At 70.2% G+C, this 376154-nt stretch carries 319 protein-coding genes, 1 tRNA gene, 5 pseudogenes and 4 riboswitches (1 of these 329 only partly in view); of the genes and pseudogenes, 167 read left to right on the top strand and 158 right to left on the bottom strand.

All coding sequences use genetic code 11. The features are described 5' to 3' along the window. Positions 1–318 precede the first annotated feature (318 nt). The 3 genes from CLV30_RS02665 to CLV30_RS02655 all read right to left on the bottom strand — a co-directional run bounded on the left by CLV30_RS02665 (position 319) and on the right by CLV30_RS02655 (position 3458). Positions 319–1848 carry an alkaline phosphatase D family protein gene (locus CLV30_RS02665; protein ID WP_165358418.1) on the bottom strand — a complete coding sequence of 510 codons (1530 nt, stop codon included), beginning with the start codon at positions 1846–1848 and terminating at the stop codon, positions 319–321. 192 nt (positions 1849–2040) lie between these two features. Next, a complete protein-coding gene (locus tag CLV30_RS02660; RefSeq protein WP_106535583.1) occupies positions 2041–2787 on the bottom strand; it encodes a phosphotransferase in 747 nt (248 codons plus the stop codon). Further along, complete coding sequence (locus tag CLV30_RS02655) at positions 2784–3458, bottom strand: O-methyltransferase (protein WP_106535662.1); 675 nt, start codon at positions 3456–3458, stop codon at positions 2784–2786. Before CLV30_RS02655 ends, CLV30_RS02660 begins: the two co-directional genes overlap by 4 nt. Positions 3459–3629: 171 nt before the next feature. On the opposite strand from CLV30_RS02655, the gene CLV30_RS02650 reads away from it, so the two are divergent. The 4 genes from CLV30_RS02650 (at position 3630) to CLV30_RS02635 (ending at position 7934) form a co-directional block, all read left to right on the top strand. Continuing rightward, complete coding sequence (locus CLV30_RS02650; protein ID WP_106535661.1) at positions 3630–4577, top strand: nucleotidyltransferase domain-containing protein; 948 nt, start codon at positions 3630–3632, stop codon at positions 4575–4577. After that, complete coding sequence (locus CLV30_RS02645) at positions 4574–5065, top strand: glutathione peroxidase (protein WP_106535582.1); 492 nt, start codon at positions 4574–4576, stop codon at positions 5063–5065. Before CLV30_RS02650 ends, CLV30_RS02645 begins: the two co-directional genes overlap by 4 nt. Positions 5066–5094: 29 nt before the next feature. After that, entirely contained in the window at positions 5095–6081 is a 987-nt protein-coding gene (locus tag CLV30_RS02640; RefSeq protein WP_106535660.1) for an aldo/keto reductase, read from the top strand. 344 nt (positions 6082–6425) lie between these two features. After that, the gene (locus tag CLV30_RS02635; protein WP_106535659.1) at positions 6426–7934 is read left to right on the top strand and encodes a SulP family inorganic anion transporter; all 1509 of its coding nucleotides are present in this window, start codon (positions 6426–6428) and stop codon (positions 7932–7934) included. 24 nt (positions 7935–7958) lie between these two features. On the opposite strand, the gene CLV30_RS02630 is transcribed toward CLV30_RS02635, so the two are convergent. After that, the gene (locus CLV30_RS02630; RefSeq protein WP_106535581.1) at positions 7959–8582 is read right to left on the bottom strand and encodes a TetR/AcrR family transcriptional regulator; all 624 of its coding nucleotides are present in this window, start codon (positions 8580–8582) and stop codon (positions 7959–7961) included. Between the two features lie 101 nt (positions 8583–8683). Between CLV30_RS02630 and CLV30_RS02625 the strand changes: the two genes are divergently transcribed. The 3 genes from CLV30_RS02625 (at position 8684) to CLV30_RS02615 (ending at position 11218) form a co-directional block, all read left to right on the top strand. Beyond that, a complete protein-coding gene (locus tag CLV30_RS02625; protein WP_106535580.1) occupies positions 8684–9418 on the top strand; it encodes an SDR family NAD(P)-dependent oxidoreductase in 735 nt (244 codons plus the stop codon). A 106-nt stretch (positions 9419–9524) separates the two neighbouring features. Continuing rightward, positions 9525–9986: a MarR family winged helix-turn-helix transcriptional regulator gene (locus tag CLV30_RS02620; protein ID WP_106535579.1), complete on the top strand. Its 462-nt coding sequence runs from the start codon at positions 9525–9527 to the stop codon at positions 9984–9986. After that, entirely contained in the window at positions 9983–11218 is a 1236-nt protein-coding gene (locus tag CLV30_RS02615) for an epoxide hydrolase family protein (protein WP_106535578.1), read from the top strand. Before CLV30_RS02620 ends, CLV30_RS02615 begins: the two co-directional genes overlap by 4 nt. A 149-nt stretch (positions 11219–11367) precedes the next feature. Here CLV30_RS02615 and CLV30_RS02610 read toward each other — a convergent pair whose 3' ends face one another. Further along, positions 11368–11913: an RDD family protein gene (locus tag CLV30_RS02610; protein WP_165358417.1), complete on the bottom strand. Its 546-nt coding sequence runs from the start codon at positions 11911–11913 to the stop codon at positions 11368–11370. A gap of 132 nt (positions 11914–12045) precedes the next feature. Between CLV30_RS02610 and CLV30_RS02605 the strand changes: the two genes are divergently transcribed. Continuing rightward, on the top strand, positions 12046–12498 hold the full coding sequence (locus CLV30_RS02605) for a peroxiredoxin (RefSeq protein ID WP_106535576.1): 453 nt from the start codon (positions 12046–12048) through the stop codon (positions 12496–12498). A gap of 7 nt (positions 12499–12505) precedes the next feature. Here CLV30_RS02605 and CLV30_RS02600 read toward each other — a convergent pair whose 3' ends face one another. Then, a complete protein-coding gene (locus CLV30_RS02600) occupies positions 12506–13396 on the bottom strand; it encodes an ABC transporter substrate-binding protein (RefSeq protein WP_106535575.1) in 891 nt (296 codons plus the stop codon). Positions 13397–13458: 62 nt separating this feature from the next. Here CLV30_RS02600 and CLV30_RS02595 point away from each other — a divergent pair, with 62 nt between their 5' ends. Next, positions 13459–14211 (top strand): methyltransferase domain-containing protein, encoded by a 753-nt coding sequence (locus CLV30_RS02595; RefSeq protein WP_106535574.1) that lies wholly within the window; start codon positions 13459–13461, stop codon positions 14209–14211. A gap of 5 nt (positions 14212–14216) precedes the next feature. Here the strand turns inward: CLV30_RS02595 and CLV30_RS02590 are convergent, their stop codons facing one another. Continuing rightward, the gene (locus CLV30_RS02590) at positions 14217–16148 is read right to left on the bottom strand and encodes an acyl-CoA dehydrogenase family protein (protein ID WP_106535573.1); all 1932 of its coding nucleotides are present in this window, start codon (positions 16146–16148) and stop codon (positions 14217–14219) included. Positions 16149–16297: 149 nt separating this feature from the next. Here CLV30_RS02590 and CLV30_RS02585 point away from each other — a divergent pair, with 149 nt between their 5' ends. Beyond that, positions 16298–17377, top strand: a complete 1080-nt coding sequence (locus tag CLV30_RS02585; protein ID WP_165358416.1) for an LppM family (lipo)protein — start codon at positions 16298–16300, stop codon at positions 17375–17377. Positions 17378–17681: 304 nt separating this feature from the next. On the opposite strand, the gene CLV30_RS02580 is transcribed toward CLV30_RS02585, so the two are convergent. Continuing rightward, a complete protein-coding gene (locus tag CLV30_RS02580; RefSeq protein ID WP_106535658.1) occupies positions 17682–18377 on the bottom strand; it encodes a YceI family protein in 696 nt (231 codons plus the stop codon). A gap of 140 nt (positions 18378–18517) precedes the next feature. On the opposite strand from CLV30_RS02580, the gene CLV30_RS02575 reads away from it, so the two are divergent. From CLV30_RS02575 to CLV30_RS02560, 4 genes are read left to right on the top strand one after another with little or no spacing between them, the layout of a single operon-like run. Then, positions 18518–19720 (top strand): exo-beta-N-acetylmuramidase NamZ family protein, encoded by a 1203-nt coding sequence (locus tag CLV30_RS02575; protein ID WP_205740396.1) that lies wholly within the window; start codon positions 18518–18520, stop codon positions 19718–19720. Between the two features lie 25 nt (positions 19721–19745). After that, positions 19746–20609 carry a MurR/RpiR family transcriptional regulator gene (locus CLV30_RS02570; RefSeq protein WP_106535571.1) on the top strand — a complete coding sequence of 288 codons (864 nt, stop codon included), beginning with the start codon at positions 19746–19748 and terminating at the stop codon, positions 20607–20609. 23 nt (positions 20610–20632) lie between these two features. Further along, positions 20633–21331 (top strand): PIG-L deacetylase family protein, encoded by a 699-nt coding sequence (locus CLV30_RS02565; protein ID WP_106535656.1) that lies wholly within the window; start codon positions 20633–20635, stop codon positions 21329–21331. Between the two features lie 25 nt (positions 21332–21356). Continuing rightward, a complete protein-coding gene (locus tag CLV30_RS02560) occupies positions 21357–22328 on the top strand; it encodes a GNAT family N-acetyltransferase (protein ID WP_106535570.1) in 972 nt (323 codons plus the stop codon). Between the two features lie 84 nt (positions 22329–22412). Here the strand turns inward: CLV30_RS02560 and CLV30_RS02555 are convergent, their stop codons facing one another. Next, positions 22413–24896, bottom strand: a complete 2484-nt coding sequence (locus tag CLV30_RS02555; protein ID WP_106535569.1) for a phosphoketolase family protein — start codon at positions 24894–24896, stop codon at positions 22413–22415. A gap of 212 nt (positions 24897–25108) precedes the next feature. Here CLV30_RS02555 and CLV30_RS02550 point away from each other — a divergent pair, with 212 nt between their 5' ends. After that, positions 25109–25441 (top strand): hypothetical protein, encoded by a 333-nt coding sequence (locus CLV30_RS02550; protein WP_106535568.1) that lies wholly within the window; start codon positions 25109–25111, stop codon positions 25439–25441. Positions 25442–25541: 100 nt separating this feature from the next. On the opposite strand, the gene CLV30_RS02545 is transcribed toward CLV30_RS02550, so the two are convergent. The 7 genes from CLV30_RS02545 to CLV30_RS02520 all read right to left on the bottom strand — a co-directional run bounded on the left by CLV30_RS02545 (position 25542) and on the right by CLV30_RS02520 (position 30664). Next, the gene (locus CLV30_RS02545; protein WP_106535567.1) at positions 25542–26537 is read right to left on the bottom strand and encodes a hydroxyacid dehydrogenase; all 996 of its coding nucleotides are present in this window, start codon (positions 26535–26537) and stop codon (positions 25542–25544) included. Positions 26538–26601: 64 nt separating this feature from the next. Next, complete coding sequence (locus tag CLV30_RS02540; RefSeq protein WP_106535566.1) at positions 26602–27357, bottom strand: proline dehydrogenase family protein; 756 nt, start codon at positions 27355–27357, stop codon at positions 26602–26604. Positions 27358–27402: 45 nt separating this feature from the next. Next, complete coding sequence (locus tag CLV30_RS02535) at positions 27403–28314, bottom strand: RNA polymerase sigma-70 factor (protein WP_205740395.1); 912 nt, start codon at positions 28312–28314, stop codon at positions 27403–27405. Further along, the gene (locus CLV30_RS02530) at positions 28263–28706 is read right to left on the bottom strand and encodes a carboxymuconolactone decarboxylase family protein (protein WP_106535565.1); all 444 of its coding nucleotides are present in this window, start codon (positions 28704–28706) and stop codon (positions 28263–28265) included. The genes CLV30_RS02535 and CLV30_RS02530 overlap by 52 nt, the downstream gene beginning before the upstream one ends. A gap of 171 nt (positions 28707–28877) precedes the next feature. Then, entirely contained in the window at positions 28878–29351 is a 474-nt protein-coding gene (locus tag CLV30_RS02525) for a hypothetical protein (RefSeq protein ID WP_106535564.1), read from the bottom strand. After that, positions 29348–29833: a hypothetical protein gene (locus CLV30_RS25840; protein ID WP_146154782.1), complete on the bottom strand. Its 486-nt coding sequence runs from the start codon at positions 29831–29833 to the stop codon at positions 29348–29350. The genes CLV30_RS02525 and CLV30_RS25840 overlap by 4 nt, the downstream gene beginning before the upstream one ends. Before the next feature lie 207 nt (positions 29834–30040). Continuing rightward, positions 30041–30664, bottom strand: coding sequence for a superoxide dismutase (locus tag CLV30_RS02520; RefSeq protein ID WP_106535563.1), 624 nt, complete (start codon positions 30662–30664; stop codon positions 30041–30043). 346 nt (positions 30665–31010) lie between these two features. Here CLV30_RS02520 and CLV30_RS02515 point away from each other — a divergent pair, with 346 nt between their 5' ends. Beyond that, a complete protein-coding gene (locus tag CLV30_RS02515) occupies positions 31011–32258 on the top strand; it encodes an aldose epimerase family protein (protein ID WP_106535562.1) in 1248 nt (415 codons plus the stop codon). A gap of 42 nt (positions 32259–32300) precedes the next feature. Here CLV30_RS02515 and CLV30_RS02510 read toward each other — a convergent pair whose 3' ends face one another. The 8 genes from CLV30_RS02510 to CLV30_RS02475 form a co-directional block, all read right to left on the bottom strand. Next, complete coding sequence (locus CLV30_RS02510; protein ID WP_106535561.1) at positions 32301–32954, bottom strand: acVLRF1 family peptidyl-tRNA hydrolase; 654 nt, start codon at positions 32952–32954, stop codon at positions 32301–32303. A gap of 70 nt (positions 32955–33024) precedes the next feature. Beyond that, complete coding sequence (locus tag CLV30_RS02505) at positions 33025–33558, bottom strand: DUF1990 domain-containing protein (RefSeq protein ID WP_244908022.1); 534 nt, start codon at positions 33556–33558, stop codon at positions 33025–33027. 41 nt (positions 33559–33599) lie between these two features. Beyond that, the gene (gene cobO, locus CLV30_RS02500) at positions 33600–34214 is read right to left on the bottom strand and encodes a cob(I)yrinic acid a,c-diamide adenosyltransferase (RefSeq protein ID WP_106535560.1); all 615 of its coding nucleotides are present in this window, start codon (positions 34212–34214) and stop codon (positions 33600–33602) included. Continuing rightward, positions 34214–36295: a putative cobaltochelatase gene (locus CLV30_RS02495; RefSeq protein WP_106535559.1), complete on the bottom strand. Its 2082-nt coding sequence runs from the start codon at positions 36293–36295 to the stop codon at positions 34214–34216. Before CLV30_RS02495 ends, cobO begins: the two co-directional genes overlap by 1 nt. Then, positions 36292–37134, bottom strand: a complete 843-nt coding sequence (locus CLV30_RS02490; RefSeq protein ID WP_106535558.1) for an ABC transporter ATP-binding protein — start codon at positions 37132–37134, stop codon at positions 36292–36294. The genes CLV30_RS02495 and CLV30_RS02490 overlap by 4 nt, the downstream gene beginning before the upstream one ends. Continuing rightward, complete coding sequence (locus tag CLV30_RS02485) at positions 37131–38270, bottom strand: FecCD family ABC transporter permease (RefSeq protein WP_106535557.1); 1140 nt, start codon at positions 38268–38270, stop codon at positions 37131–37133. Before CLV30_RS02485 ends, CLV30_RS02490 begins: the two co-directional genes overlap by 4 nt. Continuing rightward, a complete protein-coding gene (locus CLV30_RS02480; RefSeq protein WP_106535556.1) occupies positions 38270–39316 on the bottom strand; it encodes an ABC transporter substrate-binding protein in 1047 nt (348 codons plus the stop codon). The genes CLV30_RS02485 and CLV30_RS02480 overlap by 1 nt, the downstream gene beginning before the upstream one ends. Before the next feature lie 30 nt (positions 39317–39346). Then, positions 39347–39535, bottom strand: a riboswitch (cobalamin riboswitch). A gap of 31 nt (positions 39536–39566) precedes the next feature. Then, entirely contained in the window at positions 39567–41021 is a 1455-nt protein-coding gene (locus CLV30_RS02475) for a cobyrinic acid a,c-diamide synthase CobB (RefSeq protein WP_106535555.1), read from the bottom strand. A 38-nt stretch (positions 41022–41059) separates the two neighbouring features. On the opposite strand from CLV30_RS02475, the gene cbiE reads away from it, so the two are divergent. Further along, positions 41060–42313 (top strand): precorrin-6y C5,15-methyltransferase (decarboxylating) subunit CbiE, encoded by a 1254-nt coding sequence (gene cbiE, locus CLV30_RS02470; RefSeq protein WP_240723139.1) that lies wholly within the window; start codon positions 41060–41062, stop codon positions 42311–42313. After that, positions 42310–43071 (top strand): precorrin-4 C(11)-methyltransferase, encoded by a 762-nt coding sequence (gene cobM / locus CLV30_RS02465; protein WP_106535554.1) that lies wholly within the window; start codon positions 42310–42312, stop codon positions 43069–43071. The genes cbiE and cobM overlap by 4 nt, the downstream gene beginning before the upstream one ends. Positions 43072–43088: 17 nt before the next feature. On the opposite strand, the gene CLV30_RS02460 is transcribed toward cobM, so the two are convergent. Further along, entirely contained in the window at positions 43089–44171 is a 1083-nt protein-coding gene (locus CLV30_RS02460; RefSeq protein WP_106535553.1) for a cobalt-precorrin-5B (C(1))-methyltransferase, read from the bottom strand. Between the two features lie 29 nt (positions 44172–44200). Between CLV30_RS02460 and CLV30_RS02455 the strand changes: the two genes are divergently transcribed. Beyond that, positions 44201–44980 (top strand): cobalt-precorrin-6A reductase, encoded by a 780-nt coding sequence (locus CLV30_RS02455; protein ID WP_240723138.1) that lies wholly within the window; start codon positions 44201–44203, stop codon positions 44978–44980. Further along, positions 44977–45657, top strand: coding sequence for a 5,6-dimethylbenzimidazole synthase (gene bluB, locus CLV30_RS02450; RefSeq protein ID WP_106535552.1), 681 nt, complete (start codon positions 44977–44979; stop codon positions 45655–45657). Before CLV30_RS02455 ends, bluB begins: the two co-directional genes overlap by 4 nt. On the opposite strand, the gene CLV30_RS02445 is transcribed toward bluB, so the two are convergent. From CLV30_RS02445 to CLV30_RS02435, 3 genes are all read right to left on the bottom strand, one after another. Further along, positions 45645–46433, bottom strand: a complete 789-nt coding sequence (locus CLV30_RS02445) for an SDR family oxidoreductase (protein ID WP_106535551.1) — start codon at positions 46431–46433, stop codon at positions 45645–45647. The genes bluB and CLV30_RS02445 overlap by 13 nt on opposite strands. A gap of 142 nt (positions 46434–46575) precedes the next feature. Further along, positions 46576–47220, bottom strand: coding sequence for a GNAT family N-acetyltransferase (locus tag CLV30_RS02440; RefSeq protein WP_106535550.1), 645 nt, complete (start codon positions 47218–47220; stop codon positions 46576–46578). Next, positions 47208–47771, bottom strand: a complete 564-nt coding sequence (locus tag CLV30_RS02435; RefSeq protein ID WP_106535651.1) for a mycothiol transferase — start codon at positions 47769–47771, stop codon at positions 47208–47210. Before CLV30_RS02435 ends, CLV30_RS02440 begins: the two co-directional genes overlap by 13 nt. 133 nt (positions 47772–47904) lie before the next feature. On the opposite strand from CLV30_RS02435, the gene CLV30_RS02430 reads away from it, so the two are divergent. Continuing rightward, on the top strand, positions 47905–49569 hold the full coding sequence (locus tag CLV30_RS02430) for an HNH endonuclease (RefSeq protein WP_106535549.1): 1665 nt from the start codon (positions 47905–47907) through the stop codon (positions 49567–49569). A 234-nt stretch (positions 49570–49803) separates the two neighbouring features. On the opposite strand, the gene CLV30_RS02425 is transcribed toward CLV30_RS02430, so the two are convergent. From CLV30_RS02425 to CLV30_RS02415, 3 genes are read right to left on the bottom strand one after another with little or no spacing between them, the layout of a single operon-like run. Continuing rightward, positions 49804–51381, bottom strand: coding sequence for a precorrin-2 C(20)-methyltransferase (locus CLV30_RS02425; RefSeq protein WP_106535548.1), 1578 nt, complete (start codon positions 51379–51381; stop codon positions 49804–49806). Beyond that, positions 51378–52001, bottom strand: a complete 624-nt coding sequence (locus CLV30_RS02420) for a precorrin-8X methylmutase (RefSeq protein ID WP_106535547.1) — start codon at positions 51999–52001, stop codon at positions 51378–51380. Before CLV30_RS02420 ends, CLV30_RS02425 begins: the two co-directional genes overlap by 4 nt. Continuing rightward, positions 51998–53311, bottom strand: coding sequence for a precorrin-3B synthase (locus CLV30_RS02415; RefSeq protein ID WP_106535546.1), 1314 nt, complete (start codon positions 53309–53311; stop codon positions 51998–52000). Before CLV30_RS02415 ends, CLV30_RS02420 begins: the two co-directional genes overlap by 4 nt. A gap of 30 nt (positions 53312–53341) precedes the next feature. Then, positions 53342–53529: riboswitch (cobalamin riboswitch) on the bottom strand. 96 nt (positions 53530–53625) lie between these two features. Here CLV30_RS02415 and CLV30_RS02410 point away from each other — a divergent pair. Continuing rightward, on the top strand, positions 53626–54225 hold the full coding sequence (locus tag CLV30_RS02410; RefSeq protein WP_106535545.1) for a COG4315 family predicted lipoprotein: 600 nt from the start codon (positions 53626–53628) through the stop codon (positions 54223–54225). Positions 54226–54247: 22 nt separating this feature from the next. On the opposite strand, the gene cobN is transcribed toward CLV30_RS02410, so the two are convergent. Then, positions 54248–58096 (bottom strand): cobaltochelatase subunit CobN, encoded by a 3849-nt coding sequence (gene cobN, locus CLV30_RS02405; RefSeq protein WP_106535650.1) that lies wholly within the window; start codon positions 58094–58096, stop codon positions 54248–54250. A 55-nt stretch (positions 58097–58151) separates the two neighbouring features. Further along, positions 58152–58300, bottom strand: a riboswitch (cobalamin riboswitch). Positions 58301–58370: 70 nt separating this feature from the next. Between cobN and CLV30_RS02400 the strand changes: the two genes are divergently transcribed. Next, entirely contained in the window at positions 58371–59045 is a 675-nt protein-coding gene (locus tag CLV30_RS02400; protein WP_106535544.1) for a response regulator transcription factor, read from the top strand. Positions 59046–59048: 3 nt separating this feature from the next. Further along, positions 59049–60446 (top strand): sensor histidine kinase, encoded by a 1398-nt coding sequence (locus CLV30_RS02395; protein WP_106535543.1) that lies wholly within the window; start codon positions 59049–59051, stop codon positions 60444–60446. Between the two features lie 338 nt (positions 60447–60784). On the opposite strand, the gene CLV30_RS02390 is transcribed toward CLV30_RS02395, so the two are convergent. After that, complete coding sequence (locus CLV30_RS02390) at positions 60785–61723, bottom strand: TAXI family TRAP transporter solute-binding subunit (RefSeq protein ID WP_106535542.1); 939 nt, start codon at positions 61721–61723, stop codon at positions 60785–60787. A gap of 161 nt (positions 61724–61884) precedes the next feature. On the opposite strand from CLV30_RS02390, the gene CLV30_RS02385 reads away from it, so the two are divergent. Together CLV30_RS02385 and CLV30_RS02380 are read left to right on the top strand one after the other, a co-directional pair. Further along, complete coding sequence (locus CLV30_RS02385) at positions 61885–63408, top strand: SLC13 family permease (protein ID WP_106535649.1); 1524 nt, start codon at positions 61885–61887, stop codon at positions 63406–63408. Between the two features lie 115 nt (positions 63409–63523). Continuing rightward, positions 63524–64417, top strand: a complete 894-nt coding sequence (locus CLV30_RS02380; RefSeq protein WP_240723136.1) for an RNA polymerase sigma-70 factor — start codon at positions 63524–63526, stop codon at positions 64415–64417. A 489-nt stretch (positions 64418–64906) separates the two neighbouring features. On the opposite strand, the gene CLV30_RS02370 is transcribed toward CLV30_RS02380, so the two are convergent. Beyond that, the gene (locus tag CLV30_RS02370) at positions 64907–65830 is read right to left on the bottom strand and encodes a phosphatase PAP2 family protein (protein WP_205740394.1); all 924 of its coding nucleotides are present in this window, start codon (positions 65828–65830) and stop codon (positions 64907–64909) included. A gap of 249 nt (positions 65831–66079) precedes the next feature. Here CLV30_RS02370 and CLV30_RS02365 point away from each other — a divergent pair, with 249 nt between their 5' ends. Beyond that, positions 66080–66535: a hypothetical protein gene (locus CLV30_RS02365; RefSeq protein WP_106535539.1), complete on the top strand. Its 456-nt coding sequence runs from the start codon at positions 66080–66082 to the stop codon at positions 66533–66535. Here the strand turns inward: CLV30_RS02365 and CLV30_RS02360 are convergent. After that, complete coding sequence (locus tag CLV30_RS02360; RefSeq protein ID WP_106535538.1) at positions 66526–67458, bottom strand: nucleoside hydrolase; 933 nt, start codon at positions 67456–67458, stop codon at positions 66526–66528. The genes CLV30_RS02365 and CLV30_RS02360 overlap by 10 nt on opposite strands. 183 nt (positions 67459–67641) lie before the next feature. Here CLV30_RS02360 and CLV30_RS02355 point away from each other — a divergent pair, with 183 nt between their 5' ends. Continuing rightward, on the top strand, positions 67642–68421 hold the full coding sequence (locus tag CLV30_RS02355) for a 2-phosphosulfolactate phosphatase (RefSeq protein WP_106535647.1): 780 nt from the start codon (positions 67642–67644) through the stop codon (positions 68419–68421). 42 nt (positions 68422–68463) lie between these two features. Here CLV30_RS02355 and CLV30_RS02350 read toward each other — a convergent pair whose 3' ends face one another. Beyond that, a complete protein-coding gene (locus tag CLV30_RS02350) occupies positions 68464–69189 on the bottom strand; it encodes an SDR family oxidoreductase (protein ID WP_106535537.1) in 726 nt (241 codons plus the stop codon). Positions 69190–69251: 62 nt separating this feature from the next. On the opposite strand from CLV30_RS02350, the gene CLV30_RS02345 reads away from it, so the two are divergent. Continuing rightward, positions 69252–69629 carry a MerR family transcriptional regulator gene (locus CLV30_RS02345; RefSeq protein WP_106535536.1) on the top strand — a complete coding sequence of 126 codons (378 nt, stop codon included), beginning with the start codon at positions 69252–69254 and terminating at the stop codon, positions 69627–69629. A gap of 23 nt (positions 69630–69652) precedes the next feature. Here CLV30_RS02345 and CLV30_RS02340 read toward each other — a convergent pair whose 3' ends face one another. Further along, positions 69653–70039, bottom strand: coding sequence for a VOC family protein (locus CLV30_RS02340; protein WP_106535535.1), 387 nt, complete (start codon positions 70037–70039; stop codon positions 69653–69655). A 157-nt stretch (positions 70040–70196) separates the two neighbouring features. Here CLV30_RS02340 and CLV30_RS02335 point away from each other — a divergent pair, with 157 nt between their 5' ends. The 3 genes from CLV30_RS02335 to CLV30_RS02325 all read left to right on the top strand — a co-directional run bounded on the left by CLV30_RS02335 (position 70197) and on the right by CLV30_RS02325 (position 72313). After that, positions 70197–70634, top strand: coding sequence for an NfeD family protein (locus tag CLV30_RS02335; protein WP_106535534.1), 438 nt, complete (start codon positions 70197–70199; stop codon positions 70632–70634). Positions 70635–70667: 33 nt separating this feature from the next. Next, on the top strand, positions 70668–71801 hold the full coding sequence (locus CLV30_RS02330) for an SPFH domain-containing protein (protein ID WP_106535533.1): 1134 nt from the start codon (positions 70668–70670) through the stop codon (positions 71799–71801). A 98-nt stretch (positions 71802–71899) separates the two neighbouring features. Next, positions 71900–72313 (top strand): VOC family protein, encoded by a 414-nt coding sequence (locus tag CLV30_RS02325; protein ID WP_106535532.1) that lies wholly within the window; start codon positions 71900–71902, stop codon positions 72311–72313. On the opposite strand, the gene CLV30_RS02320 is transcribed toward CLV30_RS02325, so the two are convergent. Together CLV30_RS02320 and CLV30_RS02315 are read right to left on the bottom strand one after the other, a co-directional pair. Beyond that, positions 72314–72535 (bottom strand): hypothetical protein, encoded by a 222-nt coding sequence (locus tag CLV30_RS02320; protein WP_106535531.1) that lies wholly within the window; start codon positions 72533–72535, stop codon positions 72314–72316. 25 nt (positions 72536–72560) lie between these two features. Next, positions 72561–73148 carry an XRE family transcriptional regulator gene (locus CLV30_RS02315; protein WP_106535530.1) on the bottom strand — a complete coding sequence of 196 codons (588 nt, stop codon included), beginning with the start codon at positions 73146–73148 and terminating at the stop codon, positions 72561–72563. 98 nt (positions 73149–73246) lie between these two features. Between CLV30_RS02315 and CLV30_RS02310 the strand changes: the two genes are divergently transcribed. Next, positions 73247–74236: an NAD(P)/FAD-dependent oxidoreductase gene (locus CLV30_RS02310; RefSeq protein WP_106535646.1), complete on the top strand. Its 990-nt coding sequence runs from the start codon at positions 73247–73249 to the stop codon at positions 74234–74236. Between the two features lie 4 nt (positions 74237–74240). Here CLV30_RS02310 and CLV30_RS02305 read toward each other — a convergent pair whose 3' ends face one another. The 5 genes from CLV30_RS02305 to CLV30_RS02285 all read right to left on the bottom strand — a co-directional run bounded on the left by CLV30_RS02305 (position 74241) and on the right by CLV30_RS02285 (position 80789). Next, positions 74241–75533 carry a cellulase-like family protein gene (locus tag CLV30_RS02305; RefSeq protein WP_205740391.1) on the bottom strand — a complete coding sequence of 431 codons (1293 nt, stop codon included), beginning with the start codon at positions 75531–75533 and terminating at the stop codon, positions 74241–74243. After that, a complete protein-coding gene (locus tag CLV30_RS02300; RefSeq protein ID WP_106535529.1) occupies positions 75530–77689 on the bottom strand; it encodes an alpha-galactosidase in 2160 nt (719 codons plus the stop codon). The genes CLV30_RS02305 and CLV30_RS02300 overlap by 4 nt, the downstream gene beginning before the upstream one ends. Beyond that, the gene (locus CLV30_RS02295; protein ID WP_106535644.1) at positions 77686–78471 is read right to left on the bottom strand and encodes a carbohydrate ABC transporter permease; all 786 of its coding nucleotides are present in this window, start codon (positions 78469–78471) and stop codon (positions 77686–77688) included. Before CLV30_RS02295 ends, CLV30_RS02300 begins: the two co-directional genes overlap by 4 nt. Before the next feature lie 84 nt (positions 78472–78555). After that, positions 78556–79491, bottom strand: a complete 936-nt coding sequence (locus CLV30_RS02290; RefSeq protein WP_205740389.1) for a carbohydrate ABC transporter permease — start codon at positions 79489–79491, stop codon at positions 78556–78558. After that, complete coding sequence (locus tag CLV30_RS02285; protein ID WP_106535528.1) at positions 79488–80789, bottom strand: ABC transporter substrate-binding protein; 1302 nt, start codon at positions 80787–80789, stop codon at positions 79488–79490. The genes CLV30_RS02290 and CLV30_RS02285 overlap by 4 nt, the downstream gene beginning before the upstream one ends. A 215-nt stretch (positions 80790–81004) precedes the next feature. Between CLV30_RS02285 and CLV30_RS02280 the strand changes: the two genes are divergently transcribed. The 3 genes from CLV30_RS02280 to dgoD (CLV30_RS02270) all read left to right on the top strand — a co-directional run bounded on the left by CLV30_RS02280 (position 81005) and on the right by dgoD (CLV30_RS02270) (position 83818). Continuing rightward, entirely contained in the window at positions 81005–81805 is an 801-nt protein-coding gene (locus CLV30_RS02280) for an SDR family NAD(P)-dependent oxidoreductase (RefSeq protein ID WP_106535527.1), read from the top strand. 115 nt (positions 81806–81920) lie between these two features. Beyond that, positions 81921–82676, top strand: a complete 756-nt coding sequence (locus CLV30_RS02275; protein WP_106535642.1) for a FadR/GntR family transcriptional regulator — start codon at positions 81921–81923, stop codon at positions 82674–82676. Further along, a complete protein-coding gene (gene dgoD / locus CLV30_RS02270; RefSeq protein ID WP_106535526.1) occupies positions 82673–83818 on the top strand; it encodes a galactonate dehydratase in 1146 nt (381 codons plus the stop codon). The genes CLV30_RS02275 and dgoD (CLV30_RS02270) overlap by 4 nt, the downstream gene beginning before the upstream one ends. Before the next feature lie 680 nt (positions 83819–84498). Here the strand turns inward: dgoD (CLV30_RS02270) and CLV30_RS02265 are convergent. Next, positions 84499–84684: a hypothetical protein gene (locus tag CLV30_RS02265; protein WP_106535525.1), complete on the bottom strand. Its 186-nt coding sequence runs from the start codon at positions 84682–84684 to the stop codon at positions 84499–84501. A gap of 196 nt (positions 84685–84880) precedes the next feature. Here CLV30_RS02265 and CLV30_RS02260 point away from each other — a divergent pair, with 196 nt between their 5' ends. Then, positions 84881–86083 (top strand): winged helix DNA-binding domain-containing protein, encoded by a 1203-nt coding sequence (locus CLV30_RS02260; RefSeq protein ID WP_205740388.1) that lies wholly within the window; start codon positions 84881–84883, stop codon positions 86081–86083. Positions 86084–86125: 42 nt separating this feature from the next. Here the strand turns inward: CLV30_RS02260 and CLV30_RS02255 are convergent, their stop codons facing one another. Beyond that, on the bottom strand, positions 86126–86548 hold the full coding sequence (locus CLV30_RS02255) for an OsmC family protein (RefSeq protein ID WP_106535524.1): 423 nt from the start codon (positions 86546–86548) through the stop codon (positions 86126–86128). A gap of 95 nt (positions 86549–86643) precedes the next feature. Here CLV30_RS02255 and CLV30_RS02250 point away from each other — a divergent pair, with 95 nt between their 5' ends. Then, positions 86644–86919: a DUF2277 domain-containing protein gene (locus CLV30_RS02250; protein WP_106535523.1), complete on the top strand. Its 276-nt coding sequence runs from the start codon at positions 86644–86646 to the stop codon at positions 86917–86919. 33 nt (positions 86920–86952) lie between these two features. Beyond that, complete coding sequence (locus CLV30_RS02245) at positions 86953–87339, top strand: RidA family protein (RefSeq protein WP_106535522.1); 387 nt, start codon at positions 86953–86955, stop codon at positions 87337–87339. A gap of 21 nt (positions 87340–87360) precedes the next feature. Here the strand turns inward: CLV30_RS02245 and CLV30_RS02240 are convergent, their stop codons facing one another. The 3 genes from CLV30_RS02240 to CLV30_RS02230 form a co-directional block, all read right to left on the bottom strand. After that, a complete protein-coding gene (locus CLV30_RS02240) occupies positions 87361–88812 on the bottom strand; it encodes an AAA family ATPase (RefSeq protein ID WP_106535521.1) in 1452 nt (483 codons plus the stop codon). Positions 88813–88875: 63 nt separating this feature from the next. After that, positions 88876–89211: a hypothetical protein gene (locus tag CLV30_RS02235; protein ID WP_106535520.1), complete on the bottom strand. Its 336-nt coding sequence runs from the start codon at positions 89209–89211 to the stop codon at positions 88876–88878. A gap of 212 nt (positions 89212–89423) precedes the next feature. Continuing rightward, positions 89424–90557, bottom strand: coding sequence for a hypothetical protein (locus CLV30_RS02230; RefSeq protein ID WP_106535519.1), 1134 nt, complete (start codon positions 90555–90557; stop codon positions 89424–89426). 43 nt (positions 90558–90600) lie between these two features. Between CLV30_RS02230 and CLV30_RS02225 the strand changes: the two genes are divergently transcribed. From CLV30_RS02225 to CLV30_RS27145, 3 genes and pseudogenes are all read left to right on the top strand, one after another. Then, complete coding sequence (locus CLV30_RS02225; RefSeq protein ID WP_211299996.1) at positions 90601–91110, top strand: NUDIX domain-containing protein; 510 nt, start codon at positions 90601–90603, stop codon at positions 91108–91110. A gap of 512 nt (positions 91111–91622) precedes the next feature. After that, positions 91623–91988: pseudogene (locus tag CLV30_RS27725) on the top strand (alcohol dehydrogenase catalytic domain-containing protein); the annotation flags it as partial. Positions 91989–92114: 126 nt separating this feature from the next. Further along, positions 92115–92675, top strand: a complete 561-nt coding sequence (locus CLV30_RS27145) for a zinc-binding dehydrogenase (protein ID WP_240723134.1) — start codon at positions 92115–92117, stop codon at positions 92673–92675. Between the two features lie 227 nt (positions 92676–92902). Here the strand turns inward: CLV30_RS27145 and CLV30_RS02210 are convergent, their stop codons facing one another. The 3 genes from CLV30_RS02210 to CLV30_RS02200 all read right to left on the bottom strand — a co-directional run bounded on the left by CLV30_RS02210 (position 92903) and on the right by CLV30_RS02200 (position 95968). Then, positions 92903–93901: a helix-turn-helix transcriptional regulator gene (locus tag CLV30_RS02210; protein ID WP_129710827.1), complete on the bottom strand. Its 999-nt coding sequence runs from the start codon at positions 93899–93901 to the stop codon at positions 92903–92905. 7 nt (positions 93902–93908) lie between these two features. Further along, complete coding sequence (locus CLV30_RS02205) at positions 93909–94760, bottom strand: helix-turn-helix transcriptional regulator (protein WP_165358414.1); 852 nt, start codon at positions 94758–94760, stop codon at positions 93909–93911. A 242-nt stretch (positions 94761–95002) separates the two neighbouring features. Further along, entirely contained in the window at positions 95003–95968 is a 966-nt protein-coding gene (locus CLV30_RS02200) for a M48 family metalloprotease (RefSeq protein WP_165358413.1), read from the bottom strand. A 147-nt stretch (positions 95969–96115) separates the two neighbouring features. On the opposite strand from CLV30_RS02200, the gene CLV30_RS27465 reads away from it, so the two are divergent. Next, on the top strand, positions 96116–96250 hold the full coding sequence (locus tag CLV30_RS27465) for a hypothetical protein (RefSeq protein ID WP_276319974.1): 135 nt from the start codon (positions 96116–96118) through the stop codon (positions 96248–96250). 242 nt (positions 96251–96492) lie between these two features. After that, entirely contained in the window at positions 96493–97929 is a 1437-nt protein-coding gene (locus CLV30_RS02195; protein ID WP_106535514.1) for a hypothetical protein, read from the top strand. Between the two features lie 62 nt (positions 97930–97991). Here CLV30_RS02195 and CLV30_RS02190 read toward each other — a convergent pair whose 3' ends face one another. Continuing rightward, positions 97992–98705 carry a DUF429 domain-containing protein gene (locus tag CLV30_RS02190; RefSeq protein WP_165358412.1) on the bottom strand — a complete coding sequence of 238 codons (714 nt, stop codon included), beginning with the start codon at positions 98703–98705 and terminating at the stop codon, positions 97992–97994. Positions 98706–99161: 456 nt separating this feature from the next. On the opposite strand from CLV30_RS02190, the gene CLV30_RS27460 reads away from it, so the two are divergent. Beyond that, the gene (locus CLV30_RS27460; RefSeq protein WP_276319973.1) at positions 99162–99284 is read left to right on the top strand and encodes a hypothetical protein; all 123 of its coding nucleotides are present in this window, start codon (positions 99162–99164) and stop codon (positions 99282–99284) included. Positions 99285–99363: 79 nt separating this feature from the next. Here CLV30_RS27460 and CLV30_RS26860 read toward each other — a convergent pair whose 3' ends face one another. Next, positions 99364–101859, bottom strand: coding sequence for a discoidin domain-containing protein (locus tag CLV30_RS26860; protein WP_165358411.1), 2496 nt, complete (start codon positions 101857–101859; stop codon positions 99364–99366). A 176-nt stretch (positions 101860–102035) separates the two neighbouring features. On the opposite strand from CLV30_RS26860, the gene CLV30_RS27720 reads away from it, so the two are divergent. After that, positions 102036–102251 carry a class I SAM-dependent methyltransferase gene (locus CLV30_RS27720; RefSeq protein WP_106535510.1) on the top strand — a complete coding sequence of 72 codons (216 nt, stop codon included), beginning with the start codon at positions 102036–102038 and terminating at the stop codon, positions 102249–102251. Between the two features lie 139 nt (positions 102252–102390). Beyond that, on the top strand, positions 102391–102798 hold the full coding sequence (locus CLV30_RS02170; protein WP_106535509.1) for a hypothetical protein: 408 nt from the start codon (positions 102391–102393) through the stop codon (positions 102796–102798). Between the two features lie 761 nt (positions 102799–103559). Here CLV30_RS02170 and CLV30_RS02165 read toward each other — a convergent pair. The 7 genes from CLV30_RS02165 to CLV30_RS02135 form a co-directional block, all read right to left on the bottom strand. Beyond that, positions 103560–104471, bottom strand: a complete 912-nt coding sequence (locus CLV30_RS02165; RefSeq protein ID WP_106535508.1) for a DNA-processing protein DprA — start codon at positions 104469–104471, stop codon at positions 103560–103562. 127 nt (positions 104472–104598) lie between these two features. Then, a complete protein-coding gene (locus CLV30_RS02160) occupies positions 104599–105693 on the bottom strand; it encodes an McrC family protein (RefSeq protein ID WP_106535507.1) in 1095 nt (364 codons plus the stop codon). A 162-nt stretch (positions 105694–105855) separates the two neighbouring features. Beyond that, on the bottom strand, positions 105856–107943 hold the full coding sequence (locus tag CLV30_RS02155) for an McrB family protein (RefSeq protein WP_106535506.1): 2088 nt from the start codon (positions 107941–107943) through the stop codon (positions 105856–105858). Between the two features lie 384 nt (positions 107944–108327). Then, positions 108328–110478, bottom strand: a complete 2151-nt coding sequence (locus CLV30_RS02150; RefSeq protein WP_106535505.1) for a UvrD-helicase domain-containing protein — start codon at positions 110476–110478, stop codon at positions 108328–108330. Continuing rightward, positions 110478–116816: a DEAD/DEAH box helicase gene (locus CLV30_RS02145; protein ID WP_106535504.1), complete on the bottom strand. Its 6339-nt coding sequence runs from the start codon at positions 116814–116816 to the stop codon at positions 110478–110480. The genes CLV30_RS02150 and CLV30_RS02145 overlap by 1 nt, the downstream gene beginning before the upstream one ends. Next, the gene (locus CLV30_RS02140) at positions 116813–121531 is read right to left on the bottom strand and encodes an Eco57I restriction-modification methylase domain-containing protein (RefSeq protein ID WP_106535503.1); all 4719 of its coding nucleotides are present in this window, start codon (positions 121529–121531) and stop codon (positions 116813–116815) included. Before CLV30_RS02140 ends, CLV30_RS02145 begins: the two co-directional genes overlap by 4 nt. Continuing rightward, positions 121528–124407 (bottom strand): SNF2-related protein, encoded by a 2880-nt coding sequence (locus CLV30_RS02135; RefSeq protein ID WP_205740387.1) that lies wholly within the window; start codon positions 124405–124407, stop codon positions 121528–121530. The genes CLV30_RS02140 and CLV30_RS02135 overlap by 4 nt, the downstream gene beginning before the upstream one ends. Positions 124408–124512: 105 nt before the next feature. On the opposite strand from CLV30_RS02135, the gene CLV30_RS02130 reads away from it, so the two are divergent. Next, complete coding sequence (locus tag CLV30_RS02130) at positions 124513–124962, top strand: very short patch repair endonuclease (protein ID WP_106535501.1); 450 nt, start codon at positions 124513–124515, stop codon at positions 124960–124962. On the opposite strand, the pseudogene CLV30_RS02125 reads toward CLV30_RS02130, so the two are convergent. The 3 genes and pseudogenes from CLV30_RS02125 to CLV30_RS02115 form a co-directional block, all read right to left on the bottom strand. Then, positions 124936–126581: pseudogene (locus CLV30_RS02125) on the bottom strand (hypothetical protein). The gene CLV30_RS02130 and the pseudogene CLV30_RS02125 sit on opposite strands and share 27 nt — an antisense overlap. A gap of 12 nt (positions 126582–126593) precedes the next feature. Further along, positions 126594–129665, bottom strand: coding sequence for a helicase-related protein (locus CLV30_RS02120; RefSeq protein WP_106535500.1), 3072 nt, complete (start codon positions 129663–129665; stop codon positions 126594–126596). Continuing rightward, positions 129662–131203 (bottom strand): sigma-70 family RNA polymerase sigma factor, encoded by a 1542-nt coding sequence (locus tag CLV30_RS02115; protein WP_205740384.1) that lies wholly within the window; start codon positions 131201–131203, stop codon positions 129662–129664. The genes CLV30_RS02120 and CLV30_RS02115 overlap by 4 nt, the downstream gene beginning before the upstream one ends. A 203-nt stretch (positions 131204–131406) precedes the next feature. Between CLV30_RS02115 and CLV30_RS02110 the strand changes: the two genes are divergently transcribed. After that, positions 131407–132501, top strand: coding sequence for a DNA cytosine methyltransferase (locus CLV30_RS02110; protein ID WP_106535638.1), 1095 nt, complete (start codon positions 131407–131409; stop codon positions 132499–132501). 1105 nt (positions 132502–133606) lie between these two features. Here the strand turns inward: CLV30_RS02110 and CLV30_RS02100 are convergent. Beyond that, a complete protein-coding gene (locus tag CLV30_RS02100; protein ID WP_106535498.1) occupies positions 133607–133861 on the bottom strand; it encodes a hypothetical protein in 255 nt (84 codons plus the stop codon). Positions 133862–134014: 153 nt separating this feature from the next. On the opposite strand from CLV30_RS02100, the gene CLV30_RS02095 reads away from it, so the two are divergent. Beyond that, positions 134015–135661 (top strand): nuclease-related domain-containing DEAD/DEAH box helicase, encoded by a 1647-nt coding sequence (locus tag CLV30_RS02095; protein ID WP_106535497.1) that lies wholly within the window; start codon positions 134015–134017, stop codon positions 135659–135661. A gap of 57 nt (positions 135662–135718) precedes the next feature. On the opposite strand, the gene CLV30_RS26205 is transcribed toward CLV30_RS02095, so the two are convergent. From CLV30_RS26205 to CLV30_RS02085, 3 genes are all read right to left on the bottom strand, one after another. Continuing rightward, positions 135719–135874 (bottom strand): hypothetical protein, encoded by a 156-nt coding sequence (locus CLV30_RS26205; RefSeq protein WP_165358375.1) that lies wholly within the window; start codon positions 135872–135874, stop codon positions 135719–135721. Beyond that, positions 135874–136404, bottom strand: coding sequence for a helix-turn-helix domain-containing protein (locus tag CLV30_RS02090; RefSeq protein ID WP_106535496.1), 531 nt, complete (start codon positions 136402–136404; stop codon positions 135874–135876). The genes CLV30_RS26205 and CLV30_RS02090 overlap by 1 nt, the downstream gene beginning before the upstream one ends. 77 nt (positions 136405–136481) lie before the next feature. After that, a complete protein-coding gene (locus CLV30_RS02085) occupies positions 136482–137114 on the bottom strand; it encodes an HD domain-containing protein (protein ID WP_165358409.1) in 633 nt (210 codons plus the stop codon). Positions 137115–137363: 249 nt separating this feature from the next. Between CLV30_RS02085 and CLV30_RS25835 the strand changes: the two genes are divergently transcribed. Then, positions 137364–138110: a hypothetical protein gene (locus CLV30_RS25835; protein ID WP_129710823.1), complete on the top strand. Its 747-nt coding sequence runs from the start codon at positions 137364–137366 to the stop codon at positions 138108–138110. Then, positions 138103–138615, top strand: a complete 513-nt coding sequence (locus CLV30_RS02070; RefSeq protein WP_129710822.1) for a hypothetical protein — start codon at positions 138103–138105, stop codon at positions 138613–138615. The genes CLV30_RS25835 and CLV30_RS02070 overlap by 8 nt, the downstream gene beginning before the upstream one ends. Before the next feature lie 260 nt (positions 138616–138875). Here CLV30_RS02070 and CLV30_RS02065 read toward each other — a convergent pair whose 3' ends face one another. From CLV30_RS02065 to CLV30_RS02055, 3 genes are read right to left on the bottom strand one after another with little or no spacing between them, the layout of a single operon-like run. Then, positions 138876–139280, bottom strand: a complete 405-nt coding sequence (locus tag CLV30_RS02065) for a hypothetical protein (RefSeq protein WP_106535491.1) — start codon at positions 139278–139280, stop codon at positions 138876–138878. Positions 139281–139283: 3 nt separating this feature from the next. After that, positions 139284–139901, bottom strand: a complete 618-nt coding sequence (locus tag CLV30_RS25830) for a hypothetical protein (RefSeq protein ID WP_129710821.1) — start codon at positions 139899–139901, stop codon at positions 139284–139286. Between the two features lie 13 nt (positions 139902–139914). Further along, positions 139915–141561 carry an SWIM zinc finger family protein gene (locus CLV30_RS02055; protein WP_106535489.1) on the bottom strand — a complete coding sequence of 549 codons (1647 nt, stop codon included), beginning with the start codon at positions 141559–141561 and terminating at the stop codon, positions 139915–139917. Between the two features lie 169 nt (positions 141562–141730). Here CLV30_RS02055 and CLV30_RS02050 point away from each other — a divergent pair, with 169 nt between their 5' ends. Both CLV30_RS02050 and CLV30_RS02045 read left to right on the top strand, forming a co-directional pair. Then, positions 141731–142474 carry a hypothetical protein gene (locus CLV30_RS02050; protein WP_205740383.1) on the top strand — a complete coding sequence of 248 codons (744 nt, stop codon included), beginning with the start codon at positions 141731–141733 and terminating at the stop codon, positions 142472–142474. Between the two features lie 5 nt (positions 142475–142479). Continuing rightward, entirely contained in the window at positions 142480–142911 is a 432-nt protein-coding gene (locus tag CLV30_RS02045; protein WP_129710820.1) for a helix-turn-helix domain-containing protein, read from the top strand. Positions 142912–143020: 109 nt separating this feature from the next. On the opposite strand, the gene CLV30_RS02040 is transcribed toward CLV30_RS02045, so the two are convergent. Both CLV30_RS02040 and CLV30_RS02035 read right to left on the bottom strand, forming a co-directional pair. Continuing rightward, a complete protein-coding gene (locus CLV30_RS02040) occupies positions 143021–143656 on the bottom strand; it encodes a DUF305 domain-containing protein (protein WP_106535486.1) in 636 nt (211 codons plus the stop codon). Between the two features lie 118 nt (positions 143657–143774). Beyond that, positions 143775–145166: an LVIVD repeat-containing protein gene (locus CLV30_RS02035; protein ID WP_205740382.1), complete on the bottom strand. Its 1392-nt coding sequence runs from the start codon at positions 145164–145166 to the stop codon at positions 143775–143777. Positions 145167–145506: 340 nt separating this feature from the next. Between CLV30_RS02035 and CLV30_RS02030 the strand changes: the two genes are divergently transcribed. The 7 genes from CLV30_RS02030 (at position 145507) to CLV30_RS02005 (ending at position 152247) form a co-directional block, all read left to right on the top strand. Next, entirely contained in the window at positions 145507–146697 is a 1191-nt protein-coding gene (locus CLV30_RS02030) for an MFS transporter (RefSeq protein WP_106535485.1), read from the top strand. Positions 146698–146743: 46 nt separating this feature from the next. Next, positions 146744–146887 carry a hypothetical protein gene (locus tag CLV30_RS26200; protein WP_165358408.1) on the top strand — a complete coding sequence of 48 codons (144 nt, stop codon included), beginning with the start codon at positions 146744–146746 and terminating at the stop codon, positions 146885–146887. Positions 146888–147298: 411 nt separating this feature from the next. Then, the gene (locus CLV30_RS02025; RefSeq protein ID WP_205740381.1) at positions 147299–148183 is read left to right on the top strand and encodes an ABC transporter substrate-binding protein; all 885 of its coding nucleotides are present in this window, start codon (positions 147299–147301) and stop codon (positions 148181–148183) included. A gap of 5 nt (positions 148184–148188) precedes the next feature. Next, the gene (locus CLV30_RS02020) at positions 148189–149118 is read left to right on the top strand and encodes an amino acid ABC transporter permease (protein WP_205740380.1); all 930 of its coding nucleotides are present in this window, start codon (positions 148189–148191) and stop codon (positions 149116–149118) included. A gap of 8 nt (positions 149119–149126) precedes the next feature. Then, on the top strand, positions 149127–149879 hold the full coding sequence (locus CLV30_RS02015) for an amino acid ABC transporter ATP-binding protein (protein WP_106535635.1): 753 nt from the start codon (positions 149127–149129) through the stop codon (positions 149877–149879). A gap of 2 nt (positions 149880–149881) precedes the next feature. Beyond that, entirely contained in the window at positions 149882–151480 is a 1599-nt protein-coding gene (locus CLV30_RS02010; protein WP_205740379.1) for an N-acyl-D-amino-acid deacylase family protein, read from the top strand. Beyond that, positions 151477–152247: a serine hydrolase gene (locus CLV30_RS02005; protein ID WP_106535484.1), complete on the top strand. Its 771-nt coding sequence runs from the start codon at positions 151477–151479 to the stop codon at positions 152245–152247. Before CLV30_RS02010 ends, CLV30_RS02005 begins: the two co-directional genes overlap by 4 nt. On the opposite strand, the gene CLV30_RS02000 is transcribed toward CLV30_RS02005, so the two are convergent. The 4 genes from CLV30_RS02000 to CLV30_RS01985 form a co-directional block, all read right to left on the bottom strand. Continuing rightward, a complete protein-coding gene (locus CLV30_RS02000) occupies positions 152133–153176 on the bottom strand; it encodes a LysR family transcriptional regulator (RefSeq protein ID WP_106535483.1) in 1044 nt (347 codons plus the stop codon). The genes CLV30_RS02005 and CLV30_RS02000 overlap by 115 nt on opposite strands. Before the next feature lie 28 nt (positions 153177–153204). Beyond that, entirely contained in the window at positions 153205–154218 is a 1014-nt protein-coding gene (locus tag CLV30_RS01995; RefSeq protein WP_106535482.1) for a helix-turn-helix transcriptional regulator, read from the bottom strand. Then, positions 154215–155150 (bottom strand): helix-turn-helix transcriptional regulator, encoded by a 936-nt coding sequence (locus CLV30_RS01990; RefSeq protein WP_106535481.1) that lies wholly within the window; start codon positions 155148–155150, stop codon positions 154215–154217. The genes CLV30_RS01995 and CLV30_RS01990 overlap by 4 nt, the downstream gene beginning before the upstream one ends. A gap of 94 nt (positions 155151–155244) precedes the next feature. Next, positions 155245–156066, bottom strand: a complete 822-nt coding sequence (locus CLV30_RS01985) for a MerR family transcriptional regulator (protein ID WP_106535480.1) — start codon at positions 156064–156066, stop codon at positions 155245–155247. 140 nt (positions 156067–156206) lie between these two features. On the opposite strand from CLV30_RS01985, the gene CLV30_RS01980 reads away from it, so the two are divergent. From CLV30_RS01980 to CLV30_RS01910, 14 genes are all read left to right on the top strand, one after another. After that, positions 156207–156980: a hypothetical protein gene (locus tag CLV30_RS01980; protein ID WP_106535479.1), complete on the top strand. Its 774-nt coding sequence runs from the start codon at positions 156207–156209 to the stop codon at positions 156978–156980. A gap of 101 nt (positions 156981–157081) precedes the next feature. After that, positions 157082–158269, top strand: a complete 1188-nt coding sequence (locus tag CLV30_RS01975) for an exonuclease SbcCD subunit D (RefSeq protein ID WP_106535478.1) — start codon at positions 157082–157084, stop codon at positions 158267–158269. Continuing rightward, entirely contained in the window at positions 158270–161311 is a 3042-nt protein-coding gene (locus tag CLV30_RS01970; RefSeq protein ID WP_106535477.1) for an AAA family ATPase, read from the top strand. 410 nt (positions 161312–161721) lie between these two features. After that, positions 161722–162624 (top strand): LysR family transcriptional regulator, encoded by a 903-nt coding sequence (locus tag CLV30_RS01960; protein ID WP_106535632.1) that lies wholly within the window; start codon positions 161722–161724, stop codon positions 162622–162624. Positions 162625–162748: 124 nt separating this feature from the next. Further along, complete coding sequence (locus tag CLV30_RS01955; protein WP_106535475.1) at positions 162749–163699, top strand: ABC transporter substrate-binding protein; 951 nt, start codon at positions 162749–162751, stop codon at positions 163697–163699. A 20-nt stretch (positions 163700–163719) separates the two neighbouring features. Next, positions 163720–166083 carry an arylsulfatase gene (locus tag CLV30_RS01950; protein WP_106535474.1) on the top strand — a complete coding sequence of 788 codons (2364 nt, stop codon included), beginning with the start codon at positions 163720–163722 and terminating at the stop codon, positions 166081–166083. A 265-nt stretch (positions 166084–166348) separates the two neighbouring features. Continuing rightward, complete coding sequence (locus CLV30_RS01945) at positions 166349–169741, top strand: TM0106 family RecB-like putative nuclease (RefSeq protein ID WP_129710819.1); 3393 nt, start codon at positions 166349–166351, stop codon at positions 169739–169741. Positions 169742–169885: 144 nt separating this feature from the next. Further along, on the top strand, positions 169886–172828 hold the full coding sequence (locus tag CLV30_RS01940; RefSeq protein WP_106535472.1) for a discoidin domain-containing protein: 2943 nt from the start codon (positions 169886–169888) through the stop codon (positions 172826–172828). Between the two features lie 25 nt (positions 172829–172853). After that, positions 172854–173858 (top strand): YeiH family protein, encoded by a 1005-nt coding sequence (locus CLV30_RS01935; RefSeq protein ID WP_106535471.1) that lies wholly within the window; start codon positions 172854–172856, stop codon positions 173856–173858. A gap of 88 nt (positions 173859–173946) precedes the next feature. Beyond that, on the top strand, positions 173947–174678 hold the full coding sequence (locus tag CLV30_RS01930; RefSeq protein ID WP_106535470.1) for a FadR/GntR family transcriptional regulator: 732 nt from the start codon (positions 173947–173949) through the stop codon (positions 174676–174678). A 339-nt stretch (positions 174679–175017) separates the two neighbouring features. Further along, complete coding sequence (locus tag CLV30_RS01925) at positions 175018–176580, top strand: ABC transporter substrate-binding protein (protein WP_106535469.1); 1563 nt, start codon at positions 175018–175020, stop codon at positions 176578–176580. 22 nt (positions 176581–176602) lie between these two features. Further along, positions 176603–177580: a carbohydrate ABC transporter permease gene (locus CLV30_RS01920; protein WP_106535468.1), complete on the top strand. Its 978-nt coding sequence runs from the start codon at positions 176603–176605 to the stop codon at positions 177578–177580. After that, positions 177577–178476 (top strand): carbohydrate ABC transporter permease, encoded by a 900-nt coding sequence (locus tag CLV30_RS01915; RefSeq protein WP_106535467.1) that lies wholly within the window; start codon positions 177577–177579, stop codon positions 178474–178476. Before CLV30_RS01920 ends, CLV30_RS01915 begins: the two co-directional genes overlap by 4 nt. A gap of 35 nt (positions 178477–178511) precedes the next feature. Further along, positions 178512–180587 (top strand): beta-galactosidase, encoded by a 2076-nt coding sequence (locus CLV30_RS01910; protein WP_106535466.1) that lies wholly within the window; start codon positions 178512–178514, stop codon positions 180585–180587. A gap of 15 nt (positions 180588–180602) precedes the next feature. On the opposite strand, the gene CLV30_RS01905 is transcribed toward CLV30_RS01910, so the two are convergent. Together CLV30_RS01905 and CLV30_RS01900 are read right to left on the bottom strand one after the other, a co-directional pair. After that, the gene (locus tag CLV30_RS01905; protein WP_106535465.1) at positions 180603–181406 is read right to left on the bottom strand and encodes an alpha/beta fold hydrolase; all 804 of its coding nucleotides are present in this window, start codon (positions 181404–181406) and stop codon (positions 180603–180605) included. Between the two features lie 98 nt (positions 181407–181504). Next, the gene (locus CLV30_RS01900; RefSeq protein ID WP_165358407.1) at positions 181505–184387 is read right to left on the bottom strand and encodes a M4 family metallopeptidase; all 2883 of its coding nucleotides are present in this window, start codon (positions 184385–184387) and stop codon (positions 181505–181507) included. A 219-nt stretch (positions 184388–184606) separates the two neighbouring features. Here CLV30_RS01900 and CLV30_RS01895 point away from each other — a divergent pair, with 219 nt between their 5' ends. Continuing rightward, positions 184607–185695 carry a helix-turn-helix transcriptional regulator gene (locus CLV30_RS01895; RefSeq protein ID WP_165358406.1) on the top strand — a complete coding sequence of 363 codons (1089 nt, stop codon included), beginning with the start codon at positions 184607–184609 and terminating at the stop codon, positions 185693–185695. Between the two features lie 224 nt (positions 185696–185919). Here CLV30_RS01895 and CLV30_RS01890 read toward each other — a convergent pair whose 3' ends face one another. From CLV30_RS01890 to CLV30_RS01825, 14 genes are all read right to left on the bottom strand, one after another. After that, positions 185920–186789, bottom strand: a complete 870-nt coding sequence (locus CLV30_RS01890; RefSeq protein WP_106535463.1) for an SMP-30/gluconolactonase/LRE family protein — start codon at positions 186787–186789, stop codon at positions 185920–185922. Then, a complete protein-coding gene (locus CLV30_RS01885; RefSeq protein WP_106535462.1) occupies positions 186779–187675 on the bottom strand; it encodes a dihydrodipicolinate synthase family protein in 897 nt (298 codons plus the stop codon). Before CLV30_RS01885 ends, CLV30_RS01890 begins: the two co-directional genes overlap by 11 nt. Beyond that, positions 187669–188847: a galactonate dehydratase gene (gene dgoD, locus CLV30_RS01880; protein WP_106535461.1), complete on the bottom strand. Its 1179-nt coding sequence runs from the start codon at positions 188845–188847 to the stop codon at positions 187669–187671. Before dgoD (CLV30_RS01880) ends, CLV30_RS01885 begins: the two co-directional genes overlap by 7 nt. Further along, positions 188840–189928: an ABC transporter ATP-binding protein gene (locus tag CLV30_RS01875; RefSeq protein WP_106535460.1), complete on the bottom strand. Its 1089-nt coding sequence runs from the start codon at positions 189926–189928 to the stop codon at positions 188840–188842. The genes dgoD (CLV30_RS01880) and CLV30_RS01875 overlap by 8 nt, the downstream gene beginning before the upstream one ends. Further along, positions 189928–190767 (bottom strand): SDR family NAD(P)-dependent oxidoreductase, encoded by an 840-nt coding sequence (locus CLV30_RS01870; RefSeq protein WP_106535630.1) that lies wholly within the window; start codon positions 190765–190767, stop codon positions 189928–189930. The genes CLV30_RS01875 and CLV30_RS01870 overlap by 1 nt, the downstream gene beginning before the upstream one ends. A gap of 1 nt (position 190768) precedes the next feature. Further along, positions 190769–191662 carry a carbohydrate ABC transporter permease gene (locus CLV30_RS01865; protein WP_106535459.1) on the bottom strand — a complete coding sequence of 298 codons (894 nt, stop codon included), beginning with the start codon at positions 191660–191662 and terminating at the stop codon, positions 190769–190771. Then, positions 191659–192564 carry a carbohydrate ABC transporter permease gene (locus tag CLV30_RS01860; protein ID WP_106535458.1) on the bottom strand — a complete coding sequence of 302 codons (906 nt, stop codon included), beginning with the start codon at positions 192562–192564 and terminating at the stop codon, positions 191659–191661. The genes CLV30_RS01865 and CLV30_RS01860 overlap by 4 nt, the downstream gene beginning before the upstream one ends. Positions 192565–192566: 2 nt before the next feature. Beyond that, entirely contained in the window at positions 192567–193913 is a 1347-nt protein-coding gene (locus CLV30_RS01855) for an ABC transporter substrate-binding protein (protein ID WP_106535457.1), read from the bottom strand. A 138-nt stretch (positions 193914–194051) separates the two neighbouring features. Further along, the gene (locus CLV30_RS01850; protein WP_106535456.1) at positions 194052–194771 is read right to left on the bottom strand and encodes a FadR/GntR family transcriptional regulator; all 720 of its coding nucleotides are present in this window, start codon (positions 194769–194771) and stop codon (positions 194052–194054) included. Further along, positions 194738–195796, bottom strand: coding sequence for an Ldh family oxidoreductase (locus CLV30_RS01845; protein ID WP_106535455.1), 1059 nt, complete (start codon positions 195794–195796; stop codon positions 194738–194740). The genes CLV30_RS01850 and CLV30_RS01845 overlap by 34 nt, the downstream gene beginning before the upstream one ends. Continuing rightward, positions 195793–196755 (bottom strand): NAD(P)-dependent oxidoreductase, encoded by a 963-nt coding sequence (locus tag CLV30_RS01840; protein ID WP_205740377.1) that lies wholly within the window; start codon positions 196753–196755, stop codon positions 195793–195795. Before CLV30_RS01840 ends, CLV30_RS01845 begins: the two co-directional genes overlap by 4 nt. Before the next feature lie 46 nt (positions 196756–196801). Further along, the gene (locus CLV30_RS01835) at positions 196802–198247 is read right to left on the bottom strand and encodes an aldehyde dehydrogenase family protein (protein ID WP_205740376.1); all 1446 of its coding nucleotides are present in this window, start codon (positions 198245–198247) and stop codon (positions 196802–196804) included. Between the two features lie 17 nt (positions 198248–198264). Further along, positions 198265–199428 (bottom strand): UxaA family hydrolase, encoded by a 1164-nt coding sequence (locus tag CLV30_RS01830; protein WP_106535453.1) that lies wholly within the window; start codon positions 199426–199428, stop codon positions 198265–198267. Next, positions 199407–199709 carry a UxaA family hydrolase gene (locus tag CLV30_RS01825; protein WP_205740375.1) on the bottom strand — a complete coding sequence of 101 codons (303 nt, stop codon included), beginning with the start codon at positions 199707–199709 and terminating at the stop codon, positions 199407–199409. Before CLV30_RS01825 ends, CLV30_RS01830 begins: the two co-directional genes overlap by 22 nt. Positions 199710–199889: 180 nt before the next feature. Here CLV30_RS01825 and CLV30_RS01820 point away from each other — a divergent pair, with 180 nt between their 5' ends. Together CLV30_RS01820 and CLV30_RS01815 are read left to right on the top strand one after the other, a co-directional pair. After that, positions 199890–201014 (top strand): helix-turn-helix domain-containing protein, encoded by a 1125-nt coding sequence (locus tag CLV30_RS01820; RefSeq protein WP_211299995.1) that lies wholly within the window; start codon positions 199890–199892, stop codon positions 201012–201014. A gap of 7 nt (positions 201015–201021) precedes the next feature. Further along, a complete protein-coding gene (locus tag CLV30_RS01815) occupies positions 201022–201222 on the top strand; it encodes a hypothetical protein (RefSeq protein ID WP_106535451.1) in 201 nt (66 codons plus the stop codon). 6 nt (positions 201223–201228) lie between these two features. On the opposite strand, the gene CLV30_RS01810 is transcribed toward CLV30_RS01815, so the two are convergent. Together CLV30_RS01810 and CLV30_RS01805 are read right to left on the bottom strand one after the other, a co-directional pair. Beyond that, entirely contained in the window at positions 201229–203568 is a 2340-nt protein-coding gene (locus CLV30_RS01810) for a GH116 family glycosyl hydrolase (RefSeq protein ID WP_165358405.1), read from the bottom strand. Positions 203569–203570: 2 nt separating this feature from the next. Continuing rightward, positions 203571–204362: a DeoR/GlpR family DNA-binding transcription regulator gene (locus CLV30_RS01805; RefSeq protein WP_129710818.1), complete on the bottom strand. Its 792-nt coding sequence runs from the start codon at positions 204360–204362 to the stop codon at positions 203571–203573. Between the two features lie 109 nt (positions 204363–204471). Here CLV30_RS01805 and CLV30_RS01800 point away from each other — a divergent pair, with 109 nt between their 5' ends. The 13 genes from CLV30_RS01800 to CLV30_RS01740 all read left to right on the top strand — a co-directional run bounded on the left by CLV30_RS01800 (position 204472) and on the right by CLV30_RS01740 (position 219746). Continuing rightward, positions 204472–205437, top strand: a complete 966-nt coding sequence (locus tag CLV30_RS01800) for a carbohydrate kinase family protein (RefSeq protein ID WP_205740373.1) — start codon at positions 204472–204474, stop codon at positions 205435–205437. Next, the gene (locus tag CLV30_RS01795) at positions 205434–206324 is read left to right on the top strand and encodes an aldolase (RefSeq protein ID WP_106535447.1); all 891 of its coding nucleotides are present in this window, start codon (positions 205434–205436) and stop codon (positions 206322–206324) included. The genes CLV30_RS01800 and CLV30_RS01795 overlap by 4 nt, the downstream gene beginning before the upstream one ends. Beyond that, positions 206321–207769 carry a hypothetical protein gene (locus tag CLV30_RS01790; RefSeq protein ID WP_205740372.1) on the top strand — a complete coding sequence of 483 codons (1449 nt, stop codon included), beginning with the start codon at positions 206321–206323 and terminating at the stop codon, positions 207767–207769. The genes CLV30_RS01795 and CLV30_RS01790 overlap by 4 nt, the downstream gene beginning before the upstream one ends. 35 nt (positions 207770–207804) lie before the next feature. After that, entirely contained in the window at positions 207805–209124 is a 1320-nt protein-coding gene (locus tag CLV30_RS01785) for an ABC transporter substrate-binding protein (RefSeq protein WP_205740371.1), read from the top strand. Positions 209125–209153: 29 nt separating this feature from the next. Further along, positions 209154–210119: a carbohydrate ABC transporter permease gene (locus CLV30_RS01780; RefSeq protein ID WP_205740370.1), complete on the top strand. Its 966-nt coding sequence runs from the start codon at positions 209154–209156 to the stop codon at positions 210117–210119. 12 nt (positions 210120–210131) lie between these two features. Next, positions 210132–210947, top strand: coding sequence for a carbohydrate ABC transporter permease (locus tag CLV30_RS01775; protein ID WP_106535446.1), 816 nt, complete (start codon positions 210132–210134; stop codon positions 210945–210947). Further along, positions 210944–213292: a glycoside hydrolase family 31 protein gene (locus CLV30_RS01770; protein WP_106535445.1), complete on the top strand. Its 2349-nt coding sequence runs from the start codon at positions 210944–210946 to the stop codon at positions 213290–213292. The genes CLV30_RS01775 and CLV30_RS01770 overlap by 4 nt, the downstream gene beginning before the upstream one ends. A gap of 142 nt (positions 213293–213434) precedes the next feature. Further along, the gene (locus tag CLV30_RS01765; protein ID WP_106535444.1) at positions 213435–214619 is read left to right on the top strand and encodes a sensor histidine kinase; all 1185 of its coding nucleotides are present in this window, start codon (positions 213435–213437) and stop codon (positions 214617–214619) included. A gap of 8 nt (positions 214620–214627) precedes the next feature. Beyond that, complete coding sequence (locus tag CLV30_RS01760; RefSeq protein ID WP_106535624.1) at positions 214628–215296, top strand: response regulator; 669 nt, start codon at positions 214628–214630, stop codon at positions 215294–215296. 58 nt (positions 215297–215354) lie between these two features. Continuing rightward, positions 215355–216263 carry an ABC transporter ATP-binding protein gene (locus tag CLV30_RS01755; protein WP_106535443.1) on the top strand — a complete coding sequence of 303 codons (909 nt, stop codon included), beginning with the start codon at positions 215355–215357 and terminating at the stop codon, positions 216261–216263. Between the two features lie 23 nt (positions 216264–216286). After that, on the top strand, positions 216287–217018 hold the full coding sequence (locus CLV30_RS01750; RefSeq protein WP_106535442.1) for an ABC transporter permease: 732 nt from the start codon (positions 216287–216289) through the stop codon (positions 217016–217018). A gap of 122 nt (positions 217019–217140) precedes the next feature. Further along, positions 217141–218247 (top strand): sigma-70 family RNA polymerase sigma factor, encoded by a 1107-nt coding sequence (locus CLV30_RS01745; RefSeq protein WP_129710817.1) that lies wholly within the window; start codon positions 217141–217143, stop codon positions 218245–218247. A 32-nt stretch (positions 218248–218279) separates the two neighbouring features. Beyond that, the gene (locus CLV30_RS01740; protein ID WP_106535440.1) at positions 218280–219746 is read left to right on the top strand and encodes an NAD-dependent succinate-semialdehyde dehydrogenase; all 1467 of its coding nucleotides are present in this window, start codon (positions 218280–218282) and stop codon (positions 219744–219746) included. 5 nt (positions 219747–219751) lie between these two features. Here CLV30_RS01740 and CLV30_RS01735 read toward each other — a convergent pair whose 3' ends face one another. The 4 genes from CLV30_RS01735 to thiO all read right to left on the bottom strand — a co-directional run bounded on the left by CLV30_RS01735 (position 219752) and on the right by thiO (position 222530). Further along, the gene (locus CLV30_RS01735; RefSeq protein ID WP_106535439.1) at positions 219752–220261 is read right to left on the bottom strand and encodes a DinB family protein; all 510 of its coding nucleotides are present in this window, start codon (positions 220259–220261) and stop codon (positions 219752–219754) included. 76 nt (positions 220262–220337) lie between these two features. Further along, entirely contained in the window at positions 220338–221138 is an 801-nt protein-coding gene (locus CLV30_RS01730; RefSeq protein WP_106535438.1) for a thiazole synthase, read from the bottom strand. A 1-nt stretch (position 221139) separates the two neighbouring features. Further along, a complete protein-coding gene (gene thiS / locus CLV30_RS01725) occupies positions 221140–221364 on the bottom strand; it encodes a sulfur carrier protein ThiS (protein ID WP_106535437.1) in 225 nt (74 codons plus the stop codon). 2 nt (positions 221365–221366) lie between these two features. Beyond that, a complete protein-coding gene (gene thiO, locus CLV30_RS01720) occupies positions 221367–222530 on the bottom strand; it encodes a glycine oxidase ThiO (RefSeq protein ID WP_205740369.1) in 1164 nt (387 codons plus the stop codon). Next, positions 222522–222631, bottom strand: a riboswitch (TPP riboswitch). (Overlaps the previous gene by 9 nt.) A 69-nt stretch (positions 222632–222700) precedes the next feature. Here thiO and thiE point away from each other — a divergent pair. The 4 genes from thiE (at position 222701) to CLV30_RS01700 (ending at position 225963) form a co-directional block, all read left to right on the top strand. Then, positions 222701–223369, top strand: coding sequence for a thiamine phosphate synthase (gene thiE, locus CLV30_RS01715; protein ID WP_106535436.1), 669 nt, complete (start codon positions 222701–222703; stop codon positions 223367–223369). Then, positions 223366–224340 (top strand): ornithine cyclodeaminase family protein, encoded by a 975-nt coding sequence (locus tag CLV30_RS01710; protein ID WP_205740368.1) that lies wholly within the window; start codon positions 223366–223368, stop codon positions 224338–224340. Before thiE ends, CLV30_RS01710 begins: the two co-directional genes overlap by 4 nt. A 57-nt stretch (positions 224341–224397) precedes the next feature. Continuing rightward, positions 224398–225033 (top strand): VOC family protein, encoded by a 636-nt coding sequence (locus CLV30_RS01705; protein WP_106535435.1) that lies wholly within the window; start codon positions 224398–224400, stop codon positions 225031–225033. Positions 225034–225080: 47 nt separating this feature from the next. After that, positions 225081–225963, top strand: a protein-coding gene (locus tag CLV30_RS01700) for an IS5 family transposase (RefSeq protein ID WP_420841942.1) whose coding sequence is annotated in 2 segments (ribosomal slippage) — positions 225081–225466 and positions 225465–225963 — 885 coding nt in all. Because the reading frame shifts where the segments join, the coding sequence is not laid out codon by codon here. A 106-nt stretch (positions 225964–226069) separates the two neighbouring features. Here CLV30_RS01700 and CLV30_RS01695 read toward each other — a convergent pair. The 6 genes from CLV30_RS01695 to CLV30_RS01670 form a co-directional block, all read right to left on the bottom strand. Then, positions 226070–226846 (bottom strand): ABC transporter permease, encoded by a 777-nt coding sequence (locus CLV30_RS01695; RefSeq protein WP_165358403.1) that lies wholly within the window; start codon positions 226844–226846, stop codon positions 226070–226072. Further along, positions 226843–227817, bottom strand: a complete 975-nt coding sequence (locus CLV30_RS01690) for an ABC transporter ATP-binding protein (RefSeq protein WP_106535433.1) — start codon at positions 227815–227817, stop codon at positions 226843–226845. The genes CLV30_RS01695 and CLV30_RS01690 overlap by 4 nt, the downstream gene beginning before the upstream one ends. 194 nt (positions 227818–228011) lie before the next feature. Continuing rightward, the gene (locus CLV30_RS01685; RefSeq protein ID WP_205740367.1) at positions 228012–228881 is read right to left on the bottom strand and encodes a fructosamine kinase family protein; all 870 of its coding nucleotides are present in this window, start codon (positions 228879–228881) and stop codon (positions 228012–228014) included. Next, positions 228862–229401 (bottom strand): low molecular weight protein-tyrosine-phosphatase, encoded by a 540-nt coding sequence (locus CLV30_RS01680; protein WP_205740366.1) that lies wholly within the window; start codon positions 229399–229401, stop codon positions 228862–228864. The genes CLV30_RS01685 and CLV30_RS01680 overlap by 20 nt, the downstream gene beginning before the upstream one ends. A 16-nt stretch (positions 229402–229417) precedes the next feature. Beyond that, a complete protein-coding gene (locus tag CLV30_RS01675) occupies positions 229418–229855 on the bottom strand; it encodes a hypothetical protein (protein ID WP_106535432.1) in 438 nt (145 codons plus the stop codon). A gap of 186 nt (positions 229856–230041) precedes the next feature. Then, complete coding sequence (locus CLV30_RS01670) at positions 230042–230416, bottom strand: phage holin family protein (RefSeq protein ID WP_106535431.1); 375 nt, start codon at positions 230414–230416, stop codon at positions 230042–230044. A 56-nt stretch (positions 230417–230472) separates the two neighbouring features. Here CLV30_RS01670 and hisC point away from each other — a divergent pair, with 56 nt between their 5' ends. Beyond that, positions 230473–231582, top strand: a complete 1110-nt coding sequence (gene hisC, locus CLV30_RS01665) for a histidinol-phosphate transaminase (protein ID WP_106535430.1) — start codon at positions 230473–230475, stop codon at positions 231580–231582. 166 nt (positions 231583–231748) lie between these two features. On the opposite strand, the gene CLV30_RS27455 is transcribed toward hisC, so the two are convergent. After that, positions 231749–231871, bottom strand: a complete 123-nt coding sequence (locus tag CLV30_RS27455; RefSeq protein WP_276319971.1) for a hypothetical protein — start codon at positions 231869–231871, stop codon at positions 231749–231751. A gap of 69 nt (positions 231872–231940) precedes the next feature. On the opposite strand from CLV30_RS27455, the gene CLV30_RS01660 reads away from it, so the two are divergent. Further along, entirely contained in the window at positions 231941–233326 is a 1386-nt protein-coding gene (locus CLV30_RS01660) for a helix-turn-helix domain-containing protein (protein ID WP_106535429.1), read from the top strand. On the opposite strand, the gene CLV30_RS01655 is transcribed toward CLV30_RS01660, so the two are convergent. Further along, positions 233292–234281 (bottom strand): EamA family transporter, encoded by a 990-nt coding sequence (locus CLV30_RS01655; protein ID WP_106535428.1) that lies wholly within the window; start codon positions 234279–234281, stop codon positions 233292–233294. The two genes, CLV30_RS01660 and CLV30_RS01655, sit on opposite strands and share 35 nt — an antisense overlap. A 207-nt stretch (positions 234282–234488) precedes the next feature. Between CLV30_RS01655 and CLV30_RS01650 the strand changes: the two genes are divergently transcribed. After that, positions 234489–235808, top strand: a complete 1320-nt coding sequence (locus tag CLV30_RS01650) for an Nramp family divalent metal transporter (protein WP_106535427.1) — start codon at positions 234489–234491, stop codon at positions 235806–235808. Positions 235809–235830: 22 nt separating this feature from the next. Next, on the top strand, positions 235831–236520 hold the full coding sequence (locus tag CLV30_RS01645) for a metal-dependent transcriptional regulator (RefSeq protein ID WP_240723131.1): 690 nt from the start codon (positions 235831–235833) through the stop codon (positions 236518–236520). A gap of 22 nt (positions 236521–236542) precedes the next feature. Here CLV30_RS01645 and CLV30_RS01640 read toward each other — a convergent pair whose 3' ends face one another. Then, positions 236543–237340: a thioesterase family protein gene (locus CLV30_RS01640; RefSeq protein WP_165358402.1), complete on the bottom strand. Its 798-nt coding sequence runs from the start codon at positions 237338–237340 to the stop codon at positions 236543–236545. A gap of 202 nt (positions 237341–237542) precedes the next feature. Here CLV30_RS01640 and CLV30_RS01635 point away from each other — a divergent pair, with 202 nt between their 5' ends. The 4 genes from CLV30_RS01635 to CLV30_RS01620 all read left to right on the top strand — a co-directional run bounded on the left by CLV30_RS01635 (position 237543) and on the right by CLV30_RS01620 (position 242830). After that, positions 237543–238814 carry a Cys-Gln thioester bond-forming surface protein gene (locus tag CLV30_RS01635; RefSeq protein WP_129710816.1) on the top strand — a complete coding sequence of 424 codons (1272 nt, stop codon included), beginning with the start codon at positions 237543–237545 and terminating at the stop codon, positions 238812–238814. A 437-nt stretch (positions 238815–239251) separates the two neighbouring features. Then, positions 239252–240403 (top strand): pyruvate dehydrogenase (acetyl-transferring) E1 component subunit alpha, encoded by a 1152-nt coding sequence (pdhA, locus tag CLV30_RS01630; protein ID WP_106535423.1) that lies wholly within the window; start codon positions 239252–239254, stop codon positions 240401–240403. 11 nt (positions 240404–240414) lie between these two features. Next, positions 240415–241389, top strand: a complete 975-nt coding sequence (locus CLV30_RS01625) for an alpha-ketoacid dehydrogenase subunit beta (protein ID WP_205740406.1) — start codon at positions 240415–240417, stop codon at positions 241387–241389. 10 nt (positions 241390–241399) lie between these two features. Further along, positions 241400–242830 carry a dihydrolipoamide acetyltransferase family protein gene (locus CLV30_RS01620; RefSeq protein ID WP_106535421.1) on the top strand — a complete coding sequence of 477 codons (1431 nt, stop codon included), beginning with the start codon at positions 241400–241402 and terminating at the stop codon, positions 242828–242830. A 70-nt stretch (positions 242831–242900) separates the two neighbouring features. Here the strand turns inward: CLV30_RS01620 and pcaF are convergent, their stop codons facing one another. Further along, complete coding sequence (gene pcaF, locus CLV30_RS01615) at positions 242901–244106, bottom strand: 3-oxoadipyl-CoA thiolase (protein WP_106535420.1); 1206 nt, start codon at positions 244104–244106, stop codon at positions 242901–242903. Continuing rightward, positions 244103–246121: a hydroxyphenylacetyl-CoA thioesterase PaaI gene (gene paaI, locus CLV30_RS01610; protein ID WP_106535419.1), complete on the bottom strand. Its 2019-nt coding sequence runs from the start codon at positions 246119–246121 to the stop codon at positions 244103–244105. The genes pcaF and paaI overlap by 4 nt, the downstream gene beginning before the upstream one ends. Positions 246122–246201: 80 nt before the next feature. On the opposite strand from paaI, the gene paaN reads away from it, so the two are divergent. The 6 genes from paaN to CLV30_RS01580 all read left to right on the top strand — a co-directional run bounded on the left by paaN (position 246202) and on the right by CLV30_RS01580 (position 254532). After that, complete coding sequence (paaN, locus tag CLV30_RS01605) at positions 246202–247902, top strand: phenylacetic acid degradation protein PaaN (RefSeq protein WP_106535418.1); 1701 nt, start codon at positions 246202–246204, stop codon at positions 247900–247902. 142 nt (positions 247903–248044) lie between these two features. Next, positions 248045–249415 (top strand): ABC transporter substrate-binding protein, encoded by a 1371-nt coding sequence (locus CLV30_RS01600; RefSeq protein ID WP_106535417.1) that lies wholly within the window; start codon positions 248045–248047, stop codon positions 249413–249415. 71 nt (positions 249416–249486) lie between these two features. Then, positions 249487–250452, top strand: coding sequence for a carbohydrate ABC transporter permease (locus CLV30_RS01595; RefSeq protein ID WP_106535416.1), 966 nt, complete (start codon positions 249487–249489; stop codon positions 250450–250452). Beyond that, the gene (locus tag CLV30_RS01590; protein WP_106535415.1) at positions 250449–251366 is read left to right on the top strand and encodes a carbohydrate ABC transporter permease; all 918 of its coding nucleotides are present in this window, start codon (positions 250449–250451) and stop codon (positions 251364–251366) included. Before CLV30_RS01595 ends, CLV30_RS01590 begins: the two co-directional genes overlap by 4 nt. A gap of 28 nt (positions 251367–251394) precedes the next feature. Beyond that, the gene (locus tag CLV30_RS01585) at positions 251395–252426 is read left to right on the top strand and encodes a LacI family DNA-binding transcriptional regulator (RefSeq protein WP_205740365.1); all 1032 of its coding nucleotides are present in this window, start codon (positions 251395–251397) and stop codon (positions 252424–252426) included. Between the two features lie 30 nt (positions 252427–252456). Beyond that, positions 252457–254532 carry an alpha/beta fold hydrolase gene (locus tag CLV30_RS01580; protein ID WP_106535414.1) on the top strand — a complete coding sequence of 692 codons (2076 nt, stop codon included), beginning with the start codon at positions 252457–252459 and terminating at the stop codon, positions 254530–254532. Positions 254533–254566: 34 nt separating this feature from the next. Here the strand turns inward: CLV30_RS01580 and CLV30_RS01575 are convergent, their stop codons facing one another. Genes CLV30_RS01575 through CLV30_RS01565 form a run of 3 tightly spaced genes read right to left on the bottom strand, consistent with a single transcriptional unit; the run spans position 254567 to position 257881 of the window. Then, positions 254567–255730, bottom strand: coding sequence for an ABC transporter permease (locus CLV30_RS01575; protein WP_106535413.1), 1164 nt, complete (start codon positions 255728–255730; stop codon positions 254567–254569). After that, positions 255727–256893, bottom strand: a complete 1167-nt coding sequence (locus CLV30_RS01570; protein ID WP_106535412.1) for an ABC transporter permease — start codon at positions 256891–256893, stop codon at positions 255727–255729. The genes CLV30_RS01575 and CLV30_RS01570 overlap by 4 nt, the downstream gene beginning before the upstream one ends. Position 256894: 1 nt before the next feature. Then, on the bottom strand, positions 256895–257881 hold the full coding sequence (locus CLV30_RS01565) for an ABC transporter ATP-binding protein (protein ID WP_205740364.1): 987 nt from the start codon (positions 257879–257881) through the stop codon (positions 256895–256897). Positions 257882–258177: 296 nt separating this feature from the next. Here CLV30_RS01565 and CLV30_RS01560 point away from each other — a divergent pair, with 296 nt between their 5' ends. Next, the gene (locus CLV30_RS01560) at positions 258178–259671 is read left to right on the top strand and encodes a DEAD/DEAH box helicase (protein ID WP_106535411.1); all 1494 of its coding nucleotides are present in this window, start codon (positions 258178–258180) and stop codon (positions 259669–259671) included. On the opposite strand, the gene CLV30_RS01555 is transcribed toward CLV30_RS01560, so the two are convergent. After that, complete coding sequence (locus CLV30_RS01555) at positions 259668–261509, bottom strand: acyl-CoA dehydrogenase (RefSeq protein ID WP_106535410.1); 1842 nt, start codon at positions 261507–261509, stop codon at positions 259668–259670. The genes CLV30_RS01560 and CLV30_RS01555 overlap by 4 nt on opposite strands. Before the next feature lie 177 nt (positions 261510–261686). Here CLV30_RS01555 and CLV30_RS01550 point away from each other — a divergent pair, with 177 nt between their 5' ends. From CLV30_RS01550 to CLV30_RS01515, 8 genes are all read left to right on the top strand, one after another. After that, positions 261687–262202: an META domain-containing protein gene (locus tag CLV30_RS01550; RefSeq protein ID WP_165358401.1), complete on the top strand. Its 516-nt coding sequence runs from the start codon at positions 261687–261689 to the stop codon at positions 262200–262202. Between the two features lie 251 nt (positions 262203–262453). After that, positions 262454–265978, top strand: a complete 3525-nt coding sequence (locus CLV30_RS01545; protein ID WP_106535408.1) for a hypothetical protein — start codon at positions 262454–262456, stop codon at positions 265976–265978. 513 nt (positions 265979–266491) lie between these two features. Then, entirely contained in the window at positions 266492–267055 is a 564-nt protein-coding gene (locus CLV30_RS01540) for a GNAT family N-acetyltransferase (RefSeq protein ID WP_106535407.1), read from the top strand. A gap of 128 nt (positions 267056–267183) precedes the next feature. Continuing rightward, the gene (locus CLV30_RS01535) at positions 267184–267804 is read left to right on the top strand and encodes a DUF4178 domain-containing protein (RefSeq protein ID WP_205740363.1); all 621 of its coding nucleotides are present in this window, start codon (positions 267184–267186) and stop codon (positions 267802–267804) included. 7 nt (positions 267805–267811) lie between these two features. After that, a complete protein-coding gene (locus CLV30_RS01530) occupies positions 267812–268315 on the top strand; it encodes a DUF2617 family protein (RefSeq protein ID WP_165358400.1) in 504 nt (167 codons plus the stop codon). Then, positions 268315–268737 carry a DUF4247 domain-containing protein gene (locus tag CLV30_RS01525; RefSeq protein ID WP_106535405.1) on the top strand — a complete coding sequence of 141 codons (423 nt, stop codon included), beginning with the start codon at positions 268315–268317 and terminating at the stop codon, positions 268735–268737. Before CLV30_RS01530 ends, CLV30_RS01525 begins: the two co-directional genes overlap by 1 nt. Positions 268738–268760: 23 nt before the next feature. After that, on the top strand, positions 268761–269219 hold the full coding sequence (locus tag CLV30_RS01520) for a DUF350 domain-containing protein (RefSeq protein WP_106535404.1): 459 nt from the start codon (positions 268761–268763) through the stop codon (positions 269217–269219). Between the two features lie 28 nt (positions 269220–269247). Continuing rightward, positions 269248–270840, top strand: a complete 1593-nt coding sequence (locus CLV30_RS01515) for a polyamine aminopropyltransferase (protein WP_205740405.1) — start codon at positions 269248–269250, stop codon at positions 270838–270840. A gap of 10 nt (positions 270841–270850) precedes the next feature. Here CLV30_RS01515 and CLV30_RS01510 read toward each other — a convergent pair whose 3' ends face one another. Both CLV30_RS01510 and CLV30_RS01505 read right to left on the bottom strand, forming a co-directional pair. After that, positions 270851–271885 carry an ion channel gene (locus CLV30_RS01510; protein WP_106535402.1) on the bottom strand — a complete coding sequence of 345 codons (1035 nt, stop codon included), beginning with the start codon at positions 271883–271885 and terminating at the stop codon, positions 270851–270853. 78 nt (positions 271886–271963) lie between these two features. Then, a complete protein-coding gene (locus tag CLV30_RS01505; RefSeq protein ID WP_205740362.1) occupies positions 271964–272569 on the bottom strand; it encodes a TetR/AcrR family transcriptional regulator in 606 nt (201 codons plus the stop codon). Positions 272570–272652: 83 nt separating this feature from the next. On the opposite strand from CLV30_RS01505, the gene CLV30_RS01500 reads away from it, so the two are divergent. Continuing rightward, complete coding sequence (locus CLV30_RS01500) at positions 272653–273591, top strand: beta-ketoacyl-ACP synthase III (protein ID WP_106535400.1); 939 nt, start codon at positions 272653–272655, stop codon at positions 273589–273591. A gap of 107 nt (positions 273592–273698) precedes the next feature. Further along, positions 273699–274316, top strand: coding sequence for a hypothetical protein (locus CLV30_RS27715; protein WP_165358399.1), 618 nt, complete (start codon positions 273699–273701; stop codon positions 274314–274316). Positions 274317–274330: 14 nt separating this feature from the next. Here the strand turns inward: CLV30_RS27715 and CLV30_RS01490 are convergent. Then, positions 274331–276659, bottom strand: a pseudogene (locus CLV30_RS01490) (Tex family protein). Between the two features lie 98 nt (positions 276660–276757). After that, on the bottom strand, positions 276758–278161 hold the full coding sequence (locus CLV30_RS01485) for an HNH endonuclease signature motif containing protein (protein ID WP_106535398.1): 1404 nt from the start codon (positions 278159–278161) through the stop codon (positions 276758–276760). Positions 278162–278655: 494 nt separating this feature from the next. On the opposite strand from CLV30_RS01485, the pseudogene CLV30_RS01480 reads away from it, so the two are divergent. Next, positions 278656–280395, top strand: a pseudogene (locus CLV30_RS01480) (transglycosylase domain-containing protein); the annotation flags it as partial. 610 nt (positions 280396–281005) lie between these two features. On the opposite strand, the gene CLV30_RS27135 reads toward CLV30_RS01480, so the two are convergent. The 9 genes from CLV30_RS27135 to CLV30_RS01435 all read right to left on the bottom strand — a co-directional run bounded on the left by CLV30_RS27135 (position 281006) and on the right by CLV30_RS01435 (position 290211). Then, entirely contained in the window at positions 281006–282367 is a 1362-nt protein-coding gene (locus CLV30_RS27135) for an FAD-dependent oxidoreductase (protein ID WP_106535396.1), read from the bottom strand. Between the two features lie 27 nt (positions 282368–282394). Further along, the gene (locus tag CLV30_RS01470; protein WP_129710815.1) at positions 282395–283129 is read right to left on the bottom strand and encodes a hypothetical protein; all 735 of its coding nucleotides are present in this window, start codon (positions 283127–283129) and stop codon (positions 282395–282397) included. Next, a complete protein-coding gene (locus tag CLV30_RS01465; protein ID WP_106535394.1) occupies positions 283126–283950 on the bottom strand; it encodes a hypothetical protein in 825 nt (274 codons plus the stop codon). Before CLV30_RS01465 ends, CLV30_RS01470 begins: the two co-directional genes overlap by 4 nt. Positions 283951–283987: 37 nt before the next feature. Further along, on the bottom strand, positions 283988–285292 hold the full coding sequence (locus CLV30_RS01460) for a hypothetical protein (RefSeq protein WP_106535393.1): 1305 nt from the start codon (positions 285290–285292) through the stop codon (positions 283988–283990). Next, complete coding sequence (locus CLV30_RS01455) at positions 285289–285561, bottom strand: hypothetical protein (protein WP_129710814.1); 273 nt, start codon at positions 285559–285561, stop codon at positions 285289–285291. The genes CLV30_RS01460 and CLV30_RS01455 overlap by 4 nt, the downstream gene beginning before the upstream one ends. A 42-nt stretch (positions 285562–285603) precedes the next feature. Next, complete coding sequence (gene arsB / locus CLV30_RS01450) at positions 285604–286722, bottom strand: ACR3 family arsenite efflux transporter (RefSeq protein ID WP_276319970.1); 1119 nt, start codon at positions 286720–286722, stop codon at positions 285604–285606. Continuing rightward, positions 286719–288083, bottom strand: coding sequence for an FAD-dependent oxidoreductase (locus CLV30_RS01445; RefSeq protein WP_106535615.1), 1365 nt, complete (start codon positions 288081–288083; stop codon positions 286719–286721). The genes arsB and CLV30_RS01445 overlap by 4 nt, the downstream gene beginning before the upstream one ends. A gap of 81 nt (positions 288084–288164) precedes the next feature. Further along, a complete protein-coding gene (locus CLV30_RS01440) occupies positions 288165–289610 on the bottom strand; it encodes a threonine/serine exporter family protein (protein ID WP_165358398.1) in 1446 nt (481 codons plus the stop codon). A 127-nt stretch (positions 289611–289737) separates the two neighbouring features. Then, entirely contained in the window at positions 289738–290211 is a 474-nt protein-coding gene (locus CLV30_RS01435) for a MarR family winged helix-turn-helix transcriptional regulator (protein WP_420841941.1), read from the bottom strand. A gap of 85 nt (positions 290212–290296) precedes the next feature. Between CLV30_RS01435 and CLV30_RS01430 the strand changes: the two genes are divergently transcribed. From CLV30_RS01430 to CLV30_RS01380, 11 genes are all read left to right on the top strand, one after another. Then, entirely contained in the window at positions 290297–290728 is a 432-nt protein-coding gene (locus CLV30_RS01430; RefSeq protein WP_244908021.1) for a nitroreductase family deazaflavin-dependent oxidoreductase, read from the top strand. 93 nt (positions 290729–290821) lie between these two features. Continuing rightward, positions 290822–292273, top strand: coding sequence for an MFS transporter (locus CLV30_RS01425; protein WP_106535388.1), 1452 nt, complete (start codon positions 290822–290824; stop codon positions 292271–292273). A gap of 114 nt (positions 292274–292387) precedes the next feature. Then, a complete protein-coding gene (locus CLV30_RS01420) occupies positions 292388–293950 on the top strand; it encodes a molybdopterin oxidoreductase family protein (RefSeq protein ID WP_106535387.1) in 1563 nt (520 codons plus the stop codon). Then, positions 293947–295425: an FAD-dependent oxidoreductase gene (locus CLV30_RS01415; RefSeq protein WP_106535386.1), complete on the top strand. Its 1479-nt coding sequence runs from the start codon at positions 293947–293949 to the stop codon at positions 295423–295425. The genes CLV30_RS01420 and CLV30_RS01415 overlap by 4 nt, the downstream gene beginning before the upstream one ends. Further along, a complete protein-coding gene (nirB, locus tag CLV30_RS01410; RefSeq protein WP_106535614.1) occupies positions 295422–297977 on the top strand; it encodes a nitrite reductase large subunit NirB in 2556 nt (851 codons plus the stop codon). Before CLV30_RS01415 ends, nirB begins: the two co-directional genes overlap by 4 nt. Beyond that, positions 297974–298327 (top strand): nitrite reductase small subunit NirD, encoded by a 354-nt coding sequence (nirD, locus tag CLV30_RS01405; RefSeq protein WP_106535385.1) that lies wholly within the window; start codon positions 297974–297976, stop codon positions 298325–298327. The genes nirB and nirD overlap by 4 nt, the downstream gene beginning before the upstream one ends. A 5-nt stretch (positions 298328–298332) precedes the next feature. After that, positions 298333–299490, top strand: coding sequence for a uroporphyrinogen-III synthase (locus CLV30_RS01400; RefSeq protein WP_205740403.1), 1158 nt, complete (start codon positions 298333–298335; stop codon positions 299488–299490). A gap of 28 nt (positions 299491–299518) precedes the next feature. Next, a complete protein-coding gene (gene cobA, locus CLV30_RS01395; protein WP_106535383.1) occupies positions 299519–300253 on the top strand; it encodes a uroporphyrinogen-III C-methyltransferase in 735 nt (244 codons plus the stop codon). Further along, complete coding sequence (locus tag CLV30_RS01390; RefSeq protein WP_106535382.1) at positions 300250–300933, top strand: sirohydrochlorin chelatase; 684 nt, start codon at positions 300250–300252, stop codon at positions 300931–300933. Before cobA ends, CLV30_RS01390 begins: the two co-directional genes overlap by 4 nt. Before the next feature lie 61 nt (positions 300934–300994). Then, on the top strand, positions 300995–302626 hold the full coding sequence (locus tag CLV30_RS27130; protein ID WP_106535381.1) for a helix-turn-helix transcriptional regulator: 1632 nt from the start codon (positions 300995–300997) through the stop codon (positions 302624–302626). 123 nt (positions 302627–302749) lie between these two features. Continuing rightward, complete coding sequence (locus tag CLV30_RS01380; RefSeq protein WP_106535380.1) at positions 302750–303691, top strand: alpha/beta fold hydrolase; 942 nt, start codon at positions 302750–302752, stop codon at positions 303689–303691. A 5-nt stretch (positions 303692–303696) separates the two neighbouring features. Here the strand turns inward: CLV30_RS01380 and CLV30_RS01375 are convergent, their stop codons facing one another. From CLV30_RS01375 to CLV30_RS01360, 4 genes are all read right to left on the bottom strand, one after another. Continuing rightward, positions 303697–303882, bottom strand: a complete 186-nt coding sequence (locus CLV30_RS01375) for a hypothetical protein (RefSeq protein ID WP_106535379.1) — start codon at positions 303880–303882, stop codon at positions 303697–303699. Positions 303883–303914: 32 nt separating this feature from the next. Continuing rightward, a complete protein-coding gene (gene rocD / locus CLV30_RS01370) occupies positions 303915–305138 on the bottom strand; it encodes an ornithine--oxo-acid transaminase (RefSeq protein ID WP_106535378.1) in 1224 nt (407 codons plus the stop codon). Continuing rightward, positions 305135–305956 carry a dimethylargininase gene (gene ddaH, locus CLV30_RS01365; protein WP_106535613.1) on the bottom strand — a complete coding sequence of 274 codons (822 nt, stop codon included), beginning with the start codon at positions 305954–305956 and terminating at the stop codon, positions 305135–305137. The genes rocD and ddaH overlap by 4 nt, the downstream gene beginning before the upstream one ends. Before the next feature lie 219 nt (positions 305957–306175). Beyond that, positions 306176–306559, bottom strand: a complete 384-nt coding sequence (locus CLV30_RS01360; protein ID WP_106535377.1) for a DUF952 domain-containing protein — start codon at positions 306557–306559, stop codon at positions 306176–306178. Positions 306560–306666: 107 nt separating this feature from the next. On the opposite strand from CLV30_RS01360, the gene CLV30_RS01355 reads away from it, so the two are divergent. Then, positions 306667–307134, top strand: a complete 468-nt coding sequence (locus CLV30_RS01355) for an Lrp/AsnC family transcriptional regulator (RefSeq protein ID WP_106535376.1) — start codon at positions 306667–306669, stop codon at positions 307132–307134. Positions 307135–307372: 238 nt separating this feature from the next. Further along, on the top strand, positions 307373–308818 hold the full coding sequence (locus CLV30_RS01350; protein ID WP_106535375.1) for a C40 family peptidase: 1446 nt from the start codon (positions 307373–307375) through the stop codon (positions 308816–308818). Here the strand turns inward: CLV30_RS01350 and CLV30_RS01345 are convergent. Beyond that, positions 308800–309360, bottom strand: coding sequence for a dihydrofolate reductase family protein (locus tag CLV30_RS01345; RefSeq protein ID WP_106535374.1), 561 nt, complete (start codon positions 309358–309360; stop codon positions 308800–308802). The two genes, CLV30_RS01350 and CLV30_RS01345, sit on opposite strands and share 19 nt — an antisense overlap. A 136-nt stretch (positions 309361–309496) precedes the next feature. Between CLV30_RS01345 and CLV30_RS01340 the strand changes: the two genes are divergently transcribed. Further along, positions 309497–310390 carry a diacylglycerol/lipid kinase family protein gene (locus tag CLV30_RS01340; protein ID WP_106535373.1) on the top strand — a complete coding sequence of 298 codons (894 nt, stop codon included), beginning with the start codon at positions 309497–309499 and terminating at the stop codon, positions 310388–310390. Positions 310391–310575: 185 nt separating this feature from the next. On the opposite strand, the gene CLV30_RS01335 is transcribed toward CLV30_RS01340, so the two are convergent. Genes CLV30_RS01335 through CLV30_RS01325 form a run of 3 tightly spaced genes read right to left on the bottom strand, consistent with a single transcriptional unit; the run spans position 310576 to position 313636 of the window. Continuing rightward, positions 310576–312225 carry an alkaline phosphatase D family protein gene (locus CLV30_RS01335; RefSeq protein ID WP_106535372.1) on the bottom strand — a complete coding sequence of 550 codons (1650 nt, stop codon included), beginning with the start codon at positions 312223–312225 and terminating at the stop codon, positions 310576–310578. A 19-nt stretch (positions 312226–312244) separates the two neighbouring features. Beyond that, the gene (locus CLV30_RS01330; protein WP_106535371.1) at positions 312245–313129 is read right to left on the bottom strand and encodes a 2-hydroxy-3-oxopropionate reductase; all 885 of its coding nucleotides are present in this window, start codon (positions 313127–313129) and stop codon (positions 312245–312247) included. Positions 313130–313147: 18 nt separating this feature from the next. Next, a complete protein-coding gene (locus CLV30_RS01325) occupies positions 313148–313636 on the bottom strand; it encodes an inorganic diphosphatase (protein WP_106535370.1) in 489 nt (162 codons plus the stop codon). A 96-nt stretch (positions 313637–313732) separates the two neighbouring features. Here CLV30_RS01325 and dacB point away from each other — a divergent pair, with 96 nt between their 5' ends. From dacB to folE, 6 genes are all read left to right on the top strand, one after another. Further along, a complete protein-coding gene (gene dacB, locus CLV30_RS01320; RefSeq protein WP_106535369.1) occupies positions 313733–315109 on the top strand; it encodes a D-alanyl-D-alanine carboxypeptidase/D-alanyl-D-alanine endopeptidase in 1377 nt (458 codons plus the stop codon). A 73-nt stretch (positions 315110–315182) separates the two neighbouring features. Further along, positions 315183–316265 (top strand): zinc-dependent metalloprotease, encoded by a 1083-nt coding sequence (locus CLV30_RS01315; RefSeq protein WP_106535612.1) that lies wholly within the window; start codon positions 315183–315185, stop codon positions 316263–316265. A 4-nt stretch (positions 316266–316269) separates the two neighbouring features. Then, positions 316270–317238, top strand: coding sequence for a tRNA lysidine(34) synthetase TilS (gene tilS, locus CLV30_RS01310; protein ID WP_106535368.1), 969 nt, complete (start codon positions 316270–316272; stop codon positions 317236–317238). Positions 317239–317267: 29 nt separating this feature from the next. Then, positions 317268–317819 carry a hypoxanthine phosphoribosyltransferase gene (gene hpt, locus CLV30_RS01305; RefSeq protein ID WP_106535367.1) on the top strand — a complete coding sequence of 184 codons (552 nt, stop codon included), beginning with the start codon at positions 317268–317270 and terminating at the stop codon, positions 317817–317819. Positions 317820–318051: 232 nt separating this feature from the next. Then, positions 318052–320058, top strand: coding sequence for an ATP-dependent zinc metalloprotease FtsH (gene ftsH, locus CLV30_RS01300; RefSeq protein WP_106535366.1), 2007 nt, complete (start codon positions 318052–318054; stop codon positions 320056–320058). 22 nt (positions 320059–320080) lie between these two features. Continuing rightward, entirely contained in the window at positions 320081–320662 is a 582-nt protein-coding gene (gene folE / locus CLV30_RS01295) for a GTP cyclohydrolase I FolE (protein ID WP_106535611.1), read from the top strand. A 25-nt stretch (positions 320663–320687) separates the two neighbouring features. Here folE and CLV30_RS01290 read toward each other — a convergent pair. Further along, positions 320688–321492, bottom strand: a pseudogene (locus tag CLV30_RS01290) (LLM class F420-dependent oxidoreductase). 169 nt (positions 321493–321661) lie between these two features. Here CLV30_RS01290 and purB point away from each other — a divergent pair. Together purB and CLV30_RS01280 are read left to right on the top strand one after the other, a co-directional pair. Further along, positions 321662–323095, top strand: a complete 1434-nt coding sequence (purB, locus tag CLV30_RS01285; RefSeq protein WP_240723127.1) for an adenylosuccinate lyase — start codon at positions 321662–321664, stop codon at positions 323093–323095. Positions 323096–323523: 428 nt separating this feature from the next. Then, positions 323524–324309 (top strand): helix-turn-helix domain-containing protein, encoded by a 786-nt coding sequence (locus tag CLV30_RS01280; protein ID WP_106535364.1) that lies wholly within the window; start codon positions 323524–323526, stop codon positions 324307–324309. A 14-nt stretch (positions 324310–324323) separates the two neighbouring features. Here CLV30_RS01280 and CLV30_RS01275 read toward each other — a convergent pair whose 3' ends face one another. Beyond that, entirely contained in the window at positions 324324–328736 is a 4413-nt protein-coding gene (locus CLV30_RS01275) for a carboxypeptidase regulatory-like domain-containing protein (RefSeq protein ID WP_129710813.1), read from the bottom strand. A 284-nt stretch (positions 328737–329020) separates the two neighbouring features. Between CLV30_RS01275 and CLV30_RS01270 the strand changes: the two genes are divergently transcribed. Genes CLV30_RS01270 through purL form a run of 4 tightly spaced genes read left to right on the top strand, consistent with a single transcriptional unit; the run spans position 329021 to position 332770 of the window. Continuing rightward, the gene (locus tag CLV30_RS01270; RefSeq protein WP_165358396.1) at positions 329021–329512 is read left to right on the top strand and encodes a winged helix-turn-helix domain-containing protein; all 492 of its coding nucleotides are present in this window, start codon (positions 329021–329023) and stop codon (positions 329510–329512) included. Positions 329513–329567: 55 nt separating this feature from the next. Beyond that, positions 329568–329819 carry a phosphoribosylformylglycinamidine synthase subunit PurS gene (purS, locus tag CLV30_RS01265; protein WP_106535361.1) on the top strand — a complete coding sequence of 84 codons (252 nt, stop codon included), beginning with the start codon at positions 329568–329570 and terminating at the stop codon, positions 329817–329819. A gap of 3 nt (positions 329820–329822) precedes the next feature. Further along, the gene (purQ, locus tag CLV30_RS01260; RefSeq protein WP_106535360.1) at positions 329823–330506 is read left to right on the top strand and encodes a phosphoribosylformylglycinamidine synthase subunit PurQ; all 684 of its coding nucleotides are present in this window, start codon (positions 329823–329825) and stop codon (positions 330504–330506) included. Beyond that, positions 330503–332770, top strand: coding sequence for a phosphoribosylformylglycinamidine synthase subunit PurL (gene purL / locus CLV30_RS01255; RefSeq protein WP_106535359.1), 2268 nt, complete (start codon positions 330503–330505; stop codon positions 332768–332770). Before purQ ends, purL begins: the two co-directional genes overlap by 4 nt. On the opposite strand, the gene CLV30_RS01250 is transcribed toward purL, so the two are convergent. Continuing rightward, positions 332734–332940, bottom strand: a complete 207-nt coding sequence (locus CLV30_RS01250) for a hypothetical protein (protein ID WP_106535358.1) — start codon at positions 332938–332940, stop codon at positions 332734–332736. The two genes, purL and CLV30_RS01250, sit on opposite strands and share 37 nt — an antisense overlap. A 286-nt stretch (positions 332941–333226) precedes the next feature. Next, positions 333227–333652 (bottom strand): VOC family protein, encoded by a 426-nt coding sequence (locus tag CLV30_RS01245; protein ID WP_106535357.1) that lies wholly within the window; start codon positions 333650–333652, stop codon positions 333227–333229. 88 nt (positions 333653–333740) lie between these two features. On the opposite strand from CLV30_RS01245, the gene CLV30_RS01240 reads away from it, so the two are divergent. Together CLV30_RS01240 and CLV30_RS01235 are read left to right on the top strand one after the other, a co-directional pair. Next, positions 333741–334337, top strand: coding sequence for a TetR/AcrR family transcriptional regulator (locus CLV30_RS01240; protein WP_106535356.1), 597 nt, complete (start codon positions 333741–333743; stop codon positions 334335–334337). A gap of 77 nt (positions 334338–334414) precedes the next feature. After that, positions 334415–335206 carry a sterol carrier family protein gene (locus CLV30_RS01235; protein ID WP_106535355.1) on the top strand — a complete coding sequence of 264 codons (792 nt, stop codon included), beginning with the start codon at positions 334415–334417 and terminating at the stop codon, positions 335204–335206. Positions 335207–335288: 82 nt separating this feature from the next. Here the strand turns inward: CLV30_RS01235 and CLV30_RS01230 are convergent, their stop codons facing one another. From CLV30_RS01230 to rhaI, 9 genes are all read right to left on the bottom strand, one after another. Next, positions 335289–336068 carry an anti-sigma factor family protein gene (locus tag CLV30_RS01230; RefSeq protein ID WP_106535354.1) on the bottom strand — a complete coding sequence of 260 codons (780 nt, stop codon included), beginning with the start codon at positions 336066–336068 and terminating at the stop codon, positions 335289–335291. Beyond that, positions 336058–336591, bottom strand: a complete 534-nt coding sequence (locus CLV30_RS01225) for an RNA polymerase sigma factor (protein WP_205740358.1) — start codon at positions 336589–336591, stop codon at positions 336058–336060. Before CLV30_RS01225 ends, CLV30_RS01230 begins: the two co-directional genes overlap by 11 nt. Before the next feature lie 99 nt (positions 336592–336690). After that, positions 336691–336999 (bottom strand): hypothetical protein, encoded by a 309-nt coding sequence (locus tag CLV30_RS01220; RefSeq protein WP_106535353.1) that lies wholly within the window; start codon positions 336997–336999, stop codon positions 336691–336693. Positions 337000–337009: 10 nt separating this feature from the next. Then, a complete protein-coding gene (locus tag CLV30_RS01215) occupies positions 337010–338695 on the bottom strand; it encodes a sodium:solute symporter family protein (protein WP_106535609.1) in 1686 nt (561 codons plus the stop codon). Between the two features lie 112 nt (positions 338696–338807). Next, entirely contained in the window at positions 338808–340160 is a 1353-nt protein-coding gene (locus tag CLV30_RS01210; RefSeq protein WP_420841948.1) for a serine hydrolase domain-containing protein, read from the bottom strand. Between the two features lie 27 nt (positions 340161–340187). Continuing rightward, positions 340188–341576, bottom strand: coding sequence for a rhamnulokinase (locus CLV30_RS01205; protein ID WP_106535608.1), 1389 nt, complete (start codon positions 341574–341576; stop codon positions 340188–340190). Positions 341577–341672: 96 nt separating this feature from the next. After that, a complete protein-coding gene (locus CLV30_RS01200; protein WP_106535351.1) occupies positions 341673–343715 on the bottom strand; it encodes a bifunctional aldolase/short-chain dehydrogenase in 2043 nt (680 codons plus the stop codon). After that, positions 343712–344089, bottom strand: a complete 378-nt coding sequence (locus CLV30_RS01195; RefSeq protein WP_106535607.1) for an L-rhamnose mutarotase — start codon at positions 344087–344089, stop codon at positions 343712–343714. The genes CLV30_RS01200 and CLV30_RS01195 overlap by 4 nt, the downstream gene beginning before the upstream one ends. 2 nt (positions 344090–344091) lie before the next feature. After that, positions 344092–345258 carry an L-rhamnose isomerase gene (gene rhaI / locus CLV30_RS01190; RefSeq protein WP_106535350.1) on the bottom strand — a complete coding sequence of 389 codons (1167 nt, stop codon included), beginning with the start codon at positions 345256–345258 and terminating at the stop codon, positions 344092–344094. 188 nt (positions 345259–345446) lie between these two features. Here rhaI and CLV30_RS01185 point away from each other — a divergent pair, with 188 nt between their 5' ends. Next, a complete protein-coding gene (locus CLV30_RS01185; protein ID WP_106535349.1) occupies positions 345447–346466 on the top strand; it encodes a LacI family DNA-binding transcriptional regulator in 1020 nt (339 codons plus the stop codon). Positions 346467–346685: 219 nt separating this feature from the next. Next, complete coding sequence (locus CLV30_RS01180; RefSeq protein ID WP_106535348.1) at positions 346686–347519, top strand: SAM-dependent methyltransferase; 834 nt, start codon at positions 346686–346688, stop codon at positions 347517–347519. A 258-nt stretch (positions 347520–347777) separates the two neighbouring features. Here the strand turns inward: CLV30_RS01180 and CLV30_RS01175 are convergent, their stop codons facing one another. Beyond that, positions 347778–348035: a hypothetical protein gene (locus tag CLV30_RS01175; RefSeq protein ID WP_129710812.1), complete on the bottom strand. Its 258-nt coding sequence runs from the start codon at positions 348033–348035 to the stop codon at positions 347778–347780. Between the two features lies 1 nt (position 348036). On the opposite strand from CLV30_RS01175, the gene CLV30_RS01170 reads away from it, so the two are divergent. From CLV30_RS01170 to CLV30_RS01145, 6 genes are all read left to right on the top strand, one after another. Further along, entirely contained in the window at positions 348037–350217 is a 2181-nt protein-coding gene (locus tag CLV30_RS01170) for a 5'-nucleotidase C-terminal domain-containing protein (RefSeq protein ID WP_106535346.1), read from the top strand. 53 nt (positions 350218–350270) lie between these two features. Continuing rightward, on the top strand, positions 350271–352994 hold the full coding sequence (locus tag CLV30_RS01165; RefSeq protein ID WP_106535345.1) for an ExeM/NucH family extracellular endonuclease: 2724 nt from the start codon (positions 350271–350273) through the stop codon (positions 352992–352994). A gap of 219 nt (positions 352995–353213) precedes the next feature. Beyond that, positions 353214–354548 carry a dipeptidase gene (locus tag CLV30_RS01160; RefSeq protein WP_106535344.1) on the top strand — a complete coding sequence of 445 codons (1335 nt, stop codon included), beginning with the start codon at positions 353214–353216 and terminating at the stop codon, positions 354546–354548. 13 nt (positions 354549–354561) lie between these two features. Next, positions 354562–355098, top strand: a complete 537-nt coding sequence (locus CLV30_RS01155; protein ID WP_106535343.1) for a DUF1697 domain-containing protein — start codon at positions 354562–354564, stop codon at positions 355096–355098. 162 nt (positions 355099–355260) lie between these two features. After that, complete coding sequence (locus CLV30_RS01150; protein ID WP_106535342.1) at positions 355261–356451, top strand: M14 family zinc carboxypeptidase; 1191 nt, start codon at positions 355261–355263, stop codon at positions 356449–356451. 42 nt (positions 356452–356493) lie between these two features. Continuing rightward, the gene (locus CLV30_RS01145) at positions 356494–357543 is read left to right on the top strand and encodes a M14 family zinc carboxypeptidase (protein ID WP_106535341.1); all 1050 of its coding nucleotides are present in this window, start codon (positions 356494–356496) and stop codon (positions 357541–357543) included. A 154-nt stretch (positions 357544–357697) separates the two neighbouring features. Here the strand turns inward: CLV30_RS01145 and CLV30_RS01140 are convergent, their stop codons facing one another. After that, the gene (locus CLV30_RS01140) at positions 357698–358552 is read right to left on the bottom strand and encodes an SDR family NAD(P)-dependent oxidoreductase (protein ID WP_106535606.1); all 855 of its coding nucleotides are present in this window, start codon (positions 358550–358552) and stop codon (positions 357698–357700) included. Between the two features lie 96 nt (positions 358553–358648). Here CLV30_RS01140 and purF point away from each other — a divergent pair, with 96 nt between their 5' ends. The 4 genes from purF (at position 358649) to gdhA (ending at position 363781) form a co-directional block, all read left to right on the top strand. Beyond that, positions 358649–360238, top strand: a complete 1590-nt coding sequence (gene purF, locus CLV30_RS01135) for an amidophosphoribosyltransferase (RefSeq protein ID WP_106535340.1) — start codon at positions 358649–358651, stop codon at positions 360236–360238. Between the two features lie 84 nt (positions 360239–360322). Further along, positions 360323–361303 carry an SH3 domain-containing protein gene (locus CLV30_RS26195; RefSeq protein ID WP_170119623.1) on the top strand — a complete coding sequence of 327 codons (981 nt, stop codon included), beginning with the start codon at positions 360323–360325 and terminating at the stop codon, positions 361301–361303. Positions 361304–361340: 37 nt separating this feature from the next. After that, a complete protein-coding gene (gene purM / locus CLV30_RS01120; RefSeq protein ID WP_106535338.1) occupies positions 361341–362411 on the top strand; it encodes a phosphoribosylformylglycinamidine cyclo-ligase in 1071 nt (356 codons plus the stop codon). 26 nt (positions 362412–362437) lie between these two features. Next, the gene (gdhA, locus tag CLV30_RS01115; protein WP_106535337.1) at positions 362438–363781 is read left to right on the top strand and encodes an NADP-specific glutamate dehydrogenase; all 1344 of its coding nucleotides are present in this window, start codon (positions 362438–362440) and stop codon (positions 363779–363781) included. 155 nt (positions 363782–363936) lie between these two features. On the opposite strand, the gene CLV30_RS01110 is transcribed toward gdhA, so the two are convergent. After that, positions 363937–364143: a DUF3073 domain-containing protein gene (locus CLV30_RS01110; RefSeq protein WP_106535336.1), complete on the bottom strand. Its 207-nt coding sequence runs from the start codon at positions 364141–364143 to the stop codon at positions 363937–363939. Between the two features lie 147 nt (positions 364144–364290). Next, positions 364291–365385: a Glu/Leu/Phe/Val family dehydrogenase gene (locus CLV30_RS01105; RefSeq protein WP_106535335.1), complete on the bottom strand. Its 1095-nt coding sequence runs from the start codon at positions 365383–365385 to the stop codon at positions 364291–364293. Positions 365386–365487: 102 nt separating this feature from the next. On the opposite strand from CLV30_RS01105, the gene CLV30_RS01100 reads away from it, so the two are divergent. Next, positions 365488–367122 carry a DHA2 family efflux MFS transporter permease subunit gene (locus CLV30_RS01100; RefSeq protein WP_106535334.1) on the top strand — a complete coding sequence of 545 codons (1635 nt, stop codon included), beginning with the start codon at positions 365488–365490 and terminating at the stop codon, positions 367120–367122. A 190-nt stretch (positions 367123–367312) separates the two neighbouring features. After that, positions 367313–367534: a BldC family transcriptional regulator gene (locus tag CLV30_RS01095; protein ID WP_106535333.1), complete on the top strand. Its 222-nt coding sequence runs from the start codon at positions 367313–367315 to the stop codon at positions 367532–367534. Between the two features lie 310 nt (positions 367535–367844). Here the strand turns inward: CLV30_RS01095 and CLV30_RS01090 are convergent, their stop codons facing one another. Further along, entirely contained in the window at positions 367845–368216 is a 372-nt protein-coding gene (locus tag CLV30_RS01090) for an SDR family NAD(P)-dependent oxidoreductase (protein ID WP_240723124.1), read from the bottom strand. 80 nt (positions 368217–368296) lie between these two features. On the opposite strand from CLV30_RS01090, the gene CLV30_RS01085 reads away from it, so the two are divergent. Further along, entirely contained in the window at positions 368297–368782 is a 486-nt protein-coding gene (locus tag CLV30_RS01085; protein WP_106535331.1) for a TetR/AcrR family transcriptional regulator, read from the top strand. A gap of 1066 nt (positions 368783–369848) precedes the next feature. On the opposite strand, the gene CLV30_RS01075 is transcribed toward CLV30_RS01085, so the two are convergent. Further along, positions 369849–369921 (bottom strand) — tRNA-Phe (locus CLV30_RS01075). 188 nt (positions 369922–370109) lie between these two features. Here CLV30_RS01075 and CLV30_RS01070 point away from each other — a divergent pair. Beyond that, on the top strand, positions 370110–370316 hold the full coding sequence (locus CLV30_RS01070) for a heavy-metal-associated domain-containing protein (RefSeq protein ID WP_106535604.1): 207 nt from the start codon (positions 370110–370112) through the stop codon (positions 370314–370316). 44 nt (positions 370317–370360) lie between these two features. Here the strand turns inward: CLV30_RS01070 and CLV30_RS01065 are convergent, their stop codons facing one another. From CLV30_RS01065 to CLV30_RS01050, 4 genes are all read right to left on the bottom strand, one after another. Beyond that, positions 370361–372370, bottom strand: coding sequence for a bifunctional copper resistance protein CopD/cytochrome c oxidase assembly protein (locus tag CLV30_RS01065; protein ID WP_106535329.1), 2010 nt, complete (start codon positions 372368–372370; stop codon positions 370361–370363). Then, complete coding sequence (locus CLV30_RS01060) at positions 372370–373152, bottom strand: copper resistance CopC family protein (RefSeq protein ID WP_129710810.1); 783 nt, start codon at positions 373150–373152, stop codon at positions 372370–372372. The genes CLV30_RS01065 and CLV30_RS01060 overlap by 1 nt, the downstream gene beginning before the upstream one ends. Continuing rightward, the gene (locus CLV30_RS01055; protein ID WP_106535327.1) at positions 373070–373762 is read right to left on the bottom strand and encodes a YcnI family copper-binding membrane protein; all 693 of its coding nucleotides are present in this window, start codon (positions 373760–373762) and stop codon (positions 373070–373072) included. Before CLV30_RS01055 ends, CLV30_RS01060 begins: the two co-directional genes overlap by 83 nt. A gap of 67 nt (positions 373763–373829) precedes the next feature. Continuing rightward, complete coding sequence (locus CLV30_RS01050; protein WP_129710809.1) at positions 373830–374327, bottom strand: hypothetical protein; 498 nt, start codon at positions 374325–374327, stop codon at positions 373830–373832. A 250-nt stretch (positions 374328–374577) separates the two neighbouring features. Between CLV30_RS01050 and CLV30_RS01045 the strand changes: the two genes are divergently transcribed. Both CLV30_RS01045 and CLV30_RS01040 read left to right on the top strand, forming a co-directional pair. Further along, the gene (locus tag CLV30_RS01045) at positions 374578–375381 is read left to right on the top strand and encodes an ABC transporter ATP-binding protein (RefSeq protein WP_106535325.1); all 804 of its coding nucleotides are present in this window, start codon (positions 374578–374580) and stop codon (positions 375379–375381) included. Positions 375382–375383: 2 nt separating this feature from the next. Further along, a protein-coding gene (locus CLV30_RS01040) for an FtsX-like permease family protein (RefSeq protein ID WP_106535324.1) crosses the window boundary here: on the top strand, positions 375384–376154 show its 5' portion. Its footprint extends 588 nt past the window's final position; only the first 771 of its 1359 coding nucleotides appear in the window; it begins with the start codon at positions 375384–375386; the stop codon falls past the right edge of the window.

The raw sequence follows: 376154 nt of genomic DNA, 5'->3' as shown, positions 1-376154 counted from the left end.
AGTTCACCGGCCGGGGCAGCCGCGAGCGCCTGCACCACGGTGACCAGCCGATCAACCTCAACCGAACCCATGTCCGAAACACTACCGCCCACCACTGACAACGTCGGATCGCTCGTCGGCTCGTCCGGGTCACCCGCGGCGCTGCGTCAGGGCAGCGAGCATTTGGATCCGTGTCGCCGCCGGGGCGGTGAAGACGTCGTCCATCGTCACCGACGCTGGCGAGCACGTGCACCGGACTGCCCGGCCGCGCCGGACCCCGGACGTGACCAGCCCCGGGGCCGGGGCCGATCACGTCCGGGAACGACGTCCGCAATGCGATCAGTCGCGGGTCAGGCCGGGCTCTCCGTCCCGCGCGACGAACGAGGCCACCGTGCTGACCCCGGAGGTGGGCTGCTCGACGGTGTCGACGACGCGGAAGTCCGCGCGGCACTCGTCCGGGGTCACACTGACCGCCACGTAGCCGCGGCCGCTGCCCTTCATCCGGATGTGCGGGTTCGCCGGGTCCGGGTCGAACCGGGCGTCGGGGACGGTGTCGCCGCCGCTGCTGATCGACGTGCCGGTGAACTCCACGCCGACCGTCGCGGCCTCGGGGTCGCGGAAGTCGGCCTTGATGTCGGCCGCCCGGTTCTGGTGGATGTCGCCGGACAGGACGACGGGGTTGCGTGGTCCGCCGCCGGCCAGCACGTCCAGGACCTTCTGGCGGGCGACCCGATAGCCGTCCCACTTGTCGTTCTCCCGCCCGACGTCGGGGTCCTCGAAGAACGGCACCTGCTGGCCCAGCACGTTCCACCGCGTGCTCGACCGGGACAGGCCGTCCAGCAGCCAGCTCATCTGCTCGTTGCCGAGCAGCTCGAGGTCCGGGTCCCATGCCTCGGGCCCGTCGGCCTCGCGGTCGGGAATCTGGTCGCTGCGGTACTGACGGGTGTCCAGCAGGTTGATGGTCGCCAGGTCGCCCCAGTGCAGCCTCCGGTACATCCGGATGGCCGATCCCTGTGGCCGTTGCGCCGTCCGCAGCGGCATGTGCTCCCAGTAGGCCTGGAACGCCGCGGCCTTGCGGCGGGCGAACTCCTCGGGCGGCACGTCCGGGTCGGCGTCCTCCTTCGACCAGTTGTTCTCGACCTCGTGATCGTCGAACGTCATCGCGAACGGGGCCGCGCCGTGCATGGCCCGCAGGTTCGGGTCGCCGCGGTACTGCGCGAGGCGGACGCGGTAGTCGGCGAGCGTGCGGATCTCGTGGTGCGGGACGTGGCCGCGGCCGAGCCGTCCCTGGGCCCCGCCCTCGTAGATGTAGTCACCGAGGTGGAAGACGAGGTCGGGCTCCTCGTCCAGCATGTTCAGGTACGAGGTGTAGAAGCCGGACGGGTAGTTCTGGCAGCTGGCGACGGTGAACTTCCAGCCGTCGGGCATGGTGCCGGGTGCCGGGGCGGTCCGGGTCCGGCCCACCGGGCTGAGCTGGCGCTGAACCCGGAACCGGTAGTAGTACCACCGCGCGGGGTCCAGTCCTTCGACGTCGACGTGGACGCTGTGCCCGGTCTCCGGGCGGGCGACCGTCGCGCCACGGCGGGCCAGCTGCGAGAACTTCTCGTCGTGCGCGATCTCCCACTGCACCGGGACCGGCCGGGAGGTCATGCCGCCCGTGCCGTCGAGCGCGAGCGGTTCGGGTACCAGCCGCGTCCAGATCACGACGCGGTCGGGGAGCGGGTCGCCGGAGGCCACACCCAGTGCGAACAGCCCGTCGGGCAGGCGTCCTGGGGAGGGCACGGCCCAGCCGGCGGTGGTCGGGGCGGCGACGGCGGCGGCGGTCGCTCCGCCGAGTTGGAGGAAGCGGCGACGGGCGAGCTGGTTCATCAGGGGGGTCCTCTCGGCCGGCGAATCCACGAGCGTCGAACGCGCTTCCGCACCGACTGCGGCGCTGCCGCCGGTGCGGAGTCCTGGATCACGCTAGAGACCGGGCATCCGGTACAAAAGCGGCGTTCGACGCTGTTCATCGGGGATTCGCGCCGACGTCGGCGGCCGTTGACCACGCGGGCCGGCCGTGGCTCACCCGAGCGCGCGCTCCAGCGCGTCGCGATGGTCGAGGGTCCATCGGTGCGCGGCCCGGACCTGCTCGGCGACGCCGCCGTCGCGGAGGGCGGCCATCGCCGGGTCGCCGTCGGCGGCAGCCGCTTCGATACCGCGCCAGCAACGCTCCTGCCACCACAGCACCGTGTCCACGAGGTCACGACGGTGGTCCAGGCCGTAGGCGTCGCAGATCACCCGGACCCGCCGCGCGGCCTCGCCGACATCGTCGACGGATGGGCCGAGGCCGACGTACTGCCAGCAGACGTGCGCGACGTCGTGCACCCGTGCCCCGGGAGCGGCGATGTCCCAGTCGATGAACGTGACCGGCCGGAGGCCGGCACCCGTGTCGCGGTAGACAGTGTTCTTCGGAGACAGGTCGTTGTGGCAGACCACCTCGGCGGTCGCGGCGAGTTCGGTGCCGGCGGTGAGCTCGTGCAGTTCCCGGACCAGCACCGCCACCGCGCGCAGACTCTCGTCGGACGTGACGGACTCCGGCTGCCGTTCCTGTGCCGCCACGTGACCGTCGACGTACGTGAGCATCTCCCGGCCGTGCTCGTCGTCGCCCAGGTACCTCGGTGCGCCGGGCCACCCGTGTGCGGCGAGATGCCGCAGCAGCGCGTGGACGAAGGCCGCTCGCTCGCCCGGCGGCCGCCGCACGGTGTCGCCGACTCGGACGACGTCGTTGACGAAGCCACCGGTGAGCGGGACCTCGTCGTCGGGCGTCACGGGTCGACCATCACGACCGCCAGGAGGAACCCGTCGTGGCCCTTGCTGCCGACGGTCTGCACCGCCGTCGCGCTGACGCGTGGCTCGGTGGACAGCTGCTCGAAGAGCCGACGGGTGCCGTGCGTACTCGCGTCCTCGGTGGTGGCGTCGATGACCCTTCCGCCGCGGACCACGTTGTCGACGATGATCACGCTGCCGCGGCGGGTGAGCCGCAGCGCCCAGTCGACGTAGGACGGGTTGTTGGCCTTGTCGGCGTCGATGAACACCAGGTCGAACGGGCCGGCGCCCTCCTCGGCGAGGACCGGCAGCGTGTCGAGCGCCTTGCCGACACGCACGTCCACGATGTCCGCGACCCCCGCGTCGGCGATGCTGGACCGGGCGACGTCCGCGTGGGCCGGGTCGGCCTCGATCGTGACCAGCGACCCGTCGGCCGGCAGCGCGCGTGCCAGCCAGATCGTGCTGTAACCGGCGAGCGTGCCGATCTCGAGGATGCTCCGTGCGCCCTGGGCGAGGGCGAGCAGATGCAGCAGCTTGCCCTGGTTCGGTGCCACGTTGATGGGCGGGAGTCCGGCGTCGTCCGCCGCGCGGATCGACGCGCTCAATGTGGGGTCGTCTCCGACGAGGTGCTCGTCGATGTACTGGTCGACGGCGTTCCACTGATCCTGGGTCATGGTCACCACGGTACGGGCGCCTGTGTCCGTGCCGCCGCTGCGTACAGGACCCTTCCGCGACGTCGGCACACATCGGGGTGCGATTCGCGAGAGAATGACCCACATGGCAGGTGTTCATCGCAGGGCGACACGGGTTCGACGTCACGCATCGGAGCGGAGGTGGACCTGCGGATGAGTGGAGGACCACCCATCCTTGCGGGCACCCAGGTCGTCCTGCACGGTGAGCCGGCCGACGGTGGTGGATCGTCCGGGCGTGGCGTTTCCGGCCGGGTCGTACGCGTCACCGACGCGGGGTACGGCGTCGTGCTGATCGACGGCCGCCGGGTCGAAGCGCAACCCGATCAGCTCACCGTCGTGGGCGCGCCGCCGTCCCGGCCGGTGGCCGAGCAGGTCGACGACGCGACTCTCGTCACCGAGCACACCATCTACGCGGCCACGGTGGGCTCCGCTGCCGAACGCGCGGACGACGAACCGGCCGGCAGCGAGGTCCGGGGCGTCTATCAGGCTCCGACGAGCGCGTTCTGGTCGCTGACCAAGCCACCCGTGCACGTCGCCGGCCCCGGCCGCGGGTGGTTCTCCTGGGAGGTGGAACGGTTCTGTGAGCTGGCGCTCGAGGCGAACCCCGGATGTCTGGAGCTGCTGTGGTCCCCGCGGACCGTATGGGTGAGCGAGGCGGGGCACGAACTGCTCGACCTGCGCGGTGCGTTTCTCTCCCAGGCGGTCGGGTCGGCCTACGCGGCGTACGTGCTGACGCAGTTCAAGAAGCTGGCCGAGACCGAGGGACAGGGCGGAGAGTCACAGCGGCGACGGCAGGTCACGCATCTGCTGCGCCTGCTGGTCGACGGCATCTCGCTGCTGCGCACCGGCGACCTGATCGAGGTGGCGACCGAACACCGCGACGGTCTCGAGGCGGTGCGCTCCGGCGTGCTGGCCTGGGACGAAGTGGAGTCGTGGCGGCTGGAGCTGCAGCAGAAGCTGGAGGAGGCCGCGTCGTCGTCGTTCCTGCCCGCTCACCCGGACACCGCCCGGGTGAGTGCGTGGCTGGGTGACCTGCGCCGCCGCGGGACGTCTACAGTCGGGAGCGACCGGCAGGATCAACCAGCACGGAGGACGGCGTGACCGCTCTGCACGACATTCCGCTGCGCACCATCGACGGTGTGGCGGCGACGCTCGGCGACTACGAGGGACAGGTCCTGCTGGTGGTCAACGTCGCGTCGAAGTGCGGCCTGACGCCGCAGTACGAGGGGCTGGAACGGTTGCAGCGGCGCTACGCCGACCGCGGCTTCACCGTGCTCGGGTTCCCGAGCAACCAGTTCGGCGGGCAGGAGCCGGGCACGGCCGAAGAGATCGAGACGTTCTGCTCGACCACCTACGGCGTCACCTTCCCGCTGTTCGAGAAGGCCGACGTGAACGGCGCGGACCGGCAGCCGTTGTACGCGGAGCTGACCCGGGTGCCGGACGCGACGGGCGAGGCGGGCGACGTGCAGTGGAACTTCGAGAAGTTCCTCGTCGGGCCCGACGGCGCCGTGACCGGTCGGTTCCGGCCGCGCACGGAGCCGGAGTCCGAGGACGTCGTCGGTGCCATCGAGGCGCACCTGCCGGGCTGACGTCGCCGGCATGACCTAGGGTCGTGGCCGTGGAGACGCGAACGCTGGGACGCACCGGCCGCCGGGTCGGGGTCGTCGGATTCGGGGCCTGGCAGATCGGCGGCAGCTGGGGCGACGTCGACGAGGACACCGCGATGGCGACGCTGGGGGCCGCGGTCGACGCCGGAGTGACGTTCATCGACACCGCCGACGTGTACGGCGACGGCCGCAGCGAGCGGCTGGTCGGGCGGCTGCTGCGCGAGCGCCCGGGCGCCGGACTGACGGTGGCGACGAAGATGGGGCGCCGTGCCGACCCGCACACCGCCGACGCGTACACGGCGGACGCGTTCCGGGCGTGGAACGATCGCAGCCGCGAGAACCTCGGGGTGGACACCGTCGACCTGGTCCAGCTGCACTGCCCGCCTCCGGAGGTGTACGACCGGGAGGCGGTCTTCGACGCGCTCGACGCGATGGTCGACGAGGGCAGGCTCGCCGCGTACGGCGTCAGCGTCGAGACCTGCGACGAAGCGCTGGCGGCGCTGCGCCGTCCGGGTGTCGCGACGATCCAGATCATCCTGAACTGCTTCCGGCAGAAGCCGCTGGACGCGGTCCTCCCGGCTGCCGCGGCGGCCGGTGTCGGCATCATCGTCCGGGTACCGCTGGCCAGCGGGCTGCTGTCGGGCAAGTACGACGAGTCGACGTCGTTCGCGGTCGACGACCACCGCACCTTCAACCGCGACGGCTCGGCGTTCGACGTGGGCGAGACGTTCGCCGGCGTGCCGTTCCAGGTGGGTGTCGCTGCCGCCCGCGAGGTCGCGGCGCTGACCCCGGGACACGCGAGCACGGCACAGCTGGCGTTGCGCTGGATCCTCGACCAGGCCGGCGTGTCGGTCGTGATCCCGGGGGCCCGGTCGCCGGAGCAGGCCCGGGGCAACGTGGCCGCGGCCGAGCTGAGTCCGCTCGACGACGCGACGTCGACGTCGATCCGCGAGGTCTACGACGAGCGCATCCGCCCGCTGGTGCACGCCCGCTGGTGATCCCGCCGGTGCTGGCGGGGTGAGTAAGCACACACCGTCGATCGTGTCCGTGGCGCCGGTACTGGCGAGTAACCCACGGACATGGCCGTAAGATCGAATGGCGCGTGACGCTTCCGCGCCCTCGACCGTGAGCACGACCCGGCACCATAGTGCCGGCCGCAACACCGAGCACGACCTCACCTGCCGCCCCGGCTGCGCTCCGGGGCAGGTGCGCGCCGCCGACGTCGCCGCCGTGTGAGCGTCACTGCCCTCGACAAGCCGACGAGCACCGACGCGAACGGTCCGCGACCGCGCGAGGTGCCGTCACCGGAGGATCACCCGTGTCTCGAACGTCCGACCCTGCCCTGCCCGAGAACGCTCCCGCATCGGATACCGGGCACCGCGCCACCAGGTGGGCCCGGTTCCGGGAGGCCTGGTTGAGCAACCCGAAGAGCGACGTGCTGGCCGGCATCGTCGTCGCGCTGGCGTTGATCCCGGAGGCGATCGCGTTCTCGATCATCGCCGGTGTCGACCCGAAGGTCGGCCTGTACGCGTCGTTCTCGATCGCCATCATCATCTCCATCGCCGGCGGTCGTCCCGGCATGATCTCCGCAGCGACGGGCGCGATGGCGCTGGTCATGGTGCCGCTGGTGCGCGAGCACGGGGCGGAGTACCTGTTCGCCGCCACCATCCTCGCCGGCGCGCTGCAGGTGTTGCTCGGTGCGCTCGGCGTCGGACGGCTGATGCGCTTCGTCCCCCGGACGGTGCTCGTCGGGTTCGTGAACGCACTGGCCATCCTGATCTTCCTGGCGCAGGTGCCGCACGTCGTGGGTGAGTCGTGGCCGGTGTACGTCCTGGTCGCGGCCGGGCTGGCGATCATCTACCTGCTCCCGCGCGTGACCCGGGCGGTGCCGTCGTCGCTGGTGGCGATCGTCGTGCTCGGCGTCGCCGCGGCGAGCTTCGGCGTCAGCGTCCCGACGGTCGGCGACATGGGTGAGCTGCCGAACGCGCTGCCGGTCATCGGTGTGCCGATGGTGCCGCTGACGGCCGAGACGCTGCTGATCGTGGCGCCGTTCGCGGTCACGCTCGCGTTCGTCGGACTGCTGGAGTCGCTGCTGACGGCGCAGATCGTGGACGACTTCACCGACACCGGTTCGGACAAGGACCGGGAGGCGCGCGGGCAGGGCATTGCCAACGTCGCCACCGGCTTCTTCGGCGGGATGGCCGGGTGCGCGATGATCGGGCAGTCGGTCATCAACATGAAGTCGGGCGGCCGGACGCGGCTGTCGACACTCACCTCCGGCGTCGCGCTGCTCGTGATGATCCTCGTGCTGGGTGACCTGGTGGCGGCGATCCCGATGGGCGCGCTGGTGGCGGTGATGGTGATGGTCTCGATCTCGACGTTCGACTGGTCGAGCATCCGGCCCAGCGTGCTACGGCGCACGCCGCTGAGTGAGACCGCCGTGATGGTCACCACGGTGGCGATCGTCGTGGCCACGCACAACCTGGCCTATGGCGTCGTCGCCGGAGTCCTGCTGGCGGCGATCTTCTTCGCCCGCCGGGTCGCGCACCTGGTCGACGTGTCGAGCGTGCTGGATCCGGACGGCGGCATCCGGGTGTACGCGATCACGGGCGAGCTGTTCTTCGCCTCGACCAACGAACTGTTGCACTCCTTCGACTACGCAGACCCGACGCCGCGGGTGGTCGTCGACCTGACCGACGCGCACGTCTGGGACACGTCGGCGGTGGCGACGCTCGATGCGGTGGTGGCGAAGTTCGCCGCTCGCGGGGTGCACGCCGAGCTGATCGGGCTGAACCCGCACAGCGCGGCGTTGCACGAGCGCACGACTGGTCAGCTCAGCGGCAACCACTGACGCCGGCAGCAGTGGCTCTCGTGCTCACCCGGCCGGCTGCTCGACGGTGGTCACCATGCTCTCCCAGGCGGTCATGGCCGCGTCGATGACCGTGTCCAGGGTGCGCCGGTCCGCGCCGTCGCGGGCCTGAATGGACAGTCCGTACAGCACCGTCGTGTAGTACGTGGCCATCGCGGCCGTGTCGGCTCCGGGTGGGACGTCGCCGTCGGCGATCCCGCGGGCGATCCGGTCGCGCACGACGGTCCAGTCCTCCCGGCGGCACGCGGCGAGGAAGTCGCGGACCTCGGCGTTCTGGTCGCTGCCGTTGACTGCGGCCAGCACGACGAGGCAGCCGGCCGGCTTCTCCGGGTCGGCGTAGACGTCCGCGTTGCCGCGCAGCATCGCCTCGACCGCGTCGCGTGCCGTGGGCTCGTCGCGCATCGCGCGGCGCGTCTCGGCGCCTTCCATCTCGCCGTAGAGCGCCACGGACTCGCGGAACAGCTCCTCCTTGGAGCCGAACGCCGCGTAGAGGCTCGGCGAGCTGATCTCCATCGCCGCCGTCAGGTCGCTGACGGACGTGCCTTCGTAACCGTGCTGCCAGAACGTCCACATCGCCCGGCGTAGCGCGGTGTCGCGGTCGAAGCCGCGCGGGCGTCCTCGCGGTGGCATCGGCGGTCCGTTTCTGTATCGCTCAATACACATTGACTTGACGGTCTCAGCGTACTCCCCGTAGAAATATGTATCGAACGATACATAATTGAGGAGGCCTCATGCTCACGGGTAAGATTGCCCTGGTCACCGGTGGTAGCCGCGGGATCGGTGCGGCGACTGCAGCAACGCTGGCCCGCTACGGCGCGGACGTCGCGGTGACCTTCGTGTCGTCGTCGGACAAGGCGGCGACGACCGTCGACGCCGTGCGAGCGGCCGGCCGCACGGGCCTGGCCGTCCAGGCCGACAGTGCCCGCCCGGACGACGTGGTGCGGGCGGTCGACGAGACCGTGAGCCGGTTCGGCGGGATCGACATCCTGGTCAACAACGCCGGGATCTTCCCGTACGGGCCGCTGGAGGAGCTCACGGTCGACGAGATCGACCACACGTTCGCCGTCCACGTTCGGGCGGCGCTGCTGGCGTCCCAGGCGGCCGCGCGGCACATGAACGACGGCGGCCGGATCGTCAGCGTCGGCAGCAACCTCGCTGATCGTGTGCCGTTCCCCGGCATCACGCTCTACGCCGCCAGCAAGGCCGCGCTCGACGGGATGACGAAGGGGCTGGCACGTGACCTCGGTCCTCGGGGTATCACGGCCAACGTGGTCCATCCCGGGCCCACCGACTCGGACATGAACCCGGCCGACGGCGACGGCGCCGACGCGCAGCGCGAGCTCGCCGCCCTGGGGCGCTACGGCACCACCGAGGATGTCGCCGAGACGGTGGCCCACCTGGCCGGGCCGGGAGGCCGCAGCATCACCGGCACCTCGGTGCTCGTCGACGGTGGATCCAACGCGTGACGTCCGCGAACGGGCACCAAAGCGCTCGGGCGCCGGTGATCGGCAGGCCGCCGCCGAAGGAGACCCCGATCGAGCGATTTATATCGAGCATCGATATAGTTCCGGCATGGACGACGCTCGTGCCGTAGAGCGGCTGACGCGCTCGATCGAGGATTTCAACTCGGTGTTCATCCGGCTCCCGGCTTCGGACCGGTTGACCTTCTCCGCGCTGTCGGTGCTGCACACGTTGTCCAGGGCGGGGCCGTGCCGGCTGAAGGACCTGGTCCGCACGGAACAGATCAAGCAGCCGGCGCTCACGTCGGCGGTGGCGAAGCTGGAACGCGACGGACTCGTCGAACGCGGGCCCGATCCGTCGGACGGGCGGGCGTCGATGCTGTCTCTCACCGCCGAGGGTCAGTCGATCGTGTCCCGGCGCCATGCCGATCGTGCGGAGCGGCTGGGCGGTCTGATCGATCGACTCGAGCCCGCCGACCGCACGCGGCTGCTGAGCATCGCGGACGTCCTCGACCAGATCGTCCAGCTCGCCGACGAGCAGGGCGGAACACCGGATGAAAGAAGCGGGAAGTGAGCACAAGTGTGAATGCACTGTCGACCACGCCGATCGCGGTCGACGAGCGGGTCCTCGAGGATCTGCGGTCACGGCTACGGGCGACGGTCTGGCCGGAGGACGAGGGGAACGAGGACGGGCGGTACGGCGTCCCCAGGGCTCTGCTCCAGGAACTGGCGCAGTACTGGGCCGAGGAGTACGACTGGCGCGCCGCCGAGCGGGCGATGAACGCCTACGAGCACTACACGGTCGACGTGTCCGGCACACGCGTCCACTTCATGCGCAAGCCGGGCGTCGGACCCGCCCCCACCCCGCTGATCCTCAGCCACGGGTGGCCCTGGACCTTCTGGCACTGGTCGAAAGTCGTCGACCGGCTCGCCGACCCGGCCGCGTTCGGAGGCGACCCGGCGGACGCTTTCGAGGTGATCGTCCCGTCGTTGCCGGGCTTCGGGTACTCGACACCCACCCGGCCGGACATGAACTTCTGGAAGATCGCGGACGTCTGGCACGAGCTGATGACCGGGACGCTCGGCCATCACCGGTACGCCGCGGCGGGGTGCGACGTCGGTGCCCTCATCACGGGACAGCTCGGTCACAAGTACGCCGACGAGCTGTACGGCATTCACATCGGGTCGGCCCTGAAACTCGACCTGTTCACCGGCGACCGTGCCTGGGACCTCTCCGGTGGCCGCCCCATCCCACCCGAGCTCCCCGACGACCAGCGGCAGAGGCTGGTCGAGATCGAGCGAAAGTTCGCCGTCCACCTCGCCGCGCACCTGCTCGCGCCGAGCACACTCGGGTACGGATTGACCGACTCCCCGGTCGGCATGCTGGCCTGGATCCTCGAACGGTGGATGAAGTGGTCCGACAACGGCGGAGACATCTACTCCGTGTTCAGCCGTGACGAGCTACTCACCCACGCGACGATCTACTGGACCGGCAACGCCATCGCCAGCTCGATCCGCACGTACGCCAACAACAACCGATACCCCTGGACCCCCTCCCATGACCGGATGCCGGTCGTCGAGGCGCCGACCGGTATCACGTTCGTCGACTACGAGAACCCGCCGGGAGTCGACAGCTCCGAAGAGCGCATCGAGTGGTTTCTGGCAACCGACCGCGCCGATTGGTACAACCACGTCAACATCTCCGCTCACCCCGAAGGTGGCCACTTCATCCCCTGGGAGATCCCAGAGCTTTGGACCACCGACCTGGTCCGGACCTTCAGGTCGCAGCTCGCGCCATCGGCGTGAAGCGGAAACTCGGGCGGCGAAGCCCTGTTGTCAGCAGCGGGTGACATGAGGCGCAACCGTTGCCACTCGTGTCAACCTGCCAGCACGAGGACCGCACGTCGCGACTCGGGACCCGAGCCTGATCCGCTCCGTCACCCACAGGGTCACGCTCAGTCCGACTCGTGGTCGACTCCGATGGGGCGGCCGACCGCGTCGGCGCGGACGACCCACGTCTTCGCCACGCGGTCGCCCACACGCCGCCGGTCCGGCGAGGAGACCGCGGTGATGAAACCGACCAGCATCGGGATGATGTAGGGGAACGCGTCGACGATCAGCAGCACCCAGCGTGCGGCCGCCCGGCCGATACCGCACGGACGGCCGTTCGCGTCCACGGTGCGCATGTTCGTCAGGCTCTTGCCGATGGTCCGGCCGGTGAGTCCTTGCCATACCACGAGAACGCCGATCCAGTAGGCCAGGCCGACCAGCGTGACCAGGGCGGCCGGACCGTCGTCCAGGTGGTACAGCGTCCCGAACAACTCCGCCTGGGTCTGGCCGTTCACGATCTCGAACCGCATCGTGATGTTCGTGCCGTCCTTCTCGCCGATCTTGTCGCCGAGCGCGGCGACCAGCGACCAGAACAGGACGAGCCCTGGTACGGCGTCGACGACGAAGGCGATGATGCGGCGGCCGATGCCGGCCGTGATCTGCTCGGACACAGCCGCCGAGGCTATCGTTCCGACGGCCGGCCACGGGGCAGGAACGCCAGGCCCGTTCGGTGCGTGAACGGATCGTCGTCGTCCAGGTAGCCTGGTTCGGCTGATCATGAATCTCGCCGAAGGGATCGCCGCATGAAGGCCGGTGACGTGGTCGAGGATTTCGAGCTCCCGGACCAGGACGGAACACCGCGGCGGCTGAGCGAGATGCTGGCGGACGGGCCGGTGGTGCTGTTCTTCTATCCGGCGGCGATGACCAAGGGCTGCACCGCGGAGGTGTGCCACTTCCGCGACCTGGTCGCCGAGTTCACGGCGGTGGGCGCACAGACCGTCGGCATCAGCGCCGACGACGTGTCCCGGCAGCAGGAGTTCGCCGACCGCAACGGTGTCGGATTCCCGCTGCTCAGTGACGAGGACCGGACAGTCGCCGAGCGGTTCGGCGTGAAACGCCGGATCGGGCCGATCCCGGTCAAGCGGCACACCTTCGTCATCGGCGCCGACCAGCGGGTGGTCGAGGTCATCCGCAGCGAGGTCTCCATGGACGCGCACGCCGACCGGGCACTCGAGGTGCTTCGCTCCGCCGGGTGATCCGTGCTCAGCGTACGCGGCGCGCCAGTGCCGGATCCGGAGGGCCGGCAGCTTCGGGGTGCAAGATCGCGGCCAGCGCCTCCACGCCGTCGACCAGCCGCGGTCCCGGCCGGGCGAAGGACGCGTTCGCGTCGACCGCCCACACCGGCGTGCCGGGCGCGACACCGTCATGTTCGACCAGTTCGTGCGCCAGCCTCGTGGACTCGTCCAGTCCGAATCCGCAGGGCGCGCAGACGACGACCTCGGCGGCGGACCCGCGGACCACGGCCGGGTCGGTCCGGTACGAGCGCTCGCCGGCCTCTCCGAGGACGCACGTTCCGCCCGCGGCTTCCACCATGTCCGGAACCCAGTGCCCGGGCGCGAACGGCGGGTCGGTCCACTCCAGGACGAGCGCCGGAACGTGGCGCCGGTGCGCGATGGTCGCCCGGACCGCGTCCAGCCGCCCTGTCAGCGACGTGACGAGCTCATCGGCGCGGTCTCCGGTGCCGGTGGCGTTGCCGAGGGTGCGTACCGACGCCAGCACTTCGGCGAGGTTCTGCGGGTCGATGGTCAGCACGTCGGCCGAGCACACCAGATGCTCCAGTGCGTCCTGCACGTTCGAGACGTCGACCGCGCAGACGGCGCAGAGGTCCTGGGTGACGACGAGGTCGGCGTCCAGTCCGGCCAGCGCACCCTGGTCCAGGTGGTAGAGATCCTCACCGGCGGCCATCCGGCGGCTGACGATCTCGTCGATGCGCCCCGGTGCGAGACCGTCGGGCAGGGCGCTGGTGGACACGATGGTGCGGGTGCGTGCCTCGGCCGGGTGGTCGCACTCGAACGTGACGCCCACGACGTCGTCGCCGGCCCCGATGGCGAACAGGGTCTCCGTGGTCGACGGCAGCAGCGACACGATCCGCATTCGGCCACCGTAGCGTCGTCGTGGTGTAGTCGGGGACAGAGAACCGGGACGAGGAGTGGACGATGGACACGTCGTACGACGAACTGGTGGCCGCGGCGATGGCGCACCCGTTCGAAGGATGGGACTTCAGCGAGCTGAACCCACGCATGCGCGAGGAATCGACATCGTGGAGCTACGCGCGGCTCGCCCGTTCCGCGCTGGCCGGCGCCGGGGCGGCGCTCGACCTCGGCACCGGCGGCGGCGAGCTGCTGAGCATGCTCGGTCCGTTGCCGCCGCGCACGATCGCGACGGAGGGCTGGGCGCCGAACGTGGACGTCGCCCGGCGCCGGCTCGAGCCGCTGGGCGTCGAGGTCGTCGACGTCACCGCGGCTCCGAGCGAGCTCCCGGTCCCGGACGCGAGCATGGACGTCGTGCTGAACAAGCACGAGGAGTTCGACCCGGCGGAGGTGGCGCGGGTGCTGCGTCCGGGCGGGACGTTCGTCACCCAGCAGGTGGGCGGGCGCGATCTGGAAGGGCTGAACGAGGCGCTCGGAGCGCCACCGCTCGAATATGCGGAGCACGACCTGGCGGGCAGCGTGCGCGACGTCGAGCGGTGCGGTCTGCGCGTCACCGCGTCAGGGGAGGAGTTCCCGCCGACGCGTTTCACCGACATCGGTGCTGTCGTGCTGTTCCTGCGTATCGCACCGTGGCAGGTCGGCGAATTCACGTTGGACGCGTACGACGCACCGCTGCGCGCGCTGCACGATCGGATCCGGGCCGACGACGGGTTCGACGTGTGGGCGCACCGCTTCCATCTGGTGGCCGAACGGACCTGACGTGCTCAGTCCAGTATCGCGGCGCCGAGGAAGGCGTCCGGCACGGCGAAGGCGTCCACCAGCTGACGCGCGTGTGGACGCAACTCCGCGCACAGCTCGTTGACCGTCGCCGTGACGGCCTTGCTGCGGGCGGGGGACAGCCGGTCGTGCTCGAGGTACCAGCCGCGGTGCGCCTCGATGGTGGACAGTGCGTACAGGTCGCAGACGCGGTCGAGCAGCGCCGTGGCCGCGGTGTCCGCGCACGTGTCGATGGCGGCGACGAAGGCCTCGAGAACCACCCGGTCGACGTGCGCACGGGCCGCCGTGAGCAGATGGTCCTGGACCTCGTTGAACGCGTCGAACGCGGCTGTGCCGGTGGCGCCGGAAGCGCGGCGCAGCCGGCGTGCGGCGCCGTCGAGCAGGTGCTTCTCGCGCGATTCGAAGAGTTTGAGCTGATAGCCCCGATCCCGGAGGTCGGCGTCCTCGTCGCGGCCGGGGACGGCGTCGACCAGGCGCTGGATCAGTGACCGTCCCGCGGTGCGTTCGACGACGGTTTCGACGACCTGTTCGGAGACGAACCGCACCGTGCCGGAGAAGTCCAGGTTGCCGAACTGCTCCCGGTAGCCGGTGAGCAGCTCCTTGGCCACCAGCTGCAGCAGGACGGTGTTGTCGCCCTCGAACGTGGTGAACACGTCGGTGTCCGCCTTGAGCTGCGGGAGGCGGTTCTCGGACAGGTAGCCCGCGCCGCCACAGGCTTCGCGGCACTCCTGGATGGTGGTGGTGGCGTGCGCGGTCGCGACGGCTTTCAGCCCGGCGGCGCGGGACTCGAGCTCGCGCTGTGCGTGCGTGTCGTCGCCGCCGAGCACCGACCGCAGCTCCTCGACCAGCTGCGACTGGGCGAAGTGCATCGCGTACGTGGTGGCCAACGCCGGCAGCAGCCGTCGCTGGTGGGCGCGGTAGTCCAGGACCGCGACCTCGTCGTCGGTGCCCGGCACGGTGAACTGGCGGCGGCGTTCGGCGTACCGGACCGCGATGGTCAGCGCCGACTTCGTGGCGCTGCCCGAGGCGCCGGCGACGCTGACCCGTCCCTGCACCAGGGTGCCGAGCATGGTGAAGAACCGCCGGTTCGGGTTGGCGATCGGGCTGGTGTACGAGCCGTCCGCGGCGACCTGGGCGTAGCGGTCCAGCAGGTTCTCGCGCGCGACGCGGACCCGGTCGAAGCCGAGCCGGCCGTTGTCCACGCCGCGCAGCCCGGCCTTGTCGCCGCAGTCGCCGATCGTGACGCCGGCCAACGGGCTCCCGTCGTCCGCGCGGATCGGCACCAGGAACGCGTGCACCCCGTGCTCCTCGTCAGCGGTCGTGAGCTGGGCGAAGACGACGGCGGAGCGGCCGTCGCGAGCGGCGTTGCCGATGTAGTCCTTGCGAGCGTCGGCGTCCGGCGTGTGCACGACGAACTCGTCGGTCGCCGGATCGTGCACGGCCGTGGTACGCAGCGCCTGGACGTCCGAGCCGTGTCCCGTCTCGGTCATCGCGAAGCACCCCGGCAGCCGCAGCGTGATGATGTCGTCGAGGTAGCGCTCGTGGTGGTGCCGCGTACCGAGGTGCAGCACCGCGCTGCCGAACAGGCCCCACTGGACCCCGGCCTTGACGAGCAGGGACAGGTCGGCGTGCGCCAGCGTCTCGAACATCGTGATCCAACTGCCGACGTCGTCGGCCCCGCCGTGCGCCGCCGGAAAACCGACCCGGATGCGTCCGTCGGCGGCCAGCGTCGTCATCTGGTGCCACACCCGATCGCGGTAGGCCTCGACGGAGAGCCCGGACACGGGATGGAACAACGGGTCGTCCGCGAGGGCGCGGATCGCTCGCCGTGACTCGGCCCAGCGGCCGTCGAGCACGGAACGTATCACTTCGGTATCAGGACGGACGGCGTCCTGCCTGCGGGCGTCAGTTGTCGACACGGTGCCTCCGAGTGCTCATCGGTACCATCATGCCTGGCCGTGGTCTTACATGTGCCTCGGCCCGGCATGCCGGGCCGGGGGCTGACAGGGCCCGTCGAAGGGCCCGCGCGCAGGTGCGGAAAAAACGGCGTTGTGCCAGGCTGCGCACCATGAATCGAGGGAAAGCGCTGCGTGCGCTCGGTGCCGGTCTGTTGATGGTGTCGCTCACCGGCTGTGTGAAGGCGGAGATGCAGCTGGAGCTGAACTCCGACGACACGGTCGACGGGTCGATGGTCTTCGCTTTGAGCAAGGACATGCAGGACATGGCTGCGGCCATGGGCGAGGATCCGGATGCCATGTTCGATCAGATGGATACGGACCTGCCAGAGGGCACCGAGACCGAGCACTACGAGGACGACGAGTTCTCCGGCAAGCGCTACACCTTCGACGGCGCCGACCTCTCCGAGTTCGCCGAGGAGTCGGACGGCTTCAGCATCACCCACGAGGGTGAGGAGTTCGTGGTGTCCGGCGCCATGGACACGTCGGCGATGGACCCGTCGCAGATGCAGGGCATGGAGGGCCTCGAGGGCCAGCTCGGCGGCGACGCGGCCGATCTCCAGGGCATGATGGAGTCCGTCGACATCAGCCTCAGCATCACGTTCCCCGGCGAGGTCATCGAGCACAACGGCGAACTCGACGGCAACACGGTCACGTGGGTGCCCGAGCCGGGCGAGACCCTCGAGGTCAGCGCCCGCGCCGAGGACTCCGGCGGTGGCGGCATGCCGGTCTGGCTGTGGATCGTCATCGTGCTGGTCGTGATCGTCGGGCTCGTGGCGCTGCTGTACTTCATGGCACGCAACCGGGGGCAGTCCTCGCCCGAGGGCGCGGGCAGCGTCCCGCCTCCGCCGCCGGCCGGCATGGCGGCGAGCACCGGCGAGACCCAGATGGGCCAGGCCGAGGCGTCCCCGGTCGGCGATTCAGCCGGAGCGGCACAGGGTTCGGGCGCTCCGCAGGAGCCGGGCGCCTCGCCGGAGCCGGGCGCCTCGCAGGGCGCCGACGGCGCGGAGCTCCCCACTGAGCGGACCGAGCCGACGGGTGACGCCTCGCCGGCGGGTGACGCCGGGCCGAGCGGTGATGTCAAGCCGTCCGGTGGCGCCGAGACGACGGGTGGTTCCGACTCCAGCGGCAGCACCGGGTCCGACGGCGGGTCTTCGTCCAGTGGAAGTGGAGCTTCCGGCGGCGGGATCTGACGGAATCGAACGCGTCCGCGGGGGCAGCCCGCGGACGCGAGTTCCGGCGTGCGCAGGAAACCTGACCTCGTTCGCGCCAGGTGCCTTAGCCGCTGCCCTCCTTTCGAGAACCGTGACGCCAGCGGCAACTGTTGACCACAGTGTCACCCCTTCCGACGCGGATGCCGCTTCCTCGTGCCGCTCCGTGGCCGCCACGGCCGGTGCGGTCCGCCCGCCTGGTCAGTACGTGCCCCGGTGCCGAAACATCAGCTCACAGACTCTACGGCTGGCCGGATCGGTGATTCCTGGTCCACGTCGGGTCTGCTCACTCCGCGGACGTGGGGTCCAGGGTGAGCAGGAACTCGACGACGCCGGAGTCCTCGACCCGGACGAATCCCAGGTCCGGCGGTTCGATGCCGAAGTCGGTGAACGTGATCGGCGCCGACCCGGCGACCTGCACCGTGTCGTCGGACACCTGGAGGTCGACGCTCACCTCGACCGGCCGGGTCGTGTCCCGCAGGGTGAGGTCGCCGGTGGCGGTCAGGCTCACCCGGCCGGAGCCGTCCACCTCGTCCAGCGGCACCGGCTCGGTGAGCTCGAATGTCGAGGTGGGGAACTCGTCGGTCATCATGATCGGCCCGCGGAACTGACTGTCCCGGGCGTCGCTGTCGGTGGTGACGGTCGTCATGTCGACCTCGACGCGGCCGGACTCGAGTGAGCCGTCGGTGACCGTGAACTCACCGGTGACGTCCTGGGTGCGGCCGACGACCGTGTTGTCCTGGCCGTTGAGCACCTCGTCGACGCGGTAGCCGGCTTCGGAGCCCTCGGCGACGGTCCAGGTGCCGTCCAGTTCGGCACCGGACGCGGCGCCGTCGGGCGCGGTGTCGTCCAGCGCCAGCGGGTCGGGCGCGTCGCCCGTGATGATGTTGACGTACACGTATGTCCCGCCGATGACGAGCGCGACGAGCAGGACGAACCCGCCGAGGCCGAACAGGATTCGGCGGCGCGTCTTGCGGGACATCGATTCACCTCCGGGCACGACGTGATGATCCCTCACGGGCTTGTACGTGGCCGGCGGGCCCACGGATGGCGTTTCCGGCGATCTCGTCTCGACGTTATTCGTTGACCTGATGGTGGAACGAAACGTAACGTACTTTCACCATGACGGAAGCCGCCGTACCCTGCCGCGACGTCCGCGCCGCCAGGTCCGTGCGCACCGGTGTGCAACGGCTCGTGGAAGACCCGGGGCTCGTGGCCGGGAGCGCGGTCGGGCTGTTCACGAACGACACCGGCACCATGCCGGACCTCACCCGCAACGTCGACGCGCTGCTCGCCGCCGGTGTGCCGCTCACCACGCTGTTCACACCGGAGCACGGCATGGCCGGAGCCGTACAGGCCGGCGAGAGTGAGCCCGGCGGCGTGGACGAGGGCACCGGACTGGCGGTGCTGGACACCTACGGCCGGTCCGGGCGCGAACTGGACGACCAGCTGCGCGGGTCCGGGGTGGACGCCGTCCTGTTCGACCTGCAGGACGTCGGGGTGCGCTATTACACCTACGTCTGGACGCTCTACGATCTGCTGTGCTCGGCCGCGCGCATCGGACTGCCGGTCACGGTGCTGGACCGGCCGAACCCGCTCGGCGGCGTCCGTACCGAGGGCCCGGGTCTGCTGGGCTCGTGCGCGAGCTTCGTCGGCCGGGTCTCGGTGCCGTTGCGGCACGGCCTGACGGTGGGCGAGCTGGCGCGGTGGTTCGCGGCCGAGCACGTTCCCGAGGCGACGGCGGCGCGTCCGGATCTGGACGTGGTGGCGATGGACGGGTGGCGGCGCGACGACACCGGCGCGGACGGACGCGTGTGGGTGATGCCGTCGCCGAACATGCCGACCCTGGACACCGCCCGGGTGTATCCGTGCACCGGTCTGCTCGAGGGGACCAACGTCTCCGAAGGACGCGGGACGACGCGGCCGTTCGAGATCGTCGGCGCCCCCTACGCGGACGCGCGGCTGGCGTCGTGCCTGACCGAGCTGGGCTTTCCAGGCGTGCGGTTCCGCGACCTGAGGTTCCGCCCCACGCACGGAAAGTGGACCGGGTCGACGCTGCGCGGCGTCCAGATGCACGTGCTCGACCCCGACGCCTTCGAGCCGGTGCGCACCGGCATCGGGATCCTGTCGGCGTTCGCCGAGCTGTACCCGGACGGTTTCCGGTGGCGCGAGCCCGACGACCGCCACCGCCCGCCGTTCGTCGATCTGCTGTGGGGCTCGCCCGCGCTGCGTTCCGGTGTGGACGCGCGGCACGACGCCGACGAGATCCTCGCCGCGAGCCCGCCGGCACCACGTCCGCCCGCCGACGCCGTCCTGTACACCTGACGGCGCGATCGAGGGTGAGGCGGCCATGAGCATCCAGAGCAACATCCAGTCCAAGGCGGCGTCCTACCCGCCGTCCATGCGCCGGGTCGCCGACGCGATCCGGGCGAACCCGCAGGTCGTCCTCGACCGGACCATCAGTGAGCTGGCGCGGATGTGTGAGACCTCCGAGACGTCCGTCGTCCGGTTCTGCCGCACGCTGGGGCTGCCCGGATACGTCCAGCTGCGCCTCGCCCTGGCCACCGAGCTGGGCCGTGAGACCGCGCAGCGGGGCGCGGACGAGGGGCACGGAGCGGACATCACGCCGTCCGACGACACCGCGGACATGATCGCCAAGATCGCGTTCTCGGAGCGGCTGTGCCTCGAGGAGACGGCGGCAGGGCTGGACGCCGCCGTTCTGGAGGCGGTCGTCGGCGCGATCGACGCCGCCGGGCGCACCACCGTCTACGGCGTCGGGGCCAGCGGATGGAGCGCGGCGGACCTGCAGCGCAAACTGATGCGGATCGGCCGGGTGGCGTTCGCGTTCGGCGACGCGCACGACGCCATGGTGGCCGCCTCGATCGGCGGAGCCGGCGACGTCGCCGTGGCGTTCTCGCACAGCGGCGCCACCCGCGAGGCCGTCGAATTCCTCCGCGCCGCGTCCGCGCACGGCTCGACGACGGTGGCCGTCACCAACATCTCGGACTCCGCGCTGGCCGAGGCCGCCGACCTGACCCTGCTGACGGTGGTGCGCGAGACGACGTTCCGCTCGGGCGCGATGGCGTCGCGGATCGCCCAGCTGATGCTGGTCGACTGCGTCTTCGTCGGGGTGGCGCAGCGCCGATACGAGCCGACCGTCGAGCTGCTGCGCACGACCTACGACTCGGTCGCGCCACTGCGTGAGGACCGATGACCACGACCGGGAGGAGCGCGAAGGTGACACCACGGACCGTCATGGCCGTCGGCGGGCACATCGGCGACATGGACCTCGCCGCCGGTCCGCTGCTGGCCCAGACGGTGCTGGACGGCGGCCGGGCGGTGCTCGTCGCCCTGACACCGGGCGAGCGCGGACACCCGCGCCTCGGCGTCGACGAGTATCGCGAGCAGAAGATCGCCGAGGGCACCACGTTCGCGGCGGGCATCGGCGCGGACTTCCACGTGTTCGACGACCTCTCGGACGGCTTCCTCGAGCCGACGGACGACGTGGCCGCGCGGGTCGCGCGCCTGATCCGGCAGGTGCGGCCGGACCTGCTCGTCGCGCACTGGCGCACCAGCATCCACACCGACCACGAGCACGCCTGCACCGTCGCCGAACGGGCGCGGTTCCTGGCGGGACTGCCCGGCTACGCGCCCGAGGACGGCGAACGCCACGGTGTCGCGCAGCTGCTCCACGCGGAGAACTGGGAGGACGAGCACGGCTTCGTCGCCGACACCTACGCACCGGTGTCCGCGGCCGCGTTCGACCGGTGGCGCGAAGCCATCGGCGGGCAGGCCTTCGCCCGTGGCGAGACGTACGGGTTCCGCTACATCGACTACTACACCGCGCAGCTGACGATGCGCGGATGCCTGGCACGGGTCGAGCGCGCCGTGGCGTTCTCGTCCGGCGACGGCAGCCGCGTGACCATGCTCGGCTGAGCCCCGACGTTCGAGGAGTGGTCTCATGGCAGACGTGACGTACCGGACGTTCGAGCCCGCGGACACGGCCGCCCTGGTGGAGCTGGTCGCGCGGGGGATGCCCGCCGACCCCGTCACGGCCGAGTGGTTCGCCGAGAACGTGCTGCTCGACCCCAACTTCGACGCCGAAGGGCTGATCGTCGCCGACGGTGGCGACCCCGCCCGCGGTGTGGACGGGGTCGTGGGGTTCGTCTACGCGGTGCGCGGGCGGGGCACGCCCGGCATCCCGGTCGACCCCGACGGCGGCTGGATCACCGTCGGGACCGTCCATCCGGCGGAGCGGCGCCGCGGTGTCGGCGGCGAGCTGGTCGAGCGGGCCAAGGAGTTCCTGCGGTCCAAGGGCTCGCGCTGGGTGATCTACTCCGGGTACCCGCCGGCGTATTTCCTGCCGGGCCTGGACGCGCAGCGGTACCCGGACGGGCTCCGGCTGCTCGAACGCCACGGCTTCGGCACCGGCTCGCGTCCCGTCGCCATGGACATGAACCTGGCCGGGTACGCCACTCCGGCCGAGGTGGTCGAGCTGCGGGAGGCGCGCGAGCGCGAGGGCTACGTCGTCGGCCCGGCCCGCGTGGGCGATCTGCCGGAGGTGACGGAGTTCGCGGCGGCCGAGCTCGCGCCGGACTGGGGTGAGGTCGTACGTGCGTCGTTCGTGCGGCACGGGCGCGCGGACCGGGTCGTGGTCGTGCGTGACCCGGACGGCGCCGTCGTCGGCTTCGCGACCTACGGCGCCTACCGCGGCCTGCTCGAACGGTTCGGGCCGTTCGGCGTCGTGCCGTCCCGCCGCGGACTGGGGCTGGGGAAGATCCTGCTGCACGACACGTTGACGCGGATGCGCGCCGAAGGTGCGCACAGCGCGTGGTTCCTGTGGACCGGGGCGGACACGCCTGCGGGCCGGCTGTACCTGGACGCCGGGTTCGCGGTGACGCGGACGTTCCACGTGCTGCGGGCCGAGCTCTGAAGCGCCGCCGTGCATCACCAGGCGTTCGCACGCGTCACGAGGGCTGTACGGGTGGTGACGCAGGGAATTCCATGGTGAACGTGATCATTTGACCGGCGGTGGGGGAGGTGGGGCGGAGAAGTCGGCGGCGGTGTCGTCGGCCGCCGGGACGGCGACACCGAGCTCCCGGGCGGCGGGCCAGACCCACTCGCTGATCTCCGGTGCGTCCTTGCCGTGCTCGCGGGTGTACTGGCGTGCCCGCAGCCGCTCGTCGGACATGCGCTGCCGCAGCCCCGCGTTGCGGGCACGCAGCCCCGGCACGCGGTCGATGACGTCCATGACCAGATGGAACCGGTCGAGCTCGTTGAGCATCACCATGTCGAACGGGGTGGTCGTGGTCCCTTCCTCCTTGTACCCGCGGACGTGGATGTTGCGGTGGTTGGTCCGCCGGTACGTCAGGCGGTGAATCAGCCACGGGTAGCCGTGGTAGGCGAACACGACCGGTTTGTCCGGCGTGAACAGCGCGTCGAACTCGGCGTTGGGCAGCCCGTGCGGGTGTTCGTGCTCGTCCTGCAGCCGCATCAGGTCCACCACGTTCACCACCCGCACCCGCAGTTCGGGCAGGTGCTGACGCAGCAGGTCGACGGCGGCCAGCGTCTCGACGGTCGGCACGTCGCCAGCGCACGCGAGCACGACGTCCGGCTCACCGTCGCCCCCGTCGGTGCTGGCCCACTCCCAGATGCCGATGCCGCGGGAGCAGTGCGCGATGGCCTCGTCCATGGTCAGCCACTGCGGACCGGGTTGCTTGCCGGACACCACCACGTTGACGTAGTCGCGGCTACGCAGGCAGTGGTCGTACGTCGACAGCAGCGTGTTCGCGTCCGGCGGAAGGTACACCCGGATGACGTCGGCCTTCTTGTTCACCACGTGGTCGATGAACCCGGGGTCCTGGTGCGTGAAGCCGTTGTGGTCCTGGCGCCACACGTGCGACGACAGCAGGTAGTTCAGCGACGGGATCGGCACCCGCCACGGGATGTCCCGCGTGACCTTCAGCCACTTGGCGTGCTGGTTGAACATCGCGTCGATGATGTGCACGAACGCCTCGTAGCAGTTGAACACGCCGTGCCGGCCGGTCAGCAGATACCCCTCGAGCCAGCCCTGGCACTGGTGCTCCGACAGCATCTCCATGACCCGGCCGGTCGGCGAAAGCGCGTCGTCGTCCGGCAGCGTCTCGGCCAGCCAGGTCTTGCCGGCGACGTCGACGGTCGCGTTCAGCCGGTTGGAGGCGGTCTCGTCCGGGCCGAAGATGCGGAAGTTCGTCGGATTGGCGCGCATGATCGCGGCCAGCCAACCGCCGAGCACCCGGGTCGGCTCGGCCACGGACGCCCCCGGGGTCGGGACGTCGACCGCATGCGAGCGGAAGTCGGGAACGACGAGGTCGCGGGTGAGCGTGCCGCCGTTCGCGTGCGGATTCGCGCTCATCCTCCGGCCGCCGTGCGGGTTCAGCCGGGCCACCTCCGCGCGCAGCCTGCCGTCGTCGTCGTTGAACAGCTCCTCCGGCCGGTACGACCTCATCCAGGACTCGAGCAGCCCGGTGTAGCGTTCGTTGCCGCGGACGTCGGCCATCGGAACCTGGTGTGAGCGGAACGTGTCCTCGATCGGCTGCCCGTCGATCTCCCGCGGACCGGTCCAGCCCTTCGGCGTCTTGAAGACGATCACCGGCCACGCCGGACGGCCCGGGTCGCCGCTTTCGTGCGCGTCGCGGCGGATCGTGTCGATGTGGTCCAGGACCTCGTCGAGCAGAGCGGCGAAACGCTGGTGCACGGCCATCGGGTCTTCGCCGTCGAAGCCGCCCTCGAACCAGTACGGCGTGTGCCCGTACCCGATCATGAGCGCCTCGAGCTCGGAGCGCGGGATCCGCGCCAGCACCGTCGGGTTGGCGATCTTGTACCCGTTGAGGTGCAGGATCGGCAGCACCGTGCCGTCCGTGACGGGGTGCAGGAACTTGTTGCTGTGCCACGAGGTCGCCAGCGGCCCGGTCTCGGCCTCACCGTCGCCGATCACCGCGGCCACCGTCAGCCCCGGGTTGTCGAAGGCGGCTCCGTACGCGTGCGAGAGCGCGTACCCGAGCTCGCCGCCCTCGTGGATGGATCCGGGCGTCTCGGGCGCGACGTGGCTGGGGATGCCGCCGGGGTACGAGAACTGCCGGAACAGCGCGCGCATGCCGTCCTCGTCGTCACCGACACCGGAGTAGATCTCGCTGTAGGTGCCTTCGAGCCAGGACGCCGAGACCAGCGACGGCCCTCCGTGGCCCGGGCCGGCGATGTAGATCATGTCGAGCTCGCGCTCGATGATCGCCCGGTTCAGATGCGCGTACAGGAAGTTCTGCCCGGGCGAGGTGCCCCAGTGCCCCAGCAGCCGTGGCTTGATGTGCTCGGCCTTCAGCGGCTCGCGCAGCAGCGGGTTGTCCAGCAGGTAGATCTGGCCCACCGACAGGTAGTTGGCCGCGCGCCACCATGCGTCGACCCGGGTGAGCGTCTCGTCGTCGAGTGGTTCTGCCCTGGATTCCCGGGTCGCCTTTCCCAGCATCGCTCATCCCATCAGCCGTCGGTCGCCTGCGCACGCGGCGGTGTCACCTGGATCTTCACTACCCCGACCGGCCGGTGGCCACACCCGGCGATCCGCCGCGGGCGCCGGTCGAGAATCACACGGGGTTCTCAGGTTCGGTTTCGGTTTCTCTCAGGTTCGGCTCTCAGGATCGGTGACCACGAGGGGAGATCCCCGCTCGAAAGGAGACGGGAATGTACGCGATTCCGACAGCGGCCGACCGGCTCGGCGTCACACCCGGCGCCCTCCGGAAGGCACTGGACCGCGGCGAGACCATCGCGAACCTCACCAGGGCCTGCGGGCTCGATCCGGACGAGATGACGCTGGCCGTCATCGACGCCGAGGTCGCCGACGTGGAGGCACTGGCGTTGATCTCCGGCTTCGACGACACGGAGATCGCCCTGTTCGTCTCGGAGTTGCGTGCGTTCATCATCACCTTCGTCTGGGACGGCGAGGCGGCCGCGAACGCCCGTTTCGATGCCGGCACGATCGAGTGGGTCGGCGAACGGGAACTCGCCGCCGCGTAGCGAAACGGTGTGACCTCGGTGTCGCTGTGGCGACACCGTGTGCGCATCGTTCCCGCTGTCGCCTCTGCCAGACCGTGCCGAGGCGCCGGCTGACCCGGCGTCAGGCGGTGCTGTTCAGGCGGGCGGCGTCGACCTCCTCGGCGAACGACTCGCCGGCACGGTAGCGGCCGATCTCGGCGATGGCGGCGTCGCCGAGGCGTGCGACCTCGTTGCCGAGCGATCCCGCGATGTGCGGCGTGAGCACGACGTTCGGCAGGGTGCGCAGTGGCGAGTCGGGTGCCGCGGGCTCCGGGTCGGTGACGTCCAGCACGGCGCCGATCCGGCCGGTGGTCAGTTCGGTGACGAGCGCGTCCTCGTCCACCACGGCGCCCCGTGCGGTGTTGATCAGCGTCGCTCCGTCGGGTAGCAGCGCGAGGCGCCGCTTGTCGATCATGTGCCGGGTCTGCGGCGTGGACGGCGCGTGCAGCGTGACGATGCTGGACGCGGCCAGCGTCTCGTCGAGGTCGCGCCGTGTCGCGCCGAGCCGCCGCGCCTCGCCCGCGTCCACGTACGGGTCGCTGAGCAGCACGTCGAAGTCGAACGGCTGCAGCATGCGCAGCAGGTGCCGTCCGACTCGGGACGCGCCGACGACACCGACGGTCCTCCGGTAGTTGCCGACGGCGTCGCTGTAGTCCCACCCGCGGGCGTGCTGGTACCGGCGTGCTGCCGCGAACGCGTCCTTGCCGGCGAGCATGATCATGGCCAGGGTGTACTCCGCGACGGGAACGCCGTTGGCGTTCGCGGCGGTGGTGACCCGGATGCCGCGCTCCCAGCACTCCGCGTGGATCAGGTGTTTGATCGTTCCGGCGGTGTGCACCACGGCCCGCAGGCGCGGCGCGTGCGCCAGAGCGTCCGCGTCGACGGGCGGTGCTCCCCAGCCGGTGACGAGCACCTCGGTGTCGCGCAGGACGGCGCGGGCGTCCGGCGACCCGAACTCGGTGAGCACGGTGTCGTGCAGGTCGACCAGCTCGGCCAGCCGGGCACGGCGGTCGTCGTCGAACAGACGCGTGGGCAGGTCCCGGGCCATCGCCAGGGCCGCGACCGGTCTGGTGTCCATCGTGCGGGCTCCATCCGTGCTCAGGGGTCGTCGTGGGTCGAACGGCTTCTGCTTGGTGACCGGCTCAGCCGCCCTGTGCCTCGGCGACGCGCCGCATCCAGTAGCGCAGCGCCTCGCGGATCACCGGATCGTGGGTCGCCAGGACGACGTCGCCGCCCGCCTCGCCGAGCCGTCGCGCCAGCTGGAGAAACGCGACATCGGTCGGTTCGCCCCACGGGTACGCGACCTCGCGCGCCTCCAGGTACGCACCCTTGACCAGCCGGACCGGCACCCCCGCGGCGGCGAGCCGGTCGACGTCGTCGGGGCTGCGGCGCAGGTTGGCCTGCACCGTCGCCAGCACGGGGACGCCGTCGGCGGCCAGCCGCGTCGTCAGCTCCATGATCCGCGGCGTGCGGTCGCTCTCCTCCGCGCTGATCTCGAGCCGGGTTCCCGCGGGCAGGACCGCCACGATCTCGTCCACGTACCTGCGGCAGGTGTCGAGGCCGAGGTCGAGTCCCAGGTTGGACGGCACGATCTCGAGGTAGACGTCGGCGTCCACGTCCGCGACGGCCGCAGCGGCCGCACGGTAGCCCTGGGCGACGTGCTGGACGGCGGCCTCGTCGGTGGCGCCCTCGCCGAACAGGTCGAGGCTCACCGCGAACCCGGCCGCGGCGAGCCGCCGTACCGTGCCCATGGCCTCGTCGAGTGTCCGTCCGGCCACGTACCGCGACGCCGCCCGGTAGGCCAGGTCCGTCGTGGGGCCGGTGGAACGCACCGCGGACTCCACCCGCGCATTGGTCGCCAGGGCGTAGAGAGCACGGCGACGTGGTGCGGTGAGCATGGATCGAACGCTAGCAGCAGCCGTCACGTGGCGGCCGATTCTCGCTCACCGGTCGCCGTTCAGGTGGGTGAGCTTGTCCGGGTTGGCCACCACGTAGAGGCCGCTGATCCGGCCGTCCGAGACCGCGAACGTGATCACGTGCCGGCCGGCCGGGCTGACGGTCACCGCAGCCGGGGCCCCGTTCACCTCGACGAACTCGGCCGACGGCTGGTGCCGATGGTGGGTGGCGGCGAAGAACCGGGCCACCCGGTCGGCGCCGACGATCGGGTGGCGGGCGGAGCGGACCCGACCGCCGCCGTCGGAGCAGCTGACGACGTCGTCGTGCAACAGTGTGCGCAGCGTGGCGAGATCGCCGTCGCGGGACGCGGCCAGGAAGCGCTCCAGCAGTTCGGCGTGCTCGCGCCGGCTCGGGGTGAAGCGCCGGCGGTCGTCGGCGACGCGGGTGCGGGCGCGCAGGTTCAGCTGCCGGCAGTGCTCGGGAGTCCGGTCCACGATCTCGGCGATCTGCGCGTACGGGAAGTCGAAGGCCGAGCGCAGCACGAACACGGCCCGCTCCACCGGGTCGAGCCGCTCCAGCAGGAGCAGCGTCGCCGTCGCCACCGAGTCGCGCTGCTCGACCGTCTCGAGCGGGTCGAACGGCGCGACCGTCGTCGCGACCGGTTCTGGCAGCCACGGTCCGACGTACTCCTCGTGCGCCTGGCGCCGGCGCAGCCGGTCGAGCGCGAGCCTGGTGACCATGCGGGACAGGTAACGTCGCGGCTCGCGCACCTGATCCCGGTCGACGTCGCGCCAGCGCAGGTAGACGTCCTGCATGACGTCCTCGGCGTCACCGGCCGAGCCGAGCAGCCGGTAGGCGAGCCCCAGGAGCATCGCCCGGTGAGCCAGGACGTCGACGGCAGCGTCGGTCACGCCGTCACGGGCGGAGGGGTGCGGGTCGAGACCATCAGCCGGTTCCACACGTTGATTGTGGCGATGGCCGTCAGGAGGTCCGCGATCGCCTTCCGGTCCCACAGCGCGGCGACCGGATCCCACACGTCGTCGGGGACTCCGTCGGGGCCGAGTTCGGTGACGGCGTCGGTCAGCGCGAGCGCGGCGCGTTCCCGCTCGTCGAAGAACGGCGCCTCACGCCACGCCGAGACGGCGAACAGCCGGCGGGCGTCCTCGCCGTCGGCGAGCGCGTCCCTGGTGTGCATGTCCACGCAGAACGAGCAGCCGTTGACGACGGAGGCTCGCAGCTTGATCAGGTGGAGCAGTGTGTGCTCGACGTTGGCCCGGATGTAGTCCTCGAGGCCCCGGACCGCCTTGTAGGCCTCGGGTGCTTCTTCGTGGAACGTGAACCGATGGTGCATCGCAGTGTCCTCTCGGTCGGTCGGTCGACGACACGGAGACGACGGGTGGCGCGGGCCGCGGCGTGACGATCGCGCCTGTGAGCCGGAACACACGCCCGACGGCTGACGTGGCCAGGACGAGGCGTCCATACCGACGCCGGACCGGGCGGCATGGCATTCAGAGGGGTAGCCTCAGCGCGGCTGACTGGATTGTGATTCGGCACCACGGTCGGGGAACAGGATGCGGTTCTCGACTTCGTCGAGGTAGTCCTCCCACTCCTCGTCCTCCTCGGTCAAACCTCCGACGAGGTATCCGGCGCACGTGAGGAGAAGTCGGAGAGCATCGACATCGCCCGTTGGATGGTGACGTTCGGCAACGAGCCCTTCCAGGAAATTCCGGACCGTGGGAGCGTCGTAGCCGACCCATCCATGCTCGGCGATGTTGTGCGACAGTTCGTTGTAGTCCTCCCGGGTCATGCCCTCAGGGCGAACCTCGTGGAGGATCTCGAGAACGACTCGTCGGGCAAGCGACACAGCGAAGGCGGCTTCGTCGGTGCTCAGGTCTGCGAATCCGTCGAGCATGCTGGACTCGTGGCGGTGAATCACGCCGTCGATGGCCGCTCGCATGGCGTTCTCGCCTCGGACGATACCCGGGTCGACCTTCATTCTTCCTCCCGACGTCGACTCTTCCATTCGAGTCGCTCAATGACCGTATGAGCTACTCCGGCCGCGCCGAACGTCCACGGGCTGGGGCTCGCACCGAGCGTGGCCGCCGCGGTGCCAGCGGCGACGCTGACGTGTTTGAGAAGCCGCTCCTCGAGGCTGTCCCAGCGGCGTTTCCTGAACCGGCCGCGGCGCTTGTTGCGTCGCTGGAGCTGACGTTCGTACGCCTGATCTGTCGCATTCCAGTCGCGATCAGCGCGCTGCGACCGTTGTGAGCGAATCAGCCTAGGTGGCTCCGGTTGCCCGTGCCCGTCGCGCGGTGCGTCTGTGGCGCTGCGCCCCGTGGGGTGCACGGAACCGCCGCCGTCGGCGTCTGCCGTGCCTGTCGCGGGACCTGACCGCGCGAGGTGGTCGGCGTAGGAGTGGCCCTGATACGCGGTGGCAGTCAGTTGGGCGATGGCGTCGTCGAGTTCCGACTGCGGCACCGCTGACCCAATCCGTTGGCCGGTCGACGAGTGATGATCGTCAGGATGCCACGAACTCAGCCGAGCGTGAGCAGCCACCCGGTGAAGGCGCACAGATAACCGAGCGCCAGCGCGAGCACGGTCACCATGATGGCCGTGTCGCGCCGGCGCGGCGGTGGAGGTGGCTTGAACACGGTTCAGGCCACGTGTGTCAGCGCCCTGACGTGGTCAGGGCGCGATCAGCCCGCTGGTCTTGCTGCGGGCGGTGGTGAACCGCTGGGCCACGTCCTGCCAGTTGATGATGTTCCAGAAGGCGGCCACGTAGTCGGGCTTCACGTTCTTGTACTGCAGGTAGAACGCGTGCTCCCACATGTCGAGCATCAGCAGCGGCACCGTGCCGGCCGCGAGGTTGCCCTGGTGGTCGTAGAGCTGCTCGATGACCAGCCGCTGGCCGATGCTCTCCCACGCCAGGATGGCCCACCCGGAGCCCTGGATGCCCAGCGCCGCGGCGGTGTAGTGCGCCTTGAAGCCGTCGAACGAGCCGAAGAACTCGTCCACGGCGGCGCCGAGCTCGCCGTCGGGCTTGTCGCCGCCCTCGGGCGACATGTTGTTCCAGAACACGGTGTGGTTGACGTGCCCGGCGAGGTTGAACGCCAGGTTCTTCTGGAGCTGGTTCACCGTGTCGAGCTTGTTGGAGGCTCGGGCCTCCTCCATCTGCTCCAGCGCGGTGTTGGTGCCGTTGACGTACGTCTGGTGATGCTTGGAGTGGTGCAGCTCCATGATCTGCCCGGAGATGTGCGGTTCGAGCGCACCGTAGTCGTAGGGGAGGTCCGGGAGGGAATACGTGGCCATGCTGAGTCTTCCTCTCGACGACGATGTTCAGGTGCAACCTGCGTCATTGGCTAACTTACGCCTGCCCGATCGATCGGATCACAAACGGTCCGGGGTTGCTCTCGTCACGTCCGAAATGGTTATGCCGATCATGGTGTTCCCTGCTGTACCACGTTTGTGAGCCGCGTGCTGCGCGCTCGGGCCGGTGATGTCCGATCGACCCCTTAAGTTCATCCGGCGTCCCGGCTACGTTTGCCCTGACACGTTCATCGATCTGTCGAAAGGTCACTATCAGGACCCTCGCCGGTGGCCGAGAAACCCGGTGCCGGCCGAAGCGGACGCGCGTCGTCGACCCAGGGAGTGCGCAATGATCAACAGGATCAGCAACGCCAGCAGAACGTGGACCAGAGCCCGGCGCGGGTTGACGGCCGCCGGCGCGGCCGCCGTGGTGGTGGTGGCCTCGGCGGCCTCGTCACCGGCGGGTCTGCTCGCCGGAGACGACGGCAGGGACGGCGGCGACGGGCGGGACCGGCCGGGCCGTCCGAGCATCACGCACGAGCCTTTCGGCACGCTGGACGACGGTACTCAGGTCGACGTCTACACGCTGCGCAACTGGCGCGGCATGGAGGTCGACATCCTGACCTACGGCGGCATCGTGCAGTCGATCACGGTTCCCGACCGGAAGGGCGAGATGGCCAACGTCGCGCTCGGGTTCGACAATCTGGGCGACTACGTCGAGCACAGCGGGCCGTACTTCGGCGCGATCGTCGGCCGGTACGCCAACCGCATCGCCGAGGGCGAGTTCACGCTGGACGGCGAGCAGTACGAGCTGGCCACCAACAACCCGCCGAACCACCTGCACGGCGGCGACGTGGGGTTCGACAAGAAGGTGTGGGAGGTCACCGACGAGTTCGCGGACCGGCACGACGTCGGGCTCGAGCTCTCCTACACCAGCCCGGACGGCGAGGAGGGTTACCCGGGCACGCTCGAGACGACCGTCACCTACACGCTGACCAAGCGCAACGAGCTGCGCATCGACTACCACGCCACGACGGACGAGCCGACGATCGTCAACCTCACCAACCACTCGTACTTCAACCTCGGCGGTGAGGGTACCGGCAGCATCGAGGACCACGTGCTGCAGATCGAGGCCGACCACTACACGCCGGTGGACGAGACGCTGATCCCGACCGGCGAGATCGCTCCGGTGGAGGGCACGCCGTTCGACTTCCGCGAACCGAAGGAGGTCGGCGCCGACATCCGTGAGCCGCACGAACAGCTGCTCATCGGCCAGGGCTACGACCACAACTTCGTGTTGAACGGCGGCGACGGGCTCGACCGTGCGGCCAAGCTGCGCGACCCCGAGAGCGGTCGCACGGTGAGCGTCTACACCACCGAGCCGGGCATGCAGTTCTACTCGGGCAACTTCCTCGACGGCTCGTTCGCCGGAACCAGCGGGCAGGTCTACCGGCAGAGCGACGGGCTGGCGCTGGAGACCCAGCACTTCCCGGACTCGCCGAACCAGCCGGACTTCCCGTCGACGGTGCTGCGCCCCGGCGAGGAGTACGAGTCGACGACGGTCTACCGGTTCACGCCCGGCGTGCCCACACGCTGACGACGGGACGCCGACGCCGACGGGGAACGCCGGCGCGGGGTCTCAGCGCGGTTCGGTCAGCGCGATCCGCACCGCGCGGAACTGCGCCGGCGTCTCCTTCAGCACGGCCAGCTTCGGGTCGGGCACGTCCAGGTGCGGTGGGACGGCCAGCGCGCGCAGCCCGCCCAGCCGGCGATCGGCGAGCACCGTGTCGACGGCCGCGCGGTCACCTCCGGTGACGACGGCCTCCAGCGAGGCCAGGTGCGGCACCAGAACGCGGGCGGCCACGTCGGCGGCGGCCTCGAACGCCTCTCGTGCCTGCTTCTCGCGGCGCCGGGCGAAGCGTTGCTGCGACTGCCCGCCCGCGGCGGTGCGGCCCTGAACGTGGCGCGAACCGACCTTCGACGTCACCAGCCGGGTGCCGTCGAAGACACCGGACGCGTACCCGCCACGACGCACCAGCAGCACGCCGACCCTCCGGTCGCGCTGCGCGTGCTCGACCAGTCCGCCGTACTCGCTCTCGTCGGGTGTCATCGGCGGGAACGGCACGGTGCACCGGGCGTGCGCGCCGTCCGCGGCGACGACGGTGACGGCGTCCGGCGCGGCGCGTGTCTCGACGGTTCCGTGCCGCCGGGCGAAGCCGGCGAGCCAGCGGTCGAGCCGTTCCGGCGGGATGCGCAGCACGCGATCCGGCCGGTCCTCGGGCGCGGATGTCATGGGCCCCCTCCTCGAGTCCGGACGTCCCGATGGGCCGCACCACTCTACGGCCCCGTCGGCGGCACTCGCGTCAGGATCGCCCGGAGGCGAGCTCGCGCGCAGCCGTGACGTACCGGCGGAGCGCGAGGTTCTGGACGGCGTGCGTGACCGGTCCGCCCAGCCGGGCGTACCAGGCGGCGGAACGGCTGAACGCGGTCACGCTGAACCACACGTCGTCGTTGTCGTCGAGGTCGACGACGAACGCCTCCTCGCCGCGGGCCGGGTGCCCGGGCAGCGTCCCGTACGCGAAACCCGCGTGCCTGGCCTCGTCGACCGCCCAGACCACCTCACACGGGATCCGCACCCGCAGCGGGCCGACGCCGAGGCTGCTGACCACCCGCACGCCGGGGGCCGCGCGCTCGGCGCTCGCCTGCACCCGCAGGCCGCACCGGCGGTGCAGCGCCCAGCCAAGCAGCCCGTCGGCGACCGCGTCGTGCACCCGCCGGCCGGACCCGACCCGCTCGCGGACGCGGGAGTGGCGGTATCCGTCCGGCAGCGGACCGCCGCCGCGGGTGGCGCCGACCTCGGGGTAGGTGAACTCGGCCATCGCCTGCGACTGTGTCACACGTTCCGCACCATGCCGCACCGTGTCCCTGCGGCTCCGGGTCACCACTCGATGCCGCGCTGGCCCTTCTGCCCGTCGTCCATCGGGTGTTTCACCTTGGTGGTCTCCATGACGAGATCGGCGGCCTCGAGCAGCCGCGGGTGCGCGTTCCGTCCGGTGACGACGATGTGCTGGCGCCCCGGCCGGTTCCGCACCACGTCGACGACCTCGTCGACGTCGACCCACCCCCAGTGGATCGGGTAGGTGAACTCGTCGAGCACGTAGAGGGTGTGCCGCTCCGCGGCGATCCGGCGGGCGATCTCACGCCAGCCCTCGGCGGCCGCCGCGGCGTGGTCGTCGTCCGTGGTCTTCTTCCGGGTCCAGGACCAGCCCTCGCCCATCTTGTGCCACTCGACGGGCCCGCCCTCGCCGGTCTGCTCGTGCAGCCGGCCGAGGGCGCGGAACGCGCTCTCCTCACCGACCCGCCACTTCGCCGACTTCACGAACTGGAAGACGCCGATGTCCCAGCCCTGGTTCCACGCCCGCAGCGCCGTCCCGAAGGCCGCGGTCGACTTCCCTTTCATCGCCCCGGTGTGCACGATGACCAGCGGCCGGTTGCGCCGCTGCCGGGTGGTGAGCCCGTCGTGGGGAACGGTGCTCGGTTGTCCTTGTGGCATCAGGCGGCCCTCCGGTTGACGGAACGTGCGTGGACGGTGGAGGTGAGTGCGGACGTGGTGGCGCCGGCGGCGACCCGGTCGAGCACCAGGTGTTCGGCGCGCAACGTGGTCGCCAGCGTCGCCGCCAGTCCGAGCCGGATCGCGCCGGTCTCGCAGTCGACGACGACCGCGTGGCCGCCGCCGCGGTGGGTCTCGCCGGCCAGCGCGGTGGCGGCGGTGCGCGACCGGGACACCGCGTCCGGGCCGGCGGTGGCGCGGCCGTCGGTGACGACCACGACAAGGGGGCGGCGCCGTGCGTCGCGGACGGATTCGAGGGCGACGACGCGGGCGGCCTCGGCCAGCCCTTCCGCCAGCGGCGTGCGCCCGCCGGTCGGCAGCGACTCGAGCCGGGTGGCCGCGATCTCGACACTGGACGTGGGCGGCAGCGCCAGCGACGCCGCGTCGGCGCGGAAGGTGACCAGGCCGACCTTGTCGCGGCGCTGGTAGGCGTCCAGCAGCAGCGACAGGACGGCGGCCTTGACCTCGCGCATCCGCTGCCGGGCGCCCATCGACCCGGACGCGTCGACGCAGAACAGCACCAGGTTGCCCTCGCGGCCTTCACGGACGGCCGTGCGTAGGTCGTCGCGGCGCAGCCGGACCACGGGAGCCTGCGTTGCCGGAGCCGCGTCCCGCCGGTCCCGTTGATGCGGGGCCGCGGCCCGCAGCGTCGCCATCAGGTGCGGGCTGCTCGCCTCGTCCGGGCCGGGACGGCGGACGCCGACGGTGCGCCCGGTGCTGGTGATCGCTGGGGAGCGTCGCCCGTCCGCTCCGGCGCCGACGCCGGCCACGGCCAGCAGCCGGGCGCGGTACGGCGTGTCGGGCGCCTCGACCGCGCCGTCCTCGGGCGACCGGGGCGCGCGGTCGGCTCCGGACTCGGGCTGCTCGTGCTCGGCACGTGCGGTGTCGGACCCGGTCTGCCCGCCCGGTGTGACGTCGCCGTCCGAACCGGGCGCGTCGCCGCCATCCGAGGGCCCGGGGTCCTCGGGGCCAGGATCATCCGGCCCCGGGTCGTCGGGCCCCGGGTCGTCGGGTGCCGCGTCCTGAAGCGTCTGTTCCAGCTGGTCGTCGTCGAGACCCGGCGCGTCGAACGGGTTGCGCCGCCTCCGGTGTGGCAGCGCGAGCCGGGCGGCCGCCCGGACGTCCTCGGTCTCGACGACCGTCCGGCCCGACCATGCGGCGTGCGCCACCGCCGCCTGCGCGGTCACCAGGTCCGCGCGTAGCCCGTCGACCTCGAAGGCGGCACACACCTCGGCGATCTGCCGCAGCGCGGCGTCGGTCAGCACGACGTCGGGCAGCCGTGCGCGCGCCGCGGCGATCCGCTCGGACAGCCGCCGCTCGTCGTCGGCGTACCGGGCGGCGAACGTGTCCGGGTCGGCCTCGTGCGCCAGCCGGGCGCGGACCACCTCCGCGCGCAGCGCCGGGTCCCGGGTCGCCGCCACCTCGACCGTCAACCCGAACCGGTCCAGTAGTTGTGGGCGCAGCTCGCCCTCCTCCGGATTCATCGTGCCGACCATGACGAAGCGGGCGGCGTGCGAGACGGAGACGTTCTCGCGTTCCACCTTCGCCCGGCCCATCGCGGCGGCGTCCAGGAGCACGTCCACCAGGTGGTCGTGCAGCAGGTTCACCTCGTCCACGTACAGCAGGCCGCGGTGCGCGGCCGCCAGCAGGCCCGGCTCGTACGCGGTGACGCCTTCGGTGAGCGCACGCTCCAGGTGAATGGATCCGAGGACGCGGTCCTCGGACGCGCCGACCGGCAGCTCCACCAGGCGCGCGGGCCGTCGCCGGGTGTCCTCCGCGTCGTCGTGCGGGCCGTCCGGGCATGCCGGATCCGGACCCGTCGGGTCGCACGAGAAGCGGCACCCGGTCACGACGTCGACCGGTGGCAGCAGCTCGGCCAGCGCACGCACCATCGTCGACTTCGCGGTGCCCTTCTCGCCGCGGACGAGCACGCCGCCAGTCGCCGGTGACACGGCCGACAGGATCAGCGCGAGGCGCAGGTCGTCCATGCCGACGACGGCGGTGAACGGGTAGCCGGAACTCATGAGTCCTCCTGACTCGACGGTGCGGGGGCCGGTGGCTGCGAGGCGGCCGGCGGGTGGAACGTCAGCAGCGGGCGTCCGGTCCGTGGGTGCGTGCCGACGTCGGCGTCCACCTCGTAGACGTCGCGGAGCAGTTCCGGCGTCAGCACGTCGTGCGGTGAGCCGGCGGCCACCGCCCGCCCGCGGCGCAGCACCACGACGTGGTCGCAGAACATCGCGGCCAGGTTCAGGTCGTGCAGGGCGGCGATGCTCGTCAGCCCGGCTTCGCGGACGAGTGTCAGCAGGGACAGCGCGTGCGAGACGTCCAGATGGTTGGTCGGCTCGTCCAGCACCAGCAGCCCCGGCTGCTGGGTGAGTGCGCGTGCCAGCTGGACGCGTTGCCGCTCGCCGCCGGACAGGGTGCTCCACTTGCGCGCGGCGAAACCGGCCATGTCCACCCGGGCCAGCGCGTCCAGCGCGAGCGCCCGGTCGGCGCCGGAGTCGGCCTGCAGCGCCGTCCGGTAGGGAGTGCGACCCAGCAGGACGACGTCCAGCGCGGTCATGTCGAGGTCGGTGCCGGCGTGCTGCTCGACGACGGCGAGACGTCGTGCCAGCTCACGGCGGCGTAGCCGGGCAACGTCGCTGCCGTCCAGGTGAACGGCTCCGCGGTCCGGCCGGGCCAGCCGGGCGACGGCTCGCAGCAGCGTCGTCTTGCCCGACCCGTTCGGTCCGATCAGCCCGGTGATCCGCCCGGCCGGCGCCGTCAGCTCGACGTCGTCGACGATCACGGTGCCGCGTGCCGACCAGCTCAGGTCGTGCACGCGCAGACCGGATCCGTCCTGCGTCGTTTCGGCGGCCGTCATCCCTGGACCCTCCGTTGCCGTAGCACCCAGATGAACGCGGGAACGCCGACCATCGCGGTGACCACGCCGACGGGTAGCTCCCGCGGGTCGAAGACGGTCCGTGCCGCGGTGTCCACCCACAGCAGGAACACCCCGCCGAGCAGCGCGGACAGCGGCAGCACGGCCCGGTGGTCCGGGCCGGCCAGGAACCGCACGGCGTGCGGCAGCAACAGCCCGACGAAGCCGATGGCGCCGCTGACGGCCACCAGCACCCCGGTGAGCAGGGCGCACGCGACCAGCAGCAGCCAGCGGATGCGGTTGACGTCCACGCCCAGCGACGCGGCGGCGTCCTCCCCGAACGCGAACGCGTTCAGCGTCCGCGCCTGCCACAGGCACAGCAGCAGTGCGGCGACCAGGACGACGGCCGCGAGCCGCAGCGACGGCCAGCGCGCCGCGGCGAGCGAGCCGGACATCCAGAACTGCACGTCCTGGGTGGCGTGCGGGTCGGCGACCCACAGGATGACGAACGACGTCACGGCGCCGCAGAGCTGGCCGATGGCGATCCCGGCGAGGATCATCCGCACCGGTGTCAGCGTCCCGTACCGCTGCCCGATCACGAGCACCAGCGCGAACGCCAGCAGCGCACCGGCGAACGCCCCGGCCGACACGCCGAGCACCCCCGCGCCGACTCCGCCGACGATCACCAGCACCGCGCCCAGCGACGCGCCGGAGGAGATGCCGAGCAGGTACGGGTCGGCCATGGGGTTGCGGGTCAGGGTCTGCATGATCGCGCCGACCACGGCCAGCCCGGCACCGACGACGATCGCGCTCAGCGCCCGCGGCAGCCGCAGTTGCCAGATGATGTCGGCGCGGATCTCGTTCGGCCGGTCGGCGCCCAGCCCGACCACGTCCACCTGCAGGAACGACAGCCCGAGGCGGTCGGACAGCACCGTCCAGACGTGGCGCACCGAGATGTCGGCCTGCCCGAGCACCACCGTGACCAGCACGGAGGTGACCAGCAGCGCGACCGACGCGGCGAGGACCGCGCCGATGCGCAGCGTGCGCCGCCGGCCGGTGCCGGTTTCCGGCTCCGCCGTGGTGTGAACCGGTGGTTCCTCGGTCGCGGCCGGTGCGTGTGTCGCCGGCGCCGCGCCCATCAGGATCCTTCGAGGCCGTCGATCAACTCGACGATCGCGTCGACGTTGCGGACGCCAGGCGTGGTCGCCGAGAACGGGATCACCACGAACCGGCCCTCGCGGACCACGGGCAGGTCGCGTACCGCCGGGGTGGATTCGATCAGGTCGCGCTTCTCGGCGGCGGTGCTCCAGTCCGCGTCCACCAGCACGATCACGTCGGGCGCGCGCTCGGCGACCTGCTCCCAGCTCACGTCCGCCCACGCACCGTCGACGTCGGCGAAGACGTTGGTGGCGCCGGCCGCCCGCATGATCATCGCGGGCGCGCCGCAGCAGCCGCCGACGGTGGGCACGTCGGTGCCGCCGTCCCACCACATCACCTCGGTGGAGCCGTGCTCGCCGGCGGCCGTGAGTGCGTCGTCCAGCCGGGCCCTCTGTTCGGCGACGAGACGATCGGCGGCCTCCCCGGCACCGAAGATCGCGCCGATCTCGCGGAACTCCCGCCAGACGGTCTCGATGCCCAGCGGCTCGTCGTCGGGCCGGCCCGGGCAGGCGCTGGGGGACAGGTAGCTGGCGACGCCCACATCGGACAGGGCGGCACGCTCACCGGCGTTCTCCGCCGTGAACGCGCTCGGGTAGGCGCCGTAGACCAGCTCGGGGTCGGTGTCCAGCACGGTCTCTGACGACGGGTAGCCGTCGGCCAGCACCGGGACGGCGTCGTACGCGTGGGCGAGGCCGGGCAGGATCTCGTCGTCGAGGTAGGCGGTGCCGACCATGCGGTCCTGCAGACCCAGTGTCAGCAGCACCTCGGTGGCGGCCTGGTTCATCGTGACGACGCGTTCCGGCGGTGCGTCGATCGTGACCTCGACACCACAGTTGTCGAGGGTCACCCGTTCCGCGGCGACGGGTTCCGCCCGGTCCGGCGCGGATGACGACGACGGCGGTGACGCCTCGTCGTCGGAGGTCGTCGCGGGTTCGTCGGTGCCGCACGCGGCGAGCAGCAGCCCGCCGGACAGGCACAGCACGACGACGCGTCGGGAGATCGGCAGGGCACGTGCAGCTACGGCCATGGGGACCGCCTTTCCATCACCTCGTGGAATGCAGCTTCCGATGCCGTGGCCGGTCTCCTGGCTGACGGGTCGACGTCGTCCGGCCTACCTTCCCGGGCAGCGTCGTCGCTGCCCAGTGGCTCCCCTTGCGGGGAACGGCCGGGGACTTCCCGATCACAGTGGCGAGGGCCGCTCCGGTATCGCACCGGCTTCCCGTGCACCACGGCAGGCGACACTGTACCGGTCCGCCGGATGCCGTCCGCAACCGCCGTTACGTCGCGTGCTGTGCTCGTCGTGCCGCGGCGGCGAACCGGGCGGGCAGCGACGTCCGGCCGGCCCAGTGGACGTGCAGGTACGACGCGTGCAGCAGCGGTCCGGCGAACCCCTCCGGCGTGCCGGTCGCGGCAGCATCGCCGTCGCCCCGGCCGGGGCCGGCCGCCAGCAACCACGCAGGAGCCGGGCCCGCGTCGGGGGTCACCCGGGTGCGGTGGAACTCGTGCCCGGTGACGTCGTCCCCGGTGGCGGCCAGCACGTTGTCGCCGGCCGCCGTCGCGGTGCGGTACCCGAGGGTGCGCCGCTCGGTCATCCGGGCCGAGGCGTCCAACACGCCGGCCATCGGCTGCCCGTCGAGCTCGCGGCACAGGTAGGTGAGTCCCGCACACTCCGCGACCACCGGCATCCGGCCGGCGGCGTGCGCGACGGCCCTGCGCAGCGGGGCGTTCTCGGCCAGGGGCGCGGCGTGCACCTCGGGGAACCCACCGCCGAAGTACAGCCCGGAGCACCCGTCCGGCAGGACCTCGTCGTGCGTCGGGTCGATGTCGACGACGTCCACGCCCGCGGCCTCGAGCAGTTCGACGTTCTCGGCGTAGCGGAACGTGAACGCCGCTCCCGCGGCGGCGGCGACCACCGGCCGCGGCCCGCTCGGCGTGGTCGGAGTTGGCCCCGTCGGCACGGCGCCGGTCCCCAGCGCCGCCGCCGGGTCCCACTCGGGCTCGGTGAGCGCCCCGGCGGTACGGGCCACCCGGACGAGCGCCTCGAGGTCGACACCGTCGGCGATCCACGCCCGTAGCGCGTCGAGCAGGTGGCCGGATTCGCGGTGGCGCTCGTGCACCGGCACCAGACCCAGGTGCCGGCTGGGTGCGCTGACCGCGTCCGAGCGGTGCAGCGCGCCGAGCACGGGCATCCCGATCGAGTCCAGGCTCGCGCGCAGCTCCGCCTCGTGCCGGGGTGAGCCGACCTTGTTCAGGATCACGCCGGCGACGTGCACCCCCGGGTCGAACGTGGCGAACCCGTGGACCAGGGCGGCGACACTGCGCGCCGCGGCGCTGGCGTCCACGACCAGCACGACGGGTGAGGCGGTCAGCCGGGCGACGTGTGCGGTCGACGCGAACCCCTCGGTGCCGAGCGCGCCGTCGAACAGTCCCATGACGCCCTCGACGACGGCGATCTCGGCCGGGCGCGGGCGGGCGGCGCCGTGGCGCAGCAGCGGCACGATCCGCTCCGTGCCCTGCAGGTGTGGGTCGAGGTTGCGGCCGGCCCGGCCGGTCGCGAGGGCGTGATAGCTCGGGTCGATGTAGTCGGGGCCGACCTTGTGGCCGGAGACTTCCATTCCGCTGCTGGTCAGCGCCGCCATCAGGCCCGTGGCGACGGTCGTTTTCCCGTGCCCGGAGGCCGGCGCGGCGAGCACGAGACGCGGCAGCGCGGCGTCCTGCACGGAGAGGGCCATGGCGTTCAGTGTGCCGGACGCACGCTAGCGTGAAAGCCGTGTGCCAACCGCCGAACTCCGCCGCCACACCGCCCGGTGTGCTGTCCGTCGTGGGCATCGGCGCAGATGGCTGGGGTGGTCTGACCGAGCAGGCACGGGGCGTCGTCGAGTCCGCGGACGTGCTGGTCGGTGGTGAGCGTCACCTCGACCTGGTGCCGCTCACCGACGTGGTCAAGGTGCCCTGGCCGCGGCCGCTGCGTCCGGGCCTCGCCGCCCTGTTCGAGGAGCACGCGGGTCGCCGGCTGGCTGTTCTGGCCAGCGGTGACCCGCTGCTCAGCGGTATCGGCACCACGTTGGTGGAGCTGTTCGGCAGCGATGCGGTGCGGGTGCTGCCCACGGTGTCGTCGGTCACGCTGGCGCGCGCCCGGCTGGGCTGGTCGGCGGAACGGACCGAGGTGGTCAGCGTGGTCGGCCGCAGCGTCCGGGCCGTTGCCCGTGCATTGGCGCCGGGGCGCCGTCTCCTGGTGCTCAGTGCCGACGGGGCCACGCCGGCCGCCGTCGCCGATCTCGTCACCGCCGTGGGCTACGGCCGCAGCCGACTGCACGTCCTGGAGAACCTCGCGGCCGAGGGCGAACGTCGTCTGGACGGCACGGCGGCGGGCTGGGAGCATCCGCCGGGCGCGGCGCTGAACGTGGTGGCCGTCGAGTGCCTGCTCGACGAGGGCGCGACACCGATGTCCACCGTTCCGGGCCTGCCCGACGACGCGTTCGAACACGACGGGCAGTTGACCAAGCGCGACGCGCGGGCCTCGTGCCTGGCCCGGCTGGTGCCGGTGCCGGGACAGCTGCTGTGGGACGTCGGCTCCGGGAGCGGCAGCGTCGCCATCGAGTGGATGCGCGCGCACCCGGACAACCGCGCCGTGGCTGTCGAGCCGCGCGACGACCGGGCCGACCGGATCGGCCGCAACGCCGAGCGGCTCGGCGTGCCGGGGTTGCGGGTCGTGCGCGGCCACGCACCGGACGCGTTGGCGGAGCTGGCCGCCGAGGCCGCGCCGGACGCGGTGTTCGTCGGCGGCGGCGTGAGCGCGCCGGGCGTGGTCGACGCGTGCGTCGAGGCGGCCGTGCCGGGCGGCAGGCTCGTCGCGCACGCGGTGACGCTGGAGGCCGAGGCGGTGCTCGCCGACGCCCGCGCCCGGCACGGCGGAGAGCTGCTCCGCCACCGCCTCGAACGGGCGGCGCCGCTGGGCGCGATGACCGGCTGGGAGCCGGCGCGCGGGTTGACGCAATGGAGTCTCGTGAAGGAGAACGGGTGACTGTCCACTTCATCGGCGCCGGACCGGGTGCCGCCGACCTGATCACGGTCCGCGGCCGTGACCTGCTGGAACGTTGCCAGGTCTGCCTGTACCCGGGCAGCCTGACGCCGACCGACCTCCTGGCGCACTGCCCGGACGGCGCCCGGCTGGTCGACACCGCCGATCTCACCCTGGACGAGATCGTCGACGAGCTGGTGGCCGCCCACGGGCGCGGCGACGACGTCGCACGGCTGGCCTCCGGCGACCCGTCGGTCTACAGCGCCGTCGCCGAGCAGATGCGCCGGCTCGACGCGGCCGGTGTGCCGTACGACGTCGTGCCCGGCGTGCCGGCGTTCGCCGCCGCCGCGGCGGTTCTGAAACGCGAGCTGACGGTGCCGACGGTCGGGCAGAGCCTGGTGCTGACGCGGGCCCAGGCGCGCTCGACGTCCATGCCGGACGGCGAGACACTGGAGCGTTTCGGCTCGACCGGCGCGACGCTGGCGCTGCACCTCGCCGTGAACCGTATCGAGCAGGTGGTGGACGAGCTGCTGCCGCACTACGGCGCGGACTGCCCGGCCACGGTCGTCGCCCACGCGAGCCAGCCGGAGGAGCAGGTCGTGCGCGGGACGCTGGGCGAGATCGCCGGGCTGCTGCGCGCGGCCGGCATCACCCGGGCGGCGACGATCTTCGTGGGCCGCGTGCTGGCGGCGGAGAAGTTCCCGGACAGCTTCCTGTACTCGGCCGGCCGGGATCGCGCCGGTCAGCCGGCTCCGCTGTGACGAGCTCGTCGCACGGGTCAGCTGCGCCCGACGACGGTGCCGGCACGGTCGACGACCACCACGTCGACGGCGACGGGCGCGTCCCCGAGAACCCCGGCGGCGGTCCGGCGGGCCTGGGCGGCGACCAGTGTGCCGAGCTCGAGTCCCGCGTCGGCGGCGAGCTCCAGCGCGTGCACGGCCGTGTTCGCCTCCGCGACGCGTTCGGCCGGTTCGGCATGGCCGGCCTCGGCCGTCAGCCGGGCGAGCAGCGTGAAGTCGACCTGCGAGCGTCCCGAGTGCAGGTCCAGGTGTCCCGCGGCGAGCTTGGCCATCTTCGCGAAGCCGCCGGCGACGGTGAGCCTCGGCACGGGGTGGCTGCGGACGTACTTCAGCACTGCTCCGGCGAAGTCGCCCATGTCCAGCAGGGCGCTGGCCGGCAGGGCGTACAGCTGCTGGACCGTCCGCTCGGAGGTGCTGCCCACCGCTCCGGCGACGTGCGGCAGCTCCAGGGCACGAGCCACGTCGACACCGCGGCGGATGCTGTCGATCCACGCCGAGCACGAGTACGGCACGACGACGCCGGTGGTCCCCAGCACCGACAGGCCGCCGACGATGCCCAGGCGGGGGTTCCACGTGGAACGAGCCATTTCCTCCCCGTCCGGGATGGAGATCTCGACGTCGACGTCGCCAGCGCCACCATGCGCGGACGCGACGCGCTCGACGGCCTCGCGGATCAGCCTCCGCGGCACCGGGTTGATCGCGGGCTCGCCGACGTCGAGGGGCAGTCCGGGCCTGGTCACCGTGCCGACGCCGTCGCCGGCGCGGAACGTGACGCCGCTGCCCGCGGGGCCGCGGCGGACTGTCGCGACGATCAGCGCGCCGTGCGTCACGTCCGGGTCGTCACCGGCGTCCTTGACCACACCGGCACTGGCGGCGTCGCCGTCCAGCCGCTCGGTCGCCAGCGCGAAAGCCGGGCACCGGTCCCTGGGCAGCCGGACCTCCACCGGGTCGGGGAACTCGCCGGTCAGCAGCGCCGTGTAGGCGGCCGTCGTCGCCGCGGTGGCGCACGCCCCCGTCGTCCACCCGTAGCGCAGGCCGGTGCCGGTCCGCTCGGTGGTCATCGTGGCCCGTCCATCCGTAGGAGTATGACGTGAACGCCGGCGACGACGCGCGCCGCCCGGTGCTGGTGCTGGGCGGCACTGGCGAGGCGCGAGCGCTCGCGGCCGAGCTGGAGCGGCACGAGCGGCGGGTCGTGACGTCGCTCGCGGGCCGGGTGCGCGAACCACGGCTGCCGGCCGGTGAGGTCCGCGTCGGCGGGTTCGGCGGGCCCGAAGGGCTGGCGGCTTGGCTGCGGTCGATGCGTGCGCTGGGCGTGGTCGACGCGACACATCCGTTCGCGGCCCGGATCGGCACGTCGGCGGTTTTCGGCGCCGAGGCCGCGGGCGTGCCGCTGGTGCGGCTGCAACGGCCCGGTTGGTGGCCGGGGCCGGGCGACGACTGGCACTGGGCCGAGTCCGTCGAACACGCGGCGCGGCTGGTTCCCGATCTGGGCAGCCGTGTCTTCCTCACCAGCGGCCGCCAGGGACTTGCGGCATTCGCCGAGATCGAACGGGCATGGTTCCTGATCCGGTGCGTCGACCCGCCGGAGCCTCCGCTGCCGCCCCGGGCCGAGGTCGTGCTCGACCGCGGCCCGTACACCGTCGACGGCGAACTCGAGGTGCTGCGACGCCACCACGTCGACGTGCTGGTGACCAAGGACAGCGGCGGCACCATGACCACCGCGAAACTGGCGGCCGCGCGACAGCTGGAGCTGCCGGTGCTGATGATCCGCCGCCCGGCCCGGCCGCCGGCGCGCACCGTCGAGACGGTCGACGGCGCCGTGCGGCACGTCCTCGTCGAGTTCGCCACACGTGGCGGCGTCCCCGGATGACGTCCACCGAGAGAAAAGGAGCTGCGACAGTGAGCACAGGACTGGCACCGGAACTGGATGCGTTCTACCAGGTGCTGCAGCGGCGCCGGGACGTCCGCGGGGAGTTCACCGGCGAACCCGTCCCCGACGACGTGCTCGACCGGGTGCTCGGCGCGGCGCACTCCGCCCCGAGCGTGGGGCTCAGCCAGCCCTGGGACTTCGTCCTCGTGCGCTCCGAACAGACCCGGGAGACCTTCCGCGAGCACGTCCGGTCCGAGCGGGACGTGTTCGCGGACTCCCTGACCGGCGAGCGCAGCCAGACGTTCGCGAAGATCAAGGTCGAGGGCGTCCTCGAGTCCAGCCTCGGCGTCGTCGTCACCTACGACCCGTCGCGCGGCTCACCCGCCGTGCTGGGCCGGCACGCGATCGCCGACGCCGGACTGTACTCGGTCTGCCTGGCCATCCAGAACCTCTGGCTCGCCGCCACCGCCGAAGGGCTCGGTGTGGGCTGGGTCAGCTTCTACCGCGAGGAGTTCCTCGCCTCGCTCGTCGGCCTGCCCGACGGTGTGCGGCCGGTCGCGTGGCTGTGCCTCGGACCGGTGAGCGAACTCGCCGACACGCCGGACCTCGAGCGGCACGGATGGCGGCGACGGCGTCCGCTGTCCGAGGCGGTGCACCACGAACGCTACGACGGGTGAGCCGGGGTGGCGAAGCGTTCGGCCAGGAAATCTTCCCAGGTGCGTTGGGCGACGAGGGCTCCCTCGAGTGCGAGGTTCTCCTGGTTGCGGAAGGCGCGACCGGCCTTGCTGGGGAGCCGGAGCGGCACCGTCAACCGGCGCTTGCCGGCCGCCCTCAGATAGCCGCGGATCAGCTCGCCCAGCGGGTACACGCGCGGTCCGGTGATGTCGGGGACCAGCCCGGCCGGTTCCCCGAGGGTCAGTTCCGCGATCCGGGTGGCCACGTCGCGCGCGTCCACCGGCTGCCACCACATGCTCGTCGGGGCCGGCACGACGGGGCTCTTCGCCAGCGCGTTCCCCAGCGCCACCACCAGGTCGTGGAACTGGGCTGCGCGCAACATCGTCCACGGCAGCTCCGAGTCGGCGACGATCCGCTCGACGGCCAGCTTGTTCCGGAAGTAACCCACCGGGACCCGATCGGCGCCGACGACCGAGATGCCGACCAGGTGGTTCACCCCGGCTCGCGTCGCCGCCCGCACCAGGTTCCTCGTCGCCTTCGGGTCGGACTTCGCGTTGGCGCCGCCCGCGAGGTGCAGGACGGTCTCGACCCCGTCCACGGCGCGTGGGGCCGCGTCGCCCTCGAGCAGGTCGCCGGACACGTACTCGATTCCGTCACCGGACGGACGGCTGCTGCGGCTGAGCACCCGTACCTGCCGGCCGGCATCCAGCAGGATCGGCGTGACCAGGCTGCCCAGCGTGCCCGTGCCGCCGGTGACCAGAACGGTGGAAGTCTGCATGCGTGTGTTCTCCTCCAGTGCGTGGGTCGCGAGACCAGTCGCGCGCCGGGGTGCTCGGGCGGTGTGTGTCCCGGCCGGCGGGCGTATCCGTTGTCCACTGTCATGACACGGCCCGGCCGGAAGATGTGACACGGTCAGTGCGTCACGACGTGCCGAGATCGTGGTCGAAGTCGATCCGCATGACCACGCGCCGGGTGGTCGGGTGGGTGATCTCGTCGAAGCCGGCGTCCTGGAACACCTGACGGGCGCCCACGTGCAGCTCACCCCAGGTGATCTCCAGCCCCGGCCGGGTGATCATCGGGTAGGCCTCGAGCGCCTTGGCGCCACGCTGGCGTGCGAAGTCGACCGTGGCGAGCGCGAGAGGATACGTGAGGCCACGTCCGCGGTAGCCCTTGCGGACCACGAAGCAGGTCACCGCCCAGACGTCCTCGTCGCCCTTGTCTTCGTCCCGGTCTTTCCACGGCACGCGGGTGGTGCGCAGTTTGGGATACGCGGTCCGGGGCTCGACAGCGACCCAGCCGGCGGGCTCGTCCTCGACGTACGCGACGAGCCCGCTGGTGGAGGTGGCGTCCGGATCGTCGCAACGGGTCTGGGTCCTGAGCATCTCGGACCGCTGATCCTGCGTGGTGTCACGCCAGACCCAGCCGGCGACCTTGAATCGCTGGCATCGACACCGGCCGGCGTAGTCCCTGGTGCCGAAGACGGCGGTGATGTCGTCCCAGGACGCCTCGTTCGCCGGCACGACGGTCAGCCGGTCGGCGGCGATCGGGTCGTTCACGGACGCCATCCGGCCGGAGGGTCCTCGCCGACCAGTCCGTCCACGGCCTCGCGGAGCAGGTCCGCGTGCCCGGTGTGCCGTCCGTACTCCTCGATCAGATCGCACACCAGCCTCCGCAGGCTGGCGTGGGTCCCGTCGTCGGCCGACGCGTGGACCAGCTGGTCGAGCCCGCCGTTCGACAGCGCCGCGTCGAGTCTCGCCTTCGACCGCTCGACGGCGCCGTCCCACAGCGCGTAGAGCTGCTCCGGAGTGTCGTCGGCGGCGGAGGTGAACTCCCAGTCGTTCGAGCCGTCCCAGCCGGTTTCGTCCCAGGGAGCACCGATCGGCTCTCCGGCGAGTTTCGTGGTGAACGTGTGGTCCTCGACCGCGGCGAGATGTTTGAGCAGCCCGCCGAGGGTCAGGGCGGAAGCGCCCGTGCGGGCCTGCAGCCCGGCGCTGTCGAGGCCGCCGGCCTTCCAGCGGAAGGTCGTACGCAGCCGGTCGAGCGCGCCGACCACATGCTCGACTTCGGTTCCGGCGAGTGGAGGTTCCCAGGGGTAGTCGTCGTTGTCGTCAGTCATGGACAGACCGTAGCGGCCGACTCCGACAGCGCTCCTGTGGATCGCCGGCACTTCGTCTCGTGTGAACGGCCCGAACCGGTGATCCGCAGTGGTCGAGTTGTGATTTCGAATATCAGTTCGATAGCATGGGGTCATGATGACGCCCGGGGTTGCCGCAGTCGAGTGGGAGTCGTGCGGGCCGGGCGCGGAGCTTGCGGTGGCGCTGGAGGGCGTGGATGTGCCCGGCGCCGAGGACGGGCCGCTGGTGGATGTGATCGTGGCTGCGGAGCGGCAGGTGGCGCATCTGCGGGCGTTGCAGATGCGGGCGATGGCGGAGTTGTCCGAGCGGGAGAATTACGCGTTCTGCGGTGGTTGTGACGATGCGTGGGAGGCCTCGCCGGAGCATGCACATGATCGGGTGCGTGCGGTCGGTTCGGAGGTGTCGGCGGCGTTGTCGTGCACGCCGGCGCAGGCTGATACCCGTGCCGGGTTGGCTGTCGAGTTGGCCGAGGATCTGCCGGCGACGCTCGCGGCGCTGGAATCCGGGCGGATCGATGAGCGGCGCGCCGGGCTGATCGCGTCGAAAACGCGGGTGCTCGGTCACTTCGCGCAGCGTGAGGTCGAGGCTGATGTGCTGCCGACCGCGGGGGAGCGCACCAGCCGGCAGCTGGCTGCGGCGCTGGACCGGCGGGTGCTGCGCGCCGACCCGGGCGCGGCTGAGCGGCGCCGTCAACGCGGGCGGGCTGAGCGGCGTGTCGAGGCGCCGCGCCCGACCGGTGCCGCGGACGGGATGGCCGAGATGGTGCTCACCGGCCCGGCGGAGGATCTCACCGCGCTGCACGCCGCTATCGATGCCGCCGCCCGCGCCGCCCGCGCCGCCCGCGCCGAGGGGGACGAGCGGGCCCTGCAGCAGTTGCGGTTCGACATCCTCGCCGGGCTCGGCTGGACCGCGCTGCAGCTCGGGCACCTCGGCTGCTGCCACCCCGACTGCACCACCACCAGCACCACCCACACCACTGATGCGACCGACGACGCCGCGACCGACGACGCCGCGACCGACGACGCCGCGACCGGCGACGCCGTGGCCGACGTTGCGGGCAGCACCACGCACAGCGCGACCGGCGCCGCCGGAGCTTCTGGTGCGACCGGCGGGCCGGTTGCCGACACGGCCGGTGCCGCGGATGCTGACACCGTGGATGGCGGTGTTGCCGGCGCCGGGCCGGTCGCCGATCCGGTGGCTACGACCGCGGCGGCTGGTGCGCGTGCGGGGCCGTATCGGCTGGCGACCCGGCACGGGCGCGGGGCCACGGTTAACGTGACCCTCGCCTACACCACCCTGGTCGGGGTGGACGAGGAGCCCGCGCACCTGGACGGGTACGGCCCGATCACCGCCGACACCGCCCGGGCCATCGCCGCCGACGCCACGCTGCGGCGGCTACTCACCGACCCCGTCGACGGGCGGCTGCTGGAGTACGGCCGCAGCACCTACACCCCGCCGCGGGCGCTGGCCGACTTCATCATCGCCCGCGACCGCACCTGCCGCTTCCCCACGGCCGACACCCCGGCCAGCATCTGCGACATCGACCACCGCCAGCCCTACCAGCGAGGCGGCACCACCGGCGCGAGCAACAACCAGGCCCTGTCCCGACGGTTCCACCTCGACAAGACCCTGCACGGCTGGGACCGACACCAACTCCCGAACGGCGCGCTGCGATGGACCAGCCCCGCCGGACGCACGTACACCGTCCACCCCGAACCCATCGGACACACGCACAACCCGCCACCCGACGCCGCCGAACACGACCCACCACCGTTCTGAACCGCTGCGCTGAACTGCAGACCCGGCCGAGTGACTCGACGCCCGATCCGAGGCTGACCAGCCGGCGCAACAGCGAGGGGTCCCTCGGGACTGTCCGACGCTCGTGCGGTCGAGCCCGACCATCTACCGCGGCGTTCCGTTGGCGTTTCCGGTGGCGTTTCCCGTGGTGCGGTGTCCCCGGGATGCGGGTGCCCGCCGACTGCCGACGGGACACGCGGGCCTGGCTTGCCTGGATCAGCCGTATCGGCGCGGGGTCCAGACGGTGGTGGCTCCGGCACGGTCGGAGATCGTGGTCTGCGACGAGCCCACCAACAGGAGGAAGCGCATGTCGACGTCGTCGGAGCCGAACTCGTCCAGCGTGGTGACCCGGACGGACTCGTCCGCGCCGCCCACGTCGCGGGCGATGACCACGGGGGTGTCGCCGGCGCGGTGGCGCAGCAACGTGTCGCGGGCGCGATCCAGCTGTTCACGGCGGCTGCGAGACGCCGGGTTGTACAGCGCCAGCGCCAGATCGGCGGAAGCCGCGGCCGAGAGCCGCCGCTCGATGACGTCCCACGGCTTGAGCCGGTCCGACAGCGACAGGACGCAGTAGTCGTGTCCCAACGGTGCGCCGACACGTGCTGCCGCGGCTTGCGCAGCGGTCACCCCCGGCAGCACCCGGACCGGCACGTCCGCCCAGCGCTGGTCGTTCGCCTGTTCCAGCACGGCCGACGCCATCGCGAACACCCCTGGATCACCCGAAGACACGACCGCGACCCGCGCGCCGTCGGCGGCGAGCTCGAGCGCCTGCTCGGCGCGAGCCGCCTCCACCCGGTTGCCGGAGCTGTGCCGCTGCTGGCCGGCGCGCTGGGGGACGCGCGCGACGTACGGGCCGTAGCCGACGACGTGCTCGGCCGCCGCCAGCTCCCGTTCCGCCTCGGAGGTCAGCCACTGCGGCCCGGCGGGCCCGAGTCCGACGACGACGACCTCGCCCTGCGGTGCGGGCTCGGTACCGGCGGCTTCGGCGACAGCGGGTCCGGTATCGACCTGCCCGGAGGCGCGGGCGGTGTAGGCCGGGCTCGGCAGCACCGCCACGGAGAAGTACGGCACCGACTCCGGGTCGACCTCGGCCAGTGGTTCGAGCCGCTGTTCGCCCCAGGTGGCGCGTTCGACGTAGTACGCGTCGGACAGCCGCCCCGCCTCGGTGAGGGCGTCGCGCACCGAGGCGAACGTGCGGCCGAGTTTGAGCACGACCGCCGCGTCGGCGTCGGCCATCCGCATCGCCAGCTCCGGCGTCGGCATCGTGCCGGGCAGCACGGTCAACGTCTCCCCGCGCTGGACCAGGGGCCGTCCCACGGCCGCCGACGCGGCGCTCATCGAGGTGACGCCCGGAACCACGTGGGCCGGGTAGCGCTCGCAGAGACGCTCGTGCATGTGCATGTAGGAGCCGTAGAAGAACGGGTCCCCTTCGCAGAGCAGCGCGACGTCGCGGCCCGCGTCCAGGTGTTCGGCGAGCCGTTTCGCGGCGTGCTGGTAGAACTCCTCGATGGCGCCGTCGTATCCGCCCGGGTGCTCGGTGGCCTCGGTGGTGACCGGATAGATCAGCGCCTCCTCGAGCTGCCCGTCGCGCAGGTACGGCTCGGCGATGGACCTGGCGATGCTGCGGCCGTGCCGGGCGGAGTGGTAAGCGACGACGTCGGCGGCGGCGATCAGCCGGGCGGCCTTGACGGTCATCAGCTCCGGGTCACCCGGGCCGAGCCCGACGCCCCACAGCGTCCCGGGGGCACGTTCCGGCGTCCCGGCCGGACGTCCCTGCGTTCGCGTGCCGTTCATCCGTCCTCCGTCGCGATCGCGTTCACGGCGGCCACCGCCATCGCGCTTCCGCCGCGCCGGCCGTGCACCACCAGATACGGCGCGGGTGAGCGCCGGACCAGTTCCTCCTTCGACTCCACCGCGCCGACGAAGCCCACCGGCACGCCCACGATCGCCGCAGGCGGCCCCACGCCCTCGTCCAGTAGCTCGAACAGCCGGAACAGCGCCGTGGGGGCGTTGCCGATGGCGACCACCGAACCGGGCAGCCGGTCACGCCACAGATCCAGCGCCGCCGCGCTCCGGGTGGTGCCGAGGTGCGCGGCGAGCTTCGGCACCCGCGCGTCCGGCAGTGTGCAGACGATGTCGTTGGCACAGGGGAGGCGGGCTCGGGTGATGCCGCTGGCGATCATGGTCGCGTCCGTGAGAACCGGAGCCCCGGAACGCAGCGCGGAGCGCCCGGCGGCGACGACGTCGGCGCTGAAGGCGAGGTCGTCGACCAGGTCGACCATGCCGCAGGCGTGGATCATCCGGACCGCGACCGTGGCCACGTCCGGCGGCACGGCGGCGAGGTCGGCCTCGGCCCGGATCATGCCGAACGAGCGGCGGTAGATCTCCGCACCGTCGCGGACGTAGGTGTTCATCGTGGTCCTTCCAGGTTGGACGCCAGCTGATCGGTCGACACGACGGCTCCATCAACGATGTAGCCGCCGTCGGTGCCGACGACGTCGACGTGCTCGGTGTGCGGGCGCCCGCACCGGCGCTCGCATCCGACGACGTGCACGGCGGTGCCCGGAGCGCCCGTCGGCGTGACCCCCGGAGCGACCGTGGCGGCCAACCGTCGCGCGTCGGCTCGGACGTCGGTGGCCGACGACGCGCAGCCGGGCCGGCCGATGCACGCGGTGATCCGCAGCGCCGGATCGCGAGGGTCGAGGAGGAGACCGGCGTCGGTGAGCGCGGACGCCGCGTGCCGGGCCGCCTGTCCGACGAGCGCGGGTAGCAGCACCGAACGCCACGGGGTGACGACCGCGTGCGGCGCGAGGCCGGCCACCAGCCGGACCTGTTCGGCCGAGACGGCGCCGAACAGGCACCCGGCGACGACGGCGTGCGCACCGTCATCCTGTGCGTGCACGCCGACGGCGACGGGCACGCTGACGCCGGCCGGACCACGGCGACCGGCGGGACCACGGCGATCGGCGGGACCACGGCGATCGGCGGGAACGGTACCGCGCAGCGTGTCGGCGTGCCCGTGCGCGACGTCCCCCGGCAGCTCGCTCAGCACGGCAGCGGCCACGCCGGCGCCGGCTCCGGGCAGGTCGCGGACGTGCCAGGCACCGGCCGCCCGGTCCGGGCCGAACTCGGCGTCGCGAGCGGCGAGGAACGCGTGGGCTCCGGCGACCAGCGCGTCGACGACGTGCGTCGTGGGCACCCGCAGGCCGCTGTCGACGCCACCGAGCACCAGCGCGCCGACACCCCCGGACAGCGCGTGCCAGCCGGCATCCAGCGTGCTGATCGGCACATCGCCGCTGCCGTCGTCCAGTCCGAACTGGAACCGGCCGGGCAGCCGAGCCAGCGTCGGGTCGGCGCAGATCGCTTCGTCGAGCGCCGGCACCAGCGGGCGGACGTCGGTGACGCCGCCGATCAGGCCGCTGCGTGGAGACGCCAGGATGTTGCGGACGCGTTCGTGCCGCGGCGCCGGCAGCAGTCCGGCGCGGCCGAGGCGCGCGGCGAGCTCCGGCGGATCCGACACCGCTCGCAGCTGAACGTTCGCCCGCGACGTCAGGTGTAATGACCCGTCGCCGAGCTCGTCGGCGCATCCGGCCAGGACGCGCAACTGGTCGGCGGTGACGCCCCCGCCGGGGAGCCGGATCCGCGCCAGCGGACCGTCCGCCGCCACGTGCGTCGTGAGTGCGCCAGGGCAGGAGTCGCCGCGGTCACGTGCAGGACCGGACATGCCGACCGCCTTCCATCACCTCGTGGAATCGCAGCTGTTCGCGCCGTGGCCGGTCTCCTGGCTGACGGGACGTGCGTCACCGGCCTGCCTTCCCAGGCAGCGTCACCGCTGCCCAGTGGCTCCCCGCGAGGGGAACGGCCGGGACTCCCGATCACAGTGGCGAGGGCCGCGCCGGTATCGCACCGGCTTCCCGTATCGCCACGGCGCGGACGAATCTACCAGCCGGTGCCTTCCGGCCCGTCGTCGCGCCGCCGTCGTGCAATCCCGGCGACGGTTCGCGGCGTATTACCGACGGAGGACACGAGGAGGTCACCATGAGTGCCACTTCCACCTTGAGCGTCCACAGCAGCCGGCCGCGTAGCCGGATCCGTAGCCGCATCCGTGCGGCTCTCGCCTCCGTGGGACTCGTCGCGCTGCTGGCGTTCGCCGGCTGCGGCTCGGACGACGAGAGCGCCGGGACCGGCGACACGGCCGGGACCGACGACGGGGGTTCCGGGAGCCCTCGGGTCGAACTCGCGGACACGCCGCTTGGCGAGATCCTCGTCGACGGCGATGGACGCACGCTGTACCTGTTCACCCCGGACACGCCGGAGGGGAGCCCTTGCGACGCGGAGTGCCTGGCCAACTGGCCGCCGCTGGAGGGTGACGTCGAGGCCGGCGAAGGCGTCGACGCCGAGTTGCTCGGCACGTTCGAACGCGACGACGGGACGGTCCAGGCGAGCTACGCGGACTGGCCGCTGTACTACTTCGCCGGCGACGAGGCCTCCGGCGACCTGAACGGCCAGGGTGTCAACGACGTCTGGTACGTGGTCGACGCCGAGGGCAACCCGGTCGAGACTCCGCTGGACGAGGCCACGGACTCCGAGAACGAGACCGAGGACGACTCCGACGACGGGCGTGACTCGGCCTACTGACGCGGTTCCGCGGCCGTACTGCTCAGTCCTCGAGATCGCCCTCGGTCTCGAGGACGGCCTGCTGCAGCGTCTCCAGCGCCTCGGTGGACGGCTCGGCCCACAGCCCGCGCTGGGCGGCTTCGAGCAGCCGCTCGGCCACGCCCTTGCGCGCCCACGGGTTCGACTGCCGGAAGAACTCCGCGACCTCCGGGTCGGCGACGTACTCGCGGGTCAGCGTCTCGTACATCCAGTCCTCGACCACGCCGGCGGTGGCGTCGTAGCCGAACAGGTAGTCCACCGTGGCGGCCATTTCGAACGCGCCTTTGTAGCCGTGCCGCTGCATCGCGGCGATCCACTTCGGGTTGACCACCCTGGCGCGGAAGACGCGCGCGGTCTCCTCGCCGAGCGAGCGGGTACGGACGTGCTCGGGCACGGCGGAGTCGCCGACGTAGGCCTCCGGCGACTCCCCGGTCAGGGAGCGCACCATGGCGACCATGCCGCCGTGGTACTGGAAGTAGTCGTCGGAGTCGACGATGTCGTGCTCGCGGGTGTCCTGGTTCTTCACCGCCACCTGGATGCGCGAGTACGCCTTCTCCATGTCGGCGCGCGCCTCGACGCCGTCCAGCCCGCGCCCGTACGCGTAGCCGCCCCAGGCCGCGTAGACCTCGGCGAGGTCGGCGTCGGTGCGCCAGTTCCGCGCGTCCACCAGCGGCAGCATGCCCGCGCCGTACGCGCCGGGTTTGGAGCCGAAGATGCGTGCGCTGGCGCGTCGTGGGTCGGCCCCGCCGGCGACGTCGGCGTCGACGTGCGCGCGGACGTGGTTCACCGTGTCCGGCTCGTCCAGCCCGGCGACCATCCGGACCGCGTCGTCGATGAAGCTGACGACGTGCGGGAACGCCTCGCGGAAGAACCCGGAGATGCGCACCGTGACGTCGACGCGGGGGCGTGGTTCGCCGTCCAGCACCAGCTCGTCGGCCGGGACCGGCTCGAACCCGGTGACCCGCCGGGACGCGTCGTCCCACACCGGGCGCACGCCCAGCAGCCACAGGACCTCGGCGATGTCGTCGCCCTGGGTGCGCATCGCGGCGGTGCCCCACACGGTCAGCCCGACGGACGTGGGCACGGCTCCGGTGTCGGCCACGTGACGGCGCAGCAGCGAGTCGCCGAGCGCGACGCCGACGTCCCACGCGTTGCGCGACGGGATCGCCTTCGGGTCGACGGCGTACATGTTCCGGCCGGTCGGCAGGACGTTGACCAGCCCGCGGGTGGGTGAGCCGGACGGGCCGGGCGGGATGTAGGCGCCGTCGAGGGCGCGGAGGGTGTTGGTGATCTCGTCGGTGGTGCGGGCCAGCCGGGGTATCAGCTGTTCCGCACCGAAGCGCAGGATGGCCTCGACGTTGTCGACACCGGAATCGTCGGCGTCGGAGGTGTCGCCGGAGCCGAGGACGTCCGCGGCGACGCGCTTCGACTCCTCCGGACGCCACGCGTGCGCGGCGAGCCGTTCCACCAGCGCCCGCGCCACGGTCTCGAGCAGGTCGACGACGTCGGACGCGGTGCGCGCCGCCGGTTCCGCGCCGTCGGCCCGCATCCGGGCGACGTCGAGCAGCTTCCGGACTCCACTGGCGTCGTCGACCGGTGTGCCCGGCTCGGCCAGCAGCGCCTGTTCGTCCACGCCGGCCCACTCGGCGACGGCGCCGCGCAGGCCCGGGCGCGCGGACTCGCCGCCGAACACCTGCCGCGCCCGCAGCACGGAGAGCACGTCGTCGACCAGCTCGTCGCCCTCGGGCGCGCGTCCGAGCACGTGCAGGCCGTCGCGGATCTGCACGTCCTTGATCTCGCACAGGTACCCGTCGATGTGCAGCACGAAGTCGTCGAAGTCGGCCTCGTCGGGCATCTGCTCGGTGTGCAGGTCGTGGTGCAGCTGCGCGGCCGTGACCAGCTCCCAGATCTGGGTGCGCACCGCCGGCGCCTTGGCCGGGTCCAGGTCGACGACGGTGGCGTACTCGTCGAGCAGCTGCTCGAGCTTGGCGAGGTCGCCGTAGGTGTCCGCCCGCGCCATCGGCGGGATCAGGTGGTCGACGACGACGGCGTGCGCCCGCCGCTTGGCCTGCGTCCCCTCGCCGGGATCGTTGACGATGAACGGATAGATCAGCGGCAGGTCGCCCAGCACCGCGTCCGGCGCCGAGTCCGCCGACAGGCCCAGGCCCTTGCCGGGCAGCCACTCCAGCGTGCCGTGCTTGCCGAGGTGCACGACGGCGTCCGCGCCGAAGCCGCCGTCGTGCACCGGCGCCTGCAGCCACCGGTACGCGGCGACGTAGTGGTGCGACGGCGCCAGCTGCGGGTCGTGGTAGATCGCGACCGGGTTCTCGCCGAAGCCGCGCGGCGGCTGGATCATCAGCACCACGTTGCCCAGGACCAGCCCGGCGACCGCGATGGCCGGCTCGGCGCCGCTGGTGTCCACGTACAGTTCGCCGGGAGCCTCGCCCCACGCGCCGGTGACCGACGCGCGCAGCGGCTCCGGCAGCGACGCGAACCAGCGGCCGTAGGTCGATGCGGGGATGCTCGCCGCGGCGTCGGCGAGCTGCTCCTCGGTCAGCCACTCCACGTCGTGGCCGCCGGCGGCGATCAGCCGGTGCACCAGGGCGTCCCCGGGGGGCATGTCGCCGCCGTCGTCTGCCTCGCCCTTCCCGAGGGCGTCCGGGTCGAACCCGCCCAGGTCGTAACCGGCGTCGCGCAGCGTCCGCAGCAGGACGACGGCGCTGGCGGGCGTGTCCAGGCCCACGGCGTTGCCGACGCGGGCGTGCTTGGTCGGATAGCTGGACAGCACGAGCGCCAGCCGCTTGTCCGCGGCGGGCTGGTGCCGCAGCCGCCCGGTGCGCACGGCGATGCCGGCGAGTCGGCGGGCGCGTTCCGGGTCGGCGACGTAACGCGGGATGCCGCCGTCGTCGCTCTCCTTGAACGAGAACGGGACGCCGATGATCCGGCCGTCGAACTCGGGGACGGCGACCTGGGTGGCGGCGTCCATCGGGTTCAGCGCACCGTCGCTGGCCTCCCACGCCGCGCGCGTGTTCGTGACGGTGAGCCCTTGCAGCACGGTGACGCCGAGCTGGTCGAACAGCGCGGTGCTCCAGGCGTCGTCGTCCTCGCCCGCGCTCGCTGCGCCCGCGATCAGGCCGCCGCTGGCCAGCACCGTCGTGACGAGCACGTCCGCACGGGAGAGCAGCTCTCGCAGCGGCTCGTACTCGGGCCGGTCGGTGCCGCGCAGCGTGTCGGTGAACACCGGCAGCGGGTGCCCGCCGGCTGCCTCGATCTGCTCGCACAGCACGTCCACGAACGCGGTGTTGCCGGAGAGCTCGTGCGAGCGGTAGAAGATCACGCCGACGACGGGACGGGTGCCCCTGTCGCCGCCGGCGTCGACCGCGTCGACCCCGTCGTCCGACCCGCTTGAGGCATCCGGCGTCACGTGCAGGCCGAACCGTGGCTGCTCGGCGGGCGGGTCGAAGCCCTCGCCGGTCAGCAGCACGGTGTCGCACAGGAATGCCGCAAGATGGGCCAGGTTCTCCGGGCCGCCGGCCACGAGGTAGCGCTGGGTCTCGGTCGCCACGCCGGACGGGACCGTGGACAGCGCGTGCAGGCGGGCGTCGGGCACGGACTCGCCGCTGACGACCACCGCGGGAACGCCCGAGGCGACCACCGCGTCGAGTCCCTCCGGCCAGGCCTCGCGCCCGCCCAGCAGCCGCACCACGACCACGTCCACGCCGTCGAGCAGCGCCGGCAGGTCGTCCGCGCCGGTGCGGGCGGGGTTCGCGACGGCCCAGCGCGGGTCGGCGCGGGTCGCGGTGAGCAGATCGGTGTCGGCGGTGGAGAGCAGCAGCAGGCGTGGCCGGTCCATGATCATGTCCTCTCCCAGGCGTCTTCCGCACCCGGATCGGCGGACGACGCCAGGGCAGTGTCCTGGCTCCCGGATCGTCGCGGGTCCTCGTGGCCTTCCCGGGCTCGTCCCGGTGGCCGGTCGTGGATCGAGGACCGCTCCCCGGTCACAGTGGCGGGACCGCCCCGGAGTCGAGCGCGTGCGACGCTCTCACCGGTGTTCCTGCCGTGACGTCGGATTGGTCGGGGATGATCCTACTGCCTCGGGTGGACGTGTCCTCCTACCATGTCCCCCCATGCGGGTCCTGGTGGTCGAAGACGACGATCGTGTGGCGCGTGGGCTCGTGACCGCGTTGCGCCAGGCCTCGTACGAGGTGCACCGGGTCGCGACGGCCGAGGCGGCCCTGGCCGCGCCGGCGGTCGACGTCGTCCTGCTGGACCTGGGCCTGCCGGACGCCGACGGCATCGAGGTGCTGCGCACGATGCGGGAGCGCCCGGAGACCGCGGTGATCGCCGTCACCGCCCGTGCGGAGGAGCGCGACCGCATCCGCGGGCTGCGGACCGGGGCCGACGACTACGTCGTCAAGCCGTTCGGCATCGGTGAGCTGCTGGCGCGCATCGACGCGGTGCTGCGGCGGACCCGCGCGGCGCGCTCGATGGCCGCGCGCGACGAGCCGCCGGTGGTGATCGGTCCGCTCAGCATCGACGCCGGTACCCGTGCGGTGCGGGTGGACGGCGTCGAGCTCGGCCTCACCCGGAAGGAGTTCGACGTACTGGCGCTGCTGGCCGCACGTGCTCCCGCCGTGGTGCCGCGCGACACCATCGTCGACCAGGTGTGGGGCGCGACCTGGGAGGCGTCGTCGCGGACCCTGGACACGCACATCGCGTCGCTGCGGGCAAAGCTGGACGAGGCGGTGCGCATCCGCACCGTGCGCGGTGTCGGCTACCGCCTCGGCGACGAGACCGGCTGAGGCATGCTGCGCCGGCTGCTCGTCGTGCTCGTGCCGCTCGCGTTCCTGCTGGTCGCGGCGCTCGGTGTGCCGCTCGGCACGGCGGTGGCGCAACGCGAGACGCAGGAGGTCTACGTCGACCGGCTGAACGACGTCGGCAGGTTCGCCTCGCTCGCCGAGACGGCGTTGTCCACCGGCCGCACCGAGGCGCTGCGCTCGGAGCTGCAACGGTACGAGGACCTCTACGGCATCCCCGTGGCGCTCGTCGACCCAGGTGGCCGGGTGGTGCTCTCGTCCGGGCCGGACGCCGCCGACGTTCCGACGCGTTCCGCGGCGGCCGAGCAGGTCGTGGCGCAGGCGCTCGCCGGATACCGGCCGGAACCCCCGACCGTGCTGTGGCCGTGGGACGACAGCCCGCTGGTGCTCGCCGAGCCGGTCGGGCGGGACAGCGAGGTCGTCGGCGTCGTCGTCACGTTGTCCGACACCGGCCGGCTGCGCTCCTCGGTGCTGACCAGCTGGGGCTGGATGGCGCTGCTGGGGCTGCTGCCGCTGAGCGCCCTGACCGCGGTGGCCTGGCCGGTGTCGCGGTGGGTGCTGCGCCCCGTGCGCAGGCTCGACGACGCGACCGCCGCCATCGCCGACGGTGACCTGTCGGTGCGGGCGAACTCGGCCGGCGGGCCGCCCGAACTGCGGAGACTGGCGTCGTCGTTCAACGCGATGGTCGACGTGGTGCAACGTGCGCTGGAACGGCAGCGGGCGTTCGTCTCCGACGCCTCGCACCAGCTGCGCAACCCGCTGGCCAGCCTGCGCCTCGCCGTCGAGAACCTCGCGCCGCACCTCGCCACGGAGCAGGCCCGCGAGACGCACGCCGTGGCCGTGGACGAGGCCGCGGCGATGCACCGCATGCTGAACTCGCTGCTGGCGGCGACGCGGATCGACAGCATGAAGGACGCCGAGCCGGTCGAGCTGGACGGCGTGGTCGAGACGCGGGAGCAGCGCTGGCGCGCGCTCGCCGCGGAGAACTCGATGTCCGCCGAGCTGGACGTGCCGGCCGGTTTCGTGGTGCTGGAACCTCCGGGCGGGCTGGGCAGCGTGCTGGACGAGCTGATCAGCAACGCGTTGCGGCTGTCCGGCGGGACGCGGGTCGTGCTGCGGGCCGAGCCGGTGCCGGCGGTGGGTGAGGTCGAGCTGTGGGTCGGCGACGACGGCACCGGTCTGGACGACGACGAACGTGCGGCCGCCGTGGGCCGGTTCTGGCGCTCCGCACGGCACCAGAACGTCGCCGGCACCGGACTGGGGCTGGCGATCTGTGCCGAGCTGGTGGAGGCGGCGGGCGGTCGATTGCGCCTCGACGACGGGCTCGCCCGCGCGGACGGGGTCGGTCATGGCCTCGGCGTGGTCGTCCGGCTGCCACGAGCCTGAGCCCGCGTGACGACCGCGCTTACTCCGTCGCCGAGATCGACGCCCCGACAGAGCGCCCTGCGCAGCCACGACGAGGGTGCGCGGCTCACGTCGACGCTCAAGTACTGCAGCTGTGGACCGTAGTTGGAGAAGGGTCCGGTCGAGGTCGATGGGCTGCCTTCGTCGAGGTCCCGTCGTCACCGGTTCCCGGCCCAACTCCGGGCGTCAGGTTCGTGTGTTCGAAGGTGGTGACATGAGTGGCAACCGTTGGCCCTCATGTCACCCCATTCGACGACGAGGCCCTTCGACGACCTCGTACTCCTGGCGGACCTCGCCGTCGGTCCGACCTCGCCGGCGTCCTAGCGTTTGTTCGCGCGGAACCACGCGGCGGCTCCGGGGTGCAACGGAACCGGTCCGGTGGCGATGGCGGTGCGGACGTTGATCTGGCGCGCCTCCGGCCGGCGCGCCGCGACCGTCCTGGCGCCCGTCATGATCGTGCCGGTGACGGCACGCACGACGTCGTCCGGCAGGTCGGCCCGGGCCAGCAGGACGTTGGGAACCGCGACCGTCGGGCTGGCGCCGACCCCGGTGTAGGCGGTGGACGGGATGGTCGCGGGGACGTACGGGCCCGGGTAGGTGTCCGCGAGCCGGCCGGCCTGCTGCGTCATCGGGACGAACCGGACCCGCCGACGGGCGGCGAGTTCGCTGATCGCCGGTGTCGGGATGCCGGTCAGCGAGAACAGCGCGTCGATGCTCCCGGTCCGCAGCGCCTCGGCCGAGTCCGCCTGATCGAGCCGGACCGCTCGCACGTCGACCTCCTCGAGCGCGACCAGCCGCTCGGTGGTGAACTCCGTCCCGGAGTCGCGCGCGCCGAACGAGACCCGTTTCCCGGCGAGGTCGGCGACGTGGCGGACGGGCGAGTCGGCCAGGACCGCGAGGTGCAGATAGCTGTCGTAGAGGCGGCAGACGGCGGCCAGCTCCGGCGGCGGCTGCCCGTCCGCGCTGACGACCGCGTCGAGACTGCACAGTCCGAGGTGCACGTCGTGGTCGAGCAGCATCCGGATGTTGTCCGTCGAAGCCCGGCTGGGCACGGTGGACACGGCGGTCTCGGTCAGCTGCCGGTCGAGCATCGGCGCGATGGCACCACCGAGCTCGCGGTACACCGCGCCGGCCGGGCCGGTGCCGATACGCAGCTGCGGGTAGTCGATGTGCGCCCGACCGTCACAGCCGGCGATCGAGGCGGCTCCGGGGACACCCGCGACCCCGGCGAGCAGAACGGCGCGCCGGCTGACCTCCATGGCCGGTCACTGTACTGGGCGCCACGCCGGCGAAACGTGCGAGGAATCTGAAGTTTCCGGCCGCGTCCTTGTGCCCGCGCGCCGGCGGTGGCCAGCATCGCGCAGACCACCGCCGACCCACCATCGACTCACGGCCGACCACCGCCGACCAGGAGGATCCGATGTCGACACCAGCTGTTGACGACAGCCGACCGCAGTCCGGCGACACATCCACCGATCCCGGAACGTCCGTGCGTCGCCGACGGATCGGCCTGCTCGTCGGCGTCGTGCTGGCGGGCGTGCTGTACCTGGCGCTGCCCGACAGCCTGTCCGCCGACGGGAAGACGACGGCCGCCGTGGCAGCGCTGATGGCGGTGTGGTGGATGACCGAGGCGATCCCGATCCCGGCGACCGCGCTGCTGCCGCTGGTGTTGTTCCCGTTCTTCGGCGTGAGCACGATCGAGGACGTCGCGGCGCCGTACGCCAACGACATCATCTTCCTGTTCATGGGCGGGTTCATGCTCGCGCTGGCGATGCAGCGCTGGAACCTGCACCGGCGGATCGCGCTCACCATCATCGCCGCGGTGGGAACGAGCCCGGTCCGGCTCGTCGGCGGGTTCATGCTCGCCACCGCGTTCATCACCATGTGGGTGTCCAACACGGCCACGACAGTGATGATGCTGCCGATCGGGTTGTCGGTGCTGGCCCTGGTGACCCAGAACGGCGGCAAGGGGGACGCGAACTTCTCGGTCGCCCTGATGCTCGGCATCGCCTACTCGTCCTCCATCGGATCGGTGTCGACGCTGATCGGGACGCCGCCGAACGCACTGATGGAGGGCTACCTGTCGGAGAACCACGACATCCACGTCGGTTTCGGCGAGTGGATGATGGTCGGTGTCCCGCTCGCCGTGGTGTTCCTGCTGATCACCTGGCTGGTGCTGACTCGTTTCGTGTTCCCGCCGCGGATCAGCGAGCTCGCCGGCGGACGGGAACTGATCCGTGGCGAGCTGACCAAGATGGGGCCGATGTCGAGCGGCGAGCGCATCGTGGCGGTGGTGTTCGCGCTCGCGGCGCTGTCGTGGGTCTTCGTCCCGCTGATGGCGGACAGCGCGACCTTCGGTGACCCGATGCCGTGGCTGGCCGACATCAGCGACGCCGGTATCGCGATGGCCGTCGCCGTGGTGCTGTTCCTGATCCCGGCGGACCGCCAGCGCGGTACGGCGACGCTGGACTGGGACACGGCGGTGCAGCTGCCCTGGGGGATCCTGCTGCTGTTCGGCGGCGGGCTCAGCCTGTCCAGTCAGTTCACCGCCAGCGGGCTCAGCGAGTGGATCGGTGAGCAGGTCGGGGTGCTGGACAGCATCCCGGGCTGGGTGCTGGTCGTGGTGGTCGCCGGGATCGTGCTCCTGCTGACGGAGCTGACCAGCAACACCGCCACCGCGGCGGCGTTCCTGCCGATCATGGGCGGGGTGGCCGTGGGGATGGGCCTCGACGTGATGACGTTGATCATCCCGACGGCGCTGGCGGCCACGCTCGCGTTCATGCTGCCGGTCGCGACGCCGCCGAACGCGATCGCGTTCGGCTCCGGCTACGTCCGCATCGGGCAGATGGTCCGCGCGGGGACCTGGCTGAACGTCATCTCGCTGGTTCTCGTGCTGCTGGTCATGTACACGGTCGCCGGGTGGGCGTTCGGCGTCACGCCCTGACGCGTGCCCGCCGGTTCTCCGGTGCCGGCGGGACGGTGACGATGTCACACTTCGAAGGCGGCGCGTGTCTAGGAGGCGACACTCGTGACATCCGCGACGAGGAGGTGCCGCCATCGTGGCCGACGTGTTCGAGGAGCATCGTGGACTGCTGTTCACCGTGGCCTACGAGTTGCTGGGCAGCGTCGCCGACGCCGAGGACGTGGTGCAGGACGCCTGGCTGCGGTGGTCTGCGGCCGACCGTTCCGACGTCGCCGACCCGAAGTCGTACCTGATCCGCATCGCCTCCCGGCTGGCCCTGAACCGGATGCGGACCCTACGGACCAGGCGCGAGACCTACGTCGGGCCGTGGTTGCCGGAACCGCTGCTGACCAGCCCGGACGCCTCGGCCGACATCGAGCTCGCCGAGGACGTGTCGATGGCGATGCTCGTCGTCCTCGAGACGTTGGCTCCTCTGGAGCGGGCCGTGTTCGTGCTGCGTGAGGTGTTCGGCCTGCCGTACGCGGAGCTGGCGACCACGCTCGGGCGCAGCGAGGCGAGCGTGCGACAGGTCGCGCACCGCGCGCGCGAGCACGTCCAGGCGCGGCAGCCGCGTTATCAGGCCGACCCGACCGAGCAGCGTGAGGTCACCGAGCGGTTCCTGGAGGCCGCGCTCGGAGGTGACCTGGACGCGCTGATGGAGGTTCTGGCGCCGGACGTGGTGATCGTCAGCGACCACGGTGGCAAGGCCCGGGCGAACCGCTGGCCGGTGTCCGGTGCCGACAAGGTGAGCAGGCTCGTTACCGGGCTGACGGCGAAGGGCCGCTTCGCCGAGCACCGCTTCGAGATGACGTGCCTCAACGGCGGCTACGGCGTCGTCGGGACCCTCGACGGCGTCGTGGACGTCGCCGGGCTGATCGAGGTCCGGGAGGGACGCGTCGCGCGCATACTGGCGTTCCGCAACCCGGATCGGATGCGCGGCCTGCAGCGGGTACACCGGATGGCGGCGCTGGACGTGAGCGAACCGGGCTGATTCGAGTGCGGGCGCGGACGCCGGCCGGTCAACTCCGCTGACCGGCCGGCGGCCCGTACCCCGTCGGCCTCTCGGCAGCGCCGCGGTCTGGTGGGAGTGTTGCCGTGCCTGCGGTCAGAGCCGCGTCACCTTCGGGTTCGGCAGCGAGATGCGGCGAACGGCGGAACCGAAGTCGACGTGTACCTCGTTGTCCCCACGGACGCCGACGACGCGTCCGACACCGTGACGATCGTGCGTGACCATGTCGTCGACGGCGAACTTCTCCAGGGGCGGAGCTGTGGCGTTGGTCTGAAACGGACTCGAAGGAAAAACAGGCCGTGCGGCCGATGTACGAGAGGTCATTGCGTCAGTGTGCCGTGCGTCACGATCCTTGGGTAGCCCTGTGTCGAAGAGTATGTCAACTCTTGACATCACAGCGGCGCATCCTCCGGGAATTGTCGGGAATGCGCGTTCCTCTTCCGCTGATCATGTTCGGTCCCGGAACGGTGGTCAGCCGACCGGTTGCGGACGCGGCGGGGCCTCGACGTCGACGGTGCGGTGCTGCGTGGCGGCCTGGTGCGCGATCAGGACCGCGACGAACGTCACCGACGCCGCCGCCACCACGCCGAAGGCCGCGCCGACGTAAGCCGGCACCAGGTCGGAACGCTCGGTCAGCGGGCCGACCGAGCCGAGTTGGTCGCGGGTGCGGAGGAGGGCGGACGCGGCCACCGTGCCGGAGGCGACGGCCGCCAGTGTGAAGAACACCGCCGCCACCTTGGTCCCGGTCGCGCCGGGCCGGGCCGCGGTCGCGCGTTCCGGGCTGCTGAGGGCGGTGAGTACCGTGGTCAGCCCGGCCCACGCGAGCACGACGGTGAACGCCGCCACCACGTCCGACGGCCGGTGCCAGCCGCCGATCATCGTCGACACCCCGGTCAGCGCCGCGTATCCGGCACCCAGGACCGCGACGGCCGGGCGCGCCCCGCGCGGGACCACCAGCAGCAGCGCCGCCGCCACGCTCGCGGCGACCGTGGTGTGCCCGCTGGGCAGCGAGTTCGGCGTCACACCGGCGCCTCCGTCGAGCGTCGGACGGTCCAGGACCACGTGCTTCAGCAGCTGGGTGGTGATGTTCGCCCCGCCGACGAGCACCGCGACCTGAAGCGGGAGGAACCAGCGACGGCGCATGACAGCGATCACCGCCGCCGCGCCCAGGACGAGGACGACGAACGGCACGGACACCACGTCCAGCACCGGCTCCGCGCCGCGCCACAGCGTGTTCCGGCCGAACGCGGAGCCGCTGAAGGCGCTCTGGTCGAGACGCTGGCCGGCGGCCGTGTCGACGAAGTATCGCCAGCTCAGCCAGGTTCCGGCGATGCCGACCAGCACCATGAGCGCGCCAAGCACGAGGCCGACGGTGCGCGGAGAACGGGAACCCACACCTTCGAGGGTAAGGACCGTCGGCCGGGAAACCTACCTGACGTGCCGGAGTGAGGTGCGCAGGTTGCCGGTCGACATTCGCCAGGCGCACGTCCGTGGTCGAGATTCTTCGGCACCACCTGTCACACAGCGGCTCCCGAAGGAACCCATAGCAACCAGACCGGGAGCGGCCACCGGGGTGCCGCTCCCGGGGTCCGCTGTCCGCGGCCTCCGACCGGAGGTCGCGCCGAGACTGGGAGCTGGTTGCCGATGGGTGATGTCGTTGTCGCGTTCTTCGTTGTGCTGGTGCTGGCCTGGGCCGCCGGCGCCGTCTGGTTCTTTCGCGGCCCGGCCAGAGCCACGGACCGGTGTCTCGAGCAGAAGGTGCTGAGCATCCCGGACGAGCACGACCAGGCGCTGTTCCGGCAGCTGTACGCTGCCAAGCGCCCGCGCGGCGTGGTGGTGGCGTGGGTGCTGACGGCAGTGCTGTCGCCGACCGTGTCGTACGTCTATCAGCGAGAGTGGCCGAAGGCGCTGCTGGCGTTGCTGACCTTCCAGGGTTTTGGCCTGTGGTGGCTGGTGTCGATCTTCACCATGCCCACCGAGGTCATGCGGCACAACAAACGCCTGATCGACCAGGCCTTCGTCGACCTGAAGCTCGCCCGTCCAGGGCTGCAGCAGGTGAACGTGTTCGCCGGCGACGTGGGCGTCACCGGTCAGCCGTAGCTGTGTACCGCGTTGATCATCAGGTCCCAGAACGGCTCGGCCTCCAGGTCCATCGCCACTCGTGCGTTGTCCGGATGGCCCGTGCGGTAGTGAAAGTCGACGACGGTCGCTCCTGCCGTGTGCTCGCCCTGTCGCTCGATCAGAACCGGCGCCTCGACGCAGCGCACCAGAGACGGGTCGGCCACCCGGGCGACCGCCACCGGGTCGTGCACAGGTGGTGCCGAAAGTCCCCACTGTTCCTGGTAGGTGGTGCCGTAGAAGGTCAGCAGCTCGACGCAGGTCCGCGCCAGCGGCGTGCCCAGCTCGCGTAACCGGACCAGCACCTCGTCCGTCGCCAGCGCCTGGTGGGTGACGTTCAACCCGGCCATCGTGACCGGTAGCCCGGAGCGGAACACCACGTCGGCGGCCTCGGGGTCGACGGTCATGTTGAACTCGGTGTAGGGGGTGGTGTTGCCGCGGCCCGTCGTGCCGCCCATCAGCACGATCTCGCTGATGGACTCGCGGACTTGCGGAAACGTCCGCAGTAGCAGGGCGATGTTCGTCAACGGGCCGGTCGGGACCAGCGTGACCGGTTCGTGGTGTGCGCTCAGCACGTCGCGCATGAGCTCGACCGCGGAGCGGTCGTCGACGTCGACGGTGGGTGTCCCGAATGCCGGCCCGTCCAACCCGGACTCGCCGTGGACGTCGGCGGCGGTGCGCAACTCTCGCACCAGGGGCGACGAGGCGCCCGCCGCGACGGGCACGTCGTCGATGCCGGCGACGGTGCAGATGCGGCGTGCGTTGAGTGTGCACTTGTCGAGTGTCTGGTTGCCCGCGACCGTCGTGATCGCGAGCAGGTCCAGACGCGGGTCGGCTCGTGCGAGCAGGATCGCCAGCGCATCGTCGTGACCGGGGTCCACGTCCAGGATCACCGGAGTCGCCATGGGGGCACCACCTCTTCCGGGCAGCCAACATACGGGGTGCCGGACCGCCGGTCCGGAGAGGTGGATGCCGGCCGCCTTTGTGCTGCTGGTATGAGTGGAGACTCTCGGCGTCCGCACGTACGTTCCGGTGAACCACCGGCGGCGGAACTGTTCGGGACAGGTGAGAAGGGCCGTGACCAGCTGATGCGTAGCAGCTCACTCGGACAGGTGTCGGCACGTGTCCGGTTGGACTGGGGGCCGGCGGCCGTCCGCGAGACCGTGCACGGAGCGGACCTGGCGGTGGTCGTGGACGTTCTGAGCTTCACGACCACGGTCAGCGTCGCGCTCGACGGTGGAGCCGAGGTCCATCCCTACCAGTGGGCGGACGACACCGCCGCGGAGTACGCCCGAGCACATCAGGCGACCCTGGCTGTCGGGCGGCTGGAAGCACGCGACTCCGGCAACGTCGCGTCGGTCAGCCTGTCGCCGGCGACGATCCGGAGCTCGTCGGGTCTGTCCCGGCTCGTGCTGCCGTCTCCCAATGGCTCGACCATCAGTGCTCGGCTTGCTGAGGGCGGCGCCGGCGTCGTGGCGGCCTCGTTGCGAAACCGCTCGGCCGTCGCCGAGTGGCTCACCGATCGCCTCCACGCAGATCCGTCGTCAGCCGTCACGGTGATCGCCGCCGGTGAGCGGTGGCCGGACGGGTCGTTGCGCCCGGCTGTCGAGGACCTGTGGGGTGCCGGGTCGGTAATTGCCGCCCTCGGAGATCACGGGGTGAGCTCGCTCAGCCCCGAGGCTGCCACGGCCGTTGCAGCGTTCGACTCGGTATGGCCCGGCATCGACGGGTCGCTGCTGCGGTGCGCCAGTGGTCGTGAACTCGCCGAGAAGGGATTCGAAGCGGACGTGCTGGTTGCGGCCGAGGTCGACATGAGCGCCTGTGTCCCGCTCCTGCGTGACGGCCGCTTCGTCGACGCGGCGGCTTGACGGCAAGTCAGGGGTGCGCTGCCGCTTCGCCCGCGGCGATGCTCAGGTAACCAACGCCGCCAGGTCACGGTCCATCGCGGCGTTGAACTCTTCCGGCGGCAGTGGCAGGCGTGCCTTGATGCCCCGGCTCCACTCGTCGGCGAGGACCTCGGCGGTACCGGCCTCGACGCCGTCCAGGGTGGCGTCGACCAGGTCGGACGCTGCGATCTTGGGCACGTCCCAGCCGGACGACATGTCGGTGTCGGCCAGGCCGAGATGGACGGCCGTCACGAGCGTTCCCTGGTCCGCGAGTTCGAGACGGACCCCGTTGGTCACGGCCCACGCGGCCGCCTTGGTCAGGTGGTAGGAGTTGGCGCCGTTGATCCCGAACCACGACATGGCCGAGAGCACGTTCACTATGGCCCCGCCGCCGTTCGCGCTCAGCGCGGGGGCGAACGCCCGGATCATCCGCAGGTGGCCGAGGACGTTGGTCTCCAGCTCGAGCTGCAGCGTCTCCATCGAGCCGGACACCAGGTCGGTGGACGTCTGGATTCCGGCGTTGTTGACGAGTAGCGAGACGTCGGGGGCGAGGTGGGCGGCAGCCTTGACTGCTTCGGGATCGGTGATGTCGAGCGGCAGGGTCTCTACTCCGGGCAGGTCCACGGTCTCCGGGTTCCGAGCGGTGGCGTAGACCTTGCGTGCGCCCCGCTCGAGGAGGCTCTGGGTGAATGCGTGGCCGAGGCCACGGTTGGCTCCGGTGACGAGTGCGACCGAGTTCTTGATGTCCATGTCGGCTACGCTAAAACCTGACGCTGACGTCAGAGGCAAGGGAACGGCGGAAGGAATGTGCGATGATCACCACAGAGGCGCCGACCGAGCCGTCGATCCGTATCGGCGAGGTTGCGCGACGGGCCGGCGTTTCCGTCCGTGCCGTGCGCTATTACGAGCAGCAGGGGCTGTTGACGGCGGAGCGGAGCCCGTCCGGGCAGCGGCTGTACTCACCGGACGCCGTGGGCCGGGTGCTGTTCTTCCAGCAGATGTACGCCGCGGGCCTGAGCAGCCGGAACATCGCCGAGCTCCTGCCGTGCGTGGATTCGGGCCACACCGACGCCGACCAGCGGGCCATGCTGCTGGCCGAACGCGACCGGATCCAGGCGAAACGCGACGCGTTACAGGTCGCGCTCGACCGCCTCGACCAGATCATCGAGGTCACCGCAACGCATCCGTAGGCGTCCGTACGCCCGCCGCGCCGTCAGCGTGTGTCCCGGCGCAACGGGTGCTCGGCCGGCACCTCGACCAGAACGATCGGCACACCGTCCGGGTCCTCGAGCCACATCTCGATCAGCCCCCACGGTTCGGTTCGCGGCTCCCGGGTGACGTCCGCTCCGGCAGCGAGCAGCCGCTCGTGCTCGGCGTGCACGTCACGGACCTGGAGCCAGATCCGCACCGGCCCGTCGACGCGTGAGCTGGCCTGTCCGGACAGCTCGAGCTGCGCCGGCCCGAGGAAATAGACCGTTCCCGGGCTGTCGGGCGGCCCGAACTCGCGGTACACGGCGAGGCCGAGCACGTCGCCGTAGAAGTGCCGGCTGCGCACCGGATCGGTCGGGCGGAGCAGGATGCGGCTGCTGAGAACGTCCATGTCCCGATGGTGCCGTGAATGCCGCGCGTGTGCACTGCAAGAACGGCCATTTTTGGAGCGCCGCGTACCGGCTGGGTACGGCGCACACGACGGGTGTCACTGGCCTGCGTGACGAGGTAGGTTGGGGAGTAACCGCCCTGGACAGGAGGTCGGTTCGATGCTGTGGATCGTGTGGCTGGTCGCAGCCGCGGCCTTGGGCGTCGCCGAGTTCATGACGTTGACGCTCAGCTTCGGCCTGCTCGCCGCTGCGGCGCTGGTCGCCGCGGTCGTCGCTGGTCTGGGCGGGGTGTGGGTACTGCAGCTTCTCGCATTCGCGGGGACGGCCGCCGCCGGACTGTGGATCGCCCGGCCGATCGCCCAACGACACATGGCGCAGCCACCGTTGGTACGCGAAGGCAGCGACGCGCTCGTCGGGCAACGCGCGGTGGTGGTGAAGGAGGTCACCGCGATGCACGGGCTCGTCAAGTTGTCCGGGGAGGAATGGTCGGCACGTGCGTTCGACGAGGACCACGTCATCCCGGAGGGTGCGATGGTCGACGTCATGGAGATCGAAGGCGCCACGGCCGTCGTCTACCCCCGAGAACTGCTGCCCTGAACACAACCCGTTTGATACGGAGGCGGTCGAGACATGGATCCTCTGGTGCTGATCATCGTCGTGGCGGCCCTGGTGGTGTTCGCGGTCATCTCCACGGTGCGTGTCGTGCCACAGGCTCGCCGCTACAACGTCGAGCGCTTCGGCCGCTACCGGACGACGCTGCAGCCGGGGCTGAACTTCATCGTCCCGCTCATGGACCGGATCAACACCAAGCTCGATGTGCGCGAGCAGGTGTTCTCGTCCGCTCCGCAGCCCGTGATCACCGAGGACAACCTCGTGGTGAACATAGACACGGTGCTCTACTACCAGATCACCGACCCGCGCGCGGCGGCCTACGAGGTCGCGGACTACCTGGCGGCCATCGACCAGCTGACGGTCACCACGTTGCGTAACGTCATCGGCAGCATGGACCTCGAGCGCACGCTGACCTCACGTGAAGAGATCAACGCACAGCTGCGCAGCGTCCTCGACGACGCCACCGGCAAGTGGGGCATCCGCGTGAACCGGGTGGAGATCAAGGCGATCGACCCGCCGTCCACGATCAAGGAAGCCATGGAGAAGCAGATGCGGGCCGAGCGCGACAAGCGCGCGGTCATCCTGCACGCCGAGGGCGAGCGGCAGTCGAAGATCCTCACTGCCGAAGGGACCCGCCAGCAGAACATCCTCGAGGCGCAGGGTGACCAGCAGGCCGCCATTCTGCGCGCCGACGGTGAGGCGAAGGCCGTCGAACGGGTCTTCCAGTCCGTGCACAAGAACAACGCCGACCCGAAGGTGCTCGCCTACAAGTACCTCGAGACGCTGCCCAGCATCGCCAACGGCCAGAACAGCACCTTCTGGGTGATCCCGGGCGAGCTCACCCAGGCGGTGAAGTCGGTGACGGACGCGTTCGGCGACTACTCGAAGATGGGAGCGCCGGCCGGCGACGGTACCGGTGAAGGCGCGCCGGACGAGGGCGCCGAAGCCGACGAGGTCGAGGCCGGCGAGAGCGAGGCCACGGCGGAGGAGGCCACGTCGGGCAGGGAGCTGACCGCCGGGGAGCCGGCGCTGGAGGCGGCGAACGTCGACGAGGTCGCCGAGCTCGCAGCGGCCGCGGTGCAGGACGCGAAGGCCGAAGCCAAGGCGGCCGAAGGCAAGGGTGACCGGACCATCGACGAGAACACCCGCTGACCCGCTGGCGCGATCGTCAGGGCTCTGCTATCGCTGTGGCAGTAGCAGAGTCCTGTTGATCACCACGGCGATCGCCATCGCGACCGAAGGAGCTTCCGATGGCCACACGACTCAACCCGTACCTCAGTTTCGCTGGTGACGCGCGCGAGGCGATGGAGTTCTACCAGCGTGTGTTCGGCGGCACCCTGACACTCAACACCTTCGGCGAGTTCGGGAGCCAGGACGCCCCGGGAGCCGACAAGATCATGCATGCCATGCTCGAGACTGCTGCCGGGCTCACGTTGATGGCTGCGGACACTACTCGGGACATGGCAGACAGCCCCGGGGACACCATGGCCATCAGCCTCAGTGGCGACGACGTCGACGAGCTGCGCGGCTACTGGAACCAGCTTTCCGACGGCGGCACCGTCTCGGTCCCACTGGAGCGGCAGATGTGGGGTGACGAGTTCGGCATGTGCGCCGACCGTTTCGGCGTTGGCTGGATGGTCGACATCGTGGCGCCGCCGGAGTGATCATTCGCCCGCGGTGTCGTCGAAGCGCTGCGGATCATAGGGCAGCGTGCCTTGGTCGGGTGTCCACTGTCCGCCGAACGGCAGGAGGTCGGTGACGTCGACACCGCGGACCGCAGCGCCCATCGTGTGCGTCGAGCCGTCGCCGTGTGCATCGACGATCCCGCGGGCGAATTCCACGAGCGCGACGTCGTCGGGCGTCAGGCCCCGGATCCGGGTGGTCATGGGAGTGTCTCCTCGGGTGCGCTGGTCATGCGGGGCGGGCGCGGAGGTGGACGCGCTCTCCCTGGGGCCCGAAGATGGTGAGCAGTTCGACCGGTTGTGTCCCGAAGTTGCCGAACCAGTGCGGGACGTGCGTGTCGAACTCGGCGGCTTCGCCCGGCGTGAGCTCCAGGTCGTGCTCGCCGAGCACCAGGCGCAGCCGGCCGGACAGGACGTACATCCACTCGTAGCCTTCGTGGCTGCGCGGGTCCGGTTCCCGCTCCGGCACCCGCGGCGGGATGATCTGCTTGTACGCCTGCAGCCCGCCGGGACGACGGGTCAGTGGCACGTAGGTCATTCCGTGCCGGGTCACCGGACGGGCGTGCACGCGCGGGTCACCGGTGGGTGGCGCGCCGACGAGCTCGTCCAGCGGCACGTGGTGGGCCCGGGCCAGCGGCATCAGCAGCTCCAGTGTCGGCCTGCGCTGCCCGGACTCCAGCCGGGACAGTGTGCTGATCGAGATGTCCGTCGCCGTGGACAGCTGCGCGAGCGTGGCGCCGCGCCGCTGCCGCAGCTCTCGTAGCCGCTGTCCGACCCCGTCGAGAACCTCGTCGATCTCCTGCTCCGCGTCATTCATCTCCCAAGTTTGCCAGACCGGCAACAACATTTGCGATCCCCCGTTTCGTTGTTCGAAGGTGACGGGACCAGGAAAGAGCGAACGGACAGGGAGTGAGCATCGTGCAGACGAGCTACGACGTGGTGATCGTGGGTGGCGGCGCGGCCGGACTGAGCGCCGGGCTGACGCTGGCGCGGGCGCGCCGGTCGGTCCTGGTGATCGACTCCGGCGAACCACGTAACGCACCGGCCGCCGGTGTGCACAACTACCTGGGCAGTGAGGGCACACCACCGGGCGACCTGCTTTCGGCGGGCAGGGACGAGGTGACCGGGTACGGCGGCGAGATCCTGAGCGCCACCGTGGCGTCGGTGCACCGCCTGCACGGCGACGGCGACGGCGACAACGGTGTCGACGGCGGCCTCGGCGTGGTGCTCGACGACGGCCGCTCGGTGCTGGCCAGGCGGCTGCTGGTCACCACCGGGCTGGTGGACGAGTTGCCCGACGTCGCGGGTGTCGACGCCAGGTGGGGGCACGACGTGCTGCACTGCCCGTACTGCCACGGCTGGGAGGTGCGCGACGAGCCGATCGGCGTGCTGGCGAGCGGCCCGTTCGCGGTGCACCAGGCGATGCTGTTCCGGCAGTGGAGCGACGACGTCACGCTGTTCCGGCACACCGCGCCGCCGCTCACCGACGACGAGCTCGAGCAGTTGGGCGCACGCGGCATCACGGTCGTCGAAGGCGAGGTCACCGCGCTCGAGGTCACCGACGGCGCGATCTCCGGCGTCCGGCTGCGTTCCGGCGATGTGGTCCCGCGCCGCGCCGTCACCGTCCAACCGCGCTTCACCGCCCGGGCCGAGGTGCTGGAGCCGCTGGGGGTGAAGGTCACCGACATCGAGATGGGCGGACACGTCGTCGGCACCCAGGTGGCCGCCGACCCCGCGGGCGCCACGGACGCGCCGGGGGTGTGGGTGGCCGGTAACGTCGCCGACGTCCGGCTGACGGCGATCGGTGCGGCGGCGGCCGGGGTCCAGACCGCCGGAGCCATCAACGCCGACCTCGTCGACGAGGACGTCCGTGACGCGGTGCGGGCAGCGAAGCTGCCGGCGTGAGAGCTCAGCGCAGCCAGGCGGAGCCGGTGGGTGCCTTCCGGAAGGTCTCGTTGCACGTGCTCTGCAGCTCGGCCTCGCCCCACATGGCGTGGTGTGGCGCGGCGTTCGAGCAGATCACGGTGCCGCGTGCGCCCACGTTCGCGGCGGTCCGCACGGCCAGCCGGCAGATCTCGGCGCCCACCGGTCCCTCCTCGAACCAGCTGCCCAGTGGCGTGTAGCCGACCCAGCCCTCGCCCAGCACCATCGGCACCCCGCGGGACAGGGCGAAGTCCGCGGCCGCCTCGATCCAGGTGACCAGCTTCTCGTCCATGGCCACCCGGTACTCGCCGTAGTGGTCGTACAGCCAGCGGTCGTAGGCTTCGGTGTCGCACCAGTCGTGCAGGTAGACCTCGGTGGGGCGGACCATCGTGGCCTGCAGCTTCCATCGGTCCGCGGCGGGAGGCGCCCAGTCCGCCTGGTCGGGCGCCCCGGGCCGCAGGAAGGTCCGCCGGATCTCGTCCTGCGGGTACGACTCCGCCGGTCCGCGCACGCCGAACCGCCGGTTCAGCGCGTCGAGAACGCCGTAGACGTACGGGTGGAACACGGCGACGTCGATGTGGTCCGGAACGCCACGCAGCTCGCCCACCGGGACGCGGGCGTAGTTCACCGTCACCGGCACGTCCGCGTGCCGCGACTTGAACCGCTCGATGCCACGCGTCAGCCGGGGTTTCAGGCCGACGACGTACGACTCGTCGGCCGGCAGGCCCTCGGTCAGGTAGCCGCCCTGGACCTCGTTGTGCAGCTCGACGAAGGCGACGCGGTCGGCCAGGCCGTGCGCTTCGAGCAGGTCGATCAGGTCGGCGTGCGCATCGGCCAGCCTGGGAGCACGGTCTTCGGGGTCGACCGCCATCAGGGCGTCGAACCAGGCACGGTCGGTGGCGAAGGACGGGCTCTGCTGGTACTCCCAGCTGGAGACGATGACGTAGCAGTCGTGGCGCTTCGCCGCGCGGAAGAACTCGAGCAGATGCTCGCGCGCGTCGATGGTCGTCGTGTGCTTGACGTCGTACCAGCGGGTGCGCTGCCCGTAGTCCCCTCCCAGCGACCCCAGCGTCAGCGCGGAGGTGTCCAGGCCGGAGCCGAACAGCAGGAACGGCATCGCGCAGATCCGCACGGTGTCGTAGCCGAGCTCGACGGCCCGGGAGAACGCCGCGTCGAGGTTCTCGAACGGTTCGCCCGGGCTGGTCCGGGTGTACCAGGTGAAGTCCCACAGACTGATCGTCATCCGGTCGGGCAGGTGGTCGGCGAGGGGGACGGTCACGGTGCCGGGCTCCTTCGGTTCGGTGCGTCAGGACGAGGGTCGTCGGGGTCGTCGGGGTCAGGGTCGTCGGGGTCGAGGACGAGCACGTCGGCGTCCGGCGCGACCGCCCACGGCACCTCGATGCCGGCGGCTCGTGCGCTTGCGCCGGTGATCGTCACATCACTGCCGCGCAGCCGGTACCGGACGTCGTCGCGCACGAGACGCGGACGGACCCGGACCGGAGTGCGGCGCTCGCGAAGGGTGTCGTAGACGAGGATCACGACGCGGGCGCCGTCGCCGTACTCCAGCGCGTAACCGGGCTCGTGCGGGACGCCGTGCGCCACGACGTCGCCGCCGTGCAGCATCGGACGCAGCTCCCGGTACAGCTGCACCAGCCACCGGGCCTGCGCACGACTGCCGGCGTCCCAGCGCAGCAGGTCGGAGCCGATGCCGAGCGCCCCGGCCATGGCCACCACGAACCGGTAGCCGAACGACACCGGCGTGCGGTCGCGCAACCCCGGTTCGTCGGTCACCCACGAGCTCATGACGTGGGCCGGGTAGGCGCGAAGGAAGCCGTCCTGGATGCGCAGCCGGTCGCGCGGACCGGTCTCGTCGCTGGGCCACACCACGTCCGCGACGGCGAGGACGGCGTCGTCCACCCGCCCGCCGCCGCTGGCGCACGCCTCGACGGTGACGTGCGGAAACTCGCGCCGCAGCATCCGCATCACCCGCAGGTATCCGGCCGCGTGCTGCACCGGCCACTGCCCGCCGTGCACGTCGCCCGGACGTCCACCGTCGCTGACCGGGCGGTTCATGTCCCACTTCAGGTAGCTGACCGGGTACCGCGTCAGCAGCCCGCGCAGCGTGTCCTCGGCCCAGGCCACGACCTCCTCGCGGCCGAAATCGAGCACCAGCTGGTTGCGGACGGTGGTCGGCTCGCGCCCGTCGACGCGGTAGACCCAGTCCGGATGCGCGCGGTAGAGGTCGCTGTCCGGGTTCACGCACTCCGGCTCCACCCACAACCCGAACCGCATGCCACGCTCGCGCACGCCGTCGACCAGCGGGTCCAGCCCGTCCGGGAAGACGTCCGGGTCGGGTGTCCAGTCGCCGAGCCCCGCGGCGTCGGAGTGCCGTCCGGCGAACCAGCCGTCGTCGACGACGAACACCTCCGCGCCGATCTCGGCGGCGACATCGGCGAGCTGCAGCTGGTGCTCGGGGCGGACGTCGAAGGTGGTGGCGTACCAGGAGTTGTAGACGACCGGGTGATGCTCGGGCCCGAGCGATCGCGCCAGCACCCGCCGCTGGTAGGCGTGCCAGTTCCGGGTGACGCCGGCGGCGCCGTGCGGGCTCCACGTGCCCAGCGTCGGCGGCGTCGTGAACGACTCGCCCGGCAGCAGCGTGACGACGGTGTCCTCGTCGTCGACGCCGCACGACACCCGCACGTGCTCGCCGTACGGTGGCGCCTCGACGGCGAGGCACCACGAGCCGGGCCAGGCCAGCGCGACGCCGTACGCGTCCCCGGTTCCGCCACCGGATCCGCCACCGGCTGCCGACACCGTCACCGTCGGAGCGAACACGTGCCCCGTGACGCCCTGGCGGCTGCCGATCGAGAACGTGCCGGCCGGCAGATCCACCGACGCCGGTGTGAACTCGTGGCCCCAGGCGCCGGTCAGGTACTCGACATGGGCCGGCGCACCCACCGGCACCGGCCACGCACCGCTGAACACGCGCGGCAGCGTCACGGTGTGCTCGGACCGGTTCTCGACCACGACGGACTTCTCGACGACGTCGTGGCTGGTGTCGGCGCGCAGGGTCAGCGTCAGGCGCAGCCCGCCGCTGTCGTCGGTGAACGGGACCTGCAGCGTCGTCGTCCCGCCCGAGACGTCGTACGACGCCGGGCCGTCCGGCCGCTCCACCCGCCAGGCCGCGCCGCGCCGGCCGTCACCGTGGTCGACGACCAGCTCGACCTGCTGCGCGTGCCGGGTGCCCGACGTCGCGTACTCCAGCGGCGCCACGTCCAGCGGCGTCGAGAACGGCACCCGTTCCGGCAGCGGCGCCGGAGCGGTCGGCTCGGACGTCGCCGGGCCCCACTGGTCGAACCGCAACGCACGCGCGTCGGGCGTCAGGCTCACGACGTACGACGACGTCGCCGTGGGCAACATCCACTGCCGCGTCACTTGTTCGCACCGACCAGCAGCCCGGAGACGAAGTGCTTCTGGAAGGCGAAGAACACGACGGCCGTGGGGATCGCCGCCAGGACCGCGCCGGAGGCCACCACGTTCCAGTTGCTCACGAACCCGCCCTGCAGGTTCAGCAGCGCCATGGTGATGGGGAACTTCTCCTCGGTGCGCAGCACCGTCAGCGCCCAGATCAGGTCGTTGAAGATCCAGGTCGTGGCCAGTGCCGCGAGCGCGGCCAGCGCCGGGCGGCTCAGCGGGACGATGATCCGCGCGTAGATCCGCGCCGAGCCCGCCCCGTCGACCACCGCCGCCTCGACGATCTCGTTCGGGATCGAGCGCATGAAGCCGTGCAGCACGAACGTGTAGAAGCCCATCCCGAAAGCGACCTGCACGACGATCAGCGCGAACAGCGAGTCGTAGATGCCGAGCGTCTCGGTGATGCTCGAGACCGGGATCAGCAGGATCTGCGGGGGCAGCAGGTTGCCGGCCAGCATCGTCAGCAGGATCGTGCGCCGGAACGGGATGGCGTGCCGGCTCAGGGCGAACGCCGCCAGCGAGGCGAGGAACAGCGTGGCCACGACACCCACGACGGTGACGAGTGCGCTGTTGGCCAGGGCACGGCCGATCGAGCCCTCGTCCAGCGCCGTGGCGAATCCGTCGAAGGTGAACGACGCGGGCAGCGCGCCGAGTCCGCGCGAGGCGATGTCGTCGAACGAGCGGAACGCCACCGCCAGCACGAACACCATGGGCGCGATCCACAGCAGTGTGAACGGGGTCATCAGGGCGTGGAAGACCCATCGGTTCCGGCTGTGGCCGGACACGGGATGTGCGGTCCGCGAGACCGCGGTATCCGTCGCCACGTCTCAGTCCTCCCGGGTCGCGCGGACGAGGTAGGTGATGATGAAGCCGATCGCCAGCAGGAAGATCACGACCGCCAGCGCGGAGCTGTAGCCGAGGTTGAGCGACGTGAAGCCCTGTTCGAACATGTAGGTGCTGAGCAGCTGGCTGCTGTTGTACGGCCCCCCGCGGGTCATGGCCCACACGATGTCGAACGTACGCAGCGAGTCGATGACGGTGACCGCGAAGATGACGGTGTTGACGCTGCGGAGCTGCGGGAACACGACATGGCGGAACCGCTGCCACGCGGACGCGCCGTCGACGGCCGCGGCCTCCTCGAGCGTGGGGTCGCACCCCTTCAGCCCGGCGAGGTACAGGACCATGATGTAGCCGACCTGTCGCCACACGGCGGCGACCAGCACGGCGTACAGGGCGGTGTCCGGGTCGGCCAGCCACTGCCGCGCCACGCCGTCGAGGCCGATGCCCTCGAGCGCGGTGTTGATGCTGCCGTCGGGCTGGTACAGCACTCGCCAGAACAGGCCCGTGACCGCGAGCGAGAACACCATCGGCAGGTAGATCGCGCTGCGGTAGATGCCGACGCCACGGCGCGGCCGGTTCAGCGCGACCGCGAGGCTCAGCCCGATCAGCACCGAGGCGCCGCCGAATCCGATGGTCCAGATCACCGTGTTCTGCACGGCGGTGCGCACGATCGGGTCGTCGAACATCCGCTGGTAGTTGTCCAGCCCGACCGGTTCGGCGGCGCCGACGCCGTTCCAGCGGGAGAACGACAGCGAGAAGCTGTTCAGCGCCGGCCAGAACACCCACGCCAGTTCGATGCCCAGCGGTACGAGCAGGAACAGCCACACCAGCGGCGGCACCCGGCGCCGCCTGTGCCCTCCGCGCGCCGGCGGTCGCCCGCGTTGCGGCGACGCGTCGGTGGTGACCACCTGAGCGGCGCTCACGCCTGGAACACCTGCTCAGCGGCCTGCTGCCACTGCGACAGGATGTCGTCGACCTGGTCGGGCTGGTCGAGGAACCGGGTCAGCGCGGCGTCGGCGGTGGTCTGCAGCTCGTCGCTGGAGTCGCGGTTGAAGAACTGGGTCAGCCGGTCGGACTCCTCGAGCAGCTGGATGCCCTTCTGCACCATCGGTGAGAAGCCGGACGTGTCGACCTCCGGCGACGTCGGCAGGTAGGCGCCGCCGGCCTTGGAGACGTACGTCTGCTGGCTGTCCGGCGCCGCGAGGTGCGACATCAGCTCCTTCGCGCCGGCGGCGTTGTCGGTGCCGGAGGCCGCGAAGTAGCCGTCCGTGGGCGCTTCCTCGGCCACCGGCAGCGACTCGTCGATGATGGGAACCCGGAAGAAGTCGATGTCGTCGACGACGTCGGACGGGACGGACTGGGTGAAGAACGCGCCCATGAGGTACATCGCCGCCTCGTTCTGCACCAGCGGCGTGACGGCCTCCTGCCAGGAGTAGGACCGCCCGTTCGGGTCGATGAACGGGATCAGCTTCGCGTACTCCGTCATGACGGCGCGGACCTCTGCGCTGTCGAAGGAGTGCTCGCCACTGAGCAGCTCGAGGTGGTACTCCGGGCCGTTGATGCGCAGGTTGAGGTAGTCGAACCAGCCGGAGGCGACCCACGGGGTCGAGCCGGTGCCCATGGTCAGCGGGACGATGCCGCGTCCCCGCAGCATCTCGCACAGCGCGAGGAAGTCCTCCCAGGTCTCCGGGGCCTGCACACCCCACTCGTCGAAGGCGGACGTGCGATGGAACACGCCCCACCAGTAGTAGTGCGTGGGCACGAAGATCTGGGAGCCGTCCTCGGTGCTCGAGAGGTCACGCAGCGCGTCCGAGAAGCCCGCGCACGCGCCGTCGCCCTCCCACAGATCGGACACGTCGAGCAGCAACCCCTCCGAGGCGTAGTCGCGGGCGACCGAGCCCGCGTACCACGTCAGCACGTCCGGCGGGTTCGACGACGTGAGGTAGGTCGGCAGCTGGGCACGGAAGTTCTCGACCGCCACCGTGTTGATGGTCGTCTCCGCGCCCTGGAACGCGTCGACGACGGCCTTGAGTGCGGCCTTGGGCTTGGGATCGGCGGCGCTGGACTGCAGCGTGATCGGGCCGGAGGGGCTCGCGTCGCCGCCGCCGCCTCCGCCGTCGGTCGATCCGCCGGAGCCGACGCATCCGCCGAGGATGCCGGACAGTCCGATGGCCGCGGTCCCGGCGAGGAATCCGCGCCGGGAGATGTCAGACGTGCTCATGTCGCCCTCCTCCGCGCCTCGCGGCGCGTACTCCTCGAGTTCCGGCCGGATCCGCCGCGTGGGCGGCGGGGTCGGGCCACATCAGGCGTGACGCCGGTCACGGCAGACATCTTGGTGTGGCTCGCGAATACTGTCAAGAAATAGTCATACAAAATGCTTAGTGCTAGGTTCGTGGACGGGCACACGCCAGACGCATCGACGGCAGGGGAGTCCAGATGACGGGGAGCACGCCGGTGTCATCGCGATACCGGGGACGGGTCGCCCTGGTGACCGGGGCGGCGTCGGGCATCGGCGCCGCCACCGCGCGGCGCCTGGCCGCCGAGGGTGCCGAGGTCGTGATGGCCGACGTCGACGGCGCGGCGGTGCGCCGCGAGGCGGCGGGGGTGAACGGAGACGGCGACGACGGAGACGGCGAAGCCGGGGCCGGCGGCGCCCACCCGGTCGAGCTCGACGTCGCCGACGAGGCCGGCTGGCAGCGACTGGCCGCGGACGTGCGATCGAGGCACGGCCGGCTGGACCTGCTGCACTCCAACGCCGCGACGGCGGTGGTGCGCCCGGCCGACGAGATGTCGGTGGTCGAATGGGACCGGCAGCTCGCGGTGAACCTCACCGCGTCGTTCCTCGCGGTCCGCGCGCTGGGAGAGCTGCTGCGCGCGACCGGCGGGTCGATCGTGCTGACGTCGTCGGTGCACGCGGAGCGAGGGCTGCCGGGGCGCTCGGCATACGCTGCGAGCAAGGGGGCGCTGCTGTCGATTGGCCGGCAGCTCGCCGTCGACTACGGTCCCGGCGTGCGGGTCAACTCCGTCGTCCCGGGCCCGATCATGTCGCCGGCGTGGGCCGAGGTCGCCGAAGCCGACCGGGACCGCAGTGTCCGCCAGACCGTGCTCGGCCGGTTCGGGCAGCCGGATGAGGTCGCCGCCGCCGTGGCGTTCCTCGGATCGCCGGACGCGTCGTTCGTCACCGGGACCGCTCTCGTCGTCGACGGCGGCTGGAGCATCACGGCGGACTCGGCATGATGGTGCGAAGGTGCGCGCATCGGGGCCCAGCGCGTCCGGAGCCGATCCGTCGTCGTCACGACCGAACGGACGCCGGCCGACCCTCGTCACCGTCGTCGCATGTGAGGAGCTCGAGATGACTCGCCTGCCGCATCGCTCGCCCTACCGGGGCATTCACGGATCCGTCGTCGCCCACGTCGGGCAGCGGATCATCCGCGGCGACATCCCGCCCGGCGAGCCGATCGATCCGCTCGAGCTCGAGCACGAGCTCGGCGTCAGCCGCACCGTGGTCCGCGAGGCGCTGCGGGTGCTCTCGGCCAAGGGGATGGTCGACGCCCGGCCGAAACGCGGGACCTACGTCCGGCCCCGTGAGGACTGGTCGCTGCTCGACGGCGACGTGCTGCGTTGGCAGGTCCAGAACCGTTCCGACGACGTGTTCCTGGCCAATCTCGCCGAGGTGCGGGGCATCGTCGAACCCGCAGGCGCGCGGCTGGCGGCCGAACGCCGCACCGAGGAGGACGTCGAGACGCTGCGTGCGGCGCTCGAGGTCCTGGCCGACCCGGAGGCGCTGGCCGACGACGTCATCGAAGCCGACCTCGCGTTCCACCGGACCCTGCTGTTCTCCGCGCACAACGAGCTGCTGCAGCAGATGGAGCTGGTCATCGAGACCGGGCTGCAGGCGAGGGACCTTCTCGTGCACGGTCAGGGGACATGGGCCGACAGCGTCCCGGCGCACCGGGCCGTGTACGAGGCCGTGGCCGCCGGCGCCGTCGACGCCGCCGAGCGTGCCGTGCGCGACCTGCTCGAGCAGGCCGACCGTGATGTCCGTGAACTGCGCGACGCGGGTCAGGGCGGATCCGCCACGAACCCGTCCGGGGAAGGAAAACGATGAAGATCGTCGACGTCGAAACGTTCGCCGTGGCACCGCGGTGGCTGTTCTGCCGGATCAGCACCGACGAGGGCCTCGTGGGCTGGGGTGAGCCCATCGTCGAGGGCCGCGCGGACACCGTGCGGGCGGCCGTGCACGAGCTGGCCGACTACCTGATCGGTCAGGACCCGCTGCGCATCGAGGATCACTGGCAGGTGCTCACCAAGGGCGGCTTCTACCGCGGCGGGCCGATCCTGTCCAGCGCCGTCGCCGGCATCGACCAGGCGTTGTGGGACATCGCCGGGCACCACTACGGCGCCCCGGTGCACGCGCTGCTGGGCGGGCACGTGCGAGACCGGGTCCGCATGTACACCTGGGTCGGCGGCGACGAACCGGCCCAGGTGGCCGACACGATCTCGGAGAAGATCGAGCAGGGCTTCACCGCCGTGAAGATGAACGGCAGCGCCGCGATGTCCCCCGTCGCGACCAGCGCCGAGACCGACGAGGTGCTCCGCCGGCTGGCCGCCGCCCGGGAGGTGCTCGGCGCCGACCGCGACGTCGCCGTCGACTTCCACGGCCGGGTGTCCGCGGCCAACGCGCGACGGCTGCTGCCGCAGATGGCGCCGCTGCACCCACTGTTCGTCGAGGAGCCGGTACTGCCGGACCTGGGCGGGCACCTGGCGTCGCTGGTGGCGTGCAGCTCGGTGCCGGTGGCCGTCGGCGAGCGTTGCTACCACCGCAGCGAGTTCGCCGCGCCGCTGCAGGCCGGGGTGTCGGTGGTACAGCCGGACATCTCGCACGCGGGCGGCATCTCCGAGGTGCACCGCATCGCCGCGCTGGCGGAGATGTCCGGAGCGGTGCTCGCGCCGCACTGCCCGCTGGGCCCGATCGCGCTGGCCGCCAGCCTGCAGGTCGCGTTCGCGACGCCGAACTTCCTGATCCAGGAGCAGAGCCTGGGTATCCACTACAACGTCGGTAACGACCTGCTCGACTACCTCGTCGATCCGGCGGTGTTCCACTTCGTCGACGGGCACGTCGAGCGGCCGATGGGTCCCGGGTTGGGTATCCGGATCGACGAGGACGCCGTCCGGCGCGCCGACGCCGCCGGGCACCGGTGGCGCTCACCGGTGTGGCGGCACCCGGACGGCGCCTTCGCCGAGTGGTGACGGGCCGGTACGTGCACCTCGGCCGTGGCACCGACCGGGACCGTGACCGTCATCCGCAGCGCGTGCCGCCCGGTGCCACCCCTCGGCCCAGGGCGGCACCGGGCGTGAGCCGCCGGTTCGTCAGCTGACGCGCAGCTCGAACGGCGCCTCCGGCCGGACACCATCCCCGTAGGGGGAGATCCTCGTTCGAGGATTCCCTCGTAGGCATCCCCCGTGAATGCCGGCCACTGCAGAGAACGGTCGCGGAGGCGTCCCAGTTCCGAGCTCACCCCGCCGACCACTCACCCATGTGGCGTGGGGAATGATCACGTTCACCATGGAATTCCATGCGTCACCACCCGTACAGGCCTCGTGATGCGCCGAATTTCCTGGTGATGGCGGCGCGCCGGGCATGCGATCGACAATGTCGTCGTTCGCATGCCGGCCGTGGAGGACGAACACGCACCGGTTCAGCGTCGGGAAGTGCTCGTGCGGAGGCGGTGATCGACATGTCGGCGGGCGATGGCCCCGCCGCGGCTCGCACCGAACGCGCGGAACCGATCGATCGATCTCGACGGGGGATCGCTCGGACCAGCGGCTGATGCGGCGGTCACATCACCAGGGGATTCCACGCGTCACCAGGCCTGTACGGGTGGTGACGCATGGAATTCCATGGTGAACGTGGTCATTCTCGGCGGAGGTCAGGGTGTCAGGTGCGAGACCGCGGTGGACAGGCCCTGGAAGTTCTCCTGCTCCTCGATCGGAGCGCGGTTGATGGTCAGGACGGCCGCAACGGCGACGATCGCGAGAGCGACGCCGACTCCGATGACGACCGCCAGCTCGACGCGGTAGCGCCGTTCTTCCGTGGTTGTCCGGTTGTGACTCACGGCTACCCCCCGATAGCCCAGTGGGAAGGAACTTTCCGGAAGAGACTTTACGGGTGCTGTCAACCCTTTCTGATGATCGACGGAATTTGTCACGCGCGACTACCGGCACGGCGCACAATGTCCGCCCGATTCGGCTGTGAAAACGTCATCGTTCCTGAGACTCCGGCTTGTCGGTGCCGTGTGTCAGCATCAGCGTGTGTTGACCATCGACGTTCACCAGCGCCGGACCCGCCTGATGCGACGGCACCGGCTGGCATCCGCCGGGCCGGTCGCGTCGGCGCCGGCCGAACCGACGGTGCCGGACGTCGCCGATGCCGTGGTGGCGCTGCACGCGACCGACCCGGCGTCGGTGTATCTGTCCGTGCTGGCACGGAACCCGACGGCGACGCTCGCCGACGTGTCGGACGCGTTGTACGAGGACCGTTCGGTGGTGAAGCTGCTCGGCATGCGGCGCACCATGTTCGTCGTCCCCACCGGCACCGGTCCGGTCGTGCACGCGGGGGCCGCGGCCGAGGTCGCGCAGCGGCTGCGGCGTCGGCTGGTCAAGGAGTTGCGGACCGTCCCCACCGAGCCCGAGATCGACGGCGACGCCGACGCCTGGCTGACCGACGTCGAGGACGGGGCGGAACGGGTGCTGCTCGAACGCGGTGAGGCGCTGGCCAACCAGGTCGCCGCCGCCGAGCCGCGGCTGCGCACAGCCCTGCTGCCGACCACGGACAAGAAGTGGGACACGAAGCAGAACGTCACCAGCCGGGTTCTGACGCTCATGGGCGCCGAAGGCCGGCTCGTGCGCGGGCGCCCCGCCGGCACCTGGCAGTCTCGTCAACACCGCTGGGCGCCGGCCCGGGCGCTGTGGCCGGAAGGCCTGCCGCCCCTGCCGGAGGACGAAGCGCGCACGGAGCTGGCGCGGCAGTGGTTGCGCGCGTTCGGCCCGGGCACCGTGGCCGACCTGCAGTGGTGGACGGGCTGGACGCTCGGCGCCACCCGGAAGACGCTCGCCCGGCTCGACACCGTCGAGGTCGATCTGGACGGCACACCGGGCATCGTCCTGGCCGACGACGTCGACCCGGACCCGCGGGTCGAGCCGTCGGCGGCGCTGCTCCCGGCGCTCGACCCGACGCCGATGGGGTGGCAGGGGCGTGACTGGTTCCTGGGGGCACATCGCGACGCGCTGTTCGACCGCAACGGCAACATCGGACCGACCGTCTGGTGGGACGGCCGGGTCGTCGGTGGCTGGGGCATGCGCGGCGACGAGATCGTCTGGCGGCTGCTCGAGGACATCGGCACCGAGGCTGCCGAAGCGGTCGCGGGTGCGGCCGCGCGGCTGCAGCCCAGGTTGGAGTCCGCTTCCGTGACGCCCACGTTCCGTACGCCGCTGGAGCGTGAGCTGGCCGGGTGACGTCGCACCGCGCCCGAGCCGGATCGTCGGCGCCGCGCCGGGTCACTCCGCGTGCATCGTCACCGGGCTGGGCAGCTCCACGGTGCGGCTGACGGTGCACAGCCGGTCGTGCGACTTCGCGACCGCGTCGGGGAGCACCGCGCGTGCCGCGTCACCGTCGTCGCCGGCCGGGAAGGACACCCGGAAGACGACCTCGATGTCCTCGAGCCGATTGCCAGACTCGTCGCGGATCTTCTCCGCGTGCGCCTCGACGTCGAACGACTCCGGCTCGGCGCGGCGTGCGGCGATGTAGTCGACGTCGACGGCAGAGCAGCCCGCGATGGCGGTCAGCAGCAGTTCGACCGGGGTGAATTCGCCGCCCGATCCCTCGCCGAACCGGAGCTCACCTCCGCGGGCGTTGGTGGCGACGTACTGACGTGTTGCCGTCCGGCGGATGGACACGGACCGGTGGGTATCTTCAGCCATGCTGCTCAGCCTGCCAGTCGCCGCACGTCGCGTTCGACCGGGTCGTACCGGATCGGCCACGGGGTCGTGTCGGTGCCGGTCGCTACGCTCGGAGTATGTGCCGAAACATCAAGCCGCTCAACAACCTCGCACCGCCGGCCACGCCGGACGAGATCAGCGACGCCGCGCTGCAGTACGTGCGCAAGCTCGCCGGGACGCGTAAGCCGTCGAAGGCGAACCAGGCCGCGTTCGACCAGGCCGTCGAGGAGATCACGGCTGCCACCGAACGGCTGCTGGACTCCCTGGTCACGACGGCGCCGCCGCGGGATCGCGAAGAGCTGGCCGCCAAGGCGCGTGCCCGGTACGAGGCCCGGGTCGCCGCCGGCGGCTGATCCGCCGGCCGGAAATCGTCAAGGCAGGAGCGCATGCGCGAACACATCCGACAGCCGGAAGGACTACCGCCGACCAACGCCTACAGCCATGTCGTCAGTTACAGCGGACGCACGGTTGCGGTCTCCGGACAAGTGCCGCTGGACAGCACGGGGGACCTGGTCGGCCGCGGCGACGCTGAGGCGCAGATCCGGCAGGTCTTCCGGAACGTGAGCACAGCCCTCGCGGCGGCGGGCGCCGGGATGCGCGACGTCGTCAAGCTGACCGTCTTCCTGATCGATCTTGCCGATCTGCCGCTCTTCCGGCAGGTTCGGGACGAGTACATCGTGTTGTCCGAACCTCCGGCGAGCTCGCTGGTCCAGGTATCCGGCTTGGTGAACCCGGAATTCCGGGTCGAGGTCGAGGCATGGGCTGCGGTGTGATGGTTTCGGCGCAACCGCCGGTCAGGTGGACAGCAGGCGGCGGACCAGGGCCTCGACGATGACGCGGTCGTCCTCGCCGAGCGCGTCGACGAGGGTGTGCAGGTCGGCGTCGGGCTCCGGGGCGGGCCTTGCCGGAGTCGCGAGATGGTCGAGCCCGGCGGGCAACGGCTCCGAGTGGAAGATCGCCAGCGTCTGGGTGCATCGCGACACCGCGGTGTAGAGCCCTCGCGCCCCGTGCTCGGCGGCGATGGCGTCCGGGGACACCAGGGCGACCGCGTCGAACTCGAGCCCGGCGGCGTCGTCCGGTGTGAGCACGGTGACCGGGTGTGTCAGGTCGCCGTCGCGGGCGTCGCCCACCGGCCGTTCGGTGTCGGTGGCCAGCCGTAGGGTCGGCTCGAGCATGCTGCTGGCGACGACGACGCCGACACGAAAGTCGGTGCTGGCGGCTGCGGTCCCGGCGTGCAGTGCGTCCCCGGCGACCTCGTCGGCGTCGTCGTGCTGCACCAGTGGTCCGCCCAGACCGGACCGGACGGTCACCGGCGGCGTCACGTCGTCGTCGGTACGGGCCAGGGTGGCAGCAACCGTGTCGCGGAGCGGTCGCGGCACGCGGTAGCTGGTGGTGAGCTGGATGTGCGTCAGGTCGAGATCCACGTCGGACCATGCGGCTGGTTTCGCGGCGCGCCCGGGATCGACGAGCAGGGTCACCGAACGGTGCGTGGTCGCCAGTTCGTCGAGTTGTGCGCGGTCGAGGTCGTGCGCCTCGTCGACGATCAGGTGACCTGCGGGGGCATCGCGTGTGGTGCCGGAGGTGACGGAGTCGGCGTCCAGCGCGGGCAGCACGGCACGCGTGTACGTGCGCAGGGCGGCCGTCGGCACGACGATGGTGACGGTGGTGCCCGGGTCGGTGTGCGCGAGCCACGCCGCACGGTGCAGGCCGACCTGCGTCTTGCCAGTGCCAGGCCCGCCGGCGACGACGAGGACACCGGCGGCGGGCCGGGTGACGGCGTCGTACTGCTGGCGGCTCAGCGTCGCGGTGGCCGGATGCAGGATGCCGTCGCGGAAACGTTCCAGCTGCGCGTGCGCGGCCGGGCCGAGGACGTGTTCGGGCGCTGCGCCGTCGGTGGGTTCGCCGGTGGGCTCGTCGTGTACCGCGCTGAGCCGACGGTCGTGCTGGACGAGGACACGGCGCCGGACGGAGGACGGACGCTCGTAGAACGGCGCCGCGGTCGGTTCGTACCAGGCGTGCGCCAGCACGGTGCCGTCGTCGTCGGTGACGTGACGGCGGCCGACGTAGATGGTGTGGGCGGAGTCCGGCTGGTTCGTGTCGGCGGCGAACTCCACGCGGCCGAACAGCAGCGGCGAACTGTCGGGTGGCGTCGGGGCGTCAGCGTCGGCTTCGGTGACGGCTCGGCACACGCGGTCCAGATGCCGCTGCTCGGTCGCCAGGTCCGGATGATCCGGGTGATCCGCCACGTCGGTTCTCCTGCTCGGTGATCCGTCAGCGCTCCACGGTAGGGCAGGCGGGCCAGGGGAGCGTTACGGGAGTTCGCCCGGCTGCGGCTCGCGGAGGCCGCGGTCGGTGAGGTCCTTGAGATGCTCGAGCCAGCCCTCCGGCGCGGACCGGAACCCGACCGACTGCGTCGCGGACAGGTCGACGGCGGCGCTGATGTCGGCGAAGGTCAGGCCTCGTGTCTCGAGCCACGCCGGTGCGCCGGCGCTGCTGAGCTCGGGCGTCTCGTTGACCGCGTGCAGCATGTAGTCGGTGAGCCGGCGGTGGCCCCAGTCCTCGGCCGGGACGGGGTACGGGTCGCCGGGCGCCGGTTCGGGCCCGAACGCGTCGTACCAGACGTTCCGGAGCCACTCGTCGGTCATCCACTGCGTGTCGCCCTCGGACGCAGGCGCGAACGACGAGTCCCGGATGTGTGTCGCAAACTCTTCTTTGAATGCCTGATATCTACCGCGAGGATCGTTGGAGAGCTTTTCTGGCACTTCCTCACAGGCTTCGATGTAAATTCCAGGCTCATCATCTGCGAGATTGAATCCGCTCCCGAAGATTGCCCGGAACGTTTTGCTCGCGGGTATCATCAGAGTTCCTCCAGTCGCTTCGTCTGCGTACGTTGAGCATCTACCGGGAAGCAGGTCACCAGTCGCCAGCCGTCACTGCTGTGCTTGAACACGACCATCGCGCCAGGATCCGATCCGCTCCGGAGCGGATCGTCGGGGACGCCGTGCACAGCTGGACCGCCGTTCTTCATGGCGTACTTGCGTGCTGCGATCCAGTCTCGCTGAGTCTCTGGATGCCCGGTCCCGGAGCCTCGGTAACCGGTAGCGTCGTCGGGACTGAGATCGGCTTGGTCGGCAGGCACATGTATCGCGAGACGTGTGTCCTCGGCGTTTGCGTCGAGGAACTGATCCAGATTCTGGGCGCGCGTGCTTGCAGCCGTAAGAATTGCGTTGATTGGTTTGGCGAGTGCTTCGGGTGACGTGAACCCTCCCGTCGAGGTTCCTGCCCAGTGAGCCGTAGTGACGCGGTTGTCGGCACTGACCTGCCAGGCGTCCTGTCCAGTGGGGTCTTTGAGCCAGACGAGCCTCGCCAGGTGGGCTTCGTCGGGGATCTGCGGGCCGTGCTGCTCGATGGCGTGGCTCGTCTCGCTTGTGAGCAGAGCCGCGCCCTGGGCACGGCACGGTCCATCGAACGTGTCAGCAATAGATGTGGTGGCGGCGTCGACGTCGTCAGTGGGTACGGGCTGGACGCGACCGGCGTCGTCGATGGTCAGGGTGACGCTGCGGTCGACGGAGGTGATGAGGTCACGGACGTAGCGGCGGGCGAACCCGGGCGGGAACTGGGCGGCGAAGGCGTCGGCGTCGCGGATCAAGGTCGTGGTTTCGGCCAGCGGCGGCAAGGTGCCGTCCACGCCGTGATGGGGAGCCAGCAACGTGAGCAGGTGGTGTACCTCGTCGAGGTAGGCGCGACGGCCCTCGGTCGTGGCATCGGTGACGTCGGTCCCCAGCCTGGCGCCGATGCCGGCGATCTCGTCGGCCAGCCCGCGTAGCTCGGGTGGCTGCAGACCCGCGAGCTCGCGGACGACGGCGTCGACTTCGCCGCGGGCGCGGTGCCCGAGGTCGTAGGCCTGACGCTCGAGGTCGACGCAGGTGCGCAACAGCCCTTCGATCGCCGAGCGCAGCTCGCCTCGCCCGCTCGCTGCGTCCAGCGCCAACGCCGTCCCCTTCCGATGCCGATGACACGGAACGATACCGATCGTGACACCGCGTGACGATCACGGCAGGATCGTCGCCGTGACGGGGGATCCGCAGGGCAACCAGGCGCGGACGTCTGCCCGTGCGCTGCTGGTCGACGACGCCGACCGGCTGGTGTTGATCAAGCGCGTGAAGCCACACACCGCTGCGTACTGGACGACGCCGGGCGGTCGGGTCGAGCCCTCGGACCGCTCGACGGTGACCGCGCTGCATCGGGAGCTGCGGGAGGAGCTCGGCGCGAACGCCGTCGTCGGCGCGGAGGTCTACGTGCAGGAGCCGACCGGCGCACATCCGTCACGACAGCACTTTCACGTCGCGCGGCTGTCGTCCCTGGACGCCAGCCTGCGCAGCGGTCCGGATGTGGACGCTGCCGCTCGCGGCGAGTCGGTGGTCGAGCGGGTCGATGTGGCGGCCGGCGGCGTCGACGCGATCGACCTGCGGCCGCCGGGTCTCGCGGCGTTCGTCCGCGCCGAGTGGCCAGGGATCCTGGGCCAGGCACGGCGGCTCGTGTGAGTGGATCCGCTGACCGATTCAACCCCATTGTTCCGATTGGCACGACCAGGCGCTCGGAGCATGTTCAGATCGAATGCGTCGGACTTCGCGAAGATGACGTCCGCCGACGAAAGAGGTTGACGTCGCCCACCTCCGGGCGTCGGATGATGCGCGGTGAGTACGTGGCAGATGTATCCCGGGACGCATCCGATCGACGACGACCTCGTACGAGGGCTGATCGCGGAGCAGTTCCCGCAGTGGGCGGAGCTACCGCTGCAAAGGTGGCTTTCCGGCGGCGCGGTGGATGCCCTGTACCGGCTGGGTGACGACATGGTCGCCCAGCCCCGAAGGCCCACCGCGGCGGGGCCGATGGGGTTGCTCGATGATGGCGGACAATGCTCGCCACGTGATTCAGGCGGTGCTGGAAGAAGGCTGAGACAGCGCAATCTCCTGTCCACTCAAGGCGCCGACTTCATCCAGCGATCCGGGCGTCGCGATGGACAGGGGTCTACGTCGGCGGGCAATGTGAACGTATGCCTCCAGCAGCGGATCGCGTCGTCACGGTCGCCGGACCTAGAGAACTACGGGAGGTCACCGAAGGGTTCACCGAGCCCGAGCCCGGACGCGTCGTCGTCGAGATCACGTATGCCGGCATTTGCGGCACCGACGTTCACGGATACACCGATGGACACATGTTGCCGCCGGCCGTGTTCGGCCACGAGTGGACCGGCAGGCTGAGCGCGGTCGGTGCAGGGGTGTCCGGCCTTCAGCGCGGTCAGCGCGTCGTCGGCGGTGTCGGCCCGGCGTGTGGCACGTGCCCACAGTGCGTCGCGGGCCACACCCGGCAGTGTGAAACGGCGTTCGCGGAGGCCAACGGGGTCGACTCCGAGGCACCCGACCACGGCGGATTCGCGGGTCGGATGCAGGTATCGGCACGCCGGGTCATTCCGGTGCCCGATGAGATCACCGACGTCGAGGCCGCGTTGGTCGAACCAGCGACGGTGACGTTCCACGCGGTGCGCAGAGTGGCGGCCGAGTTCGGCGCTCTGGTGGCCGTACAGGGCGCCGGCCCGATCGGTCTGCTGACGGCTCAGCACGCGCGTAACGCCGGCGCTGGGAACATCATCATCTCCGAGCCCTCAGCAGCACGCCGTCAGCTAGCTACCCGCCTCGGCTTCCACACCGTGGTGGAACCGGACGATCTTCAGGCTGCTATCAACGATGTCTCACACGGGCTTGGAGCGGACGTTCTCTACGAGTGCGCGGGAGTGGCCGCTCTCCTGCAGCCGTCCGCCGAGCTCGTACGCCGCGGCGGAACGCTCGCGCTGCTCGGCTATCCTCTCCAACAGTCCACGGTGAGTTACGCGGACTGGCAGAGCCGCGAGCTGACCGTGATCGGATCACTCGCATACAACCATGAAGACTTCCTCGGCACGATCCGCGCGATCGTCGGCCGCAAACTCGACGTGACAGCGCTCCACACCGGGACCGTCGACCTGTCTTCGCTGCGGGATCTCCTGGAGGAGCTCGACTCCGGCCAGAGCACGCACGCCAAGGTTCTCGTGCGTCCGGACGACTCACCCTGACCGTCGCGCTCGACCCAGGCTGCGGTCGAGTGCGGGAACCATTCGGTCGACCGTCGTAGCGTTGCACCGAGCGGGGATCCAACTGTGCGATGACGGCGTCGATCAAGGTGGCGTGGCCGCTCACTGACACGCGCTGCAACCGCTGGTCGGCCAGTAGCCGCTCGAGAGTGATCGACGGGGTCACCCGTTCACGGCGACTCGGCCGGGTACGAGCCGTGTGTTCGTGATCAGCCGGCTTGCCGGTGGTGGTCCAGCAGGTCGCGCGCGAGATCCCGCCCGGCGGTGGCGAGCTCGCCCGGCGCCGTGACGAACGCGTTCGGCCCCGCCACCAGCAACAGCACACCCAGGCGCTGCTCGACGGGCGTGCGCATGCGGGCGCGCAACTTCACCGACGCCTCGTCCTCGGCGACGACCTCCGAGCTCTCCGCGAAACGGTCGGCGACCCAGCGGTAGTCCTGCGGGACGACGACGTCCACCTCGTGCTCGCGGCGGTGTTCGCGGATGCGCTGGTCGAGATCGGCGGGACGGTCGAACGGCTCGTCCAGGATCGTCGCCTCGCGGATGCTGGTGAGCAGGTACGTGCCGAGAACGTCGCCGTCGTCGGTGGACTCCGCGGCTTCGACCTCCCAGCCGCTGCGGGTACACAGCAGCCGGTACGGCGCGATGATCCGGTCGTGCGTTCCGCCGCCCCAGACCGGCAGGTAGGTGATCCGGACCCGCCGCTGCCGTTCGATCGCTTCGAGCAGCATGCCGGCCAGCTCCGCCTTCCAGTGGTCGTCGCTCGGGCGGATGCCCCGCAGCACGGTGTCGCCGAGTGCGCTCAAGGCGTCGTGCAGCACGGTGTTCTCCGGCTCGACGGACAGCAGCGCGTGCCCGGCGCGGTAGACGTTGGCGAGCTCGGCCGGCGACGTGTGCACCACGCCGATCTCGGCGGCCGGCTGTTCGGTGGACGCGCGGACGATCTCCGCCTCGGCCGGATCGACCTCGTCCGGTTCGCCGTCCGGGCCGACGAACTCGATGCGGACCTGCCTGAACGAGTCCGGATCGAACGCCGGATCGATGTCGGCGCGGTAGAACGCCACGATCTCCTCGCGCAGCGTTGCCTCGTCCACGTCGAGCTCGGTGGCGAGCCGGCTCAACGGCAACCCGTCCGGATACATCGTCAGGATCCGCAGCGCACGCGTCACCCGGTCGAAGCGCCGGACGTACTCTGGAGACGCAGCCACGGCGGCTCTACTCCGCCAGCGTGGCCAGCTCGGCGACGAGCTCGTCTCGCACCTCCGCCGGCTCCACGATCCGCACGAGGCGGCCGAGTTCGTAGATCCGGTCCCGGAAGGCCGCACGGTGCGTCACCGGCACGGTCAGCCGGACGACGTCGTCGTCGACCTCCGAGAACACCCGACTGCCCAGCAGCATCTCCACCCGGGCGCGGTGCTCGGGCGTCGTCTCGACCACGACGTCCGTCGGCGGGTCGACCGCCCACGTCAGCGGGTCGAGCTCGGCACGGTGCGGCTCGTCGTGCGGTCGCGCGGTGCCCGGATGGTCGATGGTGACGGCGGTCATGCGGTCGGTGACGAACTGCTTTTCGACGGCGCCGCCGTCCTCGTGCCCGATCAGGTGCCACCCGGACGTGCCCGGCTGGACGAAATGCGGATGCACCACGCGTGGCTGCTGCTTGTAGGTGAAGTGCAGCAGGCAGTGGTACTCGAGGGCGTGCAGCACCTTGTTCAGCGCATCGTCGGTGCCGCGGACCGCCGGTGAGTGCAGCTTGGGGATCTGCGGCAGCTGGGTCGACTCGATGCCCAGGCGGTCGGCGAACACCGTGTCGCCGGCGATCAGCGCGGCGCGAGCCAGCTCGGCCTGCTGCTCGGGGTTCAGCCGGACCCGCAGCCGGTTGTCCCGGGTGAAGGCGCGGTAGACCGCGTTCTGCCCGCGCAGCGCGGTGCTACGGATGTCCCACCCGGCTCGGTTGAGCTCCTCGACCAGCCGCGTCAACCGGCGCTGATGATGCGCCGGATCGCCGCCGAAATCGGCGATCCGCAGCAATCGCGCCGCCGGTACGCCCTTCGGTTCGGCTGCGATCAACGCAACCACCACCCGTGTCACGCGTTCCAGCGGACCGAGTTGATCACGGCCTCCGGCCATGGCCACCCCTCCACAGCAGTCCCCACCCCGTCGATCATGCTAGGACCCTTCCCGGAACTCTGGCCAGACATGCAGGGCGTATCCAGAGCGAACAGGGCCAGATGAGGCCGAATCGTGACGACTCGGCGCGCTCGAACGAGCCTTCCGGTGTCGATCGGAAGCCGACCGATCCGGTCGCGGCATCAAACCCGGGGCGCCTCATGCTCCGGAGACGGCGTCGCCTGCCGGATCGCTTCGAGACGCGTCTGCCACGGCGGATGTTCTCGTAGTGGCGCGACAAGCCAGCGGAGTCCTGTCGGTACGTGACCGGTGTAGTTGTCCGCTATCCACGCTGCCGCTTCGGTCGTGATCGGCATGCCGATGGATGCCGCGAGCACGTCACAGGCGAGCTCCTCCCGGCGCCTTCTCCAGCTGTGCCACGCGACCAGCGCCACCATACTGGGAATGACGATGGGGATCGACTGCGGAAAGGTCAGCGAGAACAGTTCCTGGATCACCGTGAGGATGACCACGGTGGCGACGTAGGTACCGCCGACGAGCGCTCGGCGGCGGATCCGGTCTCGGGGATGGAACCTGGCTGCATGCGCCATCTCGTGCCCGATGATCCCTCGAGCCACGGAGTCCGGCTGCGCGGCGACCTGCCGCGCGAGCACGAGCTGAAAGCGCCGAGGAACGTGCCGCCGATGTCGTCGTTTCTTCGCGCGGGTCATGCGCAGCATTGCCGGGCTTCCACATTTGGCATCCTTCCGATCGAGCGGCTCGTCCGGGCACAGGTGCAAGACCTCGGGACTGTCGACCTTCAGGATGGTGGCCGCTTCGTCGACGATGGTCTGGAGGCGTTTCGCCTCCGTCCACCACACGTCGTGATCATCCGCTTCGAGGAGTGTGGATAGGTCACTTTCGCCCGTGTACCATTCCTCGCCGGGCATGGCATGACGTGCTCCTTCCTCGACACGGCGGCTGAGCCGATCTCGGTATCCGGGCGGTTCGGGTCGGTAGTCGCCGACCTCGGGGGCGGCGACACCGGCAGCGGTTTCGTGAGCGGCCGTCAGATGATCGCGGTCGAGGCGGTGTGTACGGCACCACGTCGTCGTCTGCTCGTCGATGTCGCAATCGGGACGCATGCCATGCGACGCCAGGGCCCGCATCGCGGTCGTCCGCCGGGTGAAACCCCAAGCGTCACCAGGTACCGGGTACGGATCGCCAGGTGCAGGTTCGGGGCCGAAGATGTCGAACCACAGGTCACGCATCCACTCGTCGTTGGTCCATTGTGGCGTGTCCAGGGTCAATGGACGGTGCGACGAGTTCCGGATGCACTGGGCGAGATCGTCGCGGAGTTCGCGCATGTGCTCGGGCAGCTCGTCCGTCTCGGCGGCGCGCGCGACCTGGGAACAGAAGAGCAGATACTCATCGGGGTCGCGGACCGATAGGCGCTGCACGAACTGGATTCGTCGCCGGTAGTCCTCGTCTGGTGGTGGAACCACATTCGCCTCCTGGGCGGTGACGTCGCGTCGGGGTGCTTCGAGCCGTGGTGAGCGCTCGTCGCTTGTAAGTGCTGCGAACGTGGTGGCTGTGACTAAGAGCTCTGTAGAGCTTTGTGGCTGATCGGTGAAGCACTCGTCAACGGAACCGTCGTCGCCTCGGCGGTGTTCAGCGTTGTTAGTGTGACTGCGTGATCATGGGGCAGTCAGTTGACCCGACGACGCTGGGAGACGGGCCGTTCCTGATCTCGTCGGAGGGCGAGTACGGCGGGCAGGCTCGTGTCTTCGTCGACGTCGTTCGCGGACCGCTCGACGCCGGCAGCGTCACGCGGGTTGTCGGTTCACGCTGGGACTGGCCCGAGGATCGTCGGTTGGACGGTCTGCCACAGTGGCACGGCGTCTCGCCGCATCTGTCGTGGCGCACGGAAGGCCGTTGCCCGTGGAGCATCCAGCTCGCTCCGACCACGCCACGTGTGGCCGCCGTCGTCGAGGAGCTGCTTCGCGACGGCCGCCCGACCGATGAGGGCGTCATCGAGCTCGCGAGCTGGACGGACGCACAAGCCGATCGACTGGCGACGTTGGCTCAACAGGCCCGCCGGAAGCTCTCGCCCGATCTCACCGCACCGTTGTGGCTGATGTCCTTCGACGACGCGGACGATGCCGAGGCGTACTTGCGTGAACTCGAGTACGAGCTCGGTGAACGAACGCTTCCACCGGGAGAGGTGTCGTTCGGGCCCGGGCCCTGGATGGTGTACTCGGTTGGGTATCAGGGTGACGTTCATGAGGTCGACCTCATCTGGGGTGAAGCGCACCGATACTCGATCGCGGGTTCGCTCCGTCGGTGCTGGGGCTCCGGTGATCAGGTGCTTGAGCTTCGCGGGCGGTGGTGGGACGTGGAACGCGATGGTCACATCACGATCTTTCTGGGCGACGACCCGTTCCAGGTTGAACTGTTCGCTGTGAGCCCTGAGGTCGCTCGCGCTGTTGCCGCGTACAGGCCGTATCACTGTTGCGGCCCCGGCATTTTCGACCTGCCTCGGTGGACTGATGGTCAAGCGCGGCGGATCGCCGCTGTGCTACAGAAGCTCACGATCTCGGCGGTCTCGCTAGTCAGAGGGTCGGTCTTGGATCACGCGTTGCGTCTGGCCCGGCCGGAGCAGCTTTCCGAAGCGCTCGAGACGCTCGCCGAGCCAGCGGAGCGGCCGATCGACGCCGGGAGCGCGGCTGACCTCGGCGTGGTCTGGGCCGCGATCGAGGAACTGATCGCCAGCACCGACGTGCTGAAGGTCTTCATGGTGGGGGCGTGCGTCGCCGTCGAACTCTTGGGTGACGAAGGTCCGGGCGAGTACGGTTGCGTGCCCGCAGGCCCTTTCCACCTGCTGTGGTACCGGCAGGAGTACCGAGAACGTCGATTACTGCCGTTGACCGCTGTCGATCCCGCCGAGTTGGCGGCGTTCGTCACGGAGTCGGCCGATCAGGGTGACGCGGTGTGTGACGAGGTCAGGTTGGCGGCGGTTGGTGACGATCATGCCGAGGTGAGTGTTCGATACCGGAGCGGCAGGGACTACACGACTCGTAGGGGGCGCATTGAGTTGCCGAGCGGCCGAATCGTGCCCACAGTGGGGTAATCGCCGGGGCCGTGAGCTGACCTCGAGAATCCGCTCGTACAGGTCGTGGCACTACTGACGCTTCAGCAGACGATGGCCGCAAGGCGATTGCCGAACCGTTCCGGTGTTTCGGGTATTGACGCAGCCTCGCCGCGGGCGACGCGCCGAGCGGTCCATGCGGCTGCCGCCGCATCGAGCACGTCGTCCATGCCCGCCCTGCGGCCGGCGTCGCCGAGCTCGTCGGGGACGACGACTGCGTTGGCGGCCAGGAGTTCACGGCGCTGGTAATGGCCCGACCACGTCTTCTTCGGGGCTGACACCGGTGAATCACCGTTCATTGCGGCGAACGAGACTTCCGGATGGCACTCGACGACAGTGGTCTCGTCGTCGCCACCAGTGTCCGGTCCGCCCTTGTCCAGCCAGCGATCGACTTCGAGAACCTTGTGTCGTAAAGCCCAGCCCTGTTGGGTCGTGCCCTTTGAGGTAGCCGCCACTTGCGCCTGATTGGCTGCTCGGAAATCGATCGCCTCGTACGCTGCGCGGACGAGAGTGGTGAAGACTGCTGACCGACGCGGGCCGAGGAGCTCGCGCGCCAGCCGGTCCGCCTCCCGGGGGCCGTTGGTCGGAAGCCCGATCGGGATGTCGATGGCCACGACACGTGGTCTGCCATCGGCGCTGACGTTGTGCACAAGATCAGCGATCGTGGTCGCGAACCAGCCTCGGACGTCGTCGCCGACAAGGCTGATGCCGACCCAACCGGCGCGGCACGCATCGACTCCAAGCACGTGATCAGTCATGGATACCCCTGCCATCACCGGGCTGATCAGCTGGACGGGAACTCGTCTCCCGATATCGCCGCCGCGTGCGGCGATAATCGCTCGGTCGAGAAACCGTGAGTTCGTGCGCAAAGAACCCCGGCGCGGCACCGCTGTAGCCACGCGCCGGGGTCTGCCAGCTTCACGGGTGTTACAGCACCTCCACCAGCGCACACCAGCCTAGGCGGCAACAGTTCGGCGAGCAATGCGTTGACGAGCAGTGATGCGCCAGTCACGATGATCGGACAACTACATCAGAGATTGTCGCTCGATGTAGCCACCCAGGTGGTTCGCGAGCGGCTGTTACAGCGGCTCTCGTGAGCCTCCGCCAGTAGGTCTGGAGGGCCGATGCACCGCTGTAACAGGCATGGCGACGGTGACGTGCCGGAGTGCTGGACACTTCGCGCGTTGCGCCGTCTCCGGGAACACACCGCCGTGATGACAGTGATCTACGAGGACGTGCGCCCACTGGGCAAAGGTCTCGCCAAGGGCGCGGTCGTCACCTCCGGGTGTTTCGCTGGTCTCGATGTCCTCGAGCAGGTCGTTGCGCTACTGGCGTAGTCGCAGCGACTCTCGGTGGAGCGACAGGACCCGACCCGAGGGCCGGGTCCTGCGTGCGTCCACCGGTATGCGCCTGGGTTCAGCGCAGTGGGGCGGCTGCCAGATCGAGCTCACCGATGACGGCGATACCGTCCACTCCCGACGTCGCCGTCAGCCGCACGTACTTCGCCGGGTGCGGCCGCGACCAGGTGTCGGTCTTGGTCGCGGTGTTCACCGGCCAGGTTCCGGAGCTGACCTCGGTGAAGTTCTCACCGTCGAGGCTGGTGGAGACGGTGTAGCCGGTGATGTTGCCCCAGTTCTCGTTGCGGTACGTGTCCAGCCGCGGCTGGTAGGTGAGGCCGTGGATGGCGCGCGGTCGGTCCAATTCGAGCGTGATCGACTGCGGCAGCGGAGCCTTCGGGTCCCACTCCGAGCCCCACATCGTCTCCGGACGGCCGTCGATCGCGCGGTCCGGGCTGTAGAAGTGGTGGTCGAACAGGCCTTCGTGGGTGCTGGACGCGCTCGCCGTCATTGTTTCGTGCGGGACGAACCGGGGCGCCTTCTCCGTCGGGGTGATCTCGACGTCGTCGAACTGGGCCCGCTGGTACGGGCTGACGCCGAGGCCCACCATGCCGGTGGTGTGCGTGCCGTCGCTGACCCGCGCGAGTACGTCGCCGTCGATGGCCACGACGATCTGGTCGTCGGTGAAGCGCAGCGTGAGCTCGTGCCACGTGTCCAGGCCGAACGGCGTCGCCGTCGTCCCGCTGGCCAGGTCGGTCTCCGCGCCGTAGGCGTCCTCGGCGTAGAGGCGCCATTGCCCGGCGTCGTCGACACGGAGGTGGTAGCCCGGGTGTGTCTCCCGGGTGTGTGTCTCGGACCGGCCGACGAGTTCAACGAAGCCCGGCTCCTCGAGCATCGCGTCGGTGGTGATCTCGTAGTCGCCCCACCACTGCGGGTCGCCCATCACCGTCGTCGGCATGTCCGGGAGGGAGCCGCAGTGCCAGCACACCGGGTGCTCGGTGATCACCTGGCGGTAGCAGGTGCCGTCGCGGTCGCCGCCGCAGTCGGCCGGCTCGAAGGCGCCTTCGAGGTCGGCGAAGTACGGCGCGGTCTCGTGCTCGCCGAGCCCTTCGAAGTCCTCCGCGTGCGGCAGGTCCATGTGCTCGTCTCGCCCGGCGTCCGGGGTCGCGGAGCCCTTGTGCTGCCCGGTGGTCGTGCTGAGCGTGTACATACGACCCGGCTCGAGGGTGACGGAGTAGGCACCGTCGGCGGGCGTGGTTGCGCCCTGCTGGACGAACCAGTCGCCGTCGTCGGGTGACTTCACCTCGGTCGACCAGACGTGCACGTCGCCGTCGGACAGCCCGCCGGTGACGTCGACGTCGAGCGTGGTGGGGCCGTCGGCGTCGACCGTCTCGACCAGCATGGTGTAGTCGCCGGAGTCCGGGTCGCGGAGCGTGGTGTAGCTGGCGCCACTGTCCAGGTAGCCGCTGGCGCTGTCAATGTAGCGCCAGCCCGGTTCGGTGAACTGCGTGACGTGCGCGTCGACCCACATGCCCGCGCCGAGCTCGTAGTAGCCCGACCACGGCTGCTGCGCCAGCATCAGACCGGTGCCGGCGGTGCGGACCGTGCTGTAGAAGCCGGCCATCATCGACCAGTTGAACATCGCCGTCGTGCGCGAATCGATGTACGAACGGGTCATGGCGCGGGCCAGCGGTGCGGCGCCGGACTGCGCGTCCTGGCTGCTCTGCTCGCTGATCCACAACGGCTTGTCCAGGGCCTTCGCCTCGTCACTGCTGGCGCAGCTTCGGTACGGCGAGCGCCAGCCGCAGATCGTGTGCACGCCGACGATGTCGACGGCGTCGCGGAAGGCTTCGTTGTCGGTGAGTCGCGACGCGATGCCCCAGTAGTTCGGCGGGCGGTGGTCGTCGTCGGCGACGATCTTGACGTCGGGGTGTTCGGCTTCGAGGGCTTGGTCGAGCTTGACGAAGAAGTCGCCGTGGTGAAGCGCGCCGCTCTCGTTGCCGCCGCCGAGATAGTCGATGGTCAGACCCTGCTGTTCGGCGCAGCCGAGCCATTCGACCAGATAGTCGACGTGCTCCTGAGTCCACTTGTCCACCCAGCCCGGCAGGCCCCAGACGAGGCCGTACAGCTTGATGTCCGGGTTGCGCTCCTTGGCCTCGTGCATGAGCCACCACTCGAAGCCGCGGTTGCAGTCGAGGTCCGTGGGGGTGCGCATGTGGCTCGGCTCCGCGCCGGACGTCGAGTTGGTGTCGCCGCCGATCTCGACCTTGAGGGTCTGCAGGTTGGCGCCGTAGTTGGGCTTGAACAGGTAGTCGAGGATCTGGCTGCGCTCCGGCTCCGGATAGTCGACCAGCAGGCGCGACGAGCTGGCGCTGAGGGCGCCGACGCCGTCGAACGTGCGGCCGGGGTCTTGGCCGTTGATGTGGATCTGCTCGGCGGGTGGGGCGGTGTCTTGCTGGGCGGGGTTGGTGGGCTCGGCTGCTTGGGCGACCAGCGGAAGGGTGACCGTGGCAGCGGCGGTGGCGAGGGCGAGAAGGGTGCGGGGACCGGGGGCGAACCGTGCGCTCGGAGGCATCGTCGTGACTCCCATCACGTATGAGTCCGGATGACAGAGGTCTTACCATTGGCTGACGAATCGGTCAACAGCGGCGAATCCGGGGCGTGAGAGACGTGGTGTGCCCCGAGCGAGCGGACCACGACATTGGTCGCGTCCTGCGACGGAGCCAGAATGGCCGGTCATGACGGTGAAACGTGTACTCGCCCACGTGGTTCGACGTGTTCAGTGAGACTCGGCCATCCACCGATCGCGAGAGGAATTTCTTGGCCCGGAACCTGCCGAAGCCTTGGTGCGGGCGCGTCCTCGACGTCTGTTGTGGTCGAGGACGACTCAGCGCGCCACTGGCGCGGGCAGGTTACGAGGTCGTGGCCGTGGACCGAAAACACCGAAGCTCTCGCTGTCGCCCGTAGGTGTCATGCAGGGGTGCGTGTGGCCGAGCTCGACGTGCGGCATCTGCGTCATATGGCGGGCTGGTTCGACGCCGTCATCTGTATGTGACAGAGCTTCGGGTTCCTGTCCAGAGACGAGAATGAGCAATGGTTCGCCGACATGGCCTCCAAGCTCGTTCCGGGTGGCCGGCTGATCCTCGACGTCTACAACGGCGACCACTCGCCGAGACGGGACGGCGCGACGAGGACGACGACACGGGCCGGCGTGGTGGTCGAGACAACGACCTCGATTCGCGGCGACAGGCTCGGCGTCGACCTCGCTTACGACGGCGACACGACCGACTCGTTCGACTGGCAACTCTTCACCGCTGACGAACTCGTCGACATGGCGCAGCGCCACGATCTCGAGTGCCTACTGAGCTGCACAGACTTCGACGAGCGCAGATCGATCGAGCCGCAGAGCGCATCTATGCAACTTGTCTTCGATAGTGGCCGAACGGCGCGAAGGCGTCCAGCCACGCCGACCATGACCGAGGGCTGCGTAGCTGGCTCAGGGCATGCTCGGTGAGTTGGCCATTTCACGGGCAGGTCGCGCCTGTCCATGGACACACATCAGGGTTGTAGGGGCGCGCAAGCTTCGTCCGGAAATCTCCCGTGCTTACGGTTGACTCCCCTATCCAACGAGCAAGGACCAGGCCAGACACGTGTGCGGCTCCGGCCTGTCGAAGCGCAAGGGCTGCCGACTGGAGATGACCGCCCGAGGCCCACGTGTCGTCGAGTAGCAGAACGTGCGCGCCGACGTCGTGGACGGGATCTGCGGTGAAATTGTCGGCTCTTGCGGCACGGGGATCGACGACGTCTTCGCCGGGATGCAACGGAATTTCCGGCAACGGGACCATGCGCGCTACCAAAGCGTGTAGGGGGTGTCGCCCTGAGCGTCCGGCAAGGGACGGGACTGTTGCCCAACTCGTCAACGGCGACCCAATGAGACGTCCGGGGCACCCTGAGTGCAGCGATAGTGTGACGAGGCTCAGGGTCGCAACTATTCTGCGGTGCTCCGGGGCGACGGGAGGCTGTTTGTATCCGTGCATCAAGTAGCCGGCCTGAGTTCCTTTCTTAGCATATATGACTGGTGCTACCAGGTCTGCAAGCTCGTTTCTGTATTGTTGTTGATGGCCTCGACACGGATAGCACGTCTTGTAGCCGTTTGTGGGCGTGGTACAGATCGAACATGTCTGCCGCTGGATTCGTACGGTGTTACGAAGATAGCCGCCAGCATGGCTGACAAGGTAATCGGCAAGTTGAGCGACGTCAGGCTTCTCAGCCATGTCACAACTCGACGAGTGAACGCAGAGTAGAATCGATCAGTTCTTGGCTGCGGATGAGTCCCAGAATGGTGGTGACCACGTCATCGGCGGTATCGGCAATTGTGACACCAGGCTGGTCCGCAAGCTCCTTGCCCCAGGCGTTGTGGTCGACGACGTCGCGTCTGAGAATGACCGGGCGGCCATGCTCAGTCGCCATACGGGCTTGCGCGCGGGCCCCACTGTGCTCGCCTGCTTCGACGACCACCGTGGCCCTGCTGTATCCGGACATCGTCGCATTACGCATGAGGAACGTGTGTTTCTGCGGCGGCGCATCCGGAAAGAACTGGGAGATGACGAGGCCGGTTTCGCTGATGCGAGCTTTCAGCCCTTGATTCTCTTTCGGGTAGACCTGGCTGATGCCAGTGGGAAGCACGGCGACCGTACGACCACCTGCGTGTAGCGCTGCTTCGTGAGCGGCGGTGTCGATTCCGAGTGCGAGTCCCGCCGTAACGGTGATTCCTTCACCGACGAGTGCCGACGCGACGTCACGAGCGAAGGCGAGTCCGCGCTCTGAGGACTTCCGTGACCCGACAACGGCGACCGCGGAGTCGTCCGGCTCGGACTTTCCGTCGATGAACAGGAACGGCGGTGCTTCGTGTATGCCTCGCAGAGGGGCGGGATAGTCAGCGTCCAGAAACGTGACGAACCGCAGTCCTTGCTCGCCCCATGCCGAGATCGTCTGCTCCGCCGCGTCTATCGGGTCGGAGCCATTAGGCGGTGGCGTGAGTGTGGGCGGGACTAGCCGATTCCATACGTCGGTAGCGCTACCGGCGTCGATGATCTGTTCTGTGATCTTCGACCACGATATCCGCTGCGGTCGGGTTTGAAGCAGAGCAAGCAGCGCGACCCGCTCGTCATGGAACTCACTCTGCATGACACCAGCCTACGGTCTGGCACGAGGACGAGGTCGTCCGACACGGTCGGTTCACCGGCTGAGCTTGCCGAGTCGACCGGATGTGTATCGCGTACAGCCGAGCGGACTTGTGAGAGGACGTACTGCGTCAACGTCGCGTGGGGCTGGTCGTGTGCGTCGGAGGCATCCGGCTGATCGGTGCGGCATATGAGTGAGCGTGGCGGCGGATCTCGTTTGTTAGCCGCTGTAGGTCACTGACCAGGTCGCGGACCGGGCGGCGGATGTCGATCGAGGCAACGTCGATTCGGGTCCCACCGTGCTCGATCGTCGCTGGCGGTGGGACGTCGTGGCCCGAGGCGTAGACGAGGACGCCCTGTCGTAGACGCAGCGCCGTCAGGTAGGCGTGCATCTGGTAGACGTCGCTGTTCGGAATGCTGCCCGTCGGCCTCTTGTACTTGCAGTCACCAACGAAGACGCATCTGTTGCCGATCCACCACGACAGGTCCGGCTCGAGTCGGAGATTGCGTTCGACGTCGAGGTAGTTGGCGGGCACGTGCGCACCGGGCGGGAACTGGCGGTCGGTCAGCCGCAGGTGTTCCTTCAAGCAGACCCGGACGAAATCCTCGAACACGGTGTTCATGTTGACCAAGAACGACGCGAGGTCGTGGTGTCCGGCCTGTGCCTCGGCGACTGCGCCAGACAAGACGAGTCGTGCCAACGTGACGGCCGGACGGTAACGGTCATTGAGTCGTGTCCACCGTGGCTCGGGCACGTTCGCCGGGTCGAACCGGACGTCACTGACCTCGTGGAGTTGTTGCCTCATCCAGGTGAGTTCGCGTCGGCTGTCGACGTGCCGCAGGCGGAGACGCCCCAGCGCCTTGGCAGCTGCGCGGATCAGCTGGTGTTCCAGGATGTCGTGGTCGTAGTCGTCGTACGTCACGGCGACGGGTAGTGGCAGGCCGGCTCGACGGCTGAGCTGCTGCCCGGTGTCGATACGGCCGCGGATGGTCGTGAGGTCGTCTTCGGCTCTGCGGTACCCTTGCAGGAGACCGCGACGTAGCGCTTGGCGCGTGAGCTGCGCGAGAGCCGGGATCGCAGCCTCTGCGAGGTCCGTGTCAGACGTGACGAATGCCGGCGAATCCTTCCAGGCCTTCGGGTCGATCGCGTACGAAGCCAGGGCAATGACCTGCGCGACACCGACCTTGGGTTGGATCTGCAGCTGCAAGTCGCCGACGCGAACCACTCCGACGTGACTGCCGGGGGGTCAGGTCGTAGCGGTCGACCTCACCCGGTGTTGGAGCGATCGTGAGCGACGGGACGAGCGCAGCGAGCTGGTCGCGCTCGAAGGTCGAAAGCTGATGCCCGACGGTCGTGCGCCACTCCCGTGCCTCGATCAGCCGAAGCGTCACGGTGACTCCGGGTACTCGTCCGCGCTATCCGGCCCCGCCGCCATACCTGCGTCGACGGCGCGAGCCTGACGCTCGACCTTGTCACGCAGCCGACTCAGCTCGAAGTCCTGGAGCTGATCAGGATCGGCGAAGAATTCCTCCTCGAGATACGGCAGGACTGAGTGCTCCCAGATCAGTTCGAGGCTCTCCTCGTCGAGGTCCTCGCGGAGGAAGTGGCTCGGGCCTATGGCGAGGTCGCGGTCCTTGAGCTGCTCATTGGCCGCCTCGACCAACTTGACGACGTGCTGCATCTCCGGTCGGCGAGCTGCCAGCCATTCCGACAACAGCTTGTCGATCGGTTCGCGATCGGGAAAGAACGCGAGGAAATGGAACCGGCGCCGAAGGGCCGCATCGAGAAGCGCGATCGAACGGTCCGCGGTGTTCATCGTCGCGATGATCTTGAGGTTGCTCGGAAGCGAGAACGGCACGGACGAGTACTGCAAGCGCATTTCCTCGTCACGGTATTCGAGCAGGTAGTAGAGCTCACCGAGCACCTTCGACGTGTTGGCACGGTTGATCTCGTCGATGAGTAGGACGTGGTCGACTTCGGGTCGGTCTTGCGCGGCCTGGGCGAGCCGTTTGAGCGGGCCGTCGACGATCTCGTACGAGATCTGACCGGCGTCGTCGGACTTGGGCCGGTAGCCCTCGACGAAGTCCTCGTAGGCGTACGACGGATGGAACTGGATCGTCTCCACCGACCCGCCGCCATGCGCGACGAGCGCGGCCAGCTTTCGCGCGACGTAGGTCTTGCCGGTTCCGGGTGGGCCGTAGAAGACAATCTGACGTTTGTCGTGAAGCAGCCTGACGGTCTTCCGCAACCAGTCCTCGGAGAGGAAGAGTTCGCCAGCGAGCTCGGCGACCGGGTCGACCGGCGACGTGTCGTCTTCGTCGACCTCGCGTTTCAGCGCCCACCACGCGAACTCTTGCATGCCCCAGGCGTCGTCCGGGAAATGCGGCTTCAACGCCTGATACACCGTGTCGTTTGACCAGATCGCCGCTTGCCCGAGCGTCAGCCCCGTGGGGATCGGCGGCAACTGCAGGAGGCGTAGGACGTCCTCCCGTCCTACTTGCTTGCGTGACTTGGTGACGTACGTCGGGAACCAACGATCCGGCAGCGTGACGGCGAGGGCTTTGGTGATGAGCGCCTCGCCGAGCCCTGGTACGCGGCGCTCGTCAGACTGCAGCGCATCGATGCGCTCGTGTAGCTCACCCTCTCCGTAGAGCAGGTACCCGAACGCGTCGGCGACGCGCCTGATGCCTTCAGGCGTTTGGAGATGCGTATTGAAGCCGGGCTGCGGGCCTGGCGATCCATAGACGGGGCCGGCGAAACGACGCCACTCATCGACGTCCGGCTCCGCCAACGCCTCCCGGCTGAGTGAGGCGGCGAGGTCCTCACGTTCACGGTGGCGTTGTACGCGCCCTTCGGGCGGGTAGCCGATCTCGTCGCGGAATCTGGCGACGAGCGCGCCGAGGTCGTTCACGGTCTGTCCCTTCACGAAATTCGCGTAACCCGTCTTCTCGTCCGCGCTCCACGTTTCCGGTGCCTCGCCAGCGAACACGGTCCACAGCAGCCCCTGAAGGTCGAGGCGGTCGCGTTGCGGACGGCTACGCTCGGCGAGCTTGCCGCCGTACGTATCGAGAAAATCGAGCGCGGCGGCGTAGGCGCCATGCGGGGTCTTGCGGTCTGCGGGATCGAGACCGACGCTCCGGTAGGCGTTCTCGAACACGGTGAACTTGTAGATCGGCAACTGTGTGGCGTCGATCGCCGTCAGCAGGAACGACGCGAGATTGGCCCGCGATCCCGGACCGCTGAGTTCGTCCGGCAGGTGCGAGGCGAACGTTCGGACTGCTTCGACCGGCTCCAACTCGATATCCCATAACGCCTCGAGTGCGCTCTGTGCCGCGGCCGGGTCGCGGGCTGCCCAGTCGAGGAACTTGCCGTGGAAGTAGAAGCTCGTGAGGTTGTTCGGCGGCTGGAACGCTTGCTTGAGCCCGGCCAGCCACTCTCCGCCCGAGTTCATCGCCGATCGGACCCCCTCGAGCATCGCGGCGATTTCGAGCTTGTACCAGCGTTCCAGGTGCTCTGAACTCGCACTTGGACAGCCAATCGGTGACCTCGCCACCGGTCACCGTGCGGCGGTTCTCCGCGTCGAGCATGTCGCCGAGCCGCCGGCGCAGCGCAGACGTGCTGCGGTCGCCGCTCAAGTGCTCCAACAGGCGGTCGCGCAACGTCCGACTGAAGCCGACGTAGAGGGGGTTCCCCGTGGGATCGAAGACGACCATGACGCCCGGTTCGTTGGGTACGTCGGCCATGTTCGGGCGCGCGAACGCCCGGCGCGGGGCAAGTCGAGAATCGTCTGGCATCGTCATCGCCCTTCATCCGCTCCGGGGCCACGCTCTGGACGTCGTGGCCTCGGAGCGACATCACGTCAGTTCCTGTGCACGACCACCAACTCGTCTCTTGCTCGGGTGGCTGCGACGTATCGCAACGACCGAGCACGCAGATCTGCGTCCGCTCGTTCCGACGGATCCAAGGATTCGAGCCGGGCCAGTTCCCCCGACGACGGCCTGCCGGGTACGAGGACCACCTTGGAGAATTCCGTGCCTTTGGCGCGATGCATCGTCATCACTGGGACTCGTCCTCTCGGGGAACGTTCACGGTCGACGGCCCGAGCGTCGGTGCCGTGCTCCGTGAGCGCCGTCACGAGACGGTCGCGGTGGTATCGGTCCCTCGCCAGCACCGCGACGGTCTCGTGGTCGTCACCGTCGTCGAGCCACTCGCTCACGTGTCTGACGACCGCGTCGATCTCGTTCGCCAGCGAGTCGACGACGTCGATCGTGGGTGCGGGACCGAGTCGAGCGGAGCGGTACCCCGTGGAGTCGAGCTCGTCCTCCAAGTCCACGTATTCGGCTCCGTCGAGAATGGTCATTGCGTAGTGCAGGTTCTGCGCAGTCGTTCGGTAGTTGAGTGTGAGGCGTTGCGAACGACCGACGATGGCGATCCCGTGACGACCGAGAACGGTGCGTGAGCCGTAGATGCGCTGGTGGGAGTCCTCGGCGATGAACAGGTCGTCCGTGCCCTCCGGCGCCAGAGCGCGCAGAAGCTGCCAGTGCGTCGGCGCGAGGTCCTGGCCTTCGTCGACGAGTACGTGATCGGCTGGGCGCTCGTCTTGGCCGGAGAGGTACGCGGCGGCGACGGCCGCGGCCTCGGCGAAGTCGAGACTGCCGTCGATTCTGCTCTGCGCGCGGTATGCAGCGATCAGAGCCCAGACGGCCGACCGCTTACCGCGATCGAGTGCCACGCCTCGACCGGAACGGCGTACCCGCAAGTACTCGGCCTCGTCGTGAATCTTGTTCGCCAAGACGACGTGCACGTACTCCGACGACAAGAAAGTTTCGTTCGCGATCGTGTGTGGGAGCGTCGTGCCCGTCGATTCGACGATTTCGCGCCATCGTGAACCCGGCGTGCGGACGAGGGGAGCCGACCGTTCTTCGCCGAGCACTTCACGTGTCGCGGTCTTGAGCCCTGTTCCTGCCCCGCGGAGGATCGCCGCGGCGAGTGCATCGATGCCCGAGACGTACACCCCGCTGTCGGTGAGGCTCTTGGCCTGGTTCGCCTGCGGATCGAGTCGCGCGAGACCGTCTCTGAGTGCTTCGGCGAGGTTCGTCGTGAACGTGGTGAGGACGATCCTCGCTGCCGGGTCACGGCGGGCGAGTTCACGAGCCCGATGTATGAGCACCACGGTCTTCCCGGTACCTGCTCCACCGGAAAGTCGGAACGGCCCTCGATAGCTGCGTTCGACGTATCGACGTTGCTCGGGGTGCAGGAAGACGCGCCATGCTCCGAAGTCACCGGCCTCGATGACGCGACGCAATTCGTCCTGGTCTCCGATGAACGCGTACTGCAGGGCCGCGGCGGGACGTTTGAGGGAGTCCAGAACGTCGGCATCCGAATGACTGTCGCCGTGCAGAACTTCTGGCGCCTCCTGGAGCTGCATGCGCTCGGCGATGTCGTGTGCGCGGTCGCCCGCCGCAAGGTCGAGCAGGATCGTTCCGATCCAGCCTTCGTGGTGTTGAGCGAGCTCCAGTACCGCATCCTCGTCTGCAGCAGACATGGCTCGATCGGTGACCTCGTCGGGGAGACCGAGGACGTCGACCAAGCCGGCGCGGTCGTGTCCGAGTTGCTCCAGAAGCGGTGGCACCGTCGGTGACGTCTGCCGCGACTGCTCGCTCGCCGGCTCTGGTGGCGCTACAGCGATCTCGTCGATTTGAGGCAGGCCGTTGACGGGATTGACTCGGAGACGGACCCGCTGAGCGACGGCGATCGCCTCGTCGTGTGGCCAGATGCCGTGGATCACGTAGTGGGTTTCGTCGTCGCTGTCGAGGCGGAACATCACCGCCCGCCAGGAGTCGTCGACGCGACCGGTGCGTACTCGTGGGTCGGCGGAGTTGTGGATGGGCTCGACGTGCAGGCCGGGGACAGTGTCGTCGGCGCCGAGCTTCTGCAGAAACGCCATCGCTTTACCTCGAACCGAACCGTCCAGGCGATTGGCGAGCTTGCCCATGATGATGGTCGGCATCAACGACCTCCGTCCGTCGGATTCGTGGCACCGAGGGCAGCCACGACCTCGTCGGCCGACGGATCGACGACCCGCCAGCCTGCAGCAGTGAGATCCGTCCGGTCTTGCTCCGACAAGTGTGTCGAAGCCACGGCGATCCGAAGATCGGGCCAAGACAGATCCAGCGGGATCCCGTCTGGGCCTTCGGCTCCGATCACGGGTGGCGGAAATCCACCGTGACCGGCGAGCGCGGACACGAGCTCTCGTTCGATGCCTGGAGCGGCCGCGTCGTAGGCGTCCGCCCACGCGCCGACGGGCCTGCCGTGATCCGCGGCGTCAGTTTCGGCGACATCTGGAGTCACGAGGCTCGTCGTGGTGACGACGGTCGGCCAGTCGCGGAGCGACAGAGCGTTCGACAACCGCAACCACTTGCGCCATGCGTCGCCGTGTACATCGTCGATGGCGTCGTCGCGATCGTCGAGCACGACGGCGACGTGGACGACGTTGTTGGCGTCCATCTCCACAGCGACGCTCAGCGCCCCGGTTCGGTCGACATGAACGCGGCGCTCTCCGGTGGGCATCGGCTCGTCGACCACGACGGCGCGGGCCACGTTCGCCAACGGAGTGCCATCGGGGACCTGGACGGGTTGTCCGTTCGAGAAGAACATCGGCACGGCGCGAGACACGTGGCACACGGATCCAGGCTGCGGATCGGTCACCCAATCGACGAGCCAGGCGATCGGGCCACGGCCCAGACTCCGATACGCCTCGGGTGGAGCGTGGAATTGCGGCACGTTCATCAGGCTGCCGGCGACGCTGGCGTTGTACCAGTGCGGTGCACCGTCGGCGCCGTTCTCGTCGGCGACGACATCCTCGAGGGTGACGCTCAGGACGACGAGACCGGAGTCGCGCAGGTTCGCACGTTTGCTGGCGTCGTCAGCGAGTCGGTTGACGGATCGTGTCGCGTGGTATGCATGACCGTCCGTGAAGATCGCCACGTCAGGCACGTTCATGTCGTTGGTCTCGAGCAGGAAGTCGGGCCGCGAATCACCCACGTTCGCCTGCGGTGTGAGCGTCCACTGGCGGTGTGTCCCGGGGAGTGTGAAGCGTAGTGCGTTGCCTGTTGGTCCGGGTGTCTCGGTCACCGCAGCGCCGTTCCGCCGTAACCGTCCAGCGAATTGGCGATAGAACGCACGCTCCAGATGTGATTCGGGCTCGTCGTGCGGCGGTACCTCGGTCACCGTCCACGCCGTCCCTTCTGCAGTCTCGGCGTCAGCGGACACCCCCAAGAGCGTGCGTAGGTGACGGTCGGCGGTGGCACGCGACACTCGTCGAAGCGCGCTCGGAGCCGTGAAGGGCAACAGGCACCGGTGGCAGGCGAGACGTTCTTCATGGCGACACGGGCACGTGCGAACCTGTTCCCACGCCAGAACGAGTAGGTCGCGAAGTCGGTCGGGAGCTGCGGTCTCGGTGAGGTAGCCGGTCCCGCCAGGCACGGTGTCGTGCAACAGGATGGCCTCGTGGTTGTCGGTGCCGTCGGACGACGTCGGGTCGACGACGTGTTCGACGCGAATGTGGTCCGGGTGACCGCCCATCTGTTCGCGCAGCCCGAGTAACAGTGCGGCGGAGAGACTCGGCACGGCGAAGTCGTCGCCGAGGCTGACGGACCGTGGCAGCCGGATCAGCAGACCCTGGGTGCGCAGTGTCCTGGAGAGCGCGACGGTCTTCGTCACTTCGGTGGCCGAGGTGCGGTGCGGACACCAAGGCCGGTGTTCGTGCGGTCGGTTCTGGCCCGTGTCGCTGTCCTTTTTGCCGCAGCCGCTGCAGACGCGGAACAGCATGCCCTGACGTTCGCCGCCGGCAAGCGTGCGTGTGGATCCGTGTCCAGGGGGTCCGAGGTTGATCCAGCGTATGTCGACGGAGCGCAGGTACGTGCACCCAAGACCGGTGCCTTCGACGAACCAGCGACGGTCGACGTGGTCCGGGTCGACGTCGGCGGCCGTGACGATCTGAAAAGCAACGTGCCCTCGCTGGTCATTGCGATCGGAGATCGCGACCTCGTCGCGTCGAACCTCGGCGGAGACCCGAGTCAGTTCGACGACGTCGAGCCGCTGTCCGGTGTCGTCGATGCCGCGGCTCCCGCAGCGTGGGCAGGACGTGACGGGGACCTCTTGACCGGACACCGCGACGTCGGCGGCGTAGCCACAGGCCGGGCAGAAGGCCCAGGTGCGGATCGAGGTTCCGTCCATGCCGAGGTCGACCGCGTCGACGGAGATTTCCCAACCTCGTGCGTAGAACGTCGCGCCGGGTGCGAGCTCGCGCAGCGCTTGTGCGGAGGCGCGGGCGAATCGTGCGCTGCCGTACTCGTGTACGCCGGTGTCCGGGTCGGTCCAGGACAGCCCGACGTCGAGGGTGACGGAGTCGTCGAACAAGGTGTAGTTGGGCAGGATCCCGTATTCCTCGAGAACGCTGATCCAGTACTCGCCGCGGAGGTGGCCCAGTTGTGCGTTGGTGAGCTTGCGTGTCGCGTTCGCCGATCGCAACGCTTGCTTGTCGTCGTCGGTCGCGGCGGGAGACTCGACTCGTGCTTCGAGTTCGGGCAGTAGCTTGTCGATCTCCACCTGCCGGCGTTTCAAGGTCTCGACGGTCTCGCGCCATCGACGGCTGGCGGTGCTGATGTGGCGGGCGAATCCACTGGTCCTGGGGCCCGTTACGGGACGGAGCCAGTCGTGGAGATCGTCGACGATCTCGGTGGGGAGACCGTCGAACGTGGCGAGAAACCGAGCCAGGTTCTCGTCGGCGTTCTGTTCGGCGTGGACGACGAGGTCGCCCAGGAACGTCCCGGGTTCGCTGGATCCCAGCGCCCCGGCCGCTGTCCTCGGATGGCGGCGGGCAGAGGCACGCGCGAACCCGTCCACCAGGGAAGCGGTGTACTGGCGGCGGAGTATCTCTTCCGCAGCCAGGTAGGTGGCCGGTGGTCGCACTTCACCGTCGACGACCGACAACGGATCACCGAGTTTCGGCAAATCGTCGCCGCGTCCGCTCACGAACGCGAGGTTGAGCGCACTGCCCGTCAAACGTCCGGCCCGACCGACCCGCTGTACGTACGACGCGACCGTACGGGGCAGCGATGCCAGAAACACGGCCGACAGGTCGCCGATGTCGATACCCATCTCGAGCGTGGGGGTGGCGACCAGCACGTTCGGGGCTTGCGGGCTGTCGGCGGCTTCGCGGAACCCGTCTTCGTGTGCCAGGCGCGTCTCGTCGTCGAGAAGACTGGTGTGTTCGCGCGCGACGATCCGGCGCATGTCCGGTGAGGCGTACAGGCGACGGTAGAAGTTGTCGGTCTGCGCCGTGGGCTGTAGACGACCTCGACAACGGACGTGCTGGCACGGTGCTCCGGTGAGCTGCTGGACCGTGGTCGTGGTGCCGGGAGTGGCGGCCCGACACACGTCGCAGGTGAGCAGGTGGCGGCCTGCTACGACGTCGGCTTCCTCGGTGGGAACGACGACGATCGCCGACGGGGGGATCGCGTAGACGGTGGCGCCGGACTGGCTGGTGGTGGTCGTCAAGACGCCGTCGTGGGCCAGCCGGCCGAGAAGCAGGCGTATGAGACGTGCACCGTCGGGTGGCGAGACGTCCAGTACCCGTGATGTCCAGCGGGCGTACCACGATTGGGCAGAGGTCACCGAGTCGAGGCTTCTGTAGGTGGTTGGCGGTGCGGAACCGCCGACCTTCGGGTACCCGGGCCTGGGCCGATCTCTGGGAAATGCGGGCATGCCAGCGCCCCGCGGACGGCCGCCCCAGATCGACCAGTCGCGGCCGTCGTCGGACCGGTACCGCTCGAACCACGGGTGATCGATGGCGCCTTGGGCACGCAGCCGGTCCAGAACGCCGCGCACCCATTGCACCAGCGTGGTGTCGTCGGGCCCGTCCGAGCCGAGTGTGTCCTGCCACGACGTGTTCTGCAGTGCGGAGCGTGCGACGCCGACCATGCGCACGGGCAGGCCGGCTTCGACTTCGGCCGCCACCGCGCCGGTGAGTTCGAGAGTGCGGCCGACGCGGGAGTTGAGGCCGAACTCCAGCGCTGCGTCGAGCGCGAGTCTCCTGCGGACCCGAGACCGAACCGAGGCACGCACCGACCGCAAGCTCGTCGATCGCCAGAAGTCCACGAACGACTCTCGATCCGCGCAGTCCGGCGCGAGAATGCGGTAGCGAGCGAAAGGGTCGTCGCCGGCCTGTCTCATCGCTTCGTCGACGAGTGCGTCGAGCGTCAGCGGGCCGTCGGCCACTGCTTCGCGGAACGCTGCGCGCAGGGTGAGGGTGTGGGACCGGGCCTGGACGAATCCCGCCCGGTGCGCGGCGTCCTGCACCGAGTCGGTGAACACCAGCGCCTTCTTCTCGTGTGCGTCGAGTGTCGGTGAGCCGAACATCGTCGACAGCGACACCGACAGGAGGGTGGCGACCGCGCTGCCGAGGAAACGGATTCCGTCTTCCTGCCGACACGAGGGGCACGTGTCCTTGCGGCTACGTTCGTCGGCCTCCGCTCCTGCGTTGGTGAGCACTGGGAGGATCCAGCCGTCGCGCAGGTCCGGGTCGTCTTCGGCGACCGCGGTGAGTAGTTCACGGTTGCGGACGGAGAACCAGACGAGGCCGTCGACACGCTCGCCTTCTTCGAGATGTGCGGCGGCTTCGGCGGGTGCGTACAGCAACGGTCGGAAGCGACCTTCGTGGGCGGCGTGCTGCTGCCGAATGCGCTCGTCGTCCACCGTGAGTGTGTTGCCGACGGGAGCGAGCCCGACGCCCCACCCGGATCGTCCGCAGTGGCGGCAGAAGACTGCGGGAAACGACGGGCGTACGTCTTCGGCGTCGTCTCCGGAGATCGGTGGGCCGTCGTCGCTCCATCGGAAGAGTGCCGTCGCGTCCGCGGCTCGATCGATACGGGTGGGTTCCCGGACCCACAGATGTACGTCCACCGACAACGCCGCGCGTCCGGTCACCGCTCTGACGTGGCCTAGCATCGCGAGCACGTACGACAGTGCCGTTTCCGCATGCGCTACGTTGCCGTTGCCGTGGTCGAAGACCCGTCCCGCGAGCGTTTCGAGGGCGAGTGCGTTCTGTGCGTGCTCCGCGAGGCGTCGGACCAACGGGTGTCCGCGACACAGGGCCGCCAACAGTTCCGGCTCGGCGTCAGCGAAACGGGAGGTGTCGACGCCGTACATCCAACTCAAGACGGCGTGGGCGACGCGCTCTCCGGTCGGATCGTGGCCGAGCGTGTCCACTGCCTCGACGACCGCGCCCAAGTCGAGAGAGCCGAGGTCCACCGGCTCGAACTCGGCGCCGGCGACCGCAGCGTCAGCGTCACCGATCCATTCGTCCAGATCGAGGCGAGTCTCGGTGACCACCGCGTCGGACTCGAAGCGTTCACCGAAGACCGTCTGCGCGAAATCGAGCATGACGGTCGGGTCGCCCTTGTCGCCGAGCGTCGCCGACGTCGCGACTGGTGTCATCAGACCGAGCGGACGTTCCCGAGCCGCGTCGTCGACATGAGGGTCGTCGTCGTGCCAATGACTCTTCAGGGTCAGACCGAGGCGACGCAGCAGCATGGCCACGTCCGTACCTTGGGCGCCGTCGTAGGTGTGGAACTCGTCGAGCACGAGATAGCGCAAGCTCGTGGCCGACTGTCGCCACAGCTCCTGGTCTTCGGGGCGAAGCAGCAGCTGGTCGAGCATCTTGTAGTTCGTGAGCAGGATGTCTGGAGCCGTGTCGCGAACGATCCCGCGATCGGTGATCAACCCGTCTGGCGTCACGGTTCTGTTCGCCTGCCCGGTCTGGCCGGTGAACAGTGCTGCCGTGACGTTCGCCAGCTCGGTGTGCGACGTGATCAGTTTCGCGAGCCGCGCAGCCTGGTCGTTGGCGAGCGCGTTCATCGGGTAGAGGATCAGAGCTTTGGTGCCCGTCTCGCCGTTCCGACGCGCACGCAGGACGTGGTCGAGGATCGGATACAGGAAAGCTTCGGTCTTTCCTGACCCGGTCCCGGTGGTGATCAACGTGGGCGACGGCCGACGCGAGCTGCCGCCGGCCGCGGAGGCGAGTCGGGTGAACGCGGTCGCCTGGTGGCCGTAGGGAGGGAACCCCTCGTACCACTCCAGTGCATCGCGCCAGCCTTCGTTAGCCGGGCGAAACGGCAGGCGGAGGCGTACGTAGGGCCCCTTGAACATGCCTGACTCCGGGTCGGACAGGAACCGGTCGAGCCCGTCGCGAGCGTCACCGTCGGTGAGGCCGAACGTCGTCGTCAGGTAGTCGACGAGGCTGTGCCGGATGCCGCTCGCCTGCAGAGTGGGGAGAAGTTCACTCATGAGCGTTCCTCCGCCAGACGCTCGAAGTGGGCGTACGCCTGCCGCATGTCCGCCTCCCGATCCAACGTCTGGAACGGCAGCTCGTAGGTGTAGGCGATGCCGGCCGGGTTCGTCGCGGTGCGTTCCTCCTCGGTGATCCTGTCACCCTTCTTCCGCCACACACTCAATACAGTGTTGGGTACCAACCGCCCGTTGGTGTCGTAGTAGTACGTGTTGCGGTCGTAACCGTAGAGGACAGCGAACTGTGTGCGGTAGATCGTGCACAGCTCGTCGGCCGTCAACCCCAGCGTGAGTGCGACGAGCGCGTCGATCTCGACCAAGGCCTGCCGACGGTCGGCAGCGATTCGCAGCGGAGCGTCCGTGCTCCACTCGGGCGCGACATCGCCCAGTGGACGGTGCCGATTGTGCTGGAACCCTCCTGCCCAAGTGTCATCCTGGAACTCCGGCGCGTAGCAGGCAGTCCACAGGTCCGCGTACGCAGAAGTGACGCAGTTCAGCCGGAGTACACGTAGGACGAGTTCTGACACTAGCGCGCTCTCAACGTAGGGAAGGTGACCAACCGTAGCGGCTGAGATAGTCGACTTGGGTGCCGTTCGAACGAAGAAGTCGGCCGACAACGACGAGACGTGTCCCGCTACGCATACAAGTGACTGGAGTGGAATATCCAAGGAGCCGACCGCTGAGACGCCATGAATATGTGCCGGTCCTGGCGGGACCAGGGCGGGCATCAGCGTTCGCTCCCCCGTATTTGCTGCCATGTTGCGCCAGGCGATGCGGTAGAAGTCGCGGGCGGAGCGGCGCGCATCGTCCTCACCCCAGTGGGTGTAGTTGCGATCGTACGCAGATCTGTCGCCGGCGGGCTTGTAAGCGGTGACGGGTACCGCATCGGGCGGCAGCGCCTCGAAGTCCGTCGCCGACCAGTCTGTATTATGCAGCATCGTCTTGTTCGGCGACTTGTACATCGGAGTGGCCACGAACAGATGCGGCCCTTGGAGGATCACGTCGCGCCACGAGTCGGGTGCGCCCCATTCAGACTCGAAATACCCCTTCTTTCGATCGATGCTCTCGTCCCAGCCGCGTGAGAACTGAAGGTCGAGCTCACCGATGCGTGGGGAATGCGACAGCTTCTCCAGCGCTGTAGCGGTGGATCGGTTGACAGCGTAGACCATCCGAGTTTCGCGGATCGGCGTGTCTTCGGACTCGAGGATCGCGTGCCACGTCGCTAAGGTCTCGTCGGTGACCGTCGTGATGCGATTGTGGTGCGGGCGCAGATCCCAGCTGGCGTCTGCGTCTTTGAAACCTGGTTCATCCCCCGAACCATCATGAGAGAGTGATCTGACAACGGTATCAGGGTGGTACATGGATACGGCATTTGCAAAGTATGGGGAAGCTTGGTGGCCTCCGTAGATGTTTACGCCGTAGTGCTTTTGGTGCTGAATCTCAAAAAGTTGAAGTTCGTTGATGAACTCCCAATGACGTCTGAGTCGGAGGTACGCCGCAGAGCGGAGGCGTCTCGCCTTCTCGTCAGTGAAATGTGATTCCAGGTGAATGAGGCCGACCATGCCGCGCTGTGACGTGTGCCGCCAGGTCTGCTCCATGAAGCAGCGATACAAGTCCGGCTGGAGGCCTTGGAGGTGTGGGTACTGGCCTGCGGAACCGGCGAACTCGGCCATGCTCGTGACCTCGGCGGTTCCGTCCACCACGAGATCGTGGACGCCGGGCAGCGCGAGCGTCACTTCTCGCCGCGTCGCTTTCTGGTGCTCAGTCGGCTTGACCGCGAGCTGCCACCAAGGATCACCCTCGGCCAGCAACGCGTCCACGTCGGAGCGTGGGCGTACCCACGGCGGATTACCGACCTGTAGGTCGAACCCGCCTCGGCCGAAGACGGTCGCGAAGTCGAGGTTCCAATGGAAGAAACCTTGCTGTTTTGCCACCCGCTCGCACACGACGAGCCACGGGTGATCCTCGAGCACGTCGGCCACTGGTCGGGCATTGGCGAAGGAAAGTTCGAACTTCTCGGTGTCATTCAGTTCGTCCCAGCTCGCTCCGGCGATCAGAGTGTCCTGCGAACGGGACGCCTTGCGTAGCTCGGGGCTGCGACCGAGGAGTGCTTGCAGGCCTTCGATCCACCGGGACAGGTTCGGCGGCTCCACGGACACGTCGCCGACCGTGGTTGCGTGGTCCGTGAGCGGCCAGAACCACAGAGCCGTCCAGGCGTCCATCACGCGACGTAGCCGCTGGTATGCGCCGTCGGCGTCGGCGAGCGCGGCTTCGATCTGCGGGCGCTGCACGGCGCCGCCGACAGGGAGGTCGCCGGCTTCCCACACCGGAATGGACCGGCGGATTTCCTGCTCGGCAATCCGCAATCGGCGGTACGCGATCTGCCACAGCACCTCTACCCGGTGCGCCAGTTCGACCAGCGCGTCGGCCTGCTGCTTGGTCGGCTTGGCCCGCACAGCCTTGCGCCACGCCTTCAGCTGCTTGGCTCGATCGGGAACCAATGTGGCGGCGTCCTTGGCATCTGCACCAGCGCCCCACCCTTCCGCAGGGAGCAAGAAGTGGTGGATGCCGTCGGACGCGACTCGACCGTCGTCGATGTCGTCCGCCAGCGACGTCAGCGGTACGTCACGCGGAACGGCTCGCAGCCACGACTTGTCGTTGAGTTGGCTGCGCTGGTACACGGCGCGACGTGCGCCGACGAGGGAGTTGCCGCGGCGGAGGTGCAGCCCGAACCACGGTGCCGCCATTCCCTCGACCATGGTGTCGAGCCACAGTGAGATCTCGGCGAGCTCGACGGCCGTGGCGTTGAGGTCCACGCCGTACACGTTGTGCAGCGCGAGATACGCCTTGACCTCTTGGAGCCGGCGGGGGTATTCGTCTGGGTCGATGCGTACACCGAGCTCGTCCTGGCGTCGTTTCAGGTATTGCTCGGCGAGCTGTCGCACAGCCTCGATCGCGAACGCGCCCGAGCCCAGTGCCGGCTCACAGACGGTCATGTCGAGAATTTCGGTAGCCGGGGTCGTGCGACCATCCTGGTCGAGCAATTCGTCCAACGCCTGACCGACGGTGAAGCGGGTCAGAACCTCGGGTGTGTAGTACGACGCGGACTGCTGCCGCTCGCGTCCCGCCAGGCGGAACACGAACGAACCGGCTTCATGCAGCACCGGCCGCTCTTCACTGGTCACGGGGTCTTCGGTCTTGACGAAGTCCGCTGGTTCGATCGTGTCGGCCCGGTCGACCGGAACCACCCACGAACCCTTGCTGCCGTCGCCGTTCTTTGCGACCTCGTACAGGTCGGTTTCGGCGAAAAACCCGGTGTAGGACATCAGGCCCTCGTACACGGCGCCGAGTTGGTTGATGCCCAGTTCGGCGTAGGAAATGAAGCCCCTGTCCTTGCCCCGCGACTCCTTGCTCAACAGCAAGTGGGTGAGTACCCGCTGCACGGCAGCGTTGCCGAGGCCGACCTCGTCGATGTGGGCGGTCGCCTCCGGGCGGAACAGGTCGGCCTTCAGCGCGTTGAACGTCAAACCTTCGGTATACGCCAACCCTTCGTCGTCATCGTCCTCGCCATCGAGCGCAGGAGAGTGCCCCGAGTCGACCAGGCGGAACAGCACACCGAGGGAGTCGTAGAGATGTGTGCCGCTGCGGGCACGCGGCGTCGCCAGCTCCACTTGCACCAGCTCGCGCAGCCGGTCGAGGCTGTAGCCCTGGTCGTACTCGCGAGCACCGACCGGTAGGACTCCCAACTCCGGCGAGGCCTCGGCGTACAGGAGGAACAGGATGCGATACAGGTACCGCAGCGACTCTTTCGCCAGCGGCTGGGCTTCGCTCGCTCGTAGCGGCTCCAGCTCTTTCTCGCGGCGACGTTCGACGACCTCGTTGGCGATGATCTCGATCGACAGGCGGACACCGTCGCGCAGATCCTGGGAAACGCCGACCGTGTGTTTGACGGAGGCCTCGAGAACTTCGTGCCACCACAGCTTCCCTTCCGCATCGGGCGCGATCGACTGCGCGGACAGGCACGTCAGGGCCCGGTCGATCTCGCCACCCTTCTTGGTGTCGTTGCGTTCGCACACGAGCTGAAGGTCGACGGCGAGGTAGCGTCCCTCGGCCCAGCGTTCCCGCTCGGTGAGCAAGGCCCACCTGCCGGCGAGCACGAGTACGAGGTCAGGTGCGTCGTCGGCGACGAAGAGCGCGGACACGAGCCGAGCCGCGGACGTCAGTTCGTCGGCGTCGTCGGCGAGTTGGACGGGCTCAGGAAGTGTCACCGCATCACGCAGCAGCAGATCCTCGATCGCCTGGACCGGCCGCGCCGACACCACGACGAGCGGAGCCGCGCCCGTCACCCCAGGGGCCGACACCCGTGCCAGTGGTCTCTCGTGTTCGAGCACGAGGCCGTGTCCGGTCAGCTCCAGGACGTCGAACAGGCGCGTGCGGACCGTCTCGGCGACGTCGTCGGCGCTCCTGCCATCGCGCACGCTGGCCCCCGCGTTCGGATCGAGGAGTCCGGTCAGCGCCGACAGATCGGCCTCGAGCTCCTGACGAACCTCCGTGAAACGCGAGCGCGGCGTCGCCCGGCCCTCCTTCGCCTCGGCGTCCCACGTGGCGCGGCGCTCCGACACCCGCGCCCGGAACGAATCACCCTTGGCGTCGGTCGTGAAGAAATGTTCAGAGATCCAACCCTCACCGACGAGGATGGCGTCCGATCCAGTCACCGTGCGCTCCCCTCCGTGTCCGGCACGACGACCAACAGCGGCCGTACGAGTTGCTGATCGGGTGCCATCGCCTCCACCAGTTCTCGCTCGTGCTCCACACTCGTTCGTCGGCGTTTGATCTCGCTACGTTGAATCAACGCGTCCGCCTCCGCATCCCAGTGCTGGAGTCGCCGCGACCACCGCTCCACTCGATCCGCGGTGTCGCGCTCCGCCGCATCGAACACGGTGCGCAGGTGCTTCTCGGCCTCGTGTACTGCCGGCGCCACGAACCGCTGCAACGTCGCGACGTCGTCCACCGGTCCGGGGTTGGACCTGACCGCGTCCCAGCCAAACGTGTGCAGCGCGTCTGGCATCGAGTCGTGCGGGGTGATCAACGCGAACGACGCATCGTCCGTCGCAGGGAAATGGGCGGTCAACCACGATGCGGCCACGACGTGACCGCGGCGATTGGTCAGGGTGCCCGACAACAGGATCGTGGGGGCGTCGACCGTTCCGCGTACCGCGAAGACCTCGTTGCGGCCGAGAGTGGCCAATGCCCGATCGGCTGCCCAGTCGAGAACCGGGTGCAGCGGACTCAGATAGTGCGCGTCCGGCCACGTCGAGTCGCTGTCGTCGCGCAGGGCAGCCGCCAACCTGTCGGAGCCGCGCGCGGTCGTCGTCGCCAGCAGGAGTTTTTCGGTGACCTTGCGGTCGGTCAGATAGCTCTGCGGCAACACTTCGAGGCGCTGCACCAGATCGCGCGGAGGCGTCAGTTCTACGGTCCCGAACGCCGCGTCACGGCGCCACCCGACTCCGCCACGTTCCGGTGGCGCGGTCGGGTCGATGAAGGCTTCTCGTAGTGCGTCCTCGAGGTATTCGACGTCGTCCTCGTAGAGCCCTGTTCCGCCGTCTTCGGTGTGACCAGTGGGCGGTTCGGCTTCTGCGGCCGACTGTGCGGGCGCGTCGAAGAGCTGCGTGAAGAGCGCCGCGAGGTCGTCTCCGGCGGCTACCTCCTCGACTTGGCGGACAGCATCGTCGAGCTGCTTGTCACCTGCGAGGACGGCACGGATCTCGTCTTCTTCACCTTTGACGTCGTATCGCCCCATCAGGGAAGCGACGTCGCCCAGCGCTGTGTGTGCCTCGTCCTCCTTGTCGATCAGTTTCGCGAGGACCCGGACGTCGCCGGCGAACCGATCGTTCGACGGATTCAGCAGAAGCGCGGTGATCCGCGGAGGGTGCTTCTGTCCGTACCGGTCGATACGGCCGTTGCGCTGCTCGATGCGGATGAGGCTCCACGGGATGTCGTAGTGCACGAGCTCGTGACACTGCGAGTGCAAGTTGACGCCCTCGGAGGCCACGTCGCCACTGACGAGCACACGAATCGGTGAGTGCTCCTGCTTGAACGACTCCACGATGCCCTGCTGGACGTCGTCGGCCAGCCCGCCGTGCATCACCTCGACAGCTTCCGTCGGAAGTCCGAGGTCGTTGGGCAACGCTTGGTGTAACCAGCGCAGTGTCTCCAACCGCTCGGCGAAGACCACCGCGCGGGTTTCGGAGTTTCGGGCGACGCCGATCTCTTCGAGGTGCGCCACGAGCCGGTCGTACTTGGCGGAGCGCGCGTCGAGCGTTTCCCTGTTCAGCGCAGTAAGCCGTTCGAGCGCCCTACGCTCGGCCTCCGCCTGCTCGTCGTGTCCGAGGCGACCGAGGCGTCCGTCGATGGAGCCCTGCAGCGCCGCCGGCGACGACAGGAACGCCTTGGCCAACGTCCACGGAAACAGCGACGAGTTCTGCCCCGAGTACGGGCTGGTGCCGCTGTCGGGCCACAGCCATGTCTGTTCGAGTTCGAGGGCGACGGCGTCCTCGGCCGGCGTGGCGGGCACCAGGACGTTGTTCGGTTGCTGGCGTTCGGCCCAGTCGGCGCCGACGGCATGTGCGACCTCGGGACTGTGCCGGTGGCGGCGCACTACCAAGCGCTGCACTTCGTCACGGTGGAGCGTGCCGTCCGCCGGAACCGCAGACGGATCGAGGAGCGCGAGCAGTTCGGCGAAGGACTCGGCTCGACCATTGTGCGGGGTGGCCGATGCCAAGATCAGCGCTTCGGTGTTGCGGGCCAACAGCCGTGCCAGGCGGTTGTTCAGCGTGGCGGCGTTGGAGAGGTTGTGCGACTCGTCGATGACGACCGCGTCCCAGCGCTGCTTACGCAAGCTCGCGACGTACTTGTCGGACTTGAGCGTGTCGATCGAAACGATCGCTCGCTTGTAGTAGGTGAACGGATTGCGGGTCGCGGGCAACTTCTGGCGGACGCGCTGAATGCCTGGTGTGTCCAGTCGCACGAACGGCAACGCGAATCGGGTCCACAACTCGTGCTGCATCTGTTCCAGCACGTGCCGTGGCGTCACCACGAGGATCCGCTCGCCACGGCCGCGACGGACCAGTTCGGACAGGATCATCCCGATCTCGAGCGTCTTGCCGAGGCCGACGGCGTCGGCGAGCAGGATCCGTGGTCGAAGGTTCTCAGGGTCCAACGCCTTGCGAACTGCCGACTGCTGATAACTCAGCGCGTCGGCAAGTCCACGCGTCGCGACCGTCAGTGAGTCGTCGCCCAGAGGAACCGACGACTTGCGAATCGTCGACTCCAGCCACAGGCGGGCGGTGCGGTACTGCGGGCTGGCATCGGCCACGACACGAGCGTGTGCCGGCTCGAGCGGCACCACGTTGTCCAGCTTCTCGTAGAAGGACGCTGACGTGTCGCGGACCAACTCCCCGAGACCCTGAACGTGCACCAGCGTGCCATCGGTCGTGTGCTCGGTCGCGCGTACCAGCCACTCCTCGTCGCGGACCACGACCACCGACCCCGGTGCTATGGCGGTCCGGGTGTCTTGCGTTGTCGTCGTCACGGACGCATCCTCCGTTTCGAATCAGCTGTTCGTCGAATGCACCCGGCACGGTCGATGCCGTGCCACGGCCCTGATTGGGCCCATCGTCTCGGATAGGTTGGACACATGGGCCGAGAGTCCACGTCCACGCCGGTTCCGCTCGGCCCAGCGACGTCGGCTCGGTTGCAGCGGCAACGCCGCACCGACACGAAACCGGAGCTGGCGCTGCGCAGCGAGTTGCACTGTCGTGGTCTGCGGTTCCGCGTCCACCATCGAGGTCTGCCCGGCCGTCCCGACATCGCGTTCACCAAGGCGAAGATCGCCGTTTTCGTGGACGGCTGCTTCTGGCATCGCTGCTCGGAGCACGGCACTCTGCCGCGCAACAACCGTGACTGGTGGGAAGCGAAACTCGACCGCAACGTTTCGCGTGATCGCGCCAAGGACGCCGCCCTCGAGGACCTGGGCTGGTACGTGATGCACGTGTGGGAGCACGAGAGGGTGATCGACGCTGCCGACCGGATCGAGGCGCAATGGCGGAGTCGGCTGTCGTCACTGCGCATTCGTCGTCAGACGTAGGAAGCCACGTTGGTCGAACAGCACGCCGCGATCGAGGAAGCGGTTGAAGAACCGACAGGACGGTTCACCGAGGTGCACGCAGGCGCTGCACGCGCCGCTGCCTCGACTGCACCCAGGGTCGAGCGGGCAACGGTGTTCCGCGTCGACGATGTCGTCAGCAGATATTCGCTCAGCGCGTCCCGCTCGATACCCGAGAACACGGCGGCCTGCCGAATGAACCGGTGTGAATACGTGTGGACGAGTTTGAGAAGGTCCGCACCGACCGAGTGCGTGGAAGAGTCGTCACGTTTGGAAGGCACGTCCGCCGACTGGAGGATGGCGACACGAGCTGCGACCGGATCGGCGTCTTCCGGCGTCCACCCGGGCAGGTCGTGGCCGCGGTTGGTCAGCCACGTCGCGACGCGGACCGGATCCAGGCGCACGAGAAGGGCTTCCGTCTCGGCCAGGTTTCCGTAAAGCCGATATCCACCCCGTTTCCGTCGAAACGGCACCAGCCGGCACTTCGACGGGTCGTCTTCGCCGCGGGTGTATCCGTACATGGCGTTCAGCACGGGAAATCGGTCGACGAGGTCCACCCCGTCGATACCCGCTCGGGCGAGGGCCTCCGGGTAACTCTCTCGATAACGTCGGTTCAGCGCGTCGTGCGGCGAGCCGCCGTGCAACGCAGTCGTGGGTGTGCGACTCTCGGCGAGCGCCATGGCGATGTCGACGGCTTCGTGCTCTGCCTTGTCTCGACGTTCGGTCGGTAGTGCGTCGATCGGATGGTCGCCGGGCTTCGCGAGCTGATCGCCTTGTTCGGCCATGTCGGCCATCCGTTCGGCGTACACCGGGTCGATGCCGTCCGCGAGCAACTTCTCGACGAACTCGCTGCGGTTCTGACGCGCGGCCAACTCGGCGGGCTTCGTAGCGGTCAATCCGTCGACTACCCAGAGCAGAGCCTTACGGGGCCCTCCGGCGAGCCGGAGACCCTCCGTGTGCTCCGGTCGCGGAGGGTTGATCAGCACCATGCCGCGCGGGACGTAGACGGTACGTGCCTTGTGGACGTTCCACCGCACCGGCCCGTTGCCACACACGCACGGGCGGTTGAAGCCCAAGCCCTGCATCGTCGTCTTGTCACAGACGGGACAGACGAAACGGATGTCCGCCGCCTTGGCGCTCTTGGGTATGACGACCTGCACGTCGTCGTGCTCCGGGCACCGTTTGACCCGCGGTTCGGTGACGGCGCCACAGTCGTGGATACCGACGAAATGCAACTGCCCCCAGCGGCGCTGACCACACTTGCACGGTCGCTCGTTGGTCTTCCCGATGCGTTTGCACGCTTCGCATCGCCACACCTGCGGATATCGCTCGACCTGGACGCCCCGATTGTCGTCGAGCTCCACGACCTCGACTGGAGCGCCGCGGAAGAGATCGTCGCTCATTCCGCTGTCGTTGTCGTTCGCCGCCCAGGCCACCACCTCGTGGCGGAGGTGTCGACGAACCAGATCGACGTCGACTTCGATCGGGCTCGGACCGGACCACTCGGTCACCCGATAGATGGCACCCAGCAGATCGACCGTCTGGTCCGGGAGGAAGGTCCGCAGGATCTGACTTCCGCTGCGCTTGCCGATGATCGCCATGGTTCCTGCCTGTCAGTCGTGAATCGGAGCGCTGGCCTCGACGTCTCTGAGGCTCATCATCGGAGGTCGAGGGCCGACGTCGGTCACGAACTTGGCCTTGCTCGTCGGCTCGTGGAGTTCGGCGTACCACTCCTGTACCCACTCCGCGATCTGCTCACGGTGGGCGGTGTCTTGGGCATCGTCGAAGCCCAAGACGTCACCGACAGCCTCCGCCTCGTCCGTCGCCGTCAGACCGGAATCACGGGCGTAGTCGCGCAGCTTCGCGGGCGTGCTCAACCGTTGTTTGCTGGCTGGCTCGCGAATCATCAGCGTCCTCGCGTTGACCACACCGGCGACGGTGAGGTCCAGTACTCGCCGGCTACGCCGTGTGATCGGGATCGCGTCGACGAACCGGTCGCCTTGGCGCACGTACTGCTCGAACTGCCGGAACGTCTGCGCGTCCCGTTCACGGCCGATCTTGTGCAGCACGTACACGAGGCCGGGGAACTTGCGTCCGACTCGTGCCGTCGTCTGGATGAACTCGGCCGTGGTCAGTGGCAACCCGAGCATCACCATCGTATTGAGCCGGTCGACGTCGACGCCGTGCGAGAGCATCGAACTGGCAGCGATCACGTGGATCCGTTCGTGGAACTCGGCCTCGGGGTTGTCCAACCGATCGAGAACCGCACGGACGTCGTCGAAGTCGGTCTGGCCAGTGAGCTGCTCGACCTCGATGCTCTCCACGGTGTTGTTGTTGCCCAGGCTCCGGCCAGCGGCTTCCACGTCGTAGAGCGTGGTGCCGTAGACGACGTTGGTGCCGTAGAGGCTGACCAGGGTGCCGAGATGACTGGGGTCGACACCGGCTTCCGAACACACCCTGGCCGGATCCTCCATCAACTCCCGGACGCATCGTTGCAGTGTGTCCAAGGTGCGGTCACTCACGTGCTCCAACGTCACGCCGCGTGGCGCGACGGCGACGAACTTGCGCAAGGGTTCCTCGATCGGAGCAGTCCAGAACGACTCACCTGCCCACGGCCCGGGCTGTGGAAAGACTCGTCCCTTTCGTTGGTACAGGACCTCGATCTGGCGTTCGTAGCCGGTCAGTGTGGCGCTGCTCGCCACGATCTTGGCGCGGGTCCCACACAGTTCGTATTGGACGTGGTCGAGCAAGCTTTCGTAGTGCGAGTCCACCGCCCCGAGGCTGTCTCGCAGCAGATGCAGCTCGTCCTGCAACCGCAACGATGGGCCGAACCGTTTCGCGTCGATGGGAAGTGGCTTGAGGACGTTGCCGCCCTGGCAGCCGGGCACCAAGCAGCCGTTTGGCGCGGCAGAGCGTTCGGCGTACGTGAAGCCGTGCCACGATACCGGGCACACCTTCTGTGGCGGACCGACGAGTCCGCGCATCGCTTGCTGCAGCCCGATCGACGCCGCCTTGTCCAGGGTGCCCACGACCACGGTCGGGAGGAACCGAAACACTTCCTGGTCGACGACGTACATCGGAAGTGCCTGTCCATGCGTGGTGCAGTCCTGATTGGAGCAGCGGTGCTCGAGTTTCCACCGTTCTCGATGGAAACTCATCTGCAGGCTGTCGCTACCGCAGAACGGGCAGTGCAGCAGCACCCGATACTTGTCTGGCATGCCCGGGCTGTCTGGCGTGACCTCGTCGTCCTTCTCGGTTTTCGGAACGATCTTGTTCGGAGTGCCGGCGCGTCCGACGAGAAATCCGAGACTGAACTGCGTGCCGCCTACGCCTTCCTCTTTTCGCACCAGTTCGGCACCCGCGAGAGCGTCGGCGAAGCGCTGGGTCTGCTGCAGGCTCAGCAGCCGTAGCGGGAATCTGGACCAGGCCGTCACGCCCATCGTCTTGCCGGTCAGGCGGTCGAAAAACGCCGCCGTCAGCAGCAACCCGAGGTACGTCTCCGTCTTTCCGCCGCCGGTCGCGAACCAGACGGTGTCGACGTAGTCCGCCTCCCTCTCGGGGTCGACGAGGAAGCCGATGGTCGACAGGAGGAAACCGACTTGGAACGGGCGCCACGCGTCGTACCCGCGTCCTTCGGAGCTGCGTTCGATGGCCATGTTCATCAGCTGGAAGGCTCGCAAGACGTCATCGCGAGTCCGCAACAGTTCCAACCCCGAGCGCAGCCGCTCGAGTTCGGCGAACACTTCCGAGGCAGACCGGTCCGCCTCGGCTCGCATCGATGGCTGCCAGCTTTCCTCCGCAGCTCGCGCATCCAATACCGACGGGGACCAGTGCGCGTCGTCGTACGAGGCGAGGGCATCCACGAGGGCCTGAAGTTGGGGGAGTGGATCGGCGGCCATCGTCGCGAAAGACAGGTCTGGCTGTGTTTCCGTCCCGTGCCAGTACGTCGGGCGGTAGGTTTGGACGCTCACCGTGTCGGTCGTACGGAACGTACCCGGCGACGGCTCGTCCACGCCGACGTTGATTCCGTAGGCGTGGACGTCACGGTCGTACCGGAAGCTGTCGGGCAACGCCTCGAGCTGGAAGGAAGCCGTCGCGACCCCGGACACTTCGAGCTGTGTCTCGAAGAGATGAGTGTCACCCAACGCCGGCAGTTTCCGGGGACTCGTGTTGACGAACTCCACGACTATCTCGGTCTGCTTGTGCCAGTCTTCGACGTCGACCCGAACCTCGGCGGACAGCCCCGGGGCGCCGACGGCGGCGAACGCGTTCTCGAGCTGCGTAGAGCCGAACGAGCCGCCACCGGTGTCCACTCGCACTGTGACGACCTCTTCGACGAGGTCACTCCGCCGCCACGGCCCCTGTGGATCCGGTCCGTCCTTCTTCGAATCCTTGACCCAGGCTCGCGCCTGCACTGTCGCCGTGATCGACCACGGCGCGGTGTCCGCGGGACGTAGCCGGATGCCAATTGCACAGGGGTCCAGTCGTTCCGATCTGTCGTCGTCCCCACCTTGGCGGACCTCGTCCTCGGTAGCGAGGCGACCCAACCAGAACGTGCTCGCCGGAGCGACCTCCAGTCGGTCGAGGCCGTCACCGCGGCCGGCGGCAATCACTCGACTGTCGAGCCAATCGACGAAAGCGTTGCACGCCTCACGTGCGGACTGGTCCGGGGCAGGGCTCGTCATGCTGGTACCTCAACCTCGTGGTCGGCTCGGACTGACTCCGGGTCGTCGAAGAGATACGAGCGTAGGGTTGCCACCCGCTCGTTCTCTTGAAGCTTCTTCAAAGCCTTGTTCTGGATCTGTCGTATCCGTTCCCGCGTCACGGCAAAGTCTTCGGCGATCTGTTCCAGGGTTTCTTCGTTGCCAGTGCCGAGACCGAAGCGACGATCGAGAATCCGGTGTTCACGGTCCGACAGGACGTCCTGAAGGGTGCGTCGCACGTCACTGACGAACATGGTGTTGATCATGACACTCGCCGGATCGGTGCGTCCGTCCCGGTCCTCCTCTCGAGCCAACACGTCCGACAGGCGCAAGTCTCCTTCGTCGCCAAGGAGCTCGTCCAGACTCCGTGGCGGCCTCATCACGTCGAGTGCCCACTGGACCTTTTCCGGCGACATGCCGGTCGAATCGGCCAGCTCCGTCGACGTAGGATCACGGTCGAAGCGTCGTGTCAGTTGTGAAGCGGCTCGCCGTACGACCCGGATCTGGTCATGAGCGTGGACCGGCACGCGGATGGTTCTGCTGGTGTCGGCGACACCCCGCTCGATCGCCTGCCTGATCCACCACGTTGCGTACGTGGAGAACTTGAAGCCCTTCGATCCGTCGAACTTGTAGGCGGCTCGCATCAGGCCGATGTTTCCGAACTGGATGAGATCTGCGAGATCGAGGCCGCTGGAAACGTAGCGACTGGCCTTGGCTATGGACACGACGAGCCGTAGGTTGGCGCAGACGAGGTCGGTGTGTGCCCGTTTGCCCGCTTCCGTGACGGCCTCGAGCTGCCGTCGTTCGTCTTCGGACAAGTCACGTGCGCTCTCGGACTTCAGCGTGTTCTGTGCGGTGGTTCCTCGTGTGATCAACGACCACAGCTCGACTTCGCGCGTCGCGTCGATCATCGCGTATCGGCCGATGGCGTGGAGGTACGTTCCCGTGGAGTCGCGGAGTGCGCCAGAGGTCTGACGGAGCGTCCTGGCGTCGTGATCGTCGGCGGGCTCAGCCAGCTCCACGCCTGTGTCACGCAAGAGGTTCAACAACTCGGTGTGTTGCTCGGCCGAGAACTGCCGCTTGGTGGTGAGCGTCGCCACGTCGGCCAGCGTCAGCTCGCCTGACCGTGCCAAGTCCCCCAGGAGGTCGTCCGCGGCGCTCCCCACGACGTCGTCGGCCGGACGCTCGGGGGTTGGCTCGGGATCGTCGCCACACATCCAGCTCAGACCATCGTCCGCGGCGTCCAGCTCTGCAGCATCGTCGGGCTGTATCGAGTCGAACTCGGCGGCGTCGTCTGTCGCGGAAGGATGTTCGGGGATCACCAGTGCTTCCGACCTGACCGCCCGTTGGTCTTTCCGCTTGCTGCGTCCATGTGCCGCCAACAGTTTGTCGACATCCTCGTGGGTGAGGTGATGCCGGACGACGAACTCGGACACGAGCTCTTGGGCTCTTCCTGCCTCCTGGCCGCCCATGATCGTGCGCAGCTCTTCGACCACGGCTGGGGTGATCCGCGCAACCATCGTCCCCTCCTGTGTGTGCGGAGGACCAACGTACTGACAACCCAGGACACAACCGGACGTTCCGCGAACTCTCGATCTTGCCCACCGTGTTGGCGCGAGTGGCCGCGACGTACCGCGGACCGCGATATCCGCTTCTGTGACGGACGGCGCTCGTCGCGGGTGTCGACACCGCGTGGTCGATGGTCGTGGACTATGGTCTTGGCATGCCCGCTCGACCTGTCACGGTTTCTGCTGTGGATCTGTTCTGCGGTGCAGGTGGCCTCTCGTACGGGCTCCAAGAAGCTGGCGTCCACGTCGCCGCCGGCATCGACATCGATCCAGCCTGCGCGTACCCGTTCGAGACGAACGTTCGTGCGCCGTACCACTCACGGGACGTGCGTCAGCTGAACAGCGACGAGCTCGCCGACTTGTGGCCGGCAGGAGCTGTCCGCGTGCTCGCGGGATGCGCCCCGTGCCAGCCCTTCTCGCCGTATCGCCGGGGTGCCGACACGTCACACGAAGATCAGTGGTCGCTCGTGGGGGAGATGCGACGTCTCGTCGAAGGCACGATGCCCGATGTCGTCACGATGGAGAACGTGCCGCGTATCGGCAGCACGGCCATATTTCGAGATTTTGTCGCACAGTTGCGCGAGCTCGGATACTCCGTGGATTTCGAGTCTTGCTATTGCCCTGCTTACGGGGTGCCGCAACATCGCCGTCGGTTGGTGCTCGTCGCATCTTTGCTCGGCGACTTGGTGGTTCCGAAAGGCGCCTTGGGGCCGGACGAGTATCCGACAGTTCGTCAGAACATCAACGAGTTGCCTCCGGTTCGGCACGGGGAAGCTGATTCCAACGACCGGCTCCACAAAGGTCGGACACTCAGCAAACTCAATCTCGAGCGCATTCGGCAATCGACGCCGGGTGGGACGTGGGAAGACTGGCCTGAAGAGCTTCGCGCCCCGTGTCATCGCAAGGCGGGAGGTTCGACGTACCGTAACGTCTATGCGCGCATGACCTGGGACGATCCGTCACCAACTGTCACGACGTTGGCGCACAACTTCGGTGCGGGTAGGTTCGGACATCCGGAGCAAGATCGAGCGATCACGTTGCGTGAAGCGGCGATTTTGCAGAGCTTTCCACGGGACTACGACTTCGTCGCGCCAGGTGCCCCGGTGCAGTTCGCTCCGCTCGGTCGGCTCATCGGCAACGCTGTGCCGCCCGAGCTGGCCGCTGCCGTGGGTGAGCAAATAGTCGATCATGTTCGACAGTGTCGGGGCGAAGTTGGCGAAAGCCGACGTGAAGTCGAACTCCATAGATAAATCCATCGGGCGGTCGCAACGATGGAGGGCGGTGGAAGATTCACCTGGGAGGTTCGAACGCCAACCGCCGATGGCTCGCGAACTCGAAGACCTAATTTTGCCATGGATCTCCGTAGTTCGATGCTGTTGGTCTTCCGTGGTTTCGGCCGCAGCCCTGGCATTCCCGACGATTACTCGTTTGTTTTTCATCGACTGGTTGGATGGTCAGCCCTTCGTCCAGTGCCTTCTTCTTTCCGTCCCACAACATAGTGCAATATAGATCGCGATGGCAGACCGTGCCGCCACGCGACTCGTATATCCGCTTCCCCGAGTCGGCCACGGGAGTCTTGGTCTCCACGTAGAGTTCAACTGCCACGGGGAGGTCCGACGCGAGCGCAATCCATCCGTCGGACGTTGTCGAAAACCACCTGTCTGCTTGCTCGAGGAGTTGCTCCAATGCGTTAAGCGAATGATTTTTCCAATTGCGAGTCCGAAGCTCGCTCTGCAGTGTTGCTGTTTTCGTCGCTCCAGTCTCGCGTAGTACTTTGTGAGCGACGTAGAGCAAGTTCCGTGCGTATCCGGCGCTGAGCGAGTCGGGCAAGTGCACTGTCTTTCTCCAAACTCGATGCGGATGTTGCGGTAGAGATACTCGTACGATCGTCCGGGGAGCCGTCGAGTCGTGTTCGTGTCGAGTGGCTCGTCACTCGACACGAACACTGGTTCTAGCAGGGACCCCAGACTGAAGTCGGGACTGTCCGACGACTGGTGAATGGTCGGTGTTCAGTGGATTTGGCAGATCGAGGTGCTGGTAGGTGTGTTGCCAGTCGGTGAAGAGGGCCGCGAGTCGTGTGTCCACCTCGGTCAGGGGCACGAGGTAGTGGCAGGTTTCGGTGTAGTACGAGCGCTGTTTGGCCGGTCGGGGGTGGGTGTGCAGGCGTTGGACGTTGCTGTACCGATCGGCGAGTTTCAGCTGTAGCGCGGGCCGGTAGGTCGCGGAGTCGGCTGAGGTAGCGGTGCCGGGCTGCGGCGCGGTTCTCGCCCGGTGCGGTGGGCGGCTTGGTGACGTGGTCGACGAGCTCGGCAACGCCTGGGGCGTCGTCCCACGATCTCCAGTCGCCGAAGGTTCTCATGTGTCGCTGTCGGTCAGGCTCTGGCGGTATTCGGTCCAGGTGGGCAGCGGCTCCGTCGGCTCGTCGCGCCGGATCCGGACGTGCTTGAACTTGTGGGCCATGCCCAGCTGGCGCAGTTCGTCGGCGGCCGCCATGAAGGTCGCGTCGGCATCGGGGCAGCCTCGCTCATCTATGACGAACGCCGCGACGCTACCGCCGTCCGTAGTGGTCACATGGCCGATCCAGATCCACGCATGGTTCGTCTCGGTCACTGCGTCGCCCTCGCGGTCTCGATCCTTGATCCAGATTCACCGGCACGCAGGCGAGGCTAGGCGCGCCCGCCGCCGGCGCGTTGTGTCCGGCGTTTGGCGTACAACGTGGATCTGACCAACCACCGAGTGCCAGCGTGAGAGGGGAGGTCGCCGATGCCGCTGAGCCTTCCCGATGCGCCCCGGTTCGCGACCGCCAGCGAACGAGCGGTCTGGCAGCACCTGCGTGACCAGTTGCGCCCGGAAGACGTCCTGTTGACCAACGTTCGCGTCACGGACGACTTCAAGGACCATGAGGTCGACCTGATCGTCCTGATGCCTGGCTCCGGCGCCGTCGTGGTCGAGGTGAAGGGCGGGGCGGTGACGCACGACGGAGAGACGTGGTGGCAGACGAGCGCCAACGGCCACTGCCGCCGGATCGATCCGATCTACCAGGTGCGCTCGGCCAAGTACGCGCTGCGCCGCTACCTCGAGTCCGATCCCCGTTGGCGTGATCAATCGCGCGGCCGGTTCCGCTGGGCGCATGTGCTCGTCGTCCCACACACCGAGGTCGACGACGATTTCGCCCGGCCGGACTGCCCTCGCTGGTCGATCGCTGGTCGACGCGACCTGCACGACCTGGCCGGCCGGCTGTGGGACGTCCCGGTGCGGCAAGAGAGCGCGAACCGGGTGTTCACGGCGGACGACGCCGACACGGTCATCGGTATCCTGCGGGGCCGCAACCTGCCGCAGCGTGACGTCGTCGCGCTCGCGGCCGAACGCGAGCACGTCGCAGAACAGCTGACCCAGGACCAAGCGGTCATCCTGGCAGCGACCAGCAAGCTGCACCGCGTCGAGGTCCGTGGCGGCGCCGGCAGCGGCAAGACGTGGCTGGCCCTCGAACAGACGCGCAGGCTCGCCCGCGGCGGCGCGAAGGTCGCGCTCACCTGCTACAGCCGCGGTCTTGCGGAGTTCCTCCGCCGTACGGTGGCGGCGTGGCCGCGGCGACACCGTCCGGCCTACGTCGGCGAGTTCCACGCGCTCGGCGTCCAGTGGGGTGCGGCGCCAGGGACCGACGACGACTCCGATTTCTGGGAGCGTCGGCTGCCGAACCAGATGGTCGACCTGGCGGCCGAACTGTCCGATGGGCACCGATTCGACGCCGTCGTCGTGGCCGAGGCGCAGGACTTCGCCGAATCGTGGTGGCCCGCGCTACTCGCGGCGTTGCGGGACGACGAGTCCGGCGGCGTCCACGCGTTCACCGACGACGGCCAGCGCGTCTTCCAGCGGTACGGGCGTCCGCCGGTTCCGTTGGTGCCGCTGGTGCTCGACCACAACCTCCGCAATACGGTGCAGATCGCGGACACGTTCATCCCGCTCACGCCGATGCCGATGCGGTTGATGGGCAGCGAAGGGCCGAACGTGCGGTTCGTGCCGAGCCCATCGGCCGAGGCGCTGGACCGGGCCGACGACGAGGTGGACGCCCTACTCGACGCTGGCTGGCGCCCCGAGGATCTTGCCCTGTTGACCACCGGCAGCAGGAACCCGGAGCAAGTGGCCCGACAGGCCGAGGGGCAGAACGCGTACTGGGCGACGTTCTGGGACGACGATCAGGTGTTCTACGGCCACGTCCTCGGTTTCAAGGGGATGGAGCGCCGCGCCGTCGTTCTCGCGCTGAACGAGTCCGAGTTGAGGGAGCGGTCGAAGGAGCGGCTCTACGTCGGTCTGTCGCGTGCGCGCGACACGTTGGTGGTGGTCGGTGATCCGGAACAGTTGCGTGCCATCGGCGGCGACGACGTCCACCGCCGCGTGACGGGTGCGTAGCGAGCGCGCAGGCGAAGGGGATGTTGCGGTATGTCGTTGGCGAGTGGCACTGCCCGCTCAGGCTGGGCCAGATGTATCAAGGATGGTGTGCTGGCACGCTCTCGCCACGGCGATGTCCGAGTCGTAGCTGGCTCGTCCACGGGAAGCGAGCTCCTCCATCTCGGCCAGGGTGGCGTCCACGTAGAGCAGCAGTTCCGCGGTGTGTTCGTCCATCAGGCGGCTACTTCCAGTGGACGCAGATCACGATTGACGCGTCGTTGGAGGAGCTCATTTGACGCCAGTTCCTTGGTTGTTACGACGTCGACAGGACACCCCAGAGCTGCGGCGATCTCGTCGGCGAGGTCGACGTAGTCGTCGAACTGGGCCTCATCCGTGAGGGCCACCAGGAGGTCCAAGTCGGAGCCCGGCCTGTCGTCTCCCCGAGCGACGGAGCCGAACACCCACGCCTTTTCGATCGGATAGCGAGTCAAGACGCGAGCGACTTCGGAGCGGCGCCGCTCGAGCAGAACCGATGGGCGGATCGTGTTGGTCAGCGTGGTCTCGAGGCGGAAACCTGCAGCAGCGAGGAGGCGTTCGAGCATGGTGACGGACGGCTGCCGGCCACCCGACTCGATGTTGGCGACTGTCGACTGCGGAACGTCGGCCAGCCGAGCGAGTTCGCGCTGGCTCAAGCCACGGCGAGCACGTGCGGAACGCACCAGGTCAGCTGCGGTGCTGCTGTCGTGACGTGCCGAGTCGACCATGAGATTACGATAGCGGATTCGCTATCAATTCGACAGTGGGCATGCTCGGATGCCAAGGACGTCGCCTCGGTCAGGTCCTATCTGTCGGCGGGTCCGGAGCCAGCACTCGGCGGAGGCTGGGCGAGGTGCTGGTAAGCGTGTTGCCATTCGGTGAAGAGATCCGCGAGCCGTGAATCCACCACGGCGAGGGGCGCGAGGTAGTGGCAGGTCTCGGTGTAATACGCGCGTTGCTTGGCCGGCCGCGGGTGGGTGTGCAGGCGTTGAACGTTGCTGTACCGATCGGCAAGTTTCAACCGTAGCGCGTCGGCAGGCAGGTCCCGTAGTCGGCTGAGGTAGCGGTGCCGGGCCGCGGCGCGGTCGTCGCCGGGTGGCGTGGGTGGCATGGTGACGTGGTCGACGAGTTCGGCGACGCGTGGGCCGAAGCGCTGCGTGATCTCCGTGCGCGTGGTGGGGGTGTCTTCGACGACGTCGTGGAGGAGAGCCGCCGTGAGCAGGTCGGCATCGGTGACGTTCAGTGCGGTGCTGAGGATCTCGACGACCTCGAGCAGATGGTAGGTGTAGGGCTCGCCGGCCGGCCGAGTCTGGCCAGCATGCCGATCGGTCGCGAACGCGTAGGCGGCGTCCAGCCGCTCAACATCCTCCGCGGACAGTCTTCCTGCCAGCGCGTCGCGGGCGTCGTCCCACGACATCCAGTCGCCGAAGGTTCTCATGTGTCGCCGTCGGTCACTCTGTGTCTCGCTCCTGGTCTCTTCGTGGTCCCAGGCAGTTGCTCGTACCCGCCACCTTGTGCACAACTGTATTTCGAACGTGTGCGGAAGTCCGTCGATACTCGTCCCGATGATCAGCGGTGCCACACACGACAGGCCGGAGTGCGGGCTCTTGGCACCTGTGTCACAACGCGGCATGTTGCGGCACCTACGCTGGCGTCATGCTTCTGCGGACGAGGACGGTGGTCGCAGGTGACCGATCGACCCACGGCTGAGGCCGTCCGCGCTTTGCAAGAGCTGCGCGATGCCTCCGGTCGTGAGGCCGAGGATGTCGCATCGTCCGTGGCCGGTGAGATCGAGGCTGTCGTCGGTGCTCTGCGCGAGGTGCGATCGGTGAACCTCACCGGCGAGATCGACGAGATCGGCCATCTTGGTCTCGCCATGATCGATTGCGTACGGCAGTCCGGTGGCGAAGTAAGCCAGGCCATCGACCAAGAGATCGGCGATCTGCAGCATCTTCTCCGCTCCGGTACCACTGGTTCACCGGTCGACGGCAGTCTGGCGCCCTCGTCGCTGGCCACACAGCTCCCGCAGTTCGAGAACCGTGACCCGGATAGCCTTGATGACGAGTTGGCGCGCGCCGAAAACTTGGGGGTGCGCCGAATGAAGGTCGGCGATCCTGAGTTCGACGAGGTGATCAATGCTGGCGACGTGAAATGGGCGGTCTTGTCTGACGGAGAGCTCTACGTCATGCGCAAGCACGTCGAGGGAGCGAGGAAAGACCTGGCCCATACGGTCCTTACCGGGGGCGGCACGGTGATTGCGGCCGGTGAGGCGAACATGGCGGGGTCCGCTGATAGCGGCTACGTTGGATTGGCGATCGACAACCACAGCGGTCATTACGAGCCGCCCCCGCATACGCTCGACATCGGTCTCGCGGCGTTCGCTGATGCGGGGATTCATTTCGCTGAAGAGGGGCAGGAGCGGATGTATGGCTGAGGTTCGTGTTCCTCAGGATGTGCTCGATTACGCCGATCGGGAGTCGTTTACACAGGAAGCGCACCGCGTGCTCGACTTCGGCCTAGGGGAGCTCACCTCGGCCGAGGAAGCTGATGACATCGACGCTGCTATGGAGTGGTGGCGCGGAATCGCAGCACTGAACCGGGCGATGGCCGAGGCCGGCTTCATCCGAGACATCGTCAGTATCGAGCGTGAGGCCCGCGTCGCGTCCGTGCTGGCGACGACGTTCGGCAGAGACAAGATCATGCCGCACGTCGACCTGGACGAGATCGCGGAGCGCACTATTGCCGCGCTGCCCGTCAGCTACGACCAGGCCGCGTCCGAGGCGCCTCGCTGGAGGGAACTCAGCCACCAGGGCATGGTGAACCTGCGCGAGGCCAAGATCATCATCAGGTCACTCGAACAGCTCGCGCCGCATGCCGAGCTGATCACCCGGATGCCACATTGGGACGATTGGCGTGCCCTCCGGGAGCGCCTCCCGTAAGAGCCACGGGCGTCGCGTCGGAATCGTCCGGTGACGATTGCGCTGAGCGCAAGGTCAGCGGTCACGCGGCCGCCACACCGACACGAGGTCGGCGGGTTCCAGGCAGACGTCCGGATCCGCCGTGCCGAAGCCCGACCGTGACACCGCGACCATCCGGGCTTCAGCCGCTCCGGGCACCTGCGCACGCGCGGCGGCGAGGTCGTGGCGGTCGAACGGTTACCGGTCGCGCCACTTGATCGAACCGACGAACGACCCCTCGGTCAGGCCTCGATGCCGAGTGCGTCGTCGATCGACACGTGCCCGTCGTGTGCGAGCTGGCCGACGACGAGCAATGAATAGATGAGCGCGACATTACGGGGCACACCCTGGGCGATCTCCCCGTCGCCGGCAGCGCCTCGAATGACCGCTTCCATCATCGGTCGTGCGATGGCCAAGCTCCCCTCGAACCGATCGGCCACGTTTTGGGAGATCAGGGCGGCAGAATCCGGGGTTGCGGCAGGAATGGTTTCAACGGCGATGAACAGCGCTTCAGTGATCGAGTATTCGAAGTTGTCCCAACCACGATGCTGAAGGGTATCAATGTGCGCTTTGAACGTATCCGCGTCACCGGCGGTGGCGGCAATGAACGCCCGACGGAGGATCACAGAGTTCTCTTCACCGGACATCGGTCACCCGCCTCGTAATCGCTTGATCCATTGCTCGAACAACTCCCAGATGATGGTAGCTGTCATGGTGACAGCTGTGACGGGGTCGTTGACCTCGGCGCCCATTGGGGCGTCCGGCGCGACATTGATCGGATCGACGATGGCGCTGGCTTCCTTGCCGACGTCGGAGCCATATGCCATCAGCTGCCTCCGGATCGCCTCCCGCCGTTGGGCAGGCGTGGCCGGACGGCGTGGGGCGACCGCCGTTCCTGCGCCCTCGGCATCCTTGGGCAGATCCGCGGGCCTCGATTCGGGCGCGCCTGCCGTGCTGCCCACAGCTGAGTTTGCGCCGTGGTGGTGAGGTCCGCCGACAGCGCGATCGACGAGACCGGTGGCATACTCGTGGCCTTCGTCGGCGGCGATGAGGAGTTGCTCGATAGCTCGCGTCACGAGTTCGGCGGCGTGCCGGCTGAGGTTCGCAACGTCCGCCAGTCGCCGATCGTGGCTCTGATGCGCCAAGAGGGCAGCGTGATCGGCGAGATGACGGAGGTGGCGCCGCCGCTCGTCGAGTCCGGGCGCGCTTCGCTGGATCTGATCCGCGAGCTCACGTAATACGGCGGCGAGTCTTTCAAGCTCCGACATGACGTTGACGCAGTCATCTCGTCAGGCCGGCGCGGCGGAGCTCGTCGAAGAACTTTGGCCGTCGGCGGTTGCGCTCCTTGATGTCGGCCAACACGCGCTCGAACTCGGGCGAGATCCCAGCCGCCGACGCCGCGTCGCGCATGTCGCGAAGCAGGCGCGCCGCCGTCCGGTAGTTCTGCCGGTCGGCTTTTACGAGGACGTCGTCGACGAGCCGCTGGTAATGGGGCAACGTCGACGCTGGATCGGTCTTCGCCCGACGTGCCAGTAGCTTCGTCCACAGATCCACGTCGATGCGATCCGCGGCGTCCAGTGCGGCGGTCCAGGCTGCGTCGTCGCGCCGTTCGTGCAGCAGATTCACCCAGCCGCGGGGATCGACCTTCGACAGGGCTGCGCCGGTGGCCGCGTGATCCGAATCCGTCCACTGACCTGCGGCGACGGCGTCGCGTTCCAGCGCGAGGAACGTCGTCGTGGACGGGTGGTGCTCGAAGCGCGAACGACGTACAGCTACCACCTCGTCCAGTGCACCCCGTCCACGCGCGTCGGACACCACCCGCTCGACCAGTGGGCCGAGCTGAGGTGCCTGCGGGTGGGCAGCGACGCCACGTCGCGCATAGTCGACGGCTTCCGTCGCGTGTCCTGCCTCCTCGAGAGCCTCCACCACGTGGACGAACGAGTACGCCCCCTCGAGCGCTCCGCCGAAATGCGCGACGATCTGCTCGACGTCACCGTCCAGGATCACCAGCCGGCCGTGTGCGTACCGGACGGCGAGATCGTCCGAGTCCTTCGCTGCTGCCGCGTCGAGCCGGCGCCGGTACTCCTGGAGCCCCGCCGGGCCGATCGCGTGAGCGTACTTGTCGATGTCGATGTGGAAGAAGTCCTGCTTGCCACTGAACGTGAACGACGCCAGCCACGTGACGAGCTTCTTGGCATCGGCCTTCGACAACGAGCTCCGTGTCGCTGCCCGCAGGTGTGCGTCCAGGAGCCGGTCGATCTGCATGCCCTGCAGGCCCGACGAGTCGTCGCTGCGCAGGATCGTCCGCACCGCCTGGTCGATCGCCTTCTGCACGATGCGCAGGAACTCGGCCGTTCCTTCCCGCGCCGCTCGGTCCTCGATCAGCTGGACGAGCGGCTCCACCCCTGTGGCGTAGTCGTTAGCGTCGCGGTAGTCGTAGAAACGCCGACGCGGCGAGAACGTATCGGCCACCTCGTCGGCCAGTGTGGCCAGGTCGTCGGTGGCGTCGATCTGCGCGCGGGCGACGAACTCCGCCATCCCGTCGACACGCTCGATTGCCTCGACGAGCAGCGTCCGTAGCTCGTCCGCCGACAGTCCGTCCAGCCAGAGTGCCACGCCGTTGGACGCGTCAGGCGCGGGAACATCGTGTTCGGCGAGTGGGACGGCGCTCGCTTCGCTGCCGTATTCGTACTCGACGGCGACCGCGACGCAGTGCTTGCAGAATTCGCCGGTCACGCCGACGGGGCAGTCGCACCAGTACGTGTCGGCCGTCAGTTCGACTCGGTACTTCTCGGTGCCCTGGACGGTGGCGCTGACGCGGCCATCAGCCTCGCGCAACGACTCCACGCGGCCGGATGCCGCGTAGATCTGCCCTCGTTCGATCGTGCGCCCGTCAGTGAGTTCCTCGAGTCGCTGCGACCACGTCATCGGTGTCTATCCAACCACCGCTCGTATCCCGCCACGGGAGCATGTGATGGGTCCGGTCCAGCCGTTAGCGGGAGGCGGCATGGTCGAATCGGTCGTGAGCGTGCAGCATGACGGGTGTCAGGCCCCGCTGGCCGAGGTCGCGTATTGTCGGATCTGATATTTTGGCTGTATGTCCCACCCGGAGCATGAGCACGGGCCATTGCCACGGGATCTCACGACTGAGCTCGACGACCGCGACGACGGTCTGCTCGACGTTCTCGAGTCGGCGGCGCGTCTGCAGGAACTCGTGCCCGACACGGTCTTGGTCGGTCGATCGGCCGCCGCGCTCCACAATGGACATCGTGCGTCGTATGACCACGATCATGTCTTGGCTGACCTGAGGGATCGGTTCGAGCTGGTGCTCGACGCTCTCGAACGCGAAGGTGACTGGGTGACCAATCGGGCTACGCCCGGAAAGCTCGTGCTGGGCAGCCTCGGTGGCATCGAGAGTGGCGTCCGGCAGCTCATTCGTACGAGGCCGTTGGAGACCACGTCGGTGACGTTGCCGTCGGGCCGGGAGTTGACGGTGCCAACGGCCGAAGAGACATTGCGCGTCAAAGCATTCTTGATCGTCAAGCGCAATCAGGTTCGTGATTACCTCGACGTGGCCGCGCTCGGTGCCCGTTATGGCTTCGGTTCAAGTGCCAGGGTGCTGAGCGGCATCGACGAGTACTACGCGGACACCGACCGCGCCGGCGAGCCGGTCGCGACCCAGGTCGCTCGCCAGTTGGCAGATCCTGCTCCACGCGATACGTCGACGTTGGGCCGGCTCGGCGAGTACAAGGCGCTGACCCAGCACTGGCGGTCATGGGACAACGTCACCGCAGCATGTGGAGAGATCGCACGGCGGATGGCTGACGAAGACTGGGGGTGACCGGAGTGCCGCTGACGTTTCGCAACCTGACGATCGAGCCGCACGAGCCAGTGTCCGCGTGGGGCGTCGAAGGGATCCTCGCGGCGATCGACCGGGGGGACATTCGGGACTGGCGGCGCGTTGCCGCCGAGGCCGTTGCCGATCCGCACGGCTCCGTGGCGCAGGACCTCGACGTTGCCATCGATCTGGCTGAGTCGACGTCGAGTGCCGCGGTGCTGAAGCTGGTGCTGGATCGGGCGCGCGAGACACCCGAGGATCGGGTCGCCCGTCGGGTGCGAGAGGCGATTCACTGGTCCGGCATGACGCAAGCAGAGTTTGCGGAGCGTCTGGGCACGTCGGCTTCTCGACTGTCCACCTATGCGACCGGCAAGGTGGTGCCGTCGGCGGTGATGATGGAACGCATCGAGGACCTCTCGAAACGTTCGACCGCTGCCTGACCGGCGACAGCTACCGAGAACGATCATGGGCCAACTGGGGTTCGTGTGCACTCTGAACCCCAGTTGGCCCATGATCAACCCGGACCTGGAGCCGGGCTCGAGGAGCGACCTACGACGTCTTCTCGTCGAGCATGGCTTCCATCTGCTGGATCTGGGTGTACTGCGTCGTCAGCATGTCGGTCGCCCAGCCTTCCAGCGTGGTGTCGTTGCCGTTGATGATGACGTCGACGAGCATGTCCATGGCGCCTTCGTGGTGCTCGATCATCAGCTCGAGGTACAGAATGTCGAAGTCCGTGCCGGTGGACGCGCTCAGCTGGTCCAGCTCGGCGGGCGTTGCCATGCCCATCTGTTCGAGCAGGTCCGGATCCTGCAGCACCTGCTGGTAGGCGGCTTCGGCGTCGGTGACCTCGAGGTCGTGCCAGCCTTGCCAGTTCTGCATCATCGAGATCTCGAGGTCCTGCTCGACGTCGATCCGGTCGGCGAGCGCGAGCAGTTCCGGGTCCTCACCGCGCGAGGGGGCCATCCGGCTCATGACCAGCGCCTGGAAGTGGTGCGGGATCATCATGCGGACGAACTGCGCGTCGGCGTCGTTCGCCGTGGCCTGCGCGGCGGCCTCGGACCTGGCTCCCGAGGGGGAGGCCTGGGGTTTCGGCTGCTCCGCCGTGGCGGTCACCGCCGATACGCCGGCCGTACCGATCAGGCCGGCGGTCGCCAACAGTGCACCGGCAACTCTCCGAAACTTCATGGTGCACCCGTTCCTTTCTGCCCTGACGGCGTCGTGACCCCGGACGACGCGACGGGCTGTGGGTGAATGATGCGCGGGCCCCGGTAGACGGCTGTCGTCCGGGGCCCGCCCACAAGGATCAGTCTCGGTAGCGAGGCTGGGTCTGTGCGTTGAAGTGGTCCATCTTGATGCGTTGTGCGCCGGCGAATTCCGGGCCTCGGACCTTGAGGATATCCAGGCCCTTGGCCATGTCGCTGGAGTAGATGTAGCCGTTGTACCAGTATGCCGACCAGGTGCCGCCGCCTGCACCGTCCGGCAGTGGGCCGCGCTCGAAGTAGCCGATCTCTTCCGGGTTGTCCGGATCGGTGAAGTCGAACACCGAGACGCCGCCCTGATACCAGGACTGCACCATGATGTCGCCGTCCTTGACCGGGATCAGCGAACCGTTGTGCGCGACGCAGTTCTCGGTTTCCTGCTGGTGGCGCGGAATCTTGAAGTAGCTTCGGAACTCGAATTCGCGGTTGTCGCCCTCGCCGGTGATGTCGAAGATGGCGTTGGCTCCCCGCTGCGGCCCGATTTCCTCGTTGCACGTGGCCGCGCCTCCGCCGCCGAGCTCGTCGGTGAAGATCACCCGGTCGGCGTCGTTGGTGAACGTCGCCGAGTGCCAGAAGGCGAAGTTGGAATCCCGGACGCTCGTGATGACGTACGGATCCGCGGGATCGGAGATGTCCATCAGGACGCCCTCACCCATGCAGGCGCCAGCGGCGAGGTCCTCCTCCGGGAAGACGGTGATGTCGTGGCAGCCGGCGGTGCCGGGCGCTCCGCCGTCGGGGAAGAGGTTCGGCTTGGCGATCACGGACGCCTCGGCCGGGTTGTCCAGCGGGACTTCGATGATCGAGATCGAGTCGTGCGGGGGCTGGCAGTTCGGGAAGACCGGCGCCGGGCCGTACGACGACACGTAGAGATAGACGACGTCGTCGTTGTCGCCCGGGACGAGCGTGTGCGTGTGCGAGCCGCAGTCGGTCTGCACGGACCCGACGTACTCCGGGTTGTTCATGTCGCTGGTGTCGATGATGCGCATGCCTTCCCAGGCGTTCGGGTCGGCCGGCGAGGAGTCCGAGCTGTTGCAGGAGTCGTCGCTGCGCGCGTAATCGACCGACATGAACACCAGTGATCCGTCGGGTGTGACGGTGGGGTCGCCCTGCCCGCCGGGACAGGAGAACTGGCTGACGAGCTCGGTCTTCCGCGGGTTCTTGATGTCGTAGATGTTGATTCCGCCGTACGTGCCCTGGATGGCGTAATCCTCCCAGAACGCGAGGTCGCTGTGCGTGAAGTCCTCATTCACGCCTTGTCTCGGGATGTTCGCCACGTGCGACACGTTTGCGCTGTGCGAGATCTCGTCCGGTTCCAGCTCGTCGCTCTGTGCGGCCGATGGGCCCGCGAGGCCGAGCGTCGCGACGGCAAGCACGCCGGTGAGCGTGACCGTCTTCATGCCGATGCGCGATCTGCGCATGACGGTGGAGATGTGCATAGCGAAGCCTCCTGACACATGTGACTAGTGCGTCCGGGCACCAACTGCCGGTGCCGACGGCGGTCATCTGTTGAGGGTCGGGGCTGATCAAACGTGACGATAACGGTTTAAGACAGACATGACTACCCCAAAGTGAGAATCCAGTCGGAACGCGCCTGGAGGGCCGCCGATCCGGGCGAGGGTCCGTCCGGCGGGGTTGTCGTCCGGCGAGGCTGTTGTCCGGCGGGGCTGTCGTCCGAATGGCTCGGTCCGGTGCTGTGCGACGATGTCGGATCGTGGAACTTCGAGAGGATGCGGCGGTGACTCGACTGTTCACTCCGCCCGCGTTGAGCAGGCGTTGATGTCACCACCGAAGTTCGACCTGTGGTCGATCGGACCGTCGGTCTACCTGCCGTCCCTGTTGTTCGGTGTCGGCTACGGCGGCATCGTCCCGGTCATCCCGTTGAGCGCCCGCGATCTCGGCGCGTCCGTCGCGACGGCTGGGCTGGTGGTCGCGTTCCTGGGCGTCGGACGGATCATCGGTGACCTGCCGGCGGGGATGCTGGCGATCCGGATGGGCGAACGGCGGGCGATGCTGGTCGCGCTCGGCGTCACCGTCGCGGCGCTCAGTGTGTGCATCGCGGCGACCAGCGTGGTCGTGCTCGTCGGAGCCGTCGTGTTCCTCGGGTTCTCCGCGGCGGTGTTCGGGCTGGCGCGGCACGCCTACCTGGCCGAGGTGATGCCGTACGAACAACGCGGGCGCGCGCTGTCGACGCTCGGCGGAACGAACCGCGTCGGCATGTTCCTCGGCCCGTTCCTGGGCGCGGCGATGATGAAGGGCCTGGGCACCGACGGCGGCTACTGGCTGCACGTGGTGATGGCGGTTGCCGCGGCGGTCGTGCTGATGGTCGTGGCGGATCCGCCGTCGGCCCGGTCGACCGCGCCGCGGCCGCAGGACCGCGCGTCCAGGATCGGCATGCGCCAGGTCATCCGACAGCAGGCTCCGGTGCTGCGCACGCTGGGGGTCGCCGCCATGTTGGTGGGTGCCGCGCGGGCGTCGCGCGAGGTCGCGATCCCGCTCTGGGGCGACCACATCGGCCTGAGCCCGGCGACGACGAGCCTGGTGTTCGGCATCTCCGGCGGCGTCGAGATGCTGATGTTCTACCCGGCCGGCATGATCATGGACCGGTTCGGCCGGCGCTGGGTGGTGGTGCCGGCGATGCTGATCCTCGGGACGTCGCTGGGTCTGCTGCCGCTGACCGGAGGCATCGGGACGTACGCGGCGGTTGCGGTGCTGATGGGCTTCGGCAACGGTCTGGGCAGCGGCATCATCATGACCATCGGCGCGGACGTCTCACCCGACGGCGGCAGGGCGGCGTTCCTGGGCGCGTGGCGGCTGTTCTCCGACGTCGGCAACGGGTTGGGTCCGCTGGCGGTCAGCGCGGTGACGGCGCTCGCGACGCTGGCCGTGGCCGTCGCCGCGGCCGGCGCGATCGCCTACGTCGGGGCCGCATTGATGGCACGCTGGATCCCGCGCCCGAACGGGCAATAGTGGTTCGGGCCTCGCTCGAACGGAAAGAATCAGATGATCCGAAGGTATGACGACGATGACAGCGACCGCTGGAAACGGGCGAGTGGTGCGGGAGTTTCTGCGGAACCATCCGGTGAACGACGACTTCGCCTCGGATGTCGCGGCGGCACGTGACACTGTCGCGGACGAGGTGAGCGCCACCTGGCCGTAGGACTACGGCGGACGTTCGAGCGCAAGATTCACCCGGGACCCGGTACGTGACGACGTCGGCCTGCCGAGAGCGGCGTCGCGTCGACGGAACGGATCCGCTTCCGCGTCCGGGCGGCGAGGCGGTCTGCACGTTGGGCGAGCTAGTGACGTGGGCAGGGTCTTTGCGGTAGAAAGCTCTCGACGGCGACCCGGGGGGCGTCGCCGTCGGGTGGGAAGGCGGGATCCGATGCCGTCGCGCTACGCCGAACGAGGCTGGTCAGCGCGACCGGTCGAACGAGCGTGTACGTCCGGCCGCCCCCGTCGCGACATCAAGCATCGATAGTTTCGAGTCTCAGCCAGGAATGCGTTCAGGGACTTCACGCTGCCGCCGGTCCACTGCCAGGATCTCGGCCCATCGACAGCTGGAGGTCCCATGCGCAAGCGACAGATGGCAGGCGCGGTGGCCGGTCTCGCCGTTCTGGCACTCACGGTCAGTGGCTGTGGGCGATCGGACAGTGCGGCGACGTCCGGATCGGACACGCAGACCAACCGCGACGGTGCGAGTGCCGAGGAACTGGTCCCTGACGACATGCGCGCCGACGGGGTGCTCCGGGTCGCGACCGCCGAGGGCTACCCGCCGATGGAGATGTACAAGGAGGGTACGCAGGAGCTCATCGGCGTGGACCCGGATCTCGCGGCGGCCATCGCGGAGCGGATGGGCCTGGAGCTGAAGATGACCAACGCGAGCTTTCCCGGTCTGATCCCCGGCCTGCGCGCCGACCGCTGGGACCTCGCGATGTCGTCGATGAGCGACACCGAGGAGCGCCGTCAGGCGGTCGACTTCGTCGACTACTTCCACGCCGGCGGATCGATCATGGTGGCCAAGGGCAACCCGGAGGGCATCACCGATCTCGAGAGCCTCTGCGGGCGGAACGTGGTGCTCGCCAAGGGCAGCTCGAACCTGGCGATCGGCGAGGAGCAGAACAAGAAGTGCGACGACAAGATGACCATCAGTGAGAGCGAGGACGCGCCCACCGGTCTGCTGGAGATCGACAGCGGCCGGTCGGTGGCGACCATCGTCGACTACCCGGTCGCCAAGAACCTCGCCGGCAAGGACGGCGCGTACGAGGTGCTCGAGGAGCAGTACGACGCCGGTCCGTGGGGAATCGCCGTCGCCAAGTCCGACACGCAGCTGCGCGACGCGGTGCAGGCCGCACTGGAGGAGCTCCTCGACAACGGCGAGTACCTGCGGATCCTCGAGAAGTGGGATGTCGCGCAGAGCGCCGTCGACGAGGTCACCATCAACGGCGGGGAGTGACCGACGTGGCGCAGCCCGACATCGCCTCCACTGTCGAGGACCGGCCGGACCTGACGATCGACGCGACGCATCCACCGCGGCCAGGGCGGTGGATCGGGGCCGGCCTCACGGCTTTCGCGCTCTTCTGGCTCGGTTGGACCATCGCCGTCAACCCGAACCTGCACTGGGACGTCGTCGTCGACTACCAGTTCTACCCGGTGATCCTCGAAGGCCTGTGGGTGACGATCCAGCTCACCGTCATCTCGATGGTCGTGGGTGTCGCCCTGGGGATCACAGCCGCCCTGATGCAGTTGTCCGAGAGCCGCGTCATGCGGTTCGCGGCCGCCGCCTACCTGTGGTTCTTCCGCGGGACGCCGCTGTTGGTCCAGTTGATCTTCTGGTTCAACATCGCGCTCATCTTCACCGAGTTGTCCATCGGTGTTCCGTTCGGCGGCCCGAAGCTCGCGACGTGGGAGACGAACGCGATCGTCACCGGCTTCGTCGCCGCGTTGCTCGGCCTGAGCATCAACGAGGGCGCGTACATGAGCGAGATCGTGCGCGCCGGTCTGCAGTCCGTCGATCCCGGCCAGCGTGAGGCAGCCCAGTCGTTGGGGATGTCCCGCGTGCAGGTGATGCGCCGCGTCGTGCTCCCGCAGGCGATGCGGGTGATCATCCCGCCGACGGGCAACCAGTTCATTTCGATGCTCAAGACGACGTCGCTGGTGTCGGTCATCGCGGGCGCGGATCTGCTCACCGTCACCCAGCGGCTGTATCTGGAGAACTTCGAGGTGATCGCCCTGCTGATCGTCGCGTCGATCTGGTACCTGGTGATGACGACGCTCGCGAGCATCGGCCAGCACTTCGTCGAGAAACACTACGGACGCGGGTACGGAACGTCGGTCCCGCTGCGATCGCGGATCACGCGCAATCTCACGATCGACCGGAGGAAGTCATGACGTCGTCGATGGTGCGTGCCCTGGGCGTGCGCAAGAGCTTCGGCGACCTCGAGGTGTTGCGCGGCATCGACCTCGACGTCGCGCCCGGTCAGGTCGTCTGCGTCGTCGGGCCGTCCGGGTCGGGCAAGTCGACGTTCCTGCGCTGCTTGAATCATCTCGAGACGCTGCAGGCGGGCCGGATCTGGGTCGACGGCGACCTGGTCGGGTACGAGGAGCGAAACGGTCAGCTGCACGTCCTGCCGGAGAAGCGGCTGCGTGCGCAGCGGGCGAAGATCGGCATGGTGTTCCAGCGGTTCCACCTGTTCCCGCACAAGACCGCGCTGGACAACGTCATGGAGGGCCCGAGCGCGGTGCGCGGGATGTCGGGTGCCGATGCGCGCGAGCTGGCGGGTGACCTGCTGGACCGGGTCGGCATGTCCGACCGCAGCCACCACTATCCCGCGCAGCTGTCGGGCGGGCAGCAGCAGCGCGTCGCGATCGCGCGGGCACTGGCCATGTCGCCCAAGGTGATGCTGTTCGACGAGCCGACGTCGGCGCTGGATCCCGAGCTCGTCGGTGAGGTGCTCGGCGTCATGAAGGATCTGGCCGCCGACGGCATGACCATGGTCGTCGTCACGCACGAGATGGGTTTCGCCCGCGAGGTCGGGCACGATTTCGTGTTCATGGACGACGGGGTCGTCGTGGAGCGAGGGACGCCGGCCGACGTCCTCGGCGCGCCCCAGCACGAACGTACCGCGGCGTTCCTGTCCAAGGTGCTCTAGGAGTGTCCCCGGAGCTGGACCTGTTGATCACCGGCGCGGATGTCGTCGACGGTTCGGGCGCACCGTCCGCCCGGGCGGACGTGGGCGTGCGCGCGGGGCGGATCGTGGTGCTGCCGCCCGACAGCGGGGCGGTCGCCACCGAGGTGCTGACCGCGCACGGGCGCATCGTCATGCCCGGGATCATCGACGTGCACACGCATTCCGACCTGCTCGGTGGTGCCGACCCCGAGCGTGAGGAGCTGCGGCGGGCCGCCCTGCTGCAGGGCGTCACGACGGAGATCTGCGGGAACTGCGGGACCAGCGCATTCCCCGCACTGCCGGAGCGGGCGGGCGACGTGGCCGAGCTCGTGTCGGCGACGTTCGGCTCGCCCGCGGCGGCATATCCCGACCTGCCCGGGTACCTCGCCGCGCAGGAGGGTCACGCGCGCGCCAACCATCTGGTCACCCTCGTCGGGCACGGGACGTTGCGGGCCGGCGTCCTGGGCTTCGCGGACCGGCCGGCCAGCCGGGCTGAGGTGGCCACCATGTCGTCCCTGCTGGACCAGGCGCTGCGCGACGGCGCCGCCGGCCTGTCCAGCGGGCTGATCTACCCGCCGGGCATACACGCCGACACGTCGGAGATCGTCGCGCTGGCGCGGGTCGTCGCTGCGCACGGCAAGCCGTACGTCACGCACCTGCGGGACGAGATGTCCCGGGTCGAGGACGCTCTGGAGGAGGCGCTGTCCATCGCCCACGCCTCCGGCGCGTCGTTGCAGGTGTCGCATCACAAGACCGCGGGACGCGCCGCGTGGGGAACCACCACCCGCACATTGAAGCGGTTGACGGCCGAACGCGCCCGCGGCCTGGACGTGCTGTGCGACGTCTATCCGTACACCGCGGGCAGCACCGTGCTGCACGCGATGCTGCCGCCCTGGATCACGTCCGGTGGTGTCGGCGCGATGCTGGCCACGCTCGGCGAGGACGGCGTGCGCGGGCGGATCCGTGCCGACATCGCCTCCGGGCTGCCGGGATGGGAGAACACCGTCGGGAACGGCGGCTGGGACCTGATCGTCGTCGCGTCGGCGGCACGGACTCCACAGCTGGAGGGGGTGTCGGTGGCCGAGGCGGCGGCGTCGGCGGGGACCGACCCCGTCGACCTGGCCTGCGACCTGCTGCTGGCCAACGACGGCGAGGTGACGATCATCAGCCGGTCGATGCACGAGGACGACGTGCGTCGCGTGGTGGCCAGCCCGCTGTCCATGATCGCCTCCGACGGCGTGCCCAAACTCGGCCGTCCGCATCCGCGCTGGGCCGGCACGTTCGCCCGGACCCTCGGCCGCTACGTCCGGCACGAGGAGGTGCTGACCCTCGAGGATGCGGTCCACAAGATGACCGGCATGCCGGCCGGCCGGTTCGGGCTGCGCGGTCGCGGTGTGATCCGCGACGGCGCGACGGCGGACCTCGTCGTCCTGGATCCGGGCCGGGTGCGCGACACCGCGACGTACGACGACCCGCTGGCCCGGCCGAAGGGCATCCGTGCCGTCGTCGTCGACGGCCAGGTCGTCGTCGACGACGGCGACGTGCGCGACGAGCGGCCCGGCCGGGCCCTGCGGATCCGATGAGCGAGGTCCGCACGCACGCGAGTGTGCACCGTCTCGACGACGGCACGCGGCGAGAACACGACGCCGGCGCCGTCGTCGCCCTGGCCAGCGTCGGCAAGGTGCTGCTGTTGGCGGAGGTGGCGCGGGGCCTGGTCCAGGGTGATCTGGACGAGGCCGAACCGGTGCCGCTCACCGACGAGGACCGCGCGGTCGGTGGGACGGGCATGCTCCGGGCGCTGTCTCCTCGCACATGGACGGTCGCCGATCTCGCGGTTGCCGTGGCCACGGTGAGCGACAACGCGGCCACGAACGCGCTGCTGCGCCGGATCGGGCTCGAACCGGTGCGGCGACTCGCCCGGCAGCAGGGGTTGATGCGCACGAGCGTGCACGACCGGATCCGCGACCAGCGCGGACCGGGCGAGCCCGAGACGTTCGCCAGCGGCACCGTGGCCGAGCTGGCGGCGTTCATGAGCGACGTCGAGTCCGGACGGTTGGTCTCGGCGGACGTGGCCCGCCGGGTGAAGAGCTGGATGACCGGCAACGTCGACCGGTCGCTGGTCGCCGACCCGATCAGCCGCGAGCCGCCCGGCGCGTTCGGGGTCGCGAACAAGACCGGGACGGACACCGGCGTGCGAGCGGACGTCGGCATCGTGACCGGGGCGAGCACCGTCGCTTACGCGGTCGTGTCGACCGCGCCTCCGGGAGGGGAAGCGGGCTGTGTCGTGTCGCTGCGCGAGTGGGGCGAACGGGTCGCACGGCTGGCGGCCGAGCCGTCGTCCGGTCCGTGACCTTCGGTGCCCGCTCGGCGATCCAGCTCACGGGCGACCTCGCCGGCTGCCGTGCGCAGATGCTCGACGAACGCCCGGACGGTGGGGTTCGGGTTGTTCCGGCGGGTCGCCACGCCGACCTCGCGGTGCAGACCCGGATGGTCCAGCGGCACCGTGGCCACGCCGTGGTCGTTGTGCAGCCCGAGCGCCGGGACCAGCGCCACCCCCAGTCCGGCACGCACCAGGGCGAGCGTGACCTCGTAGTGGTCGCTCTTGCACCGGATGCGCGGCCGGAAGCCGGCGCCGATCGCCGCCCGCTCCAGCACCGAGACGCTGGAGTCGGTGCCCCGCGTCGTCACCCACGGGTCGCGGGCGAGCTCGGTGAGCCGCAGCAGCTGCCTGCCGGCCAGCGGATGCCGCGGCGGCAGCACCACCACCTGCGGATCGTGCAGAAGGCTGGTGACGTCACACGATGTCGCGTCCCGCCACGGCTCCAGCGGATGCTCGAACACCACGACCAGGTCCAGTTCGCGGCCAGCGAGCTGCGGCAGCAGCTCGTGCGGCTGACCGAGGATCAGGTCCACCTCGACGCCCGGGCGTGCATGGCTGAACGTCGACAACGCCCGGGGCAGCAGCTCGGTGCCGGCCGTGGCGAAGAACCCGACCCGGAGCACCCCGCGGGTGGCCTGGCCGTGCGCGGTCAGCTCGTCGCGCGCGGCGGACATCAGGTCGGTGATCTGCTGGGCGTAGTCGGCGAGACGCTCACCGGCGGGTGTCAGGCCGATGCTGTGCGGGCCACGTTCCACCAGCGCCACGCCGACCTCGCGTTCGAGGGCGGAGAGCTGGTGCGAGACCGCCGACGGGCTGAGCTGGAGCTGCCGTGCGGCCGCGACGATGGTTCCCAGCCGGGCGATCTCGAGCAGCACCCGGAGTCGCGAGCTGTTGATCACAGCGTGTCCTCCCGCGCGGATCCTGTTGTCACCGGACGGATCGGTGCCGGTTCGTCCCCGGTGTGTCCTGGTGGTGCGCCAGCAGGTCGCGTGCGAGATCGATGCCGGCGTCGCGCAGTCCCGGCGGGTCGTACACGAACGCTTCGGGACCGGCGACCACCAGTAGCAGCCCCAGCCGTTGTTCCACGGGTTCGAGCAGATAGGCCCGCATCCGGATCGACTCGGTGTCCTCGTGCACGACCTCCACCGACTCCGCGAACCGCTCGACGGCCCAGCGGACGTCCTGCGGGACGACGAGGTCGACGACACGCTCGTGCCGGTTGGCGGCGATCCGGGCCTCGTAGTCGTCGGGCCGCTCGAACGTCTCGTCCAGCACCTCGGCGTCGCGCACGCCGGACAGCAGGAACGTCCCGACGTGATCGGTGTCGGCGATCCCCGCGTCGAGCTCCCAGCCGCGCCGGGTCTTGATCAGCCGGTACGGCTCGAGGACGTGCTCACGCAGGCCGGGACGCCAGGTGCGCGCGTAGGTGACCCGGATCCGTCGCCCGCGCCGCAGCGCGTCGCCGACCGTCTGTGCCAGCTCGGCCAGCCAGACGCTGCGACCGCCGCCGATGCCGGACAGCACCGTCGCCGTCAGCGCCTTCAGCGCACCGTCGAGCGCGTCGTTGTCCGGTTCGACGGCCAGCAGGCTCTGCCCGGCGCGGTAGATGTTCGCGAGCTCGCCGACGGTGACGTAGTCGGCGCCGACGTCCTCGGTGGGGCGCGGCTGGGCGGAGACGAACTCGGCCAGGGCGGGCTCGACGTCCTCGCCGTCGGCGTCGTGGAAGCGCAGCTTGCTGGTCTGGCCCAGCACGCTCGGGGCGAAAGCCGGGTCGACGTCGGCCCGGTAGTACGCGCGCAGCTCGTTGCGCAACGTCTCGGCGTCGACGTCGACCTGCTCGGCCAGCTGGGCGACCGGCAGTCCGCCGGCGTGCAGCGCCAGCTGGTTCAGCGCCCGGGTGACGCGGTCGAAGCGCTGGACGTATCGCGGAGTGCCGGTCATCCTGCCGGCCTCACGATCCGCCGCAGCTCGGCGACGATCTCGTCACGCATCTCGTCCGGAGCGATCACCCGCACCCTGCGGCCCAGCTCGTACACCCGGGCGCGGAACGCCGCACGGTGCGTGACCGGCACCGTCAGCCGCACCGCCCCGTCCTGCGCCGTGCGCTCCACCGGTTCACCCAGCATCGCGGTGACCTGCGGTTCGTGGTCGGGCTCGGTCTCGACGACGACGTCGACGGCAGGGTCGGGGTGCCAGGTGATCGGGTTGAGCTCGTCGTACGGCTCGTCGGCGGGGATGGTCGCGGTGCCGGGCGGGTCGACGGAGACGTCGGACATCCGGTCGGTGACGAACCGCTTGGTGACGTCGACGTCGTCAGTGGCGTCCTCGTGTCCGACGACGTACCACCCGGATGCGCCCGGATGCACCAGATGAGGGTGGACGACCCGCGGTTTCTGCTTGTACGTGAACCGCAACAGGCAGCGGTTCTCCACGGCGTAGGCCGCCTTGTCCAGAGCGTCGTGGCCCGGGCGGTGCGGGTCGCGTGAGCGCACCGGACCGGGATCGGCCGGCACGTCGGCCGGATCGCCCAGGTGGTCGCCGAACGCGGTGTCGCCGGCCACCAGCGCCGCGCGGACCAGCTGGACCTGGTGCTCCGCGGTCAGCGACACCCGCAGCCGGGTGTCGCGCGCGTACAACCGGTAGACGGCCTCCTCGCCGGCGCCCGCGACGTTACGGATGTCCCAGCCGATCTTCTGCAGCGCGCCGACGTCGCGGTGCAGCTGCCGGGCGGCGTCGGCGTCGCTGGCCGCGCCGTAGTCGCCGATGGCGACGAGCTGGTCGGCGCCACGTCCGCCCGGCTGGCCGGCCTCCAGCGCCAGCAGCAGCCGCGTCAGCCGCTCCAGCGGTCCGAGTTGGTCGCGTCCACCCGGCATACGCCCTCCAGCACCCCCCAGCGCCACGTCCCGAGTGATCGACCCTAAGGCATCACGCGGGACGTGGACACCGGTCACACAGCTGACGGCGCGTTCACGGAACCCGCTCGACCGGTTCGTACAGCTCGGTGACCAGAGGGCCGCAGTCGGGGGCGGTCTGGACGTAGACCTCGCGGGCATAGCCAGTGGAGCGGTAGCCGTTCGCCTCGATCCAGCGGGCGACGGCGTTGGCGGTGGTCAGGACGTCGTCCATCGATCCGTGGTGCACGGCGCGAGCCGCGCTGGGAAGTTCCGGCACGTCGACCACGGCGAAGTCGTGGGCGTCGGACGGCTCGACATCGACCGGCAGACCGGCGTGGACGACGACGGCGCCGTCGTCGCCGGGTTCGTAATAGGCAACAGCCGGGCCGATGACGTCGACGCCGGCCCGCTGCAGACGCCCGACCAGGTCGTCGTACAGGGGAGTGATGACCGGTGAGATGGAGGACGGCTCGTAGTCGGCCGCGGTCGCGGACAACTCTGCGACACGCACGGCGGGCGCGGACGTGACGCTGACGTCGTCGGTGGGCATGTGACCCTCGCTTTCGATGACGTGGAGCCTCGCCTCGACCTGGCGCAGTCGTGCCGTGTCCGCGGCGATCCGGTCGTGCAGCTCGGCGCGGCGCAGACGGAGCATGCCGCGCAGTTCCGCGGCGTCGACGGCGGCGTCGACGATCTCGTGCACCTGGTCCAGCGTGAAGCCGAGATCCTTGAGCGCGACGATGCGGTTCAGCCGGCCGAGCTGTGCGGTGTCGTAGTAGCGGTAGCCGGTGGCGTCGTCGACCTTGGCCGGACGCAGCAGCCCGATGGCGTCGTAGTGCCGCAGCATGCGCACGGACACGCGGCCGTGCCTGGCGAAGTCTCCGATGGTGAACATGATGCCCTCCGGTCTACGCACTGACATCGTGTCAGGGTCAACCCCGGCTTCACCCGACTTCCGTGATCATCAACCGTCTGCCACACCATGACGTGGCACAACGTTGATGATCACGGGACGGCGGGAGCATGATGAGGCTCATGACGGGCGATGCCGCGGTGACTCTCGCCGCCCAGGAGGCCGCGGACCGCACGGTCGAGGCGGGAACCGCCCGACTGTTCTCCGCTTCGAGTGAGGGTTCGCCGATACCGCAGCCGGGGGGTATGCGCTTCGAAGGTGTCGTGGACTTCGCGCAGAACCGCGCTGATCTGTTCGGCAGCCCGGTAGCCGAAGGGATGATCACTGAGGGGATGGCCGACAAGATCGCCGGCCTTCCCGACATGAACCCGGACATGTACATATCTGTGCGGTTGGCCACCGAACGGCACCGGACCATTCACGACGGCGCGCGTGAATTCTCGTGCGTCGACGATCAGTGGATCGAGTGGCTGGGCGAAACCGGCGACGGTGCTCGTCGCCACATCGATCCCCAGTGGCCGCTGGACGCGCTGTTCGGCGCCAACGACGACGCCGTCGAGGTCGCCCACGAACCGGTGCGGGAGACCGACACGGTGCGCTGTCGCCTCACCCTGGATCTGTGGCGAGCCGATGAACGGCTGCCTGCCGGCGTGACTGCTCCCGAGGGACCGCTTCGCCGGCTGCGGGAGATTCCCGCCGAGGTCTGGCTGGACAGCTCCGGACGCGCCCGCCGGATCGCCGTGGCCGCTCACCCGTCGAACGCCACGAGCGCCCCTGACTCCTGGATCTGGAACGTCACCGAGTTGTGGGACTTCGGCGTCGCCGTCACGATCACACCGCCGAGTCCCGACCAGGTCCGCGAGATCGACCCGAGATCCTTCGGATCCAGCAGCTGAGCCCGTTGTCAGTCGATCGCACGGCGCGGCCTGAGCCGTTCTGTCGGACCCGTGCGGCATCCTGATGGAGACGGTGAACGATCATCGGCGACGGGACGGGTATGCGGCTGCTGCACACCTCCGACTGGCATCTCGGGCGGACGCTGCACGGGCTCGATCTCCTGGAGTCGCAGGCCGCCGTCCTCGACCGGATCGTCCGCGTCGCCGAGGAGTACGAGGTCGACGCGGTGCTCGTCGCGGGCGACGTGTTCGACCGCGCCATCCCGCCCGTCGAGGCGGTGCGGCTGCTCGAGGACGTCATGTGCCGGCTGGCGCGCACCGCGACCGTCGTCGTCACGTCCGGCAACCACGACTCCGCCGTCCGGCTCGGGTACGGCTCGCGGCTGTTCCCGGCGGGCATGCACGTCGTCACCGACGTCCAGCGGGTCGGTGAGCCGGTCGAGTTGGCCGACGAGCACGGCCCGGTGCTGGTCTACCCGTTCCCGTATCTCGACCCGGACGGTTGCCGAGTCTCGCTGGCCGACGGCGACCAGCCGCTCGACCGGTCGCACCAGGCCGCCTGCACGGCCGCCATGGGCCGGGTGCATGCCGACCTCGACCAGCGTGGGCTGTTCGCGGCCGGTGCTCGCACCGTGGTCATGGCGCACGCGTTCGTCGTCGGCGGCATCCCGGTCGAGACGTCGGAGAGTGAGCGCGACATCCGCGTCGGCGGTGTCGACTCGGTACCCAGCGGCGTGTTCGACGGCGTCGACTACGTCGCCCTGGGGCACGTGCACGGACCTCAGGAGCCACGGGCCGGCGCCGACGGCACGGTGCTGCGCTACTGCGGGTCGCCGCTGCGCTACTCGTTCTCCGAGGCCGCGCACGAGAAGTCGGTGACCGTCGTCGATCTCGACGCAGGCGGGGTCGCGTCGGTCCGGGCGGTCCCGCTGGAACAGCCGCGTGCCATGGCCCGGCTGTCCGGCACGCTGGACGAACTACTCACCGACCGTTCCCTCGATCGGCACCGGGACTCGTGGGTGCAGGTCACCGTCACCGACTCGGGCCGGCCGCAACAGCTGCGCGAGCGGCTGGTGCAGCGGTTCCCGAACCTGCTCGAACTGCGGCACGCGCCGCCGGAGACCGACATCGGCGGCGGTGCCGGGGTGGCGAACCCGGCCAGCACCGATCCCGTCGAGGTGGTGGACGACTTCGTGCGGCACGTGACGGGTGATCCGGTCACCGAAGCCGAGCTGGCGAGCTTCCGGGCTGCGCACGAAGCCGTTCTCGCCGGCGAACGGGAGCCGTAGATGCAGCTGCACACGCTCACGTTCGCCGCGATCGGGCCGTTCCGCGACCAGCAGCGCGTCGACTTCGGCGAGCTGGCGGCGGGCGGGCTGTTCCTGCTCGAGGGACCCACCGGCGCCGGCAAGTCCACCGTCATCGACGCGCTCGTCTTCGCGCTGTACGGCGACGTCGCCGGCCGCGGGTCCAGCAAGGCCAGGCTGGTGTCGGACCACCGCGACCCGGCCGTGGAGCCGTTCGTCGAGCTGGTGTTCGAGACCAGCGCCGGCGTGTACCGGGTGCGGCGCACCCCGGAGCACGAGCGGCCGAAGAAGCGCGGCGACGGCACCGTCACCCAGCAGGCGAGCGTCAAGCTGTGGAAGGCCACCAGCCCGGCCGGCCTCGACGGCGACCCGGTCTCCACCCGGGTCGGTGAGGCCGACGCCGAGCTGCGCGACGCCGTCGGGCTGAGCCGCGAGCAGTTCGTCAAGACCGTCGTGCTCCCGCAGGGCGAGTTCGCGAGGTTCCTGCAGTCCCGCAGCGACGAGCGGCGGGCCATCCTGCAGAGCATCTTCGGCACCGAGCACTACGACCGCATTCAGGACGAGCTCAAGCGTCGGCGCTCCGGTGCGCGCCAGCGCTGCGACGACTCCGACCAGCGGCTGCGCTATGCCGTCGCGGCGTTCGCGCGCACCGCCGCGCCCGGCGACGACGGCACCGACGGTCGCGCCACTGCCGTGACCGACGCCGTCCTCTCGGCGGTGGCCGACACCGTGGACGAAGCCGAGTCCGCGGTACGGGCATGGACCGCCGAGCTCGTCGACGCTCTCGATGCCGAACAGCGCGACCGGCACACGCGTAGCGCCGAGGCCGAGCGTGCCCGCGACGACGCCGCGGCCCACCTGCGCGAGCGACAGCGCCGGCGCGAGCTGCGCGACCGGCTCCGGGCCGCACGCGCGGAGCGCGAGACGCTCGACGCCGAGCGTGCCGAACAGTCCGCGCGCGAGCGCCGGGCCGACGCCGCGCGCCGGGCCGCGACGTGCCGGGCTCCGCTCGACGCGCTCGACGACACGCGTGGCCGGCTCGACACCGCCAGCCGGCAGGTGGCGGACCTGCGGGCGACGGTCGAGCTGGACGGCCTCGACGTCACCGCCGCCGGCCGCGACGAGGTCACCCGGGCGCACCGGGAGTTGCTCGACACGGTCGTCGCGCTGTCCGAGCCGCACCAGCTCGAGGCCGGGCTCGCCGACCGCCGGGACGAACTGCACAGGCTGCGCCGTGACCGCGAGAAACTCGCCGAGACGCACGCCGAGATCCAGGCCCGGTGCACCGCGTTGCCCACCGAGATCGAGGCCCTGCAGGCCGAGGCGGTGCAGGCGCGTGAGCTGGCCGGGACGCTGGCCGGCCTGCGGCGCGATCGCACCGCCGTGCACGAGCTGCTGGCCGTGCACGAACGCCTCGATGCCGCGCGCGCCGAGCAGGCCGCCGCCGAGGCGCGCTGCCAGGAGTCCCACGACCGGATGGTCGCGGCCGACGATCACGTCGCCGAGCTGCGCCGGCGCTACCGCGAGGGCGTCGCCGCCGACCTGGCGGTAGCGCTGACCGAAGGTGAGCCGTGCCAGGTCTGCGGGTCCACCACCCACCCCGCACCGGCCACCCGGTCCGACGATTTCGTCGAACGTGACCGGGTCGAGCAGGCCGAGCAGCAGCTGTCGCAGTGCCGCCGGCGGCTGGACGAGCACCGGGACGCCCGCGGCACGGCGGCGGCCAAGGTCGCCGAGTTGGAGGGGCGGCTCGACGGCTCCACCGCCGAACAGCTCGGCGAACAGCTGAGCCGGGTCGACGGAGCCATCGGCGACGCCGAGACCGCCGAGCACCGCGTCGGCGAGCTCACCGGCGAGATCACCCGCCGCGAGCAGGAGCTGCACACCAGCCGCGAGCAGCATCGCCAGGCCGAGGCCGACATCGCCCGCCTGGACGAGCGGGTCGGCACCCTGGCGCAGCGGCTCGAACGTGACGAGCAGCGTGTCGCCGACGAGCAGGGTGGCTATACGTCGGTCGGTGTCCGGGTCGCTGACTTGCGGCGACGGGCTTCCGGAGCGGAGCGGCTGGCGGTGGCGCTCGGCGACGTCGAGCACCAGAGCGCCGAGCACACCGCCCGGTCCGACCAACTCGCCCGGGCGGTCGGCGATGCCGGTTTCGACACGCCGGAGCAGGTCCGGGCGGCACTGCTGCCGGCGGCCGACGTCGACGCGCTGCAGGCCGAGATCGACGCGTGGCGGCGCCGGTCCGATGCGGTCGACGGCCGCCTGGCCGACCCCGACCTCGTCGGTGTCGACGCGGACGAGGAGATCGACGTCGACGGTGCCGGCGCGCGTGCCGAGGCGACGGCGGCCGAACTGCTGGAGCTGCAGCGGGCGGTGGCCTCCGGCGACACGCGGTTGCAGCAGTGCCGCGAGGCTGTGGCCGAGGTCGACGACGCGCTGGCCGAACGTCGGCGGGTGCACGACGAGGCCGCCGCCGTCGTCCGGATGGCCGGCCTGGCCAACGCCGACACCACCGACAACGTGCCGCGCATCGCGCTGGCGACGTACGTACTGCAACGCCGGTTCGAGGCCGTCGTCGACGCGGCCAACGAGCGCCTGGCCGACATGTCCTCCGGGCGTTACGTCCTCGAGTCGCACGACGGCCGCGAAGGCGGCTCGCGCCGCACCGGTCTGGGGTTGCGGGTCGTCGACTCGCACACCGGGCACGCGCGCGACACCGGCACACTGTCCGGCGGCGAGACCTTCTACGTGTCGCTCGCCCTGGCGCTGGGCCTCGCCGACGTCGTCACGGCCGAGGCGGGCGGCCTGCGCATGGGCACCCTGTTCGTGGACGAGGGCTTCGGCAGCCTCGACCCGGACACGCTGGACAGCGTCATGGGGGTGCTCGCGCGGCTGCGCTCCGGCGGCCGGGTCGTCGGAGTGGTCAGCCACGTCGAGGAGCTCAAGACGCGCATCCCGGAACGCATCGAGGTCCGGCGTCCCACGCGCGGCGGGCCCAGCACCCTCGACGTCGTCGCCTAGACCCGAGCGTCCGTCCGCCGCACCTTTGCCGTTCCACCTCGTGATCTTGCCGTTCCACCTCGTGCCGACGGCGGCACCGCCGCTGCCGTTCCGCTGTCCGTGCCGCTGCGTCGTCCGTGCGCTGTGTCGAGCGTGCGCTGCGTGGACCGTGCGCTGCCTCGACCGTGCCGCTGCGTCGTCCGTGGGCTGCGTCGAGATGATCAGGTGACCGATCACCCCTTGAGCGCCCGCGTGTGTCACCTGATCGTTTTACGTCCGCTGTGTGAGACGTGATCAGGTGACACTGTCCCCGGAACACCTGACGTCGCGGTCACCTGATCGCTGCCGCGCGGACGATCAGGTGAGAAATCGGCGATCAGGTGACAACGACCTGCGGAACACCGCGCCGGGTTCGCCGTAGGGTCGTGCTGGTGGAGCGCAAACAGCTCGAGTACTTCCTCACGGTCGCCAGTCATGGCAGCTTCACCAGCGCCGCGCACGCGCTGCGGATCGCGCAGCCCTCGCTGTCCTACGCCATCCAGGTTCTCGAGCGCGAGGTCGGCGCCGAGCTGTTCCGACGGCTCGGCCGCGGGGTGGTGCTCACCGACCTGGGGGAGGCGTTGCTGGACCCGGCGCGCAAGGTGCTGCACGACTTCTCCCAGGTGACGCTGGCGGCACAGCAGGTGACAGGGCTGGTGACGGGCCGGCTCGACATCGTCGCGGTGACGACGCTCGCGGTCGATCCGCTCGCCGAGTTCGTCGGTGCGTTCCGCCGTCAGTACCCGGGCGTCGAGTTCAACGTGGTCGACCCGGAGAACGCGGCAGCGGTTGTGGACTTCGTCCGTCGCGGGCAGTGCGAGCTGGGGCTGACCGAGCAGACGGTGTCCACCACCGGGCTGCGCGCGTTCGAACTGCCGGAGCAGGAGGTCCTGGCGGTGCTCCCGCCCAGCGCGAGCACGCCGTCCGCCGGTGTGCTCCAGATCGGCGAGCTGGCGGAGCTGGACTTCGTCACGACGTCGCGCGGCACCACGACCCGGGCGGTGCTGGACGACGTCCTCGCCGATGCCGCCGCCGCGCCGCGGGTCGCGGTGGAGATCGCGCATCGCGCCGCCATTGTCCCGCTCGTGCTGGCCGGCGCCGGAGCGGCGTTGCTCCCGCGGAGCCTGGCCGAGGACGCCGCGACTCTCGGTGCTGTCGTCGTGTCGCTCAGCCCGCGGCTGGCGCGACACGGCGTGCTCGTGTATCCGCCGGGCGAGCTGTCGCCCGCCGCGAGGGCGTTCGTCGACCTGGTCACCACCTGGCCGGCTTCGGCACCATCCACCGACGAGAGATAGACCTGATCTATCAGAACTACTGGGATTCGGTATAGCTCGAAACACGATTGTCGTTGTTGCCTGTCCTGGCCTGTGTAAGCGTGAAAGGGACCGCTGACCCGTCAGTGCCAGGAAAGGAATCGTCATGCCGTCCCGACTACGTCGTGCCGGACCAGTCGCTGCCGCCGCTTCGGCGGCCCTCATCCTCGTCGCCTGTGGGGGTGACGACGGCGGCGGCGATTCCGGTGGCGGCGGAGACGCAAGCTCCGAGCTGCGGCTGATCCAACAGCCGTGGGAGGACCTCATCGTCGAGAACCAGATCGTCAGCCAGATTCTCGGCGACCTCGGATACGAGGTCGAGATCAACGAGGTCGCGGTGCCGATCGGCGCACAGGCCCTCGCCAACGGCGAAGCCGACGCATATCTGGGCAATTGGTGGCCGAGTCAGGAATCCGCCTTTCAGAAGTATCTGGACGAAGGCAGCGTCCAGGTCGTCGACACTCTGGTGACCGGGACGACGTATGCGCCCGCGGTCCCGAAGTACGTCGCCGAGCAGCACGGCATCACCTCGCTCGCCGACCTCGACGAGAAAGCGGAACTGTTCGAGCACCGGTTCGTCGGCATCGAGGCGGGAACGCCCGGCAACAAGTACATCTCCGACGCGATCGCCGCGGACGCCTACGGCCTCGGCGACTGGACGCTGGCCGAGTCGAGCACGTCCGCGATGCTCGCCGAGGTCAAGAACGCAGCCGCGGAGCAGCAGCCGATCGTCTTCCTCGGCTGGGAGCCGCACTGGATGAACGTCACGTGGGACCTCGTCTACCTGGAGGACCCCGAGGACGTGTGGCCCGGAGCGGGCGAGATCCGCGTCGTCGCCAACGAGGAGTACCAGTCCGAGAACCCGAACGTGATGCGCTTCCTGCAGCAGATGTCCGTGGAGCGTTCCACCGCGTCGGACTGGATCCACCAGTTCAGCCAGGAGGACGTGCCGGCCGAGGAGATCGCCTCGACCTGGATCGAAGAGAACCCGGACGTCGTCAGCACGTGGCTGGAAGGCGTCGAGACCGCGGACGGCGAACCCGCCGAAGCGGCCTGAGCGAAGGAGAGCGAGACCAGTTGACCGACCCGCGCATCGCCCGCGACCACCTGCCGATCCACGATTCACCACCCGCACCGGCGACCGCGATCGATGCGCGGGACCAGTCACCGCCGTACCGGCCGCCGAACCCGGTCCGCCCACCGGCGGGCGCGCCCAACGTGGTGGTGGTGCTGGTCGACGACATGGGCTTCGGTGCGCCGTCGGCCTTCGGCGGCCCGTGCGAGATGCCCACCGCCGACCGGCTCGCCGACGGTGGCCTGCGGTACTCACGCTTCCATGTCACGGCGGTCTGTTCACCGACCAGGCAGTCGCTGCTCACCGGCCGCAACCACCATTCGGTCGGCATGGGTGTGACGACCGAGATGGCCAGCGCGGCGCCCGGCTACACCGGTATCCGCCCGCGCACCGCGGCGACCATCGGGCAGGTGCTCAGCGGCAACGGGTACAACACCGGGGCGTTCGGCAAGTGGCACCAGACCCCGGCGCGCGACGTCAGCCCGGCGGGCCCGTTCGACCGGTGGCCGACGGGCGAGGGTTTCGAGAAGTTCTACGGGTTCATCTGCGCGGAGATGAACCACTGGTACCCGGTGCTGTTCGACGGCACCAACCCGATCGAGCCGGACCGGACGCCGGAGGACGGCTACCACCTGTCCGAGGACGTGGTCGATCAGGCCATCGACTGGATCAGCACGCAGCAGACGCTGAAACCGGACGTGCCGTTCTTCGCCTACGTGCCGTTCGGCGCGACGCACGCGCCGTACCACGTGCCGCGGGAGTACCGGGAGAAGTACCGCGGGAGGTTCGACCACGGCTGGGACCGCCAGCGGGAGATCACGCTGGAGCGGCAGAAGGAGCTCGGTGTCGTCCCGCAGGACGCCGAGCTGGCGCCGTGGGCGGAAGGCGTGCCGCACTGGGACGAGCTGTCCGAGCAGGAACGCCGAGCGGCGGCGTCGTTGATGGAGCTGTACGCTGGCTTCGCCGAACACACCGATGATCAGGTGGGACGGCTCGTCGAGGCGCTCGACGAGATGGGTGAGCTGGACAACACCCTGATCATCTACATCCTGGGTGACAACGGCGCGTCCGCCGAGGGCGGGCTTGGCGGCACGCTCAACGAGCACCGCATCGCCAGCGGCATCACTGACTCCGCGGAGCACATCAACGCCCACGACGCCGCGCTCGGCGACCCGAGCACGCACGCGCACTACCCGGTGGGCTGGGCGCTGGCGATGAACACGCCGTACCAGTGGACGAAGCAGGTGGCGTCTCATTTCGGCGGCACCCGGGACGGCATGGTCGTGCACTGGCCGGACGGCATCACCGAGCGTGGCGGCGTCCGGCACCAGTTCCACCACGTCATCGACGTGCTGCCGACCGTGCTCGAGGCCGCGGGGCTGCCGGAGCCCAGCACGGTCGACGGGGTGCCGCAGCAGCCGATCGAGGGCACCAGCATGCTCTACAGCTTCAACGACGCCGACGCGCCGGACCGTCGGCGGCTGCAGTACTTCGAGATGGTTGGCCACCGCGGCATCTACCACGACGGCTGGATGGCGGTGACCCGGCACGGCACCCCGTGGGAGATGGTGCAAAGCGGCGACCGGCAGTATTTCGACGACGACGTCTGGGAGCTGTACGACACGAACGTCGACTGGACGCAGGCGCACGACGTCGCCGCCGAGCATCCGGGCAAGCTGCGCGAACTGCAGCAGCTGTTCCTGATCGAGGCGGCGAAGTACAACGTGTTCCCGCTGGACGACCGGATGACCGAGCGGGAGAACCCGCGCGAGGCCGGCCGGCTCGACCTGCACGGCGACCGCGACTCGATCACGTTCCGCAAGGCCGGGCTGCGGCTGACCGAGGAGACCGCGCCGTACGTCAAGAACCGCTCGCACACGATCACCGCCGAGATCGATGTCCCGGCCGGCGGCGCCGACGGTGTTCTGGTCGCCCAGGGCGGCCGGTTCGGCGGCTGGTCGTTGTACTGCCACGACGGCCGAGCGCACTATGCGTATAACTACTTCGGTCTCGACGTGTACAAGGTCGCTGCGGCGCAGCCGCTGACACCGGGACGGCACGAGGTCCGGGTGGAGTTCGGCTACGACGGGGGCGGGGTCGGCCGCGGCGGCGACGTGGTGTTGCTGGTCGACGGCGAGAAGGCCGCGAATGGACGGGTCGAGGGGACAATCCCGTACTACTTCGCCTTCGACGAGACGTTCGACGTCGGTGTCGATCGTGCGTCACCGGTCGTCGACGACTACCCGACGGCGGACAACGCCTTCACCGGCGAGCTGGTCTCGGTCCGGTTCGACCTCGCCGACGACCTGGTCAGCGACGCGGCGAGCGAGCAGCAGCGCGACGCCTTCCGGGCGGCGCACGACTGACTCGGCCGGTCCGCACCACCATCGGCATTTCCGCGCTCAGCGGACGACGGTGTCGCCCTCCGACAGAGGGTGCCGTCGCCGGCCACGCGAGTCGTGCCGGTCATGCCCCAGAGAGTGATGCGCGCACCCCGACGGCAGGTATTGGTCCGGTGAGTCGACGGTCACTGACGGATCCCCGCCGTCGTGGTACTCGGCCGTACCGCACCGCGCGCGGTTTCTGTCGGAGGCATCGGGCAGGCTGGGTGCCTTCAGGAAGGAGGTGGGCGTGTACCTGGACGACACCGGGCAGGTGGTGCTCAGCCCGACCGATCTGGTCGGTCATCTCGAGTGCCCGCATCTGACGACGCTGAACCTCGAGGTGGCCCACGGGCGGCGCCCGCGTCCGCCGCAGGACGACCCCGGCGCCGACGTGGTCCGCCGGCGTGGTGACGAGCACGAGGCGGCGGTGCTGGCCGGCATGACCGCGGCGCCCTCCGCTTACCGGGTCGTCGAGATTCCGCGGGCCGGCAGCCCGGCCGAGGCCGAGGACGCGACGGTCGCGGCCATGAAGGACGGCGCCGACCGCATCTTCCAGGCCACCTTCTACGACGGGCGGTGGCGCGGGCACGCCGACTTCCTGATCCGCAACGACATCCGTTCCAGCGCGCTCGGCGACTGGTCCTACGACATCGCCGACACCAAGCTCGCCCGGCACGTCAAGGCGTCGGCGCTGCTGCAGATGTCCGTCTACGCGCAGCGGCTGGAGCAGTTGCAGGGCACGCCGCCCGAGAGCCTCACCGTGATTCTCGGGGACCGCCGGACGGTCACCGTCGCGTCGGTCGACGTCGCCGCGTACACCCGCCGGGCGATGCGCGAGTACGAGAGCTGGCTGGCCGCCGCGCCGGAGACCTACCCGGTCCGGGTGCCGCACTGCGCGGTGTGCCCGTGGGCGACGGCGTGCTCGCAGCAGTGGCGTGACGACGACGACCTCGTGCTCGTCCCGTTCCTCCGGCGTGACCAGCGCGAGGCGTTCGGCGCCGCCGGCATCACCACCGTCGAGGCGCTGGCCGCCGCCACCGACGACGCGCTCGGCGCCGTCACGTCCGTCGGCGCGTCCACCAGGCGCCGGCTGGCCGAGCAGGCGCGGTTGCAGACGGCGGGCCGGCGCCGGGAGGTGCCGCCGTACACGTTCGTCACGCCGGTCGAACCGCGGCGCGGGCTGGCGCTGCTGCCCGAACCCGACCCCGGCGACCTGTTCCTCGACCTCGAGGGCGACCCGTTCTTCGGTGACCACGGCCTCGAGTACCTGTGGGGTGTCAGTGACGCCGACGACGCGTTCACCGCCTGGTGGGCGCACGACGCGGCGGCCGAACAGCACGCGTTCGAGCAGGTCGTCGACCACGCGATGCGGACGTGGGAACAGCACCCGGGCATGCACGTCTACCACTACGCGCCGTACGAGCCGGACCGGCTGAAGCGGCTGTCGCAGCGCTACGGCAGCCGGGTGGACGAGGTCGACGCGCTGTTGCGGGGCGAACGGCTGGTCGACCTGTACGCGGTGGTCCGGCAGGGGCTGCGGGTCGGAGCCGAGTCGTACTCCATCAAGGCGCTCGAGGTGTTCTACGACCCCGGCGCCCGTGCCGACGCCGAGGTCAAGGACGCCGGGTCGAGCATCGTCGAGTACGAGCGCTGGCTGGCCGAGCGGGACTACTCGATCCTGGACGCCATCGAGTCGTACAACCGTGACGACTGCGTCAGCACTCGCCGGCTGCGCGACTGGCTCGAGCAGCGCCGGCGCGAGGCGCTGCAGGCCGGGCACGAGGTGCCGCGCCCTGCCGACGTCGACGATCCGGCCGAACACCTCCGAGAACGCGATCCGGAGCTGGTCGCCGTCGAGCAGCAGCTGCTCGACGCGGTGCCGTCCGAGCCGGACGGGCGTACCCCGGAGCAGAACGCGCGGCTGCTGCTGGCGGGGCTGCTCGAGTGGCACCGCCGCGAGAACCGGGCGGAGTGGTGGGAGTACTTCCGGGTGCGCACGCTCGCCGTCGACGAGCTCACCGACGACCCCGCCACGCTCGGCGGTCTCGGCGCGGCGACGTTCCTGCGCACCGAGAAACGCTCCGGCGTGTGGCGGTACCAGGTCCCGGCGCAGGAGTGCCGCCTGCGGGTGGGCGACTCCGTCGGGCACGCGGGCCCGGACGGCGGCACCAGCACCATCGTGGGCCTCGACCTCGAGAGCGGCACGGTCGAGCTCAAGCGCGCCCTGGCCAACGAACAGCCGCATCCGGTGGGCCTGCTGCCGCCCAGCCCGATCCCCGCCAACACGCTCGAGGCCGCGCTGTGCCGGGTCGGTGCGTGGGTCGCCGAGCACGACGTCGACGCCCTCGGCCCGTACCAGGGCGTACGCGACCTGCTGCTCGGATGCGGCCCGCGGCTGCCCGACGGCGTCACGCTCCGGCGCGACGGCGAGGCCGGCGCCGAGTCGCTGTGCCGGGTCGCGCCGGAGCTGACCGGCGCGTTGCCGGTGCAGGGCCCGCCCGGCGCCGGCAAGACGTACGCCGGCTCACGCTCGATCATCGCGATGCTGCGGGCGGGGCGCACCGTCGGCATCACCGCGCTGAGTCACCGCGTCATCACGAACCTGCTCGACGCGATCCTGGACGCCGACGACGAGGTGGCGCCGGTGGTGCGGGCGATGCAGAAGGCCGACGACGGCAACGCCACCCGCCGCGACGGCGTCACCGTCGTCACCTCCAACGCGGACGTGGAGTCGGCCGTCGCGGCCGGGACGGCCAACCTGGTCGCCGGAACCGGCTGGCTGTTCGCCCGCCCGGACGTGCACGTCGACGTGCTGGTCGTGGACGAGGCGGGCCAGTTCTCCCTGGCCAACACGGTGGCTGCCGGGGCGTCGGCCGACGCGTTGATCCTTCTGGGCGACCCGCGCCAGCTGCCGCAGCCGGCGAAGGGCGAGCACCCGGACGGCGCGGGCGCCTCCGCGCTCGAGCACGTCCTCGGCGACCACGACACCGTGCCGCCCGAGCGAGGGTTGTTCCTCGACACCACATGGCGCATGCATCCCGACGTGTGCGCTCCGGTGTCGGAGCTGTCCTACGACGCGCTGCTGCACCCGCGCGACGGGCTCGAGCGCCAGCGGCTCGGCGGTGCGGACGATCTCGCGGGAGCGGGAGTGCGCTGGTATCCGGTCGAGCACTCGGGGTGCTCGGTACGCAGCGACGCCGAGGTGGACGCGGTCCGTGCCGTCGTCGAGCGGCTCACCGGCCGGGCGTGGACCGACGCACAAGGGCACGAGCGTGTCCTCGGGGCCGACGACGTCCTGGTGGTGGCGCCGTACAACGCGCAGGTCGGGCTGTTGTCGGCCGCTCTGGACGGGCGTGCCCGTGTCGGCACCGTCGACAAGTTCCAGGGCCAGCAGGCGGCTGTCGTCATCGTGTCGCTGACGACGTCGTCGGCGGCCGACGCCCCACGCGGGGTCGACTTCGTCGCGAACCGGAACCGGCTCAACGTCGCCGTGTCCCGCGCGCGGTCGCTGGCGGTGCTGGTCGGCAGCCCGGCGCTGCTGACCGCCCCGGTCCGCAGTGTCGAGCAGGTGCAGGGCATCAACACGCTCTGCCGTCTCGTCGAATACGCGGACGACAACGGAGCAGCGACAGTTCGTTGAAGCGGATGAGTCTGCGTGAGCCCCGCGCCCCGACGGGACCCCCTGCTGCGGTGCGGCATTGACAGTGATGTATCCGCACTTTATGTTCAGAGGTCAGACCTTTGATGTCGAACCCAACGGCCTCGAGTCAGGGCGGGTGTATCCATGCGTCACCGACGGCGGATCGCAACAGCACTGGGCACTGGTACGGCGGTGATCGCGGCGCTGGTCGCCGCGGTGCCGGGCAGTCAGGCGGCGGAGGAGGAGCAGCGCAGCGCCGAGACCGTCGTCGTGGACGGCGACAGCGCCGGCCGGGAGTTCGACGGCCTCGGTGCGGTCAGCGCCGGAGCGTCCAGCCGGCTGCTGTACGACTATCCGGAGCCCGAGCGCAGCCAGATCCTCGACTATCTGTTCAAGCCCGGTTACGGCGCGAACCTCGAGATCCTGAAGGTGGAGATCGGCGCCGACACCAACTCCACCTCGGGCGCCGAGCCCAGCCACATGCGCGAGCGCGGCAAGGTGAACTGCAACCGCGGCTACGAGTGGTGGTTGATGCGTGAGGCGGTCGAGCGCAACCCGGACATCCAGCTCGGCGGCCTGCAATGGGGAGCGCCGGGCTGGTTCGAAGGCGGGTTCTGGAGCCAGGACAACATCGACTACCTGCTGTCCTGGCTCGACTGCGCCGAGCAGCACGGACTGGACATCGACTTCATGGGCGGCTGGAACGAGGCCGGCTACGACACCGAGTGGTACGTCAAGTGGAAACGCGCGCTGCGCGCGGAGCACCCGGACATCGAGCTGACGGCCGCCGACGACACGCCGAACTGGAACTGGCGGGTCGCCGACGCGATGGCCGCGAACCCCGAGTTCGGAGCGGCCGTCGACATCGCGAACCAGCACTCGCCGTGTGGTCACCGCACCAGGTACCTGCGGTGTTCGAGCACCGAGACCGCGCGTGACCTCGGTAAGCCGTTGTGGATCGGCGAACTGAGCTCGATGGCCCACGACGCGGGCGCCGCGCCGCTGGCCCGCGCGGCCAACCGAATGTACATCGACGCCCGGATCACCGGAATGATCGCGTGGTCGCCGATCTCCGCCTGGTACTCGAACATCACGCTCGCCGACACCGGACTGATGGTCGCCGAGTGGCCGTGGTCGGGTTACTACGACGTCGGCGACAGCATCTGGGCGTACGCGCACACGAACCAGTTCGCCGATCCCGGCTGGCGGTACCTGAACAGCGGCAGCACCCGGCTGGAGTCCGGAGCGAGCGTCGTCTCGCTGGCCTCGCCCGACGGCGGCGACTGGAGCACGGTGATCGAGACGTTCGACGCCGACCAGCCGAGCACCCTCACCCTCGACGTCGCCAACCTGCCCGAGAGCGGGATGCGGCTGTGGGCGAGCGACCTCGACTCCGACGATCCCGCCGACCGCTTCCGCGAGGTGGGAACCGTGCAGCCGGACGGTGGCGAGATCACGCTGCAGCTCGAGCCCGGCCACATCTACTCGCTGACCACCACCGACGGGCAGGGCAAGGGCGCCGCCACTCCGGACGCGACGGTGAGCGACCGCCTGGCCGTCCCGTTCCGCGAGTCCTTCGAGAACGTGCCCGACGGGCGCACCGCGCGTTACTTCTCCGACCTGGCCGGTGCGTTCGAGGCCGCGCCGTGCGCGGGCGGGCGCGACGGCACCTGCTACCGCCAGCAGGTGGACCAGCCCCCGATCAGCTGGGGTCATGTCGGCGAGCTGCCGCTGAGCACCATGGTCGGCGACCCACGATGGTGGGGCGACTACACCGTGAGCACCGACGTCCTGCTGGAGGAACCCGGATACGTCGAGGTCGGCGGCCGCGCCTCGGGCCAGTCGTGGGGTACGCCCGCCAGTGGCTACCACCTGCGGATCGGCACCGAGGGATGGGAGCTGTTCAGCCGTGACCACGCCGGGAACCGTGAGACGTCGCTGGCGTCGGGAACCGAGTCCGTCGGCGTGGACGAGTGGCACACCGTCGGCCTGCGGATGCGCGGCGACACGATCGAGGTGCTGCTCGACGGCGAGGTGCTGAGCGAGGTCACCGACACCACGCAACGGACCGGGAACGTGGTGCTGGGCGTGAGCGCATGGCACCACGCCCAGTTCGACGACCTGCGGGTCACGCCCACCAGCCGGGCGCCGCGGTTCGTCCCGAAGGACCAGATGCAGGCCAGCGCCACCAGCGAGCACGGGTTCTTCCGCGGCTGGACGCACGGCGTCGGGCACGTGCTGGACGACCGGCCGGAGACGACGTGGAGCTCGGCTTTCGATCCTCCTGCCGGACTGCCCCAGAGCGTGACCCTGGACCTGGGGCGCACGCGCCACGTCGAGGCGTTGACCTACCAGCCGCGCCTGGACGGCAACACCAACGGGATGATCACCGATTACGAGGTGTACGTGAGCCGCGACGGCAAGTCGTACGAGCGCGTCGCCAGCGGCACCTGGTCCGCGGACAGCTCCACAAAGGTGGTCACCTGGCCGGCTCAGGACGCCCGGCACGTGCGGCTGGTCGCGGCCGGGGACGACAACGCCTGCGGCGACTCGACCGCCACCGCCGGTGAGCTGGGCGTGGTCCGCGCCGGCGGGCCTCCGCTGCGGACGACGCCGCCGGCGCCGGAGCAGCCGCCGCTGCCGGAGGACGCGCCGGCCGAGTTCGACGTGCTGGTTCCGCAGCACGAGACGACGGCCACCGCCAGCAGCGTGCACAGCGACCCGTACCAGCCGTGCGCGGCGGTCGACGGTGACAAGACGACTTTCTGGCACTCCGCGCCCGCGTCGACGGATCCGCTGCCGGCGACCGTGACGCTCGACCTCGGTGATCGTTACGAGGTCCAGGGCCTGAGCTACCTGTCGCGGCAGGACGGCAACCCGAACGGCAACGTCACCGAGTACACGGTCGAGGTCAGCACCGACGGCACGACGTTCACGCCGGTCACCGAGGGCTCGTGGGCCGACGACGGCTCGCAGAAGTACGCCACCTTCTCGCCCGCCGAGGCGCGCTACGTCCGGCTGACGGCCCACTCGGGCCACTTCGGTGTCGCGGCGGCGGCCGAGCTGCACGTGGGACGGACGCCATGAGCGTGGACTCTTGACGGGCGGCCCGGTGTCCGGTCGGTCCCGCGTCCGGGCACCGGGGACCTGGCCGGCGGCAGCGGGCCTGATCGGCGGGATCGCGGTCGCGTACACGGTCGGCGCCCTGGTGGACGTGGTCGCGCCGCTGATCGTGGCGATGGTCGCCGGCGTCGTCCTGCGCAACGTGGGCGTGCTCGGCCCGGCCGCCCAGGAGCGGATGGGCGCGGTGACCAAGCGGCTGTTGCGCGCGGGCGTGGTGCTGCTCGGCCTGCAACTGGCGGTCCCGGAGCTGATCGAGCTGAGCCCGGCCTACCTGGCGGTGGTGGCGGCCACGGTCGTGGTGACGTTCCTCGGCACGGTCCGGCTCGGCCGCGTCTTCGGCGTCGCCCGGGAACGGTCGATGCTGCTGGCCACCGGGTTCTCGATCTGCGGCGCTTCGGCCATCGTCGCGATGAGCGGCGTCGTCGACTCCGACGAGGACGACGTCGCCACCACCGTGGCGATGGTGACGCTCTACGGGAGCCTGGCCATCGCCGTCTTCCCGCTGCTGCAGAGCCCGCTCGGGCTCGGCGACGACGCGTTCGGCGTGTGGGTCGGCGCGAGCGTGCACGAGGTGGCGCAGGTCGTGGCGGCCGCCACCGTGGCCGGCGAGGCGGCGCTGGTGGTGGCGGTGCTGGCGAAGCTCGGCCGGGTCGTGCTGCTGGCGCCGCTGGTGACGCTCGTGGCGATGGGGCAGCGGCGGGAGCGCGCCGTGTCGGCTCCGGACGCGCCGCGACCGTCGTTGTTGCCGCCGTTCGTGCTGGGCTTTCTCGTCATGGTCGCGGTGCGCAGCACGGGTATCGTGCCGGCGGGGGCGGTGTCGGCGGCGGAGGTCGCGACGACGTTGTTGCTGTCGGGGGCGATGGTCGGTCTGGGCGCCGGGGTGCACGTGCGCTCGCTGGTGCGTACCGGCGGTCGTGCCGCGGCGTTGGGGGCCGCGTCCACGGTGCTCGCGGCGACGGTGGCGTACGGCGGTCTCGTCCTGGCAGGAGGCTGAACGACGACTTCGGCCTGTCGTGCCGGGCGCTCGGCCAGAACTCTGACCAACGTTCTATGCTGAGACGGGGCGAGGGAGGTGATCGTCGGTGTGGAAGTCGGTGAACGAAGCGGGGAGCGTCGCCCAGCGCATCGTCGCTCAGATCGAGCAACTGCTCGAAAGCAAGGAGCTCAAGGCGGGGGACCGGCTGCCGACCGAGCGTGATCTCGCTCAGCTGGTGGGGGCGAGCCGGCCGTCGGTCCGCGAGGCCGTGCGCATCCTGCAGGCCCGTGGGCGGCTGGAGGTCAAGCACGGCCTGGGTGTGTTCGTGCTCGAGCCGGCGCCGTCGACCGACCTGGGTGCGGCGCTGCGCAACACCGACCTCGACGTCGACGAGTTGTTCTCGATGCGTGAAGTGCTCGAGGTGCCCGCCGCACGGTGGGCCGCCGACCGCATCACGCCGGAGCAGGTCGCGCAGCTCCGCGCGGTGCTCGACGACCTGGACGCGGCGTTCGACACCGACCCGGCCGACTTCCGGCAGCTGGCCACCCTGGACGCGACGTTCCACCTGACCATCGCCGACATCGCGGACAACAGGTTCCTGCGCCAGACCAGTCACGTGCTGCACGACATCCTGATCTCGGGCATGAAGACGACGCTGCTGATACCCGGGCGCCGGGAGAAGTCCCGCGACCAGCACGACCGGATCCTCGGCGCGCTCGAGGCCAACGACGCGGCCGCGGCGGCGCGCGCGGCGCGAACACACATCCGCAGCGCACAGCGGGCGGCTCTGGACCGGCTCGCCGCGGAGTCCGACTCGGCGGCCGACGCCGCCGGCTGACCGCCGTCCGGCTGATCACGGTCCGGCTGATCGCAGTTCTGGCGGGCCGCGGTCCGGGCTGATCGCGGTCGTAGCTGACGGGCCCGGGCAGTACTGCAGGGCCAGCGCGGTCGGCGTCGTGCCCGGCTGCCCAACCGCCAGGAGACCAACCGCCAGGGTCCGCCCGCAGTTCGGATGCATGCGGATCCCCTCATCCGGCTTCCGGTCGCACTGCGCTCGGTTCCGGTCAGGAGGTCATCGATCGATACGTACCCATTGACCGTTTGACATCGGGGGTCTAACCTCTTACCACTGTGAAATCGATTGCTCATCGCCGAGCTGTGAAAGGTGGGTCGTCGGATGATGACGCGGCGTACTTCTCTCGAGCCTTCCCGGCCGAGTCGACGGACGTTCCTGGCGGCCAGCGCCGGACTGGGTGTGGGTGCGCTCACCGGTTGCGGTGGCGGCTTCGGCGACGGGGGTGGTGACAGCGGTGGATCCGGCGGCGAGCTGAAGTTCGACATCCCGGACCCGGACGCCAAGTTCCCGACCGACGACGTCACGTTGCGCCTGGTGGACAGCAACGACACGAAGGCGCCGTTCTGGGAGCAGTTCTTCGAGGCTTACCAGACCAAGCACGACAACGTGACGTGCCAGTACGACGGCCTGCCGTGGAACCGCATCGAGGAGGTCGTGCCGCTGGGCATCCGGAACGGTTCCGCGCACGACCTGATCCAGCTGCCCGGCACCATCCCGCTCAGCCAGGCCGTCGCCGAGGGCTGGGTCTCGCCGGTGGACGAGTACATCCCGAACTTCGCCGAGTGGCAGAAGCGGATTCCCGCCAGCTACCAGGTCGAGGGTTTCCACGTCTTCGAGGGCAAGCAGTACCTGGTGCCGCTCGGCAGTGATCAGCGCCATTTCCAGGCGCTGCACTACAACAAGCAGCTGATGAACGACGCCGGCTTCGACCCGCAGAGCGAGCCGTTGACCTGGGACACCTACCGCGAAGCGGCCCGGAAGGTCACCAAGCAGAACGACGGTCAGGCCTACGGCGTGATCCTGGAGATCGCCCAGCCGGGGCGGCTGGTGTTCTGGGTCGAGTACATGGCGCGGATGGCCGGGCTGCCGATCGTCGGCAACATCCTGCAGCCGTCGGGCGAGTTCCACCACGACTCCGACGAGATCGTCGAGGCCATCGAGCTGCTGCTCGCGTTGAAGTCCGACGGCAGTCTCTTCCCCGGCTCCAACTCGCTGACGGCGCCGGAGTGCTGGCCGCGGGTGGCGCGCGGCAACGCGGCCATGGTGAGCGCGGGGCCGTGGGTGACCGTGACGTGGGAGCGCGACAACCCGGACTTCGAGTTCGGCGTCGGCGACCATCCGCACCCCAACGACGACCCGTGGCCGGTCGGTTACCTCAGCATCGGCGGCGACGCCCTCACGATGTTCTCCGGCAGCAAGGTCAAGGAGGTGGCCGGCGACGTGCTCGGCTATGTGACCTCGCTGGACGGGCAGACCAGGTGGGGTGAGATCACCGGCGCGGGCAACCCGCCGGTGCTGGACGAGGCCCGCAAGGCCAGCGCCGAGAGCTACAGCGAGCAGGGCAAGAAGTGCGTCGAGCTGGCCGACGCCATGGTCGCGAACCCTGAGCCGATCATCGCCAATCCGGACGTCGCGCTGGTGAGCAAGCGCGAGAAGCCGGTCGACCCGGACTTCGCCGGCGTCATCCAGGCCGCGCTGGTCGGCGAGATCAGCGACCTGCGTGGTGCGCTGCGCGACCTGAAGGACCGCAGCGAGAAGGCGCGCGACGCGGCGATCGCCGAGGCGAAGAAGCTCGACGGCAGCACGGCGACCCGCGAGGACTGGATCTTCCCCAACTGGGACCCGAAGAAGGACTACACGGTCGAGGACTACCAGGGCCGCTGAGCCAGCCGGACGAGGAGCGCAGATGGCTACGCTCAGACAGGTCGGGCCGCTCACCGGGTCCGGATCCGCCACGACCCTGCGGGAACGTCTGTGGAACGCCCGCTGGTGCTACGTGTTCATGCTGCCGTCGGTCGTACTCGGCGCGATGTTCACGCTCTACCCGATGGTGTCGTCGTGGTACATCTCGTTCACCGACTGGTCCGGGATCGAGTCCGAGAAGCGGTTCGTCGGCCTGGACAACTACCGCGAGGTGGCCGGCGACGACGCGTTCTGGAGCGCGTTCGGGCGCACGTTCGCCTTCACCGCGGCAGCGGTCCCGGCGATGCTGATCCTCGCGCTGCTGGCCGCGGTGGTGCTCAACGACGCGTCGCTGCGGATGCGCGCGGTCTTCCGCACGATGTTCTTCCTGCCGGTGGTCACCACGACGGCGATCGTCGGCGTGGTGATGTCGTTGATCATGAACCCGTTCGACGGCCCGCTGAACGCGGCCCTGCTGAATCTGGGCATCATCGACCAGCCCGTCGACTTCCTCGGCGACCCGGACCTCGCGATGTGGTCGGTCGCCGGCGTGTTCGTCTGGAAGTGGATGGGCATGTCGATGATCTACTGGCTGGTGGCCCTGCAGACGGTGCCGCAGGAGCTCTACGAGGCCGCCCGCGTCGACGGCGCGAACCGGTGGCAGACGCACCGGAGCATCACCGTCCCGATGATCACGCCGTTCGCCGTCGTCATCATCCTGATCACGTTCGTCGGCGCGCTGCAGACGTTCCCGCTGGTCCAGGCGATGACCCAGGGCGGGCCCGCGTTCGCCACCGAGCTCGTCGAGCTCTACATCTACCGGCTGGCCTTCGCGGCCGACTACACGCCGAGGCTGGGCTACGCGTCGGCGGTCGCGGTCTTCTTCGGCGTCACCGTCCTGATCTTCACGCTGGCGCAGGCCTGGGGTGTGCGGCGGGCCAACGCGATGCAGAAAGACGTCAAAGGGGGCGAGCGGCGATGACCGTACCCACCACGTCCGCGCCGGTCGAGCCGGCGACGGCGACCGTCACGGCCCCACCGCTGCGCCGCAAGCGGCACGGCTGGCGCCGCGAGATCATCGTCAGCCTGATCCTCCTGCCGATCTGCCTGATCTGGATCTACCCGTTCCTGTGGATGGTCGGTTCCTCGCTGAAGACCGACACCGAGATCTTCGGCAGCATGAGCATCCTGCCGGAGGATCCGCAGTGGGAGAACTACAGCCGGGCCTGGTACGAGGCGAACATCGGCCCGTACTTCTGGAACACGATCTTCATCACGGTCGCCACCATCGCCATCGTCACCATCACGACGGCGATGATCGGCTACGTCATCGGGCGCTACCCGTTCCCGGGCAAGAAGGCGCTGGTGGTGGTGCTGATCGCGACCCTGTTCCTGCCCGAGGGGTACACGATCATCCCGGTGTTCGACCTGATCAACCAGCTGGGCCTGTCCGGGTCGCTGTGGGGCATCATCCTGGCCGAGTCCGGCGGCGCGCACGTCATCCAGATCATGCTGTTCGCCGGCTACTTCCGCCAGCTGCCGCGTGAGCTGGACGAGGCCGCCCGTATCGACGGCGCCGGGTTCGTGCGGACCTTCTGGACGGTCATGCTGCCGCTGGCCAAGCCCGCCATCGCGACCGCGATCATCCTGTCGCTGATGCGGGTGTGGAACAGCTTCCTGATCCCGCTGGTTCTGACGCTGCCGCAGCCGGAGCTGCGCACGCTCGCCGTCGGGGTCTACTCGTTCCAGGGCGAGAACATGACCGACTGGTCCGGCATGGCCGCGGCCTCCACGATCGCGCTGCTGCCCATCGTCATCGTCTTTCTGCTGCTCCAGCGGTACTTCGTCGAAGGTGTCGCCGGAGCGGTCCGCGGCTGAGGCAGATCCGACCCGACCGAGCGAAAGGGAGTTCCGTGCTCTACGGCGTGTCCTACTACTACGAGTACCAGCCGTTCGACCGCCTCGACGAGGACGTGCGGATGATGGCCGAGGCGGGCATCAACTACGCGCGCATCGGCGACTCGATCTGGTCGTTCTGCGAGCCGCGGGAGGGGGAGTTCGACCTGGACTGGCTGCAGCGCGTCCTCGACGCACTGCACGGGGCGGGCATCCAGGTGGTCGTCACGACGCCGACGTACGCGATCCCGCCGTGGCTGTGCCGCCGGCATCCGGAGATCATGGCGGTGCGCCGCGACGGGCGGGCGACGCCGTACGGGGCACGGCAGAACGTCGACGTCACCAACCCGACGTACCGGCACTACGCCGAGCGGATCACCCGGCTGCTGCTCGAGCGCTACGCGCGGCATCCGAGTGTCATCGGCTTCCAGGTGGACAACGAGACCGGGACCGCCGGCGCGCAGAACCCGAGCGTCGTCGACGCGTTCCGCGAGCACGTCAAGGCCAAATACGGCACGGTCGACCGGGTCAACGAGATCTGGGGGCTGACGTACTGGTCGCACCGGCTGGGCGACTGGTCCGACCTGTGGGCGCCGGCCGGCAACACCAGCCCGGGCTACGACCTCGAGTGGCGCCGGTTCGAGGCGGCCACGACGACGGAGTTCCTGCGCTGGCAGGCCGGCATCGTCCGCGAGTACGCGCGCCCCGAGCAGTTCGTCATCCAGGACGTCGTCGGCTACCACGGCAAGCCCGACGCCGACCGGTACGCCATCGGCGCCGCCATGGACGTGACCGCGGAGAACTTCCCGCACGCCACGCAGGACGGCCTCGCGCACCCGCCGGTGGACGGGCTGCACATGTATCCCGCCCGGCACGCCGGGAGCGGCCCGGCGCAGCTGTACCAGCGCTCGGACATGGCCTACGGCGTCAACCGGTCGAACTTCTTCATCACCGAGATGAACCCGATCAGCATCGCCGGCTCGGACAACGTCTTCCCCGGCTACGACGGGCAGTGGCGGATGGCGGCGTTCTCGACCATCTCGCGGGGCGCCGACATGGTCGCCTACTGGCACTGGCACAGCCTGCACTACGGGCACGAGATCTACTCGCACGGCATCCTCAACCACGATCTCGAGCCGAACCGCAACTACGACGAGGTCGCGAGTATCGGCCGCGACCTGGCACGACACGGCGACACGCTGACCGGTCTGACGCCCGAGGCCGAGGTCGCGTTCGTCTACTCCTACGACAGCCGCTGGGCCCTGGCCTGCCAGCCACCGCTGAAGACACCCGACGGCGCAGCGCCGGACACCCGTAGCTACGAGCGGATCTTCGACACCTTCTACCGCGGGTTCTTCGACGCCCGCGCGCAGTCGATCGTGCTGCCCGCCGGCGCCGACGTGTCGTCGTATCCGGTGGTCGTGGCCCCGGCGCTGTACGTCGCGGACGACGACACCCTGGCCGGACTGGCGCGTTACGCCCACGACGGCGGGCACCTGGTGCTCACCGTCCGCAGCGGCTACGCCGACGAGTACGCACGGGCCCGGTGGGTGCGCGCGCCGGGGCCGCTGCGTGAGGCCGCCGGTGTCGGTTACAACCTGTACTCCAACCTCGCCGCGACGGTGCCGGTGGTGTCGGCATCGGGGGAGCTGGAAGTGCCGGGCGACGCGCTGGCGACCGCCTGGATGGACGAGCTCGTGGTCGACGAAGGGGACGCCGAGGTGCTGGCCGGCTACGCGCATCCGCACTTCGGCCGGTTCCCGGCGGTGACGACGCACCGCTACGGCGCCGGCCAGGTGACCTACGTGGGCACGGTGCCCAACGCGTCGCTGGCCCGCTCGATCGGCGACTGGGTGCTGCGGGCCGCAGGGGTGCAGCCGCTCGGCTCGGGCCTTCCGGAGTCGGTGCTGCTGACCCGGGCGAGCGCGCGTGACGGCCGGAGACTGTCGTTCGTCAGCAACTGGTCGTTCGACTCGCACGTGCTGCCGGACGACACGGTGAAAGGCACCGACCTGTTCGCCGACGCGCCGGTGGGACCCGGCCGTCCGCTCGAGCTCGGCGCCTGGGACATCCGGGTCGTCGCGGAGGACTGAGCCCGCTGTTCCCGATCAGGGGGAGCTCAGGAACTCCGTGAGGAGCGGAGCCATCACCGCGGGGTCGGCGACGTGGTCCTGGGCCTCCAGCTTCGCTCGGCGGGCGTGCGGAATCGCCGTCACCAGGGCGTCGGCGGCGTCGTCGAAGAAGCCGGGCTGCAGTTGCGCCGTGTGCGGGTCGCGGCCGGAGCCCGTGACCACCAGTGTCCGGTTCGTCAAGGATGCCAGGCGCTCCCGCGGCGGCCGGCCGTCACCGAGGCAGGCGGCGTCGTACGCCAGCGTGTGGGCCAGCGCCTCGAGGCCCGGCCACATCGGCGTGCTCCGGGCCGCGACGATCTGGTCGTCCGATGAGCCCGCCAGGCGCATGAAGTGTTCGAGCGCCGCCGCACGGTCGCCCCGGCCCAGTGCCTCGTCGAGCTGTTCGACGTAGGCGGTCCAGCCGCCGACGGCGTCGTCGGACATCGCGTACGGCACTTCGTAAACCGCGACCCGGTCGATCGCCGTACTGGCCACGGCGGCCTCGAGCGCCAGCGCGCCGCCGGACGACACGCCGTAGAGGTGTGCCGGTCCGCCGGCCGCGGCGATCAGCGCGTCGATGTCCTCGAGCTCGCGCTCCAGCGCGTACGGCGACGTGTCGCCGCTGTCGCCACGTCCGCGCCGCGCGTAGGTGTAGACGGTGAAGCGCTCGGCCAGCTCGGTGGCGAGCGGCGCGCTTTCGGACCCGTCGTCGAGCCCGCCGCCCACGACGACGAGCGCCGGGCCCTCGCCGAGGCGGTCGAACGCGATGCGGGTGCCGTCCTCGGACATGACATGACCCATCGGACACCTCCGTGTCGAAGGCCTCAGTGTAGGGCGCCGACGAGGGGCCCGGACGACGGCCGTCCGGGCCCTTCGCGTCGATCGGCGGTGCGGGTCGATCAGGGACGCGGCTTCGGCGACCCCATGCACCTGCCCCGCGGGCGGTCACCGGCGACGACGGCGTTGGTCGTCGCGTACGTGTCGATCCAGACGATCCGGGACCCCTCGTCGAACGCGGGGAACATCTGGCCGCCGGCGCTGCACGAGGCCCGGCCCAGCGGCGCGCCGTCCAGGCCGAACCGGTACAGCTTCGGGAGCATCGCGTTGGAGGGCGGCTGCTGGAAGGCTTCGACTGGCGCGTCGACGGACACGGTCAGCATGTCCTCCGAGGCGGTGAGGCTCAACGCGCGGATGCCGTCGGCGGTCGTCTCGTCGATGAGCAGTTCCGACTTCCCGGTGGCGAAGTCGTACCCGCGGATGGACGTGTTGACCCACCCGTGCTCGCTCTCCCAGTCCAGGTCCGCTCCCCAGTACACGCCGGTGGAGTTGAGCGCCGGAGTGAGGATCGACTCCGCCAACTCGTCGCGACCCGCGAGCACCGTCTCACCGGTGGACGTGTCCAGTACCTCGACGCCGAGCGCCCACGTGTAGTCGTTCTCCGGGAGGCCGACGTCGTAGCGGACGTAGGCGATCCGGTCACCGTGCGCGACGGGCGCCATCGCCGGGCCGAACCAGTCGTGCTCGACCCGCTGCGGCGAGGTGTCACCGTCGCGTAGGTAGTACACGACGTCGAGCCCTTCCTCCATGTCGTACTCGCTCCAGGTCACGAGGTCACCGTCGAGCCCGAGCGTGCCGATCGGGTTGCCGGACTCGTACAGCACCGACACCGGGCCGCCGGAGACCGGCGTGGACAGGATCTGCGAGGTCTCGCCCTCGGCCAGCCAGATGACGCGTTCGCCGTCGGTGACCGGCCGGATGTGGGCGCGGCCGTCGTCGGGTGAGACCTGGCGGGGCGTGTCCTTGCCGTCGGTGCGTCCCACCCAGATCGACATCGGTGCGGTTCCGTCGACGTTGGTCCGGGGCGCGGCGAACCAGCCCCCGTCGGCGGACGGCTGGAGGTTGACGGGATAGCCCGGGCCGACCGAATCCAGCAGCCGTGTGACGTCGTGCCCGGCGAGCGTGTCCTCCCAGCCCCGCACGATGCCGTGAGCGCGGAACGCCTTGCGGATCGCCGCGCGCTCCTTGCCCTTGACGCCCATGGACTCCGCGGCGGCGAGGACGGCCGCACGTGCGTCGGTGAAGTCCGACGTGGGGGTCAGGTACTCGGTGAGGGCCCGGTAGACGATGGCGTCGGCGAGCTCACCACCCAGCGTCTCGCGCAGATCCCACAGGGCGCCCCCGACGATCGTGGAGTTGATGTGCACGCCGCCGAAGTCGGCGATCGACGTGACCGGAAGCGACTGGAAATCCTCCGTGGAGGCGCCGTCGTCGAGATCACGCAGCGCGCATTCGGCGGGGGACAGCGTGCGGCACAGGTCACCGCCCACCAGGCTCGCGTCCGGGTCGCTCATCTCCTCACCGGTGTACTCGACGTCGATCGCGTTGCCGAAGTAGTCGGCGAACGCCTCGTTGAGGGCTCCGGACTGCCCGATGTAGACCAGGTTCGCGGTGTGCTGGATGACGCCGTGGGTCATCTCGTGACCGACGACGTCGAGATCCGAGGCCAGCGACCGGTACTCGTCGTTGCCGCTGCCGTAGACCATCTGCTGGAACTCGGTGTCCCAGTAGGCGTTCACCCACGGGTTGCCGCGCCGCGTCACGCCGACCAGCGAGTCGATGTCCATGCCGGCGTCGTCGAGGGAGTCCCGGCCGTGATGGTCGAGGTAGTAGTCGTGGACCTTCCCGGCCGCCCAGTGCGCGTCGACCCCGCCGACGTCGGTGACCTCCTGGCCCAACGTCGCCGAGTCCGAGATGAAGGGCCTCATGCCTTCGGGCTTGCCGTAGTACTGGGCCTGCCACGCCGTGACGTCGGTCGCGTCCCAGGTGACGATGTCCGTACGGCCGGGAGCCGTCGAGCGGGTGGTGTCCCGCATGATGTAGGTGCCGGTCTCGTCGTCGTGTTGCAGCGGCACGTCGACCGTCTCACCGTTGATCAGGGAGCCGGTGCCCGTCACGTCGGTCGTGCCGGACTGGATGCCGCTGTACTGGAGCAACGGCGTCCCGCTCACGGCGTCGAGGTAGACCTCCTGCAGGATCGGCGTTCCGGTGTCCGGGCGCACGCCGCGGACGGAGAGGTGCCGCGCGAGGACGCCGTCGCCGGTGGGCATGATGACGAGCCCGTTGTCGGTGGTGCGCAGCTCGCGTTCGGTGGGCGCGCCGGAGACGCCGAGGGCGACGACGCCGTCGGGGGAGAGCGACCGCTGCACGGCGCGGACGGCGCGGACGGCGGCCTCGTCGGCGGACATCGTCTGCTGCGTGGTGTCGACGTCCAGGTCCGTGTAGTAGCTGCCCGACGTGCCGGTGACGGTGCGTTCGTCACCGTCGGTCTCCATCCGCACGACGTACTGCGCGCCGAAGACGGGGACGCCCTCGTAGGACTGGTCGAGCCGGACCGTCTCCCGGCCCGCCGCCTCCGTGACCCCGGTGGTGACCAGATCGGCGCCGGGGTCGTCGATCGCGTACCGGTCCACGTGCTGCTCGAGATGGGCCACGGCGGCGTCGTCAGGGGCGACGTCGGCTTCGGCGCGTTCGCTCAGCCCGTCGACCAGCGCCGGGGTGTCGGTCCGGGCCGTCGGGAGGGGGTCGCCCGGTGCCGTCGGCGCCGCTGCGGCGGTGTCGGTGGCCGTGTCCGGGGCCGTGTCCGCGTCGTCGGCGGGTTCGGCCTGAGCGGCGGCAGCCGGTGCCGCTGCCGCCAGCACGGCCGCGGTGGTGACCAGCGCGAACGTGCGAGCCGCGAGCGGGTCGCGTGCCCTCCGGGAGACACGCGACGAGCGTGGGTGCATGCGCATGGATCCTCCGATCGACCCGGGTGTCACGGGTCGTCCTCTGGGTTGCCGAGTCGCCTCTTCGCGCCCGAGTGGATTCCGGTCACTCTTCGGGTCGGACGTTCGCTGCGACAAGGGAAAGAGGCGTGCGCGCTTGGGCAGCTGCGCAGTTGCGAAGCGGTACGGTGGGGTCGCAACGGGGCGCTGCGGTCTGCCGTTCACCGAGGGAGTGTCCTGATGTCCGTCGCCTCGTCCCCCGGGCAACCCGCGTCGGGCCGTGCCGCCGACGGCTCACACGTGGCCGGGTCCGACGCCGCCGGCCTCGATCCGAACGCGATCGACGTGCTCCGGTTCCTCATCGGGCGCAGCGACGCCGCCGAGCCGGCGATCGCCGAGGCGCTCGATCTCGACCACCGATCGTTGCGCACGGCGCTGCGCGCACTGGAGCAGGTCCAACTCGTGGTGCGGGTCGGCGCCCCCGCATCGGCCTCGTGGGTGGCTCTGCCCCCGCGTGCCGGACTGACCTCGCTGCTGGCGCGGCGTCGCGCCGAGCTGGCCCAGTGGGAGGTGTACGTCGACGAGCTCGAGAACGAGTACCGGGCCTCGTCGGACCGGCGCGCCACGACCGGGATGCTCGAGGTCGTGACGGGCGGCGAGGTCGTCAGCGAGGTCTATGCCCACCTGCTCGCGTCGTCGCGCGACGAGGTGCTGCACCTGGCCAAGCCTCCGTACGTCGAGTCCGCCAGCAGACCCGCGGGCAGCGCCACCTACCTGGAACTGACGCCGGATGTCCGGATGCGCAGCGTGTACGACGCCGACGGTTTCACCGAGCCGGTGTCCCTGGACACCGCTGCCCGCGGGACGGACCGGGGTGCCGAGATGCGCCTGCTCTCCGGTGTCCCCACGAAGCTCGTCGTGTTCGACCGTCGTGCGGCCCTGCTGCCGGTCGTCCCGGACGACCCGATGGCCGCGTCGATGGTCGTGCACGCCCCCAGCCTGGTCGAGTCGCTCGCCGGGCTGTTCGAAGAGCTGTGGAACCGGGCCATGCCGCTGGCGCTGTGGCACCGTATCGAGGGCCGGGCCGGCGACGAATCCCTGCCCGCCGACGGTCTGCGGGTCGGTGGGCGCTCACGCGACGTCCTCGACCTGATGGCGGCGGGGCTCACCGACGACGCCATCGCCCGGGCTCTCGGTGTCAGCCGCCGCACGGTGCAGAAGGACGTGAGCGAGCTGGCCGACGCGCTCGGTGCGCGGACCCGGTTCCAGATCGCGATGCTCGCCACCGAGAAAGGGCTCGTGTCCGGCCGGTCGACACGAGGCACGTGACGGGCGCGCGGCGCTCGACGAGCGTGTTCATCGAGCATCGTGAAGGCGAGAACCGGGACGCAGATCGTCCACCCGCGTCGCGCTGTCCATTTCGCGTTCACTCCACGAGTCGAACGCGCTACGCATGGCAGTCAGGTCGTCGTCGGCGGGACGTGTGACTACTCATCACCGGCACCTTCCGATCGCATGATACGGGAAGTCGTGACGATGAAGGGGAGATCGTGTCAGCGGACGTAGCGGTGCGGTTCGCGGCCGCGCACGCCGACCGAGTCGACTCGGAACAGGGCGCCGGCCAGCGGCCACTGTTCCAGGTCGGCGTCGGTCATCCGCAGCTGTGACGTGGTGACGTACAGGTCGCGCAGGCTGTCGCCGCCGAACGCGACACTGGTGGCGTGCGGCACCGGCAGCTCGACGACGTGGTCGGCGCTCCCGGACGGGTCGAACCGCCGCACGGCCGCGCCGCCGCGGGCCATCGCGACCCATACGCCGCCGTCGGCGTCCACGCACAGCCCGTCCGGGCGCCCCGGGACGGCGGACAGGTCCGCGAACACCCGGCGGTTCGTGACGGCGCCGGTGCCGACGTCGTAGTCGAACGCGTCGACGCGCTCCAGCGGCGTGTCCACGTAATACAGCACCGACCCGTCCGGGCTCCAGTCCAGGCCGTTGGAGATGGTCGCGCCATCCAGCACGAGCCGCGCCCCGCCGCGCTCGACCCGGAACAGCGCCGCGCCGCCGGGGTCGGACGCTTCGTCGGACATCGTCCCGATCAGGAACCGCCCGGCCGGATCGACACCGCCGTCGTTGGTCCGTACCCCGCCGTGCACCGTGGCGATGTGGGTGAACACCGCGTCCGGCCAGGTCAGCGTCCCCACCTCGTGACCGGCCGCGGCCAGGTACCCGGGGCCGTCCAGCAGCGCGAGCGCGGCTACCGGGCCGTCCACGGCCACCGATTCGTCGCGGTCACGGGCCGGGTCGTAGGCGTGCACGGTTCCGGCCAGCAGGTCCACCCACATCAGCCGGGCCGCCGCGGCGTCCCAGAGCGGCGCCTCGCCGAGCCGCGCCGCTGCGGTGACGGCGAGGGCGTCAGATCGCATGCAGCTCCCGCAGCCGGTCGGCCAGCGCCGCCCGCCGTCCCGGGTCGAGGGGCGCGGCGGGTGCGACCGGGGCAGCGGAGCAGAGCCCGGCCAGCGACAGCGCCGCCTTCCAGCCCGCCGGCAACGTGCCCGCCCGGCACGCCTGGATCACGTCGAACAGTTGCCGCTGTGCGGTGCCCGCCGCGGCGAGCTCGCCCGCGAGGACGGCGTCGTACACCGCACGGCCGAGGCCCGGGACGAGGTTGGCGCTGGCGGCGATCGTGCCGGACGCGCCCAGCACCAGGCTCGCCAGCAGCATGGTGTCGCTGCCGGTCAGCACCGCGAACTCGGTGTCGCCGACGGCGTAGAGCACCGACTGCAGGTACTCGAGGTCGCGGCTGCTGTCCTTGACGCCGACGACGCGCTCGTGTGCGGCCAGCCGGGCCACGACGTCGGCGGGCAGCGACACGCCCGTCATGCCGGGGATGTTGTAGAGCACCATCGGCACCGCGGCGGCGTCGGCCACGGCCAGCATGTGGTCGGTGACCTCGTCCGGCGCCATCGGGTAATACGACGGCGGCGCGAGCAGGACGGCGTCGGCCCCGGCGTCGGCGAGCCCGGCGATCTCCTTGATCGCGTCGCGGGCGGTCATCGCCGAGGGAGCCGGGACGACGGGCGTGCCGGCCGGCACCAGTCCCCGTACCGCCGACGTCACCTCGCGGCGCGCGGAGCGGGTCAGCCGCGGGCCCTCGCCGGTGGAGCCGGCCGGGCAGACCGCCCGGACGCCACCCGTGACGGCCCGGTCGACGAGCCGGGCGAGTCCCTCGTGGTCGAGCGTGGTCCCGTCGTCGGAGACCGGCGTGGCGAGCGCGACGTGCACCCCGCTCAGGTCGGCTGCGCTCACCATTCGGCATACCGCCCGTCGTGGTGTGTCCAGTCCGGATCCGGCAGCGACCAGGCCCCGGCGCTCGCGCGCACGGCGTCGTCGTCGACGTCGATGCCCAGGCCCGCGGCGTCGCCGCGGTGGAAGTACCCGCCGGTCGTGGTCAGTGGCGCCGGATCGCGCAGGTAGTCGAACAGCTCGCCGGTGGGCAGGCCGTCATAGCCCTGGTGGTAGTGGATGCCGCCGCTCTGCTCCTGGATCGCCACGTTCGGGCAGCAGAAGCCGACCTGCAGGGACGCGGCGAGCGACACCGGGCCGTTGGGACAGTGCGGGGCCACCGCGACGTCGTACACCTCGGCCATCCGCGCGATCTTCTCCAACTCGAACAGGCCGGTGATCGAGACGTCCGGCTGGAGCACGTCGACCACCCCGTCCCGCAGCAGCGGCAGCACGTCCCACCGCGAGGTGAGCCGTTCACCGGTCGCGACGGGCACCGACGAGCCGACGGACGCGACGTGGCGCAGCGCGTCGTCGGTCTCCGGCGTGATCGGCTCCTCGACCCACAACAGCCGGAACGGCTCCAGTTCGCGCAGCAGGATCTTCGTCACCGGCCGCGGCACCCGGCCGTGGAAGTCGAGCGCGATGTCGAGATCCGCGCCGAAGGCGTCGCGCAGGCTGCCCACCCGCGCCAGCGCGTCGTCGACCACCGCGTGCCGGTCCAGATGGTCGGCGGTGGCGGTGGCGTTCATCTTCACCGCGGAGAACCCCTGTTCGAGGCGTTGGCGCGCGTGCTCGACGACGCCGTCCGGGTCGTCACCGCCGACCCAGGCGTAGGCGCGTACCCGCTCGCGTACGGCGCCGCCCAGGAACTCGTGCACCGCCAGCCCGGCGGCGCGCGCCTTGCGGTCCCACAGCGCCTGCTCGACGGCCGCGGCCGCCGTGCCGAGGATCGGCCCGCCACGGAAGAACCCGCCGCGGTGCATCCGCTGCCACAGATCCTCGATGCGGCGCGCGTCGCGGCCGACGACGTTGTCCGCGAGGTCGGCGACGGCGCCGACGACCGCGCGGGCACGTTTGGCGACGATGGCCTCGCCCCATCCGACCGCCCCGTCGGCGGTGGTGACACGGACGAGGATCCACCGGGGCGGCACCTGGAACGTCTCGATGGTCTCGATGCGGCTCGGCAGGTCAGGCATAGGCCACGCCGGACTCGGTGTCGAAGGTGTGCACGAAAGCGCCGTCGGTGCTCAGCCGCACCTTGTCGTCGACGTGCACCCGCTGGTCACGCGGGGCGCGCGCGGTGAGCAGATCGCCGTCGACGTCGACGTAGACGTAGTACTCCGCACCCAGCTGCTCCACCATCTGCACCACGCCGGAGACCGTGCCGAGATCGTCCGACTGGCGCTGCAGCATCAGCCGCTCGGGCCGCAGCCCGACGTCGACGACGTCCACGTCGGGCGGGATGGCCGCCGCACGGTGCTGCGGCAGCGGGATCCGCACGCCGTTGCGGGTCAGCTCGGTGCCCTGCTCGGTGCGCTGGACGGTGCAGCGGGTGAACCCCATTGCCGGTGTCCCGATGAACCCGGCCACGAACCGGTTGGCGGGGTTGTCGTAGAGATCCTCCGGCGTGCCGACCTGCTGGATCAGTCCGTCGCGCATGACGACGATGCGGTCGCCCATGGTCAGCGCCTCGATCTGGTCGTGCGTGACGTAGACCGCCGTGGCCGACACCGTGCGGTGCACCTTGAGGATCTCCGCGCGCATCTGAACCCGCAGGTGCGCGTCCAGGTTCGACAGCGGCTCGTCGAGCAGGAACACGGCGGGGTCGCGCACGATGGCCCTGCCGAGCGCGACCCGCTGGCGCTGGCCGCCGGAGAGCTGCTTCGGCCGCCGTTTCAGCATCGGCTCGATGCCGAGCAGGTCGGCGGTCCGGTTGACCTGTGTCTCGATCTGATCCTTCGGCAATCCGCGCCGCTTCAACCCGAACGCCATGTTCTCGTAGACGCTCATGTGCGGGTAGAGGCCGTAGTTCTGGAACACCATGGCGACGTCGCGGTCACCCACGTCGACGTCGTTGACGAGCGTGTCGTCGAAGTACACCTCGCCGCCGCTGAGCGGCTCCAGCCCCGCGATGATGCGCAGCAGGGTGGTCTTGCCGGAGCCGGACGGGCCGACGAGGACGACGAACTCGTGATCGTCGATGTCGAGGTCGCAGTCGCGCAGCACGAGCTCGGAGGTGTAGCGCTTCTCGACGTCGCGCAGCGAGATCCGGGCCATCATTCACCTTCCGTCGCGGTCTGGTCGGGGCCGTCCTGGTCGACCGGGTCGTGCTGGGCGGCGAGGGCGTCGAACCGGCGGCTCAGCGTGCGTCCGCCGTCCACCGTCAGCACCTCGCCGGTCACGAAGGAGGAGTCCGAGGAGGCGAGGAACGCCACCGCCGCCGCGAGCTCCTCCGGTGCGCCGTCGCGGCCCAGTAGCGTGGGTGATCTGCCGGGTGACGTGACCACGGCGTCGGCCACGTCCTGGCTGGCGCGAAGCGACGGCGTGCTGATCATCCCGGGAGCGACGGCGTTGACCCGCACGCCCAGCGGCGACAGCTCGACGGCCAGCGAGCGGGTCAGCGCGGACACCCCGCCCTTGCTGACGCCGTAGGCGGCGTGCGTGACCATCGGCAGCCGTTCCTGGATCGCTGTCACGTTGACGATCGTGCCCGAGCCGCGCGCGACCATGTACCGGGCGGCGTCCTGGGCCAGCGCGGCCGCGGCGGTGAGGTTGGTGGCCAGCACCCGGTCCCACTCGTCGGCGGGCACGTCCAGGAACGGCAGCCGGCGGCCCTGGTAGGCGGCGTTGTTCACCAGGACGTCCACCCGGCCGAACCGCTCCAGCGCCGCCGGGACGACGCCGTCCCGGGCGGCGCGGTCGGTGATGTCGGCGACCTCGGCGACGGCTTTGCCGCCCGCGTCCTCGACCGCGCTCACCGTCTGCCGTGCGCCCGCCTCGTCGACGTCGACGGCGAGCACGTGCGCGCCCTCGGAGGCCAGGCACACCGAGATGGCCCGCCCGATGCCGCCGCCGGCACCGGTCACGACGGCGACCTGCCCGTTCAGTCGTGCCACGTCACTCACCTGCCACGGCGCCGGCGGTCAGCCCGCGGACCATCGAACGCTGAATCGCGAAGAACGCCACGAGCAGCGGCAACGTCGTCACAACCGACGCGGCCATCATGCCTCCCCAGTCGGTCTTGAACTGCCCGGTGAAGCTGAGGATCAGCCCCGCCGGCAGTGTCTGCTTGTCGATCGTGTTGATCAGCGTCAACGGGTAGATGAGGTTGTTCCACGACTCGATGAACACGAACGTCCCGGTGGTGAACAGACCCGGGACCGTCAGCGGCAGCACCACCCGGAACAGGATCTGCCAGCGCGGGTAGCCGTCCACCCGGGCGGCCTCCTCGACCTCGCGCGGCACCGCGTCGAAGAACCCCTTCATCAGCCACATCCCGAACGGCACCGCGAACGAGATGTAGCCGACCACCAGACCGGGCAGCGTGTTCACGAGTTCGGCGTTGAGCAGCAGCAGGTACAGCGGCCCCAGCAGCACCACCAGCGGCAGCATCTGCGCGATCAGGACGAGGTAGCTGATCGGCTCGCGCAGCCGGAACGTTCCCCGCGACAGCGCGTAGCCGCCCAGCGCCGAGAGCAGCACGCTGATGACGGCCGCGGCCAGGGCGGTGACGATGCTGTTCACGGCGAACGAGCCGAACGGCAGGTTCTCGCTGAACAGCTTCTGGTAGTTCTCCGCCGTCACGTCGTTGGGCAGCATCGTCGGATCGCGCCGGGTGGCCTCGATGCCCGGCTTGAGGGACGTCGACACCATCCAGTACAGCGGCGCGAGCGCGAAGAACAGCGCCACCGCGATGGCGATGGTGCGCCCGATCTTTCCTCGCCGCCGGCGCCGGGCCGGTGCGGACGTGTTCAGGCCCTGGGGCGGCGCCGTCACGGGCGTCACGGTCATGTTCCCCTCCTGAGCAGTCGCGCGTAGGCGATCGCGAACGTCATCAGCAGCAGCAACCACACCACGCCGATGGCCGACGAGTAGCCGAGGTCGAAGCTGGTGAACGCGAGGCGATAGACCCAGACGACGAACGTGGTGCTCGCGTAGCCGGGACCGCCCTCGGTCATCGCCCAGATCTTGGCGAAGTCGTTGAAGTTCGAGATCACCATCAGCAGGCTCGCGACGAGCGCGGCGTTGCGCAGGTACGGCAGCTTGATCCGGCGCGCCATCGTCCACCCGCGGGTCTTGTCCACCCGCGCGGCCTCGATGACGTCGTTCGGGATGGCCGCGAGCGCGGCGCTGAACACGAGAAAGAAGAACGGCGTCTGGGTCCACACGTTGGCGGCGACGACCGTGGGCAGCGCCCAGGTCGCCGACACCAGCCACGGCACCCCTTGGTCGATCACGCCCATGTTCGTGAGCACGGCGTTCACGATGCCGGTCCGTTCGTCGAACATGTACCGGAACAGGAACGCCACGACGACGAACGGCACCGCCCACGGGGTGAGCAACAGCGTCTTGAGGAACCGTGAGCGCCCGACCATGTCCTCGGTCACCAGCGCCAGCACGACACCGATGAGCGCGGCCACCGCCACCGACCCGAACGTGTAGATGGCGGTGTTGCCCAGCGCCTCCCAGAAGATCGGATCCTGGGCGAGCTTCTCGAAGTTGTCCGTGCCGACGGGTCGGGGGTCGAGGCCCGAGAGGGCGTTGTACTCGGTGGTGGACAGCTGGAACGTGCGCACCACCGGGTACGCGATGACCACCCCGACCGCGAGCAGGCCGGGCAGCACCATCCAGTCCAGCCACGGCCGCCGTTGCGGCCCACGGCGTCTCCGCTGCGCGAAAGCGACTCCTCGCATGCTCACTCGAGGGCGGACTCGAGCTGGCTCTGCGTGGCGCTCGCCACCTCGTCGACGCTGACGTCGCTGGTGAGCACGCGCTGCAGGTTGGCCATGACCGGGTCGTAGGCCGACGAGAACGCCTGGCCGTACGGCGGCTTGGTGGACGTGGGCATGATGTTCTCTACGTAGGCGTTGTTCACCGGAGTGTCCATGACCTCCGCGACCTCACCCTTCGGGTCGGACAGCGGCGGCAGTGCGGCGCCTTCGGCCAGCGTGTAGTTGAGGACGGCGTTCTCCGAGGTGGCGAGGTACTCGATGAACTTCCAGGCGGCTTCCTTCTTCTCCGACTGCCCGAACATCACCAGCTGGTGACCGAGGTCGACGGAGTAGGACTCGCCGGTCGGCCCGGCCGGCAGCGTGGTGACGCCCCAGGTGTCGTAGAACTCCTGGTCGGTCATGCCGTTGGTGTCCTGGATGACGCCCTGCAGCAGGTTCTGGTCCCACATGAAGGCGACCTCGTTCTGCGCGGCCAGCGGCCGGAACTCGCCGAGCAGGGGACCGGTGACGATGTAGTCGTTCTTCGCCAGGCTGTCCATCCACTCGAGGTAGGCGGTGTACTCCGGCGAGTCGGCCTGCGCGCCGTCGTCGCCGAACGGCTCCGCGCCGAACGTCTTCATCCAGGCCCAGTTGGACGTGAGCCCGAACGCGCGGTTCGTCGTGTCCAGCGCCAGCGGCGTGCTCTCCGGGAACTTCTGCTTGATCGCGGCGAGCGCCGTGTTGAGGTCCTCGATGGTCTGCGGCGGCGACTCCGGATCGAGGCCCGCCTGGGCCATGAGTTTCTTGTTGTACCAGAACCCCTGGGGCGAATCGACCCACGGGAAGGCGATGAGCTCACCCTCGTGCGTGCCGTTCTCGAGGTCCGTCGGGTTGATGCGCGAGCGCAGCTCGTCGTCGACGAACTGGTCCAGCGGTGCGAGAGCTCCGGTGGCCGCGAGCGAGATGGTGTCGTTGCCGGACAGTTGGGCGACGTCCGGCGGGTTGCCGCTCTGGGTGCGCAACACCAGCTGCTGGGCGATGTCGCTGAACGCGATCGCCTGGCTCTTGATGCGGATGTTCGGATGCTCCGCCTCGAAGTCGGCGATGACCTGTTCGATGGCCGGCCGGGTGGTCTGCTCGGCGGTGGCCCAGTTCGCCCAGGTGAGCGTGACCGGACCGCCCGAGTCCCCGCCGCCGCCGTCGTCCCCGCCGCAGGCGGCGAGGAGCAGGCTGGCGGCGCCGGCGGCGGCTGCGAGACGGACCGCGCGGCGCGGGAGGCGGCGGCTGCCGCGGAACGAGGCCGAAGCGTCTCGGTCGGGAGGACGTGCCATGTCGATCTCTCCTCACGATCTGCTAATGGTTGGAGGTTAGACCTCTGGTGACTGTGTGACAAGAGGGTGCCGGACCGCTTTCCGCGAGTGGTCCGGACCGCGGCACGCCCCCGGAGCGGTTCCGTGCGGCGTGCGGGCCTACCCGCCGGCGCGTTGCTGTTGCTCCACCCGCCGGATGGCGGCGGCGTGTGCACCGCGGATGTGTGCGCGCACGGCTCGCCGGGTCGCGGCGGGGTCGCGTGCGGTGAGCGCGGACCAGATCCGTTCGTGGTCGTCCTGGGCGACGGTCGTGCGCCCGGGAATCGTCAGCGTAGTCTCCATACCGGACCGGAGGATGTCGTACAGCACGTGCGACGTCTGCTGCAAGAACCGGTTGCCGGCGCCGATGGCGATGGTCATGTGGAACTCCGCGTCCAGCCGGCCGAGCTCGTCGAAGTCGGGCTCGTCGGCGTCCAGGATCGCGGACATCCGGTCCAGAACGCTGCGCAGCTCACTCAGCCTGGTGTCGGCGGCCTTCTCGGCCGCCCAGCCGCCGGCGGGAACCTCGAGCACCTCGCGCATCGCGTACAGCTCGTTCAGCGTGATCTCCTCGGAGGCCAGCCGCTCCCGCAACGCCCGCTCCGAGCTCGGCGCGGTGACGAACACCCCCTGGCCGTGCCGGACCTCGAGCCGGCCGTTGGCCTGCAGGATCCGCACCGCCTCACGCATGGACGGCCGGCTCACCGCCAGCAGCGTCGCCATCTCCCGCTCGGACGGCAGCCGGTCGCCCGGGCGCAGGCTCTGGTCGAGGATCAGCTGCTCCACCTGCCCGACGATGCGCTCGGTCAGGTTCCCTTGCTGTGTGACCGGTCGCCACATGCTTCCTCCTGATCCGCGGCGTCGCCGGGGCCCGCGCCGGCCCGCCGGCGCAGCTCGGTGACGAGGTCGTCGGGGATCCGCACGGGGTCGTCGTCGGCGACCTGCCACGGCATCGTCCGGCTGCCGCCCGGCACCCGTCCGCCCGCGGCCACGAGCCGTCCGGTGAGCCCGTCCAGGCGGTCCGCCGCGCCGCCGTCCACGTCGAGCAGGGTCGGGTCGAGCGTGAGCACCAGGTGTGCGATCCGCTGCGGCCGGTGGTTGCTGGCGGCGTCGAACATGTCCGGCACGTCCACGGCCAGCGACGGTCCGACCGAGCCGGCCGTGAGCGCCTCGACCAGGAACGCGATCGCGAACCCCTTGCCTCCGCCGAGCGGCGCCAGCATCCCGGCCAGCGCGGCCCGCGCGTCCGTGGTGGGGGCGCCGTCGTTGTCGACCGCCCAGCCCGCCGGCAGCGGGTCGCCGCGCTGGGCAGCGGCAGCGATCTTGCCGCGCGCCACGGCCGACGTGGCCAGGTCGACGACGGCGGGACTGCTGCCGGGGACGCCGGCCGCGAGCGGGCTCGTGGACAACAGCGGTGTCGCCGTTCCGGGAGCGGCCATGACCGCGGGCCCGGTCGAGAACACCAGGCTGACCAGGCCGTGGCGCAGGCCCGGGGTGGTGTACAGGCCGAGAGCGCCGCAGTGCGACGACGCGCCGACGGAGACCGCGGCGACGCCGTGGTGTGCGGCCCGGGACGCCGCCAGCTCGGCGGCCTCCCAGGCCTGCCAGTGCCCGAGCCCGTCACCGCCGTCCAGCGTCACCATCGGCCCGGTGTCGCGGACCGGCGTCAGCTCCGCGCCGGCCCGGATGCCACCGGCGGCCAGCCGGTCCAGGTAGTAGGGCAGACGGAGCATCCCGTGCGAGGCGAGTCCCCAGACCTCGGCCACGACCAGCAGGTCAGCCGACCGGTGTGCGCGCTCCGGTGCGAGCCCGGCGGCGACGAGTGCCGAGGTGGCCAGCGCGCGGGCCTCGCCGGCGGCGATCACGCCGACACCCCGCGGCTGGAACGGTCGGCGGCGGTGACCGCGAACGGCGTGCCGGTGTCCGCGAGCACCGACTCGACCCCAGCACGCAGGATCCGGGCGATGCGGTCCTGCGACTGTACCGTGATGCCGGCGATGTGTGGTGTGAGCACCACGTTCGGCAGCGTCTCCAACAGCCCCGGAGACGGTGGCTCCTGTTGCCGCACGTCCAGCCCGGCGCCGGCGACCCGGCCCTCGCGCAGCGCCTCGACCAGTGCGGACTCGTCGACGATCTCGCCGCGGCCGGCGTTGATCAGCAGCAGCCCCGGTTTGGCCAGACTCAGCAGCCTGGAGTCCACCATCCGCTCGGTCTCCGGCGTCGCCGGCAGGTGGATGCTGAGCACGTCCGCGCTGGCGACGACCTCGGCGAGCGGGCGCAGCGTGATGCCGAGCTCGGTCAGCTCCGGATCGTCGGGGTCGCGGTACGGGTCGTACGCCACGACCGACATGCCGAGCCCGCGCGCCAGTCGTGCCGTGGCACGCGCGGTGGCGCCGGCCGACAGCGTGCCCCACACGCCGCCCGCCAGCTCCCTGCCCGGATGCCGGGTCCAGCCTCCGTCGCGCGCAGCGGCGTCGAGCTCCACGGTCCGTCGCGCCAGGGCGAGCGCCAGTCCGACGCTGTGCTCGGCGACGCTGACGGCGTTGGCGCCCGCCGCCCCGACGACCACCACGCCGACCGCGTCGGCGGAGGCGACGTCGATGTTGTCGAGCCCGGCCCCGGCGCGGGCGACCACCCGCAGCCGCGGGGCGGCCTCGAGCAGCTCCCGCGTCACCGGGGTGCGGTTGCGGACGACGAGCGCTTCGGCGGTGACGAGCTCGGCGGGTCCGGGCGTGCCGTCGATGCGGCGCACCTGGTGCACGTCAGCCATCCGCTCGAACGGCTCGCCCCAGATGCCCTCGGCGACCACCACCTCGGCGGTCACGGCGCGGCCCGCTGGCTGCGGCGGGTGCTCATGGGCCGGCGGGGGCTCACAGGCCCACCGCCACGTAGTGGATGTCCTGGAACTCCTCGAGCCCCACGTCACTGCCCTCGCGGCCGAGCCCGGACTGTTTCACTCCGCCCATCGGGGCGAAGCACGCGGTGGGCAGCGGGTGGTTGAACCCGATGATCCCGGCCTGCAGGCGCTCGCCCATCCGCCACAACCGGTCGGCGTCGCGGGTGAAAGCGTAGGCGGCGAGGCCCATCTCGGTGTCGTTGGCACGGCGCAGCGCCTCGTCCTCGTCGGAGAAGCGGAAGACGCCGGCCGCCGGGCCGAACACCTCCGTCGTGGCGAGGTCGGCGTCGTCGGGAGCGTCCACGACGAGTGCGGGCGCATGGAACGCGCCCGTGCCCGGTGGATCCGCCGCCCGGGTGACGACCTTGCCCCCGGCCGACACGGCCTGCTCGACGAGCGCCGAAACCGCCCGCACCCGGTCGTCGCCGATGCACGCGGCGAGGTCGGGCACCGGTTCGGCCCAGCCGGGTCCGACGGTCATCGCGTCGATGCGCGCGCTGAGCCGCTGCACGAACTCGTCGTGCACGGATTCGTGGACGAGGAACCGGTTGGCCGCGATGCACGACTGCCCGGTGTTGCGGAACTTCGCGAGCATGGCGGCATCGGCCGCGCGGTCCAGGTCGGCGTCGTCGAAGACGAGGAACGGCGCGTTGCCGCCGAGCTCGAGCAGCGGCCGGACGATCCGGCCGGCCGCCTTCGCCATGATCGTCGAGCCGACCTCGGTCGAGCCGGTGAACGACACCACGCGCACGGACGGGTGCTCGAGGTAGGCGCCGGTGATCTCGGCCGCCGGTCCGTGCACCAGGTTGAGGACGCCGGGCGGCAGGCCCGCGTCCGCCATGTGCCGGAACATCTCGGTGACCGCCAGTGGCGCCCGCTCCGAGACCCGCGCCACCACCGTGCACCCGGCCGCGAGCGCCGCGGCGAGCTTGCGCGCCTGGATGGAGCAGGGGAAGTTCCACGGCGTCAGACAGGCGGCGACACCCGCCGGGCGGCGCACGGACAGGTGCCGGCGGTCGTCGGCCTCGTGCGGGTACACCGCGCCGTCGGGCCGGCGGCACTGCTCGGCGAACCAGCGCAGGTACTCCGCCGACAGGCCGATCTCGGCCACGGCCTCCGGAACCCGCTTGCCCGACTCGCGCGCCAGCAGCAGGCCCAGCTCGTCGGCGTGCCCGCGGATCGTCTCGGCGGCGCGGTTGAGCACGTCGGCGCGTGCGCGGGCGGGCGTGTCGGCCCACCCGGGGAACGCGGCGCCGGCGGCGTCCGCCGCGGCCGAGGCCTCGGCGGCGCCGCCGTGCCGGACCGAGCCCACCACCGAGCCGTCCGCCGGATCGAGGACGTCCGTCAGCGTGCCCGCCTGCGACCAGTGTCCGTCGATCAGGTGGCCGGCACGAGGGCGGTTGTCCGGGGTGTCGGTCACGATTGCCTCCCGACGGGTCATGCGCTCGGGTAGAGCTTGGTCAGGACGTACTCGCGGTGACCCATCACCTCCGCGCCGGTGCGCCGGCCGTTGACCGTGCGGCCGATGACGTCCATCAGCTGGTCGCCGGCGGCGGTGAGGTCGTACTCGCGCCGCAGCAGGCCGGACACGTCGAGGTCGATGTGCTCGGTCATCGTCTCGGCGGTGTGCGGGTTCGCGGTCAGCTTCACCACGGGCTCGATCGGGTTGCCGATCACGTTGCCCTGGCCGGTGGGGAACAGGTGGATCGCGGCGCCGGCCGCGGCCATCAGCGTGATGCACTCGGCGGCCGCGGACGAGGTGTCCATGAAGTACAGCCCCGGACCCGACCGCGGCTCCTCGGCCGCGCCCAGCGCACCGACGACCGGTTTGGTCCCGGTCTTGGCGATGTTGCCCAGCGCCTTCTCCTCGATGGTGGACAGCCCGCCGCTGATGTTGCCCTGGGTCGGCTGCGAGCCGAGCAGGTTGGCCCCGGAGCGTTCGACGACGTCGATGTAGTTGTCGTACAGCGACTGGAACCGCTTGCGCACCTCGTCGTTCACGCAGCGCTCGGCGATCAGGTGCTCGCCGCCGGTCAGCTCGGTCGTCTCGCCGAACAGGACCGTGCCGCCCGCGTCGACCCACCGGTCGACCGCCTCGGCCGTGGTGGGGCACGATCCGAGGCCGCTGGTGGTGTCCGACTCGCCGCACTTGATCGACATCATGATCTCGCCGGGCTCGACCGGCTCGCGGGTGCGCTCGGAGTCGTCCTGCAGGAACTGCGCGGCGGTGCGCGCGGCGGCCTCGATGGTGCGCAGGTCGCCGTTGCCCTCGATGGAGAACCCCGCGACGCGGGTGCCGCTGGCGGCGATGCCCTCGACGACCCGCCCGGTCCAGTTCGGCTCGATGCCAATGACGACCACGGAGGCGACGTTCGGGTTGCAGCCGGTGCCGATCAGGGTGCGGAACGTCAGGTCGAGATCCGGGCCGAACTGCAGCCGGCCGTAGGCGTGCGGCAGCGCCAGCACACCGGGCACGATGTTCGCGACCGCCTCGGCGGCGGCGTTGGACAGGTCGTCGACGGGGATGACGACGGTGTAGTTGCGGATGCCCACCGCGCCGTTCTCCCGCCGGTAGCCGTTCAGGCGACGCTGCTCTGCCATCGAGCACTCCTCAGGTTGTGAACGTGCACGTAATCGCCCTTCGTGATGTCGGCGCTGGCGACACCGACCCGGACGCCGTATTCGATGACGTCTTGACCGGCCGGGACGTCCGTGAGGGCGATCTTGTGCCCGAGCGGCACCTCGGTGGCGACGGTGACGTCGATGGTGCCGGGCGAGTCGAGATAGGCGCCCTCGGCGGGGCCCGCCGGTACCGTACGCACGGCGACCGCGACGGAGTCACCGTCCAGGTGGGCGAGGAAATCTGGGGGCTGCTGTGGCATGCTCACCATCCATCTGGTCTGACCTCTGTCCCTTGACCATAAGGGAAGGCCGAGCCCCGATCAAGAGGGGGTTTCCGTTGCATGGGGTGGCGACGTGACCGTGCTCGTGGTGCAGGCATGCGCCGCCGGACTCGACGTCGGTGAATTGGGAAATTCCCAACGTCGACGTATGGTGGGTGCATGGATGACGGGTTGGTCGCTATCGGCGTGCGCGTCCGCGACGCTATGCCGTCCGACATGACGCAACGCAGTCTCGCGGAGCAGGTGGAGATGCCCGCGGACGCGCTGTCGCGAGCACTCAACGGGCAGCGCGGGTTCGCGTCGATCGAACTCGCGAAGATCGCCGAAATCCTGGACGTGGACCTGCACTGGCTCATCACCGGGCAGGAGAGCCCGCAGCGGGTGCGGGTGGCTGCGCGGCACGAGTTCGACCACTACTCGGGCATCCGGGGGGTCCCCGGGTTCGAGCAGGACGAGGACGTGCTGTCCGCCGTGGCTCACGCCTACCGGCAGGCGTACCCGGATGCGGACCATCCCTCGAAGGCGCTTCCGGGCACGGTGGAAGGCGTCCGGGAGGTCCTTGCTGACGGTTTCGTGAGGGAGTTCGCGGACCGGCTGGAGGCCGCGCTCGACGTGGATGTCGTTCGGGTGCCGGGGCTGAGCACGGACTACTCGGTGACGATCGGTGGGCGGCATGTGATCGTGCTGGCCGCACACGCCAACTGGTTCCGTTCCAACTTCTCTCTGGCCCACGAGTTGGGGCATCTGGCCTTGGGGCACCACGACCTGGACAACCCGCGCGGCAACGACGCCCGCGAGGGTGCCGCGAACCGTTTCGCGGCGGACCTGCTGATGCTGCAGAGTGACCTGTCCGGGACCGACTGGGAGACGATCGGCCCCCGCGACCTCGCCCTCTTCGTCTGGGAGTCCGGAGTGTCGACCGGGGCGCTGCTCACTCGGCTGGATGCACTCCGCATCCCGGTCGGTGAGGAAACCCGCGGCCTGTTGAGCGGTTCCACGCAGCGGCTGCTGCGGCGCCATGGCGGCGACCTTGGGGAGAAGCCGGTCAAGCGGGGCCCGTTCACGATGCTGTTCGACCCGATCACCGAGCGCATGAACGCGGCCGCGGCCCGCCGTTTCCCGCTTTCCCTCCAGGAAGCCCACGGCAAGCGAATCGCAAACGGCGAGATCACCCCTGGGACGCTGGCGTGGATGCTCGACACCGACCTGGACGACGTCGTGATCGACCGGCCGGAACGTAGCCGCCCTTCGGCTGACGAACTCGCCGACATGCTCGGTCTCTGAGAGGCCCGTGTGGCGCTCGGGCCAGGCGGTGTACGTCACTGACGACGGCAACGCCCTCCGGTTCGCCTCCGGCAAGGGGATCACCGCTATTGACACCTGGGACCTGCTCGGCCTCGCCGAACGCACCGGCCGCGTCGTCACCGAGGAACGCCTTGCGTACGAGGCGCATCTGAAGGCCAAAGGACGCAAGCGAGCGCGGCGCCGCTGACAACATTCAGACGGCGAGCCACGAGATCGCGAGCGGGCGCATGTTGAGCGGTGCCCGGAACCGGCCGGCCCGGTCGATGGCCGCAGGGGTGCGGAACTGCAGCCCGCTGCCGCCGTAGAGAACCTCGCGCAGACTGGCGGCGACCCGGTCCGCGTCGTCGGCGAGCCCGTAGTGTCGCAGCATCGCGGCGAACATCCACGCCGAACCGATGAGCACCTCGTTGACCTGCAGCTCCTCGCCGCCGTCGCGTTCGTACGCCGAGAGTCCGCGCTCCCCGATGAGCAGCGGGCCGACGCGGCCGCCGTCGTATCCCAGGTGGCAGATCTCGTACGCCGCGTGCAGGTGAGCGCGCATCCGCTCCGGGTCGACGCCGGTCGTCGCGCCGCACAGGTCGGCGTAGAACAGTCCCCACGCCGAGTCGGGCATGACCGCCTCGACGTACTTGCCCTCGGACGCGGCCCGGAAGAACTCCCCGTTCCACAGTTGCCCGAGCACGTCGGCCGCGGCATCGCGCCGGGCCTCGTACGCCGTGGGGTCCTCGCCGCGGGCGCCGGCCTGCTGGGCGAGGACCGACCACATGCCCGTGTACAGGGCCGTGGCGTAGGTGGAGTGTCCGCTGAGCGCGAGGTTGTCCCAGGTCGAGTCGCCGAACTCGTCGTGCCGTGGCACGCCGCTGCCGTCGGTCACCTGGGCGGCGGCCGCTTCCGCCGCGGCGCGCAGCCGGTGCCACGCCGGCTCGCTCACCGGCTTTCCCTGCAGCTTCGCGTGCAACAGCCGGGCCAGGACATGCGCCGGCGCGGAGTCACGCCAGGTGTTCGGGTCGTCGCGCATCACGTAACCGTTGAGCCGGACGAACGGATCCTCCATCGGGCTGCCCAGGTCGTGCGGCAGCCGGTTCGCTCGGAGGAGCCGGCGGTGCTCGCCGACCCGGTACACCGGCCGGACCGTCGCGTCCTCCCCGGACAGCGCGTCGCCGAGGTCGGCGAACACCGTCTCGGCCAGCCGGGGCCAGTGCAGCGTGAACGCGGGGAAGGCGTAGTGCCACAGGTCGCTGGTGTTGTAGTAGAAGTACCCCTCGTCGAAGCCCTCCAGGACGGCGACGTGCTCGTCGCCTCGCAGTACCGCGTCCGGCGGCTCGTGCCCGGCGAAGGTGCCGTCGACCCATGCGCTGCCCAGTGCCGACACGAGGCCGAGCTCGTTCACGACGCATCCGGCGACCGGTGCTGACCAGCCGGCGGCGGTGACCCGGCCCAGGGTCCGCCGGTGCCACTCGTCGATCGCGCCGAGCCACTCGTCGCCGTGCTGGTGAGCCCTGGTGGCCAGCTCCACCGCGCTCGGCCGCTCGTCGCCCGCCGCATAGTGACGACGCCATGTCCGTCCGGCCCCGAAGCGGACCGCCGGCCAGTCGAAGGCGACGGCGAACCGCACCGCGGCCGAGTCGCGGCCGGCGCGGACATGCCCGGCCACGGCCGAGCCCACGGGCTCGTGCCAGTGCGCGGACCAGCTTCCGTCCGGGGTGATTCCGAGCCGGCCGGTCGTCGCGAACCCGTGCCGCACCGCGCCGAGGGTGAACACCTGCCGGCTCTCGGGCACCCCGGTCGCGTTCTGGTCGGTCTTGAACTGCACCTGCCGGGTGAACTCGTCAGCGTCGCCGGTCACGCTGAGGCACACCTGCTGCCCGGGGTTCAGCGGTCCGGGCGTCTCGCGGCCCTGCAGCACGGACGCGCCGGCGAGCCCGTCGTCGACGGGGGTGTTCGTGTTGCCGGCGTGGTGGTGACCCGGCCAGGCCCGGTCGCCCCGGTCGTCGGAGGTGAGCATCGAGGGGTTCCACCCGTTCAGGTTCGGCCAGAACAGCGCGACGTCCAGAGCGGGCAGGCGAGACGTGCCGGCCGCCGCCTCGACCCGGACGTCGAACAGCACAACCGGCAGGCCGGACTCCTCCTCGAGGCCCGGTATCACCGGCGAGAAAGAGCTCAGCGTGAGCACGAACGGCAGATCCGCCCCGGAGAAGCGTTCGTGCGCGACCGGGTACAGCACCGCCGTCTCGTGCCGGCCCACCTCGTCCGCCCGGAGCAGCACGTGCCGGTGCTCGCCGCCGGCCTCCCAGTGGACGGCGAGGAAGGCCGCGTCGACGTCGGCGAGCAGATGCGTCCCCGGCTGCAGGTGCCACCGGCTGAACCGGCCGGTCAGGTCGCGGGAGAACGCGGGGCCGCCGATCGGGCCCAGGAACATCCCATGGGCGGGGCCGTCGTCGTGGCTGCGCGGCTTGGCGACGAACGACGACGGTGGCACGCCCGTCGTCGTGAAGCCGTACGTCGCGGCGCGTTCCCATCGGTCGTCGAGCACGGTCATTCCTCCGCGGTCAGCACGGTCACGCCGGCGACGTCGAACGCCTCGGCCAGTTCGGGGGTGAGCGGCCGGTCGGTCACCAGCGTGTCGACGTCGTCCAGCGGTCCCAGCCGGACCGGGGCGGTGGTGTCGAACTTGGAGTGATCGGCGAGCAGGACGACACGTTCGGCGCATCCGATCAGCGCCTGCTTGGTCGGTCGTTCGTGACCGGTCGCGACGAACAGATCGTTGGTACCGATCGCCGCGGCGCCGAGGAAGACGACGTCGGCGCCCAGCCCGGCCAGCGCCTGGGTGGCCAGTGAACCGACGAACGCCTGGCTGTCGGCCAGCAGTTCGCCGCCCAGGCCGATCACCGTGGCCTTCGGCACGTTCAGCATGTGTTGCAGCACCGGGACGGAGTGGCTGATCACGCAGCCGCGGAAGTCGGTCGGCAGCGTCACCGCCAGTTCGAACGTGGTGGTGCCGGCGTCGATCGCCACGGTCGCGTCCGGCTCGATCAATGCGGCCGCGCGCTGGGCGATCCGGCGTTTGGCGGTGCGCTCCTGGGCGCCCCTGCTGGTGAAGTCGGCGGTTCGCAGCGTGGCGTGCAGCAGGCTGGCCCCGCCGTGCACCACACGCAGCTCACCGGCGTCGGCGAGGCGCTTGAGGTCCCGGCGGACCGTCATGTCCGAGACGTCGAGCAACTCGGTCAGGTGCGTCACGGACTGGAAACCGTGGACGTGCAGCAACCGCATGATCTCAGCCCTGCGCTGCGCTGCAGCGTTTTCGCGGGACGAGCCGACACCGCTCATGTTCACCCCTGCCTGTTGTCCTGCTGACCCGAGTGTAACTGTTGACTTTCCAACATTGTGTGTTTAGTTTCCCTCACTACGAATCGCGCCGAGCGGCTCAGGAGTGCGGATGGTGACAACACCGAAGCTGGTCTTCGTCGGTGCGGCGACGCTCGACGCGATCGCTCTGGTCGACACGTTTCCCGAGCCGGACTCGCGCCAGGTGGCCCGGGACGTCACCTACGCCGGCGGAGGTCCCGCGGCGACGGCGGCGGTGGCGGCGGCTCGGCTCGGGATCCCGTCCGCGATCGTCGGCAGCGTCGGCGACGACGGCGAGGGCGAACGCATCCTCGCCGCCCTGCGCCAGGAGGACGTGGACGTGTCGGCCGTCGAGGTCGTCGCCGGTCAGCGTTCCGGCGCGAGCGTCATCGTGGCCGACGCCGGCCGCGGCACCCGGGCAATCCACACCCGTGTGGTGCCGCCGCTGCGGATCCTCGCCGACGGGCGCGCGGACCAGCTCGTCGCCGCGGCCGAATGGGTCCACGCGGACCATCTTGGCTGGTCCGCCATCCACGACCAGCTCACCCGGTTCTCCGCCCGGCGCCGCCCCCGGTTGTCGGTCGACGGCGGCAACCCGATCCTCGGTTTCACCGCGGCCGGGGTGGACCTGTACGTGCCGACCGTGGACGCGCTCGTCCTGCGCTACGGGGACGCTCCGGTGCCGCAGCTGCTGACGTCGGCGCTGGCCGAAGGTGCGGGGACGGTCGTCGCGACGGACGGGGCCGCGGGGTCCGTCGTCGCCGACTCGCAGGGCGCGCGGCACACGGTGCCCGGGCACGACGTCGAGGTGGTCAGCACTCTCGGCGCCGGCGACGTCTTCCACGGGGCCCTGCTCGCCGGGCTGGCCCACGGCATGACGCCACCGGAGGCCACCGGGTACGCGAACGTCGCGGCCGCGCTGTCGTGCCGCGGAGTCGACGGTCGATCCGCCATCCCCACCGACGCCGACGTTCGCGCCGTCCTCGGATCCGCCGTCACCTCCGCGGGCCGGCCGGTGGACGTCCTGACCGCAGCACCGACAGAGGAGACTCGATGAGCACGGCACCGGAAGCGGGAACGACGCCGGACCTGTCCGCCCTCCGGCGTCCGTCCGGCGCCTACGCCATGCTGGCCGTCGACCAGCGCGAGGCGCTGCGGGCGATGTTCGCCGGGCACCAGGACGCGCCCGTGCCGGACGCGCAGCTGACCCGGTTCAAGGTGGCCGCCGCCCGGATCCTCAGCCCGCACGCCTCGGCCGTGCTCGTCGATCGGCAGTTCGGCCTCGACCCGGTGGTCGACGAGGGCGCGTTGGCGCCCGGGTGCGGGCTCATCGCCGCCGCCGACCACTTCGAGCCCGACCACGGTGAGCTGGTGGGGCGCACCAGCATCGACCGGGACGTCGACCCTCGTGCGGTGAAGGAGCAGGGCGCGGTCGCGCTCAAGCTGCTGATCCTCCACCGGCCGGACGGGGCGCCGGCTCACCGGATCGCGATGGTCGAGGAGTTCGTCGACATGTGCCGCCGGGCCGGCCTGATCAGCATCGTCGAACCCGTCTCCCGCCCTCCCGTGTCCGGCGGAGAGTGGGACTGGGACGACGGAGTGCTCGCCGCCGCGTCCGAGCTCGGCTCGCTCGGGGCGGACCTGTACAAGGCGGAGGTTCCGCTGCACGGGCGCGGCGACCCGGACTCGGTGCGCCGTCGGTGTGCGCGCATCACCGAATCGGTCGCCGGGCCGTGGGTGGTGCTGTCCAGCGGCGTCGAGCAGGACGACTTCCCGAGGGCGGTGGAACTGGCCTGCCGCGAGGGTGCCGCGGGCTTCCTCGCGGGGCGCGCGGTGTGGGCGTCGTGCATCGGAGCGCCGGACCTCGAGCGGGACCTGCACGAGTCCGCGGTGCCGAGGCTGCGCGCGCTGTGCGACGTCGTCGACTCGACGGTCGGCAGGTGAGCGCCGTGACACGCGTCGTCGTCATCGCCACCGCCCGGCCGACCTTCGTCGTCGAGGCCGCGGAGCAACGGGCCCGGGCCGCCCGTGAGCTGGTGGCCGAACTCGGAGCCGAGGTCACCGGCCCCGAGCAGCTCGTGCTCACGCCGGACGACGCGGAGAAGGCCGCGGAGTACGTCGACGGCTCGGCCGACCTGGTCGTCAACGTGTGTGCGTCCTTCTCCGACGCCAACCCCGCCCTGCGGCTCTACGGCGACCTCGGCCGCCCGGTCCTGCTGTGGGCGTTCCGCGAGCCGGGCGAGGTGGGTGACCGGCTGTGGCTGAACTCGCTGTGCGGGGCGAACCTGTACGGGCACGCGCTGGTGCGATCGGGTGGGCAGGTGCGCCTGCTCTACGGCGACCCGCACGAGGACGGGGTGCGCACCGCGCTGGCGGCAGCGCTGGACGGCGAGCTGCCGCCCGCTCCCGAACTGCCCACGGTGTCGCGGGAACGCGGCGACGAGGCCCACGCGCGGGAGGCGCTGGACCGGCTGCGCGGCCGGACGATCGGCGCTGTCGGTGACGCACCTCCCGGCTTCACCCCCTGTGAGTACGACCCGCAGCTGCTCGAGGAGCTGTTCGGGCTCGGTGTCGACGCCATCGGCATCGACGAGGCGTTCGAGCGGGTACGCGACGTGTCGCCGTCGGCGCAGCAGGAGGAGTTCGCCGCGGTCAGCGCCGATCGGCCGGGGCTGTCGGCGATCGACCCCGGTGAGGTGCGCAGGCACGCCGCCGTGACCTCCGCGCTGCGCGACGTGTCGGCGCAACGGGAACTGTCGGCGGTCGCCGTACGGTGCTGGCCGGAGTTCCCCACCCAGCTCGGCGTGTGCCCCTGCTCCTCACTGTCCCGGCTCGCCGACGACGGCGTGCCCACCCAGTGCGAGCGGGACGTGTACGGCGCGGTCACGATGCTGCTGCTGCAGGCACTGGGTGCCGGGACGACCTATCTCGTCGACACCGTCGACCTGGACGCCGACGCCGGTGTCGTCCGGCTGTGGCACTGCGGCTCGGCGGCCACCGAACTCGCCGCGGACCCCGCACGGGCGGAGCAGTCCGTGCACTGCAACCGGAAGATCGGTGTCGCGGGCAACTTCGCACTGCGCACCGGGCCGGTGGTGATGGCACGGCTGACGGAGGACGTGGCGGCCGCCGGCGGAAACACCGGCGCCACCGGCAACGACGGCGGCACCGGCCTGCGGCTGCTGATCGCCTCCGGCGAGTCGCTGCCCGCGGACAACCGATTCCAAGGAAACACCGCCGACGTCCGCCTGGACGGCGACGCCGGCGCGTTCGTGCACGGTCTCGTCACCGGCGGGTTCCCCCACCACACCGTGCTGGCATGGACCGACGTCCGCCCGCAGCTACGTGCGGCCGCCGACCTCCTCGACATCCCTGTCATCGAGTGGTGAGCGAGAGCGCACCACTGTCGCGAAGGAGCGCTGCGATGAACCAGAAGTCCCACGGCACCATGTACACCCGACGCCGAATCCTGCAGATGTTCGCCGCGAGCGGGCTCGTGGCCGTACCGGCCGCCTGCGCCGGCCCGGGATCGGGCGGAGGGGGCGACCAAGGCGGCGGAGGCGGCGAGGCGCTACCCACCGACGGTCCGGTCGAGGGTGAGATCTCCTTCGCGCACTGGCGCGCCGAGGATCAGGCGGTGCTCGAGAAGATGTTCGCCCGGTTCAGCGAGGAGTACCCGGACGCGAGCGTGTCGCAGGACATCTCCCCGTCGAACGACTACCAGTCCAACGCGCTGCAGCGCATCCGCAGCGGAAACGTCGGCGACCTGTTCGTCGCGTTCCGGGGCGCCCAGTTCGTCGACATGGTCGATGCCGGGCTCTACGCGGACCTGTCCGGCACCGACGTGGTCGAGCGCTACGACCCCGCGCTCATCGACGTCGGCCAGAGCGACGGCACCCAGTACGGCCTGCCGTACCAGCTCGTGTTCAACCAGCCGGTGTCCAACCTCGACATCCTCGAGTCCGTCGGCGTCACCGAGCCGCCGCCGGACTGGGACTCGTTCCTGGCCATGTGCGAGGACGTGGTGGCCGCGGGCCTGGTGCCGATGGCGTGGCCCGGCGGCGAGATCGGCAACGCCGGTCACCTGTTCAACTGCATGGTCATGAACAACGCGCCGTCGGACGACATGTGCGCGAAGATCGAGTCCGGCGAGTACGCGTGCACCGACGACTGGTTCCTCACCACCCTCGCGCAGTACGCCGAACTGCGTCCGTACTTCCAGCCGAACGCCACCGGCACCGCCGTCGAGCCGGCCCAGCAGCTGTTCGCGCAGGGGGATGCGGCGCTGCTGGTGACCGGCTCGTTCCACATCACCGCCGTGCGTGAACTCGGCGCGCAGTTCCCGGTGGGGATGGCGCCGCCGGTCACCGTCTCGGCCGACGAGCGTAAGTACGTGGGGATCCGCAACGCGACGTTCATCCTCGGGGTGAACACCGCGTCCGACAACCAGGCCGGCGCTCTGGAGCTGCTGCGTTTCCTCAGCGAGACCGAAGCGGCCAGCACCTACGCCAACGGCACGGTTCAGCACCTGACCGTGGCCGACGTCACCTACGACAACGAGGATCTGGCCGCGACCTCGGACTGGCTGAGCAAGGAGACGTTGCTGGCTCCCCGGTTCCAGTTCACCGACCTGGACATCCGCAACGCCGCCGAGCAGGCCTGCATCGACGTCGTCGGCGGTGACTCGCCGGAGCAGGCGGCGGAGAAGGCGCAGGGGATCATCGACCAGCGCATCGGCAGCTGACCCCCCTCGCACGGACACGAGGAGTTCGCGTGCCAACCACCACCGAGCCGGAGTGGTCCACGGAGTCCGCCCGCTCGCCCGGCCACGGCCGGACGAGCGGGCGCCGTGGACGTCGCCGCGCGGGCCGCGTCCACCCGGCCCTGTACCTGTTCCCGTTGCCGGCACTGGCGATCTACGTCGTGTTCTTCGCCATGCCGACGCTGCAGGCCGTGCAGTACTCGGGAACCAACTGGGACGGGTTCAGCGCGGACTACGACAACGTCGGGCTCGGCAACTTCGAACGGATCCTGACCGGCGACGACCTGTTCATGAACGCGCTGACGAACAACCTGAAGTTCATGCTCGTCGTCGTGGTCTTCCAGACGATCTTCGCGCTGGGCCTGGCGATCTTCCTGGTGAAGAACACGACCGCGTCGACGCTGCTGCGTGGGCTGTTCTTCTTCCCGACCGTGCTGTCGTCGGTGTCGGTCGCCTACACCTGGAAGTTCATCTACGACCCGAACTTCGGCCTGGCGAACCGCGTGCTCGAGTTCGTCGGGCTCGAACAGTTCACCTCGTCGTACCTGGGTAACGACACGGCGGCGATCTACTGGGTGGCGATCACCCAGATCTGGTTCCACGCCGGCCAGATGATGGTGATCTTCATCGCCGGGCTGCAGTCGGTGCCCGCCGAGCTGTACGAGGTCGCCGAGATCGACGGCGCCGGCAAGTGGAAGCAGTTCACCGCGATCACCTGGCCGATGATCGCCCCGGCGACGGCCATCGTCGTGGCCTACACCACGATCCAGTCGTTCAAGGCCTTCGACCTCATCCTCGGCCTGAGCGGGAACCCGCCGCGGTACAGCATGGACATCCTCTCCACCCGGATCTACACCGGCTTCGCCAACTCCGAGTTCGGCTACGCCGCGGCCGAGTCGCTGATCTTCATGGCGTTCATCGCGGCGGTCGTCCTGGCACAACGCCGGATCCTGAAGTTCACCCAGAAGGACGTCTGAGGAGGTCGGCTGATGCGGTTCAACCTCACCCGCGGCGTCGTGCTGACGATCTATGCCGTCATCATCCTCGTGCCGCTCGCCGTCGTGTTCTTCGGGTCGTTCAAGACGACACCCGAGCTGTTCGACTCACCGTTCGGGCTGCCGTCGTCGATCTCGTTCGACAACTACGACACCGTGCTCAACGAGCAGAACCTGTCCCAGGCCTTCCTGAACAGCGTGCTGGTGACCTGCAGCTCGGTGGCTCTGACGCTGTTCATCGGCAGCCTGGCCGCCTACGCGACCGCGCGGATCCCCGGCTGGCCCGGCTGGCTGATCTTCGGGTTCCTGGTGCTCGGCATGACGGTGCCCGCGCAGGCCAACATGATTCCGCAGTACGCCCTGTTCAACCAGCTGGGACTGCTGGACAGCCGGATCGGGCTGGTGATCATCAACGTGGTCGTCGGCCTGCCGGTCGCGGTGTTCATCCTGGGCGGATTCATGAAGACGCTGCCGCGGGAGGCCTACGAGGCGAGCTCCCTGGACGGCGCCGGACCACTGCGCACGTACTGGTCGATCGTGCTGCCGATGTCGAAGCCGTCGCTGGCGGCCACGGCCATCTTCCTGTTCGTCATCCAGTGGAACGACCTGCTCTATCCGCTGCTGTTCATCAGCTCGGACAGCAAGAAGACGATTCCGCTGGCGCTGCTGGACTTCCAGGGGCAGTTCCTCACCGACTATCCGCTGCTGTTCACCGGCGTCGTCATCGCCTCGCTGCCGATGGCGATCACGTACGTGCTGCTGCAGCGCTACTTCGTGGCGGGCATCACCGCCGGAGCGGTCAAGGGATGAACGGACCGGCCGGAGACGGCGGCGCGTACGTGCTGCGGCACGTGACCGACGTGACCCTGGTGGGCGATGTCGTGCGGTTCGGGGTGGCGGCGCTGCCCGCCGTGGAGCTGCCCGGGACGCCCGGGTGGCTCACCGGGGAGGCGCTGACCGACCAGGGCGTGGAGGTCACCATGCCCAACCTGCCGGCGCACCTGGAGCTGCCCGGGGTCACCCCCGAGCGGTTCGAGGTCGCCGTCTCTCTCGCGGCGCCGGACGTGGCGCGGATCGTGATCGCGCGGCCGCGGGCCCGGGTGCACCACGAGGACGCGAGCTGGCTCGGCATCGTGACGCGGCCCGGTGGTGTCGAACCCGAGCTGACCGACGACGACACCTGGGTGACCGTCGCGGGTGCGGACATCCGGGTCCGCGTGCGGCGCTCCCCGTTCGCGGTGCGCGTGCTGGACGGTGCCGGGCGGACGGTGCTGCGCACCGCCGAGCGGCTGCGCCAGGTCGCGGGGTTCCCGATGGCGCCGCCGGTGCTGGCCGAGCCGGGTACGACGACGCTGCAGCTGGAGCTGGACACCGACGAGGACGTGCTGGGGTTCGGTGAGCAGTTCGGCCGGCTGGTCAAGAACGGCCAGCAGCTGCGTCTCCGGGTCGACGACGCGCTCGGCACCGGAACCGGGATGGCCTACAAGCCGGTGCCGGTGTGGCACTCCACGGCCGGTTACACCGGACTGTTCAACACCGGCGCCGAGGTCAACGCCGACGTCGGCCACGTGCGCCCGTCGGTGCTGAGCCTGCGCGTCGCGGACGAGGCGATCGACCTGTACGTGCTGGCAGGGCCCGATCCGAAGGACCGGCTGGCCGCCTACACCGGGTTGACGGGCCGGGCTCCGGTACCGCCGCTGTGGGCGTTCGGGTACTGGATGGGCCGGTGCCGCTACCACTCCCGGCAGGAGATGGAGGCCGTCGCCCGCGGGATGCGCGAACACCGGGTGCCGTGCGACGTGCTGCACCTGGACCCGGACTGGCTGGTGGTCGACCGGTTGAACACCGACTTCGTGTGGAACACCGACCGGTTCGGTGAGCGGCGCGAGCTGGTGACGGCCCTGGAGGACCTCGGCTGCCGGCTGTCGGTCTGGGAGGTTCCCTACCTGGACCCGGTGTCGCCGCGGTACCGGGAGGCCGAAGAGCACGGATACCTGGTCACCCGGGCGGACGGCGGCGTCGCGCACGTCGCCGGCACGCCGACGCCGGACGGACGGCACCGCGCCCTCGTCGACTTCACGAACGCCGACGCGCGGGTGTGGTGGCAGCGGATGCATGACGAGTTCCTCGACGACGGCGTCGCGGTGTTCAAGACCGACTTCGGCGAAGGACTGCCCGACGACGTCGCCCCGGCCGACGGCACCCCGGCCAACCACGCGCACAACCTCTACCCGCTGCGGTACAACGCCGCCGTCAGCGAGCGGATCGGCAGCCGCACCGGGCGCAACCCGCTGGTCTGGGGGCGCAGCGGGTGGGCCGGGTCGCACCGCTACCCGGGTCAGTGGGCGGGCGACGCCGAGTCCACTGTGGCGGGGATGCAGGCCACGGTGCGGGGCGGGCTGTCCTACGCGCTGAGCGCTCCCGGGTTCTGGAGCCACGACATCGGCGGCTTCTACGGCCCGGAGCTGACCCCGGAGCTGTACGTGCGCTGGACCCAGCTGGGCGCGCTCTCGCCGCTGATGCGTGCGCACGGGCTCCGCCCACGCGAGCCCTGGGAGTTCGGGGAGCGTGCCCTGTCGATCGCGCGGGACTGGGTCCGGTTGCGGTACTCGTTGCTGCCGTACCTGTGGAACAGCGCGACGGAGTCCGCCGCGCGTGGTCTGCCGATGCTGCGGCCGTTGGCGCTGGAGTTTCCCGACGACCCGGTGTGCCCGGGCCTGGACGACGAGTTCCTGCTCGGCGCCGACCTCCTGGTGGTGCCGGTCTTCGACGACGGCCCGGGGCCGGTCCGCAGGCGGTTCTACGTCCCGGACGGACGGTGGGTGGATCTGCTGACCGGCGACGCGTGGACCGGGCCGGGCTTCCACACGGTCGACGTCGCGCTGGAGCGGATGCCCGTCCTCGTCCGCGCCGGTGCGGTGATCCCGCGGGTCGACGTCGACGCGGACGTCCGGCGAACCGACGACCTGGTCGGGCGGGCGTGGACGCTGCACGTGGCCGGCGCCGGTGACGTGCGGACCGAGCTGACCGGTTTCGACGGGACCGTCACCACTGTGACCGTCGTGGCCGGCGAGGCGCACGCGTCCGGCACGCAGCCGGTGCGCGCCGAGGTGCACCGTCTGGACGCGCCGGCGATGCCGGGTCATTGGCGCTGAAGCACCAGCAGACCCACATCGCGGTTGCAGTAACTCCACATCGTGGCCCGTGCGGCTGCTCCCGGCGCAGAGAATCGCATCGGTACGATCGGCAGCGTGGAGCAGCACGTAGTCGGAGCCCTGGGGCGCGGGTAGGACCGTCATGGACGGCCACGACGCGGGTCCGGTGTGGTACTCGAGGTGGTTCGTCGCCACGCTCACCGCCGTCCTCACGGTGGTGTTCGCGTTGTCGGCGTGGTGGAGCGGCGACCTCGACGGGGCCGCCCCGATCACCGCGACCGCGCTGATCCTGGCGAACACGGTCCCGCTGCTGGCGCTGCGGTGGAACCCCCTGGTGGTCACGCTGGCCTTCGGCGTCGTCTATCCGCTGTGGCTGGCCGGCGGAGGCGACATGGGGCGCGACGGACACGTCCTGCAGTCGCTGCCGACCCTGGTCGCGCTGTTCATGGTCGGTGCGTGGGCGCGGCCGCTGTGGCTGCGCGCCGTCGCGCTGGCCGTTCCGGCATGGATGATGGGAGCGGTGTTCGCCGGCCTGTGGGACACCGACGCCCTGGACCTCAGTTACGTCGCGCTCGTCTTCGTCGTCGTGTGGGCGCTCGGAGTGGTGATCGCCGAGCGCCGGGCGTACGCGACGGAGCTCGAGGCCACGACGGCCGAGCTCCGTGCCGCCCAGCACCAGCTCGCCGACCGCGCGGTGGCCGACGAGCGCGCCCGGATCGCACGCGAGCTGCACGACGTCATCGCGCACGCCATGAGCGTGATCACCGTCCAGGCCGGCGTCGGTGCGCATCTGATCGAGTCGCGGCCGGCCAAGGCCGGCGAGTCGCTGTCGGCCATCGAGCGCACCGGGCGCGAAGCGCTGTCCGAGATGCGGCGGATGCTCACGGTGCTGCGCGATCCGGACCCGGCGGGACCGCGGCCCGGTCCGCAGCCAGGGCTGGACGACGTGGCCGGCCTGGTGGCCGCCGCCGCGGACGCGGGTGTCGTCGTGACCGTCGAGACCGACGGCGCGCCGCGGCCGCTCCCGCCAGGGCTCGACCTCGCCGCGTACCGGGTCGTGCAGGAGGCGCTGACCAACGTCGTCAAACACGCCGGCGGGGCACGGGCGCAGCTGACCATCGGTTACCGCGCCGACGAGCTCGTGATACGGATCAAGGACCAGGGCCGGGCGCGCCGGGAGAGTCCCGTTCCGGGGCAAGGGCTGCGTGGTATGGCTGAGCGGGTGGCACTGTACGACGGCACGCTCGAGACCGCGCCCGAGCCCGACGGGTTCCTGGTGCGGGCACGGTTCCCGCTCGAGACCGCGGAGCCGGGAGCTGCGTCGTGATCCGGGTCATGGTCGTCGACGACCAGGAGCTCGTCCGGGCGGGGTTCGTCGCGCTGCTGGACGACGACCCCGGCATCGACGTGGTCGTCGAGGCGGACGACGGCGCCGAGGCCGTGGACGCCGCGCTCCGGCACCGCGTGGACGTCGTGCTCATGGACATCCGGATGCCGCGGCTCGACGGTATCGAGGCGACCCGCCGCATCCTCGCCGAGCTCGAGCCGCCCAGGGTGCTGATCCTGACGACCTTCGACACCGACGAGAACGTCTTCGACGCGCTCGAAGCCGGTGCGGTCGGGTTCCTGGTTAAGGACACGCCGCCGACGCAGTTGCTCGATGCCGTCAGAGCCGCCGTGCGCGGCGGCGCGGTGATCTCCCCGACGACGACGCGCCGCCTGGTCGATCACCTCGTCGCGACGCGGATGCGCCGCGACACCCGTGAACCGGCCGGGCTCGCCGAGCTGACCGGTCGCGAACGTGAGGTGCTGGAGCTGCTCGCGCGCGGCTGCTCGAACCGCGAGATCGCCGGCCGGCTGGTCATCTCCGAGCTGACCTGCAAGACCCACGTGTCCCGGGTGCTGACGAAGCTCGGCGTGGAAAGCCGGGTCCAGGCGGCTGTCCTGGCCTACGAGACCGGGCTGGTCCGGCCGGGCGCGGCGGAGATACCACCTTCGGAGTAGTGCGGACGCATCGTTCGGCCGACGACCGCGTCCGCGGCGGGTCCCTAGCGTGCCGGGCATGGACGCCGTCATCTCCGTCGAACACTGTCGCAAGAGCTACCGCGACGTCCTCGCGGTTGAGGACGTGAGTTTCACCGTCGCCCGGGGCGAGATCTTCGGTCTGCTCGGCCCCAACGGCGCCGGCAAGACGTCCACGGTCGAGTGCCTGCAGGGGTTGCGGCGCCGGGACGCGGGGACCGTCGAGGTTCTGGGGACCGACCCGGACCGCCGTCCGGACCGGGTGCGCCGCCGGATCGGTTCGCAACTGCAGTCCTCCGCGCTGCCGGACCGCCTCCGGGTGGGTGAGGCGGTCCGGCTGTTCGCCGCGGGACGGGGGAGCGCGCTCGACGTGGCGGAGATCCTCGACGCCTGGGACCTGACCGCGGTGCGAGGCCGGGCCTTCGCCGCCCTGTCGGGCGGTCAGCAGCAGCGGCTCTTCCTCGCGCTCGCGCTGCTCGGCAGGCCCGAGATCGTCTTCCTGGACGAGCTCACGACCGGCCTGGATCCACAGGCGCGCCGTTCCACCTGGGACCTGGTCCGCGCCGCGAGGGACAACGGCACGACGGTCGTGCTGGTGACCCACCTGATGGAGGAGGCCGAAGCGCTGTGCGACCGGGTGGCCATCGTGGACCGTGGCCGGGTGGTCGCACTCGACTCGCCCGGCATGTTGACGGCCCGGCTGGGCGGGGACATCACGATGACGTTCACCGCCGACGGGCACGACCCGGCCCATCTCGCGGCGGTTCCCGGGGTGAGCTCCGTACGCAGGACCGGCGAGGTCGCCACCGTGGCCGGTGCCGGCGACTGCGTGGTCCGGGTCGCGTCGGCACTGGCCGAAAGGGGAGTGACCCCGTCGGACTTCCGCACCCATCACCCCACGCTCGAGGACGTGTTCCTCGCCACGACCGGCCGCACGCTGCGCGACTGAGACCGAACCGACGGAGGGCCGACATGACCGCGCACGTCATCTGGACCGAGATCAAGCTTCTGTCCCGCGAGCCGCTGACGATGCTCGTCGGCCTCGCGTTCCCGACCCTGCTGATGGTGCTGCTCGCGGGGTCGTTCGGCAACGAGCCCGACCCGGAGATGGGCGGGCTGCGCGGCACCGACTTCTACGTCCCGGTCTACGCTTCCGCGGCGATCGCCGTGATGGGCTTCCTCGGCGTGCCCACACACCTGGCTGCGTATCGCGAGCGCGGTGTGCTGCGCCGCTTCCGGGCCGCGAGCGTGTCCGCGTGGACGATGGTCGCCGCGCAGGTGGTGATGGTGGCGGTGCTCGCGGCCGTCGGTGTCGGCGTCATGCTCACGATCGGCTTCACGGCCTTCGACCTGACCGCGCCGTCGTCGGCGGCGGGCGTCGCCGTCGGGCTCGTCGTGGGCGTGCTCGCCTTCGCGGGCATCGGCGTGTTCCTCGGCGTGGTCCTGCCCACCGCACGTGCCGCCCAGGGGACTGGCCTGCTCCTGTTCTTCGGGCTGTTCTTCGTCGCCGGCGGCGGGCCGCCTCCGTACCTGCTGCCGGACACGGTCAACACGCTCGCCGACCTCACCCCGATGGGTTCGCTGGTGTCGGCCGTCAGCGACCCCTGGCACGGAGACGGGTGGAACGTCGCCGCGCTGGTGGCGATGGGCGCGTTGGCGGCGGTCATGGGCACGCTCGCCACTCGCCGGCTCGCCAGGACGTGAGGAACGCCGGGTTCCGTCCTTCGTGAGCTGTGCGGGCCAGCTGGGGCCGCGCCGGACCGCCGAGGAGAGATTGTCGGTGCGGCTCGTCATAATGAGCACATCACCGGACGTGGGGAGTGTTCATGACACGTATGTTCGAGCATCGCGCTTCGCGCCGCGACCGGCCGCAGCTCGCTCGTGGCGGCACCGGCCTGCACGCCAGGGCGAGACGACGCGGCGGGTCCTACGTCCGGCACCGGTTCCGGTGGCCGTACCCCGTCCGCGGCCGTCCCGAAAGCGAGCGCTGTGCCCCGCGGGCGAGCCGCGACGCCGACGGCGCCGGCACGGAGTGGATCGTCTCCGGCGATGCGGCCGCGGACTATCTGCGCCAGGTGCGCCGGCATCCGCTGCTCGACGCCGCCGACGAGGTCGACCTGGCCAAGCGGATCGAGGCCGGCATGTTCGCCGAGTACCTCGCGGCGGCTCCCGGTGTCGTGGGGCCGCACCGTCAGCGCGAGCTGGCCGCCGTCGCCGAGGACGGCCGACGGGCGCGGGACCGGCTCGTGACGTCGAACCTGCGGCTCGTGGTCTCCGTGGCGAAGCGGTACCAGGGCCGCGGGCTCGATCTCCTGGACCTGATCCAGGAGGGCAACGTCGGCCTGATCCGCGCTGTCGAGCGGTTCGACCACACCCGCGGCACCCGGTTCTCCACCTACGCCACCTGGTGGATCCGGCAGGCCGTGGTGCGGGCGCTGACCGACCAGTCCCGGGCCATCCGGGTGCCCGCGTACATGACCGCCGTCATCAGCCGGGTCGAGGGGCGGGTGGCCGAACTCCGGCGGCGGGGCGCCGCCTGGACGGACTCCTCCCTGGCCGCCGACCTGGGCCTGGACGAGCGCACCGTACGGCGGGCGCTGGCCCGTGGCCGAGTCCAGCCGGTGGCGGCCCGGCGGGTCGACCCCGCGGCCGCGGGGTCGGGTGAGTTCCGTCCCGAGCACGGGGTCCGCGCGGTCCCCGACTTCAGCGCCGGCGTCGACGCCGAGATCGACGTCGCGGCCTCGCTGCGGCAGGTGGCCGCGGCCCTCGGTCCGCGCAGCGCCGACGTGCTCGTGCGGCGGTTCGGGCTGGACGGCACCGCGCCGCGGACGCTGGCCGAGATCGGGTCGGTCTACGGCATCACGCGCGAACGGGTCCGCCAGATCGAGCGGCGGGCGCTGGCCCATCTGCGTCAGCAGTGGGGTTCGGGGTGACCCGGCGGCCGAGGCGGGGTAGTAATGATCACATGACGACCGACACCGAGCGAGCGCTCCTGGATGCGACCCCGACGGATCTCCTCGTAGGTGGGCAGTGGCGCGAGAGTGCGTCTCGTCGGCGGTTCGACGTGCTCGATCCGGCGACCGGCGAGACCATCGCCACGGTGGCCGACGCGACACCCGATGACGGCGCCGACGCGCTCGCCGCGGCCGACGCCGCGCAGCGGTCGTGGGCGGACACACCACCGCGGACCCGTGGCGAGGTGCTCCGCGCGGCCTACGAGCTGATCACCGAGCGGGTCGACGAGCTGGCGCTGCTGATGACGCTCGAGATGGGCAAGTCGCTGGACGAGTCCCGGGCGGAGATCCGCTACGGCGCGGAGTTCTTCCGCTGGTTCGCCGAAGAGGCCGTCCGCGTCTCCGGACGGTACTCGACCGCTCCCGCCGGCGGCAGCCGGCTGTTGACGATGAAACAGCCGGTGGGCCCGTCGTTGTTCATCACCCCCTGGAACTTCCCGCTGGCCATGGGAACCCGGAAGATCGGCCCGGCGGTCGCGGCGGGGTGCACCATGGTGGTCAAGCCCGCCGGGCTGACACCGCTGTCGATGCTCGCCCTCGGGTCTGTCCTGCGTGCCGCCGGCCTGCCGGACGGTGTGCTGAACGTCGTGCCGACCACGTCCAGTTCCGAGCTCGTCGGCCCGTTGCTGCGTGACCCGCGGCTGCGCAAGCTGTCGTTCACCGGCTCGACGCACGTGGGCCGGAGCCTGGTCGAACAGTCAGCACCGCAGGTGCTGCGCGTGTCCATGGAGCTCGGCGGCAACGCCCCGTTCCTCGTGTTCGACGACGCCGATCTCGACGCCGCCGTCGACGGGGCGATGCTGGCGAAGATGCGCAACATCGGCGAGGCGTGCACGGCGGCCAACCGGTTCCACGTCCACGAGTCCGTCGCGGACGAGTTCACCAGCCGGCTCGCGGAGCGGATGTCCGCGTTGACCCTGGGCCGCGGCACCGAGCCCGACGTCGACGTCGGCCCGTTGGTCAGCGCTGCGCAGCGCGAGACCGTGGAATCCCTGGTGGCTGACGCGGTCGATGCCGGCGCCCGGGTGGTCACCGGCGCCGACCGCTGGGGCGAGGCCGGGCACTTCTATCTGCCCACCGTTCTCGGTGGCGTCCCGCTCGGTGCGCGCATCATGTCCGAAGAGGTCTTCGGCCCGGTGGCGCCGGTGACGACGTTCGGCACCGAGGACGAGGCGCTGGCACAGGCCAACGACACCGAGTACGGCCTGGTGGGCTACGTCTACACCCGGGACCTGCAGCGTGCGCTGCGTGTCTGCGAACGGCTCGAGGTGGGCATGGTCGGCTTGAACTCCGGTCTCGTGTCCAACCCGGCGGCGCCGTTCGGCGGGGTCAAGTCGAGTGGGTTCGGACGTGAGGGCGGCGAGGAGGGCATCGAGGAGTACCTCGAGACGAAGTACGTCGCGGTCAACATGACCTGAGGCGGTCACTGGCCGACGCGGCCGTCTATGGCCTCACGAAGCAGGTCCAGGTGACCACAGTGCCGTGCCGTCTCCTCGATCAGATGGATGACGGCGTAGCGCAGGTCGAAGTCCAGGCCCTCGCCCTGTGCGACGTCGTCCAGATCATGGGTCGCGATGATCTCGTTCGAGCGCGCGCATTCGGCGAGGTAGGACCGGACGACCCCGACCACCGTCTCGCCCGGTTCGAGCGCGAAGCCGCCCGCTCCGTCGTCGGTCCACGGCGCGGGGACATCCGACGCCGCGAAGTCGATGGCGAACCACCGACGTTCGATGCCCATCAGGTGCCGGACCACTCCGGCCGGCGTGAGCGTACTGGGCGGTACGGAGGTCCGGACGGCCTGAGCCGAGTCGAGCTCGGCGACCTTGTTGACAGCGGTCTCGCGGAGGAAGTCCAGGCGCGTCACGAGCGCCTTCTTCTCGCGTGCCTGCTGCGGAGGTTGCGCCCGTTGCAGCGGAACCACGGTGCCGGCCATAGAACCACCTCGTCTCGAGGATAGCGAAGGCCGGGCAGGTCCGCAGGCCGGGACACGCGGCGACGTGCCGCGCCGTTCACAAGGCGAGGTCGAGGTTGACCCGTCCGTCGGCCGGTGACGACGCCAGGGCCTCTTCGCGTCTCGGGATCCGTCCGGCCAGCCGCGCGTCCCGTCCGGCGGACACCGCCGCGCGCATCGCCCGTGCCATCCGTACCGGGTCGCCGGCGCGCGTCACCGCGGTCGCCAGCAGGACGCCGTCGCATCCGAGCTCCATCGCGGTGGCGGCGTCCGAGGCGGTGCCCACGCCGGCATCGAGGATCACCGGAACCGTCGCGTCGTCGACGATCGCGGCGATGTTGCGCGGGTTGAGGATCCCCAGCCCGGTGCCGATCGGCGCGCCGAGCGGCATCACGGCGGCGCAACCCGCATCGGCGAGCTTGCGCGCCAGAATCGGGTCGTCGTTCGTGTACGGCAGCACGGTGAAGCCGTCGTCGACCAGCGTGCGGGCGGCGGAGACGAGCTCGACCGGGTCCGGCAGCAGCGACACGTCGTCGGCGATGACCTCGAGTTTCACCCAGTCGGTCGCGCACGCCTCGCGTCCGAGCTTCGCCGTGAGCACGGCATCCGCGGCGGTGAAACATCCCGCGGTGTTGGGCAGCGCGCGGATGCGGTTGCGCTGCAGCAGTTCCCAGATCGATCCTTCACCGCCGGCCTGCACCCGCCGCAGCGCCACCGTCGTCAGCTCGGTTCCGGACTCGCGCAGCGCGGCTTCGAGGCCGGTGAGGCTCGGCGCGCCCCCGGTCCCCATGATCAGCCGCGAGCCCAGTGCCTCGCCCGCGATGACCAGCGGGTCGTCCGCGCTGTCCGTCACACCCATGTCAGCCTCCCTGGACCGCGGTGATGATCTCGACCGAGTCGCCGTGTCCGATCGTCGTGTCCGGCCAGTCGGCACGAGGGATCACGGTGTGGTTGACGGCGACCGCGATCCCGCGGTCGCTGAACGTGCCGTCCGGCTTCGTCAGCGTGCGGGCGACGACGTCGTCGAGTGTCGCGGGTTCGTCGAACTCGACGTCCGTGCCGTTGACGGTCAACTGTGTCGCCATGATCATCCTCCGGAAGGTGCGGGTGTCACCGGGGCGAATCGGCTCGGGTCCGCGGGCGCCAGCACCGGCGGGACCCCGGAGCCGTCGAGGTGCGCGGCGATCGCCGCGGCGGTGAGCGGCGTGAGCAGGATGCCGTTGCGATAGTGCCCGGTGGCCAGGACGAGGCCGTCGACGCCGGAAGGGCCGATCATGGGCAGGTTGTCCGGCGTCGCGGGCCGGGCGCGCGCGGTCAGGTCCCGGACCGGGAGCTCGTCGATGCCGGGGACGAGAGCGCGCGCGTCGCGCAGCACGGCGAACACGCCGCCGGCGGTCACCAGTCCGTCGTCCGGCTGCTCCTCGCTGGTCGCGCCGACGACGATCTCGCCGGACCGGGGGACGAGGTAGACCGGGCGGGCCTGGACGTAGCCCCGCACGACGTGCTCGAGCGACACCGTCGGGTCCGCGTCCGCGTCCAGTCGTAGCACCTGTCCCTTCACCGGGCGGACCGGCACGTCCAACTCCGGGAGGTCGCGGGTCAGGGCACGGCTGCCACACCCGGCCGCGAGCACGACGGACCCCGCGACGTGGCGCTCGCCCGCGTCGTCGATCACGCCGGTGACCGAGCCGCCGGGTGCGCGGTCCAGGCGGGCGACGCGCCGGCGGAGCACACTGACGCCGTTCGCGTCGAGCACCCGCAGCAGCGCGTCGTGGACGCGCCGGGCGTCGACCTGATGGTCCCCCGGAGCCCAGAGCGCGCCGGCGAGCCGTGGGCCGAGCAGCGGTTCGGTGCGGCGCGCCTCGTCGACGGTGATCTCGGTGACGTCCAGGCCCCACCGGCGGCGCAGCTGCAGCAGCCGCTGCAGTTGCTGGCGGTCGCCGGAGTCGTAGGCGAGCGTCAGGGTCCCGTCGCTGCGGATACCCGTGGACCGTCCGGAGGCGGCCTCCAGCTCGGCCGCGAACGCGGGCCACCGCCGCGCCGACTCGACGTTCATCGCGGTGAGGTCGTGTTCGCCGAAGTCCGCCTCGGCGACCGCGCCCAGCATGCCGGCGGCGGCGTGCGTCGCGCCGTCACCCGGGGACGGGTCGAGGCACCGGACGCTCGCGCCGTCCCGGGCGAGCCGCCAGGCGACGGCCGCTGCGATCACACCGCAGCCGACGACGGCCACGTCGACCGACTGGCCCGGCATCATCGTGCTCCCTTCGCTGGCATCACCCAGATCAGGTCGTTGACGGTCGGCCGCGCTCGGCCCTCTCAGCCCGCCGGCCGCGGGCTCCCGTGCACTCCCAACGGTAGCGCGCGAGCCGGGCGGGGCCGGATGGCGCCCGCCTCGACGGGCCGCGTGCGAGACTCGGCGGCATGAGCGTGATGTCCGGTGAGTCCCGGCGCAGGCGCCTGGCCGAGGCCCGCCTGTACCTGTGCACCGATGCCCGGCGTGACCGTGCGGACCTCGAGTCGTTCCTGCACGCGGCGCTGGCCGGCGGCGTCGACATCGTCCAGCTGCGCGACAAGACACTCGACGCCGCGGACGAGCTGGCGGCACACGAGATCGTCCGCGGCGTCGCGGCCGAGCACGACGCACTCGTGGCGGTCAACGACCGGGCGGACCTCGCGCTGCTCGCGGCCGCGGACGTGTTCCACACCGGTCAGACGGACCTGCCGGTACCGGCGTCGCGACAGCTACTCGGCGACGACGTGATGCTTGGGCGGTCCACACACTCGCCCGAACAGGCCGCCGCGGCCGAGGCAGACAACGAGATCGACTACTTCTGTGTCGGCCCGGTCTGGCCGACGCCGACCAAACAGGGACGACCGGCCGTCGGCCTCGACACTGTCGAGACGGTGGCGCGCACGTCTCCGGCGACGCCGTGGTTCGCCATCGGCGGAGTCGACGAGACGACCGTGGACGCGGTGATCGACGCGGGCGCACGCCGGGCCGTCGTCGTCCGCGCCATCACCGAGGCGGCGGACCCGGAGTCGGCAGCTCGCCGCCTCGCGCAGCGGCTGCGGGCGGCAGGGCGAGGGTGACGGCGGCCGGCCCGACGGTGCCCGGCCCGACGCGGGTGCTGACCCGGTCCGATCTGCTGGCCGTCCTGGACCCGCAGGTGTGTGTCACGGCGCTGCGTGACGGCTTCCGGAGCGACGCCTCCCCGCCCGTGCCGGCGCGGAAGGTGAGTGCCGAGCTGCCGTTCGCGGGGTCGGCGGTCGCACTGGTGCCGGGGGTGCTCCCCGGAATCGACGCCTACACGGTGAAGGTCAACGCGAAGTTCCCCGCGTCGGCGCCCGCGCTGCGCGGCGTGATCTGCCTGCACGGCAGTGACGGGCGGCTGCTCGCGCTACTGGACTCGGGAACGGTGACCGCGTGGCGCACCGGGCTCGCGGCCGCGCTGGCGACCGACGCCCTGAGCGTGGACGATCCGGACGGGCAGGCGACGCTCGGGGTCGTCGGCGCAGGAGCGCAGGCCGAGCTGGTGCTACGTGGCCTGCGCGGTATGCGGCGGTTCGCCGGTCTCGCCGTGTACGACAGTGACCCGGCCCGTGCCGACGCCTTCGCGGCCCGGCACGGCGGGAACGTGTACGAGTCACCCGCGCGGGTCGCCGCCGTCGCCGACATCGTCGTGCTCGCCACCTGGTCCCGTTCGCCCCTGCTGCATCTCGCGGACACGGTCCCAGGCCAGCACCTCACCTCGCTCGGGGCCGACGAAGCGGGGAAGCAGGAGTTGGGGCCGGACCTGCTCGAGTCCGCGCTGCTCGTCGTCGACGACCGGGACCTGGCGGCGACGGCAGGCGTGCTGGCGTCGTCCGGGCTGGCGCCGTCGACCCTGGACACCACCGTCGGGACGGTGCTGTGTGGCGGGCATCCGGGTCGAACGGCCGCGGACCAGCGGACGGTCTACGCACCGGTCGGGCTGCCCTGGCAGGACCTTGCGCTGGCCTGGGAAGCTTACGTGCAGGCGGAACAGCGTGGTGTCGGCGCGACGGTCGACCTGCTGTCCTGAGCCGCGCCGCGTAGCACTCGGGTGGCCGACCGGCCGGAGTGCTGTCACGATGCACGGATGCGTCTCGATCACGTCTCGTACGCGGCAGGACCGGACGGCCTCGACGGTACGGCGCGGGCATTGGCGGACCGGCTCGGTGCCGAGCTCGTCGACGGCGGCATTCACCCGCGCTTCGGTACTCGCAACCGGGTGCTCCCGCTGGCGGACGGGCACTATCTCGAGGTCGTCGGTGTGCTCGACCATCCGGCGGCCGACGACGTCCCGTTCGGCCAGGCGGTGCGGGCGCGTTCGGAGACGGGCGGCGGCTGGCTGGGCTGGGTGGTGGCGGTCGACGATCTCGCGCCGGTCGAGACGCGGCTGGGTCGCGCGGCCGTGCAGGGGAACCGGAAGCGGCCCGACGGTTTCGAGCTGCTGTGGAAGCAGATCGGGGTCAAGGGCCTGATGAACGACCCGCAGCTGCCGTTCTTCGTGCACTGGGAGTCCGATCGGGCCGAGCATCCGTCCAAGGGAGCTGACGACGTCCGGCTGGTCAGCATCGAGATCGCCGGCGACCCGCATCGCGTGTCCGACTGGCTCGGCGAGCCGGAGAGCCACCCGCTCGACGACGTCGACGTCGAGTGGGTGGCTCCCTCCGGTCCGCCGGGAGTGATGTCGGTGACGTTCCGGACGGCGGAGGGGCTCGTCCGGGTCTAGGGCGTGTCTCCAAAAGCTTGGCGGTGTGAGTCGGGATTGTTGGGCGCATGTCGCGTGAGGCGTTGTTGACCGATGATCAGTGGGCGCGGATCGAGCCGTTGATGCCGTCGTCGCAGGGGCAGCGGGGGCGCCCGTTCCGCGAGCATCGGCAGGTGCTGGAGGGGATCATCTACCGGTTCCGGACTGGGATCGCGTGGCGGGACCTGCCGCCGTCGTTCGGGCCGTGGCAGACGGTGTGGAAGCGACACCGTCGGTTCAGCAGCGATGGGACCTACGACAGGATCCACACCCGGTTGCTGGCCGAGGCCGACGCGGCTGGTGAGCTGGACTGGATGGTGAGTGTGGACTCGACGATCAACCGGGCGCACCAGCACTCGGCCACCCTGGCGAGGGACACAGGGGGAACTGTGGAATCACACGAATCTGCTCGTCGAGCCGGTTGATCACGCTCTGGGCCGCTCTCGCGGCGGATTGTCCACGAAGATCCACCACGTCTGCGACGGGCGCGGCCGCCCGCTGGTGATCCTGCTCGGCTCCGGACAGGGCGGTGACTCGCCGATGTTCTCCCACCTGCTGGCTGCGATCACGGTGCCCCGCCTCGGCGCCGGCCGACCGCGCACCCGACCCGACGCGGTCCTGGCCGACAAGGCCTACTCCTCCCGCGCCAACCGTGCCCTGCTGCGCCAGCGCCGCATCAAAACCGTGATCCCCGAACCGTCCGACCAGCAAGGACACCGCAAACGCCGCGGCCGCGACGGTGGCCGGCCGGTGACCTACGACCGCGACGCCTACCGCGGACGCAACGTCGTCGAACGCGGCTTCAACCTGCTCAAACAATGGCGCGGCCTGGCCACCCGCTACGACAAACTCGCCATCACCTACCGAGGAGGAGTCACGCTCGCCGCCATCACCATCTGGCTACACCAATAAGGAGACACGGCCTAGGGGCACATCACCAGGATTCTCCCTGCGTCACCAGGCTTGCAGGGGTGGTGACGCAGGGAACTCCATGGTGAACGTGATCATTTTCGAGGCGTCAGGCGTCGCGCTTCTTGAACAGGGTCCAGGCGATCACCAGGATGATCGCGACGAACACCGCGAACACCCCGCCGGAGGCCCAGCGGTCCAGGTAGTCGAACTCCGGGCCGCCCTGCGGGTCGTACGGCTGGGTCGCCAGTAGGCGTGAACCGGCGGAGAACGGCAGGAACTTCAGCGCCGGCTGCAGCCAGTCGAGCGCCGGGACCAGCGACAGCCCGGAGATCAGGCTCTCGACGAGAAGTGGCGTCACCAGCAGCACGACCAGCGCCGACGGCACCCCGCGGAACAGCTGCGCCAGGGCCAGCCCGAGGATGGCGTACAGCACCACCAGGACGAAGTAGCCGACGACGGCGTCGGTGAACGGGGACTCGAGAGTCGGCGCCTCGCCCCAGAAGATCATCCCGATGACCAGGTTGATCAGCACCGAGAGCGCCACGACGATGACGGCCGTCACGGCCACGACGATGATCTTGGCCAGAAGCAACCGCGAGCGCTGCGGTATCGCGGTCAGCGTCGGCTGGATCGTGCCGTGGCGGTACTCGTGTCCGGTGGCGAAGATCCCGATGATCGCCATGAAGATCGGGATGAACGTCGCGAACTCCGCGCCGCCGGTGAGAACCGACGTGGCGAGCTGGGCATCGACGGCGTCGTCGCGCTGGGCGATGGCGATGATGAGCGCCACCCCGGCGGTGATGACCAGGCCGAGAGCGATGAGCCAATAGGTCGAGCGCAGGGTGCGGATGCGCACCCATTCGAAGCGCAGTGCGTCGGTCACGCCGCACCTCCGCGGTTCGTGTCGTCGGCCGCGGACGGCTCGGTGAGCATGTTCGTCGTCTCCTCGTTGACTTCGTGCGCGACGTACTCCTCGGAGGCCCCGGTGGCGGAGATGAATGCGGTCTCCAGGGACGCCGTCTGGGTCGCCAGTTCGTGCAGTCTGATGCCGTCGTCGTGGGCACGATCGCCGATGGTGGGTGCGTCCACCCCGGAGACCATCAGGTCGCCGTCCGGGACGGTGTCCACCGTCGCTCCCATGCCGCGCAGCGTCTCGACGAACTCGGACGCGTCCGGCGTCTTGACCCGCACGGTGGACTGGGTGAATCGCTTCACGAAGCCGTCCACGTCACCGTTGTAGATCATGGAACCACGGCCGATGACGACGAGCTCGTCGGCCATCAGCGACATCTCGGACAACAGGTGGCTGGAGACGAAGATGGTGCGTCCCTGCGCGGCCAGCGACTTCAGGACGTCGCGCAGCCAGTGGATGCCGTGCGGGTCGAGGCCGTTCGCCGGTTCGTCGAGGATGAGCGTGGAGGGGTCGCCGAGCAGCGCCTGGGCGAGCCCGAGCCGCTGCGCCATCCCCAGCGAGAAGCCGCTGGGTTTCTTGTTCCGCACCTCGGTGAGTCCCACGAACTCGAGCACCTCGTCGGCGCGCGACGCCGGCAGCGCCGAGCCCGCGGCGAGCATGCGCAGGTGGTTGCGTGCGGTACGGGTCGGATGGAAGGACTTGGCTTCCAGCACGGCGCCGATCTCGCGCATCGGGTGCCGGATGGTGTCGAACCTGCGGCCGTCGAAGAGTGTCTCGCCGGAGCCGTGGTCGAGGTCGAGCATGAGGCGCATCGTCGTCGACTTGCCGGCCCCGTTCGGGCCGAGAAAGCCGGTCACGAGGCCTGGTTGGACCTCGAACGACAGGTCGTCCACGGCGACTTTGTCGCCGTAGCGTTTGCGGAGTGACTGCGCGGTGATCATCGATTCTCCCGATCGGTCAATGGTCCGGTGCGAACCTATCGGGTCGACGCCTCCGTGGTGGTCATTCTCGGTGTGGAGGTACGTCGTCCACCCCAGGGTGGACTCTCCGATACGCACACCCTCAGTAGAAACCCCGACCTCACGACAAGGTCAAACGCCGACGGCAAGGTCATGGCGCCGCGGCGATCGCGGGGTCAGCCGCCGCGTAGGGCGAGTCGCGCCAGTTGTCCGGCTTGGGCGCCGTACGAGCCGCCGAAGAGTACCGCGTGCACCAGCACGGGATGCAACTGGTGCAGTGCAGTGCGCTCCCGCCAGCCGTCCGCCAGCGGGGAGGCCTCGTGGTAGGCGGCCAGTACCCGGTCGAGGTGGGGGAGGCCGAACAGGGCCAGCATCGCCAGGTCGGTCTCACGGTGGCCGCCGTGGGCCGCCGGGTCGATGAGGTAGTTGGTGCCGTCCTCGGCCCAGAGGACGTTTCCGGCCCACAGGTCGCCGTGCAGCATCGACGGCGGCTCGGCCGGTCCGGCCAGCCGGTCGATGTCTTCGATGACCCGCTCGACGTCCGCGGCCGAGCGCTTGTCGATCGCGCCGGCCTTACGAGCCATCCGCAGGTACGGCTCGATGCGCCCCTGCACCCACATCCGCGGCCAGGACTCCCAGGGGCCGCCCGGCAACGGCAACGTGGCGATCCAGCCGTCGCCGTCCGCGGAGCCGAACCGATCGGCGCCGTGGCGGTGGGTCGCGGCGAGCGCGCGACCGAACCGCTCCGCCGCCTGGACCGACGGCACCCCGGTGGCGATCCACTCGAGGACGAGGCATTCGTCGTCGTGGGCCAGGACGCGTGGGACCGCCGCGCCCTGACGCGCCGCGCCGAGCCGTTCGAGACCGTTGACCTCGGAGCTGAAGAAGCCGGCCGGTGCCGACGCGCGGGTCTTGACGAAGATCGTGCGGCCGTCGCTCAAGCGCGCGCGGCGAGCGTCACAGATCGAACCCCCGCCGACGGAGGTCGCCGACGCCACCGGCACGTCCAGCAGGCGGGCGAGCGGGTCAGCCTCGACCGGGCTCACCACCTTCCGCCTCGGCGACGGTGAGCTCGTTGCGAAGCGTGCCGACGATGCCGGCGGCCGCGGACTCGACCATGGACAGCACCCGCTCGAACGACGCGTGGTCGTCGAAGTACGGGTCCGGGACGTCGAGGTCCCCGCCGGTGAGCGCGTCGACATCGTAGGCCCGGAACAGCTGGATGCTGGCGCGGGCCGCCGCATCGGGTGCCAGTGCGTGCAGATGGGCCAGATGGTCACGGTCCATGGCAAGGACGAGATCGGTGCTGGCGAACCACTCGGCACGGAACTGGCGGGCGCGGTGGGCGCTGCCGTCGTAACCGTGCCGTTGGAGCACGTCCAGGGCCCTGCGGTCGGCCGGGTCACCGAGGTGCCAGGCACCGGTGCCGGCGGAGTCGACCGAGACCCGCGCGCCGAGGCCGGCCTCGCGCAGGCGGTCGCGGAGCACGAACTCGGCTATCGGTGATCGGCAGATGTTTCCGGTGCAGACGACACACAGGTGTACGTCGGGAGTGGGTTCTGTCACGGTTCCAGACTGCCGGTCAACGGCGCTGGCGCGCCAGTTCGCCGACCGCCAGAGCCAACTCGGTGGCCAGGTCGAACGAGCGCTCGTGGCGGGGGTTGCTCCGCATCCACAGGCAGATGGTCTGCACGACGGCGCCGGACCAGGCCGGATCGCGGCGCAGCGCGTGCCGCACCGAGACCGGACGCGGGGACAGCGACGTCACGTCGAACCATTGCCCGTCGGCGAAGGCGAGCATCGGGTTGCCGTGTTGATCGTCGTAGACGACCTCGTACTGGTCGAACCCGGGCAGCGCATGCCGGTTGGAATCCGGCTCGGGATACCCGGGTGGTGTCGTGACGGCCATCGGGACCGGGCGGCTCGGCTTGTAGCTGCGGCCGGGCGACGTGTCCGGCTGGTGGTTGGACGGGGGTTGCTCGGTCAGGACCGAGCCGACGGAGGTATAGCCCAGCGTCATATGTTCACCATGCCCACGCTTGTTCAGGGCACAACGACCCCCGTCACGCCTCCGGTAGGAAGACGCTTCGTCGTCGTGCGGGATGCCGTACCAAAGGTACAGAACATGTCCCCGTCACGGAAGGTGCCTGACGCAACCTTTGTGCGCGAAAATGTTTCGGAGCTCGCGCGGGGGTCCTGTGCTCGGTCAGCCCGGCAACAACAGGTTCAGCAGCCAACTGACGAACGAGACGACCAACGCTCCCAGGACCGCTTCCCAGAAGAACCCGTCGACATGGAAGCCGACGTCGAGTTGGTCGGCGATCCACGAGGTCAGCCAGAACATCAGGGCATTCACGACAAGCGTGAACAACCCGAGGGTCAAGATCAGTAATGGCAGCGAGAGAAGCTGCACGACCGGTTTGATCACCGCATTGACGAGCGCGAAGATCAGCGCCACGACAAGCAATGTGATGACCTGGTTCGACGTGCTGTCAGAGGAGACAGTCACGCCGTCGACGATTTCGGTGGCGACCCACAGAGCGAGGCCGTTCACGATCAGGCGCACGAGGAAGGAGATCACGGACGCCGAGCGTACACATCGGAGCGCCGCCGCGGGACCGGCTATCGTGCACGGGCATGACCCGATTCACCGACCGCCCGGACTCCACGCCGGACGCGCCGCGCCCGGTGCAGCTGCGCTCGGCGCTCGACGAGCTGCCCTCGTACCGGCCGGGACGCCCCGCGCCGGCGTCCGGCGAGCGCCCCGCCTTCAAGGTGTCGTCCAACGAGAACCCGTATCCGCCGCTGCCCGGCGTGGTCGAGGCGGCGGTGTCGGCGGCCGCCGAGATGAACCGCTATCCGGACATGTTCGCCTCCGGCCTGGTCGCCGTGTTGGCCGACCGGCTCGGCGTCCCGCCCGAGCACCTGGCGACCGGTACCGGCAGCGTCGGCGTGCTGCAGCAGATAGTGCAGGCGACGACCGGCGAGGGCGACGAGGTCGTCTACGCCTGGCGCTCGTTCGAGGCCTACCCGATCGTGGTGGGCATCTCCGGAGCGCGGTCCGTGCGGGTGCCCCTGGCGCCGGGTGCGCGGCACGACCTCGACGCGATGGCCGCCGCCGTCACCGACCGGACCCGGCTGGTGCTGGTGTGCAGCCCCAACAACCCCACCGGCCCGGTGGTCGGCCACGACGAGCTGGCCGCGTTCGTGCGCCGGGTGCCCGAGGACGTGCTGGTGGTCGTGGACGAGGCGTACCGCGAGTTCGTCCGTGACCCGGACGGCGCGGACGGGCTCGCGCTGTACCGCGAGCACCCGAACGTGTGCGTGCTGCGGACCTTCTCGAAGGCGTACGGCCTGGCCGGCCTGCGTGTCGGGTACGCGGTCGCGCACGAGCGGGTGGCGGACGCGCTGCGGAAGACGGCGGTGCCGTTCGGGGTCTCCGGCGTGGCCCAGCGCGCGGCCGTCGAGTCGCTGGCACACGAGGACGCGCTGCTGGAGCGGGTGGAGGCGCTGGTGGCCGAACGGACGCGGGTCCGGGAAGCGCTGCTGTCGCAGGGTTGGGACGTGCCGGTGACCCACGCCAACTTCGTCTGGCTGGCACTGGGCGAGCGGACCACGGACTTCGCCGCCCACTGCGAGGCGCACGGGCTGGTGGTGCGGCCGTTCGCCGGCGAGGGGTGCCGCGTCACCATCGGCGAGCAGGAGGCCAACGACCGCTTCATCCAGCTGGCCTCGGACTGGCCATAGCCCGGCGGCAGGGCCGGTGAGCCACCCCGAAACGCTGATGTGAGACATCACACATCAGCGCCGACGTGGAACCACGCGTCAGTGCGCGCGGACAGAGCATGGACGGCATCCAGCGTTCGGGGGGCGAGACGCCGGATGCCGTCCATGCGGCACTAGGACTGCCGGATCAGCAGCAGTACATGCCCGGTTCGTCAGGCGTGGACGTCGTCGCCGCTGCGGGAGCGGCCACGGCGAACATGATGGCGAACGTCGTAGCGATGGCGGCGGCTACTCGCTTGACACGTCCCATCCTTGATCGAACTCCTCAAGTAGCTATTCGGGGGTGGCAAATTGTGACTGACTGTTGTCCAATACTGTCATGACAGATGACCAGCCAGCAACAGTGGACGAGGCGCCGCTTCCGACGCCCGTCGGGCAGCGTATCCGATCCCGCCGGTTGGAGCTCGGCCTTTCCCAGGCCGAGATCGCCGAGGGCATGTTGTCGCCGAGCTACGTCTCGCTCGTCGAGAGCGGCCGCCGTCAGCCGGCGGCCTCGGCGCTTGCGCACATCGCCGAAAGGCTGCGCATCGACGTCGAATATCTCCGCGACGGGGTGGACGCGTCCGTGCGCACCCGCGCCCGGCTCGCCCTGGGCCGCGCCGAGGTGGCGCTGCGTGAGGGCCGTGCCGAAGAGGCCTACCAGCAGTTCACCGAGCTCATGGGTGACCCCGGCCTCAACGACGAGCAGGACCGGCAGGCCCGGCTCGGCCGGGCCAACGCCCGCGAGCGCAACGGCGACCTCGAAGGCGCCATCGAACTGCTCAACGAGCTCGCCGACGAGGCACGGCAGAGCCCCGAGGTGCAGTCCTGGCTCGACGTCGCCATCGCGCTGACGCGTTGCTACGACCGCGCGGGCGACTTCGACATGGCGATCCAGGTCGGCGAGGAGGCGCGCCGGGCCGCCGGCGACCTCGGTCTCGAGAGCACCGACGAGTACATCCGGCTCGGGTGCACCGTTCTCGGCGCGTACCAGAGCCGTGGCGACCTCGTCCGTTCGAAGTCGCTGTCGGCGGAGCTCGTCGCGGCGGCGGACAAGATCGGCGCTCCGCACACCCGCGGCGCGGCGTACTGGAACGCGTCCCTGGTCGCGGAGTCGCGCGGTGAGCTTGCGCTCGCGCTCAACCTCGTCGATCGCGCACTGGCGATGTTCGGCGAGGGTGACGACCTGCGGAACCTCGCCCGGCTCAAGGTGGCGCACGCGTGGCTGCTGCTCCAGGGCACCGAGCCGAAGGCGCAAGAGGCTCTGGACATCCTCGACGGCGTGGCCGAGAGCATCAAGCGCTACGGCGGCAGCGTGGACGTGGCCGCGTACCACAAGCACCGTGCCGACGCTCTCGCGCTGCTCGGGCGGCTCGACGAGGCCAAGGCCGCGGTCGACGAGTCGCTGCGCGAACTGGGTGACCAGCCGCGGGTCGGCGCCGCTCTGGCCCGGCTCACGCTGGCGCGCATCGTGCGCGCACAGGGCGACGTCGACGGCAGCATCCGCGAGGCCGTGCTCGCCGCGTCGATGCTCGAGTCGATGGGCGCGACGCGGGTGGCCGCGGCGGCCTGGCGCGAGCTCGCGGACCTGTACCGCGACCTGGGCCGGACCGACTCGGCGATGGACGCCTACGACAACGCGCTGCGGTCGGTGCGGGTGGTCCCGCAGAGCAGTGGCGCGGTCCGCGACGTCAACCGCGGCGGGCTCGAGCTCGAGCACGCTTGAGCGGTACCGCCGGGCCGGCCGTCTCTCGTCGCCGACGAGGGCCGGCCGGCCCGGCGGGTCGTTCGCCGCTGACCACCAGCGCGACCCCGCCGATCACCAGGGCCCCGCCGCCGACGACGACGGAGGTGACGGTCTCGTCGAGGATCGCCCAGCCGAGCAGTACCGCGACCACCGGGTTGACGTACGCGTACGTGCCCACCAGCGACAGCGGCGCGTGCGCGAGAGCGAAGCTGTACGCGGTGTATCCGAGCAGCGAACCGATCAGCACGAGATAGGCCAGGGCGATCCATCCGCGCGCCGGGACGCTCGTCACGTCGAGATCGGCGGCTTCACCGGAGATCACTGAGACGGTGGTCATCACCGCCCCTGCGACCAGCATCTCGTAGGCGGACGTCACCAGCGCGTCGCGGGGCAGGCCCAGGCGCGGCGACAGGTATGACCCGGTCGCCCACGACAGCGGCGCGAGGATCAGCAGCAGGATGCCCCACGTCTCGACGCCGTCCAGCCCGCCTCGGGGGAGGCTGACGCCCGCGACGCCGCCGAGCCCGATCAGCACGCCGAACCAGGTCGTCGTGCGCGGTCGTTCACCGCCGGCGACCCGGAACAGCACGAACCACAGCGGGATCGCCGCGACGATCAGGGCGGTCAGGCCGCTGGGGACGGTCTGTTCCGCGATGGCGACGACCCCGTTGCCGAAGACGAGCAGCATGATCCCCATGAAGGCGGCGCCGCGCAGCTCACGGGCGCTCACCCGGAGCCGGGCCGGTCCGTGCCGGAACGCGATGAACGCCGCCAGGATCGTGCCGGCGACCAGGAACCTGGTGCCCATGCCGGCCAGCGGCGGGATGTCCGCCTCGACCACGACCCGGATCGCGAGGTAGGTCGAGCCCCAGACGACGTAGACGGTGGCGAGCGCCGCCCAGATGGACGCCGGCCGCGTCGTGCCAGTTGTCATGGGCGTCTCCAGATGTGAGTGCTGTCTGATCCGACATTCTGCCGGTCAGGGACCGCGGTGCGACAGCGACTTTCAGCCATCTGGGCAGGACATCGAGACACGATGTCGGCTGCCGGTTCGGCACGGGCTTGCTCGCAGCGCAGCGACGCGCCATCGTTGCCGTGAACGCGGCAGACGGGCGGAGTAGGCGGGAAGGTGAGGGCACGGATGCGTTCCGGTGAGTTCGGCCCACCGAAAAAATCTGTTCGACCCTCCGAAACCCGGCCCGGCGACACTCCGGCCTCCGACGGCGCCGGCGGCCGGCCTCCTCGCCGCCGCCCCCACGGGCTCGGCCTGAGCCTGCTCGGTCCGGCCTTCGTGGCCGCGGTCGCCTACGTCGACCCGGGTAACGTCGCCACCAACCTGTCCGCCGGTGCCGGCTACGGATACCTGCTCGTCTGGGTGCTGGCGCTGGCGACGGCGATGGCGGGGCTGGTGCAGTACCTGTCCGCGAAGCTGGGCGTCGTCACGGGGGAGTCGCTGCCGCAGGTCCTGCGCGAGCGGATGCCTCGGGGCGGGCGGATCGCCTACTGGCTGCAGGCGGAGGTCGTGGCCGTCGCGACCGACATCGCCGAGGTGGTCGGCGGTGCGATCGCGCTGCGCCTGCTGTTCGGCGTGCCGCTCCCGCTGGGCGGCGTGATCACCGGCGTGGTGTCGATGGCGATGCTGTCGGTGCAGAACCGGGGCGGGCAGCGCATGTTCGAGCGCGTGATCACCTTCGCGCTGGTCGTCATCGCCGTCGGGTTCGTCGCGGGGCTGGTCGTCGCACCCCCGGACGCCGGTGACGTGGCCGGCGGGCTGGTCCCGCGGTTCGACGGCACCGAGACCGTGCTGCTCGCCGCCGGCATGTTCGGGGCGACCGTCATGCCGCACGTCGTCTACCTGCACTCGGCACTCGCGCGGGACCGGTTCGGCGCCAGCGACGACGCCGGTCGGCTTGGACGGATCCTGGCGGCCACCAGGCTGGACGTCGGCGTGGCGATGGTCGTCGCGGGTGGGGTCAACATCGCGATGCTGCTGTCGGCCGCCGCGGCGCTGCGTGGCGCCGACGACACCGACACCATCGCGGGCGCGCACGCCGCCGTCGACGCGCGGCTCGGGGTGGTCGTGGGAGCGCTGTTCGCCGTGGGGTTGCTGGTCTCGGGGCTGGCCTCGACCTCGGTGGGCTGCTACGCCGGCGCGGTGATCATGGAAGGGCTGCTGCTGCGGCGGATACCGCTGCTGCTGCGGCGTACGATCACGCTCACACCGGCGGTGCTGATCCTGGGCACCGGCGCGGAGCCGACCTGGATGCTGGTCCTGTCCCAGGTGGTGCTGTCGTTCGGCATCCCGTTCGCGGTGGTGCCGCTGGTCGTCCTCACGGCGCGCCGGTCGGTCATGGGCGCGTGGGCGAACACGCGGCTGACGACGCTCCTGGCGGCGGTGATCGCGGTCGTGGTGGTCACCCTGAACATCGCGCTGCTGTGGCTCACGCTCACCGGCGCGTGACGAGTTGGCCTACGGTGGCGTCGTGGTCGTCGAGCAGCCCGGTGACGTGTCGGTGGCGGCGGAGGACTGCCTCAAGGTGGTCTACGCGGCCACGGAGTGGCATGCCGCCGAGGTCACCGTCTCGTCGCTGCGTGAGCGCCTGGGTGTGGGCGCGCCCACCGTCTCCGAGATGGTCCGCCGGCTTCGGGAACGGGGCCTGGTGACGCACGAGCCGTACGGACCGGTGGCGCTCACCGGCGAGGGGACCGTGCTGGCCCTGCGGATGCTGCGCCGGCACCGGCTGGTCGAGACCTATCTGGTGGCCGAGCTCGGTTACACCTGGGACGAGGTGCACGACGAGGCCGAGCGGCTCGAGCACGTGGTGTCCGACCGGCTGCTCCAGCGGATGGCCGCGCGTCTCGGTGATCCCGACCGTGATCCGCACGGCGATCCGATCCCGCGTCCCGACGGCACCGTCGTGCGTCCCGCTGCGCTGCCGCTCGAGCTGTTCGGGCGGGGTGAGGCGGGCGTCGTGGCGCGTGTCTCCGATGCCGACCCTGCTCTGTTGCGCTACTTCTCCGCCCAGGGCATCGGGCTCGACCAGCGCATCGAGGTCGTCGACCGGCGCCGGGCGGTGGCGTCGGCCACCGTGCGGGTGGGAGCCGGCCCGGATGCGGCCGAGGTCGACCTCACCGATGTGGCCGGCGGTGCGCTGTGGCTGGTACGCGAGTAGAGGCGCACGCCTCTGCTACACGTCAGGTCACGCGGATGCGCGCGAGCTGTCGCGACTGCGCGACCAGCGCACCCTCGGCGTCGTACACCTCGGCTTCCTCGTCGAACCATCCGTCGCGGACCAGCCGCCCCCGCAGGTGGACCGTCAGCCATCCCGGCGCGGGCAGCCCCCGGGTGAGCACGGACAGTTCGACCGTCGGCGCCCAGCCCAGCCGGCCGAGGCCGAACACCGTCGGCGGTAGAGCGTCGACGGCGAGGGCCAGCACGACCGGGTCCGGCTGTGTCCCGTCGGCGAGGCGCACGTGCCCGCGCATGGACAGCTGCCCCGCCGGGCGGCCGGAGAACCAGCCGAGCGTCTGCGGGTCGAGCCGGATGTCGACGTGCTCGAGCAGGCCGACGTGGGTGCCGTCCGGCAGGTCGACGACCGCCGGGACGCAGTCGTCGACCGGCGCGACCGCCTCGGGCAGCGGGCCGACCCACTCGACCGGCGCCGAGCGGGTGAGGGTGCTCACGGTCACCACCAGCTCGACCCTGGGTGTCTCCTCCTGCAGGAGACTCACCCGCAGCGTCTCGATGGTGCGGCCGGTGCGCAGCACCGTGACGTGGACGTCCGCGGGTCCGGAGGTCGGCGGTGTGAGAAAGTGCGCCGTGGTGCTCACCGGATGCGGGTGTGCCGCCTCCGCCAGCGCGGCACGCAGCATCATGGCGAGCAGGTAGCCGCCGTTCGGCACGTCACCGACCGCCCAGGTGGAATCGATGTCGACGGTGTGATGTCCGGGTGCGAGCCGATGTGTCGCCGACGCGTCGTTGAAGTCAGGCACGGGGCACGACTCTAGGGGACCGCGGGGACCGGTGCATGTCGGCATCGTCTGATTGAGGACGAATGACGGGTAATTGCGGCACTCGCCGCACTGGCGGGGCAACTTCCTTTTGGAGTGATTGATCACTACTATGCGCCGTCTGGGGGAACGTGATCCGTCACCGGGCATCGGTGGCGATGACTGATATCCGCAGAGGAGCTGCATGTCCACGCACGTCCTCCGGCGCCGTCTCGGCGTCGGTGTACTCGCCGCCACGACGGCGGCCATGCTCGTCCCCACAACCGCAACCGCGCTCGACGTCGCCGACGCCGAGGCGCAGGCCGAACTGGCACCGGACAACAACGTCGCCGGCTACGGCGTCAACTTCCAGGACCGCGAAGCGCTGAAGACCCTGCTGATCGGGTTGCGCACCGGTGACGGAGCCGCACTCCGGACGTACTGCGTCGAGATCGAGATCGGGATCGACGACGAAGCCGAGATGGTCGAGGTGCCGTGGGACCAGTACCCGGTTCCCGATGCACCGTTCACCGAGAACGCCGACAAGATCCTCTGGGCCCTGCAGCACTCGTACCCGGTCACCGATCTGGACCGGATCGAGCAGGAGCTCGACGGCGTGTCGTTCAACGACGGGCTGTCCGAGCAGGAAGCGATCACGGCGACCCAGGCGGCCGTCTGGACGTTCAGCGACGCCGCCACCGTCGACGTCGACGACATCACCACCAAGGGCGGTGACGTCGACGCGGACGTGCGGTCGCTGTACGAGTACCTCACCGGAGACGCGAACGTCGGCATCGGTGACCAGCCGGAACCCGCGCTGAGCCTCGACCCGGCCGCGCTGGAGGGTGAGGCCGGCGAGCTCATCGGGCCGTTCTCGGTGTCGACCACGGCCGACGAGGTCACCGTCGCGCCCACGCTGCCCGACGGTGTGACGGTGGTCGGCCCGGACGGCGCGCCCCTGCCCGAGACCGTGACCGACGGCGCGGAGTTCAGCGTCGACGTGCCGGAGGACGCCGAGGCCGGCAGCGGCACGGTGCACCTCGACGCCATGGCGCAGCTGGACATCGGCCGGCTGTTCGTCGGCTCGACCGACGAGATCCGCACCCAGTCGCTGATCCTGGCGCAGTCGGAGAAGACGAAGCTCGAGGTCGAGGGGACGGTGGAGTGGAAGGCCACGCCGGTCCCGACGCCGACGGAGACGCCTACCGCGACGCCGACGTCCACCGAGACCCCGTCGCCGACGCCGACCGAGACCCCGACCCCGTCGCCGACGTCCACCGAGACCCCGACCCCGTCGCCGACGTCCACCGAGGACGCGACACCGTCGGAGACCCCGACGCCGTCGCCGTCCGAGACGCCGGAAGGGGAGCTGCCGGACACCGGCGCGGCGCCCGCGCCGCTGCTGATGGTCGCGCTCGTGCTGCTCGGAGGCGCTGCCGTGCTGCTGCGTCGCCGCCTGCTCAGCGCGGGCGACTGACGCCGTAGGCCACCGCCGACGTGGGGGTGGTGGTGACGCGCTGCGGTGCGTCACCACCACCCCCACGTCCATGTGTACGGCACCCGTCCGCGACACGTCCGGCGCGAAACTCGGACGACCGAGCACTTGATCGGACGACAGACGACTTGTGCGGTCGACGCAGCGTCGAACGGTCGAAGTTTGTCCGGATCGAGCGCGCCGGCGCACGGCGCTCGCAGGCAGGCTGGCACCAGGTCGCCGACGCTGCCTGTCGGGCCGCCGCCCCGGTGCCCAGCCGACCGGCTGATGGGTACCGTATGCGGTAGCACGACCGTGACCGAGGTCACGATCGGCGCCGACCGTGGGAAGGGGCCCACCCTCAGTCCCGGCCACGGTTGGCGTCAACCACACGACAGGCGCGCGGCGACCCCGCGGAGCCGACGACGTGAAGGAGAGACATGAGTGTCGACACGGCGGCGCAGCCGGTGGCAGAGACGTCGCACGAGCCCGAACTCGTCCAGTTGCTGACCCCCGAGGGACAGCGCGTTCCGCACGAGCACTACGACAGCCTGGTCGCCGACGTCACGGCCGATGACATCCGCGCGATGTACCGCGAGCTGGTGCTGGCGCGCCGCGTCGACAGCGAGGCGGTGTCGCTGCAGCGCCAGGGCGAACTGGGGCTGTGGCCCAGCCTGCTGGGGCAGGAGGCCGCCCAGATCGGGTCGGCACGGGCGCTGCGCCCCCAGGACCACGTCTTCCCGACGTACCGCGAGCACGGCGTCGCGCTGCACCGCGACGTCGACCCGGTCCGGTTGCTGGCGCTGTTCCGCGGTGTCGACCAGGGCAGCTGGGACCCGGCACAGTCGCACTTCCACCTGTACACCATCGTCATCGGCGCACAGACGCTGCACGCCACCGGCTACGCCATGGGCGTGCAGCGCGACGGCGCCATCGGCACCGGCGACCCGGGCCGCGACACCGCCGTGATGGCCTACTTCGGCGACGGGGCGACCAGTCAGGGCAGCGTCAGCGAGGCGTTCATCTGGGCCGGCGTCACCAACGCCCCGGTGGTGTTCTTCTGCCAGAACAACCAGTGGGCCATCTCCGAGCCGCTGGAGCGCCAGACCCGGGTGCCGCTGTACAAGCGGGCCGCGGGGTTCGGGTTTCCCGGCGTGCGTGTCGACGGCAACGACGTGCTGGCCTGCCTGGCCGTCAGCCGCGAGGCCCTGCAGCGCGCCCGCGACGGCGAGGGCCCGACGTTGGTCGAGGCGTTCACGTACCGCATGGGCGCACACACCACCAGCGACGACCCCACGCGCTATCGGCTGAACGCAGAGCTCGAGCACTGGCGGCTCAAGGACCCGGTCGAGCGGGTGAAGGCGTACATGGTCCGTAACGATCTGGCCGACCAGGCGTTCTTCGACGAGCTCAGCGACGAGTCCGACCAGCTGGCCGAGCGGATGCGTGCCGAGTGCCGTTCGCTTCCCGAGCCCGCGCCCACGTCGATCTTCGACCACGTCTACGTCGAGCCCACGCCCGGGCTGGTCGAGCAGCGCGACGGCATGGCCGCCTATCTCGACTCGTTCGCCGACGAGGAGGTGCACCAGTGAGCGCCGAATCGATGACCATCGCCAAGGCAGTCAACGCCGGGCTGCGCCGGGCCATGGAGGGCGACGACCACGTCCTGGTGATGGGTGAGGACGTCGGCAGGCTCGGCGGCGTGTTCCGGGTCACCGACGGTCTGCAGAAGGACTTCGGTGAGGACCGCGTCATCGACACGCCGCTCGCCGAGGGCGGCATCATCGGCACCGCCGTCGGGCTGGCGCTGCGCGGCTACCGGCCGGTGTGCGAGATCCAGTTCGACGGCTTCGTCTTCCCCGGCTACGACCAGATCGTCAGCCAGGTCGCGAAGATGCACTTCCGTTCCGGTGGACGGCTGCGCCTGCCCATCGTGATCCGGATCCCGTACGGCGGCAGCATCGGCGCGGTGGAGCACCACAGCGAGAGCCCCGAGGCCTACTTCGCGCACACGCCCGGCCTGAAGGTCGTCACCTGCTCCAACGCCCTGGACGCGTACTGGATGGTCCAGCAGGCCGTCGCCCTCGACGACCCGGTGGTGTTCTTCGAGCCGAAGCGGCGCTACTACGAGAAAGCCGAGGTCGACCCGGCCGTCGACGCGGCGGACGTGCTGGCGCTGGAGTCCGCGCGGGTCACGCTGCCCGGCGACGACGTCACGGTGGCCGCGTACGGCCCGATGGTCAAGACCTGCCTGGACGCGGCGTCGGCGGCAGCGGACGAAGGGCGCTCGATCGAGGTCGTCGACCTGCGGTCACTGTCGCCGCTCGAGCTCGGCACCGTGTACGAGTCCGTGCGCCGGACCGGCCGGCTGGTCGTCGTGCACGAGGCGCAGCGGACCCTGGGTATCGGCGCCGAGGTGGCCGCGCGGGTCACCGAGGAGTGCTTCTACTCGCTCGAGGCACCGGTGCAGCGGGTCACCGGGTACGACACGCCGTATCCGCCGGCGCGGGTCGAGGAGCAGTACCTGCCTGATCTGGACCGGGTGCTCGACGCCGTCGACCGCTCGCTCGCGTACTGAGGAGGCCGGCATGGGTGTGCTCGAGTTCAATCTGCCCGACGTCGGCGAAGGGCTGACCGAGGCGGAGATCGTTTCGTGGAAGGTCGAGCCCGGCGACACGGTCCGGGTCAACGACGTCATCGTGGAGATCGAGACGGCGAAGTCGGCGGTGGAGCTGCCGTCACCGTACGCAGGCTCGGTCGATCGGCTACTGGTCGACGAGGGGACGACGGTCGAGGTCGGCACGCCGATCATCGCGGTGCGTACCGACGACGACGCGGAGCCGTCCGCCGGAGCCGACGGCGGAACCGCCCCGGGCGGGTCGGCGCCGCGGCCCGAGGAGCAGGCGTCCGGCGAGTTGGCGTCCGGTGAGGAGACGTCCGGTGAGGAGACGTCCGGTGCGCAGGCATCCGGCGCGCGGAACGGTGGCCGGCAGGCGATGCTGGTGGGCTACGGCCCCCGGTCCACGTCCGCCAAGCGGCGCCCGCGCAAGGCCGCCGTGTCCGAAGCCCCGGAGGAGCCCGCTGCCGGGGGCACCGCGCATCGGCCGGCGTCGGTGCTGGCGAAACCGCCGGTGCGGAAGCTGGCGAAGGACCTCGGCGTCGACATCACCACCGTCACCCCCTCCGGACCGGGAGGCACGGTCACCCGCGAGGACATCCAGTCCGCATCCTCGTCCATGATCATCGGCACTTCGCCGGCATACAGCCCGGAAAGTGCCGATGATCAACGGATAACCGGTGCCGGGTGGGGCGGGCAGCCGCGCGAGGAGCGGGTGCCGATCCGTTCGGTGCGCAAGGCGACGGCGAAGGCGGTCACGAAGTCCGCGTTCACCGCGCCGCACGTGTCGGAGTTCGTCACCGTCGACGCCACCCGGACCGTCAAGCTGGTCGATCGGCTGCGCGAGACGCGGGAGTTCCGCGACGTGAAGCTGACCGTACTGGCCGTGCTGGCCAAGGCGATGTGTCTCGCGGCCCGCCGCACCCCCGAGGTGAACGCGCGATGGGACGACGACGCCGGCGAGATCGTCTTCCAGCGCTACGTCAACCTCGGCATCGCCGCGGCGACGCCACGCGGGCTGGTCGTGCCGAACGTGAAGGACGCCGACCAGCTGGGGCTGCGCGATCTCGCCGTGGCGATCAACGAGCTGGCGGAGGCGGCCCGCGCGGGCTCGACACCGACCGAGGACATGCTCGGCGGCACCATCTCGATCACCAACGTGGGCGTGTTCGGCGTCGACACCGGTACGCCGATACTCCCGCCCGGCGAGGCGGCCATCATGGCGTTCGGGGCCGTGCGCAAGCAGCCGTGGGTGCACAAGGACAAGGTGCGCCCGCGCTGGGTGACGACGCTGGGGCTGTCGTTCGACCATCGGCTGGTCGACGGTGAGCAGGGCTCGCGGTTCCTGGCCGACGTCGCCGCGCTGCTGGAGGACCCGGCCAACGCGCTGGCGTGGGGCTGAGCGGGCCGAGCCGATGCCTTCCCATGATCATCGGCACTTTCCCGGCCATGTGGCGGCAAAGTGCCGATGATCATGGGGTGGGGCGCTCCAGCAGCATGCTGATGCCCTGGCCGACACCGATACACATCGTGGCCAGGGCATGCCGCTCGTCCCGGCGCCGCAGCTCGTGCGCGGCGGTCAGGGCGATGCGCGCGCCGCTCATGCCCAGCGGATGCCCCAGCGCGATGGCGCCGCCGTTCGGGTTGACGTGCTCGGCGTCGTCGGGAAGGCCGAGCACGCGCAGGCAGGCCAGCGCCTGGGCCGCGAACGCCTCGTTCAGCTCGACGACGCCCATGTCCGACGGGTCGAGGTCGGCACGGGCCAGCAGCTTCCGGGTGGCCGGCACCGGGCCGAGGCCCATGAGACGGGGCTCGACACCGGCGGTGGCCGCCCCCGCCACCCGCGCCAGGGGCGCGGCGTCGTGCCGCTGGACCGCCGCGCCGCTCATCACCAGCACGGCGGTAGCGCCGTCGTTGATGCCGGACGCGTTGCCGGCCGTCACCGTGCCGTCCGGGCGCACCACGGGGGACAGCGCCGCGAGCGCGGCTGAGGACGTGTCGCGCGGTGCCTCGTCGCGCTCGACCACGATCGGTTCGTCGCGGTGCCGGGGCACCTCGACCGGGACGATCTCGGCCGCGAGGCGGTCACGTCCGGCAGCCGCGCGCTGCTGGCTGCGCAGCGCGAAACCGTCCTGGTCGACGCGGTCGACCGCGTGCTCGGCGGCGACGTTCTCGGCGGTCTCGGGCATCGAGTCGGTGCCGTACACGGACGCGAGCGCGTCGTTGACGAACCGCCATCCGATGGTCGTGTCGTACAGCTGCGCCTGGCCCCGGTCGTAGGCCGTCTGCGCCTTGGGCATCACCAGCGGCGCCCGGGACATCGACTCGACGCCGCCGGCCAGCACGATCTCGGCCTCGCCGGCGCGCACCATCCGGGCGGCGTACGCGACGGCGTCCATGCCGGAACCGCACAGCCGGTTGATGGTGGTGCCCGGCACCGTCGTGGGCAGCCCTGCGAGCAGGACGGCCATCCGGGTCACGTTGCGGTTGTCCTCGCCGGCCTGGTTGGCGCAGCCCAGCACGACGTCGTCGACGGCGTCGGCGGGAACGGCGGGGTGCCGCTTCAGCAGGGCGCGCAGGGCGTGCGCGGCGAGGTCGTCCGGTCGGACACCGGCGAGGGCGCCGCCGTAGCGGCCGATGGGCGTGCGGATGCCGTCGACGACGAACGCCTCGGTCATGGTTCCTCCTCGTCGACGAGCGTGCCCGGAACCTGGCGGCACCGGCCGCGGAACTCGGCGGCGACGTGCCCGTCGTCCTGGCCCGATTCCGTCGCGACGACCGTCACGTCGTAGACGCCGCTGCGTTCGCCACGGTGCCGCTCGCGGGCGCGGGCCTCGAGCCGGTCGCCTCGCCTCGCCGGCGCGACGAACGTGATGTCGCAGCTCTGGGCCACGGTGGTGCGGTTGTACGAGTTGCAGGCGAACGCGAACGCGGTGTCGGCGAGCGCGAAGATCAGCCCGCCGTGGCAGATGCCGTGCCCGTTCACCATGTCCTCGCGCACGGTCATGCTGACCACGGCGTGTCCGGGGGAGACGTCGTCGATGGTCATCCCGAGCGCCTGCGACGCGGCGTCGCCGGCCCACATGGCCGCGGCCGCGCGCCGGGCGAGCTCCTCGCCGGGCGGGCTGCCGCGTTCGCTCGCGTGCGACCGCGCGGGTTCGGCCCGGGCGCGCAACTGCGGCGACACCCGGTAGCGCCGAGCGTCGTCCGCCGCCGCCAGCGCGTCCAGCACACCGACCACCCAGGACCAGCCGAGCGCCTCGCCCCACGCGTACGGGCCGCGCGGATAGTTGACACCGAGGCGCATCGCGGTGTCGACGTCGTCGGCCGAGGCGACGCCGGTGTCGACGGCATCGGCGGCGAACGCGGCGAGCATCGCGACCGTCCGGGCGACGACCAGGCCGGGGATGTCCGGAAGCACGGTCACCGTGTAGCCGAGGTGCTGCAGGAATCCGACGGCCGCGTCGACGTGCTCGGCCGGGGCGTGCTCGGGCGCCGCGACCCCGACGCGGGTGGCGCCGGCGTAGTCGAGCTGCAGGGCGAGATCGACGAGGACGACGGTGGCAGGTCCCCCGCCGGTGTGCTGTGCGGCGGTGCGCCCGTCGGTCAGGCGCAACACGACGTCGCCCGCGGACAGAACCCAATGCGGCGAGTCCGGGGCCTGCTGCCAGCCGGGCTCGTCGTCGAGCGGACCGCGAGCCCGGCGGACCACACTCGTCAACGGACCGCCGGTCACGCCGCCCACGCCGGTCCAGGTGCGTCCGGTCTGCGAGCGCTCTCCGGCGGTCGACGGCGCGGGCCGGGGCTCGTCGCCGGTGTGGACACCGTGGCCGGTCTTGCGGCCCAGCCTGCCGTCGGCCACCAACCGCTCCTGCAACGGCGACGGCTCGAACCGCGGGTCGCGGTCGAACGCCTCCCACACCGACCGGCTGACCGCCAGGTTGACGTCGAGCCCGATGAGGTCGATCAGCTCGAACGGCCCCATCCGGAACCCGCCGGACTCGCGCAGCATCGCGTCGACCGTGACGGCGTCCACCAGGCCGGACTCGAGCAGCCGGAACGCCTCGCCGTAGTACGGCCGGGCCACCCGGTTGACGATGAAGCCGGGCGTCGACGCCGCGCGGACCGGCGTCTTTCCCCAGCGGCGGGCAGTGGCGACAAGCGTGTCGAGCACGGCCGGGTCGGTCCGCGCCCCCGCGACGACCTCCACCAGCGGCAGCACCGGGGCCGGGTTGAAGAAGTGCAGGCCCGCCACCCGCCCCGGCCCGGCCAGCCCGAGGGCGAGGTCGTCGACGGACAGCGAGGACGTGTTGCTGGCCAGCACCGCATCCGCCGCACAGATCCGCTCGAGGTCGGCGAACAGCTGCTGCTTGACCGCCAGGTCCTCGACGATCGCCTCGACGACGAGCCCGCAGCCGGCGAGGTCGTCGAGGGCGGTGACGGAACTCAGCCGGTCGGTGGCCGCGGCGGCGTCGGTGTCGCTCAGCCGGCCCTTGGCCACCGCCCGGTCGAGGTGGGTGCCGACGGTCGTGACGGCGCGTTCCGCGGCGGCGCCGTCCTGGTCGTGGAGCCGGACGGGATGGCCGGCTACGGCCGCCACCTGGGCGATGCCGGCGCCCATCGTCCCGGCGCCGACGACACCGACGGGGACCGTCGCGGCGAGCGCGCCGGCCGAGGTCACTGGCTCGGGCATGACATCTGGCCCCGTCCGTCCATGTGTGACAAGGTTGTGCATAACGTGCGTCATTCTGTCACACCGCTGGAGGTCCACCGATGCCGCTGGACGATCTGATCGATCGACACCGTGACCTGCTCACCCAGGCGCGGACGGCGATCGGGGCGCGGACGTTCTTCTCCGCCTATCCGGAGTCGCCGAGCCCGCGGGTCTACGGCGAGACCGCCGCCGGCGAGGGCACCGCGGCGTACGAGGCCAGACTGGGCACCGAGTGGGCGCTGCCGACGCCGGGCGCCCGCGGGCAGGTCGCCACGGAGCGCAGCCCGTTCGGTCCCGAGCTCGGAGTGCGCTACCCGCGGCTGCCTGCCGACGCCGACGCCGTGGGCACGCTCATGAGCGCGGCCGGGGCGGCGATGCCCGCCTGGCGCCGCACCGGTGTGGACGGCCGGTCCGCGGTCTGCCTCGAGATCCTGGCCCGGCTGCACGAGCGGATCTTCGAGCTGGCGCACGCGGTCATGCACACGTCCGGGCAGGCGTTCGTGATGGCCTTCCAGGCCGGCGGGGCGCACGCGCTGGACCGCGCTCTCGAGGCGGTGGCCTACGCCTACGCGGAGCAGGAGCGGATGCCCGCGAGCGTCGAGTGGGAGAAGGCGTCGAAGCGCGAGACGCAGCGGATGTCCAAGGCCTTCCACGTGGTCCCGCGAGGGGTCGCGCTGGTGGTGGGGTGCAACACGTTCCCCACCTGGAACTCGTGGCCGGGCCTGTTCGCCTCGCTGGCCACCGGCAACGCCGTCGTCGTCAAGCCGCATCCACGCGCGGTGCTGCCGCTGGCGATCACCGTGGAGGTGGCACGCGAGGTGCTCACCGAGCGGGGTTTCGACCCGAACCTGGTGACGCTGGCCGCCGAGGACCCGGCCGACGGGCTGGCGGCGGTACTCGCGGTGCGCCCGGAGGTGCGCATCGTGGACTTCACCGGGTCGAGCGCGTTCGGGCGCTGGCTGGAGGACAACGCCACCCAGGCGGCGGTGTTCACCGAGAAGACGGGCCTGAACACGGTGGTGGTCGACTCCACCGACGACATCGACGGGCTGACGGCGAACCTCGCCTTCTCGCTCAGCCTGTACACCGGGCAGATGTGCACCGCGCCGCAGAACATCTACCTGCCCCGCGGCGGCATCGACACCGACCGCGGGCGCCTGTCGTTCGACGAGTTCGGCGCGGCGCTGGCTGCCGCGGTGCGTGACCTGCTCGCCGACGACACCCGTGCGGTGGAGATCCTCGGCGGGGTGGTGAGCGACGTCGTGCGCGACCGCGTCGACGCGACGGCCGGGCGCTCCGACCTGGTGCTCGCCTCGCGCGCGATCGAGCATCCGGCCTGGCCGGACGCCACCGTGCGCACCCCCGCCATCGTCGCGCTCGACGCCGGTACCGCCGGCGGCTCCGGCGACGCCGCCGAGTACACGAGCGAGTGCTTCGGGCCGGTCTCGTTCCTCATCGGCACCGATTCGACCGCCGAGTCGATCGAGCGGCTGTCGACCACGGTGCACCAGCACGGTGCCATGACCGCGTCGGTGTACTCGACCGATCCCGCCGTCCTCGACGCGGTCGAGGAGGCGGCGGTCGACGCCGGCGTGGCGCTGTCGGTGAACCTCACCGACGGCGTCTACGTGAACCAGACGTCGGCGTTCTCCGACCTGCACGGAACCGGCGCCAACCCGGCGGCGAACTCGTGCTTCACCGACGCCGCGTTCGTCACGCCGCGCTTCCGCTTCGTGGCCACCCGCCGGCACCTTCCCTGAACGGCTTCCCTGGACAGCGTGACGTAATCGTTACGGCGACGTTGCTGCCAGCCCCTTGCGAAAATTGAGCGTAAACGTTTTCGTTCATTCAGCGGATTCGAGTACTCGCGCTCGAACCAGTGCACGGGAAGGGAGGCACATCATGGTCAAGAGCAACGCTCGCCGCGGCGTCGTCGCCGCCAGCGGTGTGGTCGGTTTGTCGTTAGTCCTGGCCGCCTGTGGCGGAAGCGACGACGAGGGCGGTGGCGGGACGACCGACGCGGCGGACGTCGACTGCACCCCGTTCGAGAAGTACACCGAGGAGTACGGCGACCTCGAGGGCACCGAGGTCACCATCTACAGCACGATCACGCCGCCGGAGGACCAGACGCACATCGAGTCCTACGTCGGCTTCGAGGAGTGCACCGGCGTCGACGTGGTCTACGAGTCCTCCGACGAGTTCGAGGCGCAGCTGCAGGTCCGCATCCAGGGTGGCAACCCGCCGGACATCGCGTACCTGCCGCAGCCCGGACTGCTGCGGACCATCGTCCAGGACACCGGCGCCCCCGTCCCGGCACCGCCCGGTGTCGAGGCGAACGTGGACAAGTACTTCTCGCCGGACTGGAAGCAGTACGGCACCGTCGACGGCACGTTCTACGCGGCTCCGCTGGGCTCGAACGTGAAGTCGTTCGTCTGGTACTCGCCCACGGCGTTCGAGTCGAACGGGTACGAGGTCCCCGAGACATGGGACGACATGATGGCGCTGTCGGACCAGATCGTGCAGGACGGCGGTGTGCCGTGGTGCCAGGGCATCGCCTCCGGCGACGCCACGGGGTGGCCGGCCACCGACTTCATCGAGGACATCGTGCTGCGCACGGCCGGTCCCGAGGTCTACGACCAGTGGTACCGGCACGAGATCCCGTTCAACGATCCGCGGATCGTGGACGCGGTGAACCAGGCCGGCGAGATCCTGAAGAACCCCGACTACGTCAACGGCGGGTTCGGTGACGTCTCGAGCATCGCCACGACCGACGTCAACCAGGCGGGTCTGCCGATCCTCGAGGAGCAGTGCTACCTGCACCGCGCGGCGTCGTTCTACGCGCCGAACTGGCCCGAGGGCACCGAGATCGCCGAGGACGGCGACGTGTTCGCCTTCTACCTGCCCTCCATCAACCCCGAGCACGGCAACCCCGTGCTGGGCGCCGGCGAGTTCACGGTCGCCTTCGACGACCGGCCGGAGGTCATGGCGTTCCAGGAGTACGTCTCCAGCGCCGAGTGGGCGAACACCAAGGCCGAGCTCGGTGGCTGGGTGAGTGCGAACAACGGCGTCGACCTGGCCAACTACCAGGACCCGATCAGCCGCCTGTCGGCGGAGCTGCTGCAGGACAAGGAGGCGGTGTTCCGCTTCGACGCCTCCGACCTGATGCCGGGTGACGTCGGTGCCGGCTCGTTCTGGACCGGCATGGTCGACTGGATCACCGGGGCGAGCACCGAGGAAGTGCTCACCCAGATCGAGGACAACTGGCCGGAGTAGAACCGTCGCCGTCAGTCCGGGGGCCGGCCGATCCACGGTCGGCCCCCGGCCCACGCAACACAGGTGGAGTCATGGATACCGCTGAGAAGCTCGCCCAGATGGCGCTGGCCGTCGCCCTGTTCGCCGGGGTCGTGGGCCTGATCCTGTTGCTGGCCGGCAGAGTCCGGCGCGGCGCCGACCTGGCGCAGGCGCTCGCGTTCGTCGTCCCGGCGCTCGCACTACTCGCCGTCGGCCTGATCTACCCGGCGCTGCGCACCGGCTACCAGTCGTTCTTCGACCGCACGACCGAGAACTTCGTGGGCCTGGCCAACTACCAGGCGCTGTTCGAACGCGACGACCTGCTGGTGGTCCTGCGGAACACGCTGATCTGGGTGCTGGTCGCACCGGTGGTGGCGACCGTCATCGGCCTGGTCTACGCGGTGCTGGTGGACCGGTCCCGGTTCGAGGCGTTCGCGAAGTCGCTGATCTTCATGCCGCTGGCCATCTCGCTGGTCGGCGCGTCGATCATCTGGCGGTTCGTCTACGAGTACCGGCCGGACCAGCAGAACATCGAGCAGATCGGACTGCTCAACCAGATATTGGTGTGGCTCGGGATGGAACCACAACAGTTCCTCCTGAACTCACCGCTGAACACGTTGCTGCTGATCGTCATCCTGATCTGGGTGCAGGCCGGGTTCGCCATGACGGTGCTGTCGGCGGCGATCAAGGGCATACCGCAGGACATCGTCGAGGCGGGCCGGCTGGACGGCCTGTACGGCGTCAAGATGTTCCGCTACGTCACGGTGCCGAGCATCCGGCCGGCATTGATCGTCGTGCTGACCACGATCTCGATCGCCACCCTCAAGGTCTTCGACATCGTGCGGACCATGACCGGGGGTCAGTTCGAGACCAGCATCGTCGCGAACGAGTTCTACACCCAGAGCCTCGTCAGGGGGAACTACGGGCTGGGCGCCGCGTTGGCGATGGTGCTGTTCGTGATGGTGATCCCGATCGTGATCTACAACGTCCGGCAACTGCGAAAGGCGGACCACCGATGAGCACGGTGAAGACGACGCCGGAGGTACGCGAGGGCTGGGACGGCGCGGCGGCCGCCTCCCCGTCGGCGCGGGCACGCAAGCGACTCACCTCGCCCGGTGCGTCCATCGCGGCGGTGGTCATCGCGGTGTTGTGGACGTTGCCGACGTTCGGCCTGCTGCTGTCCTCGTTCCGGCCGGAGGAGGACATCAAGGGCAACGGGTGGTGGAACTGGTTCACTGACCCGGAGCTCACCCTCGAGAGCTACAACGAGGTGCTGTTCGGCAGCACGACCCAGCTGTCGACGTACGTGGTGAACTCGGTGGTCATCACGGTGCCGTCGGTGGTGATCCCGGTCGTGCTGGCGCTGCTGGCGGCCTACGCGTTCGCGTGGATGAAGTTCCCGTTCCGGAACACGCTGTTCGTGGCGGTGTTCGCGCTGCAGATCGTGCCGATCCAGGTCGCGCTGATCCCGTTGCTGCAGATCTTCGTGGACACCGGGCTGAACGGCACATTCTGGCCGTTGTGGATCGCGCACTCGGTTTTCGCGCTGCCGCTGGCGGTGTATCTGCTGCACAACTTCATGAGCGACATCCCGGCGGAGCTCGTCGAGGCGGCGCGGGTCGACGGCGCCGGGCACGTGAAGATCTTCCGGGCGATCATGCTGCCGCTGGTGTTGCCGGCCATCGCGGCGTTCGGGGTCTTCCAGTTCCTGTGGGTCTGGAACGACCTGCTGGTGGCGCTGACGTTCGCCGGCAGCACCTCGGACGTGGCGCCGCTGACGGCGCGGATCGCGGAGCTGGTCGGCACCCGGGGGACCGAGTGGCACCTGCTGTCTGCGGGCGCGTTCGTCTCGATGCTCGTCCCGGTGATCGTGTTCGTGACGATGCAGCGCTTCTTCGTGCGCGGCCTGCTCGCCGGTAGCGTCAAAGGGTGAGCCGACGAACTGGTCGCCAGGACTCTGGATGGTCGAGATGACCGGGATCGTGGACGTGGCCGCCCGGGCCGGTGTTTCGGTGGCCACCGTGTCGCGGGCGCTGCGTGGATTGCCCGGGGTGTCGGACGCCACCCGCGAGCAGATCCGGCAGATCGCGGCCGAGCTGGGCTATGTCGCCTCGCCCAGCGCGGCCGCGCTGCCGACCGGGCGTACCGGTGCGGTCGCGGTCGTGTCGCCGGTCGCGACGACCGGGTGGTACTTCAACGCCGTGTGCGAGGGCGCACAGGAGGTGCTGGCCGCCAACGGATTCGACGTGCTGCGTTACGACCTGTCCGAGGTGGAGACGAACCGCAGGCGGGTGTTCGACACCCAGCTGCTGCGCAAGCGGGTGGACGCGCTGCTGCTCACCAGCCTGCCGCTGACACCGGAGGAGGTCGAGGCGCTGCACGCGATGAACCGGCCGGTCATGGTCGTCGGGCCGATCGTGTCCGGGCTGCCGAGCGTGCGCATCGACGACGTCGAGGTCGGCAGGATGGCGACCGAGCACCTCGTGGGCCTGGGGCACCGCGAGATCGCGTTCGCCGGTGGCGACCCGGACGACCAGCTCGGGTTCCCGGTCTCGCCGGATCGCCGGATCGGCTATGCCGAGGTCCTGCGGGAGGTCGGTGTCGAGCCGGACCCCGCGCTGACGGTGCCGGCGAAGTTCACCGTGGAGGCGGGGGTGGCGGCGTTCGCCGAGCTGTGGGCGCGCGACGTGCGGCCGACGGCGCTGTTCGCGGCGTCGGACGAAGTGGCGATGGGTGCGATGCACGAGGCCCGGCGCCACGGCGTGCGCATCCCGGAGGACCTTTCGGTGGTCGGGGTCGACGACCACGACATGTCGTGGTTGTTCGGGCTGACCACGGTGGCGCAGGACGTCCGCGCCGAGGGCCGGATCGCGGCGGGGACCCTGTTGGAGGCGTTGCGGTCCGGCATCGCCGGAGAGACCACGGTCACGACGGTGCCGACCGAGCTGATCGTCCGCTCGAGCACCAGGCCGGCCGGACAATCCGCTTCGTAGCGGGGCAACGCGCGTGATAGGCAAGGAACCGTGACAGAGCCTACGCCTGCGACTCCGGACACTCCCTCCACACCCTTCCACGACCTGGACGACTATGTCGCGTTGCCGCGCACGTCCGGTCTGACGCTGTCCCCCGATGGCACCCGCCTGGTGACGGCGGTGGCCACACTCGATCCGGACCGGACCAAGTACGTCACCGCCCTGTGGGAGGTCGACCCGGCCGGTGTCCGACCCGCCCGCCGGTTGACCCGCAGCGCCACGGGCGAGAGCGGCGCGGCGTTCCTTCCCGACGGCTCCCTGCTGTTCGGCTCCGCCCGGCCGGACCCGGACGCCGGTTCCGATGAGGGAGCCGACGGCGCCGTGCCGCTGCTGTGGCAGCTGCCGGCCGACGGCGGCGAGGCACGCGTGGTCGCGAAGCGACCGGGCGGTGTCGGCGGCGTGGCGGTCGCGCGCGACGCGGGCACGGTGGTCGTGTCGTCGGACACCCACCCGTCGTCCGTCGACGAGGAGTCGGAGGAGAAGAAGCGCAAGGACCGCAAGGAGGCCAAGGTCGCGGCCATCCTGCACGAGCGGTACCCGGTGCGGTTCTGGGACCACGACCTCGGGCCGGCCTTCCCGCGTCTGTTCGCGGGCGCTCTCGCCGAGGGCGAGACACCGCTCGACGATCCGGTGGTCGAGCTGCGTGACCTGACCCCGGATGCCGCCCGTGCGCTCGAGCTGGCCGACCACGACGTCGCGCCGGACGGCTCGACCGTCGTGACGATGTGGAACGTTCCCGAGCGCGGCGGGTTCCGGCACGCCCTCGCGGCCGTCGACGTCGCGACCGGCGAACGGCGGATGCTCGCCGACGACGTGGGCTACGAGTTCGAGAACCCGCGCATCAGCCCGGACGGCGCCGCCGTCGCGGTGGTCCGAAGCCGCAGGCCCACTCCGGACGAGCCCGTCGACATGAACCTCGCGGTGATCTCGCTGGCGGACGGATCGATGCGCGAGCTGACCGGCGACTGGGACCGTTGGCCGAGCGCGGCGCGCTGGACACCGGACGGCACCGCGCTGATCGTCGTCGCCGACGAGAACGGCCGGGCGCCGGTGTACCGCATCGAGGTGGCCGACGGCTCGATCACCCGGCTGACCGCCGACGACTACGCCTACAGTGACGTCGTCGTCGCACCCGACGGCGCCACCGTGTACGCGCTGCGGACCTCCTACGCCGAGCCGCCGGCGCCGGTCCGGCTGGCCGCCGACCGCGCCGACCAGGAGTCGGTGCGGCTGCCCGCCCCCGCCCCGCCGCCGGAACTGCCCGGTTCGCTCACCGAGATCGAGACCACGGCCGGCGACGGCACCCGCGTGCGCGCCTGGCTGGCCCTGCCGGCCGGGGCGTCGGCCACCAGCCCGGCGCCGCTGCTGCTGTGGATTCACGGTGGTCCGCTGGGGTCGTGGAACTCCTGGTCGTGGCGGTGGAACCCGTGGAACGCGGTGGCCCGCGGGTATGCCGTGGTGCTGCCCGATCCCGCGCTGTCGACCGGCTACGGGCTGGACTTCGTCCGCCGCGGCTGGGGCGCCTGGGGTGCGGCGCCGTTCACCGACCTGATGGCCGTCACCGACGCCACGGTCGCCCGCGACGACATCGACGAGACGCGGACCGCCGCCATGGGTGGCTCGTTCGGCGGCTACATGGCGAACTGGGTGGCGGGGCAGACCGACCGGTTCGATGCCATCGTCACGCACGCCAGCCTGTGGGCGCTCGACCAGTTCGGCCCCACCACGGACGCGGCGTTCCACTGGGAGCAGGAGATGAGCGCGGAGATGGCCGCCGCTCACTCGCCGCACAGGCACGTCGACGCCATCACCACGCCGATGCTGGTGATTCACGGCGACAAGGACTACCGGGTGCCCATCGGTGAGGCGCTGCGGCTGTGGTACGAGATCGCCTCGCGGGCGGAGGGCGACGACGGCGAGATGCCGCACAAGTTCCTCTACTTCCCGGACGAGAACCACTGGGTGCTGACGCCGCAGCACGCGAAGGTCTGGTACCAGACGGTGCTCGCCTTCCTCGACCACCACGTGCTCGGCAAGGACTGGCAGCCGCCGGCCCTGCTCGGCTGAGTTCGCAGCGGCGTCGCCGGACTCGCCCGCGCGCTCAGAGCGCGCGGGCGAGCGAGCGCCGCAGCAGCCACGAGCCGAGGGCCAGCAGCACGGCGGCCATGGCGGCGAGCACGCCGATCGAGGGCAGGATGTCCACCAGCCCGGCGCCGTGGCGCTGGATCTCGGCGAAGGCCTCGTAGCCCCAGGCGTGCGGCGTGAAGTCGGCGATCGTGCGCATGCCGTCCGGGAAGAGTTCCAGCGGGAGCATGGACCCGCCCAGTCCGGCGAGGACCAGACCGGTGCCCACGCCCACGCCGGACGCGGCGGAGTCGTTGTCCATCACCGAGCCGATGACCATGGCGGCCGCGGCGGCCACGACGCAGAACATGCTCAGGATCAGCAGGGCCAGCGCGATGTTGCCCCAGGCGACGCCGAACAACAGCGAGGAGGCCGCCATGATGTAACCGCCCTGGAGCATGGCGATCACGAACCGGCCGAGCACCTGGCCGGCGATCACCTGAGCGGCGGACACCGGCGCGGCCAGGGTGCGGGCGACGACGCCCTCACGCCGGGCCTGGATCAGCGTGGCCGATCCCGCCAGCGAGATCAGGAACACGAACAGCAGCGTCTGCTGGGCGGCACCCACGTCGAACTGGCCGACGCCGCTGAACTCCTGCGCGAGCTCGTCGACGTTCGACACGCTCACCTCGGGCGGCTGGATCGTCTCGCGGGCTCGCGCCAGCGCATCCTGTGCCGCCTCCTCGTCCAGCCCGGCGGTCGTCAACGCGGTGACCTGGCTCTGCTCGACGCCGACGGCCCGCACGGCGGCGCGTACGTCCTGCACGGTGGCCTGCGAGCCGGACTGAGCGGCGGTGACGATCTCGATGCGGACGTTCTCGCCCTCGTCGAACGCCCGGGCCGCCCGGTCGGAGACGAACAGGCCGACGTCGCTGCGTCCGCGCGCCAGCTGTTCGCGCACGTCGTCGGCGTCGTCGAAGGTCACGGTGACGTCGTCGGCTTCGAGCTCGTCCACCACGGCGGTCCGCAGCGCCGAGCCGTCGCCCGCGACGGCCACCCGCCCCTGTGAGCTGTTCTCGCCGAACTGCAGCCCGATGACGAGCACCAGCAGCAGCGGGAAGATGAACACGAAGAAGATGTTCGACCGGTCCCGGAAGAAGCGCCTGAGCTCGACGACGCCGATCGCCAATGCGGGCCTCATGCCGCCGCCCGATCCGGGATCAGCCGGGAGACCAGCAGACAGGTGGCTCCGAACCCGACCATGATCAGCAGAGGTGTGCCGAGGTCCGCCACGTCGCCGCCTCCGGACGTGATGCCGAGTCCCGCGATGAACGCCGCGATCGGGTTCAGATCGATGATCGTCGCGGCCCATCCGCTCGCCGGGATCGGGAAGAAGGCGCCGCCGGCCATGCCGAGCACCACGGCGATGATCGACTGTACGACGTTGGCCTGTTCCGCGGTCCGGGCGATCCTGGCGACGACGAAGGTCAGCGACGTCGCTGCGGCGACGACGCCCACGACCAGCACCGCCACCGAGAACACGTCGCCGAAGTCGACCCCGAACAGCATGGACCCCACGGTCAGCAGGAACGACGTCGCGAACACGCCGAGCAGGAAGCCGGTCAGCGCTTTCGCCGCCACGACGGTGGACGGGCGCATCGGCATGGACTGCAGCCGCGCCATGGTGCCCTGCTCTCGTTCGGCGAGCAGCCCGAGCACACCGAAGCCGACGGTGAACAGCAGGAACAGTCCTGCCTGGCCGGCGACGAGGGTGCCGCGCGAGGTCAGCTGGTGGTCGGCCGCGCGCCCTTCGGCCAGTGCGATGCGGTCGCCGACAGCGGCGGCCTCCCGGGCGATGCGGGCGAGCTCGTCCGGCGGGAGGCCCTGCGCTCTGCCGGCCGCGGTGGCCTCGGCGCCGGCGGTGAGCCGGTCGACCGTTCCCCGGGTCACCGAGATCAGCACGTCGGACTCGAGCCCGCCGCCGTCTCCTTCGACGATCTGTACCCGGGTCTGTTCGCCGGAGGTCAACGCCGGTGTGAAGCCCTCGGGCACGGTGATGCCGAGGGTCGCGTCGCCGTCGGCGGTGCGGTCGCGCACCTCGTCGGCGGGCACCTCGCGCACCGTGACGTCCATGGCGCCGATCCCTTGCAGCGCCCCGGTGATCGCGCTCGCGAGCGGGTCGTCGGCGGGGACGCTCGCCGCGACGGTCACCGGCTGCAGCTCGGTGCTCTCGTCGAGACCGCTGAACAGCAGGTTCAGCACGCCCATGAGCGCGAGCGGGACCACCAGGCCGAAGAGCAGGACGGACCTGTCCCGGATGCGCTGGCGCAGGTCGAACCCGACGATCATGAACAGCTGGCGCATGTCAGTCTCGCAGCGCCTTGCCGGTGAGATGCAGGAACACCGATTCCAGGTCAGGCCGGGTGATCTCGACGTCGGTCAGCGACAAGCCCGCCCGGGTGGCGGACGTGACGATGCGAGCGACGGCGGTGGGTGCGTCGCGCACCGTGAGGTAGAGCGTGCGCCGGTCGGCATCGACCTGTTCGACCTCGGGCAGCTCGCGCAGGGCGTCGGCGGCGACGTCGATGTCGCCGGAACCGTTCAGGCGGATGTGGTCGACACCGCCGGTGAGGCGGACCAGCTCGTCGCGGCTGCCCTCGGCCTGGATCCGCCCCTCGTCGATGATGCCGATGCGGTCGCAGAGCCGCTCGGCCTCCTCCATGTAGTGGGTGGTGTACAGCACGGCCATGCCCTCGACGGACAGGGCCTCCACGGATTCCAGGATGGCGTGGCGCGACTGCGGGTCGACGCCGACCGTCGGCTCGTCCAGGATCAGCAGGCGGGGTTGGTGCAGCAGGCCGATCCCGATGTTGAGCCGGCGTTTCATGCCGCCGGAGTACTCCTTGGTGAGGTCGCCGGCGCGGTCGGTCAGGCCGATGAGCTCGAGCACCTCGTCGACGCGGCGGTCGAGTGCTTCCCGGCCGAGCCGCTGCAGCCGGCCGAAGTACCGGAGGTTCTCGCGACCCGTGAGGTCGGGATAGATGGCCAGGTTCTGCGGCACCAGGCCGATGTGGTGCTTGACGTCGACCCGGTCGGGGCCCATCTCACGTCCGTTGACGAGCGTGGCGCCGCTGTCGGCGCGGATCAGGCCGGCGACCATGGAGATCGTGGTGGTCTTTCCCGCGCCGTTCGGACCGAGCAGCCCGTAGGTCTCACCCTGCCCGATCCGGAACGAGACGTCGTCCACCGCGGTGATGCCGCCGAAGCGCCGGACCAGCGACCGGACCACCAGGACGTCGTCACCGGCATCGGGCACGCGGGTGCTTTCGTCTGGAACGGTGTCTGCGGACACGCGGCGGCACCCTCGCTCGTCGGCTCTGGCGGGTCGGGGCCATGGTAGCCGGGTGAATTGCCGCCGCGTGACGTGGCTCTCCCGGTCCCGATGTGTGCCAAGGGGCCGGAACCGGTAGACTTGATCTCAGCCACGGGTCCGTGTTCACGACGGGCCCGTTCTCGTGCCCGAGTTCTATGACGGTGGAACGTCCAAGGGAAAGTCGGGTACCGCGCCCCTGAGGCTCATCGCGCTGACGCACCCGCGCCGGCGCGCCGGGAGCGCGCCCGCTGTTCAACCGGACCGGAGTGCCGTCCATGCCGCACGATCGCGCCAGCCTGCCCACAGGATCCACCAGCCACCCGCAACGGAGCGGCCAGCGCTCCGACCAGCGCTCGGGTCGAGGACCGCGTCGCGACGACCGCGCCGGTGGCCGTCGCCCGAACCGCAAGGGCGACCGCCGTTCCGGAGGCGGCCCGTCGCAACGGCGGACGGTCGACCCGGCACGCAAGGCCGCCATCGAGGCGTTCGACCCGGCGGGGTCGGTGTTCACCGGCCTCGGTGTGCCCGAGAAGGTCGTGCGCATCCTCGGTGTCGACGGCATCGTCGAGCCCACCGCGGTGCAGGCGGCGGTGCTGCCCGACGCCATGGCCGGAAGCGACGTTCTGGGCCGGGCGCGCACCGGTTCCGGCAAGACGCTGGCCTTCGGGCTGCCGGTGCTGGCACGTCTCGCCGGTGGCCGCAGCCAGCCGAACCATCCCCGGGCGCTGATCATCGTGCCGACCCGCGAGCTGGCCGGTCAGGTCTCGAAGGCCATCGAGCCCCTGGCCGACGCGCTGGGGTTGCGGATGGTCACGGTGTACGGCGGCTCGCCGTACGACCGGCAGATCCGCCGCCTCGACCGTGGAGCCGACATCGTCGTCGCCACCCCCGGACGTCTCGGCGACCTGGTGGACCGGGGCGCCTGCAAGCTCGAGTCCGTCGAGATGGTCACGCTGGACGAAGCCGACCACCTGTGCGACCTGGGGTTCTTCCCGGTCATCGACGACCTGCTCGGCCGCACGCCCGCGGGGGGTCAGCGGCTGCTGCTCTCGGCGACGCTGGACGGTGACGTCGACCGGCTGGTCCGTCGTCACCTCACGACGCCGGCGCGGCACGAGATCGACCCGGACGCCGGCTCGATCACGACCATGGACCACCACGTGCTGGTGGTGGGCCCGCACAACAAGATCGACGTCACCACCGACCTGCTGCGGGCCAACCCGCGCAGCATCGTGTTCACCCGGACCAAGGGCGGCGCGACCAGGCTCGCCGAGGACCTCGAGGGCGCCGGAGTCCCCGCGGTCGACCTGCACGGCGACCTGTCCCAGCGGGTCCGCGAGCGGAACCTGGACCGGTTCCGCAGCGGCCAGGCGAAGGTCGTCGTGGCCACGGACGTGGCCGCGCGGGGCATCCACGTCGACGGTGTCGGCCTGGTCGTGCACTTCGACCCGGCCGGCGAGCCGAAGTCGTACCTGCACCGGTCCGGGCGCACGGCGCGCGCCGGCGCCTCCGGCGCCGTCGTGACGGTGGCGACGCCCGGGCAGGCCAGGAACCTCGGCGAGCTGTTCCGCAAGGCCGGCGTCGACGCCAAGAACGTCGACGCGCGAGCCGTGGACGGTGCCATCACCCCGTCGTCGCTGACACAGGCGCCGACGATGGCGGTGCCGGAGCCGTCGCGCAGTGCGCCTCGCCGCAACAACGCCCGCCCGCAGCAGAACCGCCGCCGTCGTGACAACCGCGACCGGTCGCGGGGGCGTGCCGGCGCCTAGAACGCGGCTTCGTCGAGGTCCATGAGCGCGTTGTCGGTGCCGTCGACGACGGCGCGCTCGGTGGTAAGGCGGGGCAGCACCTGCCGGGTGAAGAACTGCGCCGCCGCCACCTTGCCCTGGTAGAACGCGGTGTCCTTCGTGGTGACGTCGTCGGCGTCCAGCTTGCTCAGCGCGACGGCCGCCTGCCGCACCAGCAGCCAGGCGACCACCAGGTCGCCGGCCGCGAGCAGGAACCGGGTGGTGTTCTGCCCGACCTTGTAGACGTCACGCGGGTCGCCGGAGGTCAGGAAGCCGACCAGGGTGCCCAGCATGCCCTGGACGTCGTCGAGCGCGGTGGCCAGGAGCTCGCGCTCGACCTTCAGGCGCCCGCCCCCGGCCTCGTCGGCCAGCGTGGCCCGGATCTGCTGGGACAGCCAGCCGATGGCCTGCCCGTCGTCCTTCACGATCTTGCGGAAGAGCAGGTCCTGGCCCTGGATCGCGGTGGTGCCCTCGTACAGGGTGTCGATCTTGGCGTCACGGACGTACTGCTCGAGCGGGTAGTCCTGCAGGAACCCGGAGCCGCCGAACGTCTGCAGCGACTCGGAGCCGAGCAGCACCCAGGACCGCTCGGAGCCGTACCCCTTGACGATCGGCAGCAGCAGGTCGTTCACCCGCTCGGCCTGCTCGTCCGTCTCGCCGCGGGCGGCGGCCTCGGCCACCCGCTCCTGCATGGTCGCGGTGTAGAGCACGAGCGCGCGCATCCCCTCGGCGTGTGCCTTCTGGGTCATCAGCGAGCGGCGGACGTCCGGGTGATGGGTGATGGTGACCCGTGGCGCGGTCTTGTCCGTGGCGCGGGTCAGGTCGGCACCCTGGACGCGTTCCTTCGCGTACTCCAGCGCGTTCAGGTAGCCCGACGAGAGCGTGGCGATCGCCTTGGTCCCCACCATCATCCGCGCGTACTCGATGACCTGGAACATCTGGGCGATGCCGTCGTGCACCTCGCCGAGCAGGTATCCGGCGGCGGGCTCGCCGTCGCCGAACGTCAGCTCGCAGGTCGACGAGACCTTCAGCCCCATCTTCTTCTCGAGGTTGGTGGCGCGGACGCCGTTGCGCTCACCGAGCTCGCCGGTGACGTGATCGAACCGGAACTTGGGCACGATGAACAGCGACAGCCCCTTCGTGCCGGGCCCGCCGGCGCCCTCGACGCCGACCGGGCGGGCGAGGACGAGATGGACGATGTTCTCGGACATGTCGTGCTCGCCGGAGGTGATGAACCGCTTGACGCCCTCGATGTGCCAGCTGCCGTCGTCCTGTGGGTAGGCCCTGGCCCTGCCGGCGCCGACGTCCGAGCCGGCGTCGGGCTCGGTGAGCACCATGGTGGCCGCCCACTGCCGCTCGATCATGATCTCGGCGATGCGCTGCTGTGTCTCGGTGCCGTTGTTCCAGATGACGCTGGCGAACGCGGGGCCGGAGGAGTACATCCAGGCCGCGGCGTTGGCGCCGAGGATCAGCTCGGCGCCGCCCCAGAAGATCGACAGCGGCAGCGGTGTCCCGCCGAGACCCTCGGGCAGCCCGAACCGCCACACCTCGGAGTTCATGAGTGCCTGGTAGCTCGTCTTGAAAGGCTCGGACACGGCGACACTGCCGTCCTCGGGATCGAACACCGGAGGATTGCGGTCGGAGTCCGCGTACGGCTCGGCGAGCTCGTCGCGGCTCATCCGGTCGATCTCGGCCAGGATGCTGCGGGCGGTGTCGACGTCGAAGTCGGCGTACCTGCCGTGACCGAGCAGCTCCCCGCTGCCCAGAACCTCGAACAGGGTGAACTCGATGTCGCGCAGGTTGGACTTGTAGTGGCCCATGGATTCCTCCGTGCGGCGCTGTCAGGCGGTGGCTACCAGCGAGTAACCCCATGATGCTACCAGTGAGTAACCCCGTGCAACCTGGTGCCCGCCGCGCGGACGCGAGCTCGCTCACAGATGCCGGAACTTTCCTCGTGCCGGAGGGAACGGGTCGCGAGCCCGAGGCGTCACATCGGTATGCGACGACTTCGAATCCTTGCCGCGGTGGCGAGCATCGCGCTGATCGCCGCGTGCGGCGGCAACGACGACCAGACGACGGCCGTGCCCGAGGACGGTTCCGGGTCGACGAGCGCCGGCGAGCCGACCGGCGACGGCACCGACACGTCGACGACGCCGGTGGCCGGCAACACCTGGGTCGTCCAGCGGGTCAAGACGGCCGACGCGTCGATCAAGGCCAAGCAGGACCTCGGCGCCTACCTGCAGATCACGAAGGACGGCGACGTGGAGGGCAACACGAGCTGCAACGGCTTCGGCGGGTCGGCCGAGGTCGGCGACGGCGTCGTCACGTTCGAGCCGCTGCTGGCCACCAAGAAGGCGTGCTCGGGCAAGCGCGGCGACCTCGACACCGCCATCCTCGGCGTGCTTCAGGGCAAGGTCGAGACCGAGATCTCCGGCGACACCATGACCATGACGAACACCGACGGCGCGACGCTGACCTTCACGATCGGTGAGCCTCCCGCGACGGAGATGTGATCGTCGGCGTCCACATGGCGTGTCCACACCGTTGTGGATACGCCGGTCGAGATGTGGACGACCAACGGACGAAGGCCCCTCGGACCCTTACGCCGAGGGGCCTTCGTTGTTCTCTCACATCCGCGGCCGGGAACCACGGTGCGACACGACAGATCTTCCCACCATGCGGGCGTGGCGGGTATGCCCGTGACGCCGGAAAGATACATTGATCACTGCCGTGATCGTCATCCGCAGGCGCCCGAGGAGGTACCGTGCGCGACCGGCTCAGCCGCGCCGAATCGGCGCTGCGTTCCGCGGTCGAACGAGGTGGTGAAGCGGACCTCGGTCGCGACATCGACCCGCGCGCCGTCGAGTCGCCGGAGGCCTGGGACGGCGCGCGCACCGTCCGCGCCCGCGTCATCGACGAGCTGCTGCGCGACGCGGCGCCGTCCGCTCACAACGACGCCGTCCGCCTGACCGGCGTCCGTATCACCGGCGGGCTGCGGTTCCGCTACGGCCGGCTGGCACGCCCGCTGCGGCTGGACATGTGCTGGATCGACGACGTCGCGCTGTTCGCCGAGCTGACCGCCGCCGGCATCGAGCTCGTCCGCTGCCGCCTGCCGGACCTGCGCACCGAGTCCGTCGACGTCGAGAGCGCCATCTCGGTGCGCGAGTGCCACGTCGACGCGGTGACGATGGTCGACACGCGGGTGCACCGGTCGGCGTCGTTCGAGGACACCAGGTTCACCGGCGTCGGGACCCTGTTCCACGCCCGCAACCTGTCGGTCGGCGGCGACCTGCTGCTCAACCGGGCCAGGCTGTTCGCCGACGCCGGCACCGCCGTGCACTCCGAGCGGCTGCGTGTGGACGGCGGCCTCGGACTGGTCGGCATCCGGGCGCGCGGCACGGTGCTGCTGTCCGGCGCTGCCGTCGTCGGCCAGATCGACCTGACCGACGCCGTGCTGCGCCACCGTGAGGGTGTCGCCCTCGACGCGCGGCGGATGGTCGCCGGCGGCCTCGACGGGCACGGACTGCGCTGCAGTGGCGCGATCGATCTCGGGCACGCCGCCATCGCCGGGCGGGTGACGTTCGACTCGGCCGTGCTCGCCAACCCCGGCGGTGACGCGCTGCAGGCCGGCGACATCGAGGCGGACCGGGTCGAGGCCGAGAACGGCACCCGGATCCTCGGGCGGGTGCTGCTGCCCCGGGGACAGGTCCGCGACACGCTGGCGCTGCGCGGCGTCGAGATCAGCAACCCCGGCGGGTACGCCGTCGTCGGCATCGGTGCGGCCGTGGGCTCGCTGGTGGCGGACCGGGCGCGACTCGTCGGGCGGGTGGTCTTCGACGAGTTCGAGGCGACCTCGGTGCGGTTCGTGGGCGCCCGGGTCACCAATCCCGACGACTCGTGGGCGCTGAGCTTCCAGTCCGCCACGGTCCGGCGCGATCTCAACCTCGAGCGGCTGAACACCAAAGGCGCACTGAACATCAAGGGCGTGCGGGTCGGCGCCGGCATCTTCCTCGACGGCGCGGACCTCGACGGCGGGCACCGGGCGCTGGGCGCGTCGCGCGCGGTCGTCGGCGAGCGGCTGGTGTTCGGCCGGCGGTTCCGCTGTCGCGGTGACATCGACCTCGCGCACGCCGACGTCGGCAAGAGCCTCGCCCTGGACGGCTCCACGGTCCAGGGCGTGCTCCGGCTCTTCCAGGCACGCGTGCGCAGCGACGTCCTGCTGCGGGGCGCGTACATCGAGGCGCACGGCATCGGCGTCGACGCGATCGGGCTGCGCGTCGACGGACGGTTCGCGGCCCGTGGCCTGGTCTGCGACGGCGCCGTGCGGCTGACCGCGGCGGTGGCCGACGCTGTGGTGCTGACCGGGGCGCAGCTGTACAACCCGGACGCGAACGCGCTGATCGCCTCGCGTATCGAGGTCCGCGGCGACTTCGTCGTCGGTGACGACCCGTACTCGCCGGACCTGGGCTCGTTCTCCGCCGACGGCCGGGTGGTGATGCGCGACGGATCGGTCGGCGGCGACCTCGTGTTCGACGGCGCCGAGCTGCGCAGGCCGAACCACCGGGTCCTGGACGCCACCGGCGTGCAGGTCGGCGGCAAGATCTCGCTGGAACGCGCCCAGATCCACGGGATGGTCTCGTTCGACCAGGCGCGCGTGCGCCGCCGGATCGTCCTGGGCGAGACCACGTTGGCGGGCTCCGGCGTCGGGTCGGCGGACGGGCCGATCGTGTTCAGCGCCACCCAGACGACCTCCGAGGAGCTGCTCGTCGACCGCGGCCTGTTTCGCGGCGCGCTGCGGCTCACCGGGTCGGCGTTCGTGGCCGGGGTGAGCCTGCGCCACGTCACCATCGAGGCGCACGACAGCGCGGCGTTGCTCGCCGCGGACATGACGGCCGGCGTCATCCGGCTCACCGGCCTGGACGTCGACGGCGCGGTCGCGCTGCCACGCTGCCGTGTGGGCGGTGAACTACTGATCGACGGCGGGCGGTACCGGCACGCCGGGCGGATCGCGGTGGACGCCGCGCACATCTCGGTCGCCGGCGCGCTCATCGTCCGCGAAGCCGACCTGACCGGCACGCTCGTGCTGCGGCGGGCGGAGGTCGGGCTCGCGATGCAGCTCTCCGGGGTGCAGGGGGCCGTCGGCTCGACGCCGGACGGCGGCGCCTCCGTCGACCACGTGGTCACCGCCGTCGGCATGCGCGTCGAGGGCAACGTCGAGTGCCGGCGGCTGTCGCTGGCCGGGCAGGTGTCGTTCGCCGAAGCCGTGCTCGCCGGGCGGCTGGTGTTCCACGACGGCGGCCGGTTGACGAACCCGGGCCGTCCGGCCCTGTACGCGCCGGACCTGCAGGTCGCCGGCGCCGTGGAGTTCGGGACGCAGTACGCCGACGACACCGCCCGGCTGACCGTCGTCGGCGACATCCGGCTGGACCGGGCGCGCCTCGGTGAGGTCTGGTGGGAGCACGTCTCCATCAGTGAGGGGGCTGTCGAACCGGGGCCGGCGGAGCCGATCGACGAGGCGAAGCCGGTCATCAGCCTGCGCGAGGCCGTGGTCGAGCGGCGGGTGCTGATGGACGGCCTCGACGTGGCGCCGCCGGCGCGACCGGGCCGCCCGGTGGTCGTCGACCTGTCCCAGATGCAGGCCGGAACGGTCGAGCTGCCTCCCGGCGAGAGCGCCGTCGACCTGCGCGACTCCGCGGTGCGGACACTCGTGCTCGACCCCACCGACACGACCACGGTCATGCTCTCCGGGCTGACGTTCGACGATCCGGGTGACGCCGACGTCGACACCGCGCTGTCGTGGCTGCGCCGCGACCTCACCGGTTACCAGCATCAGGTCTACGAACAGCTGGCCGCGCACTACCACCGTGCCGGTGAGGACGCGGCGGCGCGCACCGTGCTGCTGGCGCGGCAACGGCACCGGCGCGACCTGCTCGGCACGTCGTCGTTCGGCCAGGTGCTCATGAAGGGCTGGGGATATCTCCAGGACGTGACCGTCGGCTACGGTTACCGGCCGGGTCTGGCGGCGGTGTGGTTCACCGGCCTGCTCGCGTTCGGGACGGCGTACTTCGCAGGAAGCGAGCTCGAGCCGGTCGAGACGGACGTGCACCCGACGTTCAACCCGTTCGGCTACACGCTCGATCTGCTGATCCCGCTGCTGAGCCTCGGCCAGGACTCGGCGTGGGATCCGCGCGGACCGGACCTGTGGGTGGCTTACGGGCTGATCTTCTGCGGCGCGGTTCTCGCGACCACCGTCGTCGCGGCCGTCACACGGGTGCTGAACCGGCGGTGATCGGGCCGCGTCCGTCCACAGATTTTGTACACAGGGTTGTGGGTTGTGGGTGGTCTCGCGCTCACAGACCTGTGGACGACGCTGTGGGTTCCGCGGGTCCGGATGTTCGTGTCCGTTGGACCCCTTGTCAGGGTCGCGCCACCGGACTAGAACGGCTTCAGCGTCCATGCGATTCGGAGTTCGGCACAGGTGCGAACCCGAGGGCTCCGAAGGAACGCAGGACGTGCCGGACGGAAAACGGCGGGCCCTCGCCGGGACGGGTTCCCGGCGGACTGTGTCCGATGCGCAGGGGTTCCGCTCGGAGCCGGACGGCAGATCGGACCTGCGGCGGTCCGTCGGGGGAGCGCCGCGGTGGCACACATCGGGTGCCGGCACGGCCGCCGCGTAGCCGGTGGCGGTGGGTCCGGTCCTGACGGAGGCCCCTCGGACCCCTTACTCCGAGGGGCCTTCGGGCGTCGCCGGCGTCCCGGAAATCCCGTTGCCGGCCGGTCCGCGGCTGCGTAGAACGGTGGCATGATCGACGCCGCCGCCGTCACCACCAAGCCCACGCTCGCCGGGGACCGTGTCCGGCTGGTACCCATCGACGCGCACCACGCGCCGGCCGTGTTCGCGTCATTGCAGGATCCCGAGACCATGAGGCTGACCGGAACCCACACCACGTTCACGTTCGAGCAGGTCGAGCGGTTCTGTGCGACCCGGCCCGAACAGGACGACCGCCTCGACCTCGCCATCGAGGCGGCCGGTACCGGCGAGTACGCCGGGGGCATCGTGCTCATGGGCATCGACGGCGACAACGAGACGGCCGGGTTCCGCATCGACCTCGTCCAGGCGTTCCAGGGACGCGGATTCGGCCCGGAGGCGACCCGGCTGCTGCTGCGTTACGCGTTCGACCGGATCGGCCTGCACCGGGTCCGGCTCGAGGTGTTCGACTTCAACCAGCGTGCCGTCCGCGCATACGAGAAGTGCGGATTCGTGCTCGAAGGACGCGAGCGCGACGCGTTGCAGTGGGACGGCGAACGCCACGACACGTTGATCATGGGCATTCTGCGCCCGGAGTTCGCCGAGCGGGACGGCTGACGACGTGCGCCGGTGAACGCGACCGGAATTCTGCGCACCGGGCGGTTCAGGCTGGCCAGCACGTGTGTATTGTGGCGCGGGGCACAAGGACCGAACAGCCGGCATGCACGACGTCTGGGGGATGAGCCGTGGGAGCCATCGTCGTACTGGTGGTCGTCGCGGTGGTGGTCGTGGCGGTCATCATGGTCATGCGCGCCCGCCGGGCCCGCGAGCAGCAGGCCGCGACCGCGTCGACGCCGCGCGACCCGTTCGAGCCCGGCGAGAGCACGTTCGGCGACCCCCGTTCGCTCAAGGCCGGCGACATGGTCGAGTTCCTCGGCGAGCAGATGTTCGTGCGCGGCTCGCTGCGCCTGCGCGAGGGCGGTTACCGGTGGAGCGAGCACTTCCTCGACGCCATGACCGACGCCGCCGGCTCGCGCCGGTGGCTGTCCGTCGAAGAGGACCCCGACCTCGAGGTCGTCGTGTGGACCGAGCTGAAAGGCACCGACCTGCAGCCCAGCGCGAAGGTGCTCACGCATGACGGCATCGAGTACCGCCGCGACGAGCACGGCACCGCGACGTTCGCCTCCGAGGGCACGACCGGGCTGGGCGCCACCGGTGGTGTGGAGTACGTCGACTTCGAGGGGCCGGGCGGGCGCTACCTGTCCTTCGAACGGTTCGACGGCGGCGAGTGGGAGGCCGGACTGGGTGAGAAGGTCCCGGCCGGCACGCTGACGATCTATCCCGGCAGCGACGGGTCGGGGGACTGATCCGCGCGTGCTCGCCACCCTGGATGTGCCCTACGTCGACACGAGGGCCACGGATCTCGTCTGGACGCTCGGGCACCCGGTGGTGCCGGCGCTGACGTCCGTACACGTTCCGGCCGGGCCCGGCCGCGGCCTCGAGCTGCGCGTTCTGGGTGCGTCGCACCAGGTGGTCCTGGACGGGCCGGACGACCAGATCGTCGAGACCGTGGCCTGCCTGCCGGGCCAGCAGCCGCATCTGCCGGAGGCCGCGCGCCGCCGGCTGGGCGCGCGGGACTACCGGTTCCGCACCAGGGTCGACCGGCTCTCGGCGGCCGGGGTCCGCAATCGCGCCCGGTGGCTGCGTGCTCTCGATGCCGACGGTGACGGCGACACGGTCGTGGCGGCGTTCCCGGCCGACCCGGACGCCGTCACCGCGCTGCGCGCTCGCAGCGACTCCGCCCGCGTCGCCTGGGACACCTGGCATCTCTATCCGAACAGCCGGCAGATCGTGACGACCAGCACGGAGGTGGTCTGATGAGGGGGACGGGTGCACGCGCACTCGTGGCGGCGGTAACCGCGCTGGTGACACTGACGGCGTGCAGCAGCACCGAGGAACAGGTGCGCAACTTCGTCGACGAGAACTACGAGCGCGTGTCCGAGTCCGGCGAGTACGCCGCGTACCGGTCGTCGGAGTCCGTCGACGACGTCGCCGACGACATCGAGTCCGCGGCGACGCCGGGTCGTCAGCACGAGGACGAGACCGGTGAGTACCTCGGCTACGAAGAGGTCATGGTCCACGTCGAGGAAGAGCCGAGCGGGTCGGGGTCGACCATCGAGGTCACCGACGCCAGCGACGGCTACGACCGATGGGGCGTGGCCATCATCCCGGTGTGGGGAACGTTCGGCGGCAGCTACCGCAACGCCTTCTCCGGCGGCGGCTCCGGCTTCGGCAAGTGATCGTAATGAGAGGACGACGGTAGATGCTCATGGCATTGGGGGTCGACGGCGACCTGAGCGCCGGAGACCTGGTGGAAGAGGCGGGGATCATCCTCGCCTACTGCGGCGTCGGACTGGCGATGATGCTGCTGGGCTTCATCCTGGTCGACATCCTGACCCCGGGGAAGCTGCGCGATCTCGTCTGGGTCGAGCGCAACTACAACGCCGCGGTCATGGTGGCCACGGGGTTCGTGGCCCAGGGGATCATCGTCGTCGCGGCGATCTACGCCAGCTCCAACGACTTCGGTGAAGGCATCGTGTCCACGATCGTCTACAGCATCGTGGGCCTGGTCGTGAGCACCCTGGTGTTCTTCCTGGTCGACCTGCTGACGCCGACCAACATGCGCCGCGACCTGGTGCACGTCGAGCCGCAACCGGCCAGCTGGGTCATCGGCACGCTGCGTATCGTGGTCTCGGCCATCATCGCGCTGGCCATCATCTGACCCACGCTCGAACCCTGGAGAGACCGCACTGAGCCCCGAGCTGTCCACCCGATCCGACGCGCCCGCGACGGGATTCTCGCGTCCGGCGCGGACGGTCATCCTCGGTGCGGCGCTGGTGTGCGCGGCCTGCGGGCTCGTGTACGAGCTGGCGCTGATCGCGCTCGGCAGCTACCTGATCGGCGACACGGTCGTGCAGGCCTCGATCGTGGTCTCCGTCATGGTGTTCGCGATGGGCATCGGCTCGCTGGCGGCGAAGCCGCTGCAGCGCTTCCCCGCGGTGTCGTTCGTCGCGGTCGAGTCGTTGCTGGCCCTGGTCGGTGGCGTGGCCGTGCTCGTGCTGTACCGCTCGTTCGCTGTCACCGACGCGTACACGCCGATGATGATCGTGCTGGCGGCCATTATCGGCACCCTGATCGGTGCCGAGATCCCGCTGCTCATGACGTTGCTGCAGCGTATCCGCGCGCAGGAGGCGGGATCGGCGGTCGCGGACATGTTCGCGGCCGACTATCTCGGTGCGCTGCTCGGCGGGCTGGCGTTCCCGTTCGTGCTGCTGCCGACGCTCGGACTCGTCAAGGGGACGATCGCCACGGGGGTGCTGAACCTGGTGGCCGGCACCGTCGTCGTGATGTGGCTGTTCAAACGGTCGCTGTCGCGGTGGGCCTGGACCGGAATCGCGACGCTGGTGGTGGCGGTGGCGGTGGTCCTGACCGTCGTGTGGTGGCGAGCGGACGCCATCGAGGTCGACGCGCGCCAGCAGCTGTTCCGCGACCCCATCGCGTACGCCGAACGGTCGGAGTACCAGGAGATCGTGCTGACCGAGCGCCAGCACATCGGCGGTGCCGACGACGTCCGCCTCTACCTCAACGGCGACCTGCAGTTCGCCTCGCCGGACGAGTACCGATACCATGAGTCGCTGGTGCATCCGGTGATGGCCGGCCCGCACCAGCGGGTGCTGGTGCTGGGTGGCGGCGACGGGCTCGCGCTGCGCGAGATCCTGCAGTACCCGGACGTCTCCGAGGTGACGCTCGTCGAGCTCGACCCGGCGGTGCTCGAGCTGGCCCGCGAGAACGAGAGCGTGCGTGAGCTCAACGGCAACTCGTTCGCCGACGACCGGGTCAACGCGGTCGCGGCTGACGCGTTCGGGTGGGTGCGTGAGCGCCTGGACGAGGGCGTCGAGCCGTACGACGTGGTGATCGTGGACATGCCCGACCCGGACTCGACGGCCACGTCGAAGCTGTACTCGCTGGAGTTCTACGGCATGGTGCACGATCTCGTCGCCGACCGCGGACGCATGGTGGTGCAGGCGGGGTCGCCGTTCTTCGCGCCGCGCTCGTTCGCCAGCGTCCGCGAGACGGTCTCGGCGGCGGGGTTCGGGGCCACCCCGTACATGGTGTCGGTGCCGAGTTTCGGCGACTGGGGATTCGTCCTGGCCGACCCTGGTGGCTCGAAGCCACCGCTGCGGCTGCCGGAGCAGCGGCCGGACATGCGGTACCTGTCGCCGGCCGTACTCGACGCGGCGACAGTGATCCCGCCGGACAAGACTGTGCGTGACGCCGAGGTGTCGACGATGCTCGACCCGGTGATCCTGGAGTACACCCGCGAGGAGTGGCAGCGTTGGTGACGGCCCGCCGTCAGGCCGGCGCCGAACCGCGCACGTCGACCTGCTCGGGGTCCAGCCGCGCTCGACCGACGTAGTACAGCACCGTCCCGGCCGGCAGTTCGGTTCGCCAGCTCGGGCTGACCAGCAGCTCGTCGCTGGTGCGTGCCGCCAGCACGGTGGCGTCGTGGTCGCGGCCGAAAGCGGTCTGGCACTGGCCGAAGGTCACCGCGCCCCAGGACGCCGGCACCGCCATCGAGTAGGTGTTGCCGCCCCCGTGCGTCATGAGCTGCGTGTAGACCTGGGTGATGCCGGGGTCCTGCAACTCCTCGGTCGCCATCCGTGGAACGTGCCACTGAACGCAGCGGATGGAGTCGCTGACGTAACTGACGTGGTCGGCGCGGTTCATGTCGCGCAACGTGACGACCAGGTGGGTGTCCGGGTTGACGTGCTCGACGCAGACCGCCATGGCCAGGGCCTCGTTGTCGTCGCGGGCGTCCACCAGCACGCTGTAGGCGCGATCGACGCCGGCGCGGCGCAGGACGGCCTCGTCGACCAGCTCGCCGCGGACGAACTCGACGTCGCGGTCGGGCATCGGGTGTGTCTCGACGTCCTCCCACGCGCCGAGCACGACGGCACGGCTGCTCTCGGCGCCGATGCCGTCGAGGATCCGTTCGGTGCGTCCGGCGGTGTATCCGAGCACGACGACGTGCCCGGACCTCTCGACGGTGATGGCACCTTGCATACGTCGTCCTCTCGTCTTCTCGATGAGTGTGGCCAGCTGGGTGAACAGAGTGGTCAGGCCGGCGATCGCACCGACGATGACGTAGCCGCCGACGACGTGGCCGCCGGTCGTCTCGGGGAAGAAGTCGCCGTAGCCGACCGTCGATCCGGTGACGACGAAGTACCACCAGTAGTTCTCGGGCTGGACCAGCGTGCTGCCGTCGGGTTCGACCAGTGCCATCAGCGGCCAGCTGGTGACGAACACGAACGCCATCACCGCGGCCGCCGGAAGGCCCGTGCGCAGGGCTGACAGTCGGCGCTTGAGGCGGATGAGGATGAACAGCACGCGTCGTCTCCCGGCTCGAGGTACATCACCAGCGTGCCGGATCGTAGTCCACGGGCCGGTGCCGGGGCAGCTCGCGGGTCAGGTCGCCGCCGGCGGGCCGAGCAGCCGGTGGACGGCTCGACGGGTCCGCTCGGGCGCGCACTCGTCGTCCCACATCTGCAACGCGTAGTTCAGCCCGAGCATCAGGCTGGAGAGCTCGTAGACCAGTTGGTCCGGGTCGGTACCGGCCGGCAGATCCGCCGCCGCTCGTTCGGCGTCCGCGCGAAGCGACCGGTTCCAGCGGCGTGCCAGCCTGGCGACCCCGTCCCGGACGGGACCGTGCCGGTCGTCGAACTCGCTGGTCACCGCGGTGAAGAAACATCCACCGGGGAAGACCCGCCGTTCCAGGTACGACACCCAGGCCTCGCAGGTGGCGCGCAACCGCGGCAACCCGGCAGGTTGATCGGCGACCCGGTCCCACACCTCGTGGCGGAAGACGTCCGCGGCGGCATCGAGGACGGCGAGCTGCAGCGACTGCTTCGAACCGAAGTGCCCGAGGAGCCCGGACTTGCTGATCGCCAGATCGTGGGCGAGCCGGCCGATGGTCAGGCCGCCGAGCCCTTCCATCGACGCGACGTCGAGACCGCGCGCCACGATGGCCGATCGGGTGTGGCGCGCGCCCATGGCCGTGTTCCGCGGACTCACGTGGACCAGGGTAGCCCGGCCGCCGGATAGAGACCGACCGTTCGGACGTTATAGTTCCACGACGGCTACGAGAGGAGCACGCAGTGTCCGGTTCGCGCATCGTGGGTCTGGGGCACCACCAGCCCGAGCACGTCCTCACCAACGACGACCTCGCCGCCGTCGTCGACACGAACGACACCTGGATCCGCGAGCGCACCGGCATCGCCACCCGGCACATCGCGCGCACCGAGTCGGTCACCGACCTGGCCACGCCGGCGGCGGAACGCGCGGTGGCGGCGGCCCGGCTCGACCCTGCCGAGATCGACCTGGTCGTGGTGGCGACCTGCTCGGCCATGGACCGGGTGCCGAGCATCGCCGCGCAGGTCGCCCGGAGGCTGGGGATCCCGGCCGCCGCGGCATACGACCTCAACAACGGTTGCGCGGGGTTCTGCACGGCGCTGGCGACGGCCGACCTGACGGTACGCGGTGGTGCGGCTCGCCACGCACTGGTCGTCGGTGCCGAGAAGATGTCCGACGTCACCGACTGGACCGACCGCTCGACCTGCGTCCTGCTCGGCGACGGCGCCGGAGCGGCGGTGCTCAGCGCCACCGAGTCGCCGGGCGTCGGGCCGGTGACCTGGGGGTCGGACCCGCAGCGCGGCGACACCGTCCTGTTGGCCGGTGCATGGCAGCCGCGGTTCTCGCAGGAGGGCCAGTCGGTGTTCCGGTGGGCGAGCACCGAGATGGTGCCGGTGGCACTCGACGCGTGCGAGCGCGCGGACGTCACGCCGGCCGACCTGGGGGCAGTCGTGACACACCAGGCGAACCTGCGCATCGTGGAGGCGATCGTGCGCCGGCTCGGTGCGGACAAGGCGGTCGTCGCCAGGGACGTCATCGAGTCCGGCAACACCTCGGCGGCGTCGGTACCGCTTGCGCTGTCCAAGCTCGTGGCACGTGGCGACGTGACTCCGGGGAGCCCGGCGCTGCTGCTCGGGTTCGGTGGCGGGCTGTCCTGGGCAGGCCAAGTCGTCATCACACCGTAACCATTACGGAAGTCATAACGGGATAACCGGCGGTATAGTTCTCAGTCGACACGAACGCGCCGCGTGCCGGTGAACGCGGCGCGGACGTGCCGGGAGGGAGGCTGACCGTGGAGTTCACCCAGGTTCTCGATGCGGGGTTGAGTCTTCCGTCCGTCTTCTTCGGCTTCCTGCTGGTGGTGGTGGTCGTCTACTGGCTCCTGGTGGTGGTCGGCGGCCCGGTGTTCGAGCTTCCCGACGACCGCGGGTCGCGTGCCGGGCGGTTGATGTGCGCGGTCGGTCTCGGCGGCCTCCCCGTCAGCGTCGCCGTGTCGTTGCTGATCGTGCAGGCCTGGGCGGTGAGCGTGGTGGCGGCCCTGATGCTGGACGACGGCGGTGCGCCCCCGGGCAGTGGCGAGTCGGCCGGCGTCGCGGTCCTCTCGGTGCTGGTGGCGTGGCTGGGCGCGGTGCTGCTGGTCCGTCCGGTTCGGCGGCTGCTCCCGGTCGAGCCGGAGTCTCGCCCCGATCACGTCGGCGACGTGTGCATCGTGCGGACCGGCTGGGTCGGCCCGGACTTCGGGCAGGCCGAGGTGACCGGCCTCGACGGCTCGGCCGCGATCATCCAGGTGCGCCAGCGCGGCGGCGACGACCTGCACGCCGGCAGCACGGCGGTGATCGACGGCTACGACCGCGAGCGCGGCGTGTTCTGGGTCAGCGCGTTCGACCCCGAGCTCGGCACGAGCCACTGACGCCGGTCGTGGGCCTACTGCGGGCCGTCGTAGCCTGCGCGGCGGAGCGCGTCGGCTACGGCGCCGCCGGAGGGCGGGCCGCTCTTCCGGTTGCGGTCCTCGCGCTTGCGCCCGCCACCCTTCTGCTTCGGGGCCTGACGGCCCGGGCCGACCTCGTCGTCGAGTCGCAACGTGAGCGCGATGCGGTTTGCGTTCGACGTCGACGTCGAGAACCTTCACCCGCACGACCTCTCCGGACTTGACGACGTCGTGCGGGTCGTCGACGAACTTGTGTGACATCGCGGACACGTGCACGAGCCCGTCCTGGTGCACGCCGACGTCGACGAACGCGCCGAACGCGGCCACGTTGGTGACAACGCCCTCGAGCGTCATGCCCGGCTTCAGATCGGTGATCTTCTCGACGCCCTCGCTGAACGACGCGGTCTTGAAGGTCGGCCGCGGGTCTCGTCCCGGCTTCTCGAGCTCCTTGAGCACGTCGGTCACGGTCAACAGCCCGAAACTGTCGTCGACGAAGTCTTCCGGGCGGAGCCGCCGTAGTGCCTGCGGCCGGCCGAGCACGGCGCTCATGTCGCCACCGGCGGAATCGACGATGCGGCGGGCGAGCGGATACGACTCCGGATGCACGCCGGAGGTGTCCAGTGGGTCGTCGCCGCCGCGGATGCGCAGGAAGCCGGCACACTGCTCGAACGATTTCGGACCGAGCCGGCCGACGTCGCGCAGCGCCGACCTGGTGCGGAACGGCCCGTGTGTCTCGCGATGCTGCACGATGCTTTCGGCGAGTCCCGAGCCGATGCCGGACACCCTGGTGAGCAGCGGCGCGGACGCGGTGTTCAGGTCGACGCCCACGGCGTTGACGCAGTCCTCGACGACCGCGTCGAGCGACCGGGACAGCGCGAACTCGGCGAGGTCGTGCTGATACTGCCCGACACCGATGGACCGGGGCTCGATCTTCACCAGTTCGGCGAGCGGGTCCTGCAGCCGTCGTGCGATGGAGACCGCGCCGCGCAACGACACGTCCATGCCGGAGAGCTCCTGGGCGGCGTAGGGGGACGCGGAGTACACCGAGGCGCCGGCCTCGGACACCATGACCTTGGTCAGGCGCGAGTCCGGCAACCGCGAGATCAGGTGGCCGGCCAGCGCGTCGGTCTCGCGGGACGCGGTGCCGTTGCCGATGGCGATCAACTCGACCTCGTGCTCGCGCACGAGCCCGGCCAGCGTGGCGAGCGCGTCGTCCCAGCGGGCCTGCGGTTTGTGCGGGTGGATCGTGTCGGTCGCGACGACCTTTCCGGTGGCGTCGACGACGGCGACCTTCACACCGGTGCGGTACCCGGGATCGAGGCCGAGTGTCGCGCGGGTGCCCGCCGGTGCCGCCAGCAGCAGGTCCCGAAGATTGGCGGCGAACACGCGGATCGCCTCCTCCTCGGCGTTCTCGCGCAGGCGCGTGCGCAGATCGAGGTCGAGCCGGGTACGGATCCGGGTTCGCCACGCCCAGCGCACGGACTCGCGCAGCCAGGCGTCGGCGGGCCGGCCCCGGTCGGTGATGCCGAACCGGGCGGCGATGGCGGCCTCGTACTCCGTCGGCCCGGTGACGTCCTCGTCGTCGGACGCCGACGGCTCGACGGTGAGATCGAGGATCTCCTCCTTCTCGCCGCGGAACATCGCCAGGACACGGTGCGACGGCAGCGAGGTGAGCGGCTCGGCGAAGTCGAAGTAGTCGGCGAACTTGGCGCCGGCCTCCGCTCGTCCCTCACGGACCTTGGCCGACAGCCGGCCCCTGGCCCACACTCGCTCTCGCAGGTCGCCGATGAGATCGGCGTCCTCGGTGAACCGCTCGACCAGGATCGAGCGGGCGCCCTGGAGCGCGGCCGCCGTGTCGGGCACACCGGCCTCGGCGTCGAGGTAGGCCGCCGCGGTGGTCTCGGGATCCTGTGTGGGGTCGTCGAGCAGCCCGTCGGCCAGCGGCTCGAGGCCCGCCTCGCGAGCGATCTGCGCCTTGGTGCGGCGCTTCGGCTTGTACGGCAGGTAGATGTCCTCGAGGCGTGCCTTGGTGTCGGCCGCGAGGATCCTCGCCTCGAGCTCGTCGTCCAGTTTGCCCTGCTCGCGGACCGATTCGAGGACGGCGGCGCGGCGCTCCTCCAACTCGCGCAGGTAGCGGAGCCGTTCCTCGAGGGTGCGCAGCTGTGTGTCGTCCAATGCGCCGGTACGCTCCTTGCGATACCGGGCGATGAACGGGACGGTGGCACCGTCGTCGAGCAACTCGACGGTGGCGCGAACCTGCTGCTCGCGTACGCCGAGCTCTTCGGCGATCGTCCGGTGTACCGACTGCTGGGCGCTGTTCGTCACTGGTGCGGGTCCGCTCTCTCTCGTGAAGCCGTCGACACCGCATTGTGCCCGTCCTGCCGTCCCGCCGCGATCGGCCGGTCCGGGAAACGGTCCGACGGCTAGAACGGTGGCGTTTCGGCTGCATGGTGTGCTCCCTCGGTGTTGTTCGAGATGAGCGGTCCGACCATCTCCGCGGATGCGGGATAGCAGCGCCCCGCCGGTGTCACCCACCAGGCTTCGCCGCTGCTGTCGATGTACGCGGTGAAGTCATGGTGTGTCTTGCCGAAGTGGTGCCCGTCGTGCAGCGACCACGTGTTCACGGCGTCGGTCGTGCCGCCCTGGTCGAACGGTCGGATGTGGTCGATGTCCGCGTCCCGGGCGGGACGGTCGCAGGTCGGGAACCGACACGTGCGATCACGTGCGGCGACGAACGAAGCGAGTTCTGCCGGCGGAGCGTAGGTGTCGCGGCCGTACTCGAGCAGGCGGCCGTGGGCGGGGTCGGTGAGCAACCGGCGCCACGGACCCTCGGCCGAGACTCGCCGCGACACCTCGGCGGTGACCGGGCCGAAGCCATCGAGCCGGCCCGGCTGTTCGTCCACGCCGATCAGTGTGGACAGGGCAACCGTCACCTGGACGGTGGCGGCCTTGCCGTGTCGGCGCGCCAGCGGATGTGACTCGGCGCCGGTGCACGCCGGGTTACAGCACCCTAGATGGCCGAGCTCGAGGCCGGTCCAGCCCAACCCGGTCAGAATGTCGAATCGCAGCCCGTCGAGCGTGCGTGCGTCACCTTCGGCGCGGGCGTGCCGTGCTGCGGCGTCGAGCGCCGTCCAGAGCGCGGCAAGGTCCTCTGCCGGGCCGTGGAGCTCCATGGACGCCATCTGGTCGGTTGCACCGTCGGTCGCGGGCCGTGGGCGGGTCACGTGCCGCCGCTGCTTCGCGCGCCGGCGGCGTTGTTCGGCCGTGGCCGGGTCGATGGTGATCACCTCGTGGCGAAGCCGGTGGTCCAGCTGGGTGCGGGTCCTGGTGGCGGCGGACGCCAGCACCACCGCCTCGACCCGCCGCCGGAGCTCGACGTCGGCGAGGCAGCGGGTGCGGTCGGCGATCAGCCTGGCCTTGTCGAGGTCGAGCGCACCGGAGCGCAACGCGGCCGCGGTGTGGGGGAGTTCGTCGGTCAGTTCGGCCGCGAGCGCCACCCGGTCGCGTGCCCTGCCCGGTGACCAGGACATCGCGAGCGAGACCTCGTCGCCCGCGGGCTCGACGGCGCGGTGTTCGTGCCCGGTGTCGGCGTCCACCGGGCACGAACACCGCTGGTACTCCGGTCGCCGGGCGAGCTCGGCGAGCAGCCGGATCTGCGCGGCCTCGTCGTGAGACTTCTGGCGCTCGGTGGCCTGGATGGCGGCGACGAGGTCGTGCGTCGACATCTCGCCGACCTCGAGCCCGGACAGGAGTTCCGCGAGATCGGGTCCCGGCGGGTGCGATGCCAGCTCGGCGACCGGGCCGGGCGGGTCTTCGTCGTCGATCACGTGGCCCCTCTCAACGAGTGGTCAAGACACTGCCATTCAATCGAACACAGATTCAATTCACAAGGTTGAACAGCGTAAACATGCCGAATGCCAGTTGCCCTTTTCAGGGCAATCGGCCGCGCCGGTCCGGGCAACTGCTAACGAGTTGACGTCGGTTGGTTCTGACGTGCCGGAAGGGCCGCGGCCGGGTGGCGGGGCACGGCACGGCCGGTGGCGAGGTGCGCCGCCCGGTGTGCTGAACACCGATGGTTTCAACACCCAGCAGAACCGGGTATACCGCCTCGGCGAGCACAGCGCGGGTCGGCTCGAGGTCTCCGCTCGCGGGGGTGGCGGAGAAGGTGGCGACGGCCCGCGCCGTGCTCGGGGCGCTCGTCGCGGAACTTCTGTACACCGGCCGTCGTCTTCATGTCGGGACACGACACGCGTGAGCCCGGCCACATGTCCGGCGGAAACAGCCTGGGCACTTCAGGTGATGAGCTTACTATCGAAGGCATATGAGCGAGGAGACGGGCGCGGACGGCGCGACGCGGGGAGCAAAGTACCGCGCGGCCCGGCCGAAACGGACAGGATGGCGGCGAGTCTTCAACTGGAAGACCGTCGGCTTCACTGTGCTGGGCCTGTTCCTGTTGCTGGTGGCAGGCATCGGCGCCGCGTTCGCCCTGATCGACGTGCCCAAGCCGAACGACTTCTCCACGTCCGAGTCGACCATCGTCTACTTCGCGGACGGTGAGACCGAGCTCGGCCGGTTCAGCGCCGAGAACCGCGAGATCGTCAGCTCCGAGGAGATCCCGGACACGCTCGAGCAGGCCGTCGTCGCAGCGGAGGACCGCAGTTTCTACGAGAACTCCGGCTTCTCCATCACCGGCATGACCCGTGCGGCGTGGGACACTCTGCGCGGTGATCCCGCCGCCGGCGGCGGCTCGACCATCACGCAGCAGTACGTCAAGAACTACTACCTGACCCAGGACCGCACCATCACTCGGAAGCTGCGCGAGCTGGTCATCTCGGTGAAGATCGACCAAGAGGTCGACAAGGACCAGATCATGGCGGACTACCTGAACACGATCTGGTTCGGACGCGGAACATACGGCGTGCAGACCGCGTCGCGTGCGTACTTCGGTGTCGACGTCGCGGACGCGAACCTCGCCCAGAGCGTCGCTCTGGCGTCGATCCTGCGCTCGCCGACCCTGTACGACCCGACGCTGGGCGCGGAGAACGCCGAGCGTTTCGAACAGCGGTTCCAGTACGTGCTGGACGGCATGGTCGAGACCGGAGCCATCGACCGCGCGACCGCCGACTCCACCCGGATACCGGAGATCCTGCCGGAGCGGCAGGAGAACACGTACGGCGGACCCAACGGCTACCTGCTGATGATGGTGCGCGAGGAGTTGCTCGACCTCGGCTACGACGAGGCCGAGGTCCAGACCGGCGGCCTGCGCGTGACCACCTCGTTCGACAGGCAGGCTCAGCAGGCCGCCGTGGAGGCGGTGCAGGAGGAGCGACCCACCGAGAACGCCGAACGGGTGCACGTCGGTCTTGCCGCCGTGCGGCCCGACGACGGAGGCGTCGTCGCCGTGTACGGCGGGCCGGACGCCGTCGACCAGAGCTTCAACGACGCTGTCGACGCCAAGCCGCACGCCGGATCGACCGTCAAGCCGTTCACGCTGGCCGCGGCGCTCGAGAACGGATACTCACTGGACAGTACGTTCGACGGCAACACACCGTTCGATCCGCCCGAGCTCGGCCCGCCGGTCGGCAACCAGGGCGATGCCGACTACGGCAGCGCGGTCACCCTCGAGACCGCGACCGAGAACTCGATCAACACCGCGTTCGTGGACCTGACCATGGAGATGGGGTCCGACACCGCCATCGACGCGATGACGCGCGCCGGTATCCCCGAGAACGCTCCGAGCCTGGAGGCCAACCCGCGCGTCACGCTCGGCATCGCGGGAGTCTCGGCCCTCGAGATGGCGAACTCGTACGCGACGCTCGCCGCGCAGGGCATGCGCGCCGACACCTACACCGTCCGGCAGGTGGCCGACAGCGGCGGCTCCGTGGAGTACGAGCGGGACATCGCGCCGGAACGCGTGTTCGAGGAGGACGTCACCGCCGACGTGACCCATGCGCTGACGGAGACCGTCGACAGCGGTACCGCCGACGCCGCACAGGAGCTGGACCGCCCGGCTGCGGCGAAGACCGGAACCCACGAGGAGCTGACCGCATGGTTCAGCGGCTACACGCCGCAACTGGCCACAGCGGTCACGTACTTCCGCGGTGACGGCCCGGACGCCGGCACCGAGAAACTGATCGGCGTCGGCGGGATGGACCACTTCAGCGGGGGTGGCTATCCGGGTGACACGTGGGCGGCGTTCATGGAGGCCGCGCTGGAAGGTGAACCCGAGGAGGAGTTCCCGGAGCCGGCCGACATCGAGGCTGAAGAGGACACCGGCGACACCTACTACGACGACGACACCTACTACGACGACGACACCGACAGCGGCGACGAGGGCTCTGACGAAGAGCCGACCGAGGAACCGACCGAGGAGCCGACGGAGGAGCCGACTCAGGAGCCGACCGAGGAACCGACTCAGGAGCCGACCCAGGAACCGACGGAAGAGCCGACTCAGGAGCCGACCGAGGAGCCGACCCAGGAACCGACGGAAGAGCCGACTGAAGAGCCGACTGAAGAGCCGACCCAGGAACCGACGGACGAGCCGACCCAGGACCCGGGCGACGAGACCGGCGGCCAGTGGGGCTCGGAGACGGGCGACCAGACGGGTACCGAGAGCGGTGGCACGTCCGGCACCGGGACCCCCGCATCAGACGTCGTACGGGCCGGACCGGTCAGCCGTCCCGTCGTTCGATCACCTCGAGGACCGTCTTCAGGTCATGGACGACGATCGGGTCGGCCCCGACAGCCTCGCCCTCGGCCTTCTCGTGTGCCTCCAGCCGCAGCCAGTCGTCCCAGCTGACCACCCGCACGTCCCGTTCGGCGAGCAGGTCGTCGACGGGACGACGCTCCGGCGCGTGGGCTGGCAACGTCTCCAGGTCGGCCAGGACCGACGCGGCGACCTCGTTGGCGTCTCCGCGGTTGGTGGCGATGACGCCGGTAGGGCCGCGCCGGAGCCATCCGGTGACGTACAGGCCGGGGATGACGGAACCGTCGTCATCCAATACGCGGCCGTCATGCGCCGGGACGGTGCCGGTGGCCCCGTCGAACGGGACGCCGGGGATGGCCTGCCCGTGGTAGCCGATCGCGCGGACGACCATCTCGACGGGGAGGCTGCTCGATGCGCGGCCGGTGCCGTCGTCCCTGGTCGGTTCGAGGTCGATGCCGCGGACATGTCCGGGCCCGGTGAACCGGACGGGACGGCTCCAGAAATGCAGGCGGATGCGCCTCGGGGCGCCGCGCGGCTCCCGCTCGGACCACTCGTGGACCAGGTCGGTGATGACCCGCGACCTGCGGTCGTCGGCCACCGCCTGCTGGTCGTCGGCGTCGAGGACGGTGTCGGCCGGGTCGACGACCAGGTCGATGTCGTCGAGGTTGCCGATCTCGTGCAGCTCGGGCGAGGTGAACTTCGCCTGCGCCGGGCCACGCCGGGCGACGATGTGCACGTCCGTCAGCGTGCTGGCGGTCAACGCGTCGACGACGTGCCGCGGCATGGAGGTGCGCCGCAGCGTCGCCGGGTCCTTGGTGAGGATGCGAGCCACGTCGAGAGCGACGTTGCCGGCACCGATGACGGCGGCGGCGCGGAGCTCGTCGGGGAGTTCGATCGCGGGTGCCTCCGGATGGCCGGTGTACCACGCGACCAGCTCGGACGCGCCGAGTGAACCGTCCAGGTCCTCGCCCGGGACACCCAGTCGCCGGTCACCGAGCATCCCCGTGGCGACGACGACCGCGTCGTAGGCGGCGCGCAGGTCGTCCACCGCGACGTCGCGTCCCACGGTCACGTTGCCGAGGAAGCGCACGTGTGCGTGTTCGAACCCCCGCGCGAGCACGCGGGAGATGTTGCGGGTCTTCGGATGATCCGGTGCGACGCCGTAGCGGACCAGCCCGTACGGTGCCGGCGCCGCCTCGAAGACGTCGACGCTGTCGAACGCGTCGCCCTTGAGCAACGCGGCCAGCGCGTAGAGGCCGGCCGGACCGGCACCGACGACCGCAGCAGACCGCGAATCGTGCTGCACAACCGCCGGATCAGTGGCCATCAAGGCCGACCCTAGCGCGAGCCGCCGTCAGCGTGGCCGGTAGATCTCGTCCTCGGTGAGTGGCTTTCGCCATCGTTCGACGACGGGGTCGGCCAGGAGACGGTCTGTCATGCCGGCAGCGTCGGTGCGCCCGAAGTCGACGAGCGCGTCCTCGATCGCGCGAAGCAGTTTCCGCGGCGTCCTGGTGGACACCACCCACGTCTGTACCTCCAGGCTTCCCGGCGCGTCGTCCAGTTCGACAGCGATGCCACGTGCGGTCGGCGAGAGGGACGAATGATCCGGCCCCTCGCGCCGGAGACGATCATGCGCCATCCATGGGCTGAGGCCGTCGAAGCACACTGCTTGTGACGCGTACACAGCGGCGCGGATGTTCCGGCGGCCGAAGCTGAGGCGGCGGCCGATGAAGTTGACCCTACGGTGGTAACGGATGCGGGAAGGATCGATGGTGGAGAGCGGGACGACATATGGCCTTGACGGCTTCAAGTTCGTGCTCAGGACGACCGCCCGATCGTAGATCTTGACACGATTGATGAGTCCCGTCAGGTAGAAGACGCTCATCACAACCAATGAACCCCCATAGAGGAAGAGCCCGATACCGGGGGAGGTGACGTTCCGCCAACCGATGAGGGGGATCAACGAAGGAGTGGCGAGAAGTACTGCCCACGCGATCGGGCCGGGCCAGTGCCTTTCGGTGTAGCGCAACCGCCCGGCTTCGTTCTCGTCGAAGAAGTATTCGCGCTTCCGGTCCGGCCGTTCTGTCATGCGACCACGCCCAGCAGGTGCTCGACTGCGCTGCGGAGCTCCGGCCGAGAGACTTCCTCGATCCTGACGACTTTTCGGTCATCAACCGAGCTTGCCGCCTCGACCGCGTCGGTGCCTGCGAAGACCGAGAGCCGGCGGGTGGCGCTTGCCCCTTCGTTGTCGAGATAGACGTGACCGATGACCGTGACGTACAAGGAATCGCTCGATGGCCCGACCTGCGCGGTGCCGCGTGCGACGTCTTCGAGCGCGACCTCGCGCGGCGGTCTCGTTGGTTCTTGTGCGGCCACGTCGTCCGGGTCGGCGAACCGCGCCAGCGAGTCGGCGAGGCCGCTGACCGGTCCGGCCCACAACGTGTGCAGTCCGCCTGGTGACACGTCCTCCTCGACGACTCCGTCGTTCCCCTGCAGGTAGCAGACCTTCGACCAGGACGCATGGTTGGTCTGCCGCTCGGCGATGACGACCGACGACGCCGCCCGCCGCGCTACCAAGGCGGCGTGGACGTCGTCGTCCATGTCCAATGACGTGCGCCCGGTGCTCTCCTCGACGGCGGAGGGCACGACGAGTCCGCGCACGATCAGCCCGCGCAACGCGACTCCAAGCGCCACCTCGCGGCTGGTCTCGGCGAGCTCTGTGAACCATGGTCGCGGTGCGAGCTGGCGCGAGTCCGTGCCGTCCAGGACGGTGAGCTCCTCGTCGGTGAGTTTGACGACCGGGGTCTTTTCGTGACTGGCTCGGCTCAGAAGGTCGCCGACGAGAGCGGCAGCGAGGTCGGCATCTTCGAGACGAGCCGAAGACGGCTGATCGAACGTCGTCGTGCTCATGCTCCAGTGGCTCCTTGTCGCTGCGAGTACGGCTGGCTCAGAACCAGTTCCCGGGGTTCCAGTTGGACTCCTCGAAGTCGTTCCACCTGTCCGTGGTCCACCCGCTGACACCGACAAGGGCTTCGACCTTTCGATCTTCGACCCAGTCGTTGGCGTCGTCGAGGGCGGAATTGATGGACGGCCAATGATCGTAGATGAGGTTTCCGACCGTCCACGCGCCGGCGACGGCGAGAGCGGCTACTGCGGCGGGCGCGATCACACCGACCGCCGGTACCAGTCCCGCTGTGGCCAGGATGAGTGCCGCTCCGCCTCCGGCCGCAGCTGCGCCCGCGAGTTGATCTAGCCCTCCACGCCACCCGCTGTGCGGTGGTTTGAAGACGTCGTAGACACCGGAGGCTATTCCGAGGACGCCGGTGAACTTGGCGAACTTCGAGGTCAGCATCGCGGCCTGAGAAAGGCGGCTGACTCGGCTCGCCATCGCGGCGTCGGCTGCCTCGGCTCCGCGTCGGGCCTGGTCGATGACGTCACTGGACCAGGACAGTTGTTGCAAGTAACGGAAGTCGCCGGCGTCTCCGGTCACCCGCCACACGGCGGTGAGCTTGGCCTTCTCGAGGTTCTCGGCCTGGCGAAGTAGTTGCTGGGCACGGTGGGGCTCGTTCCAGTTGCGCACGATCGATGCGGCAACGCCGAGCTGGGACGCCCCGCCCACCAGGGATTTGGCGGCCAACGCCGGGTCGGACCATTCCTTGAACGTCGTGTAGAAGTCGCCGGGGCTCCGCCCGTCCAGGACGATGCCCGCCCAAGACCCCAGCGATTCCTCGAGGATGGCGGCGGGTGTCATGCCGCCGGCTCCCGGAATCAGGATGTCCGTGGCCTCGTCCAAGGTGGATGCCGCTCGCTCGGCGGCGGTGCCGAGCTCGGATCGTGCGGTGTCGCCGTCGGCCTCGAGCGTCGATTGACGGGAACGGGCGTCGGCGACTGCATCCGGGTCGTCCGAGCCACGGGCGTCGGCCACGAGCTGCTGCTTGTCCTCCCATTCCGCGGCGAGGTCGTCGATGGCGGCCTGGGCGGCGGCGAGCACGGTGCCGTAGTTGTTCAGCGCCAGCGCTGCGATGTCCAGCTGGGTCGCCGTGGCTTCCAGTCGGGTGTTGACGGTCCCAGCGGCCTCGGCGAACCGCTCGGCGCGGGGGCCGTCCAGCGCGTCGACGGCAGCACCGGCCTTGGTGCTGAGCGTGTTCCGTGCCTCCTCCAACGATGCGGCGAGTATGGTGAACCGCGCGCCTGCGTCGAAGACGCTCTCGGCGTCACCGGGGATCGGCCGCAGGGCGTCCGGGGTGTTCACCGGTCACCGCCCGTCACGGCGTCGAGCAGGTCGGCGTTGGTGACCGCAGCCTTGCCGAGTGTCTCGACGGACAACCCGCCGGCCAGCAGTTCGCCCCCATAAGCTGCGCCGAACCGCTCCAGTGCGGCCTCGACTCGATCGTCACCGAAAGCTCCGGCACAGGCCCGGAGCGCTGCACTGACGTCTTCCGCGACGCCGCGGATCTCGGTGGCGGTGCCGCTCATCCCCTCCTGGGCGACACGGAGCGCTTCGGGGTTGCCGCCGGACATGTTCTCTCCCGTGCGTCACGCAGGTGAGCGGATGTGCGGCAGTTACTGTACGTGACGGCCGGCCGCCGTGACGTCGCCGCCCTCGCCGTTCTCTGCAGCGGGGAAGTACCGCCGGCGCGCCCACAGGGCCGCGTACACCAGGGCCACCAGCACCGGCACCTCGACCAGCGGCCCGACGACGCCGGCGAGCGCCTGTCCACTGGTGACGCCGAAGACGCCGATGGACACGGCGATCGCGAGCTCGAAGTTGTTGCCCGCGGCGGTGAACGCGAGCGTCGTCGTCCGCGGATATCCGAGCCCCAGCCGGACACCTGCGGCGAACGAGCCGGCGAACATCACCACGAAGTACAGCAGCAACGGCACCGCGATCCGGACGACGTCCAGCGGCTGTCCGGTGATGGTCTCGCCCTGCAGCGCGAACAGCGCGACGACGGTGAACAGCAGGCCGTACAGGGCGAGTGGCCCGACCCGGGGCAGGAACCGCTGTTCGTACCAGGTGCGTCCGCGGGTCCGCTCGCCGACGGTACGGCTGAGGTAACCGGCGGCGAGCGGGATCCCGAGGAACACGAGGACGCTGATGGCGACGGTGGCGACCGAGAAGCCGGTACCGACGGTCTCCAGCCCGAGCCAGCCGGGCAGTACCTGCAGGTAGAACCAGCCGAGCCCGGCGAACGCGAGGATCTGGAACACCGAGTTGACGGCGACGAGCACGGCCGCGGCCTCGCGGTCGCCGCACGCGAGGTCGTTCCAGATGAGCACCATCGCGATGCACCGCGCCAGTCCGACGATGATCAGCCCGGTGCGGTACTCGGGCAGGTCGGGCAGCAGCAGCCACGCCAGCGTGAACATGACGGCGGGGCCGAGTAGCCAGTTCAGCACGACGGATGCGACCAGGAGGCGGCGGTCACCGGCGACGCGGCCGGTCTCGTCGTAGCGCACCTTCGCCAGTACCGGGTACATCATGACGAGCAGCCCGAGCGCGATCGGCAGGCTGACCGAGCCGATTTGGACGGTCTCGAGCGCGCGGTTCAGACCCGGGACGACGGCGCCGAGCACGATCCCCGCCGCCATCGCGGAGCCGATCCACAGCGGCAGGAAGCGGTCGAGGACCGACAGCCGGGCGAGGACGGGGGCGTCCTCGGCGTGTGCGGGCGCGGTCACGCGGTGACGTCGTCGTGCCGGCGCGGCGCGGTGAGCGTCAGCGGCTCCGGTCCGCCGGCGGGCGCGCAGCAGCCGCCGCCCTCGTCGACCCCGTCGGTGGTGTCCGTGTCGAACGCGCCGGATCCGCCGCAGACACCGGTCTCGGGCAGTGTGAGCTCGACCCGCCCGGCGGACTCGTGGTCGCCGGCCAGGTCGGCCGCGATGCTGCGGACCTGCTCGTAGCCGGTGAGCGCGAGGAACGTCGGTGCGCGTCCGTAGCTCTTCATGCCGGCCAGGTACACGCCCGGCTCCGGGTGCGCCAGCTCACGCACGCCGTGCGGGTAGACGGTGCCGCACGAGTGCACGTTCGGGTCGATCAGCGGGGCGAGCTTCGGCGGCGCCTGCAGGGTGCTGTCGAGTTCGACGCGAAGCTCCGAGAGCCAGCTGTGGTCGGGGCGGAAGCCGGTGAGTGCGACGACTCGGTCGACTCCGTCGACCCGGTGCCCGTCGGTCGAGGTCAGCGTCACCGTCGTGTCGCCGGCTCGCCGCACCTCGCCGGTGCGGAAACCGGTGACGACGTCGACCGTGCCCTTCCGGGCCGCTTGGCGGGCGCGCCGTCCCAGCGCGCCGCGGGCCGGCAGCTGATCGGCGTCCCCGCCGCCGAACACGCCGCCCACATCGCCGCGGCGCAGCAGCCAGCTGATCCGGGTTCCTGGTGCGTCGTCGGCGAGCTCGGTGAGCGCGACCAGGGCCGTCAGCGCGGAGTGACCGCTGCCGGCGACGGCGACGTGGCGGCCCGCGTAGTGCGCGGCGGTCGCGGCGTCGGTCAGATCCGGGATGCGGTAGGTGAGGTGTTCGGCGGCGGAGGCCTCGCCGAGCGCGGGCAGCCCGTCGCCGCCGAGCGGGTTCGGCGCAGTCCAGGTGCCGGAGGCGTCGAGGAGTGCGCGCGCCTCGATGCGCTGTTCCGTCCCGTCGGTGCCGCGGACGTGCACTACCAGCGGCTCGCTGTCGCGTCCGGCGTCGACGACGCGGTCCCGGTCGCGCCGTGCGACACCGACGACCTCGGCGCCGAAGCGCACCCGGTCGCCGAGTGCCGCCGCCAGCGGCCGCAGGTAGGAGGTCAGCCAGTCGGCCCCGGTGGGGTGGCGGCGCTCGTCCGGGCGCTGCCACTGCGGGTCGCGTTCGAGCAGCCGCGCGGCCGCCGGGGCGATGAGCTCGGACCAGGGCGAGAACAGGCGCACGTGGTGCCATTCGGAGACCGAGGCGCCGGCCTCGGGCCCGCGCTCGAGCACCAGCGGGCGGATTCCGCGTTCCAACAGCTCCGCGGCTGCCGCCAGACCTATCGGGCCCGCTCCGACGACCACGACCGGCAGGTCGCTCATCTCGGCACCTTTCATCGATACCAGTCGATCGAGTATGCGCGATACTTTATCGAGGTCGGTCGATGGATGCAACACGGAGGGTCAGGTGCGTGCACCTCGCGCGCGCCGATGCACGCGGCGCTGCCAGCGGTCCATCTCCGAGCGCAACGGCGTGGCCAGGAATTCACCCAGGGTCACCCCGGCGGCCAGTGCCAGCGCGGTACCCAGAGCACCGATGAACATACCGGTGCCGCCGACGACGTTGTTGTCCTCGACCATCGTGAACATGGCGTTGTAGATGGCCAGACCGGGCAGCAACGGCGTGATGCCGCACACCGAGATGATCAGGTTGGGCGCACCCACTCGTTCGCTCAGCGCCCCGGACGTGAGGCCGACCAGCAGGGCGGCGAAGAACGCGGCCAACGCCGCCCCCAACTCGAGGACGTTGCGCGCGAACAGCAGCGACCCGGCCGAGAGCATGCCGACCGGCAGGATCAGCAGGATGGTGCCGATGCGGGTGTACGAGGCCAGGCCCCACGCGGCGGCGATCATGCCGCCACCGAGCAGCTGCAGCGTCACCGGGCTCGACAGAGTCGACGAGTCGGTCACGCTCAGCGGGACGCCGATGCGCTGCCCGAAACCCAGGACGATACCGATGCCGATGACCAGTCCGACCGTATAGAGCGCGACCTCGAACGTCCGTGCTGCCGCGGTCAGCGGGAAGCCGGCGATCGCGTCCTCGGCGGCGCCGACGATCGAGAGCCCCGCCAGCAGCACCACGATCCCCGATGCCACGATGAGTGACGGCGGCACGAGGGTGCTCGACCAGCCGAACTGGTCGGTTGCCACCAGCGCGGCCAAGCCGACCATGGTCGCGATGCCGGCGCCGATGACCTGCTGGAACAGGTACGGCAGCCCGATGCGCCGTAGGTACCGCAGCGTGCGGTCGATGAGCATGGTCGTCAGGGCGGCGACGAGTGCCACCAACGGGCCCCCGCTGAGCAGGACCGCGACGCCACCGGCCATCAAGCCCAGCGCCAGGGTGACGATCCACCGGCGGTACGGGTGCGACGAGGACAGGATCGTGTCGAGGCGGCGGTGCGCCTCCGCCAGGTCGATCTTGCCCTCGCCGGCGTCGTCGACGAGGTCGAACATGTCGGCGAGCCGGCTGTAGTCGGAGGTGCGCACGTTGATGACCCGCATCTTGGTGATCGGGTCGTCGTCGCGATCGATCGACACCACGATCGAGATGAAGGTGATGTCGACCTGGCAGCTGGTCACGCCGAAACCGGCGGCCAGGCGCAGCAGCGCCGCCGTCACGTCCGCGACCGGCGCGCCGGTCGCCATCATCGCCTCGCCGGTGCGCAGCACGAGGTCGAGAACCGAGCGCTCGACCTCTGCGGTCAGGCCGCTGCGCGTGCCGGGTGTGGCGATGGGAAGCGTCGGCGGGCCGTCACCCTTGACGACACGGCGAGCGCGTTGGCGGAACGGACGGTCCGGGCTGCCGCTCACGCGGATGCCCGGCTCCGGCTCGGGCAAACCTGTCACCCTACGACGATAGGTGGTCCGTGCCATGAAGCGGGTACCGGGTGAACGTGCTCTTGGCCACTTCACCACCGAAGACGGGCGATGCCGAGGCGCTCGCGCCGGACCGACGCGGCCGTCGCTCGCTCGGTTACGAGTCCTGTCGCGCCAACTCCTGTTCGTATGTCTCGAACGTGGTGATGAACATCCGTCGTTCGGCCGGGGTGAGTGGCTCCAGTGCGGTGCGCCACGCCGTGAACCCCTTGGACAGCCAGGCGTCGACGGCGGCGTGATGCGCGTCCGCGATGCTCACGATGGTGCGCCGGCGGTCGTTCTCGTCCTCGCGGCGCTCGACGACCCCGCTCCGGCTGAGCTCGCCGACCATCAGGCTCACGGTGGTCGACGCGACTTCCAGCCGGCCGGCCAGTTCGTTCACCCCCATCGGGCCGTGGAACAGCAGGTAGGCCAGTAGCGAGAGGTGTCGTGGGCCGAGTGCGAGCGAGCGTAGCTCGTCCGGAACGGCCAGGCGCTTGATTCTGCCGACGACACGGGGCATCAGCAGGAGCAGTGTCTGGATGCTCTCGTCCACGCTCGACCCGGCTGGGGTGGGTTCGTCCATTGACATATGTTTATCTCCAAACTAGTTTTACTATCAAAGCAAACTAGCTTTGATATTCAAGCTTAATACCGGACCGAGAGGGCGGACGATGATGGACGAAGCCACCGTGGCCGAGCACAACCGGCCGATCGTCGACGAGTTCCGGGCGAACGACGGGCAGGTGGGCGGCCCGTTCGAGGGCGCATCGCTGGTGTTGTTGACCACGACGGGTGCGCGGACCGGCAAACGGACGACGTCGCCGCTGGTCTTCGTGGCCGACGGCGACCGGTACTTGGTGCTCGCCAGCAATGCGGGCGCTGCGCATCACCCTGCGTGGTATCACAACGTGCTGGCCGACCCCGAGGTCACGATCGAGATCGGCGGCGCGAGGCATCCGGCGACGGCGGTGCCGCTGTCCGGCGCGGAGCGCGACCGTCAGTTCGACCGGATGGCGGCGCTGATCCCCAGGTTCGCCGACTATCAGGCCGGGACCGACCGCGTCTTGCCGGTCGTCGCGCTCACGCCGCGGCCCGGCCGGACGTGAGCACACGTTGACACCCGCGCGTCACACGAGCGACAACGGGGAAACGCTCGATCCCTAGCGTCGGCGGCCATCCGACACGTACCGGAGGCCGCCATGTCACAGACCTCGACCGTCACACCGCCCGAGCCCGCGTCGCCGGCCCGCAGGCGGGGCGGGCGGTGGATCGACCACTGGGAACCCGAGGACGAGACGTTCTGGCAGCAGACGGGCCGGCGCGTCGCCCGGCGGAACCTGGTGTTCTCGATCATCGCCGAGAACATCGCGTTCTCGGTGTGGCTGCTGTGGAGCATCTCGTCGGCGTTGCTCGTCGCGCACTACGGTTTCGGGTTCAGCGCCGCGCAGATGTTCTTCCTGGTGGCGGTGCCGAACTTCGTCGGGTCGGTGCTGCGGATCCCGTACACGTTCGCGGTGCCGAAGTTCGGCGGCCGGAACTGGACCGTCATCAGCGGACTGCTGCTGCTGATCCCGACGCTGCTGCTGGCCGCGGCGGTGTCGAACCCGTCGACGCCGTACTGGGCGTTCCTGCTCATCGCCGCCACCGCCGGCGTCGGAGGCGGGAACTTCGCGTCCAGCATGACCAACATCAGCTTCTTCTATCCGGACCGCAAGAAGGGGCTGGCGCTCGCCGTCAACGCCGCGGGCGGGAACGTCGGCGTGAGCATCATCCAGCTCGGGCTGCCGGTCTTGGTCGGTGCCGGCGGCCTGTACGGGCTGGTGTCCGCGAGCCCCGGCGGCGTCGACCTCGCCCGCGCCGGCTACGTCTGGGCAGCGCTGGGGCTGCTCGCCGCCGCCGGCGCGTGGTTCTTCATGAACAACCTGTCGGTGTCGCTGTCGTCGTTCCGCGTGCAGATTTCGGTGGTGCGGCGCAAGCACACCTGGATCGTGTCCTGGCTCTACGTCGGTACGTTCGGATCGTTCATCGGGTTCTCGGCCGCGTTCCCGCTGCTGATCGGACTGCAGTTCCCGGGTGTCGAGGTGGCCGACGTGACGTTCCTCGGCGCCCTGGTCGGATCGGCCGCACGTCCGGTGGGCGGCTGGCTGGCGGACCGGCTCGGCGGCGCCCGCGTCACACTGTGGAACTTCGCGGCGATGGCCGCCGGCACGGTCATGGTGATCGTCGCGGTGAACCGTGCGGCGTGGCCGCTGTTCCTCGGCTCGTTCCTGGTCGTGTTCGTGACCACCGGGATCGGCAACGGTTCGACGTTCCGGATGATCCCGATGATCTTCCAGCGGCAGGCGCTCGCGGCGGTACCCGGGGCTACCGGTACGCAGCGCGACGCGGCGCTCGCCCGCGGGCGCACGGAGGCGGCCGCCGCGATCGGGCTGTCGTCGGCCGCGGGCGCCTTCGGCGGGTTCGTCGTGGTGGCGACGTTCGGCGTCCTGGGGCTGGTCAACGACGGTGGCGTGCCGCCGGACGTGATCGCCACGGCGTTCGCGATCTTCCTCGGCTTCTACGTCACGTGCGTGGCCCTGACCTGGTGGCACTACACCCGCCGCAGCGTGCTGATCCAGCGAGCGCCGAACCTGTCGTCGGCGGACGTCTGACGGCGACGGCGCCGCCGGCCGCACCGACTCGGAAGGTGGACCGTGCGTGCCAATTATTGCGGACGTTACGTCGGGGAGTCGGCCGTGAAACGGCGGCTGCCCACTGTGGAGGGCATGGCCCCGACACCCGCCGACAGCGCCGCGGGCACCCATTGCCCGTACTGCGCGCTGCAGTGCGGCATGATGCTCACCGCGTCGGACGCCGCGCCCCCGGTGGAGGTCACGCCGCTGGACTTCCCCACCAACCGGGGCGGGCTGTGCCGGAAGGGCTGGACCGCGGCCGAGCTGCTGGACTCGCCGGACCGGTTGACGACGCCGCTGCTGCGCTCGCGCCCGTCCGACCGCACCGCGCCGTTCGTCCCGGTCGGATGGGACGAGGCGCTCGACGCGGTGGCCACCGTGCGTGCGCTGGCGGACGCGGCCCGGCACCGGGGCGCGGTGATCCTCACCGCCCGTGGCGCCGAACAGCAGAGCAAGGGCACCGACACCGTCAGTGCGCTGATCAACCTGGCACTCGCGCTCGGGCTGCCGGGGTGCCCGCGCAGCGGATTCGGATGTGTCACCGGGCAGGGCAACGGGCAGGGCGGCCGTGAGCACGGGCAGAAGTCCGACCAACTACCCGGCTACCGCAGCATCGACGATCCCGCCGCCCGCGCGCACGTCGCCGCGGTGTGGGGTGTCGACCCGGCCACGTTGCCGGGCCGTGGGCCGTCCGCGTACGAGCTGATCGAGCGGCTCGGCACACCCGGCGGGCCGCGGTCGCTGTTGGTGCACGGCACCAACGTGGCGGTGTCGTCGCCGAGCGGGCGCCGGGTGGCTCGCCGTCTCGCCGCGCTCGACCAGCTGGTGGTGTGCGACGTGGTGATGTCCGAGACGGCGGCGCTGGCCGACGTCGTGCTGCCGGTCACCCAGTGGGCCGAGGAGGACGGAACGATGACCAACCTCGAGGGTCGCGTCATCCGCCGCCGCAAAGTCGTCAACCCGCCACCGGGCGTGCGCACGGAATTGGAAATTCTAGCGGTGCTGGCAGATCGGCTGGGCCACGGCGACCGGTTCCCGGCCGACCCGGATACCGTCTTCGACGAGCTGCGCCGCGCCAGCGCCGGCGGCACCGCCGACTACGCCGGCATCACGTGGCGGCGTGTCGACGACGAGGACGGCGTCTTCTGGCCGTGCCCGTCGCCGGAGCACCCGGGGACGCCGCGGCTGTTCGCCGACGGGTTCCCGACACCGGACGGGCGGGCCGTCTTCGTCGCGGTCGAGCACCGGCCGGTGGCCGAGGACGTCGACGACACCTACCCGCTGTACCTCACCACCGGGCGGGTCCTGCAGCAGTACCAGAGCGGCGCCCAGACCCGGCGGGTCCCGTCGCTCGCCGGCAGCGCCGACGGCCCGCACGTGGAGATGCACCCGGATCTCGCCGAGCGCACCGGAGTCGTCGAGGGCGGCACGGTGCGGGTGGTGAGCCGGCGCGGCGACGCGGTGGGCACCGTCCGGGTCACCACGTCGATCCGCGCCGACACCGTGTTCATGCCGTTCCACTGGGGCGGTCTCCAGGCGGTCAACCGGGTGACGAACCCTGCACTCGATCCGGTGTCGCGGATGCCGGAGTTCAAGGTGTGCGCGGTCCGGCTCGAAGCCGGTGGACGACCAGCGGACGACGGGAGCGACGGATGACCCGGATCGTCGTCGTCGGCAACGGCATGGCCGGTGCCCGGTTCGTGCAGGAGCTGCGTGCGCGCGACTCCGGACAACGGTTCCGGGTCACCGTCCTGGGCGCCGAGCCCGACGCCGCCTACAACCGGGTGCTGCTGTCGTCGGTGCTGGCCGGATCACTCTCCCCGGAACAGGCCGAGACCGTCCCGTCGGCCTGGTACGCGGCGGAGGACGTGGAGCTGCGCACCGGTGTGGAGGTCGCGCGGATCGACCGGCGGCGCCGGCGGGTGCTCACCACCGCCGGAGAGCACGTCGACTACGACCACCTCGTGCTCGCCACCGGTAGCCGCGCCTGGGTGCCGCCGCTGCCCGGGCTCGTCGGCGACGACGGCGAGCTGGACCCGGACGTGGCGGTCTTCCGCACCATGCGGGACTGCCGCGACATCCTGGCCAGGATCGCCGGCGTGCGCAGAGCCGTCGTGCTCGGCGGCGGGCTGCTCGGGTTGGAGGCCGCACGTGGGCTGGCCGGCCGCGGCGTCGACGTCGAGGTCGTGCACGCGGCCGACCGGTTGATGGAGCGCCAGCTGGACCTCGACGCCGGGCGGGTGCTGGCCCGCACGTTGCGCGCCCTGGGCGTCCGCGTCCGCGTCGGTGCCCAGGCGCTGGCATACGAGGACGGCCCGGACGGCCGCGTGCTCCGGCTCGACGACGGCGACGGGACCCTCGACGTACCGGCCGACCTGCTCGTCGTGGCCTGCGGTGTGCGTCCGAACGCCGCGCTGGCCCGGGCCGCCGGCGTCGGCGTCGACCGCGCCGTCGTCGTCGACGACCGGCTGGCCACCAGTGACCCGCGCATCCACGCGATCGGCGAGTGCGCCCAGCACGCCGGGCAGGTCTACGGGCTGGTGGCCCCGGCCTGGGAGCAGGCCACCGTGCTCGCCGACGTCATCGCCGGCGGTCCGGCGCGCTACGGCGGATCGCGGATCGTCACCCGGCTCAAGGCCGCCGACGTCGACCTGGCCGCGATGGGCGACACGAACGTCGACGACCTGGACGACGAGCTCGAGGTGCTGCGCTTCGCCGACCCGGTGCGCGGTACGTACCAGAAGGTGATCATTCGGGGTGACCGCGTGACCGGGGCGATCATGCTCGGCGGGCCGGAGACCGTCGGCACGGTCACCCAGCTGTTCGACCGGGCGTCTCCGGTGCCACCCGACCGGCGCACGCTGATCTTCCCCGGTGTCCGCGACGCCGGGGCCGGCGGGGCCGGCGGAACTGCCGAACCCGCCGAGCTGCCGGACGAGCACACGGTGTGCCGCTGCAACGGCGTGTCCTGCGGGCAGATCCGCGCGGCGGCCGCGGACGGCGCCGGCACCGTGGCGGACGTCGCCACCACGACCCGTGCCACCACCGGGTGCGGCGGCTGCCGCGGCGACGTCGCCGCCGTGCTCGCCGCCGCGACCCAATCGACCCCGACCGTGGAGGTGCCCGCATGACACCGCACACGAACGTCCCACCCGCCCGCGACCTCGTCGTGGTCGGCAACGGGATGGTGGGCCAGCGCCTCGTCGAGGCCGTCCGCGAACGGGACCCGGAACGGCGGTGGCGGATCACCGTCCTCGGCGAGGAGAGCCGGGCCGCCTACGACCGGGTGGCGCTGACGTCGTACCTGACCGGCACGACAGCCGACGAGCTCGGGCTGGTGCCGGAGGGGTGCTACGACGAGCACTGCGTCCTGCACCTCGGTGACGCGGCGCAGGACATCGACCGTGTCGCGCGCACCGTGACGACGGCTTCCGGGCGCACGGTCGGCTATGACGCGCTGGTCCTGGCCACCGGGTCGGTGCCGTTCGTGCCGCCGGTGCCGGGTGCGGGCGCCGACGGCTGCTTCGTCTACCGGACACTGGACGACCTGGACAAGATCCGCGAGCGGGCGGGCCGGGTCGGCTCGGGTGTCGTGGTCGGCGGCGGGCTGCTCGGGTTGGAGGCCGCGAACGCGCTGCACTCGCTCGGGGCCGACACCACCGTCGTGGAGTTCGCGCCGCGGCTGATGCCCGCGCAGGTCGACCAGGGCGGTGGCGAGGTGTTGCGCCGCCGGATCGAGGGCCTGGGGCTCACCGTGCGGGTGGCGACCGCGACCGAACGGCTCGAGCCGCTGGACGACGGTGGCCTGCGGATGGTGTTCGCCGACGGCGACGTGCTGGACACCGGGATGGTCGTGTTCTCGGCCGGCATCCGCCCGCGTGACGGCCTGGCCCGGGCCGCCGGGCTGGAGCTGGGTCCGCGCGGCGGCGTCGCGGTCGACTCCGGCTGCCGGACCTCCGACCCGGCGGTGTGGGCGGTCGGCGAGTGCGCCGTCGTCGACGGGTCCGGCTACGGGCTGGTCGCGCCCGGGTACGAGATGGCCGAGGTGGTCGCCGACCGGCTGCTGGGCGGCAGCGCGACCTTCGGCGAGTCCGACACGTCGACCAAGCTGAAACTGCTCGGCGTCGACGTGGCCAGCTTCGGCGACGCGCACGCGGCGACGCCGGACGCGCTGGAGGTCGTCTACGCGGACCCGGTCGGCGGTGTGTACAAGAAGCTGGTGGTGACCGACGACGCGTCGCAGCTGCTCGGCGGGGTGCTGGTGGGGGACGCGTCGGCGTACGCGGCGCTGCGCACCATGGTCGGCGAGCCGCTGACGGACACACCGGAACAGCTGCTGACGGCGGGCCCGCAGGTGTCCGGGCTCGACGACGCCGCGCAGGTCTGTTCCTGCCAGAACGTCACCGCCGGCACGATCCGCGCGGCGATCCACGACGAGGCGTGCCACGACGTCGCCGCGGTGAAGGGGTGCACCCGCGCCGGCACCACGTGCGGAAGCTGCGTGCCGTTGATCAAGACGTTGCTGGCGCAGTCCGGGGCCGCGGCGAGCAATGCGCTGTGTGAGCACTTCGAGCTCAGCCGCGCGGAGCTGTTCGACGTGGTGCGCGCCACCGGGCTGCGCACGTTCAGCGAGATCATCGCCCGGCACGGCAGCGGCCGCGGCTGCGACATCTGCAAGCCCGCCGTCGCGTCCATCCTGGCCAGCCTCGGCACCGGGCACATCCTGGACGGCGAGCAGGCGACGTTGCAGGACACCAACGACAGGTTCCTGGCCAACATCCAGCGCAACGGGACGTACTCGGTCGTGCCCCGGGTGCCCGGCGGCGAGCTGACGCCCGAGGCGCTGATCACGATCGGCGAGGTGGCCCGTGACTTCGGGCTGTACTCCAAGATCACCGGCGGGCAGCGCATCGACCTGTTCGGCGCGCGGGTGGAGCAGCTGCCCGCGATCTGGCGCCGGCTCGTCGACGCCGGGTTAGAGTCCGGGCACGCCTACGGCAAGGCGCTGCGGACGGTGAAGTCGTGCGTCGGGTCGACCTGGTGCCGCTATGGCGTGCAGGACTCCACCTCGCTGGCGATCATGCTGGAGACGCGCTACCGGGGGCTGCGCGCGCCGCACAAGATCAAGGCCGGGGTGTCCGGCTGCGCCCGCGAGTGCGCCGAGGCCCGCAGCAAGGACGTCGGCGTCATCGCCACCGAGAACGGCTGGAACCTCTACGTCGGCGGCAACGGCGGCTTCCGGCCCCGGCACGCCGACCTGTTCGCCTCCGACCTCACGACGGATCGGCTGGTTGTCCTCGTCGACCGCCTTTTGATGTTCTACGTCCGGACCGCCGACCGGCTGCAGCGCACGGCCGCCTGGCTGGAGGCGCTGGGGGACGAGCACGGCGACGGGCTGGCATACTTGCACCGGGTCCTGGTCGACGACGACCTCACGATCTGCGCCGACCTCGATGCCGCCGTGCAGCGGCACGTCGGCTCGTACACTGACGAATGGGCTGCTGTCCTCGACGACGAGGAGAAGCTCAAGCGCTTCGTCTCGTTCGTCAACGCACCCGGTACGCCCGACCCGAGCATCCGATTCGTCACCGAGCGGGGGCAGATCCGCCCGACCGCTGCCGATGACGACACGGCGGCACCGGTCACCGTGGCCGGACCGACGCTGGAGGTGGTCCGCCGATGACATCCGGAACCGTCACCGCGCCCGCCCGCACCTGGACGGCGGTGTGCGGCTACGACGACCTGGTGCCCGAGTCCGGGGCGCCGGCCCTGGTCGGCACGGACCAGGTGGCCGTCTTCCGCACCCACGACGGTGCGGTGTACGCGCTGTCCAACCACGACCCGTTCTCCACCGCGAGCGTGCTCTCGCGCGGGATCGTCGGCTCGCGCGACGGCGTGCCCACGGTCGCGTCGCCGATGCACAAGCAGGTGTTCGACCTGCGTACCGGCGCGTGCCTGGACGACCCGGAGGTTCGGGTGACGGTGTATCCGGTGCGTGTGCGTGCCGGCCGCGTCGAGGTGGGGTCCGCGTGACAGCGGTGCGCGACACCGTCGACGGCCCCCGGTCCGATGCGTCCGCGCCGCTGGAGGGGTTCACGGTCGCCGTGACCGCCGCGCGGCGGCGCGAGGAGCTGGGGTCGTTGCTCGAACGCCGTGGCGCCCGGGTGGTCCAGGCCCCGGCGATCCGGATCGTTCCGCTGGACGACGACGCCGAACTGCTGGCGGCCACGCGGGACTGTGTCCAGCGGCCGCCGGACATCGCCGTCGCGACCACCGGCATCGGCTTCCGCGGCTGGATGGAGGCCGCGGACGGATGGGACCTCGGTGAAAGCCTGCGCGACCGGTTGTCCGGGGCGACCCTGCTCGCGCGTGGGCCCAAGGCCCGCGGTGCCGTCCGCGCCGCGGGACTCACCGACCACTGGTCGCCGGAGTCCGAATCGTCTGCGGAGGTCCTCGAGTACCTGCTGGAACGCGACCTCGACGGGCGGCGGGTCGCGGTCCAGTTGCACGGCGAGCCGTTGCCGGACTTCACCGACGCGCTCGAAGCGGCCGGTGCGGAGGTCGTGCCGCTCCCGGTCTACCGATGGGAGCTGCCCGAGGACGTCACGCCGCTGGCCCGGCTGGTCGAGTCGGTGGCCGCGCACCAGGTCGACTGCGTCGTGTTCACCAGCGCTCCGGCCGTGGCCAGCCTGCTCGAGCTGGGCGAGCGGGCCGGGCTGGCCGACGAGGTCGACGCCGCCTTCCGCACCGGTGCCGTGATGCCCGCCTGCGTCGGACAGGTGACCGCCTCGCGACTGGAACGTGCCGGCATCACGACGGTGCAGCCGCGTCGCGCTCGCATCGGTGCGCTGGTGCGTGAGGTGGCCGGCGAACTTCCGGCACGCTGCCGCACGATCCGCGCCGCCGGGCACGACGTCCAGCTGCGCGGGCACGCCGTCGTCGTCGACGGTGACGTGTGCGAGCTCGCGCCGGCGCCGATGGCCGTGATGACCGCGCTGGCCCGGCGCCCCGGCGTCGTCGTGTCCCGCGCCGACCTGCTGGCCGTGCTGCCCGGTGGAGGTTCCGACGAGCACGCCGTCGAGATGGCGGTCACCCGGCTGCGCGGCGCCGTGGGCGCACGGGTCGTCCAGACTGTGGTGAAGCGCGGGTACCGGCTGGCGTACGAGCCGGAGGCTGGCGAGAAGGACGGGGCCTGAGCGGCGGACGGCGGGGTGACGAGAGGGGATGAGCGGTGTGATCGGACACGTGGCGATCGTCGGCGGCGGTCCGGGTGATCCCGGGCTGCTGACACTGCGCGGCTTCGACCTGCTGAAACAGGCCGACGTCGTGCTGGTCGACCGGCTGGCGCCGCACGAGCTCCTGGAGGGGCTGCGCCCGGACGTCGAGATCGTGGACGTCGGGAAGGCGCCGCACAAGCAGCGGCGCAGCCAGGAAGAGATCGAGGAGCTGATGCTCGAGCGTGCCCGTGCCGGGAAACGGGTGGTCCGGCTCAAGGGCGGCGATCCGTACGTGTTCGGCCGCGGCTCGGAAGAGGCCGCGGCATGCGCGCGGGCAGGCGTCGCGTACGAGCTGGTGCCCGGCGTCACCAGCGCCACCGCGGTGCCGGGGCTGGCCGGGATCCCGGTCACCCAGCGCGGCGTCACCCAGGAGGTCACGCTCGTCAGCGGGCACGCGCACCCGGACGATCCGGGCAGCACCGTCGACTGGGAACGCCTTGGTGCCGGCGGCGGCACGGTCGTCGTGCTCATGGGCGTGACCCACCTGCCGGTGATCGCCGAACGGCTGGTGCGCGGTGGCCGTCCGGAACAGACGCCGGTGGCGGTGGTCAGGGATGTCGCCGGCGCGTCCGCCCAGCTCGTCACCGCGACGCTGGCGACGGTCGCCGAGGCCGCGCGCGAGGTGAGACCGCCGGCGATCATCGTCGTCGGCGACGTCGTCGCTGAGGCGCGGTCTCTGTGACGGACGCCGGTGTGTTGGTCGCGGTGGCGCACGGGACGCGCGACCCGGACGGTCCGGTCGTGCTGGAACAGCTGCTCGACGATGTACGGCGACGGCTGCCGGACGTGGACGTGCGCGTCGGCTACGTCGACGTGATCGAGCCGACGCTCGAGGACGTCCTGGCCACGGTCGGCGAGGACGCCGTCGTCGTGCCGATGTTCCTCGCCTCCGGCTACCACGTCCGCGTGGACGTGCCGGACGCCGTCAAGGCCACCGGCGGGACCGCCGTCGTGACGCCCGCCCTCGGACCGGACGACGCCGTGGTCGAGGCGGTCGCGGCGCGGCTTCGTGCCGCCGGCGACCTGCCGGACGCGGTCGTGATGGCCGCCGCCGGGTCGTCGGACGCCGACGCGCTCGCGGAGGTCGAGACGGCCGGCCGGCGGCTCGGAGCGTTGCTGGACCGCGAGGTCGTCGTCGGGTACGTGACGACCGCGTCTCCGTCGGTCGGCGAAGCGGTGGCGTCGCTGCGCGCCTCGGGTGCGGCGAGCGTCGGCGTGGCGTCGTACCTGCTGGCGCCGGGGCTGTTCCAGCGTCGGCTCGACGGCGTCGGTGCGGACCTCGTGGCGCCGCCCATCGGGCCGCACGAACGCGTCGTCGACCTGATCGTCGAGAGATTCAGTGCGCAGCGGGGTGTACGTTGAGCTCATCAGCTGCGGCCGACGTGTGAACGGGGCCCGGTGTGGTTCCCGTGGGGGAGCGCCGATGACCACCGTCGACGCCCGTGCCCGGGCTCGCGTGGCATTCGAGCACCAGGCATGGGGTGAGGCATACGAACAGCTGACCGCCGCCGATCGGCACACAGCTCTCGGACCCGACGATCTCGAACGGCTCGCACTGGCCGCGCATCTGACGGGCCGGATGGAGAAGGCGGCCGACGGTTGGGAACGGGCGCATCAGGTATTCGTGGCGCACGGAGAGACCGCTCGAGCCGTGCGATGCGCGTTCTGGCTCGGCATGACGTTGTTCCTCCGGGGTCACCATGCGCGCGGCGGTGGCTGGATGGCTCGTGGCCGGCGACTCCTGGAGGAGATGCCGGCGGATTCGGTCGAGCGCGGGTACCTGATGGTTCCCACGGCACTGCAAGCCCTCGGCAGTGGCGACCCGGCCGCTGCGTCCACATTGTTCGCCGCGGTCAGCGACATCGCAGACCGGTTCGGCGACCCGGATCTCGTCGCGCTCGGCCGACTCGGCCGGGGCCAGTCCTTGGTGACGATGGGTCAGGCGTCCGAAGGCGTCGCCCTGCTCGACGACGCGATGCTCACGGTCACGACCGGCGACGTGTCCCCGCTCGCAGCCGGGATCGTGTACTGCGCGGTGATCATCGCGTGCAGGGACATCTTCGATCTGCGCCGGGCGCAGGAATGGACAGCAGCGCTGAGTCGCTGGTGTGCCGAACAGCCCGATCTCAAGCCCTATCGCGGCCAGTGCCTCGTGCACCGTTCGGAGATCATGCAGCTGCGCGGTGAGTGGTCGGACGCCATGGCCGAGGTGCAGGAGGCTTGTGCGCACCTGGCCGACCCGCCGGGCGACCCGGTCATGGGGTCGGCCATGTACCAGCAGGGCGAGTTGTTACGGCTACGCGGCGAGTTCACGAAGGCTGAGGCGGCCTACCGCGAGGCAGGCAACTGGGGACATGCGGCCCAGCCAGGGCTGGCGTTGCTGCGGCTGGCTCAGGGACGCGGGAGTGACGCGGAAGCGGCGATCCGCCGGGTCATCGACGAGGCCACCGGGCCCGTGGAGCGGGCCAGGGTGCTGTCGGCATACGTCGAGATCATGCTCGCCGGCGGCCACGTCGAGGCCGGACGCTCAGCGGCCGACGAGCTGGCGGCGACAGCCGAGGCGTTCGCCACGCCGTACCTGCGTGCCGTGGCCGGATACGCCCAGGGAGCGGTGCTGCTGACCGAAGGCGACGCGACTGCTGCAGGCAGTGTGCTCCGCGAGTCCTGGACATCGTGGTGCGAGCTCGGGGCACCGTACGAAGCGGCGCGAGCGCGGGCGTTGATCGGGGTCGTCTGCCTCCGGATGGGCGACACCGACAGTGCGAGTGTGGAGTGCGACGGCGCGCGTCGGGTGTTCGAGGAGCTGTCCGCCGTGCCTGACCTCGCGAGACTGGAGGCGCTGTTCCGGCCGGCGGCGACCGGGAGTTCGCTGACCAGCCGCGAGGTCGAGGTGCTCGGGTTGGTGGCGACCGGGATGACGAATCAGCAGATCGCTGCCGAGTTGGTCATCAGCGAGCACACCGTCCGCCGGCACGTGCAGAACATCTTCGGCAGGCTCGGCCTCAGCTCCCGGGCGGCCGCAACCGCCTATGCCTATCGGCACGGCCTGCTCTGACGAGCCCTGGTACGAACGGACCACGCCGAGCGTGCGCCACGTTGGTACCAGCGTGCGATGACGGTGGTGCCGGTCCGCCATAGCGTCGGTGACCACTGAGTTCGTGGCCCGAGGAGGCGTGGGATGAGCAGGCGGACACAGGAGCACGAGCGGCACACCCACTCCGCCGAGGTCCACCAGGCCTACGAGCGGGTGGTGGCCGCAGCCGAGGTCGACAGCCGATATGTCGAGGTGAGCGGCCGGCAGGTCCATCTTCTGGAGAAGGGCACCGGGCCCCCGCTGGTGCTTCTGCACGGCACCGCAGGCACGGCAGGGTTCATGCTGCCGTTGCTGAACGAGCTCCACGGGGTCCGCGTGCTGGCCCCCGATCGGCCGGGAAACGGGCTGAGCGACCCGATCGACCTCGCGCGGCGTCGCTACCGAGAGACCACGGTCGCGTGGCTCGACCGTCTGCTCGACACCCTCGAGCTGGAGACCACCGCGCTGGCGGGTCACTCCGGAGGCGCGATGTGGGCGCTGTGGTACGCCCTGGCTCACCCGGAGCGCGTCACTCGCCTCGTGCTGATCGGCCCACCCGCCGTGCCGAAGACGCGCCTCGCGCTGCCGATCCGGCTGGCCGCCACGTTCGGCGTGGGGGAATTGCTGCCGCGGTTGGTGCCACCCAGCCCGAAGTCGACCCTGCGGTTCGCGCACCATGCGGCCCGGGAGAAGGAGACCCTCGCCGAGTACCCGGACCAGATCGCGCTGATGGTTGCCGAGGGCCGGGACCCGACCACCGCGGCCGTCGGCAGGGCGGAGCTGCGTGCGGTGACCTCACCGTTCGGCCTGCTGTGGCCCTCCGGGATCCCGGGTCGTTCACGCGTGCGGCCCGACGAGCTGCACCGGGTGGTCGTGCCGACACTGATGGTGTGGGGTGAACGGGACCCGCTCGGCGACGCTTCGGTCGCGCGCACGGTGACCGAGCTGATCCCAGGTGCGCGACTGGTGGTGCTGCCCACCGGCCACGGGCCGTGGCTGGGGCAACCCGCGCGGACCGCCGAGACGATCGGTGAATTCCTGCGCTGACGCCGTTATCCGGAGGGCGTCGTACGGTTGACCCGCTGGCCGGCCGGGAGCGGTTCGTTGTGGACGACCACGTCGAACTCGCCGCGGATCTCGATGCGTCTGGCGTCACCGTCGGCGGCCTCGAGTGCGTGCGACCAGACGGTGGGGTCGACGCGGAGGACGGTCATGTCGGAGCCGGACTTGTTGGCCACCTGGCTACCGTACGCCTCTGCCCGGCGACGGCTCAGGCGGCATGCCGGGAGAGCACCCGCGCCAGCGCGTCGACGGCGAGGTCGATCTCGTCCCGGCTGACGACCAGCGGCGGTGCGAGCCGGATGCTCGACCCGTGGGTGTCCTTGACCAGGACGCCTTCGTCCAGCAGCGCCTCGCTTGCCGCGCGGCCGGTCATCAGATCGGGGTCGATGTCCACGCCGGCCCACAGCCCGCGGCCGCGGACCGCGACCACACCGTGGCCGACCAGTTCGCGCAGCCGCGCGTGCAGGTGCTCGCCGAGCTCCGCGGCACGACGCTGCCACGTGCCGGTGGCCAGCATGCCGACCACGGCCAGCCCGGCGGCACACGCCAGCGGGTTGCCACCGAAGGTGCTGCCGTGCTCGCCGGGGTGGATGACGTCCAGCACGGCGTGGTCGCCGACCACCGCCGACACCGGGACGATGCCACCGCCCAGCGCCTTGCCCAGCAGGTACAGATCAGGGACGACGTTCTCGTGCTCGCAGGCGAAGGTCGTTCCGGTGCGCCCGAGCCCGGACTGGATCTCGTCGGCGACCAACAGCACGTTGCGGGCGTCACAGAGCTGGCGCACCTTCGACAGGTACCCGTCCGGCGGGACGACGACCCCCGCTTCGCCCTGGATCGGTTCGATCAGCACCGCGACCGTCGTGTCGTCGATCGCGTCGGCGACGGCTGCCGCGTCACCGTACGGAACCACCCGGAAACCGGGCGTGTACGGACCGAAGTGGGTACGCGCCTCGGGATCGGTCGAGAAGCTCACCACGCTGATGGTGCGGCCGTGGAAGTTTCCCTCGGCGACGACGATGGTCGCGCGGTCCTCGGGCACGCCCTTGACCTCGTAGCCCCACTTCCGTGCGACCTTGAGTCCGGTCTCGACGGCCTCGGCGCCGGTGTTCATCGGCAGCACGAGGTCCTTGCCCGCGAGCTCGCCGAGCTCGCGGGCGAACGGGCCGAGCTGGTCGTGATGGAACGCGCGGCTGGTCAGCGTCAGCCGGTCGAGCTGTTCACGTACGGCCGCCACGATGTCCGGGTGCCGGTGCCCGAAGTTCAGGGCCGAGTAGGCCGCCAGGCAGTCGAGGTAGCGACGGCCGTCGACGTCGGTGACCCAGGCGCCCTCGGCTTCGGCGGCGACGACCGGGAGCGGATGGTAGTTGTGCGCCGTGACGCGCTCGGTCAGCGTGATGAGCTCGTCGGTGCGGCCGGTGTGAACGGTCACGGGTGCTCCTCGTCGGTGGTGGATGCGGGGATGATCGCGGGAGCCGGGCGGTGCAGTTCCAGTGTCGCGCACTTCACGCCACCGCCGGCTTTCAACAGCTCGGACACGTCGACCGGGACCGGCTCGAACCCGACGGCGGCGACGGCGCCGGCGAGGTCGCGCGCCTGCTCGGCGAGGACGACGTGGCGGCCGTCGCTGACCGCGTTCAGGCCGAGCACCAGCGCGTCCTGCTCGGTCGCGACGACGGCGTCCGGGTACATCTCGGCGAGCAGCTCCCGGCTGTGCGGCGCGAACGCCGGCGGGTAGTAGGCGATCGTGGTCGCGTCCAGCACCGCGAGTGCGGTGTCCAGGTGGTAGAAGCGCGGGTCGACGAGCTCGAGGGGCACGACCGGCACGCCGAACGTCGCCTCGAGGTCGGCGTGCGCGGCCGGGTCGGAACGGAACCCGGCGCCGGCGAGGATGCGGGTGCCGGCCCAGGCGAAGTCACCCTCGCCCTCGTTGACGGCGGTGGGTGCGTGCACGGTGACGCCGGCGTTCTCCAGCCAGCTCCGGTGCGCCGGAGCTTCCGGCTCTCGCACCAGCTCTCTGAACCGCGCGCCGAGCGCGTGGTCACCGACCACGAACGACCCGTTCGCCGCGAACACCATGTCGGGCAGGCCGGGGAGCGGGTCGAGGACGCGCACGCGGTGCCCGAGGCGCTCGTACACGTCGCGGAGATCGCGCCACTGCCGGTAGGCGAGGTCCCGGTCCACCGGGCGCGCCGGATCCATCCACACGTTGATCGCGTACTGCACGTCGAAGTGCTCGGGCGGGCACATGACGTAGTCGCGCACGGTCGCGGAGCGGGGTGCTGTCGGGGCTGCGGAACCGCTGGTCAGCGGTGGTGTTGCATACACGGTCACAGCAGCAAAGGTAGGGCAGCGGGAGGCTGCGCATCGATACCGTTCCATTGCGCTCATACAGGCAGAACGTTGCGTCTGAAGGCGTTGTACGAACGAATTGTTGCGTCGACTGACGCCAGGCCGTCGTGCTCGGTGTCAAGCCACGGCGAAACCGGTGACATCGGGCATCGCGTGCCCGCCCGCGCCGTCGTCGTCGACGTCCAGCACCGCGATGACGGCCGACGTGGGCAGCGGGGCGTAGACGTGCGGGAACGGCTCGGCTGCGCCGTCGAGGCTCTCCCAGCGGACCTCTATGCCCTGCGACGTCAGGGTGTCGAGGTCCACGACCAGGACCACCAGATCCGCCGACGGCAGATCCGCGTAGGCCATGGCGGCGACGCGCGGCAGTTGTGCCGACGTCGAGGCGTGCACGAACCCGGTGTCGGCGACGGTGGCGTCGCGGGTCGACCACCGATACGTGCCGTCGAGCCGGGCGGCTTCCCAGTCCGAGCGCTTCGCGAGGTGCAGGATCCGGCGCATGACGGCACGGTACCGGCCGTCCGGTCGCGCGCAACGAAGCTGCCGTGAGTGCCGCTGAATCCGGCGGATCGTTGAGTGAGTGTGCCGCGAAGGGACAGAATCTTCCGGTGACCCTCGATGCTCTGGACGAGCAGATCGTCCGTGCCCTGCTGGTGGACGGGCGGGCCAGCTACGGAGCCATCGGCGCCAAGGTCAACCTGTCGGCGCCGGCGGTGAAGCGACGCGTCGACCGCCTCCGAGCCCGCGGCGTGGTCACCGGATTCACCGCACGCGTCGAGCCCTCCGCGATCGGCTGGAGCACCGAGGCCTATGTCGAGCTGTTCTGCAACCGGCGCACGTCGGGCGCGGAGATCCTCGAGCGGACACGGACCTACCCCGAGGTCGTGGAGGCCTTCACCGTCACCGGCGACGCGGACGCGCTGTTGCACGTGTTCGCGGGCGACATGCAGCACTTCGAGCGGGTGCTGACGCAGATCTCCGCCGAACCGTTCGTCGCCCGCACGCGCAGCGTCATCGTGCTGTCGTCGCTGCTGCGGAGGAGCCAGACCCCGCGTGAAGGCGACACCGACGCGTGACATCCGTCCCAGGCGATTCCGGTGGATGACGCGCACCCTCCCCCGGACGCCCTGCCACCGCCTCGCAAGTCGGCGGACGAGAAGGTGTAGCGCACAGACATTGGCAAGAATGACAACGACGTAGTTCGTCAAGGCGACACGCCGAATAGTTGGTGAAAATTCTGTGACTGGTGTTCCGTCACGGGACTCTGGTGGCTAGGCTCCCTTCCTGTGGCAGTTGTGACGGGGGAGGTTGACGATGCGCAGGGGAGTCATCGCAGGGCTGGCGACCGGCGCACTCATGACCGGGGTGCTGACCCCGGCCGCTGACGCCGCCCCTGCTGACGGCCCGTCGTATCCCACCGAGCAGGATCTGCAGGACGCGCGCGACGCGCAGACGGCCGCGGGCCGGACGGTGGCCACGCTCGAAGCGCGGCTCGACGACCTCGCCGCGCGCGCCGACCAGCTGCACGTCCGCGTCGCGCGTGCGGTCGAGCGGTACAACGGCGCCCGCGTGCGGCTGGCCGAGGCCGAGGACGCGGCAGCCGAGGCGAAGGACCGGGCAGCGAGGAAGGACGCGGCTGCCGAGCGCGCGCGGGTCGAGCTCGGCCGGATGGCCGCGGCGTCGTACAGCCGCGGCGGAGAGCTGTCCACGGTCGGCATGCTGCTGGGGGCCACGGACGGGTCCGCCCTGTACGACCGGGCCGCCGCGCTGCGGTCCGTCACCGGATCGCACGCCGGGATGTACCGGCGGGCGGCCGACGCCGAGGCAGCCGCCGAACGTGCCGCCGCCCAGGCAGCGGAAGCGGTGGAGCAGCAAGAGCAGGCGGCCGAGGCCGCACGGGCCGCCCGCGCGGACGCCCAAGCCGCCGTCACCGAGCAGGAGCGCACGCTCGCCGCCGTCGAGGCCGAACGCGACGCGGCCCTGGACCAGCTGGCGGCGGCCCGGGGCACCACTGCAGAGCTGGAACGCCGCCGGCAGGAGGCCCTGGCGGCGCGCGAGGCCGCGGAACGCGAGCGTGAAGAACGCGAGAACGCGACCCCGTCACCGGAGCCGCCGGGCGAGACGCCCGAGACACCCGAGACGCCTGAGGCGACGGCCGAGCCGGAGCCGACGGCAGACCCCACCACGCCGCCGCCGTCCCGGACACCGACGTCCACGCCGGAGCCGAGCCGTACGCCAGACCCCGAGCCTTCGGAACCCGAGCCTCCGGAAACCGAACCCGAACCCGATCCGGAGCCGAGCCGCACGCCAGACCCCGAGCCACCCGAGCCGGACCCCGAGCCCCCGGAACCCGATCCGGACCCGGAGCCCGATCCGGACCCGGACCCACCGGCTTCGGGGGCCGCAGCAGCGGTCGACTATGCGTACGCCCAGCTCGGCAAGCCCTACGAGTGGGGTGCCGACGGGCCGGACTCGTTCGACTGCTCCGGGCTGACCATGCGCGCCTGGGAGGCCGGCGGGGTGAGCCTGCCGCACTGGAGCGTCGCGCAGGCGCAGCAGACGTCCCGGGTGTCCTACGCGGACCTGCGTCCGGGCGACCTGATCTTCTGGTCGGACAACGGGCAGACCTCCGGTGTGTACCACGTGGGGTTGTACGTCGGCGACGGTCAGATGATCCACGCGCCGAGAGAGGGCAAGCCCGTCGAGGTGCAGGACGTCTTCTACTGGGTGGACCCGGCGTTCTACGGCCGCGTGCGATAGTCGAGGTAGACGACGCCGTTGCCGAAGCGGCGCTCGTCCACCAGATCGAGATCGAGGCGGGCGCCGTCGGGCAGCGCCCGGGTGCCGCCACCGACCACCACCGGGTTCACGAACAGGCGGCATTCGTCGACGAGCCCGGTCCGGATGGCGTGACCGGCGATCTCGGCTCCGCCGATGCTGAGGTTGTGGGCGGTGCTCGCCTTCAGCCGCCGGACGGTCGCCGCGTCGAACGTCCGCTCGATCCGCGTTCTCGTGGTGGACACCGCCTCGAGCGTCCCGGAGAAGACGATCTTGTCGGCGGCCTGCCACACCTGCGCGAAGTCGCGCATCAGCGGCGATTGGTCGGCGAGTGTCTGGTCGGTCTCCCAGACGGCCATGGTCTCGTACATCCGGCGGCCGTAGACGTAGGTGCCGACCGGCCGCTCGAGGTCGTTGATGAATGCGTGTATCTCTTCGTCCGGTACGGCCCAGTCGAACGAGCCGTTCTCGTCCGCGATGTAGCCGTCCAGGGACGTGATCGCCGTGTAGATCAGGTCGGCCATGATGATCTCCTCGCTGTCGAGGTCATGAAACCACGGGCGCGCGGAACGACGGGAGCGGCCGCGGCGTTGAGCATGTCGGCGGCGTGCATCGGTGGTGGGCAGACGGTGCACGCGCCGGGACCGAAGCGGAGGACACGTGCACGGACTGCTCGTCATCACCAACGGTCACGCGGGCAGCAGCGGCGGCGCGAGCCGCGACGCCGTCGTCGCTGCGTTGCGCGCCCGCGCCGACGTCCACGTCGCACGGCTCGACGACCTGTCCGAACTGGCCTCGGTGCTCGAGCGGCACGAGCAGCGGATGCCGGTGGTGCTGGGCGGTGACGGGTCGGTGCACGCGGTGGTGGCCGCGCTCTACCGGCTCGGGCAGGTCGACCAGGGCAACCGTGGGCTCGGCATCGTCCCGATGGGCACCGGGAACGATCTGGCGCGGACGTTGAACCTGCCGTTGGACCCCCTCGCGGCGGCCGAGGTGGTCGTGTCCGGGCGGGAGCGCCGGCTCGACGTGCTGACCGACGACGCCGGCGGTGTCGTGGCGAACGCGGTCCACCTGGGCGTGGGCGCCGACGCCGCACGCCGCGCGGCGCCGTTGAAACGACGGCTCGGGCGCTTCGCCTACCCGTTCGGCAGCCTCTGCGCGGGGATGCTCGATCAGGGCTGGCCGCTGCGGATCCGGCTGGACGGCGACGTGGTGGCCGACGGCCGCCGCCGAGTGTTGATGGTGGCCCTGGGCAACGGGGTGACCATCGGCGGCGGCGCGCCGGTCGCTCCGCACGCGAGCCCCGATGACGGGTACGTCGACCTGGTCGTGTCGTACTCGACCGGGTGGTGGGCGCGGATGGCGTACGGCTTCGCTCTCGCCCGCGGACGGCATCCGCGCCGCGAGGACGTCGTGCTCCGGCGCGGCCATCGGGTGACGGTCGACGGCGTCGCGGTGCCGTCGAACGCCGACGGCGAGCTGTCGCGGCTCGACGCGACCGGTCGCACCTGGACCGTGCATCCCGGTGCCCTCACCGTTCGGGTGCCGGAGTGACCAGCGCCGTCGCAAGTCGCGCGGTTGCAGTGCCGCGGACTTCACACGACGAGGCGTCCGCGCTCAGGAGGGCGTCGTCGTCGGAAAGGGGTGACGCCGTGGTCAACAGTTGCCACTGGTGTCACCCGACTCGAACGGAACGCAGCCGACCCGACATGGCCCACACCAATGCAGCAGGGGCCGGGTCACAACTGCGCGCTCATGATCTCGTCCATGACGGGGGCGCCGTCGCTGCCCTTGCACGCGGTGTGCCACCGCACCCGGCCCGCCCCGTTGCTCAGTTCGAGCGTCGCCAGTGCGTTGTCGAACCGGGGTCCGGACGTGATCGACCAGTCGACGCCCGCGTCCGGGACGCGGGCCAGGCGCATCAGTGCCGAGCCGACGACGCGGGCGACGGCGAACGCGGCGGCACCGTTGAGGTAACGGATGGTCCTGCTCAGCGGGTTCCGCAGCGGCGAGCAGACCAGCTGGTGCACGCGGCTGGTCCGTGCGGACTCGCCCGGGTAGCTCATCCGGGCGCCGTAGGAGTAGTGCACGTCGCCGGAGAGGAAACTGATCGTGCCGGGACCGTCCGGCGTGGTGGCGATCTCGGTGACCAGCCGCGCCATGGCCCGGAACGAGCGGCCGAACGCCGCCCAGTGCTCCAGGTCGACGGCCTGGCGCAGCGCCTCGGCCGGCGCCGCGCACCACCGGCCCCACGCTCCGTCGGCCACCGCCTCGTTCCACTCCTCGAGGTCGTGCAGGCCCTGCGGGAGAAGGTACGGCAGCGAGCTCCCGATCAGCAGGTGGTCCGCGTGCGCGGCGGAGCGGGCCTGGCTCTCGATCCACGACCACTCGTCGTCGTCGACGATGGTGCGCCGGCCCGGCTCGAGCATCCGGCCGCACCGCGAGTCGATCATCACCAGCCGCACCGGCCCGAGGTCACGGACGAAGCTCCAGCGGTACGACGGCGGGTCGCGGTCGGCGGTCGACGCGAACTCGTCCAGCACGCTGCCCGCGTCGCCGTCGGCCGCGCGCATCGCGGCCAGGACCGGATCGTCCGCCCGTTCGGCAGGTGACAGGTTCCCCAGGTGCTGGTAGAGCCAGTACGCTCCGATGCCACCGACGATCCGGTCCCGCCACCACGGCGTGCGCTCCATCTGCTCGCGCCACGTCGCCGACGTGTTCCAGTCGTCGCGCACGTCGTGGTCGTCGAAGAGCATCGCTGACGGCACCGTCGACAACAGCCAGCGCACCGCCGGATCGGTCCAGGCGATCCGGTAGAGCTGGGTGTACTCCTCGAAATCGGCGATCTCGGCCCCGGGCGGCTCGGAGAGGTCGCGGCGCGCGGCCATGACCTCCCGTGCCGCCGGCGACGTCTCGTCGGCGTACACCTGGTCACCCAGCAGCGCCACCAGGTCGGGCCAGTCGGCGTCGTCGGCCACCGTCAGGCCGAGAGCGTAGGCGCGCAGCGCGTCGATGCCGTAGACACGGTCGTGCCTCGAGTCGTGCGGGACGCTCATCCGGCACGACCCGAACACCAGCCGGGTCGTGCCGTGGTCGGTGTCAGGCGTGCGGATGCGCGGATGCGGGAACGGCGAACCGGGCTCCGGCCACGCCACCCGGCCGTCCAGGGCGACGTCGTAGCGGGTGGACGTGCCCGGCGTCAGCCCGTCGATCTCGACCACGCCGTAGTGGTGTCCGTGCACGGTGAACGTTCGGGCGTCGGTGCCGAGCACGCGTACGGTGCACGGCCGGTCCGTCTCGACCCACACGAGCGCCGACGTCGCGTCGACGTACCGCAGCAGCGGCCCGACGACGATCGCTGCCGTCCGCGCCTCCTCACCCCCGCTCACGACATGACACGATATGCGCTCACTCCCCGGAGCGCCCGGACAGCTCCTCGACCAGGCGCAACAGCGCGGTGTGGTCGAGCTGCCCGTCGCCGCGCGCACGGGCGGCGCCCATCAGCTGAGCCACCGCGGCGCCGAGCGGAATCGTCGCGCCGGCCTCGCGCGCCGTGTCGAGGACGATGCCGAGGTCCTTGTGGTGCAGGTCGACCCGGAACCTGGGGGTGAAGTCCCGTTTCAGCATGCCCTCGGCCTTGCGGTCCAGGATCCGGTTGCCGGCCATGCCGCCGGCGAGCACGGGAACCGCTGCCTCGGGGTCGACGCCGGAGGCCTCGAGCATCACGATGGCCTCGGCGACGAGCTGGATGGTGCCGCCGACGATGAGCTGGTTCGCGGCCTTCAGCGTCTGCCCGGCGCCGGACGGGCCGACGTGTTCGATGGTCGAGCCCATCGCCTCGAACAGCGGCCGGGCCTCCTCGACGTCGGCGGCCTCGCCTCCGACCATGATGGACAGCGTGCCGTCGGCGGCGCCCTGGTCGCCGCCGCTGACCGGGGCATCCAGGGAACGCACGCCGGCTTCGGCGGCCGCCTCGGCGAGCTCGCGCGCGGCGGCGGGCGCGATGGTGCTCATGTCGATGTGCAGCGCACCCCGCGGGCAGTGCGCGAGGATGCCGTCCGGACCGGACGTGACCTCGGCGACGTCAGGGGCGTCCGGCAGCACGGTGATGATGACGTCGGCGGTGCCGACGGCGGAGGCGACGTCGTCCGCGCCCCGCCCACCGGCCTCGACGAACGCGTCGACCGGTGCGCGGCTGCGATTGCATCCGACGACGTCGAACCCCGCGTCGAGCAGGTTGCGGGCCATGGGCGCGCCCATGATGCCGAGTCCGACAACGGCGACTGTGGTCATGCGGGTTACTCCCTGAGATCAGCGGGACTGGGCCTCGTGGCGCGCCTGGGACGCGCGGATCTCCTCCTCGGCGCCTTCCCGGCCGGTCCAGGCGGCACCCTCGACCGACTTGCCCGGCTCGAGGTCCTTGTACACCTCGAAGAAGTGCTGGATCTCGAGCCGGTCGAACTCCTTGACGTCGTCGATGTCCTGCATCACGTCCTTGCGCGGGTCGGCGGTCGGCACACACAGCACCTTGTCGTCGCCGCCGGCCTCGTCCTTCATACGGAACATGCCGATGGCACGGCAGCGGATCAGGCAGCCCGGGAAGGTCGGTTCCTCGATCAGCACGAGAGCGTCGAGCGGATCGCCGTCGAGCCCGAGGGTGTGGTCGATGAACCCGTAGTCGTGCGGGTAGCGCGTGGACGTGAACAGCCGCCGGTCCAGCTTGAGCCGCCCGGTGGCGTGGTCCATCTCGTACTTGTTCCGGCTGCCGGCCGGGATCTCGATGGTGACGTCGAACTCCACGGAAACCTGTCCTCTTTTCGCGTTGCCGCCTGTGCCGAGTGTCACCAGTGTCCCGTACGGTGACTCGCGCCGACCACCGAGGCCGGAAGGAGTGCCATGTCCTGGCGGGGCGCGATCATCACGATGTGCTGCGCCGTGCTCGTCGCCGCGGGCGCCGCGGTGGCGGTGGGCAGCACCTTCGGCCTGCCGTGGCAGGTCACCGAGAGCTCCGCGGGCCCGCTCGCGGTGACGCCGGACACCCCGGCCCCGGCGGTGCCGGCGGCCGGCGGTGAGGTGCTCACCGCGTCCGCGGGCGGCTCGGGCGCCGGCGGTGCCCTCTCGGACGCGCTGTCCGGGCCGGTGGGGGCGGCCGGCCTGGGCGACGGTGTGGGCGTCAGCGTCGTCGACCCGGCCACCGGCGAGACGGTGTACGAGTCCGGCAGCGACGTCGCCCGCACCCCCGCCAGCACGATGAAGATCCTCACCGGCGCCGCGGCGCTGCACGTGCTCGGCCCGCAGCACACGTTCACCACCCGGGTCGTGACCGGCCGTGCCGGCCTGTCGCCGGGCACCGCACGCATCACCCTGGTCGGCGGCGGCGATCCGACGCTGACCACCTCCGATTCCTCCGGCGGGACGTCGTTGGCCGAGCTGGCCGAACGTACGGCCGCCGCATTGGACGAGGCCGGCGTGGACGCGGTCGAACTGGCCCACGACAGCTCGCTGTTCACCGGCCCGGCGGTCGATCCGGACTGGCGGCCGAGCTACGTGGCCTCGGACATCGTGTCGCCGGTGACCGCGCTGGGCGTCGACGTCGCCGAGACCCGCCCCGACGACCCGCCGGCGGCGGCCGCCGCGAGCTTCGCCGACCTGCTGGACGAGCACGGCGTCGACGTCGCCACCATGATCGGCGAGACGGATGCGGGCGACGACGCGAGCGAGGTGGCCGCCGTGCGGTCGGCGCCGTTGGCCGGCATCGTCGAAGAGGTCCTCACCACCAGCGACAACGACGGAGCCGAGGTGCTCGCCCGGCACGTGGCGGTGGGCTCGGGCCTGCCGGGCACCGCCGCTGACGCCGAGACCGCCGTGACCGGCGCACTGGACGAGCTCGGCATCGACACGACGGCCGCCGACGTGCGTGACGGCAGCGGACTGGCCCGGGGAAGCGCCGTGCCCGCCGACGCCGTGGCCGCCGCCCTGGCGCTGGCCACCGACCCCGCGCACCCGGAGCTGCGTCCCGTCGTGACCGGGCTTCCGGTCGCGGGCTTCACCGGAACCCTGGCCGACCGGTTCGACGAGTCCGCCGGCGCCGGACTGGTACGGGCGAAGACCGGCACCCTCACCGGCGTGAGCGCGCTGGCGGGCATCGCCACCACCGCCGGCGGCGCGACGTTCGTCTTCGCCGTGCTCGCCGACGAGGTCTCGAGCACGTTGGCGGCGCGTGCCGCCCTCGACGACGTCGCGGCCGCCATCGCGGCGTGCGCGTGCGGCTGAACGCCGGCACGCCGCCGCGGCGACACCGGTGACGTAGCGTGGAGCCATGACGCCCAGCGAAACCGCGCCGGACATGGTGGACTGGGACCTCGCGGTCGCGACGGCTCGACGGCTGGCCGGGCGCGGCCCGGCGGTCGACGGCGCCGAGGCGCGCACCGTCGTCACCGACCTGCGCCGGGTCGCCGACGAGGCCGAGGCGCACGTGCACTCCTTCACCGGCCTCGACGGTTCCGCGGTCTCGGCGCCGGTGGTCGTCGTCGACCGGGGCAACTGGGCCCGCGCGAACGCGCAGAGCATGCGCACGATGATCGCTCCGTTGGAGAACAAGCTGCGCGGCGAGCGCGACGTGTCCGTCTCGCGCAGGTTCGGGGCCAAGGCCACCGGCGTCCAGACCGGCGCGTTGCTCGCGTTCCTGGCGAGCAAGGTGCTGGGCCAGTTCGACCCGTTCTGGACCGGGCCCGGCGACCCGTCCGGGGCACACAGCCGCGGCCGGCTGCTGCTGGTGGTGCCCAACATCGTGCACGTTGAGCGCGAGATGGGCGTCGAGCCGCGGGACTTCCGGCTCTGGGTGGCGCTGCACGAGGAGACGCACAGGGTGCAGTTCACCGCCGTCCCGTGGCTGCGTGACCATCTCGCCGCGGAGGTCGAGGCGTTCGTCGCCGCCACCGACGTCGACCCCACCGCGTTCCTGTCGCGGGTCGGCGAGGCGGCGCGCACCATCGGCGAGGCGACGCGTTCGGGCGGGCGCGAGGTGTCGTTGCTCGACCTCGTGCAGACGCCGGCGCAGCGCGAGATCGTCGACCGGGTGACGGCCATGATGTCGCTGCTCGAGGGGCATGCGGACGTCGTCATGGACGGCGTCGGCCCGGACGTCATCCCCAGCGTCGCCACCATCCGCCGGCGGTTCCAGCGGCGGCGGAACTCCTCGCAGGGGCTCGACCGGACCGTGCGCAGGCTACTCGGTCTCGAGGCGAAGATGCGCCAGTACCGCGACGGCGCCGCGTTCGTGAACACCGTGGTCGAGCGGGTCGGCATGACCGGGTTCAACCGGGTGTGGAACTCTCCGGACACGTTGCCGACGAAGGACGAGATCGCCGATCCGGTCAGCTGGATCCGGCGCACGCACGGGGTCGAGCCGGTCGGCGCGACCGGCTAGCTCCATGGCACCGGCGCACCTCGACGTCCGGCGGGCCGTCCGTGCCGAACTGGACGATCTGCCGCGCGGCGCCACGGTGCTGGTGGCCTGTTCCGGCGGAGCGGACTCGCTGGCTCTGGCCGCGGCGCTGGCGTGGGTGGGACGGCGGGCGGGCCTGCGCACCGGCGGCGTCACCGTCGACCACGGGCTGCAGGACGGATCGGCGCACCGGGCGCGGGCGGCCGCGGCGGCCATGGCACGGCTCGGGCTCGACCCGGTAACGGCCGTCCACCTGCGGGTGCCGGCCGGTGGCCCGGGTCCCGAGGGCGCGGCGCGAGCGGCACGGTACGCCGCGCTCGACGCCGCCGCGGCGCGGTTCGGCGACGCGTGCGTCCTGCTGGGACACACCCGCGACGACCAGGCCGAGACCGTCCTGCTGGGGCTGGCCCGCGGGTCGGGTGCGCGGTCGCTGGCCGGCATGGCGCCGCGCACCGGGCGGTACCGGCGTCCGTTGCTCGGCCTGGCCCGTGAGGTCGTGCGCGCGAGTGTGCCCGGCGACCTCGAGCCGTGGGACGACCCGCACAACCGTGAGCCCGCCTACGCACGGGTACGGGTGCGTGATCAGGTGTTGCCGGTGCTGGAGAAGGAGCTCGGCCCGGGGGTCGCCGCGGCGCTGGCGCGCAGCGCCGAGCTGTTGCGAGCGGACGCCGACGCGCTGGACGCCGAGGCCGAGCTGGCGCGGCGCGCCTCGGTGATCGACAGGGCGTCGTACGACGTGGCCGAGTTGGGCCGGCTGTCGGCGGCGGTGCGCGGGAGGGTCATCCGGTCCGCGGCGATCGCCGCCGGCAGTCCACCGACAGACCTCACCGCGGGCCACGTCCGATCGGTGGAGATGCTGGTGACGGCCTGGCGTGGGCAGGCAGGCATCGACCTGCCCGGATCGGTGCGTGCCGTCCGCCGTGACGGTGTGCTCTCGTTCGCCTCGTCGCGTTGATCGTCGGAACGTATGGCAGGCTGCGGTCTGTGGATCCTCGACACATCGACGGCGACCTTGAAACGATCTTATTGACCGAGGAGGAGATTCAGGGCCGACTGGCGGAGATGGCGGCGGAGATCAGCCGCGACTACGAAGGCAAGGATCTGTTGCTGCTCGGTGTCCTCAAGGGCGCCGTCATGGTCATGGCCGATCTGTCGAGGCACCTGCCACGGCACGCCGAGCAGGACTGGATGGCGATCTCGTCGTACGGCTCGGGCACCCGGTCCAGCGGCGTGGTTCGCATCGTCAAGGACCTCGACACCGACATCCTCGACCGGCACGTCCTGGTGGTCGAGGACATCATCGACACCGGGCTGACACTGTCGTGGCTGGTGTCGAACCTGCGTTCGCGCGGGCCCGCGTCCGTCGAGATCTGCACCCTCCTGCGCAAGCCCGAGGCGGAGAAGACTCCGGTCGACGTCAACTACGTCGGCTTCGACATCCCGAACGCGTTCGTCGTCGGCTACGGCCTCGATTTCAACGAGAAGTACCGGAACCTGCGCGTCGTCGGAACTCTCGCGCCGCACGTCTACACGTGACCACCGGTGATACACAGATGTGACCAAGGTGGCACGCGCCGGCGGGAACATCCGGGTTCACCTGCGTCGTTCTGGTTTGGTGAGGGACCGGTACGCCAATGGTTGTGCCGGGCCTGAGCAGGGTATCGTCGGACGATCCGACGTCTTCAGTCCGATGTGGGTTCTCGGCCCCGTCCGGTGCTGAGATTGCCAGCCGACTAGCAGGAGGAACGAGGCCGCAGGGTCTCGCATCATGAACGCCAAGCGATTCACGCGACCACTGATCTGGTTGCTCGTCTTCGTGCTCGCCGCCGTTGTGCTGAGCAGCGTCCTTGACGGCTCCAACGACGTCGAGGAGGTCGACACCGCTCAGGTCGTCTCCGAGGTCGAGGCTGGCAACGTCACCGGCGCGAAGATCACCGGTGGTGACACGCAGGAGATCGAGCTGACGCTGCGCGACGACACGCGCATGAAGGCGCAGTACGTCGACGGTCAGGGCATCCAGCTGAAGGATGCGCTGCAGGAGCAGTACCAGGCCGGCAACCTCCCCGACGGGTACGACGTCGAGGTGCCGCAGCCGAGCCTGCTGTGGGGGATTCTCGGCACGCTGCTGCCGTTCCTGATCCTCGGTGCGCTGATCTTCTTCTTCATGACCCAGATGCAGGGCGGCGGCGGCCGGGTCATGCAGTTCGGCAAGTCCCGCGCCAAGCTGGCGTCGAAGGACGCGCCCAAGACGACGTTCTCCGACGTCGCAGGCGCCAACGAGCCGGTCGAGGAGCTGCACGAGATCAAGGAGTTCCTCGAGGAGCCCGGCAAGTTCCAGGCGGTCGGCGCGAAGATCCCGAAGGGCGTGCTGCTGTACGGCCCACCCGGTACCGGTAAGACGCTGCTCGCACGTGCCGTCGCCGGTGAGGCCGGGGTCCCGTTCTACTCCATCTCCGGTTCGGACTTCGTCGAGATGTTCGTCGGTGTCGGTGCGTCCCGCGTGCGCGACCTGTTCAAGGAGGCGAAGGAGAACGCCCCCGCCATCGTGTTCGTGGACGAGATCGACGCGGTCGGGCGGCACCGTGGCGCCGGCATGGGCGGTGGCCACGACGAGCGCGAGCAGACGCTGAACCAGCTGCTGGTCGAGATGGACGGGTTCGACATCAAGACGAACATCATCCTGATCGCCGCCACGAACCGCCCGGACATCCTGGATCCGGCGCTGCTGCGGCCGGGCCGGTTCGACCGCCAGATCGCGGTCGAGGCGCCCGACCTCGAGGGCCGCGACAAGATCCTGCAGGTGCACGCGCGTGGCAAGCCGATGAGCGAGGACGCCGAGCTGCGTGCGGTCGCGCGCCGTACCCCCGGGTTCACCGGCGCCGATCTGTCGAACGTGCTGAACGAGGCGGCGCTGCTGACGGCGCGGAAGAACCAGCAGATGATCACGCCGCAGATGCTGGACGAGGCCATCGACCGTGTGGTGGCGGGCCCGCAGAAGGGCTCGCGCCTGATGAACGACGAGGACAAGCGCATCACCGCCTACCACGAGGGCGGGCACGCGCTGGTCGCGGCGGCGCTGCGGCACACCGACCCGGTGCACAAGGTGACGATTCTGCCGCGTGGCGGCGCCCTCGGTTACACCATGGTGCTCCCGGACGAGGACAAGTACTCCACGACGCGCAACGAGATGCTCGACCAGCTCGCCTACATGATGGGTGGGCGCGCCGCCGAGGAGCTGGTGTTCCACGACCCCACCACCGGTGCGGCGAACGACATCGACAAGGCCTCGACGCTCGCGCGGCGGATGGTGACCCAGTACGGCATGACCGAGCGTCTCGGCGCGATCAAGTTCGGCTCCGACCGATCCGAGCCGTTCCTCGGCCGCGACATGAGCCACGAGCGCGACTACTCCGAGAACATCGCCGGCCAGGTCGATGAGGAGGTCCGCAGGCTGATCGAGACCGCGCACCAGGAGGCGTTCGACATCCTGGTCGACAACCGCGAGGTGCTCGACACCCTGGTGGTCGCACTGCTCGAGCGCGAGACGCTGAACAAGGAAGAAGTCGAGGAGGTCTTCGCCCAGATCCGGCAGCGTGAGCGCCGCCCGGCGTGGACCGGTTCGGCCACCCGCAAACCCTCCGACGAGGGGCCGGTGCCGATTCCGATGAAGGTCTCGACCAACGGCAAGGAGTCCGGCCACGAGCAGGGCATCACCGTTGCCCCCGACCCGGACCACGACTCCTCCGGCGAGTCGGAGTCTTCCGGTGGAGGCTGACGGTGAGTCGGGCGAGCTCGAACTGAGCTCGTCGGCTCGACCGTTCGATTACGAGCGCGCCGAGGCGGCCGTCCGCGAGTTGCTGCTCGCCGTCGGTGAGGACCCGGAGCGCGACGGGCTGGCGCAGACGCCGGAGCGGGTTGCGCGGGCGTACGAGGAGATGTTCCGCGGCCTGCGCCAAGACCCCTCGGCTGCTCTGACGACGACGTTCGAGCTCGGCCACGACGAGATGGTGCTGGTCAAGGACATCGAGCTGGCCTCGATGTGCGAGCACCACCTGGTCCCGTTCTACGGCTACGCGCACATCGGCTACGTGCCGGGGTCGGACGGCCGCATCGCCGGGCTGTCGAAGCTCGCCCGGCTGGTGGACGTGTTCGCGAAACGCCCGCAGGTGCAGGAGCGGCTGACATCGCAGATCGCCGACTCGTTGCGCGACCTGCTCAAGCCCGGCGGCGTCATCGTCGTCATCGAGGCCGAGCACCTGTGCATGACGATGCGCGGTGTCCGCAAGCCCGGCGCGAAGACGCTTACGAGCGCGGTGCGGGGTCAGCTGCGTGACCCCGCGACGCGCTCGGAGGCGATGAGCCTGATCATCGGCCGCTGACGGCGCCGGCGGCGCCTGCGGCTCGTCAGCGTGCGGCGTTGCGCTCGTCGCGCCAGGCGACCCACTCCCGGACGGCGCCGAGATCGTACGACGGCCCCGAGACGCCGACCGTGAACAGGTTCGCGCCCGCGGCCAACAGGCTGTCACCGACACCATCCGCGGTCGAGCCGATGCCCAGCGGGCCGTCGGCGACGCCCACGGAGCGTTCGATCTGCGCCGGGTCGCGTCCGACGTCGACACAGTGCTTGTCGAGGATCTCGCTCTTGCGAGCGAGCGTCGGGGCGTCGGAGAAGCTGTGCCACGTGGTGGCGTGCTCGGCGACGTGGCGCAGCGTCTTCTTCTCGCCGCCGCCGCCGATGAGGACCGGGATGTCGCGGGTCGGCGCCGGGTTCAGCTTTGCCCAGCGGGAGCGGATCCGGGGCAGCGCCTCGCCGAGGTCGTCGAGGCGTCCGCCGGCGGTGCCGAACTCGTAGCCGTACTCGTCGTAGTCGCGCTGGAACCAGCCGGAGCCGATGCCGAGAATCAGCCTGCCGTCGCTGATGTGGTCGACGGTGCGCGCCATGTCGGCGAGCAGTTCCGGGTTGCGGTAGCTGTTACAGCTGACCAGCGCGCCGATCTCGACCTGCGACGTGGCCTCGGCCCAGGCGCCGAGCATGGTCCAGCACTCGAAGTGCTTACCGTCCGGCTCGCCGCTGAGCGGGAAGAAGTGGTCCCAGTTGTAGACGATGTCGACGCCGATCTCCAACGCTGCCAGCGCATCGGTGCCGATCATGAAACCGGCGATGCCGATCATCCACGCGAACGCCGATCGGGATCGGTCCGCCAGCCATGCCCGGGCGCGCTCGAGCCGGTGCCGTACCCGTTCGCCGAGGGCGCGCCAGCCGAGGAACAGCACCAGCACCGGCGCGGTGACCACGAGCACGAGGGCATCCAGGGCCATCTCTGCGTGCTCGAGGTCCACTGACCCGCTCTCGGGTGCCGTAGGCGACAATGGGCCGCGTGCCCGATGCCACGCCGATTCCCGACGTCCTCGCCGCCCGCTACGCCTCGCCGGAGCTGCGGCGGCTGTGGTCCCCGGAGCACAAGATCGTGCTCGAGCGTCACTTGTGGCTCGCGGTGCTGCGCGCTCAGCAGGCGCTCGGCGTGGACGTCCCAGCCGGTGTCGCCGACGCGTACGAGCAGGTCGCCGAGCACGTCGACCTGGAGTCGATCGCCGCGCGCGAGCGAGTGACCAGGCACGACGTCAAGGCTCGCATCGAGGAGTTCAACGCCCTCGCCGAACACGAGCATGTCCACATGGGCATGACCAGCCGGGACCTCACCGAGAACGTCGAGCAGCTGCAGGTGCGGCGTTCGCTGGAGCACGTCCGCTCCCGGGTGGCGGCGGTCCTGGTCCGGCTGGCCGCTCGCGCTCGCGAGTACTCCGAGCTCACCATGGCCGGTCGCAGCCACAACGTTCCGGCCCAGGCCACCACGCTGGGCAAGCGGTTCGCCTCGGCCGCCGACGAGCTGCTGGTTGCCTTCGAACGGCTGGACGACCTGATCGGCCGGTACCCGCTGCGCGGCATCAAAGGGCCCGTCGGTACGGCCCAGGACATGCTCGACCTGCTCGGCGGCGATGCCGACCTGCTGGCCCGGCTCGAGCGGCAGGTGGCCGAGCACCTGGGGTTCGAGCGGGTGCTGAGCAGCGTCGGCCAGGTCTACCCGCGCTCCCTGGACCACGACGTCGTCTCCGCCTTGGTCCAGGTGGCAGCCGGGCCATCGTCGATGGCCACGACGGTACGGCTGATGGCCGGGCAAGAGCTGGTGACGGAGGGTTTCCAGCCCGGGCAGGTCGGGTCCAGCGCGATGCCGCACAAGATGAATACCCGCTCGTGCGAGCGGGTGAACGGCCTGGCCGTGGTGTTGCGCGGGTACGCGTCCATGGCCGGCGAGCTGGCCGGTGCACAGTGGAACGAGGGCGACGTGTTCTGCTCGGTGGTGCGCAGGGTCGCGTTGCCGGACGCGTTCTTCGCCGTCGACGGGCTGATCGAGACGTTCCTCACCGTGCTCGACGAGTTCGGCGCGTACCCGGCGGTCATCTCGCGTGAGCTGGACCGGTACCTGCCGTTCCTCGCGACGACGAGCGTGCTCATGGCCGCGGTCAAGGCCGGGGTGGGTCGCGAGGTCGCGCACGAGGCGATCAAGGAGCACGCCGTGGCGGTGGCGCTCGACATGCGCGAGCGCGGAGCCGAGCACAACGACCTGTTCGACCGGCTGGCCGCCGACAGTCGGCTGGGGCTCGACCGCGAACAGCTCGACGCGCTGGTGCGTTCGCCGCTGGAGTTCACCGGTGCGGCCACCGGCCAGGTCGACGACGTCGTCCGGCGCGTCGACGAGGTGGCGGCCCGGTTCCCCGACGCGGCCACCTACGTTCCGGCACCGATCCTGTGACGAACTGGCACCGCCCGTCCTGATACGGCCACCCGTCCGGACGCGTGCGGCTACCGTCCGGACGCGTGCGGCTACCGTCCGGACGCGGCAGCCGGTCATGTCATCTCCGTAGCAGACGGTCGATTTCCTCGCAGGGTGACACAGCGAGCATCCGTTGCCTCCTGTGTCATCTCAGTGGGAAAGCGTTTGATCGTCAGGTGGTGACGTTGTGATCCATGGTTGTCTGCTGTGTCATCTCAGTGCGGAAGCCCCTGACCGTCAGGCGGTGACACGGCGAGCAACCAGTTGCCTCCACGTCACTACCTCGACAGGAAGCACCTGCCCCCAACCCTGCGGACGCTGCAACGTCGTCCACAGGGGCCGGTACGTGTGGCGGTTGTCCACATTCGCTCGGCCGGACGTGGTCGACATCGTCGTCCGGCGACAGAGTGTCCATTGTGGACACGGGCGGATTGATCAAACAGGCGCGGTTCGCCGCGGGCTTGTCTCAGCGAGTGTTGGCCGAGCGGGCGGATGTCAGTAGGCACGCGCTCTCGCGCTACGAGTGCGGCAACAGGGCGCCGTCGATCGGGACGTTGACGGCCATTCTCGCGGCGGCCGGGTGGCAGATCCGGGCCGAACTCGAACAGCTCGACGCGGATGTGCGTGCGGCTATCGCTCGAGTGGCGTCCGAGCCCCTGGACGACCGCGTCGCCGTGTCGCGGTGGGTGTCGTTCACCGAACTGGCCCGCGTCGCGTACCGGGTCGAAGGGTTGGCGGCGGCGAGCCTGTTGGGCGCGCCGTTGCCGGCCGATCACTACGATCTCGCGGTCGCGGACACCCCTGAGACCTTCGAAGCGCTGGCGGGGTTGGTGACCGAGCACAGCTACATCGTCGAGGCGGCGCGTCGACGTGGTCCGAAGTTCCGGGTGCCGCGGTCGAACCCGGAACCGCTGGGAGCGCAGCTACGTGCCTGGCTGGCTGCACACTGTCCGGACGGGACCTTCTGGCTGCGCTGCGCGTTCTCCGAAGCGCGGACGCGGCTGGCTCCGCCGGACGACGTGTCCCGGCACGTCCACGTCGAGACGCCGCATGGCCGGGTCCGGGTCGCGCCCGTGCACGAGATCGACGTCGTCGCCGACGAGTACGCGCTACGCGTCCTTCGCGTGCTGCGGGAGATGACGAACGAATCCGGGGACGGTGTCGCGCAGACACCGTCCCCGGGACTCGAATGACGTGGATCGAACTCCTACAGGTCGGGCCGGTCCGTCACGCGCAGGGCGTTGACGATCGGCAACTGGTAGCCGAACCGGTCGTGGAAGGTGACCTCGAGCGGACCGCCTTCGTGCTCGACGACGAACGTGTGCTCGTCCGCCCAGAGTCCGCGGACCTCGGCGGCGACGTCGTGGTTCACCAGCACGTAGTCACCGTTGACGCTCACGTCGAACACTCGCCTCGCCGGCAGCATGTTCGCCTTGAACTCGGCGAAGCCGAGCTCCACCTCGTAGGTGCCGGCCGGGACGTCGTCGAACCGGTAGCCGAAGATGCCCTGGCGCCTGCTCTGGAACAGGCCCTGCTCGTCGGTACCCCCGACCGTCTTGCCGGTCTTCTCGGGCTGCGCTCGCTGACCGACCCAGCCCCACGAGCCGGACGAGTAGCGCTGGTCACCAGACCACAGGTCCCCGATGCCGTCGGTGTGCTCGCCGCCACCGGCGTTGACACCGGTCCGGTAGGCCGGCACCAGGATCGAGACCGGGACCGACGTGGTCGGCACCCGTCCGGCGTTCGTGGCGATGTTCAGCGTCGCCTCGTGCAGACCACGCTCGATGCCGGTGCTGTCGACCGTCACCGTCACCGTGGTGGACTCTCCCGGTGCGAGCGTGCCGGACGACGGGTCGGACCCGACCCACGGCACGTCCGTGACGTTCGGGACACCGCTGTCGATCAGGTACGCGGTGTTGGACAGCTGGCTGGTGGCCCACAGCGCGCCGGAGGCGTTCATGGCCAGCCCGGCACCCGGACCGGAACCCTGCTCGGGGAACGCGATCGTGGAGATCGTCTCGCAGTTCTCCGGGCTGAGCTGGTACAGGTACGTGGTCAGTGAGCTGTTCACCATCCAGATGACGTCGGCCGTCGGGTTGTACGCCAGCCCGGCGATGGAACCGTCCTCCGGTGTGCACTGCGCGAGCGTCTCGCCCGGGTTGTCGTGCGACCGCCCCGCGACGGTGTAGATGACGCCCTCGTTCCAGCCGCCGACGTAGAACGTGTCGTCCGTCGGGTTGTAGGCGAGCCCGCGCTGCGAGATCCCGGTCCACCCGGAGCCGGAGATCGTGTACTGCTCCGAGCCATCGGCCTGGTCGAAGCAGTGGATCGCGTTGTCCCCACCGACGTTGACCTGGCACATCGCGCCCGAGCTGGTGTCCTGCGCCATGTCGCCGTTCCAGGTGCCGCCCCAGTCGCCGGAGAACACGTCGCCGGGTGTGCCGTCCGGGCTGAACTGGTGGTTCGTGACGGCGTCGGGGTCGGACACCCAGACGTCGCCGTCGTAGCCGGTGCCCCAGGCGACCGAGACCCCTTCGGTGTTCCACTGCCGCAGAACGTCGCCGGTGTCGGTCGGGGTGGGCTCGGTCTTGCGCATCTGCTTCAGCTGCTCGTCGGTGTACAGGCCCAGGGCCGTCCGCGCGTTCGGGTCCGCTTGCCTGGCCATACCGTCCCGGTCGATCGACGGTGTCCGCTGCCGGCCGGCGCTGCGGATCAGCTCGCCGATCTCCCAGTTCAGGTCCGCCGAGCCGGTGTTGGTCACGGTGACCTCGCCGCTCCTGGACTGTCCCTCGGTGATCGTCCAGGACAGCGGGTCGTGTTCGATGTCGGCGACACCGGTGTTCAGCGCGAAGTCGACCGTGTTCGTCTCGCCGTCGGTGTCGACGACCAGGTCGTCGCTGCCGGTGACGTAACCGGAGTTCGCGGCCCGCACCGTGTACGAGCCGAGGAACAACTGCATCGAGTAGCTGCCGTCGTCGCCGGTCGTCACCTCTCGGGCCACGGTGCCGTCGGGGCTGACGGCGCTGACCGTCGCGCCGGCGACCGGCAGGCCGTCGTTGGCGTCGGTGACCGTCCCGCTGACGAAACCGTTCGGCGGCAGCGCGAACGTGATGCCGGTGCCACTGGACAACGCGGCCTCGTTGAACGAGTACTGCAACGCGTCCGTGCCGTCGGCGTTCTCGATACCGACCGTCGCGCTGGCGCCCAGTTCACGCTCCACGCCGGGGTCGAGGTTGCGGTAGGCGAAGTCGATCGAACCGTCCTCGTGCAGCGTGACGGCGAAGTCGACACGCACGTCGTCATCGCCGAAGAACTCGACGTCGCGGTACTCGATGACGAACCCGCCGTCCACCGTTCCGGTGTGGACCGACGCGGTGTCGTCGACGCGCATGTCGTCCCAGAACGGGTAGAGCGCCGCGTTCGGCGCCGACGACTCCGGCAGTTCCGAGTTGGAGTAGTCGGTCACGGGCTCCAGGAAGTTCAGGTGCCCGTTCGTGGACAGGTACGCGGTGTCGTAGCTCTCGCCGTACAGCGGGAAGTCGAACGGCAGCTCCACCGTCGTGGTCGACTCGTCCCCGCTGAGGCCGACGGGCGTGTCGCCCTCGACGTAGTCGGCCGGCCCGGTGGAGCAGAAGTAGCCGAACCCGTCCGTCCGCTTCTCCAGCACCACGTCCAGTGTCGTGGGGCCGTCGACGGTCAGGTCCTCGGTCACCGGCACGCTGCACCGGCCGCCGTCGGCCGTCACGGTGTACGAGCCCGCCGGGACCGAGTCGAAGGTGTACGCGCCGGTGGCGTCGGTGGTCGCCGGCGCGATGGACGTCCCGTCGACGGTCACCGTGGCGCCGGCGACCGGCTCGCCGCTGACGGCGTCGGTGACGGTGCCGCTGACCGGGAACGACGTCGCCGTCTCGAGAGTGACGTCGTGGGTCGCCGTCTCCTCGGCGACGATCTCGACGGTGGTCGTCGTGGTCTCGTAACCGAACGCGGACACCGTGACGGCGTAGCTGCCGGTGCTCAGGGTCAGCCCGTAGGCGCCGACGGCGTCGGTGCTGGTCTCGCGTTCCATGGGACCGGTGACGCTGACCGTTGCGCCTTCGACGGGGGCGCCGTCGGCGTCGGTGACCGTGCCCGCCAACGTGCCGGTGTCGCCGGTGGGTGCGGCGTCCAGAAGGGCCAGCGCGTCCAGCTTGCCTTCGCCCCAGACGTTGTTGTTCTCCGGGGTGCCGCCGCACTGGTCGTCGGCGGTGTCGATGGCCGTCTCGTTCAACAGCGTCCGGGTGCCGTCGACGTCACCGATCAGCGCCGGCGCGCCGGACCACAGCAGCGCGATCGCACCCGCGACGTGTGGCGACGCCATCGACGTTCCGGACAAGAACCCGTACCCGCCGCCGTCGACGGACGAGCGGACGTCGACGCCGGGCGCGGCGATGTTCGGTTTGATCTCGCCCTCCTGGCCCGGTCCGCGGGCGGAGAACGAGGCGATGGAACCGGAGCTGTCGTAGGCGCCGACCGAGTAGTTGATGATGCGGCTGCCCGGCGATCCGCTGCTCTCGCAGGAGCTGCCGCTGTTGCCGTTCGACCAGACGCCGAAGATCCCCGACGCCGCCCACTCGTTGAGGATGTCCTCCATGAACGGGTCGTTCGACGGGAACCGGCTGCCCCACGAGTTGTTGATGATGTGCGGGCGCATCGACACGTCCGGGTTCTCGCCGTTGAGGTCCGTTGGCGCCAGCATCCACTCACCGGAGGCGATCAGGTCCGCGTCGGAGCAGGTGTTGCAGCCGTTGGCGGCGATCCACTGAACGCCAGGCGCGACACCGATCTGGTTGCCTTCGCCGTCGTCGCCGGCCATGGTGCCCATGGTGTGGGTGCCGTGCGAGCTGGCGGCCCCGTCGAAGGGCTCGTCGCTGGTGCCGGTGGCGTCGAACCAGTTGTAGTCGTGGTCGAAGGTCCCGTCACCGTTGTTGCCGCGGTACGAGTCGACCAGCGCGGGGTGGTCGTAGTCGACACCGCTGTCGATGTTGGCGACGACGATGCCCTCGCCGGTGACGCCGTAGTCGGCCCAGACGTCGTCGGCATTGATGTTCTCCACGCCCCACTCGAGAGCGTTCGTTCCCATGTCCGAGGACGGCTTGGACTCGACCGGGTCGGGCGGCTGGTACGTCCGCGGCGCCCGGATCTGTTCGACGGCGTCCATCGCGGCCAGCCGTTCGGCCAGCGCCCGGTCGCCGTCGCGCACCAGGATCGCGTTGGTGATCCAGTACGGTTCGTAGCCGATCCCGCGGCTGTCCAGCAGTTTGCGTACGCCGGCCTGTGAGCGCCGCGCGGTGCTCTTCAGCTCGTCGACCACCTGCTGACCGCGTGTGGTCCAGTCGTCGGTGGTCGCGGCCTTGCCGGTGTCGGCCTTCGCGCTGAGCCGGACCCAGTAGTCGGCGACGTTCTTCGTGTCCAGGTCGTCGAAGACGCCCTGTTCGATCTTGTCCATCGGGTCGACGGGCTCGGCGGGGCGGCCGAAGTCGGCCTGGGCCGCGGGCGCCGCGCCCAGCACGGTCGCGATCAGGGCGAACACCGAGAGCAGGACGGCGAGATGTCGCCGGCGTCGTGGTGGTGGATGCTGCACGGGAACCTCCTCGGATCGAGCGGACACCGTGACTCGACGCGATCGGACATCTTCGCCACGAGCGTCCCGATATGCGGTGCAGTCATCCTTGCGATATGAACTATCGGTGGACAAGGTCGCGACATGGGCAATATGCGGTCATGACTGACCGGGCCACGCCGGAGTGACTCCGACTTGACGACCGATTAATGGGAAAAACTCCGGCAGACATACACAAACCGAGGCAAAGATGTCATGCTCACATGACAGGGCGGGTAAGGGGTTTCCTCAAGGGGTGGTGTGCCGTGACGGAGACACCGTCATCCGGAATCAGCGCGCCGTACGTCATCTGCGTGGGCACGACGCTGGAGGACACGGCAGGAATCGCGGAAGCTGTGGACAGACGGGCGGTGGTCCTGGTGGCGCCGGACACCGACACCGCGCGTGGCCTGTTGCGCGAGCAACCGCCGGCATCTCGACGGTCCGAGTCGGCCGACATCATCGTGCACGGTCATCTCCGGGTCGACGCCACCGCGCGCGAGGTCACGTGGGCCGGGGTGAACATCGAGCTCAGCGCGCGCGAGTTCGACCTGATGGCCACCCTGGCCAGCGACGCGGGCCGGGTGTGGACCTTCGAGGAACTGATGTCACGGATCTGGAAGACCCGCTACCTCGGTGACGCCGACCCGGTCGTCTCCGCCGTCAAGCGGCTGCGCAAACGGCTCGCCGTCGCGGTCGCCGAGCTGCGGGTGGTCTCCGTCCGCGGCGTGGGTTTCCGGCTGGTCGTCCCGGACTGACGCGGGCTGGGTATCCTGGGCACGCCCCGTCGTCCGCTGGTGAGGAGCACCGCCCGTGTCCCGCGTCGTCGTCGACGTCATGCTGAAACCGGAGATACTCGACCCCCAGGGCAAGGCCGTGCACGGCGCCTTCGACCGGCTCGGGTTCGACGGTGTCGCCTCCGTCCGCCAAGGCAAGCGGTTCGAGATCGAGCTCACCGGCGACGCCGGCCCCGAAGCCGTCGCCGAGATCGAGCGTGCCGCCTCCACGCTCCTGTCCAACCCGGTCATCGAGGACTACACCCTGCACGTCGAGACCGAGGCGTGAGCCGTGCGCATCGGTGTGGTGACCTTTCCCGGCTCCCTGGACGACCGTGACGCGGCGCGAGCCGTCCGTCTCGCCGGCGGCGACGCGGTCGAGCTCTGGCACGCCGACGCCGACCTGCACGGTGTCGACGCCGTCGTGCTGCCCGGCGGATTCTCCTACGGCGACTACCTGCGCGCCGGAGCCATCGCGGGGATGGCCCCGGTGATGAGGGCCGTGGTCGACGCCGCCCGCGGCGGGATGCCGGTGCTCGGCATCTGCAACGGCTTCCAGGTGCTGTGCGAGACACATCTGCTGCCCGGCGCGATGATCCGCAACGACCGGCTGCGGTTCGTCTGCCGCGACCAGCCGTTGCGGGTCGAGAACGCCGACACCGCGTGGACCTCGGCCTACGAGCCCGGCGAGCGCATCGTCGTCCCGCTGAAGAACATCGACGGCTGCTACGTCGCCGACGAGCGCACCCTGGACCAGCTCGAGGGCGAGGGCCGGGTGGCCTTCCGCTACGACGGACACAACCCCAACGGCTCCCTGCGCGACATCGCGGGCGTGACCAACGCCGCCGGCAACGTCGTCGGGCTGATGCCGCACCCCGAGCACGCGGTCGAGCCCACCGTGGGGCCGGGCAGCACCGACGGTCTCGGCTTCTTCACGTCCGTGCTGGAAACGATCGAAGGAATGGCCCGAGCGTGACGACGCACCGCGAACTCGACACCACCGACGCCGCCGCCAAGACCCCCGACCAGGCGCAGCCGTGGGACGAGCTGGGGCTGAAGGAGCACGAGTACACCCGTATCCGGGACATCCTCGGGCGCCGCCCCACCAACTCCGAGCTCGCCATGTACAGCGTCATGTGGTCCGAGCACTGCTCGTACAAGAGCTCCAAGGCGCACCTGCGCCAGTTCGGGCAGAAGGCGCCGGCGAGCGACGCGCTGCTGGTCGGCATGGGCGAGAACGCCGGCGTCGTCGACATCGGCAACGGCCTGGCCGTGACCTTCAAGGTGGAGTCGCACAACCACCCGTCCTACGTCGAGCCCTACCAGGGCGCCGCCACCGGCGTCGGCGGCATCGTGCGCGACATCCTCGCCATGGGCGCGCGCCCGGTGGCGGTCATGGACCCGCTGCGGTTCGGGCCGATGGACGCCGACGACACGAAGCGGGTGCTGCCGGGGGTCGTGGCCGGCGTCGGCGGCTACGGCAACTGCCTGGGGCTGCCGAACATCGGCGGCGAGGTCGTCTTCGACCCGAGCTACGCGGCGAACCCGCTGGTCAACGCCCTCTGCGTGGGCGTGATGCGGCACGAGGACATCCATCTCGCCAGCGCCTCCGGCGTCGGTAACAAGGTCGTCCTGTTCGGCGCCCGCACCGGCGGCGACGGCATCGGCGGCGCGTCCATCCTGGCCTCCGAGAGCTTCGACGACAGCAAGTCGAGCAAGCGCCCGTCGGTGCAGGTGGGCGACCCGTTCATGGAGAAGGTGCTGATCGAGTGCTGCCTCGAGCTGTTCGAGCGGCGGCTGGTCGACGGCATCCAGGACCTCGGCGCCGCCGGCATCTCCTGCGCGACGTCCGAGCTGGCCAGCAACGGCGACGGCGGCATGCACGTCGACCTCGAGACGGTACTGCTGCGTGACCCCACCCTGACCCCCGGCGAGATCCTGATGTCGGAGTCGCAGGAGCGGATGATGGGCGTCGTCACGCCCGAGAACCTCGACGCGTTCCTCGCCGTCACCGGCAAGTGGGACGTCGAGACCGCCGTCATCGGCGAGGTCACCGGCACCGGACGGTTGGTCATCGACTGGCACGGCGAGACCATCGTGGACGTCGACCCGCGCACGGTCGCGCACGAGGGCCCGGTGTACGAGCGGCCCTACGCGCGTCCGGCCTGGCAGGACGAGCTGCAGGCGGCATCCCCGTCGGCGCTGCCCCGTCCGTCCACCGGCGCCGAGCTGCGCGACACGCTGCTGCGGATGCTCGCCTCGCCGAACCTCGCGTCCAAGGCCTGGGTCACCGACCAGTACGACCGCTACGTTCTGGGCAACACCGTCCTCGCCCAGCCAGAGGACGCCGGTGTGCTGCGTCTCGACGAGTCCAGCGGGCTGGGGGTCGCGGTGTCCACCGACGGCAACGGCCGTTACACCAAGCTCGACCCGTACACCGGAGCGCAGCTCGCGCTGGCCGAGGCGTACCGCAACGTCGCGACCACCGGAGCCCGCCCGCTGGCCGTGACCGACTGCCTCAACTTCGGCTCGCCGGAGGACCCTGCTGTCATGTGGCAGTTCGCCGAGGCCGTACGAGGGCTCGCGGACGCCTGCCAGGTGCTCGGCACGCCGGTCACCGGCGGGAACGTCTCGCTTTACAACCAGACCGGCGAGGCCGCCATCCTGCCGACCCCGGTCGTCGGCGTGCTGGGCGTGCTCGACGACGTCGGCCGGCGAATCCCGCAGGGCTTCCGCGAGCCCGGCCAGGTGATCTACCTGCTCGGCGAGACCGGCGACGAGTTCGGCGGCTCGGAGTGGGCGTGGGTGACGCACGGGCACCTCGGCGGGATGCCGCCGTCCGTCGACCTCGACGCCGAACGTGAACTCGCGGAGATCCTGGTCAACGCGTCGAGGGACGGGCTCGTCGACGCGGCGCACGACGTCTCCGACGGCGGCGTCGCGCAGGCACTGGCCGAGGCGGTCCTCCGGCACGGCACCGGCGCGCGGGTGTGGGTTCCCGACGGCGTCGATCCGTTCGTGTTCCTGTTCTCCGAGTCGCAGGCGCGGGCGATCGTGTCCGTGCCGCGGTCCGAGGAGGTCCGCTTCACCGACATGTGCACGGCGCGGCGGTTCGGCCACCAGCGCATCGGCGTCGTCGACGACGGCGGCGTGCTCGACGTCCAGAACGTTCTCGCTGTCGGTGTCGACGAGCTGCGGAACGCTCACGAGTCGACGTTGCCGGCGGTGTTCGACGCCTGAACCCTGGCTTGTTCGATCCGGCGGGTGGTCAACCGCGGCGCGACGTAGACGAGCAACGCTACGTGCATCGCCGCGGCAACGAGAAACGGTGTGCGCAGCGCCCACTCACGGCCGAGCACGGTTTCGCCGGCCGCGACCAGGGCGCCGCCGAGCAGCGTGCCCAGTGACATCGCGCCCCAGCCGAAGGCGGGTCGATGCGCGCGTGGGTGGTTCGCCAGTCCGGGGGCGGTTTCGCCATCTCCGCTGCTGCGGTGGCGATCAGGTTCATCGGGCTGGTCCCGATGCCTTCGAAACTCTCGCGGTCCAGCCCTTCGAACAGGTACGTCCGCGCGGTGCGCCCATACTGTCAATCGCGTCACCGCAGTTGGACGCCTAGTGATGCCCGCCATCGCACATGATCACAGGCGCCCCGGGCGCGGACGATCGTTGATGATCACGTCGGAGCGCCTCGTTCGTTCAGCCGGTGGCAGCCTTCGTGTACTGGTCGGCGAACTCGCCGACCGGTTCGATCGGTGTGATCACGTCGATGAGAACGTCGTCCGGCGCTGCGATGATGAAGTGACGCTGGCCGAAGTCCTCGCTGCGCAGGTCCAACTCGACGCTCAGGCCGGCGCCGCGGACGAGGCGGTCGTACTCCGCGTCGACATCGGTGACCTCGAAGTTGAGGAGCAAGCCTCGGGCCGGCGCGCGGTATGCGGGTGGCAGGGTCGGGTGGCGGTGGTCGAGCAGAGCGAGCTCGTCGTGCGGTGGTTCGGGGTGTCTGAGGCTGACGTACCAGTCGGACTCGAACGTCGTCTCGAAGCCGAAGTGCGTGCGGTAGAAGGCGTGTGACGTCGCCGGGTCGGACGACTGGATCACGGGATAGAAGCTGGTGACGGACACGGATGCTCCATTCGAAGAAACATACCAACGGTAGGTATGTGAGACGGTAGGTCGCATACCATCGGTATGTCAACTGGAGGAGTCCCGCGTGCGCCGAACCAAGGCACAACAACGACAAGACACCACGCACGCTCTCGTCACCGAGGCCAGGACATTGTTCGCCCGGCACGGATACGCCGCGGTGAGCCTCGCCGACATCGTCGACGGTGTCGGCTTGACCAAGGGAGCGCTGTACCACCACTTCGACAACAAGGCCGCGCTGTTCCACGCGGTCGTCGAACAGGTGCAGAGCGAGGTGGCGGCACGAGTCGTCGCAGCGGCTGAGACGTCTGACGATCCGTGGCTGCGGCTGACCGCCGGATGCGAAGCGTTCCTCCGCGCGAGTGCCGATCCGGACGTTCAACAGATCATGCTCGTCGACGGTCCGGCGATCCTGCGGTGGCACGAATGGCGAACCATGGACGAGGCGGCCTCGGGCCAGCACCTGAGCGAGGCGTTGGCTGAGCTGATCGAGCAGGGAACCATCCCGGAACAGCCGATCGCACCGCTGACTCATCTGTTGTCCGGCGCCATGAACGAGGCCGCCCTGTGGCTCGCACAGTCGACACGCCCGCGGGATCTCGACGACACGATCGTGGCGTTGTCGCGGTTGCTGGACTCGTTGCGCCACCCGAAGCTGACGTAGCGCCGTTGCCGTCGGCGTCGACCTCTCGGCTCGCCCCTGTGAGGCTCTGCCACCGTCCAGCGGGTTAACCTGCCCCGATGGCGAAACGGATCGATCCCGTCACGGCGTGGGCGGCCTACGAGGTCGGCATATCGACGGTGCGGAGCTGGCTCGACGACCTCCCCGAGCAGGCGTGGGCGCAGCCCAGCGTGCTGCCGGGGTGGGACGTCACGGATCTGGCGGCGCACCTGGCCACGGTGTCCGCTTCGGTGACGGTCCTGGCCGCGGCGCCATCGGACGCGCATGCGGGGACGGCGAGCGATTATCTGGCCTCCTACGCGGCCGTGGCGGACGAGATCGCGGACACCGCGCGTGAGCTCGCCGATGACGGGGACCGCGAGCCCGCGGCCGTTCTGGCGCGGATCGACGAACAGCGCGCGGCCGCCGCCGAGGTCGTCGAACGCATCGGACTGCACGACCAGGTCGTGACCACGCGCCGGGTGCCGGTCCGTCTCGGTGACTACCTGCTGACGCGCGTCGTCGAGATCGCCGTGCACGCCGACGACCTCGCGCGGTCGGTGCCAGACGTGACCGCTCCGGCGCTGCCCCGGGACACCGTTCGGATGGCAGCCCGTGCACTGCTGGACGTGCTGGCCGAGCGGGCACCGGGGCGCAGCGTCGAGGTTCGGGTCCCGCCGTTCGCCGCGGTGCAGTGTGTCGAGGGGCCGCGGCACACCCGCGGGACGCCGGCCAACGTCGTGGAGCTGACGTCGGCGTCGTGGTTACGGCTGGCCGCTGGTCGGACGTCGTGGGAGGACGAGGTCGCGGCCGGCAACGTCAGCGCGAGCGGCGACCGGGCGGACCTCAGCGGGTTGCTGCCGTTGTTGTGAGCACCACCAGGCTTCTGCTCGCGTCACGAGGCTTGCAAGGGTGGCGACGCATGGAATTCCATGCATGCCTTCAACAACGTGATCATTCTCCGGAGCGGTCGGGCAGCGTCGCGATGAGCGGTGGGGTGTCCGGGGCGACCAGCCGGACCTCGCGGACCTGGTAGATGTCGGCGTTGATGGTGCCGCCGGCGCCGCCGGTCTTGGCCTCGACGTCGCAGCTGGCGACGTCACCGGTCCAGTCGTCGGTCGCCACCCGGACGTCGTAGACACCCGGCGCCGGGGCGTCGCCGAGCACGGCGAACACCCACGACGGCTCGCCCTGGTACAGGAACACGTGTCCCACCTGCTCACCGGAGGCGTCGCGGACCGGGGCGGCGGAGAAGTACTGCCCGTCCGCGATGTCGAGCGTCTTGCGGTACCCCTCGGCCAGCTCACGTTCGTCGGATGTCGTCTGCCAGACGATGCCGGCACCGGCCAGACCGATGACGGCGGCGGCCGCTGCGAGCACCAGGCCACGTACCCAGTGCCGTCGTGTGCCGTCGGCCGGCTCGCCACCGGCGTGGCCGTCGTCCGAACCCGCACCCGAGCCGTCGTCCGGCCCGGTGCCTTCCGGTCCGGCGTCGTCCGAGCCGGCGATCCGTTCGAGGACCGCGCTCTCGAAACCCGCGGGCGGCTCGTGCGAGGGAGCGAGCAGCAGCACCTCGTCGGCCACCCGGCTCAGCCGTTCGAGCTCGGCGCGACAGTCGTCGCACTCGGACAGATGGTCGAGGACACGGGCGCGGTCCGGCCCGCTGGCAGCCCCGGTGGCGACCTCGGCCAGGGACTCGGCGAGTTCGGCGCACCGGTTCGGATCATTCGCCATGACTCACCTCCAGCATCGTGCGCAGCCGGGACAGGCCGGTCCGGATGCGGGTCTTCGCCGTGCCCAACGGCACCCCCTGCCGCTCGCCGATCTCGCGTGCGGTGAGCCCGAAGTGCACGGACAGCAGCACCGCGGTGGCCTGTTCGCTGGGCAGTTCGCGCAGCGCCGCGGCGACCCGATCGCAGTCCTCGACGCGGTCGCCGTCGGACGCCGCCGTCGTCATCATCTCGGCGACGGCGACCGGATCGGTGGCCAGCTCGCGCCGCACCCGGACGACGTCGATCGCGACGTTGCGGGTGATGGTCAGCAACCAGGTGGACGCCTGTGCCCGGCGCGGGTCGTAGTTGCCGGCGTGGCGCCAGGCCCGGACGAACGCCTCCTGCGCCACCTCCTCGGCGACGGCCGGGACGCCGACGACCGACAGCGCCAGGCCGTAGACGCGCGCCTGATGGCGCCGGACGAAGCCGGCCATCGCGTCCGCGTCGCCGGTGGCCATCCCGGCGAGAAGCGCTTCGTCCGACACTCCCACACCTTTGTATACGCGATCCGCGCCGACAACGATTGCCCACGCGGTCACTGGTCGGGTGACATCACATCACACCGGGTGCGGTGCGGGGCGATCTCAGCGCTGCTCGGTGTCGTCTCCCGTGTGCTGGTCGCCTGTGTCCTCCTCCGGCGCCTCCTCGTCCGGCCGGACCGGGCGCAGCTGTCCCCAGACGACGAACACGGCGGCGGCGACCAGCAGGCCCGCTCCGGTCCACAGGTTGAGGTTCGTGCCGTCGGCGCGTTCGAGATCCGCGTCGCTGGTGCCGAAGAACCCCATGAACAGGATGATCACTCCGAACAGTCCGAGCAGGCTGGCGATGACGACGCGGATGTCGAAGACACTGGTCCGGCGCGGCCCGCCGCCGGAGTTGTCGGTTGTGCTCATGGTTGTCTCCTCACGCGAACGCGACGTTCAGGATGATGATCAGGGCGAGGGCGATGCCGGCCATCAGGGTCGGCCGCTGGTACCAGGCCTGTCCCTCGTCTCGCGGATCGTAGAAGCTCTCCCGCGGCGTCAAGCTGTACACCAAACCCACCAGCTCGGCCTCCGCCTTGGGCGCGGTGACGGCGGTGACCGCGACGCTGACCGCGATGTCGACGACGAACGCCGCGCCGGCGGCCACGAAGGCGGTGCCCTGACCGGGCAGTCCCACGAGACCGGTCTCGGACATGATGAACACCGTGACCGCGGCCAGGGTGCCGGCCACCAGCCCCGTCCAGCCCGCGGCCGGTGTCATCCGCTTCCAGAACATGCCCAGAATGAACGTGGCGAACAGCGGCGCGTTGAAGAACGAGAACAGCTGCTGCAGATAGTCCATCAGGTTGGAGTAGGTCGCGGCGATGGCCGCGGTGCCGATGGCCGCGACCGTGGCCAGTACGGTGACCACCCGGCCGACCCGCAGGTAGTAGGCGTCGTCGCGGTCCTTGACGACGTAGCGCTGCCAGATGTCGTAGCTGAACACGGTGTTGAACGAGCTCACGTTCGCCGCCATACCGGCCATGAACGACGCCAGCAGGCCGGAGATCGCGAGCCCGAGCATCCCGTTCGGCAGCAGGTCGCGGATCAGCAGGAGTAGCGCGTCGTTGTAGTCCACCCCTGTCTGCGCCGACTGCGTCTGTTTGTAGCGGGCGAGCTCGGGCACCAGCACCCCGGCGATCATGCCGGGGATCACGACGATGAACGGAATGAACATCTTCGGGAACGCGCCGATGATCGGCGTGCGCCGCGCCGACGACATGCTCTTCGACGCCATCGCCCGTTGGACCTCGACGAAGTTCGTGGTCCAGTAGCCGAACGAGAGCACGAAGCCGAGCCCGAAGACGATCCCGATCACCGACAGCACGCTGGAGTCGAACCCGGCCAGTTCCGATCCCGGCCACGCCCCCGTCTGCGCGCCCGAGCCGGTCTGCTGCTCGATCCGCGACACCAGGCCGTCCCAGCCGCCGACGCGTTGCAGCGCGACCATGGTGAGCGGGAAGAGCGCCGCCACGATCACGAAGAACTGCAGTACCTCGTTGTAGATCGCGGCGGACAGGCCCCCGAGCGTGATGTAGCTCAGGACGATGGCTGCCGCCACCACGACCGACACCGTGATCGGCCAGCCGAGCAGGACGTTCACCAGCGTCGCCAGCAGGTAGAGGTTGATGCCGGCGATCAGGACCTGCGCGAGGGCGAAGCTGATGGCGTTGACGAGGTGTGCCGGCGAGCTGAACCTCCTGAGCATGAACTCCGGGACGCTGCGCACTTTGGAGCCGTAGTAGAACGGCATCATCACGACGCCGAGGAACAGCATCGCCGGCACGGCGCCGATCCAGAAGTAGTGCATGGTCGGCATGCCGTACTGCGCGCCGTTGGCGGACATGCCGATGATCTCGATGGCGCCGAGGTTGGCGGAGATGAACGCCAGTCCCGTCACCCAGGCCGGAAGTGACCGGCCGGACAGGAAGAAGTCGAGGCTGTTCGACACCGCGTACCGCGCCATGAGCCCGATACCCAGTACGAACACGAAGTAGATCGCGATCAGGGTGTAGTCCCAGAACCCTGCGTCCAGGCGCAGGTCGGCTTGGGCGAGAACGGTCATACGTGCACGCTCCGCATCCAGGTCGGCGACGGCCACGGTGCCGGACAACCGGCATTGCGAAGGGCCGTACCCGAGATGCGGGCGCGGCATGATCACCGCGAATGATGCCGAGTCAGCGCCAGCCGGCCTCGTCGACCCCGCCGGGAACGTCGGCGTCCGGGTCGTAGGGCGTGCGGGTGAACCGGAACGAGGCGAGATCCAGGTGGCTGACGGAACGGTCGCGGCGGCGGATCACGTGCAGCGGCTCGCCGGCGAAGTACCCGTCGAGCCCCACCCACCGGTCCGGTCCGCACGCATCGAACCGGGACGCGCGGCCGGCGCCGTCGACCGGTCGCAGGTGCAGGCGCCCGTCGCCGGCCGCGCGCAGCTCGAAGCCCGCGGGACCCCAGTACCAGGGACCGACCAGGTCGAGGACCTCGGCGTCCCCCTCGGCGACGTGCCACGGCTCCGGCGGCAGCGGCTCGGCCTGCGTGAGCTCGGACAGCAGGTCGGTGCCGAGGCTACGCGGCAGCCCGGAGGTGGAGTTGGTGAACAGCACGACGCCGTCGCCGGTCTCGACGTCCACGCGCACCGAGGCCAGGAATCCCGGCATCGACCCGCCGTGCCCGACGAACCTGCGCCCCTCGATGTTCCACACCTGAACACCGAGCCCGTGCGCGGCGGTCCAGGGTGAGCCGGGCGTGTCGTCGACGACCAGCGGTGAGCGCATCTCCGCCAGCGTGTCCGGATCCAGCAGCCCGCCGGTGTCACCGGCCAGGAACGCCGCCCAGCGGGCCAGGTCGCGCACCGTCGACCAGAGTTGCCCGGCCGGGGCCATGGCGCCCGCGTCGTGCTCCGGCTCGGCCAGCACGACGTCGGCGAACGGGTGCACGGCCAGCCCGTGCGCGTGCGGGGCCACCGGGCGCGCGGTGGTGCGCTGCATCTCCAGCGGGTTGAGCAGCTCCGCCGACACGGCCGTGGCCCACGGATGGCCGCGGTGCCGTGCGATCAGCTCGCCGAGAGCGGCGTAGCCGACGTTCGAGTAGTGGAACCGGCGCCCCGGCGGATGCCGTAGCCCGAGCTGGTCGACGAGCGTGCGCCAGTACTCGCCCGCTGTCCGCTCCCACCACGGGCCGTCGGTCTCGGCCTGCAGGCCGGCACCGTGCGACAGCAACTGGGCGACGGTGACGTGCCCGATGGCGGTACCGGGGACGTGTTGCTCGAACGGGTCGGTGAGGTCGAGAGCCCCTTCGTCGCGCAGCCGCATCACGACGACCGCCACCAGTGTCTTCGTGATGGAGCCGATGCGGTACTGGGTGTGTTCGTCGGCCTCGTGGCCGGTGACTCGCCCGTCGATGGTGCCGCGTGCGTGCGACCAGACCAGCCGGCCGCCGCGGACCAGACCGGCGGCCAGCGACGGCAGCCGGGCTTCGGACTGCGCGACGTCGATGCGGTGCGACAGGTGTGCGGCGGTGGTGTCCTGGATCACGACGTGAGCTTACGTGAGGGCTGTTCAGCGGTCCGTGCTCGTTCGCGGGCGTGGCTCGTAGCGGCGCACCGGATGGGTGGCGCGGATCAACGCGCGCATCGTCCACAGGTCGCCGGTGACCGCGCCGTGCGCTCGTGCCTGCACGAGCACGTTGCCGAGAGCGGTCGCCTCGACCGGACCGGCCACCACGGGAAGCCCGCATGCGTCGGCCGTCAGCCTGCACAGCAGCTCGTTCTGCGCGCCGCCGCCGACGAGGTGCACGACGTCGACCTCGTGGCCGGACAGCGCGACCGCGTCGCGGACGGTGCGCGCGTACGCGTCCGCGAGGCTGTCGAGGATGCACCGGACGGTCCTGGCCTGTCCTTCCGGAACCGGTTGCCCGGCGCGCCGGCACGCGTCGGCGATCCGGCCGGTCATGTCGCCGGGCGGGATGAACGCCGGGTCGTCGGGGTCGAAGACCGGCCCGCCGGGGCCGACGTCGGAGGCCATCGCCAGCAGGGTCGGCAGGTCGCTGGTCAGCCCGGCGCGTTCCCACTCCGCGACCGACTCCGCGAGCAGCCACAGGCCCATGACATTGCGCAGGTATCGAACCGTTCCGTCGACGCCGCCCTCGTTGGTGAAGTTCGCCTCGCGGCTCGCGGCGGTCAGCACCGGTCCGTCCAGCTCGACACCGACCAGCGACCACGTGCCGCACGACACGTAGGCGAACCGCTCGTCAGCGGCGGGCACGCCGACGACGGCCGAGGCGGTGTCGTGCGAGCCGACGGCCGTTGCCACCATCGACGACGCGACCCCGGTCTCGGCCCGGACCTCGGGCAGCAGCGGGCCGACGACGTCGCCGGGCCGGCGCAGCTCGCCGAACAGGTCGCGGGACAGGCCGGCCTGCCGGACGAGCTCGTCGGCCCAGGTGCCGCGGCGGGCGTCGAACAGCCCGGTCGTCGAGGCGTTGGTGCGCTCGGTGCCGAGTTCGCCGGTCAGCCAGTAGGTGAACAGGTCGGGCAGGAGCGCGAGATGTTCCGCGTGCCGCAGCCGGACCGGGCTCTCGGCGGCGAGCTGATAGATCGTGGTGAACGGCAGGAACTGCAGGCCGGTCGTCGCGTACAGCTGCGCGGGGTCGATCCGCTCGTGCACCTCGGCGGCGACGCCGTCGGTCCGTGAGTCCCGGTAGTGGTACGGATTGCTCACGAGCGTGCCCGCCGCGTCGAGCAGGCCGTAATCGACCGCCCAGGAGTCGATCCCCACGCTGCGCAGCTCTCCGTCGCAGGCTCGTCGAGCCGCGGCCAGCCCGTCCAGCAGGTCGCGGTACAGCCGGAGGACGTCCCAGTGCAACCCGTCCGGAAGCCGGACCGGCACGTTGGGGAAGCGATGCGCCTCGGTCAGCTCGAGCCGGTCCGGGGCGACCCGGCCGAGCATGACGCGGCCGCTTGAGGCGCCGAGATCGACGGCCGCGAGGGTGGATCCGTTCGCTTCGCTCACCGCTCACCTTCCTTCCGCGATCAACTCGACGGGCTAGCGCAGGAACGCGGCTGCCACGCCCGCGTCGACGGGGATGTGCAGTCCGGTGGTGTGGGACAGGTCGCCGGCGGTGAGCGCGAACACCGCGTTGGCGACGTGTTCGGGCAGCACTTCGCGTTTGAGCAGGGTGCGCTGGGCGTAGAACGCGCCGAGTTCCTCCTCGGGCACCCCGTACACCGCGGCGCGCTGGGCGCCCCAGCCGCCGGCGAAGATGCCGGAGCCGCGGACGACGCCGTCGGGGTTGACGCCGTTGACCCGGATGCCGTGCTCGCCGAGCTCGGCGGCGAGCAGACGCACCTGGTGGGCCTGGTCGGCCTTGGTGGAGCCGTAGGCGACGTTGTTCGGGCCGGCGAACACGCCGTTCTTGCTGGCGATGTAGACGATGTCGCCGCCGAGACCCTGGGCGGTCATGACGCGGGCGGCCTCACGGGACACCAGGAACGATCCGCGCGCCATCACGTCGTGCTGCAGGTCCCAGTCCCGGGTGGTGGTCTCCAGCAGCGGCTTGGAGATGGACAGGCCGGCGTTGTTGACGACCAGGTCGACACCGCCGAAAGCCCGGGCGGCCTCGGCGAACGCGGCGGCGATCTGCTCCTCGTCGGTGACGTCGACGGTCACCGGCACGGCGACGTCACCACCGCCGAGCTCGTGTGCGGTTTCCGCGGCGGCGTCGGCGTTCAGATCGGCCACGACGACGCAGGCGCCCTCGGCCGCCAGCCGCTGCGCGGTCGCCCTGCCGATACCCGACGCGGCACCGGTGACCAGCGCCACCCGTGTGGCCAGCGGCTTCGGCGCGGGCATCCGGGCCAGCTTCGCCTCCTCCAGCGCCCAGTACTCGATCCGGAACTTCTCCTTCTCCGGGATCGGCGCATACGACGAGACCGCTTCGGCGCCACGCATCACGTTGATCGCGTTGACGTAGAACTCGCCGGCGACCCGCGCGGTCTGCTTGTCCTTGCCGAAGCTGAACATGCCCACGCCCGGGACCAGCACGATCGCGGGGTCGGCGCCGCGCATCGGCGGCGTGTCGGCGTCGGCGTGGCGTTCGTAATAGACGGCGTAGTCCTCGCGGTAGGCCGTGTGCAGTTCACGCAGCCGGGCAACCGCTTCGTCCAGCGGCGCCGACGGCGCCACGTCGAGCACCAGCGGCCGGACCTTCGTGCGCAGGAAGTGGTCCGGGCAGGACGTGCCCAGGGCGGCCAGTGGCGCCAGCTTCTCCCGGGCCACGAAGTCCAGCACCACGTCGCTGTCGGTGAAATGCCCGACCTGTGGCTTGTCGGTCGAGGCCAGGCCGCGGATCACCGGTGCCAGTGCGGCGGCGCGTTCATGCCGCTCGTCCTCGGGCAACGCCTCGAAGCCGTCCACGATCGCGCCGAACGGCTCCGGGTCGCCACGCTCGGCCAGGAACCGTTCCGCGGTGCGGATGATCTCCAGGGAGTTCGCCTCGCACTCCTTGCTGGTGGCGCCCCACGCGGTGATGCCGTGACCGCCCAGGACGCAGCCGATGGCCTGTGGGTTGTCGGCGGCGATCGCCGCTATATCCAGCCCCAGCTGGAAACCCGGGCGCCGCCACGGCACCCACACCACCCGGTCGCCGAAACACTCCCGCGTCAGCGCCTCCCCGTCGGCGGCGGTGGCCAGTGCGATCCCGGAATCCGGATGCAGGTGATCCACGTGCGGAGCATCCACCAGGCCGTGCATCGCGGTGTCGATCGAGGGCGCGGCGCCACCCTTGCCGTGCAGGCAGTAGTCGAACGCCGCGACCATCTCGTCCTCGCGGTCGACCCCCGGATAGGCGTCGACGAGTGCGCGCATCCGATCCAGCCGCAGCACCGCGAGCCCGTTCTCGGTGAGCGTGCCCAGATCGCCCCCAGACCCCTTCACCCACAGCAGCTCCACGTCGGTGTCGGTGACGGGATCGATCCCCGTGCCCTTGGCGGACGTGTTCCCGCCCGCATAGTTGGTGTTGCGCGGATCGGCGCCGAGGCGGTTGCTGCGCTCGAGCAGGTCCGCCACGCCCGGCGGTGTGGTGGTCATCGTTCCTTCCCTGGTTCGTTTCGTGCCGCTGTTCCGTTCGCGGCGTCGAACTGGTCGTCGAGATCGAAGACCTCGTCCAGCAGTCGCCAGTGACGATCCGGAGCGCCGCCGTCCAGCCCGCTGAACAGGTCGGACATCTGCCGTTGCCATCGGTCGTTGACCTCGGTGGCCGCGACCGCTGCCTGCGCCGCGGCCAGGTCGTCGGCCTCGACGTAGCCGACCAGCAGGCCGTCGTCGCCGAGGAACAGTGTGTAGTGGCGCCAGCCCGCCTCTTTCAGCGCGGTCAGCAGCTCCGGCCAGACCTGGGCGTGGCGCCGCCGGTACTCGTCGAGCCGGTCCGGACGGACCTGGCCGACCAGGCAGTAGCGGGGCACGGTCACGCTCCCCAGCCGGCCTGCTCGCCACCGACGCGCTGGTCGCGGATGGTCTCGAAGTGCCCGGAGCGCTCGTAGGCGGCGACCGGGTCCGGGTCGAGGCCCTGGTCCTCGCGCATCGTGGCCAGAAGCGGCCGGACGTCGGTGTTGAAGGCGTCCATCAGGGTGCCGTTGGCGCCCAGGACGTCGCCGTCCTGCTGTGCCTTTGCCAGTGCGTCCGCGTCCACCAGTGCGGCCTTGGCCGTGGCTTCCTGCACGTTCAGTACCGAGCGGATGATCGCCGGGATCTTCGGCTCGATGTTGTGGCACTGGTCGAGCATGAACGCGATGCCCTGGGCAGGGTCGTGTGCGTCGGCGCTGACGATCTCGTGCATGATGCGGAACAGCTGGAACGGGTCGGCCGCGCCGACCATCAGGTCGTCGTCGGCGTAGAAGCGGGAGTTGAAGTCGAACCCGCCGAGCTTGCCCGCGCGTAGCAGGAACGCGACGATGAACTCGATGTTCGTGCCGGGGGCGTGGTGCCCGGTGTCGATGACGACCTGGGCCCGCTCGCCGAGCTGCAGGCAGTGCGCGTAGGACGTGCCCCAGTCCGGCACGTCGGTGCTGTAGAAGGCCGGCTCGAACAGCTTGTACTCCAGCAGCATCCGCTGGTCGGCGCCGAGGCGGCCGTAGGTTTCGGCGAGCGCCTCGGCCAGCCGGTCCTGGCGGGCGCGGATGCTGTCCTGGCCGGGGTAGTTGGTGCCGTCGGCGAACCACAACTTGAGGTCCTTCGACCCGGTGGCGTCCATGATGTCGATGCACTCGAGCAGGTGATCGGTGGCCTTGCGGCGTACGCCCGGATCGGGGTTGGTGACGCTGCCCAGCTTGTAGTCGTCGTCCTGGAAGACGTTGGCGTTGATGGCGCCGATGCGCACCCCCTGGTCGCGGGCGTGCGCGGCCAGGGCGGTGTAGTCGTCGACCTCGTCCCACGGGATGTGCAGGGCCACGGTGGGCGCGGCGCCGGTGAGACGGTGCACGACGGCGGCGTCGTCGATCTTCTCGTACGGGTCACGCGGGACCCCGGGCTGGGGGAAGACCTTGAACCTCGTGCCGGAGTTGGCGTAGGCCCAGGATGCGGTCTCGACGCCGAGGCCGCGCACCGCCGCCTTCGCCGCGTCTTCATGCCTCATGCCGTGCCCTCCGGGCTCTGCAGCGTCATCGGTTTCCTCCACCTTGCGCAGTGCCTGTCGTCGTCGGTCCGAGTCGATTCATCCGGAGAGATGAATCGTTTCATGTGAAGGAAAACTACGCTCCGGCGTCGGCCGCGTCAAGACGTGACCGCGATCGGCGTGCGCCATCGAAGCAGTAGGCTGCTTCGATGGCTCGCTCCTCCCCGAACATCCGAGAGGTCGCCGTCCGGGCAGGTGTATCCGTCGGCACGGTGTCGAACGTGCTGAACCGGCCCGAACTCGTCGCGGAGCAGACGCGCGAGCGGGTGCATGCGGCGATCACCGCGCTCGGGTTCGTCCGCAACGACTCCGCGCGGCAGTTGCGGGTGGGGCAGAGCAGAACGATCGGCCTGGTCGTGCTCGACGTCGCCAACCCGTTCTTCACCGACGTCGCGCGGGGTGTCGAGGACCTGGCGAACCGGCACGGGCTGGCGGTCATCCTCTGCAACTCCGACGAGAATCCGCAGAAGGAGGCGTCGAACCTCGATCTGCTGGCGGAGATGCGGGTGCAGGGCGTCCTGATCAACCCGGTCGACGAGTCCGACGGACGCGTTGCCGCGTTGCGTGAGCGGGGGACGCCGGTCGTGCTGTTCGATCGGTGCGGCGATCCGGTCAACGAATGCTCGGTGGCCGTCGACGACCTGCTAGGCGGCCGGCTGGCGGCGCAGCACCTGATCGACAGCGGGCATCGTGCGATCCTGTTCGTCGGCGGACCGGCGACCCTGCAACAGGTCCGGGAACGCCACGACGGCGCGCTCAACGCCGTGCTCACCTCGGATGCTGACGTCGACCTGCGGGTGCTGGCCACGCCGGCGCTCAATGTGGCCGCAGGGCGCGCGGCCGGCGACGAGATCGCCGCGATGAGCGCGAGCGAGCTGCCGTCCGCGGTGTTCTGCGCCAACGACATGCTCGCTCTGGGCGTGCTGCAGGCGCTGACCTACGCGGGCCTGCGGGTTCCGCAGGACCTGGCCATCGTCGGCTACGACGACATCGACTTCGCCGCCGCCGCGGCCGTGCCGCTCACCTCGGTGCGGCAGCCACGTCAGCTCCTCGGCCGGACCGCCGCGGAGCTGCTGCTCGCCGAGACCACCGAGGTCGATCACGAACATCAGCAGGTCGTGTTCGAACCCGAACTCGTCGTGCGCGATTCCAGCCGCGCGAGCAGGTGAACGGCGGTGGTCGTCCGGAGTTCTCGTGCCGGACGGGCGGGCGGCGACTGGTACCGTTCGCACTGATGCGCGGGTGCGTGTATCCGTCCGGGTGACTGTCTGCGGCCACGGTTGTCACGCGGTCCGCGGCAATGCCGGTGACCCGGCGTTCACGGCCGGTGCGCCCACCTTTACTCTGGTTTCCAACTCGCCGACCGGTCGACGTTCTGGAGGTTACAGATGGCCGCCGCCAAACCGTCCGGCAGGCGTGCGCCTGCCGGCGTCGACCCCCGCCGGCCGAGCATCGCCCGCGTGTACGACGCCGCGCTCGGTGGCAAGGACAACTACGAGGTCGACCGGAAGGTTCTCGCCGAACTCGAGCAGGTGGTGCCCACCGTCCTCGATCTCGCGTGGACGGGCCGGAACTTCCTGATCCGGGTCGCACGCTTTCTGGCGGATCAGACCGATGTCCACCAGTTCATCGACTGCGGCTCCGGACTTCCCACGGCCGAGAACACCCACCAGGTCGTCCAGCGTGTCAATCCGGACGCGCGCGTCATCTACATCGACAACGATCCCGTCGTTCTGGCTCACGGCAGGGCCCTGCTGGAAGACAACGACCGGACCTTCCTCGCCGACGCGGACCTGTTCGAGCCCGAACAGGTCTTCGCCAACGAGCACGTCAACAAGCACCTCGACCTGACCGAGCCGATCGCCCTGCTGCACATCAGCACGCTGCACCACCACGTCGGCGACCGGCACCGGCCCGCCGAGATCATGAAAGAGTACGTCGACCGGTTGCCGTCCGGCTCGTTCGTCGCCATCGGGCACTTCGCGGATCCGGAGAACGAGTACACCCAGAAGGCCCGCGACTTCGAGCGCATCCTCGTCGAGGGTGACCTCGGCAGCGGGACGTTCCGCACGCTGTCCGAGATCGAGGAGCTGTTCCCCGGTCTCGAGATGATGTCACCCGGAGTCGTCCAAGCCGTGGACTGGTGGCCCGACGGCCCGAAGCTGAAGGCCCCGGACGAGACGCATCAGCTCTTCGCGGGCGGCGTGGGCCGCAAACCGTAACGCCGCCGCGCGACGGCACCGGTCACGGCACGACGGACCGGATCTCCGCGACCGGCACGGCGGCTTCGGGCGGTGCGCGTGAACCGGGTGGGCACGCCATGTCCCGTGGCTGCCGACCGGACGGCGCGACCCATTGACGGATCGCACAGGTATCGACAGCCTGTGCCGTGGCGTATGCCTGCCGTTCACGCCCGATCGGTACGGTCCCGCCGTTGACGAAGCCATTCGGAGGTCACTCATGCGCCTGATCAGGCGTTCTCATCGGGCCGTCGCGGCGACCGCCGCCATCGGCCTGGCAGCGGTCGGGATGGCGTCCGTGCCGTCCGCTGCCGACGAACCCGCGGCACAGCCCACCGGCGAGCCCTCGGCAACCGTCCTGTCCGAGCCCACCGCCTCGCCGACGCCCGAACCCACGTCGACGCCGAGCGCGACGCCCAGTGCGACGCCGAGCGCGACGCCAAGTGCAACGCCGAGCGCGACGCCTGCTGCGACACCGGCCGACGAAACGGCGGACACGGTGCCGATCGACGTCCTCGGCATCAACGACTTCCACGGTCGTATCGAGGCCGACGGCCAGGCCGCCGGCGCCGCCGTGCTGGCGGGTGCGGTGAACCAGATGCGTGCCGACAACCCGAACACACTGTTCGCGGCCGCGGGCGACCTGATCGGGGCCTCCACGTTCGTGTCGTTCGTCGACCAGGACCACCCGACGCTCGAGGCGCTGACCGCCGCCGGGCTGGATGTCAGCGCGGTGGGCAACCACGAGTTCGATCAGGGCTACTGCGACCTGGTTGACCGCGTGATCCCGTTCATCGAGGAGATGTCCGCCGAGTACGGCCGCGAGCCGTGGCAGTACCTGGCCGCGAACGTCAAGGTCAAGGACGGCCAGACGCACGGGTGCGAGAACAGCGAGCCGGCGGAGCTCGCCGAGTCGTGGACGACCGAGGTCGGCGGCGCGACGGTCGGCTTCGTCGGCGCCGTGACCGAGCACCTGCCCGAGCTCGTCAGCCCCGACGGCATCGCCCAGGTCGACGTGCTCGACGTGGTCGAGGAGACCAACCGGGTCGCCGACCAGCTGACGCAGGAGGAAGGCGCCGACATCGTCGTGCTGCTGGTGCACGAGGGCGCGGCGACGACCGACCAGTCGTCCGCCACGGATCCCGACACCGACTTCGGCGCCATCGTCAACGGAGTGAACGAGAACGTCGACGCGATCGTCTCCGGGCACACCCACCTCGCCTACGACCACGAGATCGCGGTGCCCGAGTGGGACGACCGTGACTTCGGCCGCCCGGTCGTCAGCGCCGGGCAGTACGGCTACAACCTGAACAAGATCCGGTTCTCGTACGACCCGGCGGCCGACGAGATCACCGGCGTCGACTCCGAGATCGTCCCGCTGACCGTCGAGGACGACGAGGGAAACTGGCAGCCCAACCCCGAGTTCCAGCCGGACCCGACCGTGGCCGGCATCGTCGAGGACGCCGTCAAGAAGGCCGAGGAACTGGGAGCGGAGCCGCTGGGCGAGATCACCGCGGACTTCAACCGTGCTCAGCAGAGCGATGGTTCCGAGAACCGCGGTGGCGAGTCGACGCTCGGCAACTTCGTCGCCGACGTTCAGCTGTCGGCGGCCCAGGTGACCGACCCCGAGACGCAGATCGCGTTCATGAACCCCGGCGGCCTGCGCACGGACATGACCTACGCCGGCACCGGTGCGGACGACCCGGACGGCACGGTCACCTACCGGGAGGCCGCCGAGGTGCAGCCGTTCGCGAACACGCTGGTCACGATGACACTCACGGGTGAGCAGGTCGTCGACGTGCTCGAGGAGCAGTGGCAGCCGGAGGGGGCGAGCCGTCCGTTCCTCAAGCTCGGCGTCAACGCGGAGCTCGACTACACCTACGACCCGCAGGGCGCGGAGGGCGAGCACATCACGTCGGTGACCCTCGGGGGTGAGTCCCTCGATCCGGACGCCGAGTACCGGGTCGTCGCGAACTCCTTCCTGGCCTCCGGCGGCGACAACTTCAGCACCCTCGCCGAGGGGACGGACGTCGCGGACACCGGGCAGATCGACCTGCAGGCGATGGTCGACTATCTCGCCGAGAACTCGCCGGTCACCCCCGACTACGCGCAGCGTGCCGTCGGCGTCCAGTGGGTCAGCGATCCTGACGCCGTCTACACGCCCGGCGACGAGGTGGCCCTGGACCTGTCCTCGCTGCTGTTCAGCACCACCGAGCCGATGGACGAGACGCTCACGGTGGCGCTCGGCGACGCTGAGCTCGGCGAGTTCGAGATCGACGACACGATCGTCGACACCACTGACCAGGTCGGCTCCGCCGAGGTCCGCGTCACCGTCCCCGACGATCTCTCCGGTGCCGGTCTGCAGCAGGCGGGCGCCACCGACACCGAGCTCACGGTCTCGCTGCCCGAGACCGGCACCGAGGTGACGTTGCCGATCACTGTCGACGCCGGAGACGAGCCGGGCACCGAGACCGGCGGTGACTCCGGTGACGAGACGGGTGGTGACGCGACCGGCGGTACCGACGACGGCACCGACGAGCTGCCGGACACCGGGTCCTCCGGCATCACCTGGTGGATCGTCGGCGGCATCGTCGTCCTGGTTCTCGGCGGCGGTCTGTACGCGCTGTCCCGCCGTCGCACCTCGACACCCAGCAGCGACTCCGGAGACTCGAACAGCTGAGCCCTGACACCACGTCGGACGAGTGTCTGCACCGAATCCAGAGGAGACAGCAGATGCGCCTGACCAGGCGTTGCATCCCAGCGGCCGCGGTACTTGCCGCAGCCGGCCTGGCGGGAACGGGCCTCGCGGCCGTGCCCGCCGTCGCTGCCGAGGGCGACCCCTTCATCAGCGAGATCCACTACGACAACAGCGGCACCGACACCGGTGAAGCCATCGAGATCCAGGCAGAGCCGGGGACACGGTTGAACGGCTGGCGGCTCGTACTCCTGAACGGCAGCAACAGCTCGACGTACGGCGAGGTGAAGCTGCGCGGATCGGTGCCCGAGTCCGGCGTCATGGTCGAAGAATTCGAGACGAACGGCCTGCAGAACGGCGCGCCGGACGGTGTCGCGCTGCTGAATCGCCGGCAGGACGTCGTCGAGTTCCTCTCGTACGAGGGCACGTTCACCGCGTCACTCGGGCGACCGCTGCAGGACGTCGAAAGCACCGACATCGGGGTCTCGGAGGGGTCGTCCGCGTCGGCCGGCCAGTCGTTGCAGAAGGTGGACGGCACATGGATCGGTCCGGTCGACGCGTCGTTCGGCGAGGTCAACACGCCGCCCGACGACGAGCCACCCGGTGAGGCCGAGCGGGTGACGATCGCCGAGATCCAGGGCGAAGGATCCGGCTCGCCGTTGGTGGACGAGACGATCACCACCTCGGGCGTGGTGACGGCCGCGTATCCCGTGGGCGGGTTCGACGGGTACTACATCCAGACACCGGGCACCGGCGGCGACGAGGAGCCGGGCGAGCGCACCGCCTCCGACGCGGTGTTCGTCTACTCGCCGGCCACCGCCGGTGACGTGGCCGTCGGTGACCACGTGGAGGTCACCGGCGAGGTCACCGAGTACTACGGACTGACCGAGGTGAGCGTCGACGACGGTGGGCTGAGTGTGCTCGACGAGCCGGCCGAGGCCGTGAAGGCGGTGCCGTTCGAGTTGCCCGCCGGCGACGAGCGCCGCGAGGTGTACGAGGGGATGCTGGTCGATCCCGCTGCCGGTTACGTGGTCTCGGACACGTACGCGCTCGGCGGCTGGGGCGACAACGCGTTCGGCTCCATCGGGCTGGGCTTCGGTGGACCGCTGGTGCAGGAGACCGACGTCGCCGCGCCGGGAACGCCCGAGTACGACGCGGCCGTGGCCGACAACGCGGCGCGCGCGGTCACCCTGGACGACGGCCGGTCCAACCGGACGCCCACCGACAGCGAGGTTCCGTATCTGTCGCCGGAGGCGCCGCCGCGTACCGGCACGGACGCCACGTTCCAGGCGGACGTGATCTTCGACTACCGGTTCCAGTGGAACTTCCAGCCGAAGGCGCCGGTCGAGGGGCCCGCGCCCGACGTCGTCACGTTCGACTCCGGGAACACCCGCGCGGCGAACCAGGCACCGGAGGACGTCGGCGGTGACGTCGAGATCGCCACCTTCAACGTGCTGAACTACTTCACGACCCTCGGCGTGGACGTCGATGGTTGCGAGCCGTACACCGACCGCGAGGGCAACCCGATCAGCGTCCGTGGCGGCTGTGAGCTTCGCGGCGCATGGGACGCGGAGAACCTGGAGCGGCAGGAGGGCAAGATCGTCAAGGCGATCAACGGCCTGGACGCCGACGTCGTGTCGCTGGAGGAGATCGAGAACTCCGCGAAGTTCGACAAGGACCGCGACGCCGCGCTGGCCGCGCTGGTGGACGCGCTGAACGAGGACGCCGGGGCGGGCGCCTGGGCCTACGCGGCCTCTCCGGCAGAGCTGCCGGCGCTGGAGCAGCAGGACGTCATCCGCAACGCGTTCATCTACCGCACCGACGCCGTCCAGCCGGTCGGCGAGTCGGTCGTGCTGACCGGGTCGCCGGCGTTCGACAACGCACGTGAGCCGCTGGCGCAGCGGTTCACGGCCACCGACACCGGGTACTCGTTCATCGCCGTGGCCAACCACTTCAAGTCCAAGGGCGGCGACTGCGGCGACCCGGAACCGCCGGAGGGGTGCTTCGACGCCGACCGGGTGGCACAGGCGCAGGCGCTGGTGAGCTTCGCCGACGATCTGGTCGCCGAGACCGGCACCGAGGACGTGTTCCTGCTCGGCGACTTCAACTCCTACACCCACGAGAACCCGATGCAGGTGTTCGCCGACGCCGGCTACACCAACCTGAACGCCGAGTACGCCGGCGAGCACACCTACGTGTTCGACGGCAAGGTCGGCTCGCTCGATCATGTGCTGGCCAGCCGGTCGGTGATCGAGAACGACCTGATCCGCGGTGTCGACGTGTGGAACATCAACTCGGTCGAGTCGGTGCTGTTCGAGTACTCGCGGTACAACTACTTCGCCAGCGACCTCTTCGACGGCGAGTCGGTGTTCCGGGCGAGCGACCACGACCCGATCGTCGTCGGCGTCGGCGCGGCCGAGGACAGCAGTGAGCCCGGCAGCGAGGACGGCACGGATCCGGGGACGGACAGCGGCTCGGAACAGGGAACGGACGACGGCACGGGGACGACGGGCGCTGACGACGGCTCCGGTGAGACGGGCACCGATGACGGTTCCGGGGCGGCGGACGGTGCCGGCGCGGCGGACGGTTCGGGCGACGACGGTGCCGGCGCGGCGGCCGCCGGCGACGGCGGCGGGATGCTTCCCGACACCGGCGCCGGGCTCGGTGGCTGGTTGGTCAGCATGCTGGCCGTGCTCGGCCTCGGCGCGGGCCTGTACGCCTGGTCGCGCCCGCGGAGGCGGTACACCGGCGCCGTCACCTGATCGTCGTTCCGGCACCTGATCGTTCGTTCTGCCGCGATCAGGTGACGGATTGACGAAGAGGGCCTGCTGAAGGGCGGCCGACCGTCACCTGATCATCTCCAGAATGTGGACTGGAGACGATCAGGTGACAAACTTCGGCCGGATGCCGCTCGTTTTGTCACCTGATCGTCTCCGGCCGAGCCGCGTCGGCACGGGCCGCAGGCGTTAGGGTGCGAGATCGTGACCGACATCTCCGCTGCCGTCGAGGCGATCCTGCCGTCCGTCCGCGCCGACCTCGAACGGCTGGTGCGCATTCCGAGTGTCAGCGCCGACCCGGACCGCTCCGGTGACGTCCGCGCGAGCGCCGACGAGGTGGCGCGGCTGGCGCGCGAGGCCGGGGCCGCGGAAGCCGACGTGGTCAGCGTCGACGACGGCGCACCTGCGGTCATCGCACGGTGGCCGGCACCCGACGGGCAGCCCACCGTGCTGCTCTACGCACACCACGACGTCCAGCCCACCGGTCCGGAGGGCGCGTGGAGCAGCGCGCCGTTCGAACCCACCGAGCGGGCAGGACGTCTCTACGGCCGGGGCGCGGCCGACGACAAGGCCGGGGTGGCCGCCCATCTCGCCGCCCTGCGGGCCCACGACGGCCACCCGCCGGTGGGCGTTGTGCTGTTCGTCGAGGGCGAGGAGGAGATCGGCTCGCCGACGTTCACCTCGTTCCTGCGTACGTACCGCGATCGTCTCGCCGCCGACGTCATCGTCGTGGCCGACTCGATGAACTGGAGCATCGACACGCCTGCGCTGACCGTCAGCCTGCGCGGCGGCGTCGACTGCCACGTCGAGGTTCAGGTGCTCGAGCAGGCGGTGCACTCGGGCATGTTCGGCGGTCCGGTGGTCGACGCGCTGACCGTGCTGTGTCGGATGCTGGCCACGCTGCACGACGAGAACGGTGACGTCGCGGTGCCGGGGCTGGTCACGGACCACGCCGCGGACGTGGACTACCCGGCGGACCGATTCCGCGCTGAGGCCGGGCTGCTCGACGGCGTCGAACTGACGGGCACCGGCTCGTTGCCGGACCGCATCTGGGCGCGGCCGGCGGTCTCCGTCGTCGGTATCGACGCGCCGAGCGTGGCCGACGCGGCGAACGTCCTGGTGCACCGCGCCGGGGCGAAGGTCAGCATGCGGCTGGCGCCGAACCAGGACCCGCGGGTGGCGCTCGACGCGCTCGAGCAGCACCTGCGCGACCACGCGGACTTCGGCGCACACGTCACCGTGACCGACGGCATGGCGGGCGGTGGGGTCGAGCTCGAGACCGCGAACGCGGCGTTCGGCGCCGCCGAGGCGGCGTTCGGCGCCGCTTTCGGGGTGCCGCCGGTGCGGATCGGCGTCGGCGGATCGATCCCGTTCATCGCCGAGTTCCAGGAGATCTTCCCGGACGCGGCGGTTCTGGTCACCGGTGTCGAGGACCCGGCTTCCGGCGCGCACGGTGTGGACGAGAGCCTGCACCTCGGGCAGTTCGCCAAGGTCTGCCGAGCCGAGGCACTGCTGCTCCAGCGGCTTTCGGACGACTGACGCGGGAACGCCGATGGCTCGGTACGTCGCGCTCCTGCGGGGGATCAACCTCGGCGGTCACAACAAGGTCCCTATGTCCGACCTGCGTGCACTCGTGGAGTCTCTGGGGCACACCGAGGTGTCGACCTACATCAACAGCGGAAACGTCGTGTTCACCAGCGGCACGCCGGAGCTCGACCGAGCCGGGCTGGCCCGCGCTGTCGAAGAGGCGCTGGCGACGCGAGTCGATGTCCGGGTTCCGGTCATGGTGCGTTCGCACGCCGAACTCGCGGACACGCTGCGCGTGAACCCTTTCCCCGAGGCGCAGCCGAACCGGCTGTTGATCTCGTTCATGCAGGGCACACCGGACGCCGACGCCGTGGCTCGGGCCACCGAGATCGAATCGGGTGCCGACGAGTTCCGGGTGGTCGGCACGACCCTTTTTCTGCACTGTCCGGACGGTGTGGGTCGGAGCAAGCTCGCCGCGTCGATCGAGAAGCGGCTCGGCGTGCCCGGCACTGCGCGCAACCTCACCACCGTCCGCAAGCTTCTCGACATGACCGCCGGCTGACGGCGGGCAGCGGCTCCGGTCGCAGCAGGAAGTCCGCACGTTGCTGCGCACTTCGATTTCAACCTTGACAAAGTTGACAACTCGCCGACTATCTTTGTCGACTAGCCGTGAGATCGAACGATCCCGCAGGGGGGACGGCGCGATCCGGCAAAGGAGCCGCGCATGCTTCGTTCACGTCTGTCTCGCACACTCGGAACCGTCCTGGCGGCCGGCATCTCCGGGACGCTGGCGATCTCGTTCGCGGCCGGTCCCGCGGCCGCCGAGCCCGATCACGCGCACTGCGGCTCGGAGACCGGGGACACCGGGCGAGAGTCCTGGACCGACCACGCCGAACTCGGCCGCAAACTCGACAGCCTGGAGCAACGCTCCCGCGGAACGCTCAGCGTCGACGTGGTCGGGCAGTCGAACCAGGGCCGCGACATCTGGGCTGCCCGCGTCGGCGAGGGCGACGACGTCATCCTCGCCCAGAGCGAGATCCATGGGAACGAGAAGACCGGCACCGAGGCGCTGCTGGCGCTGCTGCGCACCATGTCCGCTCCCACACCGGAGGCGGAACGGCTGCGCCAGCAGGTCACGGTGGTCGCGGTGCCGAAGATGAACCCGGACGCCTCGGAGCTCGACCGTCGCGCCAACGACCGCAGCTGGGCCGAGGTCGTCCAGGACTTCCCCCAGCTCGCGGACGCCGAACCGGCATGGAACTACTACACCGGGACGGTGCAGGGCGACGAGTACGGCGAGCGCCCCGGGTTCGACGTGAACCGGGACTTCCACCCGGACCTCGACTACGTCCCGCAGGCCGACGACTTCCCCGGATCGTCGAGTGAGCCGGGCTGGTACATCCACCCCGAGTCGCAGACGATCCGGGACCTCTACGTCGACCTGCAGAACGAGTTCGGCACCGTCGACGTCTTCCTCGACCTGCACCACCAGGGGCCGTGCTATGCCGTCGAGGGCGGTGACGACCGGGTGACGATGTCGGTGTCCGGCAAGTTCATCGACGTCGAGAACCACCAGGAGTGGAACAACGGCTACGACCTCGAATTCTCGAAGCAGGTCACGCTCGCCGCGTACGACGAGTTGCAGCAGGCGAACTCGCCGTTCAGCAACATCACGCTGTACCCGCAGGACATCGACCTGCCGGGCACCGCGCTGGGGTCGTTCGCGCTGAACGGCTCGGGGACGGTGCTGTTCGAGGTGCGCGGGCAGACGCACAGCTGGGGCGCGAAGAAGCGCGGCCAGCTGATCTCGACGGTCGAGCGCGGCCTGGTCGGCATCGTCGAGTCGGTCGCGGACGGATCGGTGCGCCAACTCGATCCCGAACGGTACGACCGGATCCCCGAAACCGACCGCTGAGCCGGCAGGCACCGCGTGCGCCGACAGAACAGGAGATCGCACATGAGACTGCACCGCGGACTCGCCGCGACCGCGGCCGCCGTGACAGCCGTGGCCACCGGCCTCGGCTTGGGCGCCGTCGCGAGCGCCGACCCGACCACGACGCCCAACGGGCCGTGGGTCGAGGACTCCCAGCACGTGTCGCTGGAACGCCTGCACACCTACGACGAACTGACCCGGGAGTTGCGCAAGCTCGAACGCCGCAGTCAGGGGCAGCTCGAGCTGAGCAGCATCGGCACGACGAACGAAGGCCGCGACATCTGGCAGGCCGAGCTCGGCACCGGTCCGACCAAGGTGCTGTACGTGACCCAGCAGCACGGCGACGAGCCGCTGACCACCGAGGCGGCGCTGGCCACGGTGAAGCAGCTGGGCACGTCCAAGGCGTCGTGGGTGCGGGACATCCTGGACGAGATCACGCTGCGGGTGATCGTCCGGGCCAACCCCGACGGCACCGAGCGCTACCAGCGGCAGAACGTCGACCCGGACTGCTCGGGCCAGTACTGCGAGCCCGGCGTCGGATACGACATGAACCGCTTCCACGATCCTGCGGTCGATCCGGAGGACAACCCGGTGCCGGAGTCCGCCGCGGTTCAGGCGATGTTCCGGGACTGGCGACCGGACATCACCGTCGACTACCACCATCAGGGCTCCTACGTCGCCGACGACGGCAGCCTGATCACCACGTCGGTCATGTGGCCGTTGAACCCCGAGGTCGATCCGGCCGTGGTGGACGCGTCGAAGCAGGTCGCCGTGACGGCGTACGACAGCATCTCCGCGTACGGGCACGGCGAGGTCAGCCAGTACCCGGGCAGCACCATCCCGGGCATCGCCCGCAACTCGTTCGGGCTACAGGGCAGCGCGAGCCTGCTGGTCGAGTTCCGGGGCGGCATCGGGCAGAAGAGCAGCGGGTACCTGATGCGCCAGGGGTACGTCGCGATGATGGCCATCGCCCAGGCGGCCGCGGACGGAACGCTGGCCGACGTCGACCCGGCCCGCGCCGACGACATCCCGCCGCGCGGGCCGTACGTGCCCGGTGAGGAGGCCACCGAGTAGGTCCGTACCGCGACACGGCACCGCACTGTGCCCGGCAGGCCGCCGAACCTGCCGGGCACAGTGCTGGTCAGCTGCCGGACCAGCTGGTTGGAGCGGGACAGCTCAGCTCCGGATCACCACCTTGGCACGAAAGCGCCCACTCCGCCGGGTGGTTTCAACGGGCGCCGGCGAGCGCCTCCGCGATCAGCGACTCGGACAGCTCGTACAGCTGCCGTCGCGCCAGCACGTCGCTGGCCTGCGGATGCGGCGCCGCCTCCATCGTCTGGTCGAAGTACCTGCCCGTGACGCCGTCCAGTTCGGGATCGATGATCAGGCGCAGCGTGGCCTCGCCGCCGTCGTCCAGCGTGCTCAGCGGCGTGAACTTCATCTCACGGACCATCGACGTGTCCATCAGGCTCGCCGGATGCAGCGCGTTGACGGTCACGCCGGTGCCGTGCAGCTCGTCGGCGAGGTCGATGGTGAACATGATCTGCGCGAGCTTGCTCTGCCGGTACGCGCGGACTCCGGTGTACCCCCACTCGAGCATCGGGTCGGTGAAGTCGATCGGTTCCTGGCCGACGGATACGACGTTCACCACCCGTGCGGGCGCCGACGTCCGCAGGACCGGGAGCAGTCGCCGGGTCAGGTGATAGCCGGCCAGGTAGTTGACCGTGAACCGCAGTTCGATGCCGTCCGGGGACAGCTGACGCGGGGACCCGGGAGCGCCGAAGCCGACGGCGGCGTTGTTGACGAGTGCGGTGATCCGGCCGAACCGTTCGGCGACCTCGTCGGCGAGCTGGTCGACCTGCGCGAGCCGGGCCAGGTCGGCCAGCACGGTACCGGCCGGTTCGCGGCCTCCGGCGGCACGCATCGCCTCCACTGTCGAGTCGAGGCGTTCCTGGTCGCGGCCGTGCAGGATGACGTCGGTGTCGGAGGTCGACAGTCGCACCGCCAGCCAACGACCGAGCCCGTCGGTCGCCCCGGTGATCAACACCGCCGGCGCGGCGGAGGTGGCGTCGGTCACATTCATGCCGGTGCAACAGCGAACGGGCGCGGGTTTGTTTCCGTCCGGCGCGTCGTGGCGGTCGGCTCGCCGCGCCGGGGCCGGCTTCGTACACTTGAGGCCGTGGCCCAGCCCGACGGAAAGCTGACGCACGACATCGACCCGCACGACAAGGGTCCACAGGACGCATGCGGCATCTTCGGCGTCTGGGATCCGGGCGAAGAGGTCGCCAAGCTGACCTACTTCGGCCTCTACGCGCTGCAGCACCGTGGCCAGGAGTCCGCGGGCATCGCCGTCGGCAACGGCGAACAGATCCTCGTCTACAAGGACATGGGCCTGGTCAGCCAGGTTTTCGACGAGACCACACTGAACACGCTGACCGGGCACGTCGCCGTCGGGCATGCGCGCTACTCCACCACCGGCGGCAGCGTCTGGCAGAACGCGCAGCCGACGCTCGGGGCGACCCCCGCCGGCACGGTGGCGCTGGGCCACAACGGTAACCTCACCAACACCGCCGAGCTGCTGGAGCTGGTCCGCGAGCGTGCGGGCACCGACATCGGCGAACTGCGTTACGGCAACACCACCGACACCGCGCTCGTGACCGCGCTGCTGGGGTCGTACCCGGACCGGACGCTCGAAGAGAGCGCCGTCACCGTGCTGTCGCACCTGCGAGGCGCGTTCTCGCTGGTCTTCAGTGACGAGTCGACGCTGTACGCGGCGCGCGACCCGCAGGGCGTCCGGCCGCTGGTGCTGGGCCGCCTGGACCGCGGCTGGGTGGTGGCCAGCGAGACGGCGGCGCTGGACATCGTCGGCGCATCGTTCGTCCGCGAGATCGAGCCCGGCGAGATGGTCGCCATCGACGCGGACGGGTTGCGTTCGCATCGCTTCGCCGCGGCCGAGCCGAAGGGCTGCATCTTCGAGTTCGTCTACCTGGCCAGGCCGGACACCCACATCTCCGGACGTTCGGTGCACCAGACGCGGGTCGAGGTCGGGCGCCGGCTCGCACGCGAGCACCCGGTCGAGGCCGACCTCGTCATTCCGGTGCCCGAGTCCGGTACGCCGGCGGCGGTCGGCTACGCCGAGGAGTCCGGCATCCCGTACGGCATGGGCCTGGTCAAGAACGCCTACGTCGGGCGGACGTTCATCGAGCCGTCGCAGACCCTGCGCCAGTTGGGCATCCGGCTGAAGCTGAACCCGTTGCGCGAGATCGTCGGCGGCAGGCGGCTCGTCGTCGTCGACGACTCCATCGTGCGGGGAAACACCCAGCGCGCCCTGGTGCGCATGCTGCGGGAGGCGGGTGCGCGTGAGGTGCACGTGCGCATCTCGAGCCCGCCGGTGTCCTGGCCGTGCTACTACGGCATCGACTTCGCCAGCCGTGCGGAGCTGATCGCGACCGGCCTGACCACGGACGAGATCCGCCGCTCCATCGGTGCCGACTCGCTGGGCTACGTCACCCTCGACTCGTTGGTCGAGTCGACGACGGTGCCGAAGAACGATCTGTGCCGGGCCTGCTTCGACGGTGTGTACCCGATCGAGCCGCCGGAGCGTCCGGGCAAGGAGCTCCTGGAGCAGGACATGCTGCCGGGTGTCGGCACGGACACGTCGGCAGCCGGCGACGCCGGCGATCAGGCGGTCGCATTGGGCGAGCCCGGTGATGGTCTGAATGCGCTGGTCGGAGGCGGTGGCGCGAGCGACGCGCTCGGCCGGCCCTGATCGGATTTGTGACAATTCGCCCCAAATGTGTTTTCCTGCTCTGCGGTAACGAAATGGTCTCGGAACCGGGAGGGAGGACGAGTCGTGCCGCGTTCCCGCCACAAGCACGTACGTCGGGCCCCGATGACGCGCCGGGTCGGCCTGGCAGCCGCGCCCGTCGCGGTGGCTTCGGCAGTCGCCGCCGGAATGATGTACTGGCCGGACGACGAGGCCGAACAGCCGGTGTCATCATCACCGGACCCGACGGCCACCATGTTCACCGAGGAACGCGAGCAGTCGGTGAGCCGTGGTTCCGAACGCGGCGAACCGCCGGCGAAGGCGAACGCCACCGCCACGCGCACGCCGACTCCGACCCCGACGCCGACACCCACCCCGACGCCGACTCCGACCCCCACGCCGACTCCGACGCCGGAGCCGGAACCCGAGCCGGAGCCCGAGCCCGAGCCGACCGTGGCCGGGCACATGTTCGTCACGGCCGGCCTGAACGTGCGCACCGACCCCGATGTGGACGCCGACGTGCTCACGGTGCTGGAGAGCGGCACGAGAGTCGCGCTCACCGGGGAGTCCGACGACGAGTGGGAGCAGGTGCTGCTCGACGACGAGACGTACTGGGTCAGCGGCGAGTACCTCGCCGAGAACAAGCCGGCGCCCGAAGAGACCGAGGAACCGGAGCCGGACGACGGCATCTCGTCGGCCGAGTGCGAATCCGGCTCGTCCGTCGAGGACGGGCTGACCGCCGACGCCATCCGCGTCCACCGGGCGGTGTGCGCGGAGTTCCCCGAGGTGGATTCCTACGGCGGCCTGCGCCCGGGTGACGGCGGCGAGCACGGTGAGGGCCGCGCCCTGGACATCATGGTCACCGGCTCGCTCGGTGACGCCATCGCCTCCTGGGTCCGCGAGCACTACGACGAGCTCGGCGTCAGCGAGGTCATCTGGGAGCAGCAGATCTGGACCGTCGACCGCAGCGACGAGGGCTGGCGTTGGATGGAGGACCGTGGCTCCGACACGGCCAACCACTACGACCACGTGCACGTCACCGTCTACGGAGACTCCGGCACCAGCTGATCTCCGCGGACAGACCGGCGCCGGATAGGCTTCTCACGTGTCCAGCAGCGAACAGGCGCCGTCGGGCGCGACGTACGCCGGCGTGGGGGTCGACATCGATGCCGGCGACCGGGCCGTCGAGTTGATGAAGAGCTGGGTCGCCGACGCGCGGCGGCCGGAGGTCGTCGGTGGTCTCGGTGGCTTCGCCGGGCTGTTCGACGCCAGTGCCCTGAAGTCCTACCGCCGGCCGCTGCTGGCGACGAGCACCGACGGCGTCGGCACCAAGGTCGCGGTCGCTCAGCGGATGGGCGTCCACGACACCATCGGCTTCGACCTGGTCGGCATGGTCGTCGACGACATCGTCGTGTGCGGCGCGGAACCGCTGTTCATGACCGACTACATCGCCTGTGGACGGGTCGTCCCGGAACGCAGCGCGTCGATCGTCAAGGGCATCGCTCAGGCGTGCGTGACTGCGGGGTGTGCGCTGAGCGGCGGCGAGACCGCCGAGCACCCCGGGCTGCTCGGGCCGGACGAGTACGACGTCGCGGGTGCGGTGACCGGTGTGGTCGAAGCGGACGCGGTGCTCGGGCCGGAACGGGTACGAGCGGGGGACGTCGTCGTGGCGATGGCCTCGTCGGGGTTGCACTCGAACGGCTACTCGCTGGTGCGGCACGTGTTCTTCGAGACGGCCGGGTGGGACGTCGAGCGGGAGGTGCCCGAGTTCGGCCGCACGCTCGGCGCGGAGCTGCTGGAGCCGACCCGGGTGTACGCCCAGGACTGCCTGGCGCTGGCCCGCGGCGTCGACGTGCACGCGATGTCACACGTCACCGGCGGCGGGCTGGCGGCGAACCTGGAGCGCGTCCTGCCCGACGGGTTGTCGGCGCGGCTCGACCGGTCGACGTGGACGCCGTCGCCGGTGTTCGAGCTGACCGGCCGGCTGGGCGGCATCGACCGCACCGAGCTGGAACGGACGCTGAACATGGGTGTGGGTATGGTCGCGGTGGTCGCGTCCGACGAAGCCGACCGGGCACTGGAGGTCCTCGCCGACCGGGGGGTCAATGCATGGGTCGTCGGTGATGTCGTCGACGGAGACGGTATCGCGCGACTCCACGGCCGGTATGCCGGCTGAACCGTCCTCGTCAAGGAGTTCACCGCGTGCGCACTGTCGCAGATCTGTCGAAACTGGAACAAGAGATCGTCCACCGCAACCCGGCAGAGCCGGAGTTCCACCAAGCGGTGCGAGAGGTGCTCGAGTCTCTCGGCCCGGTCATGAGCAAGCATCCCGAATACGCCGACGCCAAACTCATCGAGCGGGTGTGCGAGCCGGAACGGCAGATCATCTTCCGGGTCCCGTGGGTCGACGACTCCGGTGTGGTTCACGTCAACCGTGGTTTCCGGGTCGAGTTCAACTCCGCGCTCGGACCGTACAAGGGGGGCCTGCGCTTCGACCGGTCGGTCAGCCTCGGCACCGTGAAGTTTCTCGGTTTCGAGCAGATCTTCAAGAACTCGCTGACCGGGCTGCCCATCGGCGGTGGTAAGGGCGGCGCCGACTTCGACCCCAAGGGCCGCTCCGACGGCGAGATCATGAGGTTCTGTCAGTCCTTCATGACCGAGCTGTACCGGCACCTCGGTGAGTACACGGACGTGCCGGCCGGAGACATCGGTGTCGGTGCGCGCGAGATCGGCTTTCTCTTCGGCCAGTACAAGCGGATCACCAACCGCTACGAGTCGGGCATGATCACCGGCAAGGGCTTGGTGTGGGGCGGTGCGCGGGTGCGGACCGAAGCCACCGGTTACGGGACCGCGTACTTCGTCGACGAGATGCTCGCCGCGACCGGCGGCTCGCTCGACGGGCGAGCGGTGGTGGTCTCGGGGTCGGGAAACGTCGCCATCTATGCGATCGAGAAGGTCCATCAGCTCGGTGGGACCGTGGTCGCCTGCTCGGACTCGAGCGGCTACGTGGTCGATCACGACGGCATCGACGTGGAGCTGCTGAGAGAGCTGAAGGAAGTACGCCGCCGCCGGATCGATGAGTACGTGGAACAGCGGCCCACGGCGACGTTCGTGCCGGACGGATCGGTCTGGGATGTTCCGTGCCAGGTCGCGTTGCCGTGTGCGACACAGAACGAGCTGACCGAGCACGGCGCGAAAGCACTGGTCGCCGGTGGGGTCGTTGCGGTGGCCGAAGGGGCGAACATGCCGTGCACCCGCGAAGCGGTGCACGTGTTCCGGGAGAACGGCGTGGCGTTCGGGCCGGGGAAGGCGGCCAACGCCGGCGGCGTCGCGACGAGCGCGCTCGAAATGCAGCAGAACGCGTCCCGCGACTCGTGGACGTTCGAGCACACCGAGGAGCGGCTGCGCGCGATCATGCACGACATTCACCAGGCCTGCCACGAGACCGCGGAAGAGTACGGTCGTCCCGGAGACTACGTCCTGGGGGCGAACGTCGCGGGGTTCACCAGGGTGGCCGAAGCCATGTCCGCGTTCGGTGTGGTGTAAGGGCGGGAAGCGGGACTGAGAGTCGTCCGGCCCGCCGAAACCGCCTGACGGCGTTCAGGCGCTGATCAGATGGTCACCCGGCTTGTGCCTCCCCGGCCGTCGCCGAGGAGGCACAAGCCGACCGACCGACTGTTTCGTCGATCCGAGCTCCGTCGTCAACCGGCGTGCCGGCGACGATCGTCGTCCTCGTCAGCGTCGAGATACTGCGAGTAGTCGTCGGCCTCGGAATCGTCGTGCCCACTGTCGTCGCCGCCGTCGGAGCCCAACTCACGCTGCAAAGCGTCGAAGTCGGTATCAAGCGTCTGGTACTTCAACCGACGGGCGACCTTCGTCTGCTTGGCCTTGGCCCGGCCGCGCCCCATAGGGTCGACCCCCTCGCACAAAACTGGGGCGGCCAGTTTACCGGACGCCCTCGTTTCCCTTCGAATGACATCTGCTCGTACCTACAACGGTACAGGGTCGCCCCCTGTTCCGTCTCATCCGGGGCGAACTGTGCCCAGATATTGACATCACCCACCGACGTGGATGTCGCGCAACCGCGCGACGTCGGCGATCCGCCGCTCGGCGATGCGATCCGCGGCGACCGCAGGCGGGACCCCTTCGTCCCCGGCCACCGCGAAGATCTCCCGGGTCGTGTCGAGGATCCGGGCCGCCTTGCCCTTGGCGCGGTCGAACGAGAAGCCGTGCAGCTCGTCGGCGACCTGGATCACACCGCCGGAGTTCACGACGTAATCCGGTGCGTACAGGATACCGGCATCGTCCAGGCTCTTCTCGACCCCGGGGTGCTCCAGCTGGTTGTTGGCGCCCCCGCAGACGGCCGCGACCCCGCGCGCGTCGAGAGTGGCGGCCACCTCGTCGTCGAGAGCGCCGCCCAGGGCACACGGAGCGTAGACGTCGATGCCCGAGCGCAGCAGCGACGGCGTGTCGTCGGCGACCTCGACCTCGGGGCGCTCGGTGCGGAGCCGGGACATGGCCGGCTCGGACACGTCGGTGGCGACGACGGACGCGCCGTCGTCGATCAACAGGCCGGCCAGCTTGGAACCCACCTTGCCGACGCCGGCGACACCGACACGGTGCCCGGCCAGTGTGGGCTCGCCCCACAGGCGCTCGGCGCAGGCGCGCATCCCCTGGAAGACGCCGAACGCCGTCAGCACGCTGGAGTCGCCGGCGCCGCCCTCGGCGGGGGAGCGGCCGGTGACGTGCCGGCACTCGCGCGCGACGGTGTCCATGTCGGCGACGTAGGTGCCCACGTCACAGGCGGTGATGTAGCGCCCGCCGAGCGACGCGACGAACCGGCCGTAGGCGCGCAGCAGCGTCTCGGTCTTGTGTCGCTGCGGGTCGCCGATGATGACGGCCTTGCCGCCGCCGTGGTCGAGCCCGGCGAGGGCGTTCTTGTACGTCATGCCCCGGGAGAGGTGCAGGACGTCCTCCAGAGCCGCATCCTCGGACTCGTACGGGAAGAAACGGGTGCCGCCCAGCGACGGCCCCAGAGCGGTGGAGTGTACGGCGACGATGGCACGCAGCCCGCTGGCCGCGTCCTGGCAGAAGACCACTTGTTCGTGCCCCGAGTGGCGGCCGAACACCAGTGGCGACGCGTCGGTCATGGTGGTGACCCTTTCACGTCCGGGCCCGCGGGGTGTTGCGGGCGACGACGGTGTCACGCATCACTCTAGTGTGGCTCGCAGGCGGCGGCTGAGGAGGTCGTGATGCGGCGATGGCGTGGCAACCCGTGGGCGATCCTGCTGACGCTGTGTCTCGGCTTCTTCATGGTGCTGCTGGACGTGACGATCGTGAACATCGCGATCCCGAGCATGATGGGCGGCCTCGGCGCGTCGCTGGACGAGATCCTCTGGGTCGTCAACTCCTACGTCATCATGCTCGCGGTCCTGGTGATCACGGCGGGACGGATCGGCGACCTGCGTGGGCAGCGGGCGATGTTCATGCTGGGCGTGGCGGTGTTCACCGCGGCGTCGCTGGCCTGCGGGCTGGCGCAGGGGCCGGTCATGCTGATCGCCGCGCGGGTGGTGCAGGGCACCGGTGCGGCCATCCTGATGCCGCAGACCTCGGCGCTGTTGATCATGACGTTCCCGCCGCAGAAACGGGGCGCGGCGTTCGGCGTGTGGGGCGCCGTGGGCGGCGTGGCGACGGTGGCGGGGCCCACGCTCGGTGGCCTGCTGGTCACGGCGTTCGACTGGCGATGGATCTTCTTCGTGAACATCCCCGTCGGTGTGCTCGTCCTGACGATGGCGTGGTTGATCATTCCCGAGTCGTCCAGGCGGGAGAGCAGGTCGCTGGACGTCCCGGGGGTGCTGCTGGCGAGCGCCGCCCTGGTGTTCCTGACGTTCGGCCTGGTCGAGGGTGAGCGGTTCGGGTGGGGCCGGATCACCGGTTTCGTGTCGATCCCGTTGCTGCTGTCGGTGGGAGCGGTGATGGCGACGGTGTTCATCGTCTACCAGGCGCGCCGGCAGGACCGCGAGCCCCTCGTCCCGTTCGCGCTGTTCCGTGACCGCAACTACAGCGTCATGAACGTCGTCGCCGCACTGGTCTCCGTCGCGATGGTCGGGACGTTCCTCCCGGTGACGATCTATCTCCAGTCGGCGCTGGGCTTCACCGCACTGCACGCGGGGTTGACGATGGCGCCGATGTCGGCCATGTCGATGGTGGTCGCGCCGTTCGCGGGCCGGCTGACCGACCGGATCGGCGGGAAGTACATCCTGATGACCGGGCTGTCGCTGTTCGGCGCCGGGATGGGTACGTTCGTCCTGATCGCGACCGTCGAATCACAATGGTGGAACTTTCTGCCGTCCTTGCTCGTCGCCGGTGTGGGGTTGGGGTGCGTGTTCGCGCCGATGAACACCGTCGCCATGCGCCACGTCCCCGACCGGCTGGCCGGTGCTGCCTCCGGAGTGCTCAACACGGACCGCCAGCTCGGTCAGGTCATGGGCAGTGCGGTGGTGGGGGCGGTGTTGCAGAGCCGCCTCGCCGCGAGCCTGCATTCCGAAGCGGTTGCGGCTGCAACGGAGTTGCCGGAAGCGGCGAGGCAACCGTTCATCGACGGCTTCGAAGGGGCCGCGGAGGGAGGATTGCAGGTCAGCACCGGTCAGAATGCTGTTGACATCACGCCTCCACCGGGAGTTCCGGAAGAAGTCGTGCGAAAGATCGGCGAAATGGCCCACGAAGTGTTCGTTCGGGGCTATGTTGATGCGATGAAGCCAACGTTGATCGTTCCGGTCGCTTCTGTGGCATGTGGGGCAATACTGTGTCTCGCAGTCAAGCGGGGGCGAACGTCGCGTGACACGGACGGCGGTGCCGGCACACGGACGACCTCCAGTGCCGTCTGAGCCCGACCTGACACCACTTGGGTCGGTTCGCGGCCTACGTGCAACTTACGTAGGCTTGCAGTATCCGTGGGCGACATCGTCCGAATGGACGGTACGGGTCGAACCGTACGGCGGTGCCGTTCGTGGTTGGTTTTGCTGTGAAATATCCAGTGTGGCGGGAAGGTCCCGCTGTGGTTGTAAGGAGGTGACGATGGCGACCAGGACACAAGACGCCGAGCCCCTCCTCACCCCTGCCGAGGTGGCGGCGATGTTCCGGGTGGATCCCAAGACGGTGACGCGCTGGGCCAAGGCCGGCAAGCTCACGTCGATCCGGACCCTCGGGGGCCACCGACGGTACCGCGAGTCCGAGGTTCGTACGCTGCTCAACGGGCAAGGCCCGGCGATGGAGCGTGTCGAGGTCGGCGAACTCTGACCGGTGGTGAGGGCTGGTCGGCGCATGCTTGAAGACAAGCACGTGTCGGGCGGTGTTCGAGGAAGTCAAACGGGCTCGTAGGCGGCGGGCCCTGAATGAGGGCAGTGCGGACACGCACATGGAGTCGTGCGGCCGGTGAGGCGCGGCCGCATGCGCATGGTCGGCGTCGCGGGTGCGACCGGAGTCGCTGAGGGCGGAAGAAGCGACCGATCCGGTGCACCGCTGCAGCCGCCGGACGTCGACACGGGCGACGAGATCGTCGTCGCCCGTGTCCGAGTCTGTACTGCGCGGCTCCGGAGACCACACCTCGCTACAGTCTCGAACCTCCGGTGACGTCTATCGTGTGTCCGGTCACGTAGCGCGCGTCGTCCGAGGCCAGGAAGCCGATGACATCGGCGACCTCGGTGGGTGTTCCGATGTAGCCCAGGGCGATCTGCGGGAGCACGTGGTCGACGGCTTCCTGATTGCCGCGCAGCCAGCCTGCGTTCATGTCGGTGTCGATGATTCCCGGGGCCACGGCATTGACCGTGATGCGACGACCGCCCAGGTGCTGAGCCAACGTTCTGGTGAACGCGTCGACCGCGCCCTTCGTCATGGTGTACGCGATGATGTCCGGCATAGCGATCCGGGTGACGCCGGAGGACACGTTCACGATGTGGCCGCCGGTTTCGAGGCGGTTCAACCCTTCCTGGACGATCAGAAACGGCGCGGTCTCGTTGATCTGCTTACGAAGGCGCGAGCCTCTCCACGCTCACTGCCGCGATGGGTATCCGCCCGCCGAGCATGTACGCGGCCTTTGAGTCCAAGGAGTCGTTGTTCTTCTCGGTCGTTGACCACTACAACGCAACCCACGGCAGCTTCCTCGCCGAGGCGATTGCCGAGGAAACGAGCGGCACACGACTCGCCCGCCGGGTGCTCCACGAGGCGGCAGCTCACTACGCGTCAACCAGCCACCCCGGCGGATGTCTGGTGATCAGCGCGGCGGTCACGGTGACTCCAGGCAACCAGCATGTCGCGGACCGTCTCGCCGCCATGCGGAATCAGAACCTCGCGGCCTTCGAACAGGCATTCCAGCGCGACGTCGACTCTGGTGAGCTACCACCGCACGCTGATCCGTATCGACTTGCTCGATTCGTGGCCGCAGTCCTCCAAGGCATGAGCCAGCAGGCTCGAGATGGCGCCCAGGTCGAAGACCTACGGGCGGTGGCCACCACGGCCGGGAACGTGATGTCGGTGCTCCACCGTTGACGGTGCTGGCGGGCCGCCCGCCGGCGTGATCACCGGGGTGGCACGCTCCGCAGGCCAAGGGAACGGAGGCGCAAGATGGCAGATTCCGTATGGGTCTTCCACGCGAACGGTGTCGACACCTTCGAGCAGGAAGCTGACTTCGATCCGGAGTCCTATGGCGGCGTGGAGTCACGGGTGGACGTCACCACCCCGAGCGGTGCAGTCCACCTCTACCGAGGTGTGAACGGCGGCAAACCGGTGCGGTACACGGTTGCCGACAACGGGACGCTGTTGATCACGTCGGGCCGCGAAGAGTTCGTTTACGGGACGGCCGGGTGGGCACGCGTGACGGGCGACCGGCCGGGACGAGGAAATGATCCTCGTCCAGTGCGGTAGCCGGAGACCGGCCGAGTCCGCCTCGTCTGGAGCCACTCAGTCTCAGCTTCTCGCGAGCCCCTTGCCGTCCACTTGGCGTGGGTCGTCCTCGCTCTGGCCGGTTCCGTGGGGATCTGAGCGCACCTTGGTGAGAAAACTGACGGATGGCGCGGGTTTTCGTGTCGGATGCGTCGTTTTTCTCACCGAGGTGTGTTCAGGTCCCTGAGGTGAGGTCTGCCAACCAACGCCGGGTGAGGGACGGGCACGCCCGACGGGTCCGTTGTCCACAGGAAGCGGCTCGATCGGCCGATGCCGGGTGACTCGTCCACAGATCCGGTGAGCGGCCTGTCGTACGTCGCACGGGCGGCGCACATTGCATGAATGCCCGGACGCATCCGCACCATCCCGTACGACATCGCCGAACTCCTCGGTCGCGAGGGCGGGGTGGTCACTTCTGCTGTCGCCGGAGCCGCCCGTGCGCACCCCAGCCGGTTGCGACGGCTGCATCGAGCGGGCTTCCTCACCCGCCTGTCGCCCGGCTGCCGCGTCACCCTTGACACACTTCGCTCCGGCCAGAGGCGGCAGTTGTCAACGAGGAAGAGTGGCGCGATGGGCTTTGTCCGTGCCCCCACGTGCCCCAACGGGGCGGACCGAGGTGGAGAACGACGGTAGGCCGCGTCGACAGCGAACTGCGAACGCGCTGGTCAAAGAGTGGACAGGGGCGGGTTCGATCCGCCGACCTTCCGCTTTTCAGGCGGACGCTCTTCCAACTGAGCTACCTGTCCTCGGTGGCGCATCGAGTTTAACCGACGCCGGCGGCGTGGCGAAATCGGCAGGCCGGCGTGCCACGTCGGCGGAGGCGGACGTGACACAGATACCCCCCGGGCGTATGCTGGCGCTGTACGACGATCCCGCTTCGTGCGAGCGCGCCGCCGCGGCGGATCACCACCGCGTGAGTCAGGAGAGACGAGACATGACGACCACCGACTACTCCGTCAAGGGCATGACCTGCAGTCACTGTGCCGACGCGGTGACCGGGGAGATCAGCCGGATCGACGGCGTCTCCGCAGTCGACGTCGACGTCGACAGCGGGCGGGTCAGCGTGACGAGTACGGCGCCGCTCGACAACGCGGCGGTCGCCGCGGCCGTCGACGAGGCCGGGTACGAGCTGCAGAGCTGACCGCCGAACGGTGACGCGGCGTCCCCGCCGCGGGGGAGGCCTGTTCAGCCTCCACCGCGGCGGGAGTCGGCGTCGAGTTTCGCCAGATAGTCGTTGTACGCGGCCCGCTCTGCCTCCGCTTCACCCTCACGCCGGTCGAAGCGGCGCGCCGCCCGTTCGTCCGACCGGTACCACTGCACGAACAGGATGACGATCACCGCCACGCCCGGCAACTCGCCCGAGCCCCAGGTGATCTGCCCGGCCAGGATCTGGTCGTCGAGCGTGTTCGGCAGCCAGCCGATGCCTTCGCTCAGATCGCGGTAGTAGTCACCCGCGATGAGCCGCGACGACTCCATCATCGCCAGCCCGAAGAACGCGTGCAGCGCGACACCCAGCAGGTGCAGGACGAGCCGGGCCGGGAACGGTGGCCGTTTCGGCAACGGGTCGATGCCGATGAGCATCTCGAAGAACAGATAGCCCACCAGCAGGAAGTGCACGCTCATCAGCAGATGGCCCGCGTGCTCGCGCATCGCGCTCTCGAACAGGCCGGTGAAGTAGACCATGAACGAGCCGGTGGCGAACAGCGTGAGCGACACCAGCGGATGGGTGAGCAGCCGCACCGCCCGGCTGTTTATGGCCGACATGATCATCTCGCGGGGTCCGGTGTCCCCGCGCCGTGCCGGGCCGATGGCGCGCAGCGCGAGTGTCACGGGCCCGCCCAGCACCAGCAGTACCGGGCTGACCATCATGAGCGTCATGTGCTGGACCATGTGCACCGACATCATGGTCATGCCGTAGGTCTGGAGGCCGGACAGGCTGACGAACGCGATGGTCGCCACGCCGGACATCCACGCGACGGTCCGGCCGATCGGCCACCGGTCGCCACGGCGCCGCAGCCGCCACAGGCCGCCGGCGTACAGCAGCACGGCCGCCAGGCAGCCGATGGAGAACAGTGCGCTCGGATAGATCTCGGTCAACAGCCGGGTGAAGCTGAGCTCCGGCGGCGGCTCGTAGCCGAGCAGGTCGCGCGTGGGCGAGACCACCTCGGGCGCCTCGGGAACCGGAGGCTCGGTACGGCTCAACGCGACCGCGAGCCCCGTCGTCACCGCCATCAGCAGGATCTCGCCCGCCGCGAGGCGCCGGAACGCGCCGCGGCGGCCCGACTCGATCAGCGGCAACGTGCGACGACGGTGAGCGGCCCCGAAGAAGCCGAGCGCCACCAGCGCCGCCACCTTCACCATCATGATCAGCCCGTAGGCGGACGTGAACAGCTCGGTGACCGAGCTGAACCGGACCCACGCGTTGAGCACGCCACTCGCGGCCACCATGACGTAGGCGCCGAGCGCGGTGGCCGAGAACGCCCGCGCCACCCGGGGCAGCTCGCGGCCGCGTTGACCGGCGTACCAGGCCACCGCGATCAGCCCGCCGACCCACACCGCCATCGCGATCAGATGGGTCAGCAGGGAGATCGTCGCCGAGTAGTGATAGTCGCCGGACGAGGAGTGACCGATGAGTCCCAGCGGGACGAGCGTGGCGACCCCCAGGCACATCAGCGCGATCGAACCGCCGTGACCCAGCGTGAGGCGGGCCGCGGGGATGATCGTCAACGCCAGCACCACGATGGACGCGTACGCCTGCCCCTGGATGACGCTGCCGGTGTAGGACCAGAACGCCTCACCGGCCAGCGCCTCGCCGAGTGGCCGTCCGATCAGGTCGGACAGCGTCAGCAGGTGCACCACGGTGGCGGCGGCCGCCAGGACCAGGGCGGCCCAGGACGCCGCTCGCAACGCTCGCAGCGCGTCTCCGCCGAGTTCGCCGCGCTGGACCGGGAGCACGACGGCCAGCCCGAGCAGACCGATCAGGACGGCGGCCGAACCGTCCAGGATCAACTGCGCGGTCGGTAGTCCCCATCGGGTCAGCCCGCCAGGGTCGCCGAGTCCCGCCACTGCCGGTGTGGTTCCCCCACCGCCGAGGTACAGCGCGGCCATCAGGGCGACGAGCGCGCCCCCGACCGCGGCACCGCCCCACTGGCGGGTGGGCGGAGCCGAGTCGACCGGGGCTTTGAGCGTCGTCATCACCGACCAGTGTCTCCTGAGGTGTCGGTACGCCGGCCACCGACCGCGACATAGGCGATCCCGGCGATGACGGCAGCCGCGCCGACGATCACCAGGGCCACGACGAGTGGACCCGGTCCGTCGTCGTCCGAACCGGTGCCGGCGGCGTCGGACGTGTCCTGCTCCGGGGGTGCGGACGCCGGCGCGGATGTCGATCCGGAGGTCGGTGCCGGTGTCGTGCCGGTGGCCGGCCGGTCGGGGTCGTCCGGTGTCGCGTCGGCTGTCGTGCCCGGATCCGGTGTGCCGGGTGTGGTCGCGTCGCCGGCGCCGCCATCGGTCGCACCGCCGGACCCGGCCACGGTGAACGTCGTCGTGCCACTGACCGGGTGCCCGTCCGACGAGACGATCCGGTACGAGATCGTGTATGCGCCGTTCGGCAGGTCGTCCACCGGCTGCGTCACCGTCGGCCCGCTGACCCGCGGCTCGCCCTGCTGGTGCGATCCGCCGTCCGCGTCGAGCACGGCGATCTGGGCGAACCGGTTCTGGATGGCGTTGTTGAACGTCAGCTCGACCGCCTCGGGCGCCCGGGCGACGGTCGCGCCGTCCGCAGGGGACGCGCCGACCAGTACGTCGTGTGCGGAAGCGGGCAGTGTGCCGGCCACGGTGAGCGCAGCCGCAGCCGCGGCGGTGGTGACCGCCGCGGCTGCGGACCCGAAGCGACTACGCACGGCGACGTCGCAGAGCTGCCGCGCCGATTCCCAGTCCGGCCGCGCCGACGACGACACCGCCGACCCCCACGCCACGTGCGAGATCGTCCGTCGAGTCGGCCTCGACGGTGCCGGTGTGGCGGGATTCGGCCTGCGACCCGTCGTCGGCCGGGACCACGGTCAGGGTGGGCGCCGGGTGCGGAGGTTCCTCCTCGGCCGGTGCCTGGTCCCAGGCCACGACGTCACCGTTGTCGTACGTCTGGGTGGCCGGGAACATGTAGGTGCCGGGCTCCGGCAGTGGTCCGACGGCCAGGGAGAACTCGTCGAACTGGTCCGGCCCGATCCGCACGCCATTGTCAGCGGTCCAGGTGACCGAGGTGACCGCCTCCTCCAGGGTGTAGTCGCCGACCTCGACCGGCTCGTCGAACTTCTCGGTGGTGAGCTCGGCGGTCCAACCCGGGTGCGGTTGCACGCGGACGGACGGGAACGGCGTGTCGGCGGGTAGGTCCAGACGCAGCCGCGTCGTGCCGGCGGTGTCCGATTCGTTCGGCACCCGGACGGTGATCTTGGCCCACGAGCCGGACGTGTCGACGTCCGGCCGGATGGTCACGTGCGCCGAAGCGCCGGCGGTGCCCGCCAGCAGCAGGCCCGTGGCGGCGCCGGCGGTGAGTCCTGCGCGCACCAAAGCGCGCGAAAGTGTGGTCATGAGACATTTCCTCAAATGTGATGGTACGTGCGCTCGCCGGCCTGGGCACGGACGAGCGGAGATGGCGTCAGGAACCCGGCACCGCGGGCGGGCCGCGCCAGGGCGTGGAGCGGATCAGGTCGACGACCCGTGCCGACGGGGCGGGCTGCGGAGACGGCTCCGTCCCCGGCCGCTCGTTCGGCAGCGGTGTCTCGAGCAGGCGGCGCACCCGCCGCAGCAAGATCGTCGCCGACAGCGACGCCATCGACCAGGCCACCGACTCGGCACCGGACAGCAGCACCGTGAGCACACCGGCGGCCACGACGTGCGCCAGCAGCATCGTCATGCCTGGCGTGACCGCGCCGTCGGTGCCGTGCTGGCCCGCGAGGACGAGAAGGACGTGCAACGCCGGCTGCGACAGCAGCAGGACCGCGGCGATCTCGCCCAGGGAACGGCGGCGATCGGCCAGGCCGACGCAGGCGACGCTCAGCAGCGCCCCGACGAGGACGAACCCGGCGTGCGTCGGGACCGCACCGCCGGCGGCGACGTGCGCGGTGCTGGGGAGGAACAAGCACGAAGCGGACATGGTGAGACCGCGCGTCACCCGCGCACGTCCGCTTCCCATGTCACGCACCCGGCCACTGTATCGACCGTGCACAGAACAGGGGCAGGCGGTGTTGTGAGCCGGACGCGGCGGCCGTGGCGGGCCGGGCGTGCCGGCACTGGTAGGGCCAGCCCCACCACAGGTTGGCGGGCTCGGCCCAATGTGACGGCTCGGCGCGATCTCTAGCGTTCATGGTGCCAGCACAACCGCATCATCCAACGGGAGAAGAACCATGGCCGACCATTACCGTTCCGAACCGATCGAGGCGCTGCGCCTGGAGTCCGTCGACAAGGTGTACGGAACCGAGGACAACCCGGTCCGGGCGCTCGACAGCGTGACCGTCGGTCTTGCCCCGGGCAGTTTCACCGCGATCATGGGGCCGTCCGGCTCCGGGAAGAGCACGTTCCTGCAGTGCGCGGCCGGCCTCGACCAGCCGACCCGGGGCCGCGTCTTCGTCGACGGCGCCGAGCTGACCGGCGAGTCCGAGACCGCGTTGACGAAGTTCCGGCGCCAGCGCATCGGGTTCGTGTTCCAGCAGTTCAACCTGATGCCGACGCTGACCGTGTACCAGAACGTGACGTTGCCGCTGCGGATGGCGGGCAAGCGCTCCGACCGGGATCGCACGACGGCGATGCTGCGGCAGGTCGGGCTCGCCGACCGGATGGGACACCGTCCGTCCGAGCTCTCCGGCGGCCAGCAGCAGCGCGCGGCCATCGCCCGGGCGCTGGTGACCGACCCGCGGGTGATCTTCGCCGACGAACCGACCGGTGCGCTGGACACGAAGAGCGCGCGCGACGTGCTGCAGCTGCTGCGCAGCAGCGTCGACCATCTCGGCCAGACGGTGGTGATGGTGACCCACGACCCGGTCGCCGCCTCCTACGCCGACAGCGTGATGTTCCTCGCCGACGGCAGGAGTGCCGGGACGCTCGACAAGCCGACCGCCGAGACGGTCGCCGAACGGATGACGCACCTCGGCGACGAGGTCCACATGCAGGACGCGTCCGCGGACGCCGGACGGAAGGTCGTGGGGCTGTGAGCATGATCGCGTTGGCCGTCAGTTCGCTGCGGCACCGCAAGAGCACGTTCGTCGCGACGTTCCTGTCGTTGTTCCTCGGCGGCACGATCGTCATGGCCTTCGCCGCGATGTTCGACACGGGCACCGCGGACGGGGTCGACTCGACGACCTCCGAGGCGCTGGTCACGATGGCGAGCGTGGTCGGCGGATGGGGACTGATCATCGTGGCGTTCGCGGTGGTCTCGACGCTGACGATGTCGGTGCGGCAGCGCTCCTCCGAGATGGCGCTGCTGAAGAACGTGGGCGCCACACCTGGACAGGTCAGCAGGCTGATCGTCGGGGAGACGCTGGCCGTGGCGTTCGCTGCCGCGCTGCTCGCGGTGGCTCCGGCGGCGCTGACCGGCAAGATACTGCTCGAGATCCTGCAGGAGACCGGGCAGGCCGGCGAACAGGTCGGCTACGTCTTCGGGCCGGTGGCGTTGTCGGTGGGGTTCGCCGTGACGGTTCTCGGCGCGGCGACGGCGGCGACGGTGGCCGCCCGGCGCACCTCGCGGATGCGAGCCCGCGACGCGGTCGCCGCGGCGGCGCTGGAGCAGTCCGGCATGAGCCGGAAGCGGAAGATCGCCGCATGGGTGTTCATCGCGCTCGGCGTCGACCTCGGTGTGGTGACGGCGACCGTGTTCAACGGCGAGGGCGTCGACGCGATGCAGACCGCCGGGCAGGCGTCGATCTGGTTCGCGATCGGCCTGGCGCTGCTGTCGCCGGCGTTGCTGCGCATGGTGACGAACGTGGTG

The sequence above is a fragment of the Haloactinopolyspora alba genome, from assembly GCF_003014555.1.
GTDB lineage: Bacteria > Actinomycetota > Actinomycetes > Jiangellales > Jiangellaceae > Haloactinopolyspora > Haloactinopolyspora alba.
Note: the sequence above shows the minus strand (reverse complement) of the source record. Positions and strands in the feature narration are given on the sequence as shown.

Coding starts and splice junctions, on each gene's coding strand:
- CLV30_RS02665 (WP_165358418.1), bottom strand. CDS start 1,848: ATGAACCAGCTCGCCCGTCGCCGCTTCCTCCAACTCGGCGGAGCGACC.
- CLV30_RS02655 (WP_106535662.1), bottom strand. CDS start 3,458: ATGACCCAGGATCAGTGGAACGCCGTCGACCAGTACATCGACGAGCAC.
- CLV30_RS02650 (WP_106535661.1), top strand. CDS start 3,630: ATGAGTGGAGGACCACCCATCCTTGCGGGCACCCAGGTCGTCCTGCAC.
- CLV30_RS02630 (WP_106535581.1), bottom strand. CDS start 8,582: ATGCCACCGCGAGGACGCCCGCGCGGCTTCGACCGCGACACCGCGCTA.
- CLV30_RS02625 (WP_106535580.1), top strand. CDS start 8,684: ATGCTCACGGGTAAGATTGCCCTGGTCACCGGTGGTAGCCGCGGGATC.
- CLV30_RS02620 (WP_106535579.1), top strand. CDS start 9,525: ATGGACGACGCTCGTGCCGTAGAGCGGCTGACGCGCTCGATCGAGGAT.
- CLV30_RS02605 (WP_106535576.1), top strand. CDS start 12,046: ATGAAGGCCGGTGACGTGGTCGAGGATTTCGAGCTCCCGGACCAGGAC.
- CLV30_RS02600 (WP_106535575.1), bottom strand. CDS start 13,396: ATGCGGATCGTGTCGCTGCTGCCGTCGACCACGGAGACCCTGTTCGCC.
- CLV30_RS02595 (WP_106535574.1), top strand. CDS start 13,459: ATGGACACGTCGTACGACGAACTGGTGGCCGCGGCGATGGCGCACCCG.
- CLV30_RS02585 (WP_165358416.1), top strand. CDS start 16,298: ATGAATCGAGGGAAAGCGCTGCGTGCGCTCGGTGCCGGTCTGTTGATG.
- CLV30_RS02580 (WP_106535658.1), bottom strand. CDS start 18,377: ATGTCCCGCAAGACGCGCCGCCGAATCCTGTTCGGCCTCGGCGGGTTC.
- CLV30_RS02575 (WP_205740396.1), top strand. CDS start 18,518: ATGACGGAAGCCGCCGTACCCTGCCGCGACGTCCGCGCCGCCAGGTCC.
- CLV30_RS02570 (WP_106535571.1), top strand. CDS start 19,746: ATGAGCATCCAGAGCAACATCCAGTCCAAGGCGGCGTCCTACCCGCCG.
- CLV30_RS02560 (WP_106535570.1), top strand. CDS start 21,357: ATGGCAGACGTGACGTACCGGACGTTCGAGCCCGCGGACACGGCCGCC.
- CLV30_RS02555 (WP_106535569.1), bottom strand. CDS start 24,896: ATGCTGGGAAAGGCGACCCGGGAATCCAGGGCAGAACCACTCGACGAC.
- CLV30_RS02550 (WP_106535568.1), top strand. CDS start 25,109: ATGTACGCGATTCCGACAGCGGCCGACCGGCTCGGCGTCACACCCGGC.
- CLV30_RS02545 (WP_106535567.1), bottom strand. CDS start 26,537: ATGGACACCAGACCGGTCGCGGCCCTGGCGATGGCCCGGGACCTGCCC.
- CLV30_RS02540 (WP_106535566.1), bottom strand. CDS start 27,357: ATGCTCACCGCACCACGTCGCCGTGCTCTCTACGCCCTGGCGACCAAT.
- CLV30_RS02530 (WP_106535565.1), bottom strand. CDS start 28,706: ATGCACCATCGGTTCACGTTCCACGAAGAAGCACCCGAGGCCTACAAG.
- CLV30_RS02525 (WP_106535564.1), bottom strand. CDS start 29,351: ATGAAGGTCGACCCGGGTATCGTCCGAGGCGAGAACGCCATGCGAGCG.
- CLV30_RS02520 (WP_106535563.1), bottom strand. CDS start 30,664: ATGGCCACGTATTCCCTCCCGGACCTCCCCTACGACTACGGTGCGCTC.
- CLV30_RS02515 (WP_106535562.1), top strand. CDS start 31,011: ATGATCAACAGGATCAGCAACGCCAGCAGAACGTGGACCAGAGCCCGG.
- CLV30_RS02510 (WP_106535561.1), bottom strand. CDS start 32,954: ATGACATCCGCGCCCGAGGACCGGCCGGATCGCGTGCTGCGCATCCCG.
- cobO (WP_106535560.1), bottom strand. CDS start 34,214: ATGCCACAAGGACAACCGAGCACCGTTCCCCACGACGGGCTCACCACC.
- CLV30_RS02495 (WP_106535559.1), bottom strand. CDS start 36,295: ATGAGTTCCGGCTACCCGTTCACCGCCGTCGTCGGCATGGACGACCTG.
- CLV30_RS02490 (WP_106535558.1), bottom strand. CDS start 37,134: ATGACGGCCGCCGAAACGACGCAGGACGGATCCGGTCTGCGCGTGCAC.
- CLV30_RS02485 (WP_106535557.1), bottom strand. CDS start 38,270: ATGGGCGCGGCGCCGGCGACACACGCACCGGCCGCGACCGAGGAACCA.
- CLV30_RS02480 (WP_106535556.1), bottom strand. CDS start 39,316: ATGGCCGTAGCTGCACGTGCCCTGCCGATCTCCCGACGCGTCGTCGTG.
- CLV30_RS02475 (WP_106535555.1), bottom strand. CDS start 41,021: ATGGCCCTCTCCGTGCAGGACGCCGCGCTGCCGCGTCTCGTGCTCGCC.
- CLV30_RS02460 (WP_106535553.1), bottom strand. CDS start 44,171: ATGACCACCGAGCGGACCGGCACCGGCCTGCGCTACGGGTGGACGACG.
- bluB (WP_106535552.1), top strand. CDS start 44,977: ATGACGTCCACCGAGAGAAAAGGAGCTGCGACAGTGAGCACAGGACTG.
- CLV30_RS02445 (WP_106535551.1), bottom strand. CDS start 46,433: ATGCAGACTTCCACCGTTCTGGTCACCGGCGGCACGGGCACGCTGGGC.
- CLV30_RS02440 (WP_106535550.1), bottom strand. CDS start 47,220: ATGGCGTCCGTGAACGACCCGATCGCCGCCGACCGGCTGACCGTCGTG.
- CLV30_RS02435 (WP_106535651.1), bottom strand. CDS start 47,771: ATGACTGACGACAACGACGACTACCCCTGGGAACCTCCACTCGCCGGA.
- CLV30_RS02430 (WP_106535549.1), top strand. CDS start 47,905: ATGATGACGCCCGGGGTTGCCGCAGTCGAGTGGGAGTCGTGCGGGCCG.
- CLV30_RS02425 (WP_106535548.1), bottom strand. CDS start 51,381: ATGAACGGCACGCGAACGCAGGGACGTCCGGCCGGGACGCCGGAACGT.
- CLV30_RS02420 (WP_106535547.1), bottom strand. CDS start 52,001: ATGAACACCTACGTCCGCGACGGTGCGGAGATCTACCGCCGCTCGTTC.
- CLV30_RS02415 (WP_106535546.1), bottom strand. CDS start 53,311: ATGTCCGGTCCTGCACGTGACCGCGGCGACTCCTGCCCTGGCGCACTC.
- CLV30_RS02410 (WP_106535545.1), top strand. CDS start 53,626: ATGAGTGCCACTTCCACCTTGAGCGTCCACAGCAGCCGGCCGCGTAGC.
- cobN (WP_106535650.1), bottom strand. CDS start 58,096: ATGGACCGGCCACGCCTGCTGCTGCTCTCCACCGCCGACACCGATCTG.
- CLV30_RS02400 (WP_106535544.1), top strand. CDS start 58,371: ATGCGGGTCCTGGTGGTCGAAGACGACGATCGTGTGGCGCGTGGGCTC.
- CLV30_RS02395 (WP_106535543.1), top strand. CDS start 59,049: ATGCTGCGCCGGCTGCTCGTCGTGCTCGTGCCGCTCGCGTTCCTGCTG.
- CLV30_RS02390 (WP_106535542.1), bottom strand. CDS start 61,723: ATGGAGGTCAGCCGGCGCGCCGTTCTGCTCGCCGGGGTCGCGGGTGTC.
- CLV30_RS02385 (WP_106535649.1), top strand. CDS start 61,885: ATGTCGACACCAGCTGTTGACGACAGCCGACCGCAGTCCGGCGACACA.
- CLV30_RS02365 (WP_106535539.1), top strand. CDS start 66,080: ATGGGTGATGTCGTTGTCGCGTTCTTCGTTGTGCTGGTGCTGGCCTGG.
- CLV30_RS02360 (WP_106535538.1), bottom strand. CDS start 67,458: ATGGCGACTCCGGTGATCCTGGACGTGGACCCCGGTCACGACGATGCG.
- CLV30_RS02355 (WP_106535647.1), top strand. CDS start 67,642: ATGCGTAGCAGCTCACTCGGACAGGTGTCGGCACGTGTCCGGTTGGAC.
- CLV30_RS02350 (WP_106535537.1), bottom strand. CDS start 69,189: ATGGACATCAAGAACTCGGTCGCACTCGTCACCGGAGCCAACCGTGGC.
- CLV30_RS02345 (WP_106535536.1), top strand. CDS start 69,252: ATGATCACCACAGAGGCGCCGACCGAGCCGTCGATCCGTATCGGCGAG.
- CLV30_RS02340 (WP_106535535.1), bottom strand. CDS start 70,039: ATGGACGTTCTCAGCAGCCGCATCCTGCTCCGCCCGACCGATCCGGTG.
- CLV30_RS02335 (WP_106535534.1), top strand. CDS start 70,197: ATGCTGTGGATCGTGTGGCTGGTCGCAGCCGCGGCCTTGGGCGTCGCC.
- CLV30_RS02330 (WP_106535533.1), top strand. CDS start 70,668: ATGGATCCTCTGGTGCTGATCATCGTCGTGGCGGCCCTGGTGGTGTTC.
- CLV30_RS02325 (WP_106535532.1), top strand. CDS start 71,900: ATGGCCACACGACTCAACCCGTACCTCAGTTTCGCTGGTGACGCGCGC.
- CLV30_RS02320 (WP_106535531.1), bottom strand. CDS start 72,535: ATGACCACCCGGATCCGGGGCCTGACGCCCGACGACGTCGCGCTCGTG.
- CLV30_RS02315 (WP_106535530.1), bottom strand. CDS start 73,148: ATGAATGACGCGGAGCAGGAGATCGACGAGGTTCTCGACGGGGTCGGA.
- CLV30_RS02295 (WP_106535644.1), bottom strand. CDS start 78,471: ATGACCCCGTTCACACTGCTGTGGATCGCGCCCATGGTGTTCGTGCTG.
- CLV30_RS02285 (WP_106535528.1), bottom strand. CDS start 80,789: ATGAGCACGTCTGACATCTCCCGGCGCGGATTCCTCGCCGGGACCGCG.
- CLV30_RS02280 (WP_106535527.1), top strand. CDS start 81,005: ATGACGGGGAGCACGCCGGTGTCATCGCGATACCGGGGACGGGTCGCC.
- CLV30_RS02275 (WP_106535642.1), top strand. CDS start 81,921: ATGACTCGCCTGCCGCATCGCTCGCCCTACCGGGGCATTCACGGATCC.
- dgoD (WP_106535526.1), top strand. CDS start 82,673: ATGAAGATCGTCGACGTCGAAACGTTCGCCGTGGCACCGCGGTGGCTG.
- CLV30_RS02255 (WP_106535524.1), bottom strand. CDS start 86,548: ATGGCTGAAGATACCCACCGGTCCGTGTCCATCCGCCGGACGGCAACA.
- CLV30_RS02250 (WP_106535523.1), top strand. CDS start 86,644: ATGTGCCGAAACATCAAGCCGCTCAACAACCTCGCACCGCCGGCCACG.
- CLV30_RS02245 (WP_106535522.1), top strand. CDS start 86,953: ATGCGCGAACACATCCGACAGCCGGAAGGACTACCGCCGACCAACGCC.
- CLV30_RS02235 (WP_106535520.1), bottom strand. CDS start 89,211: ATGACCGACGAGTGGCTCCGGAACGTCTGGTACGACGCGTTCGGGCCC.
- CLV30_RS02200 (WP_165358413.1), bottom strand. CDS start 95,968: ATGCGGGCCCTGGCGTCGCATGGCATGCGTCCCGATTGCGACATCGAC.
- CLV30_RS02190 (WP_165358412.1), bottom strand. CDS start 98,705: ATGACTGATCACGTGCTTGGAGTCGATGCGTGCCGCGCCGGTTGGGTC.
- CLV30_RS27460 (WP_276319973.1), top strand. CDS start 99,162: ATGACAGTGATCTACGAGGACGTGCGCCCACTGGGCAAAGGTCTCGCC.
- CLV30_RS26860 (WP_165358411.1), bottom strand. CDS start 101,859: ATGCCTCCGAGCGCACGGTTCGCCCCCGGTCCCCGCACCCTTCTCGCC.
- CLV30_RS02170 (WP_106535509.1), top strand. CDS start 102,391: ATGGCCTCCAAGCTCGTTCCGGGTGGCCGGCTGATCCTCGACGTCTAC.
- CLV30_RS02165 (WP_106535508.1), bottom strand. CDS start 104,471: ATGCAGAGTGAGTTCCATGACGAGCGGGTCGCGCTGCTTGCTCTGCTT.
- CLV30_RS02155 (WP_106535506.1), bottom strand. CDS start 107,943: ATGCTCGAGGGGGTCCGATCGGCGATGAACTCGGGCGGAGAGTGGCTG.
- CLV30_RS02150 (WP_106535505.1), bottom strand. CDS start 110,478: ATGCCGACCATCATCATGGGCAAGCTCGCCAATCGCCTGGACGGTTCG.
- CLV30_RS02145 (WP_106535504.1), bottom strand. CDS start 116,816: ATGAGTGAACTTCTCCCCACTCTGCAGGCGAGCGGCATCCGGCACAGC.
- CLV30_RS02130 (WP_106535501.1), top strand. CDS start 124,513: ATGGGCCGAGAGTCCACGTCCACGCCGGTTCCGCTCGGCCCAGCGACG.
- CLV30_RS02120 (WP_106535500.1), bottom strand. CDS start 129,665: ATGACGAGCCCTGCCCCGGACCAGTCCGCACGTGAGGCGTGCAACGCT.
- CLV30_RS02115 (WP_205740384.1), bottom strand. CDS start 131,203: ATGGTTGCGCGGATCACCCCAGCCGTGGTCGAAGAGCTGCGCACGATC.
- CLV30_RS02110 (WP_106535638.1), top strand. CDS start 131,407: ATGCCCGCTCGACCTGTCACGGTTTCTGCTGTGGATCTGTTCTGCGGT.
- CLV30_RS02095 (WP_106535497.1), top strand. CDS start 134,015: ATGCCGCTGAGCCTTCCCGATGCGCCCCGGTTCGCGACCGCCAGCGAA.
- CLV30_RS26205 (WP_165358375.1), bottom strand. CDS start 135,874: ATGGACGAACACACCGCGGAACTGCTGCTCTACGTGGACGCCACCCTG.
- CLV30_RS02090 (WP_106535496.1), bottom strand. CDS start 136,404: ATGGTCGACTCGGCACGTCACGACAGCAGCACCGCAGCTGACCTGGTG.
- CLV30_RS02085 (WP_165358409.1), bottom strand. CDS start 137,114: ATGAGAACCTTCGGCGACTGGATGTCGTGGGACGACGCCCGCGACGCG.
- CLV30_RS02070 (WP_129710822.1), top strand. CDS start 138,103: ATGGCTGAGGTTCGTGTTCCTCAGGATGTGCTCGATTACGCCGATCGG.
- CLV30_RS02065 (WP_106535491.1), bottom strand. CDS start 139,280: ATGTCCGGTGAAGAGAACTCTGTGATCCTCCGTCGGGCGTTCATTGCC.
- CLV30_RS25830 (WP_129710821.1), bottom strand. CDS start 139,901: ATGTCGGAGCTTGAAAGACTCGCCGCCGTATTACGTGAGCTCGCGGAT.
- CLV30_RS02055 (WP_106535489.1), bottom strand. CDS start 141,561: ATGACGTGGTCGCAGCGACTCGAGGAACTCACTGACGGGCGCACGATC.
- CLV30_RS02050 (WP_205740383.1), top strand. CDS start 141,731: ATGTCCCACCCGGAGCATGAGCACGGGCCATTGCCACGGGATCTCACG.
- CLV30_RS02040 (WP_106535486.1), bottom strand. CDS start 143,656: ATGAAGTTTCGGAGAGTTGCCGGTGCACTGTTGGCGACCGCCGGCCTG.
- CLV30_RS02035 (WP_205740382.1), bottom strand. CDS start 145,166: ATGCACATCTCCACCGTCATGCGCAGATCGCGCATCGGCATGAAGACG.
- CLV30_RS02030 (WP_106535485.1), top strand. CDS start 145,507: ATGTCACCACCGAAGTTCGACCTGTGGTCGATCGGACCGTCGGTCTAC.
- CLV30_RS26200 (WP_165358408.1), top strand. CDS start 146,744: ATGACGACGATGACAGCGACCGCTGGAAACGGGCGAGTGGTGCGGGAG.
- CLV30_RS02025 (WP_205740381.1), top strand. CDS start 147,299: ATGCGCAAGCGACAGATGGCAGGCGCGGTGGCCGGTCTCGCCGTTCTG.
- CLV30_RS02015 (WP_106535635.1), top strand. CDS start 149,127: ATGGTGCGTGCCCTGGGCGTGCGCAAGAGCTTCGGCGACCTCGAGGTG.
- CLV30_RS02005 (WP_106535484.1), top strand. CDS start 151,477: ATGAGCGAGGTCCGCACGCACGCGAGTGTGCACCGTCTCGACGACGGC.
- CLV30_RS01995 (WP_106535482.1), bottom strand. CDS start 154,218: ATGACCGGCACTCCGCGATACGTCCAGCGCTTCGACCGCGTCACCCGG.
- CLV30_RS01990 (WP_106535481.1), bottom strand. CDS start 155,150: ATGCCGGGTGGACGCGACCAACTCGGACCGCTGGAGCGGCTGACGCGG.
- CLV30_RS01985 (WP_106535480.1), bottom strand. CDS start 156,066: ATGTTCACCATCGGAGACTTCGCCAGGCACGGCCGCGTGTCCGTGCGC.
- CLV30_RS01980 (WP_106535479.1), top strand. CDS start 156,207: ATGACGGGCGATGCCGCGGTGACTCTCGCCGCCCAGGAGGCCGCGGAC.
- CLV30_RS01975 (WP_106535478.1), top strand. CDS start 157,082: ATGCGGCTGCTGCACACCTCCGACTGGCATCTCGGGCGGACGCTGCAC.
- CLV30_RS01970 (WP_106535477.1), top strand. CDS start 158,270: ATGCAGCTGCACACGCTCACGTTCGCCGCGATCGGGCCGTTCCGCGAC.
- CLV30_RS01955 (WP_106535475.1), top strand. CDS start 162,749: ATGCCGTCCCGACTACGTCGTGCCGGACCAGTCGCTGCCGCCGCTTCG.
- CLV30_RS01940 (WP_106535472.1), top strand. CDS start 169,886: ATGCGTCACCGACGGCGGATCGCAACAGCACTGGGCACTGGTACGGCG.
- CLV30_RS01925 (WP_106535469.1), top strand. CDS start 175,018: ATGATGACGCGGCGTACTTCTCTCGAGCCTTCCCGGCCGAGTCGACGG.
- CLV30_RS01920 (WP_106535468.1), top strand. CDS start 176,603: ATGGCTACGCTCAGACAGGTCGGGCCGCTCACCGGGTCCGGATCCGCC.
- CLV30_RS01915 (WP_106535467.1), top strand. CDS start 177,577: ATGACCGTACCCACCACGTCCGCGCCGGTCGAGCCGGCGACGGCGACC.
- CLV30_RS01905 (WP_106535465.1), bottom strand. CDS start 181,406: ATGGGTCATGTCATGTCCGAGGACGGCACCCGCATCGCGTTCGACCGC.
- CLV30_RS01900 (WP_165358407.1), bottom strand. CDS start 184,387: ATGCACCCACGCTCGTCGCGTGTCTCCCGGAGGGCACGCGACCCGCTC.
- CLV30_RS01895 (WP_165358406.1), top strand. CDS start 184,607: ATGTCCGTCGCCTCGTCCCCCGGGCAACCCGCGTCGGGCCGTGCCGCC.
- CLV30_RS01890 (WP_106535463.1), bottom strand. CDS start 186,789: ATGCGATCTGACGCCCTCGCCGTCACCGCAGCGGCGCGGCTCGGCGAG.
- CLV30_RS01885 (WP_106535462.1), bottom strand. CDS start 187,675: ATGGTGAGCGCAGCCGACCTGAGCGGGGTGCACGTCGCGCTCGCCACG.
- dgoD (WP_106535461.1), bottom strand. CDS start 188,847: ATGCCTGACCTGCCGAGCCGCATCGAGACCATCGAGACGTTCCAGGTG.
- CLV30_RS01875 (WP_106535460.1), bottom strand. CDS start 189,928: ATGGCCCGGATCTCGCTGCGCGACGTCGAGAAGCGCTACACCTCCGAG.
- CLV30_RS01865 (WP_106535459.1), bottom strand. CDS start 191,662: ATGACCGTGACGCCCGTGACGGCGCCGCCCCAGGGCCTGAACACGTCC.
- CLV30_RS01860 (WP_106535458.1), bottom strand. CDS start 192,564: ATGCGAGGAGTCGCTTTCGCGCAGCGGAGACGCCGTGGGCCGCAACGG.
- CLV30_RS01855 (WP_106535457.1), bottom strand. CDS start 193,913: ATGGCACGTCCTCCCGACCGAGACGCTTCGGCCTCGTTCCGCGGCAGC.
- CLV30_RS01850 (WP_106535456.1), bottom strand. CDS start 194,771: ATGTGGCGACCGGTCACACAGCAAGGGAACCTGACCGAGCGCATCGTC.
- CLV30_RS01830 (WP_106535453.1), bottom strand. CDS start 199,428: ATGGCAGAGCAGCGTCGCCTGAACGGCTACCGGCGGGAGAACGGCGCG.
- CLV30_RS01825 (WP_205740375.1), bottom strand. CDS start 199,709: ATGCCACAGCAGCCCCCAGATTTCCTCGCCCACCTGGACGGTGACTCC.
- CLV30_RS01820 (WP_211299995.1), top strand. CDS start 199,890: ATGGATGACGGGTTGGTCGCTATCGGCGTGCGCGTCCGCGACGCTATG.
- CLV30_RS01805 (WP_129710818.1), bottom strand. CDS start 204,362: ATGAGCGGTGTCGGCTCGTCCCGCGAAAACGCTGCAGCGCAGCGCAGG.
- CLV30_RS01800 (WP_205740373.1), top strand. CDS start 204,472: ATGGTGACAACACCGAAGCTGGTCTTCGTCGGTGCGGCGACGCTCGAC.
- CLV30_RS01795 (WP_106535447.1), top strand. CDS start 205,434: ATGAGCACGGCACCGGAAGCGGGAACGACGCCGGACCTGTCCGCCCTC.
- CLV30_RS01785 (WP_205740371.1), top strand. CDS start 207,805: ATGAACCAGAAGTCCCACGGCACCATGTACACCCGACGCCGAATCCTG.
- CLV30_RS01775 (WP_106535446.1), top strand. CDS start 210,132: ATGCGGTTCAACCTCACCCGCGGCGTCGTGCTGACGATCTATGCCGTC.
- CLV30_RS01770 (WP_106535445.1), top strand. CDS start 210,944: ATGAACGGACCGGCCGGAGACGGCGGCGCGTACGTGCTGCGGCACGTG.
- CLV30_RS01765 (WP_106535444.1), top strand. CDS start 213,435: ATGGACGGCCACGACGCGGGTCCGGTGTGGTACTCGAGGTGGTTCGTC.
- CLV30_RS01760 (WP_106535624.1), top strand. CDS start 214,628: ATGGTCGTCGACGACCAGGAGCTCGTCCGGGCGGGGTTCGTCGCGCTG.
- CLV30_RS01755 (WP_106535443.1), top strand. CDS start 215,355: ATGGACGCCGTCATCTCCGTCGAACACTGTCGCAAGAGCTACCGCGAC.
- CLV30_RS01750 (WP_106535442.1), top strand. CDS start 216,287: ATGACCGCGCACGTCATCTGGACCGAGATCAAGCTTCTGTCCCGCGAG.
- CLV30_RS01745 (WP_129710817.1), top strand. CDS start 217,141: ATGACACGTATGTTCGAGCATCGCGCTTCGCGCCGCGACCGGCCGCAG.
- CLV30_RS01740 (WP_106535440.1), top strand. CDS start 218,280: ATGACGACCGACACCGAGCGAGCGCTCCTGGATGCGACCCCGACGGAT.
- CLV30_RS01735 (WP_106535439.1), bottom strand. CDS start 220,261: ATGGCCGGCACCGTGGTTCCGCTGCAACGGGCGCAACCTCCGCAGCAG.
- CLV30_RS01730 (WP_106535438.1), bottom strand. CDS start 221,138: ATGGGTGTGACGGACAGCGCGGACGACCCGCTGGTCATCGCGGGCGAG.
- thiS (WP_106535437.1), bottom strand. CDS start 221,364: ATGGCGACACAGTTGACCGTCAACGGCACGGACGTCGAGTTCGACGAA.
- thiO (WP_205740369.1), bottom strand. CDS start 222,530: ATGCCGGGCCAGTCGGTCGACGTGGCCGTCGTCGGCTGCGGTGTGATC.
- thiE (WP_106535436.1), top strand. CDS start 222,701: ATGAGCGTGATGTCCGGTGAGTCCCGGCGCAGGCGCCTGGCCGAGGCC.
- CLV30_RS01705 (WP_106535435.1), top strand. CDS start 224,398: ATGCGTCTCGATCACGTCTCGTACGCGGCAGGACCGGACGGCCTCGAC.
- CLV30_RS01690 (WP_106535433.1), bottom strand. CDS start 227,817: ATGATCACCGCGCAGTCACTCCGCAAACGCTACGGCGACAAAGTCGCC.
- CLV30_RS01675 (WP_106535432.1), bottom strand. CDS start 229,855: ATGACGCTGGGCTATACCTCCGTCGGCTCGGTCCTGACCGAGCAACCC.
- hisC (WP_106535430.1), top strand. CDS start 230,473: ATGACCCGATTCACCGACCGCCCGGACTCCACGCCGGACGCGCCGCGC.
- CLV30_RS27455 (WP_276319971.1), bottom strand. CDS start 231,871: ATGGGACGTGTCAAGCGAGTAGCCGCCGCCATCGCTACGACGTTCGCC.
- CLV30_RS01660 (WP_106535429.1), top strand. CDS start 231,941: ATGACAGATGACCAGCCAGCAACAGTGGACGAGGCGCCGCTTCCGACG.
- CLV30_RS01655 (WP_106535428.1), bottom strand. CDS start 234,281: ATGACAACTGGCACGACGCGGCCGGCGTCCATCTGGGCGGCGCTCGCC.
- CLV30_RS01650 (WP_106535427.1), top strand. CDS start 234,489: ATGCGTTCCGGTGAGTTCGGCCCACCGAAAAAATCTGTTCGACCCTCC.
- CLV30_RS01635 (WP_129710816.1), top strand. CDS start 237,543: ATGTCCACGCACGTCCTCCGGCGCCGTCTCGGCGTCGGTGTACTCGCC.
- pdhA (WP_106535423.1), top strand. CDS start 239,252: ATGAGTGTCGACACGGCGGCGCAGCCGGTGGCAGAGACGTCGCACGAG.
- CLV30_RS01625 (WP_205740406.1), top strand. CDS start 240,415: ATGACCATCGCCAAGGCAGTCAACGCCGGGCTGCGCCGGGCCATGGAG.
- CLV30_RS01620 (WP_106535421.1), top strand. CDS start 241,400: ATGGGTGTGCTCGAGTTCAATCTGCCCGACGTCGGCGAAGGGCTGACC.
- pcaF (WP_106535420.1), bottom strand. CDS start 244,106: ATGACCGAGGCGTTCGTCGTCGACGGCATCCGCACGCCCATCGGCCGC.
- paaI (WP_106535419.1), bottom strand. CDS start 246,121: ATGCCCGAGCCAGTGACCTCGGCCGGCGCGCTCGCCGCGACGGTCCCC.
- paaN (WP_106535418.1), top strand. CDS start 246,202: ATGCCGCTGGACGATCTGATCGATCGACACCGTGACCTGCTCACCCAG.
- CLV30_RS01600 (WP_106535417.1), top strand. CDS start 248,045: ATGGTCAAGAGCAACGCTCGCCGCGGCGTCGTCGCCGCCAGCGGTGTG.
- CLV30_RS01595 (WP_106535416.1), top strand. CDS start 249,487: ATGGATACCGCTGAGAAGCTCGCCCAGATGGCGCTGGCCGTCGCCCTG.
- CLV30_RS01590 (WP_106535415.1), top strand. CDS start 250,449: ATGAGCACGGTGAAGACGACGCCGGAGGTACGCGAGGGCTGGGACGGC.
- CLV30_RS01585 (WP_205740365.1), top strand. CDS start 251,395: ATGGTCGAGATGACCGGGATCGTGGACGTGGCCGCCCGGGCCGGTGTT.
- CLV30_RS01575 (WP_106535413.1), bottom strand. CDS start 255,730: ATGAGGCCCGCATTGGCGATCGGCGTCGTCGAGCTCAGGCGCTTCTTC.
- CLV30_RS01570 (WP_106535412.1), bottom strand. CDS start 256,893: ATGCGCCAGCTGTTCATGATCGTCGGGTTCGACCTGCGCCAGCGCATC.
- CLV30_RS01560 (WP_106535411.1), top strand. CDS start 258,178: ATGCCGCACGATCGCGCCAGCCTGCCCACAGGATCCACCAGCCACCCG.
- CLV30_RS01555 (WP_106535410.1), bottom strand. CDS start 261,509: ATGGGCCACTACAAGTCCAACCTGCGCGACATCGAGTTCACCCTGTTC.
- CLV30_RS01550 (WP_165358401.1), top strand. CDS start 261,687: ATGCGACGACTTCGAATCCTTGCCGCGGTGGCGAGCATCGCGCTGATC.
- CLV30_RS01540 (WP_106535407.1), top strand. CDS start 266,492: ATGATCGACGCCGCCGCCGTCACCACCAAGCCCACGCTCGCCGGGGAC.
- CLV30_RS01525 (WP_106535405.1), top strand. CDS start 268,315: ATGAGGGGGACGGGTGCACGCGCACTCGTGGCGGCGGTAACCGCGCTG.
- CLV30_RS01520 (WP_106535404.1), top strand. CDS start 268,761: ATGCTCATGGCATTGGGGGTCGACGGCGACCTGAGCGCCGGAGACCTG.
- CLV30_RS27135 (WP_106535396.1), bottom strand. CDS start 282,367: ATGGCCACTGATCCGGCGGTTGTGCAGCACGATTCGCGGTCTGCTGCG.
- CLV30_RS01470 (WP_129710815.1), bottom strand. CDS start 283,129: ATGACAGAACGGCCGGACCGGAAGCGCGAATACTTCTTCGACGAGAAC.
- CLV30_RS01465 (WP_106535394.1), bottom strand. CDS start 283,950: ATGAGCACGACGACGTTCGATCAGCCGTCTTCGGCTCGTCTCGAAGAT.
- CLV30_RS01455 (WP_129710814.1), bottom strand. CDS start 285,561: ATGTCCGGCGGCAACCCCGAAGCGCTCCGTGTCGCCCAGGAGGGGATG.
- CLV30_RS01445 (WP_106535615.1), bottom strand. CDS start 288,083: ATGAGCGACCTGCCGGTCGTGGTCGTCGGAGCGGGCCCGATAGGTCTG.
- CLV30_RS01435 (WP_420841941.1), bottom strand. CDS start 290,211: ATGTCAATGGACGAACCCACCCCAGCCGGGTCGAGCGTGGACGAGAGC.
- CLV30_RS01430 (WP_244908021.1), top strand. CDS start 290,297: ATGGACGAAGCCACCGTGGCCGAGCACAACCGGCCGATCGTCGACGAG.
- CLV30_RS01425 (WP_106535388.1), top strand. CDS start 290,822: ATGTCACAGACCTCGACCGTCACACCGCCCGAGCCCGCGTCGCCGGCC.
- CLV30_RS01420 (WP_106535387.1), top strand. CDS start 292,388: ATGGCCCCGACACCCGCCGACAGCGCCGCGGGCACCCATTGCCCGTAC.
- CLV30_RS01415 (WP_106535386.1), top strand. CDS start 293,947: ATGACCCGGATCGTCGTCGTCGGCAACGGCATGGCCGGTGCCCGGTTC.
- nirB (WP_106535614.1), top strand. CDS start 295,422: ATGACACCGCACACGAACGTCCCACCCGCCCGCGACCTCGTCGTGGTC.
- nirD (WP_106535385.1), top strand. CDS start 297,974: ATGACATCCGGAACCGTCACCGCGCCCGCCCGCACCTGGACGGCGGTG.
- cobA (WP_106535383.1), top strand. CDS start 299,519: ATGAGCGGTGTGATCGGACACGTGGCGATCGTCGGCGGCGGTCCGGGT.
- CLV30_RS27130 (WP_106535381.1), top strand. CDS start 300,995: ATGACCACCGTCGACGCCCGTGCCCGGGCTCGCGTGGCATTCGAGCAC.
- CLV30_RS01380 (WP_106535380.1), top strand. CDS start 302,750: ATGAGCAGGCGGACACAGGAGCACGAGCGGCACACCCACTCCGCCGAG.
- ddaH (WP_106535613.1), bottom strand. CDS start 305,956: ATGTGCCCGCCCGAGCACTTCGACGTGCAGTACGCGATCAACGTGTGG.
- CLV30_RS01360 (WP_106535377.1), bottom strand. CDS start 306,559: ATGCGCCGGATCCTGCACCTCGCGAAGCGCTCGGACTGGGAAGCCGCC.
- CLV30_RS01350 (WP_106535375.1), top strand. CDS start 307,373: ATGCGCAGGGGAGTCATCGCAGGGCTGGCGACCGGCGCACTCATGACC.
- CLV30_RS01345 (WP_106535374.1), bottom strand. CDS start 309,360: ATGGCCGACCTGATCTACACGGCGATCACGTCCCTGGACGGCTACATC.
- CLV30_RS01330 (WP_106535371.1), bottom strand. CDS start 313,129: ATGACCACAGTCGCCGTTGTCGGACTCGGCATCATGGGCGCGCCCATG.
- dacB (WP_106535369.1), top strand. CDS start 313,733: ATGTCCTGGCGGGGCGCGATCATCACGATGTGCTGCGCCGTGCTCGTC.
- CLV30_RS01315 (WP_106535612.1), top strand. CDS start 315,183: ATGGTGGACTGGGACCTCGCGGTCGCGACGGCTCGACGGCTGGCCGGG.
- tilS (WP_106535368.1), top strand. CDS start 316,270: ATGGCACCGGCGCACCTCGACGTCCGGCGGGCCGTCCGTGCCGAACTG.
- ftsH (WP_106535366.1), top strand. CDS start 318,052: ATGAACGCCAAGCGATTCACGCGACCACTGATCTGGTTGCTCGTCTTC.
- CLV30_RS01250 (WP_106535358.1), bottom strand. CDS start 332,940: ATGTCACTGGGCACGCTGCTCGGCGGCGCCCTGGTCGCGGCCGGCGAA.
- CLV30_RS01235 (WP_106535355.1), top strand. CDS start 334,415: ATGGCGAAACGGATCGATCCCGTCACGGCGTGGGCGGCCTACGAGGTC.
- CLV30_RS01230 (WP_106535354.1), bottom strand. CDS start 336,068: ATGGCGAATGATCCGAACCGGTGCGCCGAACTCGCCGAGTCCCTGGCC.
- CLV30_RS01220 (WP_106535353.1), bottom strand. CDS start 336,999: ATGAGCACAACCGACAACTCCGGCGGCGGGCCGCGCCGGACCAGTGTC.
- CLV30_RS01215 (WP_106535609.1), bottom strand. CDS start 338,695: ATGACCGTTCTCGCCCAAGCCGACCTGCGCCTGGACGCAGGGTTCTGG.
- CLV30_RS01205 (WP_106535608.1), bottom strand. CDS start 341,576: ATGCTCGGCCGGGTCGCCCCGGACCGGCTCGAGCTGACCGAGGCGCAT.
- CLV30_RS01200 (WP_106535351.1), bottom strand. CDS start 343,715: ATGACCACCACACCGCCGGGCGTGGCGGACCTGCTCGAGCGCAGCAAC.
- rhaI (WP_106535350.1), bottom strand. CDS start 345,258: ATGAGGCATGAAGACGCGGCGAAGGCGGCGGTGCGCGGCCTCGGCGTC.
- CLV30_RS01185 (WP_106535349.1), top strand. CDS start 345,447: ATGGCTCGCTCCTCCCCGAACATCCGAGAGGTCGCCGTCCGGGCAGGT.
- CLV30_RS01180 (WP_106535348.1), top strand. CDS start 346,686: ATGGCCGCCGCCAAACCGTCCGGCAGGCGTGCGCCTGCCGGCGTCGAC.
- CLV30_RS01165 (WP_106535345.1), top strand. CDS start 350,271: ATGCGCCTGACCAGGCGTTGCATCCCAGCGGCCGCGGTACTTGCCGCA.
- CLV30_RS01155 (WP_106535343.1), top strand. CDS start 354,562: ATGGCTCGGTACGTCGCGCTCCTGCGGGGGATCAACCTCGGCGGTCAC.
- CLV30_RS01150 (WP_106535342.1), top strand. CDS start 355,261: ATGCTTCGTTCACGTCTGTCTCGCACACTCGGAACCGTCCTGGCGGCC.
- CLV30_RS01145 (WP_106535341.1), top strand. CDS start 356,494: ATGAGACTGCACCGCGGACTCGCCGCGACCGCGGCCGCCGTGACAGCC.
- CLV30_RS01140 (WP_106535606.1), bottom strand. CDS start 358,552: ATGAATGTGACCGACGCCACCTCCGCCGCGCCGGCGGTGTTGATCACC.
- CLV30_RS01110 (WP_106535336.1), bottom strand. CDS start 364,143: ATGGGGCGCGGCCGGGCCAAGGCCAAGCAGACGAAGGTCGCCCGTCGG.
- CLV30_RS01105 (WP_106535335.1), bottom strand. CDS start 365,385: ATGACCGACGCGTCGCCACTGGTGTTCGGCCGCCACTCGGGGCACGAA.
- CLV30_RS01100 (WP_106535334.1), top strand. CDS start 365,488: ATGCGGCGATGGCGTGGCAACCCGTGGGCGATCCTGCTGACGCTGTGT.
- CLV30_RS01095 (WP_106535333.1), top strand. CDS start 367,313: ATGGCGACCAGGACACAAGACGCCGAGCCCCTCCTCACCCCTGCCGAG.
- CLV30_RS01085 (WP_106535331.1), top strand. CDS start 368,297: ATGGGTATCCGCCCGCCGAGCATGTACGCGGCCTTTGAGTCCAAGGAG.
- CLV30_RS01070 (WP_106535604.1), top strand. CDS start 370,110: ATGACGACCACCGACTACTCCGTCAAGGGCATGACCTGCAGTCACTGT.
- CLV30_RS01065 (WP_106535329.1), bottom strand. CDS start 372,370: ATGACGACGCTCAAAGCCCCGGTCGACTCGGCTCCGCCCACCCGCCAG.
- CLV30_RS01055 (WP_106535327.1), bottom strand. CDS start 373,762: ATGACCACACTTTCGCGCGCTTTGGTGCGCGCAGGACTCACCGCCGGC.
- CLV30_RS01050 (WP_129710809.1), bottom strand. CDS start 374,327: ATGTCCGCTTCGTGCTTGTTCCTCCCCAGCACCGCGCACGTCGCCGCC.
- CLV30_RS01045 (WP_106535325.1), top strand. CDS start 374,578: ATGGCCGACCATTACCGTTCCGAACCGATCGAGGCGCTGCGCCTGGAG.